The sequence below is a fragment of the Actinobacillus suis ATCC 33415 genome (genome assembly GCF_000739435.1).
In the GTDB taxonomy this organism is placed as follows: domain Bacteria; phylum Pseudomonadota; class Gammaproteobacteria; order Enterobacterales; family Pasteurellaceae; genus Actinobacillus; species Actinobacillus suis.
In genome coordinates, this window is record NZ_CP009159.1 from 1,441,214 (window position 1) to 1,902,586 (window position 461,373).

The window sequence follows — 461,373 nt, forward strand, 5'->3', positions numbered from 1 at the left end:
CACCATCAAGATTTTAGTCTTATCCGGCTCATCCATTAAAGCAAAAGCATACTCAAAAACCTGACGATCTGGTTTTGCCGCACCGATTTGCTCCGAAACGGCAACAAATTCGAAAAAGTGTTGCGTATCGGTATTTAATAATCGTTGCTGTTGTAGCTCGGTAAAACCATTAGTGATAATCCCCATTTTGACTTTACCATACAACTGATTAAGCATTGCCATCACCCCATTCAGCGGTTTACTGACAATGGCCATCTCAGCCATCAGCTCCTGATTCAGTTGCAACGCATCCACACCGGTTTGTGCTGAAAGTTTAGCAAAGCGACGTGCCTGTATATCTTTTGCAGTAATTTCATTATTCTGATAAGCCACCCAAAGCGGTTTATTAACCGCTTGAAATTGTTCGTAATCCATACGACTAAAATCAATATGATAACGAGCAAGCATCGCTTTTAATCCGTCATAAGAATTAAACGAAAAAAGCGTTTCATCCGCATCAAATAAAATCCAACGATATTTCATCTATTTGTAACTTCCTTCTATTTCATGCGTAATCCATTCGACAAAATGTTGTACCTTTGCCACTTCTTTCATTTGCGGTGGGTAAACCACATAAAATGCTTTTTCATCATAAACATCTGTTACGAAAGGTTCAATTACTGACCCCTCTTCAATTTCATCTTGTGCAAGCATTCTATTTGCAACTACAACACCTTGACGATGTTTTGCCGCCTGAATTCCCATCGAAGTTGTGGAATACATCGGACCGGATTCAGCATCCATATGATTTAAATTCAGATGCTCTGCCATTTGTTTCCACTTGGTATGAGAACATACATGAATTAAATTTTTCCCTTCTAAATCTTCCGGTTTACTAATCGGGTTTTCACGTAAATATTCTGGTGAAGCTAAGATCATAATTCGGGCTTGTACAAGTTCGATAGCCTCAAGATTTTGCCAGTTACCTGAACCATAATAAATTGCTACATCAATATCTTTACCCAATAAACCTTCATCTTGTGAAGCTGTTGTTAAACGAACCTCAATATCAGGATGCTTCTTGTGAAATGCATTAAGACGAGGCACTAACCAGTGCATTCCAAACGAAGGCGTTGTACTGATTGAAAGAATTTGGCGGCTATTTTTAAGTTTTACTTTTTCTGTTGCACTGGCAATTTGTTCAAGAAGCGGTTGAATATCTTCAAAATATTGCGCACCGATTTCGGTGAGTTCTAGAAGTCGGTTACGACGATGAAACAACGATACACCTAAAAAATCTTCTAATAATTTAATTTGATGACTAACCGCCGCTTGAGTGACAAATAAATCGTCTGCCGCCTTAGTAAAGTTAAGATGGCGAGCTGCAGATTCAAATGCTTTTAAGGCGTTTAAAGGAGGAAGTTTTTTATTCATAAGTAATAATTCTATTTTTTCCGTAGATAGCTCATTTCTATCGCATTATTTTTTTTGATAGTTAAAATTAAAATTTTTAGCTTGTCATACTGGTCTAACATCACTATAATGCGCGCCGTACTTAGACGGATAGTGATAGTTAAGCAGTAAGAATGTATTTTTTTACTGATTTAACTATTTCAGATTTTTAAGTATGATGTTGTGTTTGCATATTGGTCTAGGAAACTAGACTAGAGTAACATTTAGTTACTCGTTTCACTTCCTGTATATTTTGAACCCTTTTGGTTTATTGACCGCCCGATTTGGGCGGTTTTTTTTCGTCTTGAATTCCCGCATTGTAACAGAAAGAATAAATCCTGCTAGTGGATAACGAACATTTTCATTAAAATTTCTTATCAATTCACCAAAAAACTAAAAAATTTTATCAATCATTTTAAAAAACTCAACTTCCTTTCCCATTTGCTATATAAACCTGCTATTTTGTAGTATCCTTTCTGCTAATTTTTATTAACGAAAGAGAAATACTTTGAGTAAACGCAGACTTACCCAAAACCAACAACGCAGAATAAAATCCAATCATCATAAAAAAATCGCAAAACCCGAATTAGAATGGCAAGACGAAATGCTTGGTGAAGTTCAGCAAGGTATTGTGGTTACCCGCCACGCAAAACACGCTGATGTCGAAACAGCACAAGGCGAAATTTATCGCTGTAACCTTCGCCGTACTTTAAAAAATGTTGTCGTTGGCGATCAAGTATCTTGGCGCCAAGGTAGTGAGCAATTGCAAGGTATCAGCGGTGTTATTGAGGCGATTTATCCTCGCAAAAACGAGTTAAGTCGCCCTGATTATTATGACGGCATCAAAGTGATGGCAGCGAATATCGATCAAATCATTATTGTTTCGGCCGTATTGCCAACCCTTTCATTAAACATTATCGATCGCTACTTGGTGATTTGCGAGACGGCTAACATTCCTGCACTTATCGTGTTAAATAAAATTGACTTACTTTCGGAAACAGAGCGACAAGAAGTACAGAAGCAATTAGCGATTTATGAAAATATCGGTTACGAAACCCTTTGTCTGTCTGCAGACACCGGTGAAAACATGGATAAATTAGACCGCTATTTATCACGAGGCACTTCAATTTTCGTTGGTCAATCCGGGGTAGGAAAGTCGAGTCTTATCAACCAATTATTACCGGAAGTAAATGCGTTAACCGGAGCAGTGAGTGATATTTCGGGGTTAGGCCAGCATACAACTACATCTTCTCGTTTATACCATTTACCGCAAGGGGGCAATTTAATTGACTCGCCGGGCATTCGTGAATTTGGTTTATGGCATTTAGAGCCGGAGCAAATCACGCTTGGTTACCGTGAATTTCAATCGGTATTAGGTACGTGTAAATTCCGAGATTGTAAACATAAATCGGATCCGGGCTGTGCGATAAGAGAAGCGGTCGAAAAAGGCGAAATTAATGCAATTCGCTTTGAAAACTATCATCGCTTAATTGAAAGCCGTGATGAAACCAAAAGTCAGCGTCATTTTAGAACAGAAGAATAAGAATCAATAGCAATGAGTACAAATTTCATTTATCCTAATGCCCACTTGATCGCAGGTGTGGACGAAGTCGGTAGAGGCCCGTTAGTCGGCGCAGTGGTAACTGCTGCCGTTATTTTAGATCCGAATAATCCGATTGAAGGATTAGCCGATTCTAAAAAACTGTCGGAGAAGAAGCGTTTGCTTTTAGCGGAGGAAATTAAAGCAAAAGCGCTTTGCTGGTCTTTAGGGCGAGCCGAACCAGAAGAAATCGATCAGTTGAATATCTTACACGCAACGATGCTTGCTATGCAGCGAGCGGTTGCCGGATTAAATATTCAGCCCGATTTTGTGTTGGTTGACGGCAATCGTATTCCAACTTTACCGATGCCAGCACAAGCGGTCATAAAAGGAGATAGTTTAGTTGCCGAGATCAGTGCCGCTTCGATTTTAGCTAAAGTTGCACGTGATCAGGAAATGGATGAATTAGATAAGCAATATCCGGAATACGGTTTTGCAAAACATAAAGGCTATCCGACTAAACTACATTTTGAAAAACTGGAACAATTTGGGGCAACCCCTTTTCACCGAAAGAGCTTCGCCCCAGTGAAGAAAATCTTAGGTTTATAAATGTTAGAACTACTACTCGAACCATTCCAATATAACTACATGCAAAAAGCGATTTTTGTCAGTATGGGCGTTGGTGTGGTTTGTGCTTTTCTCTCCGCCTTTTTAATGTTAAAAGGCTGGTCTTTAATTGGTGACGCCCTTTCACATGCCGTGGTACCGGGCGTTGCTATCGCTTATGCGTTAAAACTTCCTTATGCTTTCGGTGCATTTTTTTCCGGTATTCTTGCTGCTCTTTCGATTTTATGGGTGAAAAGTATTACTCGAATAAAAGAAGATGCGGTTATCGGCTTCATCTTTACCACATTCTTTGCACTAGGTATGTTTATTGTATCACTCAACCCGACTTCGGTTGACGTTAATGCCATCGTGATGGGGAACATTCTCGGTATTGCGGATGAAGATTTGTGGCAAGTTGCGATCATTATCGGATTATCGCTGCTTGGTCTTATCTGTTTCTGGAAAGATCTACTGCTCACCTTTTTTGATGAACATCATGCGCTGTCTGTCGGACTTTCTCCTCTTCGCTACAAAATCTTATTCTTTACCTTATTAAGTGCTTGTGTCGTGGTGGCATTGCAAACAGTCGGCGCAATCTTAGTGATTGCAATGGTCGTTACCCCAGGCGCAACCGCCTATTTACTGACAGACAGATTCTCTCGTTTAGTCACTATCGCGATTCTTATCGGTAGCCTCAGCAGCGGGATCGGTGCCTATCTCAGTTATTTTTTAAATGGTGCGACCGGTGGTGTGATTGTTTGCTTACAGACCTTTATCTTTTTACTGGCTTTTTGCTTTGCGCCTAAATACGGTTTGATTAGCCAAAAACGTAAGCGTTTGGAGGCTATCAATGAATGAGTTAGTGCTATGGTTCATTGAGCCTTTTGAATTTGAATTTATGCAAACCGCTTTGTTTACTGCGGTATTAGTCGCTTCTGTTTGTGCGGTATTGTCTTGTTATTTGATTTTAAAAGGCTGGTCATTGATGGGCGATGCGATTTCTCATGCGGTATTACCGGGGGTGGTCGTATCTAACTTATTAGGCTTCCCTTTAGCCATCGGAGCATTTGTCTCTGGGCTATTTTGTGCAATTTCCGTCGGTTATCTTAAAGAAAACTCTCGTTTAAAAGAAGATACCATTATGGGCATTATGTTTGCCGGCTTATTTGCGCTCGGTATTGTACTTTTTACCGCACTACCGACCGAACAGCACCTTACCCACTTATTATTCGGCAATTTGCTTGGTGTGACTCAAGCCGAATTAATTCAAACCATGATTATTTGTGCGGTAACTTTTAGCATCATTATCTTTAAACGCAAAGACTTCTTGCTCTATTGCTTCGATAGTAGCCACGCTAAAGTTATCGGTTTACCGGTCAAATGGTTACACTACGGACTACTTGCGCTCTTAGCGTTAACTATCATCAGCGCAATGCAAGTTGTAGGTGTCATTCTGGTTGTTGCAATGTTAATTGCCCCGGGAATTACCGCCTACCAACTGTCAAACCGCTTTGATTATATGTTAGTCATCGCAATGACTATTGCCATCAGTTCATCTGTTTTTGGTACGATATTGAGCTATCATATTGATGCAGCAACGGGCCCGACAATTATTCTCATTCAGTCTAGTCTTTTTGTTTTAGCTCTATGTTTCAGCCGTTTAAAGACTCACAAGCGGTAACATTTTTGTGTAAATTTGCAAATTAGAGCAAAACAATAGAGAATTATTGCTTATAACTTATATAAAGAGGAATCTTATTATGACTAAAAACTACGAAGAAACTATTTTCAGTAAAATCATTCGCAAAGAAATTCCCGCTTCAATCGTGTATCAAGACGAATTAGTCACTGCATTTCGTGATATTTCACCGCAAGCACCGACTCACATTCTCATCGTGCCGAATAAGTTAATTCCAACCGTAAACCATGTAGAAGCGGAAGACGAATTAGCATTGGGTCGCTTATTTACCGCAGCGGCGAAAATTGCAAAAGAAGAAGGTATCGCAGAAGATGGTTATCGTCTAATTATGAACTGTAATGTACATGGTGGTCAGGAAGTGTTCCATATTCATATGCATTTAGTGGGTGGTGAACCTTTAGGCAAAATGTTAAGCAATAAATAGTATGAAACATTTAAAATCTTATTGGCTATTTGCAATTTTTTCGTTTTTTCTGACCGCTTGTGGCAGTAATCCGCAAAGTTATATCAAAGGGAAATCAGAACCGATTGTAAATATTGAAGCGCAAATTGCTACTCTTGTTAAAGTCGAAGCGAAAAGTGAGATGCTATCGGTAACAAATCTAAGTGAGCATCCGCTTAATTTATCTTACAAATTATTTTGGTATGATAAACAAGGCGTTACACAAAACAGTGATAATGTATCTCCTCAACCTTGGCAGCCTCTTTGGTTAGATAGCAAGCAATCTCAAACGTTACAGCTTGAGAAGCCGACTAATGAGAGCAATAACTATCGTGTCTATTTACGTGGTAGCCGATGAATGCCCTCGCTTGGCTTGAGAGCCAACAACAAGCGGTCATTTTTCGCAAAAATTTAGCCGGTTTGACCGCTTGTAGCCAACAGATTCAGCTCGCTTCCGGCGAGCGATTTGTTTTACGCCAACAAAATGAGCGAGCAACAGCTTTCGGGATTAATTACGCTCAAGAAGCACAAATTTTACACTATTTAACTCGCTTACCCTTTACGCCAAAGGTCTATTACCACAATGAAAATTCCAGTTTATTGACTTGGATAGAGGGTAATACACCTAGCCGTTTTAGTTCGTCATTATTAGATAAATTGGCATCACAACTTGCCGAACTACATCTTTTTCCTATTGATGAATCACTACCAAAGCTCGATCTTTCTGAACGCTGTCAATTTTTATGGCAGAAACTCTCTGTTCAACAACAAGCACTATTGAGATTTCATCCCCCATTTCAAACGATTCAGCCTTTTACACAAGCAATCTGCCATCATGATCTGCATTTAGGTAATTTTCTTGAAAAAAATGACCGCTTGTATCTGATTGATTGGGAATATAGTGCCGTGTCGGATCCAGCATTAGAGATTTCGATGCTTTTTAGTGCGAATGCTCAGATACTCAACGAGCAACAACAAGCTGAGTTTCTTCGCTTGTATCTGCAAGCAACAAAATTTGATGAGAAAGGTTTTAAACAAAAAATGGCAGAATATCATTCTGCCATTAATCAGTTAAATCAATTATGGTTTGCGATTCTCGAACCATAAAAACTATTTTAAGAATGGATTGTGCAGTTTCTCACGTCCAATTGTGGTATGAGGGCCGTGTCCAGCAACGACAATAAAATCATCATCCAAATCAAACATTTTGGTACGAATCGTATTGAGTAACACGTCTAAATTGCCCATATAAAGGTCAGTACGTCCAATACTGTCTTTAAATAACACATCACCACTAAAAGCGATTTTATTTTCAAAATCAAAAAAACCGATATGTCCCGGTGCATGCCCTGGCAAATGACGAACGCTAAAACGTAACGAACCTACTTCAACTACATCATTTTCATTTAACCAATAATCCGGTAAAAATGCTTTAACCGGCGGAAGACCAAACATTTCACACATTTGAGGCAACTGCTCAAATAGCGGCTTATCATCAATATGAGAACCATATACTTCCACACCAAAATGATCTCTGACTTTTTCAACCGCCATAATATGATCTAAATGACCATGGGTGAGTAATAACTTTCGTACTTTTAGATTTTGTGATTCAACAAACTGAATGATTTTATCTGCACTATCGCCAGCATCAATAATAGCGGCATTTTTATTATCATCCCAAATAATACTGCAGTTTTGCTGAAAGGCACTTACCGGGATAATTTGTAAATTAAACATAAAATTCGACCGCTTACTTAACCACGCCACGTACGAACAGGACCGGTATCTACATGAACAAAATTACTGCGAGGATAATAACCTACACCACCATTATGCAAACTTTCTGCTGCTGCTCTTACTTTAGCGAGCGGAACACCTGATACTCGAAAATCCACCGCTTGGCCACGAATATGGTAGCTATTACTTGCCACACCACGTTGTGTTCGATGCATTCTTGCGTTTGTTTTCGCCGAACGATAGCCACTTAATACTTGAATTTCTGCGTTACGGAAACCTAAACGTTGCTGAATTTGATTTAATTTCACGAATAACATTGGGTCAATGCGTTTAATTTGGTTTGTGTGTCGGTCACGCATTAAGTGATTTAATTGATGTAAATCCGCTACAGACAAATGCCCACCATGAAATTTGGCAGCATAAGTATCACCGGTATTAATATTTCGGAAGCGTAACGCTAACGGAGCAGGTGTCGAAAGTGCTGCCATCACTTTACCTGGCAATAAACTTGCCCCTAAAACAAGACCACCGAGTGACAACCACTTACGGCGTTGAACATTAGTTTGATTCATTGAACTGTCCTCATTATCACAAGTAATGATTGATAGTAGATTACTCCATTCGAATAATTTACTATCAGCCATAAATAAAGGCTTATTATTCATAAGCCCTTTTGGCTCACTCTAAAAAATAAAGTTCCGAGAAGCAAGCCTTACTTCTCGGAAATTTTTATATTTGTGAATTAGATCACACTTTTAACTTTGCTCCAATTCACCGCATTCTTCGGAATAGAGGTATCAAATTTATAGATATCAGGTAATGTATATACCTTACCGTTCTCTACCCATGCCGTAACATAGTATAAATAGACCGGATTATCCGAACGAATATTCGCAGAGGTGGTTTTCTGGCTTGCTAATACTTTTTGTTTTCTGTCCATACTCCAACCAGCTTCTTTCAATAAGATGCTTGCAAGATCATCAGAACGTTCAACACGCACACAACCAGAACTTAATGCTCGATCCGTTTTGCCAAATAAACCACGATTCGGGGTATCGTGTAGATAAATCGCATCCGAACTTGGCATATTAAATTTAAAACGGCCTAATGCACTATCATCCCCTGCTTTTTGGCGAATACGGTAAGGAATATTCTTACTATTCACATATTGCGACCAATTCACGCTGCGAGGATTAATTTTATTACCTTTTCCGTCAAAAATTTCATAGCCGGCAGAATCCGCAAATCCCGGATTTCTCGCTAGCTTCGGAATAATATCTTTAGTCAAAATTGTCGGTGGAATATTCCAAGGCGGATTAACCACAACATTGCTTAGCTTGCTATACATCACCGGTGTACGGCGGTCATCACGACCAACAATCACCTTAGATTGTAGCGCTAACTGACCATCACGGAAGTAAAATAGTTGGTAACTTGGAATATTTACGAAGATACCGTTATTAAAACTTGGGATAATACGTAAACGCTGTGCATTTAAAGCGAGTTTATAAAACGTATCATTACCTGTTGTTGCTGTCGCTTCAGGTGTTTTTGCTTTCTTGGCTTTAGTTGCCTTTTTCACATTACCTGATGCTGACATCGATAATACACGTTGTGCAGTTTCTTGATAAATGTGGTTTCGAGGCACTAAATTAGCAATAAATTGACCTGAACGCCCTTCTTGAACAGCATTGACCCATTGATTAACCAGCTCAGCACTCGGTGCTTTCGGCGTGTAACTGCCTAGGTTATATAGCCACTGGTTCGCATTTTTAAAAACGTTTTTGTTATAGTACAGATAATCTAAAAAACTATCCGTTAATAACATATCTCGAGCCGGACCTTCCGGTTGATTTAGTATCTGTTGTAACGCTCTTGCTGATTTAGCTGATACACCGCTTACAGCCAACAAAGCATATTCTTTGATAAATTGCTTTTCTGCCGCTTTATCATTCCACATATTCGCAAAAGCATTATCTAAATAAACTTTAGCCGTTGTTTTACTTAACAGTAATGTATTAGCTCCTACTGTTTGCTGTACTTTTGCTTCTGCTTCCGCTAGCTTTCTAGCTTCTTCTTGGCGAATTTGTTCTTGCTCAAATACATAATCCGCACGTTTTGCTAATTCTGCAGCACGAGCCTGCTGAGCCGCAAAACTTAATTGAGGTAAAATCGCATCTTGCGCAATAGGCGCTGCAGCAACATTTGATTGCCCTACCGAGACAACCGTGGCTGATTGCTCAGACACACCTGTTGCAACCGGAGCAGTTTCCGCCATAGCCATGCTAGAAAGCATTAACGCCGGCAACAATTTAAAGGTTTGCACCTTATTCATACTAAATCCTTAGAACCGAGATTGTAAAAATTCATAAAAAGCAGACCGCTTAACTCTCGTTAAGCGGCAGTTGATTTAATATATTATAATCGATTTTATGACTTCTTATCAATTTCTAGCCAATCGACCATCATTTTCTCAGCTTCTTTCAAGAAGAAATCCGGCGCTTCGTAATCTTTAGGTAACGCATCAAGATCTTTTAACGGCTTTTTACCTTCTCGTGCAAAACGAGCATTTAGATCTTTTAAGCGTTTCGCTTCATCCGATTTATTTTCTTTTTGACGTTCCGCTAAGTTAAGAGATGTAAATTTACGTGCATCTCTTTCTTTACGAATAGCAATGTCCTCATTCAAAGTAACGAATTCAGGATCCTTCGCAATACGTGCTTCATGCTTAGCGGTTAAAGTAGAAACCGCATCGCGTGCATGCCCTGCCGCCTGATAAGTTGCTGCAGGAATCTTATCCCATGGTAATGCGTTATCTTCAAAGCTTTCACCAGTTTTTTCCGCATTAATCACTTCTGGGAATTTGATATCTGCTTCAACACCTTTTAGCTGGGTGCTTCCACCATCAATACGATAGAATTTCTGAATCGTATATTGAATAAAGCCTAGCGGTTCTTGATCTAAGTCGTACACGAAGTTTAACGAACGACTTTGTTGAACCGTTCCTTTACCAAAGGTTTGTTGTCCGACAATAATTGCACGATTGTAATCTTGCATTGCCGCCGCAAAAATCTCAGATGCTGAAGCACTATGACGGTTAATCATTACCATAATTTTACCGTCATAAAGCGATTTATCCGCTTCCGGATCTTCATGGACTTTGATTCGGTTGAAAGCATCACGAACTTGAACAACTGGACCATCTTTAATGAATAATCCTGTCAACTCCACTACTTCCGTTAATGAACCACCACCATTTTCACGTAAATCGATAATCAAACCGTCAGCTTTTTTGGTTTTCATATCATCTAATAATTTACGTACATCATTGGTTAATCCAATATAGAATGTCGAAATTTTGATAACCGCAATGTTTTTACCTGCAATTTTCTCAACAGTTAACTTCGCTGCACTATCTTCTAGACGCACTTTATCACGAGTTAAAGTAATAATTTTCGTTTTCCCGCCTTTTTCCGGCTCAATTTCTAAACGAACCTTACTGCCTTTTTTACCTTTAATTTTGTCAACAACGTCATCTAAACGCCAGCCGATAACATCTTCAATCTCGCCTTTTTCCTGCCCCACGCCGACAATTTTGTCTCCTACGGCAATCTTCTTGCTGCGAGCTGCCGGTGCTCCCGGCACTAGCGATTTAATTGAAGTAACATCATCTTCCATTGCAAGTGTCGCACCGATACCTTCTAACGAAAGATTCATGCTTTCTTGGAATGCTTTCGCTGCACGAGGTGATAAATAACTGGTATGCGGATCAATTTCACGCGCAAATGCATTTAAATACGTTTGTAAAATATCATCTGCTTTTACTTGCGTAAGACGTTTAATCGCTAAGTTATAACGTTTAGTTAAAGTCTTTTTAATTTCCGGCCATTTTTTATCTTTAAGATACAAACTGATAATATCGTTCTTAACACGCTGCTCCCATAATTTATTCGCGTCTTCCGTAGTAGTTGGGAAAGGTGCTTTATCACGCTCATTTTCAATTTGATCAGCGGCTTTTAAATCCGGCTCTTTGTCTAAAAGTGAAAGGGCATATTTATAGCGCTCATAGCGACGCTTTGTCATAAGATCATAGATTTCAAATGCCGAATCCAATTTACCTTCATACAATTCTTCATCGAGCTTTGTTGCGTATTTGGCACGCATTGCATCGATTTCCGATTGTAAAAAAGTATTGTGCGAGCCATCTAACCAATCGATATAACGATTAAAAATCTTGTTTGCAAACTCATCATCTAATTTAAATTTATGATAATGAGACTGAGTTAAACGTGCGGTAACTCGTTTAGTAGAAAGACTATGTTGCTCTGTTGGTTTAGGGGTAACTAATGCACTTTCTTTAATCTGTGGTTCAACTGCAAAAGCAGTGCTAATCATGGAACCAAGACAAACTGCAATGAGTCGGCTAAGTTTATTAATTTTCATAAAAATCCTAATTCATTATGAGATATGCCCAAGTAAATGGGATAAGCGATGTTTGCAAATCTCATTGCTTATCCCGATTACTTAAAGACTAGAATTATTTATTACCTTTACTAAATTTATTCGTTAATGCAGCAAGGCTTTCTGCTGTTGCTTTCGCAGAAACTTCTTTAGAAATACGTGGCGCTTTTTTTACACGCACATCCACACGTTTTTTCATTTTTTCTTCACGTGCTTTTTTCTTAAAGAACTCTTTGCGTTGTTCTTTACGTTGTTCTTTTCTTTGCTCAGCTTTACGAGCGGCGTATGCTTCTTTTGCAACCGCTAATGATTGTGCTGCATGTTCAGCTTGCGCTTCATCAACGATACCGGCATCTTCACCTTGTAAACCGACACGTTGAGCATTCGCAGTACAAGCACCAAGATAACGCCAGCTCATCGTATAAGTACGTAATGCTTGACGTAATAATGTTTTACTGACCTTTTCATCATCTACCAGAGCTTCGGCTAAATCTTGGAAAAGACCGACTTTTAATGGCTTAGCATCTCCTTCAATACTAAAACAAAGTGGGAATTTGTCCGCTAAATATGCGATTACTTCTTTCACACTTGGGTTTGTTTTGTTGCCATTCTGTGTTTTTACTTGTTGTTCTGACATAATGTTTTCTCTGTTAAAATTTAAGTCTAGATAAATGTTTAGCTTAATTATGAAGCCTCAACTCGTTACTATATTTTATTTAGGGAGGCTAGTCTATATAAAATCAAAATCTTTCCACCACGAGTTTATGTTAGACAAGAATATTCCTTCAGGTTTCGTAAATAATTTAAAAAAACATTTGCTTTAATGATTAATTGGTGTTCTAATCGACTTGCTCTCGTAGCGTTATTAGTTCGATTCTTTCTATGTTGTTTTCCTTTCTATAAATCATTTCGATTTTCCGAGAGTTCTTCACCGATAAATCTCTAATCTCCAAATAAACGTGTAGCAATTCTTTTTATTAAATTTCTATAAGGAAAATCCTATGTCTAAAGCAACAGGTATCGTTAAATGGTTCAATTCAACTAAAGGTTTCGGTTTCATTACTCCGGATCAAGGCGGTAAAGATATTTTCGTTCACTTCTCTGGTATCGTTGGTTCAAACTTCCGTACCTTAGAAGAAGGTGCAAAAGTTGAATTTGAAGTACAAGATTCTGATCGTGGCCCATCAGCGGTAAACGTGAAAGCACTTTAATCTTAAGATGCTTATTAAAATTTTAAAGCCAGCACTTGCTGGCTTTTTTCTTATACCTCACTAGGTTCATACGACAACGGATACAAATCCAATTTATCCATTAACAAGCGGTCAGAATCTTCTTCCGGATTGCAAGTCGTTAACAACTTCTCACCATAGAAAATCGAATTGGCGCCCGCCATAAAACACAATGTTTGCATCGCTTCCGGCATGGCTGTTCTACCTGCAGATAATCGTACATAGCTTTTCGGCATAGTAATACGAGCAACCGCAATTGTTCTAACAAATTCAGTCCAATCCAGATCTTCGGCATTTTCCAATGGTGTACCTTCAACTTTAATTAATTGATTAATTGGTACACTTTCCGGTTGCGGATCGAGATTCGCTAAACTTGCGATAAGCCCAGCACGCTCCGGACGAGTCTCATTCATTCCGACAATTCCACCGCAACACACTTTTAATCCCGCATTACGCACTTTTCCAAGTGTATCCATCCGATCATCATGATTACGTGTATGCACAATTTTGCTATAACGCTCCGGATCGGTATCTAAATTGTGATTGTAATAATCTAATCCGGCTTGCTTCAAATCTTCCGCCATACCTTCTTCAAGTAAACCGAAAGTGCCGCAAGTTTCTAGGCCTAATGCCTTAACCGCACTAATAATATTGGACACAACTTTAATGTCTTTCGGCCTCGGTCCTCGCCAAGCTGCGCCCATACAAAAACGGCTTGCACCTCGTGCTTTCGCAATTTTTGCCTTCTCGACAATTTCTTCTATATCCATCATCACTTGCTTTTCAAGTCCGGTATCATAGCGAGCAGACTGAGGACAATATTCACATTCCTCCGGACAACCGCCTGTTTTTATCGAAAGTAACGTAGATAATTGAATCGCTTGCGGATCAAAATTTTCTCTATGCACTTGTGCAGCCTTAAACACCAATTCCATAAAAGGCATAGCAAATAATTCTTCAACTTGGCATTTACGCCAATATTGCACCGTTGGATGTGGTGTTAATTCATTTTTTGCTTTAAGACGTAAATTATAAGTTGTCATAAGCTCCGTTCTCCTTCGTTATAAAAAAGCGGTCAATTTTCCTGTATTTTTTGCAAATTATTAGGAAAATGTGACCGCTTACGTAAGCCATAATCTCGTTATTTAACCACTTTCTTGGTTTTTACTGATTTTTTCGCTTTAGCTTCTGCTTTATTTTCATCTTCTGCCATTGTTTTTACACAAAGATGAAGAATTTGCTCAACGCCATTTTGAATATATTCATCACTGCGAACGCTATTTTTTTGAATATCCATCATTGCATCATGAATACCTTGGCTCATGCTTGGCGTTTGAACCAAATTCCAACATTCCGGATCTAAATGGTTAAAATTACCTTGTAAATCAGCAGCATATAATACACCACTATAATAAGCATAGATATTGTGATCCATCATTCGATTTAAAATCATTGCTCGAATTTGTTCAACCGGCATTTTTACTTTTTTGCTGTACCAGTCATTAACCCCATTCATAAATGAATCAATATCGTAACTTTCATTTACTCGATCAGCGTAAGTTTGTGCAGTCGCACCATAAGCAATCGCATAAGATTTCTGATCAATTTCAGAATCACTTAAACGTGTCCATCCGCTTTTTGTAGAACACGCAGCTAATACGGCTAAGGTTAAACCAACCAACATAGTTTTAATGATGTTTTTCATATCGCACTCCTTATCGCTTTATAAAATTTATTATCTATTTTAACGAATAAATGGCAAAATTACCTAAATTTTTTTAAGAGGTAATCATGAAACAGTATTTAGATTTATGTCATCGTATCGTAAACGAAGGGAAATGGGTAGAGAATGAGCGTACTGGTAAGCGTTGTTTAACCGTTATCAATGCGGATTTAACTTATGATGTTGCTAATGGTGAATTTCCGTTAGTCACTACACGCCGCAGCTTTTGGAAAGCAGCTATTGCTGAATTACTCGGCTATATTCGAGGCTACGATAATGCGGCGGATTTCCGTAATCTAGGTACAAAATCATGGGACGCAAATGCCAATCAAAATACGGCATGGCTAGCAAATCCATACCGTAAAGGTGAAGATGATATGGGATTGGTTTATGGTGCGGTCGGTCGTAACTTTCCTAAGCCTGATGGCGGTTCAATTGATTTACTGCGTCAAATTGTCAATGACCTAAAAAAAGGCGTGGATAATCGAGGTGAAATTTATACCTTTTATCATCCGGGTGTATTTCATATGGGCTGTTTACGTCCGTGCTTATATAGCCATCATTTCTCACTTTTAGACGGTACACTTTATCTCAACAGTACTCAGCGTTCTGCCGATGTGCCGTTAGGTTTAAACTGGAATATGATTCAATGTTACACATTCTTAGCTTTAATGGCGCAAATTACCGGGCACAAAGCCGGACAAGCATTCCATAAAATTGTCAATGCGCATATTTATGAAGACCAGCTAGAATTAATGCGTGATGTACAATTGAAAAGAGAGCCGCTAGGCGCACCCAAACTTTGGATAAATCCGGAAATTAAGTCATTGGAAGATTTAGAAACATGGGTAACGCTTGATGATTTCAAAGTAGAAGGCTATGAATATCATCCAAGTATTCAATATCCATTTGCCGTCTAAAAAATAGTAATAAAAAAGCCTAGCTCTTTCAGAGTCTAGGCTTTTTTTGTAGAAATCTTAAAAAGAATTATTTCACTAAATCTTTTAATGCTTTACCTGCAACGAACGCTGGTACTTTAGCAGCTGCGATTTTGATCTCTTCACCAGTACGTGGGTTACGACCAGTACGTGCATTACGCTCATTTACTTTAAACGTACCGAAGCCGATTAATTGAACTGCATCACCTTTTTTGAGGCTTTCAGAGATTGCTTCTAAAGTAGCTTCTAATGCTGCTTTAGCATCTTTTTTGCTTAACTCTGCACCTGCTGCGATTGCATCGATTAACTCAGTTTTGTTCATAATTGTATCCTCTAAGATTTTATTTAGATAAATGGCGTTGACCCGCCTGAAACTTGTTGCATAACGCCCCGCTAGCTTAATTCAAACTGAGATATTCTCAAAGTGAATAATGCATCATTCTATGGGGAAGTTGATTTATTGATTAAATTTTAACCCAATATTACTAATTCCGCTACTACGAATCTCATTTTTTAACTCAAGAATGAGTTCAATATCACGTTCTTCACACTCATTAAGCAAACGATAAACCTGCCACTGTACATCAAGTTCGTCTTGAATTTCTTCCGCATTTTTGAGTTCTTGTTCATTTAACTCTCGGTCTTGCTGCATTTCTAAATAGCTTGCCACCGTGCCTAATGAAATTTGGCTGATACGAATCGCTTGTTCTAAAGTCGAACCGGCAATTAAACTATGCAATAATTCAGAAAGCGCTTCACACGCCTCTTGTGCGGGTAGGACACCAAAAAAGTCATAATCGTTCACATCCGGAATAATTTCTTCTAATTTCTCCAGCTGATTATCAAAATTAATTTTTGCACCTTTAACCGTTAAAAACTCCCAAACTAAGTTCAGAATATTTTGAAATACCTTGGCTTTTTCCGGCTGTTCGGTTACTTCACAAAACAGCTGATAGTTCGGATACATTCTTTCACAAAGGCACGCCATAAATGTTAAATGCTGCCAAGATTCAAAACGTTCCATACGTTTATGAATAGGGTTTCTCATTTTTTCCTCTTTCTTTAAGCTAAGCCAATTCCCCTAAAATACAAGCGGTCGGATTTCCATAATTTTTTGCAAAATTTTCCCGAAATTTAACCGCTTATTAAGATAAACCGGCTACGAGATTACTTATGGTACTGCTTTGAATACTCGTGAACCGCATCAACAAAGATCTTTGGACTTTGTTCAGGTACATCTTGATGGATGCCGTGTCCTAAATTAAATACGTGTCCTGATCCTTGACCGAAACCAGCTAAGATCTGTTTCACTTCCTGCTCAATACGTTCCGGCTGCGCATACAATACGCTCGGATCCATATTACCCTGTAGTGCAACTTTGTGTCCGACACGACGACGAGCATCCGCAATATCAATCGTCCAGTCTAAGCCTACCGCATCACAACCGGTTTCCGCAATCGCTTCCAACCATAAACCGCCACCTTTGGTAAATAAGGTGACCGGTACTTTTCTACCGTCATTTTCACGAATTAAACCGTCCACAATTTTATGCATATAACGTAGCGAGAACTCTTTATATTCGTTATGCGCCAATACACCGCCCCAAGTATCGAAAACCATCACTGCTTGCGCGCCGGCTTTGATTTGTGCGTTTAAATATAAGATCACGCTATCGGCTAATTTATCCAATAATGCGTGTAAAATTTGCGGATCCGCATACATCATTTTTTTGATTTTGGTGAATGCCTTGCTTGAGCCGCCTTCCACCATATAAGTAGCTAATGTCCATGGGCTACCGGAGAAACCGATTAATGGCACTTCGCCTTTTAATTCACGGCGAATCGTACGCACTGCATTCATGACATATTGCAATTCACCTTCCGGATCCGGAATCGGTAAGTTTTCTACCTGTGCTTTATTTTCAATTGGACGAGCAAATTTAGGACCTTCTCCCGCGCCGAAACTCAAACCTAAGCCCATTGCGTCCGGGATAGTTAAAATATCAGAGAATAAAATCGCCGCATCCAACGCATAACGACGTAACGGCTGTAAAGTCACTTCACAGGCTAAATCCGCATTACGGCATAAATACATAAAATCACCGGCTTCTGCACGTGTCGCTTTATATTCCGGTAGATAACGCCCTGCTTGACGCATCATCCACACCGGAGTCATATCCACAGGTTCGCGTAATAGTGCTTTTAAATAGCGATCATTTTTTAATTGGCTCATAATATTCCTTGTGTAATCTGTTCTTCTATACAAATAAGCGGTTAAATTTCACGAAAAATTTGCAAAATTTTGCCACAATGTCACCGCTTGTATATAACTCATTGGGATTAGTGAAGTTGAGGCTTTTCCGTTGTTTTTACGTTTAATGCAAAATGGCTATGCAAGAAAAGCGTCAACACACGAAGATATTCAACAACCTCTTCTCCCGCTTCTAGCAATTCATTATTATCATCGTCTTCATTGTAACCTAATTTAGAAATTTCTTCTAAATCATCTAAAGCTTCGCCGATTTCATCCGTTTCACGGCTTAATTTAGGTTGTGCTAATCCTAAGCCCAATAAAAATTGGCTTGTCCAGTCGGCAATCGCATCTGCTAAAGCGAAACCATCTTCATTATTCGGAGTCCAAAGCGAAAATAATGTATTAGCCTCATCAAAACTTTCGGTCAATTGCTGATAAAAATCAGTTAACGCTGCTAAAGGCGCTTGAGAAAAGGCATGACCATCATTTAAAAATTGGTAAGTTAAGGTTTTCCAAGATTCATCTTGTACACCGCCTGCAATTAACCCACTTAGAAAACCGTGTACTTCTGGCGCTGTCTCAGCGATTTGAAGTTGTGCGATTAATTGATTAAATTCATTTGATTGTGTAATAGCCATAGTGTCTTATTTGTGATTCTGTTAAAGAATGGCATAATAGCAAAAAATTTATATTACTTGTGAGGATTTCACGACTATGTCGGCAAATTATATTGAAGTTCAAATTTTTGGGCAGGTACTTCGTTTACATTGCCCACCGGATCAACAACACAATTTACTTGCTTCCGCGCAACGTTTGGAAGAGCGTGTAGCACTCTTAAAAGAACAATCCGGCATTATTCAACTTGAAAAAGTTTTAGCGATCGTTGCCTTAAACCTAAATTATGAACTTGAACAAGAAAAGCAAAAAAATGCGAATAATAAAACGGTATTAGAATCTTGTATTCAGCAACTCGACAGCTCATTGAATAAATTACTAACGAATGCATCGGTTGCAATTAATCAAGAAAATGTTTAAAAGCTGATCGTTTGCAAGTTTTTCTAAATTCAAGACTAGGAAAAATTCTCAATTTCCGTTAGTATAACTCTTGCCTGGGGTGTGCGTGACTGGTTACGTCCCTGAGCCGATAATTGAAAACTTTGAGTTGGACATCTAATTGCTGGTGAGCAGGCTTACCTTGAGTAAGAAGCCTAAAGGTAATTAAGTTCGACTCCCTTGAACCGTCTGGTTCAAGGACCACCACCGGTGACGGCACTTCGGGTTCTTTCATTTCTCTGTTTGGTATTTCAATATGCAAACAAGTCAATCTCGGCGAGATACTCGTCAACTCATACGAAATCAAATGCGAGCCAAACGGCTTGAACTTAGCACATCTCAACAGATTACAGCCTCATTAAATCTTATCCCTCAGGCGCTTTCTTTGATTGATCATTATCAAGCCTCTCATCTTGCTTTCTATTTGCCGTTTAAAGCAGAAATTTCACCGCTACCGCTAATGCAACGCATCGCTGAACAAGGTAAATCGATTTATCTGCCGGTATTACATCCTTTTAGTCCCGGTAATCTACTTTTTCTGCAATACCATCCGTCTTCTCAACTTGAACGCCATGCATTCGGTATGCAGCAGCCTAAACTTGATATTCGTCAGCTAAAGCCACTTGAAGAATTGGAGATGATCTTTACTCCGCTTCTCGCTTGCGATAGCCAGCTAAATCGCTTAGGCTATGGAGGCGGTTTTTATGATCGAACTCTCGCTCAAACTCAAGCCATTAGTGTCGGATTAGCTTATCGTTGTCAGTTAATCGAACAACTTCCTGTCGAGCCTTGGGATATGCCGCTCAATCATCTGATATTAGGAGACACAGAATGACAGAAAAAGAATCATCAGGAAGCCAAACGCTGGTAAGAGGGTTAAAACTACTTGAGTTACTTTCTCAATATCCGAACGGCTGCCCGCTCGCTCAGCTTTCCGAACTTGCCCAATTAAATAAAAGTACCGTGCATCGTTTATTACAAAGCTTACAACAAGAAGGCTTCGTTCGTCCTGCGCCCACTACCGGCAGCTATCGCCTTACCACAAAATGTCTTGCCATCGGTCAGCGTGCATTAAGTTCATTGAACATTCTGCACATTGCCGCACCTCACCTTGAAGCACTTAATCTCGAATTGGGTGAAACAGTTAATTTTGCGATGCGTGAAGGCAATCATGCGATTTTGATCTATAAACTCGAACCGACCACCGGTATGATGAAAACCAGAGCTTATATCGGGCAACGATTACAATTGTACTGCTCAGGTATGGGTAAGTTATTCTTAGCCTATGATAAAGCTGAATACATCCCACAATATTGGCAACAAAAGCATGACATTATTCGCCAACTTACCGCAAATACCATTACCACAATTCCGGAAATGGAAGCCGAATTAGCCAAGATCCGCCTGCAACAATTTGCAATGGATGATGAAGAAAATGAATTAGGCGTATCTTGTATCGCTTGTCCTATTTTTGACAATCAAGGAAAAGTAAATTATGCGGTTTCCATCTCCTTATCAACCGCTCGTTTGAGCCAACTTGGTTTCGATGTTCTCTATCCTGCTCTTCGCACTACTGCACAAAAAATTTCAGAAGAGCTAGGCTGGCAAGGGGAATAAGCGGTCAGATCTTCAACGAATTTTGCAAAAATTCCACGAAGATCTGATTTTATATTCAGGTGTTTTTTCTATCCACAATCTCTGTGGATAACTTTGTGGATTTCTTTTTGAAAAACAAGCTAACCCTAGATAAAACCTAGCCTCTATCACTTTCACTCAAAATTGAGCACAAAATAACATTTCTTTTAAAATCAATAAGTTAAATTTTGACTAGTCTTTTTAATAAAAATTTTTTAAAAAATTTCTTGTAAATCTGCTTGACAAATATCACCTGTGTACAACTGCTAATTTCATTGTAAAAAATCAGACAAAAAGCACACTAAATTCGTTAAAAAAACGATCATTTTTTACGATTAAATGTAAAAAAATTGTTGCAAACGTTTGCAAATTAGTTATAGTCGAATTGTATAGGTTATCAACAAACAACAATAATTTTATTTATCTCGATATAAGCCGCATAGAAATGCGTAAAATAGCGATAAAAATTCATTTTACCGATATTTTTTGCTATAATTTGCCCTTTTTGTGCTAATGAAAACATAGAAAGAATAAGAGGAATAACTATGTTTGGATTTGATCCTACCACGACCACATTCCTGATTTATATCCTTGGAATGATCTTAATCGGCTTTATTGCCTATCGTGTTACTAATAACCTTTCGGACTACATCTTAGGTGGTCGTCGTTTAGGTAGCTTTGTGACGGCATTATCTGCCGGAGCGTCCGATATGTCAGGCTGGCTTTTGATGGGCTTACCGGGTGCGATTTATGCAGGCGGTTTAATTGAAGGCTGGTTAGCGATCGGCTTAACCATTGGCGCTTACTTAAACTGGAAATTAGTTGCAGGTCGTTTACGTTCTCATACAGAACACAGTGGCGATGCGCTCACCTTACCCGAATACTTTCATAATCGTTTTGGTGATAAAACCAAACTGATCAAAATCCTATCTGCGGTTATTTTCTTACTCTTTTTTGCGGTTTACTGTGCTTCAGGCGTAGTAGCCGGCGCGCGAGTTTTTGAAAATCTGTTCGGTGTACCTTATGCAGATGCTATTTGGTACGGTGCGATTGCTACGATTCTCTACACTTTTATCGGCGGTTTCTTAGCGGTAAGTTGGACAGATACGATTCAAGCTTCATTGATGTTATTTGCACTGATCTTAACGCCTGTTTTCGTTATCTTAAACGTAGGCGGCATTGAGGCGATGCAAGAAAGCATTGCGCTTGCCGAAGTTGCTGCCAATAAAAATTACAATGATATGTTTACCGGCACAACCGTCCTCGGCGTATTAAGCTTATTAGCATGGGGCTTAGGTTATTTCGGTCAACCGCACATTGTCGTGCGCTTTATGGCGGCGGAAAGTGTCAAATCTCTTGAGAATGCACGCCGCATCAGTATGACTTGGATGGTAATCTGCCTTGCCGGTGCTATCGGTATCGGTTATTTCGGTATGGCATACTTCTTTAAATTCCCGGAAAATGCCCAAGTCGTTAACCAAAATAATGAACAAATCTTTATTGAACTGGCAAAATTATTATTCAATCCTTGGATTGCCGGTATTTTATTATCAGCGATCTTAGCGGCAGTAATGAGTACGCTTTCAGCACAACTTTTAATTTGCTCGAGTGCAATTACCGAAGACTTATATAAAGGTATTATTCGCCCGTCTGCAACGGATAAAGAATTAGTCTGGCTTGGCCGAGTAATGGTGCTTGCCGTAGCGGCGCTTGCCATTTATATTGCACAAGATCCGAATAGCCAAGTATTTGCTTTAGTAAAAGATGCTTGGGCGGGTTTCGGTTCGGCATTTGGCCCTGTCGTATTACTGTCACTCTTCTGGAAACGTATGAACGGCTTTGGTGCGATTGCCGGTATGTTAACTGGGGCATTAATCGTTTATTTCTGGAAAGATTTAACTGTTGCGCTTTCACTACCTGAAATGTACTCAATGATTCCGGGCTTTATCAGCGCAATGTTTGCTATCGTGATAATCTCACTTATCACGCCGGCACCAAGTAAAGACGTTATCGAGACTTTCGAACGAGCCGATAAGTCTTATTTAGACGAAGTAAAATAAAAACAAAAGCGATTTGCTGTTTAACAGTAAATCGCTTTTTTGTTTGGCGTTATGTAAAAAATATGACAAAAACGACCGCTTGTTAACAAGCAAACACAACATACCGAGGAGCCCATTATGCAACAATATCATCTTCTCCCTAGCACTTCGATTCGCCCTACTCTTAGTCAACACTATCGCATTGATGAGACTGAACTTGTGCAGCAGCTTTTAACTGAAGCAAGAACGGATGAGCATCAACCGAATATTAAAGCGCTAACCCGTCAGCTTGTCGAAAAGGTGCGAGCTAATCGCCAAAAAGCCAGTGGTGTCGATGCGTTGATGCACGAGTTTTCGCTTTCAAGCCAAGAAGGCATCGCTTTAATGTGTTTAGCTGAAGCTCTACTGCGTATTCCCGATCAAGCGACCCAAGACAAACTGATTAAAGATAAAATCGCAAAAGGTGATTGGAAGTCGCATATAGGCAAAAGCCCGTCTCTGTTTGTGAATGCTTCCGCTTGGGGGCTAGTGTTTACCGGTAAAGTGCTTTTGCTGTCTGAAACTTCACTTTCCCAAACGCTTATTCAACTCATCAATAAAGGCGGAGAGCCGATTATCCGCCAAGGAATGGATTTTGCAATGCGCTTGCTCGGCAAACAATTCGTTACCGGTGAAACCATTCAAATTGCCCTTAAAAATAGCGAATCTCGTTTTAACAAAGGCTTCCGCTTTACCTACGATATGCTTGGAGAGTCGGCATTTACCGAAGAAGATGCCAAACGCTACTATCAAGATTATGTTTCTTCCGTGCATGCGGTCGGTGCAGTATCAAAAGGACTTGGCGTTTATCAGTCATCCGGTATATCGGTAAAACTCTCCGCTATTCACCCTCGCTACTCGCTGGCACAACACGATCGCGTTGTCACAGAACTCTATCCTCGTTTACGTGATTTATGTTTACTCGCCAAACGCTATGATATCGGCATCAATATTGATGCTGAAGAAGCTGATCGCTTAGAAATCTCACTCGACCTTATCGACCGTTTATTAGATGAGCCGGCACTTGCAGGATTTGATGGTATTGGCTTTGTCGTGCAAGCCTACCAAAAACGCTGTTTATCTGTGATTGACTATCTCATTGAAAAAGCTCGAGAAAAACAACGTAAGCTAATGATTCGTTTAGTGAAAGGTGCATATTGGGATGCTGAAATCAAACGAGCGCAAGCAGACTGTGCCAGCGGTTATCCGGTTTTCTCACGTAAAGTGCATACCGATTTAAATTACATTGCCTGTGCTAAAAAATTACTCGGCGCCCAAGATGTGATCTATCCACAATTCGCCACCCACAACGCACAAACGCTCGCCACTATTTATCATCTTGCCAAAGGTAAAAAATTTGAATTTCAATGCTTACACGGTATGGGAGAAACCTTATACGACCAAGTGGTCGGCAAAGAAAACCTTGATATTCAATGCCGTGTTTATGCGCCGGTTGGTTCTTACCAAACCTTATTAGCCTATTTGGTTCGCCGTTTATTAGAAAACGGTTCAAACAGTTCATTTGTCAATCAATTGGTTGACGAGCGAGTATCGGTCGAAAGCTTAACCGAAGATCCGGTGCTGAAAGCGGAAAAAACCGCAGGCTCAATGCACCCGAAAATTCCATTACCTCGCCACTTATTTAACGATCGTATTAATTCGCAAGGTTACGATCTCAGCGATGCGGTGCAGCTTGAACGCCTCCAAACACAGCTCAATCAGCTGGCAAAAGTGCAATACAAAGCTTATCCGTTACTAGCCGACAGCTACTATGAAGGTAGTACCGCCAAACCGATTTTCAATCCGGCATTGAATACCCAACAAGTCGGTGAAGTCATTTTCGCTCACTCGTCAGATGTCGAAAAAGCTTTTGCCATTGCCGAACAAAATCAGACCGCTTGGCAAGCGACTCCGCCAGCGCAAAGGGCATCAATTCTCGAAAAGTTCGCTGATTTACTAGAAAGCAATATGCCGACTTTATTCGATCTTGCAATTCGAGAAGCAGGTAAAACACTGAATAATGCGATTGCGGAAGTCAGAGAAGCGGTCGATTTTTGCCGTTATTATGCAAATGAAGTGAAGCGCAATCCGCAGGCTTACCAAAATCCAAGAGGAATTATCGTTGCGATTAGCCCGTGGAACTTCCCATTGGCGATTTTTACCGGTGAAGTCGTTTCCGCTTTAGTTGCCGGTAATGTGGTGTTGGCTAAGCCGGCGGAACAAACTTCCTTAATGGCTCATTATGCGGTGGAATTATGCTATCAAGCAGGTATTCCAAAAGGTGTTTTGCAATGTTTACCGGGTAGCGGAGCGGAAATCGGTAATCAACTGACTTCCGATCCTAGAGTGGACGGCGTAATTTTTACCGGCTCGACCGAAACTGCCAAAACCATCAACCGCAATTTGCAAAAACAAACCAAAATCGTACCGCTTATTGCGGAAACCGGCGGACAAAACGCCTTGATTATGGATAGCTCCGCGCTCGGCGAACAAGTGGTGGCGGATGTACTTAACTCGGCGTTTGATTCGGCTGGGCAACGTTGTTCGGCACTTCGTGTACTTTATCTGCAAGAAGATGTAGCTGATCACATTCTCACGATGCTTAAAGGTGCAATGGCAGAGTTGCGTGTCGGCAAACCGCAATTACTGAATACCGATATTGGCCCGGTGATCGATCGCACGGCACAAAGTCGCTTACTAGCGCATATTGAAAAAATGAAAGCGGTGGCAAAATCGTACTATCAAGTGCCGATTGCAGCGGAGGTGGAACAGAGCGGAATTTTCGTACCGCCAACCTTACTTGAAATCGATCACATTTCACAAATCGAACATGAAGTGTTTGGCCCAGTACTACACGTGATTCGCTTTAGTGCCACCCAATTCGAACAAATTATTGATGACATTAACTCAACCGGCTTCGGCTTAACCAGCGGTTTACATAGCCGTATTGATACCACCATTAATCAATGGCTCAACAAAGTACATGCTGGTAACTTATATGTTAATCGTAATACGGTTGGTGCGGTGGTCGGCGTGCAACCGTTCGGCGGCATGGGGCTTTCCGGTACAGGACCAAAAGCCGGCGGGCCGCTTTATTTACAACGTTTGGTAAAAAGCGAGGCTTGGACGCTTACTGATTTAGAAGGCGAAACGCTTATAGAAACGGATAAACTTGCACAAGCTATTCGCCAAACACTTAGCAACGAGCAACAAAGTGAAGCATTAACACTCTTGCAAACTTTATGCAAAAAATCACCGCTTGCAAAAGTGTTTAAAATGCAAGGCATTACCGGCGAAAATAACTATTTACGCTTTGAAGCTCGTCCAATGATTGCAGTAAGTAATGGCTCACTACTCGAACAAATCAAAGCAATGATTGCTATTGTGGTATGCGGCAGCAAAGCTGTGGTTAAAGAGGGTTCGCCGTTAGCGGAATACGCACATCAATTTGCCGAATACTTGATGATAACAGACGACTTCAATAATCTTTCGGCATTAAGTGTAATGATTGTACTTGAGCAGCTTTCCACGCAAGAACGTCAAAATTATGCCGAGCGCAACGGTGCGATTTTAACTTATGTGGAAAGCCTTGAATTGGCGCTTTCATTGTTACCGCTGGTACACGAAAAATCGATCAGCATTAACACCGCAGCCGCCGGTGGTAATGCAACTTTGATGAGTGAAATGGATTAGCATGGCATAAATCATGCTTAATATTTATCCCCTTAGCAATAAACTGAGGGGATTTTTATTTTCTGTTTAGCAAGTCATTTTCTTTTCAGCTATAATGCGCCGACTATCCCGTGAGGTAGTGTTTACGTATGTTAATTCAAACCGAGAGTTGAAACAAAAATGACAAATCAAACTATCAGCACACCTAAACAGGTGTTTGTTGGCTTACAAATGCTATTTGTGGCATTTGGTGCTTTAGTATTAATGCCGTTAATTACCGGCTTAGATCCTAATACAGCCCTCCTTACTGCCGGTATCGGTACCCTACTTTTCCAACTTTGTACTAAAGGTCAAGTGCCTATTTTCCTTGCCTCTTCCTTCGCATTTATTGCACCGATTCAATACGGCGTACAACAATGGGGCATCCCAACCACCATGGGCGGTTTAGTATTTACCGGTTTCGTTTACTTCGTATTAAGTTCATTAGTGAAATGGAAAGGGGCAAATATCCTTGAAAAACTGTTCCCGCCGGTAGTGGTTGGGCCGGTAATTATTATTATCGGTTTAGGCTTAGCTCCGACTGCGGTGGATATAGCGTTAGGCAAAGGCACAACCATTGAGCCGAATACCGCATTACTGATTTCGATGGCAACCCTAATTACAACACTTATCGTGGCGGTCTTTGCTAAAGGTTTAATGAAATTAGTCCCGATTATGTTCGGAATTGTGGTTGGTTATATCCTTTCGCTCGTGTTCGGCATCATTGATTTTAGCCCGGTAACTAATGCCGCTTGGTTTAGCTTACCGAAGCTCACCACGCCGGAATTTAAGTTAGAAGCGATTCTTTACTTATTACCTATCGCCCTAGCACCGGCAGTCGAACACGTCGGCGGCATTATGGCGATCAGTTCAGTAACCGGTAAAGATTTTATGAATAAACCGGGTTTACACCGCACATTATTAGGTGATGGCGTTGCAACCTCTGCCGCAGCATTTTTAGGCGGCCCACCAAATACTACTTATGCGGAAGTTACCGGTGCGGTTATGCTCACCAAAAACTTTAACCCACGTGTAATGACCTTTGCCGCTATTTGGGCTATTGCCATTTCATTCTGCGGCAAAGTCGGCGCATTCTTACAAACCATCCCGGGCGTAGTGATGGGCGGCATTATGATGTTAGTTTTCGGCTCTATTGCGGCAGTTGGTATGAGTACCTTAATTCGTGCCAAAGTGGATATGGGCGAAGCTCGCAACCTCTGTATCGTTTCAGTAGTCATGACCTTCGGCATCGGCGGTATGTTGATCAATGTCGGCGAATTCTCACTGAAAGGCATCAGCCTCTGCGCAATCGCCGCAATCGTGATGAACTTACTTCTCCCAAAAGAAGCGGCTAAAAAAGCAGAATAATTTTTAACGTTCTTCTTATAAAACAAGCGGTCAAATTTCACCAAAAATTTGCAAATTGCAAAAAAGTTAGGAAATTTGACCGCTCGAAGTTTCTACAAAATAAGATAAATACCTTTGTCAATTCTGCTTATATTCACCACTTTAAAAAGGAAAAAAATGATTTTTTCTCCACTTTTCCGGCTAACAATTCTTTAACAAACTCGGGCTTTTCTTCTTCTGAAATATACTCATAAAACGAATAAATCACCTCTTCAGGTGTATATTCCTTTTCTCTTGCATCACAAACCATTTTTAACCAATAAAGCATTTCTGTTGGACGCCCCATTGAATAAAGCATCTGTAAGTGCTTTTCTAAAAATGGCTTTGCTGCTTTCTCCAATTGCTCCACCGTAAATTTATTTTCATAAAAATGCAGGCAATATGCATAAGCAAGCCTATAACCACTCATATTCTTATTCAACTTAAGCAGTTTATCACCTTTCACAGACTGATAAAGTTTGATTGCTTTTTCATATTCTTGAGCTTGAATATAGTGCAAAAGTGATAATGCAAAGATTTCTTTATCATCACGACTCATACCCTTTGAATAATCTTCGTTACCATAAAGCTCTTCTCGCCATTTCAAAGACTTTTTCCATAACTCAACATCATTTACTCCCGTATTTATCCAAGTAGCAAATGCCAAAGCTGAGTTTAAATTATTTTGATGGAATGCAAGAGAACCAAAGCATTCATTGTTATCTATTCCCTCAGATATCCAATCTATAATTCTAGGTAAGAAAGGCTTATATAATTTTTTATATCCAACGCTATATCCGTAGACTACCATATCTAGATCATGAATTGATGAGTTTCCAATAAATTTTTGATCTATAGCTTTTTGTTTTTTTATAAAAGAATAATTGAATCCACTTTTATAATAAGCGTCTTTTTTCCTAATTAAAGTTTCCTTAAAACTCATATATTCTTTCCTTACTCACATTTTTGATTGTTGCAATATTTTTGAGTTACAGAATTTTTTACCTTACTATATCCAACTGTATGGGTTGTAAAGTTCCCTATTTTTAAATTCTGTATAGCTTTGTCTTTAACGTGTTCAGAAATAATCTTAGTATTTGAAATTTCTTCTATTGCCTCTCTAATTGCATTATTACGAGTATTTTCTCTAGAAAAAGTTGGAGATTCTCTTCCTTTGGTTAATGATGTTCTTACTTTACTATCCCAAAGTTCAACCTCTCCTGTTTTCGTATTAACAGAAATTACATCACTACCATTTGTACCTGTTGAATTCCCCCATTTTATTACTTGTCTATTTGGAGTTTCTTGAATGCTATTCGCTAAATTTATTTCTCCACGATAACCATTAATATCTTTCCATTCTTGATACACCGAATTACCTTTTGCTTTTTGTGGAACAAAACCATAACCTGCTTTTGGTTCAGGAAGATTAGGGTGCAATTCAATGCCATTGAAAACAACTTTTGGATAATTCGCCGGTACCCCTGTAACCTTAGCTCCATATTTAGCAGATGTCGCTCCTCTGATAGAGCCAACAAGTTCCGCAAAATTCTTAAAGAGCATTAGGTTTTCAACTTTAGATTTTGCCGCTTCTAACGGAATATTTTCTGCTTTTGCAATACCTAAAGCTACTTTCTCTATATACCGAATCCGCATCTTTTCCTCGTAAAATTTGCTCTACATTGGCAAAATCATTAGGAAAAATATCTTTTAACTGTCCTCGGTAAGAAAAATATTCTTCATAACCACGTTGAGCATATTGAGCAGTCCTAGCTAATGATAAACATTGCTCACTACTTACTTGCTTACAAGCATCTCTAATTTCTTGATTGCGTTTCTCATCAATTCGATTAATTTCCTCTAAACGAGCTAAGTCATCTTTTGTAGCTGTACCTTCTACTTTTTTACGTTGTAAAACCATTTTTTCTTTGGCTTCATTAATAAATAAATAGTTATTCTCCACCGCCCTTTTTGCCGTTTCTATCCCTTGTAAGGTTGCTGCCGTATTACCGCCCACCGCATTACCAACTAAAGCACCCGATAATTGACCTGCAACACTCAGTAACTCCCGCTCTTCTTCACTTAATTGGCTTGCTTCTTTGTTAAAAACCACTTCCGATAATAACATCGCACTCGCTTCGCCCGCCATGCCTGATGCCGCTCCCGCTAGCGCATTATTACCCGAAATGCCCGCCTCCAATGCCGAAAGCGCTGCATGAGCTAATAAGTTGGCTGTCTTATTATCCGAGGTATATTTGTGAATCTGTGCATTTAACTCCGGAGATATTGCCGTCGCCGCTACTTCTCCCGCACTACCGCCTGATAATATCGCACCCAGCGTCACCGCGACCGTATCTAACTTACGTTTTGAAGCCCCTCTTTCTCGCCAGCTTTCTTCTTTCGCTTTCGCTTCAGTGTAAACTCGTTCCTTTTGTGATATGTCTTCTTCTGAAGCTCCTGTGCGTCTCGCTTTAGCCAACGCCTTCTCCGCCGCATTCACTTCTTCCTCTGCCGCTTTCTGCTTCCGTTCGGAATAGCTATCTACTGCACCACGCCGGCGCTCGACTCCTGTGAGAGCCCAAAGAAAACACAAAAACAAGCGGTCAAATTTCACTAAAAATTTGCAAATTGCAAAAAATTTTAGAAATTTGGTCACTTGTATTTGCTATAAGAATTAAGCCAAAGCAGCCTCTTTCCAAATAGATAAAGATAAAAGAGTATTTAAAATATAGTCTTTATGATACATAAAAGAAGATATTACTTCATCTTCCACAACGACTATAAAATCATTATCTTCACTCGAAAAAAAAAAAAAAAAAAAAAAAAAAAAAAAAAAAAAAAAAAATAACAAAATAGATTATTATCCTCCATCTCTGCAGCGCTTATTTTTATTCCACATTCATCATCAAATATATTAGCTATTACCTCCTCTAATGAGGTTATATTTTTCATTGATGACAATATATCACTCGTAAAATTAGCCAATGTAAATTTTAGTTCTGAAACAAATAATTCTTTATGGATTTTTTACCTTGAATATATATATCATATATTCCATTATACCAAAAGGAGTCATCATTCCATTCTTCAACTATATCACAATGAATTGCAAACTTATCAGGATTACCAAAAATCATTATTACCTCCTATTTAAACTCTAGATCTTTAGGGACTTTTAAAGGGTTATTTTTGTCCCCACTACTTCCCGACCAATGATACTCATCATTAGTACCAAAAAATCTATGAATATTTCCATCTGAGTCTTTTGCATAACGTGTAATCTTATTTGCATCAACTTTATATTCGATAGAATTTCTAAAAAGTTCTAATGAATTTCTAGGCTCTATCTCAACATTTGGATATAGAATTGCAAGACATCTATCCTTTTTATTCGACTTATTTGAGAAATCAAATTGTCATGTTCTACTAAATGAAAGCCAAACACATCCAATATATCTTATAATCTAAGATTCAAACTTTTACCTAAGACAGGAGATATCAATCTTATCTAAAATATTCTTCTCTCTTCCCATTATTACCAATTCAAATGTTGGAAATCCATCCTCACTCAAGAAAAAGCATACAAACTCTCCATTTCCTAATCTATTGTTAATCCAGTCATTATAATCATTAGTCTTTTCATTATGATTGTCATATAAATCTGTAGAACAATATAAAATATCACAATTCATAATTAAGTCATTTAATAAGCTTTTTTCTGAAATAAACACATCTCCATCCAATAAGAAACTCAATTTATTTCCACTCTCTTTTTTAACCTCATTTTTATCCTTTATTAGATCAATATCAACACCATAACCTTTTAATATCCCCCACCCACCTTTATAGTTGATAATCTTATTATTTGGCTGATCATTTAAATAAGTCATTACCTTAACATTATTATTTCCTCCCAATAAAAGAAATTTATCAAAAATAAAACGCAATAACTCATATTTACTCATTGTATCTTTAGATATCTCGATACTCTTTGCTAAAACACCTTCTGCCGGAAAAAAAATACATACTTTTAAAATCTGCAATATCATTATTCTTAGAAATATCCTGCGCTTTTCTAATTACAATATTAGTAGTCATAATGGTTTCCTAATTTCGTATCTTTCTTCAGTGATTAGGCTTTACTTAAAATATCATTTCTTTATTTTAGGTTGACAATCAAATTCATCTAAAAAAATATCTTCTTTAAAAAACAATCTCGCCAATACATATTTAAATCTCTCATACCTAGCATAAATATCTAAATCATTAATCTCAAAACGCCCCCAATTAGACACCATCATTAACTCAATAATCCTCATAACTCCTATTAATATATCTTGCTCTAGCTCTCCTTTTTCACTATACATTCTAGCTATATTCAATAAGGATTTTTCTAATTTAAAATATTCAAAATCATTCCATTCGGAATAATCCAGCCATCTTCCAATGAAAGAATTACCATCATATTCTTTAAAAAAAGTAATATTTCGATAAAAATCATTTAAATCATCCATTTATTAATCCCCCCAACAGCACTCGCCTCTTGCCTAGATCCCAAAGAAAATACAAAAACAAGCGGTCAAATTTCGCTAAAAACTTGCAAATTGCAAAAGATTTTGGAAACTTGACCGCCTAAGTTTTGTTATTTCCTCTTATAAAAGATCTATATTCACTCTCTAGGGAATATTAATATATATCATGCTATTCTGACAAAAATTTATTAACACCTAATATTATTTTTTTAAACTCACTAGTTTTTAATATAGAAACATCCACATGCCAATATCCCTCATCAAAGAATTGTAAGTTTTTTTTCAATGTCATATCTTTATTAAAAAAACGAGATAACTCCCCTAATTCATCTATATTCATAGTTTTATTAACTAAAACAATCTTTGTAAAACCATTAAAATTAACTATAAATGGATACACTCCTTTGCCAAAATATTCAAAATCATCAATATCCCATAAATTATTTCTAGTTTCTAACAATCTTTCATTCGATACAATATCATCGATATAATCAAACAAAATTGATTCATCATTTTTTATCAATTCATAGTCAATAATCCCTTTTTCTATTGCTTTCTCTATACCAAAAAGCGATAAAAAACTTTGTTTAATTAACTCAATCATTAATTCTCGATCAGGTAAATTATAAAGAAACTCATCTTCTCGATTAAAAATATCATTATTCCAGTCAACCCCCCCCAATAAACATGAATTCATATTATAAGCTAGGTAAGATGGATATAACTTCATATCTAAAATAAGATTTAATGATGAAAATTCTCCAACTAATTTATCAACTTGTATTGCAAAATTACTAAAATTACCCTCTTCATCATAGACTCCTGGATTCCCAAATATCATTTTTTTCTAACCTCTTTCTCTGTTGTACCTAATTTTTTTAAAATATCATTACTAATATTTTTTGTATCTAAAATTTGTGATGCCGGTTGATCCCTTCCTGTCCGTCCAGCCCAATGCCATTCTGTCCCCTCTTTATTAGAATTAAATTGATGAATGTTTCCTTGAGAATCAATTGAATAGCGTTTTTTCCCATCTACTACAGAATTTCTAAAAAGTTCTAATGAATTTCTAGGCTCTATCCCTGCATTTGGTCTATTTCCTGGCATACCTTTAGTGTGTTTCGCATTAGATTTATATGTAACTTCTTTATCTGCTATCTGTACTTTTTCTGGATTTGGATATGGAATTGCAGAACCTCTATCCACTTTATTCGACTTCTTCGCAAAATCAACTTGAGTCGGCTTATGTCCTAATCGTTCCTTGCCAACAATCTGTGCCGCATTTACACCAAATTCAAGTGCATTTTCCGCAAAACTATGTCTCGCTTTTAATGCATTTATTGACTTCGTATTTTCCTCTTCCACCAACGTTAAAAAGCGAGAACGCTCTTCTGTCGATAAACCTGACATCCACCCCCAAATTAAACCTGAATAATCTGCCGCAAGTTCCGTTGCATTCCCTAGCATTCCTTCAACCGGCAAACGGCAACTTTCACCACAATCACTCAAAAGCGCTTCTCTTTGGGCTTGACTTAACTGACGATAATGTTTATAGACTGCCTCAACATCTTCCCCATTTTCTATCGCCTTACGAATATCTCTATATAATGCTGCAACATCTTTTGATGATAAAGCATTATTCTCCACCGCATTCTTCGCTACCTCTACACCTGTGCTCACTGCATTTAGTGTTTCTACACTTGAACCACCATTCACTGCTCCTGATGCTAAACCGGCTAAGGCTTTGCTGAGCGCTAATACCTCCTCTTTTTCTTCCGTCGTCAGTTCATGCGGCTCTTTTTCATAAAGCCCCTGCGTAAGTACTCTTGCGCCTATCTCTGCAGCGCCTGCCGCAACGGCTCCTGTACTCGCTTTTCCGCCAGCCAGCTCCGCTTCTATTGCTCCCCATAATACATGGGCTGCAATATTTGCCGATTCACTCTGCTCTGTCAGCTGTTTTATCGCTCTATTCACATACGGAGACGCTGCTCCCGCTACTACCGCTTCTGTTGGTTTACCTGCGATAGCTAAACTGATTGCCGTAGTAACCGCATCAACTTTGCGTTTATACTCTCCCGAAGTTTGCCATTTCTCTGCTTCTTCTTTCTTCTGAATTGCTTCAGCTACTTTTCCAGCTTTCTCAAGCTCCTCTGCCTCTTGATTTAGTTCTTTTGCTTTACTTTCTGTATAAGCTTGAGCTGCCGCACCAATATCACCCACTGCCGCTGAAAGTACCTGTTGGTCTTTCAACTTCTGTTTGATATCAAACGTCGCTTCAACCTGTTTATTCGCTTGGTTTAAGTCTGTGTTTAGCCCTAGCGCTTCTGCCGTCGTTTCGGTCGGTTGGCTATCTTTGTTTAAGGTGATTTTGCCTTCCGTTAACGTTGCTTTGGTCACACTACTATCACTTTCGCTATCATACATCGGGACTGTCGGGTTGATAGCGTTACTTTGCGTTGTCCCCGTCAGTTTCGCTAAGTCCGCTTGCTGTTTCGCTCCTTCTTTGCTTGCCGCTTCCGCATTACCTAATTTATTCAGGTTAGCCGATACACTCATGCCGCCCGTTAAGGCTTTGCTCTCGCTTTCATTCTCAATATCTTTAAAAGCAAGCGTATTTGTGCTTAATTCACTCTTATTCGGGTTCGTACTCGCTATCGCGCCGCCATTTAGCTGTACGTGGTCTGCATTAACATGATAACCGCCCTCTTCCGCAAATAAACCCGATTGCTCTACCACTTGCTTGCTGTTCGATTTACCACTCGAGGCATTGCCGTAACCGCTTCCGCCCCATGCCGTACCCAGTGCGACTTGCACGCGTCCGCCTGCACCTACACTGCTGCTCTTAGAATGATGTTCATCTTGACGGCTTTCTACCGTTAACACTCCACCCACATCCGCATTAATGGTTTTTCCTTTCGCTACTGCGCCTGCTAATGTGGTATCTCCCCCACTTTTTAACGTGATGGTTTCACTGTCTAAGTGGCTATTATTTTGTACGACATGCTGTTCGTCTTGTTTACCTTTCGTAAAACCGCCTTGTACATAAATATACACCCCAGTTTGAGCTCCTACCGCTACACCAGCCCCCACTTCAACACCACTGCTTTGCTGTTTACCTTTTTGCTTCGCTGTGCTTTGGCTTGATTCCACGATGAGGTCTTTATGTGCATCTAACGTAATTGAGCTATCCGCTAAGCGATTGCCTTCACTGTCTCGGCTAACAAAGTCCGTCTGCTTCGCTTGAATATCTCCGCTTCTTGATTTTACGCTGATATGTTGCGCATTTACCACATTACCTTGCGCTTCTGACTGTGCGGATTCCATTCGCTCTCGGCTATGGCTATAGCCGGTACCCGCTTCCACGCGCAACAATGCTCCGCCTGCCGCTGCATTGGCATAAGCAGAATAGCCTTTTGCCGCAACGCCTAACGCTTGTGCTGCTCTGACTCTATCATTCGCATCTTTATTTTCTATCGCACTTTCTACCGCCTGCACTAAATCAATAATCGGCGAACCTACTCGGGCAAATGTCCCCATTTTTAGATCGCTTTTATGGCTTGAACTTGTGCCTGTATTATGTGCAACATCAAAGGTGACTTTTTCCGCCTCGATATCTATGCGTTTTTTCGCCAAAATTTGGCCGCTTGTTTGGTGGAAATCATTACCTGCTTCAATATCAACATTACCGTTTAAGCTTGCGATAGTTGCTCCGCTGTGGCTTACGCTATCATGACTCTCACTACTTAATTGACGATGGTATCCGCCAAAACGCTCCGTTTCTGATACGACCGCTTCGCCGATATGGTGTTTTTTACTTGAGGTCGATTGCCCCACTCGTTTTTCAGCGGTTGTTAATACCACATCTCCACCTGCGAAAATGCGGTTATCTCCTTCGCTCACTAACTGAGTACCGGCTAAACGAACATCCCCTTGCTTCGCTGTTACGCTGCTATTACCACCAAATGATAAAACACTTGCCTGCGCAGTAACCGTATCACCTTCACCCAATTCTTTTTCATTAAAAATACCCGCTGCTGAAGTCACGCCTTTTGAGCCGTTTAATTCAATACCTTTACGGGTTGAACGATTATTTTGTGAAGTTGATGAAGTGGCTACATCAAGCTGAACATCTCTCTTCGCCCATAATGAGCCATCTCCTTTCGCAGAGAGCTGTGAGCCTTGAGAAGTAATATCGCCCTCTCTTGCAGTAATACTTAAATTACCGCCGGCATTTACATGTCCAATGACAGCTGTTTCTTTTTGAGTGTTCTTATTCAGCTCACTTTTTTGCGTTTTAAAATAAGGACTTCCCGGATTCATCGCTTGGTTCGTCGTTTTAGAAATCGCTTCCGCCGCTGTTAAGATTTTTCCGATAATCCCAGCCGCTGAACCTTGTGACGCTTGCTCACCAAAGTTATCTTTTGCCACTTGTACAGGGTTATATACCGCACTCACACCAAAGCCGGTAGATTTTGACTTATAGCTGAATTGATTATTTTCATGCTCTGTCATGGCATTTAAGTGAACGTTATTACCTTCAATAGCAATATCTCTTCCGGCATTCATTCTTGCCGCATTGCTTGTAACATCACCATGAATAGAAGATATGGTTAAATTACCTGATACCGAGTTTAATACCGTAGTCGCAATACTTGTCGCTACATTTTTATCTCTCATATCAGATTTATTTTTCGAATAACCGACAGAGGCAACACCTCTACTTTTCGAAGCTGAAAGCCCACTGCTTTTACGAATTTCTTTTTCGCTTTTTGTCTCTGTATTTTCTGCGGCACCTAATATGATATCTTTCTCAGCAAATGCAGTAATGTCATTTAACGCAATAATCTCTGCCGCGGTTAAATCAAGGTGACCTTTGCGTGAGTCTAAATAAACATCTTTAGCAGCAAGTACACTACCTTTATGCGATGTCACATCTCTCGTTTTTTCTGTTTCTAAGCTTGAAGAGCCAAAAGCATTGCGCTTTTTATATTTATGGTATTCTTCATATTCGCCTGAACGTAATGCTGTACCAAGTACTAAATCATTTTCAGCTAATGCAGCTAAACGCTCTTTCGCACCGAGTTCTGCGCCTTCAGCAGTAAGCGTATTCGCAACTAAAGTCACATTGCCGTTACCCGATACACGGCTTACCACTACATCTTGTACTGCTTCATTACGATAGTGATTGCCGCCGCCCATTTTCTCATCAAAACCGACTGCAACCGTGCCTAAATGCATTTGGTCTTTTGCTTTGAGATAAGTTAAACCTTGACCGTCATTAATAATATCCGAGCCGTTAAGGGTGATATTATTCGCCGTCACCTGTAAGGTGCCGTTTGCATCTTTTACATGTAATAACGCTTTACGATCTAGCGTGGTTTGTTTACGTTTAAAACCGTCTAAATCAATTTCAGTATCTCGGGTGGTTGAAGAATGTGTAAAATTCCCTGCAACATCGAGGAATAATGCACTATTTGCTTCCATAACACCGCCATTGTTTTCCGCATCACCGGAAACTTTACCTTGCAATATACCGCCGGAAATCTTACCGCTATTTACCAATTTATCTGCTGCGAATTTTACAAAATTACGGCCGGCAATCGTCCCTTCATTAATTAATGAAGTAGAATTTACATTCATTTTATCAGCAGAAATCAATGTACCTTTACCGCTAATATCACCTTTGCGAGCAACCGCATACACTTTCGGCACTAAAACTTGTTCTACTTGACCATTTGGTAATGTCACACTTTCGGTCTCTAACCAGACGATATCGGAAGTTAGCTGAGCCACCTGACTTGAGCTTAATGCAATCCCCGGACGTAAGTTAAATTTTTGCGCAAAAGTTACACCGGCATCCATTAATGCTTTATATTGGTCGTCAAAAGTTTCAAACTCACCTAAGAATTGTCTTCCGGTCAGCTTATTGATTTGCTCTCTCACTAAACGCTGTTCATAAAAACCATCGCCCAAGCGTTTATGCACCGCTTCGTGTTCTGAACGAAGGGCGTTATACATATAATCACTCGCTAACCATCTTTTTCGGTCAGTAAAATCCGGATCCGTCTCAATTAAGACGTGACTATCCGCATCAGGGTTAATTTTATATAAACTCTGATTTGGTAAGCGGGTATCCGCTTTCACGCTGCGGATTTCTATTCCGTCTTGGGAGGTTGGAATTGCCGAAATAGTTAATTCTTTAAATTTTGGTGCATCTTCTTGTAAAGGCTTAAGAGCCAATTCATTTCCTTGAGACGAGATCCCATTTGCGTCTACTGAATTAACATAACCATTGAACTCACTTGGTGTAATATCATTTCTTTCTTGCCAAATTCCCATATCCTTATGAGTTTCATTAATACGCATTAATGGACCATGGCTATTATCTTTACGCTGGAAATAGCGTCTATGCCCCCCTCGCCATACTGTATAAGAGAAATGGCGATTCCCTTCCTCAATATCTTGATGGATAGCATCTTCATCATCTCTATTTTCTAACTTACCGCTCCCTACTTGCTCAATACCTTTAGCAATTACCCAGCTTTTATCATTTAAGAATCGTTCGCTATTATAGGTGATTCCTCCCCCTGCAAGAATCTGAGCAGGCGCAGTACGAGTGGTTACATTCTCTTTAATATATTCCTTTTTAACATTAATTGCCCAGAAACGATCATACACATCACCAACAATTTCTTTATTATGTGCATCAATCGCTTCTGTCAGTGCTTTGAGTTTATCACCATGTTTATTTGTCCATTCTTGTAATGGCTTCATTAACTCATAGTCTTTTTTGGCTTGAACGGCTTTATCATAAGCCTCTTTTTCTTTGCGATAATTTTCTAGTTTCGTCTGAAATACTTCTTCACTCTCATTAGCTTGTTTGGTTGGTTGTACTGGTAATGGTGGAATTACAGGCAAAGTTTGCATCTCTTCTTGCTGATCTAATTTAGCAATTTCTTCATCTGAAAGAGAGCTTAACTTCTCATCATTCAATTCTGAGCGTTTTAAATATGCAGCCATTTCCGGAGTAATTTCAGGCACATCTTCTGTTGGAGCCTCAATACCAAAGTATCCCCAAACGGGGCTATCTTTTTTATAAATACCCGCAGCTAATGGCTTACAATTCTGATTATCGTCACAATTAACCTGATTAGGAGATGCTAATACTTTACCTTTGATTTGAGCCGTATTCGTAATAACTTCCAAATTATTCACATTATATTTGCGCATCCATTTCCATGTACGGCTAAATCCGATCCGCTGTAATTCATCAGTACTGATATACGGCAACTTACCGTTGTTATAAGGTTGATCAACTTTAGTTGCCTCTCCCTCCGGTAAAATATAATTCTTATCTACCTCATTTATAGGACCGACAATTTGTAATTCGGAACGATAGTACTTATTAATATTTTCAATATTCTTAATATTCAGTACCGTATGTCCTACCGCTTCTATCACACTACTAATATTTTTGAACGAGTCTGCTTGTCCTTCTGCAAGATCTTGCTCATTTAATTCACTACCAAAAACAATATCTCCACCACTATAAATATAACCGCCACCTTTTAGGTTTTGATCATAAGTAGCCATTTCATTCGTAATCGTTTTACTTGCTAAATCCAAACGTTTACGAGCCGCAATTGTTGCAGCTTTTCCATTCTCATCTTGATTAAGAATATTTTCAGCACCAAGCGCAACATAATCACCATAAATACGGCCAGAACCTTTATTCTCGATTACTTTAGCTTTAACGACAGTTTTTGATGTATCGTCTTCATTAAAACTATTGATTAAGCCTCTATTTTCAACTTTGTCATTTACTGTGATACGAGTATGCCCTGAACTAATACGACCGTCAGCCGCATTGTTTAAACTTTGCGCCGTTAAGGTTAACTTATCATTAGCTGATAATTTATGATTATTGACCAAATTACCAAGCGTCTCGATAGCAAGGGTACTTTTTGCATTAATATTATTCTTAGTATTAAAATCATCTTTCTGTTTAATACTTAGATCTTTAGCTTCTAAATGTCCATCTTCACTGATCGCTTTAGCCTCAACAGATAATCTCTTTTCTGCTTGGATCTTACCTTCTTTATTTGTCACTATAAGATCAGTTTGATAACCTGAAATCGATAACCCTCCCCAACTTAAAATCTCACCAGCCTGATTGTTTACTGCCTTAGCAATATTCAGTAAGCCCTCGCTTTCCAGATAAATACCGCCTTTTTCGTTTTCTAAACGATCCGAAGTTAGCGTCAGTTTTTGTGCAATAATACCTTGTGTCGGTGTTTTACCTTGAGCGATAGTGCCGTTATTTTCAAAAATTGGTGTATTCACCACTAATGGTGCACCAGCTTCAATTAACGAGCCGTTTTCCGCTACTTTATTATTCAAGATATGTGATGCCGTGATGGTTCCGCCCTGCTGCGTTTGAATAAAACCACCTTGGTTATCAAGTAACGCTGTATTGATAATAAGTTGCGCTAAACTCTGAATTTTTCCATCCTGAGTATTTGTAAGCTGCTGACCATTGGTATTGATCTGCTGATTTTCCGTAGAGAAAAGCGTACCCTGCTGATTATTAATTTCAGCCGAATCAATTTGTAATGCTTTTCCGGATAAAATTTGACCTTGTTGGTTATTCAAAGCTTGTTTCTGTGTATCTAAAACAAGGTTATCTTGTGCTGTATAAAGCGTTCCTTGCTTATTATCCACTCCGTAAGCGGTTAAATTTAGCTGATTTTTTGCAGAAATCGTGCCTTGTTGATTATTCAGTAAACCTGAGACATTTAAATCCACACTGCTGTTTTGGCTGGCAATCACGCCTTGTTGGTTATTTAATTTTTGACTATTAATCGTTTGTGCTTTATTGCTAACCAAATAACCTAATTGGTTATTCAGTGCTTGCGTTTTGATATTCATTTCCGCATTCGAAACTAAACGCCCTTTCGTATTATCGAGTTGCTCCGCTTCAACGGTAAATTTACCTTGTGTTTTTATCGCACCGCCTTGGTTATTTATTGTTTTGGCTTTGAGGGCAAAATCTTGCTCACCGGTCTGCTCCCAAACCGCATTTTTTGTGTTTAAGTCAGCTTGTGTCGTTTGAATATGTGTTGCACTGACGTGGCTACCTTCAGTAGATAATGTTTTAGGCGTGTTTAAACGTAGCGTCTCTTTAGCGCTGAGTTTGGCTTGGTTTGCTTGAATATCGCCCGTTTTAGCATGAACATCAATTTGGTTGGCACTGGTTTGGCTTTTGTTTAAATCTGCTTTGTCCGCCTTGATTTGTAGCGTACCGCTTGCAATATTTTTACCATTTAACACCGCTTGTTGGCGTGTGCTAATCTGAATATCCTTACTATTATCCGTTTGTGGCGAGAGCTGACGAGCTTCACCTTGCGCCGTCTGCTGAATCTCTACGCCGGCAGCAATCAGTGACGATTCACTTGCTTCCACTCGATCGGCATCAAAACTGATTTTTCCTTTCGCAACGGTTTCACCGGTTTGGCGGATATCCTTCGCTGCACGCTGTTGAATCTCCCCTTGGCGAGCCACAATTGAGCCCTGTTGTTGGATATCAGCTTGGCTAGTTAAAACGATATTGCCTTGTTTGGTTTCCAATTTTCCGTGGTTTTCAATCCCTTGTTTTGTTTTGCACTTAGCTCCGCTTGGTTTTCACCACTCATCAGGCCTTGGTTAACAATACGTCCTTGCGAATCAATTTTGACATTTTCGCTGCTTGCACCGATATGACCGGCATTACGTACACCTAAGCCTTGTTCCGTACCAATAAGGTGCACTTTTCCTGCATACATCCCGCCCAATTCGCTGATATCGAGCGCATATTGAGGAGGCGCATTGGTTACAGACGTTTGAGCACTTTGTTTGGCAGTATTGATAATTTGTAAGTCACTGTCCGAATCGGTTTCCATGCGGGCTTTCACCATATTTTTACCAGTGACTGCCGTAAGCTTTTTCTTACTCCATACGCCGGCATTGATTTCGGTTTCTTTAGCAATAATATCGGTGTAGTCCACTCGGCTATTATCTAAGCCTTTACCGGACACTTTTACTTTACCTTTTTCCACCACAAAGCTGTCTAAATTACCTTGTTTGATTTGTGGTTTGCCGGTCGTCAGAGTAGCTCTATCCGAATTAATAATACCGCAACCTTCGCAATGTAAGCCGCTTGGGTTGGCGATAATTACATCCGCCTTTTTACCCGCTACTTCCACATAACCTTTTAACACACTCGGGTCATTTGAATTGACTTCATTTAAAATCACTTTAGCTTCGCCACGGGCTAAATAAGGGTTGCCTTGAATCATTCCCGCTTGTTGCGTTTGAGTTTGGGTGCGGCTGTTGTTAAGAATCGCCCCTTTAGTATCCACATCAAATTTGCTGTATTTATTATGTGAAAGCCCTTTATCATTTGGGGTTTGAATATTGACTTGTGGTAAGCCGTTCGCCGTTTTTAATACGATCGGTTGTTCATGTTTTGGCGCACTTTTATCCGCTTGGATAATTAATTCTGCCAGTGCGTTTTCTGAGAAGCTGACAAAGCCTAAAGCGCAAAATAAGCTAAAGGTAAGCGGTCTGATTTTGCAAAAAATTGACGAAATTAACCCGCTTGTCGAGCTAGCAGAAGCTTCGCCGCCTTTGCCTTCAGATTTGGCTAATTCAGACACTACCACAAGGCGTTGTAGAGTTTTACTAAAAATGACTCGGAAAGATTTTTTATTCATGATGTTATTCCTTTAATAAATTCTTGTAATACATAATCTGCGATAAGCATCGGTTAAAAACTGTAGCCGATATTAAAACCAGTCACATGTTTGGAGGTTCTAAATCCTTCCGGATGGCGCATTGGTCTGCCGACAAAATAGTCGTAATAAAACCCTTTCCAACCGCCTCGTAAGCCAATTACTGTCCCCATTAAATGATGACCTAAACGTGAATTACCATCTAAGCCGGAGACTCGTCCACCGTCTAATCCCCAATAAAACCAGTGTCCACGGTTGCCCACATTCCAACTCAATTCATTACGCCAATACCAACCGCGTTCACCCGACAGCGATAACTCACCATCAAATCCTCGTACACTATGACGCCCGCCAATACTAATACGATCTTGGGCAATTAATGGCGTTTTATTCCATTGCGCATTGACACTGGTATGAAATTGCCAAGCTTGTCCTTCTAATTCAAACGGCTTTTTATAGTCGATAGTGGCAGTGATAATTTTAGGGCGAGATGTCCCTTCGTTATACGCTTCTTCCGGAGCGCTGATTGCACCTCGCACGCCGGTACCACGCTTAAAGTGCATATCCACCTCTAAGGTGGCGTTACTTAAATATTCTTTATGTGCAATGCCCGCTTCCCAACCTGCCATTCGGCGGCGCTGAACATCTACTTCTGCATTATCAACAAAGTTTTTAGAACTGCGTGACCAGAACCCTCCGGAAAGTATGGTCTTACGTACCGCATCTCGGTATAGCACACGAGAAAGCGTTAACTTATCTGTTTCACTTTCACCGGCATACAGATAATTTTCAAAAGCACCAAACACTTGTTGGTGATAACGGTTACTCGAATGGTTGGCAGTTAACTGCCAATAACCGAAAGGAATGGAATAATAGAAAGAAAGGTTACGGCTGGCACGCTTCCCCTCATCATCCGAATGACGTTTGATACTATGGGTAAAGCTAGTATAGAAAAGGTCGTTTGCGGAGAAAATATTATCCCAAGATAAGGTTGCCGATGCCTGCCATTTACCGGTTGAGGTCGAGCCGGAATCCTCTAAGCCGAGATTAAGACGAAACGGAATCGCTTGAGCATAGCTGATTTTTAAATCGCTTTCGCCGACTTGACTGCCTTCGCCTTCACTCGGCAAAATTTCAATATTGGCATCCGCTGTCGGTACACGTTTTAAGTTCTCTAGCGATTGTTCAATATCACGTACATTTAAAATATCACCTTTCTCAAACGTTAAACCGGTTAACGCATGTAATGGGGTAAAGCGAGGCACGATGCCACTGTCTGCCACCAATGTATGACGTACTTTACCTGCAATCACGGTCAATACTAAATCACCGGAACGTAAATCTTGCTCTTGTGCCACAACGCGTGTTGTAACATAACCTTTTTCAATAATATTATTTTGTGTTTGCTTCATTAAAATACCTAAACCTTCTCCACCTAAACAATGTGGTAAAGTTAGTTTTAGATCGGCAACGGCTTTATTAAATGCCCATTGAAATTGGCTCGTTTGATTCAATTGCTCTGCAGAATAATCAATTAAAGAAATTCGATGAATTGGATAACAAGGCGATTCATCTGTCGGCAGGTGTAAATTATTCTCTTGACGAGTATCCATACGGATATCAGTTTGAGGTGTAAATTGCGTTTCTCGTTGCTGTGCTTGCTGTTGCTGACGCTGTTGTTCTACCGCGTCCAAATCATTTAAGACTGGATCAATTGTAGGAGCAGCGAAGGTAAACAAAGGAAAGGTAAGAAAAGAAGAATAAATTAGAGGTTTTAAATTTAAAGACATAAATAACCGTTTAAAGATAATTAAAACTAATCGGATGAGTTTATGCAATTTAATATAGATCGTAAAGCATATTTACATATTTACCTCATTGATATCTATTTATAATTTTTATAACGGGCTAGATATATTTCTCTTTATTTCATTCACTAAGCCTTTAAATGACACTTGTTTATTTTTATAAATTCAGACCAAAAAAAAATGCGACCCGAAGGCCGCATTTATTCATTTGTTTAGGCTAATTAATTACCATTGGTAACCTACACCCACACCACCAGAGTAGTGACCAGCACTGTTTGCAGTACCATTCACTTTAAGGATAACTTTACCGTTATCGCTTGCTCTTGAGTAACCTACCGCTACTGCAGATGCGCCACTATAAGCACCGCCTGCTACAGCAACCATTGATTTACCCGGAAGCATTACTTGTGGTAATGATGAAGCGGCCGCTGAGTTAGCACCGATACCACGAACACGTTTATCTAATTTAGATACACGGTTGTCGATGTTCGCTACGTTTTGTGCAACACCTCTTAACTGACGTACGTTTACAGCGTCGTTATCAGCTTTACCATCCGCTACGTTGTTAATACGTGTTTCAGATTTACCGTCTGCGCCCGTTACTTTGATTGCAGAACCGTGTTCATCTTGTACCGTACCAACTGTTGCAGTGTTACCGTCTTTGCCTACAGTTACTGTATCAAATGTTGGTGTTGCTGAAGTTGCAATTGCAATATTTGAACCATCTTGAGTAATCTCGATGTTATTGCCTGCTTTCACGCCCACTGTATCGCCCATCGCAACGTTAGATTTCGATGCGCCAGTTACTTTACCAGTTGATCCTTCAACTGTGCCAGCTTCAATGTTCCAACCTTTCGCAACGTTATTTTGTAAGTTCGTTACGTTTTGGTTAGTTGCATATAATTGGCTACCGTTTACAGCATCCGTACTTGTTGCACTTACTTCACCCGCTTTCACGTTAGTAACTTTGTTACCGCCGTTATTTAAACCATTGCTGGTTAAATTCACTAGTGAATCAGCGAAGCTTACGCCTTTCTCAGATACTTTCGTACCGCCGGCTGTTAAGCTACCGTCTTTGCCTAAATCAACATCCTTGTTTAAGCCCACTGTGAGTGAACCATTAGTTACGGTTGTAGTTACATTACCGTCACCTTTCACTTGGATTGTTTTACCAAGACTTTGTTTCACTTCAGTGCCATTGTCATCTGCTAAACCGAAGCCACCGCCTTGCTCTGCATCTGTTACGCCAGAGATAGCTGTTTGGAGGTCACCGATATTCGCAGCATTCTTCAATGTATCGCCTTTTGCATCTGCAAGTTTAGTACCACCTAAACCACTTTCTACATTAGTGATTTGTTTGTTACCTGCATTGATGCCGGCTTCTGCAGAGATTTTCACATCACCCGCCGTTAAGCCGTCTTTCGTTAATGATACTTTATCACCAACTTTCACACCTTCATTGTTCATGATAGTGTCGCCAGCTTTAATGCTACCGTCTTTACCTAAGTCAACATCTTTCGCTAAGCCAACAGTTACGTTTGTACCATCGTTATTAATTTCGATGTTCTTACCGTTTGCAAAGTTTACAGTGTCACCCGGTTTAACGTTAGTTGAAACATTACCGTTAGTTTGAATGTTCCAGCCTTTATTAGCCACTTCGCTTACTGCATATAATTGGCTACCGTTTACTGCATCAGTACTTGTTGCATTCACGTCACCAGCAGCTACGTTAATAACTTTGTTACCGCCGTTATCTAAGCCTTTAGTGGTTAAGCTTACTGTATTGCCGCCGTTTGCCGGAGTAATCGTTAAGCCGTTACCGTCAACTACTGACTTATCACCACCTACGTTAGTAAATGTTGCGCTCGTTAAATCCGTTAACGTTCTCGCCATCTTAATGATGAGTGCGCCATCTACGTTATCAACACGTAAGTTCTTATCAGTAACATCTGCCACAGTGCTTAAGTTACCTTTAATGGTTAACGTTTTGTTAAGCTCCTTAGTAATTACTTTACCGTCGTCACCTACGAATTTTAAGCCATCTTTAAGGGTTGCAACTTCTTCAGTCACTGTTTTACCGTCTGGAGTTTTAGTCTCATAAACGATACGTGTTTTGCCATCCTTGCCATCAACACCCGGTTCACCTTTAGCTAAAGTAATTGTACCGTTAGAACCGTCTTTACCGTTGATACCGATTGTGCCGTTTGCACCATCTAAACCAACACCGGTTTTACCGTCTTTACCGTTAACTGCAATTGCACCGTTGCCGTCTTTACCATTGATTGATACTGCATCTTTGCCATTTTCGCCTTTAATGCTGATACCATCTTTACCGCTGATAGAAACGCCATCTTTACCGTTTTCACCTTTAACAGTGATTACGCCAGGCTCTTTATCGTTACCTACTGTTACGTTGTTAGTTAAGCCGATTTGAAGTGCTTTCTTACCGTCTTTCTCAACAACTTCAGTTTTCACGCTACCGTCACCAATAACAGTAACTGTTTTGCCTAAATCCGCTTTAACGTTTCCACCTTTTTCATCAGTTAAACCAAAACCACCGGTTGTTGCGTTAGTTAAGTTATTTACTGAATCTTTTAAGTCACCTACGTTAACTGCGTTAGTTAAAACATCACCTGTTGCATTTGCAAGGTCAACTTTATCACCGTTACGGTTTACTAAGCCGCTTGTTACATTAGTAATTTGGTTATTACCGTTGTTTAAGCCCTTATCAGTTAAGCTTACTGTATTACCCGCATTTGGTGTAATGGTTAAGCCGTTACCGCCGATAGTTGTGTTGCTGTTACCAGATGTAAATGTTGCGTTCGTTAAATCCGTTAACGATTTCGCCATCTTGATAATTAGCGCACCATCTACGTTATCAACACGTAAGTTCTTATCAGTAACTGCTGCCGCTGCATCTAAGTTACCTTTAATAGTTAACGTTTGGTTAAGTTTCTTAGCAATCGGATTACCAGTATCGCCTACGAAGCTTAAACCGTCATTTAAGGTTGAAACGTTATGTTTAGTACCGTTTGCATCTGTATAAACGATTCGAGTCATACCGTCTTTACCATTTGCACCATCAGTACCGTCAACACCAACTGCACCTTTCTCTACAGTAATTGCACCGTTAGAACCGTCTTTACCGTTGATACCGATTGAACCGTCTTTACCGTTTAAAGTAACACCAGTTTTACCATCTGCACCTTTAACGCCGATTTCACCATCTTTACCGTCTTTACCACCAACTGTTAAGTTGTTGTTTAACGCGAAGGTTACGTTATTCGCATCTTTAGTGATAACGATGTTGCCATCTGTATTCGCTAAATCTACGGTTGCATTTGGAGTTACTGTAGTTTGGTTATTACCGTTGTTAACCGTTAATTTCCAACCTGCATTTGCAGTTGCATTTACACGCTCTAATTGGTCTTTATTCACAGCATCTTTGCCGTCTTTACCATCAGCAACGTTAGTAATACGACCACCTTCTTTAAATGATACGCCGTCTTTACCATCTGCACCTTTCAACGTTAAGCCGTTTTGACCATCTGCACCACGAGTGCCAACGATAGACATACCGTCTTTGCCGTCTTTCGCAAATTTAACTTCTGCATCCTTGCCGTCTTTACCGTCAACGATAATACCAGAGAAGGTTGGACGTTCTGCAATAACGATATTTAAACCTTTATCGCTTTCACGAACGCCTACGTTACGATCTGACGCAGCTGTTAGACCAGCTTCAGTGTTGATACCACCTTTAATCGCTAAAGTATCGTTTAGTTTCTTAGTAACGACTTTACCATCGTTACCAACGAAGTTTAAGCCATCGTTAAGTGTTGCTACTTCTTCTTTCTCACCGTTTGGTTTTTCGTAAACGATACGTGTTTTGCTTTCGCCGTTTACGCCATCGTTACCGTCAAGACCTTTAGCACCTTGAGCTACAGTAATATTTGCACTTGCATTTTTACCGTCTTTGCCCGGAGCGCCTGTTAAGCCGATAGAACCGTCTTTGCCGTTTAAAGTCACACCGGTCGTGCCGTCTTTACCTTTAACGCCAATAGAACCATCTTTGCCGTCCTTGCCATCTTTACCAGGGCCACCAACGGTTAAATCGCTGTTAAAGCCGAAGGTTACGTTATTACCATCCTTAGTAATAATGATGTTGCCATCTTTATTTGCTAAATCTACTGTCGCATTTGGCGTTACAGTTGATTCATTTGTACCATTATTAGTTAACTTCCAACCTGCTTTCGCTGTTGCATTAACTTTTTCTAATTGGTTTACATTTACGGCATCCGTACCGTTTAAGCCAGCTTTTACATTAGTAATTGTATTATTACCGTTGTTTAAGCCTTTACCTGTTAAGCTTACTGAATCACCTGCTTTAGGCGTAATCGTTACACCATTACCACCGATGATTGTGTTGTTGCCGGCAGCATCTGTAAAGTTAGCGCTTGTTAAATCCGTTAACACTTTCGCCATCTTAACGATCAATTGTTCGCCTTCATTATCAACACGTAAGTTCTTATCAGTTACTTCAGCAGTTGAAGTTAAGTTACCTTTAATTGCTAAGGTTTCGTTTAGTTTCTTAGCGATTGAAGTTCCTTTATCGCCTACAAAATGTAAGCCATCTTTAAGGGTCGCAACTTCTTCTTTATCGCCATTTGGTTTTTCGTAAACGATACGAGTTTTGCTTTCGCCGTCTTTACCATCGTTGCCATCAATGCCTTTCGCACCTTTTTCAACTTTGATAGACGCTTTACCTTCTGCACCATCTTTACCGTCTTTGCCGTTTACACCGTCAACGCCGTTAAATACGATTGCATCTTTAGTAATTGTTGTACCGTCTTTACCATCTGCGCCTTTAACACCGATAGTACCGTCTTTACCATCCTTACCGTTTACAACCACATCACCAGCTAATGCCACTTCTAATGATTTATCGGTTACATTTGAAGTAACAGTTACACCGTCTTTACCTTTAATTTGGATAGTCTTACCTAAGTCTTGTTTAACTTCAGTACCTTTATCATCTTTTAAGCCAAAGCCGTCTGTTGTAATGTTTTTAACGGTTTCTTTTAAGTCACCAACATTTACAGCATTTGTTGACGTTGCATTCGCGAGGTCTGTTTTGTTACCTGTTGCATCAGTTAAACCGCTTGTTACGTTAGTAATTTGGTTATTACCGTTGTTTAAACCTTTATCAGTTAAGCTAACTGTGTTTTCAGGTTTATCTGCAGAGATAGTTACACCATCTTTACCTACAACCGTTTTATCTGTTGCAGTATTACCAAATGTTGCAGTTGTTAAGTTAGCTAAGTTTTGTGCTAATTTCACAACTAATGCGCCATCTTGGCTATCCACACGCACATTCTCTGAACTTGCTGCAGCATCGTTTGCTAATGTACCTTTAACAGTTAATGTATCGTTAAGTTTCTTAGCAATCTTATCACCTTGGTTACCGATGAAGTTTAAGCCATCGTTAAGGGTTGCAACTTCTTCTTTAACTGGTTTACCGTTATCATCTTTAGTTTCATAAACGATACGAGTTTTGGTTTCACCTGGTTTGCCATCAAGACCTGGTTTACCGTCTGCAACGCTGATATTAGCGCTTGCACCGTCTTTACCATCAGTACCACGAGGGCCTGTTAAACCGATTGAACCGTCTTTACCGTTTAAAACAACCGATGAACCGTCTTTACCGTTAACACCGATTTGACCGTCAACACCATCTTTACCGTCTTTGCCATCTTTACCTACTGTGAGGTTGTTATTTAAAGCAAAAGTAACGTTGTTATCGGTTGTACCTTTAGTAATTACGATATTACCGTCTGTGTTATTTAAGCTTACGTTGCCTTTAGGACCAACATTCGTTGAATTTGCACCGTTAGCAGAAATATTCCAACCCGCGTTTGCTGTTGCATTTACACGCTCTAACTGGTTAACGTTTACTGCATCAGTACCGTTTTTACCTTCAGCAACATTAGTAATTGTGTTATTACCATTGTTTAAGCCTTTGTCGGTTAAGCTAACTTTATCACCAGTATTTGGAGTGATTGTTACGCCATTACCACCGATAGTTGTGTTGCTATCTGCAGATGTGAAAGTTGCGTTAGTTAAATCTGTTAACTCTTTCGCCATCTTGATGATTAATTCATCTTTCTCGTTATCAACACGTAAGTTCTTATCAGTTACGTTAGCATCTTTAGCTAAGTTACCTTTAACGGCTAAAGTGTCGTTTAGTTTCTTAGCGATCACTTCGCCTTTATCACCAACGAATTTTAAGCCATCGTTAAGAGTTGCAACTTCTTCAGTAGTTGTTTTACCGTCTTTAGTTGTTTCATAAACGATACGAGTTTTACCGTCCTTGCCATCAACGCCTGGTTGACCGTTTTTAACTGTAATCGAACCGTTTGCACCATCTTTGCCGTTTAAGCCGATTGTGCCGTCTTTACCGTTGATAGAAACACCGTCTTTACCGTTTTCACCTTTAACAGTGATTACACCAGGTTCTTGATCATTACCAACTGTTACCGTGCTATTTAAGCCGATTTGTAATGCTTTACCGTTGCCATCCGTAACAACTTGTGCATTCACACCATCTTTACCAGTAACTTTAATTGAAGTACCTAAATCCTGTTTAACTTCATTACCCGCAGAATCTTTAAGACCGAAACCACCGGTTGTTGCATTGGTTAAATCTTTAACCGTATTTTGTAAGTCACCAACGTTTACCGCATTTGTTAATGTTGTACCGTTAGCATCTTTTAATGCAACTTTAGTTTTACCATCGTTACCTACTAAACCGCTTGAAACGTTTGTAATAATGTTATTACCGTTGTTTAAGCCGTTTTCAGTTAGGCTAACTGTCTTAGCATCACCACCTGTTGTTGGTTTAATTGTCAAACCATCTTTGTTAATTACAAGTTGGTCATTTCCATCTTTACCAAATGTTGCTGTCGTTAAGTTAGTTAAGTTTTGTGCTAATTTAACGATTAAATCGCCGCCTACGTTATCAACACGGATATTTTCCGCTGTTGCCGCATCAGCATTAGCTAATTCACCTTTAATGGTTAAGGTTTCATTTAGTTTCTTAGCAACTGCACCGCCTGTATTTCCAACAAAGCTTAAGCCGTCATTTAACGTAGAAACGTTATGTTTAGTGCCGTTAGGATCTGTGTAAACGATACGCGTCATGCCATCTGTACCATTTGCACCGTCTTTACCATCAACACCAGCAGGACCTTTCGCTACAGTAATATTTGCTGTTGCAGATTTACCATCAGCACCTTTAGGACCTGTTAAGCCGATTGAACCGTCTTTACCGTTAAGAACAACTGCTGAACCGTCTTTACCGTTAACACCGATTGAACCGTCTTTGCCGTCTTTGCCGTCTTTACCACCAACTGTTAAGTTGCTGTTTAAAGCGAAAGTAACATTGTTGTTATCTTTAGTAATAACGATGTTGCCATCTTTATTTGCTAAATCTACCGTTGCTTTTGGTGCTACATTTGAGCTGCTTGTGCCATTAACTGTTAAGTTCCAACCTGCATTTGCTGTTGAGCTAACTTCTTTTAATTGGCTTACATTTACTGCATCTGTATCTGCTGTACCGTTAGCAACATTAGTGATGTTATTACCACCATTGTTTAAACCTTTATCGGTTAAGCTTACAGTCTTAGTAACATCCGCACCTTTAGGAGTAATAGTTACACCATTACCGTTAATAGTGGTATTTGCACCTGTCGCAGTAAAGTTAGCGCTGGTTAAATCCGTTAACTCTTTCGCTAATTTAACAACTAATTGGCCATTTGCTTCATTAGCTTCAACACCAATGTTCTTATCTGATAATTTCGCAGGATCTGCATTACCAACAACACTTAGTGTTTCACCTAATTTACGGTGTACTTTTGCACCTTTATTATCAGCACTGAAACTTAAACCTTTCTCAGTTAAGTTATTACCTAAGTTAGTAATATTCGTATTTAATTGATCGTGAGAAGACTGTAATTGATCTTCAGTAGCTGCACGACCGCTTACGATTTGACCCGGAGTAAAGGTTTTATTTGTTAAACCAGTTACCGTGCCATCTGTACCATTAATTGTTACCGCTTTATCGCCAGTACCAACTTTAACAGTATTGTTTAAGTCAAATGTTACATTGTTACCTTCTTTAGTAACTTTAATGTTGCCATCTTTATTATTTAAACGAACTGTTGCGTTTGGTGCGATATTAGAACCTTTAGCATCATCATTTACCGCTAAGTTCCAACCCGCTTTAGCTGTTGCGTTAACTTTCTCTAATTGGCTTACATTTACAGCATCTGTTGCATCTGTACCTGCAGAAACATTAGTAATCTTGTTATTACCGTTGTTTAAACCTTTATCAGTTAAGCTTACAGTCTTATCTGCACCACCGGCTGTAGTAATAGTTACACCTTTACCATCGATAACTGTGTTGCCATTATTACCTGCAGTTGTAAATGTCGCATTCGTTAACTCTTTTAACGTTTTCGCTAATTTAACTTCTAATTTACCTTCAGAACCAACTACACCAATATTTTTATCAGATAAGTTAGCTTCTTCAGCGCCACCAACAATGCTTAAAGTATCGCCTAAATTACGGTGAACGACTTCTTTATCATCACCAACAAAGTTTAAGCCTTTAGTTGTTAAGTCTTTGCTTGCATTAGTGATGTTTGTATTTAAGTCACCATGAACCTGTTTTAACTGATCTTCAGTTGCAGCTTGACCAGACACGATCTTAGTAGGATCAAAAGTCTTATTAGTTAAACCACCAACAGTACCATTTGTACCGTCAATTGTTACAGCGTTATTAGTACCAACTTTAACAGTGTTATTTAAACCAAATGTAACGTTGTTATCGCCAGCTTTCTTAGTAATAACAATGTTGTTATCCGTATTATTTAAGCTTACTGCATCGTTTGGTTTTACTACTGATTCTTCAGCGTTATTCGCTCGTAATTTCCAACCAGCATTTGCCGCTAAACTCACTTCGTTTAACTGATCAACGTTTACCGCATCAGTACCTTTTGTACCTCTAGCTACGTTAGTAATGTTATTACCACCGTTGTTTAAGCCATTATTGGTTAAACTAACTGTTTTAGCTGTATCACCGTTAGCTGGAGTAATAGTTACACCATTACCATTAATAACTGTGTTACCTTGACCGTTAGTAGTGAAGTTTGCACTTGTTAAATCATTTAACGTTTTCGCTAATTTAACTGTTAATGTGCCGTCTTTACCTTCAACACCAATATTGTTTTCAGATAAATCTGCTTTAGCACCACCAACAACACTTAACGTCGCACCTAAATCACGATGTACTACTTGACCGTTATCACCAACAAAGTTTAAGCCTTCTGCTGTTAACTTATCACCTAACTTAGTTACGTTTTGGTTAGTTTGGTGTAATTGGCTACCGTTTACTGCGTCTTTACTATCTGCTGAAACTTTTCCATCAGCAACATTAGTTACAACGTTATCACCCATATTAATGGTTGCACCTTTTTTCACGGTTAAACCATTATTTGCAGTCACATTGTCAAAAGTAACATCTTTCTGAGTTGCAATTTTTACAGAACCATCTTGTTCCGCAGTCACTGCAATATTATCGCCAGCAATAAAGTTAGCTACATTACTTGTTGGAGTAACATTTTTAGCTTTTTTACCACCTACTTGTAATTCCCAACCTGCTTGAACAGTAGTATTTAAGCTATTAATGCTATTTGTGTTGTTAGTTACATTTTGGTTTGTTGCATATAATTGGCTACCGTTTACAGCATCCTTACTGTTGGCACTAATCTCACCAGCTTCTACATTAGTGATTTTCTTATCACCTGCGTTGATACCATCTTTCTTAACTGATGGACCACCAGCAATCTCTAAGCCACCATTGTTAATGGTTGTATCACCAATTTTTACAGAACCTTGTTCACTAAGATCTAAAGTGTTATTTAAGTTAACTTTAAGTTTTTCGCCATCAATTGTAGTGTTAATGTTTTTATTACCACCAACAACCTCGATCTTCTCACCTAAATCTTTATTAACAGTTTTGTTATCTTCAGCTTGTAAACCAAAACCTTTTGCAATCTTATCTGCATTGTCTTTGATATCGTTCTTAACTTTATCATCTAGCTTAAATGTAACTTGACCATCTTTAGCTTCAGTAACGATTTCACCTGTAGTGCCTGCAAATTTAATTTCTTCACTTAATTTATTAGTACCGTTACCACTATCACCTGCATAGCTAACATTTGCATTTACTTTTAAATCATAAGATTTAGCTGGACCATTTTGGGTTTCAGCAATCGTCACAGAACCATCATTTGAGGTAACAATCGTACGAGCATCGTCAACATATTTTTTGTTTGCCGCATCAGTATCTGCTGTTGGGGTTGCAACATTTGTTACTCGGTTATTACCCATGTCTACTTTACCGCCATTTTTCACAGTAAAGTTATTTACATTGGTATCGCCTTCAACATTTAAGTTTTGTGTCTTAACATTATCGAAAGTCACATCTTTATCTGTTGCAATTACTACCGATTTATCTGTTGCAATTGAAACATTGATATTGTCACCAGCTTTAAAGTTAGCAACTTTATCTTTTGGTGTAACATCTTTAGCTTTATTACCTTCAACTTGTAATTCCCAACCTGCTTGAACAGTAGTATTTAAGTTGTTAATGCTATTTGTATTGTTAGTTACATTTTGGTTAGTTGCGTATAATTGGCTACCGTTTACAGCTTCCTTACTGTTTTCACTAACTTCACCAGCCTCTACGTTAGTAATTTTCTTACTGCCAGCATTAATACCAGTTTTAGTTACTGAAGGACCACCAGTAATCGTTAAACCATCTTGATCTACTTTAGTAGATCCAATTTTTACAGAACCTTTATCACCAAGATCTAAGGTGTTATTTAAATTAATCGCAAGTTTACCATCCGCCGTTACAGTGGTATTGATATTTTGGTTACCACCAACGACTTTAACTTTTTCACCTAGCTGTTTAGTAACGTTGTTACCATCTTGGGCTTCTAAGCCAAAGCCTTTAGCAATAGCTTCTGCATTTTTAGTGATGTTATTTGTGTTGTTAGTAATGTTTTGAGTATTTTTCGCAATATTATCCGCATTTTTAGTGATATTGTTTGCGTTATTCGTAATATTTTGCTTGTTGTCGGCAATATTGTTTGTATTAGTATTTACTTGATCTTTAAATTTCTGATCAATATCAACTTTTACACTACCATCAGTAACCGTTGTTGTTACATAATCTTGTGTACCAATAATATCAAAACGTTTATCTTTCTGATTTACTGTAATACCCGTAGCTTGATGTTGCGCATCTGTACCAACGGTAAACTCTTGCATCGCAGAATCAGCTTTTTTCAATGATTCTTTTGCTTTATCTGCTAAACCAACAGTTACCTTGCCATCTTCAGCTTTAGTAACAGTTTCATTTTCAACACCTGCAAATCTAATTGGATCACTTAATTTATTAGTGCCTTTACCACTATCACCTTCATAGCTAACATTTGCATTTACTTTTAAGTCGTAAACTGTAGCGCCATTAGTAGTTGAGTTTGTAATCGTTACAGAACCATCTGTTGATTTAACCTGTGTACGACCATCATCAACATATTTTTTATTTGCTGCATCAGTATCTGCTGTTGGAGCTGCAACATTTGTTACATTGTTGCCACCCATATCAACTTTACCGCCTTTTTCTACTGTAAAGTTGTTTACTTTTGTGTTACCAGTTGCCGTTAAGTCTTTTGTATTTACTGAATTAAATGTCACATCATCTTCAGTTTTAACTGTAATGTTTTTACCTTGCTGATCGATAGCAATATTTTTATCTGCTGTAAAAGTTACAGTTTCACCATTGATAACCTTAGCTGCAGTTGTATCACCGGTTTTACTACCTTCATTTGTTGCGCTAGTCGCTACATTCCAACCTTTTTCGATTTCAGTTGCTAATGCATATAATTGGCTACCGTTAATTGCGTCTGTTGAATTAGCTAATACACGACCAGCACCTAAGTCTGTAATTGTACGAACAACTGTACCTGAACGAGCTTGATCTTTATCATAACCACTACCAACACTCACAGTACCTTGTGCTTGACCTCCTGCAAACTTATAAGTTTTGCCATTGATTTGCATATCGGCGCTACCACCGATTTCATCAGCAAAAGAATCAGCACCTAATGAAACTGAATTTGCAACAGTTACTGTTGCATTAGCACCTAAAGCTAAAGAATGATTTGCTTTTGCTTTAGCTTCTTCACCAATCGCCATTGAGCGGTTATGAGTTGCTGTTGAGTTTGTACCGATTGTTACAACACGATCATGTGCTGCATTTGAATTGGTACCAATTGCAACTGATTGATTCCCTACAGAAGTAGCATTAAACGCAAATGCAACTGATTCTTCACCTCTTGCAGTTGCATTATTACCAAATGCAACAGCCTTATCTTTTAATGCTTTTGAATCATTACCAAATGCAATTGCTTCATTAGCTGATACAGCTGCTACCGTATCTTTATGCCCAAAGATATCAACAGAATCTGTAAAAGTCCCTGTTCTAGCTCCAGAACCTACTGCAAATGAATCATTACCATTGGTCTTCGCTCCAGAACCTAAAGCCATTGAGCGATTACCATAAGTTTCTGTACTATTTACACCATCATAAGCTGTACGGAATGCTTCATCAGTAGTACCTTTTGTTGTTTTAGGATCTACACTACCAATTGCAATAGATTGAGAACCATGTGCTGTTGCTGATGCACCTAATGCAACACTTGCTTCACCTTTTGCATAAGAAACCGAACCAATTGCTGTAGAGTAATTACCTGTTGCTGCGGATTGACGCATCATCGCAAGAGAGTTAAAGCCTGATGCATTAGCTGCTGTACCAATAGCAACAGCGCCCACATCGCGAGAAGTTGCTTGAACACCTAATGAAACAGATAACCCCCCTGTAGCTTCAGAAAAATCACCAATCGCAATACCATTTGAACCACCTTTACCAGTAGTTGCAATAGCATTGGTGTTACACCCAATAGCAATACCGTGAGCATACTTTGTTGAACTATAAAGATCCGAAGAGCGCTCACCAGGGTTACCAGGGTTATAATAGTTATATGCTCGGGTACCTTCATCAGTTGTAGTATGATGATAATATGGGCTACTAACTACTGTTGATGCATTAGCCTTAGCACTATTATCAGTACTTATAACGCCATTTTCCACATGACTAATAGCCACAATCGCATTTGCTTCCATTGGGGCAAATGAACCGATTGCTATGGTACCGACGGCGGCGACTTGAAGAGCGGCAGCAACAGCGACAGCTGTTGTTTTATTTGAAACGTCTTTGACGTCCGAGACAGTAGAGGCAGCCTTGCCTTTACTACGGGCGAGTTCAGACACGACAACGAGAGAGTTCGTTACCGTGCTCCAAACCACTTTATAAATGTGGTTCATACAATACTCCTAAATTTAATATACATCATTCCAAAATAATGAAAGTACAATCCATCACTTTCATTAATTTCTTTTCAATCTTCATGATTAAAAAAGAAAATTTATGATTCTTACACTCATAAGAATAAATCGTATTATATATCTGTTGAATAAAAACACAAATTAATTCCACACTAGAAATCAGACCAGAATCGATATTTACACTAACGTAAACCGTTCAATAAGAAATGACAATCAACCTGATAGGCAATAACTCTGCAAACGTTTACCAAACATAAATAAATCAAGGAGTTACACATCAAAACAAAGCTTGAAATCTATAAATAAAGCCTAAACAATAAGCAATAAAAACAACATATCCGACCAAAAAAAACATATTTTTCTGATGAAAAAACCATCTAAATACTCAATTAAATTATTCATTAAAATTTATTTAAAAAATAATTGAACTTATTAAAAAACTAAAAATCTAATAAAATTCTGTGGTACACAACGATTTATTTTTAATCATAAAATAAATAAAAAGCGAGCAACTCTGATTAAAAAATAGAGCAATATTGCTCAAAAACAAACGTACGCAAACGTTAAACTAAATTTTTTGTTATTAAGTACTTAAAAATCAGAGATATTCTCTTCTTATCCCCTCTCTTCTTTTATAATTTCTCCGATTGGTTAGTTTATCTGAAATTTGCATAAACTTTACGAATATAGTTTCTCTCTTCCTTTACCTCTCTCTTTCTGTTAACTCAACCAAGTTGAAAATTTAAGACATCCAAAGAGCGCTCCTCGGATAAAAAATTTTTCAGTTAAAATAAAGAAATAGGGGAAAATGCTTTAATGGCTCAAAACATCATAAACAGTTCATATTTAAAGGAGGTCTCTCATTTTACTAAAGAGAATGTAGAGCTAAGGCTATGAGAAGATGGGCAATTTATATAGGCCAAAGAGATTGCAAAATTTTTGCGAAATTTGACCGCTTGTAATAAAAAGAAAGCCCTAACGAAAAGTTAGGGCTTGTTGATATATTGCAGTAGAACTAGCTAGCGATAGTGAGCTGCCCTGCATATAGAATGAAGTAACGTAAGCAAAGCACGCCAATCAAATCCAGAATAGAGATTAAGACGATAAACTTCACGTTATGTTTTAATTTATGACTCCCGAAGATATTTGCTACTAATGGAATTAAAATACCGATAAACAGTACGCCAATCCAGAAGATTGCGCCCCAGAAGCCGGATAAAGCATTATGTAATGCTAATTGTTTATCCGCGCCACCAAAGTGTAAGCCAACAAAGAACGCCACTAATAAGCCTAATTCGGTAACCATAATCGGTACTTCGAATTTATGGATAAAGTGAACTTCTTTGCTTTCGCCGGATAATTTACCCGCAAGTAAAATGACGAGGAACGTCGCCGCAATACCGGAAGATGTACCTGATGCTAAAAAGAGCGCCGGTAATACCGGGTTATTCAGCATCGGATAACTGATTAAGGCTGAAAGTAAGAAGCCGGTATAAGCACCTAGCACAGCAGCAAAGACGAAGAGGATAAACTCAACCGCTTTTAAACCTTTGCTTTCAACAACATCAATCCAATTTAAAATAAATTTAAATGCCGGTAAATAACGATTTACTAACACTGCCACCCAATCTTTGAACATAATGGCGATCCAAACAACCAATACGGCCATATAAAGTTGGAACAACATTACACCCATCGACATTACAGAGGTGAAGTTATAGTTAAACATTAACTTCCAGAATGTCCACGGTTTAGTTAGGTGAAAAATAAGTAAAGTTAAACCGATTAGAGTTGGAACCGTCCCTAAAATAGCGGCACTACGGATTACCCAGTTTTCGCTATTTTTTTCGATTTTATTACCGCTATTACGGTAAGCGATCGCTAACTGCACCGCACCTGATGAAATACCTAATAAAAAGAGGTAAATCGCAATGGTGCTGTCCCACACTAAATTCGGGGTTTGGAATGGAATATAGTCGTTCATTATCTATGTTCCCCCTTGCCAAATGGAATGTGGTATAAGTTCGGCTCTGTACCTAAAGCTACTTTGGTACGATACACTGGGTTCTCATGTACTTTTTTGTACACTTCGCTATTGCGATCGTTCATATCACCGAAAGTTAATGCTTTAGTCGGACAAGCTTCTACACAAGCAGGTTGTTTGCCTTCCGCAAGATTGGTATCACGACAGAAGTTACATTTATCTGCTGATTTTTTCTCCGGATGAATAAAACGTACACGGTATGGACAAACTGCAATACAGTATTGGCAACCGACACATAAGTCTGAATGTACGTCAACAATGCCGGTTTCCGGATCAACAAATGATGCGCCGGTCGGACAAACCGCAACACAAGGTGCGTTTGTACAATGTTGGCAAGATTGACGGAAAAATTCATACTCTACGTTAGGGAATTCACCATACGGCTCGCTACGGATAATTTCTAAACGAGAAACACCTTCCGGCACTTTATTCGTTGTACGGCACGCGTCCATACAAGCGGTACAACCGATACAAGAGGTTTCATCGTGCACCATCGCATAGCGAATTTTTTTCTCTTCTTTCTCAGTAGCAAGAGTTACTGAGGTAGCAAGCCCGGTGCTTGCTACGACAGCGATAGCACCTGCCCCTGAGACGAAGTCTCTACGGGTGCAAGTCATTATTTATTTTCCTTTGCTTTGAGTGAGTCCATTTCAGGCGTTTTAAATTCGCCTGCATGGATTTTCGTATGACAATCTGTACAAAGTTTAATACGTTGTTTTTCAGGAATGTCTTTCATCGGCTCTTTTTCCGGGTGAAGTTCATGACAGTTAGTACATGAGATTTTCGTTGCATGAGTATCATGCGCCCAGAATTTTTCACGTAATTTATCCGCCGTATGACAAGCTACACACACTTGGTTTTGTTCGTTCACCGAACGCTCAAGTGAAGGATTACTTGCTTTACCGTGCGGATTAAAACGCATTACGTCTTTTACACCTTTACGGTGGTTTTCAGAAATATTACCGTGGCAGCTTACACAAGTGATTTGTTCACCGCTATTTGGGCTTTTCACATCTTTTTGGAAGTGTTTGCCCGCATGGTGAAACGGCTTACCGGTTGCATTTGCAGATTCATGGCATTGCACACAATATTTGTTCGGATCACGACGTGCATCTTCTGCAATTTGTGCATCACTTGCTTGCTCTGTCCAAAGTGGTTTCGGTTGTTGCGGCATATCCGCTTGGGAAGCGGTTGAAATTGCAAAGAAACTTGCAAAAGCGACCGCTTGGAGGGCGATTGCTCGCCCTGCTTTTGAGATAATGTTTTTCATAATTTCACCTCAAGCTTCTATTATTTCGCTTCTGCTTTTGGTGCTGCAACTGCTTTTGGTTCTTCTACTGCAGGTAATAAGCCTTTTTTACGAGCTTCCGCATCCCATTGTGGAACCACTGTACGTAAGAATTCTGCTTTGTCTGCTTCTAATTTTGGCATATTCAAGCCAATCGCTTTTTGTGCTTTTTCTCTCGTAGAAATATCTGGAATAGCAACCGGTGTTGTTACGCCATGTTTCGCTAATACTACACCGAGTTTCGCACGTGCATCTGCTGCGCGGTCAATACCTGTTGCAATCACATGTAACATTGCATCCGGAGCGTGCATATGGCTACCGTGACCAGCTGCTGAATAATCCCAACGCCATTGTGCATGACGAATTGCTGTTAAGATATCTTTCATCTCTTCTTGTGTTGCACCAGCATCCCAAGCGGCTTTCGCTTCAAAATGCGCTTTCACTAATTGATCTTCTAAACGAATCATTGCTTCTTTCACTTGATGTTTATGTTCTTTCACACGTTTCTCAAGTGTTTCTTTACTTTGTTCGTGACAAGTTTTACACGTTACGTCAAATTGATCGAACGGGTTACCGATTTTGTGATCCGTATAAACTTTGCCGTCTTTATCTTTCACTTTCGGCATATGACAGTCGATACAAGTTACACCATTTTTACCATGTACACCTTGAGACCAAACTTCAAAATCCGGATGTTGTGCTTTTAACATAGGTGCTTTAGATAAAGCATGCGTCCAGTCAGCGAATTCAATTTCATCATAGTATTTCTCAATACTAGCGACATCTACGCCTTTATCCCATGGGAAAGTTACGTCTGTTTTACCTTTGAAGTAATACTCAACGTGACAGTTCGCACATACCGCAACACGTTTACCATGTTTATCTAAGTCTTCAAATTTCCAACCTACCGTTTCTAACGCACGTAATACATGTGGACGAGCAACACGTAATGCTGGTTTGCCTTCTTCAAACTCTTTAGATTTTGTGTCATGACAGTCTGCACAACCGATTGAGTTTACGATTTCAGCACCGTATTTTGCCCATTTAGGATCAAAATAACCACGTTCACCTTTTTCTTCGATTAAGCGAGGCACATCTGGACCTTTACATGTCCAGCAAGCCATTGGCTGAGGACCATCATTTTCATCTTTCGGCGCACCAGTACGTAAAATTTCACGTACGTCTGTTACAGCATAATAGTGACCACGAGGTTTGTTATACTCTGCGGAGAATAAATAACCAGCCCATAACACAACATAACGAGGATCTGCTTCTAATGCACTACCACGGTCGGTTGATTCGGAAGTGGCTTTCCATGAGTTATATTGAAGCGGATATTTTTCAGCAAATTTATGGTTTGCTGACTCAACTACCACACCTAATTTTTCATGTTTTAAAGCTTTATCGGTTAAAGACGGTGATTTTGCTTCCTCCGCCCATGCTGACGATGATAAACATCCCAACATTGCAATGGTTGCCATTGCTAATTTTTTAGTTAAACGTTTCACGTTGTGTCCCCCACAAAATGCTGATAGAAATGAGAATTTTTCTTATTAAAAACAATAAGATAAACATTGCGTTTCACGCGTGAGCATAGAATAAAATAGATAATATTTACTAGGTGAATCTTAACTTTTATTGAAATAAATCAACAAAAAAATCACAAATACTCCTTAAGAGGTATGTGTTTTTCGCTTACCTAACCATCCCTTTTTATGATTTGCTGTAATAAAAGAAATATAAATCAGACTGGGGTTAAATTGACTTTTTTAGAATTGTTCTTAAAATAAACAATAACCAACTAAAAAAGTAGGATTTATTTATCTTGCAGGAGTAATCATGAAAATCGCCGTTTACAGCACTAAAAATTACGATCGTAAATATCTCGAATTAGCCAATCAACCATATGGCTTTCAGCTTGAATTCTTTGACTTTATGTTAAGTGAACGCACCGCCAAAATGGCGGAAGGTTGCCAAGCTGTGTGTATTTTCGTAAATGATGATGCGAGCGCTAATGTCTTGGAATCACTGGCTAAAGTCGGTGTAAAAATTGTGGCGCTACGCTGCGCCGGTTTTAACAATGTTGATTTAAAAGCAGCTCAAAAACTGGGATTACAAGTCGTGCGAGTACCGGCTTATTCGCCGGAAGCGGTTGCCGAGCACGCAGTTGCCTTAATGCTAAGTTTAAACCGCCGTATCCACCGTGCTTATCAACGCACACGAGATGCGAATTTCTCTTTAGAGGGCTTAATTGGCTTTAATATGCATGGTAAGACAGTCGGCATTATTGGTACCGGCAAAATTGGGTTGGCAACAATGCGGATACTAAAAGGCTTCGGTATGGAGATCTTAGCATTCGATCCGTTTAAAAATCCTGCTGCCGAAGCGATCGGCGCCAAATATGTTGAACTTGATGAGCTGTATGCGAAATCTCACATTATCAGTTTGCACTGCCCGGCGACACCGGAAAATTATCATTTATTAAATAAGCAGGCTTTTGACAAAATGCGAGACGGTGTGATGATTATTAATACCAGCCGTGGTGGGTTAATTGATTCTTCTGCGGCAATTGAGGCCTTAAAGCAACAACGTATCGGAGCATTAGGTATGGATGTTTATGAAAATGAACGTGATTTATTCTTCGAAGATAAATCGAACGATGTCATTTTAGATGATGTTTTCCGCCGTTTGTCTTCTTGCCATAACGTACTATTTACCGGACACCAAGCATTTTTGACGGCTGAAGCGTTAACCAATATTTCAGAAGTCACGCTAAGTAATATTCAACATATTCATAATAATGAAGCGTGTCCAAATCTAGTATTAGCATCTTAACCCCAACAAGCGGTCAATTTTGCGTATTTTTTTGCAAATTTTACGCCAAAATTGACCGTTTTCTTTCCATATCCGCTTTATCTTGTTGAATTTCCCACATTTTTGCTGATTACGGGTTTAAAAATCCTTAAATCTATGTTATCAATAACGCCTTTAATTTTATAAATTTAATTAAATAATTATAACTAGGACACAACAAAAATGAACGGTGCAAATTTAGTCATTGAAAGTCTAAAAGCACAGGGCGTGACTACACTATTCGGTTATCCGGGCGGTGCGATTATGCCTACTTACGATGCGCTTTACGACTCAGGTTTAGATCATTTATTAGTTCGCAATGAACAAGGTGCGGCAATGGCTGCCATTGGATATGCGCGTGCAACGGGTAAAGTGGGTGTTTGTATCGCGACATCTGGTCCCGGAGCAACTAACCTAATTACCGGCTTGGGTGATGCGGCATTAGATTCAATTCCGGTGGTGGCGATTACCGGTCAAGTTGCTTCACATTTAATCGGTACGGATGCTTTCCAAGAAGCGGATGTATTAGGTCTGTCACTCGCTTGTACCAAACATAGTTTCATCGTTCAAAATGTAGAAGAATTACCTGAAATTATCGCACGAGCATTCCAAATCGCACAAAGCAGTCGCCCAGGCCCCGTGTTAGTCGATATTCCTCGTGATGTGCAATTAGCTCCAACGTCAGGCAAACCGATCGTATATGCGAAAGAAGAGCCAACCGCTCAAAATGCGGAAAACCTTGCCCAAGCCAAAGCGCTTATCGCTCAAGCTAAACGTCCAGTATTATATGTCGGTGGTGGTGTCGGCATGGCAGGCGGCGTACAAGCGGTCAGAAATTTCTTAAAAATTACCAATATGCCCTCTGTTTCCACCTTAAAAGGTTTAGGCACTATCGAAGCGGATGCGCCGCTTTATATGGGAATGATTGGTATGCACGGTACCAAAGCGGCAAACTATGCGGTACAAGAATGTGATCTGCTGATTGCTTGCGGTGCACGTTTTGATGACCGAGTAACCGGTAAACTTGATACCTTCGCACCACACGCCAAAGTAATTCATATCGATATTGATAGTGCTGAAATTAACAAATTACGCAAAGTACAGGTTGCATTACAAGGCGATTTGATTGAAGCGGTAAATGCTTTAGCGCAACCGTTAAATATCGATCCTTGGCGTGAAGATGTTAAACGCTTAAAAGCAGACTTAGATTTCCAATATGTCGATAATGCAGGTGAAGGCGATATTGATGCTAAGGCATTGCTAAACACGCTTTCACAGCGTAAACCGAAAAATGCGATTATCACCACGGATGTAGGTCAACACCAAATGTGGTCTGCGCAACATTTACAGCATTTTGCGCCGGAAAATTTCATTACCTCGGCAGGCTTCGGTACAATGGGCTTCGGCTTACCGGCGGCAGTCGGTGCGGTAAAAGCTCGTCCGCATGATCCGGTGATTTTAGTTACCGGTGACGGCTCGATTATGATGAATATTCAGGAATTCGGTTCTATCAAACGTGATAATTTGCCAGTCAAAATCTTATTACTGGATAACCAACGTTTAGGTATGGTACGCCAATGGCAATCGCTCTTCTTCCACGGTCGTCACAGTAACACGATTTTAGACGATAACCCTGATTTTGTAGTGCTTGCTTCAGCATTCGGCATTAAAGGCGAACGTATTGAGAAAGCTAGTGAGGTATCTGATGCGTTAGGCCGTTTACTAAATGCGGAAGGTGCTTACTTATTACACGTTTGTATTCCGGAAGAAGATAACGTATGGCCGCTTGTGCCGCCGGGTGCGTGTAACGCAGATATGCTAGATGATGAAGTTTAAGGGTTGAGGAGAATAATGATGCAACGTTACGATTTAACTATTAAAGCGAATAGGCGTCCCGAAACACTTGAGCGCATTTTTCGAGTGATTCGCCACCGAGGTTTTGAAGTTCTGAATCTGCAAGCGGTCAATTCCGGCGAAGAAATTGCAATTCAGCTCACGCTCCAAAGCCAACGTGATATTTCGTTACTTACCGCACAACTTGAAAAATTATTTGATGTCTTAGCGGTGAGCTAACCAATCAAAGATAGCGTCAAAGCGAAATACTGTATAAAATAAAAGACTGTTTGGCGAAGCAATGTTGTTTCGCCCATTTAACCAACCATTTATTGATCAATAAGGAAATAAAATGGCAGATTTTAACCAAATCTTAACTCCGGGTGATGTTGATGCAGGTATCATCAACGTTGTAAACGAAATTCCAGAAGGCAGCTGCCACAAAATTGAATGGAACCGTAAATTAGGTGCATTCCAATTAGACCGTGTTGAACCGGCTATCTTCGCAAAACCGACTAACTACGGTTTCATTCCACAAACATTAGATGAAGACGGCGATGAATTAGATGTATTATTAATTACACGTCAACCGTTAGCGACAGGCGTATTCCTTGAAGCGAAAGTTATCGGTGTAATGAAATTCGTTGATGACGGCGAAGTAGATGACAAAATCGTGTGTGTACCGGCAGACGATCGTGACTCAGGTAATGCATATAACTCATTAGCAGATTTACCAGCACAATTAATCAAACAAATCGAATTCCACTTCAACAACTACAAAGCACTGAAAAAACCGGGTTCAACTGTTGTTCAACACTGGGGTGATGTAGAAGAAGCGAAAGAAGTTATTCGTGAATCAATCAAACGTTGGGACGAGCAAAAATAATCTTCCCACGTAACAATAAAGGCAATTCACTCCGAATTGCCTTTATTTTTAATAATATGCCAAAATAACTAAAAAATTGACCGCTTGTTTTAGGATTTTAAGCGGTGTGCTAATATATTAGCGTCTATTTATCCATTACAAACACAACTGAAATAACATTGGAGAGATTATGCCTATTTTACGTTCTGCAACCTCAACGCAAGGTCGCAATATGGCAGGCGCACGTGCATTATGGCGTGCAACAGGAATGAAAGAAAACGACTTCGGCAAACCGATTATTGCCGTAGTAAACTCCTTTACCCAATTTGTACCGGGTCACGTCCACTTACGTGATATGGGTAAACTGGTTGCCGAACAAATTGAAGCAGCTGGCGGTGTTGCAAAAGAATTTAATACCATTGCGGTAGATGACGGTATCGCAATGGGGCACGGCGGTATGCTTTACTCATTACCAAGCCGTGATTTAATCGCTGACTCGGTGGAATATATGGTCAATGCGCACTGTGCCGATGCGATGGTGTGTATTTCAAACTGTGACAAAATCACCCCGGGAATGTTAATGGCAGCAATGCGTTTAAATATTCCGGCGGTATTTGTATCAGGTGGCCCGATGGAAGCGGGTAAAACCAAGTTATCTGATCAACTCATCAAATTAGACTTAGTTGATGCAATGATGAAAAGTGCCGACAAAACCGTGTGTGACGATGACGTGGATGCGATTGAAAAATCCGCTTGCCCAACTTGCGGTTCATGTTCAGGTATGTTTACCGCCAACTCAATGAACTGCTTAACCGAAGCATTAGGTTTATCTTTACCGGGCAACGGCTCGATGTTAGCCACTCATGCCGACCGTAAGGAATTATTCTTAACTGCCGGTCGTCAAATCGTTGAACTTTGCAAACGTTATTACGAACAAGACGATGCGAGCGTATTACCGCGTTCAATCGCAACCAAAGCGGCATTTGAAAATGCAATGAGCTTAGATATCGCGATGGGCGGTTCAACCAATACGGTTTTACACTTACTAGCTGCAGCACAAGAAGCGGAAGTGGATTTCACTATGTCGGATATCGACCGCTTATCACGTAAAGTGCCGTGTTTATCCAAAGTTGCGCCGAATACCAATAAATACCATATGGAAGACGTGCACCGTGCCGGCGGTATTATGGCAATTTTAGGCGAACTTGAGCGTGCCGATTTATTACATTCAGATACACGAACCGTATTAGGTATGACGATCGGCGAACAGATTGCGAAATACGACATTACCTTAACGAAAGACGAAGCGGTACATAAATTCTTCCGTGCCGGCCCGGCGGGGATTCGTACCACCAAAGCATTCTCACAAGATTGCCGTTGGGATACGGTAGATGACGACCGTCAAAACGGTTGTATCCGTTCAAAAGAATTTGCCTATAGCCAAGACGGCGGTTTAGCAATGCTAACCGGTAATATCGCACTAGACGGCTGTATCGTAAAAACCGCCGGTGTAGATGAATCCATCTTAAAATTCACCGGTGATGCAATTGTGTTTGAAAGCCAAGAAGAAGCGGTGGAAGGCATTTTAGGCGGTAAAGTACGTGCCGGTCATGTGGTGATCATCCGTTACGAAGGCCCGAAAGGCGGCCCGGGTATGCAAGAAATGTTGTATCCGACCACTTACTTAAAATCTATCGGTTTAGGTCAAGAGTGTGCGCTATTAACGGACGGCCGCTTCTCCGGCGGTACATCCGGTTTATCTATCGGTCACTGCTCACCGGAAGCGGCTTCCGGCGGTACCATCGGTTTAGTACGTGACGGCGATAAAATTGCGATCGATATTCCAAACCGCTCAATTCAACTTTTAGTTTCAGATGAAGAATTAGCGGTACGCCGTGCGGAACAAGATGCGAAAGGCTGGAAACCGGTAAATCGCCAACGTGAAGTTTCAATGGCATTAAAAATGTTCGGTCACTTCGCAACCTCTGCCGACAAAGGTGCGGTGCGTGATAAAACCAAACTATAAAATCTATTAATTAAAACTTATAAAAGCGGTCAAATTTCGCTAGAAAATTGCAAAATAATTTGCAAAAATTCGCGCAAATTTGACCGCTTTTTGATCTCCATTTGAGATCTATTTATTAGGAATGTAAATGTTTGATTTGTTTTTATCGCTAAACCCGATTCTACAAGCGTTTATCGCCGGTTTATTTACTTGGGGCTGTACTGTTTTTGGCGCTGCTTTTGTCTATTTCTTTAAAACGGTAAACCGCAAATTACTGGATGTGATGATGGGCTTTGCCGCCGGTGTGATGATTGCGGCTTCGTTTTGGTCACTGCTCGCCCCAGCTCTCGAATATGCCGAGCCAAGTTACGGTTCGCTTGCGTGGCTTCCGGCAGCGGTCGGCTTTCTTGCCGGCGGATTCTTTTTGCGTATGATTGATCATATTGTTCCGCACTTACATCTAAGTAAACCGCTTGCCGATGCGGAAGGAATGCCGAAGTTCAAAAAGCATTTATCCAAAAGTATGCTATTGTTTTTAGCTATCACTATTCACAATATTCCAGAAGGACTTGCCCTCGGAGTAACATTTGGTGCTTTAGCCTCAGATGTAGCCGATCACCAAGCCATGCTCACCGCTGCGCTTGGCTTAGCAATCGGGATTGGCTTACAAAATATTCCGGAAGGTTCGTCTCTTTCTCTGCCGCTGAGAGGCGAAGGACAAAGCCGCAAAAAAGCTTTCTTATGGGGAGCAATGTCTGCGGTGGTTGAGCCAATTGCCGCAGTCATTGGTGCCGCATTTGTGCTTTCCATGACAGCAATTCTGCCTTATGCGCTTGCATTCGCTGCCGGTGCAATGATCTTCGTAGTGGTAGAAGAGCTGATTCCCGAGTCACAAAGCGGCGGTAACACCGATATTGCCACCTTAGGTCTAATGGCGGGATTTGTAATTATGATGGTATTAGATGTCGCTTTAGGCTAAGCTACGCTCCTATTTTGATCGTTACTCAAAGGAATTTGTATGATTTGGTACAAAGCACTGTTTTCACTTCAAGGAAGACTCAATCGTCAGGGCTTTTGGATCGGCTTTGCGATTAACTTTATTTTCTTATTTATTGTTGCAAATTTTTGGTTAAATTCGACCGCTTTCAGTGTGATTAATTTAATTCCGCTCGTACTCGCCGTATATAGTTTATCTGCGGTGATTATAAAGCGCCTACACGATCGTAACCGTTCCGGTAAAGCGGTTATCATGGCATTTGTACCGGTTGTGTGCTATGGTGTATCCCTTTCAGCCCAAGGCACAATGCAATGGCTACTCGGGATGATGATGCCGATGTTTATCGGTACGATGTTATTACTGGAATGGGGTGTATTTAAAGGTAATCCGCAGGCAAACCAGTATGGGGAAAAGGGCTTAAGTGTAAAATTCCTAGCACGATAGATCAATGTTACTTTTCTTTGTGTTGCCAAAGAAAAGTAACCAAAAGAAAGGCAACCCTACTTCACCGCTTATCTTCGCTTAGTTGAAATTTGCTTAACGGAACATTTTAGATTCGCTTCGCTCAAGAAAAATGTTCCTACAAATTGCAACACGCTCAGGCGGTTCAGAAGGGAACCCAGCCCAGACTGCCTAATATATACTTTCTTTGGCAACGCAAAGAAAGTAGGAAAAAATCTATTTTTAATTTAAAAAGAAATACTAATAATGCTCAAACTAAACTATCACAAAACTCATTTTTTAACTTCTGCACCGGATATCCGTCATTTACCGGAAGACAATGGTGTGGAAATTGCCTTTGCCGGTCGTTCAAACGCCGGTAAATCTACTGCTCTCAATGCATTAACCAACCAAAAAAACTTAGCAAGAACTTCAAAAACACCGGGGCGCACCCAGTTAATTAACTTATTTGAAGTCGAGCCGAATTGTAAACTCGTCGATTTACCGGGATACGGTTATGCGGCGGTGCCGGAGCAAATGAAGCTCCAATGGCAAAAAGCGTTAGGTGAATACCTACAAAAGCGTGAATGCTTACGAGGTGTGGTTATCCTAATGGATATTCGCCACCCGTTAAAAGATCTCGACCAACAGATGATCGAATGGGCGGTATCCGCACAATTACCGGTGTTATTACTATTAACTAAAGCGGATAAACTCAGCCAAAGCGCAAGAAGTAAAACGGTAAAAATGGTGCGAGAAGCGATTCTACCGTTCCAAGGCGATATTCAAGTCGAAGCCTATTCTGCTCTAAATAAAATTGGTATTGATAAACTGGCGGCTAAACTAGACGGTTGGTTTAGCGAAGTTTTTGTAGAACAACAATCATAAAAATTTAAAGCTTATCTTCGGATAAGCTTTCTTTTTACAAAGGACAATTATGTTTTACGGCTATGTGATCAATCTTAATCGACATCCTCAACGCCTCCAGCGTTTTCTAGCCCATTCTGATGCCAAATATTTTGAACGAATACCGGCTATTGATAAAAAAGTATTAGATCTGTTAGATGCACCGGAATTGTTATTTAATATCGAAAAAATTAAATCCATCATTGGCAGAGAGATTACTTTAGGCGAAATCGCTTGTACTCTCTCACATATTCGCTGTTGGCAAAAAATTGCAGAGAATCCGCAACTTGAATTAACCGATTTTGCCGTGATTGCTGAAGACGATATTCAATTGGTAGATAATTTTCATTATTTCCTGAGTAATATCTTACAAGAACTAAAAAATCGTCCGGAAATCGAAATTGCATTGCTACATAAATTATCACTATTTCATGAAGGTTTTTATACCGCGAGTGCGGAGCAACGTGATTTCCACTTTTTAACCGATAATCACTCTTCACTATTTGATAGTGATGGTTCGGCGCTTTATGCGATACGTAAAGATCGTGCGATTCAGTTGGTAGAACAATTGAAAACCAACAAACCTTATTGGTTAGCCGATCACTTTACTCATATCTGCCCAACTCAGAATATGTTGGTGCTGAATCCATTACTCGGAAAAATTGTAAATCCGAATGATTCCGACCTTGAAGCCGATCGAGAAATTGCCAGAGCGAATAAGTCGGTATAGAATGCCAAACAATTTACATTAATAAGGAAAAAACAATGTACGATTTTAATAAATTACGCCAAGAAACGGATGAGATCATCGAAAACCTATTAAAAGACGGTTCGGATCCGGATGCGCTTTATATTATTGAACACCACGTAGCACACCGTGATTTTGATAAACTGGAAAAATTAGTGGTGGATGCCTATAAACTCGGCTACGAAATTTCAGAAGCGGAAGAAGTAGAAGAAGAGAACGGCAAAGTAATCTTCGTATGTGATATCGTAAGCGAAGTCAATTTAAATGCCGACATCATTACCGCCCAACAAAAAGAATTACTGCCACTGATTGAAAAAGTCGGTGCGGAATATGAGGGTTGGGGTACTTATTTTGAAGATCCGAATGCGGAAGATGATGAATATGGTGAAGACGGCGAATTCTTCGATGATCAAGATGAAGATTTTGAGTTTGATGAAGAAGAAATCAGACGTCACTAATAGTTAAAAAATCCCCCATACGTTTGTGTGGGGGATTATTTTATTGTGCTTAAAGCCCTTTTTTGACCCAATAACGATACGGGGTATTTTCCGTTTCGCTATTTAGCAATTGGTGATCCATAAATTCGCAGAAGCTTGGAATATCTCGCGTAGTGGCAGGATCGTCCGCCACAATTAATAATACCTCGCCTTCCGCCATATTGCGGATGGTTTTGCGAGTGAGCATTACCGGCTCCGGGCAACGTAGCCCAAGCGTATCTAATGTTTGGTCAATTTTTATATCCGTCATATTTTTCTCTTATTTTTTCTTTTATGAAACAATTATTTACACAACATATCAAGCGACTACAGCAAGTCGTTCAAACGATTTTAGAAAGTAACTTTCTCAGCGGTTTATGGATTCATTCCGGTACGGCTCGCTATCATTTTTTAGATGATCAAACCGCCCCCTTTAAAATAAACCCACATTTTAACTACTTCTTCCCTTGTCCGACAGCAGAAAATTGCTGGTTATTTTTAGACGGCAAAAATAAGCCGACCGTCTATTTCTATGCGCCGAACGATTATTGGCATACGCCACCGACTGCCCCGACAGATGCTTTTTTTGCAGATGAATTTCAGTGGGTGATTTTGCAAGATGCCCAAGAAATTGCAAAATTTATCCAAAATCCGACCGCTTGCGCCTTTATCGGTGAAAATGAAAACTTGGCAAATTCACTTGGTTTTAACCAAATCAATCCGCAAAAAGTACTGAATCAGCTCCATTTCGAACGTTCGATTAAAAGTGAATTTGAAATCGAAGCAATCTACCAAGCACAATTTGCGGCATTAAAAGGTCATCAGGCGGCAAAACAAGCCTTTTTTGAAGGGAAAAGCGAGTTTGAAATTAACCTCGCTTACCTAAAAGCCAGTCAGCAATCCGACTTAAACGTGCCTTACGGCAATATTATTGCCATCAATCAACATTCGGCTATTTTACACTATACTCGCCTTGATTACGCCCCTAATCCGCAACCGCAGAGTTTTCTGATTGATGCCGGTGCAACCGTACACGGTTATGCCTCCGATATTACTCGCACTTATGCGGCTGATCCTAATAGCGAATTTGCAGCAATGATTAAGCAAATGGAACAATACAAATATCGCATTATTGAGCGGCTTGCTGTGGATGTAAACTATCTGAGTTATCATACGCAAATGCAGCAATGGATTGCTGAAATGCTGCACCAATATGACTTTGTCCGTCTTACACCGGAACAAATTTTTGAAGAAGGGATTTCCAGAGCCTTTTTGCCACACGGTTTAGGACATTTGCTTGGACTACAAGTACACGATGTCGCCGGTTTCCAACAAAATCATCGTGGTACTCGCAAATCACCGCCGGAGGTTTATCCAAGTCTGCGCTGTACTCGTGATTTGGCGGAAAATATGGTGCTGACGATCGAACCGGGGTTCTATTTCATTGATATGTTGCTGAATCCGTTGCAAAATAGCCCGCTTGCACGTCATATTAATTGGCAAAAGATCGCTGAATTTAAACAATTCGGCGGCATCCGTACCGAAGACAATATTGTGATGCGTTCACAAGGAGCGGAGAATTTAACCCAAAAAGCGGAAATTGAACTTCAACTTTCTGATCATTAAAGCATTCAAATAAGGAACTGTTATGCCATTTCTTTTTATCTTATTCGGCATTTTTCTGTATATCTACTTCGAGATCTCACTACTGGTCTCAATCGGCTCCCAAATCGGGGTACTACCGCTGATTTTGTTACTGATCGCTATTTCGGTATTAGGCTTATGGTTTGTGAAATTACGTGGGTTATATACCATTTATTCAATTCGTAGTGAATTAAGCCAAGGCAAAATCCCGACACAAGCGGTTATCGGCTCACTCCTGTTTATTTTAGCCAGTGTTTTTTTAATTATTCCCGGCTTCTTAAGCGATATTATTGCGATCTTATTAATGTTGCCGATGACTCGTCAGATTGCCGAACGTTATTTAATGAAATTCTTTAAAGCGAAAGTGCGTTTCAACCATTTTTCAAGCGGTCAATTTTCACAGCAAGATAACAATACCTTCGATGCCGAATTTGAACGTAAACAAGATCAAGATAAATGGATTAAATAGTGGATAAACATACGCTCGCACTCTTGAAAGTACATTTTACCGCAATCCTTTTTGGTGCATCCGGTATTTTCGGTGCATTAATTGAAAGCAGCCCGGATACACTTGTGCTTGGGCGAGTGATGATTGCACTTGTTTTTATCTCTTTGTATTTTATATGGAAAAAACAACCGCTTGTAAAACTCACTCACCGAGAATTATTTAGCCAAATACTTTCCGGTGCATTACTTACCGCCCATTGGGTGACCTTTTTTACTGCGGTACAAGTAGGCGGTATCGCCTTAGCAACTTTAGGCTTCGCCAGCTTTCCTGCTTTTGTCGCATTATTTGAAATGCTCTTTTTTAGAGAAAAACTCAGTTATCGTGAAGGCTTTTTACTTGTGGCGATCACCATCGGCTTAATTTTGGTCACACCGGAATTTACTTTTGGCAATCAAGCAACATTAGGACTTTTATGGGGTGTTTTATCCGCTTTGGTCTATGGTGTGTTGGCAATTGTAAATCGGAAAACTATGAGCAAATTATCCGGCACACAAACGAGCTGGTGGCAATATTTAGTGGCAATGCTGATCTTATTACCTTTTTCCACAAAAGGCTTAATAAACGCACCTGCCCTCGATTGGTTTTGGATTTTCTGTATCGGTTTTTTCTGTACCACATTGGCATATACGCTATTTGTCTCCAGCCTTGATACGATCAACGCCCGTACCGCTTCGATGATTATCTCGCTTGAACCGGTATATGCCATTGCGATTGCGTGGCTATGTTTTAACGAAGTACCAACTATCAAAATGTTGATTGGCGGCGCAATTATTTTATTCTCGGTCGCTTGGGCTAACTTAAAGAAATAAATGATGTTTAAAGCTAAATTTAATCAAAAAAATAAACCTCGTTCTGCAACAACCAAACCGAACTTGCAAAATAGAACCAAAAAACGACCGCTTAAGCCACAGCTTTCGTTTGAAGATACTGTGGTCGTATTGTTTAACAAGCCGTTTGACGTGCTAACCCAATTCACCGATGAACAAGGACGACAAACGCTGAAAGACTTTATTCCGATTCCACAAGTTTATCCGGTCGGCCGTTTAGATCGTGACAGCGAAGGCTTATTGTTACTGACTAATAACGGTGAAATTCAGCATCGGTTGGCAAATCCTAAATTTGAAAAGCAGAAAACTTATCTCGCACAGGTGGAAGGTATTCCGCAAACTGCAGATTTAGCTAAGTTAGAGAAAGGTGTTGAACTGAAAGACGGCTTAACCAAACCGGCAAAAGCGAAAGCAATTTCCGCCCCGAATTATGAATGGCAAACCGCCCCAAAAATTCGAGAACGAAAAACTATTCCAACCAGTTGGATCGAGCTAACAATTCACGAGGGAAAAAACCGCCAAGTGCGCCGAATGACCGCACACATCGGCTTTCCGACCCTGCGCTTAATCCGTGTCGGTTTAGGGCAATTTCAGCTTGGTGATTTAGATAGCGGTGAATATCGTATTTTAAATGAGGCAGAAAAACGCCAATTATTTCAACAAATTGACTTAAAAATTTAATGATTTCGGGAGCAAATATGAAAAGTTATTGGGTATTAGTACATCAATTTGAGATTGCTTTAAAAGATGATGAGATTCCTTTCGGCACCGCCGAACAATTAGGTTTAGCCAGCTTTGCTAAATTACAGGTTGGAACATATCAAAACTCACCGGTTTTTCTGGTGCAACTGGATGAACAAGCGGTCGAAAATCTGCAAAATTTTACCATGGTGAACCTACGCTCACAGATTGCTCGTCCGGCGGAATTCGCTCATCTGTTACACCGAGCGGTTTCACTTAATAATTTCCTCAATACGCATAAATTCTGCGGTAAATGTGGATCGCATACCAAACTTGCTGATAACGAAATAGCGATTCATTGCCCAAATTGCCAACATCGTAGCTACCCGACCATCAGCCCGTCTATTATTGTAGCGGTACGCCGTGGACGACAGATTTTACTCGCCAACCACCTGCGTCACAAAGGCACGATTTACACCACATTAGCCGGTTTTGTCGAAGCCGGCGAAGCGATAGAAACCACCGTTCAGCGTGAAGTATGGGAAGAAAGCGGTTTAAAAATCAAAAACATCCGCTATTTCGGCAGCCAACCGTGGGCATTTCCAAATTCACTGATGCTAGGATTTCTCGCCGATTACGGAAGTGGTGAAATCACGCTACAAGAGGAAGAAATCTTCGATGCAAAATGGTTCGACTGCGATCAACCACTCCCCGAACTACCACCGGAAGGTACAATTGCGTTGGAGCTAATCAAAGAAACGTTGAAGATTTGTCGAGAGGAAAGATAGCGATAATTTTATAAAGGCTAATTACGTCAAAACAAAAACAGGGAGAATTAAATTCTCCCTGTTTTTTAAGATTAGCTAAATAATTTACCTAACACACCTTTTGCCGCTTGAGCTAATAAGTCGTTAGTATTTAAGTTTTGTAGATCCGGCAATTGACCATCCGGTGTTAATGTATCAACGATTTTTGGTAAAAATTCCGCCAATAAATCGCCGGCATCTTTTTCTTCTACACCCACTTCTTGTGCGGCTGCTTGAAGATTTTCTTGACCGAATACATTTGCGATTTGCTCGCCTGATACCGGTGCGTTTTCTTCATCCGCACTGATCCACGTTTTTAATAAATCGTCTAAACCGCCTTGTTGTAATTTAGCGATAATACCTTCAACACCACCTTGCGATTGTAGTAATGCTTGAATTAATTGAAGTGCTGTTGATTGGTTGCCGTTACCGCCACTTAAAACAGATGATGCGATTGAGCCTAAAATGTTTCCTAACATAGGTTTACTCCGAGAATGTGCCTAAGCACGTTTTTATTTACTGAGTTGCTACTCAGCCTAGATAATTAAGCGGTCTGATTTGCAAAATTTTTTGCAATTTTGACCGCTTGTTTCTGCCGATTCTAAGCTAGAATCCGGCGAACACGTTCCAAATCTTCTTGCGTATCTACACCTACTTGCGGTGCTTGTTTGGCAAGTTCGATATGAATTTTTTCTCCGTACCACAACGCACGTAATTGCTCTAACGATTCCAATTGTTCTAATTGGGTCGGTTGCCAAGCCACATATTGTTTTACAAAGCCAGCACGGTATGCATAGATCCCGATATGGCGTAAGTAATTTTGGCTTGCGACAAAAGCGTCATCACAATCAGCGAAATGATCACGGGCAAACGGAATCGGCGCACGTGAGAAATAGAGTGCCATACCGTTTTTATCTGCCAGCGCTTTGACGGCATTCGGATTGAAAAGTTCTTCTTTAGTGGTTAATTTTACCGCTAATGTCGCCATATTCACTTGGCAGCGATCTAAATTTTCCGCCACTTGCGAAACGATCACCGGCGGGATCAATGGCTCATCACCTTGTACATTTACGATGATCTCATCATCGGCAATCCGCATCTTTTCAATCACTTCCGCTAAACGTTCCGTGCCAGAATTATGTTGATCCGAAGTCATGCACACTTCCGCACCAAATGCTTTAGCAGTTGCTTCAATCTCCGGATGATCGGTGGCAATAATCACACGTGTCGCACCGGCTTGTTGTGCCTTTTCCCACACGTGTTGAATCATCGGTTTGCCGGCAATATCCAGTAGCGGTTTACGAGGTAAACGGCTTGAAGCGTAACGTGCCGGAATAATCACAGTAAAATTCATAACATTTCCTTTATAAAAAACACGGAACACCCGCTCAAATCAATATTGGTAAAATTCTTGTAAAATCTAGCCGCTTGTTTGAATAAAACTGATGTTCCGTAAAATATTTTTAGGCTTCTAACGCATCTAAGAAACGTTCTGCATCTAACGCTGCCATACAGCCTGTACCGGCAGAAGTGATTGCTTGGCGATAGTTATGATCCATTACGTCACCGGCTGCAAACACACCTTCTACGCTAGTTGCGGTCGCATTGCCTTCCAAGCCCGATTTCACTTTAATGTAACCGTTATCCAATTCAAGCTGACCGTCAAAAATAGCGGTATTCGGTGCATGACCGATCGCAACAAAGAAACCGTCTACTTTAATTTCTTCTTTGCTTTCGTCTTTGGTTGAAACTAAACGTACACCAGTTACGCCCATATTGTCGCCTAACACTTCTTCGACCGTTCTATCGGTGTGAAGAATAATTTTTCCTTCTTCCACACGTTTCTGTAAGCGACCTAATAAAATTTTCTCAGCACGGAAGCTGTCACGGCGATGCACTAAATGTACTTCGCTTGCGATATTGGCTAAATATAACGCTTCTTCAACCGCAGTATTACCGCCGCCAACCACTGCAACCGGTTTGTTACGATAGAAGAAACCGTCACAAGTTGCACAAGCCGACACGCCTTTGCCTTTAAACGCTTCTTCAGATGGTAAACCTAAATATTTTGCAGAAGCACCAGTTGCGATAATTAATGCATCACAAGTAAAAGTATTAATATCGCCTTTTAAAGTAAACGGACGCTTAGATAAATCTACGCTGTTGATATGGTCAAAAATGATTTCCGTATTAAATTTTTCTGCGTGTTTCAGCATTTTATCCATTAAACCGGTACCGGTAGTATGCTCATACTCGCCCGGCCAGTTTTCAATTTCATCAGTAGTGGTTAATTGACCGCCTTGCTGCATACCGGTGACTAATACCGGATTTAAATTCGCACGAGCGGCATAAACGGCTGCAGTATAACCTGCCGGGCCGGAGCCTAAAATTAAAAGTTTTGCGTGTTTAACTGTCATGATGTAATCCTTATCAATAAATATCGTTGCTATTTTAGCGTAAATTTACCGCTAACTCTATTTTCGTTTTCACTCATCTTTTTTTCGATTTTGTGAAGCAGCTAACAGAAATTCGCCTCGAATTTTGGTTAAATTGGGATAAATTCTTCTTTTAAAAGGATATCCGTCTATGAAAAAACTTATCAATTCAATCGAAACGGTCTTACAAGAGCAATTAGCCGGTTTTGCCAAAGCTCATTCGACTCTAGTTCTAAACACTGAGCCGACTTACGTACGCCGTGCAGATGCACCGGTTGCCGGTAAAGTGGCATTGATTTCAGGCGGTGGTAGCGGACACGAACCGATGCACGCCGGTTTTGTTGGTAAGGGAATGTTAGATGGTGCTTGTCCGGGTGCGATTTTTACCTCGCCGACACCGGATCAAATGTTTGAATGTGGTTTAAATGTCGATAGCGGCGAAGGGGTTTTATTACTTATTAAAAATTATACCGGTGATGTGTTGAATTTCGAAACCGCCACCGAACTCCTTGCCGATAGCGGTGTAAAAGTTGCAACCGTACTGATTGATGATGACGTTGCGGTCAAAGATAGCTTATATACCGCCGGTCGCCGTGGGGTTGCCAACACCGTGTTATTAGAAAAACTATTAGGCGCAGCGGCAGATAAAGGCTACAACTTATCGCAATTAGCCGAATTAGGTTACAAATTAAATAATGCCGGCCATTCGATTGGTGTTGCGCTTGGTGCTTGTACCGTACCGGCAGCCGGTAAACCTTCTTTCACTTTAGCCGAAAACGAAATGGAATTTGGCGTAGGCATTCACGGCGAACCGGGCATCGAACGCCGTCCGTTTGAGAACCTAGATAAAACCGTACGCCAAATGTTTGAAACACTCATCGCACACGGCGATTATGAGCGTAACGTACGCCGTTGGGATAATGACACGCAACAATGGAACGAAGTGTTAGATAAAAAACAAGCGTTACAAAAAGGTGATCGTGTGATTGCGTTAGTGAATAACTTAGGTGCAGTGCCGCTTTCAGAATTATATGGCGTTTATAACGTGCTTGCCGATTGCTGTGAACAATTCGGCTTAACCATTGAACGTAATTTGGTCGGTTCATTCTGCACTTCACTCGATATGCAAGGCGTATCCATTACTTTACTGAAAGTGGACGATGAAACTTTAGCACTTTGGGATGCTCCGGTTAATACACCGGCGTTACGTTGGGGAGAATAAAATGACGATTTCAAAACAACACATTCTGCAATGGCTTGAAAATTGTAATCAAGTGATGAGCGAGCAACGAGATTTTCTCACACAGCTGGATACCGAAATCGGAGACGGCGATCACGGCTTAAATATGCAACGTGGTTTTAGCAAAGCGTTAGAAAAAGTCGCTAGCGTAAGTGATAAAGATATTGGCACTATCTTAAAAACAGTCGGTATGACGTTACTCTCTCAAGTCGGTGGGGCTAGCGGCCCTTTATACGGCACTTTATTTATCAAAGGTTCGCAAATTGCTAACGGTAAAGAACAGCTTACCTTTGAAGAACTTGTTAGCGTCTTCAAAGCTGGGGTGGAAGGCATTGTTGCGCGTGGGCGAGCAGAATCGGGCGATAAAACCATGTGTGACGTTTGGCTTCCGTTACTAGACGAATTAGCTCAAGCAGATCCGTCTCAGCCTGAAGCCGCTCTACTTCAACAAGCGGTCGAAAAAGCCGAAAACTTTGCAAATGCAACGGTGCCGATGATAGCAAAAAAAGGACGTGCAAGCTATTTAGGCGAACGTAGTATCGGTCATGCGGATCCCGGTGCAACGTCAAGCTATTATTTAATCAAAGCCTTAGCGGAAGCGGTTAAATAGGAGTAATGATGGTTAATTTAGTGATTGTTTCGCATAGCAAACAACTTGGAGAAGGCGTGGCAGAAATTACACGCCAAATGGCACAAGGATCGTGCCAAATTGCTGTAGCTGCCGGTATTGATGATCCGGATAATCCGATTGGCACAGATGCGGTAAAAATTATGAATGCGATTGAAGAAGTATTCAGCGAAGACGGTATAGTAATCTTTGTCGACCTCGGCAGTGCGATTTTAAGTGCGGAAACCGCGATTGATTTACTCGCTCCTGAAAAAGCAGAAAAAGTGGTGATTAGCTATGCACCGCTGGTTGAAGGCGCGTTTGCTGCGGCGGTAGCCGCCGCCGGAGGCGATGATTTAGCTTCAGTATTACAAGAAGCAAATGAAGCAGCTGCATTAAAGCAGCAACAAGCGGTCTAATTTTCTGAAAAATTTACCAAATAAAAAATGAGGCGAAAGTGTTACTCCGCCTCATTTTTTTGCTTCAAATACGATTAATAGAGTAATGAATAAAGCTGACGTCTAAATTTTGGCACGATAGGATCGTTACCTAAAGCAGAAAGAATCGCTAAAAATTGACTTTTCACTTCACCATTTGCACTATTTAAATCAGCTTTCAGCCAATCAAACAGTAGCACTAACGCCTCTTCATTTTTATGTGCTTGATGTAACTGATTTGCTAAACGAATCGCAATTTCCGGCGTTTTGTTATTTGCATAATCGGCTTGTAATTGCTGTAATTCAGGCGATTCATTCGCTTGTTCTAACAACTCGATCTGTGCCTGTAAACCGTTCCAACGACTATCGCGATCTTGAATCGGAATCTGCTTTAAGATTTCTCGAGCTTCTTCCACTTTCTTCATCACAATAAAAGTTTCTGCATAAAGCAATGCGAAATCACTGTTTTTCTTATCGGTCATTTCCCAAGCTGATTTGAGTAGCGGTAATGCCTCTTCATAACGCTGATCTTGCAACAATTCCAACGCTTGATTGAATTTAAGCTCTTCTTCTTTTGGCAAAATATTGGCTAAACGCACTCGCATTTCTTGCTCGGAAATCGCCCCTTGAATCATATCAACCGGCTGTCCGCCGGCAAAAAGATACATGGTCGGAATCGTTTGAATTCTAAATTGAGCTGCCAATGCTTGCTCTTCATCACAATTTACTGTAGCTAATAAAAATTGCGCCGGATTTTCATCCGCTAATCGGCGCAATAATGAATCCATTTCAAGTGAAGCCACTTCTCTCGGTGAGATAAAATTAAACACGACCGGTACTTGTGTCGCAGCATTCCACACTTCACTAAAATTACTTTCGGTGACATTGACAAAATAATTCATACTATTTTCCTAATCTAAAAAATTAGCAAATTATACCTTATTTTTAGTAAGCCGTTTCAATCGGTAAACCGCTTCGTTCCCAGCCGTCAAAGCCGCCTTTTACACTATATACGCGATCAAAGCCCTGCTCGACTAAAAATTGCGCCGTATTACGGCTACTTACACCGTGGTAACAAATTACAATCACCGGTTCTTCATAATCAACTTCATCTAAAAAACGCCCATAGCTTTCATTGGTCAAATGAAACGCATCCTTCGGGTGACTATAAACATAACGGCGTACATCTCGAATATCCACAAGTATCGCGCCTTCGTTTTCGATTAACTCCCATGCTTGCTGCGGACTAATTTCAGTAAATGTTTCGCTCATATTTTGCCTTACACCTTATTTATATTTATATAACAAAAAAATAACGAGTAAATATAGCATAATCTATTTATAAAAAATAAACGAGAATACCTATTATTACGAGTTGAATTTTCTGCCTCACTTAGTATAATTACGAACCATTTTCATTATACAGTATCACCTGTCTTCTATATTTTTATATCGTTTCCGAGGATTTTATGGAACAAATGCTTGAACTTTTACAAGATCATGTAGATTACATTATCTTAGGTTTATTATTATTAATGAGTGTTGTGTTAGTATGGAAAATTATTGAACGTGTTCTATTTTATAAACAGCTTGATGTCACAAAATATGAAACCATCCAAGATTTAGAGATCGATACAACTCGTAACCTCACCACTATCTCAACTATCGGTGCTAACGCGCCTTATATCGGTTTATTAGGAACCGTATTAGGTATCTTACTTACCTTCTACCATTTAGGTCATTCCGGCGGTGAAATTGATGCCGCATCTATTATGGTTCACCTCTCACTTGCATTAAAAGCGACAGCAGCAGGTATCTTAGTTGCAATTCCGGCAATGATGTTCTACAGCGGTTTTAACCGTAAAGTAGATGAAAGCAAACTTAAATGGCAGGCCATTCAAGCCCGTAAAGCCAATCAATAAGCGGTCAAATTTCACTTATTTTTTGCAACTCAATCAGGTTTCTTATGAAAAAATTTGACGAAATTAATATTATTCCGTTCATCGACATTATGTTGGTGCTATTAGCGATCGTGCTTGTTACCGCCTCATTTATTTCACAAGGCAAAATTCAAGTGAATGTGCCGAAAGCAACCACGACTCAAGCGATGAAAGCGGATGAATTAGCTAAACTTCTTACGATCACAGAAAACAACGAGTTCTATTTCAACGATCAACCAATTACTAAAGAAGCACTTACTACTGAGATTGCCACTTGGGACAAAACCCAAAAAGTAACCTTAAAAGTAGATGGTGCGGTGGCATTTGAAAAATTTGTTGAACTCACCGATGTACTCTCTGCGAATGAAATTAAAAACGTCGCTATCGTAACGAAGAAAGATACAGCCAAGAAATAGGATACGAGTATGAAGAAAAAACATTCTCGTATCGGGTTAATCAGTTCTATTGTTATTCACACCTTTGTTTTTGCCGGTTTCATTTCGATAGTAAAAAGTTCTCATTCGGACGGTCAGCCTGAAGATAATGTAATGTCGATGGAATTAGTTGCCGCTTTATTAGAACAGCCTCAAGTTGCGGTGGCAGAAGAACAACCTACACAAGCGGAACCGGAAAAACAGCAAGCAGAACCGGAGCCGGAACCTGAAGCAGAGCCGATTCCTGAACCGAAGCCACAGCCTAAACCTAAAGAAAAGCCGAAGGAAAAGCCAAAACCAAAAGAGCAACCGAAGCCTAAAGAAAAAGAAAAGCCTAAAAAAGAGAAAGCTAAAGATAAACCGATTAAGGCATTAGAAAAAGGGCCGGAAGCCAAACAAGGTATTGTCGCAAAAGCCATACCGAATGCAGTGCAAGGTACTCAAGCACGAGCGGGCATCCCGAATGGTAAACCAAACGGTAATCCTAACGGTACATCAGCGAACGGCTCACAAAATGGTGCGGCAGGTGGCAGTGGCAGCGGAAGTAATGGTAGTGAAATCGGAGCTTATAAAGCTGCATTACAGCGAGCCTTACAACGTCGAGCTAACAATGCCTATCCCGCTCGAGAAAAAATGATGCGTAAAACAGGGGTTGTTACTATTGGTTTTACCGTATCGTCTTCTGGCGATTTAACCAATGTAAAAGTGTTAAACAGTTCCGGTAACAGTAATCTTGATAACGCAGCAGTTAAAGCAGCGCAAAGCACCAAAGTGTCACCGCCACCGTCTGGTTTCCCAAGTAGTGTTACTGTTCCGGTAAAATTCTCGATTGAATAAATCTTACCAATAAGCTCCCCTGCGGGAGCTTATTTTTTATTCGTTATAAGCGGTCATTTTTTACTAAAATTTTGCAAACATCAGCAAAAGATAAGCGCTTGCCTAAAGCGGGGTGCTTAAGTAAAATAAACTGTTTCTATTTTTATTATACAAATTGAGGAAAATGTAATGTTTGGAAAAGGCGGCTTAGGCGGTTTAATGAAACAAGCTCAGCAAATGCAAGAGCGTATGCAGAAAATGCAAGAAGAAATCGCACAACTTGAAGTAACCGGCGAATCTGGTGCAGGTTTAGTAAAAGTAACAATCAATGGTGCACATAACTGCCGTCGTATCGAAATCGATCCGTCATTAATGGAAGACGATAAAGAGATGGTGGAAGACTTAGTTGCCGCTGCATTCAATGATGCCGTTCGCCGTGCGGAAGAAATGCAAAAAGAAAAAATGGCAAGCGTGACTGCCGGTATGCAATTACCACCGGGCATGAAGTTCCCATTCTAATTTAGTGATAATGGATAGGCGCTTTTGCAACTATCCATTATTAATTTTCAACTATCCATTCCTATTTATGCAAATTAGCCCTTTACTCGAAAACCTTATGGAAGCCCTGCGTGCATTACCCGGTGTCGGTCCAAAATCCGCACAGCGTATGGCATATCATTTATTACAACGCAATCGTTCCGGCGGAGTGAACTTATCGAAAGCATTGAGCGAAGCAATGACACATATCGGTCATTGTCGTTCTTGTCGTACGTTTACCGAAGAAGACGAATGCAATATTTGTAAAAATCCTCGTCGTCAAATGAGCGGTCAACTTTGTGTAGTTGAAATGCCGGAAGATATTCAAGCAATTGAACAAACCGGACAATTTTCAGGGCGCTATTTTGTATTAATGGGACATCTTTCCCCATTAGACGGCATTGGACCGAGAGAAATCGGCTTAGATCTATTACAAAGTCGTTTAGAGAACGAATCTTTTCACGAAGTGATTCTTGCCACCAATCCAACGATTGAGGGAGATGCAACGGCTAATTATATTGCGGAAATGTGCCGCATCCACAATGTGAAAGTGACTCGAATTGCACACGGGATTCCGGTTGGCGGCTCATTAGAAATGGTAGACGGTACAACCCTTTCCCACTCTTTTGCCGGCAGACGAGATATTTCGTTATAAGGTGAAAAGGTTATTTGGCTAGTCATAAAAGTCTGATACAATCACTCAGGTATTAATCACTAGAGGTTATCATGGAAACTATCGATACTATTGAAAAAATCAAAAAACAAATCAGCGAAAACCCAATTCTTCTTTATATGAAAGGTTCGCCGAAATTCCCTTCATGCGGTTTCTCTGCTCGTGCGGTGGAAGCGGTAATTAACTGCCAAGTACCATTCGGTTATGTAGATATTTTAACTAACCCGGATATTCGTGCTGAATTACCAAAATTCGCAAACTGGCCGACTTTCCCACAATTATGGGTAGAAGGCGAATTAATCGGTGGTTGTGACATCGTATTAGAAATGTTCCAAAAAGGTGAACTACAAACCTTATTAAAAGAAGTTGCGGCAAAACACGCTTAATTCTTTGACAAACATTCAGCCCAAGCAATTCGCTTGGGCTTTTTTTCGACAAAAAAATGCCATTTTGCTCTTACATTCCGCTTCGTTTTTGGCTTACAATGTAAAAATTCATTTGTAAGAAATAACAATAAGGACACAACAACATGGCTTTAAAAGATTTAGATTGGGCTAACTTAGGCTTTTCCTACATTAAAACGGATTATCGCTTCATCGCACATTGGAAAGATGGTAAATGGGATGAAGGTCAATTAACCACAGATAACACTCTCCACATTCATGAAGGTTCGACCGCACTTCACTACGGTCAACAATGTTTCGAAGGTTTAAAAGCCTATCGCTGCAAAGACGGTTCTATTAACTTATTCCGCCCTGAAGAAAATGCAAAACGTATGCAAGGTACTGCACGTCGTTTATTAATGGCGGAAGTGCCGACTGAGTTATTTGTGCGTGCTTGTAAAGAAGTAGTAAAAGCAAACCAAGATTGGTTAGGCCCATACGGTTCAGGTGCAACACTTTACTTACGTCCATTCTTAATCGGCGTGGGTGAAAATATTGGTGTTAAAGCGGCACCGGAATACATTTTCTCCGTATTCTGCTGTCCGGTGGGTGCGTATTTTAAAGGTGGTTTAGCGCCGTCTAACTTCATCACAACCGACTACGACCGTGCAGCTCCAATGGGAACCGGCGGAGTTAAAGTGGGTGGTAACTATGCGGCAAGTTTATTACCGCACGAATTAGCGACAGAACAAGGTACAGCAACACGCAAATTTGCCGATGCGATCTACCTTGATCCGAAAACTCACACTAAAATTGAAGAAGTGGGTGCAGCAAACTTCTTTGGTATTACCAAAGATAATAAATTTATTACCCCAGCGTCAGAATCGATCTTGCCAAGTATTACCAAATACTCGTTATTACATATCGCTAAAGAGCGTTTAGGTATGGAAACGATTGAAGGCGATGTATATATCGATCAATTAGATCAATTCGCTGAAGCCGGCGCTTGCGGTACAGCGGCGGTAATTACACCGGTTGGCGGTATTCAACATAAAGATAACTTCCACGTATTCTATTCGGAAACGGAAGTTGGCCCAGTAACAAAACGCTTATATGCGGAACTTACCGGTATCCAATTCGGTGATGTTGAAGCACCGGAAGGCTGGATTGTTAAAGTAGAATAATCCGATTTAAGCTATGACAAGCGGTAAAATTTTGCAATTTTTTTGCAAATTTCTACCGCTTGTTTTCTTTCAAACATAAGGAATATTATGATTAAACGCATTGATGTCAGTAAACGTTTCTCTGAAGTTGCCATTTATAACGGCGTGGCTTATCTCGCCGGTCAAGTGCCGACAGACGATAGCCAAGACGCTTATCAGCAAACCAAACAAGTGCTTGCGGAAATTGATAAATTCTTAGCTAAAGCTAATACCGATAAAAGTAAGATCTTAATGGCAACCGTTTATCTTGCCAATATGGCTTATTATGATGAAATGAACCGTGCGTGGGACGAATGGGTGGCGGAAAACAATGCGCCACCACGTGCTGCGGTGGAAGCAAGACTTGCAAATCCGAATTGGAAGGTTGAAATCGTAGTGAATGCTGCGGTATAACTAAAAGCGTGGGGCTGAACAGGCTTACCCACGCTTTTTTACTATAGGAGGTAATATGCGATCCCCATTTTATCGTCAGGCGCATATATTCTTAATCGGTGGTGCAGCTGATCAAGAACCTTATTATTTTGTTGGCCCGCTCCGCAATATCAGCCTAGCAAAACAACGGCTGGCAAGAAAAATTAAAAGCTGTATTCCTAATTACGAGCAAATTCATATTCATACGCTCGGTTACAACCATATTTTTCATCTTAGCGACATTGAATTAAATGTACTCATCAAAATTCAGCCGCAAGATCTTATCTATATTATCGGACACAGTTTAGGCGGCTGGAATGCACCACATCTGGCCGGAATACTAAAAGACAAAGGCTATCGCGTACGTTTGCTCGCAACCCTTGATCCGGTGGGAGAAGGGACACTCGTTTGGCTTGGTTCAAATATCTATAAAACACCGCAACCCCAACCCAATGCCGATTTATGGATTAATATTCGTGCGGAAACCAAAGCTGAACACGATTTATCCGATATTGTTGCTCGCCTCGGTCAACAGTGGAACTTAACCAACGAACCGGATATTAATCAAACACTCAATATTCACCACGCTAATGCGCAACGAATGCTAAGTACGAAATTACAAACCGGAAAATCAATTCTGGATTACCTCATTGAGAATCTTAAACAGCTATTGTGATTCTTACTTTACGATTCATTGCTTACAGAGAAATAAAAACCACGGAATACACCGATTACACAGAAAATATCCGAGTAATCAGTGTATTCCGTGGTGAACATTTATCTTACTGTTCCACCATAAAACAGGCTATTTTGGTGCCGTTTTCATAGCTTTTTAATTGAGGTTGTTCCGCTTTACATTTTTCGGTTGCCAAACGACAACGAGCGTGAAACGCACAACCTTTCGGCGGATTTAACGGGCTTGGTAATTCACCGGTTAATTTAATCCGCTCACGACGTTGCTCCGGATTTAAACGAGGTGTTGCCGAAAGTAACGCTTGGGTGTACGGGTGACGAGGATTACTGAAAATCGCTTTAGTTTCGCCTTGCTCGACCACTCGTCCTAAGTACATTACCATCACTTCATCGGCAATATGCTCAACCACCGACAGATCATGCGAAATGAAAACATAGGAAAGCCCCATCTCGTCTTGCAGATCCATCATCAAATTAAGCACTTGCGCACGTACCGATACATCCAATGCCGAAACCGGCTCATCCGCCACGACCACATCAGGATTGAGCATTAAACCTCTGGCAATCGCAATACGTTGGCGTTGCCCACCGGAAAACATATGCGGATAGCGATCGTAAAACTCAGGTTTTAAACCGACTTTGCCCATCATTTCTAACACTTTCGCTTTACGCTCTGCTGCCGATAAATCGGTATTGATTAATAACGGTTCTTCTAAAATGCTACCCACTTTTTTACGCGGATTCAGCGAGCTATAAGGGTTTTGGAACACAATCTGAATTTTTTTACGGCGTAATACAGCGGTATCTTTATCATTGACTAAGAAATTCTGCCCTTTATAAAACAGCTCGCCTTCAGTCGGGCTTTCAATCATCGTGAGCATTCGCCCCAAGGTTGATTTACCACAACCGGACTCTCCAACCACCGCCAATGTTTTGCCTCGTTCCAATTGGAATGACACACCGTCTACCGCTTTAACCGTTTTCGGTTTAGCAAACAAACCTTGCTTAACCGGATAATATTTTTTCAAATTTTTCGCATCAAGAAGCGGTGCGTTTTGTTCATTTTTTTGCAAATCAGTCATTTCGCTTCTCCGTTATTGTTGTGTAGTTGGCACACCATTTTCATTTAATGGAAAATGGCATTTCACTTGGCGACCGTTTAAAACTCGTAATTCAGGCTCGCTGGCACGGCATTTATCCGTTGCATACGGGCAACGAGGATTCAGCAAACAGCCTTGCGGTCGGTCGTATTTACCGGGAACCACACCGGGCAACGATTGTAAACGAGATTTACCTTCGGCAAATTCAGGCAACGCTTTCAGCAATGCTTGCGTATAGGGGTGAAGCGGCGCTTTAAAGATTAATTCTGCTTTGCCCTCTTCCACCACTTGCCCTGCATACATCACGATAATGCGATGTGCCGATTCTGCAACCAATGCTAAATCGTGGGTAATCAGAATCAACGCCATATTTTCTTTGCGTTGCAATTCCAATAATAAATCAATAATTTGCGCTTGAATCGTTACGTCTAATGCGGTGGTCGGTTCGTCCGCAATCAATAATTTCGGATTGCAAGCAATCGCCATTGCGATCATCACGCGCTGGCTCATACCCCCCGAAAGCTGATGCGGATACACCTCTAAACGAGATTGTGGATCCGGAATCCCCACCATCGTCAATAACTCAATCGCACGTTCACGACGGGTCGCTTTTGAGCCACCTTGATGCACCTTCAACGCTTCCATAATTTGGAACCCGACCGTATAACTTGGGTTAAGACTGGTCATCGCATCTTGGAAAATCATCGACACGTCCGCACCGACAATTTTTTGTTTTTCTTTCGGTTTTAACGCTAATAAATTATTGCCGTTAAACTCAAGCGAATTTGCCGTCACACGACCGGGAAAGTCAATTAAGCCCATAATCGCTAACGAGCTAACCGACTTACCCGAACCGGACTCGCCAACAATACCTAATACTTCGCCTTCGTTAATCGTGTAACTGATACGATCTACCGCTTTAAAGGGGGCTTTCTCATCACCGAAATGGACAGAAAGCTGATCTACCGTTAATAAAGCCATCTTGCTCTCCTTATTGTTTCAGTTTTGGATCGAGTGCATCACGTAAGCCATCGCCCATTAAGTTAAATGCTAATACAAGCGATAAAATCGCCAGCCCCGGAATGGTTACCAACCAGTTTGCCGATTGCATAAAACCGCGTGATTCCGCCAACATTGTGCCTAGTTCCGGTGTCGGCGGTTGTGCTCCGATACCTAAGAAGCCAAGTGCGGCAAGTTCTAAAATCGCATTGGAAATCCCCATCGTCATTTGTACGATTAACGGGGCTAGACAGTTCGGTAAAATCACGATAAACATTAAACGTAATACACCGGCGCCGGCAACTCGGCTCGCGACCACATAATCACGATTTTTTTCGCTCATGACCGAAGCACGGGTTAAACGTACATAGCTTGGAATCGATACAACCGCAATCGCAATCGCCGCATTAATCAAGGAAGGGCCTAAAATGGTGACCACACCAATAGTGAGAAGTAGGCTCGGAATTGCCAACATAATATCGACAAAGCGCATAATCACAATATCAATCACACCACCGTAATAACCGGCAAGTAAGCCTAAAATTACGCCAAATACGCATGATAAAACAACGATCACTAAACCGATAAACACAGATAAGCGTGCACCGTAAATAATACGAGAAAGAATATCACGCCCAATATCATCGGTTCCTAACAGATAAGCGGAATTACCGCCGTCCATCCACGCCGGAGGCAATAGTAAAGCACTACGGTTTTGCTCAATCGGGTCAAAAGGGGCAACCCAACCTGCAAATACCGCAGCAAAAAAGACAAGAGTAATAAAGGCAAGCCCGATAACCGCACCACGGTTTTGGCAAAAATAATACCAAAACTCTTGTAAAGGTGTCTTCGGAGCCGGTGCCGAAAGGGTTGTTGAAGACATTATGTATCTCACTCCATTCAAATCATTTTGCAAAATTTTGCGTAAATTTAACCGCTTGTAAAAGCTGAAAAATAGGCTTAGTTATGGCGAATTCTTGGGTTAACTACACCATAAATTAAATCAACGGTTAAGTTCACTAAAATAATAATCGTCGCAATAATTAGCACTGAACCTTGTAAAACCGGATAGTCACGAGCATTAATCGCATCGATAATCCATTTACCAATACCCGGCCACGAGAAAATATTTTCTGTAAGTACCGCCCCAGAAAGTAACTGCCCCACAATCAGTCCCACTACAGTAACCACCGGAATCAAGGCATTACGTAACGCATGGACAATCACAATGCGAGTGGTATTCAAACCTTTCGCTTTTGCGGTACGAATATAATCTTCGCCTAACACTTCCAGCATTGAAGAACGGGTCATACGCGTCACCACTGCCAATGGAATAGTGCCTAACACGATCGAAGGCAAAATTAGTGATTTAATTGCGGCAATAAATGCCCCCGACTCATCTGAAACCCAAGTGTCATACAGCATAAAGCCGGTTTCCGCTTCAATCCAATATTCGGAAGGTAAACGTCCGGAAGCCGGTAAGCCTAACGGTGTGGAAAAATAGAGAATTAAGATTAAGCCCCACCAGAAAATCGGCATCGAATAACCGGTTAAAGATAAAGTGGTTACTGTATGTGAAATCCACGAATCTTTCTTCACCGCAGCAATTACACCAAGGAAAATCCCAAATATCAGCGACCATAACAACGCAAAGAAGGCTAATTCAACCGTTGCCGGAAACAGTGTGAAAAACTCTTTTAACACCGGCTCATTGTTACGAAATGAATTACCGAGATCGCCCTGAAACACCCCTTTAATATAATTAAAATACTGCTCATGCAGCGGTAAATCTAAACCGAGCTGCGCCATCATCTGAGCGTGAACTGCCGGATCTAAGCCACGCTCTCCCATCCGAATTTCAATCGGGTCGCCCGGAATTAAATGCACTAAGGCAAAAGTAATTAACGTTATCGCCAAAAAGGTTGGGATAACCATCAAAAGACGTTTAAGAATAAATGAAAACATTAGGTAATACTCATTATTTGAACCACGGAAAATATGAAAAACACGGCATTAAGCGGTAAAATTCAGCGAATTTTTTACAAATAGCCGATAACTCTCTGCCGTGCTTTTCAATGGTTAATAAGAGAACTTATTTTGCCTCTAAATCAACACCGTAGAAATTATGTAAGCTAAATGGACTAATCACATAACCTGTTACTTCCTTACGAACCGGGAAATAAGTGGTTGAGTGAGCAATGGTTACCCATGGTGCTTGTTCTTTGAAAAGTACTTGCGCTTGTTTATAAAGCTCGGTACGTTTTGCTTTATCAGTTGTTTGAACTGCATCGGTCATTAACTTATCAAAATCTTTATGACAGAATTTTGCATAGTTAGAACCTTGTTTTACCGCCGCACAACTTAATAAGGTATTTAGGAAGTTATCCGGATCGCCGTTATCACCGTTCCAGCCCATCATACCGGTTGTATGTTCGCCGTCACGCATACGATTGAGATATTCACCCCATTCGTAACTCACGATTTTGGCATTCACACCCACTTTTTTCCAATCTTCTTGGATAAGCTCCGCCATACGGCGTGCATTCGGGTTATACGGACGAGAAACCGGCATTGCCCACACTTCGGTATCAAAACCTTTTTCCAATCCGGCTTCTTTTAACAAGGCTTTGGCTTTTTCCGGATCATAGTCATAATCCTTCACTTCATCGTTATAGCTCCACATTGTCGGTGGAATCGGATTTTTCGCTTTTTCGCCGGAACCTTGATAAACAGACTGAATAATCGCCTCTTTATTAATCGCATAGTTTAACGCTTGACGCACTTTCACATCATCAAACGGTTTTTTCTGCGTATTGAAATGTAAATAGCCGATATTTAAACCCGGTTTGGTCATTAAATTGATATTCGGATCTTTTTTCAATGCTTCCAGATCAGCCGGATTCGGGTAAGGTGCGGCATGGCATTCACCTTTTTGTAATTTCGCCATACGCACCGATGCATCCGGTGTAATCGCAAAGACTAAACGGTCAATCGCCGGTTTACCTTCCCAATATTGCTCAAAGCCCTTGTAACGAATCTGAGAATCTTTTTGGTAATCAACAAATTGGAATGGGCCTGTACCAACCGGATTTTGATCTAATTTTTCCGGCGTACCCGCTTTTAATAATTTCTCAGCATATTCCGCAGAGAAAATCGAAGCAAAGTCCATTGCAATATTCGCTAAGAATGGTGCATTCGGCACTTTTAGATTAATTTTAACCGTATAATCATCCACTTTCTCAACATTTTGAATAATATTGCCCATATCCATACCGATAAAATATTCATAGTTACCACCGGATACCTTATGGAAAGGGTGATTCGGATCTAATTGACGATTGAATGAGAACACTACATCGTCCGCATTAAAATCACGGCTTGGTTTAAAATCTTTAGTTGAATGGAATTTCACCCCTTTACGTAAATAAAAGGTATAACTTTTACCGTCTTCTGACACATCCCATTTTTCCGCTAAAGAAGGCATAACTGAAGTTTCCCCCTTAGCGAAATCTACTAATCGGTTAAAAATCGTTTGGCTGGTCGCATCAAGCGTACCACCGTCTGTTGCAAATTGAGGATTTAAGTAAGTAGGTGAGGCTTCTAAGCAGTAGACGAATGTTTTAGGTGTAGCCAAAGCCGAACTCGAGGCGGCAATAGCCAATGAGAACAAAGAAAGTTTTGTGAGTTTTTTCATTGAATGCTCCAATGTTGTGTTTGTTTTTTATTTTTATGAATTAATCGAATATACAAGTTTTTCGATGAAGTTCAATACTTTTTCAGTAAAAAGCGGTCTAAATCCAACGAAAATTTGCAAATTTCCGCAAAATTTAGACCGCTTATCATATTTACTACAATCTATTAATTATTTCCTAACTCCGCTCGATAGAAGTTATGCGATAAGAAAGGACTAACCGTATAGCCTGTTACTTCTTTACGCATCGGGAAATAAGTTGTTGAATGTGCAATCGGCAACCAAGGCGCTTGCTGTTTAAAAATTACTTGAGCCTGTTTATAAAGTGCTTTTCGCTTTACCTTATCTGGCTCTTGCGCTGCTTGCGTAACTAAATCATTGTAAGATTTATCACAGAAATGTGCATAATTTGAGCCTTGTTTGACCGCATTACAACTTAATAAAGTATTTAAGAAATTATCCGGATCACCGTTATCGCCAGTCCAGCCCATCATACCGGTTGAATGTTCGCCTTGTTCCATTCGCTTGAGGTATTCTCCCCATTCAAAACTAACAATTTTGGCATTCACCCCGATTTGCTTCCAATCCTCTTGAACCATTTCAGCCATACGACGTGCATTCGGATTATACGGGCGAGAAACCGGCATTGCCCATAATTCCGTTTCAAAACCATTTTCCAAGCCAGCTTCTTTTAATAACGCCTTCGCTTTTTCAGGATTATATTCATAATCCTGAATCTCATCGTTATAGCCCCAAATTGTCGGCGGCATCGGATTTTTAGCAACAGAACCAGTACCTTGGTACACTGATTCTAAAATCGCTTGTTTATTTACCGCATAATTGAGTGCTTGACGTACTTTCTGATTATCTAACGGTTTCTTATCCAAATTAAAAGTAATATAACCAATGTTTAAGCCAGATTTTTCCAATACTTGTAAGTTAGTATCCGCTTTCATCTGAGCAATATCAGCTGGGTTTGGATACGGCATTGCCTGACATTCGTTTTTCTGCAATTTGGCATAACGAACAGTCGCATCCGGCGTCACACTAAATACCAAGCGGTCTAATTTCGCTCTGCCTTGCCAATAATCATCGAAAGCTTTAAAACGCACATAAGCATCTTTTTGTAAACCAGCAAATTCAAACGGCCCTGTACCTATCGGTGCGGTATCGACTTTTTCCGGCGTGCCGGCTTTTAACATTTGGTCGGCATATTCAGCGGAAGAAATCGAAGCGAAATCCATTGCAAGATTTGCTAAAAACGGCGCATTCGGCACTTTTAAGTGGAATTTGACTACATAAGTATCCACTTTTTCGACTTTTTCAATGATATTAGGCATATCCATACCTAAGAAAAACTCATAGTTTCCGCCCGAAACATTATGGAAATAATTATATTTATTTAATTGGCGATTAAAGACAAACAACACATCATCAGCATTGAAATGACGAGAAGGGGTAAATTCTTTATTCTTATGAAACTTAACCCCTTTACGTAAATAAAAGGTATAGGTTTTACCATCCACAGAAATATCCCATTTTTCAGCTAATGAAGGAATAAGATTTGTTGTACCCGGTTCAAAATCAATTAAACGATTATATAACGCTTGTGCCACATCTAATGTTGCACCGTCTGTGCCGATTTGCGGGTTTAAAAAAGTAGGCGAAGATTCAATACAATAAGTAAATGTTTTAGGAGCAGCGAGTGCCGAATTAGAGAAAAGTAACAACGTAAACGCTGATAAAGAGAAAAATTTTTGCATGAAATACCCTGATGTTGTGCTATAAATTATTTTTTGAATAATTTACATATTATCAGCCCTATTTCATATTGCAACGTTCAACTGCAACCTTTTATTACCCCTCATAAGAGATAAGACTAACTTTATTCATTCCACTCTGACAAGCGGTCAAATTTCCCTGCCGTTTTGCAAATCATTAGTAAGGCAGCTTAAATCAGCAAAAAGGAAAAAAGGAAAGGAGAAAATGAAAGTAAAGATAAGGATGAGGTTGAGGCTGAGGCTGAGAATAAGGCTCTGGATAAAACAACATCGTTGTCCGTTGTAAAAAAGCAAAAACCCCGTGGTTATCGCTAACCACAGGGTCCTAAATTCAATCTGGCGATGCCCTACTCTCACATGGGGAAGCCCCACACTACCATCGGCGTTACTGCGTTTTACTTCTGAGTTCGGAATGGAGTCAGGTAGAGCCACAGCACTCTGGTCGCCAGAATATTCTGTTGATGTCTTTTGTCTTCTTTCTTTGTCTTTGTTCTTTCTTCTTAAATTCGAAACAAGCTGCTACTGAGTGTAGTGCTCAAAAACACTTGAGCGTTGTATAGTTAAGCCTCTCGGGCAATTAGTATCTGTTAGCTCAATGGCTCACACCACTTACACACCAGACCTATCTACGTCGTAGTCTCCAACAACCCTTACCGACTTATAGTCGGGGAGAACTCATCTTGAGGCAAGTTTCGTGCTTAGATGCTTTCAGCACTTATCTCTTCCGCATGTAGCTACCCAGCAATGCCTCTGGCGAGACAACTGGAACACCAGTGATGCGTCCACTCCGGTCCTCTCGTACTAGGAGCAGCCCCTCTCAATTCTCCAACGCCCACGGCAGATAGGGACCGAACTGTCTCACGACGTTCTAAACCCAGCTCGCGTACCACTTTAAATGGCGAACAGCCATACCCTTGGGACCTACTTCAGCCCCAGGATGTGATGAGCCGACATCGAGGTGCCAAACACCGCCGTCGATATGAACTCTTGGGCGGTATCAGCCTGTTATCCCCGGAGTACCTTTTATCCGTTGAGCGATGGCCCTTCCATTCAGAACCACCGGATCACTATGACCTGCTTTCGCACCTGCTCGACTTGTCTGTCTCGCAGTTAAGCTTGCTTATACCATTACACTAACCTCACGATGTCCGACCGTGATTAGCAAACCTTCGTGCTCCTCCGTTACTCTTTGGGAGGAGACCGCCCCAGTCAAACTACCCACCAGACACTGTCCGAGACCGCGTTCCGCAATCTTCGTTAGAACATCAAACGTTAAAGGGTGGTATTTCAAGGACGCCTCCAACAACACTGGCGTGTCATCTTCAAAGGCTCCCACCTATCCTACACATCAAAATTCAATGTTCAGTGTCAAGCTATAGTAAAGGTTCACGGGGTCTTTCCGTCTAGCCGCGGGTACACCGCATCTTCACGGCGATTTCAATTTCACTGAGTCTCGGGTGGAGACAGCCTGGCCATCATTATGCCATTCGTGCAGGTCGGAACTTACCCGACAAGGAATTTCGCTACCTTAGGACCGTTATAGTTACGGCCGCCGTTTACTGGGGCTTCGATCAGGAGCTTCTCTTTCGATAACACCATCAATTAACCTTCCAGCACCGGGCAGGCATCACACCCTATACGTCCACTTTCGTGTTTGCAGAGTGCTGTGTTTTTAATAAACAGTTGCAGCCAGCTGGTATCTTCGACCGGTTCAACCTTCGAGAGTAAATCTCTACAATCTACGCCGGCGCACCTTCTCCCGAAGTTACGGTGCTATTTTGCCTAGTTCCTTCACCCGAGTTCTCTCAAGCGCCTGAGTATTCTCTACCTGACCACCTGTGTCGGTTTATAGTACGGTTTAGTATAACCTGAAGCTTAGTGGCTTTTCCTGGAAGCGTGGTATCGGTTACTTCATCTCCGTAGAGACTCGTCATCACTTCTCGGTGTTAACGGAATTCCGGATTTGCCTAAAATTCCCACCTACCGGCTTAAACAGACATCCAACAGTCTGATAACCTAACCTTCTCCGTCCCCACATCGCAGTTATACCAAGTACGGGAATATTAACCCGTTTCCCATCGACTACGCTTTTCAGCCTCGCCTTAGGGGCCGACTCACCCTGCCCCGATTAACGTTGGACAGGAACCCTTGGTCTTCCGGCGAACGAGTTTTTCACTCGTTTTGTCGTTACTTATGTCAGCATTCGCACTTCTGATACGTCCACCAAACTTCTCAATTCAGCTTCATCCGCTTACAGAACGCTCCCCTACCCAACAGTCTTTCGACTGATGCCGCAGCTTCGGTGACTAGTTTTAGCCCCGTTACATCTTCCGCGCAGGCCGACTCGACTAGTGAGCTATTACGCTTTCTTTAAATGGTGGCTGCTTCTAAGCCAACATCCTAGCTGTCTAAGCCTTCCCACTTCGTTTCCCACTTAACTAGTACTTTGGGACCTTAGCTGGCGGTCTGGGTTGTTTCCCTCTCCACGATGGACGTTAGCACCCACCGTGTGTCTCCTGAGTATCACTCTTCGGTATTCGCAGTTTGCATCGGGTTGGTAATCCGGGATGGACCCCTAGCCGAAACAGTGCTCTACCCCCGAAGGTGTCCGCTCAAGGCTCTACCTAAATAGATTTCGGGGAGAACCAGCTATCTCCCGGTTTGATTGGCCTTTCACCCCCAGCCACAAGTCATCCGCTAATTTTTCAACATTAGTCGGTTCGGTCCTCCAATTAGTGTTACCCAATCTTCAACCTGCCCATGGCTAGATCACCGGGTTTCGGGTCTATACCTTGCAACTAAAACGCCCAGTTAAGACTCGGTTTCCCTTCGGCTCCCTTATTCAGTTAACCTCGCTACAAAATATAAGTCGCTGACCCATTATACAAAAGGTACGCAGTCACCCCACAAAGAGGCTCCCACTGCTTGTACGTACACGGTTTCAGGTTCTATTTCACTCCCCTCACTGGGGTTCTTTTCGCCTTTCCTTCACAGTACTGGTTCACTATCGGTCAATCAGGAGTATTTAGCCTTGGAGGATGGTCCCCCCATCTTCAAACAGGATTTCTCGTGTCCCGCCCTACTTGTCGTTAGCTTAGTACCACAATAGACACTTCGAATACGGGACTATCACCCTTTATAGTCGAGCTTCCCAGCTCGTTCTTCTGTGTCTACTGCTATCACTAACAGGCTCTTCCGCTTTCGCTCGCCGCTACTTACAGAATCTCGGTTGATTTCTTTTCCTCGGGGTACTTAGATGTTTCAGTTCTCCCGGTTTGCCTTTACTACCTATGTATTCAGTAGTAAATACTAGATTCTTCATCTAGTGGGTTTCCCCATTCGGAAATCTTGGATTAAACGCTTCTTATCAACTCATCCAAGCTTATCGCAGATTAGCACGTCCTTCTTCGCCTCTGATTGCCAAGGCATCCACCGTGTACGCTTAGTCACTTAACTATACAACCTCAAATGTTTTCAAATCTTATTCAAATCCATTCAATGCTGTATTTTATTCAACTAAACACTTGACTGCTTTTGTTCAGTCAAGATTTTTTTAACTACTCAGACTTTCTTTCGAAAATCTCTCAGTTTTTCAGCTTGTTTCCAATTTTTTAAAGAACAATTTAAGACAATAATTTGACTTATCATCATGACTAAATAAACAAATCTTTTACTTATTCACTTAGTCATGATGATTGGTGGAGATAAGCGGGATCGAACCGCTGACCTCCTGCGTGCAAGGCAGGCGCTCTCCCAGCTGAGCTATATCCCCATACATCATGACTGAACATAATCTCACCTTTCAGTTTTCACTCGTTTAGAGTGGTGGGTCTGAGTGGACTTGAACCACCGACCTCACCCTTATCAGGGGTGCGCTCTAACCACCTGAGCTACAGACCCAAAAGGATGCCGGATTATGTCCGTTTTCGTCTTCTCTTCTATCAAACAATCTGTGTGAACACTTGCAGTCGCTTAATTCTTGGTAAGGAGGTGATCCAACCGCAGGTTCCCCTACGGTTACCTTGTTACGACTTCACCCCAGTCATGAATCATACCGTGGTAAACGCCCCCCCGAAGGTTAAGCTATCTACTTCTGGTACAACCCACTCCCATGGTGTGACGGGCGGTGTGTACAAGGCCCGGGAACGTATTCACCGCAACATTCTGATTTGCGATTACTAGCGATTCCGACTTCATGGAGTCGAGTTGCAGACTCCAATCCGGACTTAGACGTACTTTGTGAGATTTGCTCCATGTCGCCATATTGCTTCCCTCTGTATACGCCATTGTAGCACGTGTGTAGCCCTACTCGTAAGGGCCATGATGACTTGACGTCATCCCCACCTTCCTCCAGTTTATCACTGGCAGTCTCCTTTGAGTTCCCGGCCAAACCGCTGGCAACAAAGGATAAGGGTTGCGCTCGTTGCGGGACTTAACCCAACATTTCACAACACGAGCTGACGACAGCCATGCAGCACCTGTCTCATGGTTCCCGAAGGCACTCTCGTATCTCTACAAGATTCCATGGATGTCAAGAGTAGGTAAGGTTCTTCGCGTTGCATCGAATTAAACCACATGCTCCACCGCTTGTGCGGGCCCCCGTCAATTCATTTGAGTTTTAACCTTGCGGCCGTACTCCCCAGGCGGTCGATTTATCACGTTAGCTTCGGGCACCAGACTTAAAGTCCAATCCCCAAATCGACAGCGTTTACAGCGTGGACTACCAGGGTATCTAATCCTGTTTGCTCCCCACGCTTTCGCACATGAGCGTCAGTACATTCCCAAGGGGCTGCCTTCGCCTTCGGTATTCCTCCACATCTCTACGCATTTCACCGCTACACGTGGAATTCTACCCCTCCCTAAAGTACTCTAGTTGACCAGTATGAAATGCAATTCCCAGGTTAAGCCCGGGGCTTTCACATCTCACTTAATCAACCGCCTGCGTGCCCTTTACGCCCAGTTATTCCGATTAACGCTCGCACCCTCCGTATTACCGCGGCTGCTGGCACGGAGTTAGCCGGTGCTTCTTCTGTAGTTAACGTCAATTACCAAATCTATTAAATTTGATACCTTCCTCGCTACCGAAAGAACTTTACAACCCGAAGGCCTTCTTCATTCACGCGGCATGGCTGCATCAGGGTTCCCCCCATTGTGCAATATTCCCCACTGCTGCCTCCCGTAGGAGTCTGGACCGTGTCTCAGTTCCAGTGTGGCTGGTCATCCTCTCAGACCAGCTAGAGATCGTCGGCTTGGTAGGCCTTTACCCCACCAACTACCTAATCCCACTTGGGCTCATCTCATGGCATGTGGCCTTGCGGTCCCACACTTTAATCCGAAGATATTACGCGGTATTAGCTACAGTTTCCCGTAGTTATCCCCCTCCATGAGCCAGATTCCCAAGCATTACTCACCCGTCCGCCACTCGTCACCCAAGGAGCAAGCTCCTTCGTGCTACCGTTCGACTTGCATGTGTTAAGCCTGCCGCCAGCGTTCAATCTGAGCCATGATCAAACTCTTCAATTCAAAAAGTTTAATCGCTCAATAAACTGCTTAGCTAAAGTTTACATATTACTTCAAAAGTAAAAATGAATTTCTAGTTTAAGCACCTATTAAGACTTCAAAATCAAAAATATTTTTTCAATTAAGTCAATCAACAAGTGCCCACACAGATTGTCTGATAAATTGTTAAAGAACAAAAAGAAACGACGCACTGGCAATCAATTTTAAATCGTTCACAACAGTGCGTCGTTGTGTGAGGTGCATTATAGAGAAATCTAAAATCCTTGCAAGCACTTTTTGCAAAAAACTTTAAAACAATTCTCCCTTCGCATAACATTTATTCAAATTGAGTAAAACAAGAGCATTTTTGAGTAATTTTCTGATAACTTTTGACTATATGTCTGATTTTGTGATCTTCCTCACAAAATTATTGGTACTTTTTCGAGAAGTTACTGGTATTATATATGCCATTATCCTTATTCATCTATTTTTATAATTTTATATAAAGAGGAACCTTTTATGAGTCAATTAGATGCTTTACGTGAAATGACTGTTGTTGTTGCAGATACCGGTGACATTGAAGCAATCAAACAATATCAACCGCAAGATGCAACCACTAACCCATCTTTAATTTTAAGTGCGTCTGCATTACCGCAATACGCATCATTAATTGATGACGCAGTAGCTTATGCTAAAGCAAAAAGTGATGATAAAGCTCAACAGCTTATTGATGCAGAAGATAAGTTAGCAGTTAATATTGGTTTAGAAATTCTTAAAATCGTACCGGGACGTATTTCTACAGAAGTAGATGCTCGCCTTTCTTACGATACGGAAGCAACAATTGAGAAAGCTCGTCAAATTATGAAGCTTTATAACGAAGCGGGCATTAGCAATGATCGTATTCTTATTAAAATCGCTTCAACCTGGCAAGGTATCCGTGCGGCGGAAGTGTTAGAGAAAGAAGGTATCAACTGTAACTTAACCTTATTATTCTCTCAAGCGCAAGCTCGTGCGTGTGCAGAAGCTGGCGTTTACTTAATCTCTCCGTTTGTTGGCCGTATCTTAGACTGGTATAAAGCAGCAGAGAAAAAAGAATATGCACCGGCAGAAGATCCAGGTGTAATTTCTGTTACGAATATCTATAACTACTACAAACAGTACGGTTATCAAACTGTGGTTATGGGCGCAAGTTTCCGTAACGTAGGTGAAATTACCGAAATCGCAGGCTGTGACCGTTTAACTATTGCTCCACCGTTATTAAAAGAACTTGCTGAAAGCAATGCTCCGCTTGTTCGTAAATTAGAATATAAAGGTGAAGTGAAAACTCGTCCGGCACCATTAACAGAAGCGGAATTCTACTGGCAACATAACCAAGACCCAATGGCTGTTGAAAAATTAGCGGAAGGTATCCGTAAATTTGCAGTAGATATTGAGAAATTAGAAGCAATGCTTGCTGCTAAACTTTAATTACTGAATGATTGAAACAAAAATCCCAAGCGAATGCTTGGGATTTTTTATGCGATTTAGATAAGCAAGCGGTCAATTTCTCAGAATAATTTGCAAATTCTTAAGGAAAATTAACCGCTTGTCATTTTGTCATTTGATAGTGCTAAGCTAAATTGGCTGTCTCGGTACAGAACCTTGATAACCGAATTGACGCCATGCTTCATATACAACAACAGCTACCGTATTGGATAAATTCATACTGCGGCTGTCTTTGCACATTGGTACTCGGATTTTTTGCGACATCGGTAAACTATCCAAAATCGCCATCGGGATACCACGGCTTTCCGGCCCAAACATGAGGAAGTCGCCTAATTCATAACTCACTTCACTATGATTCGGTTCGCCTTTAGTCGTTAGCGCAAATAAACGTTTTGGTTTCGCACGTTCTAGAAAATCTTCAAAATTCTTATATTTTTGAATATCGACAAACTCATGATAATCCAAGCCGGAACGGCGTAGCTTTTTGTCGTCCCACGCAAAACCTAGCGGTTCAATCATATGTAATCTAAAACCGCAATTCGCACATAAGCGGATAATATTACCGCTGTTTTGTGGGATTTCCGGTTCATATAAAACAATATCTAACATTTTTATTTACCATCAAAATATGGAATGCACAAAACTTTCCGTGCATTCCGTGATTATTAATTTTCAATATGGCGAATGATCCAACAGTTATGGATTTGCGGATTACGCTCAAAATCAAGCGGTAATGTTTTATGTGAAATATTTTCCGCTTGTAAACCTAATTCGGTTAGGCCTTCGAAATCCATTTTAAAACCACGTTTATTATTCGAGAATACGATTGTGCCGTCCGCTGTCAAAATGCGTTTAAGCTGCATCATTAGCTTAATATGATCGCGCTGAACATCCCAACTGTCTTCCATTCGTTTTGAATTTGAGAACGTTGGCGGATCAACGAAAATCAACTCAAAGCGTTCCCGACATTCCGCCAACCACTGTAAGCAATCGGCTTGGAATAAGCGGTTATTACGTAGCGGTAAATTATTTAGCTCTAAATTTTGTTCCGCCCAATTCAGGTAAGTATTTGACATATCTACCGTAGTTGTGGACTTCGCACCGTTTAATGCGGCATGAATGGTCGCTGAACCTGTGTAAGCAAAGAGGTTTAGGAAAGTTTTTCCTTTTGCCATCTGCCCTACCATTTTACGTGTTAGACGGTGGTCTAAAAATAAGCCGGTATCAAGATAATCGGTTAAATTCACCCATAATTTTGTACCGTATTCGGTTACGTAGAAATAATCGCCTTTATTAGCCAATTTCTCATATTGGTTCGTGCCTTTTTGCTTTTGGCGAACTTTTAATACCAACTTATTGGTTTCCACGCCTGTTACATACAAGGTTGCAGACACGGCATCCAGTAAGCGTTGGCGAGCTTTTTGTTCGTCGATGTTTTTCGGTGCGGCATACTCTTGTACCACAATATTATCATCATAGCGATCAACCGCTAAATTATATTCCGGTAAATCTGCATCATATAAACGGTACGCATTAATACCTTGCTGCTTCGCCCATTTTTCAATTTTCTTAATATTTTTCGTTAAACGATTCGCGAAATCAGGCGCAACTTGTGCATTCTGTTCAAATTTAAGTTCATCAGCTTGCTGTTCTGTCGCTGTACGCTCACTAATTTGGTAATTCTTTTGTAAACAGTCTAACGGACCGTTTTTCGCTTTGAACTGACGGTGTGAACGCAAACGTAAACAGTTCAGTAATTCCGGCTCGCCACTGAAAATAGACGCATTCCAACCGCCAAATTGTTGTTTTAAACGTTGTCCGAACACCGAATAAAGAGCAATTAACGCCGGTGTTGTGCCTAAACGCTCACCGTACGGCGGGTTACAAATCACAGTGCCAACTTGTGCCGGACAAGGATTTTTTAACGCCGCTACATCGCCTTGTTGCCATTGAATTAAATGTGCTACGCCGGCATTTTTCGCATTCTGTTTTGCTTTAGCTAATACGCGATGATCAAGGTCGAAGCCAAAGAAAAGCGGTTGAATTTCTTCATTTTGTTGCAAATAGGCCTGCTCTAACACTTCTTTCCAAACCGCTTGTTGATGTCCTTTCCACGCATTAAAGCCCCAATGCTTACGGTGTAATTGTGGTGCAATCCCCGCTTGCATTTGTGCCGCTTCAATCAACAACGTACCGGAGCCACACATCGGATCAACCAGCGGAGTGCCTTTTTGCCAGCCGGAACGAAGAATAATCGCCGCTGCCAATGTTTCACGTAGGGGTGCTTTACCTGTGTCTTCACGGTAGCCTCGCATATGTAACGCATCACCGCTTAAATCAAGCGATACCACCATATTTTCTCGGTCGAGATAAACGTGAATTCGAATATCTGCATGATCTTTGTCCACGGTCGGGCGAGCGAAGCCTTTACGTTCAAAATAATCGACTACACCGTCTTTTACTCGCATCGCACCGAATTGGGTGTTGCGGATCTCTCGGTTAGTCCCGTTGAAATCGACAAAGAAAGTATCACGAGGATCAAAAATTTCCGCCCAGTTGATACCGACGATCGTTGCGTATAAATCCAGATCACTAAAAATTTTGGTGGTTACCAACGGTAATAAGATACGAGAAGCCAAACGGCTATGTAGTAATGCCTGATATGCTCCTCGTTGGGTCGTTGTAAAATGCACTCCACCTTGTGCAACTTTACACTCAGCTTCACAGATCTGCTCCAGTTCTGTTTTTAACATTTCTTCAAAGCCACGAGCAGCAGTGGCAAAATAAGTTGTTTGAGTCGTCATTGTTATCATTCTTTTAGCTAAAATTAGCGCTATTATAGCGGAACAAGCGGTCTAATAGTTGAAAAGTTTTACAAATCAACAGGAAATTTAACTAGACAAGAAATTGGCTAAGATCAAAAATGTTTCAAATTACCCAAAATGGGTAACTTGCTTTAGGTAAGTATAACCCTCAAAATTTATGCCAATTTTTATTGGAGGCACAAAATGACCGAACCTTATAAAATTCTTTTGATTGATGACCACCCGCTTATGCGTCAAGGCATGCGTCAAATTCTTGAACTAGAAGATAATTTTGTTGTAATTGGGGAAGCAAGTAACGGTACTGACGGCATTGCGTTAGCGTTAGATAAAGATCCTGATCTGATTATTTTAGATTTGAATATGAAAGGGATCTCAGGTTTAGACACTTTACGTTCTCTACGCACGCATGGCGTGGATAGCCGTATTATTGTCTTAACTGTATCAGATGAACAATCCGATATTTTTGCGTTGATGGATGCCGGTGTTGACGGCTATTTGCTTAAAGACAGTGATACGGCTGATTTAGTCGAAAATATTCGTAGAGCGGCAAAAGGTGAAATGGTCTTAAGTGAAGCGGTACAGCAACATTTATTAGATCGCCGCCCGGAAAATGATCCGTTAAGTGTTTTAACCGACCGTGAACGTGATGTTTTACAGTGGATCGCAACCGGTATGTCAAATAAACAAATTGCCGGTCAGTTGTTCATTTCAGAAGAGACAGTGAAAGTACATATTCGTAATTTATTACGCAAATTAAATGTGCATTCTCGTGTAGCCGCTACCGTGCTTTATCTAGAACAACAAAAAGGCTAAGCAAATTTATCTGCAAAAAAGAGGAGCAATTGCTCCTCTATTTTTTTATGCGATGAAATAAATACTTTGATAGGGTGCAAGCCAAATCCCATGTTCGGTTTGCGAGACTTGTTGGTAATTATTCATCAAAATTCGACCGCTTGTTTCAATATTAACGAGCTGCTTCTCCGCACTTAAATTGGCAACAACCGTTAAGCTCTCTTGCGATGTTTGACGGCGATACGCCCAAACCAGCGGATGTTCCGGCAGTAAATCCGTATAATCGCCATTCGTTAAGACCGCCAATTTCTTACGTAACGCAATCAATGATTGATAAGTGTAGAACACCGAATCTTTATCCGCCAAAGCTTGTTCCACATTAATTTCTCGGAAGTTTTTCGCCACATCAATCCACGGCTTACCACTTGAAAAACCTGCATTGTCAGTTGCATCCCATTGCACTGGTGTGCGTGAGTTATCTCGCGATTTTTGCGCCAAAATTTTCAGAATAAGCAGTTCATTTTCACCTTTTTCTTGCAATTCTGCATAAGCGTTGAGGCTTTCCACATCTCGATATTCGGCAATGCTAGTAAAGTTCGGGTTGGTCATCCCGATTTCTTCGCCCTGATAAATATACGGCGTGCCTTGCATTCCGTGTAGCAACATCGCTAACATTTTTGCCGACGTGGTACGAAGCTCACCTTCATCACCAAAGCGAGACACAATACGAGGCTGATCGTGATTACACCAGAACAACGCATTCCACGCTTTGTTGTGCATTCCCTGTTGCCAATAGTTAAAAATCGACTTCAGTTCCACATAATCAGGTTGAGCATACGTCCATTTTTCACCATTCGGGTAATCCACTTTGAGATGATGGAAATTAAAGGTCATCGAAAGCTCCGTGCCTGCCAAATTTGCATATTGCTGGCAATGCTCGAGCTTAGTCGAAGACATTTCGCCCACCGTCATCAAACCATAAGGAGTAAGCGCTTTTTGATTGAGTTCTTGCAAATGTTGATGAATTTTATATCCATCGGTGTAAAAACGGCGACCATCGCCCTCAAAGTCGTCTTCATAGTGTTCAGGTTTAGAAATCAAATTCACCACATCTAAACGCAAACCGTCAATGCCTTTCTCCGCCCAAAAACGGCAAATATCAAATAATTCGGCACGCAAGTGAGGATTTTCCCAGTTCAGATCCGCCTGTTCTGGGGCGAATAAATGTAAATAGTATTTTTGCGCTTTATCCGACCATTTCCACGCTGAGCCACCAAATTTCGATTTCCAATTAGTCGGAGTTTCTCGCCAAATATAGAAATCATGATATTCAGATTGCGGATCTTCGCCTTGCTTGAACCATTCATGGAAAGTTGAACTGTGGTTAAACACCATATCCATCACAATGCGAATATTGCGTTTGTGAGCCTCTGCAATCAATTGCTCAAAGTCTGCCATCGTGCCGTAACTTGGGTCGATTTCACGGTAGTTAGCAATGTCATAGCCGTTATCAATTTGCGGAGAAACGTACATCGGTGTAATCCAAATACCGTCCACCCCTAAGGTTTGCAAATAATCTAAACGCTTAATAATCCCCTGAATATCGCCCGTACCGGAACCGGTTGTATCTTGGAAAGATTTCGGGTAAATCTGATAAATCACCCCGTTTTTCCACCAATTTTTGCTCATTCTGCTTTCCTTATAAAATTAACAAGCGGTCAGATTTTGGTAAAATTTTGCAAAAATCTAACCGCTATATATTTGATTATTCCAATGTTCCCGCTTTTTCTTTGCGTTTATAAACCATTGCGGTTAGTGCTAGCGGAACAACAATCGCCACTAACATTGCAGCTGCAAACGTTCCCCAGTAAACGTGTTGAATTGATAAAATACCTGGTAAACCACCCACACCGATACCGTTCGCTAGCACACCGGCGAAGCCACAAATCAAACCCGCTAATGCCGCGCCAATCATCGCACATAGCATTGGGAAGCGATATTTTAAGTTGATACCGTACATTGCCGGTTCGGTTACACCTAAATAAGCTGAAAGTGCCGCTGGTACGGAAACCTCACGTTCGTTCGCTTTTTTGCTCACAAACACAATCGCTAACACCGCAGAAGCTTGCGCAATATTTGATAAAGCGATGATTGGCCAAACAGGTGTTCCGCCAATGCTTTGAATCATTTGCATATCAATTGCTAACGTGGTTTGGTGTACGCCAGTTACTACAAGCGGTGCATAAAGGAAACCAAATAACGCCGCACCGATTGGGGCAAAATCGCCGGTCATCGAATGTTTCACTACGAACGCAATACCGTTACCGATTTCACGTCCAATTGGGCCAATAATCGTATGCGCAAGGAACACTGCTACAATAATTGATACCACCGGTACAATGATGAGATTAAGATAATTCGGCACAATTTTCGTCATAAAGCGCTCAATATAAGCTAATGCCAAACCCGCCATAATTGCCGGAATTACTTGCGCTTGATAACCGACCTTTTCCACTGCTAGGAAGCCAAAATCCCAAACCTCCGGAATTTGCGAACCTAAGCCGTAAGAGTTCATTAACTGAGGTGAAACAAGAGTCACCCCTAACACGATCCCCAAAATTGGCGATGTCCCCATTTTACGAGCTATCGACCAACAAATTCCCACCGGTAGAAAATGGAAAATCGCCTCACCAATCAGCCATAAGAAACTATGCACACTAGCCCAAAAACTGCTGACTTGCACAAGTGTTTTGGTACCGTTTTCAAACATCGCAATATCGCCAATCACGTTGCGGAAACCTAAAATCAAACCGCCGCTAATTAACGCAGGCAACAACGGAATAAAAATATCCGCCATATGCGAGATCAAACGTTCATAGCCTTTTTGATTTTGACGAGCAGCCGCTTTCACTTGCTCTTTATCAACATTCGCTAAGCCGGTTTTCTCCAACACGATTTTGTAGTAATCACCGACTTCCTGCCCAATAACAACTTGATATTGCCCGCCTGTAGCAAAATTCGCTTTTACCATCGGTAAGCCTTCTAACGCTTTGCTATCCACTTTGCTGTCATCATTTAACACGAAACGCAAACGGGTAATACAGTGAGTGACAGTCGCAATGTTTTCGCGACCACCAATAAATTCAATTAATTTATCCACATTTTGCGGATCGATTTTTGCTTTGGCCATAGGAATACTCCTGTTATTGGATGTTTATTAACCTGAAAATTAAGTTGAATTATAGATATTGGCTATTTTTTGTAAATGGGAACGTTCCCCAAAACATAAGTAAATTTAAAATTTGCGATCTAGATCACAAAAATTTTTCGTTTTAGCGTAAAATATCTGTAAATCTAAATTATCTTTTCGTTTTACCTGTATAATCGCTCACTTTTTAGAATACGTTGAATTTATGGCTTTACTGATTACCCACAAATGTACCAACTGTGATATGTGCTTACCTGAATGCCCGAATGAAGCAATTTCAATCGGCGATGATGTGTACGTGATTGATCCGGTGTTATGTACCGAATGTGTCGGACATTATGAAAAGCCGACCTGCCAAAAAGTTTGCCCGATTACTAACTGTATTATTCCAGATCCGGAACATCAAGAAACGCAAGAAGAGTTATGGGAAAGATTTGTGATGATTCATCACCCGGACAAAATATAAAAATAAAATATAAAAAAACGGAGAATGAACCTTCATTCTCCGTTTTTTATTATGCGTCTTTAAAGCTGTAAGGCAAATCGCAAATCGCTAATGGAATTCCGTTGATCCTAAATGCACTATCCGCTTCAACATCATTATTCATCACCACTTGTAGCCAAAGTTTATTTTGATATGCCACACTGTTTAAGATTGTGCCGGTTGCACGCCAATTTTCACCGAGCTGCATTTCAACCGAGCCACCGACTTCCGGCAAGTTTAGCTCACCTTCGAAACGACCGACTAAGGTAAACATCGCTCGCTTATTTGCTCCACGATATTTTGCACGCGCTACTGTTTCTTGTCCGATATAGCAACCTTTGGTAAAAGAAATCGCATTTTCGACCGCTTGTAAATTGGTTGCCTGCGGAATCAATTCAAATTGATTCGCTTTTAGCAACATCGGGATCCCGTCTTGAATGTCGATTAAATCCCACAATTGGCTATCGGCATTGGTTTCTAAAGTTTCGCCCCAAACAATCGCACGTTTTTGCCCTTGCGGAATCACCAAAGCGGTTGTATTTTCGCAAAGTTTTGCCAAAATCTCACCGCTTGTTACTCCATAAATCGGCGTATCTAATTCAGTGAAAGTGACTTTAGAAAACACCGCATATTTTTTCAATTGGTTAAGCGCTTCCGGTAATAAATCCGCATGAATCATGGCGACAAATTTATCTGCCGCTTGACGATATAAACGGATCAATGCACTCATTTTGCCTTTCGGATCACAATGGCAAGTTAAGGTATGTTCTCCCTCTGCCAATTTCGCTACATCACAGGTTAATTGTCCTTGAAGATATTTCTCAGCATCTACACCTGCAATTTCAATTAAACGATACTGAGAAAGTTGCACGCAGAGATCTGGGTGGCTATTACTGATTTTGCTGCATTCACACGTCATAAAAAACACCTACTCTAAATTCTGAATTTGCTCACGCATTTGTTCGATTAACACTTTTAATTCAACCGCTGAATTGGTTACATCCGCATTAATAGATTTTGATGCCAACGTATTGGATTCACGATTTAGCTCTTGCATCATAAAGTCCAATTTACGCCCCACCGCTCCACCTTTTTTCAAGACGTTAGTCGTTTCTTTCACGTGTAATTGTAAGCGGTCTAATTCTTCCGCCACATCCACACGCTGTGCAGTTAATACCATTTCTTGCTCTAAACGTTGCGGATCTAATTGTAAATTCAGCTCGTCAAAACGTTGCTGTAATTTATCTTTCTGCCATTGCAGAATTTCCGGCATTTGCGCTTGTACTTTGGTTGCGATCTCGGCAATTGTGTCTAAGCGTTGTTGGATCAACGCCTGTAAATTCGCACCTTCACGACCACGCATCGCAATAAAGTCCGCTAAAATTTGTTCGAAACCGGCTAACAGATCTTGCCCGATTTGATCCAAATCTTGTGTTTGAGCATCGACCACGCCCGGATAGCGTAAAATATCCACTAAGTTGATCTCGCCCTCACCGGCAATGCCACGCAAGGTTTGTAGTGAGCTGATTACCTTTTCCGCATACTCTTTATTTAATGCTAATTCACTGTTTTGGTTATTACTTAATTCGATACGTAAACTACATTCCACTTTCCCGCGTGTTAGTGAGGCACGTAAACGCTCGCGCAAGGTCATTTCTAAATTACGGAATTGCTCCGGCAAACGAAAATAAGTTTCTAAAAAACGTTGATTCACCGAGCGGATTTCCCACACGGCATTACCCCACTCTTTTTTAATTTCTAAATGGGCGAAAGCGGTCATACTATAAATCATTTTGTGTTCCTTCTTGTTAATTAACCTCGGAATATCACTGAAAAACACGGAAAGATTTTTGCAAAATTTTCGGAAAATTTAACCGCTTGCAGTCCTTCAAAAAACCTTTCCGTGTATTTCCGTATTTTCCGAGGCAATAAAAATCACATTGTACTGTTTTATTTGTTAAAATGGCGAAAATTTTTTAGTAAAAGGAAGAAATCATGCGCCCAAATAATCGTGAACTGAATCAAGTTCGTCCGGTAAAAATTACTCGTCACTATACTCGTTATGCAGAAGGTTCCGTTTTAGTCGAATTCGGCGAAACCAAAGTTTTATGTAATGCAACCGTGGAAGAAACGGTTCCTCGCTTTTTAAAAGGTCAGCAACAGGGCTGGGTAACCGCCGAATACGGTATGTTGCCACGCTCTACCCACAGCCGTATGCAGCGTGAGGCGGCAAAAGGTAAACAAGGCGGCAGAACCATGGAAATTCAACGCCTTATCGCGCGCTCATTACGTGCAGTGGTAGATTTAAAAGCACTTGGCGAACGTACGATTACGATTGATTGTGATGTGATTCAAGCGGACGGCGGCACTCGTACAGCGGCAATTACGGGTGCGTGTGTAGCTTTACATGATGCAATGAGTAAATTAGTCGCTGACGGCGTACTGAAAGAAAATCCGATGAAAGGTTTAGTAGCGGCAATTTCTGTCGGCATCGTGGACGGTAATGCGGTATGTGACTTAGAATATGTTGAAGACTCAAATGCTGAAACGGATATGAATGTGGTGATGGTCGAAGACGGCAGATTAGTTGAAGTACAAGGTACCGCTGAAGGCGAGCCGTTCTCACATATGGAATTGTTACAATTACTCGATCTCGCTCATCAAGGCATTAATCAATTATTAGATGCCCAACGTAAAGCATTAGGCCTATAAACAAAAACGGCACAAGTAAATTAAATACTTGTGCCGTTTTTGTTTCTCATGATGAGTGATTAAACTTCAATCCCGAATTTTTCTTTCACTAACGCTTGGAAATCAGTACAACCGCCAACGTGAACGTTATCTAAGAAAATTTGTGGTACGGTTGCAACCGGTTTGCCAACACGTGGTTCTAAATCTTCTTTTGAAATACCCTCGGCAATCATATCGATAAATTTAAAATCGAAATCAGTTAATTCGCCTTTCATTTTTTCCGCTAATGCTTTTGCACGTGTGCAATATGGGCAAGTCATACGACCATAAATTTCTACGAACATAATTCATTCCTTATAAAATTGAGCTAATTATTCAATGGCAAATGCCAGTTTCAACAGACTGGTAAGCGGTCAAATTCTATCAGTTTTTTGCAAAAAATCCTAAAAAATGCCCGCTTGCTAGGTAATTGCAACGGGCATTGAGCATTCTGAATAATTAGATAATTTCTGTTGTAGTTGCGGTAGGTAAATTCACTTGTACGGTCATAGTACCTCCATATTCCACGAGAGAAATACCCACACCGATTTGATCTTTGAAATTAAATTGTTCAATATGATTTGCAGCATCAGTTGCAAAATCAACAACTTCTACAAAGTTTTTACTATTATTTACCACAGAAATTAATAAATTAGTGCCATTTAAGCTAAATAATACATCACTGAGGTTCAAATCAGTGAATGAGATAACATCAATCTCACTGTTATCGGATGCGCCTCGATCTGCCACAACATCATAACCGAATGCCCCACTGAATACGTAAGAATCAGCGCCCCAGTCCCCGGATAAATAGTCATTGCCCTGTGAAAAATATTGATCGCCTGATTCTCCATTTAAAATATCATCGCCTGCACCACCAAAGAGGTTATCGTGACCAACGCCACCGAAAAGCAGATCATTTCCATCACCACCATCAATCATATCATTATCCGGATTACGCATAGTTGACGAAGGATTAGCATCTTGGTTGCCATATAAAATATCATCGCCAAATTGACCATAAATTTGATCAGCGCCATTTCCACCATAAATGATGTCATTACCGCCCCCAGTCGCTTTAATCGCTTCAGAATCATCATCACCGTAGATGATGTCATTCCCATTATTACCTTGCGCTTTATCGTTACCTACACCAAGATAGAAGCGATCGTTACTATCACCACCTACTGCAATATCATTACCTGATGCCATATAAAATAGAGTAGCGGCAGATTTTTTTATCGTAGTCGCTTGGTCATCTCCCGCTAAAGCCATCACAATATCCTTGCCGCCTTGAGAGTAAATAATATCGTTAGCTTCCGTACCTGTGAGTGTTTCACTTGCCGAAGTACCATCAATAATATTGACGGTAAGCGCTTTTTTAAACACCGAGTTAGCCTCTAAATACTCCTCTAATGTGATAGTGCGATCTTCAAACACAAATGTGATCGGTTGTTTATTAGCGAAATAATCGGTAATAGTGACGCTATCAGTGGTATCTCCGTAAACCTGAATAATAAGATGTTTAAAATCTACACGGAGAACTAAATCAGCTAGATTTGCGCCGACAAATTTTAAGATTGTAGTGTCATTAGCATTGGTTTCGCTTTGAATTTTATCGCCTTCATGACCCTTCGCAAAAATATACGTATCAGTACCTTCGCCTCCAAATAATTCATCATAGCCGGCATTGCCAATTAAGGTGTCATTACCTTCATTACCATAAAGTGGGTTAGCTTTTTCAGAACCGATAACGGTATCATCGCCCGCTAGCCCAGAAATTTTGCGGTAATCGCTACCACGTCCATAATTCGTGACCGGAGCTGTGAGCGTATCGGAAAATTTTGTGCCGTCATAACCGGTATAAGTCGTAATTGCAGTATTATTCGCAATATAAGTATCCAACTCTAGGCTAGTCAGTATCGCATCCTCAAATTGAATAGTAAGTGTACTATCAGTATCCGTTAAATAATTTGTTACGATTATTTTATCAGTGCCACTGTTATCAAGAGTAATAACTAAGTTACTGCCTAAACGACTAAACATTGAAGTGGATAAATCTGCCGCTTTGTAGCCCGCCAGTTGAATATTTTCCGTTGCCGAAATAGTGAGCGAACCTTGCCCCTTAGTAAATACGGTTGTCATAAAAACTCTCCAGATAATAATTGATTAAATAAGGCAGATTAGGATAGTAAGCTTTTTTATACAAAGAGAAGAAAATTGATCTATATTTTTAACAGATTTGACCAGTAAAAAACCATAAAAAAATGCCCGCTTGCTAGGTAATAGCAGCGGGCATTTTCTTAAATCAACACAAATTATTTCGTGCTGGTACTTGTTGTCGTACGGCTTGCACGTTTACGATCATTTTCGGTTAATAAACGTTTACGCACACGAATTGATTGTGGTGTTACTTCTACTAACTCGTCATCATCGATAAATTCTAACGCTTGTTCTAACGTCATACGAACCGGTGTTGTTAACACGATTGCATCATCTTTACCTGACGCACGCATATTGGTTAATTTCTTACCTTGTAAACAGTTTACGGTTAAATCGTTTGAACGGCTGTGAATACCGATAATTTGACCTTCATAAACATCCACACCGTGATCAATCATTAATTTACCACGTTCTTGTAAACCGAATAATGCGTAAGCAAGCGCTTTACCGGTTGCGTTAGAAATTAACACACCGTTTTTACGCTGACCGATTTCACCCGGTTTTACATCATCATAATGGCTGAAGCTTGAGTAAAGTAAGCCGGTGCCAGAAGTCATTGTCATAAATTCGTTACGGAAACCGATTAAACCACGGCTTGGAATCACGTATTCTAAACGTGTACGACCTTTACCGTCCGGAATCATATCTTTCACTTCACCTTTACGGATACCTAATGCTTCCATTACCGCACCTTGGTGTTGTTCTTCGATATCAATGGTTACTTGCTCAAATGGCTCTTGTTTTTTACCGTTTTCTTCACGGTAGATTACTTTCGGACGTGATACCGCTAATTCGTAACCTTCACGGCGCATATTCTCGATTAATACCGATAAATGTAACTCACCACGGCCAGATACACGGAACTCATCCGGATTTGGTGTTTCTTCTACACGTAATGCTACGTTATGTACTAATTCTTTGTTTAAACGCTCAAGGATTTGGCGTGATGTAACAAATTTACCTTCCTGACCACAGAATGGAGAAGTATTTACACAGAAGAACATCGTTACGGTCGGTTCATCAACAGTTAACGCAGGTAATGCTTCTACGTTATTAATATCACAAATCGTATCTGAAATATTTAATTCGCCTAAACCAGTGATTGCAATGATGTCGCCGGCAAATGCTTCAGTCGCTTCATAACGTTGTAAACCTAAGTGACCTAATACTTGACCCACTTTACCGTTACGGGTTTTGCCTTCAGAATCGATCACAGTAACCGTTTGGTTTGGTTTGATTGAACCGCGTTTGATACGACCGATACCGATTACACCTACATAATTGTTGTAATCTAATTGTGAAATTTGCATTTGGAACGGTGCGTTTAATTCCACTTTTGGCGGTTCAACGTGATCAACAATCGCTTGGAATAACGGAGTCATATCTTCTGCAAGATCTTCGTGCTCTAAACCTGCAACACCCATTAATGCCGATGCATAAATAATTGGGAAATCTAATTGCTCGTCAGTTGCACCTAAGTTTACGAATAAATCGAATACTTGATCCACAACCCAGTCAGGACGTGCGCCCGGACGGTCAACTTTGTTGATAACTACGATCGGCTTTAAACCGTGCGCAAATGCTTTTTGCGTTACGAAACGTGTTTGCGGCATTGGACCGTCAAACGCATCTACTACTAATAACACAGAGTCAACCATTGAAAGAACACGTTCTACTTCACCACCGAAGTCCGCGTGTCCCGGCGTATCTACGATATTGATACGGTAATCGTTCCAGTTGATTGCTGTATTTTTTGCAAGAATGGTAATACCACGTTCTTTTTCAAGATCGTTTGAGTCCATTACACGCTCGTCTGCGTCACCACGCGTTTCACCTAATGTGCCTGATTGTTGTAAAAGTTTATCTACAAGCGTTGTTTTACCGTGGTCAACGTGCGCGATAATTGCGATATTACGCAATTTATTAATATCTAAATTTTGCATTGAAATGTCTTTATTGAGTTGAATATAGGGTGCGTTTACACACACCGTGGAAAGCTTTAGCAGGGGGGAAATCGCCCCCTCTTATTGCGACCTAGTGTGATCAAGATCACAATTCACGAAAGGGCGAGATTATACAGAATTTTTTATTTATTGGCTATGATTTAAGCGGTCTGATTTACTAAATTTTTTGCAAATTAAGCGCTTTTAGCAGAATAATCCCTCGCTCCAAAAATCGCCGTGCCGATACGCACCATCGTTGAGCCACATTCAATTGCACTTTGCATATCATCACTCATTCCCATTGAAAGCGTATCAATGCCTTCAAACGCTGCTTGCAAGCGGTCAAAAAGTTGCTGCATTTTACGTAACGCAATTTTTTGCTGTTCAGCTTCACTTTCCGGTTTTGGAATCGCCATCAAACCACGCAAACGTAAATTCGGTAATTGGCTAATCGCTTTTGCTAACTCGTCTAATTCTTCGGGTTGAATACCTGATTTAGACTGTTCGTCACTAATATTAATCTGAATCAGCACATTGAGCGGTGCTTTATTTGCCGGACGCTGTGCATTCAATCGTTCCGCAATTTTTAGACGGTCAACTGTTTGAATCCAGTCAAAATTTTCCGCCACTAAACGAGTTTTATTCGACTGTAACGGCCCGATAAAATGCCACTCTAAATTTGGTTGCTGAGCAAAATAAGCAATTTTCTCCACACCTTCCTGCACATAATTTTCACCAAATGCAGTTTGTCCAGCTGTAATCGCTTCTTCAATTGCTTCAACTGGTTTGGTTTTAGAGACTGCTAATAGGCGCACATTAGTACGATTAAATTGCTGTGAGATTTGCTGAATTTGCTGATTGATCTGAGATAAATTTTGAGAAATCGACATTTGTAACTCCAAAAACTATAATGAATAAATCATAGCATATTGAGGAACAGAATAATGGATTTAACCAAGATTAAATTAGTGATTACCGATGTGGACGGCGTACTTACTGATGGCGGAATGTATTACACCGCTGAAGGTGAAGTAATGAAACGCTTCCACGTCCATGACGGCTTAGGGATGAAAATGCTGCAAACCTGCGGGATCCAAGTTGCGATCTTATCCGGCGGCGATTCGGCATTGTTACGTAAACGTATTGATGTACTCAAAGTGCCTCTGTTTAAATTAGGTAAAATGGAAAAACGTTCCGCGTGTTTTGAATTGATGCAAGAAGCAGGCGTAACTGCGGAACAAACCGCTTTTATTGGTGATGATACGTTAGATTTACCGGCGTTTGAGGTTTGCGGATTGGCAATTGCTACTCGTAATGCGCACGACTATGTAAAAGCAAAAGCGGATTGGGTATTAGAAAAAGCCGGTGGCGAAGGGGCTTTTCGTGAAGTGTCTGACCGTATTCTACAAGCGCAAGGATTTGAAGAAATTTATGCTACCGCAGACGGCTTTCTAACCGTAGCTGAAAAAATGGCTCAATAGACTAAAACGTTGATAAAAAAATAAGCGGTCGTTTTTCGCAAATTTTTTGCAAGAAACGCCCGCTTGTTATAAGGGAGGAAATAATTAGAAACGGTAACCTACGTTTGCCGTAAATTCATTACCTTTTAACTTATCACCGCTTTTCTTCAAGTTGCTACGAGTATATTCCGCACCAATCTCTACATTACTTGATACAGCATATTTAGCACCTGCACCATAGCCGTAACCACGGAAATTCGTATCACCAATTTTACTTTGTGCTACATCAACTTTAACATAAGGGAGTAAGTCTGAACCAACACGGTAACCTTGTTGATACGCCACAGTGTATTTAGTTTTTTGTTTTACATCACTAAATACTTTTGTACTGCCTACTTTTACCTTACCTTGTACAACACCAACAAAATTATTGCCGTAGTCCATACCGTAATCGACCACTAATGCTGGGCCGGTTGATTGTTTACCTTTAACACCATCTACTTCATATTTCACGGTAGTTAAATCAACACCCACACCTACGCCGGTAAATGTGCTACCTACCGGAGCAGCAAATGCTGATGCTGAAAATAAACCCGCTAATGCTAATACTGTTAAATTTTTCATAGAATATACCTTTTCTGTTGTATCAGGATCTTCATTATATGCAAAAAGATCTGATAAAGATAGAATCTAAACAATCCTTACTCTAATTCACCACAAAAACGATAGCCTTCACCATGAATCGTCACAATGATCTCCGGTGTATTCGGATGATCTTCAAAATGCTTACGAATACGACGGATTGTTACATCTACCGTACGATCATGAGGTTTCAATTCACGACCTGTCATTTTAAGCAATAGATCTTCACGTGTTTGAATTTTACCCGGATTCTCACAGAAGTGTAATAATGCACGGAATTCACTACGTGGTAATTTATTGACTACCCCTTCCGGCGTAATCAAGCTACGGCTGTTTACGTCTAATTCCCAACCGTTAAAACGATAACTTTCTACCGAAATACTTTCCTTGGCCGCTTTATCTTTTTCATTCATTGTACGATGTAAAAGATTACGAGCACGAATCGTCAATTCACGAGGGTTGAACGGCTTGGTAATATAATCGTCCGCACCGATCTCTAAACCTAAGATTTTATCAACTTCATTGTCACGCCCGGTTAAGAACATTAATGCGACTTTAGTATTTTCACGTAATTCTCGAGCCAACATTAAACCGTTTTTGCCCGGAAGATTGATGTCCATAATCACAAGATTAATCGCTTGCTCTGCGAGTATAGCATTCATCTCAACGCCATCTGTCGCTTCAAATACTTCATAACCCTCCGCTTCAAAAATGCTTTTTAGCGTGTTACGAGTGACAAGTTCATCTTCAACAATCAAGATTTGTGGATTTTGCATTGTATAAGCCTTCTAAGTAATTTTAAAAATCTGTTATTGCAAGGTGTTGAATTATTGTTGCAAAGTTGTGGCAATTTTACCGCTGTTGCAGCTTACTAGAAAGAGTTAATTCAAGTTTTGTTATATTAAGTCAAATTTTTAATGCTAATTGAACTAAGCAGCCTTTAATTTTTATTATAATCGATTAAGAAACACACATTATCGATTATCTCGATCATCTACACCAACAATTAAATAGTTACCATCAATATCCGATAAACTTCTAAAGCCGATATTAAAAATATCACACGCCTTATTACGATTAATTGATTTATAGTCAAAATTATCATGATGGTGCCCGTGAAAAATTTTGCTTACTCCCATTTTTCGAGCCAGCTGATTAATCACAGCAAAACCTTGCGGATGCGGACGAGGCGCTTCGTGTGAAATTAAAATGTCTGCCTGCTGGTTTTCCAACGCTTCTATATCAGAAGGGAAAATAGAAGTACGGTGTCTTAATGGCAAACCACCCCGCCAAATTCGTTCTTGCGGACAATATTGACAATAATGAATCGGATCAAAAAACATCGGCCGATTCGGCGGCATCCAGATATGCCCACGGAATACTCCGCCTAAACCGGCAATTTTTACCCCTTGAATATCCACCACTTTGCCGTGAATATTACGTTGCTTCCATTCGCTATTCCAAATCGAATCAAATGCTGCAACCGTCTTACTATCATGATTACCGTGAATAAACCAAATATCACAATACTGTGAAAGCTTATCTAATTCTTCGGGCGTTGTTAGTTGCAAATCACCTAAAATAACCAATGCAACCTCTTCTCCTTTATGCGCTTGCAAAATAGGATAAAGATGTTGGTAACTACCGTGAGGATCGCCCGCAAAAAGTATCATTAGTTATCTTCCGTTTCGTGCTGATTATACTGTTTAAATTGCAATGGAATCGCTTCATCTTTTAAAATCGCCTCAACCACTTCTTTCGTTTGATTATAGCGATCCAAATAACTTGGTGATTCTATTTCAATATAAGGTACGCGGTACTTTTCCAATAATTTTTTCAGTAATTGTTGGAAACGTTGGCGTTGTTTTACCGAGCCAAGGCTACGCAAACCGTCATCAACCCATTTGGTGTTATTCGAAAGTAAAATGGTCACATCAAATGGATACTCTTTAATCATTGAGTCTAAAAACGGATGTGCTTTACCTTCATACTGAATACAAAATGCCTGAGTCGTGATGTAATCAGTATCAATAAACGCAACTTTATGCGCATGCTTCATCGCATAATCGACATAACGCTGGTGACCAAGCGCCATTCGAGGATAATCCGAATACTGCATCGCTTGCTCATCACCACCAAGCTGCTCAAACACAAATTCTCGTCCGTATTCCCAAGCCGAGGTAGTATTAAATACGTTAGCCAATTTGCTGACTAATACCGATTTACCACTACTTTCTCCACCTAAAATCGCAATAGTTTTCACAAAGAATGGACGAACTTCTTTCGGGATAAAGCGCCAGTATTGGAATGGATTATTACGAATACGCGTTGCGGAAACGTCAAACAATTCACGTTTAGGATCAACTAAATGCACTTCCAAATTAAGGTATTTTTCGTAAGGCGCTTTATCTTGCACTTCACTACTGAATACCACTGTCGGATTAATACTTTTCTCACTGAACAACTCTTTAACACGAGCCGCCCAGCCCGCCCAGCCGTTCGGATAACTAGGAATCCCATCTTCTTTCAAGTGATGGATAAAAATTTGCTTTTTCTGATATTTAAAAATCTGTTGCATCCAACGCAGCCTATCCTCATTGGTTGGCATACGCTTCATTTTACTGTCTTTAAAAAGTTGTAAATCTCGTTCAGTATCAGTACATACAACTACATGTAATATATCTACTTTACTGAATGCTTCGTAAATCATATTAATGTGACCGGTATGTACCGGGTAAAATTTACCGAAAATGACACCGACACGCAGATTCATATCTTCAACAATATTTAATACTTGGTGCAGCGATTTCAGTTTATTTGCACTTGGATTTTTTATTTTTCCACTGACCAGTTGATTAAAATAAGCTCGTGTTACACCTGCTTGCTCACAAACATCATTTACTTTCATTTTTAACTGTTTGCGCTTGAGCTGGAGATAAGCGAAATCTGTCATAATTCTTTCCTCAATATAAGTTATCGTATAATAAAACAAAATGTAGCATTTGAGTATTTATTTATTTGCAAATTCCACTTTACATGCGGTATTTTTGCAAAATTTTAGCTTAATTTAACCGCATATTTCCTGAGCTGAAGAACCTTGCTTTGCCAGTTTAAAAACGACAAAAAACCTGCTTTAACTGTCAAAACGAAAGAAAATCGCTGAAATTGCCACCCTTACCTTTCCATTTTTGCTTGATAAACGTTATAATCACAGCAATTTTCTATTTAAATTTTGGCAACATTCTTAATGCAATTAATTCGAGGCTTTCATAACTTGGCGAACTTTCACGCCCTACAAAAAGGCTGTGTGCTGACTATTGGGAACTTTGACGGCGTTCATATTGGGCACCAAAATATTTTGGCTCGTTTATGTGATAAATCATTGGAGCTAAATTTACCCTCAGTGGTTATGCTATTTGAGCCACAACCTCGTGAATTTTTTGCAAAAAAATCGGCAAATTTAACCGCTTCTTCAGCCCCTGCTCGGCTAATGCGGTTACGGGACAAATTGAAATATCTGGAAGAAGCCGGTATTGATTTTGTCCTCTGCGTACGTTTTAGTGATAAATTTGCGCAGTTATCTGCCGATGCATTCATTAACGAATTGTTAGTGAAACGTTTGCAAGTTCGTTATCTCAGTATTGGCGATGATTTCCGTTTCGGTGAGAAACGTGCCGGCAATTTTGAAATGTTGCATAATGCAGGTCTAAAATACCGTTTTGCGGTAGAAGAAAGCCACACGCACAGTTTTAATCGTGAACGAATCAGCAGCTCTTTGATCCGCCAAGCTTTGCAGCAAGATAATCTTCACTTGGTAGAAAAATTATTAGGCAGACCTTATTCGATCGCAGGGCGAGTAGCACACGGTAATAAGCTCGGTCGAACCATTGGTTTCCCAACTGCAAATATTATGCTTAACCGCTTAGTAATACCGCTGCAAGGCGTATTTGCCGTACAAATTCAAACTCAAACCGGTAAATATAACGGCATTGCTAATGTAGGGAATCGTCCAACCATTAACGGCAGTAAAGCCTTATTAGAAGTACATATTTTTGATTTTAACCGTTCGATTTACGGTGAAGCGATAGAAGTGTTCTTTATGCACAAAATTCGTAACGAGGTGAAATTCCCAAGTTTCGAAGCACTTAAAGTACAAATCGAGAAAGACAGGCAACAAGCGGTCGAATTTTTTAAAGAATTTGCAAAATAGCAAGTAACCTAATAATTACACAAAATTAAACTAAAATTTTATTAACTGGAAAACAAAAATGATTGATTACAAAAACACCTTAAATTTGCCTGAAACAGGCTTTCCTATGCGTGGGGATCTCGCTAAACGCGAACCCGATATGTTAAAAAATTGGTATGACAAAAACTTATATCAAAAAGTACGTGAAAGTTCGAAAGGGAAAAAATCTTTCATTCTGCACGATGGTCCTCCGTATGCAAACGGTAATATTCATATTGGTCACGCAGTTAATAAAATTTTAAAAGATATTATTATGAAATCGAAAACCGCTTTAGGTTTCGATACGCCTTATGTTCCGGGTTGGGACTGCCACGGCTTACCGATCGAATTAAAAGTAGAAGGTCTTGTCGGCAAACCTAACGAGAAAATTTCTGCGGCGGAATTCCGTCAAGCTTGTCGTGATTATGCAAAAGAGCAAGTTGAAGGACAAAAAGCAGACTTTATGCGTTTGGGGGTTTTAGGTGATTGGGAAAATCCGTACCTCACCATGAATTTCGATACGGAAGCGCACATTATCCGTACTTTAGGCAAGGTGATTGCGAACGGTCATTTATACAAAGGTTCTAAACCGGTTCACTGGTGTTTAGACTGTGGTTCATCATTAGCGGAAGCGGAAGTAGAATATGAAGACAAAGTGTCTCCATCTATTTACGTTCGTTTTAAAGCGGTTGATAGCGCTGCAGTTGAAGCAAAATTTAATGCGGTAGGTAAAGGAAGCGGTCAAATTTCTGCAATTATTTGGACCACAACGCCTTGGACATTACCGTCAAACAAAGCAATCTCAATTAATCCAGAATTCGACTACCAACTTGTTCAATTCGGTGAAGAACGTGTCATTTTAGTTAAAGATCTAGTTGAAAGCGTACAAAAAGCCGCAAACGTAGAATCAGTCGAAGTATTAGGTGAAGTAAAAGGTGACGCATTAGAATTAATGCAATTCCAACACCCGTTCTACGATTATAGCGTGCCATTAATTTTAGGCGATCACGTAACGACTGATGGCGGTACAGGTTTAGTACACACCGCACCGGATCACGGTCAAGACGACTTTGTGGTATCGAAAAAATACAACATCGAAATGGCTGGTTTAGTAGCAAATGACGGTAAGTTTATCTCAACTACGCCATTCTTTGCCGGCTTAGGTGTGTTCGAATCAAACGAAAAAGTTTTAGAAAAATTAAAAGAAACCGGTACGTTATTAAAATTAGAACGTATCAAACATAGCTATCCACACTGCTGGCGTCACAAAACACCGATTATCTTCCGTGCGACACCTCAATGGTTTATCGGTATGGAAACACAAGGCTTACGTAAACAAGCATTAGGTGAAATTAAATCAGTACGTTGGATCCCAAGCTGGGGTGAAGCTCGTATTGATACCATGGTAGCAAACCGTCCTGACTGGTGTATCTCTCGCCAACGTACTTGGGGTGTGCCAATGACAATGTTTGTTCACAATGAAACCGAAGAGCTACATCCTCGTACACTTGAAATCTTAGAAAGCGTAGCTAAACGTGTAGAAGAAAAGGGTATTCAAGCATGGTGGGATCTTGATCCGGTTGAAGTACTAGGTGAAGAAGATGCGAAAAACTACCGTAAAGTACCGGATACTTTAGACGTATGGTTCGATTCAGGATCTACTTATGCATCCGTAGTAGAAGCTCGTCCTGAGTTCAATGGTAATAGTACGGATATGTATCTTGAAGGTTCGGACCAACACCGTGGTTGGTTTATGTCTTCATTAATGCTTTCAACGGCAACAAATGGCAAAGCACCGTATAAACAAGTGTTAACTCACGGTTTCGTAGTAGATGAAAAAGGCCGTAAGATGTCAAAATCTTTAGGTAACGTAATCGTACCTTCAGAAGTTTGGAATAAAAACGGTGCGGATATTTTACGTTTATGGGTGGCTTCAACCGACTATACCGGTGAAATCGCCGTTTCGCACAATATCTTAAATAGCGCAGGTGAATCTTATCGCCGTATCCGTAATACGGCACGTTTCTTATTAGCAAACCTAAACGGCTTTGACCCGAAACGTGACTTAGTGAAACCGGAAGAAATGATCGCACTTGACCGTTGGGCGGTAAGTTGTGCATTAGAAGCACAAAATGATATTAAAGAAGCATACGATAACTACCAATTCCACGCAGTAGTACAACGTTTAATGCGTTTCTGTTCTATCGAAATGGGTTCATTCTATTTAGATATTATCAAAGACCGTCAATACACAACCAAAGCAGACAGCCTTGCACGCCGTAGCTGCCAAACAGCGTTATGGCATATCGCAGAAGCATTAGTTCGTTGGATGGCACCAATTCTATCATTCACAGCCGATGAAATTTGGGGTTACTTACCACAAGTGGAAGGTCGTTCGGAGTTTGTATTTACCGAAGAATTCTACGAAGGCTTATTCGGTTTAACCGAAGCGGATAAATTAGATGATGCTTACTGGCAACAAATCTTAAAAGTGCGTGCAGAAGTGAACCGAGTACTTGAGCAAGCTCGTAAAGACAAAGTAATCGGTGCAGGATTAGAAGCGAAAGTAACTGTTTATGCAAATGATGAAATTTGCGCAATGTTGGAACAACTTGGCAATGAACTTCGTTTTGTGCTTATTACTTCACAAGCAATTATCAAGCCGTTAAGTGAAGCGGATGTTACAGAAGGTGAAGTAGCTGGTTTAGCGGTGAAAGTCGAACGTGCCGAAGGTGAAAAATGTCCTCGTTGCTGGCACTTCGCAACCGATATTGGCACTCATGCGGAACATAGCTCAGTATGTGGTCGCTGTGTAGAAAACGTGGCAGGCGACGGTGAAAAACGTTCATTTGCTTAAATATGCTTAAGTAAGATAACCTCGCACTCTGTGCGAGGTTTCATATTACAAAAGTTATTAAATATTTTGTCGCTGGGCGGCAATGCTATACTAACCCGATAGATAAAATATCGGGTCTATCATATAGGATCGTAAAATGCTCATTCTCAATAAACCTAATCACGCAAAAAAACAGCTGGAAGCATTGCGTTTTATTCCGCAAACAGCGGATAAAGTAGAATTTCTAGCAGGTAGCCGTGAGTTCAAAGCTCGCATTTTACAGCTCATTAAAACTGCAAAAAAACGTATTTATTTAACCGCTTTATATTTTGAACAAGATGAAGCGGGACAAGAGATTTTAGATGCGCTCTATCAAGCAAAATTAGCGAATCCAAGCTTAGAAATTAAAATCTTGGTAGATTGGCATCGTGCGCAAAGAGGTCGTATTGGTGAAGAAACTACCAGCTCTAATGCCGACTGGTATGCCAAAATAAAACAGCAATATGATTTACCGCTAGCACAAGAAATTGAATTTTGGGGCGTACCGGTTAACGGTAGAGAAATTTTCGGGGTACTTCACCTTAAAGGCTTTATTTTCGATGATACGCTACTGTATAGCGGCGCAAGTATTAATAATGTTTATTTACAACAGTTAGAACGTTATCGCTATGACCGTTACCATGTTATTGAAAATAGTGTGTTAGCAGATACAATCGTTGCCTTTACACAGCAATATATTTTATCGAATCAAGCTGTAAACCGTTTAGATCAGATTGAACGTCCGGCAACTGTAAAAATTCGCCCACAAATCAAAGCATTTCGTAAACAGCTAAGCCAACAAAGTTACCAATTTGTAGGCCAGCCGAAAAGTGATGAGCTTTGCTTATCACCGATTGTTGGTTTAGGACGTAAAAACCGTTTAAATAAGACAATTGAAGCATTGTTTTATCAAGTGCAAAATAAACTGACGATTTGCACGCCGTATTTTAATTTTCCGCGCTCGCTCTTAACACGCATTTCATGGTTACTTGAAAACGGCAGACAAGTAGAAATCATTGTCGGTGATAAAACAGCAAATGATTTCTATACATCGCCGGAAGAAAAATTCACGATGGCGTCGGCATTACCTTATTTATATGAAAAAAACTTACGTGCCTTTGCTAAACGTTTTGATTTTTATATTCAAAATCAGCAATTGAGCGTACGTTTATGGAAAGACGGTGACAATACCTACCATCTGAAAGGGGTATGGATTGATGACCGTTATATTCTATTAACCGGTAATAATTTAAACCCTAGAGCTTGGGGGCTGGATGCTGAAAATGCGGTATTAATTTATGATCCGAAGTCAGAATTAGGCGATAAAGTGCAGCTAGAACTCACGCAAATTAGAACCTATACACAACAATTGAGCCATTATAGCGATTTAGAAATGGTTAAAGACTATCCATACGATGTTCAGAAATTACTGAAGAAATTTGGACGAGTGAAATTGGATAAAATCGTAAAAATGTTGTTATAACGATTTAATTGACTACGGATAACTTAGCGCTACACAAACTTCTTTTCGATGTGTTTTCTTCGTTATCCGTTGTTTATTTACAAAGGAATAAAAATGAGCGAACAAATTTATGGTATTCATGCCGTAAAAGCTTTCTTAGATAACGCACCGGAACGCTTAATTGAAGTTTTAGTGCTAAAAGGACGTGAAGATAAGCGTCTAAACCCATTATTGAATGAATTACAACGCTTAGGTATTTCCATTCAGCAAGTAAATCGCCAAACATTGGATAACAAAGCGCAAGGTGAAGTTCACCAAGGGATTATTGCGAAAGTAGTACCGCAAAAAGAGCTAAACGAGCACGATCTTGATGTAATCTTGAGTCAAAAGCAAAATCCGTTTTTATTAATTTTAGACGGTGTGACAGATCCACATAACCTTGGTGCTTGTTTGCGTACCGCTGATGCGGCAGGTGTGGATGCGGTTATCGTACCGAAAGATAAATCGGCACAGCTCACCTCAACCGCACGTAAAGTGGCTTGCGGTGCAGCTGAAACTGTGCCGTTAATTCGTGTTACTAATCTTGCTCGCACAATGCGAGAGCTACAAGAACAACATAATATTTGGATTGTCGGCACGGCAGGTGAAGCGACTTCCGGTATTTATCAGGCTAAATTAACCGGTGCTATCGCTTTAGTGATGGGAGCGGAAGGTGACGGTATGCGTCGTCTAACCCGTGAACATTGCGACCAGTTAATTAGTATCCCAATGGCTGGTTCGGTTTCTTCACTGAATGTTTCGGTGGCAACCGGCGTATGTTTATTTGAAATCGTACGCCAAAAACTGGCTGCGCAATAATAATTAGTCTCTTCAAATATGGAAGATGATAAAGCTTCATCTAAGTCACTGGGCATTGGCAAAGTTTGCTAAAAATTTAACCGCTTGTCTCTTCCATATTTTCTCTATTGATGACACGCTTCATACAGCGGTAATAATTGGCGAATGGTTTGGTAAATAAATTCCGTCATATCAATCTGATCGAGCTCGGCCTTTTCGATATTACGTCCGATACACCAAAAATCTTCCTCATTTTCAAGCGATAACGAATCTGTTTCTTTAAGCGTTTTAAAATCGGCATACTCGCTTTCCGCACCGTGCCATACTTCAAAATCTTGGTATTGAGAACGATCTAATTTTTCCAACCATTGATTATATTGCGCTAATAAAATCTGCGAACGATCCGCTCGGTAACAATGCCAATCCAAGCACACCTGTAAACGGCGACGATTTAAAATCACTGATAAAATTGCAGCTGAATTTCGGTTAAATTCGTATTTGTAATAAGCGAAAAAGTGCGCTCTAACCTGCCAACCGTTACACCATTTTTCAATATGCGGTTCGGCAAACGGCATACCAAGCTGACGTGCTACCTCTAAATGCAACGCTTTCCATTTTTGCCACTCCGCTTTGTAATTTGCTTTTATCAACGGAATATCTTCCGGACAATATTTTTTCATTTGCGCAAATTGAAAAAACGGAATTTCAAATAATTCACAACTTTTGGCATTCAGCATTTTGATTCCTCAAATAAAAAGCGGTCGAATTTGCAAATTTTTTCGCAAATTCAACCGCTTGTCATTAGCTAGGATTAGCTACGGGTGTAAACAAATTCCACACCTTCTTCATCTTCTTCCGACCAATCATCATCAAAGTCATCCCAATCTTCTTCGATAGGGTTTTGCATTGCTTCTTGATGATAATCATCCCATTTAAATTTCACTTCATCCGCTTCTTTATTTTCTTCTGCGATTTCACGAGGGTTCGCTTCGATAAAGTCCATAATATCACGGGTAAGATTTTGCACGTTTTGACCGGTTGCAGCAGATATTAAGTAATAATCGCCTTCCCAACCGATTTGTTCTGCGATTTCTTGCGCACGAGCTTGTGCTTCTTCTTCACCAATCGTATCAATCTTATTGAACACTAACCAAGTCGGTTTTTCCGATAATTTTTCGCTATATTGATAAAGCTCACTTTCAATCACCGAAATATTTTGTGCCGGATCGCTTTCATCAATCGGCATAATATCGACTAAGTGAATTAGTACGCGGCAACGTTCAAGGTGTTTTAAGAAACGAATACCTAAACCGGCACCGTCCGCCGCACCTTCAATTAAGCCCGGAATATCCGCCACTACGAAACTGCGATCCGCACCGACACGTGCTACACCTAAACTTGGCACAAGCGTTGTAAACGGATAATCCGCTACTTTCGGTTTTGCAGCCGATACGGCACGGATAAAGGTTGATTTACCGGCATTCGGTAAGCCAAGCATACCAACATCGGCAAGTAGCATTAACTCAAGTAATAAATCACGTTTTTCGCCCGGTGTACCGTTAGTTTTTTGACGAGGCGCACGGTTTACCGACGATTTAAAACGAGTATTACCTAAGCCGTGATAACCGCCTTTTGCCACCAACATTTTCATACCGTGTTTGGTTAAGTCACCGATGACTTCTTGGGTGTCATTGTCGATTGCACGAGTACCGACCGGCACACGTAAAGTAATATCGTTACCACGGTATCCGGTACAGCCGGCACTACGACCATTTTCACCACGACCTGCTGCGTAACGTTTTTCAAAACGGTAGTCGATAAGCGTATTTAAGTTTTCATCAGCGATTAAATAAACATCACCACCGTCACCGCCGTCACCGCCGTCCGGCCCGCCTTTTGGGATATATTTTTCACGGCGGAAACTCACACAACCGTTACCGCCATCGCCTGCTTCGACACGAATCAGGGCTTCATCAATAAATTTCATTGTTATTCCTTTTTTACTCCCCTCTTTAATTTTACTCTCTCCCCTTGTGGGAGAGAGACAGTCTACGGATTCGTTCAGAAACCGTAGGCAGAGAGAGGGGTATCATATTAAAAATCAACTTGTCTCCCCTCTCCCGAATTTCAATTCTAAACGAATTGAAATTATCCCTCTCCCACAAGGGGAGAGGGTCATCTAAAAGAGGGAAAATGTTTTACATTTTTTCAATCGTCTTAATACCTAAGAGATCTAAACCTTGTTTTAGCGTTTTCGCCGTTAATGCGGCTAAACGTAAACGGCTGTTTTTCACGTTTTCTTCCGCATTCAGCATCGGGCAAGCTTCGTAGAAACTTGAGAATGCGCCGGCTAATTCGTATAAGTATTGGCAAAGAATATGTGGCATACCGTCTTTTGCTACGCCGTTTAACGCTTCTTCAAACTGTAAAAGTTTAACCGCTAACGCACGTTCTTTGTCTTCAGTTAAGTTAATTTCGCCATTTAAGCCATTTACATCAATGCCGGCACGGTTGAAAATTGAACGAATACGAGTATAAGCGTACTGCATATACGGTGCGGTGTTGCCTTCAAAGGTCAGCATATTATCCCAGTCGAATACATAGTCTGTGGTACGGTTTTTCGAGAGATCCGAATATTTGACCGAGCCGATTGCCACCGCTTCCACTACCGCTGCTTTTTCTTCTGCGGTTAAATCCGTTGAACGCTCTGAAATTAATTTATCCGCACGTTCAACCGCTTCATCTAATAGATCTTTTAATTTAACCGTACCGCCTGAACGGGTTTTAAACGGCTTACCGTCTTTACCTAACATCATTCCGAAGAACGGATGTTCGAGGCTGAAATTTTCCGGCACATAACCCGCTTTACGGGTAATTAACCACGCTTGTTGCATATGTTGTGCTTGGCGAGAATCCGAGAACACTAACACACGATCAGCATTTAACGTTTCATAGCGATATTTCGCTGCAGCAATATCAGTCGTGGTATATAAGAAACCGCCGTCTTTTTTCTGTACGATAACGCCCATTAGGTCGCCGTCTTTGTTCTTAAATTCATCTAAGAACACTACTAACGCACCGTCGTCTTCTACCGCTAAACCTTTTGCTTTTAGATCCGCTACGATTTCTGGCAACATCGGGTTGTAAAGGCTTTCGCCCATAACATTTTTTTCTGAAAGCGTGACGTTTAAACGATCGTAGTTTTCTTGGTTGTGGTGCATGGTAATATCGACTAATTTTTTCCACATCGTACGGCAATATTCATCACCGCCTTGTAGTTTCACCACATAGTTACGCGCTTTTTCAGCAAACACTTCATCGCTATCATAATGCTCTTTTGCCGCACGATAGAACGCTTCCAAATCGCTTAATTCCATTTGACTGGCGTGTTCATTTTCCATTTTTTCTAAGTAGGCGATTAACATACCGAATTGCGTACCCCAGTCGCCTACGTGGTTGGCACGAATCACTTTATTACCTAAAAATTCTAAGGTACGCACCACTGCATCACCGATAATGGTTGAACGTAAGTGACCTACGTGCATTTCTTTCGCTACGTTCGGCGAAGAATAGTCGATCACGATGGTTTGCGGATTTGCAGTTTTAATCCCAAAATTGACCGCTTGTAATGCTTCACTTGCTTGATTTGCTAGCCATGCTTGGTTTAAGAAAATATTGATAAAGCCCGGACCGGCAATCTCTAATTTATCGGCAATAGCGTTTAAATCTGCGTTATCTAAAATTTTCTGTGCAAATTCACGTGGGTTCATACCTAATTTTTTTGCTGCGCCCATTGCACCGTTTGCTTGATAATCACCAAATTCCGGTTTGCCTGATTGACGAACAAGTGGCTCAACATTGCTTTCTGCACCAGCCGCTATCATTGCTTGTTTAATTTTGTCTGATAAAATCTGTTGAATATTCACGAATATATAACCTTTTTCTACGTGCAATCTCCTGCACGATACTAATTTAAAAATCCGAATAGTGCAGAAAATTGCACTCTAAAGGAAAAACGCTCTATGATACAAGAAAATGCAAAATTTTACGAGAAAATGACCGCTTGTTTTGGTGATTTTTCTGAATTTCAACAAAAAATTCAGCAAATTGCCCATTTGGCGATGCTGGATTTAAATCAGTTTAAAATTGACCATTTAGCAGTCAGAATGAATGATTGGCTGACGGCTGAACAGTGGCGTTCATTTTTACTCGAACACGGCGAATTATTAAAAGAAAGCGAAGTAAACGGGCGACCGATAACTCTTATCAAACTTAATCAGCCGTTATCTTTTTTAGGACAAGATGTTTCGATTATCGAATTACCGTTCCCGAAAGATAAAGTTTACCCGCAGCAAGGCTGGGAACATATTGAAATTGTTTATCCGATGCAGAAAAACGAAACGGTTGAGCAATGGACTCAGCGTGCATTAAAACAATTTCAGTTATTGATTAATGCCAACCTTACGCTTAAAATCAGCCAGCCCAAAGTGGAGGGAGAACAATTGCCTAATCCAAGTATTGCAATTTCAGTAAAGAGTGCAACTTATTGCAATCCTTATTGTCTCAAGCTCCACCCTTATGATATAAATGAGGTGATTTGTTCAGAAAGTCATTTCTGAGCAATTTTTCATTGGAGAATAATATGAAAAAATTAAGTTTCGCAGCAGCTTTAATGGCAAGTTTAACTCTCGTAGGTTGTGCAAATACCGATATTTATAGCGGTAGCGTATATAGCTCAAACCAAGCGAAAGAAGCGCGTTCAATTAGCTATGGCACCATTGTTTCTGTACGTGACGTAAAAATCCAAGCAGATAACCAAGGTGTATTAGGAACTGTTGGTGGTGGCGTTCTTGGTGGCGTAGCCGGCTCAACAATCGGTGGTGGTAGCGGTCGTGCAGTAGCAACAGCAGTTGGTGCGGTTGCCGGTGCACTTATCGGTAATACCGTTGAAGAAAAAGCGACTCAGGTTTCTTCATTAGAAATGGTGATTCGCAAAGATGATGGCAAGGAAATTGTTGTCGTTCAGAAAAAAGAAAAAGGTTTCGTACCGGGTAAACGAGTTCGAATCGTAGGTTCAAACTCAGACCTGAACGTATCTGTTCTTTAATCTATCTTTTTTAAGGATATTGCATAATGAAAAAATTCTCTCTCGCTGTATTAGCGACAGTTGCACTTGCAGCTTGTACGCAAGACTTTTACTCAGATAAAGGTAATGCAACTGTATTAAGTTCTAAAGATCTTTCTAAAGATGTCGTAGAACTCACTGTTCGTAAAGATAATGGTGAAGTAGTTACCATGACTCGTGAATATGATTCTCATGCTGCTGTTGGTGCACGAGTAAACGTGTCAGATAACTATGAGCATAAAGATCCGGATTTAAAAACAATTCATCGTTATGAATTTAAATAATCTGCAGAATTAAAGTTAAAAGTCCTGAACAACCTGTTCAGGGCTTTTTTCTTATATAACTAAAGCCAACGCCGTACTTGCCGGCAATATTGGGTAAAACTTTCCTCAAATTTTTTCTGTAAAGCTCGCTCTTCCGATTTAATTTGGAACCGATTTAAATAGTACACAAATCCAATAATCACCAGTGAAGCAAAATATCTATTAAGCCATACTGCCCATGCAATAAGCAAAAACATTAATCCAAGATACATCGGATTACGGCTAAAGCGATAAATACCCCAAGTAACCAATTGTGAACTTTGCTGTGGCGTAACAGGGCTAATCGTTGTTTTTGCTTGTTTCAACGCATAAAGCCCTGCAACGCTTACTGCGATGCCGACTCCAGCAAATAAAAAACCGAGCCATTGAGGCAATGGATAATGCTCGCCACTTGGTAGTAAGTAAATCAACAACAAACAAAACACAAACAATAACGGAGGCGGTAGTTTAAGTTCCATAATGTAAATTTCCGTTAAAAAATAACCGCTTGCGGTATGCCACAAGCGGTCAAATTTACATAATTTTTTGCAAATTACACGTTAAAGCGGAAGTGCATTACATCGCCGTCTTGTACGATATAATCTTTCCCTTCTAAACGCCATTTACCCGCTTCTTTCGCACCAGCTTCGCCTTTATTATCAATAAAGTCTTGATAACCAATCACTTCCGCACGAATAAAGCCTTTTTCGAAGTCAGTGTGAATAACTGCCGCCGCTTTTGGTGCGGTTGCACCAACAGAAACGGTCCAAGCACGTACTTCTTTTACACCTGCGGTAAAGTATGTTTGTAAGTTTAATAAACGGTAGCCAGCACGAATTACACGGTTCAAGCCCGGCTCTTCAATGCCTAAGTCTTGTAAAAACTCGACTTTTTCTTCGTCATCTAATTCAGCAATTTCCGATTCAATCGCAGCGCATACCGGCACAACTACTGCGCCTTCTTTTTCAGCGATTTCACGTACGCGATCTAAATACGGGTTATTTTCGAAGCCGTCTTCGTTCACGTTCGCAATGTACATTGTCGGTTTTAAGGTTAAGAAGTTATAACCTTTGATCGCGTGTAATTCGTCTTTATCTAAATCAACAGAACGAATCATACCGGCATTTTCAAGCACCGGTAAGATTTTTTCCATAATCGATAATTCGAATTTCGCTTCTTTATCACCGCCTTTCGCACGTTTTTGTAAACGTTGAATTGCACGCTCACAGCTGTCTAAATCCGCTAACGCAAGTTCAGTATTGATGATTTCAATATCATCCGCCGGATCAATCTTACCGGCAACGTGTACGATATCGTCATTTTCAAAACAACGCACTACGTGACCAATCGCATCCGTTTCACGAATATTGGCTAAGAATTTATTGCCTAAACCTTCACCTTTACTTGCACCGGCTACTAGACCTGCAATATCCACGAATTCCATCGTGGTTGGAAGTACACGCTCAGGTTTCACGATTTCCGCTAATGCGTCTAAGCGAGGATCCGGCATTGGTACAACACCCGTATTCGGTTCGATCGTACAGAACGGATAGTTAGCCGCTTCAATACCCGCTTTGGTTAACGCATTGAAAAGAGTTGATTTACCTACGTTCGGTAAACCCACGATACCACATTTAAATCCCATAATTTCCTCTTAATTTTCACGGAATACACAGAAGAATATTGAAAATGACAAGCGGTCTGATTTTGCTAAAAATTTGCAAATTTCTAAAAGAAAATAACCGCTTGTTTATGCCATCAAGCATTCTTCCGTGACAAATAATATTATGCTTTAAAACCGTTGAGACGATTGGTTGCTTTCGTCACACCGTCTTTAAATAGAACATCTACACAGCGACCGGCTTCATCCACCGCCGCATTAATTTTTTCTTGATCCTGCGGGCTTGGTTTACCTAATACATAACCGGCAACCAATTCTTTACTGCCCGGATGCCCGATACCAATACGCACACGGTAAAAATTATTACTGTTACCAAGGCTGGCAATAATATCTTTTAAACCGTTATGACCGCCATGACCGCCACCTTGCTTAATTTTCGCTACGCCCGGCGGTAAATCCAATTCATCATGAGCGACTAAAATTTCTTCCGGTTTAATACGATAGAAATTCGCTAAAGCGCCAACCGCTTTACCGCTTAAATTCATAAAAGTGGTCGGCACAAGCAAACGAACCTCGCCGCCCGCCGTATTAATTTTTGCGACTTTTCCAAAAAATTTAGCTTCTTCTTTTAAGCTGACATTAAATTGACGAGCAATTTCATTAATTAGCCATTCACCGGCATTGTGACGAGTATCTTCGTATTTCGCCCCTGGGTTAGCTAATCCAACGATAAGTTTAATTTGTGACATTCTCTGTCCTATTCGATTAACAGGGAAAAGCCCTAAAATGAAAAGTCGTTATTGTAGGCAAAAAGGGCATTTTCTACAAGGAAAATGCCCTTTTTTAGTTGAATTTATACTGCTAAAGAATTTGCTACTTCACTGCCATTTTTAACCGCTTTCGGATCTTCACCGTATTTATTTGTGAAACGTTGACCATCTTTAAGCATTAAAAACAGTATAAAAATCCATATACATCCTATACTTGCAAGTGTCAAAAAATATAAGGAATATTCAACATCACTAATCGACCCCAATTCTTGATCTAAAGAGAAGACTGTTGCAATACTTAAAATAATAACAATCACATAAGGTAATAACTGCCACCAACCAGACCAACCTAAATCGTGTAAACGTCGAGTCGTGACACTTATCGAAGGAATAAATATCGCAAATTGGTAGAGGTATAACAGGATTGTTAATCCGTTTGCAACATTTTCTAGTCCAATAGCAAAACAAACACCAACTAAGATATTTAATATAATAGCTATCAAAATATTGATTAAATAAAACCAACCATATTCTCTACGTCTAGCTCGAACGGTAAAGTTAAAACTTCGTTTTAATGCGAATAAACACCAATTCATCAAGTTCTCCTTTTATCTTATTAAATTATGAGTATTGGTTTAATACTGAATATTTAGGACTTTTACCAAATCGATTAGTAAATGGCTGCCCATCTTTGAATGTTAGGTATAAGAAATATGCAAAAACAATCACGAGACTGACCATCATAAATAATCCGCCTTTTTGAGAAGAAGATACCGCTTCGATAATTTCATCCGGCATAAATGTGAGAACACACAGTGAGGTATTTACAATAACCAACAATGATTGCCACCAACCAGAATAACCTAAATCATGTAAGCGTCTTGCCGTTACACTCATCAGCGGTAATAGCAACAAAATATCTAAAGCATAATTAACAAAATTAAAGGCGTCAGCTATATGCGGTAAACGTAATGCAAATAATACTTTTGCCAAAAACCAAATTAATAGGCTACTTGCTTCATAAATCCAAATAAACCAAGCAAACTCTAAGCGTCTTGCTCTTCCAGAATAATCAAACGTATGGCGTAGCACATACATAAACCATTCCATTCATACCTCCTTACAATCACACATCAAATAATAATTATTCGTTTTCTATAAATTTTGAAGCAAATTGGGCTACTTGTCACTCAATTTGAATAAATTTGCATACTTAGGTTGTCCTAAACCCATAAATCAGCGAAAATAGCTCAATATTTTTAAGGTGGCTCGTCCACCTTTTTGTTTCAATTTTAATCTAGAGAAAAGCATGTCATACCCACAAGAAGTTAATAAGCGTCGCACCTTTGCGATTATTTCTCACCCCGATGCGGGTAAAACTACGATTACCGAAAAAGTTTTACTTTACGGAAATGCCATTCAAACAGCCGGCTCGGTTAAGGGCAAAGGCTCAAGCGCGCACGCAAAATCCGACTGGATGGAAATGGAAAAACAACGTGGTATCTCTATTACTACGTCTGTCATGCAATTTCCTTACAATGATTGTTTAGTTAATTTATTGGATACGCCCGGACACGAAGACTTCTCTGAAGATACATATCGTACACTAACCGCAGTAGATAGCTGTTTAATGGTTATCGACAGCGCAAAAGGTGTTGAGGAACGTACGATCAAATTAATGGAAGTGACTCGTCTGCGTGATACACCAATTTTAACCTTTATGAATAAACTCGACCGTGATATCCGTGATCCGATGGAATTATTGGACGAGGTTGAAAGCGTCCTAAAAATTCGTTGTGCGCCGATTACCTGGCCGATTGGTTGCGGCAAATTATTTAAAGGCGTATATCATATTGCGAAAGACGAAACCTATCTTTACCAATCAGGTCAAGGCTCAACCATTCAAGAAGTGCGTATCGTAAAAGGCTTAAACAGCCCTGAACTTGATGCTGCAGTCGGCGATGATTTAGCGAACCAGTTACGTGAAGAATTAGAATTGGTACAAGGTGCATCAAACGAATTTGATCACGAAGCATTTATCAACGGCGAACTCACACCAGTATTTTTCGGTACCGCATTAGGTAACTTCGGTGTGGATCATTTCCTAGATGGGTTAACCGAATGGGCGCCAAAACCGCAAGCACGTCAAACCGACGTGCGTACGGTAGAATCTAGTGAAGAAAAATTCTCAGGTTTCGTATTTAAGATCCAAGCGAATATGGATCCGAAACACCGTGACCGAGTGGCATTTATGCGCGTTGTATCAGGCAAATACGAAAAAGGTATGAAGCTCAAACACGTACGTATCGGCAAAGATGTCGTGATTTCCGATGCCTTAACCTTTATGGCGGGCGATCGTTCACACGCTGAAGAAGCCTATGCCGGCGATATTATCGGTTTACATAACCACGGCACAATCCAAATCGGCGATACTTTCACCCAAGGTGAAGTAATGAAATTTACCGGGATTCCAAACTTTGCACCGGAGCTATTCCGCCGTATTCGTTTGAAAGATCCGCTCAAGCAAAAACAATTGTTAAAAGGTTTAGTGCAACTTTCGGAAGAAGGTGCAGTACAGGTGTTCCGCCCATTAATGAACAATGACTTGATTGTAGGCGCAGTCGGTGTACTTCAGTTTGACGTGGTGGTTTCTCGTCTGAAAACCGAATATAACGTGGAAGCGATTTATGAAGCGGTAAACGTAGCAACTGCCCGTTGGGTTGAATGTAAGGATGCGAAGAAATTCGAAGAATTCAAACGTAAAAACGAACAAAACCTTGCGTTAGACGGTGGTGATAACTTGACTTATATCGCTCCGACGATGGTGAACTTAAATCTGGCGCAAGAACGCTATCCGGACGTTGAGTTCTTCAAAACACGTGAACATTAATCGAAAACAAGCGGTCAAATTTTGCAAATTTTTTGCAAAAAATCACCGCTTGATTTAAGTAAAAAATGCGACCTTAAGGTCGCATTTTTCTTATACCTGATTCAAAGTATAAATTACCAGAAGTAACCCATACCGACAGAACCGCCAAGCTCTTTACGTGTATTCGCACTGAAAGACACTTTCACGCCAACACCACTTGGTAGAGATTGTGAGTAACCTACCGCTACCGCACTTTGGCTTTCATATTGACCCACTGCAGCCGTTACACCTGATTGACCTGCCGGTGCTTGTAATAAACCTGCGGTTGCAATTGCTGATGCCGTGCCAGCCTTACGATCTTTATTTAAACGATTTAAACGTTTGTCAAAATCATTACGCGTTTGATTTAACTGGCGCACATTTACTGCGTCGCCTGCTTCAACACCATCCGCAACATTAGTAATACGTTTGTTATTCATATTAATGCCGTTGCTATCAATCGTTGGGCCATTCTTAACTGAAACCGAATCAGCCGTTACTTTCGCAAAAGTCGGATTATCGATAGTTGCTACAGTAATCGTATTCGCATTTTGAGTGATTGCAATATTCTTACCTGAATGTACCGCTACCGTTTCACCCGATTTCACATTATGGGTAGTAACTTTACCATCTGCCGCTTTAGTTGAAACATTCACGCCTTTATTTGCTGCCGCTGCCGTATCAATCTTCGATTTCACTTCATCAGATAAGCCATATACCACTTTACCTTGACCGTCTGTAGTCACATTTAGATCTGAAGTCGCACCAAAGGTTAAGCTATCGCCTTGTTCCAATGTCCAAGTATCCGCTAACGCATCAGAACTTAACGCTGCTTCATTGTTGCTTACGTTGAAGGTATAAGCGGTTGATTTATCTGCTTTTTCATCAAGTTGTGCTTTATTTACCGCATCTGTACTGTTTGTGCCGGCTGTAACATTACTAATTACTTTATCTGCCGCATCAATACCTGCCGCCGTAAGTTCCGGACCGTTTGTCACACCAAGTGAAGTCGTTGCAATTGCTTGGTTAGCATTCATTACATTACTATCAATACGTGCAATCTCAGAAGAGCCTGCAATAATTTGATCAGTATTTACACGAGCGATATTACCTGTACCTGCAACTAATAAATCAGTATTTACATTTGAAATGTTACCTGTACCTGCAACTAATAAATCCGCATTTACATTTGAAATATTACCTGTACCACCGACAATTTGATCTGCATTTACACGAGAAATATTACCCGTACCGCCATTAATTTGATCTACATTTACACGAGCGACGTCTGTTGTACCTGCAACAATTTGATCTGCATTTACACGTGCAGAGGTTGCTATATCTGCAGTAGATACGACGGCTGATGTCTCAAGGAATGCTTCCGCCGTAGCACTATCTACACTTTCCAGAACAAGGTTTACCGGATCTACTGTCATCGTCATTAATTCAGGATCTGCGCTGAAATCCTCAAAACTATCTAATGATCTTCTGCTACGGCTACTTCTAGGCGCTGCTTCAGTATTCTCCGTTTCACTTGTTAAACCCGTGTTACTTACTAACTCTGAAGGAGCAATGTTTGGATAATAAAGTAATGCATTACTCACTAAAATTTGATATAGCTGTCCACCATTGATTGCATCTGTACTGAATTCAGAAATATCACCAGCAGCTAAATTAGTAATACCGTTTGAGCTAATTTTCGGCCCATCCGCAACATTAATCGTATTTACTACGTGTAAATTATCTGTATTAACAGTATTTGAAGAGAAACTTGCCGTACGGATTCTATTCGCATCAAGCACACCTGAAACCGCTAATGATTCTGTTCTTACACGAGCTGCATCAACAATTCCCGAAGCAGATAATGAACCGGTTCTGATACGTGCTGCATCAATCACACCTGAAGCCGCTAATGACCCCGTTCTAACACGGGCAGCATCAATGATACCTGATGCTGCCAAATAATTTGTATTAACTTTTTCCGCATTTACTTTTGTTGCATTCACTGCGTTTGAAGCCGTTAATGATGCTGTATTAACTTGTGTTGCATTCACTGCATCTGACGCTGTTAATGAAGCGGTGTTAATTTGTGTTGCATTTACTGCCGCTTTCGCGGTAATTGAGTCGGTGTTTACTTGCGTTGCATTTACCGCTTTCGCATCAACTGTTGTTGATTTCACATTTTCCGCATTCACTTTTTGTGAATTTACTGCATTTGAAGCAGTTAACGATGCCGTATTAATTTGCGTTGCATTCACCGCATCTGATGCTGTTAATGATGCTGTATTAATTTGTGTCGCATTTACCGCATCTGATGCCGTTAATGACGCTGTGTTAATTTGGGTCGCATTTACTGCCGCTCTTGCTGTAATTGAGTCGGTGTTTACTTGCGTTGCATTTACCGCTTTCGCATCAACTGTTGTGGATTTCACGTTTTCCGCATTCACTTTTTGTGAATTTACTGCATTTGAAGCAGTTAACGATGCCGTATTAATTTGCGTTGCATTCACCGCATTTGATGCTGTTAATGATGCTGTATTAATTTGTGTTGCATTTACTGCATCTGACGCTGTTAATGAAGCGGTGTTAATTTGTGTTGCATTTACTGCCGCTCTTGCTGTAATTGAGTCGGTGTTTACTTGTGTGCTATTAACTGTTTTTGCATCAATTTCATTGGTACTTACAGTAAAAGTATTTAAGCGATTCGTATTTGAAGTTGTCGCATTTACAACATTTGCTGCAACATTCAACGCATTTACCTGTGCAGAATTAACCGCTTCTGAAGCTGTTAAGGCAATTGTGTTTACTTTTGTTGCATTTACTGCGCCTGAGGCCGTAAGACCAGCCGTATTGATTTGCGTTGCATTTACTGCTCCTGCAGCTGTTAACGAAGCAGTATTAATTTGAGTTGCATTTACCGCACCTGATGCAGTAATAGAACCTGTATTAATTTGAGTTGTATTAATTGCATCGCTACCTAATGTTGTAGTACGTACTGATGAAAATACTACATTATCAGCAGAAGAAATATTTAATGTATTTCCTTGTGCAGCAAGATTTAAATTATTATCTGAATAACTTTATTTAAGTTATCGGCAGTAACCGTTGCCGTTGTTAATTCATTTGCCATTGATGTTGTATAAAGAGACGATAAAGCTAATGCAATTATCGTTTTACTCATTTTTTTATTTACATACATATTCCCACCTCAAATTAAGGAATTTGATTTCTTTCAGTTAAATTTCATTCATTCTTTATCAAATTAATCGTAAACAACATTCAATCTTATTTAGATAAATAATCTAATAAAGAACTAAATGAATATATACCTTTTAATCTATATTTACTAACTAATCGGATCTCCACTATAAAAATATATTCTTTATTACACATCGGATTTGCTTGGCTATCTTTACAAAACAAATAACTACTTTTTTTATGGATTTATGATAGAATCAGCGCCATATCTGTAAAATACTTGACTAAATTAAAAGGAAATTATAATGAAAAAATGGCTGTTCCCATTACTTGCAACTACACTATTTACTGTGGGTTGTGAAGATAAATCGGTTTCTCAAAACATCCAACAAGACACTAAAAAAACTGAAACAAATGAATTAAAAAACAATGAGTTAACACAAGTTACCGTTATTGCGCCTTGGGAGCTAAATAGCTTACACCCGACTCAATCCGGTGTTATTTTCCAGCGAATGAACTTAGCAGAGACCTTAGTTGAAGCAAATGAAAAAGGAGAGTTAATCCCTGGGCTTGCGACTGAATGGAAAAGCAATAAAGATGCAACGGAATGGACTTTCACCTTACGAGATGCCACCTTCCATAACGGCGAAAAATTAAATGCTCAAATTGTTGTAAAGAATTTAAATTTAGTAATGAATCAACCAAGCATTCTAAAAAAGGCATTTATTAAAGAAATTAATGTTTTAAATCAGAATCAATTAAAATTTAAATTAACAAAATCTTTTGTACCATTCCCTGCATTTTTAACACATTATTCAACAATTATTTTAGCTGAAGAATCATTTAATGAAAAAAATGAAGTTGTTAAATTAATTGGAACAGGTGCATTTAAAGCAAATAAAATTGAAGCACCACAAAAAATAGAGGCTATTCGCTTTGAACAATATTGGGGAGAAAAACCAAAAGTTATTCATGCCAATTATTTAGCAAGCAGCCGTAGCGAAACGCGTGTATTAATGGCTCAAAGCGATGCAAGTTCATTAGTGTTTAACTTAGATACGGCGAGTGTCGCACGTTTAAAAACTAATCCTGATTTGACTGTCACCACTGGTTCTATCGCTCGTACTATTCAAATGAAAATGGATGTGGCAAAACCGTTTTTTAAAGACTTAGCAATTCGCCAAGCGCTTTCACAGGCAATCAATCGTAAAGCGATTGCTGAACAAGTTTTAAAAATCGAAGATGGCATAGCGGATCAAATTCTACCGAAAGCCTTTGCTGATTGGCGTGTGGAAAGTAAAGATGAAACTGTTGATATTGCAACAATTAAACAAAATTTAATCTCGGCCGGCTACCAATTTAATGATGAAGGCAAATTAACCAATAAAGAAGGAAAACCATTCAGCTTTACTTTAAGAACCTTCTCGGATCGTCCGGAATTGCCGATTATTGCGACTATTTTACAAGCACAATGGAAACAAATCGGAATTGATGTAAATGTATCGGTCGGAAACTTTAGTGAAATCCCTGCCGGTCATAAAGACGGTAGCTTAGAAATGGCGCTATATGCGCTGAACTATGGTAAAACTATCGATCCATTCGGTGTAATCGTGCAAGATTATGCCAAAGGCGGTAGTGATTGGGGTGTGATGAACTGGAGCAACGACCAATTGGCGCAAACCTTAGAGAAAATCGAAACAGAACGTGATCCGCAACAAGCTAAACAGTTAAAGCAAACTGTTAGCCAAATCATTCACGATGAGTTGCCGATTATTCCGGTAGTGTATTATCAGCAAAATGTGGCTACACATAATGAGTTGAAAGGCGTTACACTCGACCCATTCGAAAGAAGATTCTTTTTAGAAAGACTTACAAAATAACATTATCAAATTAGCGTTTAAAACACGGAAAACAGCACAGACTCTTGGGCAAATTTCCGTGTTTTTTAATGAATTCATGGTTAGAAATATGCTTAATATTATTTTTAGACGACTACTGCAAATTATTTTAGTGGTTTGGTCGGTTGGTACTCTCACTTTTATTCTGACTCGACAGCTCTCGGGGGATATGGCTTATCGTATAGCGGCAAGTCGTTACGGTTATGATCAAGCTGATAGTGCTGCTGCCGAATTAGTACGCGCCGAATTAGGACTAGACCAACCGTGGTGGCAAAGCTACGGAAGCTGGTTACTCGACCTTTTACAACTTAATTTAGGTAAATCCTTAGTTACCGGAGATTTAGTCTGGAACGAAATTGCCCATCAATTCGGGCATACACTTAGTCTTGCTATTGTTGCGCTCGTTATGGCAATTATGATTGGTCCGATTCTTGGTGTGCTTGCCGCTCGCAAAGAAAATGGCTTTTTTGACCGCTTCACCCTCGTATTTAGCACTCTGTTTCGTTCCGTACCAGCATTTATTATCGCCATCGGACTAATTACGCTCTTTTCGGCAACATTACACTGGCTACCAGCCGGCGGTTACGGGAAATGGCAACATTTTGTTTTACCGGCATTTACGCTCGCATTAGGGCTGAGTGCCGTTTCGGTACGTGTTACTCGTGCGGCAATGTTACAGGTAAAACAATCCGAATATTACCAATTCGCTCGTTTAAAAGGGCTTTCAAAATGGCAAACTTTTACTCGCCACGGTATCCGCAATATCGCTATTCCAGTAATTGCTTACCATGCCGTACAGCTGGTTTATTTGATTGAAGGAGTGGTTGTAGTAGAAAGTCTCTTCGCTTGGCCAGGTAGTGGACACGCCTTAGTGCATGCCGTTATTGCTAGAGACGTGCCAATGATCCAAGGTACTTCTCTCGTGATGGGCGGTTTATTTGTCCTGTTAAATATGTGTGCAGATATGCTAAGTGCATGGATTGATCCTCGAATTACTAATAAACGTCATGGAGAATAATAATGAATAAAATGACATTCAGCCAAAAAGTCGGTGCAGCGATTCTTGCCGTGTTGCTTGCTTTTGCCTTTTTACAGCCCTATTTTTATCCAATGGATATTGGCTTCCAAGATCTGACAACGATTCTCGCCAAACCTGGTGAACTTGCGTGGTTTGGCACGGATCACCTCGGGCGAGATATGCTAGCCCGCCTTGCTTCGGCGATTCGTTTATCATTCGGTCTATCTCTTTTTAGTGTATTTTGTGCATTAGTTGCCGGGCTGGTATTTGGTATTCTAGCCGGCTTTTTCGGTGGATGGGTGGATCGACTATTCAGCTTTATTTGCGATTTAGTGATGGCTCTCCCCGGCTTATTACTCATTCTATTATTTGCTTCATTGTCCCCAGGGTCATTTTGGACGCTTTATTTAGGTATCGCTTTAGTGATGTGGGTGGAGTTTTTCCGTGTGATTCGAGCGGTCAGTCAAACTCTAGCTTCCAGTGCTGAAATCGAATCTTCTCGCTTAATGGGAATGGGATTAGTTTATAGCTTTAAACGCCATCTTTTACCACGTTTACTACCGCTTATTGTAACCCTAAGCGCTTTCTCGCTAGGTAATGCCATTCTGGCATTGGCAACACTCGGTTTTGTGAATGTGGGACTACGTCCACCTACAGCTGAATTAGGTTTAATGATGACTGAATTATTTCCTTACTATTATGAAGCCCCTTGGATCTTTATGCAGCCGGTGATTGCTGTCTTTTTAATGGTTCTCAGCCTTCAACTTTTATCAGGGAGAGTAAAATAATGGCACTATTACGCATTGAGAATGTTGGAGTAAAAACTAGCACAGGTTTAACCTTAGTTGAGCCGATAAGTTTAACGCTAGAACAAGGTAAAAATATCACGATTCTCGGTGAAACCGGCTCAGGGAAAAGCCTGTTAATTCAGGCAATTATGGGTGCTTTGCCAGAAGGACTTGAAGCAAGCGGTCAAATTTTTGTAGAAAATAGCAAAACCGAAAACACACAGCTAGAATCGCTTTGGGGTAAAACCTTGGTAATGTTGCCACAAGAGCCTCGCCGTTCTCTTGACCCAATTATGACGATTGGTAAACAGCTTTGGGAAAGTTTTTTCTTCGTAGCTAAAAAAGATAAACAAGCGGCAAAAACCGAAGGAACAAACACTCTTGAGCATTTGGGCTTAAAAGCATGGGAAACTGCATATCCGCACCAACTCTCCGGCGGTATGGCTCAACGAGCTTCTTTCGCTGTCGCTACGGCAGCCGGCGGTAAAATTTTATTAGCTGATGAGCCAACCAAAGGGCTCGATCAAAAAAGCAAAACCAATGTGATCCAATTACTAAAACAGACTTATCAGAATCAAGGCGGTTTGCTCACTATCACACACGATATTGAAGTTGCCGAACAATTAGGTGGCGAAATCTTAGTGATGAGAAAAGGGCAGTTATTAGAAAAAGGTGCTGCGGAAACATCGCTTGCTAACCCGCAACATTCGTACACCAAAGCCTTGATTGCCGCCGATCCGAAACATTGGCAAGCGGTCGAAAATTCGCAAAATTTTGCAAAAAATCAACCGCTTGTCTCGGTAAAACATCTGAGTGTTGCACGAGGTAAACGAACACTTTTCAGCGAACTTTCATTTGACTTACACCAAGGCGAAATCTTAGGTGTTGTCGGACATAGCGGTATCGGCAAAAGTACGCTCGCTGATGTGTTATGTGGTTTGCTTAAGCCTAAATCAGGCGAAGTAATTTGGCACAGCCAGCAACATAAAAAACACCAGGTATTGAAACTGTACCAAGATCCACCGGAAGCCTTTGCACCGACAGTCAGTTTACAAACACTTTTGGATGACGTGGTTAATAAACATAAGTTAGATCGTTCGCAAATTCCAACTTTACTGCAACAACTGGCTCTTTCTCCGGAAATTCTCACCCGTAATGCAGAAAACGTCTCAGGTGGTGAATTGCAACGTGTTGCGATCTTACGTGCATTATTGCTTGAGCCGGTGTTACTTTTTGCCGATGAAGTGACTTCTCGCTTAGATCCGATCACGCAAAAAGAGACGATTGAGTTATTAATCAATCAATGTCGCCAACGCAAATGTGCATTAGTGATTGTTAGCCATGATCCATATTTAATTGAGAAAAGCTGCGATAAAGTGATTGATTTAACTCAGTTTATTTAATACTTCAGAAAATAGCTGATTTATACTAACGAATCATAGCAACAAGCGGTCGTTTTTGATGAAAGCTTTGCAAAAATTGCTTTGTTCTCTTAAAAACGACCGCTTATTTTTATTTTATTCGCTGATATTATTCAACTAAGTCTAACATCTCCTGTGCATTAGCAAGCACCGCATCAGTAATCTTACTTCCGCCTAATAATCTTGCTAAGGCCTGGACTCGTTCCGCTTGAGTTAATAGCGACATTTGAGTTTCCGTCTGATTATTTTCCACATACTTTTGTACATTGAAATGGTGATGACCGTAACTTGCCACCTGCGGCAAATGGGTTACACAAAGTACCTGACATTTCTTACCTAATTGGCGTAACAGCTTACCAACTGTGGTTGCTGTCGGGCCGCTAATCCCAACATCTACCTCATCAAAAATAATTGTCGGTGTGGATAATTTATTTGCCGTCAACACCTGTACCGCCAAGGAAATACGGGATAACTCACCACCGGAAGCTATCTTGGCTAACGGCTGAGCCTGTTGCCCTAAATTACTGCGCAAATTAAATTCAACAGCATCAGCTCCGTTACTCGATAGCTTTTTACCGTCGTGTTGTACATCAATAAAAAACTCACCGTTTTCCATTGAAAGATGTTTGATTTGTGCGGTCACTTGCTCCGCTAATTTTTTACCTGCCTCAAGACGCTTTTGGTAAATTTGCTCAGCCAACTGAATGGATTGCTGGTAAGCGGTTTGCTCCTCTGCTATTAACTGTTCTTCATTTCCGGCAAAATCCACCAACTTTTGTAATTCATCTTGGAGTAGCGAATGATGTTGCCATAAGTTTTCCGGCAATACATGGTGCTTGCGAGCTAATTGAATCGTTTTACTGATACGTCCATCTAATTCATTTAATAAATCCGGATCTTGCTCTATTTTGCTGGCTAAATCACTTACTTCAGAACTAGCTTCCTGAACTTGAATAAGTGATTCATTTAGCATATTTAGTGCTGATTGATAACGTGAATCAACTTCGACTAAATCTTCTAAATGACGAATTGCCTTATATAACATTGAATCGACATTTAATTCATTTTCGCTCAGTAAATCTGTCACCCCTTGGGATAATGCGGTTAATGCTTCTGAATTGGATAATCGGCTATGCGTTTCTTCCATTTCCTCAAATTCACCTTGCTTAATCGCGAACTCATCTAGCTCATCCACTTGGTATTGCAATAGCTGTTTACGAGCTTCATTCTCTTGGCATTGTTGGCGAAAGTTTTTAACTTGCTGATGTAATTTCTTCCAACAATAGTATTGGCTACTCATTTCATTCAACAAGCTATGGATACCTGCATAGTTATCCAATACCTCCAACTGATACTCACTTTTTAATAATAATTGCGGTGCGTGCTGCCCATTCAAATGAATCAGATATTGGCCTAACTCTCGCAGTTGAGAAATTGGTAACGGGCGATTATTCACGAATGCTTTAGAACGCCCTTCTTGATTAATCATACGGCGTAAAATACATTCTTGCGGGTTATCTTCATCTAACAACTCGTGTTGCTGTAGCCACGAATAAGCAGGGCTAGTCGGTTGCATAATAAAAGTTGCGGTAATATCCGCTTTATCTGCACCATTACGAATCATGCTACTTTCCGAACGATAGCCGAGGCAAAGGCTTAACGCATCAATCGCAATGGACTTACCGGCACCGGTTTCGCCAGTAATGACCGACATTCCTTCATTCAGTTCTAACGTTAAGTGACGAACAATCGCAAAATTATTAACCGTTAATTGAGTGAGCATAAAACACCTGTAAAAATATATCCTGTATAGATATATACTATAACTGTTTTTTTAAACAGTAAAGTATTTTTGCAAGATTTTTGCTAAATCCGACCGCTTGCCATAAAAAAATCCTCGCTGATTTTCATCAACGAGGATTTTCAAACTAATTAATCTTACTATTAAATAAAGACTTGTTCACCAATACGATACCCTTGTGGCGCTTGTTCTTTATCTTCAAAAGTTACAAATTCCCAAGCATTTTCGTTAGCGAGGATTGCACGTAATAACTTGTTATTTAAGCCGTGTCCTGATTTATATGCGCTAAAATCACCAAGGATATTATAGCCACACATAAATAAGTCACCGATTGAGTCTAACATTTTGTGCTTCACTAACTCATCTTTATAGCGTAAGCCTTCTTCATTCAGGATACGATATTCATCTAATACAATCGCATTATCAAGGCTACCGCCCAATGCTAAGCCGATTGATTGAAGATATTCAACATCTTTCATAAAGGTGAAAGTTCTTGCACGGCTGATTTTGTGAATAAAGTTTTCAGCAGATAATTCCATTTTGAAATTACGCACATCTTTGCTGATCATCGGATGGCTAAAATCAATAGTGAAATCTAATTTTAAACCTTTGCTATAAGGTTTCATTTCCGCCCATTTATCACCTTCTTCCACACGTACCGTTTCTTTGATACGGATGAATTTTTTCGGTGCATCTTGCTCTTCAATACCAGCATCTAATAATAAATAGATGAATGGGCTCGCACTGCCGTCCATAATCGGAATTTCAGGCGCATCTACTTCAACAATTAAGTTATCTAAACCTAATGAAGCCATTGCCGCATTTAAGTGTTCAACCGTTGAAATACGTACACCGTCATCATTAATCATACAAGTACAAAGTTGCGTATCACGAATGGATTCCGCACTTGCAGGAAAATAAACTGCTGGCTCTAAATCTGTACGAGCGTAAATAATCCCCGTATTAGCTGGGGCAGGACGTAACGTTAACGTTACTTTTTTACCGCTGTGCAAGCCGATACCTGTTACTTTGGTTGCTTGTTTTAGCGTTCTTTGTTTAATCATTATTCTGTCCTTATTCCCTATATTGGGCGATCTTACTGACCGTTTCTCATAAACCCTGGAATGGAGTTCGGAGACCAAACTTGAGAAGAATCAACTTGTTGTGGTTTTGGTGCCGCAGGTTGCGATTGGCTAAATTGAGCAGGTTGCTGAGTATAACCTTGCTGAGGCTGCGCAAACGCTGGCTGAGCCGGTTGTGCCTGTGGCTGATATGCAGCTTGAACTTGCTGCTGAACTTGTTGTTGCAACACTGGCGTTCTTGGTAAAGTTAATTCTTCTGCTTGACCAATACCTGTCGCTACTAAAGTTACACGTAATTTACCTTCCATTTCAGGGTAAACCGATGTACCGAATACAATTGTTGCATCTGGAGCTGCAAAGCTATGGATATAATCCATGATTACATCAACTTCGTTAAGTTCAATATCTAAACCTGATGAAATACTTACTAAGATACCTTTTGCACCGGATAAATCAACATCTTCTAATAGAGGACTTGCTACCGCATCATGCGCCGCACGCTCTGCGCGATCTTCACCCTCTGCAATACCGGTACCCATCATTGCACGTCCCATTTCAGACATAACTGTTTTCACGTCTGCAAAGTCCACGTTGATTAAACCCGGTGAAGTAATCATATCGGTAATCCCTAAAACGGCATTGCGTAAAATATCATTTGCCGCTTTAAAAGCATCCATCATTTTCGTATTTTTCGGTAATACTTTTAATAATTTATCATTCGGGATGATGATTAATGAGTCTACGTGTTTAGACAGCTCTTGAATGCCTTGTTCCGCATAGCTCATACGTTTGTTACCTTCAAAACGGAACGGTTTCGTTACGATTGCAACTGTTAATGAACCTTGTGATTTTGCAATATCTGCAATAACCGGTGCCGCACCAGTACCCGTACCACCACCCATACCGGCAGAGATAAATACCATGTCCGCACCTGCAAGCATATTAGATAATGCTTCACGGTCTTCTTCTGCAGCTTGACGACCTACATTCGGATTTGCGCCAGCACCTAAACCTTTAGTGATATTCGCACCAATTTGAATGGTTTGGCGAACAGAACTTGTACGCAATACTTGCGCATCCGTATTCACTGAGAAAAACTCAACGCCACCAACACCTTCGTTATTTAGGTTTCCGTCAACCATATGGTTTAGCGCATTACCGCCACCGCCACCGACGCCAACAACCTTGATTACCGCATCTTGTGTTGTTTCATAAATAGGTTCAAACATTTTTCATCTCCCTACGTGCCAACTTGCTCGTCAACACTATTAAAAACTCGATTTTGCCCAATTAACAGCTTTCTTTACGCCTCTGCCTAAAACATCAAGGAGCGTATCTACTTTCTCACCAATTTCACCACCGCTACCCTTTTCGTCAGAATTGTAATGGCTATACTGTAAAAGACCGAGTACTGTTGCATATTGTGGTTTATTTACATAGTCCGTTAACCCTGTAATATTTAACGGATATCCAACTCTTACTTGAGAGCCGAAGATATTTCTTGCACATTCTACAATATCTTCGATTTGCGAACCACCACCAGTAAGCACAAAACCTGCAATTAATTCCTGTTTTATGCCTTTTTGGAACAATTCATGGCGTAATTGAGTTAACTCGTTCTCCACCACCTTCAATAAATCACTATAACATTGTGAAGTTACTGTCGCAACTTGCGCCTTAGTGAAGGTTCTCGGCATTCGACCGCCAAGTCCAGCTACCTCAATTTTTTTCTCAGCATTATGAGTTGGAGGGTTAATCGCACTACCATAATTCATTTTGATACTTTCGGCTTCATTACGTGAAGTCGTAAATACATGCGCAATATAATCAGTGACGTTATTACCAGCAAATGGAATCACTTTACTAAAACGTAATGCACCATCTGTATAAACTAAAACATCCATTGTGCCGCCACCGATATCAATTAAGCAGACACCTAATTCTTTCTCATCTTCGGTTAATACGGAATAACTTGATGCAAGACCCGAAAAGACCACTTTATCCACTTTCAATTTTGCACGTTCTACTGCATTTTTTAAATTGCGTAACCAATCTTGATGACAAGCAATCAGATGTGCTTGAGCTTGTAAACGCATACCGGATAGCCCCACAGGGTTTTTCGTTGCCGGTAATCGATCTACTTTATATTCCTGTGGAATAATATGTAACGTTTCTAATCCATCTGGTAATTTAATTGAGCGCGCAATATGAATAGCAGAATCAATATCTTCATTCGTTACTGTTCCACCAAGTGGCACAGTACCGCTTTCATTTAAAGCAGTGATATGTTGTCCAGAAATAGCAAGCGTTACACCAATAATTTGGCAATCCGATACTGATTCGGCTTGTTCAATCGCTCGTTGGATCGAATTCACCGCGGCATCTAAATCAATAACACCGCCTCGATCAACGCCTTTAGCTGGGCAAACACCCGAGCCAATCACATTTATAACGCCGTCTGGCAAAACTTCACCAACAACAGCTACAACTTTTGATGTGCCGATATCTAAACCGACAATTATTTTGGATTCTGCTATTTTTGTCATATCACTATATTATGCTTGCTAAGAATTATTGATGTACAGGACTAAAACCGACAGCCGCACCATGTTCATAGCGCAGATCCACATAAGCCAGTCTTTGTCCTTCAGGAACATTAATTTCCGGAAAAATCGTCACAAAACGGTCGATTTTAGGTGTCCATTCCCCTCGACCGAGGCGCAGCTCTACATGATTTGATAAAGTGATCGTCCAAGAACCTCTGTTATCCACTGCAACGGATTGCAACTCTAAATTTCGAGCTTTTAAGTCCGCTTTAATTTTACTCCACGCATCTAGAACAACTTTTCCTTCTGTATCGGGCCCATAAAGTACCGGAAGTCCCGTTTTATCCATTCGATCTGCGGGTAAACTAAAGACCACACCCTGCTCAGAAAGAAAGTTCGTATTATTCCAAATAGCAACTGGATTATGCTCAATTAACGTAATGCTTAAACGATCAGGATAAAGCTTTCTGACTACCACATCTCGCACCCAAGAAATACCAAGTAATTTCTCTTTAACTTGTTGAATATCTTGGCCGAAATATCCTTTTAGAACAGGCTTTTGCGATAAAGTTTCCCGAACGTCCGCATTTGTTGTGAATCGAGTTTTATGAGTAAGTGCATAAGCTCGAATCGGAGATTTATCTAAATTCTCCAACCAATGATGCCAATTACTATAAACGATAAATGCGAAGATTACGCATAATAACACAATCAACGGTTTAATTAATACTAACCGATTAAAGGGATTTGCTGAAGATTTTGCTTTTAACGGCTTAAAACGAACCGAAGGTGCCGTTTTTTTGCGTAAAACAGAAACCATTAGGCACTTAACTCCAATACACGCTCGACTAATTTTTCAAACGGAATACCGACCGTTGCCGCAGATTTCGGGAAAATACTATGGCTTGTCATACCCGGACAAGTATTCACTTCAACTAAATTAAAGTGACCATTTGCATCTTCCATCACATCAATTCGGCTCCAGCCACGACAACCAACCACATCGTAAGCCGCTTTAACTAATTTTGCTACTTCCGCTTGGCGTTCATCGTTTAATGCCGGCACGACATATTGGGTATTATCCGATACATATTTCGCATGATAGTCATAAAACTCACCATCCGGAATCACTTGTACTGCCGGTAATACTTGACCATCTAATACAGGAACGGAATATTCCTTGCCTGCCAAGAAAGCTTCAACTAATACGATTGAATCGAACTTTAACGCTTCTTCTACCGCCGGTAATAATTGCTCAACCGTTTTTACTTTAGTTACGCCGACACTTGAACCTTCGCTTGAAGGTTTCACAAATACCGGTAAACCTAATTTTGCAATAATTTGTTCGGAATCGACCGCTTCACCACGGCGAACAACCACCATTTCTGCTGTTGGTAAGCCAACCGCTTGCCACATTAATTTGGTACGGAATTTATCTAGAGTTACTGCTGACGCCATTACGCCACAACCGGTATAAGGAATGCCCATTTGCTCTAATGCGCCTTGTAACACACCGTTTTCACCGATGCCGCCGTGTAAAATATTGAATACGCGTTGAATTCCTTTTTCTTTTAATTTTTCAATTGGGAAATCTTTAGTATCAATACCTTCTACATTATAGCCTAGTGATTTTAATGCTTCGGTTACTGCTGCGCCCGAATTTAGCGATACTTCACGTTCTTGAGAAACGCCGCCAAATAGCACTGCAATTTTTTCATCTTTAATGCTCATTTTTTATCCTTTCTTAATTTGGACACAATGCATCGTGCCCCTACTACTCAATTCAAGATTCACAAGCGGTTAATTTTGCAAAATTTTTTGCAAATCTTACCGCTTATTAAGCTTTCCAGCTCTCTGCTAAACCACGTGAAATACGGCTTACGCTGCCGGCGCCTTGTGCAAGAATTAAATCACCGTCTTGGATAATTTGATCTAATACTTCACCAAGCTGATCGGTATCTGAAACTAAAATTGGATCGACTTTACCCAAATTGCGGATTGAACGGCATAACGCTTTACTGTCCGCACCAACGATCGGCGCTTCGCCTGCCGCATACACTTCGAGCATAATTAACGCATCTACTTGCGATAACACTTGTACGAAATCATCAAATAAATCACGAGTACGTGAATAACGGTGCGGTTGGAAAATCATCACAACACGTTTATCTTCCCAGCCCGAACGAGCCGCTTTAATCGTTACATCCACTTCGGTCGGATGGTGACCATAGTCATCGACTAACATCACTTTACCGTTCGGACGAATAAATGAACCTAATTGGTCAAAACGACGGCCTGCACCTTGGAAATCGGCAAGCGCAGATAAAATCGCTTCGTTGCCAATGCCTTCTTCTTTCGCTACCGCAAGTGCCGCAGTTGCATTCAGAGCATTGTGTTTACCCGGTACATTCAACAATACGTCAATACGTTCACCGTTCGGGCAAACTACCGTGTAGTGACCTTGGAAACCGGTTTGTTGGTAATCTTCGATACGGTAATCAGCTTTATCACTAAAGCCGTAAGTCACAACTTGGCGACCGACTTGCGGTGCAATTTCCATCACGGTTTCATCATCGGCACACATAACCGCTAAACCGTAGAACGGTAAGTTACGCAGGAATTTTACGTAAGTTGCTTTCATCTGCTCGAAATCACCGCCGTAAGTATCCATATGATCCGGCTCGATATTCGTTACCACCGAAACCATCGGTTGTAAATGTAAGAATGACGCATCGCTTTCATCCGCTTCCGCAATTAAATAGCGGCTTGCACCTAAATGCGCATTTTTACCTGCCGATTTAACCAAACCCCCGTTAACAAAAGTCGGGTCTAATTGTGCTTCGGTATAGATCATCGAAATCATTGCGGTGGTTGTTGTTTTACCGTGAGTACCCGCAATAGCGATACCGTGACGGAAACGCATAATTTCCGCTAACATTTGCGCACGTTGAATCACTGGAATACGAGCTTCTTTTGCTGCTTTTACTTCCGGATTAGTATCATCAATCGCACTTGAAGCCACGACTACGCTTGCACCAATAATATTTTCCGCTTGATGCCCGATAAAAACTTTTGCTCCCGCTTCAACTAAACGTTTAGTTACAGGGCCTTCGGCAATATCCGAACCTGAAATTTGGTAGCCTTCATTCAATAACACTTCGGCGATACCGCTCATGCCCGCACCACCAATACCGATAAAATGGATTTGATTTACACGGCGCATTTCCGGCACTAATTTTTTAACTTTATCTTGGAAATTTTTCATTGTTGTTTTCCTATCTGTACAACCAAATATTTTTGTTGGTTGCGTTTAAAACTATTTCGCTTGTTCGATAATCACTTCTGCTACACGTTGAGCGGCTGTAGGCGTTGCTTTTGCTCTGGCTTTGATCGCCATTTCAGTTAACTTTTGGCGATCAGCAATTAACGGCTGTAACGCACTTAATAAACTTTCTACCGTAAAATCTTGTTGTTCAATAATGATTGCCGCACCGTCATCCGCTAAATAAGTCGCATTCAAATATTGCTGACGATCTTTATGTTGATAAGGCACAAAAATTGCCGGTAAACCTGCTGCGGCAATTTCACATACGGTTAAAGCGCCTGAACGACAAATCACTAGATCCGCCCAGTTATAGGCTTGTGCCATATCGTCAATAAATTCGGCGGCAATACCGTTACCGGTCGCTTGATAAATGTCTTCCACACCACTGAGATTGCCTTTTCCTACTTGATGGCTAATGAACACATTTTGACCAAGTTGCTTAGCCGCTTCAGGTACGGTTTGGTTAATCACTCTTGCGCCTTGGCTACCGCCCATCACTAAAATATTGATCGGATAACCTCGTTCGGCAAAACGAATTTCTGGCGCTTCAAGCTGAGCAAGATCTTCACGCACAGGATTTCCCACCACTTCCGCATTTGGGAATGCGGTCGGGAATGCTTGTAAAACACGACGAGCAATTTTTGATAACCAAACATTAGTTAAACCGGCAACCGCATTTTGCTCATGTAAAATAACCGGTACGCCGCATAATTTCGCTGCAATGCCGCCCGGCCCAGATACATATCCACCCATACCGAGCACCGCATCAGGTTGATAATTTTTAATGATTTTACGCGCCTGCATCACCGCTTTGAAAATGGCAAAAGGCGCTTTTAGCAATGCCCCAATACCTTTTCCTTTTAATCCGGAAATTTGAATAAACTCAATTGGAATACCATGCTTTGGCACAAGGTCAGCTTCCATTCGATCTTGAGTTCCCAGCCAACGGATCTCCCAACCCTGTTTTTGCAGTTCTCGTGCAACCGCAATTGCCGGAAACACATGGCCACCGGTTCCACCTGCCATGACAAGAAGTTTTTTAGTCATTTTGATCTCTTTTACAAAAATTTGAGCGTAATCGCTCACTTATTAGATTTTTTAGACAAATTGTTGTTATTGTACAGGAAATTGACAATTTACGGAAAAAGAAAGCGGTCAGTTTTTGCAAATTTTTTGCAAATTCCGACCGCTTGTTTCTTTAAATTTCCTTGATTTGTGCATGCCCTATCAAAGCAAGGCGATTTTCGTAATCAATTCGCAGTAAAATCGCAATCGCAATCGACATAATCACTAAGCTGGATCCACCATAACTGACTAATGGAAATGTTAAACCTTTGGTCGGTAGTAAACCTGAAGCGACCCCTAGATTTACGAAGCCTTGTAAGAAGATCCAAATCGCAATCCCAAAAGCTAAAAAGCCACGGAAGCGTTCTTCCAATTTCAGTGCATCTTTACTGATTTTAAGCGCTCGTAACGCCAAAGAAACGAGCAAGATCACAATCGCGACAATACCGATAAATCCAAATTCTTCGCCAACTACCGCCATAACGAAGTCCGTATGGGCTTCCGGCAAGTATTCCAATTTTTGTACCGAATTACCTAAGCCTTGTCCCCAGAACTCACCTTGACCAAATGCCATTTGCGAGTTAGAAAGCTGGAAACCGTCACCATAAGCATCCGCAAAAGGATCCATAAATGAGGTAACACGTTTAAGACGATATTCGGATGTCAGGACCAAAAAGGCAAACAAGATCGCCGCCGCAATACCTAGGAACAGGAACTGTAAAATTCTCGCCCCCATAATAAATAGCATAGCAAACGTTAATACGAATAATACGAACGTACTACCTAAGTCCGGCTGTAGCAGTAACAAAATACCAAAAATAGCTAAAATCACCATCGGACGAATAAAGCTCGCACGCTTGGTACGCATTTCATCATATTTACGCACATAGAAACTGGCGAAATAACAAATAATGGCTAATTTTGCCAATTCCGCCGGCTGGAAATTTATCGGCCCGAGCGGGATCCAACGTGTCGCACCGTTAACATTACGTCCAAAAACCAGCACGACTACTAAAAACAGTAACGATATTAAGAAAAAGGCAACGTTACGTTTTTCCCAACTTTCGGTCGGAATTTGAACCACAACCACAAAGGCGAATAATGACGCCGCTAAATACATTCCATCACGCACCGCAAAATAAAACGGATCATTATTTAAACGGGTACTGACCGGAATTGATGCCGAGGTGACCATCACAAAACCGATAACTAATAAGCCAAAAAACAGCCAAATCAATGTGCGATCATATAGCGAATTAGTCGGTGTTAATCGTATCCATTTATCCCATTCTGTCTTAAATCTTTCTAACATATTAAGCGGTTACTTCCTGAGCTAATTTTACAAAAACGTGTCCACGTTCTTCAAAGTTCTTAAATTGATCGAGGCTTGCGCAAGCCGGCGACAATAACACCATATCGCCTTTTTTCAGTTGCGGGCGGATTTGTTCAATCGCTTGCTGCATAGTTTCCACCAACACGCTTTGGTTTGATAATGCGGCTAATTGCGCACCGTCCTGACCGAAGCAATAACAAACGATATTCGGTTTATTGATAAGTGGTTTTAACTCGGAAAAATCCGCCGCTTTACCGTCACCACCAAGTAATAAATAAAGCGTTCCCGCTACTTGTAAACCGTTAAGTGCTGCCACCGTACTACCAACATTGGTTGCTTTTGAGTCGTTCACCCAACGTACGCCGTCATTGGTTTTGACCGCTTGGAAACGGTGATCCAAACCGCCGTACACTTGCAATGCTTTTACAATCCCTTCACGCGGAATGCCCGCCGCTTCGGCTAATGCCATCGCCGCTAACGCATTCATTTCATTATGACGACCTGAAATCAGCATTTCTTTGGTTGGGATAATTGCATCATCACCCGAATATAAAATACCGTTACGCATAGTGTACTCGGCATTATGTTCTGCAAAACGAATCAATTTTTTGACCGCTTGCGTTTCAAGCGGATAAGTCAGTCTATCTTCACCGTTTACAATCACATTCTCAGCATTGTCGTAAATACGCAATTTCGCTAAACGATATTCTTCCACCGAGTTATTGTAACGATCCATATGATCTTCACTGATATTTAAAATGGTTGCCGCGACTGCTTTTAAAGAAGAAGTGGTTTCTAATTGGAAGCTGGACAGTTCCAACACAAACAATTCATATTCTTCATTCAATAGACTTAATACCGGCACCCCAATATTGCCGCCCATACCGACTTTAATCCCTGCTTGTTTTGCCATTTCAGTCACTAATGTCGTGACTGTGCTTTTGCCGTTTGCCCCGGTAATCGCAATAATCGGCGCTTTCGCTTCACGCACAAATAATTCAATATCACCAACCACTTCCACACCGGCGTTGATGGTTTGTTGAATTTCCGGTGTAGCCAACGCAAGTCCCGGGCTAATCACAATTAAATCAGAAGCTAATAGCCACTCGCTGTTTAAACCGCCGGTATGCAACGATACATCTGCCGGAAGCTGGTCGGCACCTGCCGGTTTTTCACGGGTATCAATTACTTGTACTTTTGCTTGCTTATCCGCAAAAAATTCGACACAAGATAAACCTGTTTTGCCTAAGCCGATAATGGTAACGACCTTATCTTTATATTGGTTTTGCATAATTGAATCTCTTTATAATTGGTAAAAATTTGGATAAATCAGACCGCTTGCAAGCGAAAAAGGTGGGACAAGCCCACCTATGATTAACGAAGTTTTAACGTGACTAAGCCAACTAATACAAGCATCAAGGTAATGATCCAGAATCGCACGATAACACGAGGTTCCGGCCAACCTTTTAATTCGAAGTGATGGTGAATCGGCGCCATACGGAAAATACGTTTTTGACGAAGTTTATATGAACCGACTTGCAAGATTACCGAGAGAGCTTCCACCACGAATACACCACCCATAATCACGAGTAATAATTCTTGGCGAACCAATACCGCAATCGTGCCTAATGCACCGCCTAATGAAAGTGAGCCAACATCGCCCATAAATACTTGTGCCGGGTAGGTGTTGTACCATAAGAAACCTAAACCTGCGCCAACAATTGCGGTACAGAGAATTACCAATTCACCGGCATTCGGTACAAACGGAATATGTAAATATTGCGCAAAATTAAAGTTACCGGTCGCCCATGCAATGAGTGCAAAAGCCGATGCCACCATAATGGTTGGCACAATCGCTAAGCCATCTAAACCGTCCGTGAGGTTTACTGCGTTTGAAGTGCCGACAATTACAAAATAAGACAGAATGATAAAGAAAATACCGAGCTGCGGCATAAAGTCTTTAAAGAACGGTACCACTAACTGAGTCGCTGCTGTGTCTTTACCTATCGCATAGATGCCGAATACTGCAACCAGCGCAATCACTGACAGCCAGAAATATTTCCAGCGGGCAATTAAGCCATCGGTATTTTTACGTTTGATTTTCCAATAATCGTCAACAAAACCGACCGCACCGTAGCCGAATAATACGAACAGCACAAACCAAACATAGCTGTTACGTAAATCCGCCCAAAGTAAGGTACTCACACCAATGGCGATTAAAATCATAATACCGCCCATGGTCGGCGTACCGCGTTTTTTGAAGTGGCTTTCCGGACCGTCATTACGCACTTCTTGACCGAATTTTAATAACTGCAAGCGACGAATCACTTCAGGGCCAATCCATAAACCGATACCCATTGCAGTAAGCAATGCCATAATCGCACGGAAAGTAATATAAGATACAACGTTAAATGCCGTATTGTATTGAACTAAATACTCAGCAAGCCAAACTAACATAAGAAAAACCCTTGTTAAATCATACTAAGCGGGCAATCGCCCACAAATTTTATCCATATTAAATAGCGTCACGAGTCATAACCCATTTTCACTATCTACCTTAAAATTAAAAAGAAACACCTAAAGAAAGGCATAAAGCAGAAATCAATGTTTCCATTTTTTGGCTACGAGAACCTTTTGCTAACAACACTAGCGGTTGTTTTTCTGCAATTTTTTGCGAAATAATCGGCAATAAGAAATCGTGCATCGCTTGTTTATCAGTAAAGTGATGTGCAGTCTCTCCACTAATTACCGCACTTTGCTGACCAAAACTCACAACTAAATCTAAATTTGCTTCACGGACGAAATCCGCCACTTGTTGATGACAAGCCGCACTTTCGTCACCGAGTTCCGCCATATCTCCGACCGCAAAAATGCGGAACGCCGGATAATTTTTCAATACCGCCACCGCCGATTTCATTGAATCAACATTGGCATTATAGGTATCATCAATCAATAAACAATGCTGATTAACTTCAACCGGATACAAGCGACCTTTCACTTGCGAACGTTGCTCCAATCCGGCTTTGACCGCATTTAAATCCGCACCGACCGCCATAGCGAGCGAAGTTGCGGCTAAAGCATTGCTAACATTATGTGCGCCTAAATAAGGTAAATTAATTTCGATTTCGCCTTGCGGAGAATGTAGAGTGAAATGAGAACCGGATAAGCCTAATTCCACATTTTCCGCCCAAAAATCTGCATACGAATCTTGATCCGAACCGGTATAGCTGAATGATTGCAGCTCATGCTCACCAATTTCTTTTTGCCATTGTGGGTAATAGAACGCTTGGTTCACAATCGCTTTACCACCGGCTTTTAAGCCTCGATAAATTTCGCCTTTCGCTTGTGCCACACCGGCAAGTGAGCCGAAACCTTCTAAATGTGCCGCTGCAACGTTATTCACTAAACAAGCGTCCGGTTGAGTAATTTCTGTGGTATAAGCAATTTCACCGATATGGTTTGCACCGAGTTCTACCACCGCAAATTTATGTTGCGGCGTTAAACGTAATAAGGTCATCGGCACACCGAGGTCATTATTTAAATTACCAAAGGTATAAAGCACCTCATCTTCACAAGCGGTCATTTTTTGTAAAATTTTTGCCGTCATTTCTTTTACGGTGGTTTTGCCTGAAGAACCGGTCATCGCCACGGTTTTCGGATTAAGTTTCGCTTTTAACCATTTGGCTAACTCGCCTAACGCTAAGCGTGTATCTTTCACGACAATTTGCGGTACGGAAATTTCACATTCACGTTCAACCACCACTGCCACACAGCCTTGTTCCACCGCATTAGCTAAGTAATGGTGCGCATCAAAGTTCTCGCCTTTTAACGCAAAAAACAGCCCGTTTTCGACCGCTTGTCGGGTGTCGGTGCTGGTGGTTTCCACCACTACATTGCCATCACCAATCAACTGCGCATTAAGAATGCTGGCAATTTCATTTGTTGTTAGTTTTATCATTTTCTTCTTTCAAAAATATTTGCTGTAAACCTCGTACTATATGTACGAGGTTACTGATTGTGCGGTTGCTCTGCAACCTAATCACTCGTCGCAGAGCGACGATACTATGCGTAACCTAGCATATTTATGCTAGGCATCTCGCCGCTGTCTCCTGATCCGAAAAATGATGCTTAGTCGTACCAATAATCTGGTAATCCTCATGTCCTTTACCCGCAATCAAAATGACATCTTTTGCACCGGCTTGTTCAATCGCAGTTTTAATGGCTTGTTCACGATCGTGGATCACTTGTACTTTCTCCACTTGAACGAAACCTTTGAGAATATCCGCCATAATCTTGGTATTATCTTCAGTTCTCGGGTTGTCATCGGTTGCAATCACTTTATCCGCTAATTTTTCTGCAATCGCCGCCATCATCGGGCGTTTACCCGCATCGCGATCGCCGCCACAACCGAAAATACAATAAAGCTCACCTTCGGTATGCAATCGTGCCGCTTGCAATGCTTTTTCTAACGCATCCGGCGTATGGGCATAATCGACTAACACAAGCGGTCTATTTTGCGGATTTTTTTGCGAAACGACACATTCCATTCGTCCAGCAACCCCTTGCAGAAGCGGTGCGGTTTCAATTAATTTTTGCAAATCGTGACCAAGTACCAATAAGCTGGCTAATGTAGTAAGCAAATTATTGACGTTAAATGCACCGATTAAACGGCTATTTAGTTCGCCGTTTCCCCAGCTTGATTCAAACGCAATTTTTACGCCTTGTAAGCTAAAGCTAACATCGGTCGCTTTAACGAATTTATGGTCGCTACTAAAGTGAGCATCGGTACTGACGGCAACTGCATTCGGTAATTTTGCTAACCATTCACGGCCAATCTCATCATCTGCATTTAATACTTGTGTTTTAGTATTTAATTCGCTAAACAAACGGAATTTTGCTTGTGCATATTCTTCCATTGTCTTGTGGTAATCGAGATGATCACGACTTAAATTGGTAAATACTGCTAAATCATAGCTTAACGCTTCCGCACGATATTGTGCTAAGCCGTGCGAAGAGACTTCCATCGCACAAAAATCAGCACCCATTTCCACAAAGCTGGCTAAATTGCGTTGTACTTCAATTGCCGAACCGGTGGTATTTGCCGCTTCTTGTACTTTGCCGTATAAACCGTTACCGATCGTCCCCATTACCGCAGATTTTCCGCCTAATAGGTTGTGCCATTGGGCAAGTAATTGAGCGCTTGTGGTCTTGCCGTTGGTACCAGTTACCCCGACTAGGGTCAGTTTTTCGGACGGATTGGCATAAAACGCACCGGCAATTTCCGATAAAATACGAGCTAAATTCGGCACTGAAACCACCTTACAAGCGGTACGATCTAAGTTATATTTTGCAAATTTCGCATCTAACTCAATTTCAGTTTGCCCTTCATCCGCTTCCGCTAAGACTAAACCCGCACCTTGCTCAATCGCTTTTTGGATAAATTGGCGACCATCAACTTGATGCCCTTTTAGCGCCACAAACAGATCGCCTTCACCAACTTGGCGAGAATCTAACGTCATTTGCTTAAGCGGTTTTAACTCTGCTACCCAAGCATCTAGTTCGGTAAGAAAAGGAAGTAAACGTTTCATATTGTTACCTAATTTATTGTTGTTCTAATTTACTTTTTGTTCCGTTCTAATTTCACGCACGGCACTTTCAGTGTCGATTAGATTATCCGGTTTGATATTTCTTGCTTTCAAGGTGTAACCCATAATGCTTGAGAACAACGGCGCTGAAACCGAACCGCCATAATAAGCTCCGGCTTTCGGCTCGTTAATTAACACCACTAACGCAAAGCGGGGATCACTTGCCGGTGCCACACCTGCGGTATAGGCAATATATTTTTCTACGTACTGACCTTTTTCAAGTTTACGTGCCGTACCGGTTTTTACCGCCACACGATAACCGTCAACCGCTGCTTTCTGCCCCCCCTCACCTTTTTGGGCGACACTTTCCATCATATGCACTACGTCTCGGGTGATTTTTTCAGGCAATACACGCTCACCGATAACTGGTGGATCAACTTTAGTAATTGAAAGCGGTCGATAAATGCCGAAACTTCCCAAAGTTGCATAAGCTCGAGCTAACTGTAATGGCGTAACATTTAAACCGTAACCGTATGCCATGGTTGCACGTTCGATATCAGACCAACGCTTACGATCACCGTTCGTTCCTCGTTGTTCACCTAAACCTAAGCCGGTATCTTTACCAAAGCCGACTTTGCTATACGTATCGACCAATGCGGTCGAAGGCATACGTAATGCTAAGCGACTCACCCCGATATTACTCGATTTTTGCAAAATACCGGTTAGAGATAAACTCTCACGAGGCGCAACGTCTTTAATCGTATGACCATTTACCACAAACGGACGTGTGCTAATCACCTCGTCACGATAAGTCGCACCGTTTTGCAATGCAGTTAATACCACTAAAGGTTTAACCGTTGAACCCGGTTCAAAAGTATCGGTAATCGCTCGGTTACGCATTAATTCGGGTTTGAAGCTATTTCGTTTGTTCGGGTTAAACGAAGGCGCATTTGCCATTGCTAAAATTTCCCCGGTTTGCACGTCAACTAATACCGCCGTGCCTGACTCAGCATTATTGGCAATAACCGCTTCTTTAATTTTCTTATATACTTCGGATTGCAATTCTTCATCGATACTCAACATAACGTCTTGCGGATCGTATTGTTTTTCATCTCGAATATTTTCAATCACATTACCACGTGCATCTTTACGAATCACTTGGCGGCCGTTTTTACCAATCAGTAAAGAATCGAAGCTACGCTCTAGACCTTCCGTACCATGTACGTCATCAATATCGGTAAAACCGATTAATTGCGAAGCTTCTTCAGCTAACGGATAGAAACGGCGTGATTCGGCTTTTAACACCATACCGTCAATTTTCAGTTCTTGCGCATAATTGGCAATACTTTCAGATTCATGACGTGCAATATAAATAAAACGTTGGCGAGAAGCTTTATACAAACGATTCATTAAATCGTTATATTTTTCTCCAACTGCTTTAGCGATAGCTTCCATCTTTGAACGATCCAATTGCGCTGCTGCAATTTCTTGCGCCACAAATTGTGAATGCGGATTATTGCGCACAGTGCTAATCAAACTGTTGTAATCCAAACCGGTTGATTGCGCCAACAACGTCCAATAATTCTCACTTTTAGTATTCAAAATTGAACGAGGATCAAACTCTACTTTTTCTTTAGATTTATTTTTTTTCTCAATAAAATCGCTGACACTTTTCTCAATTTTACTTTTTGAACTGCCCATTTCCATTGCTAGCAATTTCCAACGGTCTGATGAGCGTTTGAGTTTGCTGTCAAAATATTCACGGGGATCTAAAGTAAGAGAGTACATCGGTACACTGATAGATAAGAAGCGTCCGTCACGATCTAAAATTCGACCTCGGGTAAACGGAAGCTCTTTAGTACGGAGTGAGCGATTATTCGCTTCATTGATAAGACGTTCAGAGTCAAATAACTGAATATGCGCAGCTTTAGCAATTAGCATTCCCGCCATCACAAGTATGAAAAGACCAACAACACCAAAACGAATCGGGAGATAACTCGGTTCATTTTTAGTGCTGGCTTGTTTTTTTGCCTCTATATTCGGCTCTGGTGCTGCGGGTTTACGCTTTAATTTAACTGACTTTGCCATTATTTATTCAACCAAAATAACTTCTTGCTCTTTTTTAATCTGTTGTAAACCGAAGCTAGCTGCTGCAGCTTCAACACGAGATTTCTGGCTTTTTGCATTTTCTTCCAGCTGTAAGTGAATATATTGATTTTCCAACTTACGATTTTGCTGAACTAATTTTCCTTGCTCTGCGGTAAGCAAACGAGTTTGGTGAGTAATCCAAATAGTACCAATTGCGGTTAACACCGTTGCTATCAGTAAAATCAATGCAACTTTATTGTGGCCGGTTAAATCATCTAGAATAATTTGGTGGAGCGGATAACGTTCATTACTTGCCATTCGTTAACTCCTCTATCTTTTTTCCGCAATACGTAATACGGCACTACGTGAGCGAGGGTTTGCTTCGATTTCCGCCTCACTCGGCATAATCGCTTTACCAATGGTTTTTAACGGAATATTTTTATTTAATTCCGATTCCAAAATAGGTAGGCCTTTCGGCACATCCATACCTTTACTGTTTTTCTTCATAAATTGTTTAACCATTCGATCTTCTAACGAATGGAAACTAATAATTGATAAACGACCTTCCGGTGCCAATACGCTTAAGGCTGATTGTAACGCTTTCTCTAACTCGTCTAACTCGCTGTTAATAAAGATACGGATTGCCTGAAACGAGCGGGTTGCCGGATGTTTGTGCTTATCTTTGAAAGGAACGGCATCAGCAATAATCTGCGCTAATTGAAGTGTACGAGAAATCTTGTCTGTTGTAGATTTATTATAAGAAACGACCGCTTGTGCAATACGTTTCGCAAAGCGTTCTTCGCCGAAGGTTTTTAACACCCAAGCTAAATCATCCACTGACACTTGTGCCAACCATTCGGCGGCAGATAGACCTTTAGTCGTATCCATACGCATATCAAGCGGCCCGTCACGCATAAAGCTAAAACCGCGTTCCGCATCATCAAGCTGCGGAGAAGAAACGCCGAGATCAAGCAAAATACCGTCAATTTTGCCGGTTAAACCTAATTGTTCGCACACTTCAGGAATCGCAGAGAAAGCGGTATGCACAATTTGAAAACGAGCATCGGTAATCGTATTCGCTTCAGCAATTGCACGAGGATCACGATCTGTCGCAATTAAGCGACCTTGTTCGGAAAGTTTTGAGAGAATGAGTCGAGAATGACCGCCTCGTCCAAAAGTACCGTCAATATAAATACCGTTCGGCTTAATCGCCAAACCATCAACGGCTTCATGTAGCAATACGGTAATATGCTTATGGACTGTGTCGTTCATTATTTTTCCAACTCACTTATTTATCTTATAAAGAAAGGTTTTTTAAGGCTTCGCAATTCAGCATTTCCGCCGAACTGCCCAATGCAAGATCTTCCGCAATCTGTGATTGCCATTGTTTTTCTTGCCAAATTTCAAATTTATTTAATTGCCCGACCAACATAATTTGTTGCTCAAGCTGTGCATGCTGTCTTAGTGCCGGGCTAAGTAAAATTCTACCCGAAGCATCCATTTCACATTCGGTTGCAAAGCCTTGCATAACTCGCTGAATACGGCGCTGCATCGGCTCAAAATTAGAAAGTGCAAGCAATTTTTGTTCTACAACTTCCCATTCGTGTAACGGATAAAGTAATAAACACGGCTGGCGAATATCGACGGTACAAACCAAAATGCCCTCGTGTTTTTCACGCAATTCGGCACGATAGCGAGTAGGAATCGCTATTCGCCCTTTACTATCAATACTAATTGAAGCTGCGCCACGAAACATTTTCTGTCCTGCCACTAAAAATTACTGTATTTAGTGAGATCCGGATTTAGAAAATCCACAATCTCCCACTTTTCCCCACTAAAAGATCAGAATTTTATCGGTTAGTTGTTCATCGGGCAAGCTGTTTTAATGTTTTGTTTGGTAAAGATAAGTAGAAAAAAGCAAGCGGTCGACTTTTGCAAATTTTTTACAAAAATCGACCGCTTGATCATTCGTTCTTAGACAAGAATCATTAGATTAGAATTTCTGCTAAAGATAGACCGATTAAGCAGGCTGTGATTACCCCAATTAAGCCCGGTACCATAAAGCTGTGGTTAAAATAGTACTTACCAATTTTTGTCGTACCAGTCATATCGAAGCTCACCGTTGCAATATCAGACGGATAGTTAGGGATGAAGAAGTACGCATAAGTTGCCGGCATTAAACCGATTAATAAATCTGCTGGTAAACCAATTGCAATACCCACCGGTAATAACATTTTCGCAGTTACCGCTTGGCTGTTTACCACCACAGATACCGCAAATAAAGCAAATGCGAAGGTCCAAGGCTGTGCTTTAACCATTTCAGTAATACCAGCTTTAAATGAAGGCATTGCATAATTAAAGTAAGTATCACTCATCCACGCAATACCGAAGATTGCAATGGTTGCCACCATACCTGATTTAAATACCACTGTATTCGGAATTTTTTTCACATCGGTTTTAGCCAATACTAAAATTAAACCACCGAATGCTAACATAATCATTTGGATGATTTTATCCATTGGAGCAACTTTACCTGAAGCGGCAAGCGTTGGTTTCAATGACGGGAACATTGCAATAACTACAATCGTTACAATCGCCAGTAAGAACAGATAAACGGCATTTTTTGCCGATTGCGGTAATTGTTCATTTAAGGTTGTGCTACTGGTTTCTTCAATACGTTTACGGAATTCAGGATCTTGTAAACGACGTTGATATTCAGGATCATCTTTTAATTCCTTACCACGACGTAAGCTATAAAGCGACATTGCCACTACACCAAGGAACGTTGCCGGAATAGTAATAGCTAAAATTTGTAATAAAGTGATATGTTCTGACCCTGGCATATTGACTAATTCGGTCAAATAATATGCAACAACTGCAGAAACCGGGCTACCGGTTAAACCAAGTTGTGATGCCACAGAAGCACTCGCCATTGGGCGCTCTGGACGAATATCATTCTTCACAGCAATATCGGCAATGATCGGCATAATAGAATAAACCGAGTGGCCGGTACCAAGCATTAACGTCATTGTGTAGGTTACGATAGGACCAAGAATTGTGATACGTTTCGGATTCGCACGTAAAATTCTTTCCGCTACTTGTAGCATAAATTTTAAACCACCGGCAGCTTCAAGCACAGAAGCACAAGCCACTACGGCAAGAATAACTAACATCACACTAATCGGTGGCTCAGACAATGGCATTTGTAAAATGAAGACCTCAATGAATAAGCCTATACCAGAAACCACACCTAAACCAACACCGCCGAAACGGCTACCTACATATAAAAATGCTAGTAACAACAGAAATTCTGCATAAAGCATATAAACTCCAAAAAAATAATAATAATCACTGGTTGCAAGTTTACTTGAGCTGATACCCCGATTCTTTGCATTTGATCAAACCAGCGTAACACTTTAGTGGTATTTTCGCTAAATATTGAACAAACATATAAATAAAGGCTCTCGGTACACCAAACAGAAATTCTGTTGATGATCCGAGTGCTACGATACCCGATATTGAATAGAATAAAAACACCAAAAAATATAATGTTAAATTGATGATTTATTTATACGCTAAAATAAATTATTACCTATTTTATTTAGGGGATTTTAGTACTAAAATAAAAAAGAGTCTCATACTCATTTGTTAAGGTCTCTGACCTTTGTTTATTATTTTTATAACTTTATATAACAATTTAAAAGGATGACATATGAAATCTACCATTAAATCTATCGCCGTTACGGCAATTGCAAGCCTTATCGCCCTTTCTAGCCACGCATCAGGCGACAAAGTTCCTTATACCCAAGCCGGTTTTACCGTTCGTCAAGCAGAACAACAAGCACCGATTCACTGGGTTTCGATTGAACAAATCAAAGCAAGTTTAAAAGATACGCCACCAATGAACGTTAGTTTTGATATTGATGACACCGTTGCTGCAACCAGCGGCTGTTTTTATTACGGTCAACAAAAGTATTCACCAAATGACCATAGCTACCTGAAAAACCAGGACTTTTGGGATGAAATTAATGCCGGCTGTGATAAATATTCCATTCCAAAACTGTCTGCTAAAGCATTAATCGAAATGCATCAGGCACGTGGCGACCAAGTTTTACTGATTACCGGTCGTCATGCAGGTAAAGATGATCAAGTAACAGAAATTTTAGGCAAAGCATTAGGCATTAAAAATATGCAACCGGTGAATTTTACCGGTGGCCAAAAATCCGAATATAAACAAGGAAAAACGGCTGCGATCATTAAACATAAAGTACAACTTCACTATGGCGACAGTGATGATGATATTTTAGCGGCAAAAGAAGCCGGCATTCGAGGCATCCGTGTATTACGTGCGGCAAACTCAACTTATGTCCCTCACCCGCAAGCTGGTGGTTACGGTGAAGAAGTTTTAATTAACTCAAGCTACTAGTTATGCGCTAAAATAGAAGCTGTTGGTCAATATCAACAGCTTTTATTTTTAGGAGTTACTTATGATTGAGATTTATCTACTGCTCATTCCGCTTTGTTTTTTAATCTATCTTGCCTCTTCATTTGCCCGTAAAGGCTTTCTTAAAGCCGTATTGCATAGTCTGTTACTGGCAATCAGCTGGCCGATTTCCTTACCTTTACTCGTATTAAAACGTTTATTCAAACGTTCTCATTAAAGTATAAGCGGTTAAATTTCCTCTCTTTTTTACAAAAAAAGCTTGAAAACAGACCGCTTTTTCTCTCCTTAATCTTCATAAATTTTTATTTTCTTTATAAAAACGCCTTGCATTAAATTGAATAAAAATGCAAAATAAAAGCATAATTAATCAACTCAGCATTTTAAATTTAATTAAAAACTTGATGGCAATCGTTTGCTTTGTTAGAATTATGCGCCTACTTCTACAAGAAAGGTTAATGGCGACTCTCAAGTACCAACCCAATAAATTTTTAGGAGTAAAAATGTTAAACCCTACCCTTTTTATACCTTTAACAGGTATAACTCATAAGATAGCAATCGCCTTTGCTATCGCAACGCAATTCTTTTTAAAGCATTCTCGCCTTGCAATTCAATATTTCCTTTATCAACGATCCCGAATAAGTCCTTTCACTTATACAAGCGGTCAAATTTTTAAAACTTTTTACTTATAGCAGACACAGGAGCAATATCATGGCATTTAATCTTAAAAATAGACACTTACTTAGCCTTGTAAATCATACCGAACGTGAAATCAAATTTTTACTAGACTTAGCTCGTGATCTCAAACGTGCGAAATATGCAGGAACAGAACAACCACAATTAAAAGGCAAAAACATTGCATTAATCTTTGAAAAAACCTCAACTCGTACCCGTTGTGCATTTGAAGTAGCGGCTTATGACCAAGGCGCACACGTGACTTATATCGACCCGACTTCATCACAAATCGGTCATAAAGAGTCAATGAAAGATACCGCTCGTGTATTGGGCAGAATGTACGATGCGATTCAATACCGTGGCTTTAAACAATCTGTGGTACAAGAATTAGCCGACTACGCTGGCGTGCCGGTATTCAACGGTTTAACCGATGAATTTCACCCAACCCAAATGTTAGCCGATGTACTCACTATGATTGAAAACTGTGAAAAACCGTTAAGCCAAATCAGCTATGTTTATATCGGTGACGCACGTAATAATATGGGGAACTCCTTATTATTAATCGGTGCAAAATTAGGGATGGATGTGCGTATCTGTGCACCTAAAGCATTGTTACCGGAAGACAGCTTAGTTGAAATGTGCCAAAAATTTGCAGCGGAAAGCGGTGCAAGAATTACCGTGACGGAAGATATTGATACCGCAGTAAAAGGTGTAGACTTTGTCCATACAGACGTTTGGGTATCTATGGGTGAGTCACTTGAAACTTGGGGCGAACGTATCGAAATGTTAATGCCGTACCAAGTGACACCGGAATTAATGCAACGCACCGGCAATCCGAAAGTAAAATTTATGCACTGCTTACCGGCATTCCATAACAGTGAAACCAAAGTGGGCAAACAAATTGCCGAAAAATATCCGGCTCTAGCAAACGGTATTGAAGTGACCGAAGACGTATTCGAATCACCGGCAAACGTGGCTTTCGAACAAGCGGAAAACCGTATGCACACCATTAAAGCGGTAATGGTAGCGAGTTTGGCATAATAAAGCCCCTCTTTAGTAAAGAGCGGGAAATAATGAAAGGAATATAACATGAAAATCGTAGTAGCCTTAGGTGGTAACGCTTTATTAAAACGCGGCGAGCCAATGACTGCCCAAAACCAGTCGGCAAATATCAAAATCGCCGCAGAACAACTAGCAAAAATTAAACCGAATAATGAATTAGTGATTTCACACGGTAATGGTCCTCAAGTCGGATTAAGTGCCTTACAACACGCCGCTTACCATGCGATTGATAACAAAATCGAGCCTTACCCGCTTGATGTATTAGTTTCTCAAACCGTAGGAATGATTGGTTATATGTTGCAACAAGAACTGACTAATCTCGTGCCGGAACACCCGACTCAAACCTTAGTAACTCAAGTGATTGTTGATGCTAACGATCCGGCTTTTGCCAAACCGAGCAAACCAATCGGACAGGTTTACTCAAAAGAAGAAGCGGAAAAATTAGCTGCTGAAAAAGGCTGGACTGTAATGGCAGACGGTCAATATTATCGCCGTGCGGTAGCAAGCCCGAAACCACAATCCGTCACCGGTATTGAAGCGGTAAAAGCGCTATTGGCGCAAGATCAAATCGTAATTTGCGGCGGCGGTGGCGGCGTACCGAGTATTCGTGATGCACAAGGTAAATTACAAGGTGTGGAAGCAGTTGTGGATAAAGATCTTGCCACTGCGGTAATTTCACAGCAGCTTGATGCGGATTTATTTATTATCGCAACCGATGTTAAAGCAGCGTGTGTAAACTTCAACAAACCGGATCAATTACAAATTGCGAAAGCAAACCCGGCGGAATTGGAAAAACTGGCGGACGAATTTGCACCGGGGTCAATGGGACCAAAAGTACAAGCTGTGATTAACTTTGTTAAAGCAACCGGTAAAGATGCCGCAATCGGCTCGCTTTCCGATATTCAAGATATTGTAGCCGGTAAAGCGGGAACCCGTGTCACCAACAGCATTTCTGGTATTGAGTTTTATAAGTAAGCGAAAACAAGCGGTTAGATTTTACTAAAAATCTGCAATATGTAGGGGCGTACCGAGTACGCCCCTTTTAATACAAATTGATTGGTTATAAATGGGAATATTCATACCATCGTTTTCTGTGAAGTTCCGTGTATTCCGTGGTTAAACTCCCATTTGCAAAAAATCGAACAAATTTAACCGCTTGTTGCATAAACGAAAGCCCCTAAACCATAAGATTTAGGGGCTTTCTCTATTGCTTTATCGCTAAATTATTTTTTAGCTTGTGCTTTTTTCACCCATACCGCTGAGATTGAGAACGCAACGATAAATGAAATTGCCATACCTACAGAGTACATTGCAAGGCTGTCCGGTTTGATTGAAGGCACACCTAAGAAACCTGCCGCACCTAATGCAATCGCTTTCACATTAAAGAATGCGATGAATGCAGAAGCCACACCTGAACCGATCATCGCAGCAATGAATGCTTGACGGTAACGTAAGTTCACACCGAACATTGCCGGCTCTGTGATACCTAATAATGCAGAGATACCAGACGGCACAGCTAAACCGCGTACTTTCGCATCTTTCATTGCAAACGCCACACCTAAACACGCCGCACCTTGTGCGATGTTAGACATTGCAGCGATTGGGAAGATAAATGTACCGCCAGTGTTCGCCACTTCCGCTAATAATTGTGTTTCTACCGCAATAAAGGTTTGGTGCATACCGGTAATTACGATTGGTGCATAGAATGTACCGAAGATTGCACCGCCGATAAAACCTAAGCTGTCGTATAACCATGTTAAGCCTGCTGAAATCGCCGAACCAGCTTCACGACCGAATGGACCGATTACCGTGAATGCCAAGCAACCTGCGATGAAAAGCGACATCATTGGGGTTACAAGGTTATCTAAGTAAGACGGCACGAATTTGCGGAAACCTTTTTCAAGAGTTGCTAACACCCACGCAGACACGATTGTTGGGATTACTGTACCTTGATAGCCCACTTTTTCAATTTCTAAGCCAAATATATTCCAATATTCGATGTTGCCTTCCGCTAGTGTTTTGGCATAGTTCCAGCCGTCTGCTAAATCAGTGTGAACTAAAAGCATACCGAGCGCCGCACCTAAGAACGGGTTTCCGCCAAATTTGCGGGTTGCCGAGAAACCTAATAACACTGGTAAAAACACGAATGGGGCATTCGCGATGGTGTTGATAAAATTGACTAAATCCGCAATGCTAGGGAATTTATCAACAACAGAATAACCTGTGATTGCCGCTTTGTTCAAGGCTTCTTGCGTTGCTGCAATGAGGGCTTGGTCGCCAGAAGCTTGGGCTGCGTTAAAGGCAGATTGCGCTTCGGCAAGTGCTGCGTATAATGTTTCAGGCACTTCCCAGAAGAACCCTTGCGCGGTAAGCATTGAGTGGATACCCATTAGCAAACCGCCTGCCACGATGGCAGGAATGATTGGCACGAAAATATCCGCTAAACCTTTTACTAAACGTTGTAATAACGGTTGGTTTGCTGCACCTGCCGCTGCAACTTCAGAAGTACTCATATCGCCGATACCCATTTGTTTTTGCATTTCAGCGTGTACTTTGTTTACTGTGCCTGAACCAAAAATAATTTGGTATTGACCGCTGGTTGAGAATTGACCTTTAACACCTTCGATATTCTCAATCGCTTCTTTATCTACTTTTGATTCATCCGCAAGGGTTAAACGTAAGCGTGTTGCACAGTGTGCAAGCGTTGTGATGTTGCTTTTGCCACCGAGTTTCTCGATCGTTTGCTCCGCAATTTTCGGGAAGTTCATAGTTTGCCACCTATTTTTATATAAAAATTAAACGATTGCATTTTAACTAAAACGGTTTAGCTAACAAAGCAAATTTTGCTAAAACGTTTTAGTTTTGTCGATTAGATCACAATTTTAGCAAGTTTAGCAACAATTAATGAATAAATTTTGTACAAACAAAGTTAATTTCTTATTAAACTGCATTCATTAACTGGTCAGAAACAATCTGACCATTTTCAATCGTAATAACTCGATCAAAAAGTGCACGACTCTCTTCTAATTGGTGCGTCACCATTAATAAAGTCAGCTCCGCTTGCTGACAAATCTCCGCAACCAGTAGCTGCAATTCTTCACGACGTTTCGGATCAAGCGCTGAAAATGGTTCATCTAATAACAAAATCGGTTGTTTGCGTAACAACGTTCTGGCAAGCGCTACCCGTTGTTTTTGCCCGCCGGAAAGTTGATCGGCTCGCCGCCTTAGTAAATCAGCAATACCCATTTGTTGGGCAATCTGCTGAACTTGTTGTTGCTGTGCATCATTCAGCTTCAAACTAGCAACTAACGCCAATCCGATATTTTGTTCAACAGTTAAGTGTGGAAACACATTATTATCTTGAAACAGCATAGATACAGGGCGTTCCGCTACTTGTGTCGCCGTATGATTGCAAGAATTTAGCCAAATTTGACCGCTTGTCGGCATTTCAAAACCGGCAATCAGATTCAATAAGCTACTTTTACCTGCCCCACTTTCACCGACAATCGCCACTCGTTGCCCCTTAGGCACGTCCAACGCAAAGTGCATTGGCATTTGTTCATAATCAAAATCTACATTTAAGCGAATCATTTCGTGTTTTCTTTTTGTTCAATAAATAAAAACGGCAGTAAGGTAAATAACATCAATACTAAAGCGGTGACCGCCGCATCTTCGGTTCGATAGCTGCCTAGCTGTTGGTATAATAAATAAGGCAGAGAACTAAAATCCAGACTGCCAAAAAATGCAATCACCGCAAAGCTGCCTAGACTGGAAGACATTGCAAAAGCAAAGGCACTGATAAGCGGTCGAATTAAGTAATCTTTTTCCACTATCCACCAACGGCGAAATCCGGTTAAACCAAGGCTGCGGGCTAATTTATCTTGCGCAGTAAACGAATGCCACATAGCGGCAAATATCAGTCGATAAATATAAGGTAAAAGAATCACACCATTACAAACACCGACTAACCATAATAATTGCGTACTGCTTAATTCCACATCAATTAATAAGACAAATAACCCTACCGCTAATAAAAATACCGGAAAAATCAGCGGGTAAGTTGCCACACTGTTTAATAATCCGTATTGCCATTTTTTATTTGCAAATGCCAATTTTCGTGTTTCTAAAGCTAATAAATACGCTAACACTAACACTACGCTCGAGGCGATTAGGCTTAATAAGAAAGAAAACCAAGCCGCTTGCCATAAGCTTGGATTGAGTAAGCGCTCACCAAAATCGGAAACGGATATTCCCGCCCATAAGATGGTTACAAGCGGTAAAATAATGGCAAAACTTTGCAAAAAAAGCACCGCTTGCAAGCCCAGCTTTCGCCAACCAAAAGGCTTTGGCTTCCATAACTCCACCGGCAAGGGCGCTTGCCTTGTCTCTTTAAACGCCATTTTACTCGCTATATCCATCAATAATTGTAACAAAAGCCCTACTGCTAATTGCAGCATAATCAGCATAGTGGCTTTTGCAAAATCAAACTCAAAAGTGACCGCTTGATAAATCGCAACTTCTAAGGTGCTGTATTTAGGGCTCCCCCCCAAAATAAGCACAATAGGAAAACTGGTAAAACAGATCAGAAATACATTGGCAAAGACATAAGGCAAAATACTTTTTAAGGTCGGTAATTCAACTACTCGAAAATAATTCCATCCTTGCAAATTAAGTTGTGCCGCTAAACGGTATCGCCCATTTGGAATAAGATTTAAACCATCTAAGCTATATTTCATCACAAAAGGGATATTGAAAAATAAATGAGCAAGCAAAATACCATGCAAACCGTAAAGTTGCAGTTCCCACTTTAATCCTAAAAATTGAAGAAAGTAAGCAAATACCCCTGCGCTTCCCCAAAAACCAATAATGGCAAAAATAACAACCAGCGAAGGTAATGCCCAAACAAAAGAAATGATTTTATAGAGAATAGATTTACCAACAAAATCTAAATAAAAAAAAGAACGGGCTAATAAGACACCAAATAAAATAGAAAATAACGCTGACAACCCGGCTTGTAACACACTATATTTTAAAATAGGCAGCATTTCTGAAAATTGCCAAACCGTCTCCCCTTGCTGATGTCCGACCAATGCAAACAAACTAAAAATATAAATAGCGACAATGGTAATATATATTAACCATGCGGGGAATTTTGATACAGAATGAAACATTATTTCCTCAGTAATAAAATTAATCGATTTATTTTAACATTTTTTTAAACTATTTTTACGCAAACGTTTGGTTATATTTTGTCTCGTAAAAATTGATATGGGGCAAAGTTAACTCATTTTGGTTAATAAATACGCTAATATTCAACCTTTACCACAAGTTTTTCTGGTTTTGAGCGTGTTTTTAGATCTTTTTTGTAGTAAAGTTAGCACAAATAGTAATAGGTTTGATGACCAAAACTGATTTTTTTCACTTTAAAAATTCAAGAGGAATTTTCTATGTACTCAAAAGACGTTGTTATTACTGCACCTAACGGTTTACACACTCGCCCAGCAGCTGAGTTTGTAAAAGCAGCTAAAGGTTTCGCTTCAGACATTACCGTAACTTCTGGCGGTAAAAGCTCAAGCGCAAAAAGTTTATTCAAACTTCAAACTTTAGGCTTAACTCAAGGTACAACAATCACTATTTCTGCGGAAGGTGAAGACGAGCAAAAAGCAGTTGATTTCTTAGTAGATTTAATTCCTACTTTAGAATAATTATTCTTTAGCTCCCATTTACAAGACAACCCTATCCTACTCGACTAAATCATAAAGTGGAGTAATAGGGTTGTATTATGCTATCTAAGCATTACCGAATCACTTTTAAAACAAGGACAGACTATGATTACAGGTATCGCAGCTTCTCCAGGCGTTGTGTTTGGCAAAGCACTCGTATTAAAAGAAGAGCCAATCGTACTCAATACTCAGAAAATCACAGCGGATCAAATCGAAGTTGAAAAAGCGAAATTCTTTGCTGGTCGTGAAAAAGCCGCAGCACAATTAACTGCAATTAAAGAAAAAGCTAGACGCACTCTTGGTGAAGAAAAAGAAGCTATCTTCGAAGGTCACTTAATGATCTTAGAAGATGAAGAGCTTGAAGAAGAAATCTTAGGCTATATTGCTGATAACCTTGTAACTGCAGATGTTGCTACAAGTAAAGTGATTGATATGCAAGCTTCTATGCTTGCAGAAATTGATGATGAATACTTAAAAGAACGTGCTGGCGATATCCGCGATATCGGTAACCGTCTATTACGTAACATTCTTGGTATGCACATCATCGATTTAGGTGATATTCAAGAAGAAGTTATTTTAGTTGCTTATGACTTAACACCTTCTGAAACGGCACAATTAAACTTAGATAAAGTATTAGGCTTTATTACTGATATTGGCGGTCGTACATCTCACACTTCAATTATGGCTCGTTCATTAGAGCTTCCTGCTATCGTTGGTACAAATGATATTACCGCACGTGTTAAAACCGGTGATACATTAATTTTAGATGCAGTAAATAACCAAATTCACATTAATCCTTCAGACGCAGAAATCGCAGAATTCAAAGCGGTTCAAGAACGTGTTGCGGCTGAAAAAGCAGAACTTGCAAAATTAAAAGAATTACCGGCGGAAACTTTAGACGGTCACCGTATCGAAGTTGCAGGTAATATCGGAACAATCCGTGATGTTGACGGCGTATTACGTAATGGTGGTGAGTCTGTCGGTTTATATCGTACCGAATTCTTATTTATGGATCGTAGCGAATTACCAGGCGAAGAAGAACAATTCCAAGCATATAAAGAAATTGTTGAAGCAATGGGCGGTAAACAAGTTGTGTTACGTACCATGGATATCGGCGGTGACAAAGAATTACCGTACTTAAACTTACCAAAAGAAATGAACCCATTCTTAGGTTGGCGTGCGGTGCGTATCGGTTTAACACGTCGTGAAATCTTAGATACGCAATTACGAGCAGTATTACGTGCATCAGCATTCGGTAAATTAGCGGTAATGTTCCCGATGATTATCTCTGTTGAAGAAATTCGTGAATTAAAAGCAATCGTTGCGGAATTAAAAGAACAGCTCCGTGCGGAAGGCAAAGCATTCGATGAAAACCTTCAATTAGGTATCATGGTTGAGACTCCGTCAGCGGCGGTAAATGCACGTCACCTTGCGAAAGAAGCTGACTTCTTTAGTATCGGTACCAATGACTTAACCCAATATACCTTAGCGGTTGACCGCGGTAATGAAATCATTGCGCACCTTTACAACCCATTAAGCCCATCAGTATTAAACTTAATCAAACAAGTAATTGATGCGTCACACGCTGAAGGTAAATGGACTGGTATGTGTGGTGAATTAGCCGGCGATGTTCGTGCAACGGCATTATTACTTGGTATGGGCTTAGATGAGTTTAGTATGAGTGCAATTTCTGTGCCTCACGTGAAAAAACTTGCACGTTCAATCAACTATGCAGATGCAAAAGCATTGGCAGACGAGGCATTAGCACAGCCGACTGCAGCTGACATTGAAAAATTAGTTAACGATTTTTACGCTAAACTGAACTAATTTTCAATAAATAGCATACAAAAACAGAATTCTCGTATAGAATGTACGGGAATTTTGTTTATTATTTAAATAACGGAGATTTCTATGGGCTTTTTCGACAAATTATTTGGCTCAAAACAAGCAGCGGCAAAAGAGGTTAAAGTTTATGCACCTCTTTCAGGTGAAATTGTAAACATCGAAGATGTACCAGATGTTGTTTTCTCTGAAAAAATCGTTGGTGACGGTGTTGCAATTCGTCCAAACGGTGACACAATCGTTGCGCCAGTAAACGGTACTATCGGTAAAATTTTCGAAACAAACCACGCATTCTCAATTGAATCAGATGAAGGTGTTGAATTATTCGTTCACTTCGGTATTGATACGGTTGAATTAAAAGGTGAAGGTTTTACCCGTGTAGCTCAAGAAGGCCAATCAGTAAAAGCTGGTGACCCGATTATCAAATTTGATTTAGAATTACTTGAAAGCAAAGCAAAATCAGTATTAACGCCGGTTGTAATTTCTAATATGGACGAAATCAGCAACTTAGACAAAAAAGTCGGTCAAGTTGTTGCTGGTGAAAGCGTTGTATTAACATTAACTAAATAATTGATTTAGTTGAATAAATAACTGCCACGATAGTAAAATATCGTGGCATTTTTATTGGTCTAATTTTATTTAGTTATAGCGAAAAAATAATCAAACGGGTAAAATGGACATAAGTTTTTGCGTAAAGGGATTTCTCTTTACGCTTTTATTTTCTACTTATTAATAACTTATTATTTTTGAGACATTATGGCGAAATTACATATTACAACTTGGGGCTGCCAAATGAATGAGTACGACTCATCAAAAATGGCGGATCTTCTAAATTCTACTCACGGGCTAGAACTTACCGATAAACCGGAAGAAGCGGACGTTTTATTACTTAATACCTGCTCAATTCGTGAAAAAGCACAAGAAAAAGTATTCTCGCAACTTGGTCGCTGGAAAAACTGGAAAAAAGATAAACCGGAATTAATTATCGGCGTAGGCGGTTGTGTGGCTTCACAAGAAGGTGAGCACATTCGTGAGCGTGCACCGTTTGTTGATATCGTATTCGGCCCACAAACATTGCACCGTTTACCGGAAATGATCAACAAAATCCGTGGTGGAGACCGTGCGATCGTTGATATTTCTTTCCCGGAAATTGAAAAATTTGACCGCTTGCCGGAACCTCGTGCTGAAGGCCCAACTGCTTTCGTTTCAATTATGGAAGGTTGTAATAAATACTGCTCATTCTGCGTAGTGCCTTACACACGTGGTGAAGAAGTTTCTCGTCCGGTGGATGACGTATTATTTGAAATCGCACAATTAGCGGAACAAGGCGTACGTGAAGTGAACTTACTCGGTCAAAACGTGAATGCTTATCGCGGTGAAACTTTTGACGGTGGCATCTGCACATTTGCAGAGCTACTGCGTTTAGTTGCAGCGATTGACGGTATCGACCGTGTACGCTATACCACCAGCCACCCGATTGAATTTACCGATGACATCATTGAAGTTTATCGTGACACACCTGAATTAGTGAGCTTCTTACACTTACCAATTCAAAGTGGTGCGGATCGTGTATTAACGATGATGAAACGTAACCATACGGCATTAGAGTATAAAGCGATCATTCGTAAACTACGTGAAGTTCGTCCGAATATTCAGATCAGTTCAGACTTTATCGTTGGCTTCCCGGGTGAAACGGCGGAAGACTTCGAACAAACGATGAAAGTGATCGAACAAGTCAACTTTGATATGAGCTTCAGCTTTATCTACTCTGCTCGCCCGGGTACACCGGCAGCTGACTTACCGGATGATATTTCGGAAGAAGAGAAAAAAGAACGTTTAGCGCGTTTACAACAACGTATCAATCATCAAGCAATGCAATTCAGCCGTGCAATGTTAGGCACGGAACAACGTGTATTGGTGGAAGGCCCGTCTAAAAAAGATATTATGGAATTAACCGGCCGTACCGAAAACAACCGTATCGTTAACTTCCAAGGCACACCGGATATGATTGGTAAATTTGTGGACATTAAAATCACCGATGTTTATACCAACTCATTGCGTGGCGATGTAGTGCGAACCGAAGACGAAATGGGCTTACGTGTCGTAGAATCTGCGGCAAGCGTTATCGCCCGTACGCGTAAAGAAGACGAACTAGGTGTCGGCAAATACGTGGTAAATCTGTAAAAGATTAGATAAAAAAACTCAGCCTTATGGCTGAGTTTTTTTATGTACAAACGTTAGAGACAGCTGTAACAAGCGGTCAAATTTAGCCTATTTTTTGCAAATTTTGCAACAAAAAAGACCGCTTGTCGAATGATCTCCTTATGCCGCTTTCTTACGTGCAAGAATACGGTTTGCACATTCTGCTGCCGCGGTTAAACCGCCTGCCATCATAATAATATCTTTCACAATCAAGCGACCAACACCGGATAAATAAGGGAAGCCGTGTGCCGGCGTCGGCATATCACCGCCAAGGTTTGGTACCCACGCCTCCGGTGTCGTAATTAAGAAAGAGAGCGTGACAATCGACATACCAAAGGTAAGTAAACCACCGGCTAAACCTGCAGTTGCATTCCAAATACCAAGTAAGGTTAAAATACCAACGGTTACAATCGTTGCGCCAATAATATAAGAAGCGGTGTAAGTGCCGTTTTCTTTATGCCATTCAATATTTTTCGCCACCATTTTGCCTTCAGGATTTTTATGTAAGGTATATTCCATCACCATTTCACCTTTATCATTCGGCACAAGGTTAGGGCCTTTTTCATACATATAACTGAAGAATGGACTATTCGACACAAAATGCGCAATACCGTCCGCTTCATATTGGCAAACTTTGAGTCCGCCAATCCATGCCATAACGATAAAAATCGCAATACGAATAAAGTTGATAAATTGGCGCTGCATCGGCGCAACGATTTTCGCAACAAATTCAACAAAAATGTTAAATGCGTTCATTTTTAACCTCTATAAATACAAATTCAAGGATAAGAAACAATTTCTTATCACTGTTTCGTACCCCTTAATAAGTATTTCTTACAGGTCAAAACAAATAAATTTTAATTTATAATTAAAAAGTCTAATCAATATATTCTTATGTTAAAAAAGCATAAAAAATGTTTATTATGTAGGCAAAATTAATGAACATAGCCCGCATCAATATCGGCATCCGGATTTACTTTATCGTATTTTTGTTCGTTGGTTTTACCGGTATAAATTTCCGGATTTTCTGCGCCTTCAACAATTAACTTACCTTTTGCCCCTTTATCAGTTCTAAAAATACTGTGATCAATAAAGGTATATTCGCCCGGCACCTTCATTTCCATTTCAACCACAGTAACACCGCCTGCCGGAATCAATGTCGTTTGCACATGATGGTTTTTAAGCGCTCCACCTTCAACATAGACCGTATCAAACGGTTTTCCGATCAAATGGAAAGAAGAGACTTTATTTGGCCCGGCATTACCGACAAACAAACGTACTTTTTCACCGACTTTTGCCTTTAAAGCATTTTCACCTGTCGTTGAACCGACTTTACCGTTAAACACCACATAGTCAGGTAATTCATAACTCGCTTTTGTCATATCGAAAATTTTCAGTTCAGGATTTGCGCCGTCTTTTACATAAAATTCATTTTGCATTAAATAAAATTCTCTATCGACTTTCGGTAATCCCTCTTTTGGTTCTACCAGCATTAAACCGAACATTCCTTTACCCAAATGCACTGAAACCGGATCGGCTCCGCAATGGTATAAATATAATCCCGGTGACATCGCCCGAAAGGCAAACTTTGTTTGCTTACCGATTTCAGTTAAACTTGCTTTAGCTCCACCGTCCGGTGCAGCAGCAGAGTGGAAATCAATCGCATGTGCCATTTTACCGTTTGCCGGATTGGAAACCTGAACTTCAACCATATCTCCCTCACGAACTCGAATAAAAGGTGCCGGCGTTGAACCATTGAACGTCCAATATTTAAATTTCACCCCTTTTTCGATTTCCATCACTTTTTCCAGAGTTTCCAATTTAACCACTACTTTTGCCGGTGTATTGCGCACTAACGGCTTGGGAACATTCGGCGCAACGGTTAATTCCGCCTCAATTGTCGGTAAATTTTTAACCGGAATTAAATCTGGATTTTCAGCTATTGTTTGTTCTGCCATTAGTGGAGCACTAACTAAAAATGCAGCAAAACAAAGGGTAATAAGAGACTTTTTCATCGGTAATTCCTTCGTGTATGAAACCTTCGTTTAAATTATAATGACTAAAATCAACAAGCGGTAGAATTTGAAATAGTTTTTGCAAAACTAAACCGTTTTAGCTAAGATAAATTAACTATTTTTTACTAGATAAAGAGGCGTGTATGAGCAAGATTTGGGTAACAGGCGATGCGGTGGTTGATTTAATTCCGGACGGTGAAAACCACTATTTAAAATGTGCAGGCGGTGCGCCGGCAAACGTTGCGGTAGGAGTTTCACGTTTAGGCGTTGAAGCAGGTTTCATCGGTCGAGTAGGTTTAGATCCGCTTGGCAAATTTATGCAGCAAACTCTTAATGCGGAAAAAGTTTCGACCGAACATATGATCCTTGATCCAAAGCAACGTACTTCTACGGTGATCGTAGGCTTAGATGACGGTGAGCGCAGTTTTACCTTTATGGTGAACCCAAGTGCGGATCAATTCCTTGAAGTCAGTGATTTACCAACCTTCCAAAAAGGTGATTTCCTACACTGTTGTTCTATCGCACTTATCAATGATCCTTCTCGCTCTACCACAATTGAAGCGATTCGCCGGGTAAAAGAAGCAGGCGGCTTCTTCTCATTTGACCCGAATTTACGTGAATCGCTTTGGGCAAGTCTTGAAGAAATGAAACAAGTGGTAAATAGCGTGGTAGCGATGGCAGATGTACTTAAATTCTCTGAAGAAGAATTAACGCTGTTAACCAATACCACTACACTTGAACAAGCAACTCAAGTGATTACCGCGCAATATCCAGAGAAATTAATCATTATTACTTTAGGTAAAGACGGTGCGATTTATCACTTAAACGGTAACAGCCAAGTGGTTGCGGGCAAAGCGTTAAAACCGGTTGATACCACCGGTGCCGGCGACGCCTTCGTAAGCGGCTTACTTGCCGGTTTATCACAAGTTGCGGATTGGAAAGACGAAAGCGTATTAGTGGATGTTATTCGTAAAGCGAATGCTTCTGGCGCTTTAGCAACAACAGCAAAAGGTGCGATGTCAGCATTACCAAACAAAGCAGAGCTAGAAGCATTTTTAGCGCAATAATCACAACAAGCGGTGAAATTTCACCGCTTTTTTGCAATTTAGGATTTTACTATGCACATTTTCAATAACGGCAAATACAAAAGCCTTCACGCAGCAGAACAAGGCGAATTAGCCACAATCCGCCAAACCGTGCTTTCTGATAAGGATTTCTATCCAACCTACCATTTAGCGCCACAAATCGGTTTATTTAACGATCCGAACGGTTTAATTTTTGACGGTGAGAAATACCATATCTTCGCACAATGGTTCCCTTATGATGCCTTGCATGGAATGAAACACTGGGAACATTTTATTACCCGTGATTTCCAAACTTTTGAAAAATCCGACCGCTTGATCCCAGATGAAATGTTTGAATCACATGGTTGCTATTCAGGCGGTGCAATTATGTGGCAAGACAAAATCGTAGCGTTTTACACCGGTAATACTCGCCGTGCGAGCGATAACCAACGTGTTCCGCACCAAAATATTGCGATTTTTGATAAGTCGGGCAAATTATTGGAAAAACGTTGCATTATCGACCAAGCACCAGCCGGCTATACCGAGCATGTTCGTGATCCTAAACCGTTTGTGACTGCGGAAGGCAACATTCGCTTTGTGCTTGGCGCACAACGTGAGAACCTAACCGGAACTTGCTTAGTGTATGAAATGGACGATCTCGATAGTACACCTCGTTTAATTTCCGAATTAGCGGTAAAAGACTTTGATAACAGCAATGTGTTTATGTGGGAATGTCCGGATCTGTTCCAACTTAGCGGTAAAGATGTGTTTGTTTGGTCGCCACAAGGCAAATTACGTGAGGCGCATCAGTTCCAAAACAATTATCACGCGACCTATGCGCTGGGCAAATTAGAGGGGAATAACCTAACAGCCGAGCATATTGAAGAGCTAGACTACGGTTTTGATTTCTATGCTCCTCAGTCAGTACAAAATTCTGATCGTATTGTATTCGGTTGGGTCGGCTTACCGGATTTAACTTATCCGACTGATAAATATAAATGGCATTCAACCTTAAGCCTGCCACGCCAAATAAAAGTAGCAAACGGTAAAATTCAGCAGACACCAATCGTTCAACTCGCCGCAAAACAAGCGGTCGAAATTGACCAAACAATTGCAATTGACAATCTTGATACGGCTTATTTGCAAATTTCTGTCGAAAATCAACCGCTTGCATTAAACTTCTTTAGCAATGATAACGGACAAACATTGGGCTTACGTTATGAGAACGGTTTATTAACACTAGATCGCAGTGCAACGGAGCAGACCGATTTAATGGAAAAATTTGGTAGCCTTCGTCATTGCCAAGTGGATAAACTCGACAGCTTAGAGATTTTCTTTGACCGTTCTGTGGTAGAAATTTTCATCAATAGCGGAGAAAAAGTGATGACATCACGATTCTTTATTGCAAATCGAATCAATCTGTTAGAAACTTCTCGTCCGATAACCGTACAAGTTGCCCAAGTGCAGGCAATTCAAATCCAAAATTAAAATAATAAGGCACAAGTAAAGCTTGTGCCGTTTTACTTCCATACGAAAATCATTTTGAGGAAAAAACCGTGGAATCAAAACCTAAAAAACGTCTAACGCTCAATGATATTGCCGCACTCAGTGGGGTATCAAAAACGACTGCAAGTATGATTCTTAACGGTAAAAGTGATGATTTTCGTATCAAGCCTGAAACTCGCCAAAAAGTACAAGCGATTGCCGAGCAATACGGCTATCGTGCTAATGTTTATGCCAAAGCATTACAAGCACAACGCTCTAACGTTATTGGTTTGGTGATTCCGGATCTCACCAATTACGGCTTTGCATCCACCGCTCGTAATCTTGAAAAGCTATGCCGAGAAAACGGTTTACAGCTAGTGATTGCCTGTTCCGATGATAATCCGCAACAAGAAAAACTGGTGATTGAGCGCTTATTGGATCGTCAGGTCGATTTGCTGATTACCGCACCAACTCACCAAGATCCGAACTATTATCAAAAAATCATTCGTCATACACCGGTCTTGCATATCGACCGCCATATCCCTAATTTGGAACTAAATTACATAATCAGTGATGACACGCCAAGTGTCGCGAAGTTGGTGGAAAATATCGTACGAGCTTATCAACCGAAAGAATTTTTCTATTTAGGCGGTCAATTATCACTTTCACCGAGCGCCTCTCGTCTAGAAGGCTTCTATGAAGGCTTGGAGCAATCACACTTAGCGGCCCAAAGCAGTTGGATTTTACATAAAGATTACCAACCGGAATCGGGCTATCAAATGTTTGCCGAGATCGTTGAACGCTTGGGACGTTTACCCGAAGCGGTATTTACCGCCTCTTACACGATTTTGGAAGGTGTATTACGCTATTTGACCGAACATAAGCAAATGGCAAAATTGATGAATCAAGAGTTACATTTAGCAACTTTTGATGATCATCACTTATTAGACGCTTTGCCGTTTCATATTCACTCGATTGCACAAGATCATGAACAAATTGCGCTGAAAACATTCCAGCTTATGCGAGAAAAGCTACAACGCAAAGCAATTAGTAACGCCAAAGTTGATTGCGAAATTATTTGGCGACACTAAAACAAATATAGTTATTTTTAAAAGGATATCCTATGGCACATTTTTATGAATATTTAGAATTTAGCAGTGACGAAGACCGTGAAAATCAGCTTGAGGTTTACGTTGATGTTAAACTGGAAGCGGAAACCGAAGAAAAGCTTAAAGCACTCGGCGTACAAGGCGACTGGCTAGTGATGGCTGAGCCTTATTGCCCTGATTGTGTAGAAATCGTGGCTTACTTCCAACGTATGACGAAGCTCAATCCGAATATCAAAGTGAAATACGTTTCACGTAAAGATAACAAAGAGCGTAAGCATTTTGACAGTGATGAGCAACAACAAGCGGTTATTTCTGCACAGAAAATTCCAAGTATCTTTGATATTCGTAACGGCAAAACTGAATTAGTTTTATGTGAGTTTCCGCAATTCTTAAAACAGAAAATGGAAGCGGAGCCGGAAAAATTTGATGAACTAAAAGCCGATTTCCGTATGGGCAAATTTGGTAAACAAGTCGAAGCGGAATTATTAGCGATTTTAACGAAGAACGCATAAGCTATTGATAAACCCACCTTACAAGTGCAACCAAGCCCTAATAGGTGGGTTTTCTATATAAGACGTTTTATATAAAACAAATGATAATACGCATAAAACTTCGGAATACGCTGCTTGCTTGAGGAAAGAGAAATTTTAGATATAAAAAAAGCACCTCATGGTGCTATCTTATTTTGAATTGATAAAATGGAGCGGGAAACGAGGCTCGAACTCGCGACCCCGACCTTGGCAAGGTCGTGCTCTACCAACTGAGCTATTCCCGCATTGAAATTATTTTAATTTAAAATAATACTGCGTTGCCTTCGCTTCGCTGTACTATTTGTACTATCCTTCAGCTCGTCGCCTTGTCTTATTTTAAATATAAATAATTTGGAAGTTTATTATCGAATGGTGCCCGAGGCCAGACTTGAACTGGCACGCCCCGAAAGGCGAGGGATTTTAAATCCCTTGCGTCTACCGATTCCGCCACTCGGGCTTCGATAATTAATTTTATTTTAAGCTTTAAAATGGTGCCCGAGGCCAGACTTGAACTGGCACGCCCCGAAAGGCGAGGGATTTTAAATCCCTTGCGTCTACCGATTCCGCCACTCGGGCACAACCGTTTTAAATCTTAAAATGGAGCGGGAAACGAGGCTCGAACTCGCGACCCCGACCTTGGCAAGGTCGTGCTCTACCAACTGAGCTATTCCCGCATAATTTAAATTTTGTCATTCTAAAATGGTGCCCGAGGCCAGACTTGAACTGGCACGCCCCGAAAGGCGAGGGATTTTAAATCCCTTGCGTCTACCGATTCCGCCACTCGGGCTCATCTTAAAATGGAGCGGGAAACGAGGCTCGAACTCGCGACCCCGACCTTGGCAAGGTCGTGCTCTACCAACTGAGCTATTCCCGCAATAAAAACGCTACGTTATTGCGTAGCGATTTATGTGCCGTATTTTAGGGATTTTTGAAAAGTTGTCAAACACAAATTTCAAAAAAAGTTTCGTTAGGCGAAAAATCAATCCATTTGACGATTTTTTGCTATAAATCCGTTTATTATTCCAAAAAGCAATAAAGAAAACAGAATAGTTATTGGAATCCCAACTTCAATTTTCATAATAATGATTACACTTTATATTTGTACGAGGATCTTATGTTAATTTCTGGTCTATTTTGTGGTTTCCTACTTGGTTTCGTAATGCAACGTGGACGTTTCTGTATTACCGGTGCATTTAGAGATCTCTATGTCACTAAAAGCAAAAAGATGTTTATTGCATTATTAATTGCAATCAGCGTTCAGTCCATTGGCTTTTTTATCCTTCAAGAAGTCGGTTTTATTAATTTCCAACCGGCTGAGAATTTCTCACCGGTTGCGGTTATAAGCGGAGCTTTTCTCTTTGGTATCGGCATTATTCTGGCAGGCGGTTGTGCAACCGGTACTTGGTACCGTGCCGGTGAAGGATTAGTCGGTAGTTGGATTGCGTTAGCTACCTATATGCTATTTAGTGCAATACTGAGAACCGGCCCGTTAGGTTCATTTAACAATGAATTACGTAGTATAACTATCGAACATAAAACTATTTATGAAAGTTTTGGTATTTCTCCTTGGATTTTAGTCATTCTGATTGTTGGTATTACTGGATTTGCCGTCTTTCAGCAACTGCGCAAGCCCAAAACTAAAGTCGCGACACTCAAACCGAAAAAAACAGGCTTAGCCCACATTTTATTTGAAAAACGTTGGGATCCGTTTGTTACAGCTATCATCATCGGCATTATTGCGATTTTTGCTTGGATCTTTAGCGTACCGACAGGTCGTGAATTCGGTTTAGGTATTACCAGCCCTTCTGCAAATTTATTACAATTTTTAGTTACCGGAGAAAGCAAATTTATTAACTGGGGCGTATTACTGGTGTTAGGTATTTTAATTGGTTCTTTTATTGCGGCGAAAGGTGCAAATGAATTCAGAGTAAGGGTACCGGACAGTAAAACTGTGATTTATAGCGCAACTGGTGGGGTATTGATGGGAATCGGCGCTACACTTGCCGGAGGCTGCTCGATCGGTAATGGCTTAGTCGAAACCTCATTCTTTTCTTGGCAAGGTTGGGTATCGCTCCCAATGATGATTTTAGGCACTTGGGTGGCCGCCTACTTTACGATTATTAAACCGCGTGCAAACGCATAAACACTCTATAAGGAATAATAAAATGCAAGTAAAATTAGAAACATCCGGCTTAGTCTGCCCTTTCCCGCTTGTAGAAGCTAAAGATGCAATGGCGAAACTAAATAAAGGCGATGAACTTGTCATTGAATTTGACTGTACTCAAGCTACCGAAGCTATCCCCAACTGGGCAGCGGAAGAAGGTTATGACGTGACAGACTTCGAACAAATTGATGATGCGAAGTGGACGATTACTGTTGTGAAATAGCCAAAAGCAAGCGGTGACATTTTGCTAAAAATTTGCAAATTTTCACCGCTTGCCCTTAATGAATTAAACCAATTTTTCAATCAAAGCTGAAACAAATTCCAATCGTTCCGCATTGCTTGCAAGCGGTAAATTAAAGCGGAATTTTTGCGCGCCTTCAAATTTATAGACGTTCTTATCCGATTGAATCAGTTGTAAAAACTTCATCGGGTCAGGTTGTGCGCTCGGTTTAAATTCCAAATAGCCACCGTTAATCCCTGCATCAACTTTCTTCAAGCCGAGCGGTGTTGCCAAATGACGAAGCTGAGTAATTTGGAATAGATTTTTCGTTGCCTCCGGTAATACTCCGAAGCGGTCGATAAGTTCGACTTTCAAATCTTTCAATGCATCAACACTTTCTGCCGAAGCGATCCGTTTATAGAACGATAAACGCATATTCACATCCGGTACATAATCGTCTGGTAACAATGCCGGTATGCGTAATTCGATTTCTACCTGATTTTGAGTGATTTCTTCTAAAGTCGGTTCACGCCCTTCTTGCAACGCTTTTACTGCATTTTCAAGCAGATCCATATAGAGTGAGAAACCGATACTTTCAATCTGTCCGCTTTGTTCAGAGCCGAGCAATTCGCCCGCTCCACGGATTTCTAAATCGTGAGTCGCTAGCACAAATCCGGCACCAAGGTTATCAATCGAACTGAGCGCTTCCAAACGCTGTTGAGCGTCTTTGGTTAATGTTTTTGGCGGTGGTGTCAGCAAATAGGCGTAAGCCTGATGATGAGAACGTCCGACACGTCCACGTAACTGGTGCAGCTGTGCCAAGCCGAATTTATCCGCACGATCAATAATAATCGTGTTAGCGGTCGGCACGTCAATTCCCGTTTCGATAATGGTTGAGCAAACCAACAAATTAAAACGCTGATGATAAAAATCGCTCATCACACGTTCCAATTCACGTTCACGCATTTGTCCATGCCCAATCACAATCCGAGCTTCCGGCACCAATTCTGCTAATTTTGTCGCACAATTTTCAATCGTTGCCACATCATTGTGCAGGTAATACACTTGCCCACCACGCAGAATTTCACGCAGAATAGCTTCTCTCACAACCAGATCATCATGTTGGCGCACAAAGGTTTTAATTGTTAAACGACGTGCCGGCGGACTAGCGATAATAGAAAGATCTCGCATACCGTTTAACGCCATATTCAGCGTACGAGGAATCGGTGTTGCGGTGAGCGTAAGAATATCGACATTAGCTCGTAATTGTTTGATCTTCTCTTTCTGACGTACACCGAAGCGGTGTTCTTCGTCAATAATAAGTAAACCGAGATCACGGAATTGCACGTCTTCTTGTAGCAGTTTATGCGTGCCGACCAAAATATCCACTTTACCTTCCGCCACCTTTTCCAAAATCGCTTTTTGCTCTTTAGCGGTTTTAAAACGAGAAAGTACCTCAACATTAATCGGATAGTTTGCAAAACGATCTTTGAAATTCTCGAAATGTTGTTGTGCTAAAAGCGTAGTCGGCACAAGCACAGCAACCTGTTTATGATTTTCCACTGCTAAGAAAGTGGCACGCATTGCGACTTCGGTTTTACCGAAACCGACATCGCCACAGACAAGGCGATCCATTGCTTTTGGCAAGCACATATCGCTAATGACCGCATTGATTGCGGTTTTCTGGTCTTCAGTTTCTTCAAACGGGAAAGTGTGGCTAAATTGCATAAAACTGTCTCGATCGTAGGCAAACGCAAAGCCTTTTTGCGATTCTCGTTTCGCATACACATCAAGTAATTCCGCTGCAACATCGCGGATTTTCTCCGCTGCTTTTTGGCGTGTTTTCGCCCATGCTTCCGAACCAAGTTTATGTAGTGGCGCAGTTTCATCCGCCCCACCGATATAACGGGAAATCAGATGTAATGAAGCCACCGGTACATAGAGCTTCGCCTCGTTCGCATATTGCAATACAAGGTATTCAGCTTTAATACCGCCGGCATCCAGCACAGTTAGCCCCGCATAACGGCCAACACCGTTTTCTAAATGCACCACCGCTTGCCCAATTTTGAGTTCTGCAAGGTTACGAATGAGCGTATCCGGGTTGACTGTTTTACGATTTTTCTCCGAACGTTTTGTTTGAACTTTTTCGCCCAAGAAATCCGTTTCGCAAATAATTGCCAAATTTTGACCGCTTACATTTTCAATGATAAAGCCTTGATCAAGCGGTGAAATAATCAGTGAAATTTGCGAATCAATTTCCGCTAACGATTTAACCTGTTTCGGTTTGATTTTTAGCGGTGAAAGTAATTCAAGCAAGGTTTCTCGGCGACCTTCACTTTCTACTGAAAATAAAAGCTGCCCATCGAATTTACTACGGAATTTATTGAACGCATCAAACGGATCTTTTAACTGCGAATTAATCGCTAATTCCGGTAGCTTATCAATATTGGCGTTCTGTTTAGCTGCCGATTTTCTGACTTTTTCTGCACTTAGCGTCAAACGTGGATAAGCTTTTAAGCCACGATTGACTTCATCAACCGAGAACCATAATTTGTCCGGTGGCAGTAGCGGACGCATCGGATCAACGCGGCGACTTTCATAACGCTGAGCGGTATCTTTATGGAACTGCTCTGCTTTTTCTGCAATGCCGTCAAAGGTAATAAATAAGGTATTTTCCGCTAAATAATCAAATAGGCTCGCCATTTCTTCGAAGAATAGTGGCTGCCAATATTCAATCCCTGCGTTCAAAATCCCCTTACTGACTTGCTGATAAATATGCTCCGGTTCACGGCGGATCTCACCGAATTGTTCACGGAATTTGCTTCTAAAATGCTCGATCCCATTGCTATCGGTCGGGAACTCGTGTGCCGGCAGTAAATTAATTTCGTTGATTTCGGCTATTGTGCGTTGGCTATCCACATCAAAGGTGCGGATCGAATCGATTTCATCATCAAAAAAATCCAAACGGAACGGACTTTCCGCCCCCATAGGATAGAGGTCAAGCAATGCTCCACGCACCGCATATTCGCCGTATTCCAATACTTGTTCCACTGCTCGATAACCGGCATTTTCCAACTGTAAACGTAACGACTGAATTGAAAAGCGGTCACCTTTCTTAATCAATAATACATTATTGGCGAGATAGCTCGGCGGACAAACTTTCTGTAACAGCGTATTGATTGGCAATAGAAAAATCTGTTTATTACCTTGTTGCAAATGAAACAAGGCGGAAAGACGGGCGGAAATAATATCTTGATGCGGTGAAAAATTATCGTAAGGCAAGGTTTCCCAATCTGGAAAGACCGAAACCGGCAATTGGCTAAATTGCATTAAAGCCTTTTCAAGACGTAATGCGGTGCGGGTATCCGGTGTTACTACTACGCTTAAACCATTAAACTGCGCCGCAGCTTCCGCAATGGCTAAAGTATCTGAATGCCCAACTAAATTACCGAGCGTTTGATGATCTTGGAATTTGCCCCCTTCTTGCTGAGCAATTAAAGGCAGATTAAACTGAATAAATGACATAAGCGGTCGATTTTGTTGAAAAATTTGCAAATATTGTAGCCCAAAGCCTCATTTTTACAAAACCGATTAATAGATAAAAGGGGACTACAAGAGTCCCCTTTGTTAATGAATGTATATTAAATTAAGCGTAGAAGCTTACTTGCTCTTGTTGTACTTGTACTGGAGTGTATGAAACACAAATATCACAAGAACCATCAGTGTTATAAACTACGTCAACTGTTGCACTACCGTCTTTGAAATCGAATTGCTCAATTGAGTTTGCGCCGTCATTTAAGTAGTTAACTACTTCGATAAAGTTACCTTCATCCGTAGTATCTGTAATAAATAAGTTACTACCTTTAAGGCTGAATGTTACTTCCTCTGAATTTAAATCAGTGAATCGAATTAAATCAAAATCACTTTTCGCACCTTTGTCTGCAACAACATCGTGACCGAAATCACCGCTGAAGATATAAGTATCACTACCTACACCACCAGAAAGATAGTCGCCAGCACCAAGACCGCCTACTAAGATATCGTGGCCTTCGCCACCGAATAAATTATCGTGACCGCCGAAACCGTATAAAGTATCGTTACCAGCACCGCCATCAATCAGATCTTTCAACTCTGTACCGCAAAGCACATTATCACACTCATCGCCAAAAATTTCATTATCAGCTTCCCATGGTGGGGTTGGAGCATCATCTTCCGGACAACCACAGATTGGATCTTGTGGAACAGGTTCTTGAGGAACAGGCTCTTGAGGAACTGGCTCTTGTGGAACAGGTTCTTGAGGAACTGGCTCTTGAGGAACAGGTTCTTGTGGAACTGGCTCTTGAGGAACAGGTTCTTGAGGAACAGGTTCTTGTGGAACAGGTTCTTGAGGAACTGGTTCTTGAGGAATTGGCTCTTGTGGAATTGGTTGTTGTGGATCAAACGGACGTTGAGGATCAATTGGTTTTTGACCGAAATCAGGATCATCAAATTGAATTGGTTTTTGACCGAAATCCGGTTGTTGAACTTCTATTGGTTTTTGTTCAAAAATTGGTTGTTGACCAAAAGACGGTTTAAAAATAAATCTTCCATAAGAATGGAAAAAAGTATTAATAAATCCGCTAACACTAATGCTATGTGTGATTCGTGCTACATACATATAAATTTCTCCTAGTATAAATTAACTAATGCAAATTTAATTAAATTTGCAGCGAAATTATATACTAGACTTTATGCCATATTTTTTACCCACGGTAAATTTATATAAAAATAAATTTACAAAATAAAGAAAATAATTTAAACCAAATTCAATATGAATAAAATTTGAAACAAAAAATTAAATAACTTATCTTAAATATCATTAATCAAATTAGATTAATATTAATTTGATTATCAAATGAATTTTTATAATCAACCAAGATAGCTACTTGATAATCAATAAAAGTAAACTGTTCAATATAATTTTCTTGATTCGTTACATAATCAACAATCTCAACATAATTTCCTTCTCGAGTCATGTCAGTAAGCAATAAATTTGTACCATTCAAGTTAAAACTAACTTCATCAAGCTTCAAATCTTTAAATAGTAATATGTCTTTATCCGCAATATTTCCAAAATCAGCAATAACATCATAGCCAAACACCCCGCTAAAAATATAAGTATCGTGACCTAAATTACCGGAAAGGTAATCATCATCAGCTTCACCATTTAAAATATCATTTCCTTCTGCACCAAATAAATTGTCATGCGAGGTTCCGCCATAAAGTTCATCGTCACCAATACCGCCATCTAACATATCCTCTCCTGCTCCGCCATATAAGCTATCTTTTCCTGTTTGCCCATAGATTTCATCATTATCCTCATTACCATAAGCAATATCATCGCCTTCATCCAAGTAAACGTTATCATTACCTATACCTGCATATACATGGTCACTACCTGTTTCTCCATAAACAAAATCATCACCCGCTCCAGCCGTTACCATATCATCTCCGCTACCGGCATATAGCTCGTCATGCCCATTGCCACTGACTAAAATATCATTTCCTGCCTTAGCAAAAATACGAGCATCTTCATTATCCGAATGTAAGGTATCATTTACAGCCGTACCATAGATATAAAAAGAACCGCTGATATTTGTAATACTTTTATTATCAATAAAATAAGGTGCTAGCTCGCTAATCGCTTTATCATCAAATACAAGTTCTAATGATTGTGCTTCATCTAACGCATTAAAATAGGCATCAATCATTACCTGATCGGTTTCATTATCAAAAGCGCTAATTACTAAATCATTAGATACTCGCTCAAATTTCACATTTTTCGCTTTTCCCCCCTGAAAATGTAAAACCGAACTTTCTTCTAAAATATTGCCGTCAAATACCGTATCTTGGCCATCGCCTTTATTAAATATATAGGTGTCTTTCCCATATCCGCCTCTTAGGATGTCATTTCCTTGCAATCCAACCAAACTATCCATAAAAGGCGTTCCATTGATAATTTCATTATTTTCTGTGCCAATAATCTTTCCACTATCCGTTAAAGAAACTTGATTGGTATTTATTTTTTTATCTTGGTAAGTTAAAGAAAGGATTGTATAAGAAGAGAAATCTTGGATTTCTATTTGATCAGAACTATCCGGATAAGGTTTAATAGTGAGGATATTATTAGAGAGGTAATAACGAACTTGGCTAGAAATTGCATCAGGAAAAGTAATGTTTTTTATGACTCCTTTATCCTTTATCACATCCATTCCTCCGCCTCTAGTAAAAACATAATCGCTATAAAGTCCAGAAAGATAATCATTGCCAGCTGTTCCATAAACAGTTTCGCCATATTTCGCCTCAATAACATTTGTATATTCGCTCATAACTTACTCCTAATAACACAATTTAGATAAAACATATCTACTTGAATATATACCAATAATAAAACAAGAAGAAATACTAAATTTTCATTACAGATTTCGTTTACCATCTCTTTTAACTTTAACCGTTCAGTAAAATCAACTAGCGTTTCTTTTATGCAGGAAAAGCATATAGAAATAGATTGAAGATAAGCGGTGAGATTCTTTGGAAAATTTGCAAGCTTTTAGTAGAATATATGCGCATTTCTTCGGTGAGTACACCCTGCCAAATAAATTAAGGAAAACATCATGCAACCTAAAGCAAAATATAGAAAAGATTATCGAGCACCAGATTTTACAATTACAGATATCTCTCTTGATTTTCAACTTGATCCAGACAGAACCTTTGTTACTTCAACTTTATCCGTAGAACGTAAAACAGCAGGAGCCTCTCACCTACGCTTAGATGGACATAGTTTTGATTTCCTTTCCCTCAAGCTGAATGGCGCTTCTTACTCTAATTTCGAAAAAGATGATGAATCTCTAACTATTGATGTTAGTCATATCACTGAAGATAAATTCGAGTTACAAATTGAAACCGGTTTAAATCCTGCGCAAAACACTTCTCTACAAGGCTTATACCAATCTGGTGACGGTATCTGTACCCAATGTGAAGCGGAAGGATTCCGTCAAATTACCTATATGTTGGATCGTCCGGACGTACTTGCAAAATATCGTACAAAAATTACCGCTTCTAAAGCGAAATATCCGTTCTTACTTTCTAACGGTAATCGCATTGCACAAGGCGATTTGGAAGACGGCCGCCATTGGGTCGAATGGGAAGACCCGTTCTTTAAACCAAGCTATTTATTTGCATTGGTTGCCGGTGATTTTGATCTGTTACAAGATAAATTTACTACTAAAAGCGGTCGTGAAGTGGCATTAGAGATCTATGTCGATCGTGGCAATTTAGATCGTGCCGGTTGGGCGATGGAAAGTTTAAAACGCTCAATGAAATGGGATGAAGATCGCTTCGGTTTAGAATACGATTTGGATATCTATATGATTGTAGCGGTTGATTTCTTCAATATGGGCGCAATGGAAAACAAAGGCTTAAATGTTTTCAACTCTAAATTTGTACTGGCAAAACCGGAAACTGCGACCGATACCGACTATCTAGATATTGAAAGCGTGATTGCACACGAATATTTCCATAATTGGACCGGTAACCGCATTACTTGCCGAGATTGGTTCCAATTAAGCCTTAAAGAAGGCCTAACCGTTTTCCGTGATCAAGAATTTACCTCGGATTTATGGTCTCGTCCGGCAAAACGTATTGAAGACGTACGTTTATTGCGTGCAGTACAATTTGCCGAAGATGCTAGCCCGATGGCACACCCGATTCGTCCGGAAAAAGTGATTGAAATGAATAACTTCTATACTGTTACCCTCTATGAAAAAGGCGCGGAAGTGATTCGTATGATTCATACTTTATTGGGCGAAGAAAAATTCCAAAAAGGGATGCAATTATATGTTGCAGAAAATGACGGTTCTGCGGCAACTTGCGAGGATTTCGTATCAGCAATGGAACGTGCTTCTGGTGTTGATTTAACCCAGTTCCGCCGTTGGTATAGCCAATCCGGTACGCCTGAGCTTAGCGTGAGTGATGAATATGATGAAATGCACCATGTCTATCGTTTGCACGTGTCACAGCATACGCCGGCAACTGCGGATCAATTAGAAAAAGTAAACTTGCATATTCCATTAAAAATTGAGTTGTATGGCGAACAAAGCGGAGAACCAATTGCACTTCAATTTGAAGGTACAGAACAGCATAACGTCTTGAATGTATTGCAAGAGCATCAAACATTTGAATTCCATAATGTGATGCACAAGCCGGTGCCAGCATTGCTATGTGATTTCTCTGCGCCGGTACGTTTAGATTATAACTATACCAATGAGCAATTAATTACATTACTTAAATTCGCACAAAACGATTTTGTACGTTGGGATGCAGCACAAACCTTATTCAATAACGAGCTTCGTGCTAATTTGTCTCGCTATCAATCCGGTGAAGCATTAGCATTTTCTGAGGAGTTAACTGAGGCACTTATCTATGTACTTGATAATGCAGATAAAGATGTAGAGCTAACCGCATTAATGCTGACGTTACCGAAAGAAACCGAGTTTGCCGAATTATTTAAAGTCATTGATCCGAACGGTATCACTATCGTACGAGAATTTATGCTAAAAACGATTGCGGAAATATTACGTAATCGTTTACATGAAATTTATGTTCGCCATAAATGCGGTACTTACCAAGTTGTAGCGGAGGATATGTCTAAACGCGCATTACGTAACGTATGTTTATCTTACTTAGCCTTTACGGATTTAGGTAACTCACTTACTTATAATCACTATAAACAAGCGGATAATATGACTGATACGCTCGCTGCACTTTCCGCTGCAACCAAGGCACAATTGCCGTGCAGAGATCAATTGTTAGCAGATTTTGAAGAGAAATGGCACCATGATGGCTTAGTAATGGATAAATGGTTTATGCTCCAAGCAACTCGTCCTGATGACAATGTACTTGAGATCGTGCAAAGCTTATTAAATCACCGTAGTTTTAACTTCAATAACCCAAATAGACTGCGTTCATTGGTCGGAGCATTTTGTGGTCAGACCCCGAAAGCATTCCATGCAATTGATGGTTCTGGCTATCGTTTCCTTGTCGATATTTTAATTAAATTAAATGAAACCAACCCACAAGTTGCTGCACGTTTAATTGAGCCTTTGATTAAATTATCACGTTACGACAATCAACGCCAAACCTTGATGAGACGTGGCTTAGAGCGATTAAAAGGACTAGATAATTTAGCGAGAGATCTGTTTGAAAAAATTGAAAAGGCACTACATTAATATTATTAATTGCATGCTATATAATTAGATTAAAATTTATAATGAAGGTGGTTGTATGCTTATTATTTACTAAAAAGAAAGACTATATTTGTGCTAAGGGTATTTTCAAATTCTTTTTTTGGGATATAATGGCCTTACTTTAAAAAAAATGAACATGCGTTCATAAATGTTCGAAGCTTGAGTTAATTGATGCAGGAAGCGGAAGTTGATTTAAGTGTTTTTAAAGTAACCTTACATACATACAATACTTCTAATAAAAGCTTAATTCGACCGAATTAAGCTTTTTTATTTGTAGAGAATAACGAACTAAAAATGATCTGCCCTCCCAAAAAGTCAGACTGTTTATTCACTTAAATACTGGACTCAGTATTATGCCGAGCTCGCCCCTTGTAAATCCAACTTAATCATTTTTTAGTTGTAATACACCAAATATTCTTCAATTTCTGCTGTTGTTCTTGACAGTCGAGTTCCTCCAGCTTTTTTAAGTAAGCAATCTCCGCTCGAGTAAGTGTAAGCTCACGTTGTAACTTTTTAAATGCTTGAGGCGAAAGGTCGGTAGGCTCAGGTACATCAATCCCTTGCTTTTTCGCTTTTCAGCAGTTGAAGTGGCGAACAAGGTGATTTTCCCCCTTCTAAACCCCTTTCACGAAAGGCTTTTAGCTAATTAATCACAAGTGAATGGAAAATCTGATGAAGTTTAGCTATTTCACGGATACCAAAGCCCTGTTCGATGATGAGTTTGATAATTTCTAAACGAAATTGATAAGAATAAGACATAATCTGCACCTCAAGTTAAATGTCCAAGTTTTGGGGTGCAGATCAACAAGCGGTCAAATTTGACCGCTTTTTTGCAATTCGCTACATAAACCAACCGGTTGGCGTTACCGATTTGTTATCAAATAATTTTACCGCACCGTAGATAACGCGGAAAATATACCAAATCCCAATCGCCCAAATCACCAACACGCCAATGCCGATTAGCGACAGGACAATCCCTAAAATAGTACCGACTAGCGTTCCCCAGAAAGTACGAATCAAGAAGCACATATGATCGTAATAAGCTGTGCCTTGCATATCTGCACGCTTGATATACGCCAAGATTACACCTGCAATCGCCGGTAAGCCGCCGAAAATAACGCCTAAGCCGAATAAACCGTATGTGATATACATCACGGTACGTAATGAATCATTAGACGGTTGAAGAGAAAATTGTTCGTTCATTTATATCTCCTAAAAAAGTAACGGTTAGACTGAAGCATTTGCAAAAAATTCCTCAAATCTAACCGCTTGTGATTATTGGTGATTATCTTCGTATAACCACTTCGCCACCGTTTTAGCGAAATAGGTTAAGATACCATCCGCTCCCGCACGTTTGAAGCAAAGCAAACCTTCCATTACACACTCACGTTCTTTTAGCCAACCATTCTGAATCGCCGCCATATGCATTGCGTATTCACCAGACACTTGGTAAGCAAAAGTTGGTACGCCAAAGTTTTCTTTTACACGCCATACCATATCCAAATAAGGCATCCCCGGTTTTACCATCACCATATCCGCCCCTTCTTGAATATCCATTGCTACTTCGTGTAAACCTTCGTTCGCATTCGCCGGATCAACTTGATAAGTAAATTTATTACCGCCCTTTAAATTGCCAGCCGAACCGACCGCATCACGGAACGGGCCGTAATAATTTGAGGCATATTTAGCCGAATACGCCATAATTTGCGTATTGATTAAGCCTTTCGCTTCAAGTGCTTCACGAATTTTACCGATACGACCGTCCATCATATCGCTTGGTGCAACAATATCCGCCCCCGCTTCTGCGTGAGAAAGCGCTTGTTTTACTAATACTTCGGTTGTGATGTCATTCAGCACATAGCCTTCTTCATCAATAATGCCGTCTTGACCGTGTGTCGTGAACGGATCTAACGCTACATCGGTCATCACGCCTAATTCAGGATAAGCCGCTTTTAATGCACGCACAGCACGTTGTGCCAAACCTTCCGGATTGTATGCTTCTTCCGCCATCAATGATTTTTTCGCATCACCCACTACCGGAAATAGAGCAATTAGCGGCACACCATATTTCACTAACTCACCTGCTTCAATTAAAAGCTGATCAATCGTCAAGCGTTCCACGCCCGGCATTGATGGCACTTTTACTCGCTGATTTTCACCTTCAATCACAAATACCGGATAGATTAAATCGCTGGCAGTCAATTGACTTTCCGCCACTAAACGGCGACTGAAATCGTGTTTACGTAAGCGACGCATACGACGAGTGGGAAACGAAGTGTTAAGATATTGAGCCATAATTTCTTCCTAATTTTGCAAAATTTAATAAAAAATAACCCGCTTGTGAGCGGGTTTAGATTAATTAGCGATAGTTTCCTCTTGCTCATCTCTCGGTCTATAGAACTTCGAGAAAAACAGCCCGACTTCAAATAGCAAACACATAGGGATAGCTAAAAGTGTCTGAGAGAAAATATCCGGTGGTGTTAACAGCATACCGATCACAAATGCCGCCACAATAATGTAAGGGCGCTTTTCACGTAGTTCATTGGCAGAAGTTACCCCAGACCAACAAAGTAAAATAATTGCGACCGGTACCTCAAAACAAATACCGAATGCTAAGAAAATAGTAAGTACGAAATCTAAATAGCTACTGATATCGGTTGCCATTTGCACCCCTTCCGGAGCGGTACTGGTTAAGAAACCGAATACCAATGGGAACACGACATAGTAAGCAAATGCGACACCTAAATAGAATAATAATGTACTTGAAACCAATAACGGGTAAATTAATCGTTTCTCATGCTTATATAATGCAGGAGCAACAAATGCCCAAATTTGGTAAAGAATAAAGGGAACCGATAAAAATACCGCTACAACACCAGTCAACTTAATCGGGGTAAAAAACGGTGTAGCAACATTGGTTGCAATCATGGTCGCCCCAGCCGGTAAATTTTCCGTTAACGGTGTGGCAAGCAAAGTATAAATATCATTTGCCCAATAAACTAAAGCACAAAAAACCACAAGCACACAAATAAAGCTACGGAGCAAGCGGTTTCTTAATTCAACAAGGTGACTAATCAGAGGTTGAGATTGTTCAACTGACATTCTGTTTATCCTGTTGTTGTGATACTGATGAACTTGGCGTTGCCAGATCATCGTCAGGCGGATAATATGCGGTGAATTGCGATTCATCCAATTCAGCTTGCTCTGCGATCTCTGCCGGAGATAACTCCGCCGTTTCTGTCACAGATTCATCCTCAACAAGCGGTTGATTTTCCGGATTTTCTTGCGATTCCGACACGGCAATTTGCTGTTCTTCTTGCTCAATTTTTGCTTGAATTTCAGCGACTTGCTCATCGGTTAATTTGGTAATTTCCCCTTTTGCTGAAGCGAGATCAGCCTGCATTTGTTGCGCAGATTGTTTTAAATCTTCCACCGTTTTGCTCAATTCGGGCGAAAGCGAACTTAAATTTAACGCTTCTGCTTTTTTAATACTTTCTTGCAGCTCTTGTAATTTGAGTTCTTGCGCTAATTCATTCTGCACGTTTGCGGCTAATCCACGAATTGTACGAACCCAGCCCATCACAGTACGAATAGCAACGGGTAAACGTTGCGGGCCCAGAACAACCAGCCCCACAACGAAAATAAGTACTAATTCAGAAAAACCTATATCAAACACAATCTATGCCTGCTCTTTTTCTTTTGCTTTTTGTTCGGTAGCTGCAGCTTCTTTTGCTTCTACTTTCTCAAAACTCGCATCTTGTGGTTTTTCATCTGCCATTGCTTTTTTAAAGCCTTTTACAGATTCACCTAAATCCGTACCTAACGTACGTAATTTTTTTGTACCAAATAATAAAACGATAATTGCTACAATAATAAGTAATTGCCAAATGCTGATACCACCCATAAAGGTTCCTCTTTTTGTTTTAAGTTTAAGAAAAAATTGTTTGTATTATATGTTACTTTTGTTTTCGTTTCCAAACAAAAGTAACGAAAGCAAATGAGCCCTATTTTCTTTGCAAGAACAAGGATAACAGAGCCACAGATAATAAACCGAGGCTTACCCATAACGGTAAGTTATCAAATCGCCATAACACGCCGATAATAATCAAACCGTTAATAATGCTTTGTACATTACGCGATTTTTGCTGCCCCTGCGCTTGCAAGGTTTTATTTAGCTCATCTAAACGGAAATTAATCTGCTTCTGTTGCTGTAAGGCGTTGAATACCGCTTCCGGAAATTCGGCAAAATGTTCTCTAAATTGCGGCGCACGTTGTTTTAAATCACGTAAAATCGCTTTCACACCCACTTGTTCATTCAGCCAATTTTGTAAAAACGGTTTTGCGGTTTGCCATAAATCCAGCTGCGGATAAACCTGTCTGCCTAATCCCTCAATATAGAGTAAAGTTTTTTGCAATAACACCAATTGCGGCTGTACTTCCATATTAAATTCACGAGCCACGTTAAATAAATTCAGTAACACGTGCCCAAAAGAAATTTCTGATAACGGTTTGGCAAAAATCGGCTCGCACACCTCTTGGAAAGCCTGCTCAAACGCATCAATATCGGTATCCGCCGGCGTCCAGCCCGATTCCACGTGCATTAACGCCACACGGCGATAATCCCGATTAAAAAAAGCGACAAAACTTTCCGCTAAATAGCGTTTATCATTTTGATTCAGTGTACCGACAATACCGCAATCGATGCCGATATATTGCGGATTTTCCGGATGATTCGGATTAACAAAAATATTACCGGCGTGCATATCTGCGTGGAAAAAGCTGTCACGAAACACTTGAGTAAAGAACACTTGTACACCACGTTCCGCTAATAATTTCATATCCGTGCCGTTGGCTTTGAGTGTTTCAACATCTGATACCGGAATACCATAAATACGTTCCATCACAATCACGTTTTTATGACCAAAACTTTGATACATTTCCGGCACATACAACATTTCGCTATTTTCAAAGTTATTGCGCAAGCGAATCGCATTTGCCATTTCTCGAGTCAAATCCAGCTCATCGAGTAGCGTTTTTTCGTATTCACGCACCACTTTGGTCGCTCGTAAACGCCTCGCATCATTCGAAAGACGAGGAATCCAACTTGCCAGACGATACATCAACGCAATATCCGCTTTGATAAGCGGTGCAATATCCGGACGAATCACTTTAATCACGACATCTTTGCCGGCAAGCGGTTGATTTTGATTAAATTTTGCCGTGTGAACCTGTGCAATCGAAGCGGAGGCAAGCGCTTGCTCATCAAATTCGTCAAACCAAGTTTCAAGGCTTCCGCCTAAAGCTTGTTCAATAATTTGACGGGCTAATTTACCCTCAAAAGGTTCAACCGAATCCTGCAATAAAGCAAGCTGATCCGCTAATTCCGGCTCAAATAAATCTCGGCGAGTTGAAAGCATTTGCCCGAGTTTAATCCACACAGGCCCTAACTCTTGCAAGGCTAAACGTAAACGCACGCCGAACGGCTGATCTTTGTGTTGATTTCTCACCCAAAACAGAGCCTTACGCCCTAAACGAGCATGGCGAGTGAGCGGAATCTCGGGAATAATTTCATCAATGCCGTAACGCAGAAATGTAGTAATAATTTGATAAAGGCGGCGAGTATTGTTAAACGTCATGATTTATTCTCAAATTTTGCAAATTTTCGCTCAAATTCGACCGCTTGTTGCTCAAGTTCTGCAACCTGATCGTAAAAATTAACCGCTTGTAAGCGATGTACCACTACCGGACGCTCGTTCATTAAATTCTCTGCGAAATGCTGATGATTCTGCTCAATTTGCCCTTTTAGTTTGTTAAATAATTTTTTGGCAAAATCGGTTGAAGTCTGTGCCAGCACATCACCAACAAAAGGCGACAACAATTCAGCGGGATCTTTTTCCAGTTCATCTAACACTGCGGTGAAAAGTTGTAACACCTGAATATCGCCGTTCAACACCAATGACTTGTTATTAATCAGCTCGGTTAATTTGGCTTTATCGGCAAGTTTCGGTAAGGCTTCAAACGAAAGTTGCACATGGCAATCCGCTTCACCTTCGTAAACCGATAACCATTCCGCACGGGTTTCGCTAAAGATCAGATAAAAATTGATCGCCGGCGAGCTTAATTCAATATGTAAGCATTTACCCTCTAACTTACGTAATGCCGGTAATACGTGCGGCGAACGCTGTAGCAACGCATTAAATGCGGTTTCTATCGCACCGAAAGCAAACTGTGGCAACATAAGCTGCTGTTTAAGTTGAGATAACATCGCGTATTCCTTGGATTCTAGACCAAAAATAAATTAAAACTTATATCCTCGATGTAACGCTACAATACCGGCACTTAAGTTGTAATAATTTACGCTTTCAAAGCCGGCATTTTCCATCATCGCTTTTAATTCGTCTTGTTTCGGGTGCATACGAATTGATTCGGCAAGATAACGATAGCTATCCGCATCGTTGACTACCACTTCGCCCACTTTCGGCAAAATATTAAAAGAATAAAAATTATATAATTGGCTAATCGGATCAATAATCGGTTTTGAGAATTCCAACACAAGTAAACGGCCACCCGGCTTCAACACACGAAACATCGAACGTAGCGCTTTGTCTTTGTCCGTCACATTACGTAAACCGAAACTGATCACCACACAATCGAAGGTATTATCTGCAAACGGCAGACACTCCGCATTAGCTTGTACATAACTGACATTGCCGACTACGCCTAAATTACGCAATTTTTCACGGCCGACTTCCAACATCGAGCTATTAATATCAGCTAATACCACTTCGCCACTTTCACCAACAATACGCGAAAATTTTGCCGAAAAATCGCCTGTACCACCGGCAAGATCCAACACTTTTTGCCCTTTACGCACGCCACTGCAATCAATCGTAAAACGCTTCCAAACACGATGGATACCAAACGAAAGCAAATCATTCATTAAGTCGTATTTACCGGCAACGCTGTGGAATACATTAGCAACCAATTGCTGTTTTTCCTCTTTGGCAACGGTTTTAAAACCAAAATGCGTTGTTTCGTTTTCAGTCGTTTCTGTCGTGTGTTGTAAATCAGTCATTGTCAAATTCTCATCGATTATTTCGGAATGCTAACGATAGCAAAAAAGCGGTCGTTTTTCCTTAAAATTTTGCAAAATCAAGCAAGTAAATGACCGCTTGCTTGACTAGAAACCGGTTAGTCTGTACCATTTGCACACTATTTTTATTTGAGGATTACAATTTTGGACAGTCACAGTCGATACTTATCAGATTTCTAACCTACTTGTCCAAACCCTCAGGTTACCGACAAGTCGGTAACTCTCGCCTAGTATCTTTTTTGTTCCTTTTTGTTCATTACCTCCTAACCATTGGAGAATAAAATGATCCGTGCATTTGCATTAGATAACGCACGCCTTGTCAGCGTTGACGAAACCGCTACCGATTTAAACGATGCAATTTGGATTGATTTAATCGATCCGAGCGATGACGAACGTAGCGTACTACAGCGTGGTTTAGACCAAACGCTTGCGGAAGAACACGAATTGGAAGACTTAGAGGCTTCTGCTCGCTTCTTCGAAGACGAAGACGGCTTACACCTTCACTCTTTTTTCTATTGTTTAGATGACGACGATTACGCAGATATTGCCACCGTAGCATTTACCATTCGCGACGGACGTTTATTTACTCTGCGTGAACGTGATTTACCGGCGTTCCGTTTATATCGAATGCGTTCTCGCCGTGAAAAATTAATTGATAGCAATGCGTACGAATTACTGCTCGACTTATTCGAAACAAAAATCGAGCAGCTTGCGGACGTGATCGAAACAATTTATGCGGATTTAGAAACCTTAAGCCGTGTGATCTTGAACGGTAAGCAAGAAAGTGAAAATTTTGACGATGCGCTTTCCGATTTAACCGAATTGGAAGATGCCAGCTCAAAAGTGCGCTTATGTCTGATGGATACGCAACGTGCGTTAAGTTTCTTATTGCGTAAAACCCGTTTACCAAACAATCAGCTTGAACAAGCTCGTGACATTATGCGAGATATTGAATCACTCCAACCGCATAATGAATCGTTGTTCCAAAAAGTGAACTTCTTGATGCAAGCGGCAATGGGTTATATCAATATTGAGCAGAATAAAATTATGAAGTTTTTCTCGGTCGTATCGGTGATGTTCCTACCGGCAACTCTCGTTGCCTCGACTTACGGAATGAACTTTGAATTTATGCCGGAATTACATTTTAAATACGGCTATCCGATGGCAATCGGCTTAATGATTTGCGCCGCCGCCACCCCGTATATCTACTTTAAACGCAAAGGTTGGTTATAAAAATACAAAAGCACAGAATATAAGTTCTGTGCTTTTTTATTAGCTGTAAGCGGCCAAATCTATCCGGAAATTTGCAAAATTTTGCCAAGAAAAAACCGCTTGTAATTTGCATTACAAGCGGCTCTAAATAGATGGCGGAGGAAGTGAGATTCGAACTCACGGAGGGCGTAAACCCTCGCCGGTTTTCAAGACCGGTGCCTTCAACCACTCGACCATTCCTCCGGATTGAAAACATATTCTAAATTGTATTCTCTTTGAGAGAAAAAACTTGCTGATTTATTAAATCAACAAGCTATAAATTTGATGGCGGAGGAAGTGAGATTCGAACTCACGGAGGGCGTAAACCCTCGCCGGTTTTCAAGACCGGTGCCTTCAACCACTCGACCATTCCTCCGTTGAAAACGAGCGGAATAATATAAGTTTTATCAAAATCGGTCAAGCGAAAAATCGTTAAAAATCATCAAGTGATTTATTTTTCAGCATAACCGACTATTTATGCTTATTTCCTAATCAGCCATACGCCACTTTCTACGTGATGAGTATAAGGGAACTGATCAAAAAGTGCCGCACGCTCAATACGATGCGTTTGGGTTAATTGCACTAAATTATCTGCTAGCGTATGTGGATTGCACGAAATATATAAAATTCGCTCGTAAGCTTGCACCATATTTAAGGTATCTTGATCCAAACCTGCTCGTGGCGGGTCAACAAAAATCGTATTGCAATCATACGCTTTTAAATCAATTCCTTTTAAACGATTAAATTCACGCACGCCGTTCATCGCTAGAGTGAACTCTTCCGCCGACATTCGAATAATCTGCAAATTATCGATCCTGTTCTGTTCGATATTATATTGTGCAGAATGAACTGAAGATTTTGAAATCTCTGTAGCTAACACTTGGCGGAAGTTCTCGGCTAATGCAATTGAGAAATTCCCGTTACCGCAATAAAGCTCTAATAAATCACCGGTACTATTTTTGGTACAGCTTCTCGCCCATTCCAACATTTTAATATTCATTTTAGCATTCGGCTGGGTAAAGCTATTTTCTACTTGGCGATAAATTAAATTACGCCCGTCCACCGGTAATACTTCTTCAACATAATCACGATCTAAAGCGATCTTCTGTTTAGTTGCTCGCCCGATAATTTGCACGTTAAAACCGTGATTTTCTAAGCGTTTTTTTAATGCAGCTGCTTCCGCTTGCCATTCTTCGTTTAGCTTTTTGTGATAAAGCATTGATACCGCAATTTCACCGCTTAACGTGCTGAGATAATCCACTTGGAATAATTTACGAGTGAGTAATTCATTGCCCTTAATTTCGGTTAATAGCGTACTCATCATATTATTGATTAAGTGATTAGCAATCGGGAATTGATCAACTCGATAACGTTGCTTAGTTTCCTGATCGAACATAATGTGATACAGCTCATTTTCTCCGGCTTCGTTAGTATCATGCCATACTCGGAATTCGGCACGCATACGGAAATGGCTGGTTTCAGACTCAAACACTTCAAGTGCAGGCGGATTAAAAGGCGCAAGTAAAGCGGTCAAATTTTCTGCTTTTTTTGCAAGAAGATCAGAATATTGCTCAATAGGAAGGTTCATAATTTATCACTATTCATTGTCCCCAACCGTATAAGAGACTGGCTGAGAAAAGTAAAATTAATATAAAAAAAGAAACCACAAAATACCCTGACTAACACTTTCGTGTTTTCAGCGTATTCCGTGGCACACTTAAAATTGCAAATACTTAGAAATGCCTATTATTCAGCAGCGCTGAAATCATCACCGGCATCGTTACCCGCATTACCTGAAAGCGTATAGATACGTTTTGTTTTGCTGGTTAAAGTGCGGTACTTTAACCATGATTTTTCAATAATGCTTTCAGCAATTTCATCACCTTTCATTACAGCAACAAAGCGCTCTTCTTCTGCCGTCACTGGGCTACGTTCGCCAGTTTCTAATGCTAAACACGCTTGACCGAATTGCTCTAAAGTCTGAGATTCACGAATGGTGTAATCGCCGTGACGAGCAAAACCGCGTGGATAATTTTTATCATCAAAGTAACGACGTGTTACGCTAAAACTCTCTGCCATAATATGCCTCTTATAATTTACTGCTGAATTTGAAAAGAAAAAAATCGACCTACCATTAAATCAACAATTCAAAATAAGTCAAGAAAAAACGCATAAAGCGAGCGATTTTCTTACCGGAAATCGCTCTCAATCGCCTAGAAAAAAACCACTTGCAAGACAATCTTACAAGCGGTCTTTTTTCACAAAAGTTTTACCAATTAATCAATCGGTGGCACGTAAGTACCGTTTACAATCGAATCTTTAATACGCTCCGCTTCCGCTAATACTTGTGCTAATAACGCTTTCACGTTTTCCAAGGTTGCAATCGGGCTTAACGTAGTCATCTTAAGCGATTGTTTGTCGCTCACTTTGGTTACACCGATATTTGCTTCGCCACGTGCGAAAAGCTCGTCCGCTACGTTTTGGTTTAAGATATCGATAAATTCTGCCGGATAGCCTTGCGGTACCACACGGAATAACACCGAAGCGAATTGGCTTGGCACTAACATTTCTAAGCCGTCAGTCGCGTTAATATAGCCTTCCACTTCTTTAGTTAATTTCACACCGTGGTCAATCACTGAAGCATATAAATCTTCACCCAACGCTTCTACCGTGAACCATAATTTTAATGCGTCAAAACGACGAGTGGTTTGTAATGATTTCGCCACTAAGTTCGGTACACCGTGTGCTTCATCATATTCTGAATTGAGGTAATCCGCTTTATAATCGATAAAACGATAGTTCGCTTGATCTTTTAATAAGAACGCACCACACGAAATACTTTGGAAGAAGTGTTTGTGGAAATCTAACGTGATTGAGTCGGTTTCTTCAATACCATCTAAGAAATGACGGAAATCTTTAGAAAGCAATAACGCACCGCCCCAAGCCGCATCTACGTGTAACCATGCACCGAATTTATTAGTGATTGCACGAATTTCTTTTAACGGATCGATTGCACCGGCGTCTGTCGTACCGGCTGTTGCCACCACACAAGCGATAATCTTGCCTTGTGCGGTTAAATCCGCCAATGTTTTTTCTAATGCTACAACGTCCATTTGAGCGTTTTCATTGCACGGCACTGTTACCACAGATTGGAAGCCCATACCCATCATTGCCATGTTTTTTTGCACTGAGAAGTGAGCATTTTCCGAGCAAACTACTTTCACATTTTTCATTGCGTCCGCAGGAATGCCGTCACATTGTACCGACCATTCCGAGCCGTCTTCGTTTTTCCAGTTTTTCGCAATCGCCCAATCACGAGCAAGTAATACGCCCATGAGATTTGATTGTGTACCGCCTGAAGTAAACACGCCTGAAGTACCGGCACCATAGCCAACTTTTTGACGTAACCAATCAATTAAGTGTTCTTCCATAATCGAACCTGCAGGGCTTTGATCCCAAGAGTCCATTGATTGGTTAGTTGCATTAATTAACACTTCCGCAATTTGACTAGTTACCATTGTCGGGCAATGTAAATGCGCAAGCGAATGTGGGTGATGTACTTTAAGACTTGGTTTTAAGAAAATTTCCACTAAGTGATCAAGTGATTTTTGTACGCCTACGCCTTCTTTTGACGGATTAAAACCGTCAATCAAAGCACGCATTTGCTTGATTGAACCACCGGTGTACATTTTGTCGTTTTTTAACCAAGCACTTACTGCTTGCACCGCATTATTCATCGCATTTTCATAATCAGCGATCGATTGCGGATCATTACAGAAAAGTGATTGTCTGTGTTTTGAAATATCTGCCATTTTTTCTCTCGCACCTAGCACGAACCGTGCTAGGTTAATTAAGCTCAGCCCCGTTGGGGTTAGAATATAAAAAGAGCCACAGCGTGGCTCAGATAAAGCAACCCTACACGGCTCGTGTAGGGTTAGAATTAGCCACGTACTGCTTTGATTGCATCCGCCACAGATTGTTTGAAACGTTTGATAAACTCTTCACATTCCGCTTGGTTGATGTTTACTGCACAAAGCACACGTACTACGTTACCGCCACGACCACCACGCTCTAACAATAATTTATTGTTGAAACACGCTTTTTGAATTGCGACCGCTAATTCGCCGTCTTGTGGATAAGCACCGGTTGCATCTTGTGGCTTACGCTCATCAACGATATCAATACCCATCATTAAGCCGCGACCACGTACATTACCGATACATGGGAATTCTTTGCTTAATTCATGCAATGCGTTGGTTAAGTATTCGCCACGTTCTTGTGCATTTTGCGCTAAATTTTCTTCACGCATGATTTTTAATGAAGCATAACCGGTTGCCATTGCTAATTGGTTACCACGGAAAGTACCGGTGTGACCTGCTGGTTGCCATGCATCGAATTCTTTACGAATTGCTAATACCGCTAATGGTAATGAACCACCAACCGCTTTTGACATTACCACGATATCCGGCTCAATGCCTGCGTGTTCGAAAGCGAACATTTTACCACTGCGGCAGAAACCAGCTTGAACTTCGTCCACGATCATTAAGATACCGTGTTTTTTGGTGACTTCACGCACTTTTTGTAAGAAGCTGATTGGCGCCGGTACAACACCGCCTTCACCTTGAATCGCTTCTAAAATTACCGCTGCCGGTTTTACTACACCACTTTCAACATCTTCGATGAAGTTTTCGAAATAGCGTTCAACCGCTTTTGCACCTGCTTCGCCACCGATACCGAACGGGCAACGATATTCATGCGGATACGGCATAAATTGCACACCAGCCATTAAGTTTTGTACCGCATTTTTCGCACCTAGGTTACCGGTTAATGATAACGCACCGTGTGTCATACCGTGGAAACCACCAGAGAATGCGATCACATTGCCGCGACCAGTATAAGTTTTTGCTAATTTGATTGCTGCTTCGTTAGCATCCGCACCTGATGGGCCAGTAAATTGAAGGATGTATTGATCTTTCGGGAAGAATGAAAGTAATTCTTCTGTGAATGCATCTTTTAACGGAGTGGTTAAGTCAAGTGTATGTAACGGTAAACCGCTTTCTAATACATCTTTGATTGATTGCATTAATACCGGGTGGTTATGACCTAATGCAAGTGTTCCTGCGCCCGCTAAGAAGTCAAGGTATTCGTTACCCTCAACGTCTGTTACCCAGCAACCTTGTGCTTTTGCATACGCAAAAGGTAATTTACGAGGATAACTACGAACATTTGATTCCATTTGATCTTGGCGATCTAAGAAATGTTTGTTTGATGCGAGAACTGCTTTTACAGGAGTGGTAATTGTCATTTGAAATGAGTTTCCTATTGATAGGTGAAAAAAATAAGTCGGGTGCCTTGCGGGAAGCCTAAGCTTTCTGTTTCTGAAAAAACAGATGCCATGGGGCATTTGACTCGCTACTTATTAAAAAAAGCGTTTCAGCTTTTTTGTTTTTACCCTGCCCCTAGATTTAACAAAAGAAAGGCGGTGCAGGTTGGAAACAGGCTTAAATGCGGGTTACATTTAAGGACGCATAATAGTACATTTTTTTGGCAAAAAATAAAGTAATTTTTATTAACTAACCTTATATTAGCTTACTCAAATGTCTAAAATGCAAACGGTTGCCAAATTGGCGTAAAAAAACCCAGCTGAAAAGCTGGGCTCTTGAAACATTGAATCAAATTATTTGATTTTAGCTTCTTTATAAACAACGTGTTTACGCACAACTGGATCAAATTTTTTGATTTCCATTTTTTCTGGCATATTACGTTTGTTTTTAGTTGTTGTGTAGAAGTGACCAGTTTCAGCAGTTGAAACTAATTTGATTTTCTCACGATTACCTTTAGCTGCCATTGGTTAGCTCCTTAGATTTTTTCGCCACGAGCACGGATTTCAGCTAATACTGCATCGATGCCTTTTTTGTCGATAATACGCATACCTTTCGCTGTTAAGCGTAAAGTTACGAAACGGTTTTCACTCTCAACCCAGAAACGGTGAGTGTGTAAGTTAGGTAAAAAACGACGACGAGTCGCGTTTAATGCGTGTGAGCGGTTGTTACCAACTGCTGGACGCTTGCCGGTTACTTGGCAAACTCTTGACATTTTAATTCTCCAATTACTTAAGTAATGTTTAAATGGTTCGGGCGATTAGGACTTATATCAGTTTATCTAATTGCCTCGTCAGGCTCAGCCCGACCAAAGTCATATTTAAAGACCACGGATTATACTCGCTTTGATAGCGTTATTCAAGTCTCAATTTATGAATTATTTCGGCGAAACTTCTCTTCTTCGAAGGAAAAATAATCACCTTTTCCGACGACAATATGATCAACAAAGCGAATTTCAACCAAATCACACGCCATTTCAATCTTCTTAGTGAGCATCCTATCCGATTCCGAAGGCGTACAAAGACCTGACGGATGATTATGAGCGACAATAATTGCCGCCGCATTGCATTTTAATGCTTCTTTGATTATTTCTCTAGGGTAAACCGTTGCTTGATTAATCGTGCCGTAAAACATTTTTTCTTTTTTAATTAAGCGATTCTGATTATCGAGAAACATCACCATAAACACCTCTCGTTCTTCCGATTCCAGTTCCGTCTGAAAACACATCACGGCTAAATAAGGTTCCGTAATGTTTTCTCGCACCTGCATTTGTTGCGCTAAATAACGCTTAGTCATTTCTTTTGAAGCTTGTAATTGAATAAATTGCGTTTGCCCTAATCCTTTCATCTGACAAAATGCTTTTACATCCGCACTAAGTAACCCTCTTAACGAACCAAATTGTTTGAGTACCGTTTCAGATAATTGCATCACCGGCAACCCCTTAATGCCGGTACGCAAAAAAATCGCCAATAATTCTTGATCAGTTAAGGACTCCGCTCCATAAGCTAATAATTTTTCTCGTGGCATTAATTCTGCATTACACATTATTTTTTACTCAGTTAGACCAAATAGGAAAAAATCATAAAGAAGCTAATTATTTGAATCAAAAGGAAAGTTTTATTTTTTCGACGCAGATCGCAAAAATCACTTTATTGTGAGTGAGTACTTATTAAGGTAGAATTAATTAATATCTTTTTCTTTGCTTATGCTCAGAAAATGCATAAATATTTTTTTAAATAGGAATTGCTATGCTCAGTAACAAGCGCATTTTAGTCGGCATTACCGGTGGCATTGCCGCTTATAAAACGATTGAATTAATTCGTCATTTCAAAAAAGCCAATGCAGACGTTCGTGTCGTATTAACACCGGCGGCAGAAGCTTTTGTGACCCCGCTTACCCTACAAGCGATTTCGGCAAATGCGGTCTCCAATTCCTTATTAGATCCGCAAGCGGAACTCGCAATGGGTCATATTGAATTGGCAAAATGGGCGGATTTAGTCGTTATTGCACCGGCGTCTGCCGATTTTATCGCTCGTTTACGTGCCGGTATGGCAAATGATTTGCTCTCTACCCTCTGTTTAGCAACTGCCAGCCCAATTTTACTCGCACCGGCAATGAACCAACAAATGTTCAAACAAGCGGTTACGCAAGAAAATTTAGCCGTATTGGCAAATCGCGGCATACAAATGATCGGTCCGAATAGCGGCTTCCAAGCTTGTGGTGATGTCGGTGCCGGCAGAATGTCCGAGCCAAGTGAGATCTTCCAAACAGTATGCGATCACTTTAACCGCTCACAAGATCTGAAAGATATTAGCGTGACAATTACCGCCGGCCCAACCCGTGAAGCGATCGATCCGGTGCGTTATATCAGCAATCACAGTTCCGGCAAAATGGGCTTTGCGATTGCTGAAGCATTTGCCAAACGTGGTGCACAAGTGAATCTGATTGCCGGTCCGGTCAATCTTGCCACACCGGCAAATGTCGTTCGAATCGATGTGGAATCGGCGGTAGAAATGGAACAACAAGCGGTCAAATTTGCACAAAAATCTGCAATTTTTATCGGTTGTGCTGCCGTTGCCGATTATCGAATGGCTGAAGTCGCGCCACAAAAAATCAAGAAAACCACTGGTAATGACGAACTGATTCTTAAATTAGTTAAAAACCCGGATATTATCGCCAATGTGGCAAATTTAACTGAAAATCGCCCGTTTACCGTGGGTTTTGCAGCGGAAACGCAAGATGTAGCGAACTACGCTAAAGATAAACTCAAACGTAAGAATTTAGATTTAATTTGCGCCAATGATGTGTCCGGCGGACAAGTGTTCGGGCAAGATCAAAATGCCCTACAACTCTTTTGGCAAAACGGTGAAAAAATGCTACCGCTTGCAGATAAAGGCAAACTGGCGGAAGCCTTAGTTCACGAGATTATTGAGCAATTTAAACACGACAAATAGGAACATAAATGAAACAAATCGATTTAAAAATTTTAGACGGCCGTATCGGCAACGAATTTCCATTACCGGCCTATGCAACCGAAGGGTCGGCGGGTTTAGATTTACGTGCCTTAACTGAAAGCGCTTTAATCGTAGAACCCGGTCAAACCGTACTGATTCCAACCGGTATTTCAATTTATATCGCTGATCCGAATTTAGCGGCGGTGATTTTGCCTCGTTCAGGTTTAGGGCATAAAAACGGTATCGTGTTAGGCAATTTAGTCGGTTTAATCGATAGCGACTATCAAGGTCCGTTAATGGTGTCATTGTGGAACCGCAGCGATAAACCTTTTACCGTTGAAGTCGGCGACCGTATTGCTCAGTTAGTTTTCGTACCGGTGGTACAAGCAAGCTTCAATATCGTAAACGATTTTGAACAAACCGAACGTGGCGAAGGCGGTTTCGGTCATTCGGGTACACAGTAATTAGATACCCAAACAAGCGGTCGAATTTGTAAAAAATTTTGCAAAAATGACCGCTTGTGGCTTCTTGTAATGATGAGCAGATTACTAAAACAAGAGAAATTTATGACACAACCAACAGTTAAGATGCCTAAAAAATCGGTAAAAGAACGCCAACAGCAAGTCCTTGAAGTGCTGATTGGCTTATTAAATTCCGAAGACGGTATGCAACGTGTAACCACCGAGCGTTTAGCCAAAGCGGTCGGCGTTTCGGAAGGTGCGCTTTACCGTTATTTTCCAAGCAAAACGAAGATGTTTGAGGCATTAATTGAGCGTATCGAACAGACCTTAACCGGTTATATTAACGCCAGTAAACGCAAAGAAAATACCACGGCATCCACCGTTAAAGCGATTCTCTACACCGTGATCGAATTCGCCCGCAAAAATCCGGGAGTAACTCGCATTCTAACCGGTCATGCGCTGATGTTTGAAGACGATCAATTAAAAGCACGTGTTGCCAAATTTTTTGACGGCTTAGAATTTCAGTTCGCCAATATTTTACAGATGAGTAAATTGCGTGAAGGTAAAACGTTCGAGGACGAACGTGCATTGGCAGGCTATTTAGTGAATTTTTGCGAAGGTCAATTCTTACGTTTAGTACGTTCTAACTTCAGTTATAACCAACATCAACACTTTGAAAAACAATGGGCATTAATTAAGCCGTTATTTGAGTAAGTTTTATGATTATTCCATGGCAAGAACTTGAACCCGCAACATTAAATAATGTATTGGATTCATTTATTTTACGAGAAGGCACCGATTACGGCGAAAGAGAACTTTCTTTAGAGGAAAAACGTGAGCGCTTATTAGCTCAATTAAAAGCGGATAAAGTTGTGATTGTCTGGTCGGAGCTGCATCAAAGCCTTGATATTAAAGACAAAAAATCTTTTTTAGGTTAATTGAGCGTCTCGTGATACAATTTTAGCATTTAGGATGTCAAATAATTATAAATGATTTATAGAGGTTTTTATGCAGATGCAAGATATTTCAATTTCTACGCCTCAGATTGACGGAGAAATCTCAGCACCACCATCAATCCATGACCCTGCTGTGGAGTGGTTTCTGACTCACTGTCATATTCATCGTTACCCGTCAAAATACACGCTAATTCACGCCGGTGAAGATGCTGAATCTTTATTCTATATTGTGAGCGGTTCGGTTGCGGTATTTATTAAAGACGATGAAGGTAAAGAAATGATTCTTTCTCACCTTGGACAAGGCGAGTTTGTTGGTGAAATCAGTTTATTTGAAGAATCTGTTCAACCACGTACCGCTTGGGTCAAAACGAAAGGTGCTTGCGAAATTGCAGAAATCTCGTATAAAAAATTCAAACAGCTTGTGCATTTAAATCCGGATATTTTAATGTATCTTTCTGCGCAAATGGCTCGCCGCTTACGCCAAACTTCACGCCAAGTAAGTAATCTTGCTTTCTTAGACGTAACCGGTCGTATTGCACAAACTTTAATGAATCTGGCGAAAATGCCGGATGCGATGACCCACCCTGAAGGAATGCAAATTAAAATCACCCGCCAAGAAATTGGTCAAATGGTCGGTTGTTCACGTGAAACGGTCGGCAGAATCTTAAAAATGTTAGAAGATGAAGGCTTAATTTCTGCGCACGGTAAAACCATTGTGGTTTACGGTACTCGCTAAATTTTAATGAAATCAGACCGCTTGTTAATGCTAACAAGCGGTCTTTTTTTATTCGTCTTTTACATAACGTTTAATAAATTTTGCTTGGTGCTTTTCAATCACTTCTTCAATCGAAATATCGTATTTGTCCGCCAAAATAAATAGATTATCCAGCACATCGCCCAGTTCTTCGATCAAACACGCCTTTTTCTCTTGATAAGACGCTTCCGTTTCATCCGGACGATCTCGACCAATTTCAATCGCTCGTACCGCACGTGCCACTTCACCGACTTCTTCACTTAAAAAGTTCACTCGAATAAACGGATTGTAACGATACCAGCCCTGTGTCTGATAAAACTCTCTGACCCAATTTTGATAATCTTGAATCTGCATACGACTTCCTTAAATTGCAAAAAGCGGTAGCAATGCTACCGCTTGTATTCTAGCTCTCTTCCCAACTTGCGAATTCAACATACTCCGCTAATTCAGGAAATTGTTTTAGCCATTTATTCCATTGCACTAAATCCACTTCCACTTCAACCAATCTGTCACCAAACTGATTAAAGCTTTCGCTTTTAATACAATGCTGTAGGTGAAATTGCGTATAAATTTGCCCTGCAGTTGCCGGTAATAATACTTTCTCACACACTAGCTCATTGCGTAAACACTCTCGGATCGCTTCATACAACAAATCAATGCCTTGATTGGCTTGTGCAGAAAGATAAACCGCTACTGGTTTGCCATCGTCATTACGCTCGATATGCGGCATTACGCCCTCAAGTTTATCGACTTTGTTATATACCAATAACGTTGGAATGTCTAACGCACCGATTTCATCTAAAACTTGATTAACTGCATCAATATTTTCATTTTTACGATCATCCGCCGCATCAATCACGTGTAACAGTAAGCTCGCTTCGGTGGTTTCTTGTAAAGTCGATTTAAAGGCGGAAACCAAATCATGTGGTAAGAAACGAATAAAACCTACCGTATCCGCTAAGATTGTGGTGCCAACATCTTGAATTTGCATTCGGCGTAAAGTCGGATCAAGCGTTGCGAATAACTGATCTGCCGCATAAACACCGGCATTGGTAATCGCATTAAATAAAGTCGATTTCCCCGCATTGGTATAACCCACCAACGATACGGTCGGAATATCCGCTTTCTGACGTGTTTTCCGATTTTGGCTGCGCTGCTTATTCACTTTCTCCAAGCGATTTTGCAGTTGTTGAATTCGTACCTTAATCAAACGGCGATCGGTTTCCAGCTGAGTTTCGCCCGGCCCACGTAAACCGACTGCCCCACCCTTTTGCTGATCTTGATTGCCCAAACGGCGTACCAAACGTGTTGCCAAATGTTTAAGTTGAGCCAGCTCGACTTGTAATTTACCTTCGTGCGATCTGGCACGTTGGGCAAAAATATCTAAAATCAGACCGGTTCTATCCACCACTCGACATTCACATAACGCTTGTAAATTACGGGTTTGTGAAGGACTCAATTCGTGATTGACTAAAACCACGGTTGCACCGAGCTCTTCAACCGCCTGAGCGATTTCATCGGCTTTGCCTTGTCCGACAAAATATTTGATATGCGGTGCAGAACGAGAAGTGGTTAGTGTGGCAAGAATTTCAACACCTGCTGATTCAGCAAGCGTTTGAAATTCCATAAGATTCTCAATATCTTTAGTTTGAGAAAGAAAGAGATGGACTAAGACTGCTTTATCTTGCGTATGAGAAAAGTCTTTTGTTTGTTTCTCAGATAAAGCAAAGCCAAATACAGCATTTTCATCTGTATTTGGCATCTGTTCGGTCAAAAAAGCTTGCGTAGTAATAGCTTAATTATTCCGCTTTGTCTGCAGGTGCTTCAACTGCTTGAGCTTGTTGAGCGTGTGAAGAACCGCTGTTGTTGTGAGAAACTGAACGAGCAGGAACCACCGTTGAGATAGCGTGTTTATAAACCATTTGGCTCACGGTATTTTTTAATAAAATTACGAATTGATCGAAAGATTCAATTTGGCCTTGTAATTTAATGCCGTTAACTAAATAAATTGAAACGGGAATACGCTCACGACGAAGTGCATTCAAATATGGATCTTGTAGAGATTGACCTTTTGCCATTTTCTTTTCCTTTTTATTTTTGTGTTAAATATCGTCTTATTGCTGCCAAAGGCAGTAGAGATATTATCATAGATTACGCCATTTTTGCTCGATCTTTTCAACCATTTTCCGCTTCGAACTGGTCGGATCTAAGCTATCTAGCCATTCAATTTCACTTCCCCAACCACGCAACCAAGTAATTTGGCGCTTTGCAAGCTGTCGGGTGGCACAAATGCCTTTATACACAGCTTCATCAAGCGAAATATCTCCGTCAATGTGTTCCCACATTTGGCGATATCCCACGCAACGAATAGAAGGCAAGTCCTTATGTAAATCCCCTCTTGCGTGTAGTTTTTCGACTTCTTGTTGAAAGCCAAGTTCCATCATTTTATGAAAACGCTGTTCAATCCGATGATGTAATACCTGTCTATCTTGCGGCGCAATCGCAAACTGCAACACATCATAAGGTAATGCCTCCCCCGATTGTGCGGTTAGCTCCGTCATGGTCTTACCAGTAAGATAAAAAACTTCTAAGGCACGATTAATACGCTGGCTGTCGTTCGGGTTAATTCGCATACCGGCAGTCGGGTCGATTCTTAATAACTCCGTATGTAATCCGCTCCAACCAATTTGTGCTGCTTTTGCCTCAATTTCAGCCCGAATATCCGGATCGGCAGACGGCAACGGCGAAAGCCCTTCCAACAATGCTTTGTAGTACAACATTGTTCCGCCGACCAATAACGGAATACGTCCGCTTGCGGTAATCTCAGCCATTTCACGTAATGCATCTTCACGGAAATTCATTGCAGAATAACTTTCTAGCGGGTCTAAAATATCAATTAAACGATGAGGTGCGAGCGCTAACTCAGCCTTACTCGGCTTTGCCGTTCCAATATCCATACCTTTATAAATTAGTGCCGAATCCACACTAATCACTTCCACCGGAAGCTTTTGGCGCAAAGCTATCGCCAAATCCGTTTTGCCCGAAGCTGTTGGGCCCATTAAAAAAATTGCAAAAGGTTTTTTATTCATTTTGTTCTATCTAAAGTTATAAGCGGTCGAATTTTAGCGGAAATTTACCAAAAGCCCAAATCGCAGCGCTCATAAAAACAAAAACGACCGCAAATATCGTAATTTACGGTCGTTATCATACTAAAGATTAATGACTACCGCAGCCACAACCTTTTTTCATATCAATTACCATTCGACCTTGAATTTTACCATCTCGCATTTCTTGGAAAATATCATTAGCCTCATCCAAACGGCGTAATTGGACTAACGGTACGACTAATCCTTCCGCACCGAATTGAAATGCCTCGGCAAGATCTTGGCGAGTACCGACTAACGAGCCGACAATTTCAATGCCGTCTAACACAATACGAGGAATAGAAAGATCCATCGTTTCCGGTGGAAGACCGATAGCAACCACACGTCCACCGGCACGTACACAATCTACCGCTGCATTAAATGCCACTTTAGATACTGCTGTCACGACCGCGGCGTGTGCGCCCCCCACTTTTTCTTGAATAACTTTCGCACTGTCTTCTTTTAACGGATTAATGGTTAAATCCGCACCGACTTCTTTGGCAAACGCTAATTTGTCATCATTAATATCAATTGCAATCACATGCGCACCGAATACTTTCTTCGCATATTGCACCGCCAAGTTGCCTAAACCACCGGCACCATAAATTGCAATCCATTGACCTGCACGCACACCGGATACTTTAATCCCTTTGTAAGTTGTTACACCCGCACAAGTAATACTGCTTGCTTGCGCCGGATCCAAACCGTCCGGTACTTTAACCGCATAATTGGCGGTTACAACACAGTGAGTCGCCATACCGCCATCCACGGTATAACCGGCATTTTTCACACTACGGCACAGCGTTTCTCGTCCGGTAGTACAATATTCACAAGCACCGCAGCTTTCAAACATCCATGCAATACTCACACGATCACCCACTTTTAAATTGGTAACATCCGGTGCAATCGATTTAACAATACCGATGCCCTCATGGCCTAATACACGTCCCGGTTTTTTACCATAATCACCGGCGGCAACATGTAAATCGGTATGACATACACCACAGTATTCAACTTCAACAAGGGCTTCGCCATTTTTGATTTCAGGAATGTCTCGTTCAACAATTTCAACTGTTCCATCACATTGTGGGGCAACCACAGCAGCACGCATTTTCATCATGATTTCTCCTATGAAGTAATGATAACGGTTATGTCTTGATTCTCTGTTCAAAATTCAAACAAAGAACAAATTCAGTATGCCTTAGTACCTTTTTTATGCAATGAGATTTTTCTATTTTTTTGACCAACTTCACAAAAATTTAACAATCGGCTAAGAATGATGAAAAATCTATAGTAACTTTTAGCTTTTCTAATTCTGATTTAGCCGATTGCTCCGTTTCAGCCAACCAATTGACCGCCTCTGCTAAACTGTAAGCGGTCGGAATCGGCGCAAATTTTGCAAAAAATTGAGCTAAATCGACCGCTTGTGAATCTAATAAACCTAATAAGATTTGTTGTAAATTCTGTTCCCGTAATAATCTTGGCACTTGGGCAACCGAAAGACGAATTTGCCCTTGCCACGCTTTCTCACTGATTGTGAAACCTAATTCTGCCAATGGGGCTTTGAGTGTTTGCCAACGCTGTGCTTGTGCCTCATCTATGCTTAAATTTAGCGGAATCAATAACGCTTGGCTTTCGCCTTTCGCAAGTTGTGTTTGAAAACGCAAACGCGCTAATTTTTCTAATGAAAGCAAATAAAATTGTTGCTCCCCTTTTAATAACAAAGCTTGATTTTGCACAATAGCTAACGGCTGCCAATGACTTGCTGTCGCCGGTAAAGATGGTGTTGGTTTATGTTCTGCTTCATCTATCTCTTGAGCAAAAATCACCGGTGCAAAATTAGTTTGCGGTTCAATTAGCTCCTGTATGTTATCTGATTGAGTTTGTGGCTGACTGACTAATTCCCCATACCATTTTTGCGCTGATTTGGAGGTAGTTGTTGTGCGAGGCGAATAACTTGGCGTACGAGAAGCGGTCGGTTTTGCAAAATTTTCTGTAAATTCAACCGCTTGTTGCGGCGCCAAAAAGCTATTACCGCCGGCTGCCATACGATTAGTATCACGTTGATAACTCGGCAAGGGCTCATTCACTTGATCGGTTAAACCAATTTCCGATTGCCCTTGTAAGGCGGTTTGTACGCCTTGCAAAATAAAATCATGTACCAAGCGCCCCTGATGAAAACGCACTTCGTGTTTTGCCGGATGCACGTTCACATCTACTTGGCTCGGGTCAATATCTAAAAAGACCACAAACGCAGGATAATTGCCTGCCGGCATATTAGTCGCTTCATAGGCTTGGCGAATGGCGTGATTAATGGTTTTATCACGCATCATTCGCCCGTTCACATAGCTGTAACACAAATCATTTTGTAATCGGGAAATATTCGGTAAACCAATCCACCCGTGTAAGTGTAAGTCACCGTGTTGCCAGTCGATATGAATCGCATTTTGGATAAATTCATCACCACAAATTGCCGCCACTCGGCGTTGCTGCTGTTCGACTGAATTATCTTGCACCTTGCGGTATTGGCGTACCGTTTTACCGTTATGCGTTAGGGTAAAACCGATATTCGGTTTTGCTAGCGCAATACGGCGCACTACCTCATCAATATGCGCAAATTCGGTTTTATCGGTACGCAAAAATTTACGACGTGCCGGCGTATTAAAAAATAAATTTGCGACTTCAATTGTTGTGCCGACCGGATGTGAAGCCGGTTGAATTTCCACCGCCATTTCACGCCCTTGCGCATAGGCTTGCCATGCTTCCGCCTGCCCGTCCGGACGAGAAGTGAGTGTTAAGCGAGAAACGGAACTGATACTTGCCAGCGCCTCACCACGAAAGCCAAGGCTTAAAATCATCTCCAAATCTTCAAGGCTAGAAATTTTGCTGGTCGCGTGACGAGCCAACGCCAACGCTAAATCTTGTTTACTGATTCCACAGCCGTTATCTCGAATGCGAATAAGCTGCGCACCGCCTTTCTCAATATCAATTTGAATCTGATTTGCGCCGGCATCTAGACTATTTTCAACCAACTCTTTCACAACAGAGGCTGGACGCTCCACCACTTCACCGGCGGCGATTTGGTTAGCAAGCTGAGGAGGAAGGATATGAATAAGGTGTTGAGTCATAACATTGGTATCGTTAATCAAGAAATGATTTATTCTACCCAAAATCTATAAAATTGAGTAGAAAAAGTACCATTCACCACCTGCAAATCGAGTTACGAATTATTATTATTTGTATTGAAATTGTAATTAACCGCTGATAAAATCCATCCCGTAAATTACTTAAATTTACAAAAAACAACCAAATCATGTCACTACCAAAGCGTAATTTGACGAGGTCTGGATACCATTTTTATACAAATCTAAAGGAATACAAATAATGAATAAAAACTTACGCTTAAGTTTAATTGCTGTTGCTTGTTCACTCGCTATCACAGCTTGCTCATCCGACAATAAAGGGGCAACACGTTATGAAAATTTAGTAAACAGTAAAGCGGAAGAAACAGCTAAAAAAGCTGAAGAAGCAGCGAAACGTGCGCAAGAATCAGCAACAGCGAAAAAACTCGCTGATTTAGAACAGAAACAAAAAGAATTAGAAGCTGAATTAGCGAAAAAAAACGGCAATGCGGCAGTGCCAAGTGTTGGTAGTAATGTTCCAAGTAATCTAATTAATCCATCAACACCAGCTAAAGCCAAAGATACCGAAGAAAAAGCGACAGAGAAAAAAGAACCGGAAGTTAAAGCGCCATCTACAACAGTAAATGCGAATGTAAAAGTATTGACTGCTGAAGAAGCTAAGAAAGCTTTAGAAGAAGCATTTAAAGATAATGGGATAGATGGAAGTAATATTAAATTAAGCGGTAGTATCTTGACCGTAACAGACTCAACATATACTGTTAAAAATATTAATCCTGAATCAAATCAAAATCTAAACGAGCTTATTGTTGATGGACACACAATTACCCTATATTCAGCTGATGATCTAAAAAATGATTTAGGTGATATGAAATCAAAAACATTAGCTGATGCTTCTGGAAAAGTTAGCGCTCTTCCGCCATCAAAACTAAAAAGTAATTTTGAACAAGTACGCTATGGCTATACAACTAAAGATGGTAAAACAGCATTATTTATTCAAGGTTACCTAACACCAACATCTAAAGATAAAGTATCTTCACCTTTTAATTATTGGTATGAAGCAAAAGGACAAAAATCAACTCAAGTATTAGGAGAAATGCCTACTGGTGATGTTTATGAATATCGTGGTACGGCATTCTATGGGAAAGATAATAAATATAATGAATTAACAGCAAAAGGATACGCAGATTTTGGTGAGAAAAAAGTTAAAGTTGACTTATTAGACGGTAACCAAACTAAATTAACATTAGGTGGTAACATTACTAATAATACTTTTGAAGGGAACTACCAAGGAGTAATCACTAAAGGTGCGTTTTTTGGAAATAAAGCTATTGATATGGCAGGTATGTTTTATCAAACTAATGAAGGATCTGAAAAAGGGATGAATGGCGTATTTGGAGCAACCCAACAAAACTGCAGTTACACTAGCTGCTCACCAGTTACAAATAAAAATCTAAAAGATTTCAATCTAGATAAGCAGTAATAGGATAAAAAATGAAAAAACTCCCCCTAACACTACTTACAGTTGCTTGTTCATTTGCATTAACCGCTTGTTATTCAAGCGGTGGTGGCGGTGGTTCGGTTCAACCACCGAAAGTCGCTGATAAAGCAACAGATGTGACTAATTCATCACTAACTAATGGTAATTCAAATTCGAATAGCCATTCATATGATGCTAATAGCAAATTCTTTACTGCAGTAAACGCTGGTTTTGAGAAAAAACCAAGCACAGAAATTTCCGGCACCATTTTGACTGTTGCACAAAATGGTGAGTTAACCGCGAAAAAACCGGAAACATTAGAAGATTTGGATTCGATTATGGTGGACGGAGTAAAAATTACTCTTTTCAGCGTAACGGACAAACTTTCTAATGTTGCTGTCGGTAAGTTAAAACAATCTAATGAGAACGGCGGTAAGCTCTATGTAGGTAGTATGGCGGACAGTTATGGTGCTTATGGTAGTTATCAAGATCCGAATAGCTTTAAAGCAATGCGTTACGGTGCATATACTTTAAACGGGCAAACTCATTTGTTTGTACAAGGTTTCTTAACGCCTGAACAAGGTACCATTAACGTACTTGGCGATACCTTCTACTCAATGCCAAAAGACAGTACTTATAAGTACACTGGCTTTGCGTTATACGGTAAAGATAACCAATATGCGCAACTTAACTCCGAAGTCATTGCTGACTTTAGCAATAAGAAGCTTAAAGTTGAGTTAAAGGAAGCGGGTGCTGCGACTGCAAAAGCTACTTTTGGGGGAGACATTACCGGAAATACGTTTAGCGGAACCAGAGACGGAATCGAGACTAAAGGCGCATTCTACGGTTCTTTAGCTCGTGACGTAGCCGGTCTGTTTAATGACACAAAAACGGGTAACAACGGCGTATTCGGTGCCTCTGATAAACGAGCAATAAGTTCTTCATTAGAAGCATTCTAATAATAGATATCCTCTCAAGCGGTGTAATTTGTAAAATTTTTTGCAAATTACACCGCTTTTTTAAGCTTTATAACCACAGAATACACAGAGCACACTGAAAAGCTTTGTATGTTCTAAGGTTTGTTTAATTGCATCGCGATCAATAACACCTCTTCTCATACCATTTCCTTGGTCCATAAAAAAACACGGATTACAGTAATACTGTGTAATCCGTGTTTTCTATAGTTTATTAAAACGTGTATATCAAACTAGAAACGAATTTCTACTGCAGCTGAATAATTACGTCCCGGTGCAACAAAGCGCTCTAAACCGCGTAATTCTTTATCAACTGTATTAGTTGTGCCTAAGCGGTTGATGCCTCGTAATGCATCCCATGTATGATATTTACGATTGAAAATATTGTATAAGCCTGCACGTAAAGTCACATTTTTATGTACTTTCCAGAAACCGTACACATCAAATAAAGTTGCCGAACCGTTTAAATATGGGAACGGCGTAGTAACTCGTTTGGTTCGAGAGTCATCGTAAGTCACAATGGTTGCATCTTTGGCGTGTTTTGCGCCTAAATAAGTCCAACGAGAATGGATACCCCAAATATCATTCGGATCTTCATAGCTTAAGCCCAAAATCACTTTTACCGGTTGTACCGAAAGTAAGCTTGCTTCCGTACCGTATAATTTACTTTTCGAATACCCCACGCTGCCTAAGAATTTAAAACCTTTCGGAATATATGCGGTAACTTGGTCTAAATTTACCTTGCTCGTCACTTCCAAACCGGAAATTCGTGCTTTATCCACATTAATCGCTTGGTTGAAAATGGTCGGATTAATTGCGTTATAGCCGTAATATTGACAATGCGCATCACATTCCATTTGAGTTAACCCGTTAGTTTCTTGTTCGAACAAGAAATCTTTATAGCGAATGTGGTATAGATTCACATTTAAATGCCCGAGTTGGTTTTCGCCCCGAATGCTGATCGAATTATTTACGCTACGCTCCGCTTTCAAATACGGATTTGCCAACCAGTTACCCGAAGGGTGTTTATACGAGAAGAACATCTCCGAAGCGGACGGTACGCGATAGCCGGTTGAAACGTAATAACCTAGATTCCATACCGGCGTCACTTGTGCATTCAAGCCTAATGAGCCGGTTAAATTTTTAAATGTCGTTGCTTTACCACGGGTATCGCAGTTATAACATTTAGCATTCAGCTCTTGCGGTGCAAGTTGTTCTTGGTCATAACGTAGCCCTGCCGTACCGGAGAACATTTCATTCCACTGAATTTGATCTTGTGCGGCAATATAAAATGCACGAGTGCGAATCGGGTGTTGAATCGCATAAGTCGAACTCTTCGCGCCACTATTTAACAAATAAGTATCGGTATTTTCATTTTTAAAATCACGTTGTGATACTGCTGTGCGTAATGTGACTTGGTGTGTGCCGTAATCTGTTTCAAACGGAATAGAATCTAAGCGTAAACCGATACGATGAAATTCATTGTTCATATTACGATCGTAAATTTCATCTAACGACTGCTTAATATGCAATTTTTGGAAATCGCTACTCCCTTTATAATTAATCGCGCGCACATCGGTTTTTTGATAATCATATTCAGTTTTTAAATAAGACAGATAACCACTGGTCGGAAAATACTCATAAGCGACATTTACATTATGACGTTCGCCCTCATCATCAGTATCACGCCATGATGAATCATAAAAGTTATAAGAACGTTCATCGGTAAATGCTTTCGTAAGCTGATTACTATAAGAAGCACTTACACGATGTTTTTCATTAAATAAGTAGCCGAACTTTACCAAGTTACTGTGGTTACGATGGAATGACGGATCCGGTGCACCGCTGGTGTTGTTCCAAGCCACTCTACCGTTACCTAAACTTTTTTGCTCATGACCATAACGAGTGGAATATAAATAGACCGCATCCAGCTTCTCATCTTTATAGGCTGCGCCGGCAGTGTGTACCCACTCACTATTTTTGCTGGCATAGCTATTTTTTAATAACACGCCGACTTTATTACCGGGTAACACAATATCCGCAGCATCTAAAGTACGATAATTCACGCCGCCGCCAAGCGAGCCGCTACCGGTGGTAAATGAATCCGAACCACGTACAATATCAATTCCAGTCACTAACTCAGGATCAATGGTTAAACGTGAGGTATTAAAGTTACCGTAACGTGCATAAAGCGAGTTTTCCTCCGAATCCGGCAAGTTTACCCCGTCAATACTAATCCCTACGCGGTTGCCTTCCACCCCACGCATCGCAAAACCTTTTAAATGACGACCGCTATCGGCAATCCCCACATCGGTAGTATAACGGACGAGATCTTTGGTATCGGCAATTAACTCTTCTTGAATAGCTCGGCGATTTTTCTTAATTTCGCCAATTTTTTTAGATTGCTCTTGTTCAGCCGTGACAGTAACTTCCTCTAGTTCTGCCGTTGTTTCTTGTGCTTGTGTAGTACTCACCACACCAAAAACACCAAATAATGTTGCCATTGATATTTTTTGATAGGCCTTCATTGGATTCCCTTCTTATTTTTATTGCAATTGACTTTTATTTTCGTTAAAGACAAATAATTACAATTATAAACATAAATTGCAGTTTCAATCTATATAAATGAGAATTATTTTTCTTACCAATTAACCTAAAATTTCTACTTTAATCCAGATAAATAGCTATGATAGACTGTTGAACATTCCAACTATTTAGAGATACCACTATGCAAATGATTACCCTCGCTCAACAAGCTAAAATCGCCAGTGTTGAATTGGCTCAATTCGGAAACGTTCAAAAAAATCAAGCGCTACTTACCATTGCACAACAGCTTGAACAGCGCTCGGCTGAAATCCTTGCCGCTAATGCCAAAGATATTGAATTTGCAAAAAATCAGGGAATTTCGACCGCTATCATCGACCGTTTGTTATTAAATGAAAGCCGTTTGCAAGGTATTGCTAACGATGTACGTAATGTGGCGAAATTAGCCGATCCGGTTGGGCAGGTGATTGATGGCGGTGTGTTAGATTCAGGGCTGAAAATTGAGCGTCAGCGTGTGCCGCTCGGGGTGATTCTCACCATTTATGAAGCACGCCCAAACGTAACGATTGATGTCGCTTCGCTGTGCTTGAAAACCGGCAATGCAGTGATTTTGCGTGGTGGCAAAGAAACTAAATTTACCAATGCAGTGTTAGTGGAAGTCGTACAACAAGCGTTAGAAACCGCCGGTTTACCGAAACTGGCTGTTCAGGCGGTCACCGATCCGGATCGTGCTTTATTACTCGAATTATTAAAACTCGATCGTTATATTGATATGGTAATCCCTCGTGGCGGTGCCGGTTTGCATCAGTTCTGTAAAGAGAACTCGACTATTCCGGTAATTGTCGGCGGTATCGGTGTTTGTCATATGTTTGTCGAAAAAAGTGCCGACCAACAAAAAGCGTTAGAATTGATTGCGAATGCCAAAACGCAACGCCCAAGCACTTGTAACACGCTTGAAACCTTATTAGTTGAAAAAGCAATAGCGGTCGAATTTTTACCGAAACTTGCAAATCGTATGAAAGCATTAGGCGTGACATTACATACCGATGATTTGCAAAAAACTGAGGGAATTGAACCGCTTGATCAAGCAAGAATGCGTCAAGAATGGCTTTCGTTAGATTTAAATGTGGTGGTGGTCGAGAACTTAGCCAAGGCGGTGGAACATATTCGTGAATACGGTTCGCAACATTCGGAAGCCATTCTGACTTCCGATTACCAACTGGCGCGCCAGTTTGTCGCCCAAGTCGATGCGGCGGCAGTCTATATCAATGCCAGCACCCGTTTTACTGACGGCGGTGAATTCGGTTTAGGGGCAGAAGTGGCAGTGAGTACCCAAAAACTCCACGCACGAGGTCCAATGGGCTTAGAGGCTCTCACCACCTACAAATGGGTCTGCGAAGGGAATTATTTGATCAGAAAATAAATCCCCCTATCTACCCTTTTCTTGCTTACGAATGCTGAATTTGAGTGTTCGTAAGCGGTTAAATTTCATCAAATTTTTACCATGAATACTCTTACGCTATTTTGCAAAATATTCTTTAAACGCTGGCAGCAAAATAAAATCGCCATTTCGGCGGGCTATCTGACATACAGCACAATGTTAGCGATAGTCCCCTTGATTATGGTCGTATTTTCGGTCTTTACTTTTTTCCCAATCTTTCACGAAGCCACCGAATTACTTAAAGATTTTATCTATGATAACTTCGCACCAAATGCGGGACATCTGGTTGAAGAATATATTGAGTTGTTCGTCAGCAATTCGAAAAAAATGGGATTAATCAGCATTGTCGGCTTATTTGTCGTCGCAGTGATGTTGATTTCCAGTATTGACCAAAGCCTAAATGACATCTGGCATAATACACGCAAGCGGTCGATTTTTATCTCTTTTTTGCTCTACACTTTAATTCTGATTTTTGCGCCGATTTTTGCCGGAATGAGTATTGCAATTAGTACTTATGTGATGTCTTTCGAAATTTTTAGTGAAAGTGGAATGTTGTCCTTTAGCCACTACTTACTCAAATATGTACCGTTCGGCTTAATTTGGTTATTATTTACTTTCGTGTATAAAATCGTGCCAAATACCAAGGTAAAATGTAAGCATGCCGCAATCGGTGCATTATTTGCCGCAATATTTTTTACTTTGGGTAAGCAAGCGTTTATTTGGTATGTCACGACTTTCCCGTCTTATCAAGCCATTTATGGCGCACTTGCCGTGTTACCGATCATGATTGTTTGGATTCACTTAAGCTGGCAAGTCGTGTTACTCGGCGGACAATTTGCTTCGGTATTAAAAGATTTAGAAATGATAAAAAATGGAGAATTAGAACTAAAATGATTGGCTTAATCCAACGTGTAAAATGGGCAAAAGTAGAAGTTGAAGATCAAACGGTCGGTGAAATTGCGCATGGTTTATTGGTATTACTTGGCGTAGAACAAGGTGACGACCAAGCCAAAGCGGATAAATTGCTGGAAAAAGTGCTTAACTATCGGGTATTTTCCGATGAACAAGGCAAAATGAACTTAAACGTACAGCAAGCCGGTGGAAGTTTATTAGTGGTATCACAATTTACTTTAGCAGCCGATACCAACAAAGGTTTACGCCCAAGTTTTTCGCGTGGTGCAGCCCCTCAGGAGGCGAATGCGTTATACGAATATTTCCATCAGCAAGCCGCACAGAAAATCTATACCCAAACCGGGCAATTCGCAGCAGATATGCAAGTCAGCTTACAAAATGATGGGCCGGTGACTTTTTGGTTACAGGTTTAAAACGAAAAAAGGTGCAACTGCACCTTTTTTACTTAATAGAAAAATTGCTGTCCTCGGCTGCCGTCACATTGATAAATCGCCAGTTTATTTCCTCGTTTACCAATATCCAGACATTTACCGCTCATAGCGCTACGGATTTGTTGCCCGTCTCTAAACCACTGCTGATTCTCACCACCATGACAACGATAAGTAATCACTTTTGCGCCGTTATATTGGTGTTCACCGCCAACATCTAAACACTGCCCATTCACCCTAATTTGTGAATTCACAAATTCAAAACGCTGGTTCGCTTTACCGTGGCAGTGATAAGCAATGATTCCGCGATAATCGGAGCCGCTTTGATCTAAACATTTACCCGATGCCGTTTTAATTAATCCGCTATGCGGTAAATGTGGATAACCCTGCTGACTATTCGGTTGATGGTTTGGAATAACAATAACATTCGGTGTGTTCATCGGATAACCGCCTCCCATTTCGGCTGATGGAACAACATAAACACACGCCGACAACGCTAACGTTGTAAGTAACACAACTTTTTGCATAACATCTCCTTTATCGTTTTTATGATTTTTTTGAGCTTAATAAGAAGCATATTTTCGCTAAAAGTTCCCAAATCACCAAAAGTAAAATACCCCAACCAAACAAAGGATGAGGCATTTTATTGGTAAAAAATTGAGAAAATTTAACCGCTTACGAGGCTGTTTGCACAGCTTTTGCTTTCGATTTTGTCGTCACTTTCAATAAGAAATAACCGATAACCGCCGAAACGAAAGTTCCCATTAAAATACCTAAACGAGCAAGCGCCAATAGGCTCTCGTCCGCATGTTCTTCGCCGAAAGCAAGCCCTGCAATAAACATCGACATGGTAAAGCCGATACCACACAGTACAGCAATCGCAAAAATTTGTTTAAAGTTAATGCCTTTCGGTAACTTCGCAATGCGTAATAAAACCGCTAAATAACTGAATAAGAACACACCGAGCGGTTTACCGATAATCAAACCTAATGCCACACCTAAAGGTAAAGGTGATGTAATTTGCTCTAGACTCATACCCGTTAGTGAAACACCGGCATTGGAGAAGGCAAATAACGGTAAAATCACAAATGAACACCACGGCGCAAGAGTATGTTCAAGGTGATGCAATGGTGCTTCGCCGTTTTTACCGCGCAATGGAATACAGAAACCGATAATCACCCCCGCTAATGTGGCGTGTACACCGGATTTCAACACCGATGCCCATAAAATCGTACCAATAATCGCATAGTTCATCAACCCGACTACTTTATAGCGATTCATACCGATTAGAATCAAAATCGCAATGCTGGCAATAATCAGCGCTTGAATACTCATCTCATGTGAGAAGAACAAGGCAATCACTACAATCGCGCCAAGGTCATCAATAATCGCTAAAGCAAGTAAAAACACCTTGAGTGCCGGTGGCACTTGTTTACAGAGTAAAGCCACAATACCTAACGCAAATGCAATATCGGTTGCCATCGGAATTGCCCAACCATCTTGGTAAGCCGGGAAATCTCGGTTAATCATCCAATAAATTAACGCCGGAATTACCATTCCGCCGATAGCGGCAAAAGCCGGAAACGCGGCTTTTTGGTAACTGGATAACGAACCTTCAAACAATTCTCGTTTTACTTCCAAGCCGACTAAAATAAAAAAGACCGCCATAAAGCCGTCATTCACCCACATGAGTAACGGCTTATCAATGCTGAAGGCACCAAACTTAATTGCTACCTCGGTTTGCAAAAAACTAAAATAAAGTTGCTTTAAATCCGTATTCGCAAAAATCATTGCGAGTAAGGCGGAAACCAACAATAAAATCCCACTTGCTGCTTCTAGCTTCAGAAATTTCTGAATCTGTTTGATCATAAAAATCTCCTATCGTTAAATGAGGTTATTATGTTTAAACTTCATTTTACCTCTTTTCTGACATTAACATTTTTTTAACCTAATACAAAAGTAGAATTCGCTGTAATTTTGTTAAAATAAGGGATAAATTTCATCTATTTGCTTATTTTTAAATCAAAAGAGGTATCACTATGTCAAATGAATGGCTTTATTGGGCGCTCGCCTCCGCATTATTCGCTTCACTTACTGCAATTTTTGCTAAAGTCGGCTTACAGGGTATTGATTCGGATTTCGCTACCTTTATCCGAACGGTGGTCATTCTGATCGCACTCGCCGCCTTTCTGACTTATAGCGGTAAATGGCAGCCGTTCGGTTCTCTAACCGGTAAAAACTGGACATTTTTAATCTTATCGGGACTAGCCACCGGTGTTTCGTGGCTTGCTTATTTCAAAGCGTTACAAATGGGAAATGCCTCGCAAGTTGCCCCGATTGATAAATTTAGTATTGTTTTAGTTACCGTATTTGCCGTAATCTTTTTAGGCGAAAGACCGAGCGGTCAAGATTGGATCGGTATTGCGCTTGTCGCCGCGGGTGTTTTAACCCTTGCAATAAAGCGGTAGAATATCATTAATTTTTTGCAAAATTTCGATTAAATTTAACCGCTTGTAAGACCCTATTTATGGCAAACTCATTCCCAATTATTGAAGTGGTATTTGCTCATTATGATGAGCCGATACCACTTCCTTTTTTACCGCCGGCCGAGCTTTCCGAACGCCAATTAAAACGTTGGAAAAGTCGCAGAACCGCCCATTTTCTATTGACTCAACTGTTTGAAAAATATCAATTACCACTAAATTTATTGGACGATATTCAACGTACGCAAAGCGGCAGACCTTTTGTACAACATGAGAACATCGATTTTAATATCAGCCATTCCGGCGAGTGGGTGGCGGTAATCTTTTGTTATCATAAAAGTAAATTACAAGTGGGGATTGATATTGAACATCCGCAAAAAATCAGACGCTATGCCGATCTGTTACGTCATTATGCGAATGCGGAAGAAATCGAAGGATTACTTGAGCGAAATCACACACCATTTACCGAATTAGCCGATCGGTTTTATTTGAGCTGGTGTTTGCATGAAGCGGTACTGAAATCACAAGGTGTGGGGATTGTGAAATTATCTGAAGTGCAACATCTTCCACTACAGCGCATTGTCCGTTCGGCATACTGCCCGGCAGGCACATTACATTTTTATCATCAGCTGCCGTTTTACTTATGCTATTTTTATCAAGATTTAGCGAACTCGCTTGCCATTATTAGTGAATGGAAAGACGGTAAATTGCAAAAAATTTCTGATTTTCAACCGCTTGTTTATCAAGTTAATCCAAGGAACCTAAATGCCTAAACTCACATTAGCAGAAAAACACTCTCGCTTTGGAAAAATTGTTTCCGAGTTTTTCCAGTGGACGCTCAATATTTCGTTATTAGTGGCGGGGGTATTACTCTCTTATTCGCTCTTTTCCGAAGCCTATTCTTTATTTGAATTATTGGCAAACCATAGTGAAAAATTCCAAATCGTTGAGAAAATTGTGATTTTCTTCCTTTATTTCGAATTTTTAGCCCTAATCGTGCAATATTTTAAATATAATTATCACTTCCCTCTGCGCTACTTCCTGTATATCGGGATTACTGCCATGGTACGCTTAATTATTGTCGATCATTCCAATGCAATACATACACTGCTATTTGCACTATCTATTTTAGTAATGATTATCGCATTATTTATTGTTCATACAGACCGCTTACGTAAAAGCTAAGGAATTTATATGGCTGAGATTCTTCAATTCTCACAACATGACTTACATATGCTCAAAGAAGAAACCGTCTATAAAGGGCATTTTGAACTGAAAAAAATGCACTTTCGCCATAAATTATTTTCCGGCGAAATGAGTGGAGAAATCGTACGTGAATTATTAATTAAAGGCGCGGCATCTGCACTAATTGCCTATGATCCGGTTCGTGATAGCGTAGTGCTAGTTGAACAGGTTCGTATCGGCGCTTATGATCCTCGTTCGGATAAATCGCCTTGGCTATTGGAACTGGTTGCCGGTATGGTGGATAAAGGAAATGAAGATCCGGCGGAAGTGGCAATTCGAGAAGCACAAGAAGAAGCCGGTTTATACGTTGAAAAGGTGGAACACGCCCTGAGTATTTGGGATAGCCCAGGCGGACAATTGGAGCGTTTACATTTATTCCTTGGTTTAATCGATAGCTCTGCGGTTCAATCAGGTGCAGTACATGGATTAGAAGAAGAAGGTGAAGATATTTTGGTACACGTTATCAGCCGTGAACAAGCCTATCAGTGGGTTTGCGAAGGGAAAATTGACAATGTGATTGCCGTTGTCGGCTTACAATGGCTGCAACTTAATTATCAAAAATACCAAAAGTAAGAAACAATTTATTCAATTGACTAAAAGTTTTCGCCCTCTTTTAGAGGGCGTCTTTGTTGATAAATACGCAAAAAAACGTAAATTTCTGTGAAAAATGAGGTATAGCGCTCATTTTTAATCATCAGTAGCTGATAAACTTAAATAACATAGTAAAGTATTTATCTACGAGAGAACGAAAGTAGTCGCTTAAGAAGGAGAAAAATAATGAACGGCTTTTATTCGCTAGGTAAAAAGGAACCTGTTGTGCGATTACTTCAAATAACCGATCCACACCTATTTTCCGCTAAGCATGAAAAATTACTCGGCGTAAACACAACCGATAGTTTTCAAGCAGTACTTGATCAAATCCAACAAACCTCATTTGACTATGATTTAGTGCTTGCCACCGGTGATCTTATCCAAGATCACAATCCCGAAGCTTATCACCGTTTTGCCCAAATGGTGAAACCGCTTGCGAAGCCGATTTTTTGGCTGGAAGGAAATCATGATAGACAGCCGCAAATGAGTCTCTATTTAGCCAAGCACCCGCATATTCAATCAGAAAAACAAATTTTAGCAGGTTTGCACTGGCAAATACTTTTACTTAACAGCCAAGTAGCAAACGCACCTAGCGGCAATTTATCTTTCGGACAACTTGCGTGGCTAAATAGCAAATTGGCGGAATATCCCGAACGCTATACTTTAGTTGTGCTACACCATAATATTTTGCCGACAAATTCTGCATGGCTCGATCAACACTGTTTAAAAAATAGTGAGGCATTAGCTGAAGTGTTAAGCCGTTATCCAAACGTTAAAGCCATTTTACACGGACATATTCACCAAGAAGTCGATGCCGAGTGGAAAGGTTATCGAGTGTTAGCAACCCCTTCGACTTGTATTCAATTTAAACCGAATTGCGATGAGTTTACCCTTGATCTCTTACCTCAAGGCTGGCGAGAACTCAGTTTATTTGCAGACGGCAGAATTGAAACTGAAGTGAAGCGGTTAAATTCGAATGCTTTTTTACCGGACTTTCAGTCAAAAGGTTATTAATTAAAACCCCCGTGCAGAAATAAAAATGGCTAGGTATAAAACCCAGCCCATTTTGATACATAATGAATAAAATTTTTAACTGTCCGAATCAAGTCCGTACATATAGATAGACGCATCAACCGCCGAATAGTTCATGCAAATGATTCTTTTTTCGTGGAGATCCGACCATGAATCTATTTCGTAACTAAAACCATCTAATATTTGTTTAGATGGTTATATTTTGACCTCACGCAAACGATTAAGTTCCGACAAGGGCCATATTCGAAAGAATTTTTCTTTCGATTCGAAAATTTTTGCAAATAATGCTGTTTATCTATTTCAAATTTTCTCAAATTCTTGTATCTTTTTGCTTTCGCAAATTCCTGTGAAAATCAACCCGCTTGAAGGAACTTCCACAATGTCTGTAAAAAGAGTATTTGATTTAATTAAAGATAACGATATCAAATTCGTAATGTTAAAATTTACCGATATCAAAGGTAAAGAACACGGTGTTTCACTCCCGGTAAGTTTAATCGGTGACGATTTAGAAGACTTATTCGAAGAAGGTAAAATGTTCGACGGTTCGTCTGTTGAAGGTTGGAAAGCTATCAATAAAGCCGATATGCTTTTAATGCCAATCGCTGAAACTGCTGTTGTTGACCCTTTCGCTCGAATCCCTACTCTTACTATCCGCTGTAGCATCTACGACCCAAACACAATGCAATCTTATGACCGTGACCCACGTTCAATTGCTATTCGTGCGGAAAATTACTTAAAATCAACCGGTATTGCTGATAGCGTAATGTTTGGTCCGGAACCGGAATTCTTCTTATTTGATGATGTACGTTATAACGTTGGTATGAACAACGTGTCGTACAAAATTGATGATATTGAAGCGGCTTGGAACACAAATCGTAAATATGAAGACGGCAATACAGGCTATCGTCCGCTCAAAAAAGGCGGTTACTGTGCCGTTGCGCCAATCGACTCGGCACACGATATTCGTTCGGAAATGTGCTTAATTTTAGAAGAAATGGGCTTAGTGGTTGAAGCACATCACCATGAGGTGGCAACAGCAGGTCAAAATGAAATTGCGACGAAATTTAACAGCCTTACTTTAAAAGCGGACGAAACACAGATCTATAAATATGTCGTGCAAAATGTTGCGTTAGAACACGGTAAAACAGCTTGCTTTATGCCAAAACCGTTTGCTGGTGATAACGGCTCAGGTATGCACTGTAATATGTCATTAAGCAAAGACGGCAAAAACGTATTTATGGGCGACAAATATGCCGGTTTATCTGAAACTGCGCTTTATTATATCGGCGGTATCATTAAACATGCTAAAGCATTAAATGCGTTTACCAACCCAAGTACAAACTCATACAAACGTTTAGTTCCGGGCTTTGAAGCACCAGTATTATTAGCTTATTCAGCAAGTAACCGTTCGGCATCAATCCGTATCCCAGCGGTAACCAGCCCGAAAGCAACGCGTGTTGAAGCTCGTTTCCCGGATCCATTAGCAAACCCATACCTCTGCTTTGCAGCATTGTTAATGGCAGGTTTAGACGGCGTAATTAATAAAATTCACCCAGGCGATGCAATGGATAAAAACCTTTATGACTTACCACCGGAAGAACTTAAAGAAATTCCGGCAGTGGCAAGCTCATTAGAAGAAGCGTTAGATTCACTTGCAGCGGACTATGAGTTCTTAACTCAAGGCGGCGTATTCTCGAAAGAATTCGTAGATGCGTATATCGGTATCCGCCGTAAAGAGGTTGAGCGTTTAAATATGACGCCACACCCAGTAGAATTCGAAATGTATTACGCATAATTGTAAAAAGATCAAAAAAGGCGACCGCTTGGTCGCCTTTTTTATTGCTATTTGAACTAATGATCTTCGTGCAAATGTTGTTTACTACAACAACCTGGCACTGGATCTTCACCACCTTCACTCCAAGGATGGCAACGGGCAATTCGTTTTGTCGCCAGCCAACCACCTTTTATCGCACCATGCACTTTAATCGCTTCAACCGCATAAGTCGAACACGTCGGATAAAAACGACAGCGAGGCCCAATTAATGGGCTAATGCAATAACGATAAAAATAGATTGGTAGTAATAGTAAACGAGCCCCAATTGAAGGCGTTACTTTTACACTTGTGGCTTTTTCGCCAGACGGATGTGACGAGCCCATAGCTTCTCCAACATCGCAAAAAGAGTGGCATTATCGAGCTTACCGATACCGCCTTTTGCCACAAACACAAAATCTGCACTTGGTAATTCATGCTGCTTTAAACGAAAGCTTTCACGCACAATACGCTTAATGCGATTACGATCGTGAGCACGTTTTAAATGTTTTTTAGCAACAGTTAAACCAAGACGAGGAATATCAAGATGATTATGACGAGCGAGAATAGTAAGTTCGGGAGTGCTAGCTCGAAACGGTTGTTCGAACACAGCTTTAAATTGAGTGGGAGCTAACAAGCGTAGCTCCCGAGAAAAGGTTAGCTTTTTCACTGATGTGATAAGGCTTTGCTTTAACTGCAAATTATGCAGATAAAGATTTACGACCTTTAGCACGACGACGTGCTAAAACTTGACGACCGTTTTTAGTAGCCATACGAGCACGGAAACCGTGAGTACGAGCACGTTTTAATACAGAAGGTTGAAATGTACGTTTCATTGCTATCTACCTAAATATTTAAATATGTTGGCTGGAATTAAATCTTTGCCAAACGAGGACCATAAAAAAGAGTTGCGATTTTACCGATAAATTAAACAAAAATCAAGGACGAAAGCAAAATACCCTTCGATTATTTGCAAAGTTTTTCCGAAAAAAGACCGCTTGATATAGATTATCGCCTATCTCTGTAATTAACGCAAAAATTCTATTTGTTTTCATATCCGAATTAACGCAAAATTCAGTTATTTCGATCCATATTCAAAGAGCTTTCTTATGACCTCAAACAAAATCGGCGTACTACTGGCGAATCTCGGCACTCCTGATGAACCGACAGCTCCGGCGGTAAAACGCTATCTTAAACAATTTTTAAGTGATCCTCGTGTGATCGACTTACCTAAATTCAAATGGCAATTGATCTTAAACGGGATCATCTTGCCTAAAAGATCTCCTAAGGTTGCAAAGCTTTATCGTGAGATCTGGACAGAGCAAGGCTCTCCGCTACTAGCTATTTCACGCCAACAACAACAAGCACTACAAGATTACTTTAATCAACAAAACCAAAATGTCTTGGTGGAGCTTGGGATGAGCTATGGTAATCCGAGTATTGAAAGCGCAACCGACCGCCTGATTAAAGCCGGTGTGAGTAAAATCATTGTGTTGCCGCTTTATCCGCAATACAGTAGTACTACAACCGCCTCAGTGTTGGACGCTTTCGCACGCGGCTTAACTCAACAACGAAAAATTGTGCCGTTTGAGTTTATTCATAGCTATCATAACGATCCACTTTATATTCAGGCACTGGCGAATACGATTCAGTTAGCGGAAGATGAAAAATTATTATTTTCGTTCCATGGCATTCCTAAACGCTATCAAACTGAAGGTGATTTTTATCCGGAACATTGTCAACAAACCGCACAATTAGTCGCAGACAAATTATCGCTTGCTGACGAACAATGGTTGGTAACTTATCAGTCTCGTTTTGGTGATGAAGAATGGTTACAACCTTATACAGATGAAACCTTAGAAAAATTACCAAGCCAAGGCGTGAAGAAAATCGCCGTGATTTGTGCTGGCTTTTCAGCGGATTGTTTGGAAACATTAGAAGAAATTGCTGAGGAAAACAAAGAAAACTTCCTCAACGCCGGTGGACAATCTTATCGCTACATTCCGGCGCTCAATGCCAATGCCGATCACATCACGGCATTAGCTAAATTAATTGAAGCGAAGCTCTAATATATAAGGGGGATATAGCCGTGGCTATATCCCCCTTTTTGTTAGCTTTTACTCTTACAACAACAATCATTCAGATGATCATCAACTAATCCCATCGATTGCATAAAAGCGTAACAGGTAGTTTCCCCGACAAATACAAAACCTTTCTTTTTCAATGCTTTTGACATCGCTGCCGAAACGGCTGTTTTTGCAGGTACGACTGATAAATCCGGTACATCATTAATTTGCGGTTTACCACCTACAAATGCCCAAATAAACCGGCTGAAATCTTCTCCATTTGCTTGCATAGCAAGATAAGCCTTCGCATTTTTAACAATCGCTTCCAGTTTAGCTCGGTGGCGAATCAAACCGGCATTTTGCATAAGTTGCTCGAGATCTTCTTCCGTCATTTGTGCAATACGTTCCGGATCAAACTGGAAAAATGCCTGACGGTAAGCCTCACGCTTTTTCAAAACCGTAATCCAAGAAAGCCCCGCTTGTTGCCCTTCTAGACAAATTTTTTCAAATAATTTGCGGCTATCAAATTCAGGCTTGCCCCATTCTTGATCGTGATAATTGATATAAATTTCACTTTCGCCAACCCAGCCACAACGTGTAACCATTTGCTATTTTCCTCACAAAAACAACCGCTTATCAAATAACAAGCGGGCTAATTTATAAATAAATTTTCCAACCTTCGGCACGTTTGATTAATCGGATTTGATTGTCCTTTGATAAATATCCACCTTTGACCGCATCTAAAATTGTGCCTTGCGGTAAGTTTACCGAAAATAATTCCGCTTGAGATTTATCTTCGGATAAGACAATATAAATCGCCACATCACGATTTGCCGGATCAGCTAAACGAATGTTTGCTAGCTTAAAAGGTTGTACACATTCTTTTTGCAAAAATGAATAGCTAAAACCGGCTGATGATAAGCAACCGTACTTATCTTGTGTCGTACCGACACTTTCCTTGTTCATTTCACACGCACTGAGAAAGCCAATGAATATGCTGATGAGTAATAATGTTCGCATGGTAAAAAATTGATGAAAAAAGACCGCTTGTTCGCAATGACAAGCGGTCGGATTTTAACTAAAAATTACTATCTTTTCGGTAAATAACGTGTCGGGTCAACAGACTTACCTTTGTAACGAATTTCAAAGTGAAGTTTGTTACTGTTGGTACCGGTGCTACCCATTTTAGCAATGGTTTCACCGGCATTTACGGTATCTTGCTCATCAACTTTGATACTATCGTTATGTGCATAAGCACTTAAGAAGTCATCGCTGTGTTTAATGATAATTAAGTTGCCATAGCCTTCTAGAGCGTTACCTGCATACACAACTTTACCTGCTGCAGCCGCTTTCACGTCTTGACCTTTGCTACCGGCAATATCAATACCTTTGTTACCGCCTTCAGCAGAAGAGAAACCGGATACAACACGACCGGCTGTCGGCCATTGCCATTTAAAGTTTGAAGCCAGTGCAGCTACCGTATTTGATGTAGAGTAATTCGGTGAAGTTGCTGTTGTCGCACGCACAGCCGGAGCGGTTGCTGCGGTTGCCACTACACCACCGGATGTTGCAGTTGCAGCCGTACCTACTGAAGCTTGAATACCATTATTTGCCGATGGTGTTACGGTCGGAGCAGTTGCACCAGTACTTGCTTTTACCGGACCGGTAATATTACCGTCAGAAGAATAAGTAGTTCCGTTTGCACCTTGCTGATAAGTCACTTTCGGCTCTACCGGCACGGTCACTTTTTCTTCTACCGTTATCGTCTCTGTTGCCGATTTACCTGTTTTTAGTTTTTGCCCTACGGTTAATTGATATGGTTCACTCATATTATTTAATGCGGCAATTTCTTTTACGTCTTTACCGATAATATAAGCAATCAAAAACATGGTATCGCCTTTACGTACCGTATAAGTTGAGCCGTCATAAAAGCCTTTCTGAATTTGGCTATATACCGGCGCATTATTCGCATCACGAGGGATTTCGAAATTTTGGTTTACCTTTTTCTCTACCGTTTTAGTTTTTTTCACAACTTTCGTTGTTGTTTGAGGTTGAGCCGGTTGCTCTGTGATAACCGGATTGGTTACCACAGGCTGAGAAACAGTCGGCACGCTTGCCGGTGTATTTCCCATTGTTGCAGGCATTGATGCCGGCTGAATATCAGACTGCCAACCATAAGTTGTCGGTGCTGTACCGGATACCGGTTGCATTACACCAGGGCTTAATTCCGTGCTGTCTTTTGCACTTACAACCGGAGCCGGATCATTTGAACTACATGCGGTTAAAATAAGTGCGGCTACAGGCAATAGGAGAAATGATTTCTTCATTTTGTCACGTGTCCTTTTTTATAAATAGGGTTACTTAGTCATCGACGCCGGCATTGGCGCTGATTCTACTTCTGAAGTCCAGCTATAACTGCCTTCCTCTGCACCAGAACCTGAAACAGGTTGCATAACACCCGGTGCTAATTCCGACTCATCCTTTGAAACAGATTGATTTGCACTACAAGCAGCCAAACCAAGCACGAATGGGATTAAAAACAATACTTTTTTCATTTCGCTTTCCTAAATCTATAAACGAATAAAACGACAGTCGTCAACACGACTGCCGTTAAATAAATCATAACTTTGGCATATTATCTTACACGCAGTACTTGGCCGACTTGTAACTTCGTTGTGGTACTGATGTTATTTAATGCTGCAATTTGTGCCGGTGTTTGACCAGTTAAGTAGGAAATAAGATACATCGTATCACTTTTACCTACTGTATAACTGCTGTCAGTATAACAACCTTTAACCATTTGCGCATATACCGGTGTGCCCATGCTATCACGTACTACTTGGCAATTACCAACCGTTTCAGATTGTGCAACAGATGCGGCTTGGGGCTGAACTGCTACCGGTTGTGGTTGTTGAACTGGCTGGGAAACAGAACCATAAGTCGCTTGCGGAGTATTTTGAGTCATTGGAGCTTGCCCGATCGTATGAGTAGGCGCTGAACTCATTGACGCAGGCATATCCGTTGCCTGAATAGTTTCGGATGATTGCCAAGTTGGAATCGCAGAAGTGGTTGATGAACCTGCTTCAGCTACACTTGCTTCCGATTCAGATGAAGAATTACAAGCGGTTAATCCTAACGATACCATTAATGGCAAAAGTAAAAGTGACTTTTTCATATAATATCCTTACTTAAATAACTCATAAGCCAGATAAGCGACGGCTGCCAATGCAATCGTCCCCCAGCCAATTAATTCGATAGAACGGCGGATTTTTTCAGCATATTTCTCGCCACCCCATGCCGAAAGTTTGGCAACTAAAATAAAACGAGCAAAGCGAGAAATGGCTGCAGTAACCACAAACGGGAAAAATGCCATTTGCATTACACCTGCACAAATTGTAAATACTTTATACGGAATTGGCGAGAAACCGGCTAAAAAAACAACCGCTACGCCCCAAGTTTCAAACCAAAATTTCGCTTTGTTGAAGTTTGCCTGCATTCCCCAATCAGCAATAATGCCCTGCACCCAATCAAATGCATATAAACCGATAAAGTAACCGATTATACCACCTAAAACCGAAGCAATTGTCGTATAAATCGCATATTTAGTTGCATTTTGCGGTTTGCTCATCGACATCGGAATCAACATCACATCCGGTGGAATCGGGAAGAAAATAGCCTCAATAAAACTCACAAAGCTTAACCAAAAAGCTGCGAAACGGTGTTTCGACCATTCCATCGTTTTATCATAAATTGTACCGAATAGTTTCATTTAGAAAACATCCTCTAGCGCTTGGATTGAATAATGGGCTGTCATATCCGCCTGAATTGGCGTAATTGACACATAGTCGTGTTCTAATGCGTAGAAATCCGTCCCTTCGCTGGCATCCACTGGTACACCATTTGCACCTAGCCAATAAATTGTTGAACCTCGAGGATCTTCTCGTTTTACAATTTCCGCAGCCGGCGAACGATGCCCTAAACGAGTCACCATCACGCCTTTTACTTGTTCGTAAGGCACATCCGGCACATTGATATTTAAAATCTGACGTGCTGGTAAAATACCTTTTTGTACTTTCGGTAATAAATCCAATACGACTTGCGCTGCCGTTTCAAAATGATTATTACCGAATAGATGTCCCTGTGACTTTTTACCGACAAGCGAAATCGCTAAACTCGGTAGCGGTAAATGTCGCCCTTCCAAAGCAGCGGCAACCGTGCCGGAATAAACCACATCATCGCCTAGATTCGCACCGTGATTAATGCCTGAAATCACTAAATCAAACGCCGTCGGTAAAAAACCGTTGAGCGCTAAGTGTACACAATCTGCCGGTGTACCCGCAATCACTGAATAGTTAAATTCATCAATTTGATGTACACGAATAGGCTCCATCAACGTAAGGCAACTTGATGCCGCACTGCGATTGCGATCCGGCGCAATGACCGTCACAGAATGTCCCGCATCACGCAATGTTTTTGCGAGTGTTTGAATCCCTTGCGCGTGATAACCATCGTCATTGCTGATTAAAATATTCATTATTCTTGTTCCGTTAATTGAATTAATTCACGTACTAATGCCGTTGCATAACTACCTGAATCTAAAAAGAATTTAAGGCGTAAACCTTCAGACTCAAATTCCCATGAAAAGTTTTGCGGTTTACAGAACATTGCGCGACGTGCATTTGACATGCGTTCTTTCTTCATTAATTCGACTAATACCGCATGACGTTCAACCATCGCTTGTTCCATTTCATTCGCATTCGAATCTAAGGATTTTTCACCGATTAGTGGCGCAGTTAATAACACATCAGCCAAATCAAGTCGTTGTTGAGTTTCCGCTATTTCATTTTGTTCGACCATAAAGAAACTGTTCGAACCAGCCAATTGCACATAATCACCGGCTAAAACGGTTTGGGTTAAACGCTCTGCAATACGTTGCGAAACCACCAAATTAAACACTTCGCTACGAGCTGCCGATAGATAGAAGCTACGCTTTTTGCGATCTTTAACGTTAATTTCGCCGTTTGCCCAACGCAGTGCTTGGGTTAAGTTATGACCGTCACGCCCAAAGCGTTGTTCTGTAAAATAATTTGGAAATCCGACCGCTTGTAATTGACTTAAACGTTGCTTAAGTTCATCCGATTCGTTTACATCACGTAATAACACCTCAAAATGATTACCGTCTAAGCTCCCAACACGAATCTTACGGTTATGGCGAGTAACCTCTAAAATCTCTACGCCTTCGCATTCAAATTGCGAAAAATCCGGCGTTTCTTTACCGGCTAAATGTAAGCAAAACCACTGTTCGGTTACCGCATGGCGATCTTTAAGCCCCGCATAACTCATATTTTTTGCCGAGATACCGACAAATTTTGCTAGCTGTTCTCCAACAAATAACGTATTCGCATTGGTTTTACGGATTTTCACCGCAACAAATTCACCTTCGCCGCTAAGCGGATAACCAAGCTCTTCTCGCACGATAAAATCTGCAAATTCCGCCTTTAATCTGCCCGCTTGCTGCGGCTGCCCTAAGAGATAATTTAATTGCATTACACGCCCTTTTATAAAGCATAAAAAAGGTATCCGAAGATACCTTTCAGCCGTTTCTTTCAAATATCATTATTCTATCAGGTATAGCTAACTTTTAAACCTGCATATTTTGCTTTTCTCACAGAAAAGAGAAAATGTTTAATCCGCACTAAGGATTATTGATATAAATCGTAATTCTTTCAGAAAAGAATCAAATTCTTTCGCAAAATTTGATATAGTTCACACCGCTTATATTTTTTATATTCAAACTCAATAGGAGAAATAAAATGGCACGTCGTCCACTTGTAATGGGTAACTGGAAATTAAACGGTAGCAAAGCATTTACGAAAGAGTTAATTGCCGGCTTAAAAGCGGAATTAGCGGATGTTAAAGGCTGTGATGTTGCAATCGCTCCACCGGTAATGTACTTAGCGGAAGCGGAAGCTGCGTTAGCGGGTCAATCAGTGATTGCATTAGGCGCACAAAACGTAGATGTAAATGTACAAGGTGCATTTACAGGTGACATTTCAACAGAAATGTTAAAAGACTTCGGTGCAAAATATATCATTATCGGTCACTCTGAGCGCCGTACTTACCACAAAGAAAGCGATGAATTTATTGCGAAAAAATTCGGTGCGTTAAAAGCAGCAGGCTTAGTACCGGTATTATGTATCGGTGAAACCGAAGCGGAAAACGAAGCGGGTCAAACTGAAGCGGTATGTGCAAAACAAATTGATGCGGTAATTGATGCGTTAGGCGTTGAAGCGTTCAACGGTGCAGTAATCGCATACGAACCAATCTGGGCAATCGGTACAGGTAAATCTGCAACTCCTGCTCAAGCACAAGCGGTTCACGCATTCATCCGTGGTCACATCGCAGCTAAATCACAAGCGGTTGCGGATCAAGTTATCATCCAATACGGTGGTTCTGTGAACGATGCAAACGCTGCGGAATTATTCACTCAGCCGGATATCGACGGTGCATTAGTCGGCGGCGCGTCATTAAAAGCACCTGCATTTGCGGTTATCGTAAAAGCGGCGGAAAAAGCGAAAGCGTAATTAATTTAATGCTTTAACAAGCGGTCGGATTTGTAAAAAATTTTGCAAATCCGACCGCTTTTTTTATCGCTATTCATACGATATACCGTAAATAAAAAATAGGCACAAACCTCTTGTCTGTACCTATTTTATTAATGGAAAGAAATATGTATGTAAATTTAGAGTATATTATTTAATTAAAAACTTATACGCACCCCCGTTGATAACACATTGTTTTTACCTTTTCCATGCTCAAGTTTTAAGTCATAGTTTAAATACCACGCAGTATTAGGTGTGAATTCAGTTAGCGCGCCGACACCTACCCACGTTTTATTTTTCGCCAGACCAATACCTTTCACACGGAAGTCTGCATTTTGTAAACCGGTATAACTTGCATCGAAGCTTAAATCTTCATTATTAAATGCAGTTTGGTGGTTTACATATCCCTGTAAGGTTGTCTTCACACCACTATCAAAGTTGATTGCTTGTGACATACGTACACCCGCTAATCCGCTTGTTTGTTGGTAAGTCGCTTTGTCTGCAGTTAAACCAAATTGGCTGTTGGTTTCACTGAATGCGCCACGTTTTACCACATCATGGCTCACACCAATATATGGCGTGAAGGTGAAGTTACCTTGTTTAAAATCGTAACCTGTTTCTAAGTAACCTGAGATCACTTTATCTTTATGGTTAATTTTCGCAGTACTGCTGTTATTTGAATCTAAGATAATGGCACGCTCCACATCCGAATCAACCCAACCGTAACCTACACGACCTTGTAAGTACCAAGGCGCATTTTTATCACTCCAGCGACCGTATAATGATACACCTACGCCTTTCGCATCCGACTTACCACCGTAACGGTTGAAGCTCACGTCTGCTGTTGAGTAATTTACTGCGGTACCTAAAATAAAGTTATCGCTTACTAATTTATCGAAACCGATTTGACCTGCGTAAGTTTTCGTTCTACCTTCGCCAAAACCGTTTTCTTTTAACTTACCGTTACCATAGATACCCGATACCCAAACACCGGCAGTATTATCTGCATTGTTTAATGTACCTAACATGGTGAGACGGTTAGTTAAATCTTTATTAACCGTTTCCGCGTTTTGGAATGTTAACGCCTGTGCTGATGCATAAATCTGACCAGAAAGACTGTCTAACACCGCGGTTTGACCGGCAGAAACCGCTGCAAGGCTATTTTGTAATAACGCAGCATCTTGTGCGAAAGTGGTTGAATTTTCTGCATTATTTGCATCAATTTGACGATCTAATGCTGAGAATGAGCTTTCTAAGTTGCTTGCAACACTTTCAGTCATTGCATCACGAGCATCTGTTGAAGCTACAAACGTTTCTACATTTTGACGGCTTAATGTTGCCGCAACCGTGTTTTCACCGGTTTTGTTTACCGTCGCATTTAATAGACCGGTTGTAGTTTCAACCACACCGAATTCGCCTTTAATTTCGCTATCCGATGTAATTGCCTCAGTCGTTACACCTTTTGCAGTAACATATTGCGCTTGACCGTCTTTTTCTGCCGTTAACACAAGGGTAGAGTTATTTAAATCCACACCACCTTTAACCGACAATTTCGAATCTAGGCTCGATACTAAAGTACCGTTTGCTGATGCTGCATAACCGTTTTCAATCACGGTATTACCGTTATTTACCACCACACCATCATTGCTTACGCCATTTGATAATACAGTGCTATTTGCAACTAAAGTACCGTTTCTACCTACGTTTACCGCAGAACCGTAGCTCTTACCGTTAATCGTAATCGCACCTTCATTTAAGGTTGTGTCACCGGTAAATGAACTTGCGCCGGTAAGTACTAATTCACCTTGACCGTTTTTCACTAAGCCTACGTCACCTGAAATATCATTCTCAAATGCGTAGCTACCTTGTGGAATAGTGACGTTTACATCTTCACCAAGTGTGATACGGCTATCAAAACGTGCCGGACCTTTCACTGCTTTTTCAACGTCAAGTAAACCCCAACCGTACACATCATCCACGCCACGAGCACCGATATCGGTTGCAGTCGTTAGAATTGATTGTTTAATTAGGTTACCGTCCATCCACGGATATTTTTGTTTAACAAGTGCAGCCGTACCTGTTACTGCCGGTGCTGCGAAAGATGAGCCACTTGCAATATAGTTGCTGCCTTTCACATTAAATACATAGTCACCCATTGCAGAAACTGTCCAGTTTTTCGCAAGACCTGCTTGTGAATATGGTAATAAGTTAGACCATGAGAAATCGCCTAAACGACCGTTATCACGCGCCGCTAAAGCTACAACTGATAACCAACCTTTTTCTAATTGCGTTTCAAAATAAGGAAGTGCCGCTTGTGGAGAAGACTCACGTTCACCACGGTTATTACCTGCTGCCCATATAAATAAACCGCCTTTATCAACCGCATCCGTATAGAAATCTAAAAGATCCTGATTAAATTGGTGACCATAGTAATAAGCAGAACGAGGATTATCATTAAAGTACGTGACCTGCTTAGGAATACCGTACGATTGGTTGAAAATACGTGCACCACGATTCCATAATTGGTTATAAATATCTGCTGTCGCTAAAAGACCGGAAGAACCGTCCGAATTCACTCTTGTAATATCTGCTAAAAGTAAATTAGCTCTAGGAGCCACACCATTTGCAGTATTACCGCCAACCATCTCTGCAACTTGAATACCGTGAGTTGCATCCGCTGGCGCATATCTACCAGTATTCAAGATTGTTCCGCGACGACCGAATTTATTTTGAATATCTCTCGCTACAGTAGGATTATTGAAGCCGCTGTCTACAACAGCAACCGTTACGCCTTCCCCTTTAAGCTCTACATTTGCTTTATTATTTGGGTCTTCTGGGTCGTAACCTCTAGAAATATCATTCCAAACAACCCCCGTTCTTGGTACATTTCTCGCTTCAATCGGAGAAGTTGGACTTGACGGCTGCGTTGGCTTGATTACAATAGGATACGAAGGGCTAATAGGAGTATCGTCTGCAATCGGTTCTACTACTGGCTTCTCTGGCTCAACTACTGGTGGTTCGGTGGTTGGGCCATTTTCATTTCCTGGGTTTGTTACGTCTGTAACCGGCTCTGTTACTGGCTCAGTTGTTGGTGGTTCAACTTCTGGAGCATTTCCATTTTCAGGGTTTGTTACATCTGTAACTGGTTCTGTTACTGGCTCAGTTGTTGGTGGTTCAACTTCTGGAGCATTTCCATTTTCAGGGTTTGTTACATCTGTAACTGGTTCAGGTTCCGTTTCTGTTGCTGGTGGTTCAGCTACCGGTTTGGGGTCTGTCGCAGGGGGATTCATATCTGGACCAGAAACCACCACACCATCTACAATCTTCGTAATCGTCGTAACACCATTCACCGTTTTATAAATCGTTTGAGTCGTAACACCATTACGAGTTTCAGTCACCGTACGAATAGTACCTTCATTCGTTGTTCTAGTGTGGTCAGTAATTCGAGTACCTGAATTGCTAACCGGTCTAAACCAAGAGATTGGTTGATAACGAGAATAAACACCCAAATCTGATTTTACGTTATATAAATCAGTTTTAATATTGCTAGAAAAATTATCAGCCTGAGCATAACTTGCTGTTGCCGATATAATGGCAATTGCTAAGGCAGAATATTTTGTTTTCATAGATTTACACCTCTTATTATATGAAAGAACTGCAAAACGATCGTTCATTAATCGTTTGCGTGGCAGATTTTACTCATCCGCAAATTTAGATCAAGTCAGATGACCGACAAGTTTTAAATTTACATTTGATTGACAATTAAAAATATGTAACCAGATATTTGCATAGAAACGCAAATAAATCAGACAAAAATTATGCAAAACTATCGATAAAAAGAAGCGATAATAATTAAAATTCGCATAATGTGCAAAAAGGAGTTTAGGGATATGTCAGTCGTTAAAAAAAACAAAAATTTATTCTGTTCAAAAAATCAAAAAAATTCGTATGAATTAAATAAAAATTCAGCTTGATACAAACCCATTTATTTACAATTATTTATATAGCAAATAATTCAATAATATTTTTATATCCATTCTTATTTTTAATAAATACGGCATTTAATAGAGTATATATATGCAAAAATAGTTCACTTTTTTTATTTATTTTTTACCAATTAATGTTAATTAGATATTTTTAGCATTAAAAACAAGCAATAAAAATAAAAAAATTTTCATTATTTCTATAATTTCATTTAATTTTTTCTTTGAACTAGTGTTTGGCGAGAATAAATTTTCTGATCTAAAAGGTAGGATATAGCCAAGAAAAAGGCTGCAGTATTACGACACACATCAAGTAATTTAGTTGCAAAAAATACTCGGAAAGATGCAATTGTATCAGTTACAGTACTACTATAAGCTAGTAAAAAATTATATAAAACCACCTGATTGATACAATAAAAAAGCCTCTAGTATCACAACTAGAGGCTTTTCATCAAAGAATGATCAAGTTATTATCAATGACGCTTACGTCTGCTTTTCGCTAAGAATGACCAACAAATGGTACAAAAAATAAGAGCGAATACGATTGCAAACATAATTAGAATAACTTCACCGATATAGTAAACATCTAATACCGGGTTATCTAAAATATGTTGTCGGTATTCATAAACCATAAATGCCATAGATAACCAAACCGCCCAGGTTAAAGCTGTCAAAAACATACTTTTTAAGCGAATCTTCCACCCGAGCTGTTTTGTTTTATTGATGATCATTAGCTTTTGTAATTGTTGTGCTGGCATATCCTTATACTCCTCTATCTGGGCTTGTCCATACTGCTAATCTCGATTTATTACGGAAAATGGCTTTAGGAATGCCACATAACAATGTGACCGTATTTAACATCCAATACCACCATGGATACCATATGCATGAGAAAGCGTACTTCACTACCCCTCGTTCATAACGGTTATCAATATAGAGACTGATACTTAATTGAGCAAAAAACGCAATAAATAAAATTGCCATACTCGGCTTTAACGAGCCCCAATTAATAAAACTTACATTACCATCTGCAGCAAATTGATATACGCTTGCAATCATTGCACTAACCAATGAGATTGCCCAAATTGCGGTAATAATATATTCGGCAAACATCGGCCATAAACGGCGATTTTTCAGGTGCCAAATTTTAGGAAAATATTTCATCATCGTCTCTGCACCACCTTGTGCCCAACGGAGGCGTTGATTAAATAATCCTTTAATCGTTTCCGGCATTAACACCCAACATAATGCTCGAGGCTCATAAAAAATATCGTAGCCGGAGGTCTGAATTTTCCAACTTACATCTATATCCTCGGTGATCATATTGGTACTCCAACCACCAATTTCATGCATAACGTCTTTGCGGAATAAGCAGCATACGCCGGATACAGTAAAAATTGTCCCCATTAAACATTGAGCACGTTTAATTAACCCAATAATAGAACTGAATTCAGAAACTTGTAAACGTCCTAAAATGGTGCTGCGATTACGTACACGAGGGTTACCTGTTACCGCACCGTATTCAGTATTAGATTCCAATGCCTGTACCATATAATCCAATGCCATGTAATCCAATACCGCATCACCGTCAATACATCCTACGTATTTGCCTTTCGCAATTTTTAAACCATTGTTTAATGCACTCGCTTTACCGGAATTTTTCTGGTGTAAAGCAACGATACGGCTATCGGTTTTCGCCCATTTATCAATTAACTCACCGGTATTATCACGACTGCCGTCATTGATAAAAATCAGTTCATAATTTGGATATTTTAAATTCAATAAATGTGGAACGGCTTCGTCTAAATTATCTGATTCGTTATAGCAAGGAATCATCAAACTGACTAAAGGCACATCTTCTTTTTTCATCTCACTGAATTTAGGCGGAACTTTTAATTTTTCCTTAAATAGGAAATAAGCTCCCCCTGCAACAGCCCAATAAAACGCCATTACAGCAGGATACGCAAATACAAATAAACTCAATACTTCTAGAATCATATTATCACCTACTTCCTTGTGATATCTCTATTACCAGAAACATAAGGTTTCATTTCTTTTAAGACGGTTTCATCAAATAAATAGCGATTCGGATAATAGCCGAAACTCATGATTCCATTATGTTCTAATACCTTAATCCAACTGATTAATTCTTTTGTTGAAGTATTTTCAGAAGTTTTTGGATTCACAATAGAGAAATCAAATAATACTTTCTTACTTGAAACACCGGAATCTTTAACGATATGAGCGATATCTTTTAGCCAGCTTTTTGCTTCTTCAGCATTTGTTACTCCACCTAAAGAATATGGTCTGGCATCAATTAATACCCCATCATATTCTTTACTGAACACCACCAAATCTTGGATAAAATCCTTTTCGCTCGGATTAATATTTCTTGATAACTTTTGATGACGTGTACCGAAAAATAGATAGGGCTCAGCTGCTGATTTAAGCTCTTTGGTAAATGCAATAGAGGCTGCATCATTACTACTCCATTTATCTTTACCAATTTTACCGTCAAAGAATAAACCGTCTCCTTTAGAGTAAAGAGAAAGATGTTTATATAACGATTTCATCACATCCTCATTACGAATATGCATTGGCAAGCTCTCAATTGAAGCTGGCATCCAAGCGTAAATTTTAACGCCTGCTCGTGTACGTAATTGCCAAGCAACTTGGCTGAAGATATCCGCTTTAACCGGCAAATGTGGATTAGGGAAATACGTCCCGTCCATAATGCCGTCTTTATCTGGATCCGAATATGCTTTCAGATACACCGCCGTTACACCATACTGTGCTACACGGCTAATCAATGCATCATAATTTGCTTTAAACACCGCAGGATCTGAGTTATACACATAGTCTAAATTAATATGCAGCTCACGTTGAACCGTAGATTCGTTCTCTGTATCTTGTGTGCGATTTAGATAATCCGCAATCACGGCAAAATTAGACTCTGCATCAATTAAGAAGCGGCCAATATGTGTATCACCAACATGATTTACTTTCTCTTTCAATGTAAAGTGATAAGACATACCCGCTTGCTTCGCTAATTCAATCGCTGCATCATTAAATGCACCATATGGCCACACCATTACTCTTGGTGCTTTACCTGTATGCTTTTTAATAAGATTAACCGACATTTTCATATCGTTTAACAGACGGGACTTATACTGAGCTTCCGTCTCATATTTACCGTTTTTGTACTCCGGCGCAATCATCGCAGCAAGTTGGCTACCACCAGGATTAGCTTTCACGCCATGGTGTAAATCATGCGTATGTGAAGCGATTTCGACTAAGCCACTATTTTGCATCTCATCAATTTGCTGCCAAGTCGTGAAATACTTAGCACGATCCAATTTTTCATTACCGTATTGAATTTTTCCGCCCATCGGAGTGTCAATCCAACTTGACACCGGTGCAAAAACAGCCGGATAGTTATATGCTTTTAACAATGGATAAATCACGCTATACATGGTTTCATAACCATCATCAAAAGAAATTAAGACGGCTTTCGGCGGTAAAGTCGTTTTTCCTTGTTCCGCATCCATTACTTGCTGCCAACTCACCACATTGTAACCTTGTGCTTTAAACCAGTTAAAATGTGAAATCAGCTGTTGTGCGGTAATAGTTTGTGAAACATAAAGACGTTTATCCTTAGGCGCACTTTCATCGACAACCGAGTGATAAGCGAGAACGCTATATGTATCGGCAGCAAATGCCTTTGCAAAAAATAGCGAAAAACAGACCGCTAATGTCTGACCGAGTTTTTTCAATATCATCTTGCTTTACCCACTAAAAAGAATATGAAAGATTTACGTTACCGTAATTATTAAATTCCGCATCACCATCGTAGATATTTTTCTTACGACCAATCTCATAAGATAAACTCACTTTCTTAGTAATACGCCAATCATGTCCGTAGCTTAAAGACCAGGAGCGTTCCGCCTTGTGTCCTTGCTGCTTATATTGACCCGCATTCGCTCGGATATGATGTGTTAAAGCCAGACCGTAATTCATCGGCTGCCAATAACTTAGATCCGCACCGAATTCTATATTGCGACTTTTTAATGGGTTGTAATACCACGCAGAGGCGGTCTCTTTATTGCGTTGATAATCAAAACGCAAATTATTAGTTAAAGCCCAACGATCTTTCCTGAATGTTTCTGTCGAAGCCCACGCATAAAATGATTTACGCAGATTACCGTCATCAAATTTCATTGCATTTATACCCGCCCCGATACGGAATAAATCACGGTAAGTATAAGTCGTCCCAAAACCGATATCTTTCGTATAAACCCCTTGGTTAATCGCTTTAATCGGTGTTCCACTACCATTCAGGTTACCGGATAAATCAAAACGCCAACGTTGATTAAACTGATAAGAAGTAGCTAATGAGAGATAACCTTTATCGTGTAATTTAATCCCCTTACCGGCTTCAATATTCACGTTAACAGGATATAAATTCACATTCGTACCGACACCGATACGACGCTGTTTCAACACCGTATCTTCTGTTGGCACCTTGTCTTCTGCGTAGTGCACATAAGCATAATGTCCATCCGCGCTTTTCGGTGAATTCAGATAATATTCTTGTACAGTTTCATTACTTGATTTATTTTTTGGTGCAGTCTGATGCAATACTCCGAATGAAGCACTAAAACTGCCTCGACGAGCATCTTCATAATTTTTTAAAACCGACTCTGCAGCTTCACGCTCTTCCGCAGTATAGCTGTCTATCAGCTGACGAGCTTTACGTAAATTTCCCTGACTGAGTGCAATATTTGCACGCTGATTTTTATAAGCGCCTTGATCACTTTCACCTAAAAAATGACTTGCTTTATCAGCTAAAAAATTTGCTCGATCATGGTTATTACGAGAGCTTTCCAAATCACTTAATGCCAACATTGTCCAAGGATCACCCGGCACGAGATGCATCAATCTATCGACTAACTTTTCAATCGCTGTTGTTTTATCTCCACGCCAGTTATGCAGATTGACCTGATTGTAATAAGCTCGCTCATAGTTTGGATTACTTAAACGGGTCGTATGTGTGAAATCCCAAATGGTCTCACTCTCACGAATTTGATCTTGATAATCTTGCGCTTGTTGGAAATAACCGGCATCGCTTGAAGCACTAATCAATTTAAACAACAATGCGGTACTCACTGCATTGTGCTGCACTCGTTCTTTTGCTTCCAACTCTTGATAAATATCTAAGGCTTTAAATGCTGAGCCTTCTCTTAATAACGTATCCGCATAAGCTTCTTTCACATAATCCGGAATGCCTTTATCTAATTTTATTAATCTTTGGTAATCTTCTCTAACCAGCGCATTACTATTCAAACGATTAGCAATTGCTAAACGGTCTTGAATTGCTTGTTGATATAACGGATTCTCTTGAGCCGCCGTATTAATGACTTGCGTTAAACGCTTATATGCGGTTTGCAGCTCGGCTTTTCTCAAACTACCATTCCCTTTTACGGTAGAAATCACTTCACTATGTTCTAGCCAAGCTTTATCTTTTTCCGTAAACAATTCTGGGTAAGTTTGCACAAGTTGTGCTTGAACGGGATGAACATTCAATTTTGCCGCTAACCGATAAAGCTGTACTGCCAATTTATGATTTGACGGATTGGCTTTAATTTGGTCTTGCCAACGTCCTAACTTAGCTAATTCAGGCTCCGTCTGATCCAATAGAAAACTTGATGCGTCCTTGTAGCCGTCATCAGCACCAAACTTTTGCTTATATTGAGCAAGATGGGTTTGAGCATCTTGATATTTGCCTAATTCCGTTTCAACAAGCGCACTGCCTAACAGACCATTCGGATTTTGAGGATAAGAATTGCGTAGCTTCGCATATAACTGAAGGGATTTTGGAAGATTCTGGCTTGTGCGGTATGCCTTTGCCAAATTTTCTAGCTCACTTTCCGAGAAACTATTTACATTACATCTCGAACAGACCTGAGTCGCCTCTTTAAATTGACCTTTTCGAACCATCAACGCGATTAAATCGTCGCGAACTTTTTGATCTTGTGTCTTTTTATATAAAGCCGACATTTGAGTAATAGCTTGCTCAAGCTGGCTATCTCCTTGACGTGCAAAAATAACGATTTCTTCACGTTTAACATCAATCGGCGATTGATTTGCAAAAACCGTATTTGCTGCTGTAGTTGAGAGGAGGGCAAGCACAACGTGATTAAATTTGATACCCATAAGATACATCCATAATGTGTTTAAAATTTATAATAATGTAGAGATTCAGCTCACATTTGTGAGCTTTTTCTCTACTTGGGATCTAGCTTTTATCTTTATTAAATATTACATTAGCGTACATGTGTAAGCTTAAACTAATAAATAAAGGATTTATATGAATCAGCTGTCAGACTTCCATTTCGTTCATCGAGTACGACAACAAGCAAAAAAGCTACAAAACTCGACCGCTTTACGCCATAAGGAAAATGGCACATGGGTGGATATTTCTTGGCAAGACTTTCAATCACAGATTGATAAAGTTTCTCTCGCATTACTAGCTCATGGTATTGGAATACAAGATAAAATTGGCATCTTTGCTCACAATATGCCGCAATGGACTATAGCGGATCTAGGTGCGTTACAGATTCGTGCCGTAACCGTACCCATTTATGCGACAAATACCGCCAAACAAGCTGAATTAATTATTAATAATGCGGACATCAAACTCTTGTTCGTAGGAGATCAAGAACAGCTTGATGTGGCATTAGAAATTGCTAAAAACTGTCCTTCGCTCGAGAAAATCATTGTCATGAAACCTCATCTTGAGGGAGTGCTTGACAATGCTTCTTCATCGTGTGGTTGGAATGATTTCTTAGGAAAAAGTTCCGAAAAATACCGCTCTGAACTCATCCGATGTCTAAGCAGCATCCAGCTCGATGATTTATTTACCATAATTTATACTTCGGGAACGACTGGTACACCTAAAGGTGTGATGTTGGACTTCTCAAACCTTGCTCACCAGCTACAAGCACACGATTTAGCCTTACCTGAGGTAGGACCTGATGATGTATCACTGTCATTCTTACCTTTTTCGCATATTTTCGAACGGGCTTGGGTCGCTTATTTATTACATAAAGGCGCAACCGTCTGCTATTTGGAAGACACCAACGAAGTACGTACAGCATTAGCCGAAGTCAAACCAACGTTAATGTGTGCCGTTCCTCGTTTATTCGAAAAAATGTATAGCGCTATTTTTGATAAAGTAAAACAAGCGCCTTTTCATCGCCGAGCATTATTTCGCTGGGCGCTAAAACAAGGAAAAACTTTTGTTCATACACAAAAAGCCACATTAGCCTACAAACTAGCAAATAAATTAGTTCTAACAAAATTAAGAGCGCTATTAGGCGGAAACATCAAAATGATGCCTTGCGGTGGGGCAAAATTAGAACCGGCTATCGGCGAATTCTTCCATAGCATCGGTGTTAATGTGAAACTAGGCTATGGTATGACGGAAACAACCGCTACTGTTTCTTGCTGGACGGATCGTAACTTTGCTTTAAATTCCATTGGAACGCTAATGCCGAATGCCGAGGTAAAAATCGGTGAAGATAATGAAATTCTGGTGCGTGGAGGAATGGTGATGAAAGGCTATTATAAAAACCCGGAAGAAACTGCTAAAGCCTTCACCGAAGACGGCTTCTTGCGTACCGGAGATGCCGGCGCATTGGATGAACATGGTAACCTGTATATTACTGATCGTATTAAAGAGCTGATGAAGACCTCAAACGGCAAATACATTGCTCCGCAATATATCGAAGGTAAATTGGCTAAAGATAAATTTATTGAACAAATTGCAGTGATTGCAGACACCAAAAAATACGTCTCGGCACTGATTGTGCCTTCATTCGAGGCTTTGGAAGAATATGCTAAACAATTGAATATCAGATATCATGACCGCCTTGAATTAATCAAGCATTCGGCAGTTATTCAATTATTTGAAAAACGCATTGAAGAGTTACAACAAGAGCTTGCCCATTTCGAACAAATTAAAAAGTTCACCTTACTGCCGCAAGCTTTTAGTATCCATATGGAAGAACTCACCCCAACGCTTAAATTACGCCGTAAGGTCATTTTGGAACGCTATCGTCCACAAATTGAAGCGATGTATAACTAGCTAAAAAACAAGCGGTTGAATTTGTAAAAAAATTTGCAAATTCAACCGCTTGTATCGTCTTACTACTTATTCAACTGAACCGGTAACAGTAAACTTAACGGGCGCTTACGGATAATTTCCCATAAGCATTTTAAAATTTCCCGCCAGCTATCAATTTCGGTATTGCGTGAACGCAGCGCAATCCATAGCGTTAGAGAGAAACTGACAATCAAGTTAACCGCACCGATCATTAACACAAAGCAGATGCTTTGCAGTAACACTTGCCAGCCTAATGATTCACTCACCACCGCATAGCCGACATTCGCCGAAGAAAAGGCAACATGGCGAATATCAAGCGGTAATCCTAACCAATAACCAATCACACCGGTAATACCAAGCAACATACCGAATCCTAAGTTACCGATAATCGAACCTGCATTATCATGCACATAGTCAGCAAATTTCTCTCGGATGGATAACGGCAAAATCGCTTTTAACCACGGGTGCTGTCTTAAACGCATACGGGTATTTAAATAGTTGCTGCGGTTATCAAAGTAACCGGAAATAATCCCCGAGCAGAATAACCACAAACCGGCAATTGCCGCAAACCATAACGTTCCTTTAGTCGGGTCAATCGAATTTAGCTGATATTGCACCATTTCACTGTCTAATAGCGCTTCGCCGGTATGTTTAGCATAGCCATAGGCAATCAATGCCGCCACACTCATCGATACAATCACATTCCCCAATACCGCAATACTTTGTGAACGCAGTACATCCACCAGCAATTGCGCCAGTTTCATATTCACTGCTCTGCCCTGCGGGTTGCGCTCGACCGCCTCGGCAAAACGTGCGGCAGTCATCGCCGGCTGCTTGGTCGCTACGGTAAAATGCAACATAAAGATAACGGTAAAACCGATACCGTAGTTCAAACCTTCCGCAATACCTTTCCAGACTTTATCGTCAATCATTCCGCCTAGATACACTTTAAATAGCGCCATCAGCGCAATCAGCACACCACCACCGGCAGCGGAATAAAACATACTGAAATATTCTTTTTTATCACGGGTAATATAGTGTTCGCCGTGATCACTGGTATGTTGGGTAATACTGCGAGAAAGCATTTTGACGCTTTGTTTCCATAAATCGGAAATACTGTGTTGCTTTGCCGAAGCTTCCGCCAACATTTTGGTAATTTGTAACACGCGCAAACGAGCAACACGGTTGGTAGAAAATAATTCCATCAACATGGATAAACGGTCTAAGGTCTGGCTTAAACGCTCAAGCAAATGCGCCACGCCAAGTGATGAGCCGGCTGTTGATCCTTTTTTCTGTAAGCGATCCACCAATTCACGCGATTGACCAAACATCACCTGTAAATGGCTATCGTCATAGTATTGATTTTGACGACGAGCCTCCAACCATTGAAAGACCTCTTTTTGCAATGCGACAAAAGGCGAATCCGCATCCAGCAATGTTGGATCTAAGCGAATTAACTCCGGTTCCAAATCCTCTGCCGCAATCCAAATCGAGAGCATTTTGATCGCAAATAACCCTTCGTGACGAATATGTTCATACAGCCAAGTTCTATCCTGTTCGCTTACGCTGCGATCTAAAGTATTGAGGAAATTTAACCAACTTTTAGTCGGAATGGCATTAACCCATTCCTCATCATGGCGATCGCAAAACAGCAGAATAAATACATCACGTAAATCATTCACGTCTTTAAATGACGGATTGAGTTTCTCATATAAGCGATTACGCATTTCACGCCCGAAACCTTGGCGCCCCAAAATGCCGCTACTGACTAAAATCGGATATAAACGTAACTGGCAAAGCCAACGGCAAATCAATGTCGCAACTGCTTGAGCTAGTTCCGGCTGTTGCTTAAGTAAATTGGTAAAAAATTCTAATTTTTCGACCGCTTGTTCCGGCTTGCCGGCTCTAAGCCACTGACATAAACCGTTCAGTAAAGTAAAAGCGTCGTTTTGTTCGATTTGCTGGGTAATAAAGGGTAAAAGTGTCGTTTCATTAAGTTTTATTTTTGGCATATTTGATTATATTTGTTCCTATCTTTCAGTAAATTCAATAATTTTGAGCCTATTTTACGAGAAAAAGTTCAAAATAGAACGGTAAGTTTACCCCTACCGCTCTTCACCATTAAACTAATTTAAAAATCACTTCAAAGCTTTCGCCCTGTTGCAACTTGCGATTTATACGTGCTGTTTCGACACATAACATTGTTTGATAACCGGTTTCGCTCATCGCACTTGTCGCTTTATGCCACGGGTTCCACAACACAATATCGCTCGCATCAATATGCTCAATTTGAATCGTGCGTTGATTTGCCGCATCTTCAATACGATTAATAGACTGCTCCGCGCTATAAATGCAATCCACATTTTCATGGATTTTACGTGGTGAAGGCACTTGTACAAATTGTTTAGTCAGCGAATCAAAACATTCATGCGGTAAACCTTTCACTTCGGTTTGCTGAATATCCGCCACATTGAAATAGCTATGCAATGCCGCCTGTGCTTCTTGCTCTGCATAATGAGTGAAAATCAAATGACATTCTTGGTTAAACGCCATTTCAATTTTCGCTTCGATAATATTTTGTTCGTCATAGAGCGAAAATTCTAAATAGGCATATTCCTCATCCATTTCATAATGGCTGAGTGACCACTCACGAATGCGAGCCGTGCCATGTGACGGACTTTTTACCGAACCGAACCACGGATAACAAATCGGCACACCGCCACGAATCGCATTGCCTTTTTGGAACGGTTCAATCTCCGAAAGCCATAACACATCTTGTTTCGCCGCAGCCGGTTGCCAACTTAATAATTGTGCGCCTTGTAAAGCCACTACTGCTGCTCCTAACTTATGTGTAACACGAATCACATATAACTCATGACATTTCTCGAGGCTAATACCTTGGCTGATTTGACGAATAAATTCGGTTTTCATGTTCTACTCCTTTAACACTTCCAAAAGCAAGCGGTCAAATTTACAACTTTTTTTGCAAATTTGACCGCTTGAACTTAATCGATATTTTGTAATTCTTGTTCAGAAAGTTGCTCTTTACCGCTATCTTCCACTTTACCGTCACTCACTTTAAATTCGAGGTTTTGGAAATAAGCTTCACGGAAGGTAATGTATGGATCGGAAGACTGCTGTAATAATGCATCTTGATCTAATAATTTTGAGCGACTATCCACCCCTTGTACGGCAAATTTTGCCGCTGTCCAAGGCATGGTTAGCATAGATAATACCGGATAAGCTGAATCCGCCGCTTTACCAACCGCCTGACGAGGAGTGGTTGCGCCGTAGCCGGGCACCATAATATAAGTCCCCGCCGGTACATGATAAGTGCCAAGTGTATGACCAAACTCACGATTACCGTTATCCAATTTGAGATCCGGTGTTTGGCTTGCCCAATCAATTAAACCGCCTAAACCGAAAATTGAGTTAATCCAAAAACGGTTAAAGTGGATCATCGCTTTTTTACCTTCACCTTCCAACAAGCGGTTAACAAAACTTGCCGGTTCATCAAGGTTATTCGCCACATTGGTTAAACCGGTTTTAATCGGGCTTGGCACATAATCACGCCAGCCTGTCGCAACCGGTTTTAATACATAAGGATCGATATATTCATAATTCACTTTCCACATCGCACGATTAAAGCCTTGCAGTGGATCTTTACGCTCACCGGTTGCCGGATCAATCGCCGATGAACATGCCGTTAACATCACAATCCCCGCCACTAAGCCTAATTGTTTTAATTTCATTATCTTTACCTTATCAAAGAAATCATTGGCGCATTTTAACCAACTCTTCCTAAAACACAAAGTAAACAAGCGTAAAATTCAAAATAGAAATCTAGACGTCTAGATTGCGATATCAAATAGTTTTGATTACAATACCGACAATTTTTATCGAAGATTAGGAATTTAACTATGGCAGATTGGAGTGGCGAATATATTAGCCCGTATGCCGAACACGGCAAAAAAAGCGAACAGGTCAAAAAGATCACCGTCTCGATCCCGATTAAAGTATTAGAAATTTTAACTAACGAGCGTACTCGTCGCCAAATCAAAAACCTACGTCACGCAACGAATAGCGAATTATTGTGCGAGGCATTTTTGCATGCATTTACCGGACAGCCGTTACCTACGGATGAAGATCTGATGAAAGAGCGTAGCGATGAAATTCCGGAAGAAGCCAAAGCTAAAATGCGAGAATTAGGTATTGATCCTGATAACTGGCAGTATTAATTTTTAGTAAGCCTCATTTTATTGAGGCTTTTTTCTAACAACAAAAAGGTATCTTATGCATTATCAACAACTTGCAAGAGAGGCTCGCTGGGCAGTTTGGCTTGCTTTAGTTTACTTATTCGGCTGGATAGCTTTCGCTTACTTCTCACCGGCAGGACGCGGCATTTTCGGTTTTCCAATTTGGTTTGAACTTGCTTGCATTGCACTACCACTTGGTTTTACTGTGATTGTGTATTGGGTGGTCAAAAAAGTTTATCAAAATATTGATCTAAATAAGGAACAAAGCGATGAATAAAGAGATGTTATTACCGCTAATCGCTTATTTATGCTTCGTGTTCGGTGTCGCGTTTTATGCCTATCGTAAACGCCAAGGCGGCAGCTTTTTATCCGAATATTATGTGGGCAGCCGCTCAATGTCCGGTTTTGTATTGGCAATGACCACTGCTGCGACTTATGTCGGCGCAAGTTCGTTTATTGGGGGACCAGGAGCTGCCTATAAGTACGGATTAGGTTGGGTATTGCTTGCGATGATCCAAGTACCGGCGGTGTTACTGGCATTAGGGGCATTAGGCAAAAAATTTGCGTTACTTGCTCGTAAATATAACGCAGTAACCATCAATGATTTATTATTGGCTCGCTATCAAAATAAACTTGTAGTTTGGATTTCAGGCTTTGCCCTGTTGCTTTCGTTCTTTGCGATGATGACGGTACAGTTTATCGGTGCGGGGCGCTTACTGGAAACTACGCTAGGCGTGCCGTATCAAACAGCAGTAATTATTTTTGCGGTCACCGTTGGAGTTTATACCTTTATCGGCGGCTTCCGTGCGGTGGTGTTGACTGATACGATTCAAGGCTTAGTAATGTTAATCGGTACTTCATTATTGCTAGGAGGAGTGATTTATGCTGCAGGCGGTGTTGAGAATGCGATGAACACTTTGCAAAATATCAATCCTCAATTAATTGAGCCGTACGGCATTGATGAACGTCCGCTAGATTTTACCTTTATGACTTCGTTCTGGGTATTGGTCTGCTTCGGTTTAATCGGTTTACCACAGTTGGCGGTACGCAGTATGGCGTATAAAGACAGCGCTTCATTACATAAAGCTCTCGTCATCGGTACTTTAGTGGTATCGCTACTGATGTTCGGTATGCACCTTGCCGGTGTACTTGGACGTGCGGTCATTCCTGATTTAAAAATTCCAGATCAGGTCATTCCAACCCTAATGATTCAAGTGCTACCACCACTGGTTGCCGGTATTTTCTTAGCCGCCCCGATGGCTGCGATTATGTCATCGATTGACTCATTATTAATTCAATCGTCTTCCACCTTAATCAAAGATTTATATTTAGCGGTGAAGCCGGAAGCAGTCGATAACGAAGCGAAGTTAAAGCTCTTCTCAACCATGACCACACTCACTTTTGCTGTGTTATTGGTGTTTGCGGCGTTAAATCCGCCGGATATGTTAATTTGGCTTAACTTACTTTCGCTCGGTGGCTTAGAAGCAACGTTCTTGTGGGTGATTGTGTTGGGACTTTATTGGAAAAATGCGAATGCAGCAGGTGCAATTAGCTCAATGTTGGCAGGTTTAACAAGTTATGTGATTTTCACCACATTTAAAATCAGCATTTTTAGCTTCCATGCGATTGTGCCGTCATTAGTTATCGGTTTAATTGCCTTCCTTATTGGCAACCGTTTTGGCAACAAAGTTAACTAAGTCATTCTCCCCTCATTAAAAAAGCGGTCAAAATTTGCAAATTTTTAGCAAATTTTGACCGCTTGTTCTTAAGGTGAACCTTATTCGGTGGCAAGAATCATCCCTGCCGCTACCGTGTGATAGGTCGCTTCGTCAATTAAAATAAATGACCCGGTCGCAACATTTTGTGCATAAGTGGTGGCGGTAATCGGCTTTTGTAAGCTAAGTTGTAACTCGCCGATATCATTTAATTTCAAACTGTCCGCTTCGCTTGAATTGCTCAAGGTTTTTACATCTAGTACGTGATCAACTTCAGTAACTTTAGCAAACACAGTTTGTGTAGTATGTTTTAGTAAATATTTACGAGCCGGATTTAATGCTCGTTGGTCAAACCAACATACCGTAGCAGTTAAGCGTTTTGTGGCGATAATCGGCGAATGTTGTGCAACAAAAGTATCGCCGCGTGAAATATCAATATCATCTGCCAAACGAATCGTTACCTGCTCACCGGCAACCGCTTTTTGTACGATACCATTCGGGCTAATAATTTCCGATACGGTCGAGGTGTAGCCGTTCGGTTCAATTCGAATCGTATCGCCTACGCTAACCGAACCGGCTTCGATTCTGCCTTGATAGCCTCGAAAATCGTCCGCTTTATCTTGATCTAAACGACTGACTAACTGCACCGGAAAATGAAAATCTTCCACTCGTTCCGATAAATTCTCGTTGCTCGGTAAGTTTTCTAAAATGGTGAGTAACGGCTCTCCCGCATACCAAGGTGTGCGTTCGCTTTTATGCACGATATTGTCGCCTTGCAAAGCGGAAACCGGCACAAATTGTATGTGCTGAATACCAAGCTGATCGGCTAACTTGCGGTAAGCAGTGGTAATTGCTTCAAATTTTGCAACATCAAAATCCAACAAATCCATTTTGTTTACCGCCACTAAAATATAGGGCGTATTTAAATGTTTTAAGATTGCCGAATGGCGTTTTGTTTGCGGTAACAATTCCAGTTCCGCTTGGTTAAAATCCAATTGCGAAGCATCAATTAATACTACGGCAGCATTAGCAGTTGAAGCACCGGTCACCATATTACGGGTATATTGTTCATGCCCCGGTGTGTCGGCAATAATAAATTTGCGTTTTGCGGTAGAAAAATAACGATACGCCACGTCAATGGTAATGCCTTGCTCACGTTCTGCTTCTAAGCCGTCTGTCAGAATCGAAAAATCAATGACTTCGCCCGCATTTTTAGATTTATTCAAACTTAATAACTGGTCGCTTAATAACGCTTTGCTGTCATAAAGTAAACGCCCGATTAACGTACTTTTACCGTCATCTACGCTACCAGCGGTGATGAAACGAAGTGGTGCATATTGGTTTAAATTGCTCATATTATTATCCTTTTATTCCTAGCACAGCAAAGCCGTACTAGGTTACGCATAGTGTTGCCTTACTGGGCAAATTGAGTATTTAGAAGTAACCTTGTTTTTTACGTTGTTCCATTGCCGCTTCGCTGGCTCGGTCATCCATTCGGGTGGCGGATCGTTCTGAAATTTCGGCCACTGCGGTTTCTTTAATAATATCTGCCGGTGTTGCAGCGGTGCTGGCAACTGGGCAAGTACAGCTAATATCACCCACAGTACGGAAACGCACAGATACGATTTTACTTTCTTCATTCGCTTGTTTTGGCGTTAGTGGAGTAACCGGCACGAGTAAGCCATTGCGTTCTACCACCTCACGTTGGTGGGCATAATAAATCGGTGGTAATTCCAATTTTTCACGTTCGATATATTGCCAAATATCTAATTCCGTCCAGTTAGAAATCGGGAACACTCGCATATTTTCGCCTTTATGTAATTTGGCGTTATAGAGCGACCATAATTCCGGACGTTGTGCCTTTGGATCCCATTGACCAAACTCATCACGGAACGAGAAAATCCGCTCTTTAGCACGGGCTTTTTCTTCATCTCGTCTTGCGCCACCCATTAAGGCATCAAAGCCGTTGGCTTCAATCGTTTCTAATAAAGTGACCGCTTGTGCTGCATTGCGAGAATCTGTTTCTTTGCGTAATACCACCGTACCTTTAGCGATTGAATCTTCAACGTGGCCGACTACCAATTTTGCATTTAATTTTTTCACTTGTTCGTCTCGGAACTGAATCACTTCAGGGTAATTATGCCCCGTGTCGATATGTACTAATGGGAACGGCAGCACTAAATCACGTCCTTCAAGTTGAAAGGCTTTACGCGCTAAAGCAAGTAATACCACCGAGTCTTTACCACCGGAAAACAGTAATGCAGGATTGCTACATTCCGCCACCACTTCACGAATGATGTAAATCGACTCCGCCTCAAGCCAATCTAAATGTCCGTTTTCGATATTATTTTGCGTTGTCATATTTTCAGATCCTTTTATTTATGTAATCCACACTCTTTACTGTCTTTGTTTTCCCACCACCAACGGCCAGCTCGAATATCTTCTCCGACTTTGACCGGACGGGTACAAGGCTCGCAGCCGATACTTGGGAAACCTTGTTTATACAGTTCGTTATAAGGAATTTGATGTTTTAAGATATATGCCCAAACCTCTAATTCGGACCAATCAAAAATCGGGTTATATTTATCAATGCCCCTGCCACTATCTTGTTCGTGTAAAGCAAGTGCGGTGCGAGTGACCGATTGTTCTCGGCGTTGTCCGGTTAGCCACGCATCCGCATCTTGTAAGGCTCGATTAAGCGGTTCGATTTTGCGGATAAAACAACAATCACGACGTAATTCCACGCTTTCATAAAAAGCGAATTTGCCTTTTTGCCGATCATATTCCGCCGCTTTTTGCGTATCAGGATAATAAAGTTGGAAATTTAAATTCGGGTAATTTGCTTTCACTTTATCGACCAGCGCTAAAGTTTCTGGATTTAAACGTCCGGTTTCTAAGGTAAACACAGTAATGTTTGCTTGGCTTTTGGCGATTACATCGGTAATCAGCATATCTTCCACCGCCAAGCTGCTGGCGAATTTTGCATTACGGTGCTGTTGGCTAATTTGTTGAATACGTTGATATAAAGCGGTCTCTTTTTGACTAAGATTTGCAAAATCCGCTTCGCTCGGAGTCGGGATTTGCCATAAATTCGGTCTTAAAAAACTCATTGCCTTCCTCCTATTACGCTGCCTGCTTCCAATGCGTTTCTTTATTTTGTAATGTTGGTTTCTGCCAAAGTGTTTCTTGAGTCGAAACAAATTGCACCGCTTCTTTGCCGAACCAAGCAAGGTCTTTTTGCAATTTCACCACTTCGCCAATCACAATCAATGCCGGTGTCGGGGCTTTTTCAGCAAGTTCCGCTAATTCACTCAGCACACCAGTTTGCACCTGTTGATTTGGCAATGTGCCGTTACTAATGATTGCTACCGGTGTATCGGACGGTTTGCCGTGTTTTTGTAACTCGGCGGACAGCTCAGCGGCTTTAATTGTCCCCATATAAACCACCAGCGTTTGATTGCCTTGGGCAAGCGTTTCCCATTTAAGTCGGTTTCCGTCCGGCTTTAAATGACCGGTAATAAACATTGCCGTTTGCGCATGATCACGATGCGTAAGCGGAATTCCTGCATAAGCGGTCGCCCCTAATGCAGCGGTGATCCCCGGCACAACACTAAACGGAATATTTTCCGCTTTAAGCACTTCCAATTCTTCGCCGCCACGCCCGAATACAAACGGATCACCACCTTTTAAACGCACCACCCGTTTACCTTGTTTGGCATATTTAACCAATAACTGATTGGTATCATCTTGTTTAACGCTGTGTTTGCCGGCACGTTTACCGACAAATACTTTATCCGCATCACGGCGAACCAATTCTAAAATTGCCTCGGAAACCAAGGCGTCATATAACACCACATCCGCCTGTTGAATGGTTTGCAAACCTTTTAGGGTGAGTAAACCGGCATCACCCGGCCCTGCGCCGACTAACGAAACCTCGCCCAAAACCGGATTATTGTTTTGTAATTCAGCATCCACTAATGCTTCCGCTTGTTCGATTTGATGATTTTCAGTCAGACGCTGAAAACTTTGGTGGGTAAACAGTTTTTCCCAAAAACGGCGGCGTTGGGTTAATTGAGGAAATTTGGTTTTGACCGCATAACGCCAACGGGTCGCAATATCTGCCATTGCACCTAAATTATGTGGAATTAATGCTTCTAGTTTTTCACGTAACAAACGAATTAATACCGGTGCTGCACCGCCGCTTGAAATGGCAATTTGCACCGGAGAACGGTCGATAATCGAAGGGAAAATATAACTACAGCGAGGTTGGTCATCTACTACGTTCACTAAGCGTTGTTGGCTTTCCGCCGTATCAAATACCTGCTGATTTAAGGCATTGTCATCGGTGGCGGCGATCACTAAATAGCTAGAGGTAACTTGACTCGCTTCAAATGCTTTGGCAAGCCATTCGACTTTACCTTCATCAACCAAAACTTGTAGCGAGGAATGGAGTTTCTCCGCTACCACTTTGACTGACGCTCCGGCTTTTAATAAAGCATTAATTTTACGTAGCGCAACGTGTCCGCCCCCTACGACCAATACCGGTCGTTTTTTTAAATCAACAAAAATTGGTAAGTAATTCATATTTTCCCCACTCGCTTAAAACAAGCCACGATTTGTTTTATTAAGTTATAAGAGAAATTTTTTATTCTGAAAAATAATAACAGGATATAGATTAGAGTCTTTTGGAATAAAGCTGATTTTTAAAAGCTTTGTCTGAGGTCCTTTGATTTAGAACAAACAATTTGTGATGTTCTACCCTATTTTTATTCCATAAAGCTATATCAATAAAGTTTCAGTTCTTTGCTAAAGCCGATTATGCAGTTAGATTTTTAGCCAATATGAGGATTTAGCACGATGATTGTAAAAAAAATCTTTTTTCTGACCGCTTGTTTAATGCTCTCTGTTCAAGCATTCGCTGTTGAGCTGTTAAATGTTTCTTATGATCCGACACGTGAGTTTTATAAAGAATATAACCGCTTATTTACTGAATATTGGCAGCAACAAAGCGGTGAGCAAATTACGGTGAAAACCTCACACGGCGGTTCCGGAAAACAAGCTCGTGCGGTCATCGACGGTTTGCAAGCGGATGTCGTTACCTTAGCGCTAGCCGCTGATATTGATGCGTTAAATAAACATCAAGCTCTGATCGATCCAAATTGGCAACAGCGTTTGAGCAAACGCAGTTTGCCGTATAGTTCGACCATTGTATTTTTAGTACGTAAAGGGAATCCGAAACGGATCTACGACTGGCAGGATTTAGTGCGTGATCCAAGCATTGAAGTGATTACACCGAATCCAAAAACGTCCGGCGGAGCAAGATGGAATTTTTTAGCCGCTTGGGCATACGCTAAGCACCATTTCGGCACGGAACAGCAAGCGCTGGAATTTGTCACCCAGCTTTATCAACAAGTGCCGGTATTAGATACCGGCGCAAGAGGAGCGACGATGAGTTTTATCCAACGTGGCTTGGGCGATGTTTTACTTGCTTGGGAAAACGAGGCTTATCTTGCCTTGCAGGAAGAAGGTGGCGAGGAGTTTGAAATTATCACGCCGAAAGTTTCGATTGTGGCTGAACCGCCGGTCGCTTTAGTGGATAAGGTGGTAGATAAAAAAGGCACTCGTAAACAAGCGGAAGCTTATCTGAATTATTTGTATAGCGAAGCGGTGCAACGCCTGATTGCCAAACATCATTATCGCCCTGCAAGCGGTCAAATTTTGGCAGAATTTCGCCAACAGTTTCCGGATCTGAAATTATTAACGATGCACGAAGTTTTTGGCGGTGGTTGGGGCTTGATTCAGCCGAAATTTTTTGATGACGGTGCGATCTTCGATCAAATGTTAGAAAAAATTTATCAATAAATAGGCTAAGGAAATGTTATGCAGCAAACTCGAATTATTCCTGGTTTTAATCTTTCGTTAGGCTATACACTCACATTTTTAAGCCTTGTGGTACTGATTCCGCTCGCCGGATTATTTATCTTCTCCGCCCAAATTTCTGCCGAGCAATTTCTCAAATTGATTACCAGCCGACAGTTATTATTGGCATTAGGCTTGTCTTTCAAAAGTGCCTTCAGTGCCGCATTACTAAATAGTTTTATCGGCTTATTGCTAGCGTGGGTGTTGGTGCGTTATCAGTTTTGGGGCAAACGTTTAATGGATACGTTTATTGATATGCCGTTTGCTTTACCAACCGCAGTAGCAGGTATTGCACTCACGGCAATTTATTCTCGTAACGGTATTATCGGGCAATTTTTTGAAACCAAAATCGCTTACAGTTCACTGGGCATTACATTAGCACTTTTATTTGTCACTTTACCCTTTGTGGTTCGCACGCTACAACCAGTGCTGGAAGACTTACCGAAGGATGTGGAAGAAGCAGCTTCGATTTTGGGAGCAAATGCTTTTCAGACTTTTCGTTACGTGATTTTTCCGGCAATTTTACCAGCTTGGATTACCGGTTTTACCCTCGCTTTTGCACGAGGCATCGGCGAATACGGTTCGGTCGTGTTTATTTCCGGTAATTTGCCGTTTAGAACCGAAATCCTACCGCTGGTGATTATGTCAAAACTCGATCAATACGATTATGTCGGCGCGGCAACCATTGGCGTATTAATGCTGATTATTTCGTTTTTACTGATTTTTGTGATCAACCTCATTCAGCGTTACTTCGCTAAGCGGACAGCAAAATAGAAGGGAAGAAATATGCAAAGTTTACTCAAAAAACGACCGCTTGTTGAAAGACTATTAATCGGCTTAGCGATTCTGCTATTTGTGATTTTGCTACTTTTACCGTTATTGGTGGTAATTTCACAAGGGTTGGCAAAAGGCTTGGATTTTTTCCTTGCGTCAATCAGCGAGGAAGATACGCTTGCTGCGCTAAAACTAACCCTATTAGCCACAACAATTGCCGTGCCGCTGAATATCATTTTCGGGATTGCCGCAGCTTGGGCGGTCACGAAATATCAATTTAGAGGCAGACAGCTTTTGCTTACCTTAATTGATTTACCTTTTTCGATTTCACCGGTGGTGGCAGGCTTAATTTACGTGTTGTTATTCGGTGCACAAAGTTGGCTTTATCCACATTTACAAGCGGTCGATTTTCAAATTGTTTATGCGATTCCGGGGATTATTTTAGCTACCCTATTTGTTTCTGTGCCTTTTGTCGCACGAGAACTGATTCCGATTATGGAAGCACAAGGCACAACGGAAGAAGAAGCGGCAGCAGTATTGGGCGCAAACGGCTGGCAAATTTTCTACCACGTCACTTTACCGAATATCAAATGGGCATTATTACACGGCGTGGTACTCTGTACCGCTCGTGCGTTAGGCGAATTCGGGGCGGTTTCGGTAGTATCGGGACATATACGGGGATTAACTAACACCTTACCGCTGCAAATCGAGATTTTATACAACGAATACAACATTGTGGCGGCATTTTCAGTTGCGATTTTATTACTTGGTTTATCTTTAATTTTATTATTTATTCGTCAGTGGACAGAGGCGAAATTAGCACGATAGTGGGGCATTATGGCAATTAGCGTTAAACAAATTAATAAGCGCTTTGGACAATTCCAAGCACTCAATAATATTGATTTTAGTATTCAAAATGGTGAATTGACCGCCTTACTCGGGCCATCCGGCTGCGGAAAAACCACGTTGTTACGCATTATTGCCGGGCTGGAAACCGCAACAAGCGGTCAAATTTTATTTGATGATTGCGATGTGACTCAGTTATCGGCGAAAGAACGGGATATCGGCTTTGTATTTCAACATTATGCCCTATTTCGCCATATGACGATTACCGACAATATTGCTTTCGGCTTACGAATGAAGCCAAAACAAGAACGTTTATCCGAAGCGGAAATTCAAACGAAAGTTAAAAATCTCTTGGAGCTGATTCAGCTGGAACATATCGGCGGACGCTATCCTGATCAGCTTTCTGGCGGTCAGCGTCAACGTGTTGCCTTGGCAAGAGCGATCGCAACCGAGCCGAAAGTGTTGCTGTTAGACGAACCGTTCGGCGCTTTAGATGCGAAAGTGCGTAAAGATTTGCGCCGTTGGTTGCGTGATTTTCATCATGAAATTAACCTCACCAGTATTTTTGTGACTCACGATCAAGATGAAGCATTGGAAGTTGCGGATAAAATCATTCTGATGAATAAAGGACAAATCGAGCAAATCGGTACACCGGAACAGGTTTATAAACAACCGAGAAGTGCATTTGTGGCAAATTTTTTGGGCGATGTGAATATTTTACACGGTTATATTTTAGACAGCGTATTACATATTGATACGTTTAAAAAGCCAATTGAACAATGTTATGCCGCTGATGATGTGGTGGTCTATGTTCGTCCGCACGAAATTGCCATTAGCAAAACGCATAAAGAAAATTCGCTAAAAGGCGTTATAGCTCGTGTACATACTGCCGGACCTACTGTCTTTTTAGAGGTGTTACATAAAAATCACGAACCGATAGAAATATCCGTCAGTTATGCTCAATTCGGGCAAGAACAATTTGCTGTGGGTGATGAAGTCTATTTCCAACCGTTACTAATCAATTTCTTTGTACAAAATGAATTGATTGAATTTATGATTTAATAGATAAGAATATCTTTATGTCATTGTAAATTATGTTTTTTTATATATCGCTACGTATATAATGTAAAGGTAGATGTTCTACATAATTTTTACTTAACTTATATATCCAAGGAGAATTGATGAAAAAGCATAACATTGCACTTACCCTATTAATGGTTCTAGGTGTGGCTGCTTGTGGGAGTAGCAGCGGAAGTTCAAGCTCTACAACAGAGAACAAAACAACCCCAACCGCAGTTAATTTGTCAACACCCGCACCTGCTGCAAATACTTCACGAACTCCTTCAGCTTCAGTTACTGATGAGAAACCATCAACTGATTCACATTCTGCTAGCGATAACGTAATGGCAGGAAGCGGTTTTATTTTACCTAAACCTGAAACAGGAGGTAATGTTCAGGCTGTAGATCTTAAAGGCCATAGTAAAGGTGATTTTGGCTGGATTCAAGTAGAAGGAAAAAGCATTGCTTTAATTCCAAATGGATTAAAAACAGGACACTTTGAATCTAAGGCTGGAAATATGATCCGAAATATAGATATGCAAAACTATACTGCATGGGGCCTAGTATGGGATGCAGGACTGGAAAAACAATACCTTACCACTCAAGGCGTAAATGCAACAACAGATATACCAAAAAACGGTATCTATACTTATAAAGGTTCGGCAATTCAATTCAGTGGTACAAATAACACTATTGAACTAAATTCTGCAACAAGAATTTCAGATGCTGAATTCACGGCTGACTTTGATCATAAAGTGTTTGCAGGCATTATCCCACAATCGGATATTAATAATCCAATTATGTTAGCTGCTGAAATTACTGACAATACATTTGCTGGTGAATCAAACGGTATTAAAACTAAAGGCGGTTTCTTTGGTCCTCAAGCAAGTGAAGTCATTGGCGATTACATAAGTACCGGAGAGAAGCCTGTCGTAGGTGTCTTCGGCGCTAAGAAACAAGATAAGCGATAAATAATTAATTATCACCTAGTCGTATAAGCGGTTAAATTTGTGATTTTTTTGCAAACATAACCGCTTTTTAACTAGCCAGAATAAACAAAAATAAAGCACTGTATCTTTTGATGCAGTGCTTTAATTATATGCGTCATTCTATCAATTATTAGCTAATAGAATGCGTTCTCGGTCTAGGTTGTGGTTGTTCAATAGATAAACCTCCTTCTGAGTTTGCTCTTGCACGTGGAGCCGGTGTCGGTGCCGCATTGTTATTCACCTGTGGGGTCGGCTTCGCAAACGGCTGAGACGCTTCACTTCCGACCGAATTTGAACGTGCTCTCGGCGTTGGACGATCACTCTCCGTACCAGCAAATGAATTTGAACGCGCACGTGGAGCCGGTGTCGGTGCCGCATTATTATTCACTTGCGGAGTCAGCTTCGCAAACGGCTGAGACGCTTCATTTCCGACCGAATTTGAACGTGCTCTCGGCGTTGGACGATCACTTTCCGTACCAGCAAATGAATTTGAACGTGCACGTGGAGCCGGTGTCGGCGCCGCATTATTATTCACTTGCGGAGTCGGCTTCGCAAACGGCTGAGACGCTTCATTCCGATCACCGTCCGTACCTGCAAATGAATTTGAACGTGCACGTGGAGCCGGTGTCGGCGCCGCATTATTATTCACTTGCGGAGTCGGCTTCGCAAACGGCTGAGACGCTTCATTTCCGACCGAATTTGAACGTGCTCTCGGTGTTGGGCGATCACCGTCCGTACCTGCAAATGAATTTGAACGTGCACGTGGAGCCGGTGTCGGCGCCGCATTATTATTCACTTGCGGAGTCGGTTTCGCAAACGGCTGAGATGGTTCATTTCCAACTGAATTTGAACGTGCTCTCGGTGTTGGGCGATCACCGCCTGTACCTGCAAATGAATCTGAGCGACCTCTTGGTGTCGGAACGGCATTTCCTCTTGGTGGCGTAACGTTATTGTTTGCCTGAGCTTGAGGAGAGCGTTGTTCTCTAGGAGAAGCAATACCTCCTGTAGAATTTGAGCGTCCTCTTGAAGCTGTATCTGCATTTCCTCTTTCAGGAGTGCTAAGAGAGCGATTCAATTGCGGTCGATTACTTCCATTTTCCACCTGTCCTCTTGAAGCGGTACGATCCGAAGATAAATTACCACTTGCAGAATTCGAACGATTTAACGTTGGTCGTTCTGCCTGAGGCGTTGGCGTACTAGCTGAGCGTTCTAAGCGAGGGCGTGCCGAATTATCTGCACTTCTATTTGCTGTTTCTGACTCTTCTTTTTTCGGTTTTTTGGTCAATGACTCTCTCTCCTTTTTGAGTTTGAGGACATCAAAATCAAATTTACCGCCTTGGATTTTATCATCACGCAATACTTTTTCTGTTTTATCTACAGAATCGGTAATGTTACCTTCTTTTTTACCAAGATGAGTAATACCTGATATCGCTGAGCCATGTTCAGATTTATAGTGTACTTGATCTTCTTGGCCGCCAGATACGATCGCTTGTGATAATGAATAATCGTCTTTAAAGCCTAACGTTGCTCCACCTGTATAACCTCCTTTATCATGGTGGTCAGTTAAAGTCTTACTGGTAATATCACCATTTACGGTTAAACCACCACTATTTGTTTTATCAACGACATATCCACCTGATGTTTCTAAATCATTGATTTGTCCGGATAATTGATTTGCAGAGATACCTGATTTTTCACCAACTTTTGCTTTAGATTCACTACCGAAGCCTCCACCAATACCAGCTCGAATTCCCGGATTTTCAAACCCATTTGAATTTAATGAACCAGTTAAACTCAAGTTAGCATCAAAAGAATGATGTTTTTCAGTTTTGGTATCTTGCAAGCTATTTACCCGAGTTTTACCTTGTACGTTCAAATCAACTTTGTCTGCGTCAACATTCGCCCCATTCAAGTTAAAATCACCACCAGCTTCAACTTTATGTGATTTACCTCTGAATTTAGAGTTTTGATATGTTGTAGATGACTCATTTGATGATTTATAGCCGCCACTTACACCAAGAGAACCGTTTGCAAAGCAACCTGCAACTGTACATGCACCGCCTACACTTGCACTAACACCTGCATTGCGCTGTGTAGAACTTTTTGTTGTCTCAGTTTTACCTGCATTATAGTTAACTGAACCGCTTGCTTTAGTCGTTAAGTCTGAATTGCTATCCGTATCTACAGCAGTTAAATCTACATCACCGTCTTGAGCGACAAGTGTTGTTTTACCGCCAAGTCGAGTTCGGTTATCGCTTTTCGTATTACTTTGTGACTCTTTATATTCTGAACGTACTGAAGCACCTACAGAGCCATTCACTAATGGACCGGTAGCCGCTTTAAAAGCATCACTTGCATGTTGTAACGCTTTAGATGGGCTTGCCAATTTGCCATTATCTTGCTCACGAATGCCCTTCACTGCATTAGATGCAGCAGATAAAGCGCCTGATCCAACATTACCTTGTACCTGAAGAGATAATGAAGATGATTGACTTTCTTCATCTATTTCATTCTTCTGTTTTTCTGAAGTGATTTTCTTCGCAACTAAATGGAAACCGGAATTATCTGTTTCTGATTTTTTTGCTTCCTCTTCATAAAACGATTCATCTTTCTCTTTAAAGTTCTCATTGATTTCTTGTTCAGTGAGTTTTCTCGGTAATTTTGGTTTACCTACTTTTTTCGCAGTACCTCCAGTTGCATTTGGATTTGCAGCACTATTCTGCGAAGTTTGTGCAGTATTGTCATTAGCTTGATCCTGAGCATTATCTTCTCCCGGACCATTTGGATCGGCATTAATGTCAACCCCACCAATATTAGCCTCACCTAACACATTCAATTTACCTTTATTGGCTTTAAAGGTACTATTACGATGGGTAAGTTCAGTACGTTTATTTCGCTCGGTTTTAAAGGTTAATGAGCCTTGAGCTTGTAAATTACTTTGTGAACTATTTGTATCGGTTTTTACTGTTGTTCCTTCATCATCTGAATAACCAGCTTTGAAAGAATATCCGCCAAATCCGCCGGAAACATCACTACCAAGCGATATTGTCGATTCAACAGATTCGGTATGGCTAATATTTTTACCTGCTTTGGTATCATATTTACCTTTTACAACACCGGTTGTTTTATCCGATTCATAATCGCTACCTTCCTGGTTGAAGTTACGGTGAACAGCAAGATGAGAGTGTCCGGCTTTAAAGCTCGCACCTTCTGAAGTAGCTTCTTTAGTCGTCGTATTTTTACCTCCGATTACTCGACCACTTTTAGCATGTAGATCTTCAGTTTTGCTTTCAGATTTAACCGTATGTTGATCTTTTAAGTTGAGATCTCGGGTATGAACATAACTCGTTTTAGATTCGGTTACAGAATTTTTAAGATTAATATCTGCATCTTTATCTGTAATTAAAGAGTTATGTTTTTCTGCTTCAATATGTGCATTTTTCTCAGCTATTTGATTACCCTTATCATCAATATAACTTTTTGATGTTGAATCAATGCCTCGTTTACCCTCTATACGGTTGTTCTTACCTGAAATGCTGCCGCCATGGTTAATGACTTTATTTTCAGCTTTTATATCATTTTTCTCACTTGAAGAAACTTGACCGGCATTATAGAAATCCTCTGAACGAACTTTGGTATTATCTGCCACAATTGAGCCACTGCCTGAACCTTGAGCTTTTTCCGCATCAGCTATTGTCTGTTTAGATAAATAAACTTGCGGAATCAATACTTCCTGGCCATTCAGTTTAGTTTTTACATACCAGATAATATCGGATTTTAATGCTGCACGTTGAGCATCTGTTAACGGTTTACCAATTTCTAGCCCTAGCTTTTCAGCTTCCGCTTTCGCATTATCCATTAATTTGCCAACAGCTTCTTTATCCGTCAATTTATTGGTTCGTTGATAGTAATTACCAATTTTTTTCTCAAGTGAGCGAGTAATCAACTGATGTTGGAAATAGTTGTCTCCAATAACGTTATAATCATTATGATCATCCGGCTTAACCTTATCAAAGAAGTGTTTTATACCGTAATACTCGTCTTGATTAATATAACCCGCACGTGTTTGATATAAATTATTGAGTGTACGATTGCCATCTGACTTAGGTTGCGCTTTCGGTGCATCCGGCTGAGCCTTCGGTGTCGTATCCGGTTGTGTTTTTGGCATATCAGCCTTTGGTGCTACATCCGGCTGTGTTTTTGGCGACACATCTGGCTGTACTTTAGGTACATTAGGTTTAGGTTGTGGCTTCGGCACAAAAATATATGGATTATTGAGCAACTCTTCTAACGTTTCCGTATCAATGTCGTTATCTTCACGTTTCTCAAATTCCAAAGGTTTAAAGTTGCCTTGATCAATCTCAAGTTTATGCTTACCAATATCTAGCTCTTGTTTTTGATCATAAGTACCTTTATCCGCATTATTACCATTGCCTAAATCTTGGATATTTAAATCAACATTCCCTGACAAGAGAAGTGCTTTTTGGTTACCATAGAAGCTCTGTACCGGTGCTTTATTTGGATTTTCTTTAAATGCTTTCCATCTGCTAACTAAATTATGATATGACTCATAAGTAGTACCTTTCCAGTCTGGACCGAATACTGCGGACATCATTTTTTGGAATGTAGGATCATCTACTTTAGCTAATGCCTTAAAGACACCGAGCGGATTAATATCATATATTTGTTTGCCATCTATAATAGAATCAAAAAACTCATCTAATGAGCTAAAGTCTAAAAAATGTGCATAAGTCAACGGAACTGGGATTCCATGCCATTCGCGGAAATGTTCTAAATAAAATGGTATTCCTTGCTTGAAATATTGTTGAACGCTAAGCTGTTTTGATGCTCCATCATTTAATCCTTTATTTGCATACACGGTCAGATTATTCTGTGTATTAATTATGCCTTGATTAAGGAAGTTATAATCACCGTCAGGTGCATTTACCTTAGTTTGGGTTACAATCCCCGCCAGATCCGCATCTTCTGCTAAATGACGGAATTTTTCCTTCACTGACTCATCAATTTCTTTTGATTTCCAGTTAGTATCAAAATCTTGATAGAAATTAAACCCATGGCCCGCTTTAACTCGACCTACCGATTGTGTTTTTAAATCAGATAAATCGAATTGGTTAAGCCCTTTTAGGAATTTAAAGGTATAAGTGTCATAAGTTGAACCTCTTTGACGATAAGTGTAATCATTTAGCTGGCGGTATTTTTGATCTAAACTAAAACGCGGATTACCTGCTAATACCGTACGGTTTTGGAATTTATGCGAATATACATTTACATCATGGCCAGCAGAAAGAACGCCATAGTTGAATACATAGAACGGCGCATTTAAATTAATATCACCTTTTTCTGAATGTACAAATCCACTAGCTTGGTTGGTAATATGTTTTCCGGCAAATAAATTCACAATATTTTTTGCCCCAATAAAACCTTTATTATCAATTTCATCGGCTGCAACACTAATACCATCGTTACTTAAAATAGCGCCTTCATTAGTAAAATTATTGGTAAAACCAAACTTAATCTTACCGAAGTTTTCTACATCATAGTTTTTCTCAATATGTGCATTGCGACCTAAAACAATAAGATTGTTTTTAGTTTGAGCTAATTTGTGCTTTTTAGAATTAAAATCTTTATCACGGTTTTTACCAAATTGAATTTTAGCGTTGTTATTACTTACTAAATTACCTTGGTTGTCGTATAACGAATCTGTCGTAATATTGAGTTCATCTTCAGTTGTAATATTACCCGTATTTTTGAAGCTATCGAAAGTTAGGGTTGCTTTATTCGCATTAATTACACCGGCTAATTGAGCATTAGTAGAATCTAAGGTTAATGTTTCAGAAGCAGAAATTTTACTATCTTTCTCTGTTTTTAAATTGTTACCTGCTTTAAGCTTACCGTGCTTGCTAGCAATTGATGTGCCATTGCCTAATGTAATGTTATCTTTGGCTGTTAAGGTCGCCTGTTCTTGCGCGTTTATTTGCGCTTTTTTAGAAAGCGTAATGGAATTGCCTGAAGAATCTAAATTAACATTTTTAGCAGATACTGCATTGCCGACATTGATATTACCTAAAGTTTGAGCATCAAATTTTTCACCTGCTTTAGCCGGACCACCTAATTCAATATGACCTAAACTTGAAATACGAATATTTTCTCGAGAAGTTAATGCGCCTTTATGCGATACCCCCGCACCAAAGTCCGTTGTAATTAATTCAATATTGCGACCATTCATTGCACCTAAATCACTACCAGAAATGGCAATGTCTTGGCCCGGTTTATTGGCTAAATTCCCTTTACTTTGGAAAGTACGATTTTTAACGTCATACTTACTTCCACCGGCAAGCAAACGAACATCCGTTTCTTTATTTTTTGACTTAACAGCACCTTTTAATTCAATCGTTTTAGAAACGATATCAAAATAGGCTAAGCCGTCTGTTGCCACACCATTGCTATCAATCAGAATTTTACCTTGTCCGACATCTAGATTAAGCCCATTTTTCGGATCAATTACATTACTAGTCGAAACGGTTAAGCGATTACTATTTATAGCTTGCACACCATTTAATGTCACACCATTAGGGTTAATAATTAAAAGATCGGCTTTTCCACCAGAAACTTCTAAACCGCCACGTAAGGTTGATTGCTCTTTACCTGTTACTTGGCTAAGGATTGTTCTGGCTTCACCTGAGGTTAAATTTTTATTACGCTCAATATCACCTACAATTTGAGATTTACCGTCTTTATTAAAGTTATTATTAAATACCGCACTGTTCGGTATATTAAAACGTTGGAAACGGTTATCTGAAACACCATCATGTTCTGGGTTAGCAATATCTACAATAATAGTTTTATTATCTAACTGCTTGATTTGTGTTTTATCTTGGAATGCAGGATCAACAATCGCATCCGGTGTTGCAAGCGCAAAAGGCGCAAGTAACACTTGGCTGAACAATGCTGTGAGCGCTGCTCGTGTAATCACAATTTTGGTTGGTGAAAGAACATTATTTACCAATATCGACAGCGGTGATAATTGGCTTTTAAGTTCGGAAATCGTTGCAGCATTGGCTTTGATTTCGCCATTTACTGATGAAGGCGACTTACCTGCTGCTGATTTAATATTTTCCGACACCGGAATTAAACATTTTAGCATTTTACTAAAAATGAGTTTATAACGATGTTTATTCATAGTTAATCTCCTTTTTCTTAAAAGTTCACATTCATATTGAAATAGAGAACTCCCTTACGATTTTTATTGTTAATATCTAAACGATTTAACGGTTTTGAATACGCAGTATTCAGTGAAGCATTTCCGATTTGGGCTTTTAAACCCAATGTAGCACCAGAAATTACTTCTTTTTTATCTCCTAATTTTGAATAAGTTCGGCCGATATCAAATCCAACATAAGGAGTAATTGACTTCACATATAACTTGTTAATATAGAAAGGTATATTTAAAGTCTGTGAAAAATAGCCTCCATTTTCTCCAGAGCTGACTCCACCTTTAAAACCTCTTACGGTATATTCATCTCCAATAGTAAAATGATTCAGAGAATCACTTCTTCGTGGGCCATATTGCAATGCAGTTTTAGCTGTATAGTTAAACTGTTGATTACCTAGTGAAAAATATCTATTCCACGTAATACTAGAAGAAAAAACTTTAACGAATTTCTCTTCATTGTTTTTACTATACGCATTCTTCTCGCCTCTAAACCAACCAATACCTTGTAGATAATTCAGATCCGAATAAAGTTTTCCTCCAAATAAATTCGTGGTATAGGAAAGTCCAAATGTAAGTGTTGAATATCGATGGTCACCGATTCTACGTCCAATTAAACTGCTTTTACGTTGCTTGTATTCATACTGGCTATATCCCGTAAAAATATATTCTTTAGAACGAGAAAATAAGCGAGATAATTTGATACCGTGAGTATAGGTTTGCCCATCCGAATCGTAGCTGTTAAAAATACCTTGAATACGTTTATCATAATCAGAAGCTGAGCTTTTAAGTTCTAACGTATAGAAACCTAATGGTTGGCTGTAACTTAAAGAATAATTCTTTAATGAATTATGTTTTCTATCCTTGTATAAACGATAAGAACCGGAGAAGCTCCATGTTTCGTTTAGTCCAAGTAAATCGCTATATGTAAGCGATGATGAGATTTGATTGCGTCCATTTGCATTATTTTCTGCACCTGAATTATTAAATCCCAGTGAGAAACTCGGCAATGCTGTTCGGGCAAGTAAAACATTTAGATTTGAATAACCGTCCTGTTCATCGGCTAAAATACTTATTTTGGCGTGTTTATTATTTTGATTAAGGACTTCGACCATTTGATCGATATGATGGATATTAATGCGTTTATCTTTGATACTTGGCAAAGTCAGTAACATCGCCTTATCTTTCCAGTAAGTCGGTTCTTCCCCATTAACTAGAAACCTATTCCCAAAGCCCCAGTTAATCAGTAATGAAAGTTTGCCTTGGCTAATATCAGGATCTTTAATACTAATAGCACTTGTCACATATCCTTTTTGGTAAAGCTCACCGGTTAATTCGCGAATAAGGTCAAAAATATGACCGCTTGTAAGTTCCTGATTTTGATATTTTGTAAGAATCGGCTCAAAATTCAAATCATTAGGTTTACCGGCAAAATCAATGTCAACCTGTTTAATAAGAAAAGCCGGCCCAGTTGCTGGAGCTAATATATCAGTTGATACTTTCTGCGGTTCGTCTTCCGAATTAAGAAAATGATTAGCTTTCTCAAGTTGAGAACGAATTTGTTGTTCCTGAAGTCTATGCTGTTCTCTTCTTTCTTCTGTAAGTGATTTATCTTCTACAAGAATATTTTCTTCCATTGCATATGTAATGCTCGGAATAAAAAAAGAGTTCACTAATAGGCTTGCAAGTGTAAAATGCTTTATCTGTTTCATATGTGCAAATATCCATTATTATTCTTATCTAAAACTTACACTAACTGAAGATTAACGTAAATTAAATTCAATATGTTTATTTGTGACACACTTTCAGATGATTAATTACACCACTTTTGTAAATTACTGTTATTTTTACAAATCAAGAAAACAGTAAACGTTTGCCAAAAAAAAGCCCATAAGTTAAATCATAACTTATGGGCTTGGTTTAATCAGTTGGAACCAGCTTACCAGTGATAACGATAAGCAAGTTGTACTTTATATGGTTGATCTAAGTATTTGCCATTGGCTAGGGAAGCCTCTAAACCGATACGATGATTGCCTACCACCGCATTCGCACCGATAGTGCTTTCAATTCGACCTTTGGTCTCCGCTACATCAAAACTATATTGATTTACTCGCACTGCATTCTGATTGGTACGAGTGGTAATGCCGTTTAGTTCTGCATAAGGTTCAAGCTTCCAACCGGCAAAATCAAGATGGTTTGTGACTCGCACGCCTGCTCTTGCAGTTAACGCGGAAATGCCGTCTTCATCCGCTTTGCTTGAAAGTTTCGTCCAAGCGGCTTGTAACTGTGGCGTAATTGTCCAACGACCTAATGTATGAATACGTCCGATTTCGCTCGAAAGCGTATGCGCATTGTAATGGCGTTTACCAGTCTGATTAGATTTTGCCGTAATACGCTCGTATTTTGCGACATTATCCCAATAGAAACCATTATTCGCCAAATAGGTCGCATATGCACCCACGGCTTGTGCTTTCACTTTCGCCGAGCCATATTCACCACCAAATTCTAGATCTGAACGTGAATTTCCGACAAAACCACCGACACGAATATTATCTGTTACCGCAGCATCCGTACCAATTTGAAGCGTATGAATATCTTGTTTAAAGCCGGATGAATGCGCATTTTCCGCAACCTGCATAGCATCTAATTCATTACGACTATTTGCATTACGCACCCAAACATTGCCTTTTTCACCTTGCTTTAATTCACCTAAGCGCTTATGTAAACCTTCTAAGCTATTTTCCACTAATAAAAGCTGAGCCTGACGTAATGAGACTAACGCATTCGAATATTCACTTAGCATCACTTCATGGTTTGCTGTTGTCGGATTTAACGCTGGCACAACAACCGGAGAAACCGGCACGGTTGGAGAAGCGGTCGAATTTGTCGAATTATTTACAGCCGGCGGTGTACTGTTACTTGCAGTTGTGCGTTCTGCGGCATTATTTGACAGAAGCCAATGATTACCGTCTTTTACTAGGCGGTAACGATATGCGCCGGCATCAACATAATCACGCCCTAATAAAGCAAATTTCGCCTTACCTGTTTGGGTTTCAACTAATGTTACCTTACCATTCGCCGATTTTGGTTCATTACCCGAGTCTTTAACATTTAAGCCAAATTCTCCGCTATCGTCTCCGGTTACCACAATTTTATCCGCTTGTTGATTAGCTAAATCTGAATTGAGAGTAAAGCTACCTGTACCAGACAAATTACCAATCGTAAATGTTTGGAAGCCCTCTGCTTTACCGAGGTTTATCGTACTGTTTGTTAAACTCAAATTACTCACTGAGCTTTCATAAGTTGTTCCATCTATAGCAACAACAGGAACATCCCAGTTAGAATTTGCCAGGGTAACGTTGTAAGTTGTGTTGTTATTTGGGATAACCATTGCGCCACCAAGAGTTGAATCCGTTGCTTGGAGATCAATATTCTCAATCGCTGTTAAACCAAAATCATCTTCACTATCCGCCCCCCAAGCAAGTACATCTGAGGTCACGGTCGTATTATTTAACGTTAGCTTCAAACTACCGTACTCAGTACCTGCTCGTCCATTCCACCATGAACCGAGCATAGTTCCGCTGCTCATTGTCGAATTATTGACCGTCACCGTGTTATTCGTACCGGAAAATGAAATGGCATCAGCCTCTGAACCTGCTGTAAGCTTACTGCCTTCAATTGTGAGAGATGACTTTTCAACAAGAACCGCTGAATCCCCACCTAGTGTGGTGAGATTACTGTTCGTTATTGAACCGCTAGAACTATCAAGACTAACCGTTCCCCCTACCTCAGCTTGAGTTAATAAATCACTATTGGAAATATTTATTACAGATTTGTTTCTAGCTTGAATAACATGCTGTCCATAATCATTCGATGCCGTGACCGATAAAGTACTGTTATTAACGTTAACGGTTGAATTGTCTGTATAGAGAATGGTTGAAAAAGTAGGAGAATCGAATTCGGAAGCAGGTGATACTGAGCGACCGAGCGTACTATCGCTAATGGTTAATGTAGAGTTTGTCACAATGGGTGTATAGCCGCTTAAATCCATCTTACATTGATTTAAAACCGCATTAGATTGACCTGTAATAGAATCTAGTTCCGTCTTACATTCCATCGCCATCGCACTGTCTGTATAAACGAATAGCCCACCTGCAAATAATGCTGAATACACAGCTGATAATTTTAATCTTTTCATTCCTAATATCCTTTTATGTTATTAAAACCGCTAACAAGCGGTCATTTTTTCCTAATTTTTTGCAAAAGCAAAAAGACAAAAAGCCCACTTCTTACGAAGTAGGCTCTTTATAATATTTAATTAACCTTGCGATGAAATACGTTTCATATCTGTCATATAACCACGTAACTCTTGACCGATTAATTCAACCGGATGGTTACGGATTGCATCGTTGATATCACGTAAGTAAACGTTGTCGATTTCAGCAGCCGGTGTCGGTTCACCTAAGTCACCTTTTTGTAACATCGGGATTAATTTCTCTGCAAGAATTGGCGTTGCAACATGAGAGAATAAGTAGTTACCGTATTCTGCCGTATCCGAAATTACCACGTTCATTTCGTATAAACGTTTACGAGCGATCGTATTTGCGATTAACGGTAATTCGTGTAATGACTCATAGTATGCAGATTCTTCGTAGATACCACTTGCAACCATTGCATCGAATGCCATTTCTACACCCGCTTTCACCATTGCAACCATTACAACACCGTTATCAAAGTATTCTTGTTCAGAAATTTTGATGCCGTCTGCTTTTGGTGAATTTTCGAATGCGGTTTTACCGGTTTCTTCACGCCATTTGAATAAGTTTGCGTCACCGTTTGCCCAGTCAGCCATCATGGTTGATGAGAATTCACCGCTGATGATGTCATCCATATGTTTTAAGTAAAGGTCATTTAATTGAACTTTGATTTCTTCACTTAATTCAAAAGCACGGATCTTCGCAGCGTTTGATAAACGGTCCATCATTAAGGTGATACCGCCTTGTTTTAACGCTTCGGTAATCGTTTCCCAACCATATTGGATTAATTTGCTTGCGTATGCCGGATCTTTACCGTCTGCCACTAATTTGTCGTAACATACGATTGAACCTGCTTGTAACATACCGCAAAGGATTGTTTGCTCGCCCATTAAGTCAGATTTAACTTCTGCTACGAATGAAGATTCTAATACGCCTGCACGGTCACCACCGGTTGCTGATGCCCACGCTTTCGCAATTGCCATACCTTCGCCTTTCGGGTCATTTTCAGGGTGAACTGCGATAAGTGTCGGTACACCGAAACCACGTTTATATTCTTCACGTACTTCCGTACCCGGACATTTTGGCGCTGTCATTACAACCGTAATGTCTTTACGAATTTGCTCACCTTCTTCAACAATGTTGAAACCGTGTGAGTAACCGAATGCAGAACCTTGTTTCATTAACGGAACAACATCTGCAACCACTTTTGAGTGTTGTTTATCCGGCGTTAAGTTGATCACTAAGTCAGCGGTTGGAATTAATTCTTGGTATGTGCCGACTTTGAAACCGTTTTCGGTTGCACGAGTAAATGACGCACGTTTTTCAGCAATCGCTTCTGCACGTAACGCATAGCTAATGTCTAAACCAGAATCACGCATATTTAAACCTTGGTTTAAACCTTGCGCACCACAACCTACGATAACGATTTTTTTGCCTTTTAAGAAATTGCAGCCGTCTGCGAATTCGCTACGATCCATAAAACGGCAACGACCGAGTTGGTCTAATTTTTGACGTAAGTTTAATGTGTTGAAATAGTTAGCCATTTTGTGCTTCCTTATTTATATGTATGATGTTGAGTGTGTTGTTTTATGATGTTGTGTTTACACATTGTTATGTTTTATGCAATCGATTATACGGACTTTTTATATTGCGTAAATTGATATTATTGCGACATTAAATTGCAAAAATTGCAACGTAATTTATTGATAAAAAATGACCGCTTGCAATACAGGTCATAAAGTAGAAAATAGCACTCCTAAAAAATAGGAAAATAGATGAAAATAAATAAGATAACTTTACAGCAATGCCCGGAATGTGAAACGGTGGTAGAAGTGCCGCAAGATCTGCCGTTTCAAATATCCGTTTGTCCCAATTGCCACGACGTACTACGCCCGGCGAATAGTTGGAGCTTACGCCGTTGTTCAATTATCGCCTTAGCGATTTTAATTTTATTACCCTTTGCACTCACTTTTCCGTTAATGAGTATCGACTTACTCGGTGTGCCGATTCACGCAACCGTATGGGGCGGGGTTTGGAAAATGGCGACTGAAGGCTATCCTTACACTGCATTTATGGTCTTGCTCTGTTCTGTCGTGTTTCCGATTTCGTTTGCAATGTTAGTGCTGACAATCAGGCTCCAAAAATTACTGGGACATCGCCCTCGTTACACCTTGATTTTGCTATCTCGCATTCAAGAATGGGTAATGTTAGACGTTTATCTGGTCGCATTAGCCGTAGCGGCGTTTAAAATTCGTGATTATGCGGATCTCAGCTTTAGTATTCATCTTAGTGCTTTTGTGATCGTGACGATTTTAACCACCTTGCTGTTTATTAAAATCGATCCGAAAGAAGCTTGGGCATATTTCTATCCCGAATACCACCTGCTTCCGAAAGGCTATCCAACTCATCCTTCGTTATGCCCAACGTGCGAATATACGTTCGATGAAAAGATTGTCGATTTAAAAGGTCGCCAGCGTTGCCCTCGCTGCGAAAGCAACTTAGCCATTCCGGATAGCATAAAATTACAACGAGTGTGGGCGTGTTTATTAGCGGGTGTAGTGATGATGATTCCGGCAAATACGTTGCCAATTTCCGCAACCGGATTAGCCGGTTCGGTTTCTGCCGATACCTTATTTTCAGGGGTACTCACCTTTATCAGTATGGGCAGCTACAGTGTGGCGGCGATCGTATTTATTGCAAGTATTGCCGTGCCATTCAGTAAAGTGGCGATAATTTTATATCTGCTGTTAGCGATTCATTACAAATGGAAACACCCGATTCACTGGCAAATGAAAGCGCTACATTACGTGCATTTTGTCGGACGTTGGTCAATGCTGGATTTATTTGTATTGGCGTTAATGATGTCCCTCTTGGAACGAGGACAAATTCTCAGCTTTTCGGTCGGTGATGCGGCATTTTTCTTTGGGGCGGCAGTATTCCTCACTATGATTGCCTCAAGTAATCTGGACGCCAGAATGCTATGGCGAATCCACTATTCCAACGAGAAAAAACGCTAAAGACAAGCGGTTAAATTTGGCGAAAAATTTGCAAATTTCAGCCAAAATTTGACCGCTTATTTTTATTTGTACGCTTTCCTATTTATACGTTTTGATCTATTATGCACCCGTCTCATTCATCCTGAGTGAAATATAACAAGTTTGTTTATTTTAAGGATCTCTCATGAAAAAACTGCTATTAGCCACCTTGCTGGCAAGTTCGACTGCATTCGCTGACCAAGTCCCAAGTTATAACACCACCACTCATACTTACGAATTTAATCAAAGTTACGATCTTGTTGTGCCGCAAGGTTCAAAAGGCGAAACTAATTTATGGGTGCCGTTACCGTTCAGTAATGATTACCAAGATGTCAAATCGATTGAATTTGAAGGCAACTACAATAAAGCCTATATCACGGAAAACAACCAATATGGTGCGAAAACACTATTCGCAAATTGGGATGAAAAAGCGCAAAAACGTTTGTTAAAAGTAAAACTTGTGGTGCAAACCAAAGATCGTGAACCAATGGCAACCGGTGCATTAAACAGTTATCAACCGCCGGAAAAAATCATTTATTCGGTGGATGTACAAGAGTATCTCAAACCGACTACGCATATCAAAACAGACGGAATTGTGAAGCAATATGCGGACAAAATTGTCGGCAAAGAAACCAACCCGCTGAAAAAAGCTGAGCTGATTCATAAATGGATTGTGGAAAATATGGAACGTGATAATTCCGTATTAGGCTGCGGTGACGGTGATGTGGAAAAAATGCTGACTACCGGTGTGTTAAAAGGCAAATGTACCGATATTAACTCGGTGTTCGTTGCTTTAGCACGAGCGTCTGATATTCCGGCACGTGAAGTATTCGGCATCCGTTTAGGCTCGGCACCGAAAATGTCGAAATTCTCTAAAACCGCCTTCGGTAGCGCAAAAGACGGTATCGCTAATGAAAATAGCGGACAACATTGCCGTGCCGAATTTTATTTAGCCGGTTTCGGTTGGGTGCCGGTTGATTCAGCGGACGTGGCGAAAATGCGTTTAACCGAGAAAAAAGCGGTCAATGATGCGGATACACAAGCCGTTTCGAAATACTTATTTGGTAACTGGGAAGCAAACTGGATGGGCTTTAACCACGCACGTGATTTCGACTTATACCCGCAACCGGAATTAACCCCGATTAACAATTTCGGTTATCCGTATGCTGAGGTTGGCGGCGATCCGCTTAATTCATTTGATGCAAAAGAGTTTGGTTATGAGCTTATCTCAAAAGAACTCAAATAAGCACTTTTTTGCCTCACTTACCGCAGCTCTAGTGGCGGCGGTAAGCTCAACGGTATGCTGTATTGCACCTTTGGTTTATCTGGTGTTCGGTATTTCTTCACCGTGGCTGGTTAGTCTCAGCGAGTATGAATATTTACAACTACCGTTATTATTCGTTTCGCTTGGTGCATTCGGTTACGGCTTTTGGTTACTGATGTTTTCTAACAAAATTATTTGTACCAAATATTGTTCACACCGCACCTTGATAATTTTATATTGGATTGCTTTTGCGATTATTCTATTTTTCTTGAGCTATCCGTTTGTTTTACCTTGGTTATTAGCATGAAAAAATTACTGTTTATTTTGCTTTTTTCTGTCGGAGTTTCACCGCTTGTTTATGCCAATGAAGCTATGCCAAACGGCAATGTAGCAGCTGAACAACAAGCACAAAAAGAAGTGAATTTTTATATTAAAGAAATGAACTGCCAATTATGCGTCTATTTGGTTAATAAAGAATTGCGTGTGATTAATGGGGTGATTTCAACCAAAGCGAATATGAAAGAACGTAAAGTCAAAATTATCGCGAACGAAAATGTTTCGCTAGAACAGATGGTCAAGGCGATTGAAAAGCTCGGTTATACTGCCGAACAAATCTAAAAAAACAAGCGGTCAAATTTCCTCAATTTTTTGCAAAAAATCTAAGAAATTCGACCGCTTTTCCATGTTTTTCTATTTCATACAATACTTCTTTGCCTACTTATCCCAAGTAGATAAAGAATCATTTAAATGCGTTTAATCACGCTTTTTCCATGACTCATTTCATAGAAACTGTGTGCGCCGTGATACCCCCCCATACCGCTATCACCCACACCGCCAAAAGGCAAGCCGGCGTGTGTTACATGCATAAAGGTATCATTAATACAGCCGCCACCGAATGACACTTCATTTAATACTTGCTCTTCCGTTGCTTTGTCTTGCGTGAATAAATACAGCGCCAACGGTTTAGCATTTGCTTTCACTTGAGCAATCGCTTCATTCATCGTTTTAAAAGTCAACATCGGGAAAATAGAACCGAAGATTTCTTCTTGCATTACCGGGCTTTGCCAATTCACTTCATCGATCAAAGTAAACGCCAGTTTGCTGGTTTCATCGTTATATTCTCCGCCGACTAACACTCGTCCGTCATTTAAAAACGCTTTTAAACGTTGATAATGACGAGGGGTAACTACTTTAACATGATCCGCTATCTCGGTCGGATTTTTACCCTGATAGATCGCATTGATACGCTGTCTGATCTCCTCAACTAAACGATCTTTTACGTTCTCTTGCACCAATAAATAGTCCGGCGCAATACAAGTTTGTCCGCTATTAAACACCTTGCCGAATAAAATACGTTCCGCTGCTAATTTCAGATCTGCTGTTTCATCCACGATACAAGGGCTTTTCCCGCCTAATTCCAGCGTTACCGGCGTTAAATGTTTTGCCGCCGCCGCCATCACGATTTTCCCAACCGGCACACTACCGGTAAAGAAAATATAGTCGAATTTCTCGGTCAATAGCTGTTGGTTTACCGCAACATCGCCTTCCACTACGGTGAAGTAATTCGGTTCGAAGTATTCCGCAACTAATTTAGCCAAAAGTGCTGAAGAATGTACGGTAAATTCCGAAGGTTTTAGGATAATCGTATTACCTGCCGCCATCGCACCGATAATCGGCGAAATCGAAAGCTGTATTGGGTAATTCCACGGTGAAATATTTAAAAACACACCATACGGCTCATAAATAATTTGTGCGTCCACTTTTGCGCCCATCACCATTTCAGTAATTTCTGACTGCCCTGCCGATTTTGGTTTCGCCAACTCATCCAAGTTTTCTAACATAAAATCGATCTCATGCACGAGCATATCGATTTCGGTTAAACGGGCTTCCGATTCCGGTTTATTTAGGTCGTTAAAAAGCGCCGTTAAAATTGCCTGATCATTTTCAATTAACATCGCTTTTAAGCGCTGTAATTGCGCTTTGCGAAACGCTAACGGCTTGGTTGCGTTACTATTAAAAAAATCTCGTTGCGCTTGCACGAGATTTGCAATTTGTTGTTGATTCATTTTTATTCCCTCCCTATTGGTTACGGATGGCTACATTATAGAAATCTGCTAATTTTAGTGTTAGCATAAACCACCAAAGTTTTTGCACAATTCTATAAAAATGAAATTACTCGAAAAAGTTAAACCATTAATTGACCCTCAAAAATTTCATCATACTTTTGAAACATTGCTGCCTGATTTTCATATTTTTCACACCAATAAAACCGGCGGAGATGTAATTCAAATTGAAAAATCCGGCTTCTCAGTCGTATTGCAAGGTTCAAAAGAAGTGCAAATCGGTGAATATCATTACCAATATCGGGCAGGTGATTTTGCTTGCTATGCGGTAGATATGCCTATTCTCGCGCATTATCAGGCAACACCAGAACAGCCTTATATTGATTTACGCTTTTACCTGCCGCCGGAGCAACTTCAGCAATTAACCGAAGCTTTACTTAGCCAAGATTATGCTTTTCCTTCTTTTTCGGGCAAAAAACCGCTCAGTCAGCTCTCTCCTGCTTTGGAAGACGCTTTATGCCGTTTAATTGATTTACACAATTCACCAAATGACATACCGATTCTCTATCCGTTATTACAACAAGAAATCATCTATCGTTTACTGTGTAGTGAACAGGGAGGATTATTACGAAAAATTGCGACCCAAGGCTCAAATACCCAGCGAGTAGCAAGTGCGGTTGAATGGCTGAATCAGCATTATAACCAGCCGTTTAATGTAGAAGAATTAAGTACGAGCATCGGTATGTCCAGTTCCGGTTTTTATGCACATTTTCGCCAGCTTACGGGTATGAGCCCGTTGCAATATCAAAAGAATCTGCGCTTAGCACAAGCACATCGCTTACTGAAAACCGGTACGAAGACCATTTCTGAAATTGCCTATCAGGTAGGTTATGACAGCCTACCGCAATTCAGCCGTGAATATAAACGAGCATTCGGCAAAACCGCGAGAGAAAGCCTTAAGGCAGGCTAATACAAGCGGTCGAATTTACTGATTTTTTTGCAAATCGCTAAAAGAAAACCCGGCCAAAGCCGGGTTTTCTGATTAGAGACGTTAGAAACTATAATTCAAACTTGCCGATACCTCACGGTTACGCTCATTACCGAAACGTTTCTTAAAGTCTGTTTGTAGAGAGACATTTGGTATCATCTGCCATTGTAAACGAGTATGACTTTCCGCATGCGGTTGACTTAAAGCAGTGAACGCAGTCTCATTGATGTTCAACTTCGCTTTTTCCGTAGGCTTATAATAATCGACACTGGTACTAAAGGTGACATTATTTGTCCCTACACTCAACGTGATACCGGTCCCTACCTCTTGAGAAAGCCCTGTTGAAGACAACTGATTTCCGTGCATATCACGATGAGCAGCCATACGATTACTCTCTAAGTTATACATAACTTTTGGCATTAACCCTAATTCAAAGTCTTGTTTATCCCACATAATAAAACGATAGCCCAAAGCGGTATTTACCGAAATACCTTTACTATGATAGTCGTCTCGGAATCCCTCACTTTTCACTTGGTGCTTATCCCAATGATAAACGGCACTACTACTAAATTGAACGCCTTCATCTTGAGCATATTGTGCAAAAAACCCAGCATTTAATACGGTAGATTTTCCGGTCGATTTATAAACGGTATAAGTTGGGTCAACCGATAACGTTTGTTTCTCTGCCCCTAATAACACACCGGTACGCCAATTTCGCGCAGTAAATAGATTCGCACCGATATTAATACCTGTTGAATTAGATTTCACCTCAAGTTGTTGACTTGCTTCAACATTGGATTTTGCTTGTTCACCGAAAGCACTCAACCAAACACTTTGACCGTTATTATTCTCCATAAACTCGTTCAGTTTATGTTTAGGATCTAGTTGTGCTAAGTATGCGCCAACTTCGGAACGTAAAATACGTTGTGTCGGCTCCGGCTGCATAACCGGCAATTCTGCCGTAGCTTTTTCCGCTACAGTCACGCTATCCCCTTTAGCTTGGGTAGCCGGTGTTGCAGCTGTCGGTTTATCTGCTGTAACACTCGTACCTTTCGACTGAATAACCGGAGTGGTGGCAGTCTGCTTATCCGCTGTGACACTTGTGCCTTTCGACTGAACGATTGGCATTGCTGTTTGATCTGCCGTTACGCTCAAACCTTTTGATTGAATAGCGGCTGAAGCTGTCGCCGTTGGTTTAAGCACTGTAACTCCCGAACCTTTAGACTGAACAACCGGTGTTGCCGCTATCGGTTTATCTACTGTAACTCCTGTGCCTTTCGACTGAATAACCGGTGTCGCTGCTGTCGGTTTATCTGCTGTAACCCCTGTGCCTTTCGACTGAATAACCGGTGTTGCAGCTGTCGATTTATCCGCCGTAACACCTGTGCCTTTCGACTGAATAACCGGTGTTGCCGCTGTCGGCTTATCTGCTGTAACCCCTGTGCCTTTCGACTGAACAATCGGTGTTGCCGCTGTCGGTTTATCTGCTGTAACCCCTGTGCCTTTCGACTGAAGAAGCGGAGTTGCTGCCATTGGTTTATTTGCTATTACACCTGCGCCGTTCTGTTTAGGGATCACGCTGGTTAACAACCAATTAGCCTCGCTGCCTTGCATTTGTTTTAATAAAACATACTCAAATGCACCGGCGGTATAACGCTGATCTAAATTAAACTGCGCCTCAGACTGACCTTTAATATTAATTAAGTTGATCCCAACTGGCGTCAAAGCCCCTTTCCCGTTGAAATTACGTACTGAGAGAGTTGATTGCCCCTTAGCATCACCGTTAATCATTAATTTATCAGTCGCCGAATTGTCGTCATATAATGTGGTATCAAACACTAGACGGCTACCTCGTTCGCCCACATAGTTACCACCAACACGTAATCTATCTTCAACAGACGTACCCGTTTGGCTATTCAAATAAACCAAGCCTTTATTTACAAGATTTCCAGCAATTTCGACCGCTTGTTGTGCCATATAAAACACGCCTTGCGGATTCACTTGTAATGTTCCGGCAAGATTCTTGGTTGCAAGCGAGCCTGTATCAATCGTCGTTAAACCGGTGTATGACATATCTTGCTTAAATGTCGCAGCCGCCGAACCTGTTTTTAATAGGTTTCCGGCGCCAATCAAATTAAAATTAACTTGCTCAGTACTATTGAAATCTAATTGTAATGTGGCGTCTTTTTGTGCCGAAATCGATTTTGCATTTGCAACTGTCGCTGTATTCGCTAATGCTAATGTGCCGTTCTCCACTCGATAATCACCGCTGAAGGTATTATTCGTATTAGCAAAACGTAATACTCCTGCACCGGCTTTCACGAATGTACCTGCTCCGCTACGTTTCGGGTCAAGCGTGATTTGTTCATCTTTTGCAAGATCAAAAATAAATTCGCCCGCTTGTGCATTCAATTCCGAAGCCAGTACAGGCATTGCTTGAGCGCCACGTAATGTCAGCTTACCGCTTGCCGATGTTTGGTTAATTGAACCAGTAAAATCTCTGTTGTCACCGGCAAGAATCAATGATTTATTTTGCGAATGCACAAAGCCATGATTTCTCGCATTGGTATTTTGAGTAAAGCCGGCATTCACTATTTGTCCGTCTACGCCATCAATTTCAAGTAACTTATGCGCTAAGCTAAATTTGCCGTAGAACTTACTGATATCTCCGGTTAATGCAATTGGAATATGCCCCGCAATTTGCGTCACCGCATTTTTCTCACCGGCAAGATTGCCGCTGAAAGTCACCTTCGTACCAAAGCCACCGTTGCTATTACGTAAACTGCTGTTGCCAATGAAAGTAATATTGTTATTGAAATTACTTGCTCCGCCACCACCGTTCCATGCCCAGTGAGATACGCCGATTGAGCTATTATTTAAAATCACCTCTTTCTTCGCCGTACCTTTTGCATTTGAATAATCACGCAAATCCAATACTGAACCATTGGTTAATTCAAGTGTACCTTGAGCATCAAAGAAGCCGGCTGCTTGACTATTTGCCGAGGCACTTGCTGCATTTAATACTAATTTACCCGCGGTTTTACTACTATCAACGACTTTGCTATTTAAGACTAAATCCGCATTTTGTAACGTAAGCGTGTTGCCGTTAAAGTCAAAATTTTTCACATAGAACGAGCGTTCTTTTTTCGCTGCGCTTGCAGTTTTTGCAACATCATTGAAATCAATTAACTGATTGTTTTTAGCTAACGTTAAGCTATTTAATGTTGCAATCCCCTTAACAGTTGAAAGCAATGACGTACGAGAGCCATTCGTATTCAATACGACATTACCCGCAGATTGAGCACCGGTATTTAAGATCGCATCATTATTAACCGTAATCTGAGTATCAGCTCCAACCGCTTGTGCGTGCTCAAGGCTTAACATTCCTTGGTTAATATCCACATTCGTTAAATCCGATCCATTTGTCGCTAGGCGTAAATTGCCCTCTCCGGCTTTAACTAAATGAAGCTTACCGCTCAGTGCCGCCGAAAGCGTTTTAGTAAGATGTTCAAACGAACCGAATGGTGCGACTTTTTCACCAGATGTAGTCGTAAGTTCTAGCTTACGAACAGTATCTGTCGTATTTTTAATCGCCGCAGAAGCATCATTCTGCCCTAACTCAACGCTAGTGTTTGCATTTAACTTAAGCAAACCGTTTCTTAACAGATTTAATGTATTGCCTGTACCTAATGCTGCATCATGAGTGATATTTAAAGTGATATCGCCTATCGCTTTATCACGATGACCTTGAACGGTAATATTGCCTTTAAAATCATTTGCTTGCGTTAAAGTAATTTCACCGCCCCAATAGCCTTGCCCATCAACAGTCAGATTCTGATTGCCACTGAGCTTTGTATCTAACACTAACTCACCTTCACCGCCAAAGCGATAACCGCTTTTAGTTGCATCCAGCTTCGTGAGGGTAACTTTCTCTCCTTCTTTAACACCAATAGCTACACGCTCATAATTGGCTAAAGGAGTTAAATCACTCTTCTGATTAACTAACAATACCCCTTCGGTTTCATTACCTTGGCTGATATTTTTCATCAGGTTCGCATTTGCCATTGCGGCATAGCCTAATGAAATACGTGCGCGACCTAATGAATCTTCGAATTGCGTATCTAACTCAACATTACCGACCGTTACCGTACCGTTAAAATCTGGGTTGTGCGAAGCAATAACCACTTTACCTGTTTGTTTTGCATTACCAATCGCCAATGATGCATCTTGTTTCAGATTACCTAAAACCGTTACCGTACCCTTTGCACCACCTAAGCGAAGCTGATCATTGTTGAGCGTTTTATTAGTTTCACCGAGTTCAAGAGTGGTTGTTGAGCCTAAATATAAATTCGGTTTCGCATTAAAGGCACTAATGTAATCGGCTAACTTACCCGAAAATGCCAATACACCCCGCGTATCGTTAGCAATCACATTTAAAATCTCACTGACCTTATTAGTATTGCCCATTGCATTTAGCACACCAGCTTCCGACATTGGCCAAACACCTGCAGTGTTACCTAAACTTTTAATATCGGCAACATCTGCTTGCCCTTCTTCAATACGTGCTTGATTAAAGCTATTTTTGCCGTTTAATGCCGCTGTACCTTTGCCATATTTAGTAAAAGTACCTCCAGTAACATCAGCGTTAATTGTGGTGGTAAAGTCTTTCTCTACTTCTGACGTCAGTTGAGCGCCTTGAGCTAGAGTTACTGTACCGTTTAGTACCGCACCTTCTTGTAAACCTTGTTGTGGCTGTTTAGGATCTAAACTGCCAACTACGGTATCTACCGCTAAAATGGCATTGTTTTGTACATTGAATGCAGCTTCCGCTTTCGCTTTGCGCGCAACGGTAAATTTCGTGCCATCCGCTATCTCAACTTTACCAGCTTTAAAGCTAGCCGATTGAAAGTCCGTATCATCAACATAATTTGCTGCGTGCGGTGTATAGTAATTTCCAAGCACAATTTGACCACTTGTTAGATTAAAATTGCCCTTAATCTCCGAATTACCTTTTAAACGCCATTCCGAATTTTTTGTTTTCGGTGCGTACGTCACATTTAGCGTACCACCATTTTTATCGTTAAACGCACCTAAGAAAGTACGCGTGCCGTTGTGCGGCGCAAAGCTGAAGGTGCTTGCTTTATTCGCATTATTATTGGTAATGGTCGCACCGGTATCCAAATGGTAAATATCATTCCATTCCGGAGAAGTCCCGTTTAAATCTAAAATACCACCACGTGTACCAAAGGCAAATCCAACCGTATTCGTTTGATCTTTATCTTGCGTAATTTTTAACTGGTTCTTATCTTTTAACACCACCGTTCCACGTCCGGAAGCTAAACGAATATGACTTGCCGCATAACCGTTTTGGCGCTCAAGATAAGTAGTACCGTCACCGATATTTAATTCCGCTTCATTATTGCTACTGCCTTGTACACGGAACGTACCTTCACCGATTTTTCGCCACGTATCACCGGCTTGACCAGTCAACGTACTGGTGAGAGTTGCACCTTTATTTACAATATAACCGGCACTGTTTAAGCGCCCGTTACCGCCAAGGATAAAGTTTTGATTAAAGGTTAGCGAGCCGGCACCCATATTAATATCAGCACCGTCAGTCACATTGATCGTACCGCCTTGGCCGCCAAAAATAAGATCTTTACTTTTTGCCCAAATCGCTTGTGTTTCCGCATCGGTCGCTTTTTCCGGTACTGTTGCTAAACTGTGATAAGTCACTTCTTTACCATCAACGGTTAATTTACCCTCGCCCGTTGTCGTATCTTGCTTTTGCCAAGTAATAGATGAAGTTGTGCTTGTGGTGTTAATCGGTGCATCAATGTAACTTGCAATGCGTTTTTCCGTCCATTCCGGTGCCGAGCGCAGATAAGAATCTTTTGCGTAACCCTCACCACCGCCACCGGCTTGGTTTGCAGCGATCAGCCACCATTTTTGCTTTGCTTCATCCCACCAATAAACAGGACTACCACTGTCTCCACCTTTAGTACCAATATCTAATGCTGTTTTAGCAGCATTAGTGATCGCCAAGGTATAAGTCATTCGTTCGCCATAAATTGAATGCCAAAGAATTTGGTTTAAACCGCCTGAAAGCCAGCCGTAACAGCCGTCCGCTTCACCACAACCGGCAGCTGCGGTAGAGCCGTCAACGGCTTTAACTTGCACCCCACCACCGGCACGAGCCAATAGCGCACCACGTCCTAATGCTTTTCCAAGTAATGCTTTAGTTTCACTGCTTGACAACATTTCTGTCGGGGCAACTTCCGTCACCACAGAACGATAACGGGTAAATTTATAGTCGAACCCCGGCGTCTCGTTATCCACTGCACGTTTTGTCGTTTCACCTAACTTATAGTAATTTTCGTTTTTATCGGAGCCATTAAATAAAGTACCGTCATTATGAATATAAAAACGGCGAGCCCAAGTCAGATTATCCGTATAAGGAACGTGAGCAACAGAGATCCCGTAGCTTGGATTGAAAACGGTAGAATAACCGCCGTTATAGGAAGTCATTTTGCCGGTATCGCTATCATTGGTTGCACTAAAATCGGGCATATGTGCCACCGTACCGGAAAGGGTTCCGTCCGTTTTATATACAGGAACATTAGTTGCCCCCGGTTGGAACACACCACGGTTTTCCGCAAAATCACGATAAGTTTGCACATCAATATCATGGCGCATTACGCCGGCATTTATGCCTTGAGAGGCAAGTGTAGATAAGACCAAAATGGAAATTTTTGATTTCCTAAATTTAGATTGAATAAGTTGCATTAGACTTCTCTTGTAATTGTAATTGATGAACAATTTCAGTACGTTTTTCATACACAAATTGTTAGCAAATTGTAATATTTCTAATATATGAAAGCTATTCACCTGTTTAGCAAGTCAACAAAAAAAGCACTCATAAAACTGAGTTTTACAACAAAATCTACTTTATTTATAAAGAGTTACATCATCCTTAAAGCCAACATAAAGTACTGTAAATAAAATGTTATTTTCAGATAAAACAACAAGCGGTCAAAATTCGCAAAATTTTTACGAAATTTGACCGCTTGTTAAATGGACGTATATATAAAATTAGTATTTAAGCGTTTCGCCTTCAGTTGGCACTGCAACTTGTTTTAAGCCTTTTGCTTTCACAAATTCACGCATATCTTTAGTGCTTACCGTTGCATGGTTTACAGCGTCCATATGCACAGTGATGATGTCTGCTTTTGGTGCAACTTTACGCATTTTCGCTACATCTTCGGTACTCATAATAATCCCACCTTTTGGCTCGATCATACGAGCATCGCCTGTGTTCATCACGATCACTTCAGGTTTGAAATCTGCAATTGCATTGTCCACAGATTGATTCCAAATCGTGTCGCCCACAACATAAGTAGTTTTCTCGCCTTTTGCTTCCATCACAAAGCCCATCGCATCACCTAACATTTCCGCTAACATTGGGTTTGCGTACATTGCGTCTGTACCGTGCTGACCGCCTTTAACACGTGTTAATTTCACGCCGTTAAATTCAGTGTGGTTGCCCACTACACGCACATCTTTAAAACCTTGACCACGAATGATTTTTGCATCGTCCGCATTTTGTACGAAAATCGGTAAATCTTTTGGTAATTTCTCTTGTGCCGCTTTATCCCAGTGATCATCGTGAGTATGAGTAACGATTACCGCTTGCACACCTTTAATCACATCTTCCGCTGATTGTTTCATATCAATCAATGGATTACGTTTTTCAAAGTTCACTGTGCCAGCAAAACCTTCATAAGCACCTTTCGTTGCTAAATATGGATCAACTAAGAATGTTGTGCCTGCGTAATTGATTTTCGCTGTTGCGTTACGAACGTGTTGATATTCCATTGCTGATGCTGAGTTTGCTACTAATAAACCTAATGTTAATGCTGATAAAGTTGCTTTAAGTTTCATATTGTATCCTTTGTAAAATTTTTCCGAAAAACGACCGCTTGTTGCGGTGTGGGGATATTATGCAGATTTCCCCAAAACAAAAACATTGACTTATTTGCCACAAAACAAAAGATTCGGGTCAAGTTTAATTGGGGGATAAAATGGCTAAAATCCACCGCACTTTTGATTTCATTTATAAATGAAACTTTTGGCAATTTCTTAAAAAGTTTAAAGTATAATTGAAACCTTTTAAAATTATCACTATAGTATCAATTATAAATTAAGGGAGAGTTATGAAAAAAGATTTAGTCTATCGTAAAAAATATCTAGAAAAAGTTCGTCCATTTATCGGTAAAAGCTTAATTAAAGTCTTCACCGGGCAACGCCGTGTTGGCAAAAGCTACTTACTGTTTCAGATTATGCAAGAGATCCAAGCTGAGGATAGAAACGCCCACATCATTTATATCAATAAAGAAGATCTCGCTTTTAGCCACATCACAAATGCCGAAACGCTAAATTCATTTGTTCAGGAACAGAAAAAGTGCGGTCAGAAAAATTATATTTTTATTGATGAAATCCAAGAAATCACAGATTTTGACCAAGCATTACGTTCACTCCTGCTTGATGACGAACTAGATTTATATTGCACAGGTAGTAATGCTCACTTGCTGTCACGAGATATTGCAGGGGCATTAAGCGGACGGGCGATAGAAATTAACGTACATCCGCTTTCTTATTTTGAATTTTTAGAATTTATGCAGTTAGAAGACAGCGATAAAGCCATGTCGCTTTTTTTAAAATATGGCGGTTTGCCTTATTTGAAAGATTTGCCGTTGCAAGACAACATCGTGTTTGAATACTTACGAAACATTTATTCCACCATCGCAATTCGAGATATTGTAAATCGTTATTCATTACGCAATGTGCAATTTTTGGAACAACTGACGCAATTTTTAGCCAGTAATATCGGTAACTTGTTTTCCGCAAAAAAAATCTCGGACTTCTTAAAATCACAAAAAATTACCACTTCCACCACACAGGTGCAAAACTACGCCGAATACCTTGCCAATGCCTTTTTAATCCACAAAGTGCCACGCTATGACATTGAAGGAAAACGTATTTTTGAGATTGGTGAAAAATACTATTTTGAAGATTTGGGGCTTCGTAATGCGCTGATTGGTTACCGAGTGCAAGACCGAGGAAAGTTACTGGAAAACACCATTTTCAATCATCTCAAAATCGCAGGCTATGACGTAAAAATCGGCGGATTAAACAGCCAAGAAATTGATTTTGTCGCAGAAAAAAATGGTGAACGCATTTACGTACAAGCTACACTCACAATCAACGAAGAAAAAACACTGGAACGAGAATTTGGTAACTTGCTGAAAATCCAAGACAACTATCCGAAATATGTGGTTACAATGGATGAATTTGAGGGAAATACGTTTGAGGGGGTACAGTGTTTGAGTTTGAGGAAGTTTTTGAAGGGTGTTTTCGTAAAAAATTAAAAAGTGAACACTGCTTATGTATTACTTTTCAATCAGTCTAATTATTAGCTAAGGAATTTAATATGTCTATTCGCATGACTAAATTTAATCAAGAAATTCTTTCTTTGTGGGAAGAAATAGAAGAATCGGTGGGTGAAATTAATGCCGCTGGATTATCAACAGAAGATAGAGATGAAATTGCTCGCTTCAAAAAAGTAGTTACTTATATTTCTGAGATGTTAAAAGCAGTTGATCCTGATTTTGTTCCTATGTCTGTATTGAATAAAACAAAGACGCCTATCTCAACCATTAAATCTAACTTAACTCGTTATTTAAAAACAAATAATATTACTTATATAAAGAGCATTAATGACGATCCTTTAGATACTATACTAAGGGATTTGATGCCTTTTATATTTTATAAAGGAGAAGCAGCAGCGGCACTACAGAATGCATTAAATCAATACTCAGAAACAATTTTAGAACATGCTCAATCATATTTAGCTAATGCTAAATCTTCAGCTCAAGAAGCCGAAATCCTATCCCAAGATGTTAGAACAATTGTCAGTGATTTATCTAAAAAACGAGAGCAATTTTCTGAATATAGTGAACAACTCTTTGAAAAAGATGGAGTGAAATCAAAAATATCTTCATTAGTTAATTATTTTGAAGAGAAAAACTCTCAACTAACAAAATTTCATCAAGAGATTTTTGATCCTAAAGATGGTATTAAAGAACAAATTAAGAATTACCTTTCAGATGGAAAATCTCAGAATACAGAATTACATTCGCTAAAATCAAATTCTTCGCATATTTTAGATGAGCTTAGCGAATTTTATATTCAAATTTTCGGCAAGAAAAATGAAGATGGAGATTTTGAGGGGGGACTAAAAAATGAATTAGAAATAAGAAAAAACGAACTAGATGAGTTCAAACGCCAACAACAAGAACGTTATCAAGAACTTAATACTCAAATAGAAAACCTTTTACCTGGCGCAACGTCTGCTGGTTTATCTAGTGCTTATCATGAAATGTATGAAAAATTCAATAACGAAGTAAAGGATTATGGAAAATGGTTCTATTGGGCTTTAGGGATTCTTTTTATAGTTATTATTGCAGTAACTTGTATACATAATAAATCAAATGAGATTAATATACTTAATCAAGTTACTACTTCCTTTACAACTCAAAATAATGAAAGTAATGAGCCCAAAGATAGTTCTGAAACTAGCAATAAAACAAAAACTGAATTAGCACATAATGAAAGTAAAGTAGATAATAATCAGACTTCTAATGTTAAAGAAGTTTCCTTATCTAATAGAATAATGGCAATTTTAGATAGTTTAATTTATAAACTGCCTTTTGTTCTTCCTGCACTTTGGTTAGTTCTATTTGTTTCAAGAAGACGAAATGAAGCACAGCGCTTAGCGCAGGAGTATGCACATAAAGAAGCATTAGCTAAGTCATACGATAGCTATAAACAGCAAATAGAAAAATTATCTGAAGAAAATAGAAATGAGCTTTTACCAAAACTTATGGATAATATGCTAAAAGCTATTGCTCTAAATCCTGCAGAAACTTTAGACAAAAATCATAAAGAACCAACTCCAATTGAAGAAGTTCTTAAAAAGAAAGAGTTCTGGGATTTTATTGAAAAAGTAAAAAATTTGATGCCGACTAAAAAAGAATAGTGCTAAAAATGCCGTCAGAAACCTTATTTCAGGCGGCATTCCTACTTTACAAGCGGTCAAATTCCCCTAAAAACTTGCAAAAATCCAACTGCACTTCAAATCTTATCCATGAAACTCCGCTAATTTTCCCCTACCAATCCCCCTTCCCTTCAAACTCTTCCACCAAAAAATCCACAAAGCTGCGGACGGTTTGGGGGAGTTGGCGGCGGGAAGGATAGACGGCGTATACTTGATAAGTTGGCATTTGCCAATCGGGTAGCACAATTTGTAGTTGATTGTTTTTGAGCTGTTGTTCAATAAAATACTTCGGCAACATTGCGATGCCACCGTCTGCTAAAGTGAAATTAAGTAATGCGCCTGTGTCGTTGATGGTGAGTTGGCTGGTTAGTTCCAGCACGGTTTCTTGCCCATCTTTGATAAATGTCCACTCTTTTCGGTTTACATTTGCGTGTGCTAAATAGCGATGATTAGCTAATTCTTGCGGTGAGTGAATGGTGCCGTGCTGAGCTAAATAGGCAGGCGTTGCCACTAATAAAGAATGGCAAGTGAATAATGGGCGAGCCACAACATTTGGATCGGGATTGTTAGTAAAACGGACGGCAAGATCGATCCCCTCTTCAACTAAATTTACTGTGTTATCCGCCAAAATCAGTTGAATATTCAGCTTCGGATGTTTGGCTAAAAAAGTGCGAATCGCATTGAGCAAATGGGTGCTACCAAATGCTGCATTCGAGGCAATTTTCAACGAGCCTCGTAATTCACCTTGTTTAGCTAAAAAATCTTGTTCAATAGCTGAGGTTAATTCCGTCATTTTTTTGCAATATTCGACCGCTTGTTCGCCTGCATCGGTCAGTGAAACGTGGCGAGTGGTGCGTTGCAAAAGCCGAGCGTTAAACCATTCTTCCATAAGGGCGACTGCACGGGTAACTTTCGGACGTGAAAGATCCAATCGTTCTGCCGTTGCAGTAAAACTGCCGGTTTCCGCCACCATTAAAAACACTTGAATTGCGGTAATTCTATCCATTTTTTACCCTTTATTGTTTCAATTTTTAAAACAATTATATTCAGAAACCAGTCTTTTTCCCATTTTTTATTTCAATATAATGGCAACAGGTTATTTGAAACTCTTCAAGCAAAGGAAAATCAATATGAAAAAATTACTTAAAACTGCAGTAATTTCAACCGCACTTTTAGCCACAACAGCGGCAATGGCACACACCACACCGGAGCAAAATAAGAAAAACGCTCTTGAATTTTATGAATTAGTGTTCAACAAACACAAAGTACAAGAAGGCACAGACAAATACATCGGCAAAGAATATTTACAGCACAACCCGACCGTAGCGGACGGTGGCAAAGCCTTTGTGGACGCATTTGCGCCGTTCTTAAAAGAACATCCGCAATCTCGTGCTGAAATCAAACGTGTGGTGGCGGAAGGTGATTTAGTGATGTTGCACGTTCATAGCACCTTAAATCCGCAAGATAAAGGCGAAGCGGTGGTGGATATTTTCCGCTTTGATGAAAACGGCAAAATCGTAGAGCACTGGGACGTAATTCAAGCCGTACCAGAAAAAACGGCAAGCGGTCGTTCAATGTTCTAACACAAATTTCAATTCACAAGCGGTCGAAAAACCAAAAGTTTTGCGACCGTTTTTTATTGTAAAATATGCAGATAATACGAAAGTGCCTTAGAAACGAACAAAATTCACCGCTTGATGAAATGTTCCGCTTTGAAAAAGAGATGAAAACACCGTGAAAACTGTCGCCCTTATCCTTTACCCAAATTTCAGCTTATTTCATTTTGCCGTGCCGCAAATGGTATTCTCCGCAACAGGATTGGCAAATGAGCCGTTATTTGACTTGAAAATTGTGGCGGAACAACCTGAAATCTCGCTTTCAGGCGGCTCATTAGTGCAAGCCGACAGCGATTTAAGTTTGCTTGAAACCGCTGATATTATCATTGTCCCTGCTTGGAATGATTTTGCTGAAATGCCAACAGCGGCATTGCAAACGGCGCTGCAACAAGCCAATGCTCGTGGCGCAATGCTTGTCGGGTTGTGTTTAGGCGCTTATGTTTTAGCCTATTCGGGTTTATTAGATGGTAAGAAAGCGGCGACGCATTGGGCGGCAGAGAGCGATTTTAGTCAGCGTTTTCCGCAAGTGCGGTTAGATTTGAATGCGCTTTATGTGCAAGATGGCAATGTGATGACATCGGCAGGCACAGCAGCAGGGCTGGATTGTTGCTTGGCGATTGTGCGGGAAATTTATGGTGTAAAAACGGCTAATCATTTAGCTCGGCTTTTTGTTACACCACCACACCGAGAAGGTGGTCAGGCACAATTTATCGAACAGCCCGTTCCACGCAAAACACCTGATGAAAACATCAACGAACTGCTAGACGACATTCGCAAAAATCTGCAAGCGGTCTATTTTATTGATGAAATTGCAAATCGCTTGTCAATGAGCCGCAGCACCTTTACTCGTCATTTCCGCAAAGCCACGGGGCAATCCTTCGCCCAATGGTTGATTGACAGCCGCTTGCAAAAAGCTCGGGATTTACTAGAAAGCACCACTCTATCTATCGAACAAATTGCAGAACAAATCGGCTTCCAAAGTGCGGTTAGTTTCCGCCAACATTTCAAACAACGCTTCCACGTCAGCCCAAATGAATGGCGGAAAATTTTTGGGGAGTGGGGGTGAAACAGCGTACATATTGCCTAATAAGCGACAAGAATTTCTCAACAACAAAACCGTTCATTACTATCGAACACTTTCGTTCATTAGTAATGGACGGTTTTGTGTTTTAGGCATAAAATAGTGTTCATTACTATCAAACACTTTCGTTCAATAGTAATGAACAGTTTATAAGGAGAGTGAAAATGCTATTAAAAACAGAAATAGAGCAAACCATTCAAAGTCAAAAAAATCGATTACTAGAACAGAAAACTTATCCACGCCAAATGTTGGATAAAATAAAAATATTACCTAATTTTGCTTTGGTTGTTTCGGGTATTCGCCGCAGCGGAAAAAGTACGCTGCTAACTCAACTGATTGAAAAACAAAGTGAAGATAGTTATCTGTTTCTTAATTTTGACACACCACAACTATTCAATTTTGAATTTAATGACTTTGCATTGTTAGATGAGATTATCACTGAAAATCCACATATCCAAACGCTATATTTTGATGAAATTCAGATTATCGAAGGTTGGGAAGTCTATGTGCGAGGCAAACTTGATCAGGGCTATCAAGTTGTTGTTACAGGCTCAAATGCATCATTACTCAGCCATGAACTTGGTACAAAATTGACTGGACGACATATCAGTAAAGAGCTTTTCCCCTTCTCATTTGTAGAGTTTTGCGAATTTCTTGAAAAAGAAAAAAATGCCGAAGCTGTCTCTGATTTCTTAACTCTGGGTGGATTTCCACAATACTTACAATTTAATGAAGATGAAATTTTAAATGCTTTGATTAACGATATTTTGTATCGAGACATTGTAGTACGCTTTGGCATTCGAGATGAACGAGCAATGAAACGCTTACTTATGTTTTTAGCAGGAAATGTTGGCAATTTAATTACGGCTGGAAAGCTCAAACAAAGTCTTGAAGTTAAAAGCACTGCTACCGTGCAAGAATATCTTTCACATTTAGAACAAGCGTATGTTATTAGTTTATTGCCGAAGTTCTCCTACTCCTACAAAACGCAACTTGCCAACCCTCGCAAAGCTTATTTTATAGATAATGGTTTACAGCGAGTGATTAGTCCATCTTTCAATCAAGATCTCGGCAGAAAGCTAGAAAATGCGATATTTTGGGAACTCAGACGCCAATTTTCAGAATTGTATTACTACAATGAAAATAATAAAGAATGTGATTTTGTTGTATGCAAAAATAGCCAGCCTGTACAACTGATTCAAGTCTGCTGGCAACTGAATTCAGAAAATATCGCACGTGAACGAGACGGCTTACTCGATGCAATGAATTTCTTTCATTTTGATAAAGGGTTAATTATGACTTTTGACCAAGAAGATAAACTCATTGTAGAAAATAAAGTCATTGAGATTTTACCGTTTTGGAAGGTGTTTGGAGGTGATTTATGGCATTAAAATAGTAATATGCATTTGTCAGTTATATAGTGACGTTCAAATCGTCCACATCATCTGCCCCAGCGTTTGTAAAATTTTTATCAAATCTAACCATGACTATCAAATATTTCTCGGATCAAAATACATAATATAGGAGATAATCTATGCCTAATAATGAAATGAGAATATACACTCCAAATTTTGGTAGTGATAATATTGATTTTTTAATTTCCTATGTAAAATTAAAGGCGTATTTCAAAGAAGCTATCCAAATAAGTTTGGATAATTGTACTATTCAACGTATGGAACGTTTAACCGAACAAGCTACATTATATAATGTAAAAGATGTTGGTTTATATCCGTTATATAGATTGCTTAATGAATGCCCTAATATAGCTATAGCTGCATTAGGATTGAATGAAATGCCAAGCTGTTATATCCCTAATGCTCGAAAAGCATATAATTTATTTTGTAAAAAATTCTGGAAAGGACACCAAGATGATCCATTAGCAACAAATAAAAAAATTATTTAAAATGAAGAAAAATTTATCTTTTCAAATCTCAAGTTAGATGAAAAGAAAGCATTAGGTTCTTTTTATTTACCTTATTTACTTATCCAACAAATTTATAAATCAGATCCTGATATATCAGGAATTAAAAAATTTGAAAAGTATTTATATGGTATTTCCTATTATCTAGATATGATTTCCGGATTTGAAATGGAAATCGCTAAATATGCTTTTTGGGATATAGAAGAAAAAGAAATTCATAATTTACCAGAAGAAATACGTAATCGCAGAAAACGAATTAAGAATAATTTTTGCAAAGAAAAAAACACTTTGGAATCGATACAAACATCAGCTATGAATGCAGCAATGGATACATATTGGATTCGATGTATAGGTTTTGGTACAGAGAAAAAAGAAAAATTACCTAATGGATATACTATTTCAGAACATTGGCTAGCAACAAATGATGACAAGCTTTATGTTATTGCTAATGACATCAAGCCTATAAAAACACCGCAAGGTTTTGGCTATTTGCTTGAAACAGTTAGAGAGCCTGAATTATTAAATTTTTCTTATTGGAATGAAGTTGATAGATTGGCTAACCATTTATTAGAAACGAGAAAATTTCAACAAAACCATTTTAACTTAAAAATAGAAAATATTGAAAAATCTATTTTGGAAATAGAAACTGAAATAAGAAAATACCTTAATAGTTAAAATATGCCATCTGACATACCTTCTCAGATGGCATATTTTACAAGCAATCTATTAATTAAAATCGACTCAACTCCAATTCCCCTGCTGTTTTTTCATTCGCTTTGAGATAAGCAGGGTGGGTTTCGATTTGTTCGAGGTAACGGGCGATATTTGGATAATCCGCTTTGTTCACATAGTTTAAGCCCCATTGTAGAGGGAAGCTTAATGCAAAATCTGCGCCAGTAAGTTGTTCGCCGACAATCCATTTTTTGCCTTCTAACGATTTTTCTACGTGATTGAAATATAAACCAACTTGTGCATTAGTGTATTGGGCGAAGTTGCCTAAATCGCCTTTCTTCGAGACTAACGCTAACAAATTCGCTGAGAACATTGAGGCTGAAATCGCTAACCAGTAAACATAGTTAGAATAAGCATCGGTTTTGTGTGCTGGGGTGAAGCGGTTTTCAGAATCATAACGATCAAGTAAGTGTTGGATAATCGCATTACCTTCCGCTAACACTAAATCACCGTCTTGTAACACTGGTGCTTTGCCGAGTGGGTGTTGTGCTTTTAGTTCTGCCGGTGCGAAGCCGGTGCCTTCTAAGCGGTCATAAATTTTTAGTTCGTAGTCCAAACCTAAGGCTTCAAGTAGCCATACGATACGGTGTGAACAAGATTGTTTTAGATAGTGTAAAGTGATCATATTTTTTCCTTTTTATATTACAAACTTTGAATTTGTTTGATTAAGCGTTCTGCGTGTTCATCGGCTTTTGCTTGCACTTGGGCTAAATCGTCTTCTGAACTTACACCTGGAATATAAAGCATTCCGCTGCTATGCACAGGATCTTGCCATACTAAACCTGAGAATTTTGCCGTGTCTTTTAATGGGGCGAGTAAGTCATCTAAACGGTGGAACAATTCGCCATTGTAAGCCTCTTCTCCGCCACCAACCGTATATGAGAAAATCACTTTTTTACCGTGTAATTTGTCGCCATTGGTGCCGTAAGCAAAACCGTAGGCAAACACATCATCAAAATAGCGTTTGAGAATCGCTGGAATGCTGTACCAGTGCATAGGATATTGGAACACCACTACATCCGCTTGCACTAACGCCGCTTGTTCAGCTGCAACGTCAATATCCTGATTGCCGTAAAGCCCTGCTAAATCACGCACTTGTACAGTGGCAATTTCATTTTCTAAGCGTTTGAGAATACGTGCATTCGCTGTTGAATGAGATAAGTTGCTATGACCTGAAATCACTAATACATTTTTCATCGTTGTGTCCTCTCTGTTAATAGATAAAGTGCGGTTAGATTTGCAAAGTTTTTAGAAAATCTCACCGCTTATTGAACGAAATACTATCTAAATGCTCTGTTTCGGACGCTATTTACATCACTCATTCAGCATTCTATGAATAGCATCTGTTCGCCCCGCTTTATAAGCCTCAGTTTGTGGGCTGGTCGGGTTCATCAGTTCAAAGGCATGATATACGCCTGAGATAACTTGTAAATCTGTTTTCACACCAGCTTGTACAAGGCGGTTGGCATAATCAAGATCTTCATTTACGAATAAATCCATATCGCCAACCATCATATAAGTGCGTGGTAATCCAGCCAGATTTTTAGCCGTAGCGGCAGAATAGTATGGTATTTGTTGCTCGCTAATGGTTTGTTCGCCTTTTAATGTTTGCCAGCCAATGCGGTTAAACTCCGCAGTCCAAACAAACTCGCCTGTGTTCGGGCTTTTATACAAAGAATTCTCTGAGCCTGTGCGGTAATCCAACATTGGGTAAATCAGCACTTGTCCTTTCAGTTTAAATTCGCCTTTATCTCGCACTTTCAAACCTAAACGTGCCGCCAAACCACCACCTGCACTTTCGCCCATAATAATGGCTTTATTTGGGTCAATATTGAATTTGTCTGCATTATTCAACACATAAGATAAACCGTGATAAGCATCATCAATATCCGCTGGGAATGGGGCTTGCGTAGCTAAACGGTATTCAAGACTAACCACCGCTACATTGTTCAAATTTGCCAGTTCAAGTAATGAGGCATTATTTTGGCGGGCATTGCCGATTAAATAACCGCCACCGTGAATAAAATAAACCACAGGTAGTTTGGCATTTTTGCCGTTATCTGGACGATAAACATATAAATCTACCGCTGGCTGTTTGCCTTGTGCGGGTGCAGTAAATTTCGCATCAGGCTGAACTTTATCTTCATTTGCCGCTTTTAAAAATGCTGCATTGATTTGATCTAAACCTTCTTTGCTATGCATCATTTTAGGATCGATTTTTACCGCTGAAAGTGCCGTTAAGTCTTGATATTCCGCTGCAAGCAAATGGGCGGTACGTGGTTGCTCGGCTGCTGTTGCAGCTATTGATAATACCAATGCAAAGGCAGTCGCAAGATATTTAACTTTCATTTTTTCTCCATAAGTTTTGCTATCAATGTGTAGGGGGCTATTTCTCTAATTTCCAAACTATTCATGGAATACCACGGTTTCGCTCAGTGGTGCACGTGGTTGAATATAGCTGTTGGCAGTAGAATTCGGTTTTGGTCTGCCGAAAGAAATACCTAGCACTAATTTATAATTATCAGGCACATTAAATTCTTGGCGAACCACATCAGGACTATAAGTTAATGCAATTTGCGGCACGCTACCGAAACCGTGCGCGGTGAGAGATAGCATGAAATTCTGTGCCAACATACCAACATCCAATGCAGTAAATACGTTGTCAGTAAAATCAGGCATAAAGAAAAATGCAGCGTGCGGTGCGCCATAAAAACGGGCATTTTCTTCGGCAAAACTTTTACGTCCTGCTTTGTCTTCACGCAAAATATTGAATGCGTCATACAAACGTTTGTACGAATCACGCATACGATCTTCATAAACACCCGTCAAGGCGTGTTGGTCAAAAATAAAATCAGGGGCGAGATTACCGGTACGGAATCCGTCCACCAACTTATCAGACAAACGTTTTAAGGCTTCACCAGATACGATATGCACCACCCAAGGCTGAGCATTTACCTCAGAAGGCGCACGCATTGCATCTTTTAAAACCGCATCCATTTCTTCTTTGGTGAGTGGTTCTGGTAGATATTCACGAATAGATTTACGAGTTTGTGTGGTAGTTGAAAAATCTAACATTCTGTTGTCCTCTGCTTAAATGAAAAGTGCGGTCGGAGTTCACTCATTTCTTTAGCGCCGTTGGCAAAGCCAATATTCAAACATCAGCATTTATGCAAAATGTTGAGGAAATTTAACCGCTTGTTGCCATTATCATATGTAGGCTAAGGAATAATCGGTATCGCATTTCTCTAAATTTTATGCCTGATTCTACAAATATTTATTTCACGGTCAGATCATAGCTCCAATCCAGCAACTTTTTCATTTCATCAAAATCAAAGCCCTGATCAAGCACAATACTCAGCCAATGTTTTTTGTTCATATGGTAAGCCGGTAAAACATTTTTATCTTGTTGCAGAATACTCACCATCTCAGGATCGCATTTTAGCGTAACGATATCGGAGACTTCTTCACCCGCTAAACCTAAACTTTTATTGGGAACAGTCATCAACAAAGCAAACCACTTTTGTTTGGCATTTTGGTGGCGTAATACCGCAATCGCATAAGAAGGATATTTATCGACAAAAAGAAATTCAGGCTCTACGCCGTATTGTGTTTTAGCATAATGCAAAATCGCTTGTCGTTGATGCATACCAAACTCCTTACGATACTATTGTTCGAGATGAAAAAAATGCCGCCTAAAATTTCAGGCGGCATCTTGTTAATTACAAGTCAAAAGTTTGCATCACATTCACGTGTAAACGTACATCGACATTGCCACGTGTTGCGTTTGAATATGGGCAAGTTGAGTGTGCTTTTTCAATTAAAGTTTTTGCTTCTTCTAAGCTGATTCCTTCCACGGTAATCGTGATGTCAATTTCAAAGCTGAATGCACCGTCCGGTTTTTGACCGATACCCACACCAACAGTTGTTGAGTGTTTAGTCGGTTTAATGCCCAGTGTTGGAGCAACGTGGATAATCGCATTATCAAAGCACGCTGCATAACCCATTGCGAAAAGTTGTTCAGGGTTAGCACCCTCTTTGCCACTTTCGTTTTGGAAACCAACTAAATCTAAACCGAGTGAACCGTCATCTACTCGTGTATGACCGTCACGACCGCCTACTGCTGTTGCTGATGTTTTGTAAAAAATTTTCATCACATTTCTCCGTTTGTTTTAAGTAAGGTTGTTGCTTTAAAGTGCGGTCATTTTAGCGATGATTTTGCGGTAGGAGGTAGCTCATTTCTGCAAAATTCTTGCCTATTTCTCCAATAGTAGCGAAATACAGCCGCTACATCATTGAAACAGATTAATCTCGATTAAGGGGATTCTGTATTTTGATACTAGGCTCGCTCTCGTCTGAAGCCTTGCGTAAACAGCATTTTCAATAAAATCCACCACGCGCTGTATTGCGGTTTACTCGCTTTACCTTGACTGATTAACGCCATTTGATACATATACCACCCCATTTCGATCATTGAACCAAGTAGATCATCAATTTTTTTCACGCCTGTGCGGATTGGCTTTAGATCTAACGTTTGATAATTGCCTGCAAAAATGCGATTCGGCAGATTGGGCAAAATAGCAAATGGTTTGGCAATACCAATTAGATCCACTTCATTACTTTCAATCGCTTTTTCCATTACGCTTTGTGAGCGGAAACCGCCCGTAATGACCAGTGGCACGGTGCAGATATGGCGGACTTTTTTGGCGTAGTCCAAAAAGTAGGCTTCTCGCTGTTGCGTGCTTTCTTTCACTCCTTCTAACATTGTTGGGCTTTCGTAGTTACCGCCTGAAATTTCCACTAAATCAATGCCTTCCGCGACCAACTTTTCTACCACTTGCACTGATTCTTCCTCGCTAAACCCGCCTTTTTGGAAATCTGCCGAGTTGAGTTTGACGGCAATGATGAAATCAGGTGATGTTTTGGTGCGCATTGCACGGTAGATTTCTAGCAAAAACCGCATACGGTTTGCCAAACTGCCCCCCCATTGGTCTTGGCGTTGGTTATGCACAGGTGAAAGGAACTGACTGATCAGATAGCCGTGGGCGGCGTGAATTTGTACGCCCGAAAACCCAGCTTGCCCCGCCACACTCGCTACAAGGGCAAAACGTTGGATAAGATCTAAAATTTCGCTTTCGGTTAAGGCTCGTGGTGGGTTAAAAAACTTGCCAAGATTACCTGATAAGCCAATGGCACTTGGTGCAACAGGCTCCGGCGATAAATCTTTGGGCGACTGTTTGCCGGGGTGGTTGATTTGCATTAGTAAGGTTGTGCCGTTTTGCGTGCCAGCCCTAGCCCAACGTTTGAGCATTGCCAAATCGCTGTCGTCTTCAATCACGACATCTTTTGCCGAACCGAGAGCCGTTTTATCTATCATCACATTACCAGTAACTAATACGCCAGCTCCTCCTTTTGCCCAAGTCTCGTAGAGTTGGACGTAATCTTCAGTTGGGCGAAGTGTAGGGGTAAGTTGCTCGCTCATTGCCCCTTTGAACAGGCGGTTTTTCAGTGTTTTACCGTTTTTGAGTTGAATAGGTGTATTTAAAATGGTCATTATTTTTCCTTTATAAAATAAGTTGATAGGTTTAAAAATATAAACCCAACAATGCTAAATAAAGACGGCAATGCCGTCTGAAATTAACGCTGTTGGCTCGGGCAATAGAGGGCAAATGCTGCCGATAGCTGTTGCAGTTTTTGCGTAGCCTCTGCCATTGCAATGGCATAAAATCGTTCCTTACCAACTTGCTCCACCGACACAGCCCCTGCCGCTAACATCAGTTTTAAATGGTGCGACACCGCAGGGCGAGACAAATGCAATTTTTCGGTAATCGCATTTACGTTCATCTTACCTTGCTCAAGTAACAGCCGTAGAATTTGGTGGCGGTTTTCATCTGCCAACACACTGAAAATCGGAATGCACTCACGCATTAAATTCATCGTTTCATCAGTAGTCATCATAAATTTATGTTCATAAGTTTAAAAATTTGAACGCATTTTAAAGCAAATTGCTGATGATCGCAAGCGGTCAGGTTTTGCAAAAATTTTGTAAATTCGACCACTTGCGGTTAATCATATAGACAAAATGCCGCCTAAAATATCACTTCAAGACGTTTTTTATCTTTTATATAATATCGATTTTCTATTTGTTTGTATCAAGGAATACCAATGAAGAAAATTACCACTTTATTATTGGGCTTATTATTGAACACGGGCTGTTTCGCAACCCCTGTCGTTTTGCCTGTTTCAACGTCTGTTAATCACGAAGCGAAACTTTCTTCATCTATTTTATTGTGGATGCGTACTGATAAACCACGCCAAGTGAGTATGGACAGATGGGCTGGACCACACGCCAAAATTATTAGTGCCAATCCAAGTTTAGCTGAATATCGTCAATTACATTTTAACGAAGTAAATACGGGATTGTGGCCTGCGATAGAAGGCGTGCAAACCCAGATTCCTGCGGACAGAAAAATAGACGGTGTTGCCGATGTTACTTTAAAAAGCTATGAAGCTATTGCTCTTGGCGAAAAATACAGCCAAATGGCACAAGCCGATGAAATCAATTTATTTTCACGCACTCTGCTATATGCTGCTTCGCCTGATAACTCAAAATGGTACCAGCTTGATGCACAACCGACACAAGCACACGTAATGGTATTTCTTCGTAAGCGTGATGAAGTCAGCGAATCACTTTTCCAACAATTCATCAACCAAGAACTTGCCCCAAGCCTTGCGAATTTAAATGCTAACGGTTTAACCGAACTTCGTAGCCACGTTTATGGCAAATACAATCAAGCCCAATGGGATTCCCCCAATGTGGCACACGACAACCCGCCAGAAGCACAATTTCAAGCTGCGTTGATTTTAGGTTTTAAAAACCACCAAGCACTGACCGCCTTTTTTGAAAGTGAAAATCTTAAACCAATTTCGCAACGCCTCGCTCAATTCAGTCGTGCAGTTCACGCTTATCAGCTGGAAAAAACGCTGCTGTTTATCAGCAATGAAAAGCAAACTGATTGATTTTTTGTGGAAGAAGTTGGTGGGAAGGATTGGTAGGACATCAGAAAAATGAAATGCGTGGGCGGTTTAGCCCACGCAAGCTGCCTATTTCTCTAATGTTGCCTTAAAGCTCGCCACAGTGCTATCTGCTGCACTCGCAAGGAAAGCCGTATCTGCACCGAGAGCGAAGAATGATACGCCAAGATCCGCATAGTGTTTTGCTTGCTCTGGAGTAGCGGCGATTGTGCCCACAGGTACGCCTAATTCACGAATACGCTTGATTGCATATTCCATTTTTGCCACCACATCAGGGTGAAGAATATTTGGACCTAATCCCATATCCACCGCTAAATCCGCAGGGCCTAAGAAAATCGCGCCTACGCCTTTAGTGCTTACGATAGCATCTAAATTTTCCATACCTTTTAGACTTTCAATTTGCAACATAATCATTGATTCATCATCAATGCGTTGTTGGTAATCAGGGATACGCCCAAAGCGAGATGCTCGCACTACACCTGCGCCCATGCCACGTTTACCTTCAGCCGGATATTTCGCCCAACGAATGATTTGTGCCGCTTCTTCGCTACTTTCCACCATTGGCACGATGATATTTTGAATCCCTGAATCCATTAACTGCTTGAATGTACCAGCGGTTGCTTCGCCAACACGTACCACAGGTGTCATTTCATAAGGAGCGATCGCTCTAGCTACGTTTAAAATGGTCTGAATGTTATGCGGACCATGTTCCGCATCAATGAAAAGCCAGTCATAATCCGTGGTCGCAAGCACTTCCGCCACATCGGCTGAGGTGGTTTCTAACGCCACGCCATACTGCATTTTGCCCGCTTCGATGTTATGTTTTAGGTTGTTATATAAAAAATCTTTTACCATTGCCATTGTTTGCTCCTTATAGCATTTTTGCTAAATAAACTTGTTTTCCGACCGCTTGGATTAAGTCGATTTGCGACTTCGTCCAGTTTAAATCTTCTTCCTCATCTTTATAATATTCTTTGATAAGGTCGTAAGAGGTAATATCTAAATAACCCGCATTTAAAACGTCTTCAATGATTGGTAAGCCGTCTAGTGAGGCTTTTAAATCGTATGCTAAGAAGTCTTCAATATCGTTGAATATTTGGCGAGCGGGAATTTCGTCTTGGCGAATTTCGCCGTCTAAATCTAAAATGCGATTATGGAATTGAGCAATAAAATCCAATTCGGATGTACCGTGTTCCGCATATTTTTCTGCAAGCTTGGTAAATCCTTGGCTAGCAAATACACGTGACATAATTTGATGATTAAGCGCATTTGCAGTAAGTTGTGTAGAGATATGTTGTAAAATTTCAATCGTTTTTTGTACGTCTTTCATTTTGTTTCTCCTTGATCACACGATAAATTCATTGCGTTTGAAACTGTGATTATCTTATGATAGCTTTTGTTTTACAGGTATATTATTTCTCCAAACAACTTGCCTAATTCTACAAATATGCAAATTATTGATAAATTATTACCGCTTGTACCGAAAAACCAAGTTTGGCAAACACCGATTGAAGGACTTGTGATTCAGCACGCCGACCGCCCTACACCGGTGGCAAACACAATTCTTGAACCTCGCATTTGTATTGTGTTGCAAGGCGAGCGAAAAATTTGTATCGGTGATCAATGTACGCTATTCAGCAATCAACATTTTATGTTCTGTCCGGTAAACGTGCCATTGTCGGTGGAAGTGGTAGAAGCAAGCCCTGAAAAGCCCTACTTGATGATGACGATGAAAATCGATCTAAAAATGGTGGCAAGTATCGTGCCGCATATTCCAAAAACCATTGCAAAAAATCAGCCAAAATCGACCGCTTTCTTACAATGGCAAATGGAAGAAAATCTATTGGCTCAGTTCGAGCGCCTGATTGATTTGCTCAAAACGCCGGAAGATATTGATTTTCTTGCGCCGCTTATTCAACAACAAATTTACTATGTTCTGCTAAAAAGCGATCAAGGGCAAAAATTACGAGAATTGGTACAAGTAGGTAGCCACACAAATCGAATTGCTCAAACCGCACTTTGGATCGAGCAACATTTGTCTGAGCCGTTACGAGTGGACGATTTAGTAAAACAGGCGGGAATGTCGGTTTCAGGTTTTCATTCGCATTTTAAAAAAATGACCAATATGTCACCGTTACAATATCAAAAATCGCATCGCCTACTGACCGCACAAAAGCTTATTCAAACCAAGCAAAGCAATATCGCCAATATTGCTTTCCAAGTCGGTTACGAAAGTCCAAGCCAGTTTAGCCGAGAATATAAAAGACATTTTGGGGTAAGCCCGAAAGGGGATGCGAGCTAGTGTAGCTTTGTTATTCAGTAACAAACAACAAGCGGTGGTAAAATTTTAGGAATTTACCACCGCTTGTATAACCTGATTAGCGAGACTTATTTTACCCACTCAACGACATCAGCCATTGGCTGGCGAGCTTTTGGGAATGGCTCCATACCACGATAACCAAAAGCTGCCATTACACTCACTTTGAATAGGTTTGGATCAAACAAACCAGCGTCCGCCAGCATCTTATTCATTTCCTCTACATGGAAACCTTCGATCGGCGTACTGTCGATACCAATCATTGCAGCAGAAGTCATCATATTTGCTAATGCAATATAACTTTGGCGACAAGCCCAATCGTAAAAGCGAGTAGGATTATTCGCAATCGCAATATGTTCCTCTGTGAAATCTTTGTAGAAAGTATTACGTAAATCCACCACTTCTTTTGGTAAATGATATACATCATTCATAATATATTGGGTGTAATCGCTACCTTGTTTCAGCGTATTTTCTTGGCGAACAAGGAACACGACAAAATGGCTACAATCCGTTGCTTTATCCGCTGCGCCCCAAGCATTGTCACGAATCAGTTCACGAATTTTACGGTTTTCAATGACCAAAAATTTCCAAGGTTCAAAACCAAATGAACTTGGTGATAAACGCCCTGTTTCTAAAATAAATTCAAAATCTTCCGTACTAATTTTTTTAGTCGGATCATATTGTTTACATGCGTGACGGAAATGAAATGCATCTAAAATTTCTTGTTTAGAAATTGCCATTAAACTTCTCCTTAAAATAATTCGACTACGTTAATATCAAGTGGTTGGCTAAGTAAATCCGCAAATTTTTCAACCGCTTGCGTAAAGTGAACTTGTTGTGTGTGAGTTTCTAAATCCGCCATTGACTGCCACTGCTCAACAAAAGCAAAAGTATTCTCCTTGCCGGCAACAGTACCAACTTGGTAACTCACACAACCTTTATCTTGGCGAGAAGCCTCAACCAATGAATTAACCAATGTTTTAAATGTATCAATATGTTCCGGTTTAACTACCGCAACCGCATAAACTGCAATCATCCTATTCTCCGAGCAATGTAAATGAATTAAGGTTGGCTAGTTTAATGTTTTTATATATTGAACAGAATAATCTATAATAGGAATTTATCTTCCAAAAATGGAAGGGTGTTAATAGAGGATGATATGGATTTAAATGCAATTAGAATGTTTATTTGTGCGGTACAAATGGGCAGTTTGTCAAAAGCAGCTGAAAAATTACAACTGCCTCTTTCTACTCTAAGTCGTAACATCAGTGAATTAGAAAAGAACTTACGAATTCAGCTTCTTGAGCGAGCTAAAACCGGCGTTACGCCCACTGTTGCCGGTCAAAAATTTTACGAGCAAACCTATCTCAATATGGAAGCAATTTTAGAAGCGGAACGTAATCTACACCATGATGAACAACAACTCAGCGGCCTGCTAAGGATTACCACGCCGCCCTCCTATTTTCCTGCATGGAAAATCATCCGAGATTTCCAACAACGTTATCCAAATGTTCAGATACAATGTACCGCCAGCGAACGTATTACCGACTTTTTTGCTGACGGTGTTGATGTCGCTTTTCGGTTTTATCGAGAATCGGGCGACCGAGTAATCGCAAAAAAATTAACGGAAGTTGGGCAAATATTGGTAGCCACCCCTGCATTTTTAGCCAAGTTCGGGACACCTAATTCCTTGGAAGAATTACAACATTTCCCTCTCGCAGGTTATGGAGAAAATGGAAGATTACGACTCGAAAAAATGTTTTTACAACAAAATATTGAGCTTCCTACTTATTTTGTTAGTAATGATTTTCAAGCGATTTTGGAATATGCACTGCATGATTGTGCTATCGGCTTTTTGCCACCTTATTGTGTAGAACAATATCTTACATTAGGGCAATTAGTTGAAATTCTGCCTAACGAGCCTAAATACCAGCATCAAATGTACTTGGTTTACCCCTCTCATAAACATCCTTCCACTGTGCTAAAAGCATTTGTTGAATTTGTTTTACAAGCTTAAATAATGTGGGAAATTAAGATAACAAGCGGTCTAATTTCCCTAATTTTTTGCAAATACGTTCGTCAATTATTGTTTCGTCAAACTCTCCACCAACAAATTTCTGATCCATTGATAAGCTGGATCTTGGTGGGTGCGTTCGTGCCACGCCATTTGGATTGCAAAGCCCTGTACTTCAAGCGGAAGCTCTTTGCAAATCAATCCGCTAAGGTTATGGGATAAACGTGATGGCACCAATGCCACTACGTCTGTGCTACGTAAGATATTCGGTAGCAAAGAAAAGTGATTAACCGATACTGATACACGGCGAGTTTTACCGAGTTTCGCCAATGCCTCATCACAAACACCGTAAAATTGTCCGCCGTCATAGGACATCATTGCAAAATCCAATTCACAAAAGTTGTCTAAATTGAGCGATTGATTTGCCATTGGGTGATCTGCTCGCATCACACAAACATAATGTTCTGTCAGCAACGGCTTGCTGTGTAAATCCGCCGGAATATGTTGGGTGGAAACCAAGGCAATATCAATTCTTGCCTGTTCAAATTGGGCTAACAAATCCACGTCTTGTGCCGGTAAAAATGCCACTCGAATTTTCGGTGCAAGTTGTTTTAAATGGGCTAAAAAAGGTGTGCCAATCGCTTCCAAACCATAATCGGTAGAAGCGATCTTAATCGTCATTTCAGCCGTTTGCGGATCAAATTCCACCGGGCGCAACATTCGATTCACTTCCGCCAAAATGGTTTTAACCGAAGGCATTAATGCCAAGGCTCTGGCAGTCGGTTCAATCCCGTGTTGTACACGCACAAATAACGGGTCACCAAAGCTATCACGCAAGCGATTTAGCATTGCACTCATTGCCGGCTGAGTCACGGATAAACGTTGTGCCGCTTTGGTTACGTTACGTTCTTGCAAGAGTGCATCAAACGCTTTCAATAAGTTTAAATCAACGGTTCTAATATCACGCATATTTATATTTAGTATAAAGAATAGTGATTAGATTTTATATCTTCAGCCGATTAAAATCCATTCGTTTTTTAGACATAAAGGATTAGACCCATGGCAAAATTTAGATATTTACAAACACCTTTCAAACTCAAAAATCTTGAACTTAAAAATCGTATCGTGATGCCACCAATGTGCCAATATTCAGCAACAGACGGTGTGCCGAACGACTGGCATTTTGTGCATTACACCGCTCGTGCGATTGGTGGTGTCGGTTTAATCATTGTAGAAATGACTAACGTTGCACCAAACGGTCGTATCACCCCAAGTTGCTTAGGATTATGGAATGATGAACAACGTGATGCGTTTAAACCGATTGTTAATTCCGTGCATAAATACGGCAGTAAAATTGCGGTGCAAATCGGTCACGCCGGTCGTAAAGCACAAGATTGCGATGATGTAGTTGCCCCTTCGGCAATTCATTACGGTGAATTGGATTATGCCGGTCAGAATTTAAAAACTCCTCGTGAATTAAGCAAAGCGGAAATTCAGGAAGTGATTCAATCTTACCAAGATGCGGTAAAACGTGCAGTGGAAGTTGGTTTCGATGCGATTGAAATTCACGGTGCACACGGTTATCTAATTCACCAATTCTCATCACCGAAATCAAATAAACGTACTGATGAATATGGTCAAGATCGTTTCTTATTTGGTGAGCAAGTGATTAAAGCGGCTAAAGCGGTCATGCCGGCAGATATGCCGTTAATCGTTCGTATCTCTGCACAAGAATTCGGTGCGGACGGTTTTGATGCGGATTACGGTGTGGAAATGGCAAAACGTTTTGCAGCAGCAGGTGCGGATTGTATGCACGTAAGTGCCGGCGGTGACGGTGTGTTAGCAGAAGGTAAACATCCTCCATTTAACGCAGGCTATCAAGTATATCTAGCTCGTGCGGTAAAACAAGCGACCGGTTTACCTACTATTGCTGTCGGTATGTTGGACGATGCGAATGTGGTTGATCATGTGTTAGCAATCGGCGATGCGGATCTAGTGGGCGTTGGCCGTGCATTATTACGTGACCCACAATGGTTATTGAATGTACAATACGCACAAAATGCGTCAAATAACAGCGGTATTGAATTTGTGCCTGCACAATATCAACGCGGTTATTTCTAATTAACGTCTATACAAGCGGTGTAAAAACAAGCATTTTTACACCGTTTTCTTATTTATCACACTCGGATTTATCACATTATGCAACTTTCTATTTTAAATCTCGTCCCGGTGCGTGAAGGACAAGACTACGCACAAGCAATGCAATCTATGGTGAAACTGGCACAACTGGCGGAAGAACTGGATTTGGCTCGCTATTGGATTGCCGAACACCATAATATGAAAAACCTAGCCAGCTCGGCGACCACTCTGCTGATTCAACACGCGTTAGCCAATACTAAAAAAATTGCGGTCGGCTCTGGCGGCGTGATGTTACCGAACCACAGCCCTTATATTGTGGCGGAACAATACGGTACACTTGCAACCCTTTATCCAAATCGTGTCCAACTTGGCTTAGGCAGAGCGCCCGGCACCGATATGCGTACCGCTAATGCGTTACGCCGAGGGGCAAAACATCTCGAATTTCCGGATGAAATTGCCGAACTGCGTGGTTATTTCCAAAATACCAATCCGGTTTCCGCTTACCCTGCCGCCGGTTTAGATATTCCGTTCTATATTTTAGGTTCCAGCACCGAAAGCGCTTATTTAGCGGCAGAACTCGGCTTACCTTATGCGTTTGCCGCTCACTTTGCCCCACGTATGATGATGGAAGCGGTCGAAATTTATCGCCGTTATTTCAAGCCGTCCGCCTATTTGGCAAAACCTTATGTGATTATGGGCGTGAATGCGATTGTGGCGGACAGCGATGCGGAAGCACAAAGTCTGGTGACCACCCAAACCCAATTCTTTATTAATGTCGTGACCAATGCACAACAGAATTTACAACCGCCAATGGCAAATGATGCGGAAGTGTGGCAAAACTTTAACCGTACGGAAAACGAGCTACACTTCGGACCGGTCGATTTACGTGAAATGCAGATTTACCACCAAGAAAAAGCGGTGGTGGAACAAATGACCGCTTGCACGCTAGTCGGCTCGCCAGCAACGGTTAAAACCCAATTGACACAATTAGCTAAACGAGCGGAAATTGATGAAATTATGGCGGTAACTTATATCTACGATGAACAAAAACAAGCGAAATCTTACCGCTTGTTGAAGGAAATTATTGATCAGTTCTAGCCTAGTCAACTAACGGCTTGCTTAAAAGTAAAGCTCCTCCCCTAAGAGAGAATAAGCGGTTAGATTTGTGCAAAATTTTGCAAAAAGTTTTGTCAATCTAACCGATTGTCTTTTTTCTAGTAGCAAAAAATGGCTATTTATGTTAAAAATTACGACAAATTTTCTCTCACATTCCCATTCACATTAAAGGAACACAACAATGTCTTTACAAGCAATTATTGAAGCGGCATTTGAGCGTCGTGCTGAAATCACACCAAAAACTGTTGATGCAGAAACTCGTGCTGCAATCGAAGAAGTTATCGAAGGTTTAGATAGCGGTAAATATCGTGTAGCGGAAAAAATTGACGGTGAGTGGGTAACTCATCAGTGGTTAAAAAAAGCGGTTTTACTTTCATTCCGTATCAATGACAACCAAATCATTGATGGCGCAGAAACCAAATACTACGACAAAGTAGGTTTAAAATTTGCCGATTACACTGAAGAACGTTTTGCACAAGAAGGTTTCCGTGTAGTGCCGTCTGCAACAGTACGTAAAGGCGCATATATTTCTAAAAACTGCGTATTAATGCCATCTTATGTAAACATCGGTGCATACGTGGGCGAAGGTACGATGGTTGACACTTGGGCAACCGTAGGCTCATGCGCACAAATTGGTAAAAACGTTCACTTATCTGGTGGTGTAGGTATCGGTGGTGTATTAGAACCATTACAAGCAAACCCAACTATTATCGGAGATAACTGCTTTATCGGCGCACGTTCAGAAGTGGTTGAAGGCGTAATCGTAGAAGACGGTTGTGTAATTTCAATGGGCGTATTTATCGGCCAATCAACCCGTATTTATGACCGTGAAACCGGCGAAATCCACTATGGTCGAGTACCGGCAGGTTCGGTGGTTGTTTCTGGTAGCCTTCCGTCAAAATGCGGTAAATACAGCTTATATTGCGCAGTTATCGTGAAAAAAGTTGATGCGAAAACATTAGGTAAAGTGGGTATCAACGAATTACTTCGTACTATTGAAGAGTAATTAAATCTTTCCGCCCCCTTCTTGCAAAAGAGGGGGATTTTTTTACCGCTTGTAAGGAATCGATATGAAAAAAATTCTTCTCCTCAATGGTCCGAATTTAAATATGTTAGGTAAACGTGAACCGCATATTTACGGTTCACAAACCCTCGCAGATATTGAACAACACTTACAACAATCGGCACAGGCACAAGGCTACGAATTAGATTACTTCCAAGCAAACGGTGAAGAGCCGCTGATTAATCGTATTCATCAAGCCTTTCAAAATACCGATTTCATTATTATTAATCCGGGTGCATTTACCCACACTAGTGTTGCGATTCGTGATGCGTTATTGGCTGTGTCTATTCCGTTTGTTGAAGTCCATCTTTCGAATGTTCACGCCCGTGAACCTTTCCGCCATCATTCTTATCTAAGTGATGTTGCAAAAGGCGTGATTTGCGGTTTAGGTGCAAAAGGTTATGATTATGCGCTCGACTTCGCAATTTCAGAATTACAAAAAATACAATTAGGAGAAATGATGAATGGCTAATCCGGTGAAATATGAATCGCTGATTGTCGTCTGTAACGGTTTAGAACGCTTATTCGGCAATATTGTTAAAGTATTAAGCTACCCGTTTCATGCCGTTTTGCCTAAACTTCGTTTTACCATTCCGGAATATAGTCCGGCAAAAATTAAGTCGAAGCAAACTACCCGAATCACGAAAACCATTTGGCAAACCAATTATTCAAACAAAGTAACGTTACCGGTATATGCGAATTATCTGTTTAACCGCTTAATGTCGCTAAGTTACGATTATCGCTATGTCAGTACTGAAGATCGTGAGGCTTATATTAAGGCGAATGCTGATGAACGCACATTTAATGCTTATAGCAAGCTAACCGACGGTGCGGCGCAAGCAGATTTTTGGCGTGTGTTTACATTATTGCAAGAAGGCGGAATCTATATTGATATTGACGGGCATTTGGTCTTCCCAATCTCACAAATTATTCGGGAAAATGATCAGGAAGTCTTAATTAAACGTCGTGACAAATATACCAATTTCTTTTTAGCTTGCGAGAAAGGTCATCCTATCTTAAAAGATACGCTCGAAATTATTGTCAGCAATATTGAAAATCGCCGAATTGAAGGCGGTGTCTTCGTGATGACGGGGCCGGATACACTGAATGCCGCAATTGGTAGCAAACAAGTCAATACTCGCCGAGACAAAGTGACTTGCGCACAAGGTACTTTCACCAACGAGTATTTTCAGTATATTGACAAACCTCGTAGTAAATGGAACTACAAAAAGAACGAAGATTTATTAAAATAAGTTCGCTTTGTAACTGCTACGATGAGTTATAAAATTGCGTGAATATCGCCAATTTTACGAGATTTTATTCGCAAAATTGGCGAAATTCAGGTAATCTAGACAAGATTTTTACTCTGCACAGTATTGTGCAGAGTTTCTCTTTTTAATTGACTATAAAAACGGAATCTCACTATGGATATTCGCAAAATCAAAAAACTTATCGAATTAGTTGAAGAATCAGGCATCACTGAATTAGAAGTGTCTGAAGAAGAAGGTACAGTACGTATTAGTCGTGCTCAACCGGCCGCATCAGCGGCAGTGCAATATGTTGCGGCACCTCAAGCGGCAGCGGTTGCGCCAGCAGCGGCTCCTGTTGCACAAGCGGCACCTGCAGCTGCAGCGCCGGCTGCATCAGCAGAAGTAAGCGGTCACGCAGTGCTTTCACCAATGGTAGGTACTTTCTACCGCAGCCCAAGCCCAGATGCAAAACCATTTATTGAAGTAGGTCAAACAGTAAACGTTGGTGATGCATTATGTATCGTTGAAGCAATGAAAATGATGAACCGTATCGAATCAGACAAAGCCGGTGTGGTTAAAGCGATTTTAGTAAACGACGGCGAAGCGGTTGAATTCGACCAAAAACTTATCATCATCGAATAATTTATTCACCACGGAAATAACGGAATACACGGAATTCTACAAGCTGACAAGCGGTCTATTTTCTCTCAAATTTTGCAAAAAAATCAGTAAAATTGACCGCTTACAGCTTCTTCTGAGTGTTCCGTTCTCTTCCTTGGTAAAAGGGGAAAACTCCAATGTTAGAAAAAGTTGTCATTGCAAACCGTGGTGAAATCGCATTACGTATTTTACGTGCGTGTAAAGAGCTTGGTATCAAAACGGTTGCGGTTCACTCAACGGCTGACCGTGAATTAAAACACGTGCTTTTAGCGGACGAAACAATTTGTATCGGTCCAGCACCTTCAGTAAAAAGTTACTTAAATATTCCAATGATCATTGCCGCTGCAGAAGTGACTAACGCAGACGCAATCCACCCAGGCTACGGTTTCTTATCTGAAAATGCGGACTTTGCCGAACAAGTAGAAAACTCAGGCTTTACCTTTATCGGCCCGACTGCCGACGTGATTCGTTTAATGGGCGATAAAGTATCGGCAATCAATGCAATGAAAAAAGCGGGCGTGCCTTGCGTACCGGGTTCTGACGGCCCAGTGGGTAACGATCCGGTAAAAAACAAAGAAATTGCAAAACGTATCGGTTATCCGGTTATTATTAAGGCGTCTGGCGGCGGCGGCGGTCGTGGTATGCGTGTGGTATACAACGAGAAAGATCTCGAAGAATCTATCGCAATGACCAAAGCGGAAGCGAAAGCAGCATTTAATAACGATATGGTGTACATGGAAAAATATTTAGAAAATCCACGCCATATTGAAATCCAAGTTTTAGCGGATACACACGGTAATGCGGTTTATTTAGCGGAACGTGACTGTTCAATGCAACGCCGTCACCAAAAAGTGGTGGAAGAAGCACCGGCACCGGGTATTACCCCTGAATTACGTAAATTCATCGGTGAACGTTGTGCGAATGCGTGTCGTGAAATCGGCTATCGTGGTGCGGGTACATTTGAATTCTTATTCGAAAACGGTGAATTCTATTTCATCGAAATGAATACCCGTTTACAAGTAGAACATCCGGTAACAGAAATGATCACCGGCGTGGACTTAGTAAAAGAGCAATTACGTGTGGCGGCAGGTCTTCCGATTTCAATTAAACAAGAAGACATTAAAGTGAAAGGTCATGCGATCGAATGCCGTATCAATGCGGAAGATCCGAATACCTTCTTACCTTCTCCGGGTAAAATCACACGTTTACACGTGCCGGGCGGTTTAGGCGTACGTTGGGATTCTCACATTTATACCGGTTATACCGTACCACCGCATTATGATTCAATGATCGGTAAATTGATTACTTTTGCAGAAGATCGTGATATTGCAATCCGTCGTATGCAAAATGCCTTATCAGAAACGATTGTAGAAGGAATTAAAACCAATATTCCATTACACAATCTGATTATGGAAGACGAAAACTTCCGTAAAGGTGGCACGAATATCCACTACCTCGAGAAAAAGCTCGGTCTTAAATAAGCAACAAGCGGTAAGATTTTCAGTAAATCTTACCGCTTTCTTTTAGCTTTTAAGCCATTGCTGAATGAAATCCGCAATCTGCTCAACATCATTAATATCTAAGCGATTCTCTCGTGTGAGCGGGTAATCGGTCGCAGTTGCAATTGTCCATTGATCTAACTCCGGTAACGGTTTTTCAATTGCTTGGCGGTGCAGCTGAATCTTGGCAATCGGCTCGTGTTTAAAACCTTCCACCAAAATTAAATCTACAGTTTCAGGATTAAATTTTGCAATTAATTGCTGAAAATCGACCGCTTGTGTCGGTGTTTCAGTCATTAATGCCCAGCGCTCTTCACAGGCAATCATAGTCGGATTTGCACCGGCTACACGTAAGCGATGACTATCTTTACCCGGTTTATCTACTTCAACATTGTGATGAGAATGTTTAATCAGCCCGACTCTAATGTTACAAGCGGTCAATTTTGGAATTAATTTTTCCAATAAGGTAGTTTTGCCAGTGCCGCTATAACCAGTAATACCCAATAATTTGGGTGTGTTCGTAACTGTTAAACTAAAATTTTCCAAATCGGCAAAGGTATTCATATTTTGAAAAGCAGCTTTTTGCTCGGAGAAATCTACCGCAACACTTTTTTGTGTTTGGAAAAATTGGAATAGGCGACGCTCACCGCTTGCCAGATAGTGACGGAGCGGTTCAGCTACCGAACGATGAATCAAGGCAATAGTAGGATGCGCTCGCTCACCGTCATGCACATAAGCGATTTGAGCTTGATTGATCGCTAATGCGACCGAGAGTTTTTTCACTAAATTATTTGGTAAGAATGGCGTATCACATGGGACGAATAACAGATATTCGCTGGCAATGTTTTCAAAGCCGGATAGCATTCCGCTCAAAGGTCCTTGGAAATCGCTCAAACTATCGCCATAAAAAGGCAATTGTGGGAAATGTGTTTGATATTCGGCTTGTGCTCGATTGATATTCAAATGAATCTGAGCAATCTGTGGCGTAAGACGTTCCACAATATGCGCAATTAGCGTTTTACCGTTCAATATCTGCAAGCCTTTTTCTGCTCCATTCATACGGCGAGCAAGCCCACCGGATAAAATGACCGCAGAGATTTGATCTATTTGTAACATTTTATGTCCAAGTTTTTTGCAAAAGTATGGCTAAAAGTATATGATTCCGAAAACTTTTCAACAAGGATTTTTAAGGAAGCAAAGTATGAAATGCAAACGTTTAGAGGAATTACTTGAGTTATTAGGTGAACATTGGCGTAAAAACCCGGATTTACATCTGATGGATATTTTACAACAACTTTCAGTTGAAGTCGGTGAACCAGATAACTATGCCGCATTACGTGATGAGGTTTTAATTTATCAATTAAAAATGCGTAATGCAGATAAACACGAGCCGATTCCCGGCATTAAAAAAGATTATGAAGAAGATTTCAAAACGGCATTATTACGTGCCCGTGGAATTTTAAACGACTAAGATAGTCCAATAGGCGAATCTATTTATTTGAGGAAACATAATGAAAAAATTTGCATTAAAATCAGCATTAGTAGCACTTTCCGCACTTTTTACCGTAAATTCAACAGCGTTAGCGGCAGCTCCGGCAGAAGGTAAAGAGTATACACAAGTGCGCCAAGCGCCTTCGGCACAAAAAGAAGTAGTAGAGTTTTTCTCATTCTACTGTCCACATTGCTATGATTTTGAATTAACTTATAAAATCCCAAGCCAAATTAAACAGGCACTTCCGCAAGATGCAAAATTAGTTCAGTACCACGTGAACTTCTTAGGTCGCCAATCTGAGAATTTAACTCGTGCATGGGCATTAGCAATGGCATTAGGCGTGGAAGATAAAGTGAAAACCGCATTATTCGAAGCAGCACAAAAAGATGCATTCAAATCAATGGATGATATCAAAGCGATATTTACTGCAAACGGCGTTAGCGAAGCGGATTTTGATAATGGCATCAACAGTTTTGCGGTAAACGGTTTAGTAAATAAACAAGTGCAATTAGCGGAAGATTTTAAAATTCGTGGTGTACCGGCATTTTTCGTGAACGGTCAATACCAACTGAATATGGAAGGTTTTGCGGATTCACAATCAACCAATGAATTTATTAAGCGTTATGTAGATGCAGTAACATTCTTACTGAAAAAATAATAACGAATCAGTTACAAAAAAGGCTCAGTTACAAAACTGAGCCTTCTTTATTTCTAATTCGATTACATCGAAACAATCACACATTCCGCTACGCTACGGGCATTCGATTGTGCAGTCGATGCTGCTGCTCTGTCTCCAACCGGACCGACAAAAACACGATTCCAATCAGAACTTGAACTAATACGCGCATTAAAACCAGCCATCGCTAAGCGAGCCTGCATATTTTCAGCTTGCGCTTTATTCTTAAATGCACCGCATTGTAAACCGAAACGACCCGCTTGATTAGTTGCTTTATCTGCTGGTTTTGCCGCACTTGCAACTACTTTGGTTTGTTCCGCTTTTTTCGCTTTTGCTGCTGCGAGTTTTGCTTGTTGTTCTGCGCTTGCTGCGGTTTCCACCGGTTTAGCCGTTTCAACCGGAGCTTGGTTCTGCTTCGCAAGCTCTTGTTGTTTCTTCAATTCTGCTTGCTTACGTTTTTCTTCCGCTAATTTCGCCGCCTTTTGTTCAGCCGCTTTCTTTGCAGCTAACTCTTCCGGTGTTAACGCAACAACCGCAGGTTGCGCTTCTGTTACTGTTTCAGTCGATGCTGCCGGTGTCGCTGCTTCAGGCTGAGTTGCCGGTTTTTCCGATGCTAAACGAGCCGCTTCTTCTTGCTTTAATTTTGCCTCAAGCTGCTGTTTTTGTTCTGCTGAAAGCTGAGCTAATTTTTCTTGTGATTTCTGGCTATTGTCGGTTAACACTTCACGTGTTTCCAAATCACGAATATAGCTATACACCTCTTCCGGTCGACTCGGTAAGGCAGGGCCTTGCGGCTGCTGAACTGGTTGAGTCGGTTGCGCTACAGGTATTGCTTGCGTCGGTGCATTTTCTTTTAATACCCATAGACCAATCCCACCAGCCAAAAGTAAGAGAATGATAATCCCTAAAATGAGAGATTTATTAGTACCCTTTTTTTTGTTCGAGCGGGCTGCATAATCACGTTGTGGCACGATAACACCTTGTCCTATTAGACCTAAAAAACTATAAAGATTGTGATCCTACTAAAAAAACAGTGCCTTGCCTAGAAGTTCATAGGACAAGCAGTCTGATTTTCACAAAAATTTACGCAGATTTTAAATGTGAAAGATAAACATCAAAGCGGTGATTTTTCGTGGTTTGCGAAAAATCCGGTTTTTGCCCCGCTAAAAAGGGCGCATAGTCCGGACGTTTTACCACCACTCTTTTACGGGCAAGAGCTTTTGCCGGCGCAAAAAAATCATCTGAATCTAAATCTGCACCAACTAAATGTTGGAATACTCGCATTTCTTTTTTCACTAACGCACTCTTTTGTTTATGCGGATACATCGGGTCGAGATAAACCACATCAGCCATTTGCTGTGCTGCGTCTAGTAACGAGATATTACGCACGTCGGCTAAAATCATTCGTTCTTGCATAAATGTGCCGATTTCCGGATCGGCATAGGCTCTTGCCAAACCGTCTTCCAATAACGCCGCTACAATTGGGTTACGTTCAATTAATAATACTTTACAGCCGACAGAGGCCAATACAAAAGCGTCTCTGCCGAGTCCTGCGGTAGCATCAATAACCGTAGGTAAATAATCACCTTTGATCCCCACTGCTTTTGCTACCGCTTCGCCTCGACCGCCACCGAATTTACGGCGGTGTGCCATAGTGCCATCGACAAAATTCACGGTAATCGCACCGAGTTTCGGTTCGTCCAGTTTACGCAGCTCTAAACGCTCGTCAGTTAAAACTAGCGCAAGAATAGCGGATGGGTCGTGAGCTAGTTGCCATTTGTCACAAATTTGCTGAAATTTCTCAGTATGCGAAGATTCGTTGATAAGTTGAATTGTCATTATATTAATTGCAAAAAAATTATTCGGTAATTAACCACGGAAAGCACCAAGGTACACAGAATAAGAAAAAGTATGTGCTATTTCCGTGCCGTCGGAGTATTCCATGGTAGGAAATATCAGCTAAATAGCTGATTAAAATGTTCAAGTAAGCAGGGTTTACCGGCAAGAGGTTCATTTTGCCACGATTTTTGCAAAATCTCATGACTGAATAGCTTTTCATATTCCGCGGAAATCGGACGATAACTGATGTGCCAAGGCTCATAACCAACTTTGATATTATTCACACCGTTGAAAGGAAAATAAAAACCGAAATGTTCGGCATTATGGTGCAGCCATTCGGCTAATGGTGCGAAATAACCGCCGGTTTGGTATTCCCAAGGCTCAAGCTGTAAATTTTGCCCTTCCGGCAGCAAATCGGGATCAAAAATATCAATTTCCGTTCCCCAATGATGACGGCTGGAACCGGGTACTGCCGACCAGCGCATCATCGCTTGGATTTTGTGTAAATCGTCCAATTTAGCCATATCAATCGCACAGCCGCTATCATCATGTACTTTGCGTTCACCATTAAATTTTGCATTCCAAATCAGCATTTGGCGTTCGAAATCACGATAAGTGCTAGCAGGCTGTAAATTAAAACCGGCTTCTTTTGCTGCCTGCTGCAATGCTAGAAAGGCATCGACCACCTCAGCTTGCAAAAAGTGTTTATTCGATAACGGATTCGGCAACGGCACAAGATGTTCGCGTGTTTTACCGGTGAGGATTTGTTCGAGGCTTGCTATCATTTTAATCTTTCCTCAGCATTAACTTTTGAGTAAGTATTCGAGGATTTGATAGTACACCTCTCCACATTTGCCAAGGTCATCAACATTAACACATTCATTCACTTTATGAATAGTAGCGTTTAACGGCCCGAACTCGACAACTTCCGCACCCATTAATGCGATAAAGCGACCGTCTGAAGTCCCTCCGCTCGTATCTAAACGAGGGGTAATTTTTGTGACATTTTCGACCGCTTGTACTGCTGCTTTGACTAATTCCCCATTACCTGCTAAAAACGGTTTACCAGATAAATTCCAGCTAATGCGGTGTTTTAACTGATATTTAGCTAACATTTCCGCCACTTTGTTTTTGATAATTTCATCGGTCACTTCGGTGCAATAACGTAAGTTAAATTGCACGTATAATTCGCCCGGAATGACATTATTACTACCGGTTCCCGCTTTAATATTAGCAATCTGTAAACTGGTCGGTGGGAAAAATTCATTCCCGTTATCCCATTGATAAGTGGTTAATTCGGTTAAGAAATTTAATGCCATATGCACCGGATTTTCGGCTAAATGCGGATAAGCAACATGGCCTTGTACACCTTCGATATAAAGATCACCGGTAATTGAGCCTCGTCTGCCATTTTTAATCACATCGCCTAACACTTTGCCGCTAGAAGGTTCTCCCACTACGCAATAGTGAATCGGTTCGCCTCTCGCCATCAGTGTTTCCACCACTTTTACCGTGCCGTCTTTTGCCGCCGCCTCTTCATCGGAAGTAATCAGCAATGCAATCGTGCCGGCATGGTTTGGGTTTGCTTTAACAAATTCTTCTGCGGCAACAACCAGAGCGGAAAGCGAACCTTTCATATCTGCCGCACCACGTCCGTAAAGCATATTATCCACAATACAAGCTTCAAACGGAGGATAAGTCCATTGAGTTTCATCACCAACCGGCACCACATCAGTATGTCCAGCAAATGCAATTACAGGATGTCCGCTACCATGCTTCACCCATAAATTTAACGTATCGCCGAATGGCAACCACTCGAGTGTAAAGCCTAACTGCTGCAAACGATCTGCAATCACTTGTTGACAGCCTTGATCAGCCGGACTAATTGAGGGACGACGAATTAAATCTTGTGCGAGGTTGATGATGTTGTTTTTCATATTCTAATTTCCAAAAATAAATTATTTACCGAACGCTTGTTCATATTGTTTGACATCAAAGCCAATGAGCGCAATACCGTCTTGTAAAATAATCGGGCGTTTAATTAGGGTCGGTTGCTCTAATAGCACTTTTAATGCTGTTGTACGATCTAGATTATTTTTAACCGCGTCATCTAAATTACGCCAAGTAGTTGAGCGCTTGTTCACCAAAGCTTCCCAACCGAATTGGCTCTCAATTTGTTCAAGCCATTCAGTAGTTAATCCCTCTACACGATAGTCATGTAAAACGGGTTGTAGCTGATATGCTTCAAGCCATTTAAGCGCTTTTTTTACCGTGTCACAGTTTTTAATCCCATATACTCGTACTGTCATGATAAGTTCCTTTAGCTTGCTCAGAAAAGTTAAATACTCTAGTGCTTTTTGTAGTGTGATACAAGGTTATCGTAAAATATTCTTCAATAATTTATCCTGATTGATAAGTTAAAATTAAGGTAATAAAGTTATTCAAATTATAAAATTTGTAATGAAAAATTGAAAATACTCTGTATAATTTGCGAACTCTTCTACAAAGGTACTACCACTAATGAAAAAATTAACATTCAGGACGCTCACATTATTTATTGTGTTGCTGCTGACTGCTTGCGGAAGTTACACTGATTCGAACTCATCCAACACAAGAAAAGCAAAATATCAGATTTCGAATGAAGATGTACAAAAATGGGTCATTGAAAAAAACAAATACGAACAATGTCTCTATCCTAAGGAACGGAAATCTAAGGGTGCTAAATTATCCGAGGGTAATCGAATGTTGTATCAAATGGCTGTTTATCAAACGACTCTCAGCCAAGTGATTGGAGAAGATAATTATCTTATCCTTACACAAGATCCAGCTTCACAACGTTTTTTAGCTAAAAAATTGCAACAGCACGGACATTCACAAAAGGCACAATTTAGCCAAGCTTGGTGTAATACATTGAAAGCGACTTATTTACAGCCGACAAAAGCCAAAAAGGCTGTCACTAAGCCGACTAATGTCAAAAAAACAACGAACAAAAAAACAAGAAAAGCTAAAGTAACTAAAAAATCAGCTCGTATTGTTAGAAGCGAAATTGATAATAGCGATAACCAAGATCAATTAGATATCGCACAAGAAGAAGTAATTGAGCCGGTAGCGCTACCTGTTCAACCTGAAGAAAAAGAATCATCTTTCCAAGAGCCACAAGCACCAAGTGATCGAATCAGAGTCAATTGGGAACCGGTGAAAAACGAAGTGTATTCTTACTAAAGGCTAAACAAAAAGAGATGTGAAGATTAACTCACATCTCTTTTTTATTTATTCACATTCCGCTACCGCCTTCCAGACTTTCAACATATCGGCAGTTTCTGCTACATCATGTACACGAATAATTTTAGCGCCGTTTTGCACCGCAATTAATGCACCGACCACCGAAGCTGTCACACGTTGCTCAACTGGTCTGCCGGTTACCGCTCCGAGCATGGATTTACGAGATAAACCGGCAAGCACTGGAAAACCGGCATCCGAAAAGGCTTTTAAATACTTAAGCAGCGTAAAGTTATGCTTTACACTTTTACCAAAACCAAAGCCAGGATCGAGGATAATATGTTCTTTTGGAATCCCAGCCGTGATACATTCAAAAATGCGTTGATTGAGAAAATCCGCCACTTCTTCCAATACATCATCATACACCGGATTTTGTTGCATATTCTGCGGATTACCTTGCATATGCATTAAACAAATCGGCAAACCTAACTCAACAGCAGTGTCTAGCGCATTCGGCTCGGTTAAGGCTCGAATATCATTTAGAATATCGGCACCTGCTTCTGCTGACTGTTTAAACACTTCCGCTTTTGAACTATCAACCGAAATCAAACAATCAAAACGTTTCCGCACCGCTTCCACTAACGGTACAACACGTTCCAACTCTTGCTCCAATGTCACAAGTTCCGCATTAGGGCGAGTTGATTCACCACCGATATCAATAATATCCGCTCCGTCATTCAACATTTTTTCCACTTGGAATAACGCTTTATCTAAACTGAAAAACTTACCCGAATCGGAAAAAGAATCAGGGGTAAAGTTTAAAATCCCCATAATTTGCGGCTGAGTTAAATCTAACAAGCGGTCTTTTTTTTGATAATTTTTGAAATGAATTTGCATGGAATGTACTTTTATCCTTTAAATAACATTTATTGATATTTAATATAATCATATTCAATATAACTTCCCAATAAAGAAATTCTTTTCTTTATTATTAATTTTGACTTAATAGGGAATTTATTATAGATAATTCTAGATGTTAGCGTTTCTCTTCCAAAACTATCAGATTTTATTTTGGTATAATAATATTTACTTCGTCCATGACCAGAACTTTCCTTATCATAGACTTCAGCAAAATAAGTAGTATCCTGCCCTAAATAACGCGTATAAGGATATGAAATTATTGGCATAGCAAACCAAGCGAAAATTAATGGTGTTACTACTATTTTTAGAAATTCCTCTCCCCAAGAAAATTTTTCTAATTCTTTGTCAATTTCTTCTTTTGCTTTTTTAGAAAAAGTATTTTTATATTTTTCAATAAGTTTATCGTATCTATTTTTATTTCCTATTGTTTCTTTTATTAAGAAAGGTAAACATATAATATAAGCAACAATAATATAAACGACACCAAATGCAGAGCTTATATCATTATTTTTAGTAATATAAATAGAATACAATAGAATAGAGAGCACAATAATAAAAATTGCAACTCCCTTTTTTTGGGAATTCATTATCCGTTCCCTTGTAGTACAACATAATTCGTCAAAATATTGGTATGAAAACTAATAGGTAATCGTTCCCATTGATGAATATCTACTAACATTGGTAACAGGCTATTTTGGAATGCAGCTTGTAACTGAACAAGATCAGCATCGCCTTTTACCACAAGATCCAAATCACTTCCCTCGTGTCCATTACCATTTACACGGCTGCCATAAGCCCACACCTCTGCAAGCGGTGCATTTTCCGCCAAAATTTGCAAAATAACGGATAGATGTTTTGGCTTAACTGCTAATTTTTCAATCGGCTGACGCATCAAAAACCTCTTTCATTACACCGGCTAGTGTACGTAAATCAACTAAATAGTGGGGCAACATTGTTAATGTTTCTTCGGCAAAAACCACCCCATAATCGTGGGCGGTAATATTACGATTTGCTCGGTAAGTTAACCAACGTTCAGTCGCAGCTTCGTCAAGTAAACCGTGTTTATTGGCATAGCGAAATAAGTCATTGAATACTAGACGATCTATTTCTCGTGGACTACCACTATACAATTTCAGTACTTTTCTAAGTAATTTCCCTGTCGTTTCTAAAGAAAGTTCAAAGCTCTTAATAGCTACATTACGAAATAAATCATATAACACAGTCTCTTTAGGATCCGTTTCCGTTAAACGTAAAATGGCTTGTTCCAAAGTGTCTGCTGTATGTTGCAGATGCTCGACACTTAAACTCATCACAGCCTCCTGTTCTTAGCTATTTTTCTGCTCTCAACTTCGCCAATACACCTTTTAAAGTTTTGTCCAATGGGGCGGTAATCAGCATTTCTTCGCCGGTTTTCGGGTGTTCGAAACGAATTGAATAGGCGTGTAAAAATAAACGGTGTAAACCGACCGCTTTCATTTTACTGTCGAATTCCGCTTCGCCGTATTTATCGTCTAAAGCAATCGGATGTCCGGCATATTGGGTATGCACACGAATTTGGTGAGTACGACCGGTTACCGGTGAGGCCTTAACTAAAGTTGCATTGGTATAGCGTTCTTCAATCGCAAAACGAGTTTCAGACGGTTTGCCTTCTTCGCTTACTTTAACAATACGTTCACCGCTTGCTAATTCATTTTTCAACAATGGCGCTCTAATCACTTTAACGTGCGATTGCCATTGCCCACGCACTAAAGCGAGATAATCCTTTTGCACTACTTTTTCACGCAATTGCTCGTGCAGATTACGCAAAGCCGAACGCTTTTTCGCCACTAACAGAATGCCGGACGTATCACGGTCGATACGATGAACTAATTCTAAAAATCTTGCCTGTGGGCGTAAAGCACGCAAAGCTTCGATAACACCAAAACTCAAGCCGCTCCCGCCGTGAACCGCAATTCCAGACGGCTTGTTAATTACTAACATCACATCATCTTCATACAAAATTTGCTGTTCTAACTCGGCAACTTTATTCAATTTAGTGGAAATCGGCGCTTCGTTTTTCTCGGCAACACGCACCGGCGGTACACGTACAACATCGTTTTCTTGTAATTTATATTCCGGTTTGATTCTGCCTTTATTCACACGCACTTCGCCTTTACGCACAATGCGGTAAATTAAACTTTTCGGTACGCCTTTCAATTTGGCGAGTAAGAAATTATCTAAACGTTGCCCCGCTTCATCATCACTAATGGTGAAAAATTGCACGCTGGCATTAATTACTTTCTCTGTAGTCATTGGTTTTACTTCTTGATAAAAAATTTGTGCTAATTTTAACATAATCGCCCCTAGCAAGGCAGGCAAGCGGTCAGATTTATCGAAAATTTTACAAATAGCCTGCACTAATCATGATTTCTATTGTCATTAGTACGCAATTTGTGCAAAATGCGCACCTTCAATTTCTCTATCCTTCAACTTGATGTGAAGGATGTCAACATAAAGGAAAATCAAATGTCAGCAGAAAAAACCGCTGAAACAGTGCAACAGGTTGATGTTGTAGCTGAAACAACAAAAGTGATTGATAAAGTAAGCACTATGGATATGCAAACTTTATTAAACGATTGGGTTATCCCATACGGTACAAAGGTATTATTAGCCGTTGTCATTTTTGTTGTTGGTAAATTCTTTGCTCGCTTAATCAGTAAGTTATTAGGCAAAGCGGCTTTAGCTTCAACTAAAGACGAAATGTTACAAAGCTTTGTTAGCTCAATCAGCTATTTCTTATTGTTATTGATTGTGGTGATTGCATCACTTTCACAATTAGGCATTAACACTAGCTCGTTAGTGGCATTAATCGGTGCGGCAGGTTTAGCCATTGGTCTATCACTGCAAAACTCATTACAAAACTTTGCGGCAGGTGTGATGTTATTAATCTTCAAACCGTTCCGTAAAGGCGATTTAATCGAAACCGGCGGTATGACCGGTACGGTTGAGCAAATGGGTTTATTAGTGTTGGAATTGCGTACTGGTGACAACAAAACCGTATTGATCCCAAACGGCAAAGTGTTCTCGGACAGCATCGTCAACTACTCTGCCAATGATGTTCGCCGTATTGATTTTATCTTTGATATTTCATACGAATCTAACTTAAAAGAGGCGAAAGAAATTGTATCTCGTCTCTTAGAAAATAACGCTTTAGTATTAAAAGATCCGGCATTTGTGGTAGCAGTCGGTGCATTATCGGCAAATAGTGTTCAGCTTGTAGTTCGCCCTTGGGTGAAAACAGCTGATTACTGGACAGCTTACTGGGGAATTACCGAAATGGTCAAACTTGAATTTGATAAAGCCGGTATTGAGATTCCATACAATCAAATGAATCTTCACCTTGCAGACAACAAAAGCCTTGCGATTGAAAATAAATAATCGCTAAACGGCTTACAAGCGGTCGGTTTTCTAGCAAATTTTGCAAAGAAACCGACCGCTTTTATTTTCTCTATATTCTCTCAGTTAGCTTCCTATCAACATCCAACCTCATACTTCACTGATTATTTACTAAAATCAATAAAATGTGAAAATCATTACCCAAACACCTCAAAGTCGCTTAGAATCTATACATATATAATATTTTTTAATAAAAATTTGTTTATTTTAGGAACGCAACATATGACAACACCACTCAACTTTGTGATGATTTCACCGCATTTTCCGACTAATTTTGAGACGTTTGCCGTCCGAATGAAGGAAAAAGGCATTAATACGTTAGGCATTGCCGATACGCCTTATGAGCAACTGAGCGATACCTTAAAAGCCCATTTAACCGAATATTATCGTGTGGATAATATGGAAGATTATGATCAAGTTTATCGTGCGGTCGGTTACTTTGCACATAAATACGGGCGCATTCACCGCATTGAATCGCATAACGAATATTGGCTTGAGCTGGATGCCAAATTACGTACCGATTTCAACGTGTTCGGTTATAAAAATGAGGATATGCTCACGATTAAAACCAAAGCGCAAATGAAAGAAGTATTTCGCAAGGCCGGTTTGAAGGTGGCAAAAGGACGTGTATTTAAAGACGAACAAGACGCTCGCAAATTGACAAAAGAGCTGAAATTCCCAGTAATCATTAAACCGAACTCGGGTGTTGGCGCATCGGATACTTACAAAGTGCGTAACGAAGCGCAGTTAAATGAATTCTTCGCCGTTCAAAATCCGCAGGTTGAATATATTATGGAAGAATTTATTGACGGAGATATTGTGACCTTTGACGGCTTAACCGATCACGAGGGCAATATCGTGTTCTACTCCAGCCTCGAATATTCCGAAGCGGTGTTAGACACGGTAGAAAAAGACGGCGATATGTTCTATTACGTCCCACGTGAAATCTCACCAAAATTAGTCGAGTTAGGCAAAATTTGTGTGGAAGCCTTTAAAGTGCGTGAGCGATTCTTCCACTTTGAGTTTTTCCGTGTGAAAAAAACCGGTGAATTATTACCGCTTGAAATCAACTGCCGTCCGCCGGGCGGTTTAACCATTGATATGTGGAACTATGCAAATGATTTTGATGTGTTCCGCGAATACGCCAATATCGTGACGGAAAATAAATTCTATGCTGACATTACCCATCCGTGGAATGTGGTATATATCTCACGTAAAGCGAACCAAAATTATCTGAACAGTATTGAGGACGTTTGCCGTCAGTATGCCGACAATATTATCAGCGTACAAACCGTACCGGGCGTATTTGCCAAAATTATGGGCGAACACGGCATTTTAGTTCGCACCAAAACGATGGAACAATTACGTGAAATTGTCCGTTTTGCACAACAAAAACAGTAAAGGAGCTAACCATGCATTTTGAAAGAAGAAGCCATTGGAGTGGTGAATTAGGTCGTGAAATGCACTTTAATGTGTACGGTCATGCCGGCAAACCGGTTATCGTGTTTCCTTCCTCGGGAGGTAATCAAAACGAATACGGTAATTTCGGTATGATTGAAGCCTGTCGTGAATTTATTGATCGCGGTTTAATCAAGTTCTACACACCGGATTCCTACGATAGCGAATCGTGGTTGGCGTTACATAAATCCGGACACGATATGGCGTTGGCGCATAACGCTTACGACCGTTATATCGTCCACGAATTAGTGCCGTTAATTCGCCATGAATCGAGCTGGAACGGCACGATGATCGCCACCGGCTGCAGTATGGGGGCATTCCATTCGGTCAATTTTGCACTTCGTCATCCGGATCTGTTTGATACTACCATTGCACTGAGCGGCGTTTATGATGCACGTTTCTTTACCGGTGAATTTTACGGTGACCCGACCGTCTATTTTAATTCGTCTATCGATTCGCTTTGGGGACAGAATGACGATTGGTTCTTAAATCGTTACCGCCAAAATCATTTTATTATTGCGGTCGGACAAGGTGATTGGGAAGATCAGCACGTGGAAGATACCCGCCGTTTACAAGAAGCGTTTAATGCGAAAGCTATTCCGGCGTGGTTTGATTATTGGGGACATGACGTAGAACACGACTGGCCGTCATGGCGTAAAATGATGCCGTATTTCTTAGGTAAATTGGCAGAGCAAAATATTATCTAAATACTTCTCTTTCCCAAAATACAAGCGGTTAAATTCTGCAAAAAAATTGCAAAATTTAACCGCTTATTTGCTTTCTTTGCTCGTCTATTTTCCCATTAACGAAAAACTTAAAAATTCCACAAAATGATTTGCCCAATGTACTTCATGGTGGGTTTCATTTGCCATAATTTTTAAGCGAATGTTATCAATTGGATGAAAAGTGCGAAGTAGCGCTTGATAGTAATAAAGCGAACTATTGATATAAGCCTGATTCATATTTGAAATATACTGTGCATCCATATCATCGCCTTCGTTCGTGCCGACTTGAATAAACACTTTGCTCGCTTTATTCAGCGGATGACGATGTACAAAATCTAAAAAGGCGGATTCGCTAAACCAAGACGCAGAAGAAAACACGCCTAAATGGCCGAAAGTATCCGGATAAGCTGCCCCCATATAAGCGGTAATAATGCCGCCCATCGAGCTACCAGCTAATAGCGTATGCTCACGTTGCGGTTTGGTTCGGTAGTGTGAATCAATAAACGGTTTCACCGTATTCACCACCCACTGCCCGTATTCCACGCCCATACCGCCGGCATTACGTGCCTCGGGCGTATGTCCGACATCGGTACGCCACGGCGCATATTCGTCTAAACGGTGTACCGTCGCATTATCGATCCCGACAATAATCAGTTTTGGAAATTCTTGGTGATTTTTAATAGTCGGGATGATTTTCCACGAATAACCCGAATAGGATTCTTTACTATAAAACACATTTTGCCCATCATGCATATAAAGTACAGGATAAGTTTGCCAATTCTCGTTGTGATAATCTTTCGGCAATAGCACACGAATACGGCGGTGATGATTGTAGTAAGGCACATACAGAAAATGCTCTTCCATTTTCAGATAGTATTTATCTAAGCTCATTTGATATCCCAACTTTAATAATTTTTAAACAAGATCGTAGCGTTTTTTGTTTCTGAAACACAAGCGGTTTTGTACAAAATTTAGCATGATTCGGAAGGGCTTTTTAGAAAAGAAACAAGCGGTCATTTTTTGGCAAAATTTTACAGAAAAATAACCGCTTGAAATTAGCTTAGATTGAGTAGTCGTCTTTCAGTAAATGCTTATAGGCAAACAGATAAGAAGCACCAACGAATGCCGCACCACCAGTCACATTACCCAAGAACACCAGAATCATATTAAAGAAGAATTGTCCCCAAGTAACGTTCGCCCCCGCCCAAATACCTGCCGGAATAATAAACATATTCGCTACAAAATGTTGTAAACCGATTAATACGAAGGTCATCACAGGGAACCACATCGCTAAAATTCGCCCTGAGGTTTGTTTTGCGCCGAAGTAGAACCAAATGCCCATACAAACCATCCAGTTACAAGCAATTGCCGAAATAAATGCGCGGCCGAAGTCCATATGTACTTTAGCTTCCGCAATCGCAATGGTTTTCGCTGCCGAAACACCTTCCGCTAAGCCGACATAATGGCCTAAGAAAAATGCCATTGTCACAGCACCGACTAAGTTACCTAAACTGACAATCACCCAGTTGCGGACTAATTTCGGTAAGCTAACTTTTTTACTGAATTTACCTAATGCCATCAGCATCATATTACCGGTCGCTAGCTCACCGCCGCCAATCAAAATACAAATTAAACAAATCGGGAAAACCGCTGCGCCCAATAAGTTAGCAAGTCCGCCCCATTCCGGCGGAATACCGCTAACCACTTTGAGATAAGCGATATAGCCGAAACTCACATAACCGCCACCAAGAAAGCTTAAAATAGCAAGCATTTTCAAGCTACTTTGTGATTTGGCAAAACTTTTGTCGATAACATCTTGTAGGATTTAGTGTGGGTAAAGGTCTCTGTTGTGCATAATGTAAATTAAATGTTAATTAAAGAATGGCAAAAATGTAACAGAGCGCTCAGCTTTAGAGAAAGAATCTGAGGTTATATATCACGCATTTTAGTTATATGTTTAAAAATGTGAGCTATCTCGCAAAATAAGCGGGCGAAATCGCCAAAAATTTTGTAAATTCGCTATCTAGAGTTATACTCCAAACCGATAAACAATTTTATAAACAGGAGCATCTTATGCGTATTGATACCTCAGCACTTTGTGATATTTATTCTGATCAAGTTGATGTCGTGGAGCCTATTTTTTCCAGCTTCGGCGGTGCATCATCTTTTTACGGCAAAATCACAACTGTAAAATGCTTCGAAAACAATGGGTTAATTGCAGAAGTGCTGGAAGAAGAAGGTAACGGTCGTGTGCTGCTCGTAGATGGCGGCGGTGCCGTTCGCCGTGCGCTGATTGATGCGGAATTAGCACAATTAGCGGTCGATAACGGCTGGGAAGGCATTATTGTGTACGGTGCGGTGCGCCAACTTGATGTGCTTGAAACCCTAGACATCGGTATTCATGCGCTAGCGCCAATTCCTGTTGGTGCTGATGATGCGGACATTGGTGAAGTTGATACGCCGGTTAACTTTGGCGGCGTGACATTCTTCCCTGAAGATTATGTTTATGCCGATCTCACTGGTATTATCCTTTCACCAGAACTTTTAGATCTCGCCGAATTAGAAGAATAAAATAGCGTAACGCAGAAACCGACCAATTGGTCGGTTTTTTTGTTGATTACATATTGAGATAAAACGCCTTAGTCAGCTGTTTAAATGCTTCAGTATATTGATTATCCGAATTATAAATCACCAATTCTTGCACTTGAAGCGGGGCATTTCTGAGCGAAAAACTCACAATCATACGTTTAGGTTGTTGCCCTTGCTTAGTGATAATTTTGCAAATTTTTGTACAAAACAGACCGCTTGTCTGGCTTTGCTCTCGCAATTTTTCCGCCGCATCAAAGGGCAAAATAAAAGTAATTTCACCCTGTGCCGATAACCATTGCTTTGCCTGTAATAGCCAAGCCAAATGGCTTTGTGTAGCGGCTCGTGCCAAATCTCTTGCATGAGAGCGTGAAGCCAAACTATCGGTAAAATAAGGCGGATTAGAAACAATCAAATCAAATTTCTGCGCAAAATTGTGTTGCAAGACATCACCTTGGCAAACTTGTAAGCGGCCAGAAAATGCAGAATTTTGGCAATTTTCGACCGCTTGTTGATAAGCATTCGGCTCTAATTCAAGTGCAGTAATTTGTGTCGCTTCCGCGGTTCGTTGCGCTAACATCACTGCGACTAAACCGGTGCCGGTACCGAGATCTAAGATCTGATTTGCTTTCGCTACATCTACAATTGCGCCCAATAAGATCCCGTCCGTATTCACTTTCATGGCACATTTATCATGTGCGATAAAAAATTGCTTAAATTGAAATCCTTTCGATTTGCTCATCTTGTGCTGTCTTCACCCAAAAATAAAATATCCACTATAATCGCATTGTTTGTTTGCTTCTACAACTGATCAGAACTAGAATAAGTATTGAATTTTTATTCATTATCAATGCCAAATATTTGGTTTCTTTAAGCATCATAAAATACAAATCAGTAAGGAATGAAGATGAAATTAGTGAAAAAACTCGGTTTTTCCGCATTTATACTGGCAACGATTGCCGCTTGTATGAACACCCACCAAATGAATAGCAAAGCAGAACAAGGCTATATGCAAATGAAGCAGCAAAATGCGCGAGCTATTGATCGAAATTCTGCAACAGCTAAACGGGTACAAACCATATTTAATCGTATGAAACCTTACGCAGAACAAGCAAATACGACCGGTGTGCCGTTTAACTGGGAAATTACCGTATTCCGTTCAAAAGAATTAAACGCATGGGCAATGGCGGGCGGAAAAATGGGCTTTTATACTGGGCTTGTTGAGCGCTTAAATATGACGGATGATGAAATTGCAACCGTTATGGGACACGAAATGGCACACGCATTGCAAGAACATAGTAAATCCGCTTATAACGTCGAAATGACGACCGGTATTTTAGGTGCGGTAGCCGATGCCGCAGTGTCTGTTGCACTTGGAGCGGATACCGGTGGCTTACTTAGTACTGGCACGGATTTAATCGTAAATAAACCGTTCTCTCGCAGTCAAGAAACTGAAGCGGATGAAATCGGTTTAATGCTAATGGCTCGTTCAGGTTATAACCCTTCCGCTGCACCAAATGTATGGGTAAAAATGAGTAAAGCGGCTGGTAATTCAGGCATTTCTATCTTCTCAACTCACCCATCTAATGAAGAACGCCAAGCAAACCTTGAACGTCTGCTTCCAGAAGCGATGAAAGTATATAAAACAAGCAAAAGATAATGTGATATATCCTAAAGCTAAAGGCAGATCATAAAAACGATCTGCCTTTCTTTTTGTTGAGCAAAAAACAACCAATACTTTTTTGAACTTGCTAACATTTGTGTATAACATCATAACTTATTGTTTCTATTATGGAATTTAGCCCTTTCTTTATGATGTTCAAAGTTATTCACGATCATTATGCCGATCTATCACACTTTTATCCACAGATGATGGGGATAAATAGCTAGCCAATGTGAATAAAACCCAACATTAGTTAGATTATCTGGAAGGTTATCCATATACTTGTTGAATTATTCCCTAAAAAAACTGATCCTGTCACTAAAAAAGATCGCATATTGATCTAAAATAAACCTGAATTATCCTACAAATAAAAACAAGGAGTTAATAAAGTTATTCGATTAGAATACGCATTCGTTTGACAACTTATCCACAGAGTTATCTACAAAATTGGCTTTAAAGGTTGTTCTAAGCCGTAAAGTGTGAAACAATCTCACCTATTTTCTCTATTACCTAAAATAAATAAGGTGGTTAAGTGATCGATTTCGATGGCTACCGCCCAAATGTTGGTATCGTCATTTGCAATAAAGCAGGACAAGTTCTGTGGGCAAAACGGTTTGGACAAAACTCTTGGCAATTTCCGCAAGGTGGCATTAACGAGGGTGAAAACATTGAAACGGCAATGTACCGTGAGCTTTATGAAGAAGTCGGCTTAACCAAAAAAGATGTACGATTATTATGGGCGTCTAAATATTGGCTGAAATATAAATTACCCAAACGCTTAGTGCGTAGTGACGGTTCTCAGCCAGTGTGTATCGGGCAAAAACAACGTTGGTTTTTGCTACAACTTCTCAGTGATGAAAATTCGATTGATTTAAAAACAACTAAAAGCCCGGAGTTTGATGGCTGGCGTTGGGTAAGTTTTTGGTATCCGGTGCGTCAGGTGGTTTCGTTTAAGCGAGATGTGTATCGCAAAGTGATGAAAGAATTCGCCGGTGTGTTATTAAATGAATCGAAAAAAGTAGAAACGGTTGAAAAACCACGTATAGAGCGTACGGAAAAACGAGATTTTCAAAAGCGTGACTATCAAAAACGTGAATTTCGCAAGCCTACTCGTGCGTGGAACAATCCGCATCAGAAAGGAAAATCGTAATGATAGAAGTATTTTTGAGTTGTCTTGCATTAGGTACCGTCGTTGGCTTTTTAGCAGGTTTATTCGGTATTGGCGGCGGTTTAATTATCGTACCAAGCTTAGTTTACTTATTACCGATGGCGGGTGTAACACCCGAGAATTTGATGTCTGCCGCTTTAGGTACATCGTTTTCGACCATTGTCATTACCGCATTTTCTTCGGCACAACGCCACCATAAATTAGGTAATGTTGATTGGAACGTCAGTAAGATCTTTATTCCGTCTATTATGATTTCGGTATTTCTCGCTGGTTTAGTGATCAGCGGATTAGATGCCAAATTGATGTCGAAGTTATTTGCGGTTATGGTGATTTATTTAGCCGGTCGTATGATTTTCTCTTTGAAAAAAGAGCAAAAAATTAAACCGCTTACGACTCAAGGCACTATTGTTGCCGGTGGCGTTATCGGAGCATTATCCAGTGTTGCGGGAATCGGTGGCGGGGCGTTTATCGTGCCGTTTCTAAATAGCCGAGGCTTAGAAATGAAACGTGCAATCGGTACTTCATCCTTCTGCGGGGCATTTTTAGGCTTATCCGGTACAGTTAGCTTTATCGCAAGCGGTTGGAATGTCGCAAGTATGCCGGATTACTCTTTAGGCTACGTTTATTTACCGGCATTATTCGGTATTACGCTAACTTCCTATTTCACCTCTAAACTCGGGGCGAATGCGGCAAATGTGTTACCGGTAGCAACCTTGAAAAAAGCCTTTGCAGTGATGTTAGTTGCGATTGCGATTAATATGTTTTTAAAATAGCTCGATTTTACTTACTCCCCTCTACTCCAGAGGGGAATTTTTTTAAAGGAACAATATGAACGAACAATTTATTCAATTTCCACAAATTGATCCGATTATTTTTAGCCTTGGTCCCATCTCCCTACGTTGGTACGGTTTAATGTATTTAATCGGCTTCGGTTTCGCTTATTGGCTAGGTATGCGCCGAGCAAAAAATTCCAATGGCGTTTGGACAACCGAACAAGTTGATCAGCTTATCTATACCTGCTTCTGGGGCGTGGTATTAGGCGGACGTATCGGTGATGTGTTTTTCTATAATTTCGACCGCTTGTTACAAGACCCGATGTTTCTATTTCGTATTTGGGAAGGAGGGATGTCATTCCACGGTGGTTTAATCGGTGTGATTGTTGCAATGATTTGGGTTTCTTTCCGTCAAAAACGCAGTTTCTGGCAAACATCAGATTTTATCGCCCCGCTAATTCCGTTCGGACTTGGAATGGGACGTATCGGTAACTTTATCAATGATGAACTTTGGGGACGTGTCACCGATGTGCCTTGGGCGGTATTATTCCCAAGTGGTGGCTATTTACCTCGTCATCCTTCGCAGCTCTATGAGTTTTTCTTAGAAGGTGTGGTGCTGTTCTTCATCCTTAATTGGTTTATCAAAAAGCCTCGTCCGGCAGGTTCAGTCGCCGGCTTGTTCTTAGTCGGTTACGGTGTGTTCCGCTTCTTAGTCGAATATGTACGTGATATCGACCCGAACGTAAACACGGTAGATGATTTGATTACACGAGGCCAGTTATTATCGTTACCAATGATTATCGGTGGACTAGCTATTATGATCTGGGCATATTCTCGTAAAAAAGCATAACGACAAGCGGTTGAAAAAGAGTCGTTTGAATCTTGGGGTAAAATGTGTGATGATATTACGAAAGTCGCATTATTGGCATTACAGGTAATCTTATATAGCAAAGAATCATTGGAATTCCGTAGTCTAAATATTTTATTTTTATGTATTATCGCCTACGCTTGTTTAACTATCGGAAGAATTTTTCGTCGTGCGTTTAAGGAGAAATAAAATGGGTTTAACATTAGGATTGGCTATTCTTGCCATACTATCCCTTGCCGCATTAATTTTTGCAAATTATGCTGTAAAACATTCAAAATAGCCAAAAAGCCGTAACCTCTGATTGTTACGGTTTTTTTATTTGCTAAAATTAGTGATAACTGAATTTAGATAAGGAAAAATTATGACTAAAAAATATAAAGTAATTGGTTTTGATCTTGATGGCACACTAATCAATACATTGCCAGATTTAACATTAGTAGTAAATTCGATGTTTGCCGAACATGGTTTACCAACTACAACACAAGAGAAAGTATTAACTTGGATTGGTAAAGGTGCGGATATTTTCTTTCAAAATGCGATTGCTTACACAGGACAAGTATTTGATGCCCAAAAATTAGTGCAGTTACGCACCAGTTTTGATAAATATTATGCCACTTACGTTTGCGAAGAAAGCGAGTTATATCCGAATGTAAAACAAACTTTAGAAACATTAAAGGCACAAGGTTATACGTTGGTTGTGATTACCAATAAACCGACTAAATTAGTTGAGCCGGTTTTAAGTGCATTTGGAATTTTTGAATTATTCAGCGAATATTTAGGCGGACAATCATTACCAAAAATCAAACCGCATCCGGATCCGATGTTGCATATCTGTGAAAAATTTGCGATTCAACCAAGCGAAATGTTATTTGTCGGCGATTCGGAAAACGATGTAATTGCTGCTAAAGCCGCCGGTTGTGATGTGGTCGGTTTAACTTATGGTTATAACTATAACGTACCAATCGAGCAATCAAACCCAACCTTCGTTACCAGCGAATTTGCTGATGTATTGAAATTTGTTGGTTAATTCTACATATAACAAGCGGTCAAATTCCCTTAACTTTTTGCAAAAAATTTCCGGAATTTGACCGCTTGTGCTTTTATCGAATGGCAATAAAGGCTAAGATAAGTCCATTCGTTTCTAATTTAATAAGAGATTATAAAAAATGACCAAACCTATTGTATTTAGTGGTGTGCAGCCATCGGGTGAATTGACGATCGGGAACTATTTAGGCGCACTTCGTAACTGGGTGAAAATGCAAGACGATTACGATTGCCTTTTCTGTATTGTTGATTTACACGCCATTACTGTGCGCCAAGATCCGGTAGCATTACGTAAAGCATCTTTAGACGTATTAGCCCTTTATTTAGCTTGTGGTATCGATCCGAATAAAAGCACGATTTTTATCCAATCACACGTACCTGAACATACGCAATTAGCGTGGGTGTTAAATTGCTACACTTACTTCGGCGAAATGAGCCGTATGACCCAATTTAAAGATAAATCGGCACGTTATGAAGAAAACGTAAACGTTGGTTTATTTACTTACCCGGTATTAATGGCAGCGGATATTTTGCTTTACCAAGCAAATCAAGTGCCGGTTGGTGATGACCAAAAACAACACTTAGAAATTACCCGTGATATTGCCAACCGTTTTAATGCGTTATATGGCAAAAAAGATGTCGAGGGTAATGTGATTGAGCCGGTTTTCCAAGTGCCGGAAGTGTTTATCGGTAAAGCCGGTGCAAGGGTAATGTCATTACTTGAACCGACTAAAAAAATGTCGAAATCGGATGATAACCGTAATAACGTTATCGGTTTATTAGAAGATCCGAAAGCGGTTGCGAAGAAAATCAAACGTGCGATGACCGATGGTGATGAGCCGCCTGTGGTACGTTATGACCGTGAAAATAAAGCAGGTGTATCAAACTTATTAGATATTCTTTCCGCGGTAAGTGGTAAAACTATTGCGGAATTAGAAGCGGAATTTGAAGGTAAAATGTATGGTCATTTAAAAACCGAAGTAGCGGAACAAGTTTCGGCACTTCTAACGGATCTTCAAGAGCGTTATAACCACTTCCGTCAAGATGAAGCGTTACTTGAAAAAATCTTCCGTGAAGGTGCAGAAAAAGCTCGTGCTCGTGCGAGAAAAACACTTGAAGAAGTATATAAATTAGTCGGTTTTGTACAATAAAATATTTTTTAATATTTATTTAAGGCTAAATTGGAAACAATTTAGCCTTTTTATTTGCTCAAAATATGATTATTTTTATTTATCAAATTTAATCATATTCATAATAATGCTCATATTATATTGATTTTACTCTTCCTTTTTGTTTTAATCCTAGCCCCCTTATTTTTTAACTATTTATTAAAAGGATCCGTAATAAATATTTAATTTTAGATGGGGGGATATTTTCGAATGTATTAGAAGGAAACTAAAACATGAAAAGCAAGAGCTTAGTTGTTGCGATGGCAACAATGTTAGCCTTATCAACCGAGGCAGATGCAAGTAAGCTAGCCAGCGAACTTGCAACCACTGCGAGATATTATCCGAATGCAGCGAATAGTTATAATAAATATTCGTCAATGTATTCAGGATATTATACGAATAATAATCGAAATAATTATTCGTCTTGGTTTAATCCAACTCGCTATACGGGTACTATTACCCGAACGGTAACGACAAAAATAAACGGTGTACTCGTTACCAAAATTTATACAACTGTAAATGGTAGAACCACTGTTCGAGTAATTATCTCAGATGGAAAACCAACTGTTGTAAATAGACCAACAACACCGCCAACAAGGCCTGTCGTAGATACCAAACCGGTTGTAACGCCAACTCAACCGGTGGTTGATAAAAAACCAGTTGAAGCACCAACTCAGCCGGTTGTCGACAAGAAGCCTGTTGAGCCTCCAGTTCAACCTGTAGTGGACAAAAAACCTGTTGAGACGCCTACTCGACCAATTGTTCGTAATCCGGTTGAAAATCCAAGCCAGCCTATCGTAGATACGAAACCGGTTGTTGATACGCCAACGCAACCTATCGTAGATACCAAGCCGGTTCGTGAACATGAACCACCTATCTCAGATACAGGTCCTATCATTATTCGCCCAAGCAAGCCTATCGCAACACGTTCTCCAATTGTTGCATCTGATGTGCCTACTCGAGGCGAACAATGGAATGACCGTTCACGCGGCTATAACTTACGCGATCCAAATAACAAGGCCAATGTTACCTTGGATGGTAGTGGTGTAATCGTCGGTATCTTAGATAGCGGCTTTAAAAACTATATGATGGCAAACGATATCGAGAAAAAATTCGGTAATCGTGCTGAAATCATTGAAACAGGCCGTTCTGCGCCTTCATCGGCAACTCACGGTATTATGGTGGCAGAAATGGTGGGGGGGGGTACATCAAATAACGGTGTAGCACCGAAAGCGAAACTACTTTTAGCGGATATTACTCGAACCACCGCCAATGGTACAGGTTTATCGGCAAGTGCTTCATTCTATAATGATTTATGGAATAGAGGTGCAAGAATCTTCAACCAGTCATATGGTATTCCAAAACCATTAACTTACTTTAACAATGATAGCCGTTCTATGTACTACTACGAACGCCAATTCGACAGTAGTATCTTGAACTTCTATAAAAATAAAGTAAAAGACGGTGGGTTATTTATTTGGGCTGCGGGTAACAACCGTGGTGACAAAGATCCGAGCGTTCAAGCAGGTTTACCTCACTATATGCCGGAATTGGAGAAGGGTTGGATTTCTGTTGTTGCGTTAGCGACAAGAAGCTCTAACAGTTTAGGTAATTTTGAATGGAGCAATTTATTACCATACTCTCAAGCAGGTGTGGCGAAAAATTGGACCGTTTCAGCAATGGGTGACTACGTTTTCAACCTAAGAGGTAGTAACGTAGTATCAAGTGGTTCATCATTTGCTGCGCCGGCCGTAACAGGTACTGCAGCATTAGTGAAACAAAAATATCCTTGGATGGATGGTAACTTGATCAAACAATCTATCTTAACCACAGCAACCGATATCGGTGCGCGTGGCGTAGATGATGTATATGGTTGGGGTTTACTCAATGTTGAAAAAGCTACCAATGGTCCTGCACGTTTTGACAAAGGCCTTGCATTTGCAGATAACGTGACTGTTAATATCCCAACTGGACGTTATGAGTTCTCAAATGATATTGACGGTGACGCCGGCTTAGTTAAAAATGGTAGAGGTGAACTTGTCTTATCAGGTGCAAGTACTTTTGAAGGCGTAACAACCTTAAACGAAGGTGCGATCACCATTAACGGTAAGAAATATGCGTCAAAAGTTAATGTAGGTAATCGTGGTACTTTAGTTGCAAACAGTACAACGTTAGAAAATGGCGTAAATAACGAAGGTACGTTTGTTAACCAAGGTTATTCAACCATCAACAATAACTACATCGCTTCAGCGCAAAGTACGTTAGTGTCAGATTTAGGTTCTAACTTAAATGTGAAAGGTGAAGTGGATTTAAATAATTCAACCTTAGCACTAACCGCAGAAAAAGACGGTAAAGCACAATATGTTACAGCAAAAGGTGTAACAACTTCTGCAATTACCTCTGATACTGCAATTAAAGGCAACTTTGGTGCGATTGAAACTTCTGGCTTATTAAATGCGACGGCAGTTAAAACCAGCGAGAATGAAATCAGTGCAACAGTTAGCCGTAAAAATGTTGCGGATTATGTGAACGAAACAACCTCTGGCGAAGCAATGTGGGAAAATGTTGCTATGGCGTTAGAAAACAGTTTCACCACTTTAGATTCACAAATTGAGGAAAATAAAGGCACAACAACTGCAACGAATGACTCTTTTGCACAACAAGCGGCTGTTTTACAAAACAGCATTGCAAATGCTAATACGCAAAGCGTAGTCTTAGATAGCTTATCTGGTCAAATTTATGCGTCAGCGCAGGCGCTTACTTTTGAAAATGCAGAAACAGTAAACAAAGACTTATCTAACCGTTTAGTGATGCTTGGTGCATTAGATAATATCGGTAATACCGCAGGTGTGTGGGTAACCGGTATTTACGGAAATGGTACCTTAAAAGAAGCAGGATTCGGTGAAGGAAAAACAAATACCTATGCAGGCCAACTAGGTTTTGATAAACAATTCACTGACGATGTTATTTTAGGTGCTGCACTTAATTACTCAAAAGCGGATGTAAGCTTCAACCGTTACGGTGGTAGCTCAAAAGCGGATGGAATTGGTGCGTCTTTATATGCTCGTGTAGGTAACAAGCACAAAACACCTTGGTATGTACAAGGTCGTGTAGGTTACGGCAGCGTTGATTCAGATGTCGAACGTAATATTATTTTGGCGGATAATAACGTAAGTACAGCAAAAATTAACCACCGTGATAAAGTGCTTTCTGCTTATGTAGAGTCAGGCTATGACTTCAAAATGGGTAATCTTGCATTTACACCGTTTGTCGGTTTAAATCACGATGTTGTCAGACGTGGCGCATTTAGTGAGGAAAACAGCCAATTCGGTTTAACTGCAGATAAAGCAACCTATAAACAAACTAGCGGACTTGTTGGTTTACGTACGTCATTAGATGTAAACGTTGCAGGGATGAAAACAACCCTTCAAGGTTATGTAAATCACCAAAAAGCGTTTAATGATGAAGATCTTAGCTTTAAAGCAAGCTATACCGGTTTACAAGATGCGAAATTCGATGTGAAAGGTATCGGCCTTGCGAAAAGCAAAACGTGGGTTGGTGTAGGTGCATTAACGGAAGTGAACAAAAACACCTCGTTATATGTTAACTACGATTTAAAACTTACGAAAAGTAAAGGTCATAACAATGTTGTGACTGCTGGTGTGAGAGTAACTTTCTAAGCCGGTATTTACTGATAAGAACACTATGAGCGCTAGACGTAGCGCTCATATTTTTTTGCAAAATTTCGGTGAAAAACGACCGCTTATTTCAGCAAGTCTTTTAGGCTGGATTTCATTTTTTCCATCTGATCCAGATAGATATGTTGATTTTCCAACTCATCAATCAAATGATTAATGGCTTCAGACAACGTCATCTCTCTTTCCTTCGAATATTTCGATAAACGTAACCAACTCGCATATTCTAAATCGATCGATTTTTTCTTCGTAGTTGGTTTCTCCGCATTAAAAAAACGCTTACGCTTGGCACGAATCGACTGGCGCATTTTCTTACGTTGCTCCGCCGTCATCTCCGTTTTAATCCATTGCTCGATTTCTTCCGGCGAATGTTGAAGCGTCGTTAAAAGTTGGACTTTCAGCTCAATCAAACTGGTTTCTTCGTACTTAGTGATATTTTCACCTTCTCGATGCTTTTTGAGCAAATACTTCCATTTCCAATTCGCTTCTTGAATCTCTAACTTTTGGTAACGCATTTTCTTCTCTTCACACTGCTTAAACTTAGGCAAGTATAACGGAATTCTGTATAATAAACCAAATTTCTATTATGAGGCATTTTCGTGAATTTAACCCCATTAGACTGGCAATCTCTCACCTTACATCATTCATTCAAAGAAGCGAGTAATGAAGTAGGTTTCTTTGATTTCCAACCCAATGCAAAACAAGCGATTGACCAATTCAAACGTGGGCAATTTGGCTCGCTATTAGTGATAAAGACGGAAACATTCCCTGAATTTATCCAAGAGATTAAACATTATCTTACCGAAAATCTTAGCGCGCCGTTAGTTACCAAAACCGAATTTAGTCGTAATCACTTATTCGGTTACAGCATTTATCTTGAAAAAGAGCATAAAGTAGAAAACGTAACGGGTGCGATTCAACAAGCAAACAACGGTATTTTGCTGCTGAATGTGAACTCATTATTATTGGATATCACGCAATGGGACAAATTAAAACAGGCGTTACTGTTCGGCTCATTTGAACAAAATGCAGTGAATAATATCCCTTATCTGCTTCCTGTTATTCAGTCAAATTTCAAACTGGTACTCATCGGTAGCCGAGAAGATATATCTCTATTGGCTGAATATGACGACAGCCTCTATCAAGTTGCACAATATACCGAAGTAGAATCCTATTTAACTCTTAATGACGAAAATATTAAGCAATGGGGTGATTATGTTCAATCAAGCGCCCAAAAATGGATTAACAAATCGTTTACTAACCAAGCGCTAAATCAGCTTTTACAAGCTTATGTGCGAGAAAGTGAAAGCCAAGAATTGGTCTCTATTTCCCCGACTTTACTCAAAAAGCATTTGTTAGGCCTTGCAAATTTTTACCCAAATTCAACCGCTTTAAACCAAGTAACAGAATATTTTGATTATTTAGAACAGCAATCCTCTGTTTTAAATAAATATACGACACAAGATATTCTTACGCACCAGTTATATATCGAGACCGAAGATGAAGAAATCGGTCAAATCAACGGTTTGTCCGTGATTGAGTTTGACGGTATCCCCCATTCATTCGGTGAGCCGTTACGTATTAGCTGTAACGTACAACACGGCGACGGTGAAATTACCGATATTGAACGTAAAGTTGAACTAGGCGGAAATATTCATTCGAAAGGTATTATTATTGCGCAATCCTGCTTAGCCAATTTATTAGAATTTCCAACACAACTCCCGTTCTCCGCTTCGCTCGCCTTTGAGCAATCTTATGGTGAAGTAGACGGAGACAGCTCATCGCTTGCTATATTCTGCGTACTCATCAGTGCGCTATCCAAATTAGCATTACCGCAGTCGATTGCCGTCACCGGTTCAATTGACCAATTTGGTAACGTATTAAGTGTCGGTGGTGTAAACCAAAAAATCGAGGGGTTCTTTAATATCTGCCAAGCCCGCGGTTTAACTGAAAAACAAGGTGTAATTATCCCCGCAACCTGTATTTCACATTTGAGTTTAAAAGCAGAAGTGATCGAAGCCGTAAAAGCCGGGCAGTTCAACATTTGGGCGATTGGAAATGTTTTTGAAGCCATTCAAATTTTATTAAATCGTCATTTTTATGATGAGGAAAATTCTCCGACTACAGACAAACCTTCCGTATTTGGGCTGATTCATCAACAGATTGAGCAGAATCAAGAACGAGAAGAAAGCGGTTCATTTTTGGCAAAAATTTGCCAATGGTTTAGTAAAAACTGATCCGACAAGCTCAGCTAACAGTTGTACGCCAAATTAAAAGCCTGTACTATCGCTCACAATCCTGAGCCCTGATTGTACGGGCTTTTATCATATTTATTTGGAAGAAAAAAATGAACAACTGTACACCAAACATTAAACCAAGCTATACCTATGAAGACTTATTAGCATCAGGTCGTGGTGAATTATTCGGCAAAGAAGGGCCACAACTACCCGCTCCAACGATGTTAATGATGGATCGCATTAATTTAATGACTGAAAACGGTGGCTTATTCGATAAAGGTTATATCGAAGCGGAATTAGACATTCATCCGGATCTTCCATTTTTCGGCTGCCACTTTATTGGTGACCCAGTAATGCCGGGCTGCTTAGGCTTAGATGCAATGTGGCAATTAGTTGGTTTCTTCTTAGGCTGGGTCGGGGGCAAAGGTAAAGGCCGTGCATTAGGTGTTGGTGAAGTTAAATTTACCGGACAAATCCTTCCGACTGCCAAAAAAGTTATTTATCGCATTAATATGAAGCGTGTCATCAATCGTAAGTTGGTAATGGGCTTAGCGGATGGGGAAGTGGAAGTTGACGGTCGTGTTATTTATACCGCTACCGATTTAAAAGTAGGCCTTTTCCAAGACACTTCTGCTTTCTAATTTTGCGATCCTGATCGAAAAAATAGATAAACTTCATTTCATTCTCTAATCGAATTAAATAATATCCCTGCCCAGAGGGATATTATTTATGTTTAAAGCATTCACACTTATTGAAATTCTCATTACCTTTACTATTTTAGTTATTTCAATTTATTTTATTTCTCCAATTGCATTTCATTTAAATGACTTAATTGCATTAAATAGTGAAATAGAATCCCTCCAATCATTTTTATACCAATTACAAACAAAATCTCGTTACGAAAAATCAAATTATACACTTACTATTTCACAAAATAATCAAGATAAAAAATGGTGCATAATCGCAATTAAAAAAGCCAAACAAAATAAAAAACAAATCATTTGTGATTGTTTAAATGCCAATCACTGCATTATTAATAATGAACATTATATTTATTCTAATCGCCACAAAGACATTTTACTAAAGAATAAAAGTTTATATCCTCAAGCTTTTATTAATATTGATGGGCTAGCTGGAAGATTAGAATCTAAATGCATTCACTTATCATTAAATAAAACAAATGAAATATTACAATTAGATCAATGGGGAAGAATTTATGTCATGCCAAAACATAAACGCAGTCATTGTAAAGAATAGATTATCAGCATTTAGTCTAATAGAATTGCTATTGTCTCTCTCATTAAGCATATCTCTCCTACTATTAACAGCTAAATCCTATACACAATTTACTCAGAATAATGTTAAACAAAAAGAATTGTTATTTTTACAAAAAGAAGCATACCAAATTATCCATTACTTTCAACAACATATTCAGCATTTAGGTTTTCAAGGAAGCAATAGAGAAAACAGCAATTTTTATTTATTTGAGAAAGAAAATAAACGTTACGCATTAGATAATAAAAGTTGTTTAATATTTTTCTACGACTTAAATAGCGATGGATGCTTAGGTAAAAGAAAAACAAAGAATTCCCTATGCGTAAATAATGAGATAAATAACACTCATGATTTAGCCAAAGAAATATTCGGTTTTAAAATTGAATCTCAAGAAATTTATATTTACGATAAAAATAATTTGACTACTTGTAAAAAGCATGAATGTGAAGGGTTATTAAATGCTTGTCAGGAAAAATGGAAAAAATTTACTTCGATTGAGGATTTTAAAGTAGATAAGCTCTCATTTTCATGGAAAGATCCTGAAAAAATTATGCAGGTAACGTTAAAGCTTATTTCTGTCAAACAGAATAATATTGAATATAGCACAACCAATTATATCTATATTTTAAATTAATCAGACTAATATGACGCAATATAAACTTAACGGAAGCACATTAATTTTCTCACTGATAACCATATCTTTTGTGCTGACCATTATACTTGTAACAAAAGAAAAGTTCATTCAATCAGAAATAAAAACTCAACATTATCAACGGCATTATTTATCCGAAAAACTTTCTATTCTCGAAAAAATCCGCTCAAAAAATAGTAATTGTAATCTAATAAAACCTGAGCAACTTATTCTTGATCGCATAGCAGAAGTAAAAATAGAAACTGAAGAACAAAAATATTCTTTTTACTGTATCAAAAATAGCTTATTTGTAGGAAAAAAACCGACTAAAGAAAAATATATTCATTTTAGCCAACTATCTGATGTATTAGATATTTCTCATGCTGACATAATAGAGATAGAACATTTAAATGAACTACCTAAAAGCTCAGAACAAGATCCTAAAATCGTTTTAGTTATGCGTGATATAGATGAAACGCTTAGCCAAGATTTTTATGGCATAATTATTACCAATCATTACTTCGATATAAAAGGCAATGCTAAATTTTACGGCATATTATATTCATCCTATGATAATAATAGAGAAGAACGAAATATTACTTTCAAAAAGAATGTTGTATTAAATTTAGAAAATAAATATGCTCATTGGCAAGAACTCCCCGATTCAAGGAATATGTTAAATAATGAATAAGTTAATTAAATCAGAATCATTTATTTCAATACTTATTGGCATTGTAATATTTTCACTTATCTTTATTTCTGCTTCACGTTGGGGAAGTCATCAAACCGAAAAAATAAATTATATTTATCAGCAACAGCAAGCCTTACAAATTATCGAAAATCAACTCGCATTAAAATATTCTAAACAAACTTGCGAACAATATGTTCAACAAAATCATTTGAAGTTTAAAATTGAATGCCAAGCAAATAAAATTAGTGTGAGTTTTCCACTAGGTAAAGTCGAAATTACCCCATAGACTTTGCAAAAAAATAGTAAAATCCGACCGCTTGTTTATCCGTAAGGTATCGGCAAAAGTAATTGAATCTCTAAGCTAATTAGTAGAAAATCATCGCCTTATATGAGGTATCAATTATGTTCACGGTTTACCATTCACAAAAGCTATTGTCATTAGCAGAAATGCTAATTCATCTACAAAAAGCCAACCCGAATCCCAATCCGTTCAGCACCGAAACCATACTTGTACAAAGTGTTGGTATGGCACAATGGTTACAAATGCAAATCGCTGATTCCATTGGTGTGGCGGGTAATTATGACTTTTTATTTCCAACCAGCTTTTTATGGCAACAATACCGTGTGCTATTCCCTTCGTTACCGAAAGAAAATATTTTTGAACGTTCTTCGGTAACATGGCGATTAATGCGCCTGATTCCTGCCCATTTGGACACGGCAGAATTCAGCACATTAAAATCATACTTGCAGCAAGATGCACGTCAGTACCAACTTAAACTCTATCAACTTTCGACTAAAATTGCGGATCTATTCGACCAATATTTAGTTTATCGACCTCATTGGCTTGTACATTGGGAAAACAACCAACTTGAAGCGGTTCTTGCTGAAATCATGCATTCCAATGTATTTAAAGTTAAAAATGAACAAGAAATCCTAGCTAACCTACAATGGCAAGCTATCTTATGGAATGCGTTAATTGACGATATTAAATTAGATAGTGATGAAAGCGTCTTTATCACGTCGCATCGTGCTTACTTACAAGATCAGTACTTCCAAAAATTAGATAATTTAACTGCTCAAGAAAAAGAAAAACTTCCACAGAGAATCTTTATTTTCGGTATTTCATCTCTACCGGCAACTCAATTAGCTGTATTAAAAAAGTTAAGTGAACACTGCGATATTCACTTATTTTTCTTAAACCCAAGTCAAGAATATTGGGGCGATAGTGTTGAAGATAGTGCATTAGAAAAATTAGCCTTGAAACAACAGCTATCGGAGACCGATTTAGCCGCTTTACTCGAAAAACAAGGTAATCAATTGCTCACTATGTGGGGAAAACAAGGGCGAGAATTTTTAGCGCAACTAGTAGAGCAAGAGTTCGACTATAGTTTAGAAGTATTTGACCCGTATGTCGGCGAAACCAATCTCATCAAGCTCAAAAATGCCATTTTAGCGTTTAATAATGCACAAACTTTTGAATTAGACGAACAAGACCAATCATTACAATTTCATTCGTGCCATAGCGTAATGCGTGAAGTAGAGGTGTTACATAACTATCTCTTACAATTATTCGAGCAGAATCCGGCATTAACGCCCAAAGATATTATTGTAATGTCTGCGGATATTGATAAATATGCGCCTTATATTAATGCGGTATTTTCTCGCTTTGCTCATAAAGATCCGAGAAGAATTCCTTTTACACTTTCAGATCAAAAAGCGACTGCGGTAGATCCGATTATCAGCAGCTTTTTGAGTCTACTTAATTTAAAAGAAAGTAACTTTAACGCAGAAGTACTATTGGATTTATTAGATGTAAATGCGATCCGAAGCCGTTTTCGCATCCAATCTGATGATATTTATACCCTACGTCATTGGATAAAAGAAGTGGGTATCCGCGCCGGATTAACTATCGAGCAAAACCAATGGCAAAACTATAACTCATGGCAAAACGGTTTAACCCGATTATTGCTCGGCACAAGCCTCAAAGAAGAAAGTGGTATCTGGCAAGAGAGTATCGGATTTAACGAAAGCTATGGTTTAGCTTCCGAGCTTATCGGTTACTTATGCCATTATTTAGAAAAACTTAGTACGTGGCAGAAATTTATCCAAACATCACACAGCATTGGTGTTTGGCAACAAAAGCTAGCTGAGTTAATCAATGAGTTTTATCAAGATGATGGCGAACATTTTGATTCGCTCTCCATGTTACAAACAACGTTACAGAACGTATTAGAAAAAATTGAAAACGCACGCTTTGAAGATGAAATTGCTATTGAAATTCTCGCCTCGCTACTCCAAGAGAATCTCAACACGCAGCAAAACAGCCTGCAGTTTTTAGCCGGAAAAGTGAATTTCTGTACGTTATTACCAATGCGAGCTATTCCATTTAAAGTGGTTTGTTTGCTCGGTATGAATGAGGCTGATTTTCCTAGACAACATTCGGTAAATAGCTTCGATTTAATGCAATACGCACCAAAAAAAGGGGATCGCGCACGCAGAGACGATGACCGTTACCTATTTTTAGAGGCTTTACTTTCAGCCCAAGAGATTTTCTACGTAAGCTATGTCGGGCAATCGGTAACGGATAATAAAGCACGCTTACCTTCCGTTTTAGTTGCACAATTATTAGATTATATCGGAGAACATTTATCCGAATCGGCTCAACAGACGCTAGCTGAAACAGATATTTTCAGTGGTATGGTGAAACGCCATCCTATGACAGTATTTAGCCCAAGAAACTTCATCTATCCTCACATCTCTTATGATAGAGAATGGCTAAAACTATTTGAACAGAATGCGGTTCAGCCGAATTTCTTAAATGGACAGCTTCAATCGGATAGCCCAACAGAAATTAATTTAAATGAATTAATTAGTTATATTACAAATCCAATTAAATATTTCTTTAACCGCCAATTGGGTATTTATTTTAATTACGATGAAGAAAGTATTGAAGAATCAGAAAAGTTTACTTTGAATGCATTGGATAATTACCAGTTAAGAACCAAATTATTAACAGTTGATGAGGAACAAGCGCAAGCTTTATTTTACCAAGAACAGTTAAAAGGTAACTTGCCTTCAGCCAACTTTGCTAAGCTATCTGAAACCGCGTTGGAAAACTCAATAAAAACTATGAGAAATGAAATATCGCCATACTTAAAACAGAGTGATATTTTAACTGTTGAACAATATTTCCCAATAGGTTCAAATAAAATAAAACTCTATGGAAACATCCAACAATTATTTGACGATGAAATCGTTTTTTGGAAAGTAAGTTCATTAAAAGATAAAGATATTATCCGTTTTTGGATTTATTATTTAGTAACACAAGTGCAAAATAATTCTATTCGTTTGAAATATATTGTGCGTAACGGCGAAGATACTCAAATCTTCCAATTTAATTCGATCACTCAGCAGCAAGTGCAGGAACAATTAGCTATTTATATAGAAGATTACCTTAATAGCTTTCAAGCGCTACGCTGGGGGATTTCTGCCGGTTTAGACGATTATTTTGCCAAAATAGAAGATGTTGAGAATATTGAAGAATATTGTTGTCAGAAAGTTTTTAAATTACTGGAAGACAATTCGTTTGAAGCTAGTTACCTACAGCGAGTTTTAGTACAAAGTTCCAAATTGAATTACAGTGTTATTCATCATACAACAAAACAATGGTTTACTTTAATGCAAGACAGTAAGCCACATAACAATAAAAAGGAGAATTAATGAAAAAAACCTTAATAAGTCGCATGATTCGTCACGCGCTTTACTCTGCGATTGCGCTTAGTGTCAGCGTCACAACCACATTTGCAAATATTCCGCAAAATCCGACCGCTAGTACATCCCAATCGGCTATACAAACGCAAGGTTTTGAGTTTATCAATCAGCAGATCAATAAAAGCCCGAATGATAATGCTATTTATCAGGCTATTCGTTTAAAAAACGATATGACCGTACTGCTAATTTCGGACAACAAAGCGAATAAATCGCTAATGTCATTAGCACTACCTATCGGCTCTATGGAAGATCCCATTCAGCAACAAGGCTTGGCACACTACCTAGAACATATGATCCTCATGGGGTCTAAACAGTTTCCAGAGACTAATAGTCTAGATCGCTTTTTAACGGAAAATGGCGGTTATAACAATGCCTCGACTACGGCAGATCGTACTGCTTATTACTTAGAAGTGAATAATAATGCGTTTGATGAAGCGGTTGCTCGTTTAGCGGACGCTTTTGCACAACCTCTCCTGTCAGAAAGTAATGCCAAACGAGAAGTGAATGCGGTAAATGCCGAAATGGTTCGTGCAAAATCAAGCGATGGTCATTTATTGAATAGCGTCAATTTGGCGACCGCTAACCCTGTACACCCTATTACCAAATTTGCGGTGGGCAATAAGGAAACGCTTTCGGATAAACCAAACAGCAAATTACAAACGGAGTTAGAACAATTTTACCAACGCTACTATTCAGCAAATTTAGTCAAAGCGGTTTTATATTCGAATCAACCTATCGAGCAACTTGCTGCATTAGCTGATCGTACCTTAGGTAAAATGCCAAATAAAAATATTGCTGCCCCGAGTGTAGATGTGCCATTTTTCCGTGCGGAAGATAAAGGTGTCGTTATTCATTACAAACCGGTACAACCGACTAAAATGTTGGCGGTTTCATTTGATGTACCGAATGATGAAGCACAATTTGCCCACAAAACCGGCGATTATTTAGCTTATATTCTTAACAATAATACCGATGGCACTTTATCTGACTACTTAATCAAACAAGGGTTATCAGATAGTGGTATTGCTGCACAAGCAACACCAAATGTCAGCCGTAATCGTGGTACTTTCACCATTTATGTTGCTTTAACCGACAAAGGTTTGACTGAAAAAGATAAGATCATTTCTTTGATTTTTCAGCAAATCGAACAAGTGAAACAAAGCGGTATTCAAGAAAGTTACTTCAATGAAGTTCGAGAAAGCTTAAAGCAGGATTTCCAACATTTACAGGTGGAAAAAAGCGGTACTTATATCGAATCATTAGCTGAGCAAATGTTACATTATCCATTGGAGCATATTTTAGATGCGGGCTTTATTGTTGATACGATGGATAAACAAGCAATCAAAGCCAAACTGGCTGAGATGACATTAGACAATGCCCGTATTTTGCTGGTTGATGAAAAAGCGCATACCGATAAAAAATCGCCTTACTTTGAGGCCAATTATGCAATTGCAAAAATTAGTGACGAACAACGAAAAAAATGGTTGGATTTCAGTCATAACCCGACATTAAAACTACCTGAATTAAATCCTTATTTCGCCACTGATTTTTCTCTGATTCAGCCAATCGGCGATCGCCAAGTGCCTAAAGCGTTGGTAAGTACAGCAGGAAAAGCAATTTATGCCATGCCGAGCCAATATTTTGCCAACGATCCGAAAGCGATTGTATCGATGAGTTTCTCGATCATGCCGAAAACGGATGATTTAAAAGAAGCGGTAAGCGCCACGCTGTTAGGTTATATGAATAGCCTTGCGCAAACGAAATTAGCGTTCCAAACAGCAGTTGCCGGTATGCAAGCAGCGATTACTACTTATCCGAACGGACTTTCGGTTGAAGCGACAGGCTACACACAGCATTTAGCGAAATTAATCCAAGACTCGCTGAATCAATTCAAAACTTTTGAATTAACGGAAGACTTCTTAGCACAAGCCAAACAACGTGCATTCGAAGCACTAGACGGTCAACGCAAAGAAAGTAGCTTAACACAAGCGAACCAAGCTATTGCCAACTTTGCCAGCTACCCTTATTTTGAAGAAGATAAACAACGCAAAGCACTAACCGACACTACTTTGGCAGATGTAAAAGCGATGCGAGATAGATTGTTAACAAAATCAACCGGATTAGGCGTACTGTCAGTGGGCAACCTCAACGATAAACAGGTTGAAGATTTAGTCAGTGACATAAAAGGCATTGTTAAAAGTAGTGAGGTGGAGCGAGGTAAAGCACGTTATTTAGATCTGAATGACAGCAACCGCAAACTCAACTATGTACAAACCGTACCGCATGAGGACAATGCACTAAGCATCACTTATCTTGCAAAAGGCTATGGCGAATTAGAAGGTTCGGCTCGAGCTAATTTATTGCGTGATATTATCGGGCGCTGGTATTTCGATGATTTACGTACCCAAAAACAATTAGGCTACGTGGTCTATGCAACCAATACTAAACTTGGTAAAACTGCCGGTATGCGCTTTATGGTTCAAAGCCCGAATACAACACCGGCAGGCATTATGCAGCATAACCAACGCTTTTTTGCAGAAAGTTTAACAAAATTGACCGCTTTATCAGAGCAGGAATTTGTGAAATATCGTGATAGTTTAATTGAGAAATTACAGCGTAAGCCGGAATCGTTAAACCAAGAGTTTTCACAGTTCACGTTTGACTTTAATCGCCGCAATGACCAGTTCAACCAACGTATGAAAATGATCGAAGCAGTAAAACAGCTTACTCAACAAGATATTGTGGACTTTTATAAACACACGGTGATAGAGCAGCAAGGCTTTTCATTTATCAGCCAAGCGTTAGGCACGAAAGCGAAAGCTGAAGATGCAGTGAAACTAGCGGGCTATGAAAAAGTGGAAAGTATTGAACAAATCCAAAAACAATTCCCGGTGAAATACTATTAAATCACCATCTACAAGCGGTTAAAAAAGACCTAAATTTTACTATTGTAGAAAAACAAAAGGCTTAGCAAATTCGCTAAGCCTTTTTTAATGTTTAGTTTTTACCTAAGTTCGAGAAGAAGTTTTTCACACTATCTAAAAAACCTTCTTGCTGCGGACGATGCTGGCTTTTACCTTCTAAACTTTCTTCCAGTTTACGTAATAAGTCTTTTTGCTCGTCATTTAACGCAACCGGTGTTTCCACCACTACTTTGCAAATTAAATCACCTGCATAACCGCCACGTGGACTTGTTACGCCCTTACCTCTCACTCGGAATAATTTGCCGGTTTGGGTTTCTGCCGGAATTTTCAGTTTTAATTTACCATCAAGCGTTGGTACTTCAATCTCACCTCCTAATGCCGCCATCGTAAAGCTGATTGGTACTTCGCAGTAAAGGTTTGAACCATCACGCTCAAAAATATCGTGCTCACGAACGTGAATCACTACATATAAATCACCTGCCGGCGCACCGTTCTCGCCTGCTGCACCTTCGCCGGATAAACGAAGCTGGTTACCGGTGTCCACACCTGCCGGAATGGTTACCGATAAGTTTTTCGCTTTCTGAACACGCCCGTCACCATGGCAAGATTTGCAAGGTTTTTCGATTTTCTTACCGCTTCCATGACAGCTCGGACAAACCGCTTCCGTCACAAAAAAACCTTGCTGACGGCGGATTCTGCCCGAACCGTGACAGTGCGAACAGGTTTCCACTTTCGAACCTTTTTCCGCACCCGAACCGTGGCAGGCATCACATTCCGCTAATGTTGAGATACGAATATCTTTTTTACAGCCTTTAACCGCTTCTTCTAGTGAGATTTCAATGTCGTAACGTAAATCATCGCCACGAACGACACGATTACGACGTCCACCGCCGCCAAAACCGCCACCGAACATTTCGCTAAAGATGTCTTCAAAGCCACCGAAACCGCCTCCGCCGAAGCCACCGCCAAATCCGCCAGCACCACCGCCTTGTTCAAAAGCAGCATGACCGTATTGATCGTATGCGGCACGTTTTTCAGCATCGCCTAACACTTCATAGGCTTCGTTGATTTCTTTAAATTTTTCTTCTGCGTCTTTACTGCCTTGGTTTTTATCCGGGTGGTGTTTAGATGCTAAACGTTTATAAGCACGTTTAATATCGTTCTCACTCGCCCCTTTCTGTAAGCCAAGGACTTCGTAGTAATCTTTTTTTGCCATAGTGTTTCGTTTGTAAAATTTTACGGAAATTTGACCGCCTGTCATAAACTCCCCTCTTTAGCAAAGAGGGGGGACTTGTTAGATACACCAAAAGGGCGTGTTACCACGCCCTTTGATTTTACGATTTGAGCGTAAAAGATTATTTATTATCTTTCACTTCTTCAAATTCAGCATCCACTACGCCGTCATCTTTTGCAGACTGTTGCGGTTGTTCGCCTGCTTGTGCTTTAGCCTGAGCCGCTTGCATTAAAGGTTCGGATGCTTTAATTAACGCTTCGGTTTTCGCATCGATTTCCGCTTTATCATCGCCTTTCGCCGCTTTTTCTAAGTCTGCGATCGCCGCTTCGATTTTCGCTTTATCGTCTGCATTTAACGCTGAACCTGTTTCTTCGATTTGTTTGCGAGTAGCGTGTGCGATACCGTCTGCTTGGTTACGTGCTTGAACTAACTCTTCGAATTTTTTATCCGCTTCTGCGTTTGCTTCCGCATCACGAACCATTTGTTCGATTTCTTCGTCAGATAAACCTGAAGACGCTTGGATACGAATTTGTTGCTCTTTACCTGTGTTCTTATCTTTCGCAGATACGTTGATTACACCGTTCGCATCGATATCAAAAGTTACTTCGATTTGCGGCATACCACGTGGTGCTGGGTTAATACCTTCAAGGTTGAATTGACCTAAAGATTTGTTCGCAGACGCTTGTTTACGTTCACCTTGTAATACGTGGATTGTTACCGCTGATTGGTTGTCTTCCGCAGTTGAGAACACTTGTGATTTCTTCGTTGGAATCGTAGTGTTTTTCTCGATTAACACCGTCATCACGCCGCCCATGGTTTCGATACCTAAAGATAATGGCGTAACGTCTAATAAAAGAACGTCTTTTACATCACCTTTTAATACACCGCCTTGAACCGCAGCACCGATTGCTACCGCTTCATCTGGGTTCACGTCTTTACGAGCTTCTTTACCGAAGAATTCAGCCACTTTTTGTTGTACTAACGGCATACGTGTTTGACCACCAACGAGGATAATGTCGTTGATTTCATTCACTGATTTACCTGCGTCTTTTAATACGGTTTTAAGTGACTCGATTGAGCTTGCTACTAAATCTTCTACTAAAGCTTCTAATTTCGCACGGGTTACGTTGATCGCTAAGTGTTTAGGACCTGTTGCATCCGCTGTGATATACGGAAGATTTACTTCAGTAGATTGTGCTGAAGAAAGTTCGATTTTCGCTTTTTCCGCCGCTTCTTTCACACGTTGTAATGCCATTGGGTCGTTGCGTAAATCAACACCTTGTTCTTTTTTGAACTCGTCAATGATGTAGTCAATTACACGGTTATCGAAGTCTTCACCACCTAAGTGAGTGTTACCACCAGTTGCTAATACTTCGAATGTTTGTTCACCATCAAAGTTATCGATTTCGATGATTGAGATATCAAATGTACCACCACCTAAGTCGTAAACTGCGATCACTTGGTTTTCTTTAGTTGAACCTAAACCGAACGCTAACGCTGCCGCTGTCGGTTCGTTGATGATACGTTTAACATCTAAACCTGCGATACGACCTGCATCAATTGTCGCTTGACGTTGTGCATCGTTAAAGTATGCCGGTACAGTGATAACCGCTTCAGTTACCGCTTCACCAAGGAAATCTTCCGCTGTTTTTTTCATTTTTTTCAACACTTCTGCTGAAATTTGCGGTGGTGCTAATTTGTCACCTTTTACGTTTACCCACGCATCGCCGTTGTCAGCACGTGTGATTTCGAAAGGCATAATTTTAATATCACGTTGTACTTCTTCACTTTCAAAACGACGACCGATTAAACGTTTGATTGCAAATAATGTATTTTTCGGGTTTGTAATCGCCTGACGTTTTGCCGGTTGACCAACTAACGTTTCGTTATCCGTATAAGCAATGATTGACGGAGTTGTACGTGCACCTTCCGCATTCTCGATTACACGTGCTTTGTCACCGTCCATTACCGCTACACAAGAGTTTGTTGTACCTAAGTCAATACCAATGATTTTACCCATTTTAAAATTCCTCTGAATATAAATTTGTTTGATTACGTTTTCGTAACGTTACCCACAAGATGGTGTTCTTTCACAACTTTTCAAGGCTAAATTTGAAATTTTCTTGCAAGTATTTTTGAAAAAAGAAACGGGACGTTCAACGTTCCCGTTCAGACGAAACAATAAATAGGGATGAAAATGAAATGATCAAGGGCGTAAAATAAATTTTTGTAAGATTTTTGAATAAAACGGACAAAAAAGCCCGTCCATATTGAACGGGCTGGCTTTCCGAGCATTAAAGACCTTTTAATCTTTGGTAAATTTCGGCAAATTTTGACCGCTTGTCTTGGTATTCGGCAAACTTGCTGCGATTCGGTTGGTAAATCGCTTCAAGCGGTAACGGCTGACAGAAATTAGCAATATCTTCATGCGGATTTAAGGCAATCTGTGCCAATTTCGCCGCCCCAAGTGCAGGGCCGACATCGCCACCGGTACGATATTCAAAGGTTCTTCCGGTAATATCCGCCAATAATTGGCGCCAATAAGCACTTTTTGCTCCGCCACCGATCAGAGCGATATTATCCGCCTTCACACCGGTTTCGTGTAACACGTCAATGCCGTCCGCTAATGCAAAACTGACCCCTTCCACCGCAGCTCTTGCCATGGTAATCGGGTTATCGTTATGAGTTAAGCCCCAAAACACGCCTTTGGCATAAGGGTCGTTATGCGGCGTACGTTCGCCGGATAAATAAGGTAGGAAAATCGCATCGCTCGCTTGGCTGCAGTTTTCGACTTGTTGGAATAGCGTTTTAATATCACTAATACCGGTAACTTTTTGGGCAAAATCGACCGCTGATGCGGCACTGAGCATGACCGACATCAAATGCCAGCGATCCGGTAAGGCATGGCAGAAACTGTGTACCGCTTTTTGCGGATTAGCACTAAATTTATCGGTTACAACAAAATACACCCCTGACGTACCGAGCGATAACATCGCTTGTCCGGCTTGGTAAAGCCCGATACCGATTGCACCGGCGGCATTATCGCCCCCCCCGGCAATTACCGGAACGGTATTTAACTTCCAGTTTTTGGCCAATTCGGGGCGTAAGTAACCGGTAATTTGGTTGCCTTCAAACAGTTTAGGCATATTACTAACATCAAGTCCGCACGCATTTAATAACGCCTGATTCCACTCTCTCTTACCGACATCCAGCCACATTGTGCCGGAAGCATCCGACATATCGGAGGCATATTCGCCGGTCATACGTAAACGTAAATAATCTTTCGGCAATAAGACTTTATCCACTTGTTCGGCGATTTGTGGCTGATGTTTATCTACCCATTTTAATTTCGGTGCGGTAAAGCCCGGCATCATCAGATTACCGGTAATTTCACGGCTATTCGGCACTAATGATTCCAATTCGGCACATTCCGCAAAGCTACGCCCGTCATTCCACAAAATTGCCGGACTCAATACTTGATCATGTTTATCCAATAAAGTCGCACCGTGCATTTGGCCGGTTAAGCCGATCGCTTTCACAGCAGTTAAATCTTGCTGTTGTGCCAAAGCGAGCATGGCTAAATTGGTTGCATGCCACCAGTCTTCCGGATTTTGTTCCGACCAAAGCGGATGAGGGCGAGAAATAGGTAAAGATTGATGTGTGGTTGCGATGATTTCTTGAGATTCATTGAGTAAAACGACTTTAACGCCTGATGTGCCTAAATCAATTCCGATATACATAAAGCCTCCTGATACCTTCTTACTCTCTCCCTCTTGCGGGAGAGAGACAGTCGAAGGATTCGTTCAGAATCCGCAGACAGAGAGAGGGGAAAGATATTCATTTCCCCTCTCCCTCCAAAAATCCTACGGATTTTCTCCTCCCTCTCCCGTAAAGGGAGAGGGTAAGTTCTGAATTAACGATAAATATAATTATTCACTAAATTTTCTAAGTATTCTTGCTGACCTGAAACCGGTTTCGGATCAAGTGCTTTGCTTTCAACGATTTTCGCTAAATCTTCAAGGCTTGCTTTACCGGCAAGAATTTGCTGACCTAAATCGCCGTTCCAGCCTGCGTAACGTTGATCAACGATACCTTGTAAGGTTTGGTCTTCAATCATTTTCGTTGCACGTTTTAATGAAAGGGCAAGTACGTCAATCGCACCGATATGGCCGTGGAATAAATCATACGGATCTGTACTTTGACGGCGGATTTTCGCATCAAAGTTGAAGCCACCGGTAGTAAAGCCGCCTGCTTTTAAGATTTCATACATCACAAGCGTATTTTCTTCCACGCTGTTCGGGAATTGGTCTGTATCCCAACCTAATTGTGGATCGCCGCGGTTAGCATCAATCGAACCAAAGATATCTAATGCTGCCGCAGTTGCAATTTCGTGTTGGAAAGTATGACCAGCTAAAGTTGCGTGGTTTGCTTCAATGTTCACTTTGATTTCTTTTTCTAAACCGAATTGTTTTAAGAAGCCGTAAACCGTTGCTACGTCATAGTCATATTGGTGTTTAGTCGGTTCTTGCGGTTTCGGTTCGATTAATAACGTACCGTTAAAGCCGATTTTATGTTTATGTTCCACCACCATTTGCATAAAGCGACCGATTTGTTCACGTTCACGTTTTAAATCGGTATTTAATAAAGTTTCATAACCTTCACGACCGCCCCATAACACATAGTTCTCACCGCCTAAGCGTTTGGTTGCGTTCATCGCATTGAATACTTGCGATGCTGCCCAAGAGAACACTTCAGGATTCGGATTGGTTGATGCGCCGGACATATAACGAGGGTTAGTAAAGCAGTTTGCTGTACCCCATAATAATTTCACGCCGGTTTCCGCTTGTTTTTTCTCAAGAATATCCACCATGGTATGGAAATTATGTACATATTCTTTATATGAATTACCTTCCGGTGCAATGTCTACATCGTGGAAGCAATAGTAAGGAATCCCTAATTTTTGGAAGAATTCAAAGGCAATTTCCGCTTTTTGTTTTGCGCCTTCGAGTAAATCACCTGTTTTTTGCCAACTACGATCTAAAGAACCTACACCGAACATATCATTCCCCGTCCAGCAGAAAGTATGCCAATAACATACTGCTAAACGTAAATGTTCCGCCATGGTTTTGCCTAAAATCACTTCGTTCGGATTGTAATGTTTAAAAGCAAAAGGATTGGTTGAGTTAGCACCTTCATATTTTACTTTTTCAATTTTATCGAAATAGTTAGACATAATTAATTCTCCTATGAATCAATGGATTTTGAAAACGAGAGCATAATGATGAAAATTAAAAAGCGGTTCAATTACGTTATTTTGTTTTGCTATTTTGATAATTGGTTATTGTGGCGGCGATCACAAAAGCGAAAAAACGTAATGACATTATGAAATCTGATAATTGCACCTTATTTGAAATCTAAGCAAACTGCGCACGAAGCAATACCGCTTATTTTTTATGCTTAAACCAATCAGAGGTGTTCTATGAAACTTAAATCTAAGTTATTAGCAGTAGCCGCAGCAACCTTATTAGCTTTAGGTCAAACCGCCATTGCCAAAGATCTAAAAATTGGTATGTCTATTGACGATCTTCGTTTAGAACGTTGGCAAAAAGACCGAGATATCTTTGTAAAAAAAGCGGAATCATTGGGTGCAAAAGTGTTTGTGCAATCCGCAAATGGTGATGCAACCGCACAAATTTCTCAAATTGAGAATATGTTAAATAAAGATATTGATGTATTAGTGATTATTCCGTTTAACGGTGAAGTGCTTTCTAACGTTATTTCCGAAGCGAAAAAAGAAGGCGTAAAAGTATTAGCTTACGACCGCTTAATTAATAATGCGGATATTGATTTCTACGTATCCTTTGATAATGAAAAAGTAGGCGAATTACAAGCACAAAGTATTATTGAGAAAAAACCGGAAGGTAATTATTTCTTAATGGGTGGTTCTCCGGTAGATAACAATGCGAAATTGTTCCGTAAAGGTCAAATGAAAGTTCTACAACCGCATATTGATAGTGGCAAAATCAAAGTAGTGGGAGACCAATGGGTAGATTCATGGCTTGCGGAAAAAGCCTTACAAATTATGGAAAATGCTTTAACTGCTAACAAAAACAACATTGATGCAGTGGTTGCTTCCAACGATGCAACGGCAGGTGGTGCAATCCAAGCACTTAGCGCGCAAGGTCTGGCGGGTAAAGTAGCGATTTCCGGTCAAGATGCAGACATCGCAGGGATCAAACGTATTATTGACGGTTCACAAACAATGACCGTATATAAACCGATTACAAACCTTGCTGATAAAGCTGCAGAACTTTCCGTTGCTTTAGGTAAAGACGAGAAGGTGGAATCAAATTCAACCCTAAATAATGGCGTGAAAGATGTACCGGCTTACTTACTAGAACCAGTAGTTGTGACTAAAGATAATATTGATAGTACTGTAATTAAAGATGGTTTCCACACCAAAGAAGCCGTATATGGCAAATAATTAGCTCGAAAATCCTGTGCGGTAGTCATACCGCACATTTTTTAACTAGAGGAAAGGATTATGGCTCAATTATTAGAAATGAAAAATATTACCAAGCGGTTTGGTGATGTCGTTGCCCTTAACAATATTTCTATCTCATTAGAATCCGGTGAGGTACTTTCTCTCTGTGGTGAAAACGGTTCAGGCAAATCGACCTTAATGAAAGTGTTATGCGGCATTTATCCATATGGTGATTATGAAGGTGAGATTTATTTCTCAGGCGAGAAACTCACCGCAAAAAATATCAAAGATACCGAAGAAAAAGGCATTTCCATTATCCACCAAGAATTGACTCTCGTGAAAAATATGACCGTGCTTGAAAATATGTTTTTAGGCAACGAGATGAAAAACTATGGAATAACAAACGATAATGAAATGTACCTGCGTTGTAAGACCTTACTGGAACAGGTACAACTGAATATCGACCCGAACACCAAAGTTTCCGAGTTAGGTTTAGGTCAACAACAATTAGTTGAAATTGCCAAAGCGTTAAATAAACAAGTGCGCTTATTAATTTTAGACGAACCAACCGCATCTTTAACCGAAACAGAAACAGCAATTCTGCTCAATCTTATCAAGGACTTACAAGTACATAATATTGCGTGCGTCTATATTTCGCACAAACTCAATGAAGTCAAAGCAATTTCAGACAATATCTGTGTGATTCGTGATGGCGAATATATCGGCACTCGCCCAGCAAAAGGTATGAGTGAAGATGACATTATTACCATGATGGTCGGCCGTGAAATTACTTCACTTTATCCACACGAACCGCACGATATTGGTGAGGAAATTTTACGAGTGGAAAATATCACCGCTTGGCATCCAACCAATACACATATAAAACGGGTAGATAATGCTAGTTTTTCACTACGTCGTGGTGAAATCTTAGGTGTTGCCGGCTTAGTCGGTTCAGGCCGAACTGAAATGGCGCAATGTATTTTCGGTTCTTATTTAGGTAAATACCAAGGTGATATTTATGTAGAAGGACAAAAAGTCCAAATCAAAAATTGTGCTCAAGCGATTGAGAAAAATATTGTAATGGTGCCGGAAGATCGTAAAAAACACGGAATTGTGCCAATTATGGGTGTCGGTAAAAACATCACATTAGCCGCATTACCGCAGTTCTGTTTCGGTAAAAAAGTGATTAATGAACCGTTAGAAGAAACCATTATCAACCAATCTATCGCCAAACTTACGGTGAAAACTTCTTCACCAGATCTTGCCATAGGGCGTTTAAGCGGCGGTAACCAACAAAAAGCAATCTTAGCGAAATGCCTGTTGCTCAATCCTAAAATTCTGATTTTAGATGAACCGACCCGAGGCATTGACGTTGGGGCAAAATACGAAATCTACAAACTCATCAACCAACTTGCCCAACAAGGAATGGCAGTGATTGTTATCTCATCAGAATTACCGGAAGTGCTGGGTATCAGTGATCGTGTGCTTGTCATGCACCAAGGCAAAATCAAAGCGGATTTAATCAATCATAATTTAACCCAAGAACAAGTGATGGAAGCCGCCCTCAAGGAGTAACCTATGAACAAGTTAAAATCAATTAATTTACAAGTTTATATTATGTTGATTGCCATTGTCGTGATTATGGCATTCTTCTCTGTTGCCACTGACGGGGCTTATGTAAGTGCGAGAAATATCTCTAATTTACTCCGCCAGACTTCTATCACGGGGATTCTCGCTATCGGTATGGTGTTTGTGATTATCTCGGCAGAAATTGATTTATCAGTCGGTTCGATGATGGGCTTACTCGGCGGCTTTGCCGCAATTACTAATGTTTGGTGGGGCTGGCCGCTTTCCGTCACAATCATTGTTACCCTTGCACTCGGTTTATTATTAGGTGCTTGGAACGGTTGGTGGGTTGCTTACCAAAAAGTACCATCTTTCATTGTCACGCTCGCCGGTATGCTTGCTTTCCGTGGCGTACTTATCGGCTTAACCAACGGTACAACCGTTTCCCCAATCAGCCAAGATATGACTGTAATTGGTCAAGGTTATCTTCCTGATACGGTGGGGATGATTTTAGGCACAATCGGTATGTTCCTATTCATCGCTTGGGGCAGTTACCAACGTAAAGCACGTCAAAATCTTAATTTAAATGTGCCAACTATGGGCAAAGAAACGATGAAATACGGCTTGGTAGCAATTGTAGTACTTGGCGCAATTTATCTACTTAACGACTACCGTGGCGTACCATTCCCAGTATTATTACTCGCTTTACTCACAATTGCCGGTACATTTATCGCACGCAAAACCGCATTCGGTCGCCATATCTATGCGATTGGCGGGAATATTGATGCTGCCCGTTTATCCGGGATTGCGGTTGAGAAAGTGAAATTAATGATTTTTGCAATCAACGGGTTATTAGTCGGTATCGCCGGTTTGATTTTAAGTTCTCGTTTAGGTGCAGGTGCGCCGTCAGCCGGACAAAATGCCGAACTTGATGCAATTGCAGCTTGTGTCATCGGCGGTGCAAGTTTAGCCGGTGGTATCGGCTCTATCTATGGTGTAGTGATCGGTGCTTTCATTATCGCCTTACTCGACAACGGTATGAGTATGTTAGACGTTCCAACTTTCTGGCAATACATTGTAAAAGGCGCCATCTTATTGCTTGCAGTCTGGGCAGATAGTATGAGTAAGAAAAAAGCCTAATTTGGTTACACAACAAGCGGTCAAATTCTTGCAAAATTTTGCAGAAATATGACCGCTTATCATAAACAGTTTTCAAAAAGCATATCTTTTTAAAGAGATATGCTTTTTTTATATCCTATTGATTTACTTATTTTTTTATTGTTTTGTGGCAGAGATCACAAAAGCGAAAAAACGTAATGGCATAAAAAAGAATGATAATTGAAGTACAAATTTTTTTACTTGAAAATAAGCTTGTCAATTTAACCAAAAGGAGTTCATTATGAACATGGCAACTGATAAAAGTAACGAGTTTGCTAAACTCAGCACCTTTGAGCGTATTGCGTATGGTAGCGGTGATTTAGCGCAAAATTTGGTATTTGGTACGGTTGGCGGTTTCTTACTGACTTACCTTACTACGGTAAACGGTATTTCTGCCGCAGCAGGTGCAACAATCTTCTTAATTGTGAAATGGAGTAATGTGTTTTGGGATCCTTGGGTTGGGGCGTTTATTGATAAAAGCAAACCGACCAAACAGGGTAAATATCGTCCTTATTTACTGAAATTCGGCATCCCGCTTGTTATTTTGGCCTCCTTACTTTTCTTACCGCTTGAATCCGTTCGTGGTTCTGTGATTTACGCTTTCCTTTCTTACTTTGCTACCGCAATGATTTATTCTTTTGTGAATATTCCTTATGGTTCGCTTTCCGCTTCTTTAACCCGTGATACGGAAGAAATCGCTAAACTCACCACAACCCGTATGACCATGGCAAATATTGCCAATTTATTGGTTTATACCTTATTCCCTCTTTTTGTCCAATTACTCGCCCCTCATGCGGAACTTAAAAATACCGGCTTTTTCGGTATCGAGTTGCAATTAGGCGATTATATGTCTGCAGCGGCAGGCCCAGCGTGGTTTAAAGTCTATGCGGTTTATATGGTGGTTGGCTTTGCAGCATTAATGTTTTCTTATGCAGGAATCAAAGAACGCATTATTCCAACTGAAGAAGAAACTCAAAAAGTAAAATATTCCGACCTTATCATCGAATTAAAACGTAACCGCCCACTACAAATTCTTGGTCTGTTCTTTTTAATCGGTTTTACCTTTATGTTTTTCGGAAATACCGTATGGCCGTTCTACTTAAAATATAACATTGGTCATTCCGAATGGATTGCTTCTATCGGTTTATTAGGTTCAATTCCGGGTATTTTCCTTGTGTTCCTATGGCCTAAATTACGCCGTAGCATCGGTAAAAAGAATTTCTTCCACTTATTCCTTGGTATTTTCGTATTAGGACAACTTTGCTTATGGGTATGGCAATTTGACGCTTTCAAAGATTCTCCAACCCTTGGTTATATCGGCCGTTTCTTACAACAATGGGGCTTAACTTCTGCGACCGGTTTTATGTGGGCGTTAGTGCCAGAAGTGATTACCTTCGGTGAATTCAAATCGAAAAAACGTGTTGCCGGTATTATCAATGCGTTAATGGGCTTGTTCTTCAAAATCGGCTTGGCGTTAGGCGGTATTATCCCCGGCTACATTAATGCTGTTTATGGTTTTGACGGTTCATTAGCCGTACAAACCGGCGATGCGTTATCCGGTATTAATATTTCGATGATTTGGGCACCGATTGTATTAGCGATTGTCGCGAGTATCGTGATGAGTCGTTACCCGCTCAGTGATACCGATATTGATCACATCAATGAAAAAATTACCTCTTATTCTAAAAAATAATCCGATTTAATAATAGGAGTCTATTATGCAAATTCAAAATCCAATTCTACCGGGCTTTAACCCAGACCCGTCAATTGTGCGAGTAGAAGATACTTATTATATTGCCTCTTCAACTTTTGAATGGTTCCCCGGTGTACGAATTCACGCTTCTAAAGATCTTGTGCACTGGAACTTAATCAAAAATGTGTTGGATACGACAACCTTATTAGATATGAAAGGTAATCCATCTTCGGGGGGGATTTGGGCACCTGATCTTTCCTACGCTGATGGGCAATTCTGGTTAGTTTATACCGATGTGAAAGTGGTGGACGGTGCTTTCAAAGACATGACCAATTACTTAACGACGGCGAAAGATATTCAAGGCCCGTGGTCTGCACCGATTAAACTCAATGGTGTTGGTTTTGATGCCTCACTGTTCCACGATGATGATGGCAAAAAATACCTTGTGCAACAAACTTGGGATCATCGTGAATATCATCATCCGTTTGATGGTATTACCCTGACTGAATTCGATGTTTCAACGATGAAGCTGAAACCGGAAACCCAACGTACTATTTTTGAAGGTACGGAAGTGAAATTGGTTGAAGGTCCGCATATTTATAAAATCAATGGCGAATATTATCTGTTTGCCGCAGAAGGCGGTACGGTCTTTACTCACCAAGAAGTCGTCGCTCGCTCGAAAACGCTTGATGCGCATTCGTTCCAACTTGCGCCAAATACGCCGTTTATTACCAACTTTGATACGCCGAATTCTTATCTACAAAAACAAGGGCATGGATCGTTGGTACAAACACCAAGCGGCGAATGGTATTACTCCTCATTAACTGCACGTCCGTGGAATCATGCGACTGAATCAGCAACTGATCCGCGAGGCTGGTCCACATTAGGACGTGAAACCTCGATTCAAAAAGTTGAATTTGATCAAGACGGCTGGCCTTATATTGTTGGTGGGCACGGCGGGCGTACCTTTGTCGAAGCACCGAAAGATGCGATTTTTACCGAAGCACCGGCAGATCACTCACAACACGATGAATTTGACAGCCCTACACTGGATATGAATTGGAATACCTTACGTGTTCCGTTTAGCCCTCAAATGGGAGAAACCGGTAATGGCGTATTGAAATTAATTGGACGTGGTTCGCTTGCCAATACACACGATTTATCGCTAATCGCTCGCCGTTGGCAGGCCTTCTATTTTGATGCGGAAACGAAAGTGAAATTTACGCCGTTTTCTTATCAATCTATGGCTGGTTTAACCAACTATTACAACCATTCACATTGGTCTTGGATTTTCATCACCAAAAACGACCAAGGTCAGCAAGTGATTGAAGTGGCGGAAAACAAAGGCGGCGCACGTAATGGACAATATACTTCGTATCTGAAAGATAATGCGATTGTGATTCCGGACGGTACGGAATACGTCTGGTTTAAAACCAAAGTACGTAAAGAATCCTATACCTACGAATATTCATTTGATGGCAAACAATGGCATAGCATTCCAGTAGTGTTAGACGCTGCCGTATTATCGGATGATTACGTGTTGCGTAGCTACGGCGGCTTTTTCACCGGGGCTTTTGTCGGCTTAGCTGCGGTTGATTATTCAGGTTATGAATCCACCGCTGAATTTAGTTACTTTGACTATAAAGAACTGGGCGACAAACAACTTGCTGACGGCTCGTTCTCTTGGCAAAAATCCGAAAGCCGTTTCGGCTAGTCTTTTATGCCGCCCAAACGGTGGCTCATCTTCTCAAACCTCGCATTGTAAGATATGCGAGGTTTGCAAAATTTCACTGAAATTTGACCGCTTGTCATTCCTCTTTTGCGTATAAAAATAATTTATCTTATAGTAACACTTCAAAGGAGGGACGAATGTCAGATCAAAACTTCAAAATTGCACTGCTTTTTAATGCAAACAAAATTTATGATCGCCGAGTGATTGAAGGGATCGGGCAGTATATCCAAGCATCGCAATGTACTTGGAATATCTTTATGCAAGATGACTTCACCTATCATAAAAAAGATATTGAAGGCTTATTAATCGACGGGATTATTGCCGATTTTGATGACCCGGAAACCGCCGCATTATTAGGCGAATTAAATATCCCGGTCATTGCAGTTGGCGGCTCATATCAAAATAGCGCTTTTTATCCGAAAGTACCTTATGTTGCAACCGATAATTATGCTTTGGTCGAAATGGCGTTTTTACATTTAAAACAAAAAGGCATTAATCAATTTGCGTTTTATGGCATTCCAAGTGATGAACAAAAACATTGGTCGGTAGAACGTAAAAATGCCTTCTTAGATTTAATGGAAAAATACGAACATCAAGCCAATATTTATTTAGGTCACCAAGTCAATTCGAAAAACTGGCTAGAAGCACAATCCGCTTTAAGCGAATGGTTAGTCTCTTTACCGGCTCAAACCGGCATTATTGCGGTAACCGATGCCAGAGCCAGACATTTATTGCAAGCCTGTGAATATTTAAATATTGCAGTACCGGAACAAGTTTCGGTCATTGGTATTGACAATGAAGAGCTAATTCAGCATCTATCTCGCGTCTCACTTTCGTCTGTGGTACAAGGTACAAAGCAAATCGGTTACCAAGCGGCAAAAATGCTACATCATTTACTTGAAGGTAAAAAATTAGGCCTCTCTCCCGTATTAATTCCGCCGCTACGCGTAGAACAACGCCGTTCCACCGATTTCCACGCATTCCAAGATCCGTTTGTCATTCAAGCAATGCACTATATTCATCATAACGCCTGCAAAGGGATCAAAACCGAACAAGTTCTCGATCATTTAAGAATTTCACGTTCCAATTTGGAACAACGTTTTAAAAACGAATTAAATAAGACTATCCATCAAGTGATTCATGAAGAAAAACTGAATCGTGCAAAATACATGCTACAATTTACTGATATTTCGATCCAAGAAATTTCAGAAATTTGCGGTTATCCTTCTTTACCCTATTTCTATTCGGTATTTAAAAAGGAATATTTAGATACCCCGAAAGCATTTAGACAATCCCATCACAAAATTTTAGTTGAGTAAGGTTATGGCAAAAAAATTTTTATTAAGTCTGGCAACCCTTTCACTTGGGCTAGCCGGTTGTACAACATATCAATCTACCTTAACGGAAGGTGTCGACAACACCGTTGCACCGCAACAAGACTTTTATCGTTTTGTAAATGGTAAATGGCTTGCAAAAGCGCAAATTCCGGCAGACAGAACCTCATGGGGAACGTTAGCGGAATTAAATGAATTGAATGAACAACGTTCGATTAAATTCTTACAAGCGGTCATTTCCGAGCCAAAATTTGCAAATGATGAGAAAGCCCAACGTTTAAAAGCAGTATATGAAACCTATACGGATTTAAATGCGCGTGAACAAGCGGGACTTACTCCGATTGCAAAAGATATTGAGAAAATCAAACAGATCAACACTTTTGCCGATTTAAAACGCTATTTGATTGAAGAAACCAAAGCCGGTAACGAAGTCTTATTCGGTTGGTCGGTGTTCGCTCACTTAAAAAATTCCCGCCAAAACGGTGTCTATTTAAGCAATGTGGATTTAGGTTTAAGTAACGATTATTTCCAAAAAGATACGCCGGAAAACCGCGCCACCTTAAAACTTTATCAAGATTATATCGAACAGGTTTTAGGTTATGCGAACGTAACAAACCCAGCGGCGAAGGCTAAAGCGATTGTTGCTTACGAAAAAGCGATTGCGAAAACATTATTTACCAATGAAGAAGATCGTGACGTCCAAAAACGCTACAACCCAACCAATATGGCACAGCTGAAAAAACTGAGTAAAAACATTGATTTAGCTCAGTATTTGAAAGCGGTTGGCGTGGAAACCAATGAGGTAATTTTATATGAGCCTCGTTATTTCCAAGCGTTGGATCAGCTTATCAATCCGCAAAACTTAGCGGTAATTAAAGACTACTTATTATTCCGTACCTTATCGGATAACGCCCCTTACTTAAACAAAGAAATGGATGATGTTCGTTTTGAGTTCTACGGCAAAAAATTAGTAGGTCAGAAACAGCAACGCCCGTTAGAAAAACGTGCTTTAGCCACGATAAATAGCTGGCTCGGACAAGAATTTGCACAGTTTTATGTGGCGGAATTCTTCCCGCAAGCGGCAAAAAACGATGTACTGGAAATGGCGCAATATTTAGTTAAAGCCTATCATCATCGTATTGATAACTTAGCTTGGATGTCGGCGGAAACCAAACAAAAAGCGAAAGCTAAATTAGATAAGTTTATTGTCGAAGTCGGTTATCCGAACAAATGGCGCGACTACAGTAACTTAACCCTTAAAACCGTGGCGCAAGGTGGTACGCTCTACGCCAATATGCAACAAATTGCCAAATGGAGTTACGACTATAATCTTGCCAAAGTCGGCAAACCGGTTGATTTAAATGAATGGGGAATGTTACCGCAAGTGGTCAACGCTTCCTATAGCCCGTTAATGAACCGTATTGTGTTTCCGGCTGGTATTTTACAAGCGCCGCTTTATAGCCAACAAGCGGATCCGGCGGTTAATTTCGGCGCAATCGGGGCGATTATCGGTCATGAAATCACCCACGGTTTTGACGATAGCGGTTCAAAGTTTGACGGCGAAGGCAATCTAAAAGATTGGTGGACAGCGGACGATCGCAAAAAATTCGAAGCCTTAGCGGATAAATTGGTCGCACAATTCGATCAGTTTGAAGTCGCACCGAAAGTATTTGTCAACGGGCGTTTCACCTTGGGTGAAAATATTGCCGATTTAGGCGGCTTGAGTATCGCTTACGATGCACTGAAACTATACGAACAAGATCACGGCAGCAGCCCGACGATTGAAAACTTTACCAGCGATCAACGTTTCTTTATGAGCTGGACACGTTCGTGGCGTCATAAAGCGACCGTGCAAGCGCTTACTCACCAAGTGAAAAGTGATCCGCACGCACCGGGGCAATTCCGCGCTTATGCGCCGGTACTGAATATCAGCGGCTTCCACCGTGCATTCGGTACTAAAGCCGGCGATAAAATGTATCGCAATGAGGCGGAGCGTATTCGTATCTGGTAATCGCAAGCGGTCGAATTTTGATAAAATTTTGCAAAAAAGCAGCCAAATCCGACCGCTTGTTTTAAGGAACTGTTATGGCATTACAACGTTGCCCAGAGTGTCGACACAAAATTAGCGAGAGTGTTATCACCTGCCCGCATTGCGGCTTTTCATTTAAAGAAGCGGACTTAGCCGTTTATCGTGAAAAATTGGAACAACGCCGCTTACATAATCAAGCGCTCAACCGCCAAAATGCGAAAGTACAGCTGTTTTGGCTATGCGTCTTTGCGGTTGTTATTACGATCGCTTGGTTGATCAATTAAGTGCAGGGCATAACTTATGCCCTGTTTTTCTACTTACGATTTATTCACACTGATACATAGCAAAATCTTTGCTCATATTCCGAAAACGCATAAAAACACCAAATTTTTTCCATACTCACCTGTAATTCATTTATAAACTTTGATCTAATCCCATATTTTAAATTTGATATTCCATTCTGCTCTAAACTATGCCCTGTTAGTATTTTTAAGAATAATAAAATCGCTCTATAAATACGCCATTGAAGTATTTTTTAAACGTGGGGATTTTATATGAGCGTTGAGAATAAAGGCGAATTACCTTTATCCGCTGAAACCATACAAGTTTTGGCAAATTTAGATCACTTACAACTGGCATGGCTATCTGGATACGCTTGGGCGAAGGCGCAAGGCACAAATAGTATTGGTGAGAATTTTGCAAAAAATCCGTCAAATTTGACCGCTTTGGTGCCGGTAGAACCGCTTAAAGTGACGGTACTTTCCGCTTCACAAACCGGTAATGCGAAATCCGTTGCCGATAAACTCGCCGAACGCTTAACCGCTGAAGGGATAAATGTGACTCGCACTTCATTAAAAGATTATAAGGCAAAAAATATTGCCGATGAGCAGATCGTCTTATTAGTTACCTCAACGCAGGGCGAAGGCGAAGCACCGGAAGAAGGCGTAGTGCTGTTAAAGTTACTCAATGGTAAAAAAGCACCGAAATTAGACCGCTTGCAATTTGCCGTATTAGGTTTAGGCGATTCTTCTTATCCGAACTTCTGCCAAGCTGGTAAAGATTTTGATCAGCGTTTTTATGATTTAGGTGCAACGCGTTTATTCGAACGTGTCGATGCAGATTTAGACTTCCAAGCAACCGCCGGTCAATGGATCAATGAGATTGTCGAGATCATTAAAGCCAAAAATAACGAAAGTGCTGCGGTTAATTTAGCGCCAAATTCTTCCCAAACTCCCGCTGCAACTAGTCAATCAAAATACAATAAAGCGAATCCATTTCCGGCAACGCTTATCACCAACCAACGTATCACAGCAAAAGATGCGGAAAAAGATGTACGTCATTTAGAATTTGATTTAAGCGGATCCGATTTGTGCTACCAATCCGGCGATGTTTTGGGTGTTTACTTTGAAAATGACCCAACGTTAGTCAATGAAATCCTAACTGCTCTCAGTTTATCCGCAGAAGAACAAGTGACTCTGCAAGATAAAACACTGCCACTAGCCACCGCTTTACAAACACAATTTGAGCTTACGCAAAACACAGCGGCTTTCGTCAAGAATTATGCAGCGCTCGCTAATCATACAGAACTCAATGCGATTGTAACGGACAACGAGCAATTGCAAAATTTTGTGCAAAATACACCGCTTGTTGATGTTATCAATAGCTATCCGACAACTCTATCGGCAGATCAGTTGCTTGCCTTACTGCGCCCACTAACCCCTCGTTTATATTCGATTGCCTCCGCACAGTCGGAAGTCGGTGAAGAAGTACATCTCAGTGTTGGCGTTGTCCGTTACGACTATAACGGCAAAGCACGTGCCGGCGGTGCTTCCAGTTATCTTGCTGATCGTGTTGAAGAAGACGGGCAAGTACGGATCTTTATTGAACACAATGACAACTTCAAATTGCCGCAAGATTCCTCTAAACCGATCATTATGATTGGTTCCGGTACCGGCATTGCGCCATTCAGATCCTTTGTACAACAACGTGCTGCTGATGAAGCAGAAGGCAAAAACTGGCTGATTTTTGGTAATCAACATTTCGCCTCCGATTTCCTATATCAAACCGAATGGCAACAATTTGCTAAAGACGGCTTCCTACATAAATACAGCTTTGCATGGTCACGAGATCAAGAGCAAAAAATTTATGTACAAGACAAAATCCGTGAAGAAGCCGAGACATTATGGCAATGGCTACAACAAGGTGCTTATCTCTATGTGTGCGGCGATGCTAGCCGTATGGCGAAAGACGTTAATCAAGCCTTATTAGATGTGATTGCACAGCAAGGCAATCTAAATGCGGATGAAGCGGAAGAATATTTAGATCACTTACGTGAAGAAAAACGTTATCAACGTGATGTTTATTAAAAATCAGTGGAATTTAGGAGTGAGAAAATGAGTGATAAAAAAACCAAAGGCTTAGAATGGCAAGAAAAACCGTTATCTGACAATGAGCGTTTAAAAACTGACAGTAATTTCTTACGTGGCACGATTTTAGATGATTTAAAAGACGGCTTAACCGGCGGTTTTAAAGGCGATAATTTCCAACTGATTCGCTTTCACGGGATGTATGAGCAAGATGACCGTGATATTCGTGCCGAGCGTTTAGAAGAAAAACTTGAGCCGTTAAAATTTATGTTACTTCGCTGCCGTTTACCCGGCGGTATTATCAAACCTTATCAATGGATTGAGATTGATAAATTCGCTCGCGAACACACCCGTTACCAATCCATTCGCTTGACCAATCGCCAAACATTCCAATATCACGGCGTACCAAAAGGCAAATTACAACCGATGCACCGTTTGTTACATAGTATCGGTTTGGATTCAATTGCGACCGCTGCCGATATGAATCGTAACGTACTTTGTACTTCAAACCCGATTGAAAGCGAATTACACCAACAAGCTTATGAGTTCGCGAAAAAGATTTCGGAACATCTCTTGCCTCGTTCTCGTGGCTATTTAGATGTTTGGGTCGATGGTAAAAAAGTCGAAAGCTCGGACGATTTACTTAAAATTGAAGATGAACCGATTCTTGGTAAAACTTATCTTCCTCGTAAATTTAAAACCGCTGTTGCTATTCCACCACTTAACGATGTGGATGTGTATGCCAACGATTTGAACTTTATTGCGATTCAAGATGATAACGGGCAATTATGCGGCTTTAACGTATTAGTTGGCGGTGGATTATCCTTCGAACATGGTAACACCAAAACTTACCCGAATGTGGCTTATTCACTCGGCTTTGTACCGTTGGAACACACACTTGCTGCAGCCGAAGGCGTAGTCAAAACTCAACGTGATTTCGGTAACCGTTCCGACCGTAAAAATGCTCGTGTACGTTATACCGTACAAAATATGACGCTTGACGGCTTTAGAGCGGAAGTAGAACGTTGTATGAACATTAAATTCGAACCGACACGTCCGTATGAATTCACTGAACGAGGCGATCGTATCGGCTGGGTTAAAGGTATCGATAATAACTGGCACTTAACCTTATTCATTGAAAGTGGTCGTATTACCGATAAACCTGAAAAACCTTTAATGACAGGCGTGCTAGAACTCGCTAAAGTACATAAAGGTGATTTTCGTATCACAGCTAATCAAAATCTGATTGTGGCGAATGTAGCGGAACAAGATAAAGCACAAATTGAGGCGATTGCTCGCCAATATGGATTAATTCAAGAAATTTCGAAATTGCGTGAAAATGCGATGTCTTGCGTATCCTTGCCGACTTGCCCATTGGCAATGGCGGAAGCAGAACGGGTATTACCGGACTTTATTAGCGAACTCGATAAAGTGCTAAGTAAACACCATATTGCCGATGAAAGCATTATTACTCGTATTACAGGTTGCCCAAATGGCTGCGGGCGAGCAATGCTGGCAGAAATCGGTTTAGTCGGTAAAGCAATTGGACGTTATAACCTACATATCGGCGGCGATCGTGCCGGTTTACGTATTCCTCGCTTATATAAGGAAAATATTACCTTACCGGAAATCGTCAATGAAATTGACCAATTAGTTGCACGCTGGGCAACGGAACGTCAAACCAACGAAGCTTTCGGCGATTTTGTGATTCGCTCTAATATCATTGCCCCGGTTGTCAATGCTCATATTGATTTCTGGGATGCAACGAAAATTATTCCAACAACTATAATCTAAACCTCGTGGTATAACACACCACCTTGCGGTTAATCTGTAAAGTAGGGCAGATTGACCGCTTTTTTTATGCCGTACGATATTGAATTAGTTCGGCCCACTCTAAACGATGGAAAAACCAATAGCGTTGTTCTATATCTAATTGATTTTCACAACCGGCAACCCACGGTTTATAAGCACAATTATAGTGAATAACTAACGGTTGCTGCTCACCAATATCCATAATGTCAGGATACAGTTCAAAATGATTTAATTGCTGTAAGTAATAGTAATTACCAAATTGATAATTATATTTCCGATGTAAAGGTAACCAAGTATGCATAAATAGCATATTTAAAATATCTTGATCGCCTAAATCACCACCTTGACGATTATATTGTTCAATGGTTTCCATCAACTTCTGCTGTAAATCAGGAATTTCTCGCCATCTTTTATTATTAACTAATAACACTCCCGAATTAAAGTAAGGATAGCAGTCCAATATCGAATGCTTAAAATAACGGCTGCTCAGAATATAATCTTCAACAGCACCCAGCATGTAATCGCTAATATCGTGATCATACAGCTCTCTTAAGGAACCGTTTACAATAATATCACTATCTAAATACAGCGCCTTATCCGCATGAATAACTTGTGGAATTAAGCAACGGTAGAAGCTAATCTCACTAACATGCGCAATAGTTTTCAACTGTTGAAAAACATCAGCCTGAACCGATACATTAGTAATGTCACTTTGAAAATAAGCTAAATATTGGTTTAAAGATTTAAACCATTCATTAGAATAATCTTTATTAATTAAATAGAAATGGACATTTGTATCATAAAAACAAATCGACTTAATTAATGTGATCACTTGTTCTGCATATTTGCGATCAGCTGATAGAACAATATGCATCGGCTCGTAAGACATAGGATTCCCGTTAATAAAATAAAGACTAAATAATATGATAGCATGAAATCACATGTCCCGAACAAGCGGTCAAATTTCCCTTATTTTCTGCAAATTGCAGCGGTGGAGGCTATTTGAAGAAGGGAAAAGGGAAAAGAGAAAAGAGAAAGGAGAAGATGAATAAAGATAAAAATGAGGTTGAGACTGAGATTGAGGATGAGGCTGAAGATAAAACAACACCGTTGTCCGTTGTAAAAAAGCAAAAACCCCGTGGTTATCGCTAACCACAGGGTCCCTAAATTCAATCTGGCGATGCCCTACTCTCACATGGGGAAGCCCCACACTACCATCGGCGTTACTGCGTTTTACTTCTGAGTTCGGAATGGAGTCAGGTAGAGCCACAGCACTCTGGTCGCCAGAATATTCTGTTGATGTCTTTTGTCTTCTTTCTTTGTCTTTGTTCTTTCTTCTTAAATTCGAAACAAGCTGCTACTGAGTGTAGTGCTCAAAAACACTTGAGCGTTGTATAGTTAAGCCTCTCGGGCAATTAGTATCTGTTAGCTCAATGGCTCACACCACTTACACACCAGACCTATCTACGTCGTAGTCTCCAACAACCCTTACCGACTTATAGTCGGGGAGAACTCATCTTGAGGCAAGTTTCGTGCTTAGATGCTTTCAGCACTTATCTCTTCCGCATGTAGCTACCCAGCAATGCCTCTGGCGAGACAACTGGAACACCAGTGATGCGTCCACTCCGGTCCTCTCGTACTAGGAGCAGCCCCTCTCAATTCTCCAACGCCCACGGCAGATAGGGACCGAACTGTCTCACGACGTTCTAAACCCAGCTCGCGTACCACTTTAAATGGCGAACAGCCATACCCTTGGGACCTACTTCAGCCCCAGGATGTGATGAGCCGACATCGAGGTGCCAAACACCGCCGTCGATATGAACTCTTGGGCGGTATCAGCCTGTTATCCCCGGAGTACCTTTTATCCGTTGAGCGATGGCCCTTCCATTCAGAACCACCGGATCACTATGACCTGCTTTCGCACCTGCTCGACTTGTCTGTCTCGCAGTTAAGCTTGCTTATACCATTACACTAACCTCACGATGTCCGACCGTGATTAGCAAACCTTCGTGCTCCTCCGTTACTCTTTGGGAGGAGACCGCCCCAGTCAAACTACCCACCAGACACTGTCCGAGACCGCGTTCCGCAATCTTCGTTAGAACATCAAACGTTAAAGGGTGGTATTTCAAGGACGCCTCCAACAACACTGGCGTGTCATCTTCAAAGGCTCCCACCTATCCTACACATCAAAATTCAATGTTCAGTGTCAAGCTATAGTAAAGGTTCACGGGGTCTTTCCGTCTAGCCGCGGGTACACCGCATCTTCACGGCGATTTCAATTTCACTGAGTCTCGGGTGGAGACAGCCTGGCCATCATTATGCCATTCGTGCAGGTCGGAACTTACCCGACAAGGAATTTCGCTACCTTAGGACCGTTATAGTTACGGCCGCCGTTTACTGGGGCTTCGATCAGGAGCTTCTCTTTCGATAACACCATCAATTAACCTTCCAGCACCGGGCAGGCATCACACCCTATACGTCCACTTTCGTGTTTGCAGAGTGCTGTGTTTTTAATAAACAGTTGCAGCCAGCTGGTATCTTCGACCGGTTCAACCTTCGAGAGTAAATCTCTACAATCTACGCCGGCGCACCTTCTCCCGAAGTTACGGTGCTATTTTGCCTAGTTCCTTCACCCGAGTTCTCTCAAGCGCCTGAGTATTCTCTACCTGACCACCTGTGTCGGTTTATAGTACGGTTTAGTATAACCTGAAGCTTAGTGGCTTTTCCTGGAAGCGTGGTATCGGTTACTTCATCTCCGTAGAGACTCGTCATCACTTCTCGGTGTTAACGGAATTCCGGATTTGCCTAAAATTCCCACCTACCGGCTTAAACAGACATCCAACAGTCTGATAACCTAACCTTCTCCGTCCCCACATCGCAGTTATACCAAGTACGGGAATATTAACCCGTTTCCCATCGACTACGCTTTTCAGCCTCGCCTTAGGGGCCGACTCACCCTGCCCCGATTAACGTTGGACAGGAACCCTTGGTCTTCCGGCGAACGAGTTTTTCACTCGTTTTGTCGTTACTTATGTCAGCATTCGCACTTCTGATACGTCCACCAAACTTCTCAATTCAGCTTCATCCGCTTACAGAACGCTCCCCTACCCAACAGTCTTTCGACTGATGCCGCAGCTTCGGTGACTAGTTTTAGCCCCGTTACATCTTCCGCGCAGGCCGACTCGACTAGTGAGCTATTACGCTTTCTTTAAATGGTGGCTGCTTCTAAGCCAACATCCTAGCTGTCTAAGCCTTCCCACTTCGTTTCCCACTTAACTAGTACTTTGGGACCTTAGCTGGCGGTCTGGGTTGTTTCCCTCTCCACGATGGACGTTAGCACCCACCGTGTGTCTCCTGAGTATCACTCTTCGGTATTCGCAGTTTGCATCGGGTTGGTAATCCGGGATGGACCCCTAGCCGAAACAGTGCTCTACCCCCGAAGGTGTCCGCTCAAGGCTCTACCTAAATAGATTTCGGGGAGAACCAGCTATCTCCCGGTTTGATTGGCCTTTCACCCCCAGCCACAAGTCATCCGCTAATTTTTCAACATTAGTCGGTTCGGTCCTCCAATTAGTGTTACCCAATCTTCAACCTGCCCATGGCTAGATCACCGGGTTTCGGGTCTATACCTTGCAACTAAAACGCCCAGTTAAGACTCGGTTTCCCTTCGGCTCCCTTATTCAGTTAACCTCGCTACAAAATATAAGTCGCTGACCCATTATACAAAAGGTACGCAGTCACCCCACAAAGAGGCTCCCACTGCTTGTACGTACACGGTTTCAGGTTCTATTTCACTCCCCTCACTGGGGTTCTTTTCGCCTTTCCTTCACAGTACTGGTTCACTATCGGTCAATCAGGAGTATTTAGCCTTGGAGGATGGTCCCCCCATCTTCAAACAGGATTTCTCGTGTCCCGCCCTACTTGTCGTTAGCTTAGTACCACAATAGACACTTCGAATACGGGACTATCACCCTTTATAGTCGAGCTTCCCAGCTCGTTCTTCTGTGTCTACTGCTATCACTAACAGGCTCTTCCGCTTTCGCTCGCCGCTACTTACAGAATCTCGGTTGATTTCTTTTCCTCGGGGTACTTAGATGTTTCAGTTCTCCCGGTTTGCCTTTACTACCTATGTATTCAGTAGTAAATACTAGATTCTTCATCTAGTGGGTTTCCCCATTCGGAAATCTTGGATTAAACGCTTCTTATCAACTCATCCAAGCTTATCGCAGATTAGCACGTCCTTCTTCGCCTCTGATTGCCAAGGCATCCACCGTGTACGCTTAGTCACTTAACTATACAACCTCAAATGTTTTCAAATCTTATTCAAATCCATTCAATGCTGTATTTTATTCAACTAAACACTTGACTGCTTTTGTTCAGTCAAGATTTTTTTAACTACTCAGACTTTCTTTCGAAAATCTCTCAGTTTTTCAGCTTGTTTCCAATTTTTTAAAGAACAATTTAAGACAATAATTTGACTTATCATCATGACTAAATAAACAAATCTTTTACTTATTCACTTAGTCATGATGATTGGTGGAGATAAGCGGGATCGAACCGCTGACCTCCTGCGTGCAAGGCAGGCGCTCTCCCAGCTGAGCTATATCCCCATACATCATGACTGAACATAATCTCACCTTTCAGTTTTCACTCGTTTAGAGTGGTGGGTCTGAGTGGACTTGAACCACCGACCTCACCCTTATCAGGGGTGCGCTCTAACCACCTGAGCTACAGACCCAAAAGGATGCCGGATTATGTCCGTTTTCGTCTTCTCTTCTATCAAACAATCTGTGTGAACACTTGCAGTCGCTTAATTCTTGGTAAGGAGGTGATCCAACCGCAGGTTCCCCTACGGTTACCTTGTTACGACTTCACCCCAGTCATGAATCATACCGTGGTAAACGCCCCCCCGAAGGTTAAGCTATCTACTTCTGGTACAACCCACTCCCATGGTGTGACGGGCGGTGTGTACAAGGCCCGGGAACGTATTCACCGCAACATTCTGATTTGCGATTACTAGCGATTCCGACTTCATGGAGTCGAGTTGCAGACTCCAATCCGGACTTAGACGTACTTTGTGAGATTTGCTCCATGTCGCCATATTGCTTCCCTCTGTATACGCCATTGTAGCACGTGTGTAGCCCTACTCGTAAGGGCCATGATGACTTGACGTCATCCCCACCTTCCTCCAGTTTATCACTGGCAGTCTCCTTTGAGTTCCCGGCCAAACCGCTGGCAACAAAGGATAAGGGTTGCGCTCGTTGCGGGACTTAACCCAACATTTCACAACACGAGCTGACGACAGCCATGCAGCACCTGTCTCATGGTTCCCGAAGGCACTCTCGTATCTCTACAAGATTCCATGGATGTCAAGAGTAGGTAAGGTTCTTCGCGTTGCATCGAATTAAACCACATGCTCCACCGCTTGTGCGGGCCCCCGTCAATTCATTTGAGTTTTAACCTTGCGGCCGTACTCCCCAGGCGGTCGATTTATCACGTTAGCTTCGGGCACCAGACTTAAAGTCCAATCCCCAAATCGACAGCGTTTACAGCGTGGACTACCAGGGTATCTAATCCTGTTTGCTCCCCACGCTTTCGCACATGAGCGTCAGTACATTCCCAAGGGGCTGCCTTCGCCTTCGGTATTCCTCCACATCTCTACGCATTTCACCGCTACACGTGGAATTCTACCCCTCCCTAAAGTACTCTAGTTGACCAGTATGAAATGCAATTCCCAGGTTAAGCCCGGGGCTTTCACATCTCACTTAATCAACCGCCTGCGTGCCCTTTACGCCCAGTTATTCCGATTAACGCTCGCACCCTCCGTATTACCGCGGCTGCTGGCACGGAGTTAGCCGGTGCTTCTTCTGTAGTTAACGTCAATTACCAAATCTATTAAATTTGATACCTTCCTCGCTACCGAAAGAACTTTACAACCCGAAGGCCTTCTTCATTCACGCGGCATGGCTGCATCAGGGTTCCCCCCATTGTGCAATATTCCCCACTGCTGCCTCCCGTAGGAGTCTGGACCGTGTCTCAGTTCCAGTGTGGCTGGTCATCCTCTCAGACCAGCTAGAGATCGTCGGCTTGGTAGGCCTTTACCCCACCAACTACCTAATCCCACTTGGGCTCATCTCATGGCATGTGGCCTTGCGGTCCCACACTTTAATCCGAAGATATTACGCGGTATTAGCTACAGTTTCCCGTAGTTATCCCCCTCCATGAGCCAGATTCCCAAGCATTACTCACCCGTCCGCCACTCGTCACCCAAGGAGCAAGCTCCTTCGTGCTACCGTTCGACTTGCATGTGTTAAGCCTGCCGCCAGCGTTCAATCTGAGCCATGATCAAACTCTTCAATTCAAAAAGTTTAATCGCTCAATAAACTGCTTAGCTAAAGTTTACATATTACTTCAAAAGTAAAAATGAATTTCTAGTTTAAGCACCTATTAAGACTTCAAAATCAAAAATATTTTTTCAATTAAGTCAATCAACAAGTGCCCACACAGATTGTCTGATAAATTGTTAAAGAACAAAAAGAAACGACGCACTGGCAATCAATTTTAAATCGTTCACAACAGTGCGTCGTTGTGTGAGGTGCATTATAGAGAAATCTAAAATCCTTGCAAGCACTTTTTTCATATTTTTTTATCGAATGTTGCGTTTTTCACCACTTTTATGCAATCGAAAACAATAACACATTGATTTATAAGCAATTTATTTTTACAAAAAATTTAGTAATTCTAACCGCTTGAAGTCCCATTGTTGCATGATTACTTCTCTTTTAGAGAACTCTTCATCCATTTTTGTGCAAAAGGCGATATTTTCCCTGTTTTGTGCTGAATTCTCTTGCGAGAAGTCACTCAATAAATCACTTACCCTATTGGCAATGCCATTGCCCGGATCAATGAAGTACTTCACATTCGGCAGCAATTGCTGTAATTCTTGTTTTACGAGCGGAAAGTGAGTGCAACCTAAAATCACTGTATCAAGTGTTGGATGCGTTTGCCATTCAGTGATCACTTCAGCTAATCGTTCTTGATCGACTTGCCCTGTTCGGATCTTTTCTTCTACAAGCTCAACTAATGCGGTACTCCCGATCTTTTCTACCACACAATCTTTTGCGTACTTTTCAATAAGCTCTGCCACATACGGTCGTTCTACCGTTCCTTTTGTTGCCAGTAATCCGATTATTTTCGTCTCAGAGACCGCTGCTGCAGGTTTGATCGCCGGTACAGTTCCGACAATCGGAAATGCAAATTTTTCTCTTAAAGCAGGTAATACGACTGTACTTGCGGTATTGCAAGCAACCACGACCATATCAAGTGGGTATTTTTCTGCAATTTTTTGCACAATTTTAACCGCTTGTTCAATTAATACATTTTCAGAACGTTCGGAGTAAGGAAAGTAAGCATTATCGAAACAATAAAGATAATGAGCATTCGGTAAAGTTTGGCGAATAGCATCATAAATGGTGAGCCCGCCCATTCCCGAATCATATAAAAGGATTGTTGGTTTCATATTATAGAAAGAAAGAAAATATTGAGTGGAATGCTACTCTCTTATTTTTATTGATTCAAGTCTCTCAAGGTACTGAAGACAAGTTTAACCACTATTGAGATTTTCTTTAATAAGATTGATTAAAAAATAACGACTAGCTAAACTTAAAATATGTCAAACAATAAAAGGAGCAAAGTTATGAAAAAACATTTACTTTTTAGTACGGCTTTGATTGCATTCAGCAATTTCGCTTATGCTGATTCTCACCCACATTGGTCATACGAAGGAAATAGTAGCCCTGCTCATTGGGGGGCAATCGATGAATCCTTTAGATTATGTCAAATCGGTAAAAACCAATCTCCTGTCGATCTTTCTCAATCAATCGCTTCTACCACACAGCATCTCACACTTAGCTCTTCACTTTCTGGTGAATATCAAATAGAAAATAACGGACATACGTTGCAAGCGACGCCAACCCAAGCTGTCAGCCCAATTCAATTAGACGGCAAACAATTTGTGCTTAAACAATTCCATTTCCATACACCAAGTGAGCATACTTTCAGACGTAAACATTTTCCGATTGAAGCGCATTTTGTACACCAATCAGCAAAAGGTGAATTAGCAGTACTGGCGGTGATGTTTAAGCAAGGTAAAGATAATCCTGCATTAACGCCTCTGATTACTAAAATTTTAGCAAAAGGGGAAACGACAAAAAGTGTGTTGAACCCACAACAATTACTACCGCAAAATCAGGAATATTTCCGTTTAAATGGTTCATTAACTACCCCACCGTGTAGTGAAGGAGTAAATTGGGTGGTATTCAAAACGCCACTTGATGCAAGTCAAACGCAAATTGAAGCAATGCAGAAAATTATTGGACAAGAGAATAACCGTCCGGTACAACCAATAAATTCGCGTATCGTGATTGAAGAAAGTAAATAGAAAAGAAAGAGGAGCCTATTATCGCTCCTCTATTCTTAAGGAAATAGAAACGCCGGCAGAAACAGTTCTCTAACTTCTAGCGGATAGCCATTCAGCCGGTAACAAGCTCGACGCATATACATTCCGCTTTCATGATCTTGTTGCCAAGCCAATAGGGTACGCTTAGGCTGTTGAGCAAACAGCCATAAACCGATCGGCTGCTCACCGAGTAACGGCACCTCTTGAGCAACATTTTCTATAGTTTCTTTAGGTAATAGCGTTTGAGCAAAAATCCATGGACAATTCGCTTCTTTTAGCAACACTTCTCTATACCAGTAATCTGAATCACTCTGGGCTAAGTTACAAGCGGTCATCTTTTCCGTATTTTTTGCAAGCCACTTTTGCTCGGTAATTTGTACATTAAAGTCTTGAGTAACTTGTAGCAACTTTTGTGTCAGTGAGCCTTGATGCAATAACCAAGCAGACTGTTGTGAAGTTAGCCCTATAGCTTCTTCGCACCAATGGTTTTGCATCAAAATTTTGCGATATTGAGTGAGCATATAAAATAAAAAAGCGGTTAAATTGCAAATTATTTTAGCAATCTAACCGCTTGTTGTGAATCAACCTCAATCAGCTAATATTAGCCTTTAGCAAGTTGACGAGCAGCTTCCACGACAACTGAAACCGCTTTTGCTTCCGTTGCCTGAATGGTTTCTTCATTTGGAATTTCTTGCTGCGTACGATTTACGATTACACCTGAAACCATACCTGCACGCAATCCTAATGCAGAGCACATCGTAAATAAAGTCGCTGATTCCATTTCAAAGTTCATTACATTTAGATCTTGCCATTGTTTTAATGAACCTTGGAAATGGCGATAGATTTTACCGGTAAATGTGTCATAGCGCTCTTGACCTGGATAGAAAGTATCAGATGAAGCAGTAATACCTACATAAGGTGTTACCCCTTCCGCTTTTGCCGCTGCATAGAGTGCATTCGCACATTCAAAATTTGCAACCGCTGGATACTCAAGCGGCGCAAAATGACGACTTGCACCGTCTAAGCGTACCGCACCGGTAGTCACTAGAATATCGCCAACATTGATATGTGGCTGAATTGCCCCTGTTGTACCAATACGTAAGAAGGTACGAACGCCAAGTTGTGCTAACTCTTCCACACAAATTGAAACAGACGGACCACCGATACCAGTTGAACATACAACTACCGGCTCGCCATCAACATAGCCTAACCAAGAGGTAAATTCACGGGTAGAAACTAAGAACTCCGGATTATCCATACGTTTCGCAATACGCTCGCTACGCGCTGGGTCACCTGGGACAATCGCAATTTTCGCACCTTTTAACATTGCTTTGGTTAAACCTAAATGGAATACTTCAGACATATGGTCTCTCCTTTATCTGGACTCTATGAAATTTAAAACTTGCGCTTATTCAAGCACGAAACCTAAAGATAAGCGATTGTTTTTACTAAAAAATTCTCAAATTTGTGAACTGGATCACCCGTAAACGTTTGCGTTGAATAAACACAAGCGGTTCATTTTGCCAAAAAATTTACCAATATTAAGGTTTAATTTCTCGTAAAATCGGATTTTGCATTGAAATTAACGTTTCGGTTGATTGAATTTCATCAATTAACTGAATTTTAGTCGCCAATACTCGGTGTAATTCCTCGATCGTATGTGTCATCACTTTAATAAAAATCGAGTAATTACCTGTGGTATAGTAGGCTTCTACTACCTCTTCAAATTCATTTAACTTAGCAATTACTGTCTCATAATCTTTTGCCGATTTTAAAATAATCCCAATAAAGCAACAAACGTCATAACCCAGTTTGCGTTCATTAATTCGAATTTTCGTCCCCTCAATAATACCGGCTTGTCGCATTTTCTCGACACGCACATGAATAGTACCGGCGCTAACCCCGAAATTCTTTGCCATTTCCGCATAAGGGGTACGGGCATCCGCAACTAATGCTCGTAAAATTTGCTGATCAAGCGGATCAATTTGCTGTTTTGAATGATAATTCGTGTGCAAAATTCACTCCATTTTTCACTTTTATTAAAGAATCCTTAAAATTTACCATAAAAAATTAGATAAAATCTAATGAATTAAGTTTTTTATTTGACAGCTGTTGTATTTTTTATGAATTGTATTAAATTGTGTTCATACCGTTAACCGATACGGTTTATCGCATAAACGATTTTATTTAAGGATAAGCAATGAAAAAGACATTTATTTTACAGCAGCAAGAAATTAGCTTTGTTAAAAACACTTTCACACAATATTTAATTGATAAATTAGGCATCATCGAAGTACAAGGCCCTATTTTGAGCGAAGTGGGCAACGGTATGCAAGATAACCTTTCCGGTATCGAAAAAGCGGTACAAGTAAACGTAAAATGTATCCCTAATGCAAAATTTGAAGTGGTTCATTCATTAGCAAAATGGAAACGTCACACTTTAGCGCGTTTCGGTTTTAAAGAAGCTGAAGGCTTATTTGTACATATGAAAGCATTACGTCCGGATGAAGACTCTCTTGATCCGACACACTCTGTTTATGTAGACCAATGGGACTGGGAAAAAGTGATTCCTGAAGGTCGTCGTAACTTTGACTTCTTGAAAGAAACCGTAAACGAAATCTATAAAGCGATTCGTTTAACTGAATTAGCTGTGGAAGCACGTTTTGATATTCCGTCAATCCTGCCGAAACAAATTACGTTCGTACACAGCGAAGAATTAGTACAACGCTACCCGAACATGACCGGTAAAGAACGTGAAAACGCAATTTGTAAAGAACACGGTGCGGTATTCTTAATCGGTATCGGTGGTAAATTATCAGACGGTAAAGCGCACGATGGTCGTGCACCAGACTATGATGACTGGACCACAGAATCAGAAAAAGGTTACAAAGGTTTAAACGGCGATATTTTAGTGTGGAATGAACAACTAGGTTCAGCATTTGAACTTTCATCAATGGGTATCCGTGTTGATGAAAAAGCGCTTCGTTTACAAGTTGAATTAACCGGTGACCAAGAGCGCTTAGAAATGGATTGGCACAAAGATTTATTAGCAGGTCGCTTACCGCTTTCAATCGGTGGTGGTATCGGTCAATCTCGTATGGCAATGTTCCTTCTTCGTAAAAAACATATCGGTGAAGTGCAATCTAGCGTATGGCCGAAAGAGATGTTAGAAAAATTCGGTAACATTCTATAAGTTACTTTGCACACAAAGGGCTTCCTAATGGAAGCCCTTTTTTATACTTAAGTGCACACAAGCGGCCATATTTGCAAAATTTTTTACAAATACAATCTTATCCATAAAAAAATGCCGAGAGGATCTCGGCAAAATGCTATAACTTAGCAAGGATACACACTATGAAATTGTTATGCTTTAAATAACTGTAAAATTTTATTCCCAAAAAATTTCCATAAAACAATTACGCTCACCATGACACCAATCACTATCGGTCCTAACGTAATGCCTTTAACCGACCAATAATAATGTATTGCGGCGAACACAATTGCTGGATAAGCCAATTGATGCACGCTAAACCATCTTTTACCCAATGCTTGTTTCACAAAAGGTAAAGACGTTATGGTCATAATGAGTAACACTAGAAAAGCAAGTCCACCTAATACTAAATAAGGTCTTACAAATAATTCACTTACGAACAGGGAAAAATCTAATCCAAGTTCTAAAACTAAGTAACTGCATACATGGAGTAATGCCCATGTAAATGCCCATAAACCAAGCGGGCGGCGTAAAATTTGGTATTGGTTTTTATTGAGTACCTGAAGCACTATCCCCAATAAAAATATCACACAAAAAATAATAATTGCGGTATAACCTAAGAAATGAATTAAATCCTTACTCGGATCCGCACCTAACGCTTCACTATCTCCAACCAGTAAAATATAAGACAACCATGCTAAAGGTAGCGCACAGCTAATATGGATAATTCCTCGTAATAACGTCAACATTTAAAAATTCACCTTTAAATCTAATCCTTTATATAAATGGCCAACTTCTTTTTCATAACCGTTAAACATTAATGTCGGTTGACGTTTAACAGCAAGCAAACCACCGCCACCAATCACTCGTTCAGATGCTTGTGACCAACGAGGGTGATCGACATTTGGGTTTACATTGGCATAAAAACCGTATTCATCCGGCGCAAGACTTTCCCATGTCGTTTTCGGACGTGTTTCTGAGAAAGTAATTTTCACAATAGATTTAATACTCTTAAAGCCATATTTCCATGGTACAACTAAACGAATCGGTGCACCGTTTTGAGGTGGTAACATTTTTCCGTATAAGCCAACAGAAAGTAAGCTAAGCGGATTAAGCGCTTCTTCTAAAGTAAGTGCTTCAACATAAGGATAGTCAATACCGCCACCAAAGAATTTATTTTTCTGACCTGGCATTTGCTCCGGATCGTGCAATGTATGGAATATAACAAACTTCGCTTTACTAGTAGGCTTTGCCATTTCAACTAAACGGGCCAATTCAAACCCAATCCATGGTACAACCATTGCCCAAGCTTCTACACAACGGAAACGATAAATACGCTCTTCTAGAGGAAAAGTGTTGAATAATTGTGTATGATTTAGCACGAAAGGATTTTCAACCTCTCCGGTAATCTCCAATTGCCACGGATCTGTTTTAAAATCTTGGGCAAACTTAGCGGGTGAAGCTTTATCTGTACCGAATTCGTAAAAATTGTTATAACCAATAATTTTACTTTCCGGCGTTAAAGCTAAATCGGAAGTCGGTGCAGCTTTAAAATCCAATGCGGCTAATACTTTAGTATCCTGTGCGGCAAAACCCATCTTAGGCAAGCCAGCTGCGGCAAATCCAAGCCCCATTGCCTTAATAATTTGGCGGCGTTGGTTAAAAATTGTTTCAGGTGTTACGTCATAATGGGTTAATTTTTTCATTATTGGCTCCTTTTATGTATAATCCATTCGTCTGAGACGCTATAAATATAATTACATAATTTTTCACTTAATTTACAAAAAGAAACAAAGATGTCACAAATTGAGCAATTGAATTCGATTACGCCGCAAAAAATCGAAGAAATCCGCTTACAAATGATCAAATTCGCAACCTTGCAACTAAAAGATCCCGATCTAGCGGAAGATGTGGTACAAGAAGCGTTAATGAGTGCTTACAAAAGCGCACACTCCTTTCGAGGGCAAGCCGCATTAAAAACATGGATTTTTGCTATATTAAAAAATAAAATTATTGATTTGATTAAATACAGGAAACGAACGGTAAACGTTTCCGAGTTAATGGAAGAAGAAAGCCCTAATCAATTTTTTGACCATACCGGCTATTGGGTGTCAGAAACTTACGAGCCGAAAGAATGGGAAGACGTCAACCAAATTGCTTACAAGAAAGAATTTTGGGCAATCTTCGACATTTGTTTAAATAAATTACCAGCACAGCAAGCTCGTGTTTTTATGATGCGTGAGCATTTGGAAATGAGCAGTGAACAAATCTGTTTAGAATGCGGTATTACTACAGCCAATTTACACGTTATTTTGCATCGCGCAAGGCTACAACTACAAGCTTGCTTAGCAAAAAACTGGTTCGAAGGAGAGAAATAATAATGAATTGTGAGCATGCCTCAGAATTAATTTCACTAAGTTGTGAACAAAAACTCAAAGTTAAAGACAGTGTTCAGCTACAAGTACATTTATGGCTTTGTCCGAAATGTCGTTATTTCAAACAAAATAACGAAAAATTACGTGAAATGCTGAAAGAATACTGCCACTAAACGCAAAAAGAGCAATTGTAATTTAGTGACAAAAAAAGACCGCTTGTCTTAAAACAAGCGGTCTTTTTTCATCTCTTTTCTGCAAATTACGCTTTTACATTTTCTTTCAAGAAAGCTAAAAGTTGATCTTTAGCAATCATTTGTTTCTCACCGGTACGGCGGTTTTTGTATTCAATTTCGCCGTTTGCGAGATTTTTCTCACCGATAACTACCATATGTGGTACACCGATTAATTCCATATCGGCAAACATTACACCCGGGCGCTCTTTACGATCGTCGAAAATCACATCCACACCTTGAGCTTTTAAGCTGCGATACAATTCTTCAGAGAATTGTTGTACGCTTTCCGATTTGTGCATATTCATCGGCACAATTGCTACTGTGAACGGTGCGATTTCGTCTGACGGCCAAATAATACCGCGATCATCGTGGTGCTGTTCGATTGCCGCTGCCACCACACGTGTTACACCGATACCGTAGCAACCCATGGTCATCACAAGCGGTTTACCGTCTTCACCTTGAACGGTCGCTTTCATTGCTTCCGAGTATTTGGTACCAAGTTGGAAAATATGCCCTACTTCAATACCTCGTTTGATTTGTAGCACGCCTTTGCCGTCCGGGCTTGGATCGCCTTCCACCACGTTACGTAAATCCGCCACTTCCGGCATTGCCGCATCACGTTCCCAGTTCACATTGAAATAATGTTTACCATCAATATTTGCGCCACAGCCGAAATCTGACATAACTGCTACAGAACGATCGATAATTGCTGGAACATTCAGATTTACCACGCCAAGTGAACCCACGCCCGCACCGATTTTCGCTTTGATTTCTGATTCATCTGCAAATTCAAGCGGATCAGCCACTAACGGATGTTTTTGTGCTTTGATTTCATTTAATTCGTGGTCACCACGTAACACTAACGCCACAAGCAGTTGTTCTTCGGTTGCGCCTTTTACGATTAAAGTTTTTACCGTTTTTTCAACCGGTAAATTGAATTGCTCAACTAATTCGTTAATCGTTTTCGCATTCGGCGTATCGACTAACTGCATTTCTGCCGTTGGCGCTTGACGCTCACCCACTGCTACCGCTTCCGCTAATTCGATATTCGCTGCGAAATCCGATTCGGTTGAGAATACCACATCGTCTTCACCGCTTGACGCTAACACTTGGAATTCGTGTGAAGCCGAACCACCGATTGAACCGGTATCCGCTTGCACCGCACGGAAATCTAAACCAAGACGAGTGAAAATATTGCTGTACACTTGGTACATCACATCATAAGTTTCTTGTAATGACGCTTTGTCCACGTGGAAAGAATATGCATCTTTCATCACAAATTCACGTGAACGCATCACCCCGAAACGTGGACGCACTTCATCACGGAATTTAGTTTGGATTTGGTATAAATTTAACGGAAGTTGTTTGTAAGACGACACTTCACGGCGAACTAAGTCGGTGATTACTTCTTCGTGAGTCGGGCCTAATACGAAATCACGGCTGCCACGATCAACAAAACGCAGTAATTCCGCACCGTAATCGTTCCAACGACCTGATTCTTGCCATAATTCCGCTGGTTGCACCACAGGCATTAACACCTCGATAGCACCACCTTTATTCATTTCTTCACGAATAATGTTTTCTACTTTTTTCAACACCTTGATCCCGGTCGGCAACCAGTTATATAAACCTGAAGCCATCGGACGAATCATACCGGCACGTAGCATTAATTGATGGCTCACCACCTGTGCATCGTTCGGCGTTTCTTTAAGGGTCGAAAATAAATACTGACTTGTACGCATTGTTATTCCTATTTTTATTTTAAATATCGAAAAATGGGATCTATTTTAAAACAAAAGCGGTCGAATTTTCACAGAATTTTGCAATTTGCAAAAAATTAATGAAAACAGACCGCTTGATTTGTACATAAAAACAGTATTTGTTATATTAGTCCGATTGAAAACAAGCGGTCGGATTTAATCAAAATTTTACTATGAGCGAACAATTACTAGACGGTGTGCCACTTACCGCCCTTTCCGGGGTGGGGGCGGCGATTGCGGAAAAACTTAGCCGAATCGGCATTAATAACGTGCAAGATCTGTTATTTCATTTGCCTTATCGCTATGAAGATCGTACTCGAATTACACCGATTATCGATGTGCGTCCGGAAAGTTTTTCAACTATCGAAGGCATCGTGCAACTTACCGAAGTGCAATTCGGTCGCCGTCCAATTTTATCCACCGTGCTTTCTGACGGCACCAGTAAAATCACGCTGAAATTCTTTAATTTTAATGCGGGAATGAAAAATAGCCTGACTGCCGGTACACGTGTAAAAGCTTTTGGCGAAATCAAACGTGGGCGGTTTATGGCGGAAATTCATCACCCCGAATATCAAATTATTCGCAATAATCAACCGCTTGAACTTGCCGAAACTTTAACGCCGATTTACTCCACTACTGAAGGCTTGAAGCAAAATTCGTTACGTAAACTCACGGAACAAGCGTTAGCGTTATTGGATAAAATCAAAGTTGGTGAGCTGCTGCCGGACGAATACAATCCGCATAAATATAGCCTCAAACAAGCGTTACAATTATTGCATCGCCCGCCACCGAGCGTTTCTGCCGAACAGCTGGAAAAAGGCGATCATCCGGCACAAAAACGGCTGATTTTTGAAGAATTATTGGCACACAACTTAGCAATGCAGCAAGTGCGAGTCGGAGTCAATCAGCTGACTGCTACGCCGCTACGCTATCAAACCGATCTCAAAAGCCGCTTTTTGGCGAGTTTACCGTTTAAACCGACCAATGCACAAAGCCGTGTGACGGAGGATATCGAGCAAGATTTAGCTAAATCCTCACCAATGATGCGTTTAGTGCAAGGTGATGTCGGCTCGGGCAAAACGTTAGTCGCTGCGCTTGCCGCCCTGCTGGCGATTGATAACGGCAAACAAGTAGCATTAATGGCACCGACTGAAATCCTTGCTGAACAGCACGCCAATAACTTTGCCAACTGGCTACGCCCGTTCGGTATTGAAGTCGGCTGGCTTGCCGGTAAAGTCAAAGGCAAAGCTCGCACCGCACAACTGGAAGCGATTAAAAACGGCGAGGTACAGATGATTATCGGCACGCACGCTCTCTTCCAAGAAAGTGTAGAGTTTCATAACCTCGCATTAGTGATTATTGATGAACAACACCGTTTCGGTGTACATCAACGTTTAACCCTACGTGAAAAAGGGGCGAAAGACGGCATTTATCCACATCAGCTGATTATGACCGCCACGCCAATCCCTCGTACCTTAGCGATGACGGTCTATGCCGATCTGGATACCTCTATTATTGACGAGCTGCCACCGGGACGAACACCGATTACCACCGTGGCGATTTCAGAAGACCGCCGTGACGAAATCGTCCGCCGTGTATATGCCGCCTGCAAAAATGAAAAACGCCAAGCCTATTGGGTTTGTACCCTAATTGATGAATCGGAAGTCTTAGAAGCACAAGCGGCAGCGGCAATTGCCGAAGATTTACAACGAGCCTTACCGGATTTACGTATCGGCTTGGTACACGGACGGATGAAACCGCAAGAAAAGCAAGAAATCATGGCGGAATTTAAAGCGGCAAATATTGATTTATTGGTTGCCACCACCGTAATTGAAGTGGGGGTTGATGTGCCGAATGCCAGCCTAATGATTATCGAGAACTCCGAACGTTTAGGGCTGGCTCAACTGCATCAGTTACGAGGACGTGTCGGCCGTGGTGCAACCGCTTCGCATTGCGTGTTACTGTATAAACCGCCACTCGGCAAAATTTCGAGTAAACGCTTACAAGTGTTACGTGACAGCCAAGACGGTTTCTATATTGCCGAAAAAGATTTAGAAATTCGTGGCACCGGTGAAATTCTCGGCACTAAACAAACCGGTATGGCGGAATTTAAAGTGGCGAATTTAATGCGAGATCGCAAAATGATTCCATTGGTACAGAACTATGCCAAGCAAATTATTCAGCAAAATCCACCGCTTGCAGAAGCCCTAATTCGCCGCTGGCTTGGCGAACGTACCGAATATAGTAATGCTTAATCAGCAGGACAAACAGCGCAATGCTAAGCCAATCCGGCTCTGAAAATATTTTGTGATCTTATTCACATTTCTACGGATTGGCTTTTGCAAGCGGCCTATTTTTTAGCTACATTTGCAATTGTTACAACACTTAGGGTGTTACGAGAATTCGGCAAGCCTAAGCAAAATGATTTTCTAATTTCGGTTAGAAAGTTCTTTTGCTTAGGCTTTTTTATTTGCCTGCAGATTTTTATTTTGAAGAGGGCTACATTATGGCAAAAGATTTCAGCAAACTCGCCGGTGAAATCGTGCAATTCGTTGGAGGAGAACAAAATATTCACTCCTTAGTACACTGTGCAACTCGGCTGCGTTTTGTTTTAAAAGACAAAAACAAAGCCGATAAAGAACGCTTAAACCAAACTGCCGGTGTCATCAGCGTGGTGGAAAGCGGGGGGCAATTCCAAGTCGTTATCGGCAACAATGTGCCGAAAGTCTATGCGGAAATTATGTCACAAGCGAATATTCAAGCCGGTGATGATGCGGATTTACCCAAACCGTCTTTAATTAACCGAGCGATTGATTTCCTAGCCGGTTCTTTCACACCGTTGATTGGTGTTATGGCGGGTGCCGGTATTCTAAAAGGGCTGATTGCGATTTTACAAGTTGCCGGCTGGCTTGATCCGGCTTCCGGCACTTTTACCGTCCTAGATGCGGCAGCAAGCGGAACTTTTTATTTCTTACCGGTATTTCTTGCTTTTACCGCAGCTAATAAACTCAAAACCAGTCCTTTTATTGCGGTGGGTGTTGCTGCCGCCTTACTCTACCCAAGTATTGTCGCTATTAGTCAAAGCGGAAAACCGCTGGAATTTCTCGGTTTTCAATTAGCAACGATGAACTATGCTTATAGTGTTATTCCGATTTTACTTGCAGTATGGGCGCAATCTTATATTCAACGTATTTTTGAAAATATCTTCCATGAAGCGGTCCGTAACTTCTTTGCTCCGGCTTGTACGCTATTAGTAGTTGTGCCGTTAACCCTTGCGGTTATCGGGCCTATCGGCGGCGAAGTCGGTAGTACGATTGCCGCTGCTTTAGCTTGGTTATATGAAACCAGCCCGATTGCCACCGGTATTGTGGTTGGCGGATTGTGGCAAGTGTTAGTGATCTTCGGTATTCACTGGAGTATCGTGCCGATTATGATTAACAATATGTCCGTTGTCGGTTTCGATTTAATCGGCCCATTAACCGCTGCTGCCGTACTTGGGCAGGCCGGTGCAACATTTGCCGTATTCCTCAAATCACACAACAAAGATATTAAAGCGATTGCCGGTTCAACGACTTTCAGCGGTGTGTTAGGCATTACCGAACCGCTTATTTACGGTATTACGCTACGTTTTAAAAAGCCCTTTATTTGTGGTGTGATCGGTGGTGCTATCGGTGGTGCAGTCATTGGTTGGGGCGGAACAAAAATGTTTGCTTTTGGTTTCTCAGGCTTATTACTCTACCCTGTCATCATCGGTGAAGGCAGTAATATCGTCACCTATTCTTTAGGGATGGCGGTTGCATTTATCGCTGCCGGTATCCTGACCTATCTGTTCGGTTATAGCGATAAAATGTTACCTGAGCAAGCTTCTGCTACTGAGCCTAAAACTACCCCAAACGCCATAAAAAACGGTGAAGTGTCTACTATCCCACTTAACAAATTCAATCTCGTTAGCCCGCTTGAGGGTAACATCCAAAAATTAACTGAAATTGCCGATCCGATGTTTGCATCCGAAGCCCTTGGTAAAGGAATTGCCATCGAACCAACCAAAGGCGAATTGATTTCGCCGGTTAACGGAACTATCAGCTCCGCCTTCCCAACCAAACACGCTTATAACATTATCTCGGATGACGGCTTGGAAGTATTAATTCATATTGGTATGGATACGGTTCAGCTCAACGGGACACACTTTGAGACTTTTGTCAAAGACGGCGATCGTATCCAAGTCGGACAATTACTGGGTAAATTCGATATTGAGAACATTAAAGCTAAAGGTTATTCGGTCGTTACACCGGTAATCATAGCGAACAGTGATGAGTATCTTGATGTTATCGCAACCAATGAGCCGTATATTTACCAAAATGAACCGCTCATTAAAGTTTTGGAACATAAAGCTCCGTAGGGTTTTACTCATCCATTTTCCCTCACCGACATCGGTGGGGGAAGGTAAACGAACATATAAGAGGAATGAATTATGCGAAAAATTATCTTCCTTGATGTGGATGGCACATTAGTCGATTACCAAAACCGTATTCCCCCATCCGCTATTCATGCTATTCGCCAAGCTCGCCAAAACGGACATTTAGTCTATCTTTGTACCGGTAGAAGCCGAGCGGAAATGCAACCTCAACTTTGGGATATTGGTATAGACGGTATGATTGGCGGTAACGGCAGTTATGTTGAACATCAAAACCAAGTCATCATGCACCAATGTATTGAGCCTGAAATTGCTCGACAAGCGGTAGATTGGCTTCAAGCGAATGCCCTTGAATTCTATTTAGAAAGCAATAACGGCTTATTTGCCAGCCGTTTCTTCCGAGAAGTCGGGACGACTGCTTTCCGGCGCTATATGGCAACCAAAAGTAGCGATCTAACGGAAAACGATCGTATTATCGAGCAAATGTTGGGTGATATGATTTGGGGAGGTGAACTCTATCGAGACGACCTCAACAAAATTAGTTTTGTGCTAAATAGCCTTGCCGATATTGATGCGGCTAAAGCGGCATTTCCACAACTGAAAGTCGGTTCATGGGGCGGTGTCGGTGAAATTCCGTTATTCGGTGATCTTGGTGTACCGAATATCTCTAAAGCACACGCAATTGAAATCTTGCTGAATCATCTCAATGCGGATCGCCACGATACACTCGCCTTCGGTGATGCCAAGATTGACATTCCGATGCTCGAATATTGCGAAATCGGAGTCGCAATGGGTAACGGCGGTAAAGAAATTAAAGCGATTGCCGATTATGTGACCGGCGATGTAGAACAAGACGGCTTATATCAGGCTTTTGTACATTTCGGTTTAATCGCTGAATCATAACAAGCGGTCAAATTCCAACTTTTTTATGCAAATTATCACTTCCAAGGAGGAAATATGCATCTTAAATACCTTTCGTTGGCATTACTTATCGGGACGGCAAGTGCGCAAACCGTCAATTTCAACTTACAAGCAAAAGTCTTCGATTATGGTCAGAATGTGACGGCTATTGAGCTTGAAACTAAACATTTAGCTATTCCGGCTAAAGCACTAAAAACCTCAGATTTCCAAGTACACGCTAAATCTTCGTTACCCATTAATGCGATGGGGAATAAAGTTGCCGGCGAATTTGATACGGAGCGAAAAATTACTAAAGTAACATTGAATAAACAGGGAAATATCGTACTTTCTCTCGAACACGGTAAGGATATTGTCGGCGCTAATACATTGGCTTATATCGCGGGAGATATCGGGCGTAATGTACAACTTGGCTTAGATTATCAAATACGCCAAACCCGAGATTTAGCATTGTTGCCAAAAGATACGACCTACCGCCAACAAGCACTGATTGATCATGAAGTGGCAAAATTCACCGCCTACACATCTCAACAAGGCATTCATTATCAATTATTCCAACCGCAAAATTCTCATGAAAAACGACCGCTTATCATCTGGCTACACGGTAATGGTGAAGGTGGCGTCGGTGCTTATCAAAACAATATTTCAACGCTACTCGCCAACCGTGGCGGAGTTGCATTTGCTAGTGATGAAGCACAAAAGATTTTCGGCGGCGCTTATGTTGTTGTGCCTCAAGTACCGGATACTTGGTATCTCAATTATCAAAAAGACTATATTCACCAAATTAAAGCATTAATTGATGAGGTAAATGCTAACCATCAAATTGACCGAGACCGAATTTATCTGTTTGGTGCTTCTGCCGGCGGTTATATGTCATTGCGTATGTTGCTTGAATATCCTGACTTTTTTGCAGCAACCGTTGCCACTGCACCGGCTTTAGATAAAGCGCCGATTGCAGGCGGCGTACCGACCACCGAACAGGAATTACAACGAATTCAAGGCAAGCCGCTTTGGCTGGTACACGCCGCGAACGACCCAACCATTTCTTACCCGGCAACCAGCAAACGCGTATTCCAAACCCTACGTGATCACGGTGCGATTTTAAGTGTTTATCCGGAAGTTAAAATCGGCAAAACAACTTACAACGGACATTGGTCTTGGATTTACACCTTACGTAATATTCCAAAAACACCACATGGCGAGTCGCTCTTTGAATGGACGGCGAAACAAAAACGCTAGTCGATAATAAATTAATGGAGTCATACCCAAGCGGTCGAGTCTTGTAAAAAAACGACAAAATTCGACCGCTTTTTTTGTGATCACGTTCACATTTCTCAACGCTGCCTTTTGCAAGCGGTGATTTTTTCAGATAAATTTGTATTTATAACACTTAGGGTGTTACGTTAATTCGGCAAGCCTAAGCAAAATGATTTTCGCACTTCCGTGGGAAAGTTTTTTTGCTTAGGCTTTTTTATTGAGTTTTATTGCAATGAGGATCAGAAAATGAGCAATTTAAAACCGTTTCCAGCGAATTTTTTATGGGGTGGCGCAACGGCTGCCAATCAAATTGAAGGTGGCTTTGATGCGGATGGTAAAGGTTTATCCGCTGCGGATATGGTTGCATACGTACCAAAAGAAGAGCGTGGTGCGCACAGTGCTGCGATTGAAGTGACTTCAGAGCGTATCGAATCTATTTTATCCGGCAAATTCCAAGGTCGCTTCCCTAAACGAGACGGCATTGATTTCTATCACAAGTATAAAGACGATATCGCCCTCTTTGCTGAAATGGGCTTTAAATGCTTCCGTATCTCTATTCATTGGGCAAGAATTTTCCCGAACGGTTATGATGAACAGCCGAATGAAGCGGGCCTAAAATACTATGACGATATGTTTGATGAAATGCTCAAACACGGTATTCAACCGATGGTGACCCTTTGTCACTATGAAACTCCATTAGGTTTGGTGCAAAAATATAACGGTTGGCTACATCGTGACGTTATCGGGCATTTCTTACGCTATGCGGAAACCGTGTTTAAGCGTTATAAAGACAAAGTGAAATATTGGTTAACGTTTAATGAAATCAATATGATCACTATGCATAGCCCTTATACCGGTGGCGGCGTGGTTATAGATCGTATTCCCGAAGCGGAACGTGAAAACGCTAAATACCAAGCGCTTCATCATCAATTTGTCGCCAGTGCGCTCGCAACCAAATTACTGCACGAAATCATTCCGGACGGCAAAATGGGCTGTATGCTAGCCCGTTTACATCACTATGCGTTAACCGCCGATCCGAAAGACCAACGTCTGGCACAATGGGGTAATCAGCAAAACTTGTTCTTCACAGATGTTCACGCTCGTGGTGAGTACCCACGTTATATGTTGCGCCACTGGCAAGAAAATAACGTGCACATTCACAAAGAATTCGGAGATGATGCGATTCTGAAACAATATCCGGTCGATTTTATTTCCTTTAGTTACTATATGTCGGTTTGTGTTACTACACACGACGAAGGCGAGAAAGTTGGTGGCAATCTGATTGAAGGCGTGAAAAATCCGTATCTTAACGCCTCCGATTGGGGTTGGCAAATCGATCCGGAAGGGTTACGTATTACATTAAACGATATGTACGATCGTTATCAAAAACCGCTCTTCATTGTCGAAAACGGGCTAGGTGCCTATGACCAAGTTGAAGCGGACGGAAGCATTCATGACCATTATCGCATCGATTATTTACGTGCGCATATCCAACAAATGCAAGAAGCAATTTCAGACGGTGTGGAATTGATCGGTTATTTGGAATGGGGGCCGATTGATTTGGTGAGTATGTCGACTTCCGAAATGTCAAAACGCTACGGATTTATTCATGTCGATTTGGACGACCTTGGCAACGGCACCGGCAAACGTAGCCGTAAAGATTCATTCTACTGGTACAAAAAAGTTATCGCCAGCAACGGAACTGATTTAGCATAAATGAAAATTTTTCATTAAATTAGTAGCAAACAAGCGGTCGTTTTTCTCGTTATTTTTGCAAAAAAATGAGAAAATCAGACCGCTTTTCTGTATAAACCATGCTCAATACCTGCTGCATTCATTACCGATTTTCAGCAACAAAAAACTATAACTATTTGGAGGCGGAATATGCTCAAAATCACCAAAGTATTTAACAATAATGCTGTACTTGCTGAAAATGAACTGCAAACCGAATTGGTTGTGCTTGGAAAAGGGGTCGCTTTTGCTAAAAAGTTGGGAGATTGCGTTGATGCCGATCTGATTGAAAAAACCTTTAGTCTCAATAAAAGTCCGTTTACACCGCACTTGATCGCTCTACTTGAACAAATTCCACCGATTTATTTTCAACTGACCAATCAAATCGTTAACGAAGCGAATAAACAACTCGGCACACCTCTTTCCAACAGCATTTACGTCAGCCTGACCGATCACCTTTTCCATGCGATTGAACGTGCTAAAAATAATCAACAGATCCCAAATGCGCTTACCTACGAAATCCAACGTCTTTATCGTGCGGAATTTGCACTCGGATTATTTGCTATCGCCAAAATTCACGAGCATTTAAAGGTAGAATTAGACGAACATGAGGCCGCTTTTATCGCCCTCCATATTTTTAACGCCCGCACGGATGGTTCAACCATGCATGATACCTACCAAGCTACGCAAATCATCAAAGACATCTTGCGCTTAGTACGCTTACAATTCAATCATCATTTCGATGAAGATAGCTACGATTTCCAGCGTTTTCTTACCCATTTACAACATTTTGCCCAACGTTTTTTCATTTCCGGACAACACTCGACTGGCGATGATGATTTTCTCTATCAACAAACAAAGTTGGCTTATCCTAAAGCGTACCAATGTGTAGAAAAAATTAATCACTATCTCCAACAACATTACCAAAAATCTCTTAATCAAGATGAACAGCTCTATTTAACTATTCATATTCAGCGAGTGGTTAAAAGTAAATAATATCCGCAGTAAGTTCAGCTGTATTTATTGATCGATATCAGTTTTTTGAATTTTTACTCCAAATTAAAACTTTTCAATTAGCAACAATATTTTGTGCACAAAAATTCTTCAAGAAAAAGACTGTGGTCAATTTATCTACAAATTATAGATTTTATCACCATTGCAAACGATTAACTTAATCAGTTTACTGATCTAAATTTTTCCTTATAGATCAACAAGCTCCTTTTTACTTCTCCAATTGATATTTTATTTAGAAAATAAATTATTTTTTCACACCAAAAAACTAATGACTTTTAAAAAAATGCTCCCTAGAATGGAGCCATTCTTCACTTTGTATTTACTTTATTTTAACAACTAAATAACTTTCTAAAGGAAAAATAGCATGCCAAATCGCAACATTATCTGGTTCGAAAATTTACGAATGACCGACGTTGAAATTGTCGGCGGTAAAAATGCCTCATTAGGCGAAATGATTAGTCAACTTACTGAAAAAGGCGTACGTGTGCCAAATGGTTTTGCTACAACTGCCAGCGCATATCGTAAATTTCTCGCCCATAATGGCTTAAATGAACGTATTTCAGCGGCATTAGCGCAATTAGATGTTGAAGACGTGGTTGCCCTTGCCCAAGTGGGTAAAAATATCCGTCAATGGATTTTAGACACACCGTTTCCTGCCGAGCTTGATGCTGAAATCAATCAAGCATGGCAAACCATGGTAAATGAAGCCGGCTCGGATCAAATTTCAGTTGCAGTACGTTCTTCGGCAACTGCGGAAGATTTACCGGATGCTTCATTTGCCGGCCAACAAGAAACTCTCTTGAATATCAATGGGTTAGACAATGTCAAAGAGGCGATGAAACACGTATTTGCTTCACTCTACAATGACCGAGCGATCTCTTACCGTGTACACAAAGGCTTTGCGCATGATGTGGTTGCCCTTTCTGCCGGTGTTCAACGTATGGTGCGTTCGGACAGTGGCGCTGCCGGTGTAATGTTCTCGATTGATACCGAAAGCGGCTTTGAAGATGTGGTCTTTATTACCGCTTCATACGGCTTAGGTGAAACCGTGGTGCAAGGCGCGGTAAACCCAGATGAATTCTATGTGCATAAACCGACACTCAACGCCAATCGCCCAGCTATTTTGCGTAAAACGCTTGGCGCTAAACAAATTAAAATGATTTTCAGCCAACAGGCGCAAGCAGGAAAATCAGTACAAGTTATTGATGTGCCGGCAGCAGAACGCCGCCAATTTGCCATCAGCGATGCGGAGATTACTGAGTTAGCGCAATATGCAGTAATTATTGAACAACATTACGGCCGCACAATGGATATTGAATGGGGTCGTGACGGTATTGACGGTAAGCTCTACATTCTGCAGGCACGTCCGGAAACAGTAAAATCACAAGAAAAAGCACAAGGCAATACCTTACAACGTTATACCCTTTCCGGTGAGCGTAAAGTGCTGATTAAAGGTCGAGCAATCGGACAAAAAATCGGACAAGGTAAAGTGCGTTTAGTGAAAGATGCTTCAGAAATGGATCAAGTCCAAGCCGGTGACGTGTTAGTGGCGGATATTACCGATCCGGATTGGGAACCGGTCATGAAACGTGCTTCGGCAATTATCACCAATCGTGGCGGACGTACTTGCCATGCGGCAATTATTGCGCGTGAATTGGGTATTCCTGCCGTGGTAGGCTGCGGCAATGCCACTGAACTGCTAACAAGCGGTCAAGAAGTAACAGTTTCTTGCGCCGAAGGCGACACCGGTTTAATTTACCAAGGGTTATTAGATGTGAAAGTTGACCACATTGCGCTCGATAATATGCCGCAAGCACCGGTAAAAATTATGATGAATGTTGGCAATCCGGAACTGGCTTTCTCATTTGCTAAATTGCCAAGTGAAGGTATCGGTTTAGCTCGTATGGAATTTATCATCAACCGCCAAATCGGTATTCACCCGCAAGCCCTGATTGAATTTGACCGCTTAGACAGCGATCTGCAAGAAGAAATCAGTGAACGTATTGCTGGCTACGCTTCACCGGTTGAATTTTATGTCGATAAAATTGCTGAAGGTGTGGCAACACTTGCCGCCTCCGTTTACCCACGTAAAGCGATTGTGCGTATGTCCGATTTTAAATCGAATGAATATGCCGGTTTAATCGGCGGTGATTTATACGAACCGCACGAAGAAAACCCGATGATCGGTTTCCGTGGCGCTGCACGCTATGTTTCTGAGGAATTCAGCCAAGCATTCGCTCTTGAATGCCAAGCAATCAAACGTGTACGAGATGAAATGGGACTCACCAATGTTGAAGTGATGATTCCGTTTGTACGTACTCTGCAAGAAGCACGCCAAGTGGTTGAAACCTTAAAAGCTAACGGTTTAGAACGTGGTAAAAACGGCTTACGTCTTATTATGATGTGCGAAGTGCCGAGCAATGCTATTTTAGCCGAACAATTCTTAGCTTATTTTGACGGCTTCTCGATTGGTTCAAACGATATGACCCAGCTCACCTTAGGTGTTGACCGTGATAGCGGTGGCCCGATTGCCGCGACCTTCGACGAACGCAATGAAGCGGTTAAAGCAATGCTTAGTATGGCGATCCAAGCTTGTCGTAAGCAAGGCAAATATGTCGGCATTTGCGGACAAGGCCCGAGCGATCACCCTGATTTCGCGCAGTGGCTGGTTGAAGAAGGCATCGAAACGCTTTCACTCAATCCGGATACCGTGATCGAAACTTGGTTATATTTAGCTGAAAACATCAAACATTAATAAACCAAAAAAGCGGTCTAATTTTGCCCAAATTTTGCAAAAAATCGGCTTTTTTAGACCGCTTGTTCCCTATTCATAAGGACTGATTATGCCAAATGTTCGCTATGCGTTTTTTATTTCCGACCGTACCGGAATCACCGCAGAAAACTTAGGTGACGCCCTGCTTGAGCAGTTTGCCGAAATGCAATTTAAACGCACCACTTGTCCGTTTATCGACACACCGGAAAAAGCCCATAAATTGGTCGCTGAAATTAATACGGTAGCGGAAAAACAACCGCATCCACCGATCTTATTTATGAGCGTAGTCAATGAAGAAATCAGAGAAATTCTCAAAACCAGCAAAGGCGTTTTACTCAACTTTTTTGATACCTTTTTAGCCGTGTTAGAACAGGAATTAGGTATGCACGCCAGCCACGAAGTCGTGAGCCGTGTTCATAATGTCGAAAAATATGACGAACGTATGGAAGCGGTTAATTTTGCCCTTAATCACGATGACGGCGTTTCGGATAAAGATCTCCAACAGGCGGATGTGATCCTACTTGGCGTATCACGCAGTGGCAAAACCCCGACCTGCCTCTATCTTGCGCTACAATACGGCATTCGTGCGGCAAACTATCCACTCACACCGGAAGATCTCGACAGCACAGAACTGCCAAGAATGGTAAAACCTTATCGTCATAAATTATACGGACTGACCATCAAACCCGACCGTTTACACGATATTCGCCAAGAACGCCGCCCGGATTCCACCTACGCAGACCTCAAAACCTGCCGCGCCGAAGTATTGGAAGCCCAAGCAATGTTCCGCCGCTATAATATCCCATACACCAATACCACCCACCAATCCGTAGAAGAACTCGCCGTCTCTATCATGCAAGCCTGCAAATTGAAGCGGAAGTTTTAGGCGTGATAAACAGCCGGTACAAGCGGTCAAATTTGATAAAGTTTTTGCAAATCTAGCCGCTTGCATTGTAAGCAGCAATGAATTTCTGTATAATCTGTCGTCTTTTTATAAACGAAATTCGCAAAAACTCTGGAGTAACAAAATGGCTCGTGTAACCGTACAAGAAGCAGCAGATAGAATCGGCAACCGTTTCGACTTAATTTTGACCGCGGCACGCCGTGCAAGACAATTACAACTTCACGTTCGTGAACCACTTGTGCCTGAAGAAAATGATAAGCCGACGGTTATCGCATTACGTGAAATCGAAAAAGGTTTAATCAATAGTCAGATCATGGATCAATTAGAAAACAATGATGCGATCCAACAAGAAGTTGCTGAACAAGAAGCGATCTCTTTCTTAGCAGATGTTCAAGCTAACGCTTAAGATCAAATTTATTCAATATTTAGATGGATAATTGAAAATAAATAGTAGTACTATCTATTGTCAATTATCCATTTTTTAATTCTATTTTTCTCGAGGTGTACCGTGTATCTTTTTCAACCGTTAGATAGCATTATTCAGGGCTATTTACCTGCTGATAAAATCGAGCTGGTAAAGCGTGCCTTTGTTATTGCGCGTGATGCGCATGAGGGGCAAACTCGCTCAAGCGGAGAGCCTTACATTACTCATCCTGTAGCAGTGGCATCTATTATTGCGGAAATGAAACTCGACCATGAAGCGGTAATGGCGGCATTGTTACACGATGTGATTGAAGATACACCTTACACGGAAGAACAGCTTGCCGCCGAATTTGGCGCAAGTGTTGCGGAAATCGTGCAAGGCGTTTCCAAACTGGATAAATTAAAATTCCGTACTCGCCAAGAAGCGCAAGTTGAGAATTTCCGCAAAATGATTTTGGCGATGACCAAAGACATTCGAGTGGTATTAATCAAACTGGCTGACCGTACCCATAATATGCGTACACTAGGGGCGTTACGTCCGGACAAACGCCGCCGTATTGCGAAAGAAACGCTTGAGATTTACAGTCCGTTAGCACATCGTTTAGGCATTGAGCATCTCAAAAACGAATTGGAAGATCTCTGCTTCCAAGCGATGCACCCTCATCGTTATCGTGTCTTACGTATGGCGATTGATATGGCGCGCGGTACTCGCCAAGACCTTATTTCGACCATTTCTCACGAAATTCAATCACGTTTAGACGAAGCCGGAATAAAAGGCCGTGTTTATGGTAGAGAAAAACACCTCTACTCGCTTTATGAAAAAATGCGTCAACGCGACCAACATTTCCATTCCATTTTAGATATTTATGCGTTTAGAGTGGTGGTGGAAAATGTAGATAATTGCTACCGTGTATTGGGGCAAATGCACTCGCTGTACAAGCCTCGTCCATACAAAATTCGTGACTATATTGCAGTGCCGAAAAGTAACGGTTATCAGTCATTACATACCTCAATGATTGGGCATAAAGGTGTGCCGATTGAAGTACAGATTCGTACTGAAGATATGGATTTAATGGCGGAACTCGGCGTGGCGGCTCATTGGCGTTATACCGAAGATCAAACCACAGCAACCAGCGTACAACAAAAAGCGCAACAATGGCTGCGCAGTATTATCGAGCTGCAACAAAGCGCCGGTAACTCGGATGAATTTATTGAGAACGTTAAATCCGACCTTTTCTCCGATGACATTTATGTGTTCACACCTAAAGGTCGTATTGTAGAATTGCCGGCAAAAGCGACCGCTATCGACTTTGCTTATGCGGTTCACTCGGATATTGGCGACCGTTGCGTCGGCGCAATCGTTGATCGCAACCCGTATCCGATTTCACAGCCGTTGCAATCTGGGCAAACAGTTGAAATTCTGACCGAACAAGGTAAACGTCCAAGCCCGTCTTGGCTGACGTTTGTGGTCAGTGCCAAAGCCCGTTCAAAAATCCGCACTGCACTGAAACATTTAGAAAATGTTGATCAGGTTACGGATGAAGTAGTGAAACCAGAACAGTTGGATGTTGATATCGAATTGGAAATCAAAGACCAGCCGGGTGTGTTGGCAAGTCTAACCAATGCGATCGCTTCAATGAATAGTAATATCGGCACAGTAGAAAGCCGTCCGAACGGCACGGGTAATTACCAAGTGAAAATGCGCATTTCCGTCACGGATAATGCTCATCTTTATGTAGTGATTCAGAAGCTAACTAAAGTAAACGGCGTCATTCGTGTCACAAAAGCCTAATCGTCTCTAAACATAAGCGGTGGATTTTTGTAAATTTTTTACAAAATTTGACCGCTTATTTTCTCGTTAATCCCTCTCAATTCGGCTATAATTGCCCGAATTTTTTATACACATTAAAAAGGAACTCCAATGTTATATCCAAGCGAAGAATTTCTTTATGCACCAGTTACATGGGTAGATCACAGCGAAGGTTACACTGACATTCGTTACCACAAATCAACCGATGGTATTGCAAAAATTACCATCAATCGTCCTGAAGTACGTAACGCATTCCGTCCACAAACGGTTAAAGAAATGATCCACGCTTTCGCCGATGCTCGCTTTGACGAAAAAATCGGTGTAATTGTGCTAACCGGTGAAGGTGAATGCGCATTCTGTGCCGGTGGTGACCAAAAAATTCGTGGTGACTACGGCGGTTATAAAGACGATAGCGGTGTTCATCACTTAAACGTGTTGGAGTTCCAACGTGATATCCGTACTTGCCCGAAACCGGTTGTTGCAATGGTAGCAGGCTATGCGGTAGGTGGCGGTCACGTATTACATATGATGTGTGACTTAACGATCGCAGCCGATAATGCAAAATTCGGTCAAACCGGCCCGAAAGTCGGTTCATTTGACGGCGGCTGGGGCGCAAGCTATATGGCTCGTATCGTAGGTCAGAAGAAAGCACGTGAAATCTGGTTCTTATGTCGTATGTACGATGCGCAAGAAGCATTAAATATGGGCTTAGTGAATACGGTTGTACCTTATGCGGATCTTGAAAAAGAAACCGTACGTTGGTGTCGTGAAATGTTACAAAACAGTCCAATCGCATTACGTTGCTTAAAAGCGGCATTAAATGCGGACTGTGACGGTCAAGCCGGTCTTCAAGAATTAGCAGGCAACGCAACGATGTTGTTCTATATGACGGAAGAAGGTCAAGAAGGTCGTAACGCTTTCAACGAAAAACGTGAACCTGACTTCAGTAAATTTAAACGTAATCCGTAGTTAACTCTACTTTCTCCCCTTGTGGGAGAGAGACAGCTTGTTAAAGCGTTAAGCGAAAACAAGCAGAGAGAGGGGAATTGCAAAATTTTTCGGGAATTTAACCGCATTTCCCTCTCCCTGATTTTCTTCTGAACAAAGAAAAAAACTATCCTCTCTCACAAGAGGGGAAGGTAATAACTTAATCGCCTAACTTAATTGAAAAGGCTCTAACAAGCGGTCTAATTCGCTGACTTTTTTGCAAATAATTTTCTATGTCAAATACCCAAACCGAACCTCAAACGCCAGAACAAGAAGATAAACAGTTAAAGAAAAAACCGTTCTTTATTCCAACTTGCCTTAAGTTAGGTCTTGTCGGTGCTTGCTTTGCCGCATTTTACGGGATTTATCTCGATGGGCGTATTCGGGCCAAAATGGACGGTCAAGTATGGCAATTGCCGGCGGAAGTTTATAGTCGCATTGAAAGTATCAGCGTTGAAGATAAGTTATCACTTGAAGCAACCAAGCAAGCGTTGCTCGATAACGGCTACCGTCAAGTTTCTCAAATTGCCACACCCGGCGATTTTAAAATTGAAAACAATACACTCGTGTTATTACGCCGTGCTTTCCCGTTTCCTGAAACACCGGAAGCACAGCGTGTATTACGTTTACGTTTTGAAAACGATAAGCTGGCGCATATCGAAGATTTAGTGCAGCGCCGATTAATCAATGAGTTTCGACTCGACCCGAAATTAATCGCCATGCTGCATTCGGATAATGACGAAGAACGCCAAGCGTTACGTTTACAACAATATCCGTATTTCTTAATTCAGGCATTAATTCTGACTGAAGATAAACGTTTCTATCAGCATGACGGCATTAGTCCGATGGGTATCGCCCGAGCATTACTGGCAAACTATCAAGCAGGTAGAACGGTACAAGGTGCGAGTACACTTACCCAACAATTAGTCAAAAACTTGTTCTTAACCAGTGAAAAGACCATTGTACGTAAAGTGAATGAAGCGCTGATGTCGCTTATTTTGGATTTCCGCTACGAAAAGAACCGTATCTTAGAAACCTATCTGAATGAAATTTATTTAGGTCAAAACGGAAGTTATCAGGTACACGGATTTGCTTTGGCGAGTCAATTCTATTTCGGTCGCCCAATCCAAGAAATTACTCCGTCACAAATGGCGTTGTTAGTTGGTATGGTGAAAGGCCCTTCCCTCTATAATCCGTGGCGTCATCCGGAAGCAGCGCTGGAGCGCCGCAATGTGGTATTAAAATTATTACTTGAAAATCAAGCGATTACCCAGCCGGAATATGAATTATTAGTGAAACAACCGCTCGGAGTAAAAGAAAAAGGCAGCATTTATCGTCAGCAACCTGCATTTATGCAAGCGCTCAATCTCGATCTGAAAACAGAGTTAGGTGAAAGTAAATATGCGCAACTGTCTGGTGCTAGAATTTTCACAACTTTAGATCGCAAACAACAGCGTTCTGCCGAACAGGCAGTAATTAACGGCTTAGAATCACTAGAAGCTTCGAATAGTAAAATCAAAGACTTACAATCAGCGATTGTGGTTGCCGAATATAAAACCGGTAAGGTTCGTGCGATTGTGGGTGACCGTTTAACTCAATTTGCCGGCTTTAACCGAGCGATTCAGACTAAACGTCAGATCGGTTCATTGGTGAAGCCTTCAATTTATGCGATTGCGCTTTCGGATCCGAATAATTTCCGATTAAATACACCGATTCAGAATAAACCGATTACGATTTATACCAAGGGTTCTCCGCCATGGACGCCAAAAAACTACGACAAAAAATTCAGCGGCTCGGTAATGTTAATGGATGCGTTAGTGCGTTCATTAAATATTCCGACCGTGAATATCGGTATGAAAGTCGGCTTAAAGAAAGTCATTGCGAAGCAAAAAGAAATGGGTTGGGATAAAGCGGATATTCCGGCTTACCCTTCTATGCTGTTAGGTTCGTATTCGATTTCGCCGTATGATGTGACCAAGTCTTATCAGGTCTTAGCAAATAATGGTTTAAAAACACCGTTAACCACGATTGAATCGATTATGTCGCATGATGGCAGCCCACTTTATCAACGTAACGTTGAAGAAGTAAGCCAACAAGTATTAGCGCCGGAAGCTGCGATCCAAACCTTATATGCGATGCAGCAAGTGGTGGAACGTGGTACTGCCCGTAGCTTGCAAAATGACTTTGCACATTTACGCTTAGCTGGTAAAACCGGAACAACCAACAATGCTCGCGATACTTGGTTTGTTGGTGTCGATGGTGAAAACGTGACGACCGTATGGCTAGGTAAGGATAACAATACCGATACCAATTTAACCGGTTCTAGCGGTGCATTGTTTGTTTACAAACAATACCTAGAACGTGCATTGCCTACGGCGTTTAAATTACCGAAGTCAAAAAATTTACAGTGGGTAGGTATTAACAGCTACGGTACGATTAATTGTGATCCGAATCGCCAAATTCCGATGTGGCGGGACCGTGGACAACATTATTGTACCGGCGCAGGCAATATCGTTGAAGCGAGCAAACCGGCCGTATTAGATGCAATTTCACTCAATAAGAGTAAAACAGAAAACACTAAAGCGGATGTAGCGGAAGATCAACAAGCACTCCCAACTGAAGAAATTGCACCGACTGAATAGCAAGCGGTCCAAAAAGACAATTTTTTTACCAATACAAAAGAAAAAATGCATATTCAAGTTATTTTGAATATGCATTTTTACGTTATGTCATGTGAAAAAAATTAACGTTGGCGTGCTTTAAAGCGAGGATTGCTTTTGCAAATCACATAAAGTTTGCCTTTACGACGCACAATTTGGCAATCTGGGTGACGTGTCTTTGCCGTTTTCAATGAGTTTAAAATTTTCATATCTTATCCTTATTTTTTAGCCGCTAAACCAGCCATACCTTTAAAGCGTTCATTAAACTTGCTTGCTCGACCTTCCGTATTCGCCTCGCGACGTTTACCCGTATAAACTGGATGTGACGCAGATGACGTATCCAATGGATAAAACGGATATTCTTTACCATCTTCCCAAACCATGGTTTTATTAGTTGCAGCACAAGAACGAATTACCCAGCCCATTTGTGCCGAGCTATCATAAAACAATACTTCACGATAATTTTCAGGGTGAATCCCTTTTTTCATAATAAAAATCCTCCAGAGGCTTATTTATTCCCATAAATAAAAAGTGGATATATCCTACCTGAGAACTGTTTTTATTTCTATAATTTTTTTATGGATATAATTCTTTTGGTTAATTTTTGTGCTAAATAATAAAAGTGCGACTTAGATCGCCTTTTCTTTTTGTATTTTATGATAGGCTACACACTAAAACTGATTGACTATATTTATAAGGATAAAACATGGCTCAACAACCGTTTTTAATCGCCCCATCTATTTTATCTGCTGATCTCGCACGTTTAGGCGATGATGTTGTAGAAGTATTAAAAGCCGGTGGCGATATTATTCATTTCGATGTAATGGATAACCATTTTGTGCCGAATCTGACGTTTGGTCCGGCAATATGTAAAGCATTACGTGATTATGGTATCACTGCGGAAATTGACGTTCACTTAATGGTAAAACCGGTCGAACGCTTAATTCCGGATTTTGCCAAAGCAGGAGCGAACTATATTACCTTCCATCCGGAAGCAACCGATCATATCGATCGTACTTTGCAAATGATCCGTGATCTCGGCTGTAAATCGGGTTTAGTGTTCAATCCGGCAACACCGCTGAGTTATTTAGATTATGTGATGGATAAAGTGGATATGATTTTGCTGATGGGTGTTAATCCTGGTTTCGGCGGACAAAAATTTATCCCTGCTACCTTAGAAAAGCTACAAGAAGCTCGTCGTCGAATTGATAAAAGCGGCTACCCTATCCGTTTAGAAATTGACGGCGGCGTAAAAATTGAGAACATCGCAGAAATCGCTAAAGCGGGAGCAGACACTTTCGTTGCCGGTTCAGCGATTTTCGATCAACCCGACTACAAAGCGGTTATCGATCAAATGCGTGCCGAATTAGCACAAATTTAAGACGATAAGTGGTTCTATTTTGCAAAAAATTAACGAAAATGAACCGCTTGTGAGTGAGAAAATCACTTACAAACCGTAATACGCTATGGATAAAGCCTATTCATAATGTTAGAATATCGATCGCTTTTTTGTCCGATTACTACGGATAAACAATTTTAATTCTTGTGTGAGAAAATTTAGGCTGGTTTGACCTTGCTTCAAAAGCGTTGAATTTAGCATTTTTTTCTTTACACTATTTAACTCTCGCACTTAGGCGAATTTCACATAGGAAAAACAAAATGAGCATTGAAGAACGCGTAAAAAAAATCATCGTTGATCAATTAGGTGTTAAAGCTGAAGACGTTAAACCAGAAGCTTCATTCATTGAAGATTTAGGTGCAGACTCTTTAGACACTGTTGAATTAGTGATGGCTTTAGAAGAAGAATTCGATATCGAAATTCCAGATGAAGAAGCTGAAAAAATCACAACAGTTCAATCAGCGATTGACTACGTGACAAAAGCTAACGCATAATTTCGAATGAGGCGGTCAAATGACCGCCTTATTTTTTACCTAAATGGCTGCAATTTTTCCGTGCCGTTCAAATAGATTGTTCAAAAATAATCAAAATCGTTTACAAACCATTCAAACAAGATAAATTTGCCAAAAAGCACTTGACCATTTTTTTTAAATCCGTATTATATGCGCCTGTTACGCAACGTTAAGGGTCGTTAGCTCAGTCGGTAGAGCAGCGGACTTTTAATCCGTTGGTCGAAGGTTCGAATCCTTCACGACCCACCATTTAACTTGCAACACCTTCTAAAGGGTCGTTAGCTCAGTCGGTAGAGCAGCGGACTTTTAATCCGTTGGTCGAAGGTTCGAATCCTTCACGACCCACCACTTTAGAACTTTCCAAATCAGTCAAATCTGAAATGGGTCGTTAGCTCAGTCGGTAGAGCAGCGGACTTTTAATCCGTTGGTCGAAGGTTCGAATCCTTCACGACCCACCACTTTTACTTCCTTACAAATTTTCTTGAAAAAATAACCGCTTATTTCGTGTTTATAGTGTAAAATTCACTGCATTTTTACTGAAATTATTCAACACATCATTTACAGCGAACTTATTTAATGATCAAAAAACTTGTTATTTCACTCGGTTTAATCGGCGTTGTCGCTTTAGGCGGCGTATTCTACGGCTACCAAAAACTCAATGATTTAGCCAAACATCCCATCACCGCTAAAGCAGATCAATTCTTTCTGTTAGAAAAAGGCACATCTAGCCAAAAACTGGCGCAATTGCTGGAAGAACAAGGCATCGTTAGTCATGATGATGTAAGCTTACTGCCCTACCTTATGCGCTTTAAACCGGAACTCAGCAAATTCAAAGCAGGGACTTACTCACTTAATGGACTAAATAGCGTTGAAGACTTATTGAAACATTTTAGTTCCGGCAAAGAAGTACAACTTAACGTACAATTTATCGAAGGTAAAACCTTTAAGGTTTGGCGTGAGCAGCTAGCGAAAGCAAGCTATATGCAACATACGTTAACCGGAAAATCCGAAGCGGAAATCGCTCAATTGCTCGGTATTGCCCATGAGAAACTCGAGGGCTGGATTGCACCCGATACTTATAGCTATGTGCCGAATTCAAGCGATTTGGAATTACTTAAACGAGCTTATCAAAAGCAACAAAAAGCATTGGATAACGCTTGGCAAAATCGTGCGGAAAATCTACCGCTTGCAAACCCGTATGAAATGCTGATTTTGGCTTCTATTGTGGAAAAAGAAACCGCAGTTACGAGTGAACGCCCACAAGTAGCATCTGTATTTATCAACCGTCTCAGACTAAAAATGAAACTGCAAACCGACCCGACCGTAATTTACGGTATGGGCGATCGGTATAACGGTAATATTCGTAAAAAAGATTTAGAAGAAGCAACACCTTATAATACTTATGTAATTGACGGCTTACCGCCAACACCAATTGCAATGCCGAGCGAAGCGGCATTAAAAGCGGTTTCACAACCGGATAATACGCCATATCTCTATTTTGTGGCAGACGGCAGCGGCGGACACAAATTTAGTAAAAATCTAGACCAACACAACCAAGCGGTTCGTGACTGGATCAAAATCGAACGAAACAAAAAACTTGAGAAGAAATAAGAAATGCGTGGAAAATTTATTGTTCTTGAAGGTTTAGAAGGTGCAGGCAAAACCACTGCACACCAAGTGATTTTAGCTCAGTTGGAAAAAGCGGGCAAAAACGTGGTACAAACCCGTGAACCCGGCGGTACACCGTTAGCGGAAAAGTTACGCCATTTAATCAAACACGAAACCGAAGAAGCGGTTAGTGACAAAGCCGAATTACTGATGTTATATGCGGCACGTATTCAATTAGTCGAAAACGTGATTAAACCGGCATTGGCAGAAGGCAAATGGGTGCTGGGCGATCGTCACGATATGTCTTCGCAGGCTTATCAAGGCGGTGGACGTCAAATTGATCGCCACTTACTCGAAACTTTAAAAGAAACCGTGCTAGGTAACTTTGAACCGGATTTGACCATTTATCTTGATATCGATCCTGCGGTCGGCTTAGCTCGCGCACGTGGTCGCGGTGAACTGGATCGTATCGAACAGCAAAGCCTCGATTTCTTTTATCGCACACGCCAACGTTATTTGGAACTGACACAAAATAACGAGAAAGCGGTAATTATTAATGCGGAACAATCTATCGAACAAGTTGCCGCTGACATTCAACAAGCGGTCGAAAACTTCTTAAAAATTGCAAAATAAATATGCTATATCCTTGGCTTCAACACACTTATCAACAACTTACAGAATCCTTTTTGCATGGGCGTGGTCATCACGCCCTGTTATTTAAAACCGATTCGGGTTTAGGGACGGAAACGCTTATTCGTCATTTTGCGCATTGGCTACTTTGCCAAAATCCGCACAGGGAACAAGCTTGCCAACAGTGTAAAAGTTGTTTATTGACTGCTGCCGGAAACCACCCTGATTTCCATATTTTAGAGCCGATTGACGGTAAAGATATCGGTATTGATCAAGTGCGTGAAGCCAATGCCAAATTGCAAAACTTCTCGCAACAAGGTGGCAATGCGGTGGTATATATTCGTGGTGCGGAACGTTTAACCGAAGCAAGCAGCAATGCACTCTTAAAAACGCTTGAAGAACCACATAACAGCGTTTATTTTCTGCTTGAAGCACCACTACAAGGTGCAATGCTCCCGACCATTCAAAGTCGCTGCCAAACGTGGTTAATTCATCCGCCGGAAATGGATATTGCGTTAGATTGGTTGCAAGCAAACTGTAGCGGTGTTGATTTTTCCTCTTGTGAAATTGCGATGCGTTTATGTCATCAACGCCCGCTGATTTGCAAAACTTTTTTAGAAAACGACCGCTTGCAAGCCCGCAAAACCTTTTTACAAACTTTTTGGCGTTTCTTTAAAAGCCGAGATGTATTGCTCCTCTTCACCGCATTTGATAAAGAAAAGGAACTGGTATTGCAGCAATTAGAATGGTTGGATAGCTTTTTTGCCGATGCGTTAAAAGCCAAAATGGATATTGCAATCGGTTGGACAAATCCGGACTTACAAGCCGGTATTCTGCCGTTTAGCCAACAACTCTCCGCCCAAGCGCTGCTAAAAGGTCACCAAATTCTGCAACAAACCCGCCAAGACTTACAGCAAGTAAATGCGATGAATTTGGAATTGATGTTACTTAACTACCTGACAAAGCTAGCGCTAGAGACGTTTGAATAAATAAAATAGCATGTCTACCCACAACCTTGTAATTTTTACGTAGCCATACTGTAGAGAATACACGAAACTTCACTCTCCAATAAACATCATTTAACTGTCAGATAATAAGCAGAATACCTGTCAGATAACAAAGAGAGCATTTTAATATTGCATATCAGCCACATGAAGAATTATTATATGAGCTTAGGCTTTAATAAAGCTCGAATCCTAAGCCAGGAAATATAGAAAGTACATTAAATATAATTTAGTATTGTATTAATAGAGGATAAAGCCACAAACTGGCAAGCAAGAATTGGTTTTACTTTTTAACCTCACTAAAAGGAGACAACTATGAAACATAGCAAATTCAAATTATTTAAATATTATTTAATTAGCTTTCCTTTTATTACTTTTGCAAGTAATGTTAATGGAGCCGAAATTGGATTGGGAGGAGCCCGTGAGAGTAGTATTTACTATTCTAAACATAAAGTAGCAACAAATCCCTTTTTAGCACTTGATCTTTCTTTAGGTAATTTTTATATGAGAGGGACTGCAGGAATTAGCGAAATAGGATATGAACAATCTTTCACTGACAATTTCAGCGTATCACTGTTTGTTAACCCATTTGATGGTTTTTCAATTAAAGGAAAAGACTTGTTACCTGGATATCAAAGTATTCAAACTCGCAAAACTCAATTTGCCTTTGGTTGGGGATTAAATTATAATTTGGGAGGTTTATTCGGCTTAAATGATACTTTTATATCCTTGGAAGGAAAAAGCGGAAAACGTGGTGCGAGTAGTAATGTCAGCTTACTTAAATCGTTTAATATGACGAAAAATTGGAAAGTTTCACCATATATTGGCTCAAGTTATTATTCATCTAAATATACAGATTATTACTTTGGTATTAAACAATCCGAATTAGGTAATAAAATTACATCCGTATATAAACCTAAAGCAGCTTATGCAACACACATAGGTATTAATACTGATTATGCTTTCACGAACAATCTTGGCATGGGTTTATCTGTCGGTTGGAATAAATATTCTAAAGAAATTAAGCAATCTCCTATCATAAAACGAGACTCTCAATTTACTTCATCTCTTAGCCTTTATTATAAGTTCTAAAATAGAATATTCTAGGGAGAATACTCATTCTTTATCTTTATAAAGTTAATTGTTTCTCCCTGTTTCTATATTATTTAGTTACTTGTTCAAAAGCTACATTGGTTATTTTGTCATTTTATAAAAGATAATAAGGTGGTTATTTTGAAAATTAAGAAATATATTAAATATACCCTATTTACTTTCCTTTTAGGCATATCATATTTATATTTTGGGGGCGAAAACGAAAATTATCAAGAGATTATTTTTCACGTCGAACGAGGAAATATTCAAAAAACAGTTATTGCTAGCGGCACATTGCAAGCGACTGAACAAGTAGATATTGGTGCACAAGTATCTGGGCAGATTAAGCATATTTTAGTACAAGAAGGACAGAAGGTTAAAAAAGGTGAGCTATTAGCTGTAATTGATCCACGTCTGGCTGAAACGGAATTAAAACTAGCAAAAGCTGAGCTAGCAAATGCTTCTGCTAATTTGGATACAAAAAAAATTAATCTTAAGCAACTGCAATCAGATTGGGAACGTCATCAACGTTTGATACGAACCAATGCGACAAGCCAAAAGGAAACAGAAGAAGCAAAAAGTAGATTAAATACGGCCAAAGCAGAACTTCAAATTGCGCAAAATAATCTAGATATCGCTAAAATCAGAGTGGAAAAAGCTGAAACCGAACTAGGATATACAGAAATTCGTTCTCCACTTGATGCAACAGTAATTTCAGTATTTGCGCAAAATGGTCAAACTTTAGTCACCACCCAACAAGTACCAGTGCTGATGAAATTAGCTAATATTGATACTATGAAAGTCAACACCAAAATTTCGGAAGCAGATGTAATTCATATACAAGCTGGTGCTCCAACTTCCTTTACGCTATTGGGAGAGAGTGATTCCCAATTTCACGGGCAACTTGATATGGTAAAACTGGCTCCCGTTCATATTACAGACACTACAGAAAATACAAACAATGCAATTTATTATTATGCTACTTTCAAAGTGCCTAATCCTGATCATAGACTGCGTATTTCTATGACTGCCGCTGTAACGATTATGTTAGATAAACGTGAAAATGTGTTGAATATTCCTTTATCAGCCCTAGGGGAAATGATTGTGCCGGAGCAATATTATGTCACGGTCTTGCGTAAACATGGCCAAAAAGAGCAAGTTGTAGTGAGAACAGGACTGAAAGACGGAGCGAAAGTAGAAATTATCGAAGGGTTAGTAGAAGGCGATAAAGTCCTACTGCCCGTTAGTACAACTCCTGCATCTAACGATGCCGAAATTTATAGCATAGGATTATAATGAAACAACCATTAATTGAATTAAAAAATATTGAGCGTCGTTATCGCAATGGCAATACCGAAACAACAGTATTGAAATCAGTTAATTTAAAAGTATATGCGGGCGAAATGATTGCTATTGTCGGAGCTTCTGGCTCTGGCAAATCAACTTTAATGAATATCTTAGGTGCATTGGATATAGCAGATTGTGGTGAATATTGGTTTCGAGGGCGAAATATCGCCTCTTTGAGCAATGATGAGTTAGCAGAGTTACGTTGTAGTCATTTCGGTTTTGTTTTTCAGCGTTATCACTTGTTGCCACATCTAAGCGCAATCGGAAATGTAGAAGTTCCTGCTATTTATTCGGCAACAGATAAATATAGAAGAACTGAACGAGCGAAGGAGCTGCTATGTCGATTAGGGTTGGAAAAACAACTGGAAAATAAACCTTCTCAACTTTCTGGCGGGCAGCAGCAACGAGTTAGTATTGCTCGAGCATTGATGAATGGAGGAGAGATAATCTTAGCTGATGAGCCTACGGGAGCATTAGATAGCCAAAGCAGCCAAGAAGTATTGAATGTGTTGAAAGAATTAAATGCGCAAGGACACACAATTATCCTAATTACTCATGATATGAATATTGCGCAAAATGCTAACAGAATTATCAAAATCAAAGATGGCGAAATTATTGCAGATAATAGTTCATACTGCAAGAATAGCCTCTCCCCCTCAACAAAGCAGGAAAGGCAAAGTCTAAACTGCTTGATGTCGCTACGAGGCTATAAAGAATCTTTTGTGATGGCATTCAGTATGATGCGTGCTCATAAAATTAGGACGTTTTTGACTATGTTAGGTATAATTATTGGCATTGCTGCTGTCGTATGTGTAGTAGCATTAGGAGAAGGAACCAAACATAAAGTCTTGAATGAATTTAGCTCTTTAGGTAGCAACACAATAGATATTTTTCCTGGTAAAAATTGGGGAGATACCGAAGCATATAAAATTCAAACGTTAAATAGCAATGACGTAAATTTATTACGCCAACAACCCTATGTGAAAGGTGCGACTCCGAACTTATCGTTAGAATTGCCAATCCGTTTCTTAAATAAAACTGCCAATGCAACGATAAATGGTGTTAGCCAAGATTTCTTTATGTTAAAAAACTACAAATTACTAAGTGGCAGATTTTTTAACCAACAAGATGTAGATACTTATCAAGCTGTTGGCATAATTGATAAAAAATCACGAGATGTAATCTTCGGCACAAAAATTGCAGAAAGCAATATAGTTTTTATCGGTGATGTACCTATTTCGATTATCGGTGTTGTTGAGTCCGCCTCCCAAACAACTGAAGGGCAACGAACCACTATTTGGTTACCGTACAACACTATGGCTGCTCGCTTACGTAACCAACCCTATTTTCAACAAATTACAGTGCAGTTACGAGAAAATTTTGTACCAGCAGCAGCCGATAAGGCTATTGTGGATTTATTGGCAGCAAAGCATGGCAGAAAGGATTTTTTTACTTTCAGTAGTAGCAAGTTCTTGCAATCCTTAAATCGCACTACACAAGCCCTAACTTTAATGATTTCATCTATCGCTTTTATTTCGCTGGTAGTTGGAGGTATAGGAGTTATGAATATTATGTTAGTTTCAGTGATTGAACGAACCAAAGAAATCGGTATCCGCATCGCAGTAGGCGCCAAAGAAAAAGATATACTACATCAGTTTCTAATTGAATCGGCGACAGTTAGTCTGATCGGCGGCATTATTGGTATATTGTTATCATTGTTGTTTGGCTTAGTTTTTTCTTTATTAACAGATAGTATCAAAATGCAATTCACCTTTTCCTCTTTCTTTATTGCATTTTTATGTTCATCCTTAATCGGCATTATCTTTGGCTATTTTCCTGCCCGAAATGCAGCTCGTTTAAAACCAATAGAAGCATTATCAAGAGAATAAAAAGGCATAATAAACCAAAAGATTGGGGATAGTGGACAAAATTGAGTCTAATTTCCCCATGATATAGCCATAATGGACATTTTTGAGTCTGTTATGGCTTTATTTTTAACTTCGCTGGCAAATAAAATCCTTTATAAACACCATCTTATGTTCATCAGTCAATCCTTGGTGAGGAGCTAATTTTGCTTTCATCAGCTTAAAAAATGACTCGACTAAATTCGTCGTATGTGCAATATGCAGTTCAGGATAATCTTGATAGGTAAATAAATAATTTATGCTACGTTTTAGACTCCAATAGGCACTTCTTAATCGTTTGTGTTTAAACCGTTTTGCATTATGCTCCGAGCGTTCGTTAAAGTAAGTTTTATACTCATTCAGCCATTGCAGTAATGCTTGATTAAGCGTCTCTTTTGTATAAGATTTAAGTGAATAGTATAGCTCCAATAACGCTTTCCCAGCCGGAAATTTGGGGGATTTCGTTAAATAAAATATCCCTCTCCCAACTTGATGAAAATGACACATCTGAGTTGGAATATCAGGATATGCATTGAGTAATCCTCTCCTACCATCGCAGGTAATCGATTGAATCTTAATGCCTTTTTCCATTAATTCTGATATAGCTTCGAAATAATACTGATTTTTCTCAGCGGGAATAAAACGAAAGTAGACCGGTTTGGAAGAGAGTGAATCCACTAAAACCAATACGGCAAAACGCTGTTTAAAATGTGTGGTATCCATCACGATGTTAATGGTTTCGGGTAAAGGTTTTTGCTCAGCTTTGATGGATTTTTGAAGATGTCTTCTGATGGTTCTTTCAGAACATTGATATTCAATAGTAAGCTGCCGAATGGTTTGTTTTAGCGAGGTATACTTAAACCAGATTTCTTGTGAATTAAGTCGCTTGGATGCAACAAAATTACGATGGCAATCAAGACATTTATAGCGTTGAACACCATTAATTTTGCCATATTTTTTGAGGTTAAAAGATGAGCAGAAAATACAATTTTTTAGTCATTTTTATAAAAAGTGGGTTAAAACCTTATAGTCAACGCCTTTAATATTATGTGTTGAATATAAATATTTAAACTTAATTATCAACACCTCCTTTTTTCACCAGGATTTTAGTATCATAGTATTGATTGACAGCCTCTACTTATCATTAAATAGTAAAAGCCGAAAGGATCATTTATTACAAAAAATGATAAATTGCTTAAGGGAAAAAAGTCATATTATTCAATCAATTACCTAGCCGGCATGATTTGCTGAAAGATTTAATGAATACCCCACGTAAATGAGTCAATCTCATTTAATCGCAAGCATTATGAGATCAAGAAAAAAATGTCAATCTCATATAGGAAGGAAATTAAAGCCAATTCGTATTCGTTATTAGATCAAGTATTTTTAAATGAGCGTTCAGAGAAACCGAATGAGAGCAGTTATTTTCCTTATAAACATCATAATGTTAGAAGTACCTATACAGGTATAAAACGTTATATGAGTTATGTTTTTATGTATGGAGAAATACCCCGAATTAAATATTGAAAAGACAACAAATAAGATAGGAGGGTAAATTAAAAAAAGAACCACAAGATGAATTATAGCAACATAGTAGTTTAACAAAAATAAAGCTAACTTTTATGTCTACTATGCTACATTTGCCTTTTAGAGATAAATTTCTTTTCTATATATCTCTGAATATTCAAATCATTACATAATAGCTCGCAAATATTATATGTAGGAAAAACATTGAAAGACTTATTTATTATCGACTCACATTGTCATTTAGATGCTTTAGATTATGAAACTCGCCATAAAAACGTGGACGAAGTGATCGAAAACGCTAAAGCACGCGGTGTTCATCACTTTATTTCGATTTGTACCACGCTTGGGCGTTTTGAGGCGATGAAAGCCTTAACTGCGCATCGTGATGATGTCTCGCTTTCTTGTGGCGTTCACCCGTTGAATGTCGAAGAAGAGCCATTTGATTACGACAAATTACTTGCCTTTGCACAAGATGAAAAAGTGGTGGCGATTGGTGAAACCGGCCTAGATTACCACTACACGCCGGAAACTAAAGCGTTACAACAATCGCTGTTTTCACAACAAATTGAAATTGCTAATAAAGTGCATAAACCGTTAATTATCCACACCCGCTCGGCTCGCCAAGACACGATGGATATGCTGATTGCAGGCAAAGCGGAGAATTGCGGCGGTGTATTACACTGCTTTACCGAAGATTGGGATATGGCAAAACGTGCGTTGGATATCGGTTTCTATATCTCGATTTCGGGGATTATCACGTTCCGTAATGCAGAAGAATTGCGTGATGTGGTACGTAAAGTACCACTTGATCGTTTATTGGTTGAAACCGATTCGCCTTATCTTGCGCCGATTCCGTACCGCGGTAAGCCGAATCAGCCGGCCTATGTGCGTGAAACTTGTGAATATCTTGCCGCACTAAAAGGCGTTTCGACTGAAGAATTAGCTCGCATTACCACCGAAAATGTGCAAAACTTATTCAAGATTAAACTCTAATCTATCAAGTTAAAGGTTAAATAAAGGAACCCGAATGAAAGCGATTTTAAAATATTTTCTGATTCTCGTCTCACTCTCATTTTTTATTGTGTTGGGTGGTGCAGTCAATTATGCAATGCCAAGCTATGAAACCACCACGGTAACCGGTATGGAAGTACGCCGTATGGATAAAGACGGCATCATCAGTAAGGCAAATCCGGCAGACGGTGAAGTGCGTGATGTGTATTTCTTATTTACCGAGAATCCGGAAACCAAAAAAGTGATGGTATATCGTAACGAAGATACCGGTTGGGGCTTACCGCCTTATTTCAAATTCGGCTCTGCCGACATTCAGGCTAAAGCACAAGCGTATGCAAATGAAAAACAACTGGTGCAAATTAAATATTACGGCTGGCGTATTAACTTCTTAAACGAGTTTAGAAACATTGTGTCAATCAAACCGTTAGCCGAAGGCGAAAGCAGTTCAATGCCGATTTTCAGTTATATTCTCTACGGCGTATTAGCACTGCTCTTCTTCCTTTCCATTCAGTTTATTCGTGGCATCTTCCGTAGCGAATAACCTATTCCAAGCGGTTCAATTTTGCTAGAATTTTGCAAATTGAACCGTTTTTTATTGCGAGCGAAATGATTTATTTTATTGCAGACCTACACCTCAACGAGGCACAGCCTCAGATCACCGAACACTTTTTGCAATTTATGCAACAAAAAGCACCGCTTGCGGAAAGTGTGTATATCTTAGGTGATTTCTTTGATTTTTGGATTGGTGATGATGAACAATCCGAGCTTATCGACCAAGTGAAAAACGCCCTAAAAACCCTCACTACAAGCGGTGTAAAATGTTATTTTATTTGCGGAAACCGTGATTTCTTATTAGGCAAACGCTTTGCGCAAGAAACCGGTATTGAAATTCTGCCTGATTATCATCTGTTAGATTTATACGGTCATAAAACGCTGCTTTGCCACGGCGATACACTTTGCATTGACGATGTGAAATACCAACAATTCCGCCGTAAAGTCCATCAAAAATGGCTGCAGTGGTTATTTTTACGTTTACCGCTCTCATTACGCATCCGTATTGCTCAGAAAATTCGGGCCAAAAGCAAACAAGATAAACAATCTAAATCCGCCGATATTATGGATGTGAATCCGGCATTTACTGCAGAAACGGTAAAACGCTTTGGCACAACTTATCTGATTCATGGTCACACTCACCGCCAAGCGGTACATTCCGAAGCGGAATTTACCCGTATTGTCCTCGGTGACTGGAAAGCGGATTATGCTTCCGTTTTAAAATTTGATGAACAGGGATTTGAGTTTGTATGATAGATGTGATTATTCCTTGCTATAACGCAGAACAAACGTTGGTGCGAGCGGTACAAAGTGCGCTAAACCAGCCGGAATTAGGCACGTTATGGCTAATTGACGATGCCTCAACCGATAACACGCTAGCACTGGCTCAACATCTACAAGCGCAAGTACCACATAAAATTCGTGTCGAACCAATGCCGAAAAACGGCGGTGTTGCCAAAGCACGCAATTGGGGCGCATTACAAAGCGAAGCCGACTTTATCGCTTTTTTAGATGCGGATGATGCCTACGAAGATCATGCGTTACAAATTGCCGAAGGCATTTTCACTTTCCGACCAGAGATCAGTGTGGTACGTCTTGCACTAAAACCGGTGGATATGCCTGAACGTTATAGCAACCACCCGAATTTTGAATATGCTTGGCAACATATGCGAATGACCTGTGGTGGGAATACCGTGTTTCGCCGTTCATTTTTTCTCGCTTGCGGCGGCTTTCCGCAACATCAGCTATTTAGAGAATTGGGTGGTGAGGACGGCGCTTTAGGTATTGCCACTACGCAAATTAGTGCAGTTGCTACGGCATTTAATGATGCCGGAGTGTTACATTATTGTCGTGACGGCATGCACGCCGAACGTTTATTAGACGCTATCTTATTTAATAAAACGCCCCCAGGGGTAACAGCAGAAAAAATGGCTGAAGCACAAGCGGTAACAGATAAAATTTGTGAACAAATCACACAGCTTAAAACATGTCTTGAAACCAAAAAGCTTGGGATAAAACCATTAAATATTCAATGGAATTAGTTGAAAATTAGCGAAAATAGGTCTAGTATTTGCATTTGAGATTAATTATCAAATGTAATAACTATGAGACTATTTTACATCGCTATCGGTTTTTTATGTATTGGACTTGGGATTTTAGGTGCAATGTTACCAGGCTTACCAACCACGCCTTTTTTGTTACTTGCGCTTTTCTGCTTTAGTAAAAGCTCGCCTCAGTTACAACAATGGTTTACACGCACTAAAATCTATCAAAAATATTTAAAAGATTATGATGAAAAACGTGCGATGACGATGAAACAAAAAGTTACCATCTTAATGATTTCAGCCCCATTCTGTCTGTTCTCATTTTTCGTATTACCGAATATTTGGGGCAAACTGGCATTAGTTGCCGTGGTTATTTGCCAGTATTGGTATTTCTTGTGCAAAATGGAAACATTACCTGCCGAAACTCAAACACGTTCAAACGCTTAACTATTCCTCTTCTTTTTTGCGTCTCGCTCTCGGGTGAGCCGCATCATAAATTTGTGCAAGATGTTGGAAATCTAAACTAGTATAGATTTGAGTAGTTGATAAACTACTATGCCCCAATAATTCTTGTACCGCACGCAAATCACCGCTTGCTTCCAACATATGAGTGGCAAATGAATGGCGTAATTTATGCGGATGTAAATGCGTTTCTAGCCCCTGCTTTTTGCCCCATTTCTGCATCGCAAGTTGAATCGAACGGTGTGATAATCTTCCACCCCGTTTATTTAAAAACACCGCATTATCCTGCGGATTAAAATCATTGCGTACTCCAAGCCAAGCCTGCAATGCTTGTAAAGCTTTCGTACCGATCGGCAAAATACGTTCTTTATTACCTTTACCCAACACTTTCACTTCACGCGTAGCTAAATCCATATCACCGAGATCCAAACCTTGTAATTCAGATAAACGTAATCCGGAACTATACATTAATTCCATCATTGCCAAATCACGTAGTTCGAGCGGTTCGCTTGCTTCCGTATTCAATAATTGCCCGACTTGTTCCGCATCAATATTTTTCGGTAGATGCTTGCCAACTTTCGGCGATTTAATGCCTAATGCAGGATTCACCATCATTTGTTCTTGTTGAACTAAATAGTTAAACCACTGACGCAACGCCACCAAACGCAAACCGATACTTTTAGCACTCAGCCCTTGCTTATGGCTTTGAGTGAGCATCCAACGCACGGCAGCTGAATTAACCTCTTGCCAAGCACTGATCCCCGCCTGACTAAACATTTCGCTAACAGCCAATAGTTGACGTTGATAATTGCTTAGAGTATGCGGGCTGGCTTGCTTTTCAATACGCAAGTAATCCCAATACGGTTTAGTTTGCAGATAAAGGGGGTTTTGTGAATTTAGCATAATGGTAAAACGTAGAAAGGACTGAATGGAGGAGAAAAACAAGCGGTCAAATTTGCAAAATTTTTTACAAATATCACCGCTTGTTCCAATTAAGCTAGTTTAAGTTGACCGATACGTACACCAACATTACCTAACGCAACAGGGCTTAAATAGTCGCCCAAAAATTCAAAAAGTTCGTTTACATCGGTAAAGCTACGTTGAATTTTGACATCTTCCTCGACTTTACGTGTAAACTCATAACGAATGTTGTCACCATCAATTTTCACTTCTAAGGTAATGAACACCGTTTCAAAAAAATGGTTTACATTACCTTCTTCACCCGGATCACTGACACGTACGTTCCAATGGTTACTAAATAAAATTTCGGTTGTTACTGACATTTTGTTACCTCTTTTTGCCGATATGTTGTGTTAGATAAATCACCTCGAACAAAATAATAAATGCTCAAAGGCGATCTTGTTTTATATTTATCTATCTAGCATAGCGATTATAAATCAAACTATCTAGCATAATTTTTTATTAACGCTTACGAGCCAAAATATAAAATGGCTGATAAGTCAGAGATACGCAGCCTTCTTGGCTAAATTGGAGTTTATATTGACGTATAAACTCCCGATAAAAATCTTCGGTCCATTGCGCTGTTTTTAATGGCGAAATACTCGTACAATCCAAATGTGTAATCACCTCTTCCGGCGATTCAAATAAAAAACATAAACCGTCTTGTTGAATGCTGATAATTTCAAAATCCGTCTCAAGTTGGTTTATCCAGTCTAATAGTGAAGGGTAACAGACTCCCTCTCCTACAAGCGCTCGAATTTCTCGGAAATGTTGCGGATTCACACTATTAAACAGTAAATAGCCGCCTCGTTTTAATTTTGCTTTGGCACACTGCACAAATGTTTGAGTACAAGGTAAATGCTCAACCACAGACGCAGCGGCTAACAAATCATAACCATCACCCAGTGGCGTATTTAAGCAATCACCAAACACAAATTCACTTTTCATCAGCGTAAAATTGCGTTGTAATTTCTCGACCAAATAAGGCTGACACTCTTCGTATAAATCATTTAACACTAGATGTTCAGCACTAAAATCTGCTAAAAATTCTGCGGTAAAGAGTCCTGTACCACAACCAATCTCAAGCACCTTATTAAAATGTTTCGGTGCATTTATTTTTAATAACTCGATCAGTTTTTTATTTATCGTTCTTTGTGCAACTGCATAGGACTCATAATTTTTTATCATGCATGCCGCTGCCTTATCCACCGTCGGATAATTTCCCATCATTAATTTCTCCTTTTATAAATGTGGTAAAACCTAATACATACTTTATAGCTACGAATGTCTCTTTATGTGCTATTTTTATTTTGACACTCGAAAAAAAGCCCTATACCAAAGCATAGGGCTTAGAGTGCAATAATTATTGTAACAATGAAATATCTGCTACTTGCAAGAACAGCCCTTGTAATGTATTTAAAATCGCTAAACGATTTTGACGTAACGCAGGGTCTTCTGCATTTACCATTACATTATCAAAGAAACTATCCACCGGCTGACGTAAGCTTGCTAACTTATCTAACACCGCCGTATATTCGCCTTTTGCAATCAGCGGCTGCACTTCCGTTCTCAATCCAAGTACCGCTTCCGCAAGTGCTTTCTCTGCCGGCTCAACACAAGCGGTCGGATTTACCTCACCGATTGCAACATCTGCTTTCGCTAAAATATTGCTTACACGTTTATTTGCTGCCGCTAACGCTTCTGCTGAATCTAAAGTGCGGAAGTGCGATACCGCACGCACACGAGCATCAAAGTCCGCTGGGCGAGTTGGACGGCGAGCCAATACCGCTTGGATTACGTCCACCGCAATGCCTTCATCTTGATACCACGCACGGAAACGACCGAGCATAAAGTCCACTACATCTTCAACTACATTTGCATTGGTCAATTTATCACCGAATAATGCAGCCGATTTACGCACTAAATCTTCTAAATCAAGCGGTAAATTTTTCTCCACGATAATACGGAGCGAACCTAATGCCGCACGACGTAGTGCGAATGGGTCAGCGCTGCCTTTTGGTGCTTGACCGATACCGAAAATCCCTGTGAGCGTATCGAATTTGTCCGCTAATGCTACTGAACAAGCGACTAATGATTTCGGTAATTCATCGCCTGCAAAACGTGGCATATACTGCTCGTTTAACGCTACCGCTACTTCTTCATCTTCACCATCGTGACGTGCGTAGTGCATACCCATCACGCCTTGTGTATCGGTAAACTCAAACACCATATTGGTCATTAAGTCGCACTTAGAAAGTAAGCCCGCACGCTCTGCTTTCACTTTGTCTGCACCGATTTGCGCTGCGATTTCGCCCGCTAACGCTTCGATACGAGCGGTTTTATCACGTAACGTACCTAATTGTTGTTGGAACAACACGGTTTCAAGGCGTGGTAAACGGTCCTCTAAACGCTGTTTTAAGTCGGTTTTGAAGAAGAATTCCGCATCGGTTAAACGTGGACGAACCACTTTTTCATTACCTTCGATAATCGCAGTTGGATCTTCTGGGTTGATGTTTGAAACAAAGATAAAGTGCGGTAATAATTTGCCATCTTTATCATAGATCGGGAAGTATTTTTGGTCGCCTTTCATTGTATAAACCAAGGCTTCCGCAGGCACAGCAAGGAAACGCTCTTCAAATTTTGCGGTTAATACGTTCGGGAACTCAACCAATGAAGTCACTTCATCTAATAAGTCTTCTTCGATGTCTGCTACGCCACCTAAAGCGGTCGCTTTTTCTTGCGATTTTGCAAGAATCAACGCTTTACGCTCGTTGAAATCTGCAACCACCATTCCTTTTTCACGTAATGCAGTAAGGTATTCATCTGCGTGTGAAATAGTAAATTCACGTTCTCCTAAGAAACGGTGTCCACGTACCACGTTAGCGATTTTTACACCTAAAATTTCGCCTTCGATTAACTCGCTACCAAAGAATAAGGTAACCGTATGCACAGGGCGCACGAATTGCTCGGTTTTATCGCCCCAACGCATCATTTTCGGAATTGGTAAATTCGCTAAAGAACGAGAAATAATGTCCACCAATAAATTCTTAGTCGGCTGACCTTCAATCACCGCACGGTGAACTAACCATTCGCCTTTGTCGGTCGCCAAACGTTCCGCCTGTTCCACAGAAATGCCACAGCCTCTTGCCCAGCCTTCCGCCGCTTTGGTCGGATTGCCGTTCGCATCAAATGCCGCTGAAACTGCTGGGCCACGTTTTTCAATCTCTTTGCTTGGTTGAGCCGTCGCTAAACCTAACACTTTCACCGCCAAACGGCGTGGTGCTGCGAACCATTCCACTTTCTCGAATGATAAACCCGCTTGGTTTAACTCGTTTTCTACATTCTCCGCAAATGCGGTCGCTAATTTTTTGAGTGCCTTCGGTGGCAACTCTTCAGTGCCGATCTCGGCGAGGAAGTTTTGTGTTGTCATTTACGCGTATCTCTTAAAATTTTATGGGATTAACCAATCTCTATCAGGACGAGCTAACTGTCGTGCATTGTTATATGCCATATCTAGAGTTAAACAAGTGGCAGCTCTATAAGTAGCTTGATTGGAGCTTTCTACTACGATTGCTAAATCTGCTATTCCTGGTTTAGAAAGACATAAAGGTAATAATAATTGCACTTTATTTCTATAAAAATGGGGAATCGCTGTTTTATAATTACGTCTAACTCTTTCTTTTGCGTTATCAATAGCCCCTTTTAAAACAATTTGTAAAGTGTAGTCAGGCATTGAATAATAAGGTTCAGGGAAACGCTCTTTATTATCAGCAATAATATGTTCGATGTTAACAATTAACTCTTTTTTACAATCAAATACCAAATCAGAGGGATTATCAAAATAATGAGCCATATCAGGAAGAAGTGTAAATTTTTGCATTTCAAATTCCCCTTTTCTTTTCCAGCCATTAAAATACCAAGGGCTTAATTTATTTCCATTTTTAGGAGTGTTTCTATTAGTACTACAAAAAGCAAAAATAGGCTCTTGATTTGAAGTAACTAACCCAGTATTAAATGTCAAATATTGCCCATCAATAGAAATTTCCAATTTCCCTTCTTGAGCCAATTTTGTATATGTATATTGGATGTAATTATACAAAACTGGTAATTTTCTACTTGATTGAGTATTTTTGTAGTCCCAATCTTCATATTCCGCTAAAGTAGATAAATCTGTTAGTGATTTATCAATATCAGGAAAAAAGATTAAATCGTACAATTCATCGGGCCAAGTATTAGATGTCATAAATATTCCTCAAAAGTATTAATATTAAGTAATTGGCTTATGAAAACAATAATCTTGTTTTTTCTATCTGTGCTTTCAACTCAAACTCAGTCGGCAAATAAGGCAGATATTTCGCACTAAAAATTTGTTTGCGATCGGCTAATACCGAGTATTTTGCCACCGCCTCACTTTGTTCGCTACATAGCACTAAGCCAATAGTTGGATTGTCGTCTTCACCTTTAAATTGCTCATCATACAACCGCACATAGGTATCCATTTGCCCTATATCTTGATGTTTGAGCTTGCCGATTTTTAAGTCAATCAACAAAAAGCATTTGAGCTTGAAATTGTAAAATACTAAGTCGATATAAAAATCTTCATCATCAAATCGTAAACGTTTTTGGCGTTCAACAAAGGCAAACCCTTTACCAAGTTCTAACAAAAACTGTTGAAGGTTGCTGATTATCGCCTGCTCCATATCAGTTTCTTGATAGGTTTTATCCTGTAAATTCAAGAAATCTAAAATATATGGATCACGCAAGTAATCTTGGATAGTTTCTTTTAACGATTCAGTTTTCTCTGTTGCTTCTTGCTCAACAAGGGCTTTATTTTGACTTGCCAATAAGCGTTCGTAGTACAGCACAGAAATTTGGCGGTCTAAGGCACGAGCAGACCAGTTATTTTCTATCGCTTCTTTGATATACCAATCTCGAGCCTGTGGATTTTCTATCCGCATAAGTGAGCGGTAATGCGTCCAACTTAATTCGGTACGCAGTGCGTTCCGAATTGGAAATGTTAGGTAGAAAGAACGCATATTTCGTAAATTACGAACATCAAACCCTTTGCCATACATCGCTGTCAAACGTTCCGAAACATTCTGCAAAATCGCTTTGCCGTACTTCGCTCGTTCTTCGCCTTGCTGTTCATCTTCAACCAGTAACCGCCCAATTTCCCAATAACTCTGTACCATTGCTGTATTAACTGTTTGGCGAACTTGGCTTTTTGCCTGTTCGATAATTTGGGCAATGTTTTGAATTAAGTTGTCATTCGCTGTGATTTGCTTACTCATTCGTTTGCTCCACACACTTCCACTTAATCATCATCAGGCAACTGCCCCACATGGGCTTGCCACTCACAAGCGGTTATTTTTAAATCGGTAAACACCGCTTTAAATGAGGAATCTTCAGGGCTACATGCATAAACACCGAAGTGGATTTTCCCTGTGGCATTTGCCATATGGCAAATTCGCATTTGGCTGAAATTCATGCCGTCTGGCGAACATTCAATACGAAAATCTTGTCCCCTACGGCTAAGGCGATACCACATTGCTTTTACACTTGCGGGAATTTCTGTGGTTGCCCAATCGGAATAACCTTGATTGGTTACCACCGAACCTAAATGCTGAAAATCGCCATTTTCATATTCCACCGAGGCTTTGAGCCAATTTTCGCTATCGAGATACATCACCACACCGCATTGGTCAAAGCGGTGTTGGCTACCTGAAAAATCCGTTTTTACCACAAAAGAAAAGTACTGCTCTTCCGTGTCGATTTGTAGCATTGGGGCATTATCATTTTTGAAATGATAATAAGTTTTCTGCCACAAATCGGTGTGCGGTTCAGTGGTGATTTCGATTTTTTCTTCGGTAATGAAATAAGATTTCGGTTCATTCCACCACTTAAATCGACAATTCTTAAATTGCATTTTTAGGCTCATTTGCAAAATCTCCGAGAAATTTCACCGCTTGTAACGGTGCGTTAGCAACGCACCCTACATTTATTTTTTACAACCTGGAAAACCCAACGCCTCACGGCTTGCATAATACGCTTCTGCTACACCTTTAGTTAAGGTGCGAATGCGTAAGATATAACGTTGGCGTTCGGTTACCGAAATCGCTTTGCGAGCGTCTAGCATATTGAAGCTGTGTGCCGCTTTTAAAATGCGTTCGTAAGCTGGTAACGGTAGTGGTTTTTCTAATGCTAATAATTCAGTCGCTTCTTTTTCGTATTGCTCAAACGCTTTGAAGAGGAAATCCACATCTGCGTATTCAAAGTTGTAGGTTGATTGCTCCACTTCATTTTGGTGGAATACATCGCCATAGGTTGTTTTGCCTAATGGACCGTCTGACCACACGAGATCGTACACGCTGTCCACGCCTTGAATGTACATTGCTAAACGCTCCAAGCCGTAAGTGACTTCACCGGTTACTGGTTTACACTCTAAACCGCCCACTTGTTGGAAGTAAGTGAATTGGGTTACTTCCATACCGTTTAACCACACTTCCCAGCCTAAGCCCCACGCACCTAAGGTTGGGTTTTCCCAGTTGTCTTCCACGAAACGAATATCGTGTTGAGTCGGGTCGAAACCTAACATTTTAAGTGAGCCTAAATAGAGTTCTTGAATGTTATCCGGAGACGGTTTGATCACCACTTGGAATTGGTAGTAGTGTTGTAAACGGTTTGGGTTTTCGCCATAGCGACCGTCAGTCGGGCGGCGAGATGGTTGAACGTAAGCGAACGCCATTGGCTCAGGGCCTAAAGCACGGAGTGCGGTCATCGGGTGAGATGTACCTGCGCCCACTTCCATATCAAACGGCTGAACAATGGTGCAACCTACGTTTGCCCAATAATCTTGTAGGGCTAAAATCATACCTTGGAATGTTTTTACATTAAATTTTGTTGTCATTTTGCTATTCCTAAAAAATTCGTTCAAAAATACTGGTTATTATAGCCTGTAAGCGGTCGAATTTTGGAAATTTTTTGCAAATTTCTTTCCGAATAATAATAGTTATTATTTTATGACTTATATCAACATAGCCTTAGCCCTATTTTTGCTAGAATAGTTGAATAATTAAACATTATCCTCCGAGGTTTTCTATGAAATCTGTTTGGCTGCTTGGCGTAAGTTTGCTGACATTCTGTTCTGCAAGTTTCGCCCAAAATTCCACCGCTTACACACCCTCCGAATTAGCCCTTTTCGCTGACGAATCACTCAAGCAATCCATTGGACAGCTTGAAGCCGGTGTGCCGATTAAACTATTGCAATCCAAACAAGATTCCTCACAAATTGAGTTGGAAATGTGGCGTAAAACCAAAGGTTTCGGGCGCATTTGGTACAACCAATTTTCCAAACAAATTACCGATGCGGTAATGGATAAAGACTTTATGCAAAATAACCCTACGTTTGAAGTGCTTGAGAAGAAAGAAGATCCACTTACCGGTTTAGTGTGGCAGAAAATCAAATTACAAGCGTGGGTAAAAAATTCTAAATTTACCGATAGCCTGACTGATTTTTGGGCGAATGCGGAGCAAACCTTTAAGACCGAATGTAGCGTTTGCCACAAACAACGTGATACCAAAATGCACGATGCGAATGAATGGGTTGCCGTATTTAATGGTATGGTTGGCTTTACCGATATGGACGAGCCGACCCGTAAACAAGTGCTACGTTATTTGCAAATGCACGCCTCAGACAGCCAACCGAAAGCTGCTAAATAAGGAGTTTGTATGTCATCATCACTTTCAACTTCACGCCGTCAATTCTTAAAAAATATGTCGCTGATGGCGGCTTCTATGGCAATGCCGAATTTCCTTGTGCCAAGAGCAAATGCTGAGGCTGCACAAGCGGTCGAAAACGGTTGGAAAATTACCGGTGCGCAATGGGGCGCGGTACGAGCAAAAATTGAAAACGGTCGCATTGCCGAAATTAAGCCATTCGAGTTAGACAAACACCCGACCGAAATGATTAACGGTATTAAAGACTTGGTATACGGCGAAGCACGTATTCGTTATCCAATGGTGCGCTTGGATTGGCTCAAAAACCGTCACAACAGCAACAGAACACAACGTGGCGATAACCGTTTCGTACGTGTCAGTTGGGACGAAGCACTTGACCTGTTCTATGAAGAACTTGAGCGTATTCAGCAAAATTACGGCCCTTGGGCATTACATACCGCCAATGTCGGCTGGCGTTCTTCCGGTCAATTCCATAGCTGCGGTAACCATATGATCCGTGCCATTGCGATGCATGGCTCGAGTGTTGGCACGGTCGGTGATTACTCCACCGGTGCGGGACAAACCATTTTGCCTTATGTGCTAGGCTCAACCGAAGTGTATTCACAAGGGACATCGTGGGAAGTCATTCTTAAAGAAACCGAGAACTTAATTTTCTGGGCAAGCGATCCGGTCAAAAACTTACAAGTCGGCTGGAACTGCGAAACCCACGAATCTTACGGCTACTTAGAACAGCTTAAACAGAAAGTGGCGGAACAAAAAATCAATGTCATTAGCATTGATCCGGTGAAAAGCAAAACGCAAAACTTCCTTGGTTGTAAACAGCTTTATATCAATCCGCAAGCGGACGTGCCGTTTATGTTGGCGATTGCTCACACCTTGTATCGTGAGAATTTATACGATAAAGCGTTTATTGATATGTACACACTCGGTTTTGAGCAATTTGTGCCTTACTTACTCGGCGAAACCGAAGACAAAATTGAGAAAACTGCCGAATGGGCGGCACCGATTTGCGGTATTGAAGCGGAAGAAATCCGCAAATTTGCCCGTATGTTAGCCGGCAAACGTACCCAGTTGATTTTCGGTTGGGCGATTCAGCGCCAACAACACGGCGAACAGCCTTATTGGATGGGTGCGGTTTTAGCCGCAATGCTCGGACAAATCGGGCTTGCCGGCGGTGGTATCAGTTATGCACACCATTACAGTTCTATCGGTGTATCCAGTTCCGGTGCGGCAATGCCGGGTTCCTTCCCATCTAATTTGGACGAAGGGCAAACCGCTAAATATACTAATAAAGATTACCAAGGTTATAGTGAGGTGATTCCGGTTGCTCGTACTACCGATTCTTTACTTCACTCAGGCGAAACCATTGATTACAACGGCAGAAAAATTACCTATGCGCCGTATAAAATGGCGATTTTCTCCGGTTGTAACCAATGGAGCCGCCAATCCGATTTGAATAAGATGAAACGCGCCTTCCAAAAATTGGAAACCGTAGTGTCGATTAACTATAGCTGGACGGCAACTTGTCGTTTCTCCGATATTGTTTTACCGGCTTGTACGCCGTTTGAACGTAACGATATTGATGCCTACGGTTCTTATAGCAACCGAGGCGTTTTGGCGATGCAAAAATTGGTTGAGCCGTTATATGAATCCCGCCCTGATTTTGAAATTTTCAAAGACTTATGTCGCCGATTCGGCAAAGAAAAAGAATATTGCCGAGGCATGGACGAAATGGCGTGGTTAGAACGTTTATACAAAGATTGTCGCAATGAAAACCGTGGCAAATTTGCTATGCCGTCTTTCGCTGAATTTTGGCAAAAAGGTTATGTGCTGTTCCCAGAGGGCAAACCTTGGGTACGTCACGCCGATTTCCGTGAAGATCCGGAATTACACGCACTCGGCACACCTTCCGGCTTTATCGAAATCTTTAGCCGTAAAATTGCGAGTTTCGGCTATACCGACTGTAAAGGTCACCCGATGTGGTTTGAAAAAGCGGAACGTTCGCACGGTGGGCCGAAATCGGATAAATATCCGTTCTGGCTACAATCCGTGCATCCGGATAAACGCTTACATTCACAATTGTGTGAAGCCAAATCGTTACGTGAAACCTACAGCGTGCAAGGGCGAGAACCATTTTATATGAATCCGCAAGACGCAGAAAAATTAGGCATTAAAGACGGCGATTTAGTGCGTGTCTATAACGAACGCGGGCAAGTATTGGTTGGTGCGGTATTATCCGATAACTTCCCGAGTGGTGTCGTACGTTTACAAGAAGGAGCGTGGTTCTCACCGCTTGATGAAAGCGTGGGAGCGATTGATACTTACGGCTGCCCGAATACGCTAACACTGGATATTGGCGCTTCAAGCTTATCGCAAGCGACTTCTGTCAGTACCTGTTTAGTGAATGTGGAAAAATGGCAAGGCGATGCACCGGCAGCGAACGGTTTCAGCGGCCCGACAGAGGTAGCTCGTTAATGGCAACGCAATTACTCAGTTCGGAAGAACGACTATTTTGTTACCGTTGGTTCCATTCGTTACTTGCCAAAGAGCTATCGGAACCGCAGCTACACGCATTACAAGCGGGTCAATTTGCCTCATTTTTTGCATTTCTTGCCGAGCTTGGTTTTCAACCACAAGTTACCGACTTGCAAAATGAATTGGCAAAATTGACCGCTTACGATTCACCTCGCTTAGAACTGGCGGCGGATTTTGCGCAATGCTTTTTATTGGAGGGCAAATTAAGTGCGCTTCCGTACGCCTCTTACTATTTGGATGAACGAGATCTCAGTGAGAATCTTGCGGTAATGGATCAATGGCTAACGAAATTTCAGCTTAAAATCAATCGGTTACATAATGAACCGAGCGATCACCTCTGTATTTATTTAGAAGTGTTGATCAAACTGATTGAAACGAAACAGCCTAGCCAAATTCAGCAACAATTTATCCGACAACAATTACTCGGCTGGCTACCGCAATGGGCGGAGAAAACCGCCCAAATTCAGAGTAGTACCGTGTTTTATCAAGTAATTAGCAATTTGTTACTTGGTTTTCTACAACAAGATATTGCTTAACCACAAAGCTTAACGGGCGCTGATTTGGCGTCCGTTAAGCGGTCAAATTTCTATTGTTTTTTGCATAAGTAGCTGTGCAAATCGTACCGCTGCTTGCGAATCCGTATGTAGGTACAACGCCGGTTCGATCAATTCCAATTCATTCAGCAAAAATCGATCACCAATAATCGTACCGTCCACCCGTGCATAGCTTGGCATTTCAGGCAATCTCATCAAAACATCTCGTGCTTGTCGAACAATATTTTGTGGAGGAACTACCGGTAAGATTGCTACGCCGTAAGCTGAATTTGCCCGCCATTCGCCTTTGGGCGGTTGGCGTCTTACCGCATGGCTAAATTCACCGGCAAAGAAAATCAAACTGGTTTCGCCATTCTCCGCCACTTCCTTAATATAGGGTTGTAACACGATTTGTTGTCCTAAATAGGGGCTAAAATCCGGGATCGGTTGATCCGCTTGCCATTTGATGACCGCATTACCACTCTGTCCGATCGCCGGTTTGCTCACCACAGCTTGTCCGTTTTGGTGGTACGGCTGACAAGCGGTCTGAATTTGGTCGAGATCCGCCAATAATAGTTGGCTTGGAATCACATCTACACCCATTTGTTGTAAATCCAGTAAATAGCTTTTGTGCATATTCCAATCCATTAACTGAACGGGATTTGCAAATTTTTGCCCGAATTCGACCGCTTGTTGCAGCCATTGGCGGAAGCATTCCGGCTGTTGGGCGTAGTCCCACGCACAAAGCGGTAAAATAACATCAGCTTGCGGCTGATTTTGCCAGCAATCCACTTTGACTTGCAGTCCGTTAGCTTGTAATAAGCGAATCAGCGGTTGTAAATTATCAGGAAGATTGGGGTAAGTTTGGCAGGTAGTAATGGCTATCGAATGTGACATAATCGGCTCAAAAAAGGCAAGTGAGCCAAAGCCCACTTGCCATTAAATTGAATGGTTATTTTAACTTAATAAAAAATGTGCCTTGTGGTACAACTGGCAAATATTGGCGGTGGAAATCCAAATAGGTTTTCTCCGGATCAATATCTTTAAACTGTTCCGGGTAAAGCGTTTTTGCCATAAATTGTGCGCTGGCTAAGTCGGTAATCGAGCGAGATGCTGTGTGATAAATGCCGTACACATTGCCTTTTTTCACCGCCGGTACGTTCGACCAACCGGCACGCTGAGTAAAACCGGCAAGACGTTTTTGTGCATCCGCTTCACTGATATTAATCCCCATCGCCATAATTTCGGCATTTTTATCAGTACCCATTTCCGTACCGGAAATAATCACCACCTCCGGATTAGACGCTAAGAATTGCTCCGGATTAATCGGTCCCCAGTTTTCAATAAACGGTGCGGCAATATTGTCACCTCCGACTGTATTCGCAATCGCTCCCCACATATTTTTACCGAAAGTGAAGCTATATTCCGCCGGACCTTTGTTGCCAAATTCAACGTAAATTTTTGGTGGTTTTTGACCGCTTGCCGCCACACGTTTTTGAATCTCTTTGATACCTTGTTCATATTCGCTGGCGATCTGATTTGCACGTGTTTCTGTGCCGGCTAGTTGTCCGAAAAGTTGGATACTTTTCGTATGTTTCTCTACGGTTTGCGCATTGAAATCCACCACAACAATCGGAATACCCGCCTGTTCGATACGAGGAATATCAGCGGCGATCGTTTGATATTGCCAATCGGCTAACACCAATACATCCGGTTTTAACGCTAAGGTTTTTTCCAACGAGAACGTTCCGGTATTGATATTACCGATATCCGCCATTTCCGCTAAATTCGGTAACGCTTTACTAAATAAAGCCCAGCTACCGGGGTTAAATTTTTCCCAAAACTCACGTGAAATGCCGACAACATTTTTAAAATTCTCCGAACCGGTTGCAGCAATATAATCCGGATAATAAAAACCAAGCACAATACGTTTCGCCGGTACATCAACTTTCACTTGGCGCTCCAATACGTCTTGTAACACTTTTACTTCCGCTTGCACCGAAACGCCGGCAAATAGTAATGTGCTTGCAATAAGATGTTTAAAATACTGCTTTTTCATTGTCATCCTTATTTCACTTGCTCGAGATATTCGAATAAACGGCCTTTATGCTCTGTGGTACGCTTTTCAATTTTTTCAACTTCTTTGGTCGCATTTTCTAAATTAGTCGGTTTGCCTACTTGGATAATACCGCTCATATTCATCATACGATGTGGAGGGCAAACATATACGTAAACCCCTTCGTGAGTAAGCGTTAAGCTAAATTGTTCATCTTCTTTCGAGAGGAATTTCTCTGCGCCTTCCGGTACCGCTTTACTTTGTACCCAATGCCCTTTATTCGTCGGCACGAAAGTCACCGTATCACCGACTTCCGCTTTCACAAAACCCGGTTCAAACACCATACCGCCGTCTTTACCGTTATCTAACATTTTAACTTCGTGATCTGCAGCCAACACAGCGCCTGAAAAAGCGAGTAAGGTTGCTAATAATACTTTTTTCATTTTTTACTCCTAATGCGCATGACGTAACGGACGAATCACCGGTTGTCCGGTACTGTCATATAAAATTTCAATCTCAACGTTATACAACTGACGAATAAGATCAGCCTGTAACACTTGTTTTGCGTCACCGAAAGCTTGTAATTTACCGTTACCCAATAAAATCACCTGATCAGAAAATTGAGCGGCAAGGCTCAGGTCATGCAATACCATGATCGTAATCAGATTATTTTGTTGCGTATATTGGCAAACGTGTTCCAATAAATTGATTTGGTGGTGCATATCCAACGCACTGACCGGTTCATCCAATAATAAGATTTCCGGCTGACGCAATAATACTTGGGCAAACATTACCATTTGTCGTTGTCCGCCACTGAGCTGCATGACATCTTGGTGAGCAAGATGTGCAATACCGAGTTTCTGCATAATGGTGGCGACTTCGGTCAACAACTCGTCACTCACGTGCATATTTAATGCTTCCATTCTGCCGAGTAAAATCACTTCTAATGCGGTCAACGATGCGTCAACTTGTGTATCTTGCGGCATATAGCCGATACGTTTACGCCATGCCGAAATAGCTCGTTTATTCAGTATCTGATCCGCATAATGAATTTGCCCTTTACAACCGATTTCACCAAAAATCGTTTTTAATAGTGAGGATTTGCCCGCCCCGTTTGGACCTAATACCGTATAGACTTTACCCCTTTCGAGCGATAAATCTAATTGGTCGGCAATAACAAGCGAGCCTCGCTTAATATGTACATTTGCAAGTTTTAACATAAATTCTACCGCTTGTTATCTCTTAGTAAGCACAATCCAAAAGAAGAAAGGCACGCCAACAAATGAGGTAATAATCCCCACCGGAAACAATGCGCCGGGTACAATCACTTTGGATAATACCGATGCAACCGATAAAAATGCTGCGCCGATAAGCATTGCACCGGGTAGGAAAAAGCGTTGATCTTCGCCCAATAACATCCGCGCCACGTGCGGTGCGACCAAACCGATAAAACCGATAATCCCAACAAAGCTAATTGCAGTGGCAGTCATAATTGCCACTAAAACTAACGTTTTTAAACGCAAGCGTTGCAGATTTATCCCTAGGCTCAGTGCTCGTGCCTCACCTAAACGTAAAGCGGTCAATTTCCATAAATCTTTTGCCAGTAAGCTAACGCACACAATGGTAACCACAGTTGCAATCGAGAGGTTTTCCCAAGTCGCTTTGGTTAAACTACCGAATAACCAAAACAGAATTTGTTGCGAAATTTCCGGAGCCGCAATAAATTGAATCAACGATAGCAGTGATTGGAATAAAAACAATAACGCAATACCGACTAATACCAACATCGCCGAACTAAAACGGCGCATTGAAGCAAACACAAACAAAATACCGGATGCCAACATGGTCATCACAAAGGCACCTAATGGCACGGCAAACGCCGAAGGCAAGCCGAAACCGCCAAACGCAATTACTGTTGAAGCGCCTAAACCGGCCGCTGCGGCTAAACCTAAGGTATAAGGGCTTGCCATCGGGTTATTCAACAAGGTTTGAATCTCCGCACCGCCAACGCCTAATGCCGCCCCAACGACCAACGCCATTAATGCCATGGGTAAACGTAAGTCATAAACGATAACGTTCGTGGTGGTTTCTACATCTTCAAAACGTAATAACGCTTTTACCACTTCATCCAATGGCAACATCGAAGGACCGGTTACAATATCAAATACCAAACCGATTAAACTGATTGCAAGGAAAGTAAGAACGATAAACCAACGCTTGCGTTCCAGCTTGCGTTGGTTTTGAACGATCTTTTCAATCGTTATCTGACTCATGACTATTTACTCTCTGGATAGAGGTAGAAAGTCCCTTGCGGCACGATAGGTAAGTTTTTACGGTAAAACTCTTGATAAGTTTTAGTCGGGTCTAAATCTTTGAATAGTTCCGGATAAATTGCTTTCGCCACAAATTGAATTGAAGCACTATCGGAAAGTGTACGAGAATTAGCATGATATACACCGTATAAACGCTGATTTTTAATTGCCGGCAATTCAGACCAACCTGGGCGTTTTGCAAAGCCGGCTAAGCGTTTTTGCGCTTCTTGTTTATCAATATTAAAGCCTGCCACCATTGCTTCAGGATTTTTCTTCAACTCGGTTTCGCGTCCGGAAATAATCACTACATCCGGTTTAGCCGCTACCACTAATTCAGGATTAATCGGGCTGTAAAATTCCACCGCATTTTTTGCAATATTTTCCGCACCGACTAAATCAATCATTGCGCCCCACATACTTTTACCGAACGTAAAACTATGCTCCGCCGGCCCTTTATTACCGAATTCAACATACACTTTCGGTTTCGGTAAATTTGCCTTCGCTACACGCTCTTGAATATCTTTCACAATCGCTTTGTATTCATCATTTAACTGTTTTGCTTTAGCTTCTTGCCCAGTTAATTGACCGATAATCTCGGTAGATTTAACGTGTTTATCAACCGTTTGTGCTAAATAGTCCACCACTACGACCGGAATTCCTGCCGTTTCTAACGGTTCTAAATCAGAATCTAACGCTTTAAATTGCCAATCCGCCATCAGCACGAAATCCGGTTTAAGCGCTAAAATTTTCTCGATCGAGAAAGTCCCGACTTCCACTTCACCGATATCTTCCAACTGATTTAGTTTCGGTACCGCTTTGCTAAATTCCGCCCAACTTGCCGGCGCCCAATCAGACCAAACCGCTTTAGAAAAGCCAACCACATTATCTAACGCCTTTTCACCACCGACCGCCATATAATCTTGATAGTTAAATGCGAGTACCACTCGTTTAGCCGGCAACTCAACCGTCACTTTACGCTCAAGTATATCGGTAATTTCAGTTGGCTTCGCATTAGCCAATCCGGATAATGCAGATAATGTTGCCAATGCAACTGCTGTTAATTTTATTGCTCGTAACATAAACACACACCTTATAAATAAAAAATTAAACTAAATCATTCTTTCTATATTTATTTTAATATATTTCCACCAAATGAAAATCATTACTAATTGTCTTTAATCAAATTTTGTGAGCTTTATCACAAAAGTAAAACATTTTCCTCACTAATTAGCTGACATAGTGCAAGAAATTCAAACATTTATCAGGTAGAATAGTTTCAATCAAAGAGAAAAGACATGAGGAGCATCTATGAACATTCCATTCTGCTTACCTGAAAATATTAGCCCGGAAACTTTCTTACGTGATTATTGGCAAAAACGACCGCTGTTAATCCGTAACGGCTTACCACAAATTGTCGGATTATTCGAGCCGGAAGATATTATGGAGTTAGCGTTAGAAGAGGAAATCACTGCTCGCTTAATCAAATGTGAAAATGAGCAATGGTCGGTAAAAACCAGCCCATTTACGGAAAGTGATTTACAAGATCTGCCGGCTCAATTCTCTGTAATGGTACAAAACTTGGAACAATGGTCACCGGAACTTGGTGCATTGTGGCAAGCGTTTAGCTTCTTACCGCAATGGCAACGTGACGACATTATGGTCTCTTGTTCGCCTAAAGGCGGTACGGTCGGTAAGCATTATGATGAATACGATGTTTTTCTCGTGCAAGGTTACGGTCAGCGCCGTTGGCAACTCGGAAAATGGTGCGATCCATCTACAGAATTTAAACCGAACCAACCTATCCGTATTTTCGATGATATGGGCGAATTAGTGTTAGATGAAGTGATGAATCCGGGTGATGTACTTTATGTACCTTCTCGTATGGCTCACTATGGCGTATCCGAAACCGAAGGGCTAACATTCTCATTCGGCTTACGCTACCCGAATGCAGCGGATTTACTCGAGAACTTCTGCAAAACCTTAGAACACCATTCGGAAGTGATTGCCGGTTCGGAATTTAATATCCCGTTCCGCCTTGCACCACATGAACAACCAAATGCATTACTTGATCCGAAAATGGTAAAAGTACTAAAACATCAATTAATCGACTTATTACAAAACTCTGATCAATTTGATGAAATCTTTACTCACAGTGTTGCTACTGCGGTAAGTTCTCGTCGTTACGATTTACTACAAACGGATAACGAATACTATCCAGATGAAGTACAAGGTATTTTGGAAGAAGGCGGCTGGATTCAACAAGACGCGAATGTCAAAATGCTTTATACCGAAAATCCGCAACGTATTTATGTAAACGGTGAGTGGATTGACGAGCTAAATGAAGCAGAACAAAATCTATTAATTCGTATTGCCAACGGTGATGCAATCTCTTGGAACAAGCTAGCGTCAAAAGTGAAAAACCAAGAAGAGCTTGAGTTATTATTAGATACTATTTGTGATTGGCTCGATAGCGGTTGGGTAATTTTAGAAGAATCGGAATAAACCATTCATTTCATTTTTAGTAATCAGTAAAGGCGGGTAGATACCTGCCTTTATTTTTACAAGCGGTCTGATTTCCACAAACTTTTGCAAAAGATTAGCTAAAATTGACCGCTTGTTGCATTACGTACATAAAAGAAAAGGCTTGGGTCTCCCCCAAGCCTTTTTATCTTTCGCATTAAGCGTGTGCGAATTATTCGCCAAGACGCTCTTTGATACGTGCAGATTTACCTGAACGCTCACGTAAGTAGTAAAGTTTAGCTTTACGTACCGCACCTTTACGTTTAACAGAGATGCTGTCAATTACTGGTGAGTGAGTTTGGAATACACGTTCAACGCCTACGCCGTTTGATACTTTACGTAGAGTGAATGCAGAGTGCAAGCCACGGTTACGAATTGCAATAACCACGCCTTCGAACGCTTGCAAACGTCTTTTACTACCTTCTACTACCCATACCTTAACTTCTAATGTGTCACCTGGACGGAAGCTAGGTACGTTTTGTTTTAACTGTTCTTGTTCGATTTGTTTGATGATGTTACTCATTTTAAAAACCTTCTAAATCCTAGAATTAACTGATTTTGTGTTGTTTCTTAATTTTAGCCAACAACACGCGTTGTTCGTCAGTCAGAGCTAGGCTATCCAATAGCTCAGGGCGTCTTAACCACGTACGTTCAAGCGATTGTTCTAATCGCCATTTACGAATATTTTCGTGGTGACCCGACATCAGCACTTCAGGAACAGGAATACCGTCTAACATTTCCGGACGAGTGTAATGCGGACAATCCAATAAACCTGTCGCAAATGAATCTTCATCTGCAGAGGCCTGTTTGCCTAACACTCCGGGTACAAATCTCGCAACAGCGTCAATTAACGTCATTGCAGGCAATTCGCCCCCTGTAAGCACATAATCACCAATTGACCATTCTTCATCAACTTCAGTTTGAATCAATCGTTCATCAACCCCTTCATATCGTCCACAAATTAAAATTAGTTTCTGATTTGAAGCCAGTGTTTTCACACCTTGTTGATCCAGCTTACGCCCTTGTGGTGAGAGATAAATAACTTTTGCCTCTACACCGTCTTCTGCTTTTGCTGCTTGCTTCGCTGCATGAATCGCATCACGCAAAGGTTGCACCATCATTAACATTCCAGGTCCACCGCCATAAGGGCGGTCATCAACCGTTTTATGTTTATCAAAAGTGAAATCACGAGGATTCCAACATTGAAGTTGCAGAAGTTCTTGTTTTACCGCACGTCCTGTCACCCCAAAATCGGTAATTGCTTTAAACATTTCAGGGAACAGTGAAATGATACCAATCCACATAATTTATCCTCAAATGTCCTTACTACTTAAAGCCAAAGCGCACCGCATACCTGAGGTTAGAAACCAGCGTCCCAATCCACCGTAATTGTTTTGGTGGCGAGATCTACTCTTTTAACT

The 461,373-nt window shown here is 40.6% G+C and carries 393 protein-coding genes, 15 tRNA genes, 6 rRNA genes, 1 other RNA gene and 4 pseudogenes (2 of these 419 only partly in view); 195 read left to right on the forward strand and 224 right to left on the reverse strand.

Translation table 11 applies throughout. From position 1 onward, the window contains the following. Positions 1 to 522, reverse strand: the 5' portion of a protein-coding gene (yjjG, locus tag ASU1_RS06600) for a pyrimidine 5'-nucleotidase (RefSeq protein ID WP_014992000.1). 156 nt of this gene lie to the left of the window's left edge; 522 of the gene's 678 nt are visible here — the first part of the coding sequence; it begins with the start codon at positions 520 to 522; the stop codon falls past the left edge of the window. Further along, positions 523 to 1,413 (reverse strand): transcriptional regulator GcvA, encoded by an 891-nt coding sequence (locus ASU1_RS06605; protein WP_014992001.1) that lies wholly within the window; start codon positions 1,411 to 1,413, stop codon positions 523 to 525. It lies immediately after the preceding gene. Between the two features lie 526 nt (positions 1,414 to 1,939). On the opposite strand from ASU1_RS06605, the gene rsgA reads away from it, so the two are divergent. The 7 genes from rsgA to ASU1_RS06640 all read left to right on the forward strand — a co-directional run bounded on the left by rsgA (position 1,940) and on the right by ASU1_RS06640 (position 6,825). Beyond that, positions 1,940 to 2,974: a small ribosomal subunit biogenesis GTPase RsgA gene (rsgA, locus tag ASU1_RS06610; protein ID WP_014992002.1), complete on the forward strand. Its 1,035-nt coding sequence runs from the start codon at positions 1,940 to 1,942 to the stop codon at positions 2,972 to 2,974. 12 nt (positions 2,975 to 2,986) lie between these two features. After that, positions 2,987 to 3,580, forward strand: a complete 594-nt coding sequence (gene rnhB, locus ASU1_RS06615) for a ribonuclease HII (RefSeq protein ID WP_014992003.1) — start codon at positions 2,987 to 2,989, stop codon at positions 3,578 to 3,580. Further along, positions 3,581 to 4,435, forward strand: a complete 855-nt coding sequence (locus ASU1_RS06620; protein WP_014992004.1) for a metal ABC transporter permease — start codon at positions 3,581 to 3,583, stop codon at positions 4,433 to 4,435. Beyond that, positions 4,428 to 5,258, forward strand: coding sequence for a metal ABC transporter permease (locus tag ASU1_RS06625; RefSeq protein WP_014992005.1), 831 nt, complete (start codon positions 4,428 to 4,430; stop codon positions 5,256 to 5,258). The genes ASU1_RS06620 and ASU1_RS06625 overlap by 8 nt, the downstream gene beginning before the upstream one ends. 79 nt (positions 5,259 to 5,337) lie before the next feature. After that, positions 5,338 to 5,700, forward strand: coding sequence for a purine nucleoside phosphoramidase (gene hinT, locus ASU1_RS06630; RefSeq protein ID WP_014992006.1), 363 nt, complete (start codon positions 5,338 to 5,340; stop codon positions 5,698 to 5,700). A gap of 1 nt (position 5,701) precedes the next feature. Next, entirely contained in the window at positions 5,702 to 6,076 is a 375-nt protein-coding gene (locus ASU1_RS06635) for a YcfL family putative periplasmic lipoprotein (RefSeq protein ID WP_014992007.1), read from the forward strand. Continuing rightward, positions 6,073 to 6,825: a choline/ethanolamine kinase family protein gene (locus ASU1_RS06640; protein ID WP_039195266.1), complete on the forward strand. Its 753-nt coding sequence runs from the start codon at positions 6,073 to 6,075 to the stop codon at positions 6,823 to 6,825. The genes ASU1_RS06635 and ASU1_RS06640 overlap by 4 nt, the downstream gene beginning before the upstream one ends. Before the next feature lie 3 nt (positions 6,826 to 6,828). Here ASU1_RS06640 and ASU1_RS06645 read toward each other — a convergent pair whose 3' ends face one another. From ASU1_RS06645 to proQ, 5 genes are all read right to left on the reverse strand, one after another. Further along, entirely contained in the window at positions 6,829 to 7,458 is a 630-nt protein-coding gene (locus tag ASU1_RS06645) for an MBL fold metallo-hydrolase (RefSeq protein WP_014992009.1), read from the reverse strand. Between the two features lie 17 nt (positions 7,459 to 7,475). Then, a complete protein-coding gene (gene mepK / locus ASU1_RS06650; protein ID WP_014992010.1) occupies positions 7,476 to 8,030 on the reverse strand; it encodes a peptidoglycan L,D-endopeptidase MepK in 555 nt (184 codons plus the stop codon). A gap of 170 nt (positions 8,031 to 8,200) precedes the next feature. After that, the gene (locus tag ASU1_RS06655; RefSeq protein WP_014992011.1) at positions 8,201 to 9,793 is read right to left on the reverse strand and encodes a L,D-transpeptidase family protein; all 1,593 of its coding nucleotides are present in this window, start codon (positions 9,791 to 9,793) and stop codon (positions 8,201 to 8,203) included. A gap of 95 nt (positions 9,794 to 9,888) precedes the next feature. After that, entirely contained in the window at positions 9,889 to 11,901 is a 2,013-nt protein-coding gene (gene prc, locus ASU1_RS06660) for a carboxy terminal-processing peptidase (RefSeq protein WP_014992012.1), read from the reverse strand. 94 nt (positions 11,902 to 11,995) lie between these two features. Next, positions 11,996 to 12,556: an RNA chaperone ProQ gene (proQ, locus tag ASU1_RS06665; protein WP_014992013.1), complete on the reverse strand. Its 561-nt coding sequence runs from the start codon at positions 12,554 to 12,556 to the stop codon at positions 11,996 to 11,998. A 364-nt stretch (positions 12,557 to 12,920) separates the two neighbouring features. Between proQ and cspE the strand changes: the two genes are divergently transcribed. After that, the gene (gene cspE, locus ASU1_RS06670; protein ID WP_005624145.1) at positions 12,921 to 13,130 is read left to right on the forward strand and encodes a transcription antiterminator/RNA stability regulator CspE; all 210 of its coding nucleotides are present in this window, start codon (positions 12,921 to 12,923) and stop codon (positions 13,128 to 13,130) included. Positions 13,131 to 13,180: 50 nt separating this feature from the next. Here the strand turns inward: cspE and bioB are convergent, their stop codons facing one another. Together bioB and ASU1_RS06680 are read right to left on the reverse strand one after the other, a co-directional pair. Continuing rightward, positions 13,181 to 14,191, reverse strand: coding sequence for a biotin synthase BioB (bioB, locus tag ASU1_RS06675; protein WP_014992014.1), 1,011 nt, complete (start codon positions 14,189 to 14,191; stop codon positions 13,181 to 13,183). A 98-nt stretch (positions 14,192 to 14,289) separates the two neighbouring features. After that, the gene (locus tag ASU1_RS06680) at positions 14,290 to 14,853 is read right to left on the reverse strand and encodes a hypothetical protein (protein ID WP_014992015.1); all 564 of its coding nucleotides are present in this window, start codon (positions 14,851 to 14,853) and stop codon (positions 14,290 to 14,292) included. 86 nt (positions 14,854 to 14,939) lie between these two features. Here ASU1_RS06680 and ASU1_RS06685 point away from each other — a divergent pair, with 86 nt between their 5' ends. After that, the gene (locus ASU1_RS06685; RefSeq protein WP_039195268.1) at positions 14,940 to 15,791 is read left to right on the forward strand and encodes a thymidylate synthase; all 852 of its coding nucleotides are present in this window, start codon (positions 14,940 to 14,942) and stop codon (positions 15,789 to 15,791) included. 67 nt (positions 15,792 to 15,858) lie between these two features. On the opposite strand, the gene ASU1_RS06690 is transcribed toward ASU1_RS06685, so the two are convergent. The 4 genes from ASU1_RS06690 to ASU1_RS06705 form a co-directional block, all read right to left on the reverse strand. Beyond that, positions 15,859 to 16,149 (reverse strand): HU family DNA-binding protein, encoded by a 291-nt coding sequence (locus ASU1_RS06690; protein WP_256867193.1) that lies wholly within the window; start codon positions 16,147 to 16,149, stop codon positions 15,859 to 15,861. A gap of 117 nt (positions 16,150 to 16,266) precedes the next feature. Next, entirely contained in the window at positions 16,267 to 16,857 is a 591-nt protein-coding gene (locus ASU1_RS06695; protein ID WP_014992017.1) for a YjaG family protein, read from the reverse strand. Between the two features lie 119 nt (positions 16,858 to 16,976). After that, positions 16,977 to 18,041, reverse strand: coding sequence for a uroporphyrinogen decarboxylase (hemE, locus tag ASU1_RS06700; RefSeq protein WP_014992018.1), 1,065 nt, complete (start codon positions 18,039 to 18,041; stop codon positions 16,977 to 16,979). 107 nt (positions 18,042 to 18,148) lie between these two features. Next, positions 18,149 to 18,700 carry a UPF0149 family protein gene (locus ASU1_RS06705; RefSeq protein WP_014992019.1) on the reverse strand — a complete coding sequence of 184 codons (552 nt, stop codon included), beginning with the start codon at positions 18,698 to 18,700 and terminating at the stop codon, positions 18,149 to 18,151. A gap of 76 nt (positions 18,701 to 18,776) precedes the next feature. On the opposite strand from ASU1_RS06705, the gene ASU1_RS06710 reads away from it, so the two are divergent. The 7 genes from ASU1_RS06710 (at position 18,777) to ASU1_RS06735 (ending at position 27,907) form a co-directional block, all read left to right on the forward strand. Continuing rightward, the gene (locus tag ASU1_RS06710; protein ID WP_014992020.1) at positions 18,777 to 19,097 is read left to right on the forward strand and encodes a cell division protein ZapA; all 321 of its coding nucleotides are present in this window, start codon (positions 18,777 to 18,779) and stop codon (positions 19,095 to 19,097) included. A 68-nt stretch (positions 19,098 to 19,165) separates the two neighbouring features. After that, positions 19,166 to 19,347, forward strand: a non-coding RNA gene (gene ssrS / locus ASU1_RS11805) — 6S RNA. A gap of 24 nt (positions 19,348 to 19,371) precedes the next feature. Continuing rightward, a complete protein-coding gene (locus tag ASU1_RS06715; protein WP_039195271.1) occupies positions 19,372 to 19,950 on the forward strand; it encodes a 5-formyltetrahydrofolate cyclo-ligase in 579 nt (192 codons plus the stop codon). Then, the gene (locus ASU1_RS06720; RefSeq protein WP_014992022.1) at positions 19,947 to 20,732 is read left to right on the forward strand and encodes an IclR family transcriptional regulator; all 786 of its coding nucleotides are present in this window, start codon (positions 19,947 to 19,949) and stop codon (positions 20,730 to 20,732) included. Before ASU1_RS06715 ends, ASU1_RS06720 begins: the two co-directional genes overlap by 4 nt. 563 nt (positions 20,733 to 21,295) lie before the next feature. Continuing rightward, on the forward strand, positions 21,296 to 22,810 hold the full coding sequence (gene putP / locus ASU1_RS06725) for a sodium/proline symporter PutP (RefSeq protein WP_014992023.1): 1,515 nt from the start codon (positions 21,296 to 21,298) through the stop codon (positions 22,808 to 22,810). Positions 22,811 to 22,927: 117 nt separating this feature from the next. Next, a complete protein-coding gene (gene putA, locus ASU1_RS06730) occupies positions 22,928 to 26,521 on the forward strand; it encodes a bifunctional proline dehydrogenase/L-glutamate gamma-semialdehyde dehydrogenase PutA (RefSeq protein ID WP_039195273.1) in 3,594 nt (1,197 codons plus the stop codon). Between the two features lie 159 nt (positions 26,522 to 26,680). After that, entirely contained in the window at positions 26,681 to 27,907 is a 1,227-nt protein-coding gene (locus ASU1_RS06735) for a uracil-xanthine permease family protein (protein ID WP_014992025.1), read from the forward strand. A gap of 133 nt (positions 27,908 to 28,040) precedes the next feature. On the opposite strand, the gene ASU1_RS06740 is transcribed toward ASU1_RS06735, so the two are convergent. The 14 genes and pseudogenes from ASU1_RS06740 to nrfA all read right to left on the reverse strand — a co-directional run bounded on the left by ASU1_RS06740 (position 28,041) and on the right by nrfA (position 63,407). Beyond that, positions 28,041 to 28,868 carry a hypothetical protein gene (locus ASU1_RS06740; RefSeq protein ID WP_014992026.1) on the reverse strand — a complete coding sequence of 276 codons (828 nt, stop codon included), beginning with the start codon at positions 28,866 to 28,868 and terminating at the stop codon, positions 28,041 to 28,043. Positions 28,869 to 28,879: 11 nt separating this feature from the next. Then, entirely contained in the window at positions 28,880 to 29,581 is a 702-nt protein-coding gene (locus ASU1_RS06745) for a hypothetical protein (RefSeq protein ID WP_039195275.1), read from the reverse strand. After that, positions 29,502 to 30,581: a VENN motif pre-toxin domain-containing protein gene (locus ASU1_RS06750; RefSeq protein ID WP_039195276.1), complete on the reverse strand. Its 1,080-nt coding sequence runs from the start codon at positions 30,579 to 30,581 to the stop codon at positions 29,502 to 29,504. The genes ASU1_RS06745 and ASU1_RS06750 overlap by 80 nt, the downstream gene beginning before the upstream one ends. Before the next feature lie 337 nt (positions 30,582 to 30,918). Further along, positions 30,919 to 31,062: an Imm42 family immunity protein gene (locus ASU1_RS12125; protein ID WP_014992028.1), complete on the reverse strand. Its 144-nt coding sequence runs from the start codon at positions 31,060 to 31,062 to the stop codon at positions 30,919 to 30,921. A 342-nt stretch (positions 31,063 to 31,404) separates the two neighbouring features. Then, entirely contained in the window at positions 31,405 to 31,974 is a 570-nt protein-coding gene (locus tag ASU1_RS06755) for a hypothetical protein (protein WP_014992029.1), read from the reverse strand. A gap of 102 nt (positions 31,975 to 32,076) precedes the next feature. Further along, entirely contained in the window at positions 32,077 to 32,439 is a 363-nt protein-coding gene (locus tag ASU1_RS06760; RefSeq protein WP_014992030.1) for an Imm41 family immunity protein, read from the reverse strand. Between the two features lie 187 nt (positions 32,440 to 32,626). Then, on the reverse strand, positions 32,627 to 33,298 hold the full coding sequence (locus tag ASU1_RS06765) for a hypothetical protein (RefSeq protein WP_014992031.1): 672 nt from the start codon (positions 33,296 to 33,298) through the stop codon (positions 32,627 to 32,629). Next, positions 33,295 to 43,208: pseudogene (locus tag ASU1_RS06770) on the reverse strand (two-partner secretion domain-containing protein). Before ASU1_RS06770 ends, ASU1_RS06765 begins: the two are co-directional and overlap by 4 nt. Before the next feature lie 53 nt (positions 43,209 to 43,261). Next, positions 43,262 to 45,016: a ShlB/FhaC/HecB family hemolysin secretion/activation protein gene (locus tag ASU1_RS06775; RefSeq protein WP_014992033.1), complete on the reverse strand. Its 1,755-nt coding sequence runs from the start codon at positions 45,014 to 45,016 to the stop codon at positions 43,262 to 43,264. A 243-nt stretch (positions 45,017 to 45,259) separates the two neighbouring features. Further along, positions 45,260 to 58,546: a YadA-like family protein gene (locus ASU1_RS06780; RefSeq protein ID WP_039195278.1), complete on the reverse strand. Its 13,287-nt coding sequence runs from the start codon at positions 58,544 to 58,546 to the stop codon at positions 45,260 to 45,262. Between the two features lie 1,036 nt (positions 58,547 to 59,582). After that, a complete protein-coding gene (nrfD, locus tag ASU1_RS06785) occupies positions 59,583 to 60,551 on the reverse strand; it encodes a cytochrome c nitrite reductase subunit NrfD (protein ID WP_014992035.1) in 969 nt (322 codons plus the stop codon). After that, positions 60,551 to 61,228, reverse strand: a complete 678-nt coding sequence (nrfC, locus tag ASU1_RS06790; protein ID WP_014992036.1) for a cytochrome c nitrite reductase Fe-S protein — start codon at positions 61,226 to 61,228, stop codon at positions 60,551 to 60,553. Before nrfC ends, nrfD begins: the two co-directional genes overlap by 1 nt. Then, a complete protein-coding gene (gene nrfB / locus ASU1_RS06795) occupies positions 61,228 to 61,881 on the reverse strand; it encodes a cytochrome c nitrite reductase pentaheme subunit (RefSeq protein ID WP_014992037.1) in 654 nt (217 codons plus the stop codon). The genes nrfC and nrfB overlap by 1 nt, the downstream gene beginning before the upstream one ends. Before the next feature lie 20 nt (positions 61,882 to 61,901). Then, positions 61,902 to 63,407 (reverse strand): ammonia-forming nitrite reductase cytochrome c552 subunit, encoded by a 1,506-nt coding sequence (gene nrfA / locus ASU1_RS06800; RefSeq protein WP_014992038.1) that lies wholly within the window; start codon positions 63,405 to 63,407, stop codon positions 61,902 to 61,904. Between the two features lie 331 nt (positions 63,408 to 63,738). Here nrfA and ASU1_RS06805 point away from each other — a divergent pair, with 331 nt between their 5' ends. From ASU1_RS06805 to rraB, 10 genes are all read left to right on the forward strand, one after another. Further along, positions 63,739 to 64,734: a 2-hydroxyacid dehydrogenase gene (locus ASU1_RS06805; RefSeq protein WP_014992039.1), complete on the forward strand. Its 996-nt coding sequence runs from the start codon at positions 63,739 to 63,741 to the stop codon at positions 64,732 to 64,734. A 201-nt stretch (positions 64,735 to 64,935) separates the two neighbouring features. Next, on the forward strand, positions 64,936 to 66,588 hold the full coding sequence (gene ilvG, locus ASU1_RS06810) for an acetolactate synthase 2 catalytic subunit (protein ID WP_014992040.1): 1,653 nt from the start codon (positions 64,936 to 64,938) through the stop codon (positions 66,586 to 66,588). A gap of 18 nt (positions 66,589 to 66,606) precedes the next feature. Continuing rightward, positions 66,607 to 66,825, forward strand: a complete 219-nt coding sequence (ilvM, locus tag ASU1_RS06815) for an acetolactate synthase 2 small subunit (RefSeq protein ID WP_014992041.1) — start codon at positions 66,607 to 66,609, stop codon at positions 66,823 to 66,825. A 112-nt stretch (positions 66,826 to 66,937) separates the two neighbouring features. Then, entirely contained in the window at positions 66,938 to 67,471 is a 534-nt protein-coding gene (locus ASU1_RS06820; protein WP_005624233.1) for an inorganic diphosphatase, read from the forward strand. Positions 67,472 to 67,640: 169 nt separating this feature from the next. After that, on the forward strand, positions 67,641 to 69,476 hold the full coding sequence (gene ilvD / locus ASU1_RS06825; RefSeq protein ID WP_014992042.1) for a dihydroxy-acid dehydratase: 1,836 nt from the start codon (positions 67,641 to 67,643) through the stop codon (positions 69,474 to 69,476). A 127-nt stretch (positions 69,477 to 69,603) separates the two neighbouring features. Further along, the gene (locus ASU1_RS06830; RefSeq protein ID WP_014992043.1) at positions 69,604 to 70,434 is read left to right on the forward strand and encodes a ZIP family metal transporter; all 831 of its coding nucleotides are present in this window, start codon (positions 69,604 to 69,606) and stop codon (positions 70,432 to 70,434) included. 39 nt (positions 70,435 to 70,473) lie between these two features. Further along, entirely contained in the window at positions 70,474 to 70,896 is a 423-nt protein-coding gene (locus ASU1_RS06835; RefSeq protein ID WP_014992044.1) for a DUF805 domain-containing protein, read from the forward strand. A 264-nt stretch (positions 70,897 to 71,160) separates the two neighbouring features. After that, positions 71,161 to 71,781, forward strand: a complete 621-nt coding sequence (gene yihA, locus ASU1_RS06840) for a ribosome biogenesis GTP-binding protein YihA/YsxC (RefSeq protein WP_014992045.1) — start codon at positions 71,161 to 71,163, stop codon at positions 71,779 to 71,781. 49 nt (positions 71,782 to 71,830) lie between these two features. Further along, entirely contained in the window at positions 71,831 to 72,529 is a 699-nt protein-coding gene (locus tag ASU1_RS06845; RefSeq protein ID WP_014992046.1) for a glycosyltransferase family 25 protein, read from the forward strand. A gap of 35 nt (positions 72,530 to 72,564) precedes the next feature. Further along, positions 72,565 to 73,005, forward strand: a complete 441-nt coding sequence (gene rraB / locus ASU1_RS06850; RefSeq protein ID WP_014992047.1) for a ribonuclease E inhibitor RraB — start codon at positions 72,565 to 72,567, stop codon at positions 73,003 to 73,005. Between the two features lie 49 nt (positions 73,006 to 73,054). Here the strand turns inward: rraB and tusA are convergent, their stop codons facing one another. Continuing rightward, complete coding sequence (gene tusA / locus ASU1_RS06855; protein ID WP_005603270.1) at positions 73,055 to 73,294, reverse strand: sulfurtransferase TusA; 240 nt, start codon at positions 73,292 to 73,294, stop codon at positions 73,055 to 73,057. A gap of 23 nt (positions 73,295 to 73,317) precedes the next feature. Between tusA and pepQ the strand changes: the two genes are divergently transcribed. Genes pepQ through nudC form a run of 5 tightly spaced genes read left to right on the forward strand, consistent with a single transcriptional unit; the run spans position 73,318 to position 77,471 of the window. Then, on the forward strand, positions 73,318 to 74,649 hold the full coding sequence (gene pepQ, locus ASU1_RS06860; RefSeq protein ID WP_014992048.1) for a Xaa-Pro dipeptidase: 1,332 nt from the start codon (positions 73,318 to 73,320) through the stop codon (positions 74,647 to 74,649). A gap of 22 nt (positions 74,650 to 74,671) precedes the next feature. Next, positions 74,672 to 75,136: an FxsA family protein gene (locus ASU1_RS06865; RefSeq protein ID WP_014992049.1), complete on the forward strand. Its 465-nt coding sequence runs from the start codon at positions 74,672 to 74,674 to the stop codon at positions 75,134 to 75,136. Then, positions 75,136 to 75,984, forward strand: coding sequence for a DMT family transporter (locus ASU1_RS06870; protein ID WP_014992050.1), 849 nt, complete (start codon positions 75,136 to 75,138; stop codon positions 75,982 to 75,984). Before ASU1_RS06865 ends, ASU1_RS06870 begins: the two co-directional genes overlap by 1 nt. Further along, positions 75,985 to 76,683 (forward strand): pseudouridine synthase, encoded by a 699-nt coding sequence (locus ASU1_RS06875; RefSeq protein WP_014992051.1) that lies wholly within the window; start codon positions 75,985 to 75,987, stop codon positions 76,681 to 76,683. Further along, positions 76,683 to 77,471: an NAD(+) diphosphatase gene (nudC, locus tag ASU1_RS06880; protein WP_014992052.1), complete on the forward strand. Its 789-nt coding sequence runs from the start codon at positions 76,683 to 76,685 to the stop codon at positions 77,469 to 77,471. The genes ASU1_RS06875 and nudC overlap by 1 nt, the downstream gene beginning before the upstream one ends. Before the next feature lie 71 nt (positions 77,472 to 77,542). On the opposite strand, the gene ASU1_RS06885 is transcribed toward nudC, so the two are convergent. From ASU1_RS06885 to trxB, 3 genes are all read right to left on the reverse strand, one after another. Then, a complete protein-coding gene (locus ASU1_RS06885) occupies positions 77,543 to 77,968 on the reverse strand; it encodes a YidB family protein (protein WP_014992053.1) in 426 nt (141 codons plus the stop codon). A 122-nt stretch (positions 77,969 to 78,090) separates the two neighbouring features. Continuing rightward, a complete protein-coding gene (gene kdsB / locus ASU1_RS06890) occupies positions 78,091 to 78,843 on the reverse strand; it encodes a 3-deoxy-manno-octulosonate cytidylyltransferase (protein ID WP_014992054.1) in 753 nt (250 codons plus the stop codon). A gap of 109 nt (positions 78,844 to 78,952) precedes the next feature. Next, complete coding sequence (trxB, locus tag ASU1_RS06895) at positions 78,953 to 79,906, reverse strand: thioredoxin-disulfide reductase (protein WP_014992055.1); 954 nt, start codon at positions 79,904 to 79,906, stop codon at positions 78,953 to 78,955. Between the two features lie 169 nt (positions 79,907 to 80,075). Here trxB and dhaK point away from each other — a divergent pair, with 169 nt between their 5' ends. From dhaK to dhaM, 3 genes are read left to right on the forward strand one after another with little or no spacing between them, the layout of a single operon-like run. Then, positions 80,076 to 81,146 carry a dihydroxyacetone kinase subunit DhaK gene (gene dhaK / locus ASU1_RS06900; protein ID WP_014992056.1) on the forward strand — a complete coding sequence of 357 codons (1,071 nt, stop codon included), beginning with the start codon at positions 80,076 to 80,078 and terminating at the stop codon, positions 81,144 to 81,146. A 1-nt stretch (position 81,147) separates the two neighbouring features. After that, positions 81,148 to 81,774: a dihydroxyacetone kinase subunit DhaL gene (dhaL, locus tag ASU1_RS06905; RefSeq protein WP_014992057.1), complete on the forward strand. Its 627-nt coding sequence runs from the start codon at positions 81,148 to 81,150 to the stop codon at positions 81,772 to 81,774. 8 nt (positions 81,775 to 81,782) lie between these two features. Beyond that, positions 81,783 to 82,190 carry a dihydroxyacetone kinase phosphoryl donor subunit DhaM gene (dhaM, locus tag ASU1_RS06910; protein WP_014992058.1) on the forward strand — a complete coding sequence of 136 codons (408 nt, stop codon included), beginning with the start codon at positions 81,783 to 81,785 and terminating at the stop codon, positions 82,188 to 82,190. A 74-nt stretch (positions 82,191 to 82,264) separates the two neighbouring features. On the opposite strand, the gene ASU1_RS06915 is transcribed toward dhaM, so the two are convergent. Together ASU1_RS06915 and glpE are read right to left on the reverse strand one after the other, a co-directional pair. Continuing rightward, entirely contained in the window at positions 82,265 to 83,110 is an 846-nt protein-coding gene (locus ASU1_RS06915; protein WP_014992059.1) for a co-chaperone YbbN, read from the reverse strand. Positions 83,111 to 83,153: 43 nt separating this feature from the next. Continuing rightward, positions 83,154 to 83,480, reverse strand: coding sequence for a thiosulfate sulfurtransferase GlpE (gene glpE, locus ASU1_RS06920; RefSeq protein WP_014992060.1), 327 nt, complete (start codon positions 83,478 to 83,480; stop codon positions 83,154 to 83,156). Positions 83,481 to 83,677: 197 nt separating this feature from the next. On the opposite strand from glpE, the gene exbB reads away from it, so the two are divergent. From exbB to ASU1_RS06965, 9 genes are all read left to right on the forward strand, one after another. Then, the gene (gene exbB / locus ASU1_RS06925; protein WP_014992061.1) at positions 83,678 to 84,130 is read left to right on the forward strand and encodes a TonB-system energizer ExbB; all 453 of its coding nucleotides are present in this window, start codon (positions 83,678 to 83,680) and stop codon (positions 84,128 to 84,130) included. Positions 84,131 to 84,174: 44 nt separating this feature from the next. Then, positions 84,175 to 84,564, forward strand: a complete 390-nt coding sequence (exbD, locus tag ASU1_RS06930) for a TonB system transport protein ExbD (RefSeq protein WP_014992062.1) — start codon at positions 84,175 to 84,177, stop codon at positions 84,562 to 84,564. A 9-nt stretch (positions 84,565 to 84,573) separates the two neighbouring features. Then, positions 84,574 to 85,419, forward strand: a complete 846-nt coding sequence (locus ASU1_RS06935; protein ID WP_039195284.1) for an energy transducer TonB family protein — start codon at positions 84,574 to 84,576, stop codon at positions 85,417 to 85,419. A 168-nt stretch (positions 85,420 to 85,587) separates the two neighbouring features. Continuing rightward, complete coding sequence (locus ASU1_RS06940; RefSeq protein WP_005600053.1) at positions 85,588 to 85,917, forward strand: YbaB/EbfC family nucleoid-associated protein; 330 nt, start codon at positions 85,588 to 85,590, stop codon at positions 85,915 to 85,917. 67 nt (positions 85,918 to 85,984) lie between these two features. After that, the gene (gene recR, locus ASU1_RS06945) at positions 85,985 to 86,590 is read left to right on the forward strand and encodes a recombination mediator RecR (RefSeq protein WP_014992064.1); all 606 of its coding nucleotides are present in this window, start codon (positions 85,985 to 85,987) and stop codon (positions 86,588 to 86,590) included. Positions 86,591 to 86,670: 80 nt separating this feature from the next. Continuing rightward, positions 86,671 to 86,994, forward strand: a complete 324-nt coding sequence (gene grxD, locus ASU1_RS06950; RefSeq protein WP_039195759.1) for a Grx4 family monothiol glutaredoxin — start codon at positions 86,671 to 86,673, stop codon at positions 86,992 to 86,994. 143 nt (positions 86,995 to 87,137) lie between these two features. Beyond that, a complete protein-coding gene (locus tag ASU1_RS06955) occupies positions 87,138 to 88,175 on the forward strand; it encodes a branched-chain amino acid aminotransferase (protein WP_014992066.1) in 1,038 nt (345 codons plus the stop codon). Between the two features lie 87 nt (positions 88,176 to 88,262). Then, a complete protein-coding gene (locus ASU1_RS06960) occupies positions 88,263 to 88,607 on the forward strand; it encodes a RidA family protein (protein ID WP_014992067.1) in 345 nt (114 codons plus the stop codon). A gap of 55 nt (positions 88,608 to 88,662) precedes the next feature. Beyond that, positions 88,663 to 89,301, forward strand: coding sequence for a hydrolase (locus ASU1_RS06965; protein ID WP_014992068.1), 639 nt, complete (start codon positions 88,663 to 88,665; stop codon positions 89,299 to 89,301). A 106-nt stretch (positions 89,302 to 89,407) separates the two neighbouring features. Here the strand turns inward: ASU1_RS06965 and ASU1_RS06970 are convergent, their stop codons facing one another. The 11 genes from ASU1_RS06970 to ASU1_RS07020 form a co-directional block, all read right to left on the reverse strand. After that, positions 89,408 to 90,400: a peptide ABC transporter ATP-binding protein gene (locus ASU1_RS06970; RefSeq protein WP_014992069.1), complete on the reverse strand. Its 993-nt coding sequence runs from the start codon at positions 90,398 to 90,400 to the stop codon at positions 89,408 to 89,410. A gap of 12 nt (positions 90,401 to 90,412) precedes the next feature. Then, complete coding sequence (dppD, locus tag ASU1_RS06975) at positions 90,413 to 91,399, reverse strand: dipeptide ABC transporter ATP-binding protein (RefSeq protein ID WP_014992070.1); 987 nt, start codon at positions 91,397 to 91,399, stop codon at positions 90,413 to 90,415. Positions 91,400 to 91,409: 10 nt separating this feature from the next. Next, the gene (locus tag ASU1_RS06980; RefSeq protein ID WP_014992071.1) at positions 91,410 to 92,300 is read right to left on the reverse strand and encodes an ABC transporter permease subunit; all 891 of its coding nucleotides are present in this window, start codon (positions 92,298 to 92,300) and stop codon (positions 91,410 to 91,412) included. 77 nt (positions 92,301 to 92,377) lie between these two features. Beyond that, positions 92,378 to 93,382, reverse strand: a complete 1,005-nt coding sequence (locus tag ASU1_RS06985; RefSeq protein WP_014992072.1) for an ABC transporter permease subunit — start codon at positions 93,380 to 93,382, stop codon at positions 92,378 to 92,380. Positions 93,383 to 93,509: 127 nt separating this feature from the next. Further along, positions 93,510 to 95,111 (reverse strand): ABC transporter substrate-binding protein, encoded by a 1,602-nt coding sequence (locus ASU1_RS06990; RefSeq protein ID WP_014992073.1) that lies wholly within the window; start codon positions 95,109 to 95,111, stop codon positions 93,510 to 93,512. A gap of 164 nt (positions 95,112 to 95,275) precedes the next feature. Continuing rightward, positions 95,276 to 96,871: an ABC transporter substrate-binding protein gene (locus ASU1_RS06995; protein ID WP_039195299.1), complete on the reverse strand. Its 1,596-nt coding sequence runs from the start codon at positions 96,869 to 96,871 to the stop codon at positions 95,276 to 95,278. A gap of 352 nt (positions 96,872 to 97,223) precedes the next feature. Then, a 5S ribosomal RNA gene (rrf, locus tag ASU1_RS07000) occupies positions 97,224 to 97,339 on the reverse strand. A gap of 106 nt (positions 97,340 to 97,445) precedes the next feature. Next, a 23S ribosomal RNA gene (locus ASU1_RS07005) occupies positions 97,446 to 100,345 on the reverse strand. 240 nt (positions 100,346 to 100,585) lie between these two features. After that, a tRNA-Ala gene (locus ASU1_RS07010) sits at positions 100,586 to 100,661 on the reverse strand. Positions 100,662 to 100,712: 51 nt separating this feature from the next. Continuing rightward, a tRNA-Ile gene (locus ASU1_RS07015) sits at positions 100,713 to 100,789 on the reverse strand. 83 nt (positions 100,790 to 100,872) lie between these two features. After that, a 16S ribosomal RNA gene (locus tag ASU1_RS07020) occupies positions 100,873 to 102,412 on the reverse strand. Together the 16S, 23S and 5S rRNA genes with 2 tRNA genes alongside form the textbook arrangement of a ribosomal RNA operon. Positions 102,413 to 102,907: 495 nt before the next feature. On the opposite strand from ASU1_RS07020, the gene tal reads away from it, so the two are divergent. Next, positions 102,908 to 103,855, forward strand: coding sequence for a transaldolase (tal, locus tag ASU1_RS07025; RefSeq protein WP_014992075.1), 948 nt, complete (start codon positions 102,908 to 102,910; stop codon positions 103,853 to 103,855). 147 nt (positions 103,856 to 104,002) lie between these two features. On the opposite strand, the gene trmL is transcribed toward tal, so the two are convergent. Both trmL and rlmKL read right to left on the reverse strand, forming a co-directional pair. Beyond that, a complete protein-coding gene (gene trmL, locus ASU1_RS07030; RefSeq protein WP_005600016.1) occupies positions 104,003 to 104,482 on the reverse strand; it encodes a tRNA (uridine(34)/cytosine(34)/5-carboxymethylaminomethyluridine(34)-2'-O)-methyltransferase TrmL in 480 nt (159 codons plus the stop codon). A gap of 56 nt (positions 104,483 to 104,538) precedes the next feature. Then, on the reverse strand, positions 104,539 to 106,677 hold the full coding sequence (rlmKL, locus tag ASU1_RS07035) for a bifunctional 23S rRNA (guanine(2069)-N(7))-methyltransferase RlmK/23S rRNA (guanine(2445)-N(2))-methyltransferase RlmL (RefSeq protein ID WP_014992076.1): 2,139 nt from the start codon (positions 106,675 to 106,677) through the stop codon (positions 104,539 to 104,541). A gap of 204 nt (positions 106,678 to 106,881) precedes the next feature. Between rlmKL and narL the strand changes: the two genes are divergently transcribed. After that, on the forward strand, positions 106,882 to 107,511 hold the full coding sequence (gene narL, locus ASU1_RS07040) for a two-component system response regulator NarL (RefSeq protein ID WP_014992077.1): 630 nt from the start codon (positions 106,882 to 106,884) through the stop codon (positions 107,509 to 107,511). A gap of 45 nt (positions 107,512 to 107,556) precedes the next feature. Here the strand turns inward: narL and treC are convergent, their stop codons facing one another. Together treC and treB are read right to left on the reverse strand one after the other, a co-directional pair. Further along, complete coding sequence (treC, locus tag ASU1_RS07045; protein WP_014992078.1) at positions 107,557 to 109,179, reverse strand: alpha,alpha-phosphotrehalase; 1,623 nt, start codon at positions 109,177 to 109,179, stop codon at positions 107,557 to 107,559. 76 nt (positions 109,180 to 109,255) lie between these two features. After that, positions 109,256 to 110,680, reverse strand: a complete 1,425-nt coding sequence (gene treB, locus ASU1_RS07050; protein WP_039195302.1) for a PTS trehalose transporter subunit IIBC — start codon at positions 110,678 to 110,680, stop codon at positions 109,256 to 109,258. 223 nt (positions 110,681 to 110,903) lie between these two features. Here treB and ASU1_RS07055 point away from each other — a divergent pair, with 223 nt between their 5' ends. Further along, on the forward strand, positions 110,904 to 111,164 hold the full coding sequence (locus ASU1_RS07055) for a YfhL family 4Fe-4S dicluster ferredoxin (protein WP_005614274.1): 261 nt from the start codon (positions 110,904 to 110,906) through the stop codon (positions 111,162 to 111,164). A gap of 49 nt (positions 111,165 to 111,213) precedes the next feature. Here ASU1_RS07055 and ygfZ read toward each other — a convergent pair whose 3' ends face one another. Together ygfZ and ASU1_RS07065 are read right to left on the reverse strand one after the other, a co-directional pair. After that, a complete protein-coding gene (gene ygfZ / locus ASU1_RS07060; protein ID WP_014992080.1) occupies positions 111,214 to 112,101 on the reverse strand; it encodes a CAF17-like 4Fe-4S cluster assembly/insertion protein YgfZ in 888 nt (295 codons plus the stop codon). A gap of 9 nt (positions 112,102 to 112,110) precedes the next feature. Then, a complete protein-coding gene (locus ASU1_RS07065) occupies positions 112,111 to 112,974 on the reverse strand; it encodes a YicC/YloC family endoribonuclease (protein WP_005600010.1) in 864 nt (287 codons plus the stop codon). A gap of 203 nt (positions 112,975 to 113,177) precedes the next feature. Here ASU1_RS07065 and rph point away from each other — a divergent pair, with 203 nt between their 5' ends. After that, a complete protein-coding gene (gene rph, locus ASU1_RS07070) occupies positions 113,178 to 113,894 on the forward strand; it encodes a ribonuclease PH (RefSeq protein WP_014992081.1) in 717 nt (238 codons plus the stop codon). Between the two features lie 59 nt (positions 113,895 to 113,953). Here rph and ASU1_RS07075 read toward each other — a convergent pair whose 3' ends face one another. The 4 genes from ASU1_RS07075 to ASU1_RS07090 form a co-directional block, all read right to left on the reverse strand. Then, positions 113,954 to 114,217: a GrxA family glutaredoxin gene (locus ASU1_RS07075; RefSeq protein WP_014992082.1), complete on the reverse strand. Its 264-nt coding sequence runs from the start codon at positions 114,215 to 114,217 to the stop codon at positions 113,954 to 113,956. A gap of 154 nt (positions 114,218 to 114,371) precedes the next feature. Beyond that, on the reverse strand, positions 114,372 to 116,057 hold the full coding sequence (locus tag ASU1_RS12095) for a calcium-binding protein (RefSeq protein WP_014992083.1): 1,686 nt from the start codon (positions 116,055 to 116,057) through the stop codon (positions 114,372 to 114,374). Between the two features lie 173 nt (positions 116,058 to 116,230). Continuing rightward, positions 116,231 to 118,078, reverse strand: coding sequence for a translational GTPase TypA (gene typA, locus ASU1_RS07085; protein ID WP_014992084.1), 1,848 nt, complete (start codon positions 118,076 to 118,078; stop codon positions 116,231 to 116,233). Positions 118,079 to 118,272: 194 nt separating this feature from the next. Further along, the gene (locus ASU1_RS07090; protein ID WP_014992085.1) at positions 118,273 to 118,968 is read right to left on the reverse strand and encodes a YggS family pyridoxal phosphate-dependent enzyme; all 696 of its coding nucleotides are present in this window, start codon (positions 118,966 to 118,968) and stop codon (positions 118,273 to 118,275) included. Positions 118,969 to 119,022: 54 nt separating this feature from the next. Between ASU1_RS07090 and ASU1_RS07095 the strand changes: the two genes are divergently transcribed. Then, positions 119,023 to 119,559, forward strand: a complete 537-nt coding sequence (locus tag ASU1_RS07095) for a KdsC family phosphatase (protein ID WP_014992086.1) — start codon at positions 119,023 to 119,025, stop codon at positions 119,557 to 119,559. A gap of 84 nt (positions 119,560 to 119,643) precedes the next feature. Here ASU1_RS07095 and ASU1_RS07100 read toward each other — a convergent pair whose 3' ends face one another. The 4 genes from ASU1_RS07100 to nadR form a co-directional block, all read right to left on the reverse strand. Then, the gene (locus ASU1_RS07100) at positions 119,644 to 120,162 is read right to left on the reverse strand and encodes a porin family protein (RefSeq protein ID WP_014992087.1); all 519 of its coding nucleotides are present in this window, start codon (positions 120,160 to 120,162) and stop codon (positions 119,644 to 119,646) included. A gap of 77 nt (positions 120,163 to 120,239) precedes the next feature. After that, the gene (gene arcA, locus ASU1_RS07105) at positions 120,240 to 120,956 is read right to left on the reverse strand and encodes a two-component system response regulator ArcA (protein WP_014992088.1); all 717 of its coding nucleotides are present in this window, start codon (positions 120,954 to 120,956) and stop codon (positions 120,240 to 120,242) included. A gap of 198 nt (positions 120,957 to 121,154) precedes the next feature. Beyond that, the gene (locus ASU1_RS07110) at positions 121,155 to 121,853 is read right to left on the reverse strand and encodes a metallophosphoesterase family protein (protein WP_014992089.1); all 699 of its coding nucleotides are present in this window, start codon (positions 121,851 to 121,853) and stop codon (positions 121,155 to 121,157) included. Further along, positions 121,853 to 123,133 (reverse strand): multifunctional transcriptional regulator/nicotinamide-nucleotide adenylyltransferase/ribosylnicotinamide kinase NadR, encoded by a 1,281-nt coding sequence (nadR, locus tag ASU1_RS07115; RefSeq protein ID WP_014992090.1) that lies wholly within the window; start codon positions 123,131 to 123,133, stop codon positions 121,853 to 121,855. The genes ASU1_RS07110 and nadR overlap by 1 nt, the downstream gene beginning before the upstream one ends. A 294-nt stretch (positions 123,134 to 123,427) precedes the next feature. Here nadR and ribF point away from each other — a divergent pair, with 294 nt between their 5' ends. The 4 genes from ribF (at position 123,428) to rlmB (ending at position 129,603) form a co-directional block, all read left to right on the forward strand. After that, a complete protein-coding gene (gene ribF / locus ASU1_RS07120) occupies positions 123,428 to 124,390 on the forward strand; it encodes a bifunctional riboflavin kinase/FAD synthetase (protein ID WP_039195308.1) in 963 nt (320 codons plus the stop codon). Between the two features lie 58 nt (positions 124,391 to 124,448). Next, a complete protein-coding gene (ileS, locus tag ASU1_RS07125) occupies positions 124,449 to 127,265 on the forward strand; it encodes an isoleucine--tRNA ligase (RefSeq protein WP_014992092.1) in 2,817 nt (938 codons plus the stop codon). Between the two features lie 136 nt (positions 127,266 to 127,401). Further along, positions 127,402 to 128,766, forward strand: coding sequence for a CDP-diacylglycerol--serine O-phosphatidyltransferase (pssA, locus tag ASU1_RS07130; RefSeq protein WP_014992093.1), 1,365 nt, complete (start codon positions 127,402 to 127,404; stop codon positions 128,764 to 128,766). Between the two features lie 93 nt (positions 128,767 to 128,859). Continuing rightward, positions 128,860 to 129,603: a 23S rRNA (guanosine(2251)-2'-O)-methyltransferase RlmB gene (gene rlmB, locus ASU1_RS07135; RefSeq protein WP_014992094.1), complete on the forward strand. Its 744-nt coding sequence runs from the start codon at positions 128,860 to 128,862 to the stop codon at positions 129,601 to 129,603. 104 nt (positions 129,604 to 129,707) lie between these two features. On the opposite strand, the gene ASU1_RS07140 is transcribed toward rlmB, so the two are convergent. From ASU1_RS07140 to argS, 3 genes are all read right to left on the reverse strand, one after another. After that, on the reverse strand, positions 129,708 to 130,319 hold the full coding sequence (locus ASU1_RS07140; RefSeq protein WP_014992095.1) for an HI_0552 family protein: 612 nt from the start codon (positions 130,317 to 130,319) through the stop codon (positions 129,708 to 129,710). Positions 130,320 to 130,393: 74 nt separating this feature from the next. Continuing rightward, a complete protein-coding gene (gene cgtA, locus ASU1_RS07145) occupies positions 130,394 to 131,569 on the reverse strand; it encodes an Obg family GTPase CgtA (RefSeq protein ID WP_014992096.1) in 1,176 nt (391 codons plus the stop codon). 211 nt (positions 131,570 to 131,780) lie between these two features. Then, entirely contained in the window at positions 131,781 to 133,508 is a 1,728-nt protein-coding gene (gene argS, locus ASU1_RS07150; protein WP_014992097.1) for an arginine--tRNA ligase, read from the reverse strand. 96 nt (positions 133,509 to 133,604) lie between these two features. Between argS and ASU1_RS07155 the strand changes: the two genes are divergently transcribed. The 3 genes from ASU1_RS07155 to ASU1_RS07165 are packed head-to-tail and all read left to right on the forward strand — an operon-like array spanning position 133,605 to position 134,991. Next, a complete protein-coding gene (locus ASU1_RS07155; protein ID WP_014992098.1) occupies positions 133,605 to 134,201 on the forward strand; it encodes a VOC family protein in 597 nt (198 codons plus the stop codon). Positions 134,202 to 134,224: 23 nt separating this feature from the next. Then, complete coding sequence (locus tag ASU1_RS07160) at positions 134,225 to 134,689, forward strand: outer membrane lipoprotein (protein ID WP_014992099.1); 465 nt, start codon at positions 134,225 to 134,227, stop codon at positions 134,687 to 134,689. 26 nt (positions 134,690 to 134,715) lie between these two features. Beyond that, the gene (locus ASU1_RS07165; RefSeq protein ID WP_014992100.1) at positions 134,716 to 134,991 is read left to right on the forward strand and encodes a hypothetical protein; all 276 of its coding nucleotides are present in this window, start codon (positions 134,716 to 134,718) and stop codon (positions 134,989 to 134,991) included. Positions 134,992 to 135,050: 59 nt separating this feature from the next. On the opposite strand, the gene ASU1_RS07170 is transcribed toward ASU1_RS07165, so the two are convergent. The 5 genes from ASU1_RS07170 to ASU1_RS07190 all read right to left on the reverse strand — a co-directional run bounded on the left by ASU1_RS07170 (position 135,051) and on the right by ASU1_RS07190 (position 138,510). Continuing rightward, the gene (locus tag ASU1_RS07170; RefSeq protein ID WP_014992101.1) at positions 135,051 to 135,488 is read right to left on the reverse strand and encodes a methyltransferase family protein; all 438 of its coding nucleotides are present in this window, start codon (positions 135,486 to 135,488) and stop codon (positions 135,051 to 135,053) included. A gap of 74 nt (positions 135,489 to 135,562) precedes the next feature. After that, positions 135,563 to 136,654, reverse strand: coding sequence for a redox-regulated ATPase YchF (gene ychF / locus ASU1_RS07175; protein ID WP_014992102.1), 1,092 nt, complete (start codon positions 136,652 to 136,654; stop codon positions 135,563 to 135,565). Positions 136,655 to 136,794: 140 nt separating this feature from the next. After that, positions 136,795 to 137,379 carry an aminoacyl-tRNA hydrolase gene (gene pth / locus ASU1_RS07180; RefSeq protein ID WP_014992103.1) on the reverse strand — a complete coding sequence of 195 codons (585 nt, stop codon included), beginning with the start codon at positions 137,377 to 137,379 and terminating at the stop codon, positions 136,795 to 136,797. Positions 137,380 to 137,483: 104 nt separating this feature from the next. After that, entirely contained in the window at positions 137,484 to 137,996 is a 513-nt protein-coding gene (locus ASU1_RS07185; protein ID WP_014992104.1) for a DUF805 domain-containing protein, read from the reverse strand. Between the two features lie 25 nt (positions 137,997 to 138,021). Then, positions 138,022 to 138,510 (reverse strand): DUF805 domain-containing protein, encoded by a 489-nt coding sequence (locus tag ASU1_RS07190; RefSeq protein WP_039195312.1) that lies wholly within the window; start codon positions 138,508 to 138,510, stop codon positions 138,022 to 138,024. Between the two features lie 199 nt (positions 138,511 to 138,709). Between ASU1_RS07190 and prfC the strand changes: the two genes are divergently transcribed. Next, on the forward strand, positions 138,710 to 140,290 hold the full coding sequence (gene prfC, locus ASU1_RS07195) for a peptide chain release factor 3 (protein WP_014992106.1): 1,581 nt from the start codon (positions 138,710 to 138,712) through the stop codon (positions 140,288 to 140,290). Between the two features lie 113 nt (positions 140,291 to 140,403). Here the strand turns inward: prfC and ASU1_RS07200 are convergent, their stop codons facing one another. Together ASU1_RS07200 and ASU1_RS12060 are read right to left on the reverse strand one after the other, a co-directional pair. After that, positions 140,404 to 143,058 (reverse strand): YadA family autotransporter adhesin, encoded by a 2,655-nt coding sequence (locus tag ASU1_RS07200; RefSeq protein ID WP_231951970.1) that lies wholly within the window; start codon positions 143,056 to 143,058, stop codon positions 140,404 to 140,406. 308 nt (positions 143,059 to 143,366) lie between these two features. Continuing rightward, entirely contained in the window at positions 143,367 to 143,507 is a 141-nt protein-coding gene (locus ASU1_RS12060; protein WP_235189030.1) for a hypothetical protein, read from the reverse strand. Between the two features lie 304 nt (positions 143,508 to 143,811). On the opposite strand from ASU1_RS12060, the gene ASU1_RS07205 reads away from it, so the two are divergent. The 4 genes from ASU1_RS07205 to ASU1_RS07220 all read left to right on the forward strand — a co-directional run bounded on the left by ASU1_RS07205 (position 143,812) and on the right by ASU1_RS07220 (position 148,613). After that, positions 143,812 to 145,386 carry an ABC transporter substrate-binding protein gene (locus ASU1_RS07205; protein WP_039195314.1) on the forward strand — a complete coding sequence of 525 codons (1,575 nt, stop codon included), beginning with the start codon at positions 143,812 to 143,814 and terminating at the stop codon, positions 145,384 to 145,386. 88 nt (positions 145,387 to 145,474) lie between these two features. Beyond that, on the forward strand, positions 145,475 to 146,422 hold the full coding sequence (locus ASU1_RS07210) for an ABC transporter permease (protein WP_014992109.1): 948 nt from the start codon (positions 145,475 to 145,477) through the stop codon (positions 146,420 to 146,422). Positions 146,423 to 146,424: 2 nt separating this feature from the next. Next, a complete protein-coding gene (locus ASU1_RS07215; RefSeq protein ID WP_014992110.1) occupies positions 146,425 to 147,210 on the forward strand; it encodes an ABC transporter permease in 786 nt (261 codons plus the stop codon). After that, positions 147,210 to 148,613 (forward strand): ABC transporter ATP-binding protein, encoded by a 1,404-nt coding sequence (locus ASU1_RS07220; protein WP_014992111.1) that lies wholly within the window; start codon positions 147,210 to 147,212, stop codon positions 148,611 to 148,613. The genes ASU1_RS07215 and ASU1_RS07220 overlap by 1 nt, the downstream gene beginning before the upstream one ends. A gap of 127 nt (positions 148,614 to 148,740) precedes the next feature. Here the strand turns inward: ASU1_RS07220 and recN are convergent, their stop codons facing one another. The 18 genes from recN to ASU1_RS07310 all read right to left on the reverse strand — a co-directional run bounded on the left by recN (position 148,741) and on the right by ASU1_RS07310 (position 170,779). Then, entirely contained in the window at positions 148,741 to 150,414 is a 1,674-nt protein-coding gene (gene recN, locus ASU1_RS07225) for a DNA repair protein RecN (protein WP_014992112.1), read from the reverse strand. Between the two features lie 161 nt (positions 150,415 to 150,575). Further along, the gene (lpxC, locus tag ASU1_RS07230; protein ID WP_014992113.1) at positions 150,576 to 151,496 is read right to left on the reverse strand and encodes a UDP-3-O-acyl-N-acetylglucosamine deacetylase; all 921 of its coding nucleotides are present in this window, start codon (positions 151,494 to 151,496) and stop codon (positions 150,576 to 150,578) included. Between the two features lie 32 nt (positions 151,497 to 151,528). Further along, positions 151,529 to 152,743 carry a cell division protein FtsZ gene (gene ftsZ / locus ASU1_RS07235; RefSeq protein ID WP_014992114.1) on the reverse strand — a complete coding sequence of 405 codons (1,215 nt, stop codon included), beginning with the start codon at positions 152,741 to 152,743 and terminating at the stop codon, positions 151,529 to 151,531. 39 nt (positions 152,744 to 152,782) lie between these two features. Then, a complete protein-coding gene (gene ftsA, locus ASU1_RS07240) occupies positions 152,783 to 154,060 on the reverse strand; it encodes a cell division protein FtsA (RefSeq protein ID WP_014992115.1) in 1,278 nt (425 codons plus the stop codon). A gap of 25 nt (positions 154,061 to 154,085) precedes the next feature. Further along, the gene (locus ASU1_RS07245; RefSeq protein WP_005622225.1) at positions 154,086 to 154,880 is read right to left on the reverse strand and encodes a cell division protein FtsQ/DivIB; all 795 of its coding nucleotides are present in this window, start codon (positions 154,878 to 154,880) and stop codon (positions 154,086 to 154,088) included. Continuing rightward, the gene (locus tag ASU1_RS07250) at positions 154,880 to 155,791 is read right to left on the reverse strand and encodes a D-alanine--D-alanine ligase (protein ID WP_014992116.1); all 912 of its coding nucleotides are present in this window, start codon (positions 155,789 to 155,791) and stop codon (positions 154,880 to 154,882) included. Before ASU1_RS07250 ends, ASU1_RS07245 begins: the two co-directional genes overlap by 1 nt. Positions 155,792 to 155,897: 106 nt before the next feature. Continuing rightward, positions 155,898 to 157,325 carry a UDP-N-acetylmuramate--L-alanine ligase gene (gene murC, locus ASU1_RS07255; RefSeq protein WP_014992117.1) on the reverse strand — a complete coding sequence of 476 codons (1,428 nt, stop codon included), beginning with the start codon at positions 157,323 to 157,325 and terminating at the stop codon, positions 155,898 to 155,900. Positions 157,326 to 157,376: 51 nt separating this feature from the next. Then, complete coding sequence (gene murG / locus ASU1_RS07260; RefSeq protein ID WP_014992118.1) at positions 157,377 to 158,432, reverse strand: undecaprenyldiphospho-muramoylpentapeptide beta-N-acetylglucosaminyltransferase; 1,056 nt, start codon at positions 158,430 to 158,432, stop codon at positions 157,377 to 157,379. A gap of 151 nt (positions 158,433 to 158,583) precedes the next feature. Beyond that, entirely contained in the window at positions 158,584 to 159,762 is a 1,179-nt protein-coding gene (gene ftsW, locus ASU1_RS07265) for a putative lipid II flippase FtsW (RefSeq protein WP_014992119.1), read from the reverse strand. Between the two features lies 1 nt (position 159,763). Next, a complete protein-coding gene (gene murD, locus ASU1_RS07270; RefSeq protein WP_014992120.1) occupies positions 159,764 to 161,074 on the reverse strand; it encodes a UDP-N-acetylmuramoyl-L-alanine--D-glutamate ligase in 1,311 nt (436 codons plus the stop codon). Between the two features lie 83 nt (positions 161,075 to 161,157). After that, positions 161,158 to 162,240, reverse strand: coding sequence for a phospho-N-acetylmuramoyl-pentapeptide-transferase (gene mraY / locus ASU1_RS07275; RefSeq protein WP_014992121.1), 1,083 nt, complete (start codon positions 162,238 to 162,240; stop codon positions 161,158 to 161,160). Between the two features lie 106 nt (positions 162,241 to 162,346). Beyond that, complete coding sequence (murF, locus tag ASU1_RS07280) at positions 162,347 to 163,741, reverse strand: UDP-N-acetylmuramoyl-tripeptide--D-alanyl-D-alanine ligase (RefSeq protein ID WP_014992122.1); 1,395 nt, start codon at positions 163,739 to 163,741, stop codon at positions 162,347 to 162,349. 124 nt (positions 163,742 to 163,865) lie between these two features. After that, positions 163,866 to 165,371 (reverse strand): UDP-N-acetylmuramoyl-L-alanyl-D-glutamate--2,6-diaminopimelate ligase, encoded by a 1,506-nt coding sequence (gene murE, locus ASU1_RS07285; protein WP_014992123.1) that lies wholly within the window; start codon positions 165,369 to 165,371, stop codon positions 163,866 to 163,868. Positions 165,372 to 165,395: 24 nt separating this feature from the next. Then, positions 165,396 to 167,456, reverse strand: a complete 2,061-nt coding sequence (locus ASU1_RS07290) for a penicillin-binding transpeptidase domain-containing protein (RefSeq protein WP_014992124.1) — start codon at positions 167,454 to 167,456, stop codon at positions 165,396 to 165,398. A gap of 3 nt (positions 167,457 to 167,459) precedes the next feature. Next, the gene (gene ftsL / locus ASU1_RS07295; protein WP_014992125.1) at positions 167,460 to 167,774 is read right to left on the reverse strand and encodes a cell division protein FtsL; all 315 of its coding nucleotides are present in this window, start codon (positions 167,772 to 167,774) and stop codon (positions 167,460 to 167,462) included. A gap of 12 nt (positions 167,775 to 167,786) precedes the next feature. Then, complete coding sequence (rsmH, locus tag ASU1_RS07300) at positions 167,787 to 168,728, reverse strand: 16S rRNA (cytosine(1402)-N(4))-methyltransferase RsmH (protein WP_014992126.1); 942 nt, start codon at positions 168,726 to 168,728, stop codon at positions 167,787 to 167,789. A gap of 25 nt (positions 168,729 to 168,753) precedes the next feature. Then, positions 168,754 to 169,212 (reverse strand): division/cell wall cluster transcriptional repressor MraZ, encoded by a 459-nt coding sequence (gene mraZ, locus ASU1_RS07305; RefSeq protein WP_014992127.1) that lies wholly within the window; start codon positions 169,210 to 169,212, stop codon positions 168,754 to 168,756. Between the two features lie 232 nt (positions 169,213 to 169,444). After that, positions 169,445 to 170,779, reverse strand: coding sequence for an anaerobic C4-dicarboxylate transporter (locus tag ASU1_RS07310; protein ID WP_014992128.1), 1,335 nt, complete (start codon positions 170,777 to 170,779; stop codon positions 169,445 to 169,447). A 389-nt stretch (positions 170,780 to 171,168) separates the two neighbouring features. On the opposite strand from ASU1_RS07310, the gene aphA reads away from it, so the two are divergent. The 5 genes from aphA to arcC all read left to right on the forward strand — a co-directional run bounded on the left by aphA (position 171,169) and on the right by arcC (position 174,609). Next, positions 171,169 to 171,882 carry an acid phosphatase AphA gene (gene aphA / locus ASU1_RS07315; protein ID WP_014992129.1) on the forward strand — a complete coding sequence of 238 codons (714 nt, stop codon included), beginning with the start codon at positions 171,169 to 171,171 and terminating at the stop codon, positions 171,880 to 171,882. A 61-nt stretch (positions 171,883 to 171,943) separates the two neighbouring features. Beyond that, positions 171,944 to 172,117 carry a hypothetical protein gene (locus ASU1_RS11940; RefSeq protein ID WP_014992130.1) on the forward strand — a complete coding sequence of 58 codons (174 nt, stop codon included), beginning with the start codon at positions 171,944 to 171,946 and terminating at the stop codon, positions 172,115 to 172,117. Positions 172,118 to 172,244: 127 nt separating this feature from the next. Then, a complete protein-coding gene (locus ASU1_RS12065) occupies positions 172,245 to 172,589 on the forward strand; it encodes a hypothetical protein (RefSeq protein ID WP_014992131.1) in 345 nt (114 codons plus the stop codon). A gap of 19 nt (positions 172,590 to 172,608) precedes the next feature. Next, positions 172,609 to 173,613 (forward strand): ornithine carbamoyltransferase, encoded by a 1,005-nt coding sequence (locus tag ASU1_RS07325; protein WP_014992132.1) that lies wholly within the window; start codon positions 172,609 to 172,611, stop codon positions 173,611 to 173,613. A gap of 48 nt (positions 173,614 to 173,661) precedes the next feature. Further along, positions 173,662 to 174,609 (forward strand): carbamate kinase, encoded by a 948-nt coding sequence (gene arcC, locus ASU1_RS07330; protein ID WP_014992133.1) that lies wholly within the window; start codon positions 173,662 to 173,664, stop codon positions 174,607 to 174,609. Between the two features lie 248 nt (positions 174,610 to 174,857). Here arcC and ASU1_RS12100 read toward each other — a convergent pair. From ASU1_RS12100 to thiP, 4 genes and pseudogenes are all read right to left on the reverse strand, one after another. Beyond that, positions 174,858 to 175,856, reverse strand: a pseudogene (locus ASU1_RS12100) (PTS transporter subunit EIIC); the annotation flags it as partial. A 123-nt stretch (positions 175,857 to 175,979) separates the two neighbouring features. Further along, a pseudogene (locus ASU1_RS12105) lies at positions 175,980 to 176,402 on the reverse strand (glucose PTS transporter subunit EIIB); the annotation flags it as partial. A gap of 172 nt (positions 176,403 to 176,574) precedes the next feature. Next, the gene (gene thiQ, locus ASU1_RS07340; RefSeq protein ID WP_039195322.1) at positions 176,575 to 177,225 is read right to left on the reverse strand and encodes a thiamine ABC transporter ATP-binding protein; all 651 of its coding nucleotides are present in this window, start codon (positions 177,223 to 177,225) and stop codon (positions 176,575 to 176,577) included. Continuing rightward, positions 177,222 to 178,805, reverse strand: coding sequence for a thiamine/thiamine pyrophosphate ABC transporter permease ThiP (gene thiP / locus ASU1_RS07345; protein WP_014992136.1), 1,584 nt, complete (start codon positions 178,803 to 178,805; stop codon positions 177,222 to 177,224). Before thiP ends, thiQ begins: the two co-directional genes overlap by 4 nt. Positions 178,806 to 179,081: 276 nt before the next feature. On the opposite strand from thiP, the gene ptsH reads away from it, so the two are divergent. From ptsH to miaB, 4 genes are all read left to right on the forward strand, one after another. Next, the gene (ptsH, locus tag ASU1_RS07350; protein WP_005598406.1) at positions 179,082 to 179,339 is read left to right on the forward strand and encodes a phosphocarrier protein Hpr; all 258 of its coding nucleotides are present in this window, start codon (positions 179,082 to 179,084) and stop codon (positions 179,337 to 179,339) included. Positions 179,340 to 179,462: 123 nt separating this feature from the next. Further along, positions 179,463 to 181,184 carry a phosphoenolpyruvate-protein phosphotransferase PtsI gene (ptsI, locus tag ASU1_RS07355; RefSeq protein ID WP_014992137.1) on the forward strand — a complete coding sequence of 574 codons (1,722 nt, stop codon included), beginning with the start codon at positions 179,463 to 179,465 and terminating at the stop codon, positions 181,182 to 181,184. Between the two features lie 84 nt (positions 181,185 to 181,268). After that, on the forward strand, positions 181,269 to 181,769 hold the full coding sequence (gene crr / locus ASU1_RS07360; RefSeq protein ID WP_005622167.1) for a PTS glucose transporter subunit IIA: 501 nt from the start codon (positions 181,269 to 181,271) through the stop codon (positions 181,767 to 181,769). 186 nt (positions 181,770 to 181,955) lie between these two features. Then, the gene (gene miaB / locus ASU1_RS07365; RefSeq protein WP_014992138.1) at positions 181,956 to 183,383 is read left to right on the forward strand and encodes a tRNA (N6-isopentenyl adenosine(37)-C2)-methylthiotransferase MiaB; all 1,428 of its coding nucleotides are present in this window, start codon (positions 181,956 to 181,958) and stop codon (positions 183,381 to 183,383) included. 138 nt (positions 183,384 to 183,521) lie between these two features. Here the strand turns inward: miaB and ASU1_RS07370 are convergent, their stop codons facing one another. Beyond that, a complete protein-coding gene (locus ASU1_RS07370; protein ID WP_014992139.1) occupies positions 183,522 to 184,157 on the reverse strand; it encodes a DUF417 family protein in 636 nt (211 codons plus the stop codon). Between the two features lie 179 nt (positions 184,158 to 184,336). Beyond that, positions 184,337 to 185,416, reverse strand: coding sequence for a copper-containing nitrite reductase (gene nirK / locus ASU1_RS07375; RefSeq protein ID WP_014992140.1), 1,080 nt, complete (start codon positions 185,414 to 185,416; stop codon positions 184,337 to 184,339). Positions 185,417 to 185,559: 143 nt separating this feature from the next. Here nirK and ASU1_RS07380 point away from each other — a divergent pair, with 143 nt between their 5' ends. From ASU1_RS07380 to ASU1_RS07395, 4 genes are all read left to right on the forward strand, one after another. Continuing rightward, complete coding sequence (locus ASU1_RS07380; protein WP_014992141.1) at positions 185,560 to 186,483, forward strand: aminoimidazole riboside kinase; 924 nt, start codon at positions 185,560 to 185,562, stop codon at positions 186,481 to 186,483. A 51-nt stretch (positions 186,484 to 186,534) separates the two neighbouring features. Beyond that, positions 186,535 to 187,968 carry a glycoside hydrolase family 32 protein gene (locus ASU1_RS07385; protein WP_014992142.1) on the forward strand — a complete coding sequence of 478 codons (1,434 nt, stop codon included), beginning with the start codon at positions 186,535 to 186,537 and terminating at the stop codon, positions 187,966 to 187,968. Between the two features lie 68 nt (positions 187,969 to 188,036). Then, complete coding sequence (locus tag ASU1_RS07390; RefSeq protein ID WP_005622180.1) at positions 188,037 to 189,056, forward strand: LacI family DNA-binding transcriptional regulator; 1,020 nt, start codon at positions 188,037 to 188,039, stop codon at positions 189,054 to 189,056. 32 nt (positions 189,057 to 189,088) lie between these two features. After that, a complete protein-coding gene (locus ASU1_RS07395) occupies positions 189,089 to 189,586 on the forward strand; it encodes a thioredoxin family protein (protein ID WP_014992143.1) in 498 nt (165 codons plus the stop codon). A gap of 187 nt (positions 189,587 to 189,773) precedes the next feature. On the opposite strand, the gene ASU1_RS07400 is transcribed toward ASU1_RS07395, so the two are convergent. The 6 genes from ASU1_RS07400 to ASU1_RS07425 all read right to left on the reverse strand — a co-directional run bounded on the left by ASU1_RS07400 (position 189,774) and on the right by ASU1_RS07425 (position 190,478). Beyond that, positions 189,774 to 189,849 (reverse strand) — tRNA-Gly (locus ASU1_RS07400). Positions 189,850 to 189,974: 125 nt separating this feature from the next. Then, positions 189,975 to 190,061, reverse strand: a tRNA-Leu gene (locus ASU1_RS07405). A gap of 32 nt (positions 190,062 to 190,093) precedes the next feature. Further along, positions 190,094 to 190,180 (reverse strand) — tRNA-Leu (locus ASU1_RS07410). Positions 190,181 to 190,202: 22 nt separating this feature from the next. Then, positions 190,203 to 190,278, reverse strand: a tRNA-Gly gene (locus ASU1_RS07415). A 26-nt stretch (positions 190,279 to 190,304) separates the two neighbouring features. Continuing rightward, a tRNA-Leu gene (locus tag ASU1_RS07420) sits at positions 190,305 to 190,391 on the reverse strand. Between the two features lie 11 nt (positions 190,392 to 190,402). After that, positions 190,403 to 190,478 (reverse strand) — tRNA-Gly (locus tag ASU1_RS07425). A 240-nt stretch (positions 190,479 to 190,718) separates the two neighbouring features. Between ASU1_RS07425 and ASU1_RS07430 the strand changes: the two genes are divergently transcribed. Both ASU1_RS07430 and ASU1_RS07435 read left to right on the forward strand, forming a co-directional pair. Continuing rightward, positions 190,719 to 191,747 carry a YeeE/YedE family protein gene (locus ASU1_RS07430; RefSeq protein ID WP_014992144.1) on the forward strand — a complete coding sequence of 343 codons (1,029 nt, stop codon included), beginning with the start codon at positions 190,719 to 190,721 and terminating at the stop codon, positions 191,745 to 191,747. Between the two features lie 22 nt (positions 191,748 to 191,769). Next, on the forward strand, positions 191,770 to 191,991 hold the full coding sequence (locus ASU1_RS07435; RefSeq protein WP_014992145.1) for a sulfurtransferase TusA family protein: 222 nt from the start codon (positions 191,770 to 191,772) through the stop codon (positions 191,989 to 191,991). A gap of 63 nt (positions 191,992 to 192,054) precedes the next feature. Here the strand turns inward: ASU1_RS07435 and mfd are convergent, their stop codons facing one another. The 3 genes from mfd to ASU1_RS07450 all read right to left on the reverse strand — a co-directional run bounded on the left by mfd (position 192,055) and on the right by ASU1_RS07450 (position 198,356). Further along, complete coding sequence (mfd, locus tag ASU1_RS07440; RefSeq protein WP_039195762.1) at positions 192,055 to 195,513, reverse strand: transcription-repair coupling factor; 3,459 nt, start codon at positions 195,511 to 195,513, stop codon at positions 192,055 to 192,057. A 121-nt stretch (positions 195,514 to 195,634) separates the two neighbouring features. Then, positions 195,635 to 196,645, reverse strand: coding sequence for a calcium-binding protein (locus ASU1_RS07445; RefSeq protein ID WP_014992147.1), 1,011 nt, complete (start codon positions 196,643 to 196,645; stop codon positions 195,635 to 195,637). A 205-nt stretch (positions 196,646 to 196,850) separates the two neighbouring features. Beyond that, the gene (locus tag ASU1_RS07450; protein WP_148303530.1) at positions 196,851 to 198,356 is read right to left on the reverse strand and encodes a calcium-binding protein; all 1,506 of its coding nucleotides are present in this window, start codon (positions 198,354 to 198,356) and stop codon (positions 196,851 to 196,853) included. A 285-nt stretch (positions 198,357 to 198,641) separates the two neighbouring features. Between ASU1_RS07450 and pepN the strand changes: the two genes are divergently transcribed. Continuing rightward, the gene (pepN, locus tag ASU1_RS07455; protein WP_014992149.1) at positions 198,642 to 201,254 is read left to right on the forward strand and encodes an aminopeptidase N; all 2,613 of its coding nucleotides are present in this window, start codon (positions 198,642 to 198,644) and stop codon (positions 201,252 to 201,254) included. A 404-nt stretch (positions 201,255 to 201,658) separates the two neighbouring features. On the opposite strand, the pseudogene ASU1_RS11975 reads toward pepN, so the two are convergent. From ASU1_RS11975 to ubiE, 9 genes and pseudogenes are all read right to left on the reverse strand, one after another. Further along, positions 201,659 to 202,031, reverse strand: a pseudogene (locus tag ASU1_RS11975) (transposase). 81 nt (positions 202,032 to 202,112) lie between these two features. Continuing rightward, complete coding sequence (locus ASU1_RS07465) at positions 202,113 to 202,475, reverse strand: DUF4870 family protein (RefSeq protein WP_014992151.1); 363 nt, start codon at positions 202,473 to 202,475, stop codon at positions 202,113 to 202,115. 72 nt (positions 202,476 to 202,547) lie between these two features. Next, the gene (hemB, locus tag ASU1_RS07470; protein ID WP_014992152.1) at positions 202,548 to 203,567 is read right to left on the reverse strand and encodes a porphobilinogen synthase; all 1,020 of its coding nucleotides are present in this window, start codon (positions 203,565 to 203,567) and stop codon (positions 202,548 to 202,550) included. A 60-nt stretch (positions 203,568 to 203,627) separates the two neighbouring features. Further along, entirely contained in the window at positions 203,628 to 204,374 is a 747-nt protein-coding gene (tatC, locus tag ASU1_RS07475; RefSeq protein ID WP_014992153.1) for a twin-arginine translocase subunit TatC, read from the reverse strand. Next, a complete protein-coding gene (gene tatB, locus ASU1_RS07480) occupies positions 204,364 to 204,948 on the reverse strand; it encodes a Sec-independent protein translocase protein TatB (RefSeq protein WP_014992154.1) in 585 nt (194 codons plus the stop codon). The genes tatC and tatB overlap by 11 nt, the downstream gene beginning before the upstream one ends. Positions 204,949 to 204,951: 3 nt before the next feature. Continuing rightward, entirely contained in the window at positions 204,952 to 205,176 is a 225-nt protein-coding gene (tatA, locus tag ASU1_RS07485; RefSeq protein WP_014992155.1) for a Sec-independent protein translocase subunit TatA, read from the reverse strand. Between the two features lie 100 nt (positions 205,177 to 205,276). Next, positions 205,277 to 206,908 (reverse strand): ubiquinone biosynthesis regulatory protein kinase UbiB, encoded by a 1,632-nt coding sequence (ubiB, locus tag ASU1_RS07490; RefSeq protein WP_014992156.1) that lies wholly within the window; start codon positions 206,906 to 206,908, stop codon positions 205,277 to 205,279. Next, positions 206,905 to 207,537, reverse strand: a complete 633-nt coding sequence (locus ASU1_RS07495; protein WP_014992157.1) for a ubiquinone biosynthesis accessory factor UbiJ — start codon at positions 207,535 to 207,537, stop codon at positions 206,905 to 206,907. Before ASU1_RS07495 ends, ubiB begins: the two co-directional genes overlap by 4 nt. Before the next feature lie 33 nt (positions 207,538 to 207,570). Next, complete coding sequence (gene ubiE / locus ASU1_RS07500; RefSeq protein WP_014992158.1) at positions 207,571 to 208,347, reverse strand: bifunctional demethylmenaquinone methyltransferase/2-methoxy-6-polyprenyl-1,4-benzoquinol methylase UbiE; 777 nt, start codon at positions 208,345 to 208,347, stop codon at positions 207,571 to 207,573. A 300-nt stretch (positions 208,348 to 208,647) separates the two neighbouring features. On the opposite strand from ubiE, the gene corA reads away from it, so the two are divergent. After that, on the forward strand, positions 208,648 to 209,598 hold the full coding sequence (corA, locus tag ASU1_RS07505) for a magnesium/cobalt transporter CorA (protein WP_005624488.1): 951 nt from the start codon (positions 208,648 to 208,650) through the stop codon (positions 209,596 to 209,598). Between the two features lie 132 nt (positions 209,599 to 209,730). Here corA and ASU1_RS07510 read toward each other — a convergent pair. The 9 genes from ASU1_RS07510 to radC form a co-directional block, all read right to left on the reverse strand. Beyond that, positions 209,731 to 209,820: transfer RNA gene (locus ASU1_RS07510), tRNA-Ser, on the reverse strand. 82 nt (positions 209,821 to 209,902) lie between these two features. Beyond that, positions 209,903 to 209,992, reverse strand: a tRNA-Ser gene (locus ASU1_RS07515). Between the two features lie 105 nt (positions 209,993 to 210,097). Beyond that, a complete protein-coding gene (gene trmA, locus ASU1_RS07520) occupies positions 210,098 to 211,204 on the reverse strand; it encodes a tRNA (uridine(54)-C5)-methyltransferase TrmA (protein ID WP_014992159.1) in 1,107 nt (368 codons plus the stop codon). Positions 211,205 to 211,362: 158 nt separating this feature from the next. Further along, positions 211,363 to 211,695, reverse strand: coding sequence for a MaoP family protein (locus ASU1_RS07525; RefSeq protein ID WP_014992160.1), 333 nt, complete (start codon positions 211,693 to 211,695; stop codon positions 211,363 to 211,365). Positions 211,696 to 211,892: 197 nt separating this feature from the next. Continuing rightward, positions 211,893 to 213,428, reverse strand: a complete 1,536-nt coding sequence (gene ddc / locus ASU1_RS07530) for an L-2,4-diaminobutyrate decarboxylase (protein WP_014992161.1) — start codon at positions 213,426 to 213,428, stop codon at positions 211,893 to 211,895. 128 nt (positions 213,429 to 213,556) lie between these two features. Continuing rightward, positions 213,557 to 214,921 carry a diaminobutyrate--2-oxoglutarate transaminase gene (locus ASU1_RS07535; RefSeq protein WP_014992162.1) on the reverse strand — a complete coding sequence of 455 codons (1,365 nt, stop codon included), beginning with the start codon at positions 214,919 to 214,921 and terminating at the stop codon, positions 213,557 to 213,559. 372 nt (positions 214,922 to 215,293) lie between these two features. Beyond that, the gene (gene rpmG / locus ASU1_RS07540; RefSeq protein WP_005624479.1) at positions 215,294 to 215,464 is read right to left on the reverse strand and encodes a 50S ribosomal protein L33; all 171 of its coding nucleotides are present in this window, start codon (positions 215,462 to 215,464) and stop codon (positions 215,294 to 215,296) included. Positions 215,465 to 215,475: 11 nt separating this feature from the next. Continuing rightward, on the reverse strand, positions 215,476 to 215,712 hold the full coding sequence (gene rpmB / locus ASU1_RS07545) for a 50S ribosomal protein L28 (protein WP_005599762.1): 237 nt from the start codon (positions 215,710 to 215,712) through the stop codon (positions 215,476 to 215,478). Between the two features lie 155 nt (positions 215,713 to 215,867). Beyond that, complete coding sequence (gene radC, locus ASU1_RS07550) at positions 215,868 to 216,542, reverse strand: RadC family protein (RefSeq protein WP_039195346.1); 675 nt, start codon at positions 216,540 to 216,542, stop codon at positions 215,868 to 215,870. A 203-nt stretch (positions 216,543 to 216,745) separates the two neighbouring features. Here radC and coaBC point away from each other — a divergent pair, with 203 nt between their 5' ends. From coaBC to crp, 5 genes are all read left to right on the forward strand, one after another. Next, the gene (gene coaBC / locus ASU1_RS07555; protein WP_014992164.1) at positions 216,746 to 217,951 is read left to right on the forward strand and encodes a bifunctional phosphopantothenoylcysteine decarboxylase/phosphopantothenate--cysteine ligase CoaBC; all 1,206 of its coding nucleotides are present in this window, start codon (positions 216,746 to 216,748) and stop codon (positions 217,949 to 217,951) included. Positions 217,952 to 217,959: 8 nt separating this feature from the next. Continuing rightward, entirely contained in the window at positions 217,960 to 218,415 is a 456-nt protein-coding gene (gene dut / locus ASU1_RS07560) for a dUTP diphosphatase (protein ID WP_039195348.1), read from the forward strand. 102 nt (positions 218,416 to 218,517) lie between these two features. After that, entirely contained in the window at positions 218,518 to 219,126 is a 609-nt protein-coding gene (gene slmA, locus ASU1_RS07565) for a nucleoid occlusion factor SlmA (RefSeq protein ID WP_039195349.1), read from the forward strand. Positions 219,127 to 219,131: 5 nt separating this feature from the next. Next, positions 219,132 to 219,350, forward strand: a complete 219-nt coding sequence (locus ASU1_RS07570) for a YheU family protein (protein ID WP_005599748.1) — start codon at positions 219,132 to 219,134, stop codon at positions 219,348 to 219,350. Positions 219,351 to 219,426: 76 nt separating this feature from the next. Further along, positions 219,427 to 220,104, forward strand: coding sequence for a cAMP-activated global transcriptional regulator CRP (gene crp, locus ASU1_RS07575; RefSeq protein WP_014992167.1), 678 nt, complete (start codon positions 219,427 to 219,429; stop codon positions 220,102 to 220,104). 48 nt (positions 220,105 to 220,152) lie between these two features. Here crp and ASU1_RS07580 read toward each other — a convergent pair whose 3' ends face one another. From ASU1_RS07580 to mutL, 6 genes are all read right to left on the reverse strand, one after another. Beyond that, positions 220,153 to 220,476: a MazG nucleotide pyrophosphohydrolase domain-containing protein gene (locus ASU1_RS07580; protein WP_014992168.1), complete on the reverse strand. Its 324-nt coding sequence runs from the start codon at positions 220,474 to 220,476 to the stop codon at positions 220,153 to 220,155. Between the two features lie 49 nt (positions 220,477 to 220,525). Continuing rightward, complete coding sequence (hflX, locus tag ASU1_RS07585; protein ID WP_081541480.1) at positions 220,526 to 221,884, reverse strand: ribosome rescue GTPase HflX; 1,359 nt, start codon at positions 221,882 to 221,884, stop codon at positions 220,526 to 220,528. A 37-nt stretch (positions 221,885 to 221,921) separates the two neighbouring features. Further along, the gene (gene hfq, locus ASU1_RS07590) at positions 221,922 to 222,200 is read right to left on the reverse strand and encodes an RNA chaperone Hfq (RefSeq protein ID WP_014992170.1); all 279 of its coding nucleotides are present in this window, start codon (positions 222,198 to 222,200) and stop codon (positions 221,922 to 221,924) included. Between the two features lie 66 nt (positions 222,201 to 222,266). Continuing rightward, complete coding sequence (gene miaA / locus ASU1_RS07595) at positions 222,267 to 223,211, reverse strand: tRNA (adenosine(37)-N6)-dimethylallyltransferase MiaA (RefSeq protein ID WP_014992171.1); 945 nt, start codon at positions 223,209 to 223,211, stop codon at positions 222,267 to 222,269. Between the two features lie 127 nt (positions 223,212 to 223,338). After that, a complete protein-coding gene (gene adhP, locus ASU1_RS07600) occupies positions 223,339 to 224,385 on the reverse strand; it encodes an alcohol dehydrogenase AdhP (RefSeq protein WP_231951971.1) in 1,047 nt (348 codons plus the stop codon). 139 nt (positions 224,386 to 224,524) lie between these two features. Further along, complete coding sequence (gene mutL, locus ASU1_RS07605) at positions 224,525 to 226,393, reverse strand: DNA mismatch repair endonuclease MutL (RefSeq protein WP_014992173.1); 1,869 nt, start codon at positions 226,391 to 226,393, stop codon at positions 224,525 to 224,527. Between the two features lie 256 nt (positions 226,394 to 226,649). Here mutL and ASU1_RS07610 point away from each other — a divergent pair, with 256 nt between their 5' ends. Both ASU1_RS07610 and ASU1_RS07615 read left to right on the forward strand, forming a co-directional pair. Next, positions 226,650 to 227,888: a transferrin-binding protein-like solute binding protein gene (locus ASU1_RS07610; protein ID WP_014992174.1), complete on the forward strand. Its 1,239-nt coding sequence runs from the start codon at positions 226,650 to 226,652 to the stop codon at positions 227,886 to 227,888. Positions 227,889 to 227,899: 11 nt separating this feature from the next. Beyond that, a complete protein-coding gene (locus ASU1_RS07615; protein ID WP_014992175.1) occupies positions 227,900 to 228,844 on the forward strand; it encodes a transferrin-binding protein-like solute binding protein in 945 nt (314 codons plus the stop codon). A gap of 248 nt (positions 228,845 to 229,092) precedes the next feature. Here the strand turns inward: ASU1_RS07615 and ASU1_RS07620 are convergent, their stop codons facing one another. Continuing rightward, positions 229,093 to 231,387 (reverse strand): TonB-dependent hemoglobin/transferrin/lactoferrin family receptor, encoded by a 2,295-nt coding sequence (locus ASU1_RS07620; protein WP_014992176.1) that lies wholly within the window; start codon positions 231,385 to 231,387, stop codon positions 229,093 to 229,095. Between the two features lie 200 nt (positions 231,388 to 231,587). Here ASU1_RS07620 and proA point away from each other — a divergent pair, with 200 nt between their 5' ends. From proA to dtd, 3 genes are all read left to right on the forward strand, one after another. Continuing rightward, positions 231,588 to 232,826 carry a glutamate-5-semialdehyde dehydrogenase gene (gene proA / locus ASU1_RS07625; RefSeq protein WP_014992177.1) on the forward strand — a complete coding sequence of 413 codons (1,239 nt, stop codon included), beginning with the start codon at positions 231,588 to 231,590 and terminating at the stop codon, positions 232,824 to 232,826. 81 nt (positions 232,827 to 232,907) lie between these two features. Then, entirely contained in the window at positions 232,908 to 233,738 is an 831-nt protein-coding gene (locus ASU1_RS07630; protein WP_014992178.1) for a virulence factor BrkB family protein, read from the forward strand. Further along, positions 233,735 to 234,169, forward strand: coding sequence for a D-aminoacyl-tRNA deacylase (gene dtd / locus ASU1_RS07635; protein WP_014992179.1), 435 nt, complete (start codon positions 233,735 to 233,737; stop codon positions 234,167 to 234,169). Before ASU1_RS07630 ends, dtd begins: the two co-directional genes overlap by 4 nt. Before the next feature lie 32 nt (positions 234,170 to 234,201). On the opposite strand, the gene ASU1_RS07640 is transcribed toward dtd, so the two are convergent. After that, entirely contained in the window at positions 234,202 to 234,711 is a 510-nt protein-coding gene (locus ASU1_RS07640; protein ID WP_014992180.1) for a ricin-type beta-trefoil lectin domain protein, read from the reverse strand. A gap of 148 nt (positions 234,712 to 234,859) precedes the next feature. After that, complete coding sequence (nhaA, locus tag ASU1_RS07645; protein WP_039195353.1) at positions 234,860 to 236,053, reverse strand: Na+/H+ antiporter NhaA; 1,194 nt, start codon at positions 236,051 to 236,053, stop codon at positions 234,860 to 234,862. A 170-nt stretch (positions 236,054 to 236,223) separates the two neighbouring features. On the opposite strand from nhaA, the gene ASU1_RS07650 reads away from it, so the two are divergent. The 6 genes from ASU1_RS07650 to glnA all read left to right on the forward strand — a co-directional run bounded on the left by ASU1_RS07650 (position 236,224) and on the right by glnA (position 241,330). Then, complete coding sequence (locus ASU1_RS07650; RefSeq protein ID WP_014992182.1) at positions 236,224 to 236,652, forward strand: EamA family transporter; 429 nt, start codon at positions 236,224 to 236,226, stop codon at positions 236,650 to 236,652. Positions 236,653 to 236,711: 59 nt separating this feature from the next. Further along, complete coding sequence (locus tag ASU1_RS07655) at positions 236,712 to 237,440, forward strand: 4'-phosphopantetheinyl transferase family protein (protein ID WP_014992183.1); 729 nt, start codon at positions 236,712 to 236,714, stop codon at positions 237,438 to 237,440. Then, complete coding sequence (gene psiE / locus ASU1_RS07660; RefSeq protein ID WP_014992184.1) at positions 237,433 to 237,852, forward strand: phosphate-starvation-inducible protein PsiE; 420 nt, start codon at positions 237,433 to 237,435, stop codon at positions 237,850 to 237,852. Before ASU1_RS07655 ends, psiE begins: the two co-directional genes overlap by 8 nt. A gap of 9 nt (positions 237,853 to 237,861) precedes the next feature. Continuing rightward, positions 237,862 to 238,485, forward strand: coding sequence for an ADP-ribose diphosphatase (gene nudF / locus ASU1_RS07665; RefSeq protein WP_014992185.1), 624 nt, complete (start codon positions 237,862 to 237,864; stop codon positions 238,483 to 238,485). Positions 238,486 to 238,689: 204 nt separating this feature from the next. Further along, positions 238,690 to 239,517 carry a 3',5'-cyclic-AMP phosphodiesterase gene (cpdA, locus tag ASU1_RS07670; protein WP_014992186.1) on the forward strand — a complete coding sequence of 276 codons (828 nt, stop codon included), beginning with the start codon at positions 238,690 to 238,692 and terminating at the stop codon, positions 239,515 to 239,517. Positions 239,518 to 239,914: 397 nt separating this feature from the next. Next, positions 239,915 to 241,330 (forward strand): type I glutamate--ammonia ligase, encoded by a 1,416-nt coding sequence (gene glnA, locus ASU1_RS07675; RefSeq protein ID WP_014992187.1) that lies wholly within the window; start codon positions 239,915 to 239,917, stop codon positions 241,328 to 241,330. Between the two features lie 56 nt (positions 241,331 to 241,386). On the opposite strand, the gene yidD is transcribed toward glnA, so the two are convergent. From yidD to rpmH, 3 genes are read right to left on the reverse strand one after another with little or no spacing between them, the layout of a single operon-like run. Continuing rightward, complete coding sequence (gene yidD, locus ASU1_RS07680) at positions 241,387 to 241,692, reverse strand: membrane protein insertion efficiency factor YidD (protein WP_014992188.1); 306 nt, start codon at positions 241,690 to 241,692, stop codon at positions 241,387 to 241,389. Then, a complete protein-coding gene (gene rnpA, locus ASU1_RS07685; protein WP_014992189.1) occupies positions 241,650 to 242,015 on the reverse strand; it encodes a ribonuclease P protein component in 366 nt (121 codons plus the stop codon). Before rnpA ends, yidD begins: the two co-directional genes overlap by 43 nt. A 31-nt stretch (positions 242,016 to 242,046) precedes the next feature. Further along, positions 242,047 to 242,181, reverse strand: a complete 135-nt coding sequence (gene rpmH, locus ASU1_RS07690) for a 50S ribosomal protein L34 (protein WP_005599701.1) — start codon at positions 242,179 to 242,181, stop codon at positions 242,047 to 242,049. Between the two features lie 273 nt (positions 242,182 to 242,454). Between rpmH and hemH the strand changes: the two genes are divergently transcribed. After that, positions 242,455 to 243,414 (forward strand): ferrochelatase, encoded by a 960-nt coding sequence (hemH, locus tag ASU1_RS07695; RefSeq protein ID WP_014992190.1) that lies wholly within the window; start codon positions 242,455 to 242,457, stop codon positions 243,412 to 243,414. A gap of 41 nt (positions 243,415 to 243,455) precedes the next feature. On the opposite strand, the gene ASU1_RS07700 is transcribed toward hemH, so the two are convergent. The 8 genes from ASU1_RS07700 to truD all read right to left on the reverse strand — a co-directional run bounded on the left by ASU1_RS07700 (position 243,456) and on the right by truD (position 248,958). Then, positions 243,456 to 244,016, reverse strand: a complete 561-nt coding sequence (locus tag ASU1_RS07700; protein ID WP_014992191.1) for a DNA-3-methyladenine glycosylase I — start codon at positions 244,014 to 244,016, stop codon at positions 243,456 to 243,458. A 52-nt stretch (positions 244,017 to 244,068) separates the two neighbouring features. Next, positions 244,069 to 244,377 carry a hypothetical protein gene (locus ASU1_RS07705; RefSeq protein WP_014992192.1) on the reverse strand — a complete coding sequence of 103 codons (309 nt, stop codon included), beginning with the start codon at positions 244,375 to 244,377 and terminating at the stop codon, positions 244,069 to 244,071. A 122-nt stretch (positions 244,378 to 244,499) separates the two neighbouring features. Then, positions 244,500 to 245,738 carry a peptidoglycan DD-metalloendopeptidase family protein gene (locus ASU1_RS07710; RefSeq protein ID WP_014992193.1) on the reverse strand — a complete coding sequence of 413 codons (1,239 nt, stop codon included), beginning with the start codon at positions 245,736 to 245,738 and terminating at the stop codon, positions 244,500 to 244,502. A 30-nt stretch (positions 245,739 to 245,768) separates the two neighbouring features. Continuing rightward, positions 245,769 to 245,966 carry a putative periplasmic lipoprotein gene (locus ASU1_RS07715; RefSeq protein WP_014992194.1) on the reverse strand — a complete coding sequence of 66 codons (198 nt, stop codon included), beginning with the start codon at positions 245,964 to 245,966 and terminating at the stop codon, positions 245,769 to 245,771. 80 nt (positions 245,967 to 246,046) lie between these two features. Continuing rightward, entirely contained in the window at positions 246,047 to 246,586 is a 540-nt protein-coding gene (locus ASU1_RS07720; RefSeq protein ID WP_014992195.1) for a LysM peptidoglycan-binding domain-containing protein, read from the reverse strand. A 9-nt stretch (positions 246,587 to 246,595) separates the two neighbouring features. Next, a complete protein-coding gene (locus ASU1_RS07725) occupies positions 246,596 to 247,180 on the reverse strand; it encodes a YqaA family protein (protein WP_014992196.1) in 585 nt (194 codons plus the stop codon). Further along, positions 247,181 to 247,945 (reverse strand): 5'/3'-nucleotidase SurE, encoded by a 765-nt coding sequence (gene surE / locus ASU1_RS07730; RefSeq protein WP_014992197.1) that lies wholly within the window; start codon positions 247,943 to 247,945, stop codon positions 247,181 to 247,183. It lies immediately after the preceding gene. Further along, entirely contained in the window at positions 247,945 to 248,958 is a 1,014-nt protein-coding gene (gene truD / locus ASU1_RS07735; protein WP_014992198.1) for a tRNA pseudouridine(13) synthase TruD, read from the reverse strand. Before truD ends, surE begins: the two co-directional genes overlap by 1 nt. Positions 248,959 to 249,224: 266 nt before the next feature. Between truD and tpiA the strand changes: the two genes are divergently transcribed. Beyond that, on the forward strand, positions 249,225 to 249,995 hold the full coding sequence (gene tpiA / locus ASU1_RS07740; protein WP_014992199.1) for a triose-phosphate isomerase: 771 nt from the start codon (positions 249,225 to 249,227) through the stop codon (positions 249,993 to 249,995). A 176-nt stretch (positions 249,996 to 250,171) separates the two neighbouring features. On the opposite strand, the gene ASU1_RS07745 is transcribed toward tpiA, so the two are convergent. The 5 genes from ASU1_RS07745 to pgaA all read right to left on the reverse strand — a co-directional run bounded on the left by ASU1_RS07745 (position 250,172) and on the right by pgaA (position 260,209). Next, on the reverse strand, positions 250,172 to 253,639 hold the full coding sequence (locus tag ASU1_RS07745; protein ID WP_039195361.1) for an autotransporter domain-containing protein: 3,468 nt from the start codon (positions 253,637 to 253,639) through the stop codon (positions 250,172 to 250,174). A gap of 830 nt (positions 253,640 to 254,469) precedes the next feature. Then, on the reverse strand, positions 254,470 to 254,754 hold the full coding sequence (locus tag ASU1_RS07750) for a peptidyl-prolyl cis-trans isomerase (RefSeq protein ID WP_014992201.1): 285 nt from the start codon (positions 254,752 to 254,754) through the stop codon (positions 254,470 to 254,472). Positions 254,755 to 254,758: 4 nt separating this feature from the next. Continuing rightward, positions 254,759 to 255,994, reverse strand: a complete 1,236-nt coding sequence (pgaC, locus tag ASU1_RS07755) for a poly-beta-1,6-N-acetyl-D-glucosamine synthase (protein WP_014992202.1) — start codon at positions 255,992 to 255,994, stop codon at positions 254,759 to 254,761. Positions 255,995 to 256,002: 8 nt separating this feature from the next. Further along, a complete protein-coding gene (pgaB, locus tag ASU1_RS07760) occupies positions 256,003 to 257,775 on the reverse strand; it encodes a poly-beta-1,6-N-acetyl-D-glucosamine N-deacetylase PgaB (protein ID WP_014992203.1) in 1,773 nt (590 codons plus the stop codon). A gap of 13 nt (positions 257,776 to 257,788) precedes the next feature. After that, entirely contained in the window at positions 257,789 to 260,209 is a 2,421-nt protein-coding gene (pgaA, locus tag ASU1_RS07765) for a poly-beta-1,6 N-acetyl-D-glucosamine export porin PgaA (RefSeq protein WP_014992204.1), read from the reverse strand. A gap of 154 nt (positions 260,210 to 260,363) precedes the next feature. Here pgaA and ASU1_RS07770 point away from each other — a divergent pair, with 154 nt between their 5' ends. Then, positions 260,364 to 262,142, forward strand: coding sequence for an AMP-dependent synthetase/ligase (locus ASU1_RS07770; RefSeq protein WP_014992205.1), 1,779 nt, complete (start codon positions 260,364 to 260,366; stop codon positions 262,140 to 262,142). A gap of 62 nt (positions 262,143 to 262,204) precedes the next feature. On the opposite strand, the gene ASU1_RS07775 is transcribed toward ASU1_RS07770, so the two are convergent. The 3 genes from ASU1_RS07775 to ASU1_RS07785 all read right to left on the reverse strand — a co-directional run bounded on the left by ASU1_RS07775 (position 262,205) and on the right by ASU1_RS07785 (position 265,912). Next, on the reverse strand, positions 262,205 to 264,172 hold the full coding sequence (locus tag ASU1_RS07775) for a site-specific recombinase (RefSeq protein ID WP_014992206.1): 1,968 nt from the start codon (positions 264,170 to 264,172) through the stop codon (positions 262,205 to 262,207). A gap of 109 nt (positions 264,173 to 264,281) precedes the next feature. Next, complete coding sequence (locus ASU1_RS07780) at positions 264,282 to 265,091, reverse strand: D-hexose-6-phosphate mutarotase (RefSeq protein ID WP_014992207.1); 810 nt, start codon at positions 265,089 to 265,091, stop codon at positions 264,282 to 264,284. Positions 265,092 to 265,165: 74 nt separating this feature from the next. Beyond that, on the reverse strand, positions 265,166 to 265,912 hold the full coding sequence (locus ASU1_RS07785) for a phospholipid-binding lipoprotein MlaA (RefSeq protein WP_014992208.1): 747 nt from the start codon (positions 265,910 to 265,912) through the stop codon (positions 265,166 to 265,168). A 168-nt stretch (positions 265,913 to 266,080) separates the two neighbouring features. Between ASU1_RS07785 and metJ the strand changes: the two genes are divergently transcribed. The 3 genes from metJ to panF are packed head-to-tail and all read left to right on the forward strand — an operon-like array spanning position 266,081 to position 268,113. Further along, the gene (gene metJ / locus ASU1_RS07790) at positions 266,081 to 266,398 is read left to right on the forward strand and encodes a met regulon transcriptional regulator MetJ (RefSeq protein WP_014992209.1); all 318 of its coding nucleotides are present in this window, start codon (positions 266,081 to 266,083) and stop codon (positions 266,396 to 266,398) included. 55 nt (positions 266,399 to 266,453) lie between these two features. Beyond that, complete coding sequence (locus ASU1_RS07795; RefSeq protein WP_014992210.1) at positions 266,454 to 266,693, forward strand: YhdT family protein; 240 nt, start codon at positions 266,454 to 266,456, stop codon at positions 266,691 to 266,693. Beyond that, complete coding sequence (panF, locus tag ASU1_RS07800; protein ID WP_014992211.1) at positions 266,686 to 268,113, forward strand: sodium/pantothenate symporter; 1,428 nt, start codon at positions 266,686 to 266,688, stop codon at positions 268,111 to 268,113. The genes ASU1_RS07795 and panF overlap by 8 nt, the downstream gene beginning before the upstream one ends. Positions 268,114 to 268,193: 80 nt before the next feature. Here panF and ASU1_RS07805 read toward each other — a convergent pair whose 3' ends face one another. From ASU1_RS07805 to cysG, 4 genes are all read right to left on the reverse strand, one after another. Further along, positions 268,194 to 269,486, reverse strand: coding sequence for a sulfate adenylyltransferase subunit 1 (locus ASU1_RS07805; RefSeq protein ID WP_014992212.1), 1,293 nt, complete (start codon positions 269,484 to 269,486; stop codon positions 268,194 to 268,196). Positions 269,487 to 269,565: 79 nt separating this feature from the next. Continuing rightward, positions 269,566 to 270,492 carry a sulfate adenylyltransferase subunit CysD gene (gene cysD / locus ASU1_RS07810; protein WP_014992213.1) on the reverse strand — a complete coding sequence of 309 codons (927 nt, stop codon included), beginning with the start codon at positions 270,490 to 270,492 and terminating at the stop codon, positions 269,566 to 269,568. A 14-nt stretch (positions 270,493 to 270,506) separates the two neighbouring features. Continuing rightward, positions 270,507 to 271,241, reverse strand: coding sequence for a phosphoadenylyl-sulfate reductase (locus tag ASU1_RS07815; RefSeq protein WP_014992214.1), 735 nt, complete (start codon positions 271,239 to 271,241; stop codon positions 270,507 to 270,509). A 13-nt stretch (positions 271,242 to 271,254) separates the two neighbouring features. Next, positions 271,255 to 272,715 (reverse strand): siroheme synthase CysG, encoded by a 1,461-nt coding sequence (cysG, locus tag ASU1_RS07820; RefSeq protein ID WP_014992215.1) that lies wholly within the window; start codon positions 272,713 to 272,715, stop codon positions 271,255 to 271,257. A 273-nt stretch (positions 272,716 to 272,988) separates the two neighbouring features. On the opposite strand from cysG, the gene ASU1_RS07825 reads away from it, so the two are divergent. The 5 genes from ASU1_RS07825 to ASU1_RS07845 all read left to right on the forward strand — a co-directional run bounded on the left by ASU1_RS07825 (position 272,989) and on the right by ASU1_RS07845 (position 277,700). Beyond that, entirely contained in the window at positions 272,989 to 273,993 is a 1,005-nt protein-coding gene (locus tag ASU1_RS07825; protein WP_014992216.1) for a sulfate ABC transporter substrate-binding protein, read from the forward strand. A gap of 18 nt (positions 273,994 to 274,011) precedes the next feature. Continuing rightward, complete coding sequence (gene cysT / locus ASU1_RS07830; RefSeq protein WP_014992217.1) at positions 274,012 to 274,824, forward strand: sulfate ABC transporter permease subunit CysT; 813 nt, start codon at positions 274,012 to 274,014, stop codon at positions 274,822 to 274,824. 12 nt (positions 274,825 to 274,836) lie between these two features. Continuing rightward, the gene (gene cysW, locus ASU1_RS07835) at positions 274,837 to 275,652 is read left to right on the forward strand and encodes a sulfate ABC transporter permease subunit CysW (protein ID WP_014992218.1); all 816 of its coding nucleotides are present in this window, start codon (positions 274,837 to 274,839) and stop codon (positions 275,650 to 275,652) included. Positions 275,653 to 275,661: 9 nt separating this feature from the next. After that, positions 275,662 to 276,732 carry a sulfate/molybdate ABC transporter ATP-binding protein gene (locus ASU1_RS07840; protein ID WP_014992219.1) on the forward strand — a complete coding sequence of 357 codons (1,071 nt, stop codon included), beginning with the start codon at positions 275,662 to 275,664 and terminating at the stop codon, positions 276,730 to 276,732. A gap of 119 nt (positions 276,733 to 276,851) precedes the next feature. Beyond that, positions 276,852 to 277,700: a transferrin-binding protein-like solute binding protein gene (locus tag ASU1_RS07845; RefSeq protein ID WP_014992220.1), complete on the forward strand. Its 849-nt coding sequence runs from the start codon at positions 276,852 to 276,854 to the stop codon at positions 277,698 to 277,700. A 148-nt stretch (positions 277,701 to 277,848) separates the two neighbouring features. Here ASU1_RS07845 and ASU1_RS07850 read toward each other — a convergent pair whose 3' ends face one another. From ASU1_RS07850 to ilvC, 4 genes are all read right to left on the reverse strand, one after another. Continuing rightward, positions 277,849 to 284,919 carry a two-partner secretion domain-containing protein gene (locus tag ASU1_RS07850; RefSeq protein WP_039195365.1) on the reverse strand — a complete coding sequence of 2,357 codons (7,071 nt, stop codon included), beginning with the start codon at positions 284,917 to 284,919 and terminating at the stop codon, positions 277,849 to 277,851. Positions 284,920 to 284,936: 17 nt separating this feature from the next. Next, positions 284,937 to 286,586: a ShlB/FhaC/HecB family hemolysin secretion/activation protein gene (locus tag ASU1_RS07855; protein ID WP_162859656.1), complete on the reverse strand. Its 1,650-nt coding sequence runs from the start codon at positions 286,584 to 286,586 to the stop codon at positions 284,937 to 284,939. 302 nt (positions 286,587 to 286,888) lie between these two features. Further along, positions 286,889 to 289,147, reverse strand: coding sequence for an autotransporter outer membrane beta-barrel domain-containing protein (locus tag ASU1_RS07860; protein ID WP_014992223.1), 2,259 nt, complete (start codon positions 289,145 to 289,147; stop codon positions 286,889 to 286,891). Between the two features lie 120 nt (positions 289,148 to 289,267). Then, entirely contained in the window at positions 289,268 to 290,749 is a 1,482-nt protein-coding gene (ilvC, locus tag ASU1_RS07865; protein WP_014992224.1) for a ketol-acid reductoisomerase, read from the reverse strand. Between the two features lie 231 nt (positions 290,750 to 290,980). Here ilvC and ASU1_RS07870 point away from each other — a divergent pair, with 231 nt between their 5' ends. From ASU1_RS07870 to ASU1_RS07885, 4 genes are all read left to right on the forward strand, one after another. Beyond that, the gene (locus ASU1_RS07870) at positions 290,981 to 292,222 is read left to right on the forward strand and encodes a paraquat-inducible protein A (RefSeq protein ID WP_014992225.1); all 1,242 of its coding nucleotides are present in this window, start codon (positions 290,981 to 290,983) and stop codon (positions 292,220 to 292,222) included. Between the two features lie 163 nt (positions 292,223 to 292,385). Beyond that, a complete protein-coding gene (locus ASU1_RS07875; protein ID WP_014992226.1) occupies positions 292,386 to 293,486 on the forward strand; it encodes a transglutaminase-like domain-containing protein in 1,101 nt (366 codons plus the stop codon). Continuing rightward, positions 293,458 to 293,811: a mercuric transporter MerT family protein gene (locus ASU1_RS07880; RefSeq protein WP_014992227.1), complete on the forward strand. Its 354-nt coding sequence runs from the start codon at positions 293,458 to 293,460 to the stop codon at positions 293,809 to 293,811. Before ASU1_RS07875 ends, ASU1_RS07880 begins: the two co-directional genes overlap by 29 nt. Beyond that, entirely contained in the window at positions 293,808 to 294,122 is a 315-nt protein-coding gene (locus ASU1_RS07885; protein WP_014992228.1) for a heavy-metal-associated domain-containing protein, read from the forward strand. Before ASU1_RS07880 ends, ASU1_RS07885 begins: the two co-directional genes overlap by 4 nt. Positions 294,123 to 294,247: 125 nt before the next feature. Here ASU1_RS07885 and ASU1_RS07890 read toward each other — a convergent pair whose 3' ends face one another. Further along, complete coding sequence (locus ASU1_RS07890; protein ID WP_014992229.1) at positions 294,248 to 295,570, reverse strand: aldehyde dehydrogenase family protein; 1,323 nt, start codon at positions 295,568 to 295,570, stop codon at positions 294,248 to 294,250. A gap of 100 nt (positions 295,571 to 295,670) precedes the next feature. Here ASU1_RS07890 and ASU1_RS07895 point away from each other — a divergent pair, with 100 nt between their 5' ends. Further along, on the forward strand, positions 295,671 to 296,537 hold the full coding sequence (locus tag ASU1_RS07895; RefSeq protein WP_014992230.1) for an AraC family transcriptional regulator: 867 nt from the start codon (positions 295,671 to 295,673) through the stop codon (positions 296,535 to 296,537). Positions 296,538 to 296,618: 81 nt separating this feature from the next. Here ASU1_RS07895 and ASU1_RS07900 read toward each other — a convergent pair whose 3' ends face one another. Both ASU1_RS07900 and ASU1_RS07905 read right to left on the reverse strand, forming a co-directional pair. Beyond that, positions 296,619 to 303,341: a S6 family peptidase gene (locus tag ASU1_RS07900; protein WP_039195369.1), complete on the reverse strand. Its 6,723-nt coding sequence runs from the start codon at positions 303,339 to 303,341 to the stop codon at positions 296,619 to 296,621. Positions 303,342 to 303,647: 306 nt separating this feature from the next. Beyond that, positions 303,648 to 304,496 (reverse strand): MBL fold metallo-hydrolase, encoded by an 849-nt coding sequence (locus tag ASU1_RS07905; protein WP_014992232.1) that lies wholly within the window; start codon positions 304,494 to 304,496, stop codon positions 303,648 to 303,650. Positions 304,497 to 304,768: 272 nt separating this feature from the next. On the opposite strand from ASU1_RS07905, the gene ASU1_RS07910 reads away from it, so the two are divergent. Beyond that, a complete protein-coding gene (locus tag ASU1_RS07910; protein ID WP_014992233.1) occupies positions 304,769 to 305,983 on the forward strand; it encodes an ATP-binding protein in 1,215 nt (404 codons plus the stop codon). 62 nt (positions 305,984 to 306,045) lie between these two features. After that, positions 306,046 to 307,653 (forward strand): hypothetical protein, encoded by a 1,608-nt coding sequence (locus ASU1_RS07915; RefSeq protein ID WP_014992234.1) that lies wholly within the window; start codon positions 306,046 to 306,048, stop codon positions 307,651 to 307,653. Between the two features lie 130 nt (positions 307,654 to 307,783). Here ASU1_RS07915 and ASU1_RS07920 read toward each other — a convergent pair whose 3' ends face one another. Beyond that, positions 307,784 to 308,677 (reverse strand): LysR family transcriptional regulator, encoded by an 894-nt coding sequence (locus ASU1_RS07920; RefSeq protein WP_014992235.1) that lies wholly within the window; start codon positions 308,675 to 308,677, stop codon positions 307,784 to 307,786. 124 nt (positions 308,678 to 308,801) lie between these two features. Here ASU1_RS07920 and ASU1_RS07925 point away from each other — a divergent pair, with 124 nt between their 5' ends. The 5 genes from ASU1_RS07925 (at position 308,802) to ASU1_RS07945 (ending at position 312,964) form a co-directional block, all read left to right on the forward strand. Further along, positions 308,802 to 309,254, forward strand: coding sequence for a nuclear transport factor 2 family protein (locus tag ASU1_RS07925; RefSeq protein ID WP_014992236.1), 453 nt, complete (start codon positions 308,802 to 308,804; stop codon positions 309,252 to 309,254). A gap of 151 nt (positions 309,255 to 309,405) precedes the next feature. Beyond that, positions 309,406 to 310,353, forward strand: a complete 948-nt coding sequence (locus tag ASU1_RS07930) for a GlxA family transcriptional regulator (RefSeq protein ID WP_014992237.1) — start codon at positions 309,406 to 309,408, stop codon at positions 310,351 to 310,353. Positions 310,354 to 310,532: 179 nt separating this feature from the next. Then, positions 310,533 to 311,759: an ATP-binding protein gene (locus tag ASU1_RS07935; RefSeq protein ID WP_014992238.1), complete on the forward strand. Its 1,227-nt coding sequence runs from the start codon at positions 310,533 to 310,535 to the stop codon at positions 311,757 to 311,759. Positions 311,760 to 311,902: 143 nt separating this feature from the next. Continuing rightward, complete coding sequence (locus ASU1_RS07940; protein WP_039195372.1) at positions 311,903 to 312,271, forward strand: hypothetical protein; 369 nt, start codon at positions 311,903 to 311,905, stop codon at positions 312,269 to 312,271. Positions 312,272 to 312,457: 186 nt separating this feature from the next. After that, positions 312,458 to 312,964 (forward strand): hypothetical protein, encoded by a 507-nt coding sequence (locus ASU1_RS07945; protein ID WP_039195374.1) that lies wholly within the window; start codon positions 312,458 to 312,460, stop codon positions 312,962 to 312,964. Positions 312,965 to 313,019: 55 nt separating this feature from the next. On the opposite strand, the gene ASU1_RS07950 is transcribed toward ASU1_RS07945, so the two are convergent. The 8 genes from ASU1_RS07950 to ASU1_RS07985 all read right to left on the reverse strand — a co-directional run bounded on the left by ASU1_RS07950 (position 313,020) and on the right by ASU1_RS07985 (position 318,976). Then, on the reverse strand, positions 313,020 to 313,646 hold the full coding sequence (locus tag ASU1_RS07950) for a glutathione S-transferase family protein (protein ID WP_014992239.1): 627 nt from the start codon (positions 313,644 to 313,646) through the stop codon (positions 313,020 to 313,022). Positions 313,647 to 313,663: 17 nt separating this feature from the next. After that, on the reverse strand, positions 313,664 to 314,218 hold the full coding sequence (locus ASU1_RS07955; RefSeq protein ID WP_014992240.1) for an NAD(P)H-dependent oxidoreductase: 555 nt from the start codon (positions 314,216 to 314,218) through the stop codon (positions 313,664 to 313,666). 117 nt (positions 314,219 to 314,335) lie between these two features. Continuing rightward, the gene (locus ASU1_RS07960; RefSeq protein ID WP_014992241.1) at positions 314,336 to 315,370 is read right to left on the reverse strand and encodes an alpha/beta hydrolase; all 1,035 of its coding nucleotides are present in this window, start codon (positions 315,368 to 315,370) and stop codon (positions 314,336 to 314,338) included. Positions 315,371 to 315,427: 57 nt separating this feature from the next. Further along, positions 315,428 to 316,096, reverse strand: a complete 669-nt coding sequence (locus tag ASU1_RS07965; RefSeq protein ID WP_014992242.1) for a nitroreductase — start codon at positions 316,094 to 316,096, stop codon at positions 315,428 to 315,430. Positions 316,097 to 316,295: 199 nt separating this feature from the next. Beyond that, positions 316,296 to 316,667 (reverse strand): MmcQ/YjbR family DNA-binding protein, encoded by a 372-nt coding sequence (locus tag ASU1_RS07970; RefSeq protein ID WP_014992243.1) that lies wholly within the window; start codon positions 316,665 to 316,667, stop codon positions 316,296 to 316,298. A gap of 73 nt (positions 316,668 to 316,740) precedes the next feature. Then, positions 316,741 to 317,172, reverse strand: coding sequence for an organic hydroperoxide resistance protein (locus tag ASU1_RS07975; protein ID WP_014992244.1), 432 nt, complete (start codon positions 317,170 to 317,172; stop codon positions 316,741 to 316,743). A 185-nt stretch (positions 317,173 to 317,357) separates the two neighbouring features. Next, on the reverse strand, positions 317,358 to 318,566 hold the full coding sequence (locus ASU1_RS07980) for an NADH:flavin oxidoreductase/NADH oxidase family protein (RefSeq protein ID WP_370622799.1): 1,209 nt from the start codon (positions 318,564 to 318,566) through the stop codon (positions 317,358 to 317,360). An 89-nt stretch (positions 318,567 to 318,655) separates the two neighbouring features. Then, a complete protein-coding gene (locus ASU1_RS07985; RefSeq protein WP_014992246.1) occupies positions 318,656 to 318,976 on the reverse strand; it encodes an ArsR/SmtB family transcription factor in 321 nt (106 codons plus the stop codon). A gap of 207 nt (positions 318,977 to 319,183) precedes the next feature. Between ASU1_RS07985 and ASU1_RS07990 the strand changes: the two genes are divergently transcribed. Then, positions 319,184 to 320,038, forward strand: coding sequence for a hypothetical protein (locus ASU1_RS07990; RefSeq protein ID WP_014992247.1), 855 nt, complete (start codon positions 319,184 to 319,186; stop codon positions 320,036 to 320,038). Positions 320,039 to 320,122: 84 nt separating this feature from the next. Here the strand turns inward: ASU1_RS07990 and ASU1_RS07995 are convergent, their stop codons facing one another. Beyond that, positions 320,123 to 320,914 (reverse strand): HpcH/HpaI aldolase family protein, encoded by a 792-nt coding sequence (locus tag ASU1_RS07995; protein ID WP_014992248.1) that lies wholly within the window; start codon positions 320,912 to 320,914, stop codon positions 320,123 to 320,125. Between the two features lie 10 nt (positions 320,915 to 320,924). Further along, positions 320,925 to 321,383, reverse strand: coding sequence for a ferritin-like domain-containing protein (locus ASU1_RS08000; RefSeq protein ID WP_014992249.1), 459 nt, complete (start codon positions 321,381 to 321,383; stop codon positions 320,925 to 320,927). A 117-nt stretch (positions 321,384 to 321,500) separates the two neighbouring features. Between ASU1_RS08000 and ASU1_RS08005 the strand changes: the two genes are divergently transcribed. Continuing rightward, positions 321,501 to 322,355: an AraC family transcriptional regulator gene (locus ASU1_RS08005; protein WP_039195377.1), complete on the forward strand. Its 855-nt coding sequence runs from the start codon at positions 321,501 to 321,503 to the stop codon at positions 322,353 to 322,355. An 86-nt stretch (positions 322,356 to 322,441) separates the two neighbouring features. Here the strand turns inward: ASU1_RS08005 and ASU1_RS08010 are convergent, their stop codons facing one another. Next, positions 322,442 to 323,110: an NAD(P)H-dependent oxidoreductase gene (locus ASU1_RS08010; protein WP_014992251.1), complete on the reverse strand. Its 669-nt coding sequence runs from the start codon at positions 323,108 to 323,110 to the stop codon at positions 322,442 to 322,444. Between the two features lie 11 nt (positions 323,111 to 323,121). Beyond that, the gene (locus tag ASU1_RS08015) at positions 323,122 to 323,406 is read right to left on the reverse strand and encodes a putative quinol monooxygenase (RefSeq protein ID WP_014992252.1); all 285 of its coding nucleotides are present in this window, start codon (positions 323,404 to 323,406) and stop codon (positions 323,122 to 323,124) included. Positions 323,407 to 323,529: 123 nt separating this feature from the next. Here ASU1_RS08015 and ASU1_RS08020 point away from each other — a divergent pair, with 123 nt between their 5' ends. Beyond that, positions 323,530 to 324,387, forward strand: a complete 858-nt coding sequence (locus ASU1_RS08020; protein WP_014992253.1) for a LysR family transcriptional regulator — start codon at positions 323,530 to 323,532, stop codon at positions 324,385 to 324,387. A gap of 66 nt (positions 324,388 to 324,453) precedes the next feature. On the opposite strand, the gene ASU1_RS08025 is transcribed toward ASU1_RS08020, so the two are convergent. Then, on the reverse strand, positions 324,454 to 325,353 hold the full coding sequence (locus ASU1_RS08025) for a LysR family transcriptional regulator (protein WP_014992254.1): 900 nt from the start codon (positions 325,351 to 325,353) through the stop codon (positions 324,454 to 324,456). Positions 325,354 to 325,443: 90 nt separating this feature from the next. On the opposite strand from ASU1_RS08025, the gene ASU1_RS08030 reads away from it, so the two are divergent. The 7 genes from ASU1_RS08030 (at position 325,444) to accC (ending at position 332,093) form a co-directional block, all read left to right on the forward strand. Further along, positions 325,444 to 326,505 (forward strand): NADH:flavin oxidoreductase/NADH oxidase, encoded by a 1,062-nt coding sequence (locus tag ASU1_RS08030; RefSeq protein WP_014992255.1) that lies wholly within the window; start codon positions 325,444 to 325,446, stop codon positions 326,503 to 326,505. 78 nt (positions 326,506 to 326,583) lie between these two features. Beyond that, positions 326,584 to 327,621: an LLM class flavin-dependent oxidoreductase gene (locus tag ASU1_RS08035; RefSeq protein ID WP_014992256.1), complete on the forward strand. Its 1,038-nt coding sequence runs from the start codon at positions 326,584 to 326,586 to the stop codon at positions 327,619 to 327,621. Positions 327,622 to 327,820: 199 nt separating this feature from the next. Beyond that, the gene (dapD, locus tag ASU1_RS08040; protein WP_005602738.1) at positions 327,821 to 328,645 is read left to right on the forward strand and encodes a 2,3,4,5-tetrahydropyridine-2,6-dicarboxylate N-succinyltransferase; all 825 of its coding nucleotides are present in this window, start codon (positions 327,821 to 327,823) and stop codon (positions 328,643 to 328,645) included. A gap of 64 nt (positions 328,646 to 328,709) precedes the next feature. After that, positions 328,710 to 329,174, forward strand: coding sequence for a type II 3-dehydroquinate dehydratase (gene aroQ, locus ASU1_RS08045; RefSeq protein WP_014992257.1), 465 nt, complete (start codon positions 328,710 to 328,712; stop codon positions 329,172 to 329,174). Then, positions 329,167 to 329,955, forward strand: coding sequence for a glycosyltransferase family 32 protein (locus tag ASU1_RS08050; RefSeq protein ID WP_014992258.1), 789 nt, complete (start codon positions 329,167 to 329,169; stop codon positions 329,953 to 329,955). The genes aroQ and ASU1_RS08050 overlap by 8 nt, the downstream gene beginning before the upstream one ends. A 171-nt stretch (positions 329,956 to 330,126) precedes the next feature. Continuing rightward, positions 330,127 to 330,594 carry an acetyl-CoA carboxylase biotin carboxyl carrier protein gene (accB, locus tag ASU1_RS08055; protein ID WP_005622043.1) on the forward strand — a complete coding sequence of 156 codons (468 nt, stop codon included), beginning with the start codon at positions 330,127 to 330,129 and terminating at the stop codon, positions 330,592 to 330,594. Positions 330,595 to 330,749: 155 nt separating this feature from the next. After that, a complete protein-coding gene (gene accC / locus ASU1_RS08060; protein ID WP_005605929.1) occupies positions 330,750 to 332,093 on the forward strand; it encodes an acetyl-CoA carboxylase biotin carboxylase subunit in 1,344 nt (447 codons plus the stop codon). Between the two features lie 42 nt (positions 332,094 to 332,135). Here the strand turns inward: accC and mobA are convergent, their stop codons facing one another. Next, on the reverse strand, positions 332,136 to 333,227 hold the full coding sequence (gene mobA / locus ASU1_RS08065; RefSeq protein ID WP_014992259.1) for a molybdenum cofactor guanylyltransferase MobA: 1,092 nt from the start codon (positions 333,225 to 333,227) through the stop codon (positions 332,136 to 332,138). An 85-nt stretch (positions 333,228 to 333,312) separates the two neighbouring features. Here mobA and ASU1_RS08070 point away from each other — a divergent pair, with 85 nt between their 5' ends. Both ASU1_RS08070 and dsbA read left to right on the forward strand, forming a co-directional pair. After that, positions 333,313 to 333,582, forward strand: coding sequence for a YihD family protein (locus ASU1_RS08070; RefSeq protein WP_014992260.1), 270 nt, complete (start codon positions 333,313 to 333,315; stop codon positions 333,580 to 333,582). Between the two features lie 40 nt (positions 333,583 to 333,622). After that, positions 333,623 to 334,261 (forward strand): thiol:disulfide interchange protein DsbA, encoded by a 639-nt coding sequence (dsbA, locus tag ASU1_RS08075; RefSeq protein ID WP_014992261.1) that lies wholly within the window; start codon positions 333,623 to 333,625, stop codon positions 334,259 to 334,261. Between the two features lie 62 nt (positions 334,262 to 334,323). On the opposite strand, the gene ftsN is transcribed toward dsbA, so the two are convergent. From ftsN to ASU1_RS08100, 5 genes are all read right to left on the reverse strand, one after another. Beyond that, positions 334,324 to 335,250 carry a cell division protein FtsN gene (ftsN, locus tag ASU1_RS08080; RefSeq protein ID WP_014992262.1) on the reverse strand — a complete coding sequence of 309 codons (927 nt, stop codon included), beginning with the start codon at positions 335,248 to 335,250 and terminating at the stop codon, positions 334,324 to 334,326. A gap of 112 nt (positions 335,251 to 335,362) precedes the next feature. Beyond that, on the reverse strand, positions 335,363 to 336,118 hold the full coding sequence (locus tag ASU1_RS08085) for a class I SAM-dependent methyltransferase (protein ID WP_014992263.1): 756 nt from the start codon (positions 336,116 to 336,118) through the stop codon (positions 335,363 to 335,365). Between the two features lie 116 nt (positions 336,119 to 336,234). Further along, positions 336,235 to 336,903 (reverse strand): M15 family metallopeptidase, encoded by a 669-nt coding sequence (locus ASU1_RS08090; protein ID WP_014992264.1) that lies wholly within the window; start codon positions 336,901 to 336,903, stop codon positions 336,235 to 336,237. An 18-nt stretch (positions 336,904 to 336,921) separates the two neighbouring features. Beyond that, on the reverse strand, positions 336,922 to 338,055 hold the full coding sequence (dapE, locus tag ASU1_RS08095) for a succinyl-diaminopimelate desuccinylase (protein WP_014992265.1): 1,134 nt from the start codon (positions 338,053 to 338,055) through the stop codon (positions 336,922 to 336,924). Positions 338,056 to 338,076: 21 nt separating this feature from the next. Next, positions 338,077 to 338,427 (reverse strand): ArsC family reductase, encoded by a 351-nt coding sequence (locus tag ASU1_RS08100; protein ID WP_014992266.1) that lies wholly within the window; start codon positions 338,425 to 338,427, stop codon positions 338,077 to 338,079. 211 nt (positions 338,428 to 338,638) lie between these two features. Here ASU1_RS08100 and ASU1_RS08105 point away from each other — a divergent pair, with 211 nt between their 5' ends. Then, positions 338,639 to 339,340, forward strand: a complete 702-nt coding sequence (locus tag ASU1_RS08105) for a DUF5358 family protein (RefSeq protein WP_039195383.1) — start codon at positions 338,639 to 338,641, stop codon at positions 339,338 to 339,340. Positions 339,341 to 339,388: 48 nt separating this feature from the next. Here the strand turns inward: ASU1_RS08105 and folP are convergent, their stop codons facing one another. The 5 genes from folP to rluC are packed head-to-tail and all read right to left on the reverse strand — an operon-like array spanning position 339,389 to position 342,550. Beyond that, complete coding sequence (folP, locus tag ASU1_RS08110; RefSeq protein WP_014992268.1) at positions 339,389 to 340,234, reverse strand: dihydropteroate synthase; 846 nt, start codon at positions 340,232 to 340,234, stop codon at positions 339,389 to 339,391. Between the two features lie 29 nt (positions 340,235 to 340,263). Then, positions 340,264 to 340,845 (reverse strand): hypothetical protein, encoded by a 582-nt coding sequence (locus ASU1_RS08115; RefSeq protein WP_014992269.1) that lies wholly within the window; start codon positions 340,843 to 340,845, stop codon positions 340,264 to 340,266. After that, entirely contained in the window at positions 340,845 to 341,150 is a 306-nt protein-coding gene (locus ASU1_RS08120; protein ID WP_014992270.1) for a nucleotidyltransferase family protein, read from the reverse strand. The genes ASU1_RS08115 and ASU1_RS08120 overlap by 1 nt, the downstream gene beginning before the upstream one ends. Then, positions 341,134 to 341,568 carry a nucleotidyltransferase substrate binding protein gene (locus ASU1_RS08125; RefSeq protein ID WP_014992271.1) on the reverse strand — a complete coding sequence of 145 codons (435 nt, stop codon included), beginning with the start codon at positions 341,566 to 341,568 and terminating at the stop codon, positions 341,134 to 341,136. The genes ASU1_RS08120 and ASU1_RS08125 overlap by 17 nt, the downstream gene beginning before the upstream one ends. Before the next feature lie 19 nt (positions 341,569 to 341,587). Continuing rightward, positions 341,588 to 342,550, reverse strand: a complete 963-nt coding sequence (rluC, locus tag ASU1_RS08130) for a 23S rRNA pseudouridine(955/2504/2580) synthase RluC (RefSeq protein ID WP_014992272.1) — start codon at positions 342,548 to 342,550, stop codon at positions 341,588 to 341,590. Between the two features lie 213 nt (positions 342,551 to 342,763). Here rluC and ASU1_RS08135 point away from each other — a divergent pair, with 213 nt between their 5' ends. The 3 genes from ASU1_RS08135 to ASU1_RS08145 all read left to right on the forward strand — a co-directional run bounded on the left by ASU1_RS08135 (position 342,764) and on the right by ASU1_RS08145 (position 345,858). Beyond that, complete coding sequence (locus tag ASU1_RS08135; protein ID WP_014992273.1) at positions 342,764 to 343,675, forward strand: mechanosensitive ion channel family protein; 912 nt, start codon at positions 342,764 to 342,766, stop codon at positions 343,673 to 343,675. Positions 343,676 to 343,915: 240 nt separating this feature from the next. Next, positions 343,916 to 345,094 carry an ATP-grasp domain-containing protein gene (locus tag ASU1_RS08140; RefSeq protein WP_014992274.1) on the forward strand — a complete coding sequence of 393 codons (1,179 nt, stop codon included), beginning with the start codon at positions 343,916 to 343,918 and terminating at the stop codon, positions 345,092 to 345,094. A gap of 11 nt (positions 345,095 to 345,105) precedes the next feature. Then, the gene (locus ASU1_RS08145) at positions 345,106 to 345,858 is read left to right on the forward strand and encodes an esterase family protein (RefSeq protein WP_014992275.1); all 753 of its coding nucleotides are present in this window, start codon (positions 345,106 to 345,108) and stop codon (positions 345,856 to 345,858) included. An 84-nt stretch (positions 345,859 to 345,942) separates the two neighbouring features. On the opposite strand, the gene ASU1_RS08150 is transcribed toward ASU1_RS08145, so the two are convergent. Next, positions 345,943 to 346,767: an alpha/beta hydrolase gene (locus tag ASU1_RS08150; protein ID WP_014992276.1), complete on the reverse strand. Its 825-nt coding sequence runs from the start codon at positions 346,765 to 346,767 to the stop codon at positions 345,943 to 345,945. A 169-nt stretch (positions 346,768 to 346,936) separates the two neighbouring features. Further along, positions 346,937 to 347,701 carry a formate/nitrite transporter family protein gene (locus ASU1_RS08155; protein ID WP_231951992.1) on the reverse strand — a complete coding sequence of 255 codons (765 nt, stop codon included), beginning with the start codon at positions 347,699 to 347,701 and terminating at the stop codon, positions 346,937 to 346,939. A 248-nt stretch (positions 347,702 to 347,949) separates the two neighbouring features. Here ASU1_RS08155 and rraA point away from each other — a divergent pair, with 248 nt between their 5' ends. Then, on the forward strand, positions 347,950 to 348,447 hold the full coding sequence (gene rraA / locus ASU1_RS08160) for a ribonuclease E activity regulator RraA (RefSeq protein WP_014992278.1): 498 nt from the start codon (positions 347,950 to 347,952) through the stop codon (positions 348,445 to 348,447). A 46-nt stretch (positions 348,448 to 348,493) separates the two neighbouring features. Here rraA and ASU1_RS08165 read toward each other — a convergent pair whose 3' ends face one another. Beyond that, positions 348,494 to 349,204, reverse strand: a complete 711-nt coding sequence (locus ASU1_RS08165) for a tRNA1(Val) (adenine(37)-N6)-methyltransferase (RefSeq protein WP_014992279.1) — start codon at positions 349,202 to 349,204, stop codon at positions 348,494 to 348,496. 165 nt (positions 349,205 to 349,369) lie between these two features. Between ASU1_RS08165 and ASU1_RS08170 the strand changes: the two genes are divergently transcribed. From ASU1_RS08170 to ASU1_RS08200, 8 genes are all read left to right on the forward strand, one after another. Then, on the forward strand, positions 349,370 to 350,122 hold the full coding sequence (locus ASU1_RS08170; RefSeq protein WP_014992280.1) for a M48 family metallopeptidase: 753 nt from the start codon (positions 349,370 to 349,372) through the stop codon (positions 350,120 to 350,122). A 535-nt stretch (positions 350,123 to 350,657) separates the two neighbouring features. Continuing rightward, positions 350,658 to 351,275: an RNA pyrophosphohydrolase gene (gene rppH / locus ASU1_RS08175; RefSeq protein WP_014992281.1), complete on the forward strand. Its 618-nt coding sequence runs from the start codon at positions 350,658 to 350,660 to the stop codon at positions 351,273 to 351,275. Continuing rightward, positions 351,275 to 352,066, forward strand: a complete 792-nt coding sequence (locus ASU1_RS08180) for a sulfite exporter TauE/SafE family protein (protein ID WP_014992282.1) — start codon at positions 351,275 to 351,277, stop codon at positions 352,064 to 352,066. Before rppH ends, ASU1_RS08180 begins: the two co-directional genes overlap by 1 nt. A gap of 55 nt (positions 352,067 to 352,121) precedes the next feature. Continuing rightward, positions 352,122 to 352,916: a prolipoprotein diacylglyceryl transferase gene (gene lgt, locus ASU1_RS08185; protein WP_039195386.1), complete on the forward strand. Its 795-nt coding sequence runs from the start codon at positions 352,122 to 352,124 to the stop codon at positions 352,914 to 352,916. 42 nt (positions 352,917 to 352,958) lie between these two features. Next, complete coding sequence (locus tag ASU1_RS11945; protein ID WP_014992283.1) at positions 352,959 to 353,123, forward strand: hypothetical protein; 165 nt, start codon at positions 352,959 to 352,961, stop codon at positions 353,121 to 353,123. A gap of 172 nt (positions 353,124 to 353,295) precedes the next feature. Next, a complete protein-coding gene (locus tag ASU1_RS08190) occupies positions 353,296 to 353,961 on the forward strand; it encodes a phosphoglycolate phosphatase (RefSeq protein ID WP_014992284.1) in 666 nt (221 codons plus the stop codon). Positions 353,962 to 354,100: 139 nt separating this feature from the next. Beyond that, complete coding sequence (trpS, locus tag ASU1_RS08195; protein WP_014992285.1) at positions 354,101 to 355,129, forward strand: tryptophan--tRNA ligase; 1,029 nt, start codon at positions 354,101 to 354,103, stop codon at positions 355,127 to 355,129. Between the two features lie 251 nt (positions 355,130 to 355,380). Next, a complete protein-coding gene (locus tag ASU1_RS08200) occupies positions 355,381 to 358,827 on the forward strand; it encodes an autotransporter domain-containing protein (RefSeq protein WP_039195388.1) in 3,447 nt (1,148 codons plus the stop codon). A gap of 83 nt (positions 358,828 to 358,910) precedes the next feature. Here ASU1_RS08200 and matP read toward each other — a convergent pair whose 3' ends face one another. Next, the gene (matP, locus tag ASU1_RS08205) at positions 358,911 to 359,357 is read right to left on the reverse strand and encodes a macrodomain Ter protein MatP (protein ID WP_014992287.1); all 447 of its coding nucleotides are present in this window, start codon (positions 359,355 to 359,357) and stop codon (positions 358,911 to 358,913) included. 84 nt (positions 359,358 to 359,441) lie between these two features. Here matP and ASU1_RS08210 point away from each other — a divergent pair, with 84 nt between their 5' ends. The 8 genes from ASU1_RS08210 to ptrA all read left to right on the forward strand — a co-directional run bounded on the left by ASU1_RS08210 (position 359,442) and on the right by ptrA (position 370,353). Next, entirely contained in the window at positions 359,442 to 361,079 is a 1,638-nt protein-coding gene (locus ASU1_RS08210) for an AAA family ATPase (RefSeq protein ID WP_014992288.1), read from the forward strand. A 110-nt stretch (positions 361,080 to 361,189) separates the two neighbouring features. Next, positions 361,190 to 361,720: a bifunctional 3-hydroxydecanoyl-ACP dehydratase/trans-2-decenoyl-ACP isomerase gene (gene fabA, locus ASU1_RS08215; protein ID WP_005624835.1), complete on the forward strand. Its 531-nt coding sequence runs from the start codon at positions 361,190 to 361,192 to the stop codon at positions 361,718 to 361,720. An 88-nt stretch (positions 361,721 to 361,808) separates the two neighbouring features. Continuing rightward, positions 361,809 to 362,336, forward strand: a complete 528-nt coding sequence (locus tag ASU1_RS08220; protein ID WP_014992289.1) for a pilus assembly FimT family protein — start codon at positions 361,809 to 361,811, stop codon at positions 362,334 to 362,336. Further along, positions 362,296 to 362,988, forward strand: a complete 693-nt coding sequence (locus ASU1_RS08225) for a hypothetical protein (RefSeq protein ID WP_081906452.1) — start codon at positions 362,296 to 362,298, stop codon at positions 362,986 to 362,988. The genes ASU1_RS08220 and ASU1_RS08225 overlap by 41 nt, the downstream gene beginning before the upstream one ends. A gap of 10 nt (positions 362,989 to 362,998) precedes the next feature. After that, positions 362,999 to 363,676, forward strand: coding sequence for a DUF2572 family protein (locus ASU1_RS08230; RefSeq protein ID WP_014992291.1), 678 nt, complete (start codon positions 362,999 to 363,001; stop codon positions 363,674 to 363,676). Next, positions 363,669 to 363,962, forward strand: coding sequence for a DUF5374 domain-containing protein (locus ASU1_RS08235; protein ID WP_014992292.1), 294 nt, complete (start codon positions 363,669 to 363,671; stop codon positions 363,960 to 363,962). The genes ASU1_RS08230 and ASU1_RS08235 overlap by 8 nt, the downstream gene beginning before the upstream one ends. 116 nt (positions 363,963 to 364,078) lie before the next feature. Continuing rightward, positions 364,079 to 367,396 (forward strand): exodeoxyribonuclease V subunit gamma, encoded by a 3,318-nt coding sequence (gene recC / locus ASU1_RS08240; RefSeq protein ID WP_014992293.1) that lies wholly within the window; start codon positions 364,079 to 364,081, stop codon positions 367,394 to 367,396. Then, entirely contained in the window at positions 367,396 to 370,353 is a 2,958-nt protein-coding gene (gene ptrA, locus ASU1_RS08245; RefSeq protein WP_014992294.1) for a pitrilysin, read from the forward strand. Before recC ends, ptrA begins: the two co-directional genes overlap by 1 nt. 91 nt (positions 370,354 to 370,444) lie before the next feature. On the opposite strand, the gene dnaJ is transcribed toward ptrA, so the two are convergent. The 4 genes from dnaJ to xylA all read right to left on the reverse strand — a co-directional run bounded on the left by dnaJ (position 370,445) and on the right by xylA (position 376,838). Beyond that, positions 370,445 to 371,587 (reverse strand): molecular chaperone DnaJ, encoded by a 1,143-nt coding sequence (gene dnaJ, locus ASU1_RS08250; protein WP_014992295.1) that lies wholly within the window; start codon positions 371,585 to 371,587, stop codon positions 370,445 to 370,447. A 139-nt stretch (positions 371,588 to 371,726) separates the two neighbouring features. Next, complete coding sequence (dnaK, locus tag ASU1_RS08255) at positions 371,727 to 373,625, reverse strand: molecular chaperone DnaK (RefSeq protein ID WP_014992296.1); 1,899 nt, start codon at positions 373,623 to 373,625, stop codon at positions 371,727 to 371,729. Positions 373,626 to 373,899: 274 nt separating this feature from the next. After that, positions 373,900 to 375,345 (reverse strand): xylulokinase, encoded by a 1,446-nt coding sequence (gene xylB, locus ASU1_RS08260; RefSeq protein ID WP_014992297.1) that lies wholly within the window; start codon positions 375,343 to 375,345, stop codon positions 373,900 to 373,902. 173 nt (positions 375,346 to 375,518) lie between these two features. After that, positions 375,519 to 376,838, reverse strand: a complete 1,320-nt coding sequence (xylA, locus tag ASU1_RS08265; RefSeq protein WP_014992298.1) for a xylose isomerase — start codon at positions 376,836 to 376,838, stop codon at positions 375,519 to 375,521. Between the two features lie 246 nt (positions 376,839 to 377,084). On the opposite strand from xylA, the gene xylF reads away from it, so the two are divergent. The 10 genes from xylF to cysI all read left to right on the forward strand — a co-directional run bounded on the left by xylF (position 377,085) and on the right by cysI (position 391,761). Then, positions 377,085 to 378,089: a D-xylose ABC transporter substrate-binding protein gene (gene xylF, locus ASU1_RS08270; protein WP_014992299.1), complete on the forward strand. Its 1,005-nt coding sequence runs from the start codon at positions 377,085 to 377,087 to the stop codon at positions 378,087 to 378,089. Positions 378,090 to 378,149: 60 nt separating this feature from the next. Continuing rightward, a complete protein-coding gene (gene xylG / locus ASU1_RS08275; RefSeq protein ID WP_014992300.1) occupies positions 378,150 to 379,664 on the forward strand; it encodes a D-xylose ABC transporter ATP-binding protein in 1,515 nt (504 codons plus the stop codon). Between the two features lie 3 nt (positions 379,665 to 379,667). Beyond that, on the forward strand, positions 379,668 to 380,795 hold the full coding sequence (locus tag ASU1_RS08280) for a sugar ABC transporter permease (RefSeq protein ID WP_014992301.1): 1,128 nt from the start codon (positions 379,668 to 379,670) through the stop codon (positions 380,793 to 380,795). A 259-nt stretch (positions 380,796 to 381,054) separates the two neighbouring features. Then, complete coding sequence (locus ASU1_RS08285) at positions 381,055 to 382,506, forward strand: MFS transporter (RefSeq protein ID WP_014992302.1); 1,452 nt, start codon at positions 381,055 to 381,057, stop codon at positions 382,504 to 382,506. Positions 382,507 to 382,531: 25 nt separating this feature from the next. Further along, positions 382,532 to 384,220 carry a glycoside hydrolase family 43 protein gene (locus tag ASU1_RS12070; RefSeq protein ID WP_014992303.1) on the forward strand — a complete coding sequence of 563 codons (1,689 nt, stop codon included), beginning with the start codon at positions 382,532 to 382,534 and terminating at the stop codon, positions 384,218 to 384,220. A gap of 155 nt (positions 384,221 to 384,375) precedes the next feature. Beyond that, positions 384,376 to 385,557 carry a XylR family transcriptional regulator gene (locus ASU1_RS08295; RefSeq protein ID WP_014992304.1) on the forward strand — a complete coding sequence of 394 codons (1,182 nt, stop codon included), beginning with the start codon at positions 384,376 to 384,378 and terminating at the stop codon, positions 385,555 to 385,557. A gap of 4 nt (positions 385,558 to 385,561) precedes the next feature. Then, on the forward strand, positions 385,562 to 387,583 hold the full coding sequence (locus tag ASU1_RS08300) for a M13 family metallopeptidase (protein ID WP_014992305.1): 2,022 nt from the start codon (positions 385,562 to 385,564) through the stop codon (positions 387,581 to 387,583). Between the two features lie 74 nt (positions 387,584 to 387,657). Next, positions 387,658 to 387,885 carry a zinc ribbon domain-containing protein gene (locus ASU1_RS08305; protein ID WP_014992306.1) on the forward strand — a complete coding sequence of 76 codons (228 nt, stop codon included), beginning with the start codon at positions 387,658 to 387,660 and terminating at the stop codon, positions 387,883 to 387,885. Between the two features lie 270 nt (positions 387,886 to 388,155). Continuing rightward, positions 388,156 to 389,967 (forward strand): assimilatory sulfite reductase (NADPH) flavoprotein subunit, encoded by a 1,812-nt coding sequence (locus ASU1_RS08310; RefSeq protein ID WP_014992307.1) that lies wholly within the window; start codon positions 388,156 to 388,158, stop codon positions 389,965 to 389,967. 27 nt (positions 389,968 to 389,994) lie between these two features. After that, on the forward strand, positions 389,995 to 391,761 hold the full coding sequence (gene cysI / locus ASU1_RS08315) for an assimilatory sulfite reductase (NADPH) hemoprotein subunit (protein ID WP_014992308.1): 1,767 nt from the start codon (positions 389,995 to 389,997) through the stop codon (positions 391,759 to 391,761). Positions 391,762 to 391,825: 64 nt separating this feature from the next. Here the strand turns inward: cysI and ASU1_RS08320 are convergent, their stop codons facing one another. From ASU1_RS08320 to murI, 7 genes are all read right to left on the reverse strand, one after another. Next, entirely contained in the window at positions 391,826 to 392,668 is an 843-nt protein-coding gene (locus ASU1_RS08320) for a glycosyltransferase family 8 protein (protein ID WP_039195393.1), read from the reverse strand. A gap of 283 nt (positions 392,669 to 392,951) precedes the next feature. After that, positions 392,952 to 393,067: ribosomal RNA gene (rrf, locus tag ASU1_RS08325) — 5S ribosomal RNA — on the reverse strand. Positions 393,068 to 393,173: 106 nt separating this feature from the next. After that, positions 393,174 to 396,073, reverse strand: a 23S ribosomal RNA gene (locus tag ASU1_RS08330). A gap of 240 nt (positions 396,074 to 396,313) precedes the next feature. Beyond that, a tRNA-Ala gene (locus ASU1_RS08335) sits at positions 396,314 to 396,389 on the reverse strand. Positions 396,390 to 396,440: 51 nt separating this feature from the next. After that, a tRNA-Ile gene (locus ASU1_RS08340) sits at positions 396,441 to 396,517 on the reverse strand. A gap of 83 nt (positions 396,518 to 396,600) precedes the next feature. Continuing rightward, positions 396,601 to 398,140, reverse strand: a 16S ribosomal RNA gene (locus ASU1_RS08345). Between the two features lie 360 nt (positions 398,141 to 398,500). Beyond that, on the reverse strand, positions 398,501 to 399,298 hold the full coding sequence (murI, locus tag ASU1_RS08350; RefSeq protein ID WP_014992310.1) for a glutamate racemase: 798 nt from the start codon (positions 399,296 to 399,298) through the stop codon (positions 398,501 to 398,503). A gap of 177 nt (positions 399,299 to 399,475) precedes the next feature. Here murI and ASU1_RS08355 point away from each other — a divergent pair, with 177 nt between their 5' ends. Then, the gene (locus ASU1_RS08355; RefSeq protein ID WP_039195395.1) at positions 399,476 to 400,219 is read left to right on the forward strand and encodes a carbonic anhydrase; all 744 of its coding nucleotides are present in this window, start codon (positions 399,476 to 399,478) and stop codon (positions 400,217 to 400,219) included. A gap of 35 nt (positions 400,220 to 400,254) precedes the next feature. Here the strand turns inward: ASU1_RS08355 and ASU1_RS08360 are convergent, their stop codons facing one another. The 3 genes from ASU1_RS08360 to asnC form a co-directional block, all read right to left on the reverse strand. Continuing rightward, complete coding sequence (locus ASU1_RS08360; protein WP_014992312.1) at positions 400,255 to 400,731, reverse strand: chorismate--pyruvate lyase family protein; 477 nt, start codon at positions 400,729 to 400,731, stop codon at positions 400,255 to 400,257. 107 nt (positions 400,732 to 400,838) lie between these two features. Further along, entirely contained in the window at positions 400,839 to 401,600 is a 762-nt protein-coding gene (gene udp / locus ASU1_RS08365; protein WP_014992313.1) for a uridine phosphorylase, read from the reverse strand. Positions 401,601 to 401,778: 178 nt separating this feature from the next. Further along, on the reverse strand, positions 401,779 to 402,252 hold the full coding sequence (gene asnC, locus ASU1_RS08370; protein WP_005625013.1) for a transcriptional regulator AsnC: 474 nt from the start codon (positions 402,250 to 402,252) through the stop codon (positions 401,779 to 401,781). A 185-nt stretch (positions 402,253 to 402,437) separates the two neighbouring features. Here asnC and asnA point away from each other — a divergent pair, with 185 nt between their 5' ends. Continuing rightward, complete coding sequence (asnA, locus tag ASU1_RS08375; RefSeq protein ID WP_014992314.1) at positions 402,438 to 403,430, forward strand: aspartate--ammonia ligase; 993 nt, start codon at positions 402,438 to 402,440, stop codon at positions 403,428 to 403,430. A 170-nt stretch (positions 403,431 to 403,600) separates the two neighbouring features. Here the strand turns inward: asnA and ASU1_RS08380 are convergent, their stop codons facing one another. Then, positions 403,601 to 404,197 (reverse strand): protein-methionine-sulfoxide reductase heme-binding subunit MsrQ, encoded by a 597-nt coding sequence (locus ASU1_RS08380; RefSeq protein WP_014992315.1) that lies wholly within the window; start codon positions 404,195 to 404,197, stop codon positions 403,601 to 403,603. After that, complete coding sequence (gene msrP / locus ASU1_RS08385) at positions 404,198 to 405,154, reverse strand: protein-methionine-sulfoxide reductase catalytic subunit MsrP (RefSeq protein WP_014992316.1); 957 nt, start codon at positions 405,152 to 405,154, stop codon at positions 404,198 to 404,200. A 90-nt stretch (positions 405,155 to 405,244) separates the two neighbouring features. Here msrP and ASU1_RS08390 point away from each other — a divergent pair, with 90 nt between their 5' ends. Continuing rightward, positions 405,245 to 405,826 (forward strand): sigma-70 family RNA polymerase sigma factor, encoded by a 582-nt coding sequence (locus ASU1_RS08390; RefSeq protein WP_014992317.1) that lies wholly within the window; start codon positions 405,245 to 405,247, stop codon positions 405,824 to 405,826. A 2-nt stretch (positions 405,827 to 405,828) separates the two neighbouring features. Next, complete coding sequence (locus ASU1_RS11905) at positions 405,829 to 405,996, forward strand: anti-sigma factor family protein (RefSeq protein WP_014992318.1); 168 nt, start codon at positions 405,829 to 405,831, stop codon at positions 405,994 to 405,996. A gap of 86 nt (positions 405,997 to 406,082) precedes the next feature. Here ASU1_RS11905 and proS read toward each other — a convergent pair whose 3' ends face one another. Then, complete coding sequence (gene proS / locus ASU1_RS08395) at positions 406,083 to 407,798, reverse strand: proline--tRNA ligase (protein WP_014992319.1); 1,716 nt, start codon at positions 407,796 to 407,798, stop codon at positions 406,083 to 406,085. A 191-nt stretch (positions 407,799 to 407,989) separates the two neighbouring features. Between proS and recG the strand changes: the two genes are divergently transcribed. The 12 genes from recG to mrcB all read left to right on the forward strand — a co-directional run bounded on the left by recG (position 407,990) and on the right by mrcB (position 426,689). Continuing rightward, a complete protein-coding gene (recG, locus tag ASU1_RS08400) occupies positions 407,990 to 410,071 on the forward strand; it encodes an ATP-dependent DNA helicase RecG (protein WP_014992320.1) in 2,082 nt (693 codons plus the stop codon). Between the two features lie 251 nt (positions 410,072 to 410,322). Then, the gene (locus tag ASU1_RS08405; protein WP_014992321.1) at positions 410,323 to 412,215 is read left to right on the forward strand and encodes a beta-glucoside-specific PTS transporter subunit IIABC; all 1,893 of its coding nucleotides are present in this window, start codon (positions 410,323 to 410,325) and stop codon (positions 412,213 to 412,215) included. A 72-nt stretch (positions 412,216 to 412,287) separates the two neighbouring features. Beyond that, the gene (locus ASU1_RS08410) at positions 412,288 to 413,133 is read left to right on the forward strand and encodes a Cof-type HAD-IIB family hydrolase (RefSeq protein ID WP_014992322.1); all 846 of its coding nucleotides are present in this window, start codon (positions 412,288 to 412,290) and stop codon (positions 413,131 to 413,133) included. Between the two features lie 54 nt (positions 413,134 to 413,187). Continuing rightward, a complete protein-coding gene (locus tag ASU1_RS08415; RefSeq protein WP_014992323.1) occupies positions 413,188 to 414,387 on the forward strand; it encodes a prolyl oligopeptidase family serine peptidase in 1,200 nt (399 codons plus the stop codon). A 264-nt stretch (positions 414,388 to 414,651) separates the two neighbouring features. Beyond that, complete coding sequence (locus ASU1_RS08420; protein ID WP_039195398.1) at positions 414,652 to 416,121, forward strand: glycoside hydrolase family 1 protein; 1,470 nt, start codon at positions 414,652 to 414,654, stop codon at positions 416,119 to 416,121. A 168-nt stretch (positions 416,122 to 416,289) separates the two neighbouring features. Further along, the gene (gene licT / locus ASU1_RS08425; RefSeq protein ID WP_014992325.1) at positions 416,290 to 417,132 is read left to right on the forward strand and encodes a BglG family transcription antiterminator LicT; all 843 of its coding nucleotides are present in this window, start codon (positions 416,290 to 416,292) and stop codon (positions 417,130 to 417,132) included. 382 nt (positions 417,133 to 417,514) lie between these two features. Next, positions 417,515 to 419,905 (forward strand): phosphoenolpyruvate synthase, encoded by a 2,391-nt coding sequence (gene ppsA, locus ASU1_RS08430; protein ID WP_014992326.1) that lies wholly within the window; start codon positions 417,515 to 417,517, stop codon positions 419,903 to 419,905. Positions 419,906 to 419,993: 88 nt separating this feature from the next. After that, a complete protein-coding gene (gene ppsR, locus ASU1_RS08435; protein ID WP_014992327.1) occupies positions 419,994 to 420,809 on the forward strand; it encodes a posphoenolpyruvate synthetase regulatory kinase/phosphorylase PpsR in 816 nt (271 codons plus the stop codon). A 142-nt stretch (positions 420,810 to 420,951) separates the two neighbouring features. Continuing rightward, positions 420,952 to 421,233: a DNA-directed RNA polymerase subunit omega gene (gene rpoZ, locus ASU1_RS08440; RefSeq protein ID WP_005625045.1), complete on the forward strand. Its 282-nt coding sequence runs from the start codon at positions 420,952 to 420,954 to the stop codon at positions 421,231 to 421,233. Between the two features lie 102 nt (positions 421,234 to 421,335). Then, complete coding sequence (locus ASU1_RS08445; RefSeq protein ID WP_014992328.1) at positions 421,336 to 423,042, forward strand: RelA/SpoT family protein; 1,707 nt, start codon at positions 421,336 to 421,338, stop codon at positions 423,040 to 423,042. A gap of 129 nt (positions 423,043 to 423,171) precedes the next feature. After that, on the forward strand, positions 423,172 to 424,029 hold the full coding sequence (menB, locus tag ASU1_RS08450; protein ID WP_014992329.1) for a 1,4-dihydroxy-2-naphthoyl-CoA synthase: 858 nt from the start codon (positions 423,172 to 423,174) through the stop codon (positions 424,027 to 424,029). 251 nt (positions 424,030 to 424,280) lie between these two features. Beyond that, positions 424,281 to 426,689: a penicillin-binding protein 1B gene (mrcB, locus tag ASU1_RS08455; RefSeq protein WP_014992330.1), complete on the forward strand. Its 2,409-nt coding sequence runs from the start codon at positions 424,281 to 424,283 to the stop codon at positions 426,687 to 426,689. A gap of 101 nt (positions 426,690 to 426,790) precedes the next feature. On the opposite strand, the gene ykgO is transcribed toward mrcB, so the two are convergent. Both ykgO and ASU1_RS08465 read right to left on the reverse strand, forming a co-directional pair. Beyond that, positions 426,791 to 426,916, reverse strand: a complete 126-nt coding sequence (gene ykgO / locus ASU1_RS08460; RefSeq protein ID WP_005599425.1) for a type B 50S ribosomal protein L36 — start codon at positions 426,914 to 426,916, stop codon at positions 426,791 to 426,793. 9 nt (positions 426,917 to 426,925) lie between these two features. Further along, a complete protein-coding gene (locus tag ASU1_RS08465) occupies positions 426,926 to 427,195 on the reverse strand; it encodes a type B 50S ribosomal protein L31 (protein WP_014992331.1) in 270 nt (89 codons plus the stop codon). 218 nt (positions 427,196 to 427,413) lie between these two features. Here ASU1_RS08465 and rpe point away from each other — a divergent pair, with 218 nt between their 5' ends. The 11 genes from rpe (at position 427,414) to ASU1_RS08520 (ending at position 436,188) form a co-directional block, all read left to right on the forward strand. Beyond that, entirely contained in the window at positions 427,414 to 428,088 is a 675-nt protein-coding gene (gene rpe, locus ASU1_RS08470) for a ribulose-phosphate 3-epimerase (protein WP_014992332.1), read from the forward strand. Positions 428,089 to 428,366: 278 nt separating this feature from the next. Further along, entirely contained in the window at positions 428,367 to 428,600 is a 234-nt protein-coding gene (gene acpP / locus ASU1_RS08475) for an acyl carrier protein (RefSeq protein WP_005599419.1), read from the forward strand. 191 nt (positions 428,601 to 428,791) lie between these two features. Next, positions 428,792 to 428,867, forward strand: a tRNA-Lys gene (locus ASU1_RS08480). A 23-nt stretch (positions 428,868 to 428,890) separates the two neighbouring features. Continuing rightward, a tRNA-Lys gene (locus ASU1_RS08485) sits at positions 428,891 to 428,966 on the forward strand. Positions 428,967 to 429,000: 34 nt separating this feature from the next. Continuing rightward, positions 429,001 to 429,076, forward strand: a tRNA-Lys gene (locus tag ASU1_RS08490). Between the two features lie 118 nt (positions 429,077 to 429,194). Then, entirely contained in the window at positions 429,195 to 430,229 is a 1,035-nt protein-coding gene (gene mltG, locus ASU1_RS08495) for an endolytic transglycosylase MltG (protein WP_014992333.1), read from the forward strand. A 3-nt stretch (positions 430,230 to 430,232) separates the two neighbouring features. Next, positions 430,233 to 430,859, forward strand: a complete 627-nt coding sequence (gene tmk / locus ASU1_RS08500) for a dTMP kinase (protein ID WP_005599398.1) — start codon at positions 430,233 to 430,235, stop codon at positions 430,857 to 430,859. A 2-nt stretch (positions 430,860 to 430,861) separates the two neighbouring features. Continuing rightward, positions 430,862 to 431,845, forward strand: coding sequence for a DNA polymerase III subunit delta' (locus ASU1_RS08505; RefSeq protein ID WP_012263399.1), 984 nt, complete (start codon positions 430,862 to 430,864; stop codon positions 431,843 to 431,845). A 330-nt stretch (positions 431,846 to 432,175) separates the two neighbouring features. Further along, on the forward strand, positions 432,176 to 432,952 hold the full coding sequence (locus tag ASU1_RS08510; protein WP_005599394.1) for a MipA/OmpV family protein: 777 nt from the start codon (positions 432,176 to 432,178) through the stop codon (positions 432,950 to 432,952). A gap of 132 nt (positions 432,953 to 433,084) precedes the next feature. Beyond that, the gene (locus ASU1_RS08515; RefSeq protein ID WP_005599392.1) at positions 433,085 to 434,248 is read left to right on the forward strand and encodes an efflux RND transporter periplasmic adaptor subunit; all 1,164 of its coding nucleotides are present in this window, start codon (positions 433,085 to 433,087) and stop codon (positions 434,246 to 434,248) included. Next, complete coding sequence (locus tag ASU1_RS08520) at positions 434,248 to 436,188, forward strand: MacB family efflux pump subunit (protein ID WP_005599391.1); 1,941 nt, start codon at positions 434,248 to 434,250, stop codon at positions 436,186 to 436,188. The genes ASU1_RS08515 and ASU1_RS08520 overlap by 1 nt, the downstream gene beginning before the upstream one ends. Before the next feature lie 105 nt (positions 436,189 to 436,293). Here the strand turns inward: ASU1_RS08520 and ASU1_RS08525 are convergent, their stop codons facing one another. Beyond that, positions 436,294 to 437,187: an IS256 family transposase, variant Zn-binding type gene (locus ASU1_RS08525; RefSeq protein WP_420896799.1), complete on the reverse strand. Its 894-nt coding sequence runs from the start codon at positions 437,185 to 437,187 to the stop codon at positions 436,294 to 436,296. A 747-nt stretch (positions 437,188 to 437,934) separates the two neighbouring features. Here ASU1_RS08525 and ASU1_RS08530 point away from each other — a divergent pair. The 5 genes from ASU1_RS08530 (at position 437,935) to ASU1_RS08550 (ending at position 441,284) form a co-directional block, all read left to right on the forward strand. Continuing rightward, the gene (locus tag ASU1_RS08530; RefSeq protein WP_014992335.1) at positions 437,935 to 438,723 is read left to right on the forward strand and encodes a TatD family hydrolase; all 789 of its coding nucleotides are present in this window, start codon (positions 437,935 to 437,937) and stop codon (positions 438,721 to 438,723) included. 34 nt (positions 438,724 to 438,757) lie between these two features. Further along, on the forward strand, positions 438,758 to 439,282 hold the full coding sequence (locus ASU1_RS08535; protein WP_014992336.1) for a DUF1523 family protein: 525 nt from the start codon (positions 438,758 to 438,760) through the stop codon (positions 439,280 to 439,282). 65 nt (positions 439,283 to 439,347) lie between these two features. After that, positions 439,348 to 440,046 (forward strand): UDP-2,3-diacylglucosamine diphosphatase, encoded by a 699-nt coding sequence (gene lpxH, locus ASU1_RS08540; protein WP_414826797.1) that lies wholly within the window; start codon positions 439,348 to 439,350, stop codon positions 440,044 to 440,046. Next, positions 440,043 to 440,834, forward strand: coding sequence for a glycosyltransferase family 2 protein (locus tag ASU1_RS08545; RefSeq protein ID WP_014992338.1), 792 nt, complete (start codon positions 440,043 to 440,045; stop codon positions 440,832 to 440,834). Before lpxH ends, ASU1_RS08545 begins: the two co-directional genes overlap by 4 nt. Before the next feature lie 63 nt (positions 440,835 to 440,897). Continuing rightward, a complete protein-coding gene (locus ASU1_RS08550) occupies positions 440,898 to 441,284 on the forward strand; it encodes a YbaN family protein (RefSeq protein WP_014992339.1) in 387 nt (128 codons plus the stop codon). Here ASU1_RS08550 and xerC read toward each other — a convergent pair whose 3' ends face one another. The 8 genes from xerC to glyQ all read right to left on the reverse strand — a co-directional run bounded on the left by xerC (position 441,285) and on the right by glyQ (position 449,166). Further along, positions 441,285 to 442,202 carry a tyrosine recombinase XerC gene (gene xerC / locus ASU1_RS08555; RefSeq protein ID WP_014992340.1) on the reverse strand — a complete coding sequence of 306 codons (918 nt, stop codon included), beginning with the start codon at positions 442,200 to 442,202 and terminating at the stop codon, positions 441,285 to 441,287. An 89-nt stretch (positions 442,203 to 442,291) separates the two neighbouring features. Next, the gene (locus ASU1_RS08560) at positions 442,292 to 442,582 is read right to left on the reverse strand and encodes a DUF5377 family protein (protein ID WP_005618279.1); all 291 of its coding nucleotides are present in this window, start codon (positions 442,580 to 442,582) and stop codon (positions 442,292 to 442,294) included. 139 nt (positions 442,583 to 442,721) lie between these two features. Continuing rightward, positions 442,722 to 443,489 carry a methyltransferase domain-containing protein gene (locus tag ASU1_RS08565; protein ID WP_014992341.1) on the reverse strand — a complete coding sequence of 256 codons (768 nt, stop codon included), beginning with the start codon at positions 443,487 to 443,489 and terminating at the stop codon, positions 442,722 to 442,724. A gap of 133 nt (positions 443,490 to 443,622) precedes the next feature. Next, a complete protein-coding gene (glyS, locus tag ASU1_RS08570) occupies positions 443,623 to 445,689 on the reverse strand; it encodes a glycine--tRNA ligase subunit beta (RefSeq protein WP_014992342.1) in 2,067 nt (688 codons plus the stop codon). A 21-nt stretch (positions 445,690 to 445,710) separates the two neighbouring features. After that, positions 445,711 to 446,502 (reverse strand): DUF3825 domain-containing protein, encoded by a 792-nt coding sequence (locus ASU1_RS08575; protein WP_014992343.1) that lies wholly within the window; start codon positions 446,500 to 446,502, stop codon positions 445,711 to 445,713. 37 nt (positions 446,503 to 446,539) lie between these two features. Then, positions 446,540 to 447,550, reverse strand: a complete 1,011-nt coding sequence (locus tag ASU1_RS08580; protein ID WP_014992344.1) for a PDDEXK nuclease domain-containing protein — start codon at positions 447,548 to 447,550, stop codon at positions 446,540 to 446,542. Between the two features lie 23 nt (positions 447,551 to 447,573). Next, entirely contained in the window at positions 447,574 to 448,185 is a 612-nt protein-coding gene (locus tag ASU1_RS08585) for a DUF1349 domain-containing protein (protein WP_014992345.1), read from the reverse strand. A gap of 72 nt (positions 448,186 to 448,257) precedes the next feature. Then, entirely contained in the window at positions 448,258 to 449,166 is a 909-nt protein-coding gene (gene glyQ, locus ASU1_RS08590; RefSeq protein ID WP_014992346.1) for a glycine--tRNA ligase subunit alpha, read from the reverse strand. Positions 449,167 to 449,357: 191 nt separating this feature from the next. Here glyQ and ASU1_RS08595 point away from each other — a divergent pair, with 191 nt between their 5' ends. From ASU1_RS08595 to torD, 3 genes are read left to right on the forward strand one after another with little or no spacing between them, the layout of a single operon-like run. Next, complete coding sequence (locus ASU1_RS08595; protein WP_014992347.1) at positions 449,358 to 449,978, forward strand: hypothetical protein; 621 nt, start codon at positions 449,358 to 449,360, stop codon at positions 449,976 to 449,978. Positions 449,979 to 449,987: 9 nt separating this feature from the next. Beyond that, on the forward strand, positions 449,988 to 452,471 hold the full coding sequence (torA, locus tag ASU1_RS08600; protein ID WP_014992348.1) for a trimethylamine-N-oxide reductase TorA: 2,484 nt from the start codon (positions 449,988 to 449,990) through the stop codon (positions 452,469 to 452,471). After that, positions 452,471 to 453,067, forward strand: a complete 597-nt coding sequence (torD, locus tag ASU1_RS08605) for a molecular chaperone TorD (RefSeq protein WP_014992349.1) — start codon at positions 452,471 to 452,473, stop codon at positions 453,065 to 453,067. The genes torA and torD overlap by 1 nt, the downstream gene beginning before the upstream one ends. A 42-nt stretch (positions 453,068 to 453,109) precedes the next feature. Here torD and ASU1_RS08610 read toward each other — a convergent pair whose 3' ends face one another. The 6 genes from ASU1_RS08610 to ASU1_RS08635 are packed head-to-tail and all read right to left on the reverse strand — an operon-like array spanning position 453,110 to position 458,511. Further along, positions 453,110 to 453,961, reverse strand: a complete 852-nt coding sequence (locus ASU1_RS08610) for an ATP-grasp domain-containing protein (protein ID WP_039195786.1) — start codon at positions 453,959 to 453,961, stop codon at positions 453,110 to 453,112. A gap of 55 nt (positions 453,962 to 454,016) precedes the next feature. Then, complete coding sequence (locus ASU1_RS08615) at positions 454,017 to 455,123, reverse strand: ABC transporter substrate-binding protein (RefSeq protein ID WP_039195408.1); 1,107 nt, start codon at positions 455,121 to 455,123, stop codon at positions 454,017 to 454,019. An 8-nt stretch (positions 455,124 to 455,131) separates the two neighbouring features. Next, on the reverse strand, positions 455,132 to 455,563 hold the full coding sequence (locus tag ASU1_RS08620) for a pseudoazurin (RefSeq protein WP_014992352.1): 432 nt from the start codon (positions 455,561 to 455,563) through the stop codon (positions 455,132 to 455,134). 9 nt (positions 455,564 to 455,572) lie between these two features. Further along, complete coding sequence (locus tag ASU1_RS08625; protein WP_014992353.1) at positions 455,573 to 456,340, reverse strand: ABC transporter ATP-binding protein; 768 nt, start codon at positions 456,338 to 456,340, stop codon at positions 455,573 to 455,575. A gap of 15 nt (positions 456,341 to 456,355) precedes the next feature. Then, positions 456,356 to 457,393, reverse strand: a complete 1,038-nt coding sequence (locus ASU1_RS08630; protein ID WP_014992354.1) for a FecCD family ABC transporter permease — start codon at positions 457,391 to 457,393, stop codon at positions 456,356 to 456,358. A gap of 2 nt (positions 457,394 to 457,395) precedes the next feature. Beyond that, on the reverse strand, positions 457,396 to 458,511 hold the full coding sequence (locus ASU1_RS08635) for an ABC transporter substrate-binding protein (protein WP_014992355.1): 1,116 nt from the start codon (positions 458,509 to 458,511) through the stop codon (positions 457,396 to 457,398). A 229-nt stretch (positions 458,512 to 458,740) separates the two neighbouring features. Between ASU1_RS08635 and ASU1_RS08640 the strand changes: the two genes are divergently transcribed. Continuing rightward, entirely contained in the window at positions 458,741 to 459,934 is a 1,194-nt protein-coding gene (locus ASU1_RS08640; protein ID WP_014992356.1) for a ribosomal protein uL16 3-hydroxylase, read from the forward strand. A gap of 190 nt (positions 459,935 to 460,124) precedes the next feature. Here the strand turns inward: ASU1_RS08640 and rplS are convergent, their stop codons facing one another. The 3 genes in view from rplS to rimM are tightly spaced (at most 56 nt apart) and all read right to left on the reverse strand, a layout consistent with a single transcriptional unit that may run on beyond the window. Then, complete coding sequence (gene rplS, locus ASU1_RS08645; RefSeq protein ID WP_014992357.1) at positions 460,125 to 460,475, reverse strand: 50S ribosomal protein L19; 351 nt, start codon at positions 460,473 to 460,475, stop codon at positions 460,125 to 460,127. Positions 460,476 to 460,500: 25 nt separating this feature from the next. Then, positions 460,501 to 461,256, reverse strand: a complete 756-nt coding sequence (trmD, locus tag ASU1_RS08650; RefSeq protein WP_014992358.1) for a tRNA (guanosine(37)-N1)-methyltransferase TrmD — start codon at positions 461,254 to 461,256, stop codon at positions 460,501 to 460,503. A 56-nt stretch (positions 461,257 to 461,312) separates the two neighbouring features. Then, positions 461,313 to 461,373, reverse strand: partial view of a ribosome maturation factor RimM gene (gene rimM / locus ASU1_RS08655; RefSeq protein ID WP_039195411.1) — the 3' end only. The gene runs 467 nt beyond the window's last position; only the last 61 of its 528 coding nucleotides appear in the window; its start codon lies off the right edge, out of view — the gene reads right to left on this strand; the stop codon is at positions 461,313 to 461,315.

Coding starts and splice junctions, on each gene's coding strand:
- ASU1_RS07720 (WP_014992195.1), bottom strand. CDS start 246,586: ATGAAAAAGTCACTTTTACTTTTGCCATTAATGGTATCGTTAGGATTA.
- cpdA (WP_014992186.1), top strand. CDS start 238,690: ATGAACGGCTTTTATTCGCTAGGTAAAAAGGAACCTGTTGTGCGATTA.
- ASU1_RS08520 (WP_005599391.1), top strand. CDS start 434,248: ATGAAACAACCATTAATTGAATTAAAAAATATTGAGCGTCGTTATCGC.
- ASU1_RS07915 (WP_014992234.1), top strand. CDS start 306,046: ATGTCTATTCGCATGACTAAATTTAATCAAGAAATTCTTTCTTTGTGG.
- ASU1_RS06970 (WP_014992069.1), bottom strand. CDS start 90,400: ATGACTGATTTGCAAAAAAATGAACAAAACGCACCGCTTCTTGATGCG.
- hemB (WP_014992152.1), bottom strand. CDS start 203,567: ATGGCTCAATATCTTAACACTTCGTTTCCCACTCGTCGTATGCGTCGC.
- ASU1_RS08615 (WP_039195408.1), bottom strand. CDS start 455,123: ATGAAAAAGCAGTATTTTAAACATCTTATTGCAAGCACATTACTATTT.
- ASU1_RS08465 (WP_014992331.1), bottom strand. CDS start 427,195: ATGAAAAAAGGGATTCACCCTGAAAATTATCGTGAAGTATTGTTTTAT.
- torA (WP_014992348.1), top strand. CDS start 449,988: ATGTCATCATCACTTTCAACTTCACGCCGTCAATTCTTAAAAAATATG.
- ASU1_RS08380 (WP_014992315.1), bottom strand. CDS start 404,197: ATGTTGACGTTATTACGAGGAATTATCCATATTAGCTGTGCGCTACCT.
- ASU1_RS06680 (WP_014992015.1), bottom strand. CDS start 14,853: ATGAAAAACATCATTAAAACTATGTTGGTTGGTTTAACCTTAGCCGTA.
- ASU1_RS06935 (WP_039195284.1), top strand. CDS start 84,574: ATGAAGAAAAAACATTCTCGTATCGGGTTAATCAGTTCTATTGTTATT.
- ASU1_RS06965 (WP_014992068.1), top strand. CDS start 88,663: ATGCGATCCCCATTTTATCGTCAGGCGCATATATTCTTAATCGGTGGT.
- ASU1_RS06805 (WP_014992039.1), top strand. CDS start 63,739: ATGAAAATCGCCGTTTACAGCACTAAAAATTACGATCGTAAATATCTC.
- recC (WP_014992293.1), top strand. CDS start 364,079: ATGTTCACGGTTTACCATTCACAAAAGCTATTGTCATTAGCAGAAATG.
- ASU1_RS06960 (WP_014992067.1), top strand. CDS start 88,263: ATGATTAAACGCATTGATGTCAGTAAACGTTTCTCTGAAGTTGCCATT.
- narL (WP_014992077.1), top strand. CDS start 106,882: ATGACCGAACCTTATAAAATTCTTTTGATTGATGACCACCCGCTTATG.
- ASU1_RS07855 (WP_162859656.1), bottom strand. CDS start 286,586: ATGGAAGAAAATATTCTTGTAGAAGATAAATCACTTACAGAAGAAAGA.
- ASU1_RS07775 (WP_014992206.1), bottom strand. CDS start 264,172: ATGCCAAAAATAAAACTTAATGAAACGACACTTTTACCCTTTATTACC.
- ASU1_RS07075 (WP_014992082.1), bottom strand. CDS start 114,217: ATGTTCGTAGAAATTTATGGTCGTATGACTTGCCCATATTGCACACGT.
- ASU1_RS06820 (WP_005624233.1), top strand. CDS start 66,938: ATGGCAGATTTTAACCAAATCTTAACTCCGGGTGATGTTGATGCAGGT.
- ASU1_RS07620 (WP_014992176.1), bottom strand. CDS start 231,387: ATGAAGGCCTATCAAAAAATATCAATGGCAACATTATTTGGTGTTTTT.
- murC (WP_014992117.1), bottom strand. CDS start 157,325: ATGAAAAATTTCCAAGATAAAGTTAAAAAATTAGTGCCGGAAATGCGC.
- ASU1_RS06775 (WP_014992033.1), bottom strand. CDS start 45,016: ATGTCTTTAAATTTAAAACCTCTAATTTATTCTTCTTTTCTTACCTTT.
- recN (WP_014992112.1), bottom strand. CDS start 150,414: ATGCTCACTCAATTAACGGTTAATAATTTTGCGATTGTTCGTCACTTA.
- radC (WP_039195346.1), bottom strand. CDS start 216,542: ATGTGTAATGCAGAATTAATGCCACGAGAAAAATTATTAGCTTATGGA.
- ASU1_RS07935 (WP_014992238.1), top strand. CDS start 310,533: ATGCTATTAAAAACAGAAATAGAGCAAACCATTCAAAGTCAAAAAAAT.
- dapD (WP_005602738.1), top strand. CDS start 327,821: ATGTCTTTACAAGCAATTATTGAAGCGGCATTTGAGCGTCGTGCTGAA.
- ribF (WP_039195308.1), top strand. CDS start 123,428: ATGCAATTAATTCGAGGCTTTCATAACTTGGCGAACTTTCACGCCCTA.
- tmk (WP_005599398.1), top strand. CDS start 430,233: ATGCGTGGAAAATTTATTGTTCTTGAAGGTTTAGAAGGTGCAGGCAAA.
- ASU1_RS07160 (WP_014992099.1), top strand. CDS start 134,225: ATGAAAAAATTAAGTTTCGCAGCAGCTTTAATGGCAAGTTTAACTCTC.
- yihA (WP_014992045.1), top strand. CDS start 71,161: ATGCTCAAACTAAACTATCACAAAACTCATTTTTTAACTTCTGCACCG.
- ASU1_RS07995 (WP_014992248.1), bottom strand. CDS start 320,914: ATGGCAATGGTAAAAGATTTTTTATATAACAACCTAAAACATAACATC.
- udp (WP_014992313.1), bottom strand. CDS start 401,600: ATGTCTGAAGTATTCCATTTAGGTTTAACCAAAGCAATGTTAAAAGGT.
- ASU1_RS08610 (WP_039195786.1), bottom strand. CDS start 453,961: ATGTCACATTCGATAGCCATTACTACCTGCCAAACTTACCCCAATCTT.
- murG (WP_014992118.1), bottom strand. CDS start 158,432: ATGACTAAAAAACTTCTTGTCATGGCAGGTGGAACCGGTGGCCATGTG.
- dnaK (WP_014992296.1), bottom strand. CDS start 373,625: ATGGGTAAAATCATTGGTATTGACTTAGGTACAACAAACTCTTGTGTA.
- msrP (WP_014992316.1), bottom strand. CDS start 405,154: ATGAAAAAATTAACCCATTATGACGTAACACCTGAAACAATTTTTAAC.
- ASU1_RS07750 (WP_014992201.1), bottom strand. CDS start 254,754: ATGCCAGCACAACAATTACAAAAGCTAATGATCATCAATAAAACAAAA.
- cysT (WP_014992217.1), top strand. CDS start 274,012: ATGCAGCAAACTCGAATTATTCCTGGTTTTAATCTTTCGTTAGGCTAT.
- ilvC (WP_014992224.1), bottom strand. CDS start 290,749: ATGGCTAACTATTTCAACACATTAAACTTACGTCAAAAATTAGACCAA.
- ASU1_RS07805 (WP_014992212.1), bottom strand. CDS start 269,486: ATGAGCAATTTAAACCAATATGCACCACTTCGTTTCATCACCGCTGGT.
- ASU1_RS11905 (WP_014992318.1), top strand. CDS start 405,829: ATGAATTGTGAGCATGCCTCAGAATTAATTTCACTAAGTTGTGAACAA.
- proA (WP_014992177.1), top strand. CDS start 231,588: ATGCAAATGATTACCCTCGCTCAACAAGCTAAAATCGCCAGTGTTGAA.
- ASU1_RS07640 (WP_014992180.1), bottom strand. CDS start 234,711: ATGCAAAAAGTTGTGTTACTTACAACGTTAGCGTTGTCGGCGTGTGTT.
- ftsW (WP_014992119.1), bottom strand. CDS start 159,762: ATGTTAGAAAGATTTAAGACAGAATGGGATAAATGGATACGATTAACA.
- ASU1_RS08200 (WP_039195388.1), top strand. CDS start 355,381: ATGAAAAGCAAGAGCTTAGTTGTTGCGATGGCAACAATGTTAGCCTTA.
- cysW (WP_014992218.1), top strand. CDS start 274,837: ATGCAAAGTTTACTCAAAAAACGACCGCTTGTTGAAAGACTATTAATC.
- dsbA (WP_014992261.1), top strand. CDS start 333,623: ATGAAAAAATTTGCATTAAAATCAGCATTAGTAGCACTTTCCGCACTT.
- thiQ (WP_039195322.1), bottom strand. CDS start 177,225: ATGATTCGCTTAAATGTAGATTTTGATTATGAACAAATGCCAATGCAC.
- tatA (WP_014992155.1), bottom strand. CDS start 205,176: ATGGGTGGTATCAGCATTTGGCAATTACTTATTATTGTAGCAATTATC.
- slmA (WP_039195349.1), top strand. CDS start 218,518: ATGACACAACCAACAGTTAAGATGCCTAAAAAATCGGTAAAAGAACGC.
- treB (WP_039195302.1), bottom strand. CDS start 110,680: ATGGCCAAAGCAAAAATCGATCCGCAAAATGTGGATAAATTAATTGAA.
- ASU1_RS07185 (WP_014992104.1), bottom strand. CDS start 137,996: ATGAATTGGTGTTTATTCGCATTAAAACGAAGTTTTAACTTTACCGTT.
- murF (WP_014992122.1), bottom strand. CDS start 163,741: ATGATAAAACTAACAACAAATGAAATTGCCAGCATTCTTAATGCGCAG.
- ASU1_RS06990 (WP_014992073.1), bottom strand. CDS start 95,111: ATGAAAAAACTCACAAAACTTTCTTTGTTCTCATTGGCTATTGCCGCC.
- torD (WP_014992349.1), top strand. CDS start 452,471: ATGGCAACGCAATTACTCAGTTCGGAAGAACGACTATTTTGTTACCGT.
- xylF (WP_014992299.1), top strand. CDS start 377,085: ATGAAACTTAAATCTAAGTTATTAGCAGTAGCCGCAGCAACCTTATTA.
- ASU1_RS08640 (WP_014992356.1), top strand. CDS start 458,741: ATGAACATTCCATTCTGCTTACCTGAAAATATTAGCCCGGAAACTTTC.
- hinT (WP_014992006.1), top strand. CDS start 5,338: ATGACTAAAAACTACGAAGAAACTATTTTCAGTAAAATCATTCGCAAA.
- ASU1_RS08035 (WP_014992256.1), top strand. CDS start 326,584: ATGCAACTTTCTATTTTAAATCTCGTCCCGGTGCGTGAAGGACAAGAC.
- ASU1_RS07885 (WP_014992228.1), top strand. CDS start 293,808: ATGAAAAAATTACTGTTTATTTTGCTTTTTTCTGTCGGAGTTTCACCG.
- mfd (WP_039195762.1), bottom strand. CDS start 195,513: ATGTCATTTATTCAGTTTAATCTGCCTTTAATTGCTCAGCAAGAAGGG.
- ASU1_RS08015 (WP_014992252.1), bottom strand. CDS start 323,406: ATGATTGCAGTTTATGCGGTTGCGGTAGTTAAACCGGAACATATTGAT.
- ASU1_RS07495 (WP_014992157.1), bottom strand. CDS start 207,537: ATGTTATCTCAACTTAAACAGCAGCTTATGTTGCCACAGTTTGCTTTC.
- ASU1_RS07170 (WP_014992101.1), bottom strand. CDS start 135,488: ATGGAACTTAAACTACCGCCTCCGTTATTGTTTGTGTTTTGTTTGTTG.
- ASU1_RS06705 (WP_014992019.1), bottom strand. CDS start 18,700: ATGGCTATTACACAATCAAATGAATTTAATCAATTAATCGCACAACTT.
- ykgO (WP_005599425.1), bottom strand. CDS start 426,916: ATGAAAATTTTAAACTCATTGAAAACGGCAAAGACACGTCACCCAGAT.
- mraZ (WP_014992127.1), bottom strand. CDS start 169,212: ATGTTTCGTGGCGCAGCTTCAATTAGTATTGATAGTAAAGGGCGAATA.
- ppsA (WP_014992326.1), top strand. CDS start 417,515: ATGCCAAATCGCAACATTATCTGGTTCGAAAATTTACGAATGACCGAC.
- rpmH (WP_005599701.1), bottom strand. CDS start 242,181: ATGAAACGTACATTTCAACCTTCTGTATTAAAACGTGCTCGTACTCAC.
- hfq (WP_014992170.1), bottom strand. CDS start 222,200: ATGGCAAAAGGTCAATCTCTACAAGATCCATATTTGAATGCACTTCGT.
- nrfD (WP_014992035.1), bottom strand. CDS start 60,551: ATGAACGACTATATTCCATTCCAAACCCCGAATTTAGTGTGGGACAGC.
- ASU1_RS08635 (WP_014992355.1), bottom strand. CDS start 458,511: ATGTTACGAGCAATAAAATTAACAGCAGTTGCATTGGCAACATTATCT.
- ASU1_RS07970 (WP_014992243.1), bottom strand. CDS start 316,667: ATGCATCAACGACAAGCGATTTTGCATTATGCTAAAACACAATACGGC.
- ASU1_RS08625 (WP_014992353.1), bottom strand. CDS start 456,340: ATGTTAAAACTTGCAAATGTACATATTAAGCGAGGCTCGCTTGTTATT.
- ASU1_RS08535 (WP_014992336.1), top strand. CDS start 438,758: ATGAAAGCGATTTTAAAATATTTTCTGATTCTCGTCTCACTCTCATTT.
- mraY (WP_014992121.1), bottom strand. CDS start 162,240: ATGTTAGTTTGGCTTGCTGAGTATTTAGTTCAATACAATACGGCATTT.
- trpS (WP_014992285.1), top strand. CDS start 354,101: ATGACCAAACCTATTGTATTTAGTGGTGTGCAGCCATCGGGTGAATTG.
- ASU1_RS06745 (WP_039195275.1), bottom strand. CDS start 29,581: ATGCGGATTCGGTATATAGAGAAAGTAGCTTTAGGTATTGCAAAAGCA.
- ASU1_RS07065 (WP_005600010.1), bottom strand. CDS start 112,974: ATGATTTATAGTATGACCGCTTTCGCCCATTTAGAAATTAAAAAAGAG.
- rluC (WP_014992272.1), bottom strand. CDS start 342,550: ATGACTACAGAGAAAGTAATTAATGCCAGCGTGCAATTTTTCACCATT.
- ASU1_RS07290 (WP_014992124.1), bottom strand. CDS start 167,456: ATGGCAAAGTCAGTTAAATTAAAGCGTAAACCCGCAGCACCAGAGCCG.
- ASU1_RS08580 (WP_014992344.1), bottom strand. CDS start 447,550: ATGAGTAAGCAAATCACAGCGAATGACAACTTAATTCAAAACATTGCC.
- ASU1_RS07745 (WP_039195361.1), bottom strand. CDS start 253,639: ATGAAAACAAAATATTCTGCCTTAGCAATTGCCATTATATCGGCAACA.
- ASU1_RS08545 (WP_014992338.1), top strand. CDS start 440,043: ATGATAGATGTGATTATTCCTTGCTATAACGCAGAACAAACGTTGGTG.
- ASU1_RS07870 (WP_014992225.1), top strand. CDS start 290,981: ATGAAAATAAATAAGATAACTTTACAGCAATGCCCGGAATGTGAAACG.
- proS (WP_014992319.1), bottom strand. CDS start 407,798: ATGCGTACAAGTCAGTATTTATTTTCGACCCTTAAAGAAACGCCGAAC.
- prc (WP_014992012.1), bottom strand. CDS start 11,901: ATGAAAATTAATAAACTTAGCCGACTCATTGCAGTTTGTCTTGGTTCC.
- ASU1_RS07900 (WP_039195369.1), bottom strand. CDS start 303,341: ATGCAACTTATTCAATCTAAATTTAGGAAATCAAAAATTTCCATTTTG.
- ASU1_RS07430 (WP_014992144.1), top strand. CDS start 190,719: ATGTTAATTTCTGGTCTATTTTGTGGTTTCCTACTTGGTTTCGTAATG.
- pssA (WP_014992093.1), top strand. CDS start 127,402: ATGCTCATTCTCAATAAACCTAATCACGCAAAAAAACAGCTGGAAGCA.
- dppD (WP_014992070.1), bottom strand. CDS start 91,399: ATGGCTTTATTAACGGTAGATCAGCTTTCTGTCCATTTCGGTGATGAG.
- ASU1_RS07845 (WP_014992220.1), top strand. CDS start 276,852: ATGAAAAAGCATAACATTGCACTTACCCTATTAATGGTTCTAGGTGTG.
- pepN (WP_014992149.1), top strand. CDS start 198,642: ATGCAACCTAAAGCAAAATATAGAAAAGATTATCGAGCACCAGATTTT.
- ASU1_RS07580 (WP_014992168.1), bottom strand. CDS start 220,476: ATGCAGATTCAAGATTATCAAAATTGGGTCAGAGAGTTTTATCAGACA.
- ASU1_RS07205 (WP_039195314.1), top strand. CDS start 143,812: ATGAAAAAATGGCTGTTCCCATTACTTGCAACTACACTATTTACTGTG.
- ASU1_RS07950 (WP_014992239.1), bottom strand. CDS start 313,646: ATGATCACTTTACACTATCTAAAACAATCTTGTTCACACCGTATCGTA.
- ASU1_RS06940 (WP_005600053.1), top strand. CDS start 85,588: ATGTTTGGAAAAGGCGGCTTAGGCGGTTTAATGAAACAAGCTCAGCAA.
- ASU1_RS07610 (WP_014992174.1), top strand. CDS start 226,650: ATGAATAAAAACTTACGCTTAAGTTTAATTGCTGTTGCTTGTTCACTC.
- hemH (WP_014992190.1), top strand. CDS start 242,455: ATGACCTCAAACAAAATCGGCGTACTACTGGCGAATCTCGGCACTCCT.
- ASU1_RS08085 (WP_014992263.1), bottom strand. CDS start 336,118: ATGACAATTCAACTTATCAACGAATCTTCGCATACTGAGAAATTTCAG.
- ASU1_RS07090 (WP_014992085.1), bottom strand. CDS start 118,968: ATGTCGATTTCTCAAAATTTATCTCAGATCAATCAGCAAATTCAGCAA.
- ASU1_RS08005 (WP_039195377.1), top strand. CDS start 321,501: ATGCAAATTATTGATAAATTATTACCGCTTGTACCGAAAAACCAAGTT.
- dut (WP_039195348.1), top strand. CDS start 217,960: ATGAAACAAATCGATTTAAAAATTTTAGACGGCCGTATCGGCAACGAA.
- ASU1_RS07370 (WP_014992139.1), bottom strand. CDS start 184,157: ATGAACGCATTTAACATTTTTGTTGAATTTGTTGCGAAAATCGTTGCG.
- ASU1_RS08415 (WP_014992323.1), top strand. CDS start 413,188: ATGCATCTTAAATACCTTTCGTTGGCATTACTTATCGGGACGGCAAGT.
- ASU1_RS07985 (WP_014992246.1), bottom strand. CDS start 318,976: ATGATGACTACTGATGAAACGATGAATTTAATGCGTGAGTGCATTCCG.
- ASU1_RS08280 (WP_014992301.1), top strand. CDS start 379,668: ATGAACAAGTTAAAATCAATTAATTTACAAGTTTATATTATGTTGATT.
- aroQ (WP_014992257.1), top strand. CDS start 328,710: ATGAAAAAAATTCTTCTCCTCAATGGTCCGAATTTAAATATGTTAGGT.
- ASU1_RS08190 (WP_014992284.1), top strand. CDS start 353,296: ATGACTAAAAAATATAAAGTAATTGGTTTTGATCTTGATGGCACACTA.
- trmA (WP_014992159.1), bottom strand. CDS start 211,204: ATGAACCTTCCTATTGAGCAATATTCTGATCTTCTTGCAAAAAAAGCA.
- surE (WP_014992197.1), bottom strand. CDS start 247,945: ATGAATATTTTAATCAGCAATGACGATGGTTATCACGCGCAAGGGATT.
- ASU1_RS08505 (WP_012263399.1), top strand. CDS start 430,862: ATGCTATATCCTTGGCTTCAACACACTTATCAACAACTTACAGAATCC.
- cysI (WP_014992308.1), top strand. CDS start 389,995: ATGAGTGATAAAAAAACCAAAGGCTTAGAATGGCAAGAAAAACCGTTA.
- ftsL (WP_014992125.1), bottom strand. CDS start 167,774: ATGGCAAGTAATGAACGTTATCCGCTCCACCAAATTATTCTAGATGAT.
- glyQ (WP_014992346.1), bottom strand. CDS start 449,166: ATGACAACAAAATTTAATGTAAAAACATTCCAAGGTATGATTTTAGCC.
- rpoZ (WP_005625045.1), top strand. CDS start 420,952: ATGGCTCGTGTAACCGTACAAGAAGCAGCAGATAGAATCGGCAACCGT.
- exbB (WP_014992061.1), top strand. CDS start 83,678: ATGGAACAAATGCTTGAACTTTTACAAGATCATGTAGATTACATTATC.
- trmL (WP_005600016.1), bottom strand. CDS start 104,482: ATGTTAGATATTGTTTTATATGAACCGGAAATCCCACAAAACAGCGGT.
- ASU1_RS08420 (WP_039195398.1), top strand. CDS start 414,652: ATGAGCAATTTAAAACCGTTTCCAGCGAATTTTTTATGGGGTGGCGCA.
- cysD (WP_014992213.1), bottom strand. CDS start 270,492: ATGACAACGCAAAATAATATCGAAAACGGACATTTAGATTGGCTTGAG.
- ASU1_RS08585 (WP_014992345.1), bottom strand. CDS start 448,185: ATGCAATTTAAGAATTGTCGATTTAAGTGGTGGAATGAACCGAAATCT.
- rpmG (WP_005624479.1), bottom strand. CDS start 215,464: ATGGCAGCTAAAGGTAATCGTGAGAAAATCAAATTAGTTTCAACTGCT.
- putP (WP_014992023.1), top strand. CDS start 21,296: ATGTTTGGATTTGATCCTACCACGACCACATTCCTGATTTATATCCTT.
- ASU1_RS06645 (WP_014992009.1), bottom strand. CDS start 7,458: ATGTTTAATTTACAAATTATCCCGGTAAGTGCCTTTCAGCAAAACTGC.
- ubiB (WP_014992156.1), bottom strand. CDS start 206,908: ATGACGTTTAACAATACTCGCCGCCTTTATCAAATTATTACTACATTT.
- ASU1_RS07155 (WP_014992098.1), top strand. CDS start 133,605: ATGATACAAGAAAATGCAAAATTTTACGAGAAAATGACCGCTTGTTTT.
- rsmH (WP_014992126.1), bottom strand. CDS start 168,728: ATGAACGACACAGTCCATAAGCATATTACCGTATTGCTACATGAAGCC.
- arcA (WP_014992088.1), bottom strand. CDS start 120,956: ATGCAAAATCCACAAATCTTGATTGTTGAAGATGAACTTGTCACTCGT.
- ASU1_RS07940 (WP_039195372.1), top strand. CDS start 311,903: ATGCCTAATAATGAAATGAGAATATACACTCCAAATTTTGGTAGTGAT.
- ASU1_RS07780 (WP_014992207.1), bottom strand. CDS start 265,091: ATGAAAACCGAATTTATTCGTCAAATCAGCCAAGGTATTAGCCTCGAG.
- ASU1_RS07945 (WP_039195374.1), top strand. CDS start 312,458: ATGGAAATCGCTAAATATGCTTTTTGGGATATAGAAGAAAAAGAAATT.
- ASU1_RS06985 (WP_014992072.1), bottom strand. CDS start 93,382: ATGTTTTCATTTATTCTTAAACGTCTTTTGATGGTTATCCCAACCTTT.
- asnA (WP_014992314.1), top strand. CDS start 402,438: ATGAAAAAGACATTTATTTTACAGCAGCAAGAAATTAGCTTTGTTAAA.
- ASU1_RS08510 (WP_005599394.1), top strand. CDS start 432,176: ATGAAACATAGCAAATTCAAATTATTTAAATATTATTTAATTAGCTTT.
- cysG (WP_014992215.1), bottom strand. CDS start 272,715: ATGAATTACTTACCAATTTTTGTTGATTTAAAAAAACGACCGGTATTG.
- ASU1_RS07880 (WP_014992227.1), top strand. CDS start 293,458: ATGAGCTTATCTCAAAAGAACTCAAATAAGCACTTTTTTGCCTCACTT.
- ASU1_RS06755 (WP_014992029.1), bottom strand. CDS start 31,974: ATGATATTGCAGATTTTAAAAGTATGTATTTTTTTTCCGGCAGAAGGT.
- ASU1_RS07840 (WP_014992219.1), top strand. CDS start 275,662: ATGGCAATTAGCGTTAAACAAATTAATAAGCGCTTTGGACAATTCCAA.
- ASU1_RS06655 (WP_014992011.1), bottom strand. CDS start 9,793: ATGAATAAGGTGCAAACCTTTAAATTGTTGCCGGCGTTAATGCTTTCT.
- lgt (WP_039195386.1), top strand. CDS start 352,122: ATGAACGAACAATTTATTCAATTTCCACAAATTGATCCGATTATTTTT.
- ASU1_RS07250 (WP_014992116.1), bottom strand. CDS start 155,791: ATGAGCATTAAAGATGAAAAAATTGCAGTGCTATTTGGCGGCGTTTCT.
- ftsA (WP_014992115.1), bottom strand. CDS start 154,060: ATGACAAAAATAGCAGAATCCAAAATAATTGTCGGTTTAGATATCGGC.
- nrfC (WP_014992036.1), bottom strand. CDS start 61,228: ATGACTTGCACCCGTAGAGACTTCGTCTCAGGGGCAGGTGCTATCGCT.
- ygfZ (WP_014992080.1), bottom strand. CDS start 112,101: ATGACGTGTGAATGCAGCAAAATCAGTAATAGCCACCCAGATCTCTGC.
- xylB (WP_014992297.1), bottom strand. CDS start 375,345: ATGTATATCGGAATTGATTTAGGCACATCAGGCGTTAAAGTCGTTTTA.
- ubiE (WP_014992158.1), bottom strand. CDS start 208,347: ATGACTGATTTACAACACACGACAGAAACGACTGAAAACGAAACAACG.
- murD (WP_014992120.1), bottom strand. CDS start 161,074: ATGCAAAACCAATATAAAGATAAGGTCGTTACCATTATCGGCTTAGGC.
- dhaM (WP_014992058.1), top strand. CDS start 81,783: ATGGTTAATTTAGTGATTGTTTCGCATAGCAAACAACTTGGAGAAGGC.
- matP (WP_014992287.1), bottom strand. CDS start 359,357: ATGCGTTACCAAAAGTTAGAGATTCAAGAAGCGAATTGGAAATGGAAG.
- ASU1_RS08410 (WP_014992322.1), top strand. CDS start 412,288: ATGCGAAAAATTATCTTCCTTGATGTGGATGGCACATTAGTCGATTAC.
- ASU1_RS07990 (WP_014992247.1), top strand. CDS start 319,184: ATGAAGAAAATTACCACTTTATTATTGGGCTTATTATTGAACACGGGC.
- ileS (WP_014992092.1), top strand. CDS start 124,449: ATGATTGATTACAAAAACACCTTAAATTTGCCTGAAACAGGCTTTCCT.
- ASU1_RS08305 (WP_014992306.1), top strand. CDS start 387,658: ATGGCATTACAACGTTGCCCAGAGTGTCGACACAAAATTAGCGAGAGT.
- miaA (WP_014992171.1), bottom strand. CDS start 223,211: ATGAATAAAAAACCTTTTGCAATTTTTTTAATGGGCCCAACAGCTTCG.
- ASU1_RS07925 (WP_014992236.1), top strand. CDS start 308,802: ATGAAAAAATTACTTAAAACTGCAGTAATTTCAACCGCACTTTTAGCC.
- ASU1_RS07815 (WP_014992214.1), bottom strand. CDS start 271,241: ATGAGTTTTTTAAGACCGAATTTATGGCAAATCCCGACTCCGAGCGAA.
- ASU1_RS07630 (WP_014992178.1), top strand. CDS start 232,908: ATGAATACTCTTACGCTATTTTGCAAAATATTCTTTAAACGCTGGCAG.
- ASU1_RS08020 (WP_014992253.1), top strand. CDS start 323,530: ATGGATTTAAATGCAATTAGAATGTTTATTTGTGCGGTACAAATGGGC.
- ASU1_RS06635 (WP_014992007.1), top strand. CDS start 5,702: ATGAAACATTTAAAATCTTATTGGCTATTTGCAATTTTTTCGTTTTTT.
- ASU1_RS07110 (WP_014992089.1), bottom strand. CDS start 121,853: ATGATACTTTTTGCGGGCGATCCTCACGGTAGTTACCAACATCTTTAT.
- nadR (WP_014992090.1), bottom strand. CDS start 123,133: ATGACAGATTTCGCTTATCTCCAGCTCAAGCGCAAACAGTTAAAAATG.
- rraA (WP_014992278.1), top strand. CDS start 347,950: ATGCGTATTGATACCTCAGCACTTTGTGATATTTATTCTGATCAAGTT.
- recG (WP_014992320.1), top strand. CDS start 407,990: ATGAGCGAACAATTACTAGACGGTGTGCCACTTACCGCCCTTTCCGGG.
- pth (WP_014992103.1), bottom strand. CDS start 137,379: ATGTCACAAATTAAACTTATCGTTGGATTAGCTAACCCAGGGGCGAAA.
- ASU1_RS08025 (WP_014992254.1), bottom strand. CDS start 325,353: ATGCGTGATATTAGAACCGTTGATTTAAACTTATTGAAAGCGTTTGAT.
- ilvD (WP_014992042.1), top strand. CDS start 67,641: ATGCCTATTTTACGTTCTGCAACCTCAACGCAAGGTCGCAATATGGCA.
- ASU1_RS07525 (WP_014992160.1), bottom strand. CDS start 211,695: ATGGCAGAGAGTTTTAGCGTAACACGTCGTTACTTTGATGATAAAAAT.
- ASU1_RS06625 (WP_014992005.1), top strand. CDS start 4,428: ATGAATGAGTTAGTGCTATGGTTCATTGAGCCTTTTGAATTTGAATTT.
- rplS (WP_014992357.1), bottom strand. CDS start 460,475: ATGAGTAACATCATCAAACAAATCGAACAAGAACAGTTAAAACAAAAC.
- rph (WP_014992081.1), top strand. CDS start 113,178: ATGCGCCCAAATAATCGTGAACTGAATCAAGTTCGTCCGGTAAAAATT.
- lpxH (WP_414826797.1), top strand. CDS start 439,348: ATGATTTATTTTATTGCAGACCTACACCTCAACGAGGCACAGCCTCAG.
- ASU1_RS08140 (WP_014992274.1), top strand. CDS start 343,916: ATGACAACACCACTCAACTTTGTGATGATTTCACCGCATTTTCCGACT.
- accB (WP_005622043.1), top strand. CDS start 330,127: ATGGATATTCGCAAAATCAAAAAACTTATCGAATTAGTTGAAGAATCA.
- dapE (WP_014992265.1), bottom strand. CDS start 338,055: ATGAAAAACAACATCATCAACCTCGCACAAGATTTAATTCGTCGTCCC.
- ASU1_RS07395 (WP_014992143.1), top strand. CDS start 189,089: ATGGCACATTTTTATGAATATTTAGAATTTAGCAGTGACGAAGACCGT.
- ASU1_RS07770 (WP_014992205.1), top strand. CDS start 260,364: ATGAATCAGCTGTCAGACTTCCATTTCGTTCATCGAGTACGACAACAA.
- ASU1_RS08165 (WP_014992279.1), bottom strand. CDS start 349,204: ATGAGCAAATCGAAAGGATTTCAATTTAAGCAATTTTTTATCGCACAT.
- dhaK (WP_014992056.1), top strand. CDS start 80,076: ATGAAAAAACTTATCAATTCAATCGAAACGGTCTTACAAGAGCAATTA.
- tal (WP_014992075.1), top strand. CDS start 102,908: ATGAGTCAATTAGATGCTTTACGTGAAATGACTGTTGTTGTTGCAGAT.
- nudC (WP_014992052.1), top strand. CDS start 76,683: ATGATTTCGGGAGCAAATATGAAAAGTTATTGGGTATTAGTACATCAA.
- proQ (WP_014992013.1), bottom strand. CDS start 12,556: ATGTCAGAACAACAAGTAAAAACACAGAATGGCAACAAAACAAACCCA.
- ASU1_RS07825 (WP_014992216.1), top strand. CDS start 272,989: ATGATTGTAAAAAAAATCTTTTTTCTGACCGCTTGTTTAATGCTCTCT.
- ASU1_RS06735 (WP_014992025.1), top strand. CDS start 26,681: ATGACAAATCAAACTATCAGCACACCTAAACAGGTGTTTGTTGGCTTA.
- ASU1_RS07210 (WP_014992109.1), top strand. CDS start 145,475: ATGCTTAATATTATTTTTAGACGACTACTGCAAATTATTTTAGTGGTT.
- corA (WP_005624488.1), top strand. CDS start 208,648: ATGATCCGTGCATTTGCATTAGATAACGCACGCCTTGTCAGCGTTGAC.
- ASU1_RS08565 (WP_014992341.1), bottom strand. CDS start 443,489: ATGATGGGAAATTATCCGACGGTGGATAAGGCAGCGGCATGCATGATA.
- ASU1_RS07975 (WP_014992244.1), bottom strand. CDS start 317,172: ATGAAAATTTTTTACAAAACATCAGCAACAGCAGTAGGCGGTCGTGAC.
- ASU1_RS08320 (WP_039195393.1), bottom strand. CDS start 392,668: ATGTCTTACGAGCCGATGCATATTGTTCTATCAGCTGATCGCAAATAT.
- typA (WP_014992084.1), bottom strand. CDS start 118,078: ATGCAAAATTTAGATATTAATAAATTGCGTAATATCGCAATTATCGCG.
- ASU1_RS08010 (WP_014992251.1), bottom strand. CDS start 323,110: ATGGCAATTTCTAAACAAGAAATTTTAGATGCATTTCATTTCCGTCAC.
- glpE (WP_014992060.1), bottom strand. CDS start 83,480: ATGAGCGAAACATTTACTGAAATTAGTCCGCAGCAAGCATGGGAGTTA.
- accC (WP_005605929.1), top strand. CDS start 330,750: ATGTTAGAAAAAGTTGTCATTGCAAACCGTGGTGAAATCGCATTACGT.
- dnaJ (WP_014992295.1), bottom strand. CDS start 371,587: ATGGCAAAAAAAGATTACTACGAAGTCCTTGGCTTACAGAAAGGGGCG.
- rpmB (WP_005599762.1), bottom strand. CDS start 215,712: ATGTCAAGAGTTTGCCAAGTAACCGGCAAGCGTCCAGCAGTTGGTAAC.
- exbD (WP_014992062.1), top strand. CDS start 84,175: ATGAAAAAATTTGACGAAATTAATATTATTCCGTTCATCGACATTATG.
- ASU1_RS07055 (WP_005614274.1), top strand. CDS start 110,904: ATGGCTTTACTGATTACCCACAAATGTACCAACTGTGATATGTGCTTA.
- ASU1_RS08225 (WP_081906452.1), top strand. CDS start 362,296: ATGTCATGCCAAAACATAAACGCAGTCATTGTAAAGAATAGATTATCA.
- ASU1_RS08050 (WP_014992258.1), top strand. CDS start 329,167: ATGGCTAATCCGGTGAAATATGAATCGCTGATTGTCGTCTGTAACGGT.
- ASU1_RS08125 (WP_014992271.1), bottom strand. CDS start 341,568: ATGAGTTTAAGTGTCGAGCATCTGCAACATACAGCAGACACTTTGGAA.
- ASU1_RS07850 (WP_039195365.1), bottom strand. CDS start 284,919: ATGAATAAACATCGTTATAAACTCATTTTTAGTAAAATGCTAAAATGT.
- folP (WP_014992268.1), bottom strand. CDS start 340,234: ATGCAAATTCATTTCAAAAATTATCAAAAAAAAGACCGCTTGTTAGAT.
- ASU1_RS07795 (WP_014992210.1), top strand. CDS start 266,454: ATGCATTATCAACAACTTGCAAGAGAGGCTCGCTGGGCAGTTTGGCTT.
- mltG (WP_014992333.1), top strand. CDS start 429,195: ATGATCAAAAAACTTGTTATTTCACTCGGTTTAATCGGCGTTGTCGCT.
- murI (WP_014992310.1), bottom strand. CDS start 399,298: ATGAAACCAACAATCCTTTTATATGATTCGGGAATGGGCGGGCTCACC.
- ASU1_RS07325 (WP_014992132.1), top strand. CDS start 172,609: ATGGCATTTAATCTTAAAAATAGACACTTACTTAGCCTTGTAAATCAT.
- hemE (WP_014992018.1), bottom strand. CDS start 18,041: ATGAGCCAATTAAAAAATGATCGCTATTTAAAAGCACTATTACGCGAA.
- ASU1_RS08105 (WP_039195383.1), top strand. CDS start 338,639: ATGAAAAAATTAACATTCAGGACGCTCACATTATTTATTGTGTTGCTG.
- ASU1_RS07700 (WP_014992191.1), bottom strand. CDS start 244,016: ATGGTTACACGTTGTGGCTGGGTTGGCGAAAGTGAAATTTATATCAAT.
- ASU1_RS07960 (WP_014992241.1), bottom strand. CDS start 315,370: ATGAAAGTTAAATATCTTGCGACTGCCTTTGCATTGGTATTATCAATA.
- putA (WP_039195273.1), top strand. CDS start 22,928: ATGCAACAATATCATCTTCTCCCTAGCACTTCGATTCGCCCTACTCTT.
- tatC (WP_014992153.1), bottom strand. CDS start 204,374: ATGTCAGTTGAACAATCTCAACCTCTGATTAGTCACCTTGTTGAATTA.
- rnhB (WP_014992003.1), top strand. CDS start 2,987: ATGAGTACAAATTTCATTTATCCTAATGCCCACTTGATCGCAGGTGTG.
- kdsB (WP_014992054.1), bottom strand. CDS start 78,843: ATGAATTTTACTGTGATTATTCCGGCACGTTACGCTTCAAGCCGTTTA.
- ASU1_RS06865 (WP_014992049.1), top strand. CDS start 74,672: ATGCCATTTCTTTTTATCTTATTCGGCATTTTTCTGTATATCTACTTC.
- nhaA (WP_039195353.1), bottom strand. CDS start 236,053: ATGATCAAACAGATTCAGAAATTTCTGAAGCTAGAAGCAGCAAGTGGG.
- rraB (WP_014992047.1), top strand. CDS start 72,565: ATGTACGATTTTAATAAATTACGCCAAGAAACGGATGAGATCATCGAA.
- ASU1_RS06760 (WP_014992030.1), bottom strand. CDS start 32,439: ATGGATGATTTAAATGATTTTTATCGAAATATTACTTTTTTTAAAGAA.
- ASU1_RS07955 (WP_014992240.1), bottom strand. CDS start 314,218: ATGAAAAATGTATTAGTGATTTCAGGTCATAGCAACTTATCTCATTCA.
- ASU1_RS07100 (WP_014992087.1), bottom strand. CDS start 120,162: ATGAAAAATTTAACAGTATTAGCATTAGCGGGTTTATTTTCAGCATCA.
- trxB (WP_014992055.1), bottom strand. CDS start 79,906: ATGACAGTTAAACACGCAAAACTTTTAATTTTAGGCTCCGGCCCGGCA.
- lpxC (WP_014992113.1), bottom strand. CDS start 151,496: ATGATTAAACAAAGAACGCTAAAACAAGCAACCAAAGTAACAGGTATC.
- dhaL (WP_014992057.1), top strand. CDS start 81,148: ATGACGATTTCAAAACAACACATTCTGCAATGGCTTGAAAATTGTAAT.
- yidD (WP_014992188.1), bottom strand. CDS start 241,692: ATGGGCTCGTCACATCCGTCTGGCGAAAAAGCCACAAGTGTAAAAGTA.
- ASU1_RS07165 (WP_014992100.1), top strand. CDS start 134,716: ATGAAAAAATTCTCTCTCGCTGTATTAGCGACAGTTGCACTTGCAGCT.
- ASU1_RS07715 (WP_014992194.1), bottom strand. CDS start 245,966: ATGAAAAAAGTATTGTTTTTAATCCCATTCGTGCTTGGTTTGGCTGCT.
- ASU1_RS07725 (WP_014992196.1), bottom strand. CDS start 247,180: ATGAAACTATTCGGTACAATTTATGATAAAACGATGGAATGGTCGAAA.
- aphA (WP_014992129.1), top strand. CDS start 171,169: ATGAAATCTACCATTAAATCTATCGCCGTTACGGCAATTGCAAGCCTT.
- ASU1_RS12095 (WP_014992083.1), bottom strand. CDS start 116,057: ATGACAACCGTATTTACTAAGGGGCAAGGTTCGCTCACTATTTCGGCA.
- prfC (WP_014992106.1), top strand. CDS start 138,710: ATGTCATACCCACAAGAAGTTAATAAGCGTCGCACCTTTGCGATTATT.
- ftsZ (WP_014992114.1), bottom strand. CDS start 152,743: ATGTTTGAACCTATTTATGAAACAACACAAGATGCGGTAATCAAGGTT.
- menB (WP_014992329.1), top strand. CDS start 423,172: ATGTTATATCCAAGCGAAGAATTTCTTTATGCACCAGTTACATGGGTA.
- fabA (WP_005624835.1), top strand. CDS start 361,190: ATGAACAACTGTACACCAAACATTAAACCAAGCTATACCTATGAAGAC.
- cspE (WP_005624145.1), top strand. CDS start 12,921: ATGTCTAAAGCAACAGGTATCGTTAAATGGTTCAATTCAACTAAAGGT.
- ASU1_RS07095 (WP_014992086.1), top strand. CDS start 119,023: ATGGATTTAACCAAGATTAAATTAGTGATTACCGATGTGGACGGCGTA.
- crr (WP_005622167.1), top strand. CDS start 181,269: ATGGGCTTTTTCGACAAATTATTTGGCTCAAAACAAGCAGCGGCAAAA.
- rlmKL (WP_014992076.1), bottom strand. CDS start 106,677: ATGACGACTCAAACAACTTATTTTGCCACTGCTGCTCGTGGCTTTGAA.
- ASU1_RS08560 (WP_005618279.1), bottom strand. CDS start 442,582: ATGTCAGTAACAACCGAAATTTTATTTAGTAACCATTGGAACGTACGT.
- ASU1_RS11945 (WP_014992283.1), top strand. CDS start 352,959: ATGTGTGATGATATTACGAAAGTCGCATTATTGGCATTACAGGTAATC.
- ASU1_RS07535 (WP_014992162.1), bottom strand. CDS start 214,921: ATGACAATTACCACTCCTGTAAAAGCAGTTCTCGCATCAAACAAACAT.
- ASU1_RS07190 (WP_039195312.1), bottom strand. CDS start 138,510: ATGGAATGGTTTATGTATGTGCTACGCCATACGTTTGATTATTCTGGA.
- ASU1_RS06685 (WP_039195268.1), top strand. CDS start 14,940: ATGAAACAGTATTTAGATTTATGTCATCGTATCGTAAACGAAGGGAAA.
- panF (WP_014992211.1), top strand. CDS start 266,686: ATGAATAAAGAGATGTTATTACCGCTAATCGCTTATTTATGCTTCGTG.
- licT (WP_014992325.1), top strand. CDS start 416,290: ATGCTCAAAATCACCAAAGTATTTAACAATAATGCTGTACTTGCTGAA.
- pgaC (WP_014992202.1), bottom strand. CDS start 255,994: ATGATTCTAGAAGTATTGAGTTTATTTGTATTTGCGTATCCTGCTGTA.
- nudF (WP_014992185.1), top strand. CDS start 237,862: ATGGCTGAGATTCTTCAATTCTCACAACATGACTTACATATGCTCAAA.
- ASU1_RS07875 (WP_014992226.1), top strand. CDS start 292,386: ATGAAAAAACTGCTATTAGCCACCTTGCTGGCAAGTTCGACTGCATTC.
- ASU1_RS08135 (WP_014992273.1), top strand. CDS start 342,764: ATGTCAGCAGAAAAAACCGCTGAAACAGTGCAACAGGTTGATGTTGTA.
- ASU1_RS08630 (WP_014992354.1), bottom strand. CDS start 457,393: ATGAGTCAGATAACGATTGAAAAGATCGTTCAAAACCAACGCAAGCTG.
- xylG (WP_014992300.1), top strand. CDS start 378,150: ATGGCTCAATTATTAGAAATGAAAAATATTACCAAGCGGTTTGGTGAT.
- ASU1_RS07710 (WP_014992193.1), bottom strand. CDS start 245,738: ATGAAGAAATCATTTCTCCTATTGCCTGTAGCCGCACTTATTTTAACC.
- ASU1_RS07140 (WP_014992095.1), bottom strand. CDS start 130,319: ATGCTGAATGCCAAAAGTTGTGAATTATTTGAAATTCCGTTTTTTCAA.
- ASU1_RS07465 (WP_014992151.1), bottom strand. CDS start 202,475: ATGAACGAACAATTTTCTCTTCAACCGTCTAATGATTCATTACGTACC.
- ASU1_RS08285 (WP_014992302.1), top strand. CDS start 381,055: ATGAACATGGCAACTGATAAAAGTAACGAGTTTGCTAAACTCAGCACC.
- xylA (WP_014992298.1), bottom strand. CDS start 376,838: ATGTCTAACTATTTCGATAAAATTGAAAAAGTAAAATATGAAGGTGCT.
- rpe (WP_014992332.1), top strand. CDS start 427,414: ATGGCTCAACAACCGTTTTTAATCGCCCCATCTATTTTATCTGCTGAT.
- ASU1_RS07860 (WP_014992223.1), bottom strand. CDS start 289,147: ATGAAAAGATTAAAATTATCAGCTGTGTATTCAGCATTATTTGCAGGT.
- ASU1_RS12125 (WP_014992028.1), bottom strand. CDS start 31,062: ATGATTTTTGGTAATCCTGATAAGTTTGCAATTCATTGTGATATAGTT.
- ilvM (WP_014992041.1), top strand. CDS start 66,607: ATGCAACGTTACGATTTAACTATTAAAGCGAATAGGCGTCCCGAAACA.
- bioB (WP_014992014.1), bottom strand. CDS start 14,191: ATGACAACTTATAATTTACGTCTTAAAGCAAAAAATGAATTAACACCA.
- ASU1_RS08180 (WP_014992282.1), top strand. CDS start 351,275: ATGATAGAAGTATTTTTGAGTTGTCTTGCATTAGGTACCGTCGTTGGC.
- ASU1_RS08300 (WP_014992305.1), top strand. CDS start 385,562: ATGGCAAAAAAATTTTTATTAAGTCTGGCAACCCTTTCACTTGGGCTA.
- recR (WP_014992064.1), top strand. CDS start 85,985: ATGCAAATTAGCCCTTTACTCGAAAACCTTATGGAAGCCCTGCGTGCA.
- ASU1_RS06605 (WP_014992001.1), bottom strand. CDS start 1,413: ATGAATAAAAAACTTCCTCCTTTAAACGCCTTAAAAGCATTTGAATCT.
- pgaB (WP_014992203.1), bottom strand. CDS start 257,775: ATGATATTGAAAAAACTCGGTCAGACATTAGCGGTCTGTTTTTCGCTA.
- ASU1_RS07435 (WP_014992145.1), top strand. CDS start 191,770: ATGCAAGTAAAATTAGAAACATCCGGCTTAGTCTGCCCTTTCCCGCTT.
- ASU1_RS07245 (WP_005622225.1), bottom strand. CDS start 154,880: ATGGTTTCTGTTTTACGCAAAAAAACGGCACCTTCGGTTCGTTTTAAG.
- nrfB (WP_014992037.1), bottom strand. CDS start 61,881: ATGAAAAACATTATCTCAAAAGCAGGGCGAGCAATCGCCCTCCAAGCG.
- ASU1_RS07215 (WP_014992110.1), top strand. CDS start 146,425: ATGAATAAAATGACATTCAGCCAAAAAGTCGGTGCAGCGATTCTTGCC.
- ASU1_RS08030 (WP_014992255.1), top strand. CDS start 325,444: ATGGCAAAATTTAGATATTTACAAACACCTTTCAAACTCAAAAATCTT.
- ASU1_RS06995 (WP_039195299.1), bottom strand. CDS start 96,871: ATGCAAAAATTTTTCTCTTTATCAGCGTTTACGTTGTTACTTTTCTCT.
- mrcB (WP_014992330.1), top strand. CDS start 424,281: ATGTCAAATACCCAAACCGAACCTCAAACGCCAGAACAAGAAGATAAA.
- ASU1_RS08100 (WP_014992266.1), bottom strand. CDS start 338,427: ATGACAGTACGAGTATATGGGATTAAAAACTGTGACACGGTAAAAAAA.
- hflX (WP_081541480.1), bottom strand. CDS start 221,884: ATGCCAAATACAGATGAAAATGCTGTATTTGGCTTTGCTTTATCTGAG.
- ASU1_RS06640 (WP_039195266.1), top strand. CDS start 6,073: ATGAATGCCCTCGCTTGGCTTGAGAGCCAACAACAAGCGGTCATTTTT.
- ASU1_RS08220 (WP_014992289.1), top strand. CDS start 361,809: ATGTTTAAAGCATTCACACTTATTGAAATTCTCATTACCTTTACTATT.
- ASU1_RS07615 (WP_014992175.1), top strand. CDS start 227,900: ATGAAAAAACTCCCCCTAACACTACTTACAGTTGCTTGTTCATTTGCA.
- ddc (WP_014992161.1), bottom strand. CDS start 213,428: ATGGCAGATATTTCAAAACACAGACAATCACTTTTCTGTAATGATCCG.
- nirK (WP_014992140.1), bottom strand. CDS start 185,416: ATGAAAAAGTCTCTTATTACCCTTTGTTTTGCTGCATTTTTAGTTAGT.
- ASU1_RS07445 (WP_014992147.1), bottom strand. CDS start 196,645: ATGTATGTAGCACGAATCACACATAGCATTAGTGTTAGCGGATTTATT.
- ASU1_RS12060 (WP_235189030.1), bottom strand. CDS start 143,507: ATGTATGTAAATAAAAAAATGAGTAAAACGATAATTGCATTAGCTTTA.
- murE (WP_014992123.1), bottom strand. CDS start 165,371: ATGAAACGTTTACTTCCTTTTCTTACCGAACTAGATGCTTGGGTAGCA.
- ptsI (WP_014992137.1), top strand. CDS start 179,463: ATGATTACAGGTATCGCAGCTTCTCCAGGCGTTGTGTTTGGCAAAGCA.
- ASU1_RS08150 (WP_014992276.1), bottom strand. CDS start 346,767: ATGAGCTTAGATAAATACTATCTGAAAATGGAAGAGCATTTTCTGTAT.
- ASU1_RS08230 (WP_014992291.1), top strand. CDS start 362,999: ATGACGCAATATAAACTTAACGGAAGCACATTAATTTTCTCACTGATA.
- acpP (WP_005599419.1), top strand. CDS start 428,367: ATGAGCATTGAAGAACGCGTAAAAAAAATCATCGTTGATCAATTAGGT.
- mepK (WP_014992010.1), bottom strand. CDS start 8,030: ATGAATCAAACTAATGTTCAACGCCGTAAGTGGTTGTCACTCGGTGGT.
- ASU1_RS08120 (WP_014992270.1), bottom strand. CDS start 341,150: ATGCGTCAGCCGATTGAAAAATTAGCAGTTAAGCCAAAACATCTATCC.
- crp (WP_014992167.1), top strand. CDS start 219,427: ATGCAAGATATTTCAATTTCTACGCCTCAGATTGACGGAGAAATCTCA.
- ASU1_RS07450 (WP_148303530.1), bottom strand. CDS start 198,356: ATGAGCGAATATACAAATGTTATTGAGGCGAAATATGGCGAAACTGTT.
- pepQ (WP_014992048.1), top strand. CDS start 73,318: ATGAAACAATTATTTACACAACATATCAAGCGACTACAGCAAGTCGTT.
- ptsH (WP_005598406.1), top strand. CDS start 179,082: ATGTACTCAAAAGACGTTGTTATTACTGCACCTAACGGTTTACACACT.
- metJ (WP_014992209.1), top strand. CDS start 266,081: ATGGCAGATTGGAGTGGCGAATATATTAGCCCGTATGCCGAACACGGC.
- ASU1_RS07785 (WP_014992208.1), bottom strand. CDS start 265,912: ATGAAATTAAAACAATTAGGCTTAGTGGCGGGGATTGTGATGTTAACG.
- dtd (WP_014992179.1), top strand. CDS start 233,735: ATGATTGGCTTAATCCAACGTGTAAAATGGGCAAAAGTAGAAGTTGAA.
- ASU1_RS06710 (WP_014992020.1), top strand. CDS start 18,777: ATGTCGGCAAATTATATTGAAGTTCAAATTTTTGGGCAGGTACTTCGT.
- ASU1_RS08620 (WP_014992352.1), bottom strand. CDS start 455,563: ATGAAAAAAGTATTATTAGCAACCTTACTCGCTTTTTCAGGCGCTGTG.
- ASU1_RS08090 (WP_014992264.1), bottom strand. CDS start 336,903: ATGATAGCAAGCCTCGAACAAATCCTCACCGGTAAAACACGCGAACAT.
- ASU1_RS07650 (WP_014992182.1), top strand. CDS start 236,224: ATGTCAAATGAATGGCTTTATTGGGCGCTCGCCTCCGCATTATTCGCT.
- ppsR (WP_014992327.1), top strand. CDS start 419,994: ATGCCAAATGTTCGCTATGCGTTTTTTATTTCCGACCGTACCGGAATC.
- ASU1_RS06720 (WP_014992022.1), top strand. CDS start 19,947: ATGACAGAAAAAGAATCATCAGGAAGCCAAACGCTGGTAAGAGGGTTA.
- ASU1_RS07570 (WP_005599748.1), top strand. CDS start 219,132: ATGATTATTCCATGGCAAGAACTTGAACCCGCAACATTAAATAATGTA.
- ASU1_RS06715 (WP_039195271.1), top strand. CDS start 19,372: ATGCAAACAAGTCAATCTCGGCGAGATACTCGTCAACTCATACGAAAT.
- ASU1_RS06835 (WP_014992044.1), top strand. CDS start 70,474: ATGATTTGGTACAAAGCACTGTTTTCACTTCAAGGAAGACTCAATCGT.
- trmD (WP_014992358.1), bottom strand. CDS start 461,256: ATGTGGATTGGTATCATTTCACTGTTCCCTGAAATGTTTAAAGCAATT.
- ASU1_RS08170 (WP_014992280.1), top strand. CDS start 349,370: ATGAAATTAGTGAAAAAACTCGGTTTTTCCGCATTTATACTGGCAACG.
- ASU1_RS06695 (WP_014992017.1), bottom strand. CDS start 16,857: ATGAGAAACCCTATTCATAAACGTATGGAACGTTTTGAATCTTGGCAG.
- ASU1_RS08390 (WP_014992317.1), top strand. CDS start 405,245: ATGTCACAAATTGAGCAATTGAATTCGATTACGCCGCAAAAAATCGAA.
- ASU1_RS08070 (WP_014992260.1), top strand. CDS start 333,313: ATGAAATGCAAACGTTTAGAGGAATTACTTGAGTTATTAGGTGAACAT.
- ASU1_RS12065 (WP_014992131.1), top strand. CDS start 172,245: ATGCAAAATAAAAGCATAATTAATCAACTCAGCATTTTAAATTTAATT.
- ASU1_RS07905 (WP_014992232.1), bottom strand. CDS start 304,496: ATGAAACTTAAAGCAACTTTATCAGCATTAACATTAGGTTTATTAGTA.
- ASU1_RS08595 (WP_014992347.1), top strand. CDS start 449,358: ATGAAATCTGTTTGGCTGCTTGGCGTAAGTTTGCTGACATTCTGTTCT.
- thiP (WP_014992136.1), bottom strand. CDS start 178,805: ATGTTTCATTCTGTATCAAAATTCCCCGCATGGTTAATATATATTACC.
- ASU1_RS08550 (WP_014992339.1), top strand. CDS start 440,898: ATGAGACTATTTTACATCGCTATCGGTTTTTTATGTATTGGACTTGGG.
- ASU1_RS07380 (WP_014992141.1), top strand. CDS start 185,560: ATGAGCAAGATTTGGGTAACAGGCGATGCGGTGGTTGATTTAATTCCG.
- arcC (WP_014992133.1), top strand. CDS start 173,662: ATGAAAATCGTAGTAGCCTTAGGTGGTAACGCTTTATTAAAACGCGGC.
- treC (WP_014992078.1), bottom strand. CDS start 109,179: ATGAGCAAAAATTGGTGGAAAAACGGGGTGATTTATCAGATTTACCCG.
- ASU1_RS08115 (WP_014992269.1), bottom strand. CDS start 340,845: ATGAATTCCCAAAAAAAGGGAGTTGCAATTTTTATTATTGTGCTCTCT.
- ASU1_RS08310 (WP_014992307.1), top strand. CDS start 388,156: ATGAGCGTTGAGAATAAAGGCGAATTACCTTTATCCGCTGAAACCATA.
- ASU1_RS07895 (WP_014992230.1), top strand. CDS start 295,671: ATGAAATTACTCGAAAAAGTTAAACCATTAATTGACCCTCAAAAATTT.
- ASU1_RS08000 (WP_014992249.1), bottom strand. CDS start 321,383: ATGAAAGACGTACAAAAAACGATTGAAATTTTACAACATATCTCTACA.
- pgaA (WP_014992204.1), bottom strand. CDS start 260,209: ATGGGTATCAAATTTAATCACGTTGTGCTTGCCCTCCTCTCAACTACA.
- miaB (WP_014992138.1), top strand. CDS start 181,956: ATGGCGAAATTACATATTACAACTTGGGGCTGCCAAATGAATGAGTAC.
- ASU1_RS06620 (WP_014992004.1), top strand. CDS start 3,581: ATGTTAGAACTACTACTCGAACCATTCCAATATAACTACATGCAAAAA.
- adhP (WP_231951971.1), bottom strand. CDS start 224,385: ATGATGAAAATGCGTGCTGCTGTGGTTGCCCCACAATGTGATGGAACA.
- ychF (WP_014992102.1), bottom strand. CDS start 136,654: ATGGGATTTAAATGTGGTATCGTGGGTTTACCGAACGTAGGTAAATCA.
- ASU1_RS06955 (WP_014992066.1), top strand. CDS start 87,138: ATGGCTTTAAAAGATTTAGATTGGGCTAACTTAGGCTTTTCCTACATT.
- ASU1_RS07910 (WP_014992233.1), top strand. CDS start 304,769: ATGAAAAAAGATTTAGTCTATCGTAAAAAATATCTAGAAAAAGTTCGT.
- ASU1_RS06885 (WP_014992053.1), bottom strand. CDS start 77,968: ATGTTAGGAAACATTTTAGGCTCAATCGCATCATCTGTTTTAAGTGGC.
- psiE (WP_014992184.1), top strand. CDS start 237,433: ATGCCTAAACTCACATTAGCAGAAAAACACTCTCGCTTTGGAAAAATT.
- mutL (WP_014992173.1), bottom strand. CDS start 226,393: ATGACTCAACACCTTATTCATATCCTTCCTCCTCAGCTTGCTAACCAA.
- ASU1_RS11940 (WP_014992130.1), top strand. CDS start 171,944: ATGATTGAGATTTATCTACTGCTCATTCCGCTTTGTTTTTTAATCTAT.
- ASU1_RS07310 (WP_014992128.1), bottom strand. CDS start 170,779: ATGCTTTATGCAGAATTTCTGTTGTTACTAGCATTTTTATATGTAGGT.
- ASU1_RS07705 (WP_014992192.1), bottom strand. CDS start 244,377: ATGAACAAGGAAAGTGTCGGTACGACACAAGATAAGTACGGTTGCTTA.
- ASU1_RS06830 (WP_014992043.1), top strand. CDS start 69,604: ATGTTTGATTTGTTTTTATCGCTAAACCCGATTCTACAAGCGTTTATC.
- ASU1_RS07890 (WP_014992229.1), bottom strand. CDS start 295,570: ATGAATCAACAACAAATTGCAAATCTCGTGCAAGCGCAACGAGATTTT.
- ASU1_RS08235 (WP_014992292.1), top strand. CDS start 363,669: ATGAATAAGTTAATTAAATCAGAATCATTTATTTCAATACTTATTGGC.
- truD (WP_014992198.1), bottom strand. CDS start 248,958: ATGCAATTAAATTATCTCTTAGGGCAGCCGCAGCAAGCGGGCAGATTA.
- ASU1_RS06980 (WP_014992071.1), bottom strand. CDS start 92,300: ATGTCTTCAACAACCCTTTCGGCACCGGCTCCGAAGACACCTTTACAA.
- glnA (WP_014992187.1), top strand. CDS start 239,915: ATGTCTGTAAAAAGAGTATTTGATTTAATTAAAGATAACGATATCAAA.
- ASU1_RS06845 (WP_014992046.1), top strand. CDS start 71,831: ATGTTTTACGGCTATGTGATCAATCTTAATCGACATCCTCAACGCCTC.
- ASU1_RS07385 (WP_014992142.1), top strand. CDS start 186,535: ATGCACATTTTCAATAACGGCAAATACAAAAGCCTTCACGCAGCAGAA.
- ASU1_RS07220 (WP_014992111.1), top strand. CDS start 147,210: ATGGCACTATTACGCATTGAGAATGTTGGAGTAAAAACTAGCACAGGT.
- mobA (WP_014992259.1), bottom strand. CDS start 333,227: ATGTTACAAATAGATCAAATCTCTGCGGTCATTTTATCCGGTGGGCTT.
- ASU1_RS07655 (WP_014992183.1), top strand. CDS start 236,712: ATGGCAAACTCATTCCCAATTATTGAAGTGGTATTTGCTCATTATGAT.
- ASU1_RS08355 (WP_039195395.1), top strand. CDS start 399,476: ATGAAAAAACATTTACTTTTTAGTACGGCTTTGATTGCATTCAGCAAT.
- ASU1_RS08295 (WP_014992304.1), top strand. CDS start 384,376: ATGTCAGATCAAAACTTCAAAATTGCACTGCTTTTTAATGCAAACAAA.
- tusA (WP_005603270.1), bottom strand. CDS start 73,294: ATGACGGATATAAAAATTGACCAAACATTAGATACGCTTGGGCTACGT.
- ASU1_RS07920 (WP_014992235.1), bottom strand. CDS start 308,677: ATGGATAGAATTACCGCAATTCAAGTGTTTTTAATGGTGGCGGAAACC.
- ASU1_RS08405 (WP_014992321.1), top strand. CDS start 410,323: ATGGCAAAAGATTTCAGCAAACTCGCCGGTGAAATCGTGCAATTCGTT.
- glyS (WP_014992342.1), bottom strand. CDS start 445,689: ATGACAACACAAAACTTCCTCGCCGAGATCGGCACTGAAGAGTTGCCA.
- ASU1_RS06765 (WP_014992031.1), bottom strand. CDS start 33,298: ATGATATTTGGGAATCCAGGAGTCTATGATGAAGAGGGTAATTTTAGT.
- ASU1_RS08360 (WP_014992312.1), bottom strand. CDS start 400,731: ATGCAAAACCATTGGTGCGAAGAAGCTATAGGGCTAACTTCACAACAG.
- ASU1_RS07965 (WP_014992242.1), bottom strand. CDS start 316,096: ATGTTAGATTTTTCAACTACCACACAAACTCGTAAATCTATTCGTGAA.
- ilvG (WP_014992040.1), top strand. CDS start 64,936: ATGAACGGTGCAAATTTAGTCATTGAAAGTCTAAAAGCACAGGGCGTG.
- ASU1_RS08145 (WP_014992275.1), top strand. CDS start 345,106: ATGCATTTTGAAAGAAGAAGCCATTGGAGTGGTGAATTAGGTCGTGAA.
- coaBC (WP_014992164.1), top strand. CDS start 216,746: ATGCTCAGTAACAAGCGCATTTTAGTCGGCATTACCGGTGGCATTGCC.
- ASU1_RS08575 (WP_014992343.1), bottom strand. CDS start 446,502: ATGACATCTAATACTTGGCCCGATGAATTGTACGATTTAATCTTTTTT.
- ASU1_RS06780 (WP_039195278.1), bottom strand. CDS start 58,546: ATGAACCACATTTATAAAGTGGTTTGGAGCACGGTAACGAACTCTCTC.
- ASU1_RS06740 (WP_014992026.1), bottom strand. CDS start 28,868: ATGAGTTTTAAGGAAACTTTAATTAGGAAAAAAGACGCTTATTATAAA.
- ASU1_RS06915 (WP_014992059.1), bottom strand. CDS start 83,110: ATGAATTATTTTGTCAATGTCACCGAAAGTAATTTTAGTGAAGTGTGG.
- tpiA (WP_014992199.1), top strand. CDS start 249,225: ATGGCACGTCGTCCACTTGTAATGGGTAACTGGAAATTAAACGGTAGC.
- cgtA (WP_014992096.1), bottom strand. CDS start 131,569: ATGAAATTTATTGATGAAGCCCTGATTCGTGTCGAAGCAGGCGATGGC.
- ASU1_RS12070 (WP_014992303.1), top strand. CDS start 382,532: ATGCAAATTCAAAATCCAATTCTACCGGGCTTTAACCCAGACCCGTCA.
- xerC (WP_014992340.1), bottom strand. CDS start 442,202: ATGCTAAATTCACAAAACCCCCTTTATCTGCAAACTAAACCGTATTGG.
- ASU1_RS06875 (WP_014992051.1), top strand. CDS start 75,985: ATGATGTTTAAAGCTAAATTTAATCAAAAAAATAAACCTCGTTCTGCA.
- rlmB (WP_014992094.1), top strand. CDS start 128,860: ATGAGCGAACAAATTTATGGTATTCATGCCGTAAAAGCTTTCTTAGAT.
- ptrA (WP_014992294.1), top strand. CDS start 367,396: ATGAAAAAAACCTTAATAAGTCGCATGATTCGTCACGCGCTTTACTCT.